The organism is Sphingomonas sp. HITSZ_GF, assembly GCF_029543155.1.
Taxonomy (GTDB): domain Bacteria; phylum Pseudomonadota; class Alphaproteobacteria; order Sphingomonadales; family Sphingomonadaceae; genus Sphingomonas.
In genome coordinates this window covers 57022-518394 of sequence record NZ_JARQXA010000003.1, presented here as the reverse complement: position 1 = coordinate 518394, position 461373 = coordinate 57022, and the positions used below count along the sequence as shown (strand labels likewise).

The 461373-nt window shown below is 67.4% G+C and carries 381 protein-coding genes, 1 tRNA gene, 1 CRISPR repeat array and 1 riboswitch (2 of these 384 cut by a window edge); of the genes, 187 read left to right on the top strand and 195 right to left on the bottom strand.

The features are described 5' to 3' along the window. The 8 genes from P6144_RS11225 to P6144_RS11190 all read left to right on the top strand — a co-directional run. A protein-coding gene (locus tag P6144_RS11225; protein ID WP_277767847.1) for an autotransporter outer membrane beta-barrel domain-containing protein crosses the window boundary here: on the top strand, positions 1 to 1027 show its end. The gene continues 6560 nt to the left of window position 1, outside the view; 1027 of the gene's 7587 nt are visible here — the last part of the coding sequence; the start codon falls outside the window, past its left edge; it ends in the stop codon at positions 1025 to 1027. A 242-nt stretch (positions 1028 to 1269) separates the two neighbouring features. Beyond that, the gene (locus tag P6144_RS11220) at positions 1270 to 2340 is read left to right on the top strand and encodes a histidine kinase (RefSeq protein WP_277767846.1); all 1071 of its coding nucleotides are present in this window, start codon (positions 1270 to 1272) and stop codon (positions 2338 to 2340) included. Beyond that, positions 2337 to 3125, top strand: coding sequence for a LytTR family DNA-binding domain-containing protein (locus P6144_RS11215; RefSeq protein WP_277767845.1), 789 nt, complete (start codon positions 2337 to 2339; stop codon positions 3123 to 3125). The genes P6144_RS11220 and P6144_RS11215 overlap by 4 nt, the downstream gene beginning before the upstream one ends. A gap of 155 nt (positions 3126 to 3280) precedes the next feature. Beyond that, on the top strand, positions 3281 to 4063 hold the full coding sequence (locus P6144_RS11210) for a hypothetical protein (RefSeq protein WP_277767844.1): 783 nt from the start codon (positions 3281 to 3283) through the stop codon (positions 4061 to 4063). 346 nt (positions 4064 to 4409) lie between these two features. Then, positions 4410 to 5357 (top strand): hypothetical protein, encoded by a 948-nt coding sequence (locus P6144_RS11205; RefSeq protein ID WP_277767843.1) that lies wholly within the window; start codon positions 4410 to 4412, stop codon positions 5355 to 5357. A 160-nt stretch (positions 5358 to 5517) separates the two neighbouring features. Then, positions 5518 to 5826, top strand: a complete 309-nt coding sequence (locus P6144_RS11200) for a hypothetical protein (protein WP_277767842.1) — start codon at positions 5518 to 5520, stop codon at positions 5824 to 5826. After that, the gene (locus P6144_RS11195; RefSeq protein ID WP_277767841.1) at positions 5826 to 7187 is read left to right on the top strand and encodes a serine hydrolase domain-containing protein; all 1362 of its coding nucleotides are present in this window, start codon (positions 5826 to 5828) and stop codon (positions 7185 to 7187) included. The genes P6144_RS11200 and P6144_RS11195 overlap by 1 nt, the downstream gene beginning before the upstream one ends. A gap of 287 nt (positions 7188 to 7474) precedes the next feature. Then, complete coding sequence (locus P6144_RS11190; RefSeq protein WP_277767840.1) at positions 7475 to 10552, top strand: TonB-dependent receptor; 3078 nt, start codon at positions 7475 to 7477, stop codon at positions 10550 to 10552. Between the two features lie 101 nt (positions 10553 to 10653). Here the strand turns inward: P6144_RS11190 and P6144_RS11185 are convergent, their stop codons facing one another. Beyond that, the gene (locus P6144_RS11185; RefSeq protein ID WP_277767839.1) at positions 10654 to 13596 is read right to left on the bottom strand and encodes a TonB-dependent receptor; all 2943 of its coding nucleotides are present in this window, start codon (positions 13594 to 13596) and stop codon (positions 10654 to 10656) included. 350 nt (positions 13597 to 13946) lie between these two features. Here P6144_RS11185 and P6144_RS11180 point away from each other — a divergent pair, with 350 nt between their 5' ends. Further along, a complete protein-coding gene (locus tag P6144_RS11180; protein ID WP_277767838.1) occupies positions 13947 to 16307 on the top strand; it encodes a penicillin acylase family protein in 2361 nt (786 codons plus the stop codon). Here P6144_RS11180 and P6144_RS11175 read toward each other — a convergent pair. The 4 genes from P6144_RS11175 to P6144_RS11160 form a co-directional block, all read right to left on the bottom strand. Beyond that, positions 16304 to 17056 (bottom strand): creatininase family protein, encoded by a 753-nt coding sequence (locus P6144_RS11175; RefSeq protein WP_277767837.1) that lies wholly within the window; start codon positions 17054 to 17056, stop codon positions 16304 to 16306. The genes P6144_RS11180 and P6144_RS11175 overlap by 4 nt on opposite strands. Further along, entirely contained in the window at positions 17053 to 18621 is a 1569-nt protein-coding gene (locus P6144_RS11170) for a benzoate-CoA ligase family protein (RefSeq protein ID WP_277767836.1), read from the bottom strand. The genes P6144_RS11175 and P6144_RS11170 overlap by 4 nt, the downstream gene beginning before the upstream one ends. 212 nt (positions 18622 to 18833) lie before the next feature. After that, a complete protein-coding gene (locus P6144_RS11165; protein WP_277767835.1) occupies positions 18834 to 20528 on the bottom strand; it encodes a DUF885 family protein in 1695 nt (564 codons plus the stop codon). A gap of 155 nt (positions 20529 to 20683) precedes the next feature. Further along, complete coding sequence (locus tag P6144_RS11160) at positions 20684 to 20860, bottom strand: hypothetical protein (protein ID WP_277767834.1); 177 nt, start codon at positions 20858 to 20860, stop codon at positions 20684 to 20686. Between the two features lie 143 nt (positions 20861 to 21003). Here P6144_RS11160 and P6144_RS11155 point away from each other — a divergent pair, with 143 nt between their 5' ends. The 7 genes from P6144_RS11155 (at position 21004) to P6144_RS11125 (ending at position 32734) form a co-directional block, all read left to right on the top strand. Continuing rightward, positions 21004 to 23850 carry a TonB-dependent receptor gene (locus tag P6144_RS11155; protein WP_277767833.1) on the top strand — a complete coding sequence of 949 codons (2847 nt, stop codon included), beginning with the start codon at positions 21004 to 21006 and terminating at the stop codon, positions 23848 to 23850. 92 nt (positions 23851 to 23942) lie between these two features. Continuing rightward, positions 23943 to 26174 carry a prolyl oligopeptidase family serine peptidase gene (locus P6144_RS11150; protein WP_277767832.1) on the top strand — a complete coding sequence of 744 codons (2232 nt, stop codon included), beginning with the start codon at positions 23943 to 23945 and terminating at the stop codon, positions 26172 to 26174. 3 nt (positions 26175 to 26177) lie between these two features. After that, positions 26178 to 27863: a DUF885 family protein gene (locus P6144_RS11145; protein ID WP_277767831.1), complete on the top strand. Its 1686-nt coding sequence runs from the start codon at positions 26178 to 26180 to the stop codon at positions 27861 to 27863. 14 nt (positions 27864 to 27877) lie between these two features. After that, positions 27878 to 28357, top strand: a complete 480-nt coding sequence (locus P6144_RS11140) for a DUF3830 family protein (protein WP_277767830.1) — start codon at positions 27878 to 27880, stop codon at positions 28355 to 28357. Between the two features lie 12 nt (positions 28358 to 28369). Further along, positions 28370 to 29269, top strand: coding sequence for a bile acid:sodium symporter (locus P6144_RS11135; protein WP_277767829.1), 900 nt, complete (start codon positions 28370 to 28372; stop codon positions 29267 to 29269). Between the two features lie 167 nt (positions 29270 to 29436). Further along, positions 29437 to 30738 carry an FAD-dependent oxidoreductase gene (locus P6144_RS11130; RefSeq protein ID WP_277767828.1) on the top strand — a complete coding sequence of 434 codons (1302 nt, stop codon included), beginning with the start codon at positions 29437 to 29439 and terminating at the stop codon, positions 30736 to 30738. Positions 30739 to 31021: 283 nt separating this feature from the next. Continuing rightward, positions 31022 to 32734 carry a DUF885 family protein gene (locus P6144_RS11125; RefSeq protein ID WP_277767827.1) on the top strand — a complete coding sequence of 571 codons (1713 nt, stop codon included), beginning with the start codon at positions 31022 to 31024 and terminating at the stop codon, positions 32732 to 32734. A 150-nt stretch (positions 32735 to 32884) separates the two neighbouring features. Here the strand turns inward: P6144_RS11125 and P6144_RS11120 are convergent, their stop codons facing one another. Genes P6144_RS11120 through P6144_RS11105 form a run of 4 tightly spaced genes read right to left on the bottom strand, consistent with a single transcriptional unit; the run spans position 32885 to position 39095 of the window. After that, positions 32885 to 34315: an indolepyruvate oxidoreductase subunit beta family protein gene (locus P6144_RS11120; protein ID WP_277767826.1), complete on the bottom strand. Its 1431-nt coding sequence runs from the start codon at positions 34313 to 34315 to the stop codon at positions 32885 to 32887. Continuing rightward, positions 34315 to 36438, bottom strand: coding sequence for an indolepyruvate ferredoxin oxidoreductase subunit alpha (locus P6144_RS11115; RefSeq protein WP_277767825.1), 2124 nt, complete (start codon positions 36436 to 36438; stop codon positions 34315 to 34317). Before P6144_RS11115 ends, P6144_RS11120 begins: the two co-directional genes overlap by 1 nt. Before the next feature lie 4 nt (positions 36439 to 36442). After that, positions 36443 to 37222 (bottom strand): cyclase family protein, encoded by a 780-nt coding sequence (locus tag P6144_RS11110; RefSeq protein WP_277767824.1) that lies wholly within the window; start codon positions 37220 to 37222, stop codon positions 36443 to 36445. A gap of 31 nt (positions 37223 to 37253) precedes the next feature. After that, positions 37254 to 39095, bottom strand: a complete 1842-nt coding sequence (locus P6144_RS11105) for a tetratricopeptide repeat protein (RefSeq protein WP_277767823.1) — start codon at positions 39093 to 39095, stop codon at positions 37254 to 37256. Between the two features lie 161 nt (positions 39096 to 39256). Between P6144_RS11105 and P6144_RS11100 the strand changes: the two genes are divergently transcribed. Next, complete coding sequence (locus P6144_RS11100; protein WP_277767822.1) at positions 39257 to 40621, top strand: amidohydrolase family protein; 1365 nt, start codon at positions 39257 to 39259, stop codon at positions 40619 to 40621. Positions 40622 to 40690: 69 nt separating this feature from the next. Here P6144_RS11100 and P6144_RS11095 read toward each other — a convergent pair whose 3' ends face one another. Beyond that, positions 40691 to 41164, bottom strand: a complete 474-nt coding sequence (locus tag P6144_RS11095; RefSeq protein ID WP_277767821.1) for a MarR family transcriptional regulator — start codon at positions 41162 to 41164, stop codon at positions 40691 to 40693. Between the two features lie 354 nt (positions 41165 to 41518). Between P6144_RS11095 and P6144_RS11090 the strand changes: the two genes are divergently transcribed. Continuing rightward, entirely contained in the window at positions 41519 to 42847 is a 1329-nt protein-coding gene (locus tag P6144_RS11090) for a M24 family metallopeptidase (protein ID WP_277767820.1), read from the top strand. A 250-nt stretch (positions 42848 to 43097) separates the two neighbouring features. On the opposite strand, the gene P6144_RS11085 is transcribed toward P6144_RS11090, so the two are convergent. From P6144_RS11085 to P6144_RS11050, 8 genes are read right to left on the bottom strand one after another with little or no spacing between them, the layout of a single operon-like run. Continuing rightward, a complete protein-coding gene (locus P6144_RS11085) occupies positions 43098 to 44273 on the bottom strand; it encodes an acyl-CoA dehydrogenase (protein ID WP_277767819.1) in 1176 nt (391 codons plus the stop codon). Between the two features lie 12 nt (positions 44274 to 44285). After that, entirely contained in the window at positions 44286 to 44690 is a 405-nt protein-coding gene (locus P6144_RS11080) for a RidA family protein (protein ID WP_277767818.1), read from the bottom strand. After that, positions 44687 to 45091 (bottom strand): thioesterase family protein, encoded by a 405-nt coding sequence (locus P6144_RS11075; protein WP_277767817.1) that lies wholly within the window; start codon positions 45089 to 45091, stop codon positions 44687 to 44689. The genes P6144_RS11080 and P6144_RS11075 overlap by 4 nt, the downstream gene beginning before the upstream one ends. Further along, positions 45091 to 46257: an acyl-CoA dehydrogenase family protein gene (locus P6144_RS11070; protein WP_277767816.1), complete on the bottom strand. Its 1167-nt coding sequence runs from the start codon at positions 46255 to 46257 to the stop codon at positions 45091 to 45093. The genes P6144_RS11075 and P6144_RS11070 overlap by 1 nt, the downstream gene beginning before the upstream one ends. Continuing rightward, positions 46257 to 47072, bottom strand: a complete 816-nt coding sequence (locus tag P6144_RS11065; protein WP_277767815.1) for an enoyl-CoA hydratase family protein — start codon at positions 47070 to 47072, stop codon at positions 46257 to 46259. The genes P6144_RS11070 and P6144_RS11065 overlap by 1 nt, the downstream gene beginning before the upstream one ends. After that, positions 47069 to 47560, bottom strand: a complete 492-nt coding sequence (locus P6144_RS11060) for a MarR family transcriptional regulator (RefSeq protein WP_277767814.1) — start codon at positions 47558 to 47560, stop codon at positions 47069 to 47071. The genes P6144_RS11065 and P6144_RS11060 overlap by 4 nt, the downstream gene beginning before the upstream one ends. Beyond that, the gene (locus P6144_RS11055; RefSeq protein WP_277767813.1) at positions 47557 to 48324 is read right to left on the bottom strand and encodes an SDR family oxidoreductase; all 768 of its coding nucleotides are present in this window, start codon (positions 48322 to 48324) and stop codon (positions 47557 to 47559) included. Before P6144_RS11055 ends, P6144_RS11060 begins: the two co-directional genes overlap by 4 nt. A 5-nt stretch (positions 48325 to 48329) precedes the next feature. Next, positions 48330 to 50633, bottom strand: a complete 2304-nt coding sequence (locus tag P6144_RS11050; protein ID WP_277767812.1) for a bifunctional salicylyl-CoA 5-hydroxylase/oxidoreductase — start codon at positions 50631 to 50633, stop codon at positions 48330 to 48332. Positions 50634 to 50774: 141 nt separating this feature from the next. Here P6144_RS11050 and P6144_RS11045 point away from each other — a divergent pair, with 141 nt between their 5' ends. From P6144_RS11045 to P6144_RS11025, 5 genes are all read left to right on the top strand, one after another. After that, complete coding sequence (locus P6144_RS11045) at positions 50775 to 51944, top strand: pyridoxal phosphate-dependent aminotransferase (RefSeq protein ID WP_277767811.1); 1170 nt, start codon at positions 50775 to 50777, stop codon at positions 51942 to 51944. A gap of 31 nt (positions 51945 to 51975) precedes the next feature. Further along, positions 51976 to 53637 carry a DUF885 family protein gene (locus tag P6144_RS11040; protein ID WP_277767810.1) on the top strand — a complete coding sequence of 554 codons (1662 nt, stop codon included), beginning with the start codon at positions 51976 to 51978 and terminating at the stop codon, positions 53635 to 53637. Positions 53638 to 53689: 52 nt separating this feature from the next. After that, positions 53690 to 53795, top strand: a riboswitch (SAM-I-IV-variant riboswitch). Positions 53796 to 53854: 59 nt separating this feature from the next. Continuing rightward, complete coding sequence (locus P6144_RS11035; RefSeq protein ID WP_277767809.1) at positions 53855 to 54910, top strand: low specificity L-threonine aldolase; 1056 nt, start codon at positions 53855 to 53857, stop codon at positions 54908 to 54910. Positions 54911 to 55009: 99 nt separating this feature from the next. Next, positions 55010 to 56764, top strand: coding sequence for an amidohydrolase (locus P6144_RS11030; protein WP_277767808.1), 1755 nt, complete (start codon positions 55010 to 55012; stop codon positions 56762 to 56764). Between the two features lie 269 nt (positions 56765 to 57033). Further along, a complete protein-coding gene (locus tag P6144_RS11025) occupies positions 57034 to 59196 on the top strand; it encodes a TonB-dependent siderophore receptor (RefSeq protein ID WP_277767807.1) in 2163 nt (720 codons plus the stop codon). 31 nt (positions 59197 to 59227) lie between these two features. Here the strand turns inward: P6144_RS11025 and P6144_RS11020 are convergent, their stop codons facing one another. From P6144_RS11020 to P6144_RS10995, 6 genes are all read right to left on the bottom strand, one after another. Continuing rightward, entirely contained in the window at positions 59228 to 59983 is a 756-nt protein-coding gene (locus tag P6144_RS11020) for a hypothetical protein (protein ID WP_277767806.1), read from the bottom strand. Between the two features lie 77 nt (positions 59984 to 60060). Next, positions 60061 to 60603, bottom strand: coding sequence for a hypothetical protein (locus P6144_RS11015; protein WP_277767805.1), 543 nt, complete (start codon positions 60601 to 60603; stop codon positions 60061 to 60063). 19 nt (positions 60604 to 60622) lie between these two features. Beyond that, positions 60623 to 61573 carry an ornithine cyclodeaminase family protein gene (locus P6144_RS11010; protein WP_277767804.1) on the bottom strand — a complete coding sequence of 317 codons (951 nt, stop codon included), beginning with the start codon at positions 61571 to 61573 and terminating at the stop codon, positions 60623 to 60625. After that, complete coding sequence (locus P6144_RS11005; RefSeq protein WP_277767803.1) at positions 61573 to 62517, bottom strand: acetamidase/formamidase family protein; 945 nt, start codon at positions 62515 to 62517, stop codon at positions 61573 to 61575. Before P6144_RS11005 ends, P6144_RS11010 begins: the two co-directional genes overlap by 1 nt. Positions 62518 to 62554: 37 nt before the next feature. Continuing rightward, the gene (locus P6144_RS11000) at positions 62555 to 63052 is read right to left on the bottom strand and encodes a hypothetical protein (RefSeq protein ID WP_277767802.1); all 498 of its coding nucleotides are present in this window, start codon (positions 63050 to 63052) and stop codon (positions 62555 to 62557) included. 35 nt (positions 63053 to 63087) lie between these two features. After that, on the bottom strand, positions 63088 to 63756 hold the full coding sequence (locus P6144_RS10995; RefSeq protein ID WP_277767801.1) for a M24 family metallopeptidase: 669 nt from the start codon (positions 63754 to 63756) through the stop codon (positions 63088 to 63090). Positions 63757 to 63961: 205 nt separating this feature from the next. On the opposite strand from P6144_RS10995, the gene P6144_RS10990 reads away from it, so the two are divergent. From P6144_RS10990 to P6144_RS10960, 7 genes are all read left to right on the top strand, one after another. Further along, positions 63962 to 64912: a LysR family transcriptional regulator gene (locus P6144_RS10990; protein ID WP_277767800.1), complete on the top strand. Its 951-nt coding sequence runs from the start codon at positions 63962 to 63964 to the stop codon at positions 64910 to 64912. 86 nt (positions 64913 to 64998) lie between these two features. Beyond that, entirely contained in the window at positions 64999 to 66144 is a 1146-nt protein-coding gene (locus P6144_RS10985) for a DUF917 domain-containing protein (protein WP_277767799.1), read from the top strand. Further along, the gene (locus P6144_RS10980) at positions 66141 to 67445 is read left to right on the top strand and encodes a cytosine permease (RefSeq protein ID WP_277767798.1); all 1305 of its coding nucleotides are present in this window, start codon (positions 66141 to 66143) and stop codon (positions 67443 to 67445) included. Before P6144_RS10985 ends, P6144_RS10980 begins: the two co-directional genes overlap by 4 nt. Before the next feature lie 80 nt (positions 67446 to 67525). Further along, positions 67526 to 67990 carry a hypothetical protein gene (locus tag P6144_RS10975; RefSeq protein ID WP_277767797.1) on the top strand — a complete coding sequence of 155 codons (465 nt, stop codon included), beginning with the start codon at positions 67526 to 67528 and terminating at the stop codon, positions 67988 to 67990. Then, a complete protein-coding gene (locus P6144_RS10970; protein ID WP_277767796.1) occupies positions 67987 to 69225 on the top strand; it encodes an FAD-dependent oxidoreductase in 1239 nt (412 codons plus the stop codon). Before P6144_RS10975 ends, P6144_RS10970 begins: the two co-directional genes overlap by 4 nt. Beyond that, positions 69222 to 70115 carry an alpha/beta hydrolase-fold protein gene (locus tag P6144_RS10965; RefSeq protein ID WP_277767795.1) on the top strand — a complete coding sequence of 298 codons (894 nt, stop codon included), beginning with the start codon at positions 69222 to 69224 and terminating at the stop codon, positions 70113 to 70115. Before P6144_RS10970 ends, P6144_RS10965 begins: the two co-directional genes overlap by 4 nt. A gap of 108 nt (positions 70116 to 70223) precedes the next feature. Beyond that, positions 70224 to 72467: a M20/M25/M40 family metallo-hydrolase gene (locus tag P6144_RS10960; RefSeq protein WP_277767794.1), complete on the top strand. Its 2244-nt coding sequence runs from the start codon at positions 70224 to 70226 to the stop codon at positions 72465 to 72467. Here P6144_RS10960 and P6144_RS10955 read toward each other — a convergent pair. Next, a complete protein-coding gene (locus P6144_RS10955) occupies positions 72427 to 73470 on the bottom strand; it encodes an ornithine cyclodeaminase (RefSeq protein WP_277767793.1) in 1044 nt (347 codons plus the stop codon). The genes P6144_RS10960 and P6144_RS10955 overlap by 41 nt on opposite strands. A 124-nt stretch (positions 73471 to 73594) precedes the next feature. Here P6144_RS10955 and P6144_RS10950 point away from each other — a divergent pair, with 124 nt between their 5' ends. Next, on the top strand, positions 73595 to 74023 hold the full coding sequence (locus P6144_RS10950; RefSeq protein WP_277767792.1) for an Lrp/AsnC family transcriptional regulator: 429 nt from the start codon (positions 73595 to 73597) through the stop codon (positions 74021 to 74023). Between the two features lie 84 nt (positions 74024 to 74107). Here the strand turns inward: P6144_RS10950 and P6144_RS10945 are convergent, their stop codons facing one another. From P6144_RS10945 to P6144_RS10930, 4 genes are all read right to left on the bottom strand, one after another. Continuing rightward, positions 74108 to 75406 (bottom strand): MFS transporter, encoded by a 1299-nt coding sequence (locus P6144_RS10945; protein ID WP_277767791.1) that lies wholly within the window; start codon positions 75404 to 75406, stop codon positions 74108 to 74110. A gap of 234 nt (positions 75407 to 75640) precedes the next feature. Then, positions 75641 to 76366 (bottom strand): IclR family transcriptional regulator, encoded by a 726-nt coding sequence (locus P6144_RS10940; RefSeq protein WP_277767790.1) that lies wholly within the window; start codon positions 76364 to 76366, stop codon positions 75641 to 75643. A 225-nt stretch (positions 76367 to 76591) separates the two neighbouring features. Then, positions 76592 to 77356 (bottom strand): SDR family NAD(P)-dependent oxidoreductase, encoded by a 765-nt coding sequence (locus P6144_RS10935; protein ID WP_277767789.1) that lies wholly within the window; start codon positions 77354 to 77356, stop codon positions 76592 to 76594. A 12-nt stretch (positions 77357 to 77368) separates the two neighbouring features. After that, complete coding sequence (locus P6144_RS10930; protein WP_277767788.1) at positions 77369 to 78832, bottom strand: aldehyde dehydrogenase; 1464 nt, start codon at positions 78830 to 78832, stop codon at positions 77369 to 77371. 81 nt (positions 78833 to 78913) lie between these two features. On the opposite strand from P6144_RS10930, the gene P6144_RS10925 reads away from it, so the two are divergent. Next, a complete protein-coding gene (locus tag P6144_RS10925) occupies positions 78914 to 80098 on the top strand; it encodes a CoA transferase (RefSeq protein WP_277767960.1) in 1185 nt (394 codons plus the stop codon). Here the strand turns inward: P6144_RS10925 and P6144_RS10920 are convergent. The 3 genes from P6144_RS10920 to P6144_RS10910 are packed head-to-tail and all read right to left on the bottom strand — an operon-like array spanning position 80085 to position 84029. After that, complete coding sequence (locus P6144_RS10920; protein ID WP_277767787.1) at positions 80085 to 81338, bottom strand: cytosine permease; 1254 nt, start codon at positions 81336 to 81338, stop codon at positions 80085 to 80087. The genes P6144_RS10925 and P6144_RS10920 overlap by 14 nt on opposite strands. Beyond that, complete coding sequence (locus tag P6144_RS10915) at positions 81335 to 82438, bottom strand: DUF917 domain-containing protein (RefSeq protein ID WP_277767786.1); 1104 nt, start codon at positions 82436 to 82438, stop codon at positions 81335 to 81337. Before P6144_RS10915 ends, P6144_RS10920 begins: the two co-directional genes overlap by 4 nt. Continuing rightward, entirely contained in the window at positions 82428 to 84029 is a 1602-nt protein-coding gene (locus tag P6144_RS10910; RefSeq protein ID WP_277767785.1) for a hydantoinase/oxoprolinase family protein, read from the bottom strand. Before P6144_RS10910 ends, P6144_RS10915 begins: the two co-directional genes overlap by 11 nt. 187 nt (positions 84030 to 84216) lie before the next feature. On the opposite strand from P6144_RS10910, the gene P6144_RS10905 reads away from it, so the two are divergent. From P6144_RS10905 to P6144_RS10880, 6 genes are all read left to right on the top strand, one after another. Continuing rightward, positions 84217 to 86928, top strand: coding sequence for a LuxR C-terminal-related transcriptional regulator (locus tag P6144_RS10905; RefSeq protein WP_277767784.1), 2712 nt, complete (start codon positions 84217 to 84219; stop codon positions 86926 to 86928). Between the two features lie 179 nt (positions 86929 to 87107). Then, a complete protein-coding gene (locus P6144_RS10900; RefSeq protein WP_277767783.1) occupies positions 87108 to 89207 on the top strand; it encodes a TonB-dependent siderophore receptor in 2100 nt (699 codons plus the stop codon). 123 nt (positions 89208 to 89330) lie between these two features. Then, entirely contained in the window at positions 89331 to 91019 is a 1689-nt protein-coding gene (locus P6144_RS10895; RefSeq protein ID WP_277767782.1) for an amidohydrolase, read from the top strand. Between the two features lie 85 nt (positions 91020 to 91104). Further along, the gene (gene proC / locus P6144_RS10890) at positions 91105 to 91887 is read left to right on the top strand and encodes a pyrroline-5-carboxylate reductase (protein WP_277767781.1); all 783 of its coding nucleotides are present in this window, start codon (positions 91105 to 91107) and stop codon (positions 91885 to 91887) included. Then, a complete protein-coding gene (locus P6144_RS10885) occupies positions 91884 to 92465 on the top strand; it encodes an FMN-binding negative transcriptional regulator (protein WP_277767780.1) in 582 nt (193 codons plus the stop codon). Before proC ends, P6144_RS10885 begins: the two co-directional genes overlap by 4 nt. A gap of 269 nt (positions 92466 to 92734) precedes the next feature. Further along, positions 92735 to 93937 carry an ATP-binding protein gene (locus P6144_RS10880; RefSeq protein ID WP_277767779.1) on the top strand — a complete coding sequence of 401 codons (1203 nt, stop codon included), beginning with the start codon at positions 92735 to 92737 and terminating at the stop codon, positions 93935 to 93937. 11 nt (positions 93938 to 93948) lie between these two features. Here the strand turns inward: P6144_RS10880 and P6144_RS10875 are convergent, their stop codons facing one another. The 5 genes from P6144_RS10875 to P6144_RS10855 form a co-directional block, all read right to left on the bottom strand. Next, entirely contained in the window at positions 93949 to 94593 is a 645-nt protein-coding gene (locus tag P6144_RS10875; RefSeq protein ID WP_277767778.1) for a response regulator transcription factor, read from the bottom strand. A 505-nt stretch (positions 94594 to 95098) separates the two neighbouring features. Further along, positions 95099 to 97750, bottom strand: a complete 2652-nt coding sequence (locus tag P6144_RS10870; protein WP_277767777.1) for a TonB-dependent receptor — start codon at positions 97748 to 97750, stop codon at positions 95099 to 95101. A 7-nt stretch (positions 97751 to 97757) separates the two neighbouring features. Then, positions 97758 to 98525: an EF-hand domain-containing protein gene (locus P6144_RS10865; protein ID WP_277767776.1), complete on the bottom strand. Its 768-nt coding sequence runs from the start codon at positions 98523 to 98525 to the stop codon at positions 97758 to 97760. A gap of 131 nt (positions 98526 to 98656) precedes the next feature. Next, positions 98657 to 99781: a hypothetical protein gene (locus P6144_RS10860; protein ID WP_277767775.1), complete on the bottom strand. Its 1125-nt coding sequence runs from the start codon at positions 99779 to 99781 to the stop codon at positions 98657 to 98659. Between the two features lie 231 nt (positions 99782 to 100012). Next, complete coding sequence (locus P6144_RS10855) at positions 100013 to 101554, bottom strand: arylsulfatase (protein WP_277767774.1); 1542 nt, start codon at positions 101552 to 101554, stop codon at positions 100013 to 100015. Between the two features lie 418 nt (positions 101555 to 101972). On the opposite strand from P6144_RS10855, the gene P6144_RS10850 reads away from it, so the two are divergent. Then, entirely contained in the window at positions 101973 to 104723 is a 2751-nt protein-coding gene (locus tag P6144_RS10850) for a TonB-dependent receptor (protein WP_277767773.1), read from the top strand. A gap of 70 nt (positions 104724 to 104793) precedes the next feature. After that, positions 104794 to 106686, top strand: coding sequence for a family 43 glycosylhydrolase (locus P6144_RS10845; RefSeq protein ID WP_277767772.1), 1893 nt, complete (start codon positions 104794 to 104796; stop codon positions 106684 to 106686). Between the two features lie 419 nt (positions 106687 to 107105). Here P6144_RS10845 and P6144_RS10840 read toward each other — a convergent pair whose 3' ends face one another. Beyond that, positions 107106 to 108026: a Gfo/Idh/MocA family oxidoreductase gene (locus tag P6144_RS10840; protein ID WP_277767771.1), complete on the bottom strand. Its 921-nt coding sequence runs from the start codon at positions 108024 to 108026 to the stop codon at positions 107106 to 107108. 118 nt (positions 108027 to 108144) lie between these two features. On the opposite strand from P6144_RS10840, the gene P6144_RS10835 reads away from it, so the two are divergent. From P6144_RS10835 to P6144_RS10815, 5 genes are read left to right on the top strand one after another with little or no spacing between them, the layout of a single operon-like run. Beyond that, a complete protein-coding gene (locus P6144_RS10835; RefSeq protein WP_277767770.1) occupies positions 108145 to 109947 on the top strand; it encodes an IlvD/Edd family dehydratase in 1803 nt (600 codons plus the stop codon). Next, a complete protein-coding gene (locus tag P6144_RS10830; protein WP_277767769.1) occupies positions 109947 to 110801 on the top strand; it encodes an SMP-30/gluconolactonase/LRE family protein in 855 nt (284 codons plus the stop codon). Before P6144_RS10835 ends, P6144_RS10830 begins: the two co-directional genes overlap by 1 nt. A gap of 14 nt (positions 110802 to 110815) precedes the next feature. Then, the gene (locus P6144_RS10825; protein ID WP_277767768.1) at positions 110816 to 111970 is read left to right on the top strand and encodes an aldose epimerase family protein; all 1155 of its coding nucleotides are present in this window, start codon (positions 110816 to 110818) and stop codon (positions 111968 to 111970) included. A 10-nt stretch (positions 111971 to 111980) separates the two neighbouring features. After that, the gene (locus P6144_RS10820; protein WP_277767767.1) at positions 111981 to 113117 is read left to right on the top strand and encodes a cellulase family glycosylhydrolase; all 1137 of its coding nucleotides are present in this window, start codon (positions 111981 to 111983) and stop codon (positions 113115 to 113117) included. Further along, entirely contained in the window at positions 113117 to 114043 is a 927-nt protein-coding gene (locus P6144_RS10815; RefSeq protein WP_277767766.1) for a family 43 glycosylhydrolase, read from the top strand. The genes P6144_RS10820 and P6144_RS10815 overlap by 1 nt, the downstream gene beginning before the upstream one ends. Positions 114044 to 114199: 156 nt before the next feature. On the opposite strand, the gene P6144_RS10810 is transcribed toward P6144_RS10815, so the two are convergent. Next, the gene (locus P6144_RS10810; protein WP_277767765.1) at positions 114200 to 114937 is read right to left on the bottom strand and encodes a FadR/GntR family transcriptional regulator; all 738 of its coding nucleotides are present in this window, start codon (positions 114935 to 114937) and stop codon (positions 114200 to 114202) included. A 150-nt stretch (positions 114938 to 115087) separates the two neighbouring features. Here P6144_RS10810 and P6144_RS10805 point away from each other — a divergent pair, with 150 nt between their 5' ends. From P6144_RS10805 to P6144_RS10755, 11 genes are all read left to right on the top strand, one after another. Next, positions 115088 to 116737 carry a sodium/sugar symporter gene (locus tag P6144_RS10805; RefSeq protein WP_277767764.1) on the top strand — a complete coding sequence of 550 codons (1650 nt, stop codon included), beginning with the start codon at positions 115088 to 115090 and terminating at the stop codon, positions 116735 to 116737. After that, positions 116728 to 117597, top strand: coding sequence for a 2-dehydro-3-deoxygalactonokinase (locus P6144_RS10800; RefSeq protein WP_277767959.1), 870 nt, complete (start codon positions 116728 to 116730; stop codon positions 117595 to 117597). Before P6144_RS10805 ends, P6144_RS10800 begins: the two co-directional genes overlap by 10 nt. Next, the gene (locus P6144_RS10795) at positions 117594 to 118223 is read left to right on the top strand and encodes a 2-dehydro-3-deoxy-6-phosphogalactonate aldolase (RefSeq protein ID WP_277767763.1); all 630 of its coding nucleotides are present in this window, start codon (positions 117594 to 117596) and stop codon (positions 118221 to 118223) included. Before P6144_RS10800 ends, P6144_RS10795 begins: the two co-directional genes overlap by 4 nt. A 106-nt stretch (positions 118224 to 118329) precedes the next feature. After that, complete coding sequence (locus P6144_RS10790; RefSeq protein ID WP_277767762.1) at positions 118330 to 119358, top strand: glycoside hydrolase family 43 protein; 1029 nt, start codon at positions 118330 to 118332, stop codon at positions 119356 to 119358. 291 nt (positions 119359 to 119649) lie between these two features. Then, positions 119650 to 120612, top strand: a complete 963-nt coding sequence (locus P6144_RS10785; RefSeq protein ID WP_277767761.1) for an endonuclease/exonuclease/phosphatase family protein — start codon at positions 119650 to 119652, stop codon at positions 120610 to 120612. A gap of 14 nt (positions 120613 to 120626) precedes the next feature. Further along, a complete protein-coding gene (locus P6144_RS10780) occupies positions 120627 to 124718 on the top strand; it encodes a hypothetical protein (protein ID WP_277767760.1) in 4092 nt (1363 codons plus the stop codon). Between the two features lie 28 nt (positions 124719 to 124746). Next, positions 124747 to 125091: a hypothetical protein gene (locus tag P6144_RS10775; RefSeq protein WP_277767759.1), complete on the top strand. Its 345-nt coding sequence runs from the start codon at positions 124747 to 124749 to the stop codon at positions 125089 to 125091. A gap of 6 nt (positions 125092 to 125097) precedes the next feature. Further along, a complete protein-coding gene (locus P6144_RS10770) occupies positions 125098 to 126228 on the top strand; it encodes a radical SAM protein (protein ID WP_277767758.1) in 1131 nt (376 codons plus the stop codon). Beyond that, a complete protein-coding gene (locus tag P6144_RS10765) occupies positions 126225 to 127043 on the top strand; it encodes a hypothetical protein (protein ID WP_277767757.1) in 819 nt (272 codons plus the stop codon). The genes P6144_RS10770 and P6144_RS10765 overlap by 4 nt, the downstream gene beginning before the upstream one ends. Then, positions 127040 to 127876, top strand: a complete 837-nt coding sequence (locus P6144_RS10760; protein ID WP_277767756.1) for an HEXXH motif-containing putative peptide modification protein — start codon at positions 127040 to 127042, stop codon at positions 127874 to 127876. The genes P6144_RS10765 and P6144_RS10760 overlap by 4 nt, the downstream gene beginning before the upstream one ends. 158 nt (positions 127877 to 128034) lie before the next feature. Continuing rightward, the gene (locus P6144_RS10755) at positions 128035 to 128370 is read left to right on the top strand and encodes a hypothetical protein (protein ID WP_277767755.1); all 336 of its coding nucleotides are present in this window, start codon (positions 128035 to 128037) and stop codon (positions 128368 to 128370) included. Positions 128371 to 128465: 95 nt separating this feature from the next. On the opposite strand, the gene P6144_RS10750 is transcribed toward P6144_RS10755, so the two are convergent. After that, complete coding sequence (locus P6144_RS10750) at positions 128466 to 129794, bottom strand: MFS transporter (protein ID WP_277767754.1); 1329 nt, start codon at positions 129792 to 129794, stop codon at positions 128466 to 128468. 163 nt (positions 129795 to 129957) lie between these two features. On the opposite strand from P6144_RS10750, the gene cyoA (P6144_RS10745) reads away from it, so the two are divergent. The 7 genes from cyoA (P6144_RS10745) to P6144_RS10715 are packed head-to-tail and all read left to right on the top strand — an operon-like array spanning position 129958 to position 136719. Further along, positions 129958 to 131151, top strand: a complete 1194-nt coding sequence (gene cyoA / locus P6144_RS10745; RefSeq protein WP_277767753.1) for a ubiquinol oxidase subunit II — start codon at positions 129958 to 129960, stop codon at positions 131149 to 131151. A 14-nt stretch (positions 131152 to 131165) separates the two neighbouring features. Beyond that, positions 131166 to 133169, top strand: a complete 2004-nt coding sequence (gene cyoB, locus P6144_RS10740; RefSeq protein WP_277767752.1) for a cytochrome o ubiquinol oxidase subunit I — start codon at positions 131166 to 131168, stop codon at positions 133167 to 133169. 3 nt (positions 133170 to 133172) lie between these two features. Then, positions 133173 to 133802, top strand: a complete 630-nt coding sequence (cyoC, locus tag P6144_RS10735; RefSeq protein ID WP_277767751.1) for a cytochrome o ubiquinol oxidase subunit III — start codon at positions 133173 to 133175, stop codon at positions 133800 to 133802. Further along, positions 133799 to 134179: a cytochrome o ubiquinol oxidase subunit IV gene (gene cyoD / locus P6144_RS10730; RefSeq protein WP_277767750.1), complete on the top strand. Its 381-nt coding sequence runs from the start codon at positions 133799 to 133801 to the stop codon at positions 134177 to 134179. Before cyoC (P6144_RS10735) ends, cyoD (P6144_RS10730) begins: the two co-directional genes overlap by 4 nt. Before the next feature lie 58 nt (positions 134180 to 134237). Then, positions 134238 to 134900 carry an SURF1 family protein gene (locus P6144_RS10725; protein WP_277767958.1) on the top strand — a complete coding sequence of 221 codons (663 nt, stop codon included), beginning with the start codon at positions 134238 to 134240 and terminating at the stop codon, positions 134898 to 134900. Then, the gene (locus tag P6144_RS10720; protein ID WP_347275683.1) at positions 134897 to 136189 is read left to right on the top strand and encodes an ATP-binding protein; all 1293 of its coding nucleotides are present in this window, start codon (positions 134897 to 134899) and stop codon (positions 136187 to 136189) included. The genes P6144_RS10725 and P6144_RS10720 overlap by 4 nt, the downstream gene beginning before the upstream one ends. Then, positions 136186 to 136719, top strand: coding sequence for a response regulator transcription factor (locus tag P6144_RS10715; protein WP_277767749.1), 534 nt, complete (start codon positions 136186 to 136188; stop codon positions 136717 to 136719). The genes P6144_RS10720 and P6144_RS10715 overlap by 4 nt, the downstream gene beginning before the upstream one ends. On the opposite strand, the gene P6144_RS10710 is transcribed toward P6144_RS10715, so the two are convergent. Continuing rightward, complete coding sequence (locus P6144_RS10710) at positions 136716 to 138125, bottom strand: hypothetical protein (RefSeq protein WP_277767748.1); 1410 nt, start codon at positions 138123 to 138125, stop codon at positions 136716 to 136718. The two genes, P6144_RS10715 and P6144_RS10710, sit on opposite strands and share 4 nt — an antisense overlap. A gap of 225 nt (positions 138126 to 138350) precedes the next feature. Between P6144_RS10710 and P6144_RS10705 the strand changes: the two genes are divergently transcribed. The 6 genes from P6144_RS10705 (at position 138351) to P6144_RS10680 (ending at position 145812) form a co-directional block, all read left to right on the top strand. Continuing rightward, positions 138351 to 138767, top strand: coding sequence for a hypothetical protein (locus tag P6144_RS10705; protein WP_277767747.1), 417 nt, complete (start codon positions 138351 to 138353; stop codon positions 138765 to 138767). 150 nt (positions 138768 to 138917) lie between these two features. Beyond that, positions 138918 to 140510: a glycosyltransferase family 39 protein gene (locus P6144_RS10700; RefSeq protein ID WP_277767746.1), complete on the top strand. Its 1593-nt coding sequence runs from the start codon at positions 138918 to 138920 to the stop codon at positions 140508 to 140510. 85 nt (positions 140511 to 140595) lie between these two features. Next, on the top strand, positions 140596 to 141111 hold the full coding sequence (locus tag P6144_RS10695; RefSeq protein ID WP_277767745.1) for an RNA polymerase sigma factor: 516 nt from the start codon (positions 140596 to 140598) through the stop codon (positions 141109 to 141111). Between the two features lie 33 nt (positions 141112 to 141144). After that, complete coding sequence (locus P6144_RS10690) at positions 141145 to 142098, top strand: FecR domain-containing protein (protein ID WP_277767744.1); 954 nt, start codon at positions 141145 to 141147, stop codon at positions 142096 to 142098. After that, positions 142085 to 144472 carry a TonB-dependent receptor gene (locus tag P6144_RS10685; protein WP_277767743.1) on the top strand — a complete coding sequence of 796 codons (2388 nt, stop codon included), beginning with the start codon at positions 142085 to 142087 and terminating at the stop codon, positions 144470 to 144472. Before P6144_RS10690 ends, P6144_RS10685 begins: the two co-directional genes overlap by 14 nt. 191 nt (positions 144473 to 144663) lie before the next feature. Further along, entirely contained in the window at positions 144664 to 145812 is a 1149-nt protein-coding gene (locus P6144_RS10680) for a glycosyltransferase family 2 protein (protein WP_277767742.1), read from the top strand. A 94-nt stretch (positions 145813 to 145906) separates the two neighbouring features. Here P6144_RS10680 and mprF read toward each other — a convergent pair whose 3' ends face one another. From mprF to P6144_RS10665, 3 genes are all read right to left on the bottom strand, one after another. Then, positions 145907 to 148474 carry a bifunctional lysylphosphatidylglycerol flippase/synthetase MprF gene (gene mprF, locus P6144_RS10675; protein WP_277767741.1) on the bottom strand — a complete coding sequence of 856 codons (2568 nt, stop codon included), beginning with the start codon at positions 148472 to 148474 and terminating at the stop codon, positions 145907 to 145909. Next, a complete protein-coding gene (locus tag P6144_RS10670; RefSeq protein WP_277767740.1) occupies positions 148474 to 148902 on the bottom strand; it encodes a DUF2147 domain-containing protein in 429 nt (142 codons plus the stop codon). The genes mprF and P6144_RS10670 overlap by 1 nt, the downstream gene beginning before the upstream one ends. A gap of 73 nt (positions 148903 to 148975) precedes the next feature. Continuing rightward, a complete protein-coding gene (locus P6144_RS10665) occupies positions 148976 to 149710 on the bottom strand; it encodes an AcvB/VirJ family lysyl-phosphatidylglycerol hydrolase (RefSeq protein WP_277767739.1) in 735 nt (244 codons plus the stop codon). A 119-nt stretch (positions 149711 to 149829) separates the two neighbouring features. Between P6144_RS10665 and P6144_RS10660 the strand changes: the two genes are divergently transcribed. Genes P6144_RS10660 through P6144_RS10650 form a run of 3 tightly spaced genes read left to right on the top strand, consistent with a single transcriptional unit; the run spans position 149830 to position 152312 of the window. Then, on the top strand, positions 149830 to 150297 hold the full coding sequence (locus tag P6144_RS10660) for a PDZ domain-containing protein (RefSeq protein WP_277767738.1): 468 nt from the start codon (positions 149830 to 149832) through the stop codon (positions 150295 to 150297). Further along, the gene (locus tag P6144_RS10655; RefSeq protein ID WP_277767737.1) at positions 150266 to 150949 is read left to right on the top strand and encodes a response regulator transcription factor; all 684 of its coding nucleotides are present in this window, start codon (positions 150266 to 150268) and stop codon (positions 150947 to 150949) included. Before P6144_RS10660 ends, P6144_RS10655 begins: the two co-directional genes overlap by 32 nt. A gap of 7 nt (positions 150950 to 150956) precedes the next feature. Beyond that, positions 150957 to 152312 carry a HAMP domain-containing sensor histidine kinase gene (locus tag P6144_RS10650; RefSeq protein ID WP_277767736.1) on the top strand — a complete coding sequence of 452 codons (1356 nt, stop codon included), beginning with the start codon at positions 150957 to 150959 and terminating at the stop codon, positions 152310 to 152312. Positions 152313 to 152431: 119 nt separating this feature from the next. On the opposite strand, the gene P6144_RS10645 is transcribed toward P6144_RS10650, so the two are convergent. The 6 genes from P6144_RS10645 to P6144_RS10620 form a co-directional block, all read right to left on the bottom strand. Then, positions 152432 to 152776 (bottom strand): hypothetical protein, encoded by a 345-nt coding sequence (locus P6144_RS10645; RefSeq protein ID WP_277767735.1) that lies wholly within the window; start codon positions 152774 to 152776, stop codon positions 152432 to 152434. Beyond that, positions 152773 to 156138 carry a glycosyltransferase gene (locus P6144_RS10640; protein ID WP_277767734.1) on the bottom strand — a complete coding sequence of 1122 codons (3366 nt, stop codon included), beginning with the start codon at positions 156136 to 156138 and terminating at the stop codon, positions 152773 to 152775. The genes P6144_RS10645 and P6144_RS10640 overlap by 4 nt, the downstream gene beginning before the upstream one ends. Positions 156139 to 156451: 313 nt before the next feature. Beyond that, entirely contained in the window at positions 156452 to 156580 is a 129-nt protein-coding gene (locus tag P6144_RS10635; protein WP_277767733.1) for a hypothetical protein, read from the bottom strand. 85 nt (positions 156581 to 156665) lie between these two features. Next, positions 156666 to 158063: a PepSY domain-containing protein gene (locus P6144_RS10630; RefSeq protein ID WP_277767732.1), complete on the bottom strand. Its 1398-nt coding sequence runs from the start codon at positions 158061 to 158063 to the stop codon at positions 156666 to 156668. Further along, positions 158051 to 160330, bottom strand: a complete 2280-nt coding sequence (locus P6144_RS10625; protein WP_277767731.1) for a TonB-dependent receptor — start codon at positions 160328 to 160330, stop codon at positions 158051 to 158053. The genes P6144_RS10630 and P6144_RS10625 overlap by 13 nt, the downstream gene beginning before the upstream one ends. Before the next feature lie 33 nt (positions 160331 to 160363). After that, complete coding sequence (locus P6144_RS10620) at positions 160364 to 160795, bottom strand: DUF2946 family protein (RefSeq protein ID WP_277767730.1); 432 nt, start codon at positions 160793 to 160795, stop codon at positions 160364 to 160366. A gap of 82 nt (positions 160796 to 160877) precedes the next feature. Here P6144_RS10620 and P6144_RS10615 point away from each other — a divergent pair, with 82 nt between their 5' ends. Further along, the gene (locus P6144_RS10615) at positions 160878 to 161369 is read left to right on the top strand and encodes an asparaginase domain-containing protein (RefSeq protein WP_277767729.1); all 492 of its coding nucleotides are present in this window, start codon (positions 160878 to 160880) and stop codon (positions 161367 to 161369) included. 205 nt (positions 161370 to 161574) lie between these two features. Here P6144_RS10615 and hutU read toward each other — a convergent pair whose 3' ends face one another. The 4 genes from hutU to hutI are packed head-to-tail and all read right to left on the bottom strand — an operon-like array spanning position 161575 to position 166746. Further along, positions 161575 to 163233: a urocanate hydratase gene (gene hutU, locus P6144_RS10610; RefSeq protein ID WP_277767728.1), complete on the bottom strand. Its 1659-nt coding sequence runs from the start codon at positions 163231 to 163233 to the stop codon at positions 161575 to 161577. Beyond that, positions 163230 to 164042, bottom strand: coding sequence for an N-formylglutamate deformylase (gene hutG, locus P6144_RS10605; protein WP_277767727.1), 813 nt, complete (start codon positions 164040 to 164042; stop codon positions 163230 to 163232). Before hutG ends, hutU begins: the two co-directional genes overlap by 4 nt. Further along, a complete protein-coding gene (hutH, locus tag P6144_RS10600; protein ID WP_277767726.1) occupies positions 164039 to 165568 on the bottom strand; it encodes a histidine ammonia-lyase in 1530 nt (509 codons plus the stop codon). Before hutH ends, hutG begins: the two co-directional genes overlap by 4 nt. Continuing rightward, entirely contained in the window at positions 165565 to 166746 is a 1182-nt protein-coding gene (gene hutI, locus P6144_RS10595; RefSeq protein ID WP_277767725.1) for an imidazolonepropionase, read from the bottom strand. Before hutI ends, hutH begins: the two co-directional genes overlap by 4 nt. A gap of 60 nt (positions 166747 to 166806) precedes the next feature. On the opposite strand from hutI, the gene P6144_RS10590 reads away from it, so the two are divergent. The 7 genes from P6144_RS10590 (at position 166807) to P6144_RS10560 (ending at position 174908) form a co-directional block, all read left to right on the top strand. Further along, positions 166807 to 168147: a formimidoylglutamate deiminase gene (locus tag P6144_RS10590; protein WP_277767724.1), complete on the top strand. Its 1341-nt coding sequence runs from the start codon at positions 166807 to 166809 to the stop codon at positions 168145 to 168147. Further along, a complete protein-coding gene (locus P6144_RS10585) occupies positions 168144 to 168836 on the top strand; it encodes a UTRA domain-containing protein (protein WP_277767723.1) in 693 nt (230 codons plus the stop codon). Before P6144_RS10590 ends, P6144_RS10585 begins: the two co-directional genes overlap by 4 nt. 204 nt (positions 168837 to 169040) lie before the next feature. Beyond that, positions 169041 to 169922 carry a LysR family transcriptional regulator gene (locus P6144_RS10580; protein ID WP_277767722.1) on the top strand — a complete coding sequence of 294 codons (882 nt, stop codon included), beginning with the start codon at positions 169041 to 169043 and terminating at the stop codon, positions 169920 to 169922. A gap of 91 nt (positions 169923 to 170013) precedes the next feature. After that, positions 170014 to 171048: an N-acetyltransferase DgcN gene (gene dgcN / locus P6144_RS10575; protein WP_277767721.1), complete on the top strand. Its 1035-nt coding sequence runs from the start codon at positions 170014 to 170016 to the stop codon at positions 171046 to 171048. Further along, positions 171006 to 171995 (top strand): N-acetyl-D-Glu racemase DgcA, encoded by a 990-nt coding sequence (gene dgcA / locus P6144_RS10570; RefSeq protein WP_277767720.1) that lies wholly within the window; start codon positions 171006 to 171008, stop codon positions 171993 to 171995. The genes dgcN and dgcA overlap by 43 nt, the downstream gene beginning before the upstream one ends. Then, positions 171992 to 173554 (top strand): amidohydrolase family protein, encoded by a 1563-nt coding sequence (locus P6144_RS10565; protein WP_277767719.1) that lies wholly within the window; start codon positions 171992 to 171994, stop codon positions 173552 to 173554. Before dgcA ends, P6144_RS10565 begins: the two co-directional genes overlap by 4 nt. A gap of 112 nt (positions 173555 to 173666) precedes the next feature. Beyond that, entirely contained in the window at positions 173667 to 174908 is a 1242-nt protein-coding gene (locus tag P6144_RS10560) for a dicarboxylate/amino acid:cation symporter (protein ID WP_347275668.1), read from the top strand. A 34-nt stretch (positions 174909 to 174942) separates the two neighbouring features. Here the strand turns inward: P6144_RS10560 and P6144_RS10555 are convergent, their stop codons facing one another. After that, positions 174943 to 176205: an amidohydrolase family protein gene (locus P6144_RS10555; RefSeq protein ID WP_277767717.1), complete on the bottom strand. Its 1263-nt coding sequence runs from the start codon at positions 176203 to 176205 to the stop codon at positions 174943 to 174945. Between the two features lie 8 nt (positions 176206 to 176213). Continuing rightward, positions 176214 to 178184: an alpha/beta fold hydrolase gene (locus P6144_RS10550; RefSeq protein ID WP_277767716.1), complete on the bottom strand. Its 1971-nt coding sequence runs from the start codon at positions 178182 to 178184 to the stop codon at positions 176214 to 176216. Between the two features lie 170 nt (positions 178185 to 178354). On the opposite strand from P6144_RS10550, the gene dacB reads away from it, so the two are divergent. Beyond that, on the top strand, positions 178355 to 179797 hold the full coding sequence (gene dacB / locus P6144_RS10545) for a D-alanyl-D-alanine carboxypeptidase/D-alanyl-D-alanine-endopeptidase (protein WP_277767715.1): 1443 nt from the start codon (positions 178355 to 178357) through the stop codon (positions 179795 to 179797). A gap of 87 nt (positions 179798 to 179884) precedes the next feature. Here dacB and P6144_RS10540 read toward each other — a convergent pair whose 3' ends face one another. The 3 genes from P6144_RS10540 to P6144_RS10530 are packed head-to-tail and all read right to left on the bottom strand — an operon-like array spanning position 179885 to position 183626. Then, complete coding sequence (locus P6144_RS10540; protein ID WP_277767714.1) at positions 179885 to 181078, bottom strand: dipeptidase; 1194 nt, start codon at positions 181076 to 181078, stop codon at positions 179885 to 179887. After that, positions 181075 to 182079, bottom strand: a complete 1005-nt coding sequence (locus tag P6144_RS10535; protein ID WP_277767713.1) for a serine hydrolase domain-containing protein — start codon at positions 182077 to 182079, stop codon at positions 181075 to 181077. The genes P6144_RS10540 and P6144_RS10535 overlap by 4 nt, the downstream gene beginning before the upstream one ends. Continuing rightward, on the bottom strand, positions 182076 to 183626 hold the full coding sequence (locus P6144_RS10530) for a permease (RefSeq protein ID WP_277767712.1): 1551 nt from the start codon (positions 183624 to 183626) through the stop codon (positions 182076 to 182078). The genes P6144_RS10535 and P6144_RS10530 overlap by 4 nt, the downstream gene beginning before the upstream one ends. Before the next feature lie 301 nt (positions 183627 to 183927). Here P6144_RS10530 and P6144_RS10525 point away from each other — a divergent pair, with 301 nt between their 5' ends. The 3 genes from P6144_RS10525 (at position 183928) to P6144_RS10515 (ending at position 189580) form a co-directional block, all read left to right on the top strand. Beyond that, positions 183928 to 186957, top strand: a complete 3030-nt coding sequence (locus P6144_RS10525; RefSeq protein WP_277767711.1) for a TonB-dependent receptor — start codon at positions 183928 to 183930, stop codon at positions 186955 to 186957. A 166-nt stretch (positions 186958 to 187123) separates the two neighbouring features. Next, positions 187124 to 188335: a serine hydrolase domain-containing protein gene (locus P6144_RS10520; protein WP_277767710.1), complete on the top strand. Its 1212-nt coding sequence runs from the start codon at positions 187124 to 187126 to the stop codon at positions 188333 to 188335. Positions 188336 to 188338: 3 nt separating this feature from the next. Continuing rightward, a complete protein-coding gene (locus P6144_RS10515) occupies positions 188339 to 189580 on the top strand; it encodes a threonine synthase (protein ID WP_277767709.1) in 1242 nt (413 codons plus the stop codon). Positions 189581 to 189605: 25 nt separating this feature from the next. On the opposite strand, the gene P6144_RS10510 is transcribed toward P6144_RS10515, so the two are convergent. Next, positions 189606 to 190169 (bottom strand): alpha-ketoglutarate-dependent dioxygenase AlkB, encoded by a 564-nt coding sequence (locus P6144_RS10510; RefSeq protein ID WP_277767708.1) that lies wholly within the window; start codon positions 190167 to 190169, stop codon positions 189606 to 189608. Between the two features lie 148 nt (positions 190170 to 190317). Here P6144_RS10510 and P6144_RS10505 point away from each other — a divergent pair, with 148 nt between their 5' ends. Next, positions 190318 to 190629 carry a metalloregulator ArsR/SmtB family transcription factor gene (locus tag P6144_RS10505; protein ID WP_347275761.1) on the top strand — a complete coding sequence of 104 codons (312 nt, stop codon included), beginning with the start codon at positions 190318 to 190320 and terminating at the stop codon, positions 190627 to 190629. Here P6144_RS10505 and P6144_RS10500 read toward each other — a convergent pair. The 4 genes from P6144_RS10500 to manD all read right to left on the bottom strand — a co-directional run bounded on the left by P6144_RS10500 (position 190608) and on the right by manD (position 194967). After that, entirely contained in the window at positions 190608 to 191531 is a 924-nt protein-coding gene (locus tag P6144_RS10500) for a 1-phosphofructokinase family hexose kinase (protein WP_277767706.1), read from the bottom strand. The genes P6144_RS10505 and P6144_RS10500 overlap by 22 nt on opposite strands. Continuing rightward, positions 191531 to 192526 (bottom strand): AAA family ATPase, encoded by a 996-nt coding sequence (locus P6144_RS10495; RefSeq protein WP_277767705.1) that lies wholly within the window; start codon positions 192524 to 192526, stop codon positions 191531 to 191533. The genes P6144_RS10500 and P6144_RS10495 overlap by 1 nt, the downstream gene beginning before the upstream one ends. A 75-nt stretch (positions 192527 to 192601) precedes the next feature. Then, on the bottom strand, positions 192602 to 193738 hold the full coding sequence (locus tag P6144_RS10490) for an endo-1,4-beta-xylanase (RefSeq protein WP_277767704.1): 1137 nt from the start codon (positions 193736 to 193738) through the stop codon (positions 192602 to 192604). A gap of 17 nt (positions 193739 to 193755) precedes the next feature. Further along, complete coding sequence (gene manD, locus P6144_RS10485; RefSeq protein ID WP_277767703.1) at positions 193756 to 194967, bottom strand: D-mannonate dehydratase ManD; 1212 nt, start codon at positions 194965 to 194967, stop codon at positions 193756 to 193758. Between the two features lie 131 nt (positions 194968 to 195098). Here manD and P6144_RS10480 point away from each other — a divergent pair, with 131 nt between their 5' ends. After that, complete coding sequence (locus tag P6144_RS10480) at positions 195099 to 197255, top strand: alpha-glucuronidase family glycosyl hydrolase (RefSeq protein ID WP_277767702.1); 2157 nt, start codon at positions 195099 to 195101, stop codon at positions 197253 to 197255. Between the two features lie 146 nt (positions 197256 to 197401). Here the strand turns inward: P6144_RS10480 and P6144_RS10475 are convergent, their stop codons facing one another. Then, positions 197402 to 198412, bottom strand: a complete 1011-nt coding sequence (locus P6144_RS10475; RefSeq protein ID WP_277767701.1) for a cupin-like domain-containing protein — start codon at positions 198410 to 198412, stop codon at positions 197402 to 197404. 56 nt (positions 198413 to 198468) lie between these two features. Here P6144_RS10475 and P6144_RS10470 point away from each other — a divergent pair, with 56 nt between their 5' ends. Next, complete coding sequence (locus tag P6144_RS10470) at positions 198469 to 199179, top strand: DUF6445 family protein (RefSeq protein WP_277767700.1); 711 nt, start codon at positions 198469 to 198471, stop codon at positions 199177 to 199179. 59 nt (positions 199180 to 199238) lie between these two features. Here P6144_RS10470 and P6144_RS10465 read toward each other — a convergent pair whose 3' ends face one another. Further along, a complete protein-coding gene (locus P6144_RS10465) occupies positions 199239 to 202562 on the bottom strand; it encodes a TonB-dependent receptor (protein ID WP_277767699.1) in 3324 nt (1107 codons plus the stop codon). Positions 202563 to 202847: 285 nt separating this feature from the next. Here P6144_RS10465 and P6144_RS10460 point away from each other — a divergent pair, with 285 nt between their 5' ends. From P6144_RS10460 to P6144_RS10435, 6 genes are all read left to right on the top strand, one after another. Continuing rightward, positions 202848 to 204299 carry a tryptophan halogenase family protein gene (locus P6144_RS10460; RefSeq protein ID WP_277767698.1) on the top strand — a complete coding sequence of 484 codons (1452 nt, stop codon included), beginning with the start codon at positions 202848 to 202850 and terminating at the stop codon, positions 204297 to 204299. Continuing rightward, positions 204296 to 205699 (top strand): tryptophan 7-halogenase, encoded by a 1404-nt coding sequence (locus P6144_RS10455; protein ID WP_277767697.1) that lies wholly within the window; start codon positions 204296 to 204298, stop codon positions 205697 to 205699. The genes P6144_RS10460 and P6144_RS10455 overlap by 4 nt, the downstream gene beginning before the upstream one ends. Beyond that, positions 205696 to 207207, top strand: coding sequence for a tryptophan halogenase family protein (locus P6144_RS10450; protein ID WP_277767696.1), 1512 nt, complete (start codon positions 205696 to 205698; stop codon positions 207205 to 207207). Before P6144_RS10455 ends, P6144_RS10450 begins: the two co-directional genes overlap by 4 nt. Beyond that, a complete protein-coding gene (locus P6144_RS10445) occupies positions 207204 to 208721 on the top strand; it encodes a tryptophan halogenase family protein (protein WP_277767695.1) in 1518 nt (505 codons plus the stop codon). Before P6144_RS10450 ends, P6144_RS10445 begins: the two co-directional genes overlap by 4 nt. 131 nt (positions 208722 to 208852) lie before the next feature. Continuing rightward, on the top strand, positions 208853 to 210499 hold the full coding sequence (locus P6144_RS10440) for a glycoside hydrolase family 43 protein (RefSeq protein WP_277767694.1): 1647 nt from the start codon (positions 208853 to 208855) through the stop codon (positions 210497 to 210499). Positions 210500 to 210681: 182 nt separating this feature from the next. Next, positions 210682 to 212448, top strand: coding sequence for a glycoside hydrolase family 9 protein (locus tag P6144_RS10435; protein ID WP_277767693.1), 1767 nt, complete (start codon positions 210682 to 210684; stop codon positions 212446 to 212448). A 154-nt stretch (positions 212449 to 212602) separates the two neighbouring features. Here the strand turns inward: P6144_RS10435 and P6144_RS10430 are convergent, their stop codons facing one another. Next, positions 212603 to 214993: a glycoside hydrolase family 3 N-terminal domain-containing protein gene (locus P6144_RS10430; RefSeq protein WP_277767692.1), complete on the bottom strand. Its 2391-nt coding sequence runs from the start codon at positions 214991 to 214993 to the stop codon at positions 212603 to 212605. 165 nt (positions 214994 to 215158) lie between these two features. Here P6144_RS10430 and P6144_RS10425 point away from each other — a divergent pair, with 165 nt between their 5' ends. From P6144_RS10425 to P6144_RS10410, 4 genes are all read left to right on the top strand, one after another. Next, positions 215159 to 216256: a LacI family DNA-binding transcriptional regulator gene (locus P6144_RS10425; protein ID WP_277767691.1), complete on the top strand. Its 1098-nt coding sequence runs from the start codon at positions 215159 to 215161 to the stop codon at positions 216254 to 216256. Positions 216257 to 216436: 180 nt separating this feature from the next. Then, a complete protein-coding gene (locus tag P6144_RS10420) occupies positions 216437 to 217840 on the top strand; it encodes a sugar porter family MFS transporter (RefSeq protein ID WP_277767690.1) in 1404 nt (467 codons plus the stop codon). Positions 217841 to 217999: 159 nt separating this feature from the next. Then, positions 218000 to 219778, top strand: a complete 1779-nt coding sequence (locus tag P6144_RS10415; RefSeq protein ID WP_277767689.1) for an IlvD/Edd family dehydratase — start codon at positions 218000 to 218002, stop codon at positions 219776 to 219778. Positions 219779 to 219871: 93 nt separating this feature from the next. Beyond that, positions 219872 to 220549, top strand: coding sequence for a GNAT family N-acetyltransferase (locus P6144_RS10410; RefSeq protein ID WP_277767688.1), 678 nt, complete (start codon positions 219872 to 219874; stop codon positions 220547 to 220549). Positions 220550 to 220631: 82 nt separating this feature from the next. Here the strand turns inward: P6144_RS10410 and P6144_RS10405 are convergent, their stop codons facing one another. The 13 genes from P6144_RS10405 to P6144_RS10345 form a co-directional block, all read right to left on the bottom strand. Further along, positions 220632 to 221705, bottom strand: coding sequence for an FUSC family protein (locus P6144_RS10405; protein ID WP_277767687.1), 1074 nt, complete (start codon positions 221703 to 221705; stop codon positions 220632 to 220634). Between the two features lie 116 nt (positions 221706 to 221821). After that, complete coding sequence (locus tag P6144_RS10400) at positions 221822 to 222283, bottom strand: MarR family transcriptional regulator (RefSeq protein WP_277767686.1); 462 nt, start codon at positions 222281 to 222283, stop codon at positions 221822 to 221824. A 102-nt stretch (positions 222284 to 222385) separates the two neighbouring features. Next, on the bottom strand, positions 222386 to 223273 hold the full coding sequence (locus P6144_RS10395) for an SMP-30/gluconolactonase/LRE family protein (protein WP_277767685.1): 888 nt from the start codon (positions 223271 to 223273) through the stop codon (positions 222386 to 222388). A gap of 3 nt (positions 223274 to 223276) precedes the next feature. Next, positions 223277 to 224056 (bottom strand): SDR family oxidoreductase, encoded by a 780-nt coding sequence (locus P6144_RS10390; protein WP_277767684.1) that lies wholly within the window; start codon positions 224054 to 224056, stop codon positions 223277 to 223279. Positions 224057 to 224122: 66 nt separating this feature from the next. After that, positions 224123 to 225226, bottom strand: a complete 1104-nt coding sequence (locus P6144_RS10385; RefSeq protein WP_277767683.1) for a fumarylacetoacetate hydrolase family protein — start codon at positions 225224 to 225226, stop codon at positions 224123 to 224125. Between the two features lie 111 nt (positions 225227 to 225337). Next, positions 225338 to 226009 carry a thymidylate kinase gene (locus tag P6144_RS10380; protein ID WP_277767682.1) on the bottom strand — a complete coding sequence of 224 codons (672 nt, stop codon included), beginning with the start codon at positions 226007 to 226009 and terminating at the stop codon, positions 225338 to 225340. 28 nt (positions 226010 to 226037) lie between these two features. After that, positions 226038 to 226952 carry an XRE family transcriptional regulator gene (locus P6144_RS10375; protein ID WP_277767681.1) on the bottom strand — a complete coding sequence of 305 codons (915 nt, stop codon included), beginning with the start codon at positions 226950 to 226952 and terminating at the stop codon, positions 226038 to 226040. A 270-nt stretch (positions 226953 to 227222) separates the two neighbouring features. Further along, positions 227223 to 227738 (bottom strand): hypothetical protein, encoded by a 516-nt coding sequence (locus P6144_RS10370; RefSeq protein WP_277767680.1) that lies wholly within the window; start codon positions 227736 to 227738, stop codon positions 227223 to 227225. A gap of 65 nt (positions 227739 to 227803) precedes the next feature. After that, complete coding sequence (locus P6144_RS10365; protein WP_277767679.1) at positions 227804 to 228865, bottom strand: sigma factor-like helix-turn-helix DNA-binding protein; 1062 nt, start codon at positions 228863 to 228865, stop codon at positions 227804 to 227806. A 217-nt stretch (positions 228866 to 229082) separates the two neighbouring features. Further along, the gene (locus P6144_RS10360; protein WP_277767678.1) at positions 229083 to 230141 is read right to left on the bottom strand and encodes a peptidoglycan-binding protein; all 1059 of its coding nucleotides are present in this window, start codon (positions 230139 to 230141) and stop codon (positions 229083 to 229085) included. Beyond that, a complete protein-coding gene (locus P6144_RS10355) occupies positions 230138 to 230563 on the bottom strand; it encodes a hypothetical protein (protein WP_277767677.1) in 426 nt (141 codons plus the stop codon). The genes P6144_RS10360 and P6144_RS10355 overlap by 4 nt, the downstream gene beginning before the upstream one ends. After that, positions 230560 to 231897, bottom strand: a complete 1338-nt coding sequence (gene fliI, locus P6144_RS10350; protein WP_277767676.1) for a flagellar protein export ATPase FliI — start codon at positions 231895 to 231897, stop codon at positions 230560 to 230562. Before fliI ends, P6144_RS10355 begins: the two co-directional genes overlap by 4 nt. Before the next feature lie 11 nt (positions 231898 to 231908). Beyond that, the gene (locus P6144_RS10345; protein ID WP_277767675.1) at positions 231909 to 232301 is read right to left on the bottom strand and encodes a flagellar biosynthesis repressor FlbT; all 393 of its coding nucleotides are present in this window, start codon (positions 232299 to 232301) and stop codon (positions 231909 to 231911) included. 183 nt (positions 232302 to 232484) lie between these two features. Between P6144_RS10345 and flgE the strand changes: the two genes are divergently transcribed. Genes flgE through P6144_RS10330 form a run of 3 tightly spaced genes read left to right on the top strand, consistent with a single transcriptional unit; the run spans position 232485 to position 236817 of the window. Next, positions 232485 to 233786, top strand: coding sequence for a flagellar hook protein FlgE (flgE, locus tag P6144_RS10340; RefSeq protein ID WP_277767674.1), 1302 nt, complete (start codon positions 232485 to 232487; stop codon positions 233784 to 233786). 20 nt (positions 233787 to 233806) lie between these two features. Then, positions 233807 to 235888: a flagellar hook-associated protein FlgK gene (gene flgK, locus P6144_RS10335; RefSeq protein WP_277767673.1), complete on the top strand. Its 2082-nt coding sequence runs from the start codon at positions 233807 to 233809 to the stop codon at positions 235886 to 235888. 20 nt (positions 235889 to 235908) lie between these two features. After that, positions 235909 to 236817: a flagellin gene (locus P6144_RS10330; protein WP_277767672.1), complete on the top strand. Its 909-nt coding sequence runs from the start codon at positions 235909 to 235911 to the stop codon at positions 236815 to 236817. Positions 236818 to 237081: 264 nt separating this feature from the next. Here the strand turns inward: P6144_RS10330 and P6144_RS10325 are convergent, their stop codons facing one another. Together P6144_RS10325 and P6144_RS10320 are read right to left on the bottom strand one after the other, a co-directional pair. Then, positions 237082 to 238860: a hypothetical protein gene (locus P6144_RS10325; protein WP_277767671.1), complete on the bottom strand. Its 1779-nt coding sequence runs from the start codon at positions 238858 to 238860 to the stop codon at positions 237082 to 237084. Further along, positions 238860 to 239051, bottom strand: a complete 192-nt coding sequence (locus P6144_RS10320; protein WP_277767670.1) for a hypothetical protein — start codon at positions 239049 to 239051, stop codon at positions 238860 to 238862. Before P6144_RS10320 ends, P6144_RS10325 begins: the two co-directional genes overlap by 1 nt. Positions 239052 to 239164: 113 nt before the next feature. Between P6144_RS10320 and P6144_RS10315 the strand changes: the two genes are divergently transcribed. Then, positions 239165 to 239572: a hypothetical protein gene (locus P6144_RS10315; protein WP_277767669.1), complete on the top strand. Its 408-nt coding sequence runs from the start codon at positions 239165 to 239167 to the stop codon at positions 239570 to 239572. Positions 239573 to 239656: 84 nt separating this feature from the next. On the opposite strand, the gene P6144_RS10310 is transcribed toward P6144_RS10315, so the two are convergent. From P6144_RS10310 to P6144_RS10295, 4 genes are read right to left on the bottom strand one after another with little or no spacing between them, the layout of a single operon-like run. Then, complete coding sequence (locus tag P6144_RS10310) at positions 239657 to 240247, bottom strand: hypothetical protein (protein WP_277767668.1); 591 nt, start codon at positions 240245 to 240247, stop codon at positions 239657 to 239659. After that, positions 240247 to 240654: a DUF6468 domain-containing protein gene (locus P6144_RS10305; RefSeq protein ID WP_277767667.1), complete on the bottom strand. Its 408-nt coding sequence runs from the start codon at positions 240652 to 240654 to the stop codon at positions 240247 to 240249. Before P6144_RS10305 ends, P6144_RS10310 begins: the two co-directional genes overlap by 1 nt. After that, a complete protein-coding gene (gene fliM, locus P6144_RS10300; protein ID WP_277767666.1) occupies positions 240651 to 241673 on the bottom strand; it encodes a flagellar motor switch protein FliM in 1023 nt (340 codons plus the stop codon). Before fliM ends, P6144_RS10305 begins: the two co-directional genes overlap by 4 nt. Beyond that, complete coding sequence (locus P6144_RS10295; RefSeq protein WP_277767665.1) at positions 241670 to 242224, bottom strand: flagellar basal body-associated FliL family protein; 555 nt, start codon at positions 242222 to 242224, stop codon at positions 241670 to 241672. Before P6144_RS10295 ends, fliM begins: the two co-directional genes overlap by 4 nt. A 114-nt stretch (positions 242225 to 242338) precedes the next feature. Here P6144_RS10295 and flgF point away from each other — a divergent pair, with 114 nt between their 5' ends. The 7 genes from flgF to P6144_RS10260 all read left to right on the top strand — a co-directional run bounded on the left by flgF (position 242339) and on the right by P6144_RS10260 (position 247279). Beyond that, positions 242339 to 243076 carry a flagellar basal-body rod protein FlgF gene (flgF, locus tag P6144_RS10290; RefSeq protein ID WP_277767664.1) on the top strand — a complete coding sequence of 246 codons (738 nt, stop codon included), beginning with the start codon at positions 242339 to 242341 and terminating at the stop codon, positions 243074 to 243076. Positions 243077 to 243103: 27 nt separating this feature from the next. After that, complete coding sequence (gene flgG / locus P6144_RS10285) at positions 243104 to 243886, top strand: flagellar basal-body rod protein FlgG (protein ID WP_277767663.1); 783 nt, start codon at positions 243104 to 243106, stop codon at positions 243884 to 243886. Next, positions 243886 to 244314 (top strand): flagellar basal body P-ring formation chaperone FlgA, encoded by a 429-nt coding sequence (flgA, locus tag P6144_RS10280; protein WP_277767662.1) that lies wholly within the window; start codon positions 243886 to 243888, stop codon positions 244312 to 244314. Before flgG ends, flgA begins: the two co-directional genes overlap by 1 nt. Before the next feature lie 17 nt (positions 244315 to 244331). After that, positions 244332 to 245087 (top strand): flagellar basal body L-ring protein FlgH, encoded by a 756-nt coding sequence (flgH, locus tag P6144_RS10275; RefSeq protein WP_277767661.1) that lies wholly within the window; start codon positions 244332 to 244334, stop codon positions 245085 to 245087. 357 nt (positions 245088 to 245444) lie between these two features. After that, positions 245445 to 246299 carry a flagellin gene (locus tag P6144_RS10270; RefSeq protein ID WP_277767660.1) on the top strand — a complete coding sequence of 285 codons (855 nt, stop codon included), beginning with the start codon at positions 245445 to 245447 and terminating at the stop codon, positions 246297 to 246299. 152 nt (positions 246300 to 246451) lie between these two features. After that, positions 246452 to 246853, top strand: a complete 402-nt coding sequence (locus P6144_RS10265; protein ID WP_277767659.1) for a hypothetical protein — start codon at positions 246452 to 246454, stop codon at positions 246851 to 246853. A gap of 111 nt (positions 246854 to 246964) precedes the next feature. Beyond that, positions 246965 to 247279, top strand: a complete 315-nt coding sequence (locus P6144_RS10260; RefSeq protein ID WP_277767658.1) for a hypothetical protein — start codon at positions 246965 to 246967, stop codon at positions 247277 to 247279. A gap of 294 nt (positions 247280 to 247573) precedes the next feature. On the opposite strand, the gene P6144_RS10255 is transcribed toward P6144_RS10260, so the two are convergent. The 8 genes from P6144_RS10255 to P6144_RS10220 form a co-directional block, all read right to left on the bottom strand. Next, positions 247574 to 248239 carry a flagellar hook capping FlgD N-terminal domain-containing protein gene (locus tag P6144_RS10255; RefSeq protein WP_277767657.1) on the bottom strand — a complete coding sequence of 222 codons (666 nt, stop codon included), beginning with the start codon at positions 248237 to 248239 and terminating at the stop codon, positions 247574 to 247576. A gap of 9 nt (positions 248240 to 248248) precedes the next feature. Continuing rightward, positions 248249 to 249604, bottom strand: coding sequence for a flagellar hook-length control protein FliK (locus tag P6144_RS10250; protein WP_277767656.1), 1356 nt, complete (start codon positions 249602 to 249604; stop codon positions 248249 to 248251). A 73-nt stretch (positions 249605 to 249677) separates the two neighbouring features. Next, a complete protein-coding gene (flhA, locus tag P6144_RS10245) occupies positions 249678 to 251759 on the bottom strand; it encodes a flagellar biosynthesis protein FlhA (RefSeq protein WP_277767655.1) in 2082 nt (693 codons plus the stop codon). Between the two features lie 35 nt (positions 251760 to 251794). Further along, positions 251795 to 253132: a sigma-54 dependent transcriptional regulator gene (locus tag P6144_RS10240; RefSeq protein WP_277767654.1), complete on the bottom strand. Its 1338-nt coding sequence runs from the start codon at positions 253130 to 253132 to the stop codon at positions 251795 to 251797. 2 nt (positions 253133 to 253134) lie between these two features. After that, positions 253135 to 253488, bottom strand: coding sequence for a flagellar motor switch protein FliN (fliN, locus tag P6144_RS10235; protein ID WP_277767653.1), 354 nt, complete (start codon positions 253486 to 253488; stop codon positions 253135 to 253137). Between the two features lie 10 nt (positions 253489 to 253498). Then, positions 253499 to 255106, bottom strand: coding sequence for a flagellar basal-body MS-ring/collar protein FliF (gene fliF / locus P6144_RS10230; RefSeq protein ID WP_277767652.1), 1608 nt, complete (start codon positions 255104 to 255106; stop codon positions 253499 to 253501). Between the two features lie 301 nt (positions 255107 to 255407). Next, positions 255408 to 256064 carry a FliH/SctL family protein gene (locus P6144_RS10225; protein WP_277767651.1) on the bottom strand — a complete coding sequence of 219 codons (657 nt, stop codon included), beginning with the start codon at positions 256062 to 256064 and terminating at the stop codon, positions 255408 to 255410. A gap of 12 nt (positions 256065 to 256076) precedes the next feature. Next, positions 256077 to 257114 (bottom strand): flagellar motor switch protein FliG, encoded by a 1038-nt coding sequence (locus P6144_RS10220; RefSeq protein WP_277767650.1) that lies wholly within the window; start codon positions 257112 to 257114, stop codon positions 256077 to 256079. Between the two features lie 95 nt (positions 257115 to 257209). Between P6144_RS10220 and P6144_RS10215 the strand changes: the two genes are divergently transcribed. Next, positions 257210 to 259999, top strand: a complete 2790-nt coding sequence (locus tag P6144_RS10215) for a hypothetical protein (protein ID WP_277767649.1) — start codon at positions 257210 to 257212, stop codon at positions 259997 to 259999. A 2-nt stretch (positions 260000 to 260001) separates the two neighbouring features. Beyond that, positions 260002 to 260415, top strand: a complete 414-nt coding sequence (locus tag P6144_RS10210) for a flagellar basal body protein (RefSeq protein WP_277767648.1) — start codon at positions 260002 to 260004, stop codon at positions 260413 to 260415. 423 nt (positions 260416 to 260838) lie between these two features. Here the strand turns inward: P6144_RS10210 and P6144_RS10205 are convergent, their stop codons facing one another. From P6144_RS10205 to P6144_RS10195, 3 genes are read right to left on the bottom strand one after another with little or no spacing between them, the layout of a single operon-like run. Continuing rightward, positions 260839 to 261264 (bottom strand): flagellar protein FlgN, encoded by a 426-nt coding sequence (locus tag P6144_RS10205; protein ID WP_277767647.1) that lies wholly within the window; start codon positions 261262 to 261264, stop codon positions 260839 to 260841. Beyond that, complete coding sequence (locus P6144_RS10200; protein ID WP_277767646.1) at positions 261264 to 261563, bottom strand: rod-binding protein; 300 nt, start codon at positions 261561 to 261563, stop codon at positions 261264 to 261266. Before P6144_RS10200 ends, P6144_RS10205 begins: the two co-directional genes overlap by 1 nt. Beyond that, the gene (locus P6144_RS10195; RefSeq protein ID WP_277767645.1) at positions 261563 to 262633 is read right to left on the bottom strand and encodes a flagellar basal body P-ring protein FlgI; all 1071 of its coding nucleotides are present in this window, start codon (positions 262631 to 262633) and stop codon (positions 261563 to 261565) included. The genes P6144_RS10200 and P6144_RS10195 overlap by 1 nt, the downstream gene beginning before the upstream one ends. Before the next feature lie 113 nt (positions 262634 to 262746). Here P6144_RS10195 and P6144_RS10190 point away from each other — a divergent pair, with 113 nt between their 5' ends. From P6144_RS10190 to P6144_RS10180, 3 genes are all read left to right on the top strand, one after another. After that, a complete protein-coding gene (locus tag P6144_RS10190) occupies positions 262747 to 263172 on the top strand; it encodes a flagellar assembly protein FliX (protein WP_277767644.1) in 426 nt (141 codons plus the stop codon). Between the two features lie 183 nt (positions 263173 to 263355). Continuing rightward, positions 263356 to 263769, top strand: a complete 414-nt coding sequence (locus P6144_RS10185; protein ID WP_277767643.1) for a DUF2147 domain-containing protein — start codon at positions 263356 to 263358, stop codon at positions 263767 to 263769. A gap of 48 nt (positions 263770 to 263817) precedes the next feature. Beyond that, entirely contained in the window at positions 263818 to 265119 is a 1302-nt protein-coding gene (locus P6144_RS10180) for an outer membrane protein transport protein (RefSeq protein WP_277767642.1), read from the top strand. Between the two features lie 31 nt (positions 265120 to 265150). On the opposite strand, the gene flhB is transcribed toward P6144_RS10180, so the two are convergent. The 5 genes from flhB to flgC form a co-directional block, all read right to left on the bottom strand. After that, a complete protein-coding gene (gene flhB / locus P6144_RS10175; RefSeq protein ID WP_277767641.1) occupies positions 265151 to 266221 on the bottom strand; it encodes a flagellar biosynthesis protein FlhB in 1071 nt (356 codons plus the stop codon). Further along, positions 266221 to 266982 carry a flagellar biosynthetic protein FliR gene (fliR, locus tag P6144_RS10170; protein WP_277767640.1) on the bottom strand — a complete coding sequence of 254 codons (762 nt, stop codon included), beginning with the start codon at positions 266980 to 266982 and terminating at the stop codon, positions 266221 to 266223. Before fliR ends, flhB begins: the two co-directional genes overlap by 1 nt. Further along, positions 266979 to 267245 carry a flagellar biosynthetic protein FliQ gene (locus P6144_RS10165; RefSeq protein WP_277767639.1) on the bottom strand — a complete coding sequence of 89 codons (267 nt, stop codon included), beginning with the start codon at positions 267243 to 267245 and terminating at the stop codon, positions 266979 to 266981. The genes fliR and P6144_RS10165 overlap by 4 nt, the downstream gene beginning before the upstream one ends. A 214-nt stretch (positions 267246 to 267459) precedes the next feature. Continuing rightward, positions 267460 to 267774: a flagellar hook-basal body complex protein FliE gene (locus P6144_RS10160; RefSeq protein WP_277767638.1), complete on the bottom strand. Its 315-nt coding sequence runs from the start codon at positions 267772 to 267774 to the stop codon at positions 267460 to 267462. Between the two features lie 12 nt (positions 267775 to 267786). Next, the gene (gene flgC / locus P6144_RS10155) at positions 267787 to 268194 is read right to left on the bottom strand and encodes a flagellar basal body rod protein FlgC (RefSeq protein WP_277767637.1); all 408 of its coding nucleotides are present in this window, start codon (positions 268192 to 268194) and stop codon (positions 267787 to 267789) included. Between the two features lie 117 nt (positions 268195 to 268311). Between flgC and P6144_RS10150 the strand changes: the two genes are divergently transcribed. The 4 genes from P6144_RS10150 (at position 268312) to P6144_RS10135 (ending at position 271017) form a co-directional block, all read left to right on the top strand. After that, positions 268312 to 268548 carry a FliM/FliN family flagellar motor switch protein gene (locus P6144_RS10150; protein ID WP_116841995.1) on the top strand — a complete coding sequence of 79 codons (237 nt, stop codon included), beginning with the start codon at positions 268312 to 268314 and terminating at the stop codon, positions 268546 to 268548. Continuing rightward, positions 268548 to 269126 (top strand): flagellar biosynthetic protein FliO, encoded by a 579-nt coding sequence (locus P6144_RS10145; RefSeq protein WP_277767636.1) that lies wholly within the window; start codon positions 268548 to 268550, stop codon positions 269124 to 269126. Before P6144_RS10150 ends, P6144_RS10145 begins: the two co-directional genes overlap by 1 nt. Then, positions 269119 to 269859 (top strand): flagellar type III secretion system pore protein FliP, encoded by a 741-nt coding sequence (fliP, locus tag P6144_RS10140; RefSeq protein WP_277767635.1) that lies wholly within the window; start codon positions 269119 to 269121, stop codon positions 269857 to 269859. The genes P6144_RS10145 and fliP overlap by 8 nt, the downstream gene beginning before the upstream one ends. Positions 269860 to 270066: 207 nt before the next feature. Continuing rightward, positions 270067 to 271017: an alpha/beta hydrolase gene (locus P6144_RS10135; protein WP_277767634.1), complete on the top strand. Its 951-nt coding sequence runs from the start codon at positions 270067 to 270069 to the stop codon at positions 271015 to 271017. A gap of 64 nt (positions 271018 to 271081) precedes the next feature. On the opposite strand, the gene P6144_RS10130 is transcribed toward P6144_RS10135, so the two are convergent. The 15 genes from P6144_RS10130 to P6144_RS10060 all read right to left on the bottom strand — a co-directional run bounded on the left by P6144_RS10130 (position 271082) and on the right by P6144_RS10060 (position 283929). After that, positions 271082 to 271699, bottom strand: a complete 618-nt coding sequence (locus P6144_RS10130; protein WP_277767633.1) for a PilZ domain-containing protein — start codon at positions 271697 to 271699, stop codon at positions 271082 to 271084. Between the two features lie 86 nt (positions 271700 to 271785). Continuing rightward, the gene (locus P6144_RS10125) at positions 271786 to 272235 is read right to left on the bottom strand and encodes a flagellar basal body-associated FliL family protein (protein WP_277767632.1); all 450 of its coding nucleotides are present in this window, start codon (positions 272233 to 272235) and stop codon (positions 271786 to 271788) included. Positions 272236 to 272257: 22 nt separating this feature from the next. Beyond that, a complete protein-coding gene (locus P6144_RS10120) occupies positions 272258 to 273109 on the bottom strand; it encodes a flagellar motor protein MotB (protein ID WP_277767631.1) in 852 nt (283 codons plus the stop codon). Next, positions 273090 to 273464: a hypothetical protein gene (locus P6144_RS10115; protein WP_277767630.1), complete on the bottom strand. Its 375-nt coding sequence runs from the start codon at positions 273462 to 273464 to the stop codon at positions 273090 to 273092. Before P6144_RS10115 ends, P6144_RS10120 begins: the two co-directional genes overlap by 20 nt. Next, positions 273464 to 273988 carry a chemotaxis protein CheD gene (locus P6144_RS10110; RefSeq protein WP_277767629.1) on the bottom strand — a complete coding sequence of 175 codons (525 nt, stop codon included), beginning with the start codon at positions 273986 to 273988 and terminating at the stop codon, positions 273464 to 273466. The genes P6144_RS10115 and P6144_RS10110 overlap by 1 nt, the downstream gene beginning before the upstream one ends. Then, positions 273988 to 274377 (bottom strand): response regulator, encoded by a 390-nt coding sequence (locus P6144_RS10105; RefSeq protein ID WP_180145397.1) that lies wholly within the window; start codon positions 274375 to 274377, stop codon positions 273988 to 273990. Before P6144_RS10105 ends, P6144_RS10110 begins: the two co-directional genes overlap by 1 nt. Next, complete coding sequence (locus tag P6144_RS10100; RefSeq protein WP_277767628.1) at positions 274377 to 275414, bottom strand: chemotaxis response regulator protein-glutamate methylesterase; 1038 nt, start codon at positions 275412 to 275414, stop codon at positions 274377 to 274379. Before P6144_RS10100 ends, P6144_RS10105 begins: the two co-directional genes overlap by 1 nt. After that, positions 275414 to 276244 carry a protein-glutamate O-methyltransferase CheR gene (locus P6144_RS10095; RefSeq protein WP_277767627.1) on the bottom strand — a complete coding sequence of 277 codons (831 nt, stop codon included), beginning with the start codon at positions 276242 to 276244 and terminating at the stop codon, positions 275414 to 275416. The genes P6144_RS10100 and P6144_RS10095 overlap by 1 nt, the downstream gene beginning before the upstream one ends. 44 nt (positions 276245 to 276288) lie before the next feature. Beyond that, positions 276289 to 276783, bottom strand: coding sequence for a chemotaxis protein CheW (locus P6144_RS10090; RefSeq protein ID WP_277767626.1), 495 nt, complete (start codon positions 276781 to 276783; stop codon positions 276289 to 276291). Then, on the bottom strand, positions 276780 to 278954 hold the full coding sequence (locus P6144_RS10085; RefSeq protein WP_277767625.1) for a chemotaxis protein CheA: 2175 nt from the start codon (positions 278952 to 278954) through the stop codon (positions 276780 to 276782). The genes P6144_RS10090 and P6144_RS10085 overlap by 4 nt, the downstream gene beginning before the upstream one ends. Beyond that, positions 278951 to 279316, bottom strand: a complete 366-nt coding sequence (locus P6144_RS10080) for a response regulator (protein WP_277767624.1) — start codon at positions 279314 to 279316, stop codon at positions 278951 to 278953. The genes P6144_RS10085 and P6144_RS10080 overlap by 4 nt, the downstream gene beginning before the upstream one ends. Further along, positions 279313 to 279630: an STAS domain-containing protein gene (locus P6144_RS10075; protein ID WP_277767623.1), complete on the bottom strand. Its 318-nt coding sequence runs from the start codon at positions 279628 to 279630 to the stop codon at positions 279313 to 279315. The genes P6144_RS10080 and P6144_RS10075 overlap by 4 nt, the downstream gene beginning before the upstream one ends. Next, positions 279605 to 280489, bottom strand: a complete 885-nt coding sequence (gene motA / locus P6144_RS10070; protein WP_277767622.1) for a flagellar motor stator protein MotA — start codon at positions 280487 to 280489, stop codon at positions 279605 to 279607. The genes P6144_RS10075 and motA overlap by 26 nt, the downstream gene beginning before the upstream one ends. A 228-nt stretch (positions 280490 to 280717) precedes the next feature. Beyond that, positions 280718 to 281530 (bottom strand): class I SAM-dependent methyltransferase, encoded by an 813-nt coding sequence (locus tag P6144_RS10065; RefSeq protein ID WP_277767621.1) that lies wholly within the window; start codon positions 281528 to 281530, stop codon positions 280718 to 280720. Then, positions 281527 to 283929, bottom strand: coding sequence for an HAD family hydrolase (locus P6144_RS10060; protein ID WP_277767620.1), 2403 nt, complete (start codon positions 283927 to 283929; stop codon positions 281527 to 281529). The genes P6144_RS10065 and P6144_RS10060 overlap by 4 nt, the downstream gene beginning before the upstream one ends. Before the next feature lie 116 nt (positions 283930 to 284045). Here P6144_RS10060 and flaF point away from each other — a divergent pair, with 116 nt between their 5' ends. Next, positions 284046 to 284408 carry a flagellar biosynthesis regulator FlaF gene (flaF, locus tag P6144_RS10055; protein ID WP_277767619.1) on the top strand — a complete coding sequence of 121 codons (363 nt, stop codon included), beginning with the start codon at positions 284046 to 284048 and terminating at the stop codon, positions 284406 to 284408. A gap of 130 nt (positions 284409 to 284538) precedes the next feature. Beyond that, positions 284539 to 286134, top strand: coding sequence for a hypothetical protein (locus P6144_RS10050; protein ID WP_277767618.1), 1596 nt, complete (start codon positions 284539 to 284541; stop codon positions 286132 to 286134). 65 nt (positions 286135 to 286199) lie between these two features. Here P6144_RS10050 and P6144_RS10045 read toward each other — a convergent pair whose 3' ends face one another. Both P6144_RS10045 and P6144_RS10040 read right to left on the bottom strand, forming a co-directional pair. Then, on the bottom strand, positions 286200 to 288062 hold the full coding sequence (locus P6144_RS10045) for a methyl-accepting chemotaxis protein (RefSeq protein WP_277767617.1): 1863 nt from the start codon (positions 288060 to 288062) through the stop codon (positions 286200 to 286202). 77 nt (positions 288063 to 288139) lie between these two features. Continuing rightward, positions 288140 to 290029, bottom strand: coding sequence for a methyl-accepting chemotaxis protein (locus P6144_RS10040; RefSeq protein WP_277767616.1), 1890 nt, complete (start codon positions 290027 to 290029; stop codon positions 288140 to 288142). Positions 290030 to 290253: 224 nt separating this feature from the next. On the opposite strand from P6144_RS10040, the gene P6144_RS10035 reads away from it, so the two are divergent. Together P6144_RS10035 and P6144_RS10030 are read left to right on the top strand one after the other, a co-directional pair. Further along, positions 290254 to 291591, top strand: coding sequence for an alginate export family protein (locus P6144_RS10035; RefSeq protein WP_277767615.1), 1338 nt, complete (start codon positions 290254 to 290256; stop codon positions 291589 to 291591). Positions 291592 to 291709: 118 nt separating this feature from the next. Beyond that, complete coding sequence (locus tag P6144_RS10030) at positions 291710 to 292054, top strand: hypothetical protein (RefSeq protein ID WP_277767614.1); 345 nt, start codon at positions 291710 to 291712, stop codon at positions 292052 to 292054. 10 nt (positions 292055 to 292064) lie between these two features. Here the strand turns inward: P6144_RS10030 and P6144_RS10025 are convergent, their stop codons facing one another. Further along, complete coding sequence (locus P6144_RS10025) at positions 292065 to 292679, bottom strand: response regulator (RefSeq protein ID WP_277767613.1); 615 nt, start codon at positions 292677 to 292679, stop codon at positions 292065 to 292067. Then, positions 292680 to 295394 (bottom strand): PAS domain S-box protein, encoded by a 2715-nt coding sequence (locus P6144_RS10020; RefSeq protein ID WP_277767612.1) that lies wholly within the window; start codon positions 295392 to 295394, stop codon positions 292680 to 292682. Between the two features lie 171 nt (positions 295395 to 295565). Between P6144_RS10020 and P6144_RS10015 the strand changes: the two genes are divergently transcribed. From P6144_RS10015 to P6144_RS10000, 4 genes are read left to right on the top strand one after another with little or no spacing between them, the layout of a single operon-like run. Beyond that, on the top strand, positions 295566 to 296984 hold the full coding sequence (locus P6144_RS10015) for an amidohydrolase (protein ID WP_277767956.1): 1419 nt from the start codon (positions 295566 to 295568) through the stop codon (positions 296982 to 296984). A 50-nt stretch (positions 296985 to 297034) separates the two neighbouring features. Further along, on the top strand, positions 297035 to 298303 hold the full coding sequence (locus P6144_RS10010; RefSeq protein WP_277767955.1) for an amidohydrolase family protein: 1269 nt from the start codon (positions 297035 to 297037) through the stop codon (positions 298301 to 298303). A 52-nt stretch (positions 298304 to 298355) separates the two neighbouring features. Next, positions 298356 to 298721 (top strand): hypothetical protein, encoded by a 366-nt coding sequence (locus P6144_RS10005; RefSeq protein ID WP_277767611.1) that lies wholly within the window; start codon positions 298356 to 298358, stop codon positions 298719 to 298721. Between the two features lie 39 nt (positions 298722 to 298760). Next, positions 298761 to 299015, top strand: coding sequence for a hypothetical protein (locus tag P6144_RS10000; protein WP_277767610.1), 255 nt, complete (start codon positions 298761 to 298763; stop codon positions 299013 to 299015). A gap of 71 nt (positions 299016 to 299086) precedes the next feature. Here P6144_RS10000 and P6144_RS09995 read toward each other — a convergent pair whose 3' ends face one another. Further along, positions 299087 to 301570, bottom strand: coding sequence for an alkaline phosphatase PhoX (locus tag P6144_RS09995; protein WP_277767609.1), 2484 nt, complete (start codon positions 301568 to 301570; stop codon positions 299087 to 299089). A 115-nt stretch (positions 301571 to 301685) separates the two neighbouring features. Here P6144_RS09995 and P6144_RS09990 point away from each other — a divergent pair, with 115 nt between their 5' ends. The 4 genes from P6144_RS09990 to P6144_RS09975 are packed head-to-tail and all read left to right on the top strand — an operon-like array spanning position 301686 to position 303668. Next, positions 301686 to 302261, top strand: coding sequence for a hypothetical protein (locus P6144_RS09990; RefSeq protein WP_277767608.1), 576 nt, complete (start codon positions 301686 to 301688; stop codon positions 302259 to 302261). Further along, entirely contained in the window at positions 302258 to 302722 is a 465-nt protein-coding gene (locus tag P6144_RS09985; RefSeq protein ID WP_277767607.1) for a GspMb/PilO family protein, read from the top strand. The genes P6144_RS09990 and P6144_RS09985 overlap by 4 nt, the downstream gene beginning before the upstream one ends. Then, a complete protein-coding gene (locus P6144_RS09980; protein ID WP_277767606.1) occupies positions 302713 to 303156 on the top strand; it encodes a hypothetical protein in 444 nt (147 codons plus the stop codon). Before P6144_RS09985 ends, P6144_RS09980 begins: the two co-directional genes overlap by 10 nt. Positions 303157 to 303215: 59 nt before the next feature. Next, entirely contained in the window at positions 303216 to 303668 is a 453-nt protein-coding gene (locus tag P6144_RS09975) for a hypothetical protein (RefSeq protein WP_277767605.1), read from the top strand. Between the two features lie 96 nt (positions 303669 to 303764). On the opposite strand, the gene gspD is transcribed toward P6144_RS09975, so the two are convergent. The 5 genes from gspD to gspG form a co-directional block, all read right to left on the bottom strand. Beyond that, on the bottom strand, positions 303765 to 305840 hold the full coding sequence (gspD, locus tag P6144_RS09970) for a type II secretion system secretin GspD (RefSeq protein ID WP_277767604.1): 2076 nt from the start codon (positions 305838 to 305840) through the stop codon (positions 303765 to 303767). A 4-nt stretch (positions 305841 to 305844) separates the two neighbouring features. Next, positions 305845 to 306684: a type II secretion system protein N gene (locus tag P6144_RS09965; protein WP_277767603.1), complete on the bottom strand. Its 840-nt coding sequence runs from the start codon at positions 306682 to 306684 to the stop codon at positions 305845 to 305847. Next, on the bottom strand, positions 306684 to 307049 hold the full coding sequence (gene gspI / locus P6144_RS09960; RefSeq protein WP_277767602.1) for a type II secretion system minor pseudopilin GspI: 366 nt from the start codon (positions 307047 to 307049) through the stop codon (positions 306684 to 306686). The genes P6144_RS09965 and gspI overlap by 1 nt, the downstream gene beginning before the upstream one ends. An 89-nt stretch (positions 307050 to 307138) precedes the next feature. Beyond that, a complete protein-coding gene (locus tag P6144_RS09955) occupies positions 307139 to 307624 on the bottom strand; it encodes a prepilin-type N-terminal cleavage/methylation domain-containing protein (RefSeq protein ID WP_277767601.1) in 486 nt (161 codons plus the stop codon). A 5-nt stretch (positions 307625 to 307629) separates the two neighbouring features. Then, a complete protein-coding gene (gene gspG, locus P6144_RS09950) occupies positions 307630 to 308097 on the bottom strand; it encodes a type II secretion system major pseudopilin GspG (RefSeq protein WP_277767600.1) in 468 nt (155 codons plus the stop codon). Positions 308098 to 308148: 51 nt separating this feature from the next. Here gspG and gspL point away from each other — a divergent pair, with 51 nt between their 5' ends. The 4 genes from gspL to P6144_RS09930 all read left to right on the top strand — a co-directional run bounded on the left by gspL (position 308149) and on the right by P6144_RS09930 (position 312627). Then, positions 308149 to 309264 (top strand): type II secretion system protein GspL, encoded by a 1116-nt coding sequence (gene gspL / locus P6144_RS09945; RefSeq protein WP_277767599.1) that lies wholly within the window; start codon positions 308149 to 308151, stop codon positions 309262 to 309264. Then, positions 309261 to 309758 carry a type II secretion system protein M gene (locus P6144_RS09940; RefSeq protein ID WP_277767598.1) on the top strand — a complete coding sequence of 166 codons (498 nt, stop codon included), beginning with the start codon at positions 309261 to 309263 and terminating at the stop codon, positions 309756 to 309758. The genes gspL and P6144_RS09940 overlap by 4 nt, the downstream gene beginning before the upstream one ends. Continuing rightward, complete coding sequence (gene gspE / locus P6144_RS09935; RefSeq protein ID WP_277767597.1) at positions 309755 to 311239, top strand: type II secretion system ATPase GspE; 1485 nt, start codon at positions 309755 to 309757, stop codon at positions 311237 to 311239. The genes P6144_RS09940 and gspE overlap by 4 nt, the downstream gene beginning before the upstream one ends. Before the next feature lie 161 nt (positions 311240 to 311400). Then, complete coding sequence (locus P6144_RS09930) at positions 311401 to 312627, top strand: type II secretion system F family protein (protein WP_277767596.1); 1227 nt, start codon at positions 311401 to 311403, stop codon at positions 312625 to 312627. 101 nt (positions 312628 to 312728) lie between these two features. Here the strand turns inward: P6144_RS09930 and P6144_RS09925 are convergent, their stop codons facing one another. Next, complete coding sequence (locus tag P6144_RS09925; RefSeq protein WP_277767595.1) at positions 312729 to 313445, bottom strand: hypothetical protein; 717 nt, start codon at positions 313443 to 313445, stop codon at positions 312729 to 312731. Between P6144_RS09925 and P6144_RS09920 the strand changes: the two genes are divergently transcribed. The 3 genes from P6144_RS09920 to P6144_RS09910 all read left to right on the top strand — a co-directional run bounded on the left by P6144_RS09920 (position 313445) and on the right by P6144_RS09910 (position 316020). Continuing rightward, complete coding sequence (locus P6144_RS09920; RefSeq protein WP_277767594.1) at positions 313445 to 314488, top strand: ABC transporter substrate-binding protein; 1044 nt, start codon at positions 313445 to 313447, stop codon at positions 314486 to 314488. The genes P6144_RS09925 and P6144_RS09920 overlap by 1 nt on opposite strands. A 78-nt stretch (positions 314489 to 314566) precedes the next feature. Continuing rightward, complete coding sequence (locus tag P6144_RS09915) at positions 314567 to 315136, top strand: type II secretion system protein GspJ (protein WP_277767593.1); 570 nt, start codon at positions 314567 to 314569, stop codon at positions 315134 to 315136. Beyond that, positions 315133 to 316020 (top strand): type II secretion system protein GspK, encoded by an 888-nt coding sequence (locus P6144_RS09910; RefSeq protein WP_277767592.1) that lies wholly within the window; start codon positions 315133 to 315135, stop codon positions 316018 to 316020. Before P6144_RS09915 ends, P6144_RS09910 begins: the two co-directional genes overlap by 4 nt. Positions 316021 to 316064: 44 nt before the next feature. Here P6144_RS09910 and P6144_RS09905 read toward each other — a convergent pair whose 3' ends face one another. The 5 genes from P6144_RS09905 to P6144_RS09885 all read right to left on the bottom strand — a co-directional run bounded on the left by P6144_RS09905 (position 316065) and on the right by P6144_RS09885 (position 319862). Then, entirely contained in the window at positions 316065 to 316457 is a 393-nt protein-coding gene (locus tag P6144_RS09905; RefSeq protein WP_277767591.1) for a hypothetical protein, read from the bottom strand. Between the two features lie 76 nt (positions 316458 to 316533). Beyond that, on the bottom strand, positions 316534 to 316824 hold the full coding sequence (locus P6144_RS09900) for a type II toxin-antitoxin system RelE/ParE family toxin (RefSeq protein ID WP_277767590.1): 291 nt from the start codon (positions 316822 to 316824) through the stop codon (positions 316534 to 316536). Next, positions 316817 to 317062, bottom strand: a complete 246-nt coding sequence (locus P6144_RS09895) for a type II toxin-antitoxin system ParD family antitoxin (protein ID WP_277767589.1) — start codon at positions 317060 to 317062, stop codon at positions 316817 to 316819. Before P6144_RS09895 ends, P6144_RS09900 begins: the two co-directional genes overlap by 8 nt. 72 nt (positions 317063 to 317134) lie before the next feature. Beyond that, positions 317135 to 318460, bottom strand: a complete 1326-nt coding sequence (locus tag P6144_RS09890; RefSeq protein ID WP_277767588.1) for an ATP-binding protein — start codon at positions 318458 to 318460, stop codon at positions 317135 to 317137. Continuing rightward, the gene (locus P6144_RS09885; RefSeq protein WP_277767587.1) at positions 318450 to 319862 is read right to left on the bottom strand and encodes a sigma-54 dependent transcriptional regulator; all 1413 of its coding nucleotides are present in this window, start codon (positions 319860 to 319862) and stop codon (positions 318450 to 318452) included. Before P6144_RS09885 ends, P6144_RS09890 begins: the two co-directional genes overlap by 11 nt. Before the next feature lie 151 nt (positions 319863 to 320013). Between P6144_RS09885 and P6144_RS09880 the strand changes: the two genes are divergently transcribed. The 5 genes from P6144_RS09880 (at position 320014) to pelA (ending at position 326672) form a co-directional block, all read left to right on the top strand. After that, positions 320014 to 320259: a hypothetical protein gene (locus tag P6144_RS09880; protein ID WP_277767586.1), complete on the top strand. Its 246-nt coding sequence runs from the start codon at positions 320014 to 320016 to the stop codon at positions 320257 to 320259. Between the two features lie 49 nt (positions 320260 to 320308). Continuing rightward, positions 320309 to 321616, top strand: coding sequence for an efflux RND transporter periplasmic adaptor subunit (locus P6144_RS09875; RefSeq protein WP_277767585.1), 1308 nt, complete (start codon positions 320309 to 320311; stop codon positions 321614 to 321616). A gap of 20 nt (positions 321617 to 321636) precedes the next feature. Then, positions 321637 to 322317: an ABC transporter ATP-binding protein gene (locus P6144_RS09870; RefSeq protein ID WP_277767584.1), complete on the top strand. Its 681-nt coding sequence runs from the start codon at positions 321637 to 321639 to the stop codon at positions 322315 to 322317. Between the two features lie 23 nt (positions 322318 to 322340). Further along, complete coding sequence (locus P6144_RS09865) at positions 322341 to 324836, top strand: ABC transporter permease (protein ID WP_277767583.1); 2496 nt, start codon at positions 322341 to 322343, stop codon at positions 324834 to 324836. A gap of 543 nt (positions 324837 to 325379) precedes the next feature. Continuing rightward, on the top strand, positions 325380 to 326672 hold the full coding sequence (gene pelA / locus P6144_RS09860) for a pectate lyase (RefSeq protein ID WP_277767582.1): 1293 nt from the start codon (positions 325380 to 325382) through the stop codon (positions 326670 to 326672). A gap of 288 nt (positions 326673 to 326960) precedes the next feature. On the opposite strand, the gene P6144_RS09855 is transcribed toward pelA, so the two are convergent. The 3 genes from P6144_RS09855 to P6144_RS09845 all read right to left on the bottom strand — a co-directional run bounded on the left by P6144_RS09855 (position 326961) and on the right by P6144_RS09845 (position 330367). Further along, the gene (locus P6144_RS09855; protein WP_277767581.1) at positions 326961 to 328823 is read right to left on the bottom strand and encodes an ABC-F family ATP-binding cassette domain-containing protein; all 1863 of its coding nucleotides are present in this window, start codon (positions 328821 to 328823) and stop codon (positions 326961 to 326963) included. Positions 328824 to 328917: 94 nt separating this feature from the next. Then, a tRNA-Pro gene (locus P6144_RS09850) sits at positions 328918 to 328994 on the bottom strand. Positions 328995 to 329071: 77 nt separating this feature from the next. Beyond that, positions 329072 to 330367, bottom strand: coding sequence for an FAD-dependent oxidoreductase (locus P6144_RS09845; RefSeq protein WP_277767580.1), 1296 nt, complete (start codon positions 330365 to 330367; stop codon positions 329072 to 329074). Between the two features lie 98 nt (positions 330368 to 330465). Between P6144_RS09845 and pnuC the strand changes: the two genes are divergently transcribed. Continuing rightward, positions 330466 to 331020 carry a nicotinamide riboside transporter PnuC gene (gene pnuC, locus P6144_RS09840; RefSeq protein WP_277767579.1) on the top strand — a complete coding sequence of 185 codons (555 nt, stop codon included), beginning with the start codon at positions 330466 to 330468 and terminating at the stop codon, positions 331018 to 331020. Beyond that, positions 331017 to 331538, top strand: a complete 522-nt coding sequence (locus P6144_RS09835; protein WP_277767578.1) for an ATP-binding protein — start codon at positions 331017 to 331019, stop codon at positions 331536 to 331538. The genes pnuC and P6144_RS09835 overlap by 4 nt, the downstream gene beginning before the upstream one ends. A 79-nt stretch (positions 331539 to 331617) precedes the next feature. Here P6144_RS09835 and P6144_RS09830 read toward each other — a convergent pair whose 3' ends face one another. Continuing rightward, positions 331618 to 332598: a CsgG/HfaB family protein gene (locus P6144_RS09830; protein WP_277767577.1), complete on the bottom strand. Its 981-nt coding sequence runs from the start codon at positions 332596 to 332598 to the stop codon at positions 331618 to 331620. A 129-nt stretch (positions 332599 to 332727) separates the two neighbouring features. Between P6144_RS09830 and lepA the strand changes: the two genes are divergently transcribed. Continuing rightward, a complete protein-coding gene (gene lepA / locus P6144_RS09825; protein ID WP_277767576.1) occupies positions 332728 to 334521 on the top strand; it encodes a translation elongation factor 4 in 1794 nt (597 codons plus the stop codon). A gap of 15 nt (positions 334522 to 334536) precedes the next feature. Here the strand turns inward: lepA and P6144_RS09820 are convergent, their stop codons facing one another. Together P6144_RS09820 and P6144_RS09815 are read right to left on the bottom strand one after the other, a co-directional pair. Further along, entirely contained in the window at positions 334537 to 336225 is a 1689-nt protein-coding gene (locus P6144_RS09820; RefSeq protein WP_277767575.1) for a hypothetical protein, read from the bottom strand. Continuing rightward, positions 336222 to 337925, bottom strand: a complete 1704-nt coding sequence (locus tag P6144_RS09815) for a molecular chaperone HscC (protein ID WP_277767574.1) — start codon at positions 337923 to 337925, stop codon at positions 336222 to 336224. Before P6144_RS09815 ends, P6144_RS09820 begins: the two co-directional genes overlap by 4 nt. A 133-nt stretch (positions 337926 to 338058) precedes the next feature. Here P6144_RS09815 and P6144_RS09810 point away from each other — a divergent pair, with 133 nt between their 5' ends. Genes P6144_RS09810 through P6144_RS09795 form a run of 4 tightly spaced genes read left to right on the top strand, consistent with a single transcriptional unit; the run spans position 338059 to position 341161 of the window. Next, positions 338059 to 339063 carry a phytase gene (locus tag P6144_RS09810; RefSeq protein WP_277767573.1) on the top strand — a complete coding sequence of 335 codons (1005 nt, stop codon included), beginning with the start codon at positions 338059 to 338061 and terminating at the stop codon, positions 339061 to 339063. 40 nt (positions 339064 to 339103) lie between these two features. Then, positions 339104 to 339880, top strand: coding sequence for a molybdate ABC transporter substrate-binding protein (gene modA / locus P6144_RS09805; RefSeq protein ID WP_277767572.1), 777 nt, complete (start codon positions 339104 to 339106; stop codon positions 339878 to 339880). Then, positions 339877 to 340563, top strand: coding sequence for a molybdate ABC transporter permease subunit (gene modB / locus P6144_RS09800; protein ID WP_277767571.1), 687 nt, complete (start codon positions 339877 to 339879; stop codon positions 340561 to 340563). Before modA ends, modB begins: the two co-directional genes overlap by 4 nt. Beyond that, the gene (locus tag P6144_RS09795; RefSeq protein WP_277767570.1) at positions 340553 to 341161 is read left to right on the top strand and encodes an ATP-binding cassette domain-containing protein; all 609 of its coding nucleotides are present in this window, start codon (positions 340553 to 340555) and stop codon (positions 341159 to 341161) included. The genes modB and P6144_RS09795 overlap by 11 nt, the downstream gene beginning before the upstream one ends. 88 nt (positions 341162 to 341249) lie before the next feature. Here the strand turns inward: P6144_RS09795 and P6144_RS09790 are convergent, their stop codons facing one another. Genes P6144_RS09790 through P6144_RS09780 form a run of 3 tightly spaced genes read right to left on the bottom strand, consistent with a single transcriptional unit; the run spans position 341250 to position 343418 of the window. After that, the gene (locus P6144_RS09790; protein WP_277767569.1) at positions 341250 to 342017 is read right to left on the bottom strand and encodes a GGDEF domain-containing protein; all 768 of its coding nucleotides are present in this window, start codon (positions 342015 to 342017) and stop codon (positions 341250 to 341252) included. 25 nt (positions 342018 to 342042) lie between these two features. Further along, positions 342043 to 342912: a 2-dehydropantoate 2-reductase gene (locus P6144_RS09785; RefSeq protein WP_277767568.1), complete on the bottom strand. Its 870-nt coding sequence runs from the start codon at positions 342910 to 342912 to the stop codon at positions 342043 to 342045. Further along, positions 342912 to 343418, bottom strand: a complete 507-nt coding sequence (locus tag P6144_RS09780) for a DUF1993 domain-containing protein (protein ID WP_277767567.1) — start codon at positions 343416 to 343418, stop codon at positions 342912 to 342914. The genes P6144_RS09785 and P6144_RS09780 overlap by 1 nt, the downstream gene beginning before the upstream one ends. 235 nt (positions 343419 to 343653) lie before the next feature. On the opposite strand from P6144_RS09780, the gene P6144_RS09775 reads away from it, so the two are divergent. The 3 genes from P6144_RS09775 to P6144_RS09765 all read left to right on the top strand — a co-directional run bounded on the left by P6144_RS09775 (position 343654) and on the right by P6144_RS09765 (position 348451). Beyond that, a complete protein-coding gene (locus P6144_RS09775) occupies positions 343654 to 346428 on the top strand; it encodes a TonB-dependent receptor (protein ID WP_277767566.1) in 2775 nt (924 codons plus the stop codon). Positions 346429 to 346632: 204 nt separating this feature from the next. Next, positions 346633 to 348144: a hypothetical protein gene (locus tag P6144_RS09770; RefSeq protein WP_277767565.1), complete on the top strand. Its 1512-nt coding sequence runs from the start codon at positions 346633 to 346635 to the stop codon at positions 348142 to 348144. 40 nt (positions 348145 to 348184) lie between these two features. After that, positions 348185 to 348451, top strand: coding sequence for a hypothetical protein (locus tag P6144_RS09765; RefSeq protein WP_277767564.1), 267 nt, complete (start codon positions 348185 to 348187; stop codon positions 348449 to 348451). Here P6144_RS09765 and P6144_RS09760 read toward each other — a convergent pair. Beyond that, positions 348448 to 350157 (bottom strand): hypothetical protein, encoded by a 1710-nt coding sequence (locus P6144_RS09760; protein WP_277767563.1) that lies wholly within the window; start codon positions 350155 to 350157, stop codon positions 348448 to 348450. The genes P6144_RS09765 and P6144_RS09760 overlap by 4 nt on opposite strands. Before the next feature lie 387 nt (positions 350158 to 350544). Here P6144_RS09760 and P6144_RS09755 point away from each other — a divergent pair, with 387 nt between their 5' ends. After that, positions 350545 to 352290, top strand: a complete 1746-nt coding sequence (locus P6144_RS09755) for a hypothetical protein (RefSeq protein WP_277767562.1) — start codon at positions 350545 to 350547, stop codon at positions 352288 to 352290. 145 nt (positions 352291 to 352435) lie between these two features. On the opposite strand, the gene rpoC is transcribed toward P6144_RS09755, so the two are convergent. Together rpoC and rpoB are read right to left on the bottom strand one after the other, a co-directional pair. Next, on the bottom strand, positions 352436 to 356725 hold the full coding sequence (rpoC, locus tag P6144_RS09750) for a DNA-directed RNA polymerase subunit beta' (protein WP_277767561.1): 4290 nt from the start codon (positions 356723 to 356725) through the stop codon (positions 352436 to 352438). A 75-nt stretch (positions 356726 to 356800) separates the two neighbouring features. Continuing rightward, on the bottom strand, positions 356801 to 360955 hold the full coding sequence (gene rpoB / locus P6144_RS09745; protein WP_277767560.1) for a DNA-directed RNA polymerase subunit beta: 4155 nt from the start codon (positions 360953 to 360955) through the stop codon (positions 356801 to 356803). A gap of 292 nt (positions 360956 to 361247) precedes the next feature. Between rpoB and P6144_RS09740 the strand changes: the two genes are divergently transcribed. The 7 genes from P6144_RS09740 to P6144_RS09710 all read left to right on the top strand — a co-directional run bounded on the left by P6144_RS09740 (position 361248) and on the right by P6144_RS09710 (position 371040). After that, complete coding sequence (locus P6144_RS09740; RefSeq protein WP_277767559.1) at positions 361248 to 362501, top strand: phage tail sheath C-terminal domain-containing protein; 1254 nt, start codon at positions 361248 to 361250, stop codon at positions 362499 to 362501. Positions 362502 to 362662: 161 nt separating this feature from the next. Further along, on the top strand, positions 362663 to 363985 hold the full coding sequence (locus tag P6144_RS09735; RefSeq protein ID WP_277767558.1) for a hypothetical protein: 1323 nt from the start codon (positions 362663 to 362665) through the stop codon (positions 363983 to 363985). Positions 363986 to 364100: 115 nt separating this feature from the next. Next, positions 364101 to 366050 carry a CocE/NonD family hydrolase gene (locus P6144_RS09730; protein WP_277767557.1) on the top strand — a complete coding sequence of 650 codons (1950 nt, stop codon included), beginning with the start codon at positions 364101 to 364103 and terminating at the stop codon, positions 366048 to 366050. Between the two features lie 28 nt (positions 366051 to 366078). Continuing rightward, a complete protein-coding gene (locus P6144_RS09725; protein WP_277767556.1) occupies positions 366079 to 367011 on the top strand; it encodes an energy transducer TonB in 933 nt (310 codons plus the stop codon). 93 nt (positions 367012 to 367104) lie between these two features. After that, entirely contained in the window at positions 367105 to 367959 is an 855-nt protein-coding gene (locus tag P6144_RS09720) for an energy transducer TonB (protein WP_277767555.1), read from the top strand. A 277-nt stretch (positions 367960 to 368236) separates the two neighbouring features. Continuing rightward, positions 368237 to 369628, top strand: coding sequence for a pitrilysin family protein (locus P6144_RS09715; RefSeq protein ID WP_277767554.1), 1392 nt, complete (start codon positions 368237 to 368239; stop codon positions 369626 to 369628). After that, entirely contained in the window at positions 369628 to 371040 is a 1413-nt protein-coding gene (locus P6144_RS09710; RefSeq protein WP_277767553.1) for a pitrilysin family protein, read from the top strand. Before P6144_RS09715 ends, P6144_RS09710 begins: the two co-directional genes overlap by 1 nt. A 153-nt stretch (positions 371041 to 371193) precedes the next feature. Here P6144_RS09710 and P6144_RS09705 read toward each other — a convergent pair whose 3' ends face one another. Beyond that, a complete protein-coding gene (locus P6144_RS09705; RefSeq protein WP_277767552.1) occupies positions 371194 to 373191 on the bottom strand; it encodes an acyltransferase family protein in 1998 nt (665 codons plus the stop codon). 124 nt (positions 373192 to 373315) lie between these two features. Between P6144_RS09705 and P6144_RS09700 the strand changes: the two genes are divergently transcribed. Then, positions 373316 to 374479: a hypothetical protein gene (locus P6144_RS09700; protein WP_277767551.1), complete on the top strand. Its 1164-nt coding sequence runs from the start codon at positions 373316 to 373318 to the stop codon at positions 374477 to 374479. Positions 374480 to 374540: 61 nt separating this feature from the next. On the opposite strand, the gene rplL is transcribed toward P6144_RS09700, so the two are convergent. The 3 genes from rplL to P6144_RS09685 all read right to left on the bottom strand — a co-directional run bounded on the left by rplL (position 374541) and on the right by P6144_RS09685 (position 377537). After that, positions 374541 to 374921: a 50S ribosomal protein L7/L12 gene (rplL, locus tag P6144_RS09695; protein WP_277767550.1), complete on the bottom strand. Its 381-nt coding sequence runs from the start codon at positions 374919 to 374921 to the stop codon at positions 374541 to 374543. A gap of 54 nt (positions 374922 to 374975) precedes the next feature. Continuing rightward, positions 374976 to 375491 (bottom strand): 50S ribosomal protein L10, encoded by a 516-nt coding sequence (rplJ, locus tag P6144_RS09690; protein WP_137864631.1) that lies wholly within the window; start codon positions 375489 to 375491, stop codon positions 374976 to 374978. A 285-nt stretch (positions 375492 to 375776) separates the two neighbouring features. Next, complete coding sequence (locus tag P6144_RS09685) at positions 375777 to 377537, bottom strand: hypothetical protein (RefSeq protein ID WP_277767549.1); 1761 nt, start codon at positions 377535 to 377537, stop codon at positions 375777 to 375779. Positions 377538 to 377828: 291 nt separating this feature from the next. Between P6144_RS09685 and P6144_RS09680 the strand changes: the two genes are divergently transcribed. The 4 genes from P6144_RS09680 to P6144_RS09665 all read left to right on the top strand — a co-directional run bounded on the left by P6144_RS09680 (position 377829) and on the right by P6144_RS09665 (position 379691). Then, on the top strand, positions 377829 to 378305 hold the full coding sequence (locus P6144_RS09680) for a helix-turn-helix transcriptional regulator (RefSeq protein WP_277767548.1): 477 nt from the start codon (positions 377829 to 377831) through the stop codon (positions 378303 to 378305). 66 nt (positions 378306 to 378371) lie between these two features. Further along, positions 378372 to 378728 (top strand): hypothetical protein, encoded by a 357-nt coding sequence (locus P6144_RS09675; protein ID WP_277767547.1) that lies wholly within the window; start codon positions 378372 to 378374, stop codon positions 378726 to 378728. Positions 378729 to 378773: 45 nt separating this feature from the next. Then, positions 378774 to 379205: a hypothetical protein gene (locus P6144_RS09670; protein WP_277767546.1), complete on the top strand. Its 432-nt coding sequence runs from the start codon at positions 378774 to 378776 to the stop codon at positions 379203 to 379205. Positions 379206 to 379226: 21 nt separating this feature from the next. After that, complete coding sequence (locus P6144_RS09665) at positions 379227 to 379691, top strand: winged helix DNA-binding protein (protein ID WP_277767545.1); 465 nt, start codon at positions 379227 to 379229, stop codon at positions 379689 to 379691. A gap of 57 nt (positions 379692 to 379748) precedes the next feature. Here the strand turns inward: P6144_RS09665 and P6144_RS09660 are convergent, their stop codons facing one another. Further along, complete coding sequence (locus P6144_RS09660; RefSeq protein ID WP_277767544.1) at positions 379749 to 380681, bottom strand: helix-turn-helix domain-containing protein; 933 nt, start codon at positions 380679 to 380681, stop codon at positions 379749 to 379751. A gap of 283 nt (positions 380682 to 380964) precedes the next feature. Between P6144_RS09660 and P6144_RS09655 the strand changes: the two genes are divergently transcribed. From P6144_RS09655 to P6144_RS09645, 3 genes are all read left to right on the top strand, one after another. Further along, on the top strand, positions 380965 to 381240 hold the full coding sequence (locus tag P6144_RS09655) for a DUF4242 domain-containing protein (protein ID WP_277767543.1): 276 nt from the start codon (positions 380965 to 380967) through the stop codon (positions 381238 to 381240). A 4-nt stretch (positions 381241 to 381244) separates the two neighbouring features. After that, the gene (locus P6144_RS09650; RefSeq protein ID WP_277767542.1) at positions 381245 to 382324 is read left to right on the top strand and encodes a helix-turn-helix domain-containing protein; all 1080 of its coding nucleotides are present in this window, start codon (positions 381245 to 381247) and stop codon (positions 382322 to 382324) included. Between the two features lie 84 nt (positions 382325 to 382408). Further along, the gene (locus P6144_RS09645) at positions 382409 to 382750 is read left to right on the top strand and encodes a UrcA family protein (protein ID WP_277767541.1); all 342 of its coding nucleotides are present in this window, start codon (positions 382409 to 382411) and stop codon (positions 382748 to 382750) included. Between the two features lie 89 nt (positions 382751 to 382839). Here the strand turns inward: P6144_RS09645 and rplA are convergent, their stop codons facing one another. From rplA to cyoA (P6144_RS09615), 6 genes are all read right to left on the bottom strand, one after another. Next, the gene (gene rplA, locus P6144_RS09640; RefSeq protein WP_277767540.1) at positions 382840 to 383532 is read right to left on the bottom strand and encodes a 50S ribosomal protein L1; all 693 of its coding nucleotides are present in this window, start codon (positions 383530 to 383532) and stop codon (positions 382840 to 382842) included. Between the two features lie 4 nt (positions 383533 to 383536). Next, positions 383537 to 383968: a 50S ribosomal protein L11 gene (gene rplK, locus P6144_RS09635; RefSeq protein WP_086130254.1), complete on the bottom strand. Its 432-nt coding sequence runs from the start codon at positions 383966 to 383968 to the stop codon at positions 383537 to 383539. A gap of 255 nt (positions 383969 to 384223) precedes the next feature. Beyond that, positions 384224 to 384574: a cytochrome o ubiquinol oxidase subunit IV gene (cyoD, locus tag P6144_RS09630; RefSeq protein ID WP_277767539.1), complete on the bottom strand. Its 351-nt coding sequence runs from the start codon at positions 384572 to 384574 to the stop codon at positions 384224 to 384226. After that, positions 384571 to 385206: a cytochrome o ubiquinol oxidase subunit III gene (gene cyoC / locus P6144_RS09625; protein WP_277767538.1), complete on the bottom strand. Its 636-nt coding sequence runs from the start codon at positions 385204 to 385206 to the stop codon at positions 384571 to 384573. The genes cyoD (P6144_RS09630) and cyoC (P6144_RS09625) overlap by 4 nt, the downstream gene beginning before the upstream one ends. Before the next feature lies 1 nt (position 385207). Then, positions 385208 to 387208 (bottom strand): cytochrome o ubiquinol oxidase subunit I, encoded by a 2001-nt coding sequence (gene cyoB, locus P6144_RS09620; protein ID WP_277767537.1) that lies wholly within the window; start codon positions 387206 to 387208, stop codon positions 385208 to 385210. A gap of 15 nt (positions 387209 to 387223) precedes the next feature. Then, a complete protein-coding gene (gene cyoA, locus P6144_RS09615; protein ID WP_277767536.1) occupies positions 387224 to 388276 on the bottom strand; it encodes a ubiquinol oxidase subunit II in 1053 nt (350 codons plus the stop codon). Positions 388277 to 388441: 165 nt separating this feature from the next. Between cyoA (P6144_RS09615) and P6144_RS09610 the strand changes: the two genes are divergently transcribed. Continuing rightward, positions 388442 to 389770, top strand: coding sequence for an MFS transporter (locus P6144_RS09610; RefSeq protein WP_277767535.1), 1329 nt, complete (start codon positions 388442 to 388444; stop codon positions 389768 to 389770). Here P6144_RS09610 and P6144_RS09605 read toward each other — a convergent pair. The 17 genes from P6144_RS09605 to P6144_RS09525 form a co-directional block, all read right to left on the bottom strand. Beyond that, positions 389767 to 390681, bottom strand: coding sequence for a hypothetical protein (locus tag P6144_RS09605; RefSeq protein WP_277767534.1), 915 nt, complete (start codon positions 390679 to 390681; stop codon positions 389767 to 389769). The two genes, P6144_RS09610 and P6144_RS09605, sit on opposite strands and share 4 nt — an antisense overlap. Positions 390682 to 390770: 89 nt before the next feature. Then, positions 390771 to 391439, bottom strand: a complete 669-nt coding sequence (locus P6144_RS09600; protein ID WP_277767533.1) for a spermidine synthase — start codon at positions 391437 to 391439, stop codon at positions 390771 to 390773. A gap of 76 nt (positions 391440 to 391515) precedes the next feature. After that, positions 391516 to 392055 (bottom strand): transcription termination/antitermination protein NusG, encoded by a 540-nt coding sequence (nusG, locus tag P6144_RS09595; RefSeq protein WP_116842097.1) that lies wholly within the window; start codon positions 392053 to 392055, stop codon positions 391516 to 391518. 37 nt (positions 392056 to 392092) lie between these two features. Then, positions 392093 to 392290, bottom strand: a complete 198-nt coding sequence (gene secE, locus P6144_RS09590) for a preprotein translocase subunit SecE (RefSeq protein WP_277767532.1) — start codon at positions 392288 to 392290, stop codon at positions 392093 to 392095. Positions 392291 to 392512: 222 nt separating this feature from the next. Continuing rightward, entirely contained in the window at positions 392513 to 392788 is a 276-nt protein-coding gene (locus P6144_RS09585) for a hypothetical protein (RefSeq protein WP_277767531.1), read from the bottom strand. Between the two features lie 108 nt (positions 392789 to 392896). After that, on the bottom strand, positions 392897 to 393478 hold the full coding sequence (locus tag P6144_RS09580; protein ID WP_277767530.1) for a YqaA family protein: 582 nt from the start codon (positions 393476 to 393478) through the stop codon (positions 392897 to 392899). Positions 393479 to 393551: 73 nt separating this feature from the next. Continuing rightward, positions 393552 to 395279, bottom strand: a complete 1728-nt coding sequence (locus P6144_RS09575) for an acyl-CoA dehydrogenase (RefSeq protein WP_277767529.1) — start codon at positions 395277 to 395279, stop codon at positions 393552 to 393554. Between the two features lie 9 nt (positions 395280 to 395288). Beyond that, on the bottom strand, positions 395289 to 396077 hold the full coding sequence (locus P6144_RS09570; protein WP_277767528.1) for an SDR family oxidoreductase: 789 nt from the start codon (positions 396075 to 396077) through the stop codon (positions 395289 to 395291). Further along, a complete protein-coding gene (locus P6144_RS09565; RefSeq protein ID WP_277767527.1) occupies positions 396070 to 397665 on the bottom strand; it encodes an AMP-binding protein in 1596 nt (531 codons plus the stop codon). The genes P6144_RS09570 and P6144_RS09565 overlap by 8 nt, the downstream gene beginning before the upstream one ends. 113 nt (positions 397666 to 397778) lie before the next feature. Continuing rightward, entirely contained in the window at positions 397779 to 398486 is a 708-nt protein-coding gene (locus P6144_RS09560; RefSeq protein ID WP_277767526.1) for a TetR/AcrR family transcriptional regulator, read from the bottom strand. A gap of 166 nt (positions 398487 to 398652) precedes the next feature. Beyond that, positions 398653 to 400935 (bottom strand): TonB-dependent receptor, encoded by a 2283-nt coding sequence (locus P6144_RS09555; RefSeq protein WP_277767525.1) that lies wholly within the window; start codon positions 400933 to 400935, stop codon positions 398653 to 398655. A 161-nt stretch (positions 400936 to 401096) separates the two neighbouring features. Next, positions 401097 to 402905: an NAD(P)/FAD-dependent oxidoreductase gene (locus tag P6144_RS09550; RefSeq protein WP_277767524.1), complete on the bottom strand. Its 1809-nt coding sequence runs from the start codon at positions 402903 to 402905 to the stop codon at positions 401097 to 401099. A gap of 25 nt (positions 402906 to 402930) precedes the next feature. Next, entirely contained in the window at positions 402931 to 405216 is a 2286-nt protein-coding gene (locus tag P6144_RS09545) for a TonB-dependent receptor (protein WP_277767523.1), read from the bottom strand. Between the two features lie 250 nt (positions 405217 to 405466). After that, complete coding sequence (locus P6144_RS09540; RefSeq protein WP_277767522.1) at positions 405467 to 406792, bottom strand: MFS transporter; 1326 nt, start codon at positions 406790 to 406792, stop codon at positions 405467 to 405469. Beyond that, positions 406789 to 407439 carry a carboxymuconolactone decarboxylase family protein gene (locus tag P6144_RS09535; RefSeq protein ID WP_277767521.1) on the bottom strand — a complete coding sequence of 217 codons (651 nt, stop codon included), beginning with the start codon at positions 407437 to 407439 and terminating at the stop codon, positions 406789 to 406791. Before P6144_RS09535 ends, P6144_RS09540 begins: the two co-directional genes overlap by 4 nt. Positions 407440 to 407452: 13 nt before the next feature. Beyond that, complete coding sequence (locus tag P6144_RS09530) at positions 407453 to 408679, bottom strand: acyl-CoA dehydrogenase family protein (RefSeq protein WP_277767520.1); 1227 nt, start codon at positions 408677 to 408679, stop codon at positions 407453 to 407455. 12 nt (positions 408680 to 408691) lie between these two features. Further along, the gene (locus tag P6144_RS09525) at positions 408692 to 409561 is read right to left on the bottom strand and encodes a crotonase/enoyl-CoA hydratase family protein (RefSeq protein ID WP_277767519.1); all 870 of its coding nucleotides are present in this window, start codon (positions 409559 to 409561) and stop codon (positions 408692 to 408694) included. Positions 409562 to 409681: 120 nt separating this feature from the next. Between P6144_RS09525 and P6144_RS09520 the strand changes: the two genes are divergently transcribed. Beyond that, the gene (locus P6144_RS09520) at positions 409682 to 410485 is read left to right on the top strand and encodes a crotonase/enoyl-CoA hydratase family protein (RefSeq protein WP_277767518.1); all 804 of its coding nucleotides are present in this window, start codon (positions 409682 to 409684) and stop codon (positions 410483 to 410485) included. A 100-nt stretch (positions 410486 to 410585) separates the two neighbouring features. On the opposite strand, the gene P6144_RS09515 is transcribed toward P6144_RS09520, so the two are convergent. The 6 genes from P6144_RS09515 to P6144_RS09490 all read right to left on the bottom strand — a co-directional run bounded on the left by P6144_RS09515 (position 410586) and on the right by P6144_RS09490 (position 417499). Then, positions 410586 to 411791, bottom strand: a complete 1206-nt coding sequence (locus P6144_RS09515) for a CoA transferase (RefSeq protein ID WP_277767517.1) — start codon at positions 411789 to 411791, stop codon at positions 410586 to 410588. Next, positions 411791 to 412954, bottom strand: coding sequence for an acyl-CoA dehydrogenase family protein (locus P6144_RS09510; RefSeq protein WP_277767516.1), 1164 nt, complete (start codon positions 412952 to 412954; stop codon positions 411791 to 411793). The genes P6144_RS09515 and P6144_RS09510 overlap by 1 nt, the downstream gene beginning before the upstream one ends. Before the next feature lie 141 nt (positions 412955 to 413095). Further along, positions 413096 to 414307 (bottom strand): acetyl-CoA acetyltransferase, encoded by a 1212-nt coding sequence (locus tag P6144_RS09505; RefSeq protein WP_347275591.1) that lies wholly within the window; start codon positions 414305 to 414307, stop codon positions 413096 to 413098. Continuing rightward, complete coding sequence (locus tag P6144_RS09500; RefSeq protein WP_277767515.1) at positions 414304 to 415755, bottom strand: 3-oxoacyl-[acyl-carrier-protein] synthase III C-terminal domain-containing protein; 1452 nt, start codon at positions 415753 to 415755, stop codon at positions 414304 to 414306. The genes P6144_RS09505 and P6144_RS09500 overlap by 4 nt, the downstream gene beginning before the upstream one ends. Beyond that, positions 415752 to 416588, bottom strand: coding sequence for a MaoC/PaaZ C-terminal domain-containing protein (locus tag P6144_RS09495; protein ID WP_277767514.1), 837 nt, complete (start codon positions 416586 to 416588; stop codon positions 415752 to 415754). The genes P6144_RS09500 and P6144_RS09495 overlap by 4 nt, the downstream gene beginning before the upstream one ends. Next, entirely contained in the window at positions 416588 to 417499 is a 912-nt protein-coding gene (locus tag P6144_RS09490; protein ID WP_277767953.1) for an SDR family NAD(P)-dependent oxidoreductase, read from the bottom strand. The genes P6144_RS09495 and P6144_RS09490 overlap by 1 nt, the downstream gene beginning before the upstream one ends. 185 nt (positions 417500 to 417684) lie before the next feature. On the opposite strand from P6144_RS09490, the gene P6144_RS09485 reads away from it, so the two are divergent. Then, a complete protein-coding gene (locus P6144_RS09485) occupies positions 417685 to 418527 on the top strand; it encodes an SDR family NAD(P)-dependent oxidoreductase (RefSeq protein ID WP_277767513.1) in 843 nt (280 codons plus the stop codon). Between the two features lie 41 nt (positions 418528 to 418568). Here P6144_RS09485 and P6144_RS09480 read toward each other — a convergent pair whose 3' ends face one another. Both P6144_RS09480 and P6144_RS09475 read right to left on the bottom strand, forming a co-directional pair. After that, positions 418569 to 419213: an SDR family oxidoreductase gene (locus P6144_RS09480; protein WP_277767952.1), complete on the bottom strand. Its 645-nt coding sequence runs from the start codon at positions 419211 to 419213 to the stop codon at positions 418569 to 418571. 13 nt (positions 419214 to 419226) lie between these two features. Then, positions 419227 to 419649, bottom strand: coding sequence for a heme-binding protein (locus P6144_RS09475; protein WP_277767512.1), 423 nt, complete (start codon positions 419647 to 419649; stop codon positions 419227 to 419229). A gap of 169 nt (positions 419650 to 419818) precedes the next feature. Here P6144_RS09475 and P6144_RS09470 point away from each other — a divergent pair, with 169 nt between their 5' ends. The 4 genes from P6144_RS09470 to P6144_RS09455 all read left to right on the top strand — a co-directional run bounded on the left by P6144_RS09470 (position 419819) and on the right by P6144_RS09455 (position 425079). Then, the gene (locus tag P6144_RS09470) at positions 419819 to 422251 is read left to right on the top strand and encodes a TonB-dependent receptor (RefSeq protein ID WP_277767511.1); all 2433 of its coding nucleotides are present in this window, start codon (positions 419819 to 419821) and stop codon (positions 422249 to 422251) included. Between the two features lie 10 nt (positions 422252 to 422261). Continuing rightward, the gene (locus tag P6144_RS09465; protein ID WP_277767510.1) at positions 422262 to 423587 is read left to right on the top strand and encodes an MFS transporter; all 1326 of its coding nucleotides are present in this window, start codon (positions 422262 to 422264) and stop codon (positions 423585 to 423587) included. Continuing rightward, positions 423584 to 424345 (top strand): SDR family oxidoreductase, encoded by a 762-nt coding sequence (locus P6144_RS09460; protein WP_277767509.1) that lies wholly within the window; start codon positions 423584 to 423586, stop codon positions 424343 to 424345. The genes P6144_RS09465 and P6144_RS09460 overlap by 4 nt, the downstream gene beginning before the upstream one ends. A 71-nt stretch (positions 424346 to 424416) precedes the next feature. Further along, positions 424417 to 425079 carry a GntR family transcriptional regulator gene (locus P6144_RS09455; protein WP_277767508.1) on the top strand — a complete coding sequence of 221 codons (663 nt, stop codon included), beginning with the start codon at positions 424417 to 424419 and terminating at the stop codon, positions 425077 to 425079. 116 nt (positions 425080 to 425195) lie between these two features. On the opposite strand, the gene P6144_RS09450 is transcribed toward P6144_RS09455, so the two are convergent. Genes P6144_RS09450 through P6144_RS09430 form a run of 5 tightly spaced genes read right to left on the bottom strand, consistent with a single transcriptional unit; the run spans position 425196 to position 429304 of the window. Continuing rightward, complete coding sequence (locus P6144_RS09450; protein WP_277767507.1) at positions 425196 to 426167, bottom strand: pyruvate dehydrogenase complex E1 component subunit beta; 972 nt, start codon at positions 426165 to 426167, stop codon at positions 425196 to 425198. Position 426168: 1 nt separating this feature from the next. Beyond that, positions 426169 to 427149: a thiamine pyrophosphate-dependent dehydrogenase E1 component subunit alpha gene (locus P6144_RS09445; RefSeq protein WP_277767506.1), complete on the bottom strand. Its 981-nt coding sequence runs from the start codon at positions 427147 to 427149 to the stop codon at positions 426169 to 426171. Positions 427150 to 427152: 3 nt separating this feature from the next. Continuing rightward, the gene (locus P6144_RS09440; RefSeq protein WP_277767505.1) at positions 427153 to 427386 is read right to left on the bottom strand and encodes a biotin/lipoyl-containing protein; all 234 of its coding nucleotides are present in this window, start codon (positions 427384 to 427386) and stop codon (positions 427153 to 427155) included. A 19-nt stretch (positions 427387 to 427405) separates the two neighbouring features. Then, a complete protein-coding gene (locus P6144_RS09435; protein ID WP_277767504.1) occupies positions 427406 to 427801 on the bottom strand; it encodes a nuclear transport factor 2 family protein in 396 nt (131 codons plus the stop codon). Positions 427802 to 427816: 15 nt separating this feature from the next. Further along, positions 427817 to 429304, bottom strand: a complete 1488-nt coding sequence (locus P6144_RS09430) for an NAD(P)/FAD-dependent oxidoreductase (protein ID WP_277767503.1) — start codon at positions 429302 to 429304, stop codon at positions 427817 to 427819. Positions 429305 to 429577: 273 nt separating this feature from the next. Between P6144_RS09430 and P6144_RS09425 the strand changes: the two genes are divergently transcribed. Beyond that, on the top strand, positions 429578 to 431308 hold the full coding sequence (locus P6144_RS09425; RefSeq protein ID WP_277767502.1) for a thiamine pyrophosphate-binding protein: 1731 nt from the start codon (positions 429578 to 429580) through the stop codon (positions 431306 to 431308). A 49-nt stretch (positions 431309 to 431357) separates the two neighbouring features. Here the strand turns inward: P6144_RS09425 and P6144_RS09420 are convergent, their stop codons facing one another. The 3 genes from P6144_RS09420 to P6144_RS09410 are packed head-to-tail and all read right to left on the bottom strand — an operon-like array spanning position 431358 to position 434430. Further along, entirely contained in the window at positions 431358 to 431753 is a 396-nt protein-coding gene (locus P6144_RS09420) for a hypothetical protein (protein ID WP_277767501.1), read from the bottom strand. Beyond that, positions 431750 to 433453: a class I adenylate-forming enzyme family protein gene (locus P6144_RS09415; RefSeq protein ID WP_277767500.1), complete on the bottom strand. Its 1704-nt coding sequence runs from the start codon at positions 433451 to 433453 to the stop codon at positions 431750 to 431752. The genes P6144_RS09420 and P6144_RS09415 overlap by 4 nt, the downstream gene beginning before the upstream one ends. Then, positions 433450 to 434430: a phosphotransferase family protein gene (locus tag P6144_RS09410; protein ID WP_277767499.1), complete on the bottom strand. Its 981-nt coding sequence runs from the start codon at positions 434428 to 434430 to the stop codon at positions 433450 to 433452. Before P6144_RS09410 ends, P6144_RS09415 begins: the two co-directional genes overlap by 4 nt. Before the next feature lie 299 nt (positions 434431 to 434729). On the opposite strand from P6144_RS09410, the gene P6144_RS09405 reads away from it, so the two are divergent. Both P6144_RS09405 and P6144_RS09400 read left to right on the top strand, forming a co-directional pair. Further along, the gene (locus P6144_RS09405; protein ID WP_277767498.1) at positions 434730 to 436166 is read left to right on the top strand and encodes an NAD-dependent succinate-semialdehyde dehydrogenase; all 1437 of its coding nucleotides are present in this window, start codon (positions 434730 to 434732) and stop codon (positions 436164 to 436166) included. Continuing rightward, the gene (locus tag P6144_RS09400; protein WP_277767497.1) at positions 436156 to 437361 is read left to right on the top strand and encodes a CoA transferase; all 1206 of its coding nucleotides are present in this window, start codon (positions 436156 to 436158) and stop codon (positions 437359 to 437361) included. The genes P6144_RS09405 and P6144_RS09400 overlap by 11 nt, the downstream gene beginning before the upstream one ends. Before the next feature lie 441 nt (positions 437362 to 437802). On the opposite strand, the gene P6144_RS09395 is transcribed toward P6144_RS09400, so the two are convergent. The 4 genes from P6144_RS09395 to P6144_RS09380 all read right to left on the bottom strand — a co-directional run bounded on the left by P6144_RS09395 (position 437803) and on the right by P6144_RS09380 (position 443659). Further along, positions 437803 to 438684 carry a hydroxymethylglutaryl-CoA lyase gene (locus P6144_RS09395; RefSeq protein WP_277767496.1) on the bottom strand — a complete coding sequence of 294 codons (882 nt, stop codon included), beginning with the start codon at positions 438682 to 438684 and terminating at the stop codon, positions 437803 to 437805. Continuing rightward, a complete protein-coding gene (locus P6144_RS09390; RefSeq protein WP_277767495.1) occupies positions 438681 to 439826 on the bottom strand; it encodes an acyl-CoA dehydrogenase family protein in 1146 nt (381 codons plus the stop codon). The genes P6144_RS09395 and P6144_RS09390 overlap by 4 nt, the downstream gene beginning before the upstream one ends. Before the next feature lie 5 nt (positions 439827 to 439831). Then, complete coding sequence (locus P6144_RS09385; RefSeq protein ID WP_277767494.1) at positions 439832 to 440839, bottom strand: acyl-CoA dehydrogenase family protein; 1008 nt, start codon at positions 440837 to 440839, stop codon at positions 439832 to 439834. 198 nt (positions 440840 to 441037) lie between these two features. Continuing rightward, positions 441038 to 443659, bottom strand: coding sequence for a hypothetical protein (locus P6144_RS09380; RefSeq protein ID WP_277767493.1), 2622 nt, complete (start codon positions 443657 to 443659; stop codon positions 441038 to 441040). Between the two features lie 212 nt (positions 443660 to 443871). On the opposite strand from P6144_RS09380, the gene P6144_RS09375 reads away from it, so the two are divergent. Together P6144_RS09375 and P6144_RS09370 are read left to right on the top strand one after the other, a co-directional pair. Beyond that, a complete protein-coding gene (locus P6144_RS09375; protein WP_277767492.1) occupies positions 443872 to 444393 on the top strand; it encodes a hypothetical protein in 522 nt (173 codons plus the stop codon). Positions 444394 to 444466: 73 nt separating this feature from the next. Continuing rightward, the gene (locus P6144_RS09370) at positions 444467 to 446905 is read left to right on the top strand and encodes a serine/threonine-protein kinase (protein WP_277767491.1); all 2439 of its coding nucleotides are present in this window, start codon (positions 444467 to 444469) and stop codon (positions 446903 to 446905) included. Here P6144_RS09370 and P6144_RS09365 read toward each other — a convergent pair. Further along, positions 446881 to 447423 (bottom strand): ECF-type sigma factor, encoded by a 543-nt coding sequence (locus tag P6144_RS09365; RefSeq protein ID WP_277767490.1) that lies wholly within the window; start codon positions 447421 to 447423, stop codon positions 446881 to 446883. The genes P6144_RS09370 and P6144_RS09365 overlap by 25 nt on opposite strands. A 217-nt stretch (positions 447424 to 447640) precedes the next feature. On the opposite strand from P6144_RS09365, the gene P6144_RS09360 reads away from it, so the two are divergent. The 4 genes from P6144_RS09360 to P6144_RS09345 are packed head-to-tail and all read left to right on the top strand — an operon-like array spanning position 447641 to position 450769. Further along, a complete protein-coding gene (locus tag P6144_RS09360; protein WP_277767489.1) occupies positions 447641 to 448195 on the top strand; it encodes a hypothetical protein in 555 nt (184 codons plus the stop codon). A gap of 2 nt (positions 448196 to 448197) precedes the next feature. Then, positions 448198 to 448710 (top strand): hypothetical protein, encoded by a 513-nt coding sequence (locus P6144_RS09355; protein ID WP_277767488.1) that lies wholly within the window; start codon positions 448198 to 448200, stop codon positions 448708 to 448710. A gap of 20 nt (positions 448711 to 448730) precedes the next feature. After that, entirely contained in the window at positions 448731 to 449783 is a 1053-nt protein-coding gene (locus P6144_RS09350; protein WP_277767487.1) for an OmpA family protein, read from the top strand. A 41-nt stretch (positions 449784 to 449824) separates the two neighbouring features. Further along, the gene (locus P6144_RS09345) at positions 449825 to 450769 is read left to right on the top strand and encodes a hypothetical protein (RefSeq protein WP_277767486.1); all 945 of its coding nucleotides are present in this window, start codon (positions 449825 to 449827) and stop codon (positions 450767 to 450769) included. A 71-nt stretch (positions 450770 to 450840) separates the two neighbouring features. Here P6144_RS09345 and P6144_RS09340 read toward each other — a convergent pair whose 3' ends face one another. Then, positions 450841 to 451425, bottom strand: a complete 585-nt coding sequence (locus P6144_RS09340) for a hypothetical protein (protein ID WP_277767485.1) — start codon at positions 451423 to 451425, stop codon at positions 450841 to 450843. Between the two features lie 349 nt (positions 451426 to 451774). Here P6144_RS09340 and P6144_RS09335 point away from each other — a divergent pair, with 349 nt between their 5' ends. The 4 genes from P6144_RS09335 (at position 451775) to cas2 (ending at position 460124) form a co-directional block, all read left to right on the top strand. Further along, positions 451775 to 455158 (top strand): DNA methyltransferase, encoded by a 3384-nt coding sequence (locus tag P6144_RS09335; RefSeq protein ID WP_277767484.1) that lies wholly within the window; start codon positions 451775 to 451777, stop codon positions 455156 to 455158. Positions 455159 to 455575: 417 nt separating this feature from the next. Next, entirely contained in the window at positions 455576 to 458842 is a 3267-nt protein-coding gene (cas9, locus tag P6144_RS09330; protein WP_277767483.1) for a type II CRISPR RNA-guided endonuclease Cas9, read from the top strand. Between the two features lie 18 nt (positions 458843 to 458860). After that, complete coding sequence (cas1, locus tag P6144_RS09325) at positions 458861 to 459784, top strand: type II CRISPR-associated endonuclease Cas1 (protein WP_277767482.1); 924 nt, start codon at positions 458861 to 458863, stop codon at positions 459782 to 459784. A 4-nt stretch (positions 459785 to 459788) separates the two neighbouring features. After that, positions 459789 to 460124 carry a CRISPR-associated endonuclease Cas2 gene (gene cas2 / locus P6144_RS09320; RefSeq protein ID WP_277767481.1) on the top strand — a complete coding sequence of 112 codons (336 nt, stop codon included), beginning with the start codon at positions 459789 to 459791 and terminating at the stop codon, positions 460122 to 460124. A 73-nt stretch (positions 460125 to 460197) separates the two neighbouring features. After that, positions 460198 to 461373: direct repeats of the CRISPR family, unit length 36 nt; unit sequence AGAATAGTCACTTAGAGATCGTGGTCCAGCGGCAAC (it continues 114 nt past the right edge of the window).

Sequence of the window (461373 nt, the reverse complement as noted above, 5' to 3'; positions counted from 1 at the left end):
CGGCAGCCAGATGGTCCAGGCCTTCACCAATGCGCTGCCGGCGCTGGTCGAGACCAACGGCACTTCGCGCGCCGCCGGCTTCGCCGCGCTCTCGCCGGAAGCCTTTGCCGCGGCCGATCAGGCCAGCATCGACACCGGGCTCGCCGTGGTCGACGCGATGCGGACGCTCGAGAACGGCAGCAAGGGCCATATCGGCTTCTACGGCTTCGCCCAGGGCCTGTATCAGGAGGGTGCTCTCGCCGGGAACGCCGGTACCGGTGCGCATGACCTGCGCAGCGACAGCCGCGGCCTGCTCGGCGGGCTTGGCTATGGCTTCTCCGAGAATGCCCGGGTGAGTGCGTTCGTCAGCACGCTCGCGACCAACCAGACGCTGGAGAATTTCGGTGCCAGCACCGATCTGGACGGCATGCAGCTCGGCGTCTCTGCGAGCGGCGAGATCGGCGGCCTCGCGCTGCGCGGCCTGGTCGGCTACGACCTGTCGCGGGCGAAGACCAAGCGTACCGTGCCGGGCGCCCTGGCCACCTCGCGCTATGATCTGGGCGGGGTCTTTGCCGATATGTCGGCTGCCTATGAGGTCTCGCTCGGTACGCTGCGGATCGCGCCGCGCGTCGGCGTCACCTACGTCGAGGGCGGCCGCAACCATCTGACCGAGAAGAGCTCGGACTTCGCGTTGGAGGTGGTCAAGAACAGCAGCAACGCGCTGTTCGGCGATGCGGCACTCGGCGTCAGCTTCGATCTGGGCGGCGTCTCGCCTTGGGCCGAGGCGGGCATCCGCCATCAGTTCAGCGGCAACAACGGCCGTGCCTACGCCTCCTATGTGGCGGCGAGCTCGGGCGGCGTGATGCTGGCACAGGCAGCCGATCGCGGCGATACCATGGCGCATCTCGCGCTGGGTGTGACGGCACCGGTAGCGAAGGGCATTCGCCTGAACCTGAGCTATTCGGGCGAATATGGCGCCGGTGCCGGCGGCAAGTTCGCCGACACCGCTCGCCACAGCGTCAATGCGGGCCTCGCGATCGCATTCTGATCCGGTTCGACGGGGGGAAGGGCGGATCGGCCCGGGTACAAGCTATCCGGGTCGGTCCGTCCGTTTTTGTCGCGTCGAAATCCGGTTTCATCGAATCTGGGGTGCAATTGGCATAAAGCCTGCCCTTGCCTGCCGCGGTGGTGCCTGGCCCGTTTCCGCCGTTTGATGCGCCGTTCGAAATGATCGTCAGCCAGGCAAACTCTGCTATGTTCGCAACCATGCATGATATTCTCCCGCCCGGCATGAGGCCCCGTGACGTGTGGATCGCGGCCGGGTTGACGATATTCCTGTGGCTGGTCGCGCTTGTGCTCTGGTCGGCGCAGGACATCGTCTCGGGTGGCCCCTTCCCGACAGCCTACAAGATCCTGCTGGCGCAGACGCTGTTCTGTGGCCTGCTGCTTTCCGCGGTGCTGGTCGGCATCATCTGGCTTTGCCGCCGCGCGCCGCGCCGCCTGCGCGTGCCGCTGATCATGGTGGCGGCGCTCACGATCTCGATCGCACATGGCGGGCTCGATGCGTTCCAGGTCCGTGACTATGCGATCGCGGTGGCGGGCAAGTCGCCGCCCGTCGGCGAGATCTTCTATCGCGGGCTGATGCCTTTCGTCTTCATCTACGGCTTCTACGCGACTGCCTGGGGGCTGACGTTGAGCGACATGGCGATGCGCGAGACGCAGCGCCGCCTGGCCGAGGCGAACGAGGCGGCGCACCAGGCGCAGCTCGCGGCGCTGCGCTTCCAGCTCAACCCGCATTTCCTTTTCAACACGCTCAACGCGATCTCTTCGCTCATCGTCACCCAGCGCAATGCAGAGGCAGAGCATGTGACGATGAAGCTCGCCGATTTCCTGCGCCTCTCGCTCGAGACCGATCCGCAGGAGGAGATCACGCTCGATGAGGAGCTGGCGAACGCCCAATCCTATCTCGACATCGAATCCGCGCGCTTCGGCGAGCGGCTGCATGTCGAGTTCGATTGTCCGGCCGCGCTGCTCGACGCGATGGTGCCCAGCTTCCTGCTCCAGCCGCTGGTCGAGAATGCGATCAAATATGCCGTCGCGCCGTCGCGGGCGCGGGTGAAGCTGGCGCTGCAGGCTCGCGAGACCGGCGGCATGCTCGAACTGGTGGTGCAGGACGATGGCCGTCACGCGTTGGGCGCCAAGCCGGGCGGGCTCGGGGTGGGCCTTGCCAATGTCCGCAAGCGGCTATCCGCCTTTTACGGGGAGTTGGGCGAGATTGATGCCCGGGCGACCGAAAGGGGTTTCCGGGTGCGGCTCACGCTGCCGCTGCGGACGGTGCCGGTGCGCAAGGCGGCGGAATGATGCGCATCCTGCTGGTGGACGATGAGCCGCTTGCGCTCGAACGACTGAGCTTCGCGCTGCGGGCGATCCCCGATGTCGAGATCGTCGGCACTGCGAGTGACGGTTTCCAGGCCCGCGATCAGATCGCCGCGCTCGAACCGGATCTCGCCATCCTCGACATCCAGATGCCCGGGCTTTCGGGCATCGATCTCGCACAGTCGCTGAGCGAGAGTGCCCGACCGCCCGAAATCATGTTCGTGACGGCGTTCAACCGCTTCGCGCTCGATGCCTTCAGCGTCGAGGCGGTCGACTATCTGCTCAAGCCGGTGAGTTTCGATCGTCTGCGCATCGGCATCGAGCGGGTGCGCCGCCGCCTGCGCATGCTCGACGCGGAGGGCCGGGCGGCCGAGCTCGCCACGATCGTGACCGAGCTGCGTGCCGATGGGGAAACCCAGGCCCAGCCAGTCCGGGGTGCCTATGATAGCGGCATCTGGGTGCCCGGGCGCCAGGGCTCTGTCCGCGTGCCGATCGACAGCATCGATCGGATCGAGGCCGCGCGCGACTATGTGCTGCTCAACACCCCGTATAAGTCGTACATCATGCGCGCCAAGATGAACGAGATCGAGCAGCGCATCGATCCGAGCGTGATCGTCCGCGTTCACCGTTCACATATGGTGCGGATTGCCGCGGTGACTGGCGTAGAACGTCCTGGCAAGGGGCTGCTGCGCCTGCTGCTCAACGATGGCACCCGGCTGCAGGTCGGCCCCAATTATCAGGATCAGGTCGTCCAGCGCCTCGGTCTCTGACTTCGTCGCAATCGTAACTATCCCGATCGCAGTTCGCTTAATCCGGGCTCTGAATCGGGCAAGCGTCTGACATGCATATAAAAACCCCTCGGCGTCGTCGCGCCATCGCCGCGCTCCTTGGAGCGGCCCTGTCCACCGCGCTGGCATCGCCCGGAGTGCATGCCCAATCGGTGGAGGATCCCTTCGCCAGCCTCGTCGCGGCAGAGCAGGCCTTCGCCGCCGACGCCACGCGTGTCGGCATCACCCCGGCCTTTCGTGCGCATGCCGCGCAGGACAGCGTGCTGCTCGCGCCCGGGCCGGTCTCGGCGCCCGAGCATCTCGCCAAACGGGGCGACACGCCGGGTCTCACGCTCGAATGGCATCCCAGCATGGCGGGCGTCGCCCGCTCGGGCGATCTCGGCTTCACCAGCGGTCCCTACCGCATGGTGCACGGCGGCAAGGTGCTTTCCGGCCAGTTCCTCACCGTCTGGTCGCGCGGGGCGGATGGCCGCTGGCGCTGGGTCCTCGATCACGGGCTTCCCCCTAAGCTGGCCAGCGGCGCCGCCGCGGTCGGCCCCGCCGCGGTGATGCGTTTCGCCTTTCTCGCCGCGTCGGAGGCTAAGACGATCGCGGGCCATAGCCTCGATGCAGCGGAGCAGGCGCTCGACCTTGGCTATGTCGATCGGGGGCTCGCCGCGCTGCTGCCGTTGCTTGCTGAGGACGGGTATCTGCTGCGCCCGGGACGCGACGCGATTGCCAAGGTCGATGCCCGCAACCTGGCGCCCGATCCGCGGCACTTCGTTCGCTCGGAGCGGCTCGGCACGCGGGTCTCGGAGGCGGGGGATCTGGCCGCGAGCTATGGCCGGCTGGTCCCGGAGAATGGCGACCCCGCTTATTATGTGCGCGTATGGCGCCGCGGCGAGCGGGGCTGGGAATTGCTGATCGACGAGATGATCTGAGGTAATTTCCGTCGCTTGACGGGCGGGGTTGGTCAGTCCCGTCGAGCCGGGCTCCGCGCTCATCGCATGGGCCGCGCCGCCGGACCGCCGGCACGGCAAAGTCTGTATCGACAACGTGCTCCTTCCGGTCGTCCCTCGATCCGGAAGTAGCGGACGGCCCCTGCAACTTAGGGTCGTCCGCTCCCCTTTCCGGCATCTGCCGGCAATGATGCGACGGGCCTCGGGCGTGCCTTCATTACGCGCCCGCGGTTTGCCCCAGCGCCCCTGGGGTGTCGTGGGTGGCACGGCAGCCTGTACCCGGCGGCCGTGCCACCAGGCCTCGCAAACCCCGGCAGACAGGCTTCGCATGCGCTCTTTTCTTATCCCTGCCGCCTTGCTGGCTGCCGGAGCGGCCGAGGCGCACATTGTCTCGCCGGACTATTGGCCCAACGCCACGCGGAACCCCTATCAGGCCGACCCGGTCATCGCCCGGCGGCTGCGCTGCGCGGCGCTGATGGAGGCGATCAGCAACATCTATTTCGGGGCGATGGATCACGCCGATCCCAGGTTGCGTGGTGAAGCCAGCGCGTTCACCTCCGATACGCCGCGCATGCCGGCCGAAGACATGCTCGAGCGTCAGGCCTATTTCCAGGCAACCCAAGCGCTCTATGACGCGGCCGAGGTACTGGGCCGCGCCAAGCCGAAATATACCCATGTCGATTTCCATGGCTGGTATCACGACAGCAACCAGCTCGAGGCGCTCAAGAAGGTCCGGGAGGGCATAGGCTATGCGGGGCTGAACTCGCGCGTCGTGCGCTGCTTCGAATATCCGCAAATCGCCGCGCTCCAGCCTCGGATCGCGGCGCGGCTTCGCCTGCCGGTGCCCGCCAGGGTGCAGCCCGCTTCGCCGCGCATCCAGCCGAACTGGATGCCGCTGCGCACCGTCGGCTATTTCTACCGCCCCGATTCCTATCGCTACCTGGCCTGTGCCGGGCTTGCCCAGGCAGTCGCCAAGGCGCGCTTCGGCCAGATGCCGCCGCCCGACAGCAGCGAGGACTATAGCCGCAACAAGTCGCCGGACCCCGCCCGGGCGACGTTCCGCAAGGCGGTTCGCGATACCTTCTTGGCCGGCCACAAGACGCTCGTCGCCAACACGCCGGTCGAGCGCCAGGCCTATCTGATGAACTATTATGGCGCCGAACGGGGTGGCGACACGCTGGTGAAGAACGGTGTGGCAGCCGATGCGGCGCGCGAGCCGTCGCTGCGCTGCGCCGAGTTGCCGACCATGGTCCCGATCGTCCCGCTGCTGGGCTGATCCCTTCCGGTTTCGTCGCGGCAAGGGCGGCACCGGTCGCCCCATACTGGCCGCGTGCGCGCACGCTGCGCAGGCGTCACCCGTTATCCGCGCGCGCCGCTTTCGAGAGAATATCATGTCCAGATTTGCCCGCATCGCCGGGGCGATGCTATTTGCGGCCATGCCCGCACCGCTGCTGGCGCAGGAGGCGCCGAGCGATCCGATGGCCACCGCCGCACCCAGCCCAGTCGATCAGGTCACCGCCGCGCGCCAGGCCGCGCCGGAGGCCAAGCCGTGCAAGCCCAAGAAGAAAAAGGGTTTCGGCCTGGGCGGCATCCTCAAGGCGGCGAGCAAGAGCGGTCTCGCGAGCATGGTCGGCGGCGGTGTGATAGGCGGCTATGGCGGCGCCGTCGCCAGCACCGCGATCAACACCGGGGTTGGTGTCGCGGAGAGCAGCGCCGCCGCCAAGCCGGCATCCGAGGGCTGCTGATGCGCGGGCTCGTGCTTGCCCTGGTGGCGCTCCTTGTAGTCACCCCGGCACGCGCGGGCACCGATCCGGTCGACGCGATCGTCAAGCGGCAGATGCAGCTCAACACCATCCCCGGCGCGGCCGTGGCGATCATCGAGCGGGGCCGCATCGTCAAGATCGGCACCTATGGCATGGCCAATGTCGAATGGAGTGCGCCGGTCGGCAGCGACACGCGCTTCCAGCTCGCTTCGGTCACCAAGATGTTTACCGGCGTGCTGCTGATGCGGCTGGTCGAGCAGGGCAAGCTGGGGCTCGACGATCCGCTCACCCGCTGGTTTTCCGAAGCGCCGCAGCGCTGGCAGGGCGTCCAGGTCCGCCAGCTGGCCAACCACAGCTCCGGCCTGGCCGAGCAATGGGGCGCGGCGCGGGACGCCACGGTCGACAGCGTCGTCGCCAAGGCGATGGAGACGCCCTTCGCCTATCCGCCGGGCAGTGAGGCCCGCTACGGCTTCACCGATTTCACCGTGCTGCGCGCGATCCTGGAAAAGGCGGGCGGCAAACCGCTCCCCGCGCTGCTCCGCGACGAGCTCCTCACGCCGCTCGGCATGACCGGCACCGGCTTCGCGATGGCGACCGATGACGGTACCGTACGCGTCGGTGACGTGCTGGCGCATCGCGCCTCGGTCTATGGCCTGCGTGACGGGCGGCTGTCGACCAGCGACTTCTTCTTCGCGCCCCAGGGCTATGGCGCGGGCGGCCTCTATTCGACGATCGAGGATCTTGCGCGCTTCTTCGTCGCGATGGACGCGGGCAAGCTGCTGCGCCCGGAGAGCATCCGCATGCTGGAGACGCCGGCCGCGCTTTCCGGCGGCAAGCAGGCTTCCTTCGGGCTGGGCTGGGTGGTGCGCCCCTATCGTGGCGCCACGCTCGCCGGGCACAGCGGCGGGCCGGCGCTCGCCGACATCGCGCGGATCGAGGCACGCCAGCTCACCGTGGTCGTGCTCACCAACCAGCAGCTGTTCCACCCGCTGCTCGCCGAAGCGATCCTCGACACCTATCTGCCTGCCCCGGCCCGGGCATTGGAGATCGCCGACGACCGGCCCGCCATCGCCGCCGCCGTCCGCAGCGCGGTGACGCATGCCGCTGCCGGCGAGGATCCGGCCGCCTCGTTCGCGCCGGCAGGGAAGGGGGCGGCGCAAAGCCTGGCCTCACCGTTCGCCCGCGCGATGCTGCGCGGCATGGGCCCGCTCGGCGCGGTCGGCCTGCTCGAGGTACTTCCCGATGGCGAGCGCCGCTACCGGCTCGACTTCGCCTACAAGACGATGATCTGGCGGACTACCGCCGATGCCGAGGGAAAGCTGACCGGCTTCCGGCCCGAATAGCTCGAACGTTTCGGGGGCGTCCCTCGTCGCAACAGGCGCGGCCTTGGTCGCGAAACGCGGGTGCTGCGTCGTGCTCCCGCACAGTTTCGGCTCGCGCCCGTTCCGAAGGCGGGCGCGGCGCGGCGAGTGCCGTGGGGCGATCACCCAACGATCGTCGCTCCCCAGGGGCGGCAGAATCTCATCGAAGGGCAAGCCCCGCGAGCCACTCGCCGTGCGCAATGCGGAACCGCCGGCAGGGCTTCAGGGAGCCTGCGAGATTGGCGGTCCGCCAGCAAAGAGGGCAGATAATGACCAAAAGGAATTCACTAGTTCATCGCCTGTTGATCGGCTCTACCGCGCTATGCGGTGCGCTGCCGGCCGGGCTGATCCTTCTCGCCGCGCCGGCGCACGCGCAGGATGCCGCCAGCCAGGCCGAACCGGTTACCGCTGAGCCGCAGGCTGCGCCGACCGCCGCCGAGGAACCTGCGGACTCGATCGTCGTCACCGGCTCGCTGTTCCGCCGCGCGAATGCGGAGACGCCGTCGCCGGTAACGGTGCTCTCGGCGGAGGCGCTCGAGCAGCGCGGCATCAACACCGTCTCCGAAGCGCTGCAGCGCGTTTCCGCCGGCAATGCCGGAACGATGACCCAGGGCTGGAACAGCGGCAACAACTTCGCGGCGGGCGCCAACGCCGTTGCGCTGCGCGGCCTCACGGTCCAGGCGACGCTGACCATGTTCGACGGCCTGCGCATGGCGCCCTATCCGCTCGCGGACGACGGCCAGCGCAACTTCGTCGATCTCAACACCATTCCGAACGCGATCATCGAGCGGATCGACGTGCTGCGCGACGGCGCTTCGTCGACCTATGGCGCGGACGCGGTGGCCGGCGTGATCAACGTGATCACCAAGAAGGAGATCAAGGGCCTGCACGCCAACCTCTCCGCCGGCATCTCGCAGGAAGGCGATGCCGGTGAGCGGCGCGCGGACCTGACCTGGGGCTATGGCGACCTGCAGGAGCAGGGCTTCAACTTCTACCTCAGCGGCGAATATCTGAAGCAGGATGCGCTGTGGGCGCGCGATCGCGGCTATCCGTTCAACACCACGGACTGGAGCCGGATCTGCAATTCGAGCGGTGGTTGCCTGCCCAACCTGAACTCGAACGGCGTCAGCCCCGATGGCACGGCGAATGCCTTTTTCGGCGTTCCCGGCCTTGCCGTGGTGCGTCCGGTCAACACGCCCGATGCAGCGATCGGCGACGGTCGCTTCTCCTATCTGAACCCGGCGCTCGGCTGCGGCCGCTGGACCCGCACGCAGCTCACGGCGGCGATGCTCGATCCCGCCCAGGGCGGCTCGGCTGCAGCCCCGGCGGATGGCCGTGTCTGCGAGGCGAACCTCGCCGGTGCCTATGCGATGCTGCAGCCCGACGTGGAGCGCTTCGGCGTCTCGGCGCGCTTCACCGCCAATATCGGTGGATCGCACGAGTTCTTCGCGCAGGGTAACTTCTACCAGACCGACACCCTTGCTTTCGGCAATCCGCGTTCGTTCAACGAGCGGCCGACCAATCCCCGCAGCGGCGCCGTGATCTACAACGTCATCGCGCCGGTCTATGTCTGCCCCACCGGCGTCGGCACGCTGAACGGCATGAATACGGGGTGCACCGCGGCCAACGGCACGCTCAACCCCTATAACCCCTATGCCGCTTCCGGTCGTACGGCACAGCTGCTCTTCGGTCCGGATATCCCGACCACCGACGAGACTTCGGCGCGCTCGATGCGCGGCGTGGTCGGCATGTCGGGCGAGGTTCTCAGCGGCCTGAACTATTCGGCGAACTTCGTCGCGTCGCGCGTCGAGCTGAAGCGCGAGCAGAGCGGCTATCTGATCCCGCAGCGGATCATGGACGTCGTCGCCCGCGGCACGTTCAACTTCGCCAATCCGAATGCCACGGCGCAGTCGGTGTGGGACTATATCATGCCGACGAGCACGACGGTGTCGGTCTCGAACCTGTGGCAGGCGACGGGCAATCTTTCGCACACCGTGTTCGAGCTGCCCGGCGGTCCGCTCAACGTGGCGGCCGGCATCGCCTATCGCCATGAATCGATCGATGCGCCCAGCGCCAATCCGCAGAACGATGCGCACCCCTATGATCGCTATTACGGCATCAACGCCGTGGGTACGGCGGGCGCCCGCAACGTCTTCTCGGCGTTCGGCGAAATCGACGCGCCGATCATCAAGCAGTTCGAGCTGAACCTGTCGGGCCGCTTCGACTCCTACTCGACCGGCCAGAAGAACTTCTCGCCCAAGGTGGGCGCCAAGTTCACGCCGATCCCGCAGGTGGCGTTCCGCGGCACCTGGTCGAAGGGCTTCCGCATCCCGAGCTTCAACGAAGCCTTCGGCCTGCCCACCACCGGCTTCGTCTCGAACGGCGGCGGTACCTTCTGCACGACCTATGTGACGTTCTGCGCGGCGCACGGCAACAATGCCTATGCCTCGCAGCCCTTCTCGGTCGGCCTCACCAATGTCGGCAACCCGGAACTCAAGCCCGAGCGTTCGCAGAACATCACGCTGGGCCTGATCGTCGAGCCGGTCCGCAATGTGAGCTTCACGGTCGATCTGTGGCGGGTCAAGGTTCGTGACCTGATCGTCGGCGTGACCAACACCGCGCCGGTGATCGATGCCTATTATCGCAACAACGGCGTGGTCAACATTCCGGGCTTCACCGTGACGCAGGGCACGCCCGACCAGGCGAACCCGAACGCGCTGCCGCATATCGGCTTCATCCAGGCGTCCTATGCCAACGCCAATGAACAGCTGGTGCAGGGTATCGATTTCGGCGTGAACGCGAAGATCAAGGTGACCGACGGCCTGCGCCTGGTCAGCTCGTTCGAAGCGTCGTACCTCGACCAGAGCCGCCTCACCAATATCGATCCGTTCACCGGTGAGGCCGCGGATCCGCTGCACTATGAGGGCACGCTCAGCCCGTGCAACGTCACTTCCTGCTCGGGTTCGCCGCGCTGGCGCGCCAGCTGGCAGAACACGCTGCAGTTCGGTGGGACCACCGTCACCGCTACGGCCTATTATACCAGCGGGTACAAGGTCGCGGAGCTCGATGTGAACGCCAGCTCGCCGGACGATTGCAGCCATGCTTTCGCCTATGACGATGGCACGCCGTATCAGTGCCGCTCGAAGGCGATCTGGAACCTGGACCTCACCGCCTCGCACAAGATCAATGATCAGTTCACGGTCTATGTGAATGCGCTGAACGTCCTCAACATCAAGCCGCCGTTCGATCCGGATGCTGCCTACAGCATCTATGGCTTCAACCCGGCTTGGGCCGGCGCGAACATCCTGGGTCGCTACTTCCGCATCGGCGCGAAGATCGACTTCTAGAGTTCAGAGCCAAAACGACGCGAGCGGCGAAATTCGCCGCTCGCGTTTTTTGTTGTCCGGGAAAGCAAACGGGGAGCGCGGCTGCGCTCCCCGTTTTCGCATCACTTCAACTGGACGCGGAACCCGACGCGGAACTGGCGCCCGAGCATGTCCGAATAGGTGCTGTTCGCGGCAAGGCCGGTTTCCGGCACCAGCAGCGGCCAGCGGTTGAACAGGTTGGTGACGTTGACGAAGAGCTCCGCCTTGTTGCCGCCGAACGGTACCTTCTGCGTAAGGTTGAGGTCGACATAGAACAGGCCGGAGACGTGGTTGTCGTCATAGGTCTGATAGGTCGACGTCGTCGTCGTGGCCGGGCAGGCGGTGGTGCACTCGATGCCGGTGGAGGAATAGAGGCCCGAGCTGATGCCGCGGCCGGTGACCGTCGCCGAGAAGCTCGGCGTGTCATAGGTCGCGCTGGCGCGGAAGATCCAGGTCGGCGTGCCGCCGCCGTTCGATCCCACGCTGTTGACCGCAATCGTGCCGGGGATGCCGGTATCGGACAGGTTCTCGATGTAGCGCGTCGCGACGCCCTTCAACAGGAAGCTGCCGGCGCCCACCGGGATGCGATAGGCCATGTCGAAATCGATGCCGCGCACCAGCTTGCGCACGAAGTTGAACGGCTGGCTGCGGATCAGCAGATAGGGCTGGGTCGGCGTCGAACGCACCGGATCGTTGGTGATCGCAGCGCAATATTCCGCGATCCCCTCGGCACAGCGGTTGACGATCTCCTGCGCGCTGATCGAGTCGATTGCATCCGCCAGGTTGATGCGGAAGTAATCGGCCGATGCCGTGAAGCCGGGCAGGAAGCGCGGCGAGATCACGGCGCCGATGTTCCAGGAATTGGCGACTTCGGGGCGCAGGTTGGGATTGCCGGTGGACAGGCCCGAATAGCCATAGGTCGCCGGGCCGTTCGCGCCGTCGGTGGTATAGTTGGGATTGCGCACCGAATCGCTGTTCGCGGTGCCGGCCTGGTAGAGCTCGTTCAGGTTGGGCGCCCGGATGTCGCGCGAGCGGGTCACGCGGAAGCGGATGTCCGGGATCGGCGCCCAGGTCGCACCCAGCTTCCAGGTGGTGACATAGCCCGAGTTCGAATAGTCGGTGGCACGCACCGCACCGTTGAACTCGAGGCCCAGGCCGAGCGGCACCACCGTCTCGAGATAGGCTTCCTTCACGCTGTATTCGCCGGTGAAGGGCAGATAGTTGCCCACCGACCAGAGGTTGCTCGTGCCGGTAGAGGTCACGACGGGCTGATATTCCTGCGGCACGCTGCCGCGGATCTTCTCCTTGCGAACCTCGCCGCCGAACGACAGGCTGACATCGCCGGCCCAGGTCGCGAAGGGCGTGACCGACCAGTTGGTGCCCGCGACGAACTGCTCCATCACCTGGTCGCGATACGGGTCGCCCAGCACGTACTTGATCGCGTCGGCGCTGGCGACGCCGATGCCCATGCGGTTCAGCGGCACGCAGGCCGCATCGTCGTTGGTGGTGCTGGCATCGACGTTGATCAGGCACTGGATCGAGCCGACCGCATAGCCGCGCGCGTTGCCGGCGGGGGCATAGGCCGCCGCCGTCGCATTGTTCATGCGCGACAGGTTCATGATGTTGCGCAGCTGCTCGCGCAGGTCCGAGCGGCCATATTGGGCATAGACGTCCCAATGGCCCGGCTTGCCGAACGCATCGAAATTGCCCTCGGCGCCGATCACGTAGCGCTGCACCTTGCGCTCATTGTTGATCCCGCGGAACGGCAGGTCGGCCGCCGTGGTCGCCAGCGTGACGCTGGTTACGCCGGCCAGCCGCGCCGCGCCCAGCGACTGGAGCGCGAAGGCGTTGCAGGTCACCGGAACCGGGACGGTGGTGCAGCCGGTGGTGTTGTAGGTGATGCCGGTCGACAGGTTCGGGCCCGCGTTGAAATAGACTTCCTGGCGGTTGTACGATCCCTCGGCGAACAGTTCGATGCCGTCGGCGACTTCGAAGCTCAGCCGGCCGAACACGCCCCAGCGATCATCCTTCGGCATCAGGCCGATGCGGGTGCCCGAATCATTGACCTGCCAGGAACCGCCCTGGACGAGGCTGGGCGCCGAGGAGGCGGTGGTCGAATAGGCCGGGTAGGCGAAGCTGCCATAGTTGAAGGTGTTCACCGCGCCGCCCTGGCCGAAATACAGGCCGCGCAGAGCATTGGCGCTGGTACCGGCCGATCCGGTGATCAGGCCGCCCGGGGTCGAGTTCGACGCGCCGATCTGGCGCCGCGTGGTGATGTAGCGCGGCGTCGTCGCGCCCGCGACCCAGTTGGGGTCCTGGATGCGGACATAGCCGGTATGGTTCCACTCGCGCTCGTTGCCGACCTCGTAGATGCCGTCTTGGTGCGCGATCTCGGCATTGAGCAGGAAGTGGCCGCGGCCGCCGGCAAAGGATTTGCCCGCCGCGATGCTGCCCGAATAATTGCCGCCGTCCCCATAGGTGGTGATGCCCGAATCGGCTTCGATCTTCAGGCCCTCGAACTTCTTGTTGAGGACGAAGTTGACCACGCCCGAAACGGCGTCCGAGCCATAGGCCGAGGATGCGCCGCCGGTGACGACCTCGACGCGTTCGACCAGCGCCTGCGGGATCGTGTTGATGTCGACCCAGCCATAGATGGTCGAGCCGACCGAGCGGCGACCGTCGAGCAGGATCAGCGTGCGGCCTTCGCCCAGGTTGCGCATGTTGAGCGCGTTGATGCCTGCCGAGCCGTTCGACAGGTTGAGGCGCGAATTGGCCGGCTTGGTCGAGCCTGCCAGCTGCGGCATCTGGTTGACGAAGTCGGCGATGTTGTTCGTCGGCGACGTATTCTGGATGTCTTCCTGCGTCAGCACGGTCAGCGGCGTCGGGTTCTGGAAGCCGTCGCGGCGGATGCGCGTGCCGGTGACGGTGATCTCGCCCTGGTCCTCGCTAGCCTGGGGCGCCGCCGGCGCCGGATCGGCGGGGGCGGTTTGCGCATACGCGGCATTGGCGATCGCCAGTGCGCTCAAGCTGCAGAAAAATGCGACCCCGCGTGCGCGCCGACCTAGCTTCCCTCGAACTGTCATATGAATCCCCTAAGCACTCGTGCCGATCGATCGGCGGAACTGAATGTTCGATTCCTGCGCCCCCGCGCGCATCTGCATCTTCTGTGCAATGTCGGTCGCGGACTGCGGGAAGGTGCCGGGTCGCGCCGGAAAGCGTCAAGGCTTTTGGGGCGTCTATTGCTTTGGCAAACCATAGGCATAGCCTATGGCTCGGCCTCCGCCATAGCCTTGCCCTATGGCCGCGCCAGCCCTTGCCATGGGACATTGCCTGAGAGCCCGCTAGCCTGCGCGTCCAATCTTCCGGAGACTTGCCGATGCTCAACCGCCGCTCGTTCCTGCTCGGCTCGGTTGCGACGATCGCGCTGGCTCCGACCGCCGGGGCGGCACGGATCTCGGCGGTGCGGCGGCTCGGCGCGCCGGGGCTGGGGGCGCCGATCGCGATCCTCGACGATCCCTACGGCGTTCCCCACATCCGCGCCGCATCGATCCCGGATGCCTTTTTCGGCCAGGGCTATGTCGTCGCGCGCGATCGGCTGTTCCAGATCGACTTCGCCCACCGCCGCGAGATGGGGCGGATGGCCGAGGCGTTCGGCGCCGCCTTCGTCCCGCATGACGCCGCGGCCCGGCTGTTCCACTATCGCGGCGACATCGACAAGGAACTGGCCGACGTCCCCGACGAGATCGTTGCCTGCGCCCGCGCCTATGTCGCCGGGATCAACGCGCGGATCGACGAGGTGCTGGCCGATCCTGCGCTGCTCCCGCTCGAATATCGCATCCTGGGCGTGATCCCGATCAAATGGAGCCTGCGCGACATGATCCGCGCGCGGGAAGCGTCGATCGGCAATGTCGACGACGAGATCCGCCGCGCCCGGCTGGCGGCGCTGGGGTTGCTCGATCTCGATGCGGTGGTGGCGCCGCTGCGCCCGGCCTGGACGATGCGCGTGCCCGAAGGGCTCGACGTCGCGGCGGTGTCCGAAGCCGATCTCGGCGTGCTCAACCTGGGGTCGCTGCCCTTTGGCAGCATCGTGCCGGACCAGCAGGGCGGGATCGCGGCGACCGCTATCGACCGCGCCAATGCGGGCAGCAACGCCTGGACGGTCGGGCCGCAGCGCACTGCCACGGGCCGCCCGATCCTCGCCAATGATCCGCATCTCGGCATCGGCGGCTTCGGCCCGCGCCATGTCGCGCATCTCACCGCGCCCGGGCTCGACCTGATCGGCGGCGGGGCGCCCGGCCTGCCCGGGATCATGCAGGGGCACACCGATCGCTTCGCCTTCGGCCGCACCAACTTCCACATCGACCAGGAGGACCTGTTCGTCCTCGAGCTCGATCCCGCCGATCCCGAGCGCTATCGGCATGAGGGGGGCTGGAAACGGTTCGAGCGCACCGATGTCGCCATTGCGGTCAAGGGCGGCACCGTCGCGGCGGCGACCCTGCGCCATGCCGTGCAGGGCGCGGTCGTCTCGCACGATCCGGCCCGCCACCGCGCCACCGTGCTCGCCTCGATCGGCACCCGGCCGGGCGCGAGCGGCGTCTTCGCGATGATCGCGATCAACCTCGCGCGCGATTGGGAGGATCTGCAGAAGAACGCCTTCCGCTTCCATCCCTCGCCGACCAACTTCCATTATGCCGATATCGACGGCAATCACGGCTGGCAGGCGATCGGCTATGTGCCGGTGCGCCGCAAGGGCGACGGGCTGCTGCCGGTTCCGGGCGACGGGCGCTACGACTGGACCGGCATGCGCGATTTCCGCGCGCTGCCCAGCGATTATAACCCGGCCAGGGGCTGGTTCGCCTCGGCCAACCAGAACAACCTTCCCGCCGGCTGGCCGCGCGACCGCATCCCGGCCTTCTCCTTCCGCGATCCCTATCGCTACGACCGCGTTGCCGAGGTGCTGTCCGCCCAGCCGAAGCACAGCCTGGCGGACAGCGTCGCGCTCCAGCACGACACGCTGTCCACGCCGGCGAAGCAGCTGGTGGCGCTGCTCCCGGCGCGCGGGTCGCCCGATGCCGAACGCGCGCTCGCGGTGCTGCGCGGCTGGGATGCGCGGCTCACCGCAGACAGCGGCGCCGCCGCGCTGCACGAGATGCTGTGGCGCGAGCTGGGCCGGCGGATGCTGGCGCTGATCGTGCCCGAACGGGCGCGCGGGCTGGTCGAGGGCATCGCGCCCTCGGTGCTGCTCGGCCTGCTCGCCACCCCCGATGCGCGGTTCGGTGCCGATCCCGTGGCGGCGCGCGACAGGCTGTTCGATGCCGCGCTCGCCGCCGCCTGGAAATCCGCGGTCGAGGCGCTCGGTGCCGATCCGGCCAAGTGGCGCTGGGGTGCGCTCCACCAGGTCCGCATCGCACACCCACTCGCCCGCATCCCGGCGATCGCGGCGGCCTTTCCCCCGATCGAGGGCGAGGGTTCGGGCGGAGACGGCTATACGGTGATGGCGCGCTGGCTCGGCGCCGGCTGGCGGGTGAGCGGCGGGGCGAGCTATCTCCAGGTGATCGACGTCGGCGCCTGGGACAATTCGCTGATGCTCAACTTCCCGGGCCAGTCGAACGACCCGCGCTCGCCGCACTATCGCGACGGCTATGCGCCGTGGATCGCGGGCCGGATGCAGCCGATGCTGTTCAGCCGCGCCGCGGTCGATGCGCAGGCGGTGCGCACCACCACGCTCGAGCCCTAGGACTGCGCCAGCGCGTCCAGCGTGGCGCGCACGATCGCCCGGGCCATGATGTTTGAGGTCGCCGCGCCTTCCTCGGCGGTGGCGCGGGCGGGGTAGCCGAAATAGGCATCCGGCCCGCCCGCCTCGGCGAAGCTCGTCGCGCCCGCGGCAAAGGCAGTGACCAGGCTGGCAGGGTTGTCGGCAAGCCCGGCGCGCGCCGGCTCGTCGACCAGGTCGGGCCGGTCGGCCAGCACCAGGCTCGTCTCGAACTGGCCGGCATGGCAGGCGCCAGAGACGAACTCCTCGGTCAGCTCGGCGGCCAGCGCGCGGCGGGTGAAGTCCGGAAAGGCCAGCCGCAGGCCGATCGCCGCCACCTCGGCCGCCAGCCCGCGCAGCATCGCGACGTTCGCGGGATCGAAATGGCTGTTGGCCAGCGCCAGGCAGGCAAAGCCCTGCGCCTTGAGGCTTGCCGCGATGTCTAGGATCACCGCGCGCGCGGTGGCCTCGCCGATCGAGATCGTGCCGGCGAACGCCTCGGCATAATGCGCCGGGGCATAGGCGAGGGTGGGCAGCACGAACGCCTGCATGCCTTCTTCGCCGAGCAGCGCCGCCGCGCGCCGCGCCATCCCTTCGGAAAGAATCCCGTCGGTGCACAGCGGCAGGTGCGGCCCATGCGCCTCGACCGCGCCGAGCGGCAGGATCGCCACCACCGGCGCGCCGCCGGCAAGCGCCGCCTGCACCCGCGTCCAGGGCTGGTCGCCGAGCATCATCGATAGGCCTCCCGCAGCTTCTTGCGATCGATCTTGTCGCGGTCGTTCCGCGGCAGCGGCGTATCCGCGATATAGACCTGGTGCGGCACCTTGTAGCGCGCCAGCCGCGCCCGGACGAAATCGAGCAGCTCGGCCTTCAGCGCCTCGCCCGCCGTGGCTGCCTCGCGCGGCACGATCACCGCCACCGGCTTCTCCAGCCCGTTCGCGTCCGCCCGGCCGAACACGCAGCATTCGCGCACCGCCGGATGCTCGCCCAGGCACCCCTCCACCTCGAGCGGGCTCACATAGATGCCGCCGCTCTTGATCATGTCGTCGCCGCGGCCTTCATAATACCAATAGCCCTCGGCATCGCGCCGGAACAGGTCGCCGCTCACGATCGCGCCGCCGCCCAGGTGGCGCTTCGATTTGGCATAGTCGCTATGATAATAGAGCGCCGCGGAATCACCGCGGATGCGCAGCACACCGATCTCGCCGCCGGCGATCGGCATGCCGTTCTCGCCGAGCAGGTCCGCCTCATATCCGGGCACCAGCTTGCCCAGGCTGCCGGGCCGGATGTCGCCGGGGCGGTTGCTGATATAGATGTGGAAGCTCTCCGCGCTGCCGATCCCGTCGATGATCGGCACGCCGAAGCGCGCGTTCCAGCGTTCGTGCAGCTCGCGCGGCAGCGCCTCGCCCGCGCTCCACATCATCCGGACGCTCGAAAGGTCCGGCGCCCGCGCCTCCGCCTCCAGCATCTTGCTGATCAGCGTCGGCACGTTGGTCAGCACGGTCGGCCGGTGCCGCTCGATCAGCGCGAACAGGATGTCCGGCGTCGGCTGCTCGCGGAACAGGATCGCGGTCGCCCCCACCGCGAAGGGGAACATCAGGTTGGTGCCCGTGGCATAGCCGAAATAGAGCCGCGGCCCGGAAAGCGTGACGTCGCTTTCCGCCATGCCTATAAAGGCCTTGGCATAGACCTCGCTGTTATAGGCGAAGTGGAAATGGCAGTGGACGGCGCCCTTGCTCTGCCCGGTGGTGCCGCTGGTGAACAGCCACACGGCGGGATCGTCCTTGCGCGTCGGCCAGGGCGGTGGGGCGGGAGGGGCGGTGGCGGCGATCCAGGCGTCGAACCCCGGCAGCCCGGATGCCTCGCCGACCAGGATCACCGATCCCGGCGCCCGGCAGTGCCGCGCCTCGCTGCGCGCTGCCTCGAACGCTTCCAGGCTGGTTTCGTCGATGAAGGCGAACTGCGGCTTCACATAGCCGAGATAATAAGCGTAGTCCGCCGCCGGCAGCATCGGGTTGACCTGGGTGACCACCGCGCCCGCCTTGATCGCCCCGAACCAAGCATAGACGAACTCGGGGCAGTCGCGCATGCACAGCAGCACCCGCTGCTCGGGCAGCAGTCCCGACGCCAGCAGCCGCTCGGCCACCCGGGTGACGTTCGCCGCCACCTCGGCATAGCTGATCGCCCGGTCCTCGAAGAGCAAGGCGGTCTTGTCTCCGCGCCCGGCCTCCACATTCGCGAACACGAAATAGTCCGCCATGTTGAAGGCATCGGGGAATGCGGGAAGCGGTTCCGTCATGCCCGGATGATTGGAGAGCCGCGGGCGTTCGTCAATCCGGTAACGGGTGATACCATCATCCAACAAATCCTCTCCCGGAGGGAGAGGGGGACCGCGACGCGAAGCGTCGTGGTGGAGAGGGAACGCCGCATGCGATGCCGCTTGCGGCAAGCCCCCTCCACCAGCCTTCGGCTGGTCCCCCTCCCCCTCCGGGGGAGGATTTTTGAAGGGCCCTACCGCGCCACCCCCGACAGCGGCACGTGGTGCCAGAAGCCCCGCACCTGGTCGTCATAGCCGGTCAGGTCGTAGCGCAGCAGCGACACGGGCAGCCGCCCGGTGTTCATCAGATAGTCGTGATAGTCGCGCAGCGAGAACTTGTCGCCCAGCTGGCGGCGGCGATCGACCAGCAGCTGCTGCAGCTGCATCGCGCCGATCGTATAGGTCATGCCATAGCCCGGCGGGCGGCGGATATAGATGCCGGCATCGGTGCGCGCGACATTGTCGTCGAGATAGGGCGTCCACTGCTTCCAGAACTGCATCGTCTCGCTGACGGTCATCTCGTTGCGCTGCATCTTCACGTCGCCGATCGTCCGCGCCGCGCGGAACAGGCCGAAGATGTAGATCAGCTCGCGGGTGCGCGGTCGGTCGTCGAACAGGCCGAGCTGGAGCGCGCTCTCCTCCAGGTAGAAGCCCCAGCCTTCGGTGCGCCCGCTGTCGCTCACCTTGCTGCGGATCGGGTCGGTCACCCGCTTGCCGGTCATCCCGTCGAAGCGGTGGCCGGGGAAGGTGGCGTGGAGGTGATCGGGGGAAGCGTCGCGGAACTGGATCTGCTCCCAGAACATCGGCCCCGTCGGCCGCACGATCCAGGGCGCGTTGAAGCCCACTTCCTGATAGGTGCCCGGGATATAGTCCGGGATCGTGAGGATCTCCTCGTCCTTCAGCCATTTGCGGATCTTGGCGTCGGTGCCGGCGAGCTGCGCCTCATATTCCGCGCCGGACTTGGGGAGCTGCAGCTCGGGCAGATTGCGGTTGCGATGCCGCTCGGTGGTGTAGTCGGCCCAGAAGCGGGTGAGCTCGCGATTGGCGAGCGTCACCACCTCGTCCGAGGTGTAGGGCATCAGCCGCACATTGGCGAGGAACCAGTCATAGGCCGGCTTGCCCACCCCGGCGCGCGCGGTCATCGTCGGGCGCCCGGCGGTCAGCCAGTCGCGAAAGCCGCGGATCGCGGTCTCGGCGGTCTTGATGTCGCCCACCAGCTCGGGCTGCTGCTTGGCCGCGCGGCCGCGCAGATCGGCGAACCAGCCGATCAGCCCCTCGGGCTCCACCGCGCGATAGGGCATGCCGTGCCCCACGCCGTCGCCGTGCGACAGGCTGTGCAGCGCCAGATCGGCATAGTCCGACGCGACCGAATCGAGGTTGATCTTCGCCTGGGCGAGATAGGCCGGGATCGCCTTCAGCCGGGCGCGGAACTTGGCCAGCGCCTCGTCCTTCAGCGGCAGCTCGGTATAGGCCAGGTCCTGCAGCTCATCGACATACATGCCGGGGTCGCGTGCCCAGGGCTTCAGGATGTTCAGGCTGAAATCCTGCAGGTCCATCTGCGCGCGCACGGCGAGATAGTCGACCTGCTGGTGGCGGTCCCAGCTCGCCACCGCGAAATCGGGCAGCTTCGCCTGGAAGGCGCGCAGCTCGGCGCGGCGCTTCTCCACTGCGGCGGGGCTGTAGTCGACCACGCCGTTCACCGCCGCCGGCTTGCGCCAGGCGTCGAAGGCAGTGAACAGCGTGACGAGCTCGGCATGGCCCTGGCTGCCGCGCGGCGGTCCGTCCGGCTGCGGTGCTGCCTGCTGCGCGCTGGCCGGCGCGATGCCAAGGGCCGCCGGCGCGGCGCTCCCGGCCAGGAGCAGAGCGGTCACCAGTCCCTTTGCACGCATGTCGGTCTCCCTCGTCGTCCCTGGTCGCGCGCCGTCGCAGCTACGCGATCTTTCGAAATAAAACGAAAAACATGTGATTTGTAATACGATGCGCGCGGAGCGGGCACTGGTCAAGAGCCACCGAATCGGTGTTATCTCGGTGGCGTGTGGGGCGTTCAATACCAGTCCGAAACGGTGCGAATCGGCAGAAAACTGCGGATTCCTGGCGCCGTCAGCGCCGATTGCAGCTTCTTCTCGGCAAATGTCGAAGCGTCGCCGGCCAGTTTCGAGCGCCGCAAAAAACCGTGCGCAAACGCGGGTTTCCCGGCAGCTTTGTTACCAGAAAGCGACACTTTTCACATTTTTTCACTACCCCGAATTGACCGTCCGTTTCCAATATGCTCAAAATCACGCACTTGTTCACGGAAAAGGGCGCGGCGAACGACGCCTGGGCGGAGCGAGGCAGGCGGGCATATCCATTCGGGGAGACACGAACATGGGCAGTAAGCGAGTTGCAGTGATGCGGGCGGGGTTGCGGGGCGGATCCGCGCTGCTCGCCACCATGATGATGATGGGTACGGCGATGGCACAGACCGCCGAGCCGGAAACTCAGGAAGGCGAGGCGATCGTCGTCACCGGTTCGCGCATTCCGCGTCCCGACGTCGATTCGAACAGCCCGGTCAACGTGATCGGCAGCGAGGAAATCAAGCAGACCGCCACCGCCGAGACCGAACAGCTGCTCAACGCGCTGCCGCAGGCGGTCGCCGGTTCGGGCGCCCAGTCGAATGCGGGCAATGGCTCGGCCACGGTCAACCTGCGCAATCTCGGCGCGGCGCGCACGCTGGTGCTGCAGAACGGCCGCCGCATCGTCGGCTCCAGCCAGGACGGCGTGGTCGACATCAACATGATCCCGCCCTCGCTGATCGAGCGCGTCGAAGTCGTCACCGGCGGTGCCTCGGCCGTGTATGGTTCGGACGCGATGGCCGGCGTCGTGAACTTCGTCACCAAGGACAATTTCCAGGGGATGGAGCTCAGCGGCCAATACGGCATCAGCGATGAAGGCGATGCCGCCCGCTACAATATCGATCTCACCGTCGGCGGCAATTTCGCCGATGGCCGCGGCAACATCGTGTTCAACGGCAGCTATTACGACCGTGCGATGGTGAAGGGCGCCGCGCGCGACCACGCCTCGCTCTACCTGGTCGATGCCGTGCAGAACGGCGTGGGCGTGCTCGTCCCCGGCGGCAACGGCGTCACCCCGCAGGGCACGATCTTCAGCCCGGCGCTGGTCGGCAAGACCGATCAGTTCGGCAACACGATCGGCACCGCCGGCATCTTCTTCGCGCCCGAAGGCTGGCGCGCCTATCAGACGGCCGACGGCTTCAACGACCGCCCCTACACCAATCTCCAGATGCCGATGAAGCGCTGGTCGGGCTCGATCCTTGGCCATTATGACGTGACCGAGAGCATCACCGCCTTCTGGGAAGGCTCCTACGTCCGCAACGAGATCAACTCGACGCTGGGCGCGGTGCCGATGAGCAGCTCGGGCTTCCTGCCGAACTTCCAGTTCGACCTGCGCAATCCCTATCTGTCCTCGTCGCTGCGCGAGTTCCTGCGCACCAACCTGGACAGCGACGGCGACAATCTCGTCACGCTCAACATCAATCGCCGCCTGCTCGACTTCGGTTCGCGCACTGACGACCAGACCCGCGAGTTCTCGCGCTTCGTCGCCGGCCTGCGCGGCCCGCTCACCGACAAGCTGAACTGGGAGGTCTTCTACAATCAGGGCCATGTCCGGATCACCGAAGTCCAGGGCGGCGGCGTGCTGATCGACAATTTCGCCAACGCGTTCCTGACCAACCCCAGCAATCCCTATGACTGCCTGACCACCGACACGCGCTGCGTCACGATCAACCCGTTCGGGCTGAATTCGATGACCCAGGAGATGATCGACTATATCTACACCGATCTCACCAACATCACGGTGGTCGATCAGAAGCAGGCCGGCGCGAGCCTCACCGGCACGCTGTTCAAGCTGCCCGCGGGTAATGTCGGCATCTCGGTCGGCGCCGAATATCGCAAGGAAAGCTCCACCTTCACTCCCGACCAGCTCTACATCCAGGGCAAGGCGCTCTCGCGCTCGGCGGGCATCCAGGCGACCGGCGGCAGCTTCGACGTCAAGGAAGTCTATGGCGAGCTCGTCGTGCCGATCCTGGCCGATCTGCCCTTCGTCCACATGCTCTCGTTCGAAGGCGGCATCCGCTATTCGGATTACTCGACCGCGGGCGGCGTGACGTCGTGGAAGGCCGGTGGTGAGTTCTCGCCGGTCAAGAGCCTGAAGATCCGCGGTCTCTATCAGCGCGCCGTGCGTGCGCCGAACGTGACCGAGCTCTATTCGGGTGCCACCAACACCGCGCCGCAGGCGACCGACTTCTGCAACGCCACCGGTGCCAACCGTACCGCGGCCGAGCGCAGCTTCTGCATCAGCTCCCTGGGCGTGCCGGCTAGCGTGATCGACGTGTTCCAGCAGGAGAACGTCCAGATCCGCGCGATCACCGGCGGCAACCCCGATCTGCAGGAAGAGACCTCGGATACCTGGTCGCTGGGTGCCGTGTTCCGTCCGGAGTTCGTGCCGAACCTCCAGCTCACCGTCGACTATTACAACATCAAGATCGACGGTGCGATCGCGGCGTTCGGCGGCGGTCTGCAGTCGGTGATCACCGCCTGCCGCGCCAACCTGTCGATGAGCAACATCTTCTGCCAGCCGCTCAACCACCGTACGTCGGACGGCCAGCTCTATGACGTGCCGCTGCTCAACGCCAACATCGCTTCGATGAAGACCGCGGGCGTCGATTTCCGTCTGGACTACAAGTACGACACCGGCTCGTTCGGCCGCTTCAGCTATTATCTGGCCGGCAGCTACCTCATCAACAGCATCGTCCAGAGCAGCCCGATCGTCGCGGCGGTGGATTGCGCCGGCTATATCGGCGGCGGCAGCTGCGGCAACGCCAACCCCAAGTGGCGCTTCACCCAGCGCCTGACCTGGGATGCCACCGACGCGCTCCAGCTCTCGCTGCGCCACCGCTTCATCGGCTCGGTGAAGGACGGGCGTATCGCGGCGGCGATCGCCTCGGGCGCGGCGATGCCGCTGCTCGCGGTGCCGGAGACGGGCCAGATCAGCTATTTCGATCTCAGCGCCTCCTACGACGTCGACAAGACCTTCAGCTTCTTCGGCACGATCGACAATCTGGGCGACCACAACCCGCCGTTCCAGCTGTACGAGCGTGATACCTATGACGCGATCGGTCGCCGGTTCACCATCGGCTTCCGAAAGAAGTTCTAAGGCCCAAAGTCCGGCGGCGGCGGACATGCCGTCGTCGCCGGCAACCGGCCTTCGGGCCGGAAGCGTGACAAGCGAGTGAAGGTGTCGGGAAGATGATCAAGTTCCGCGTTTCGGTTCATGCGATGTCGGTGGCTCTGGCGATCGCATCGCTGGCTGCGGCGCCTTCCGCCTCGGCCCAGCAGGCCCAGGCGCCGGCAAAGGGCGCCGCCAGCGTGCCGGGCACCAGCTTCTCGATTGACGAGCTCTATCGCTACAAGAGCCTCGTCGGCCTTGAGCCGCTCGGCTATAGCTGGGCGGCTGACGGCAGCGCCGTCCTCTTCCTGTGGAACGACGAAGGCTATTCGTTCCGCGACATCTGGTCCTACTCTCCAAAGACCGGCCAGAAGACCCGGCTGACCTTCCTCGGCAAGGACAGCAAGCCCGAAGCCGAAGCCAAGGGCATCGGCCAGGCAGTGTTCCTGCCCAAGGGTCGCATCGCCTTCACCCTGGGCGGCCAGCTCAACATCCGCGAGGCCGACGGCACGATCGTCAAGGTCGAGGGCGACAAGCGCGGCGTCCGCAAGCTCGCCGTCTCGCCCGACGGCAGCAAGCTCGCCTTCGTCGCCGCCGCGACCAATGGCACTGCTATCGCTCCCGGCGGCCAGCTCTGGGTCCGCGACGCTGCGGCAGGCGAGGGCGTCGCCGCCACCCGTCTGGTCGGCAGCGACGATCCGAAAGTCTATGTCGAGAGCTTCGACTGGGCTGACAGCGGCAAGGCGATCGCCTTCCAGCAGGCCGACGACCGCGCCATGCCCGAGCGCGACATCTTCTACAGCGCCAAGGGTCAGCAGCAGAACAACCGCGTGATCCGCGCCTTCCCGGGCGAGGAGACCAGCAAGACGACCATCGGCGTCGTCGACCTCGCTACCGCCAAGGCTCGCCTGTTCGAGCGCCCCGATGCCAAGCACGACGTCTGGGGCTATGGCCTGTCGCATGACGGCAAGCGGCTGTTCGTCAGCAGCGCCGACATGGAGGCCAAGGAGCACACCATCTATCTCTACGACGCCGCCACCGGCGCCCGCGAGACCTTCTACCAGCTGCGCGAGCCCAAGCATCTCCGTCCGGACTGGAAGGTCGCCTGGGCGCCGGGCGACGACGGCCTGATCATCCTCACCGATCGCGATGGCTGGCTCCAGCTCTACCAGCAGAAAAAGGCCGGCGAGGCGCCGCGCCAGATCACCAGCGGCAAGTGGGAAATCGCCTCCTTCGCGGTCGATGCCAAGAACAAGCAGCTCTATTTCACCGCCAACAAGTCGGCGCTGCAGGATCGCCAGCTCTACCGGGTCTCGGTCGCGGGCGGCAAGATCGAGCAGATGAGCGGCCCGGCGGGCGGCACGCACGAGCCGGTCTATTCCCCCGATTTCAGCAAGATCGCCGACTGGTACAGCAATGACGATCTGCCGCCCGAGCTGTTCGTCATCGACACGGCGAAGCCCGGCAAGGCGGTGCAGGTCACCAAGTCGCCCCAGCCCGATTTCTACGGCCAGACCTGGGCGAAGACGAGCTATGTCCAGTTCCCGAGCCATGTCGACGGGATGAATCTGCTCGGCCGGATCAGCGTCCCGGCCAATTTCGATCCGTCGAAGAAATATCCGGTGATCATGGGCTCGAACTATTCGGACGCCGTGCACAACCAATGGGGCGGGCGGCGTGCGCACCCGACCTGGGGGATCGATCAGTATTTCGTCTCGCAGGGCTATATCGTCATGACCGTCAACATCCGCGGATCGTGGGGGCAGGGGCGCGAGCACAACCAGACCCAGTATGAAAGCTATGGCGAGACCGACATCAACGATATCGAGAGCGGCGTCCGCTATCTGATCGCCCAGGGCTATGCCGATCCCAAGCGCATCGGCATCTGGGGCTCCAGCTATGGCGGCCTGATGACGGTCATGTCGCTGTCGAAGAAGCCTGGCCTCTATGCCGCGGGCGTCGCCGGCGCGCCGGCCACCAATGTCTGGCATGCCTTCCCTGCGCAGATGTGGATCATGGGTCCGCCCGACGGGCCGGACATGCCCGCGCGCTACGAAGCGCAGTCGGCGCTCTACCAGGCCAAGGGGATCAAGGATCCGCTGATGATCATCCACGGCACCCGCGATTCCGTGGTGCTCTATTCGGATACGATGGCGCTGACCGAGCAGATGATCCAGCGCGGCCAGCCCTTCGAGCTGGTGACGCTGCCGGGCGCCAACCATCCCTGGGATGCCGAGAACATTCCGCAGACCCGCTTCGCGTTCAAGAAGATGGCCGATTTCTTCGATCGCAATGTGAAGAACCGGAAGTAAGCGATGCTGCGCAGGGGCATCGCGGTTGTGATGGGAGGCGCCACCTTGCTGGTGGCCCAGCTGGCTGCGCAGCCGGCGGCTGCCCAGCCTGCCGTCCAGCAGCTGGGTGCCGATTTCTGGGCCTGGCGCGGCACCACCCAGCCAGCGAGCAGCGACGACATCCCGCGCATCGTGCGCCCCGCCGGCTGGCTGCCGGACTGGTCGCCGGCCGGCGTCGCCGCGCAGCGCAAGCAGCTCGCCGCCTTCGAGGCGCGCTGGAAGGCGCTGGCGAGCGCGCCGCAGAGCGTCACCGAGAAGGTCGATTACCGGCTGGTCGGCTCGGCGCTGGCGCGCGTCCATTGGGAAATGGACCATGTCGCCGCCTGGCGCCGCCAGCCGCATTTCTACACGGCGCAGGCGCTCAATCCGGTGTTCGAGCTGCTCCTGCCCAAGCCGCCGGTCTCGCATGCCCGCCTCGATGAGGTCATCCACCTGCTCGGCAACGCCCCCGCGGTCCTCGCCGCCGGCCGGGCGAACCTGGACGATATGCGCGGGCCGTTCGTCGACGTCGCGCTGAGCCAGCTCGCCGAAGTGCCCGAGGGCCTGCGCGGTATGGCCGCTGGGCTCGCCCCCTATGCCGATGCGGCGCAGAAGAAGCGTCTCGCCGCCGCGGTCGAAAAGGCGATCGTCGCGTTCGCCGGCTATGCCGATTTCCTGAAATCGAAGCGCGCCGGCCTGCCCGAGCAGACCGCGGTGGGCCGCGAGAGCTATCTCTATTTCCTCGGCAATGTCGGGCTCTATCCCTATTCGCCCGAGGAACTCCAGGTGATGGGCCGCCAGGAATGGGCGCGCTCGGTGCTGTTCGAGACGCTCGAGCGCAACCGCAATGCCGGGCTTGCCGAGCTGCCGATCGGTCCTTCGATCGCCGCGGTCACCGCGCGCCTCGATGCCGAGGAGTTGAAGGTCCGCCAGTTCCTCACCGAGAAGAAGCTGCTGACGGTCCCCGCCTGGGTCGGCCATTACAAGGCCCAGCCTTTCCCCGCCTATCTCGCGCCGATCGAGTGGCTGGGGCGCACCTTCGACTTCACCAGCATCGAACGGGTGGGGGATGACGCGACCGTCTATCTCCCCGATCCCTCGCCCAAGCTCGGCTATTTCAACCTCTCGATCGCGCGCGATCCGCGGCCGATCATCGTGCACGAGGGCGTGCCCGGCCATTTCTTCCAGCTCAGCCTCAGCTGGAAGAACCCCGATCCGATCCGCCGCCGCTATTATGACAGCGGCGCGAACGAGGGGACCGGCTTCTATGCCGAGGAGATGATGCTCCAGGCGGGGTTCTGGGCCGATGCGCCCAAGACGCGCGAGATCATCTACAATTTTGCGAGATTGCGTGCCCTTCGGGTCGAAGTGGACGTGAAGCTGGCGCTAGGTGAATTCACCATCGCCCAGGCTGCCGACTATCTGGAAAAGATGGTCCCGATGGACCGCGGGACGGCGCGCGAGGAAGCCACCTTCTTCGCCGCCGCCCCCGGCCAGGCGATCAGCTACCAGATCGGCAAGATGCAGACGACCGAGTTCCTCGCAGAGGCGCGGGTGCGCGAAGGCAAGTCCTTCGATCTCAAGCGCTTCCACGATTATCTCTGGACCAACGGCAATGTGCCGATCGCGCTGCAGAAGGAAGAATATCTGTCGATGGCGACGGGCGAATAGGGGGCATGCTTTCGATGGATCTGGTAAAGTTCACGGAGCCGAAATCGGGACTGTCGGCGCGCTGCCGCCTGCTTCCGGCCGCCGCTCCGCAATCCTGTGATTTCCTGCGCGACCTGGCCACGCGGCGCGCCGCGTTCGAGGCGATGCACGCGATCTGGACCGGGCCCGAGATTTCGGTGCCGATGCCCTCGGCGGCGCTGCCCCAGGGGATGGCCCAGCCGACGATTCCGGCCGAGAACGCCACTTCCTATCCCGGCGCCGGCGACATCGTGCTCGCCTATCTCGCCGCGGGCAGCACCCAGGGCCTGCCGCCCGGGCCGTTCTACGACATCGGCATCTTCTACGGTGCCGGCGGCCGGCTGCTGATGCCGTTCGGCTGGATCCAGGCCAATGTCTGCGCCCGCATCCTCGACGAGGATCTGGAAAAGGCCGTCGCCGATTGCCGCACGATCCGTCGGAACGGCGCCTGCACCATCACTGTCGAACCGGCCTGAGGGGGAGCGGACATGACCTATGCCGATCTGATGTCCATCCTGGGCCATTGGGTGCTTCCCGGCTCGCTGATCGCGATCATGGTCTCGATGGGCCTGTCGCTCACGGCCGAGGATTTCCGCCAGGTATTCCGCAACAAGCGCGCGCTGATCTTCGGCGTCTGCTCGATGCTGATCGTGCCGCCCGCGATCGGGCTCACGCTGGCGCTCACCGTGGCGCCCACGCCGGCGCTGGCGGTGGGCTTCGTGCTGCTCGCCACCACGCCGGGCGGCATGCTCTCCAACCTGTTCACCGACATGGCCAAGGGCGATCTCGCCTTGTCGATGTCGATGACGCTGCTGCTCAGCATGCTCTACATCGTCACGGTCCCCTTCTACGCGCATTTCGCGCTGCTCCACTTCATGGGGTTGGAGGCCGATGTGAAGGTGCCGCTCGGCGCCTTCTTCTGGGACATCTTCTCGATCACCGTGCTGCCCGCCGCCGCCGGCTTCACGCTGCGGGCGCTGCGCCCGGGCCTGGCACTCACGGTGAAGAAGTATCTCAAGAACATCGCGATGGTCGTGCTGTTCAGCGCGTTCGGCGTGATCCTGTTCGATCAGGTGCCGGTGCTGCGCGAGAATCTCGGCGCGCTGTTCTGGATCACCGTCGCGCTCAACCTGATCATGGTCTGCGTGGTGATGACGATCGTGCGCTTCGCCGGCTTCACCCGGCGTGAGAACATCTCGATCGGGATCGAGCATCTGATGCGCCAGGAAGGCACGGCGATCTTCATCGCGGTCAGCATCGTCGGCAACAACCAGATGTCGCTGCCGATGATCATGAACACGCCGGTCGCCCTCTGCTTTGTGCTGGCCTTCGTCGCCATCGCGCGCCGAACCGAGCGCGCAAGGAGTGCCGTGCCCGCCACAGCCTGACCGTTTCGAGGAACACCGCTCCCGCGAAGGGAGCGCACAGACACCGCTCCTTCGGGAAGCGAACAGAGAGTTCAGAAGTACATGCAAACGTCCCGTATCACGGACGTCGCGGGGGCGCTCATGCCCGTCGCGCCGGCCCCCAGCTTCACCCCGGGCAAGGCGTGGTGATGCAGCATCAGCCCATTTCCCGCCGCGAGGGCGATCGGCCCTCGACCGCGCCGGTCTGGGTCGCGACGGCGGCGCCCGGCCCCGAACTCGCGCCGCTCGCCGTCGAGATCGAAGCGGAAGTGCTCGTCATCGGCGGCGGCATCGCCGGCATGACCACGGCGCTGCACTTGGCCGAGACCGGGGTCGACACGGTGCTGCTCGAGGCAGGCCAGCCCGGCGACCAGGCGACCGGCTGGAGCGGCGGCCTGATCGCGCCCGACTATATCCGCCACACGCCCGAGACGATCGGGCCGGTGCTCGGCCGGCTGCGCGGCGAGCGGCTGACCCGGATGATCGGCGGCTCGGCCCGCGCGGTGTTCGACCTGATCGAGCGCCACGCGATCGACTGCGACGCCCGCCAGGAGGGGTTCTATACCCCCGCGCACAGCGAGCACCTCGCCCAGAACCAGCGCCGCTACGCCAATCAGTGGAGCTCGCGCGGCTATGACGTGCGCTTCGTCGAGGCGCGCGAGGCGCGGCACATCTTCGGGGTCGAGCGCTATTGCGGCGCGCTGTGCTTCGGCGACGGCGGCAGCATCAACCCGCTCGGCTATGTCCGCGGCATCGCGCATGCAGCGCTCAGGCAGGGCGCCCGGTTGTTCGCCCAGAGCCCGGTCGAGACGCTGGTGCGTGACGGCGGCCGCTGGATCGCCCGCACGCCCGGCGGCGCGGTTTCGGCCCGGCGCGTGGTGCTGGCGGCCAATGGCGGCAATGCGAAGCTGCACCCGGCGCTCAAGCGCACCGTGCTGCCGCTCCATGTCGTCCAGTTCGCCACCGCGCCGCTCGACGCCGCCCAGCGCGAGACGATCCTTCCCCAGGGCGGCGCCTTCACCGACAAGGTGCCCTATCTCTTCACTGCGCGGCTCGATGCGCAGGGGCATCTGATCTCGGCTTTCCCGATGTCGTTCCTGGTCAATGGCGGCAAGGCGCATCTGCGCGAGGCGCAGCGCCGGCTGAAGCAGCATTTCGCCGTGATGCCCGATCCGCGGATCGACTATATCTGGGAAGGGCTCGCCCAGGTGAACTCGTCCTTCCTGCCCGAGCTCTACGATCTCGGCGACGGCGCGCTGGCGATCCAGGCCGACAATGGCCGCGGCATCGGCATCAACACCCAGCTCGGCATCGAAGTCGCCGCGGCGATCGCGACCAACAGCCGCGAGCAGCTCTCGGTGGCGCCGCGCACGCCGCATCCGATCCGCTTCCACGCCGGGGCGGCGCTGCTGCCCAAGCTGCTGATGACGATGGCTAGGCTGTCAAACTAGGAGGCGTCGACGTTCAGCGCGACGACCGCATTTCAAAATCCTCTCCCGGAGGGAGAGGGGGACCGCCGCCGAAGGCGGTGGTGGAGAGGTATTCTCCACATGCGATACCGTCTCGTTCGTGGCGACTACCCCTCCACCAGCTTCGCTGGTCCCCAGTGTTGGGTCGCCCATGCCCCCGGCATGGGCTTGGATTGCCGGCGGCAATCCAACCCAACGCTCCTCCGGGGGAGGATTTGAACGTCGATGCCACCCGTAACTGGCCGGCCTTAAAGGGAGAATGCACATGATCCGCGCCCTGCGTCTCTTGCTCCTGCCGGTCGGCGCGATGCTGCTGATCGGCGCGGGCGCGCCCGATCTCGATGCGCTGATCGCGCGCTACGAGGCGTTCACCGAACGCTTCCCGATGGAGGCGGGCCGCTCGGATCCGTCGCACGCGCCGGCCGGCTGGCCCGACGAGACGCCCGCCGGCATGGCCGCGCGCAAGGCCGAGCTGCTCGCGATCGACAAGGCGCTCGCCGCCTTGCCCGATGCTGCGCTCGCGTCCGAGGACAAGGTGAACCGCGATTTCCTGCGCCAGATCATCGGCTGGCGCGTCCAGGGCATCGATCTCGACGAGCGCCGCTTCGCCTTTGTCGCGCATGAGGGCTTCTACAACACGCCCTATTACACCGCGCGCGGAGTCGAGGTGCGCAGCGATGCCGATGGCCACGCCTGGATTGCCCGGCTGCGCGGCGTGCCCGCCTATTTCGAGCAGCAGCGCGCCAATCTCGAGCGCGGCATCGCCACGGGCTGGACCCAGCCGGCGCGCGTGGTCGACGTCGCGGTGGCAGTGCTGCGCGCCCAGGTCGCGCGGCCGGTGGCGGAGGACCCGCTGCTCGCGCCGCTGAAGGGGCGAACGGCTCTGGTCGCCGAAGCGAGCATCGTGCTGGAGCGCGAGATCCGTCCCGCCCAGCGCGCGATGCTGGCCTATATCGACGGCCGATACCGCGCGCATGCCCGCAAGGGCCTCGGCATCGCAACCATCCGCGGCGGAAGCGACTATTACAGCTTCCTTCTACGCTACTACACCACCACCGATCTCACCGCCGAACAGGTCCACGCCCTCGGCCTCTCCGAGGTGAAGCGCATCCGCGGCGAGATGGACAAGGTCATCGCCGAAGCCGGCTTCACCGGCAGCTTCGCCGAGTGGCTGCGCTACCTTCGCACCGATCCCCGCTTCTATGCGAAGAGCCGCGAGGAGCTGATCGAGAAGTACAGCGCCGCCGCCAAGCGGATCGACGGCGTGCTGCCCCGCTGGTTCGGCACGCTGCCGCGCCAACCCTTCACCGTCGAGCCGGTCCCCCTCGATCTCGAGGAGGGCTATACCACCGCCCGCTCGGGCGGCGGCGACTTCTCCAGGGGGTTCCCGGGCCGCTTCATCGTCAACACCTCCCACCTCGATCAGCGCCCGCTCTACGAAGTGCCGTCGCTCACCCTGCACGAGGCGGCGCCGGGCCATCATACCCATGCCGCGATCGCGCAGGAGCATCCCGAATGGCCGAGCTTCCGCCGCCAGCGTGACCTGCTCGCCTTTCGCGAGGGCTGGGCGCTCTATTCCGAGCGGCTGGGCCACGAAATGGGCGTGTATCGCGATCCCTATGAGAAGTTCGGCGCGCTCTCCAACGAGATGTGGCGTGCCTGCCGGATGGTGGTGGATACCGGCATCCATGTGATGGGCTGGAGCTACGCCCAGGCCCGCGCCTGCTTCACCGAGAATACCGCGCTGGCCGATATCAACATCGATACCGAGCTCGCCCGCTATATCGGCGCGCCGGGCGGGGCGGTGGCCTACAAGGTCGGCGAGCTCAAGATCCTCGAGCTGCGCCACCGTGCCGAAGCCGCGCTCGGCGACAAGTTCGACATCCGCGCCTTCCACGACCTGATTCTCGGCCAGGGCCAGCTGCCGATGACGATGCTCGAGGCGGTGGTGGACAGCTGGATCGCAGGGCGGAAATAACGTCCTCCGACCCGCAAACCGGCATCTCGATTTCACCGTCATCCCCGCGAAGGCGGGGATCCATTCTGGCTGACCTGTCGGATTGAACCGCTGAGACAGCGTCAATGGATCCCCGCCTGCGCGGGGATGACGAGATAGGAGGCTAAGAAGCTACGAAGCCAAGGCCTCCGTCAGCGCCACGCCTTCCTCGTCTGCAAGCGCCGCCTCGCGCAGGCGTCGCAGCCCGGCCGCATCGAGCCCGCCGGCCTGCCAGCGCGCCACGATCCGCTGATAGTTCCCCAGGCCGCGCTCGAACGTCTCGCCATAGCCCTTGATCAGCCGCTGGCAGCGCACCAGCTCGATCGCCGCATCGGGCGCGGCCGCCCGCACCAGCGCCAGCCAGTCCTCGATCCGCGCCTGCTCGATCTGGTAGCGTAGCGTGCCGCGCCGCCGGCGCCGCCAGCCGGCGAGCAGCGACAGCATCAGGAACCAGCGCAGGCTCGTCGTCTCGACATGTCGACCCTTGGTGAAGAGCGGCGCCAGCTGCCGCGACCAGGTCTTGCTCGCAAGGATACGCCGGCCGATGCCCGCGGGCAGCGTCTCGCAGATCTCCTCGAGCCGCGGGTGCATATATTCGGTGAGCTGGACGATCTGGTCGTCGCTCGCCTTCACCTCGCCGCGCACCCGCGCGAAGCGGCTGGCGCGGACCTTGAGGTCGGCAACGCGGATCGTATCCTCATACGACATCCACAGCGCCAGATGGCGCGCCGCCTCGGCGATCAGTTCCGGGGTGCCGTCCAAGCTTTCGAGCCGGTCGAGATAGAGCGCGGCATAGCCGGCGTCCTGATAGTCCATCAGCCGCTTCACGCCTTCGGTCGCGAAGCCGTGCGCCTCTGCCGGCAGCCGTTCGCGGAGGCGCGCGGCAAAGGTCCGGCCCGCCTCGGTCGTCGGCTCGGGGCTCCCCGTTGCGGCTTCCGCCTCGGCCAGCTTGCCCTGCGCCGCGTCGAACCCCGAGGCAAAGCCCTTCAGGCTCGCCTCGACGCCCTTGCCGCCCGCGCGGATCGCCGCTTCGAACGCCTCGCGCGGGAAGGGGAGCGCGCCGCTTCCGGCGAGCGCGCCGAACAGCACCGAGCTGATCACCGTGCCCGCACGCTCGGACGCGGCTTCCATGTCGAACCCGATGAAGCGTTTCGCGCGCTCGTTGGCCGCGGCGACGATCCGCTCGCTGCTCGCGCGCCCGTCGCCCATCGCCGACTTCTCGGAAATGGCATAGACGCGGTGGGTCGATCCGATCAGCACCGTGTCCTTCGACACGAAGCCGCGCAGGATCGCCCGGCCGGTTTCCATCAGTTCGGAAGCGACGACGACGTCGACATCGCCCGGAATCGGGGTGAGGGAGAGCACCGGCGCGTCTGCACCGGCCGGGATCATCTCGATATAATAGATGGTGGCGCCGGTGCGCTGCGCCACGCCGGGGACGGAGGTGCCCTGCGCGACATAGCCGTTCCGCTCGCCGAGCTGGACGATCCAGTCGGCCAGCACGCCGCCGCCCTGACCGCCCAAGCCCAGCACCGCGATCGCGATGCGCTTGCGCTCGGCCATCAGAAGGCCCTCGCGGCGATGGCGCGGGCGCCGCGCTTCTGCAGGGCGCCGATCATCCAGCTGCGGATGCGCTGGCGGATACGGTCGCGGCGATCGGGATTGGCGATGACATGGGCCTTGTAGAAGGAGGGGCAGAGCACCGCGGCATGGCTCACCTCGCCGCACACGCCGCAGCCGACGCAGCTGTTCTCGACGTGGGCGATCGGATCCTGCCGCAGCGGATCGGGATTGGGCTTGATCGTCAGCGAGGGGCAGCCGGACAGGCGGATGCAGCTATGGTCGCCGGTGCAGGTATCGGGATCGACCCCGAAGCGCTCGCGCACCACCCGCTGGCCGGCCTTCATCGCCTTGGCCAGTTGCGGTTTCACCCGGCGCTGGCGGTTGAGCTGGCATTCGGACTGGGCGACGAGGACCTTGGGTCCCTTCTCTTTGCTCGTCAGCGCCTCGCGGATCGCGTCGCGCATGCCGGCCACGTCATAGGTCCGCGTCATCGTCCGAGCCCAGCCGATGCCGACGCCGCGCACTGCCTTCTCGATCGGGTTGTTGGTCTTGCGGTTGGGCGGCTTGGCGCGCGAGGAGAGGATGTCCTGCCCCCCGGTCGCGGCCGAATAGCCGTTGTCGACGATGATCGTCAGGTTGTCGTCCTGGTTGAAGACCGCGTTGCCGATGCCGGAGGTCAGGCCGTTATGCCAGAAGCCGCCATCGCCCATGATCGCGATCGCCCGCTTGTCCCGCGGCTTGAACGCGGAGGCGCCGGCGGTGCCCAGGCCATAGCCCATCGTCGTGTTGCCGATATGGAAGGGCGGCAGGATCGAGAAGAGGTGGCAGCCGATATCGGCGGAGACGTGGAACGCGCCCATTTCCTTCTGCACCAGCTTCATCGCCGAGAAGATCGGCCGCTCGGGGCAGCCCGTGCAGAAGCCCGCCGGACGCTGCGGCACCGCGCTGGGCGGCAGGGCGGGGGCGGGCTTCTCCACCTCGGCCGGCGCGCGCTCGGGGGCATGGGCGCGCAGGAACTTGGCGACGCCGTCGCGGATCACCGCGCCGCCATATTCGCCCGCGCGCGGCAGCACGTCCTTGCCGATGATGTGCGTATCGAGCCCGGCGCGGCGGACCAGCGTGTTCAGCTCATGCTCGATGAACTCGGGCTGGCCTTCCTCCACCACCAGCACCGCGCGCTTGCCCGCGCAGAAGTCGCGGACCTCGTCGGGGATCAGCGGATAGGTGACGTTGAGGACATAGACCGGGATCGCGGCGTTCCCGTACGCGTCCGACAGGTTGAGCAGCTCCAGCGCGCGGTTGAGCGAGTTGAACAGCCCGCCCTGCACGATGATGCCGATCTCGTCGCTCTCTGGTCCGAAATGCTCGTTGAGCTTGCGTTCCTGCACGAAGCGGATCGCGGCGGGCCAGCGCTGCTCGATCTTCTCCACCTCGTGGAGAAAATTGGCCGGGGGCAGCACGATCCGGTCGGTATCGCGCACCGGCGCCTCGGCCGCCTCGGCCACCGTCAGGGGCGGGCGCATGTTGCCCTTCGCGACGAAGCTGCCGGTGACATGGCAGGCCCGCACCCGCAGCTCGAGCATCACCGGCGTGTTCGAGGCCTCGGACAGCTCGAAACCCTTCTCGACCATATCGACTATCACCGGCAGGCTTGGCCGCGGATCGAGCAGCCACATCTGCGACTTCATCGCAAAGGCATGGGTGCGCTCCTGCATGATCGAGGAGCCTTCGCCATAATCCTCGCCCAGGATCACCAGCGCCCCGCCGGTCACCCCGCCCGAGGCGACGTTGGACAGTGCGTCCGAGGCGACATTGGTGCCCACCACCGATTTCCACGCGACCGCGCCGCGCAGTGGATAGTTGACCGACGCGGCCAGCATCGCCGCCGCCGTGGCCTCGCTCGCCGAGCTTTCGAAATGGACGCCCAGCTCGCCCATCAGGTCGTTCGCGTCGGCGAACACGTCCATCAGGTGGCTGATCGGCGATCCCTGATAGCCGCCGACATAGGCCACGCCGGCCTGGAGCAGCGCCTTGGTGACGGCAAGGATGCCCTCGCCGTGGAAGGTCTCGCCGTCTCCCAGCCGCAGTTGCTCGACTTCCGCCTTGAACGAACGCTCGGCCATGCGCTCAGCCCGCGACCAGCGCCAGCACGCGCAAGGGGCTGCCCGATCCGCCCTTGATCTTGAGCGGCGTGGCCAGGATCACCGCGCCGGTCGGCGGCAGCAGGTCGAGATTCTCCAGGCACTGCAGCCCGTAGCGCCCCGCGGCGTGGAACAGCGTGTGCGCCGGATAGGGCGGGGTGAGCAGATGCGCCTGGCCGGCATCGGTGCCGATCGTCTCGACGCCGAGGCCATGCGCGTCGCGCGCCTCGATCAGGAACTGCACCGCCTCGGCCGAGGGCCCGGGCGTATGCGCGCCGTCCTCACGGCGATTGGTGTAGCCGTCGACGTCGCGCTTCGACCAGTCGGTACGCAGCATGATCCAGCTGCGCGGCGGGATGCGGCCATGCTCGGCCTCCCATGCCTCGATGTCGGCGACGGTCAGCAGATAGTCGGGATTCTCCGTCGACCTGGCCGAGATGTCGATCACCACGGCGGGGGCGATGAAGTCCGCCGGCGGCACGGTGTCGACCGCGTTGTTGGGCAGGTCCTTGCCGGTGATCCAGTGGATCGGCGCGTCGAAATGCGTGCCGGTATGTTCGCTGACGGTGAAGTTGTTCCAGTACCAGGCGACGCCGCGCTCGTCGTAGCGCGAGATCTCTTCCTGGCTGAACCCGGCGCACTGGCCGAACTCGGGCGGCAGCACCAGCGTGGGTGTGTCGGGCGACAGCGTCTGGGTCAGGTCGATCGTGCGGATCTCGCCCGATGCGATGCCTGCGGCGAAGATCTCTAGCGTCTGGCTGGTCATGGTCTGTCCTCCCTGGGTTGGGCGTGCGCGGTCATGCCGGCACGATGTCGAAGGCGATGGTGGTGCGGTGGCCGGCATCCTCGAACGGCACCGTCCCGTGGTAGAAATAGGAGGGGAACAGCACGAGCAGCCCCGGCTCGGGCCGGATCATCCGCGTGATCCGCTCGCGCTCCCCGAGCCGCAGCCCGGTCTCGCCGAACTTGAGCCAGCCCTGGCGATGGAAGTCGACCGCCTGGGGCAGCGCGACATAATAGCAGGCGCTGATCCACCCCTCGGGATGGATATGGTTCTCATGGAACCCCGAGCTGCGCAGCCGCACCGACCAGGAGCCCGAAAAGGCGAAGCGGCCGGTGTTGCGGCGCAGGAAGGGGTGCTCGGTGTCGCGTGGCAGGCCAGCGAGCCACGCAGCCACCTGCGCCTCGATCATCGCGCGCACCCGGGCGATCATCGGGTCGGGCAGCGCGAACAGGTCGTCGCTGGTCTGGGTGCCGCCGCGCAGCGTCTGCTCGAGCGGGTGGGTGTGGTCGCGGTGGAGCGGCGAAAGTGCTGCGTCGAGCCGCGTGTTGAAGCCGGTCACGTCGCCGTCGGCCGGAGTGAGCAGGCTGGCCGAGACGAGGCGATCGGTATCGTTCAGCCAGGCCTCGCGCGGGTCGCCGGTGAAGCGCCAGGCCAGGCCCTGCAGCGCCAGCGCCTGCTGGTCTGCCGGATTGGCGGCGAGCAGCGGCGCGAGCCCGGTGAGCGCCTCGGCCGGGCGGTCGAGGATGATGCGCGCACGTGCCGCCTCGCGCTGAGCAGGTGCGAAGCCCGGTGCGGCGTCGAACGCCGCCAGTGCCGCGTCGCTTTCGCCGAGCGACCAGCGGGCGCGGCCGAGCTGGAAGCGCAGCTCCGGCCCGGCATCCCCGGCATGCGGGGCGAGCAGCGCGGCGGCCCCTGCGGCATCGCCGGCGAGCAGCAGCCTATCGGCCAGGTCGCAGAGCAGCCCCTGATCATCGGGATGGCGGGCCAGCGCGGCGCGGTAGCTGGCGAGCCAGGCGTCTTTGCGCCCCTGCCGCCACAGCAGCCCGTTCAGCGACTGATGCGCCGCGCGATCGGTCGGGCGCAGCGTGATCGCGCGCTCATAGGCGATGATCGCCGCGTCGATCCGCCCCAGGTCCTGCAGGCAATGGCCGAGATTATAGGCGATCTCGGGGCTGGCCGGCGCGGCCTCGCTGGCGCGGGCGAGCAGCGGCAGCGCCTCGTCGGGCCAGCCGGCAAGCCGCAGCGCGACGCCGAGATTGTGCAGCGTCGGGACATGGTCGGGGCGCAGCGAGAGTGACGTACGGAAGGCTGCGATCGCATGGTCCAGCTCGCCATTGGCGCGCCGGGCCTGGCCCAGTATCGCCCAGGCCCGGGCATGGCGCGGGTCGCGGCGCAGCAGCGGCGCCAGCGTCTGGCAGGCGCCGGCCGCGTCGCCGCCGGCCAGCTCCGCCACCGCCAGGTTCACCCGCGCCTCGTCATAGCCCGGTGCCAGGCGCAATGCCTCGCGATAGGCCAGCGCCGCCTCGGCAATCGCACCCAGATCGACCAGGCTGTTGCCCAGATTGTTCTGCACATGCGGCTGGGCCGGCGCGGCGGCGAGCGAGCGGCGGAAGAAATCGGCCGCCTCGTCGTTCCGCCCCGCCTGGCGCGCGATCATGCCGAGCAGCTGGAGCGCATCGGGGTTCTCGGGGGAGAGCCCGAGCACGCGCAGCAATATGGTGCGGGCCGGGTCGGGCTTGCCGCCCTTGGCCAGGGCCATGGCATGCTGCAGCGCTTCGCCCAGCTCGCCCGCAGCCAGGCCGTGCTGCCCCGGTGGCAGCGATGCCGGGCCTCCCGTTAGCCTTGTCTGCTTCATCGCCCGCGATTCCCCTGGCAGCCCCGTCCCAAGAGGACCGCCGAGGGGAAAGGTTGCAAATGCCCCTTGTTTCGTCAAGAGAATCACGCTTTAAATCATGTGTAATTGGGAATGATAGGGGTCGCGCAATGATGGAATCGACGATGGTCCGCGCTCGGCGGATGCAGTTCTTGCGGGGGGCGGCGATCTCCGCGGCGCTGCTGATGGGCGCGCTCACCCCGCATCTCGCCCATGCGCAGCGCGCGATTCCCGAGACGACCGACGACGTCCGCCGCGTGCCGATCCCGCCGATCGATCGCAGCAAGGATCCGATCGTGGTGCTCACCGGCGGCACCCTGCTCGATGGCCGCGGCGGGGCGCCGATTGCCAATGCCGTGGTGGTGATGCAGGGCGATCGCATCGTCTCGGCCGGCCCGGCCGGCACGCCCGTGCCTGCCAATGCCGCGCGCACGATCGATGCGACCGGGCTGTGGATCGTGCCGGGCCTAATCGACCTGCATATCCATTTCACCCAGCAGCGCGGCACCGACATGGGCCGCTATTCGGACAGCCCGGCCGCCGCCGCGATCCGCGGCACGATCCTGGCCGACCAGATGGTCACCGCCGGCATCACCGCGGCGCGCGACGTCGGCACGATGGATGACGTCGCGCTGCGCATCAAGGAAGCGGTCGATCGTGGCATGATCCGCGGCCCGCGCGTGATGTGGAGCGGCAAGCTGCTCGCCAGCACCGGCGGGCACGGCGACGAGGTCACCTCCACCGCCACCGGTCGCGAGAAGCCCAATCTCGGCGGCGATCCGCACGGCGTCGACGGGCCCTGGGAATGGCGCAAGGCCGTGCGAGAGCAGGTCCGCCGCCTGGCCGACTGGATCAAGATCAGTGCGCCTGCCGACAAGGAAGAGCTGGCCGCCGCGATCGATGAGGCACATTCGCTCGGCGTGCCGGTGGCGATCGACAGCTATGGCAAATATACCGACTGGGCGATCGAGGCGGGAGTCGACACGCTCGAGCATCCGCTGCTGATCAGCGACCAGGCCATCGGCCTGATGAAGAAGCATGGCACTGCCTTCGTGCCGACGATCATCGCCTTCGACAATCTGCTGGAGGGCGGCTACCCGACTGCGGGCATCCCGAGCGGCGGCTTCTACTACACCCATTCGCGCCGCTTCGTGATCAACCAGCAGGACCACCTCAAGCGCGTGAACGAGGCCTATCGCGCCGGCGTGCCGATCGGCGTGGGCACCGATGTGCCGTTCGAGAATGAATGGCGCTATCCCGACGCCTATTTCCGCGAGCTCGACTATCTCCACCAGGCCGGCATGACCAATGCCGATGTCCTCGCCTCGGCGACCAGCGTCGGCGCGAAGATCATGCACATGGGAGACAAGCTCGGCACGATCGAGCCCGGCAAGATCGCCGACATCCTGATCGTCGGCGCCAATCCGCTCGATTCGCTCAAGAACCTGCGCGACGTCCGCTACGTCATCGCCGATGGCAAGGTGGTGGTGGACGGTAAGCCCCGCTAAGCGCGTCCTCCACGATCCCTCGGAGGACGACGCTGAAGCCCGGCTCGATCGCTCGAGCCGGGCTTCCCCTTATTCGATTGGCAGCTTGCTCAGGTTCGCGCTGATCTTCTGCAGCGTGCGCAGCAGATGGGCGATGTCGCGGTCGCTCACGCCGTCCATCGCGCGGCTGAACTGGCGGCCGACGATCGGAGTGAGCTTGCGCAGCGTCTGCTGGCCCGCCGGAGTCAGCGTCACCTCGGTGATGCGGTTGTCCTCCGGATTGGGCTCGGTGGTGACGAGGCCCTGCTCGACCATCCGGTCGATGATCCGGCTGATCGTCGAGCGCTTGGTCAGCGCCGCCTCGGCGATCGCGCCGATGCTCGCCGGCTGGCGCTCGCGCAGCACGGTCATCACCCGATAGATCGGCTTGGACACGCCGTGCTTGTGCAGCACGATGTCCATGTCCTCGTGATATTTGAAATCGGCATGCGCCATCAGGTAAAATGGCGAGTTCTCGAGACGGAAATTCGGGCTGCTGGGGTCATAGACAGTACGATTGTCCATCAGGTCCTCTGCCGTTCTTGCCGCGTTCTTCATTGCGCTTGTGGCCATGTTTCCCTCAATCATTCCCCAGGATCAAGACGTTGTGCCGGGCCGGACGGCTTGGGGCAGGCGATTTAGCCGAAAACATATGCATTTGCACCAATTATTCGTCGTTCGCGCCGGCATGGTTCAAATCGGAAGCAGCACAGGCGCCCCGCCGCACGCGGCCGGGCGCTGACCTGGTTCCATCCTGATCGCTGTCGAATCCCCCTTGCCGTTCGATCGGCAAAATATCAACGAAAATTGCGTGATTATTGTTCCATTTCCGTTGCGAGCCTGTCACGTTCTCCCCGGGAAAATCATGGGAGAACAGTCGTGTCGTCGAAGTTCCTGCGCCGCCTGGCCTTGCCGCTCGCGATGCTGCCGCTGCTCGCCGCACTGCCGGCCCAGGGCCAGGAGGCGAAGCGGCGCTGGGATCAGATGTGCCAGATCCGCAAGGACAAGCTCGACCTGATCCTGCCCGAGGTGATGCGCGAGAACGGCATCGACATGTGGATCGTCGCCTCGCGGGAAGGGCATGACGATCCCAATGCCGCGCTGCTCGGCGGCGGCTATGTCGGCGATATCGGCTATTATGTCTTCACCGATCGCACCGGCGGCGGCCGTATCGAGCGCGCGGTGATGGGAATCGGCGGCGCCGGTTTCGATCAGTGCCCGCTCTATGATCTGAAGGTCTCGCCCGCCGAACTGCGCAAGTTCGTCGAGGCGCGCGATCCCAAGCGGATCGGCGTAGATATCGCCACCGAGATCGGCACTGCCGACGGGCTCAGCCACTCGCTCCAGGCGAAGCTGGTCGAGACCCTGGGGCCGGTGCTGGCGGGCCGGCTCGTCTCCGCCGAGAAGCTGGTCTCCGATTTCCGCGGCCGCCACAGCGTCAACGAGATCGCCGCCTTCACCCGCGCCGGCGAATATTCGCGCACCATCCTCGAGCGCGCGCTGTCGAACGAAGTGATCGTCCCCGGCCACACCACCACCGGCGACGTCGCCTGGTGGATGATGGAGCAGCTCCACAAGGAAGGGCTGGGCAACAGCTTCGGCCTGCCGAGCATCTACATCCTCGGCCCGGGCGAGCGCGGGCCGGTCTCGGGCGATCACATCATCCAGCCGGGCGACCTGATCACGGTCGATTGGGGCGTGAACTATCTCTTCTACTACACCGACATGAAGCGCATGGCCTATGTGCTCAAGCCCGGCGAGAACGCGCCGCCGGCCGGCGTGCAGCGCGCCTATGACAAGGCGCAGGAGATCCGCCGGATGATCCTCGACGTGGTCCGTCCGGGGGTGAAGGCGGGCGATGCGCTGTCGGCGGTCAACAAGCGCGTGGCGGAGACGCCGGGGCTGGTGCTCGGCCGCTATGACGATCCGAGCAAGGACCTGAAGGTCTCCGATGTGGTGATCGGCAGCCATTCGGTGGGCGATTGGGGCCATGGCTCGGGCCCGTCGATCGCCGACTTCAACCCGCTGCGCATGGGCTACACGCTGCGGCCGACCAATTTCCTGTCGATCGAGCTGTTCCTCTACACGCCGGTGCCCGAATGGGGCACGCGCAAGATCAAGATCCCGCTCGAGGACAATGGCGTGGTCACCGATCGCGGCTTCGAATGGGCCTATCCGCCCAACAGCCGCATCCTGCTGGTCAAGTGAGGGCAGGGCGGCCGCGCGCTTGCAATGTAGGATTTCGCGTGCTGGGCTCGGGCGGCCAGGCCTAGGGGCCGGGCCGCTCTTTGCCTTGTTGGAAAGATAGGATCATCCGCGCGCAAGGATGTTGCGAGATCGGGCGCACTTGCGGGAACTGTGTCAACGCAAGGCGCGCGAAAACCCGCTCCTGGCATGTACTTCGTGTACTTTGGCGAGTCGTTTCCCGGCCCGCTGTAGGAAGCGGGCCGGGTAGGGATCAGAAGGCAGCGATGCCGGTGATCGCCCGGCCCAGGATCAGGGCGTGCACGTCATGCGTGCCCTCATAGGTGTTGACCGTCTCGAGGTTCATCGCGTGGCGCATCACCTGGAACTCGCCCGAGATGCCGTTGCCGCCGTGCATGTCGCGCGCCGCCCGGGCGATATCGAGCGCCTTGCCGACATTGTTGCGCTTGACGATCGAGATCATCTCCGGCGCGAACTGGCCGGCATCGATCAGCCGCCCGACCCGCAGCGACGCCTGCAGGCCGAGCGTGATCTCGGTCTCCATGTCGGCCAGCTTCTTCTGGAAGAGCTGGGTGGCGGCCAGCGGCCGGCCGAACTGGTGCCGGTCGAGGCCATATTGGCGCGCGGCGTGGAAGCAATATTCGGCGGCGCCCAGCGCGCCCCAGCTGATCCCGTAGCGGGCGCGGTTGAGGCACGAGAAGGGGCCCTTCAGCCCCTCGACCTCGGGCAGCAGCGCGTCTTCGCTCACTTCGACATCGTCGAGCTGGATCATGCCGGTGATCGAGGCGCGCAGGCTCAGCTTGCCTTCGATCTTCGGCGCCGAAAGCCCCTTCATGCCCTTTTCGAGCACGAAGCCGCGGATCGCGCCGCCATGCGCGTCGGACTTGGCCCAGACCACGAACACGTCGGCGATCGGGGCGTTCGAGATCCAGGTCTTGGCGCCGTTCAGCCGGTAGCCGCCGTCGATCTTCGCCGCGCGGGTGCGCATGCCGCCGGGATCGGATCCGGCATCGGGCTCGGTCAGCCCGAAGCAGCCGATCCATTCGCCGCTGGCGAGCTTCGGCAGGTATTTCTGCTTCTGCGCTTCGGAGCCGAAGGCATGGATCGGGTACATCACCAGGCTCGACTGGACGCTCATCATCGAGCGGTATCCCGAGTCGATCCGCTCGACCTCGCGGGCGATCAGGCCATAGGCGACATAGGATGCGCCGACGCCGCCATAGGCCTCGGGCACCGTCGGTCCCAGCAGCCCGAGCTCGCCCATCTCGCGGAAGATGGCCGGATCGGTGACTTCCTTGTCGAACGCCTCGATCACCCGCGGCGCCAGCCGGGCCTGGGCATAGTCGCGCGCGGTGTCGCGGATCATCCGCTCCTCGTCCTCCAGCTGCGCGTCGAGCAGCAGGGGATCAGCCCAGTCGAATTTCTGCATGTCGGGGGTTCCTCAGGCGGTGGGGACGACCGCGATCGTCTCGATCTCGACCTTGGCTTCGGCCTCGACCAGCGCGGCGACTTCGACCACGGCCATTGCCGGATAGTTACGGCCGATCAGGTCGCGATAGGCGGTGCCAATTGCGGCGATGTCGGTGAGATATTCGTCCCGGCTGGTTACGTACCAGGTCATCCGCACGATATGCTCCGGCCCGGCGCCGCCCTCGGCGAGGATCGCCAGCGTGTTGACCAGCACCTGGCGGAACTGGCCGGCGAGATCGGGGGCGACGAAGCGCTCTTCCTCGTCCCAGCCGACCACGCCGGCGGTGAACACCATCCGGCCGCTGGCGGCGATGCCGTTGGCATAGCCGCGCGGGCGTTTCCAGCCGGGGGGGAGTAGGCTCTGATGGGCGGTCATTGGCATTCCATTTCAAGGCGTTGGCGATATTCGGGCGGCCAGGGCTGCGAAGCGCCCGAGGCGAGATCGATCAGCACCTGGGTGAGGCGGACGGAGAAGCGCGGCGCGCCTTCGCAGGTCACTTCGACTTCGAGATCGATCGAGCTGTTGCCGATCCGGGTGAGCTGCACCGCGAAGTCGAGCCGGTCGCCCAGCCTGCTAGGCGCGGTGAAGGTGGCGGCAAGGCTGGCGGTCGGCAGGCCGAGCCCGCGGCCCATGTGCATCGCCCGCCGGTCGTCGCCGAGCACCGCCGGGGTCCAGTCCTCCACCGCGGCATCGCACAGCTCGAGACAGCGCGGGTAGAAGGCGATGCCCGCAGGGTCGCAATGCGCGAAGCGCAGGGGATAGGTGACGCGGAACATCAGTCGGCGCTTTGCGCCAGGTGCTGGCGGGCGATGACGATCTTCTGCACTTCGGAGGCACCCTCGTAGATGCGCAGCGCCCGCACTTCGCGGTACAGCGCCTCGACCGGCGCGCCGACGGTGACGCCCAGGCCGCCGAAGATCTGCACGGCCTTGTCGATCACCTGCTGGGCGCTGTCGGTGGCGTGGAGCTTGGCCAGCGCCGCCTCGCGGGTATTGCGCTGGCCCTGCACGTCGCGCAGCCAGCCGGCGCGGTAGATGAGCAGCGCGGAGGTATCGATATCGAGCACCATCTCGGCGAGCTTGGACTGGGTCACCGGATTGTCGGCGAGCGTGCCGTCGCCCAGCCTGCGACTGCGGGCCCGCGCCGTCGCCTCGTCGAGCGCCCGGCGAGCGAAGCCCAGCGCTGCCGCGCCCACGGTGGTGCGGAAGATGTCGAGCGTCGCCATCGCCGCCGCGAAGCCGCGCCCGGCCTCGCCGAGCAGCGCGTCGGCGGGGAGCCTCATGTCGGTGAATTCCAGCGTGGCGAGTGGGTGGGGGGCGATCACTTCGATCCGCTCGGTGACACTGAGGCCCGGCGTTTCGGCATCGACGATAAAGGCGGATACGCCTTTGGCGCCGGGTGCCTCGCCGGTGCGGGCGAACAGGACGTAATAGTCTGCAATGCCGCCGTTCGAGATATAGGTCTTGGCGCCGTTGACCTGCCAGCCGGTGGCTGTGCGCTCGGCCAGCGTCTCCATCGCGGCGACGTCGGACCCCGATCCCGGCTCGGTCAGCGCGAAGGCGGCGATCTTCTCGCCGCGGGCCACGGCGGGGAGATAGGCGGCCTTCTGTGCCTCGGTGCCGAACAGCGAGATCGTGCCCGAACCCAGCCCCTGCATCGCAAAGGCGAAGTCGGCCAGCCCAGAATGGCGTGCCAGCGTCTCGCGGATCAGCGCCAGCGAACGGATGTCGAGCGTCTCGTGCATGCCGCCCCAGGCCGCCGGCACGCAGTAGCGCAGCCAGCCGCCCTCGCCGAGCGCGCGGACCAGCCGGCGGCATTCGGCGTCGACGTCCGCGCCGTGATGGTCGGAGAGGTTGGCTGCGCACCAGGCCTCGAGGTCAGCGGCCAGCTGGCGATGCCCGTCATCGAGGAACGGCCAGTCGAGGAAGCTGCGGTCGGCCATCAGTCGCCCTCGAACACTGGGGTACGCTTCTCTGCAAACGCCTCGAAAGCGCGGCGGAAGTCCCTGGTTGCCATGCAGATCGCCTGGGCTTGCGCTTCCATTTCGATCGCGGTCTCGACGCTCACGGCCCATTCGGTGTTGAGCTGGGTCTTGGTGATGCCGTGCGCGAAAGTGGGGCCGGCGGCGATGCTGCGCGCCAGCGCCTGCGCCTCGCCCAGCAGGCTCTCGGCGGGCACCAGCCGGTTGTGGAAGCCCCAGCGCTCGCCTTCCTCGGCGGACATCATCCGGCCGGTGTAGAGCAGGTCGGATGCGCGGCCCTGGCCGATGATCCGTGGCAGGATCGCGCAGGCCCCCATGTCGCAGCCCGCCAGGCCGACGCGGGTGAACAGGAAGGCGGTCTTCGCCCCCGGCGTGGCGAGGCGGAGGTCCGATGCCATCGCCATGATCGCCCCGGCGCCCACGCAGATGCCGTCGATCGCGGCGACGATCGGCTGCGGGCAGGCGCGCATCGCCTTGACCAGGTCGCCGGTCATCCGGGTGAAGGCTAGCAGTTCGGGCATCGCCATCTCGGTCAGCGGGCCGATGATCTCATGGACGTCGCCGCCCGACGAGAAATTGCCGCCCGCGCCGGTGACCACCACCGCCTTCACCTGCGGCGTATAGACGAGGTCGCGGAAGGTATCACGCAGCTCGGCATAGCTTTCGAAGGTCAGCGGGTTCTTGCGCTCGGGCCGGTTGAGCGTGACGGTCGCCACCCCGTCGGCGAAGGCCCAGCCGAAATGCTTGGGCGCGAAGCTGGTCGGATCCATGGTCATTCCTTCTCCCCATCGGCAGCGAGCGAGTCCTTGAGCACCCCCAGCAGCTGGTGGAGATGGCCGCGTTCTTCGCGGCCCAGCCCGGCCAGCATCGCTTCGATCCATTCGTGATGCGCCTCGGCGAGCCCGGCGAAGCACTCGCGCCCCAATTGGCTCAGCCGCACGATCGAGGAGCGGCCATCGGTGGGCGAGGGCGCCAGGCTCACATAGCGATCGCGCACCAGCGCCTGGACGACGCCGGTGACGTTGCCGTTCGACACGAGCAGCGCCTGCGAGAGCTGGCCCATCGTCATCCCCTCCGGGTGCCGGTCGAGCGCGGCCATCACGTCGAAGCGGGGCAGCGTCATGTCATATTGGTCGGCGAATCCGCGCTTCAGCCGCTTCTCGATCACCGTGGTGCAGGTGAGCAGCCGCAGCCACAGCCGCACGCTGCCGCGATCGTCGAGCGCGCCGTCATGCTTTTCGCGCAGCGGTGCGGGGCGGCTCACGTGACTTCTCCACCGGCGATCGGGATCGCCTGGCCGGTCACCGATCCGCTGGTGGGCAGGCATAGCCACACCGCCGCTTCGGCCACCTCCTGTGGAGCGATCAACCGCTTCTGCGGGTTGTGGCGGGTCAGCTCGGCCAGCGCCTCGGCCTCGCTGCGCCCGGTGCGGCTGGTGATTGTCGCGATCGTCTTGGCGACGATGTCGGTGTCGGTGAAGCCCGGGCAGAGCGCATTGGCGGTGAGCGGGGTCGCGGCGAACTCGGCGGCCAGCGCGCGCATCAGCCCGATCGCGCCATGCTTCGAGGCGACATAGGGCGCAGTATAGCCATAGCCCTTGAGGCCCGCGGTGGAGGCCACGGTGACGATCCGCCCGGCAGGCACCGCCAGCAGATCGGGCAGCGCGGCCTGGCAGCAATCGAACAGCGCGTCGAGATTGGTCGACATCGTCGCGCGCCAGGCTTCCGCAGTCACCTTGGCGAAGGGTGCGCTGGGGGCGATGCCGGCATTGTTGACCAGGATGCCGATCGGGCCGTGCGCAGCACGGGCAGCGCCGAAGGCGGCGTCGATCGAAGCGCGGTCGGTCACGTCCGCGGGTATGGGGATCGCGCCCGGGATCGTCTCGGCGACCGCTTCCAGCGCTTCGAGCCGGCGCCCGACCAGCGTCAATCGCGCACCTTCCGCTGCCAGCGCACGGGCGATCGCCGCGCCGATGCCCGATCCCCCGCCGGTGACGACGGCATGCACGTCCTTGAGACGCATCGGCATCGGCATCAGCTCCGCATCACCGCGCCGGTTTCGGCGGCGCGTTGCAGGTTGCGGGCGAGCTGGCTCATCCCGCCCAGATATTGCGGCGGCACGCGCACCCCGCGATAGCCGTGCTGCGCGGCAGCACGCAGCGTCCACATCGGATCGACCATGTGCGGCCGCCCGATCGCCACCAGATCGGCGCGGCCGGCGGCGAGGATCGAATTGGCGTGGTCGGTCTCGAAGATATTGCCCACCGCCATGGTCGAGACGCGCGCCTCGTTGCGGATCTTGTCGGCAAAGGGCGTCTGGAACATGCGGCCATAGACCGGCTTGCACTCGGCCCAGGTCTGACCGGCCGATACGTCGATCAGGTCGGCACCCGCTTCGTCGAAGGCACGGGCGATCTCGACAGCTTCCTCGGGCGTGACGCCCTGGCCGCCCATCCAGTCGGTCGCCGAGATGCGCACCGACATCGGCCGCTCGGCGGGCCAGGCGGCGCGCATCGCCGCGAACACTTCGAGCGGATAGCGCAGCCGGTTCTTGAGACTGCCGCCATATTCGTCGGTGCGGGTGTTCTGGAGCGGCGTGATGAAGCTCGACAGCAGATAGCCATGCGCGGCGTGCAGTTCGATCATGTCGAAGCCGGCATCCACCGCCATCCGCGCGGCGGCGACGAACTGGTCGCGCACCGCATCCATGTCTGCCCGCGTCATCGGTCGCGGCGCCGCATTGCCGGCGCTCCACGGCACATCGGACGCGGCGATCAGCGGCCAGTTCCCCTCTGCCAGCGGCTGGTCCATTCCCTCCCAGCCGATCCGGGTCGAGCCCTTGGCGCCCGAATGGCCGAGCTGGAGGCAGATCTTCGCGCCGCTATTGGCATGGACGAAATCGGTGACCCGACGCCACGCCGCGACATGCTCGGGCGCGTACATGCCCGGGCAGCCCGGGGTGATCCGCCCCTCGGGCGAGACGCAGGTCATCTCGGTATAGACCAGCCCGGCGCCGCCCTGGGCGCGGGTGCCGTAATGGACGAGGTGGAAGTCGTTCGGCGTGCCGTCCACCGCCGAATACATCGCCATCGGCGAGACGACGACGCGGTTGTCGAGCGCCATGTCGCGCAGCTTGTAGGGTGCGAACATCGGCGGCACCGACTTGTCGCCCTTGCCGCCCGGCGCCTGTGCCTGGAACCAGCGCTCGACGCCTTCCAGCCATGCCGGATCGCGCAGGCGCAGATTCTCGTGGCTGACGCGCTGCGAGCGGGTGAGCAGCGAATAGGCGAACTGGATCGGCGCGAAGGGGAGGTAGCGGTCGAGCGTCTCGAACCATTCGGTCGAGTTGCGCGCGCTGTTCTGCAGCTTGAGCACTTCGACGCTGCGCTCGGCCTGATATTCGGCCAGCGCCTGTTCGCGCCCGAGGCCGGGGCGGTTGAGCACCTCGGCCAGCTTGATCGCATCCTCCAGCGCCAGCTTGGTGCCCGATCCGATCGAGAAATGCGCGGTGTGCGCAGCGTCGCCGAGCAGGATCAGCTTGTCGTACGACCAGCGCCCGGTGACGATCCTGCGGAAGTTGAGCCACGCCGCCGAGCCGCGCAGGTGGCCGGCGTTCGACATCAGCGCATTGCCGTCCAGATATTTGCCGAACACGCGCTCGCTGAAGGCGATCGCGTCGTCCTGCCCGGCCTGGTCGAGGCCCAGCGCCTGCCAGGTCTCGGGCGCCATTTCGACGATGAAGGTCGAGAGCTGATCGTCGAAGCGATAGGCGTGCGCCCACACCCAGCCTTCGGGCAGCTGCTCGAAGGCGAAGGTGAAGGCGTCGAACACCTTGTGCGTGCCGAGCCATATGTACTTGTTGCGGCGCGGCTGGATGTCGATGTCGAAATGCTCGGCATAGCGGTCGCGGATGCGGCTGTTGGCGCCGTCGGCGACGATGACCAGGTCATAGTCCGCCCAATCGGCCAGGTCGTCGCTCGCCTCATGCTCGAAATGGAGCTGCACGCCGAGATCGCGGGCGCGCTGCTGGAGGATCGCCAGCAGCCGCTTGCGGCCGATGCCGATGAAGCCGTGCCCCGAGGAGCGGATGCACTCGCCATGGATATGGACGTCGATATCGTCCCAATGCGCGAACTCGCCGCGGATCGTCTCGCCGCTGACGGGATCGTTGGCCAGCAGATTGTCGACCGTCTGGTCGGAGAAGACCACGCCCCAGCCGAACGTGTCGTCCGCGCGGTTGCGCTCGAAGACATGGATCTCGTGGCTGCTGTCGCGCACCTTCATCGAGATGGCGAAATAGAGGCCCGCCGGCCCGCCGCCCATGCATGCGATCTTCATCGAGCAGATACTCCTTCGCGGCGACTCCGTCCGTGTCACCTAACGCCCGTACGCTAGATATTTCAAGCCTGAAATTTCAAGCTTGAAATATCATATATCACGCAATTATTCACGGGTAACAGAGTCGCAAAGGGGTCGAATATGAAGTGGCCGGCACAGCGCCTTACGGGCGGATCGAAGAAGAGCTTCGGCATGTATGACGAAGCGTCCAAGCTGGATGCGGCGGGAGTGGACCTGATCCACCTCGAGTTCGGCCGCCCGCACGCCGATACGCCGGTGCACATCAAGGAGGCGGCCAAGGCCGCGCTCGATGCCGGCATCGTCCATTACGGCGATTTCCGCGGCACGCTCTCCTTCCGCCAGGCGCTGGTCAGGAAACTCGCAGAGTTCAACAGGCTCGATTACGCCATCGACGAGGTGCTGGTGTGCAACGGGCTCACCCATGCCTCGTTCGCCGCCTTCATGGCCGCGATCGATCCGGGCGACGAAGTGATCCTGCTCGATCCCTATTACCCGCAGCACATCGGCAAGACCGAGCTGGCCGGCGGCAAGGTGGTTATCGCCGAACTCGACAAGGCGAACGACTTCGCGATCTCGAAGGAGAAGATCGTCGCGAAGATCACCGATCGCACGCGGATGATCGTGCTGGTCAACCCGGCCAACCCCACCGGCCGCGTCTATAGCCGCGAAGAGCTGCAACACGTCGCCGATCTGGCGATCGAGCACGACCTGCTGGTGCTGTCGGACGAGGTCTATGAGTACATCACCTATGGCAAGGCCGAGCATGTCAGCATCGCCAGCCTGCCCGGCATGCGCGAGCGGACGATCACCTGCTTCGCCTTCACCAAGGCCTATTCGATGGATGGCTGGCGGATCGGTTATCTGACCGCCGATGCAAAGCTGATGCCCGCGATCATGCGCATCACGATGACCGACGTGACGCACGTCAACGTGTTCATCCAGGAAGGCGCCCGCGCCGCGGTGGAAGGGCCGCAGGACGCGATGCTGGCAATGGTCGAGGCCGATCGCCGCAAGCGTGACATCGTCGTCCAGGCATTGAACCAGATGCCCGGCGTCACCTGCGCCGAGCCGGAGGGGACGATCTATGCCTTTCCGGACATCAGCGGCACCGGCAGGTCCTCGCACGACCTCGCCATGGCGATCCTGAAGGAGGCGCATGTCGTGGTCGAGTCGGGCAGCTTCTACGGCCCGGGTGGCGAGGGGCATCTGCGCGTCTGCTTCGGATCGGAATCCGAGGTGCGGGTTAGCGAGGCAATGGAGCGGCTGGGCCGGTTCTTCAACGCGCTTTGAACGGCGCACGGGCAGGGAGTTCGGGGGGAATATGCGCAAGAAACATCGTCTGATCGTCGCCGGAGCCATGCTTGCTGCGGCAGCCGTTCCTATCGTCTTTGCCCGCCCCGCCGACGCGCAGACCGTCGCGCCGGCGTCGCAGGGCTATGATGCGCTCCTCGCGCTCTACAAGGAATTCCGCGCCTTCGTGCCGCCGCCGATGGTGCAGGGCGTGCCCGACTATTCGCCGGCGACCATGGCGCGGCAATATGCCGAGCTGCAGCGCTTCGAGGCGCGGCTGGCGGCGATCGACGACAGCGCATGGCCGATCCCCCAGCGCGTCGATTATATGGTCGTGCTCGCCGAGATGCGCGGGTTCGAATTCCAGCACCGGGTGATGCAGCCCTGGAAGCGCGACCCGGCCTTCTACAGCACCACCAATCTCGGCTTCGGGCCGAAGATGCACGGCGCGATCGCAATCCCCAAGCTGCCGATTGCCAAGGACAAGGCCGATGCGTTGGCGGCGAAGCTCAACGCGGTGCCCGAAGCGCTGCGCCAGGCGCGGGTGAACCTCACCGATGCGCGCGGCGACCTTGCCCGGCTCGCCATCGTGCAGAAGCAGGTGGAAGTGAACGTCTATGGCGAGCTGGCCGCGCAGGCAGCGAAGCTCCAGCCGTCGCTGGCAGCGCCGGCAAAGCGCGCCCAGGCAGCCGCCGCCGAGTTCAAGGCGTGGCTGGAAAGCATCGAGGCCGGGCTTCCCGCCTATGGCGGCGTCGGCGCCGAGAACTATGCCTGGTATATCAAGCACGTCCTGCTGCTGCCCTACACGCCGGAGGAGATAAAGGTCATCGGCGACCGGGAGTATCAGCGGCAGGTCACCTGGCTGAAGATCGAAGAGCATCGCAACCGCGCCATCCCGATGCCCGAGCCGGTAAAGACTGCCGCCGAGTTCGAGGCCAAGCGGAAAACCGAGGATGAGGACCTGCTCAAGTTCCTCCGCGACGGCCAGTGGGTGACGATCCCCGACTATGTGAAGCATGATCCGGAGGAAGGTCCCTATGTCTTCCCGTTCGAGAAGGACCCGAAAAAGCCGGGCCTGTTCGATCCGCCCCAGCATCTCCATTTCTTCTTCCAGGCCGAGTTCCGCGACGGCCGCCCGCTGCGCGCGCATAATTTGCCCGGTCATGCCTTCGACGCGCTTCAGAATGCACGCGACACGCGCCCGATCCGCGGAGGCCAGCGGCTGTTCTTCGTCAACGGCCTGCGCAACGAAGGCTGGGCCTTTTATCTCGAGGAGTTCCTGATCCAGTCGGGCATGCTCGAGGATCGGCCCAAGGCGCGCGAGATCGACTATATCCTCGGCGCCAAGCGTGCCGCGCGCATCCTTCCCGAGCTGAAGATGCAGGCGAACGAATGGACCTGGAAGCAGGCCAATGCCTCGCTCATCTCGCGCACGCCCAAATGGATGTATCCGGGGGATGCTGTCGCCCAGTTCGATATCGAGCTGTATCTGCGCCAGCCCGGCTATGGCGTCGGCTATTACATGGGCAAGGTCGAGCTCGAGAAGCTGCTCTCCGACGTGGCGATGCAGGAGGGTGACAAGTTCGACATCAAGTCGTTCCACGATCGCTTCCGCGCCGCCGGCTCGATCCCGATCTCGCTGATCCGCTGGGAGATGACCGGCAAGGACGACGAGGTCCGCACCATGCGGTGACGCGTCCGGCATCCTCCGATCTTGCTTCTGCTGCACGGCAGCATTAGACGCGGCCCCGCATCAAGAGTCGGGCCGACGTCCGACACCAACCTGCTCCCGAGCAAGGTGGTGCCCTCATCAGAGGGGATGTGGCCGGACCGGCAACAAACGGGATCCCCTGCCGCATTTCATTCATGTCGATCCGGCGTCCGGTGCCTGCACTGACGAGGATTCGAGTATGACGCTTACGCCGCAACAATTCGCCAGCGACAATTATGCCGGGGTCTGCCCCGAGGCCCTGGCCGCGATGATGGCGGCGAACGAAGGATCGGCAGTCGCGTACGGCGATGACGAATGGACGCAGCGGGCGGCGGATGCCTTCCGCAAGCTGTTCGCGGCGGACGCGGAAGTGTTCTTCGTGTTCAACGGCACCGCGGCCAATTCGCTGGCGCTGGCCTCGCTTTGCCAGTCGTACCACAGCGTGATCTGCGCGGCCTCGGCCCATGTCGAGACCGACGAGTGCGGCGCGCCCGAATTCTTCTCCAACGGCTCGAAGCTGCTCGTTGCCCAGACCGCCGACGGCAAGTTGACGCCCGAGGCGATCCGCGCGCTGGCGACCAGCCGATCAGACATCCATTTCCCCAAGCCGCGCGTGGTGACGATCACCCAGCCGACCGAGACCGGACAGGTCTATGCGATCGACGAGATCAAGGCGATCTCGGCGGCCTGCCGCGAGCTGGGGCTCAAGCTGCACATGGACGGCGCCCGCTTCCCGCATGCCTGCGCGACGCTGGGCTGCACGCCGGGCGAGATGACCTGGGCGGCCGGCGTCGACGTGCTCTGCTTCGGCGGTACCAAGAACGGCATGGCGGTGGGCGAGGCGATCCTGTTCTTCGATCCCGCGCTGGCCGAGGATTTCGACTATCGCTGCAAGCAGGCCGGCCAGCTTGCCTCGAAGATGCGCTTCCTGTCGGCGCCCTGGATCGGGATGCTCGAAAGCGGCGCCTGGCTGCGCAATGCCGAGCATGGCAATGCCTGCGCGCGCCTGCTCGCCGCGCAGGTCGAGGCGCTGCCTGGCCTGCGGCTGATGTTCCCGGTGCAGGCGAACGCGGTGTTCCTCGAAGCCGAGCCCGAAGTGCTCGACCGGCTGCGCGCGCGCGGCTGGCGCTTCTACACCTTCATCGGCGGCGGCGCGCGCTTCATGTTCGCGTGGGACGCACAGCTCGATCGGGTGGCCCAACTTGCCGAGGATTTGCGTGAAGCTGCCGTCGAAGGTGCATCGCTCGCTGCCTGAGGCATGATCGCAAGCTGATCGCCTGATACCTTGCGGGGCATGGGGTGCGGATTAGGGTGATCCGCACACCCATCCGGGCCGCCAGCTACAGGGATCAGCATGAAAGAACGCGCCATCCGCCAGTCGATCGCCTCGGCCGCCCTTGCCCTCGCGCTTGCCCAGCCCGGGGCGGCGCTCGCGGGCGACCGGTCGAAGGGGCAGGCAGCCTCGGCGGACGTGATCCTCACCAATGCCCGGGTCTATACGGTCGACAAAAGCCGGCCCTGGGCGGAATCGGTTGCGATCAAGGACGGCAAGATCCTGGCGGTGGGCACCGCCGGCGAGGTCGCCCGCACCAAGGGCACGCGCACCAAGGTGGTCGATCTGGGCGGGCGCATGCTGCTGCCCGGGTTCGGCGATGCCCATGCCCATCCAATGTTTGGCGGCCTCACCCATGCCCGCTGCCCGATCGTCGACGGCAAGACCCCCGAGCAATATCAGGCGATGATCGCTGCATGCGTGGCGAAGAAGCCGGGCACCGGCGTGGTCTATGGCATCGGCTGGGCGCAGACCAACTTCCCGGGCGTGACCCCGCACAAGGAGACGCTCGACGCGATCAGCCGCGACCGGCCGATCATCTTCGGATCGTTCGACGGGCATGCGCTATGGGCCAATTCGAAGGCGCTCGAGCTGGCCGGCATCACCAAGGACACCCCCGACCCCGTGGGCGGTCGCATCGGGCGTGATCCGAAGACCGGCGAGCCCAATGGCGCGCTGTGGGAATTCAGCGCGATGGCGCTGGTCGACAAGCTGATCCCGGCGCCGACTCCCGGCGAGCTGGAGGATTCGATCGTCTATGTGGTGAAGCACTTCAACGGCCTCGGGATTACCAACTGGCACGATGCCGGCGTAGAATATCGCGACGATGGCAGCAGCCCGATGGTCGAGGCCTATCGGGCGGTGCGCGACAAGGGCGCGCTGACGGCGCGCGTTGCGATCGACATCAAATGGAAGAACGAGCGCGGGCTCGACCAGATACCGGGCATCCTGCGGGCGGCCGAACGGGCCAAGCGCTACGGCCTCAATGCCTATAGCGTGAAATATTATCTCGATGGCGTGATCCCGCAGCACACCGCTTCGATGCTCGAGCCCTATGAAGGCACCAGCGATCGCGGCAAGCCCGCGGTCACCCCCGAAATCCTCACCGCCGCGGTCACCCGGCTCGATGCGCAGGGCTTCCAGGCCCATACCCATTCGGAAGGCGATGGCGCGGTGCGCGAGAGCCTGAATGCCTATGCGGCGGCGCTGAAGGCCAATGGCGATCGCGGGCATCGCCACATGATCTCGCACATGAACGTGATCGACCCGGCGGACCAGCCGCGCTTCGGCGAACTCGGTGTCTATGCGGTGTTCCAGCCCTATTGGGCGAGCAACTACGAGGACATGGACCTGCAGAAGGCGGCGATCGGGCCGCGCCGCGCGCAGAACATCTATCCGGCCGCGAACATCGTGAAGGCGGGCGGCAAGCTTGCCTACAGCTCGGACTGGCCGGTCGATTCCGCCTATCCGCTCGACGGGATCCAGGTCGCGCTGACCCGCACCAACCCGCTCAAGCCGGAGAGCGGCCCGCTTCTCGCCGACCAGGCGGTGACGCTGGAGGAGGCGATCGCCTCCTACACGATCAACGTCGCCGAGGTGAACCATATCGACAAGGAGACCGGCTCGATCACGCCCGGCAAGCTTGCCGATCTCGTCGTGCTCGATCGCAACCTGTTCGACATACCCACCACCGAGATCCGTAACGTCAAGGTGGTGCTCACGCTGTTCGCCGGCAGGCCGGTCTATGGCGGCGTGGGAGAGCTGGTCGCGAAATAACAGTTCCTGGGCGCCCACCTGCGGCCAGGTTTCAGCGGGATCGGCTCGCTGCCCGAAAGGGCGGCGGGCCGATTTCGTTTGGCGTGCGTGATGGCGGCGAACGCGCCGCGCCGGGTATCACGAGATACCGCTTTAGTCATTGCCACTCCGGACCCCGGAACCGCAGCTTGAGGCCAGATTGAAGAGCCGTCCGGGAGGGACGCCACCAGTCTGAAGAGACGCGACAGGGCATGATCCCCGCGGGTCTCCGGGAGCAAAGGGGAAGAGACATGACCACGTTCGACCGGCGTGCAGCCGGGGTACAATCCACACTGCGCCACATCCTGGCCGGCGCCGCGCTCGTCGCGATGCCCGGCGTCGCCTGGGCGCAGACCGACACCGATACCGCAACCGCCGAGCAGGAGAAGGGCGAGGGCGAGATCGTCGTCACCGGCATCAACGTGCCGACCACCACCTCGACCGGCCTTGCGCTCACCTTCATGGAGACGCCCCAGTCGGTGACGATCATCGACCAGAAGCGCATCCAGGACTATGCGCTGACCGGCACCAAGGAACTGCTCAAGCAGGCGGTGGGCCTGAACGTCGACGACCAGGAGACCGACCGCACCGTCTATAACGCGCGCGGCTTCGACGTGATCAATTTCCAGGTCGACGGGATCGGCCTGCCGCTGCTCGCCAACCTCACCTATGGCGATACCGACACCTTCCAGTACGAGCGTGTCGACATCGTCCGCGGCGCCAACGGCCTGACCACCGGCATCGGCAATCCCTCGGCGATGATCAACTATATCCGCAAGCGGCCGTTGGCGACCATGCATGTGTCGGCCGCCGGCTATGCCGGATCGTGGAACCAGCTGCGCGGCGAGCTCGACGTCTCTACCCCGCTCAGCGACGATTGGGGTATCCGTGCCTATGGCGCGCATGATCAGGGCGACAGCTATCTCGACAAGTACAGCCACAACCGCGACCTGTTCGGCGTCATCATCGCGGGCAAGGTCACGCCGGATCTCACGCTGACCGCGGGCTACAATCATCAGGAGCAGCTGAGCTCCTCGGCTTCCTGGATCGGCCTGTATCTGAACTATACCGACCAGACTCCGATCAGCTACGACCGGTCGGCCAACTCGTCGCCGCCCTGGGCCTATTGGCTCAACAAGGACGACGAAGCCTTTGCCGAGCTTGCCTATGGCCTCGGCGATTGGACGATCAAGGGCGTGCTCACCTACAAGGGCTATGTGGGCCAGTCCCGCATCATGAACCCCACCTACCTGCCGAACCGGACCACCGGCTTCTACACCGGCGACACCTCCGAGTTCGAGACGATCAGCAATCGCCTCATGGCCGACCTGTTCGCCAACGGCAGCTTCAAGCTGTTCGGCCAGGAGCACAAGCTGACCATGGGCTTCTCCTATGCCAAGGGGCATGTCCGCGGGTGGCAGGGCCGCGCCGTCGACACCGGATGCGGCCTCGGCTGCATCGTGCTGCCGAACTTCAACGGACCCGATCGCTACAACCCGGCGCTGCCGACCTACAATCCGAAGGCGATCGCCGAGGACGAGACCAATTCGCTGTGGCGCGCCTATCTCGCTTCGCAGATCAATTTCACCGACAACCTCCACCTCGTCGCCGGCGCGAGCTACGCCAAGCTCAAGGATGAGGGGTACAGCTACGGCCAGGCGCTCAACACCAGCCAGGGCGAGTTCAATCCCTATGCCGGCCTGTTGTTCGACTTCACGTCGAACCTGACCGCCTATGCAAGCTACACGACGATCTTCTACCCGCAGAATTATCTCGACATCAATCGGCGGCAGCTCGCCCCTGTGAAGGGCACCAACATCGAAGGCGGCGTGAAGGCCAATCTGTTCAACAAGCGGCTCTATCTGACCGCCGCGGTGTTCCGTTCGGAGCAGAGCGGGCTCGGCAAGCTGGCCGGCTCGATGCCCGATCCGGTGTTCACCAATTTCTGGTACTACGAGGCTGTCGACAAGACCAAGAGCGAGGGCTTCGAAATCGAAGTCGCGGGTCGCATCACGTCGAACTGGGAACTGAGCGGCGGCTACACCAAGCTGGCCCTGAAGGACCAGGGAGGCGCGCAGACCCGGCAGTTCATCCCGCGTCAGACGCTCAAGATGTCCACCACCTATACGATCCCGACGCTCAACAACGCCTCGTTCGGCGGGCAGCTGCGCTGGCAGAGTTCGACCGGGTCGGCGGATATGTATCCGGGCATCTACACCCCGGTGAAGCAGGGCGCCTATACGATCATCGATCTGCAGGCCGGCATCGATGTGGTGGAGGATGTGCGGGCGACGGTCGTGGTCCGCAACGTGACGGACAAGACCTATTTCACCAGCCTGATCTATGGCTCGTACGGCATTGCGCAATATGCTGCTCCGCGCAGCTTCACCGCGTCGATTTCCTACCGCTTCTGATCGGGACGGGGCCGGTGAACGCCGGCCCCGTTCAGGCCTTGACGCTGCATCGCTGCCAGAGCCAGACGACCGACAGCGGCATGAGCAGCGCTTCGGAGAGAATCGAGAAGGCCTGGGATACGGGGCCATAGCTCCCGGAGAATCCGATCCCGCCGAACAGCAGGAAGAACCAGGCGCCGGTGAGCGCGACCATCAGCGCCGTGCGGGCCGATGCGCCCTCGGCGATTGCCGGGATGAACCGCGGGCACGCCTTCAGGAAGAAATGGCCGACCAGGGCCAGCGACGGCACCAGCAGGATCGGGAACAGCGGCAGCACGCCGATGCCGAGTCCTTCGGCAGCGATGGCGATGTCCGCATGGGTCGTGATCGCGCGGATGGGGACATAGCTCCACATATTCGCCGCGCACATCAGCAGCATCCAGAACAGGAAGGAGGCGGCGACAGGGCCGCGTGCAGCCAGGCGAGGCGCAAGCGCATGGAGCAGGATGTAGAGCAGGCCATTGCCGATGAGGGGGCCGGCCAGCGCGATCGCGGCGACGGCCAGCCCGTCGCCGCCCTTCAGGATCGGATCATACGCAACATTGTCGCCCACCTCGATCAGGAAGACGAGGTTGCCCGGGGTCAGCCCGCCATACTCGAGCGCCAGCGGGTTCGCCATGTAGCCGAGCGCCCATGCGGTGAAGCTGTGCGCATATTCGTGGATCAGATAGGCGACGGCATGGGTGACCAGCAGCAGCACCGCGGTCACCAGAGCGAATGCCATGTCCCCGCCGATCGCGCGCTTCATCGCCTTGCTCCTCCCGTCACCCGATGCGCGCTTCTGGCGCGGGCACGGGTCGGAGGCAACGGGCGATGTCGCGGCGGCTAGGCCTCGCGCACCCCCAGGAACCGGTAATTCCGGTGCCAGTCGCCGTCGAGCCAGAGCAGGTCGAGCGTGCGGCATTCGCCGTCGAACCACAGGGTCGGGGCGCTCGCCTTGCCGTCTATCTCGGCGACCGACCCGAGCCCGACTACCGGATGCCGGACCTGCACTTCGGGCGCCGCTTCGCCGAATGCCAGGATCTCGCCGATCCGCGCGGGCTCATAGCCGGCCTCCCGGATCAGTCGCGCCGCATCTTCGGAGGAGACGCTGCGGTTGAAGTGGAACAGCTTCTGCTCGCGCGCGCCGATCTGGGCGTCGGTGACGGGGAAGCGCGCCTCGGTCAGTGCGTCATAGCGCCAGCCATAGCCGCCGCGGGCGACGCGGGTCTCGAAGTCGATGCCGACGGGCACCTCGAGCATCCCGGGCAGCGCGCCGCGCGCGGGCCGGATGTCGATCTCGATTTCGCCGGAGAGGATGCGCAGCACCTGCGCCGGGCCGCCTGCCTTCTCGACCAGCAGGCCGAGCTGTTCGGATGAGAGAGTCATGATAGCTCCGCTTGGGGGATCAGATCGCGATGGTCCGACCGGCCGCGCGCTCGCGCGCGGTGCGATAGACGAGGTTGGCGACGACCAGGTCCTCGATCGCATGGCCCATCGCCTTGTAAACGGTGATCTGCCCGGGCGTCTGGCGCCCCGGCTTCCGGCCGAGCAGCACTTCGCCCAGCTCGGTGCCGCGGTCCGGGTCAAGCCCGGCAAGCTCGACGCAGCCGGCGGGCGGTGGCGCGAAGGCCATGCGCGCCTCGACGAACAGGGCATGTTCGGCTGCAATCGCCGGATCGAGCTCGCAGCCCGGTGGCGCCCAGCCGACCGAGCTGACATGCTGGCCTGGCTTCAGCCAGGCGTTGCGGATCAGCGGTTCGGTGGCGCTGGTGCACAGGCAGACGATGTCGGAGCCGCGCACCGCCGCCTCGACATCGTCGATCACCACGCAGCGCGGATCGCGCGTGGCGAGTGCCTCGGCGCTCGCCCGGTTGCGTGAGCCGACGAAGATCGTCTCCAGCGCGAACTGGCGCGAGAGCAGGTCGAGATGCGCCTCGCCCTGCACGCCGCCGCCCAGGATCGTCAGCACGCGCGAGTCCGGCCGGGAGAGCAGCGTCGCGGCCAGCGCGGCGGCGCCCGCGGTGCGCATCGCGGTGATGTGCCGGGCATCCATCAGCGCCGATACGGCGCCGGTCTCCGGATCCATCAGTACGATCAGCCCCAGATGCGAGGGCAGGCCGCGTTCGGCATTGTCGTGGAAGATCGAGACGAGCTTGGTGCTGAACTGCTGGCCGGGCACGAAGGCGGGCATCGTCAGCAGATGGCCTGCGCCGCCCACCGCCAGGTCGCCCCGGGCCGGCGCGACGGCGGTACCGGCGCTGATCGCGCGGAAGCCCTCGGCCAGCACTTCGGGCAGCAGAGCGGGATCGAGCAGGCCGGCGATCTCCTCCCGCCCCAGCAGCAGCGCCTCGGGCATCACTCGAAGATCTGGCGCGGCATGTAGAAGGAGACGACGAAATTGGGCACATCGACGATCTCGCTGACGCGCAGGTCGCCGGCGACGCTGCACAGCATATAGGCATCGGCCGCGCTCAGGTGATGGAGCGCCATCAGCCGGTCGATCATGCCGCGCACCGCATCGCGGCTCGCGGTCATCAGGTCGGGGCCGATGCCCATCGTCGCTTCATAGCCGCGGCTGTCGATATGGCGGGTCACCGGCTCGTGCGTGACGAAGCGGGGGAAGCGCAGCTTCTCGCCTTTCACCAGCTCGAGCTTCACGCTGGCGCCCATCGGCGATTCGATCGCGGTGCCGCAGACTTCGCCGTCGCCCTGCGCCGCATGCGGATCGCCCAGGCAGAACAGCGCGCCCGGCACTTCGACCGGAAGGTACAGCTCCACGCCCACGGTCAGGTCGCGCGTGTCCATGTTGCCGCCGGTATGATAGGGCGGCACGGTGCTGAATTCGCCCGGTGCCGCCTGGGCGACGCCGACGATGCCGCAGAACGGGCGGAGCGGAATCTTGGCCACCGACGAGAACAGCGTCGGGCTGCCCAGCCCCTTGTCATAGTGCCAGATGTTGAGGCCCGGCTCCGGGAACTCGTCGGCGAGCAGGCCGAAGCCGGGGATGATCCCGGTCCAGCCCCAGCCGCTCGGTTCGAAGCCGAGCAGCGTGACCTTCAGCGCATCGCCCGGCTCGGCGCCGTCGACATGGACCGGGCCGACGACAGGGTTCACCCGGGTGAAGTCGAGATTGGCGATGTCGGCCGCGGTGGAGTTGCGCGACAGCTGCCCGCACACCGCGTCCATCTCGCCGAATTCCACTACGTCGCCCGGTGCGACGGTCAGCACCGGCGGATGCGCATTCGACCAGCTCAGATGCTCGTGCGACGCATGGATCGTATGGCATTTGCATTGGGTCATGGCGTGCTCCTCGCGGGCAGGGGTCGGGATGCAGGGATCATCTGGAGACGACGTGGCCGCCGCCGCGCCAGCCGCGCGGATAGGTGACCGAATAGGCCTCCATGTCCCAGCCGCCGTCGCGCCAATAGGTGTCGATCGCCCAGAGCTGGCTGGCGACGTCGCGGACGTAGAGGAAATACCATTTGCCGCGATCGGCGGTCTTCAGGAAGGCGAACAGATGGGCGAGCGGCACGCTTGCCGCATCCTCGCCACCCAGCGCCAGGAAGATCGGCGCGTCGATCGTGCTCTTCACCAGCACCCGCTGGTACAGCGTCGATGCCGCCACGTCCTCTTCCACCAGCGGCAGGAAATGGGTGAGGAAGTCGTCGCCCAGCAGGCTGATCGGCAGTGCGCCGTCATGCCCGACGACGAAATGCTCGCGCGCCACGAAGCGTTCGGCGGCGGGCACCGGCACCGGCGCGCCCACCACCTGCATCAGGGCATCGGTCTGGTCCGGGCTCAGCTCGGCAAAATCCATGACGGGCGCATTCTCCACGCGATCGTTCGCAGGTTCGGGGTTGTCGGGCGCATTCATTTGAGCAGCAGGTCTTCGTAGAAGGCGCTGAACGGGCGCTCGGGATGGCGGATCTGGATCTCGAGCACCCACAGGCCCGTGCTTGGCGCATAGTCCGCCTCGAGCAGCGCGCCGTCGTGCATGATCGCATGGGGGAAGTCGGCAAGCCGGTGCCCGGCCATTTCCAGGTTGAGCATCCAGCCGAGCCGCTCGGCTTCCTGCTCGGCGAAGCGGTAAAGCGCGGCGCCGCTCAGCCCGTCCTCGGCCCAGCGCGTCCGGGTCGCGTCGAACACCGTCTTCACGTCCTCGGCCGCCTGGCGCATCGCCGGGTCATTCCCCACGGTGAAGGTCGCGCCGGCATCGCCTTCGTGCCCGCGCCATACCGGACCGATGTCGATGAAGAAGATGTCGTTCTCGCGCAGCACCATGCCGGGTGCGGACGGCGCGCCGAAATTCTTGAGCGTGTTGGGCCCGAAGCGAACATGGATGCCATGCCAGCCGCGCAGCATGTCCGCTTCCTTGAGCGTGCGCCGCATCAGCGCGACCGCATCTTCCTCGATCATGCCGGGCACGATCCTGGCGGCCACCTCGTGCATCAGGTTGCGGGTCCGCTCGCGCGTTTCCAGCAAGATTGCGCGCTCGAACTTCGGGCCGATGCGTTCCTGCTCGGCCTGTGCACTATCCATCGGTCCGTCCCTTTTGCCCGGCCAAAAAGCTGGGCGGCGAAGGGTCTGGGTTCAATGACAAATTGGGTATGGCCTCATGCCAGCTTCACCGATCTGCGGGTTTCCCGCCGGGCCGGCGATCCAGCCTGGGACTTGCGCCCGGCGCGGCCCTTGCTGGCATGTCACAAATTTGTATCATGCCCGCAGAAGCGCTCGGAAGGGTGTCATGTCGCGGCTTACACTCACGCAACTCTCGGCCTTTCTGAAGCTGGCGGAAACCTGCAGCTTTCGGGATGCGGCGACGCAATTGGGCGTCTCGCAGCCCGCGCTCAGCCGTACGATTCAGCATATCGAGACACGCGTGGGGGTCCGCCTGTTCGACCGCGACACGCGCACCGTCACGCTCACTCCCGCCGGCGAACGGCTGCATCCGCTCGCGGTCCGGCTGCTCGCCGACTATGAAGGCGTCTTCCGCGAGCTGCACGAGTTCGTCGAGGGGCGGGAAGGGGTGGTGCGCATCGCCGCGCTGCCCTCCACCGCCTCCGCGCTGCTGCCGCCGGCGATCCAGAGCTTCCAGGCCCGCTATCCCAAGGTGCGCATCGAGATCTGGGAAGATGTCGGCGATCAGGTGCACAATGTCGTGCGCGGCCAGAATGCCGATTTCGGCATCGCGCCGCCGCCCGATTTCGCCGGCGACCTGCGCTACCAGGAGCTGCTCAAGGACGGCATCGTGCTGGTCTGCCGGCCCGACGACCCGCTCGCCGAGGCGGAGCAGCATAGCTGGGCGGCTTTCGAGGGGCAGCGCTTCATCACCATGTCGGAAGAGACCGGCCTGCGGAAGATGGTCGAGAGCGGCCTCGCCCAGTCGGGCGTGATCGTCGAGCGGCTGTTCAACTGCAGCGCGGCCACTACGATGGGCGCGCTGGTGGTCTCGGGGCTGGGGGTGACTGCGCTGTCGCGCCTCATCTTCACCCAGATCGCCACCCCGTCGCTGGTCTGCCGCCCGCTGGTCGATCCGGTGGTGGCGCGTTCGATTGGCATCGTCCGCCACAAGGCGCGCTCGCTCTCGCCTGCCGCGCTGGCCTTTGTCCGCGAGCTCGAGCGCCAGGCGCGGGTGATCCGCACCAGCGCGCTCTCGCCCGCACCGCCCGCGCTCGGACTGGTGCAGAACGGCTGAGCGCGCCGCCGGTATGGACTGATAACCAACGCCGCATTGCCGGGTTGTGGGGCGGCTCGCATGCTCGCTTCCATGAGGCAGCTGCTGTGAACTCCCTGCGGATCGACGCCGAACCGGCCGTGGTTGCCGACATGCACCATATCGACAGCGCCGCGCTTGCCGATCTGGCGCTGGGGGCGGCGTTCCTCGGATCGGGTGGCGGCGGTGATCCCTATCACAACCGGCTGCTCGGCGAGGCGCAGATCGCGCGGCGCGGGCCGTTCGAGATGATCGGGCTCGATCAGCTCGCCGATGATGCGCTGGTGGTGCCCTGCGGCTGGATCGGCGCGCCGACCGTGTCGATCGAGAAGCTGCCCAATGGCCGCGAGGCGCCGCAGGGGCTGCGCCGGCTCGAGCAGATCCTGGGCCGGCGGATCGACGCGGTCCTGCCGATCGAGATCGGTGGCGGCAACGGCCTCGCCCCCTTCCTGGCGGCGGCCGAGATGGGCGTGCCGGTGCTCGACGCCGATGGCATGGCGCGCGCCTTTCCCGAATCGCAGATGTCGATCTTCAGCATTCACGGGCTTTCCGCCTGCCCGTCGGTGATGACCGATTCGAGCGGCGCGCTCGCGGTGATCGAGACCAACGACAACCATATGCACGAGCGGATGGCACGGGCGCTGTCGATGGTGATGGGCGGCGATGCGCACATGACCGAATATCCGCTTACCGGGAAACAGGCGCGCGACCTTGCCATTCCAGGCAGTATTTCGACGGCGATCGCGATCGGCGCCGCGATCCGTCGGGCGCGCGCCGAGGGCGAGGACGTGTTCGCGGCGCTCTATGCGGCGCTGCGTGCCTCGGGCCTCTATCCCTTTGCCGGCGAACTGTTCGACGGCAAGATCGTCGATCTCGAACGCGAGACGCGTGACGGCTTCGCGATCGGCCGCGTGGTGATCGACGGGTTCGGCGGCCAGGGCCGGATGGAGCTCGACTTCCAGAACGAGAATCTGTTCGCCCGGCGCGACGGGGTGATCTGCGCGATGGTGCCCGACATCATCACGATCATGGACCGGGAGACGGCGGACAGCATCACCACCGATCGGCTGCGCTACGGCCAGCGGGTGAAGGTGGTGGGCGCCGCGGCGCCGCAGACGCTGCGCACGGAAAAGGCGCTGCGGCTGATCGGCCCCGCCGTCTTCGGTTTCGCCGATGGCTATGTGCCGATCGAGACATTGAACGCTTGGGGGTGACGGTGACGGCGGAAAGCAGCGACCAATATTCGCACGGCCCGGTTCCGGGGAACGTGACCATGGCGGGCTGGCGCGTCGCGCTAATCGTCGCCAGCTTCTCGATCGGCCAGCCCGATTTCCTCAACGGCGCGCACAATGCGCTGGCGCTCGGCCTGCCCGGCGCCGTCGCGGCGGCGTTCCTTGGCGCGCTGGCGCTGTGCATCGGCTGCTGTTTCACCGCCGTGGTCAGCGTCCGCACCCGGCTCTCGACCTATCTGCTCGTCCAGCGGTCGTTCGGGCGCTACGGCGCGGTGGTCATCAACATCGTCATCGCGCTGATCCATTACGGCGCGTTCGGGATGAACGCCTCGTTCGTTGGCGAGGCATTGGGCGAGGCGGCGCTGGTCAACGGCGTCTCCCCGCATTTCGCGCTGTTCGTCATCCTGGGCAGCCTGGTCTCGGTCACCGCGACGATCATCGGCATCCGGGCGCTCGATCGGCTGTCGCTGATCGTCGTGCCGGTGCTTGCGGCGATCTTCATCGCGGTCGCCGTCATCGCGGTGCAGCGCCACGGGCTGGTGGTGACGCCGTCGGCGCATCCGCCGGTGCCGATGCGCTTCGGCATCGCGGTCACCACGATCATCGGCGCCTATATGCTTGCCGTGGCGACCATGCCCGATCTGTCGCGCTACATCCGCACCGAGCGCGGCGCGGTGGTCAGCATGGCGCTGTCCTTCCCGATCGCCACGCCGCTGATGATGACCACCGCCGCACTGCCCGCGCTCGCCACCGGCGAGACCAGCGTGGCGAAGCTGATCGTGGCGCTCGGGCTCGGCACGCCGTTGCTGTTCGTGCTCGCGCTGCCGATGCTCACCGTCAACGCCGCCAATCTCTATTCCTCGGGCCTGGCGCTCAGCACCACGTTCCCGAAGATCCGCCGCTGGATGTTCACCGTGCTGGGCGCGGTGATCGGCACCGGCTTCGCGCTGGCCGGCATCCTCGACTATTTCATCCCGTTCCTGGTGTTCCTGGGGCTGATCATCCCGCCGATCGCGGCGATCTACGTGATCGACAGCTTCACGCTGTTTCGCGGTGTAGATCCCGCGGAATCGATTCGCACTCTCCCGCCGATCCGCTGGGAAGCGCTCGGCGTATGGATCGGTTCGCTCGCGGTGATCCAGATCGTACCGACCGAGCGCTTCACGCTGACGACCGTGCCGGCGCTCGACGCGACGATCATCGCGGCGGTCGGCTACCTCCTGGTCCTCAAGCTCAAGGCGCGGCGCGGGGCTTCCGCCACGATGGCGGCGGCGGACGCGTGACCGCACACGGGTAATACCCGCTGCGGCGCTTGCCGCGATTTCCGAACGGAGACAGCCTGGTTCAACAGGGGAGATCGAAGATGAAGGTGGTTACGCTGCTTGCGGTCCTGCTCGTGCCGGCGATCGGCTTTGCCCGGCCGCCGGCGGCGGAGCCGGCCGTTCCGATGGCCAGCTTCGAGGTGTTCCGCCTGGTGCCGGGCCGCCAGGAAGCCTTTATCCGCAAGCTCGCCCAGTGGGACGAAGTCTCGGCGGCGGGCGGCCAGCCGCGCACCCAGATGTTCCTCCACCAGGAAGGCGAAGGCTGGGACGTGCTGCTGTTCAAGCCGCATCCCACCGCCCCCGTCACGCCGGCGCAGCAGGCGGCGATGGATGCCAAGGCGAAGGCGCTCGGCCTGGCGACGGGTCCTGCCTTCTGGCTCGAGATCCGCAGGAATGTCGCGTCGCATAGCGAGACCACGGCACAGGGGCCGATGTTCGCCGCCGACTGGCTGGCCCGGCTCGATGCCTGGCGTGCCGCCAACCCCGGATCGGGGCAGGGCCAATGACGCTCTCGCGGCGGAACCTGCTCGGCGGCGCGGCTGCGGCGGGCGCACTTGCCGGCATCGGCCCGGCCTCGGCGCGCGGCGGCAAGCCCGGCGGTTGGGGCGTCATCGTGGTCGGCGCCGGCGTGTTCGGCGCCTGGACCGCCTGGACGCTGCAGCGCCGCGGCGAGAAGGTGCTGCTCGTCGACGCGTTCGGCGCGGCGCATGCGCGCAGCTCGTCGGGTGGCGAGACGCGGCTGATCCGCACCGAATATGCCGGCAACGAGCTTTACACGCGCTGGGCCTGGGAATCGCTCGCCGAGTGGCAGGCGCTATCGCAGCGACACGAGAGCCCGATCTTCCAGCCGGTCGGCGCGCTCTACATCTATGGGCAGGACAGCGCGAAGATCGATCACAGCATCGCGCTCCAGCGCTCGCTCGGCATTCCGATCGAAAAGCTCGCCGCCGCGGATCTGGCGCGGCGATGGCCGCAGATGAGCTTCGACGGCATCGCGGTGGGCATCCTGCAGCCGACGATGGGCGCGCTGATGGCCCGCCGCAGCATCCAGACGCTGGTCGCCGAGTTCGTGAAGGCCGGCGGCAGCTTCCGCCAGTTCGCCGTCGATCCGCCGCGATCCGAGGGCGGGGCGCTCAAGGCGATCACCGGCACTGGCGGCGAGACGCTCACCGCCGATCGCTTCGTCTTCGCCTGCGGTCCCTGGCTGCCCAAGCTGTTCCCGGAGGTGGTGGGCAACCGCATCGTGCCGACGCGGCAGGACGTGTTCTTCTTCGCGCCGGCGCCGGGCGACGACCGGTTCGAGGGCAGGAAGCAGCCGGCCTGGGTCGATGCCAGCGATATCGATTTGCATTATGGCTTTCCGAACATCGAATATCGCGGGTTCAAGATCGCGCTCGATCGCCACGGCCCCAGCTTCGATCCGGATGCTTCGGACCGCGTCGTCACCCAGGAAGCGCTCGCCCGGGTGCGCGGCTATCTCGCGCGGCGCTTCCCCGATCTGGCGCACCGTCCGCTCGCGGAATCGCGCGTCTGCCAATATGAGAACAGCGACAATGGCCACCTGCTGATCGATCGCCATCCCGGCTGGGCGAACAGCTGGATCGTCGGCGGCGGCAGCGGGCACGGGTTCAAGCATGGCCCGGCGGTGGGGCGCCATGTCGCCGATCTCGTGCTCGGCGCCGGCAAGGTCGAGCCTGCGCTCACGCTCGCGCAGCATCAGCCGCATGGAGGAGGGGAATGATCCGGAAACTGGCATCGGTCGCGGCAATCGCGCTCGCACTGTCGGCCGCTTGGGCCCGCGCGCAACAGGCGCCTGCCGCCCCGGCAGCGCCGCCGGCGGTTCCGGGCTACACCATGCCCTCCACCCAGATGTGGGACATGGCCGCGCCCGGCGGCGAGATCTACCGCATCTTCGTTTCCTATCCCGGCCCGGACATCAAGCCGCCCGAAGGCGGCTTCCCGGTGCTCTATGTGCTCGACGGAAACGCGATGTTCGCCGGCTTCGCCGAGGCGCGGCGCATCCAGGAGGGTACGGATGTCGGCAAGGCGATCATCGTCGGCGTCGGCTATCCGGGCGATGCGGCCTATGACATCCGCCGCATCTACGATTACACCGGCGGGCCGGTGCCGCCGCCCTGGGACGTGGCGCTCGCCAAGGTGCGCTATGGCGGCTGGGACAAGTTCCTCGATTTCCTCACCGGCCCGCTGCGCACCGAGATCGGCAAGCGCTTCCCGATCAATCCCGCGCGCCAGGCGCTGTTCGGCCATTCGCTGGGCGGGCTGTTCGCCGCGCACACGCTGTTCACGCGTCCCGCGGCGTTCCATGCGATCGTCGCCGCCAGCCCCTCGTTGTTCTGGCACGATCGCGAGATGCTCAAGGAGGAGCGCGATTTCGTTGCCGGCCTGCAATCGGGCAAGATCGCCAGGGTCGCCCGGCTGATGATCGTGGCGGGGGATCGCGACGAGACCGCACTCGAGCGCTGGGATCCCGAATCCTGGGCCAGGCGGATGGAGCCGCTCTCGGCCTATGGCCTGCGCAGCCGGTTCGCGCTCTATCAGGGCGAAGTGCACATCACCGTGCCCAGCCGCTCGGTGACCGATACGCTGCGCTTCGCTTTCACCTGGCCCTGAAGCGCCGCGCTACCCGGCGGCTTACCCGTCCGCCGGGTTGCACAAGCGGCACCTTGCCGGAATGATCCGGCGGGGCCTTGCACGAACCGGGGCTGGAGGGGGGATGTCATGAAGACTTTGGTACGCCCGGCAGGCTGGCAACTGGCAGCTCTGTGCCTCGCACTGCTGCTGGTCTGGACGCTGCGTCCGATCGGCGAGAGTGCGCCCCGCGGCAGCGGCGGCGCTTTCGACGGCGCGCGCGCGGTGGCGCGGCTCACGACGATCCTCGGCGATCAGCGGCCGCACCCCTCGGGCACCCCCGCCGATGCGGCGCTGCTGCAGCGGTTGACCCAGCAGGTCAGCGCGATGGGCTTCGTGCCGGAGCTGGACGAACGCTTCCATTGCAACAGCTGGCGAGAAGGGGCCGCAGTCTGCGCCCGCCCGCGCAACCTGCGCTTCTGGGTGACCGCCCCCGGCGACGACGCGATCATGATCGTCGCCCATCATGATTCGGTGCCCGCCGGCCCCGGCGCGGCGGATGACGGCATGGGTCTCGCCACGGCGCTGGAGCTTGCCTATCAACTCAAGGCGAACCCGCCCAAGCGCCCGGTGCTGGTGGTGATCACCGATGCCGAGGAAGCTGGCCTTGTCGGCGCGGCGGCCTTTGCCGAGGCGGATCCGCTGGCCCGCCGCGTCGGCGCCGTGGTCAATCTCGAGGCGCGCGGCACCACCGGCCGCGCCAACATGTTCCAGACGAGCACGCCCAATGGCCGCGACGTCGCCGCGCTCGCCGCGGGCGGGCAGGTGCCGGCCGCCAATTCGCTGGCGAGCGACCTCTATTCGATCCTGCCCAACGATACCGATCTTACCGCGCTGCTGCCCCTCGGCGTCGATGCCGCGAACTTCGCCGTGATCGCCGGGGGCAAGCGCTATCACACGCCGCTCGACAATCTCGCCAATCTCGATCGTGCCACCGTGCAGCATATGGGCGACAGCGCGCTCGCTGCGGTGCGCGGCTTCGCGACGCAAGGGAAGGGTGCGGCCGAGGGGCAGAAGCTGTTCGTCGATCTAAACGGCTGGCTGTTCCTGGTGCTCGCCAAGCCGCTCGCGCTCGGGCTGATGGTGATCGGCTTCGGTGCCTCGATCCTGCTCTTCGTGCGGACGCGCTCCGGCGCTTCGCTGCGTACGGCCTTTGCGCCGCTGGCCGCTCTGGTCGCCGGGGTGGGGCTGGCGATCGGCATTACCGCGCTCATCGCCCTGCTGCGCAGCGAGGCCGATTATGCCACCGCCTATCCCTGGGCCTTGCGCCTCACACAGGGCGCGGCCGGGCTGGCGGGCGCGACGCTCGCGCTGCGGCTGCTCAAGGTGCCGGGCGGCGTGCAACTCGCCGCCGCTGCCTGGGCCTGGCTCTCGGCGCTGGTGCTGGGGCTGTTCGCCTTCATTCCCGGCCTCTCGGTGCTCGCTGCCTGGCCGCTGCTCTTCCTGATCGCCGCGGCGGCGAGCAGCTTCGTGCCGCGCCTCCTGCCGGCACGGCCCTGGCTGATGGCGCTTGCCGGCGTCCTGTTCGCGATGCTCGCGCTGCCCGTGGCGGCGGGGTTCGAGGACGGGTTGTTCCCCGAACATGCCGCGCCGATCGTGCTGCTGCTCGTCCTCCTGCTGCTGTTCCTCGCGTTGTTCCGCACCGCCCTGGCCTGGACTGCGCCCGGGGCAAACGCCGTGCTGCTCGCGCTGGCCGGCGTGGCGGCGCTGCTCGTGCCGGCCTTCAGCCTCACCCAACCGCGCCATTTGTCGATCGTCCACCGCCAGATCGACGGCAAGTCCAGCTTCGCGATCCGCGACAACGGCGCGCTTCCGCCGGCGATGCGCACGGCCGCGTCCTTCGTAAAGGCCCCGGCAGCCAGCGACGATCCCGCCGATTGGGGCAAGTCCTGGCAGGCACCCGCGCCGGCGATCGCGGAAGAAGGCAGCCTCGACATCACCGCCGATCCTGCCGATCCCAGCGGCCGCACGCTCCGCCTGCGCGCCAGTTCACCGCGTGCCGATCGGCAGGAATTCTACTTCAAGCAGGGCGAGCGCGTCCGCTCGGTCACCGTCCAGGGAATCGCGCCCAAGCTGCGCGGCCCGCTGCGCTATATCGGCTGCACCGGCCAGAGCTGCCGCAGCTTCGAGGTGACGCTGCTGCTCACCGACAAGGACCAGCGCCCCGATATGGTCTGGCGCCGCACCTTCTACGGCGCCGGCCCGGCCGCGCAGACGCTGGTGGCAGCCCGACCCGCCACCGCGCAACCCGTCCATGTCGGCGATGCGCAGGTGATCGTGCGGACGGGCGCGCTCACGCCGCCTGTTGCTGCGGCGCCGGCCGGCGCCCGCTGACCAGCGAGAACAGGTCGCGCGGATCGCCGGGCTCGACGATCAGGTCGAGCCGGCGCATGTCCTCGCGCCCGGCGATCAGGTCGTGGAGATAGGAGAGGGCGGAGAAGTCCTCGATCCCGAAGCCGACCGAGTCGAAGATCGTGATCTCGTCGGCGCTGCTGCGGCCCGCCGCCTCGCCGGTGAACACCTGCCACAGCTCGGTCACCGGGAAATCCGCCGGCATCTGCTGGATCTCGCCTTCGATCCGCGTCTGCTCGGGATATTCGACGAACACGGTGCCGCGCGCCAGGATCGCCGGCGCCAGCTCGGTCTTGCCCGGGCAGTCGCCACCCACTGCGTTGATGTGGATGCCCGCGCCGACCATGTTGTCGGAGAGGATTGTCGCCTGCGCCTTGTCGGCAGTGACGGTGGTGACGATGTCCGCGCCCAGCACCGCCTCGGGCGCAGAGGCTGCGGCGACCACCTCGAAGCCGAGCCCGGCCATGTTGGCGCGGAACTTGGCGGTGGCGGCGGGATCGACGTCCCAGATCTGCAACCGCTCGATCCCGAGCAGCGCGCGGAAGCCGAGCGCCTGGAACTCGGACTGGGCGCCCAGCCCGATCAGTGCCATCGTCCGGCTGCCCGGCCGGGCAAGATAGCGCGCCGCCAGCGCCGAGGTGGCAGCGGTGCGCAGCGCGGTCAGCAGCGTCATCTCGCTCAGCAGCACCGGGTAGCCGGTGTCGACATCGGCGAGCACGCCGAACGCCGCCACCGTCTGTAGCCCGAGCTTCGTGTTCTTCGGGTGGCCGTTGACATATTTGAAGCTGAACCGCGCCCGGTCCGCCGCCGGCATCAGCTCGATCACGCCGTCGGGCGAATGGCTGGCATAGCGCGGCGCCTTGTCGAATTGCGGCCAGCGGCGGAAGTCGCTTTCGATCCGTTCGGCAATGCCCTGGATGAACGGCTCCACGCCGATCGCGGCGACCAGCCTGCAAAGATCCTCCACGCCGACATAGACCGTCATGCTGCTGCCCTTCCTGTTCGAGTTCGGCGCAGGATAGCTGTGCAGCTTGTCGACAAAAATTGCAGGGATGTGTGGTTGTCGGGTAAAAACTTGGCAAAATGCTGGGCGATGCTAGGCAATTTGCATGATCCTTCTCGACTCGCTCGATCGCCAGCTGATCTCGCTGCTCCGCGCCGATGGTCGCGCGCCGGTCTCGCGGCTGGCCGAGGCACTCAAGGTCTCGCGCGCCACCGTGCAGGCGCGGCTCGACCGGCTGATCGAATCCGGCGCGATCCTGGGCTTCACCGTGCGCGCCGAGGAGCGCAGGGCAGGGGAGGGCGTCCGCGCGATCACGCTGATCGAAGTCTCGGGCGCCTCGACCAGCGCCGTGATCCGTGCGCTGCGCGGTCTGCCCGAGATCACTGCGCTCCACACCACCAACGGCGCCTGGGACCTGGTGGCGGAGGTCCATGCGGACTCGCTCGCTGACCTCGACCGGATCCTGCGCGAGATGCGCACGGTTGAGGGCGTGCTCAACAGCGAGACAAGCATCCTGCTGCGCTCGGTGCAGTAACAATCGTCATCCCGGCGCAAGCCGGGATCTCAGGCGATGGCGCGAGAGAGCCGCGCAAGATCCCGGCTTTCGCCGGGATGGCGGCTAGTCTCTCGATCGCAGCAGCGCGATCGCCGTCGCCGCGATGATCCCGCCCAGCCCCATCACCAGCGACACGGTCAGCAGCCCCTGGCCACTCGCGAACAGCGCTCCGGCGAGCAGCGGCCCCACCGCCGAGCCACCCCGCCCCACGCCGATCACAAAGCCGGTCCCGCTCGCGCGCAGCTCGGCCGGATAGGTCTTCGCCAACAGCGGATAGATGCCGACCACGCCGGCATTGACGAAGAACGCCGCCACCGCGACGCTCAGCGAGAGCAGGGTCAGGTCCTGGAAGCCCAGCCCGAACACCCCGATCGCGGCCACGCCGATCAGCATCGCGCCGCCGATCAGCGGCCGGATCGGCAGCCGCTGCGTCGCCAGCCCGATCACCAGTGCGCCCAGCAGATTGCCGACATTCGCCGCCACCAGCACCCGCCCGGCCTGCGCCGCGTCGAAGCCCATGTCGACGACGATCTTCGGCACCCATTTCTGGATGTAGTAGAAGAAGGTGATCTGCGCGAAATAGGCGATGGTCAGCAGTACGGTCGGCAACCGGTAGCTGGTCGAAAACAGCGCAAGGATCGAAGGCCGGGCCCGCTCCGGATCGGGGGCGGGCAACTCCGCGATCGGCGCATGGCGCAGCTTCGCAAGCGTCCGGTTGATCGCTTCCAGCGCCCTTGCCGGCCGCCGGGCCAGCAGCGAGTCGATCGATTCCGGCAGCAGGAACCAGGCCAGCGGCAGCGCCACCAACGTCATCGCACCGCCGAACAGGAACACGCTGCGCCAGTCGCCGCTCCCGGCGAGCAGCGCCGAGGCGACCAGCCCGCCCAGGATCGCTCCGGTCGAATAGCCGGCGATGTTGAGCACGGTGTTCAGCCCGCGCCGCCTGGTGTTCGAGAATTCCGCGACCATCGCGCTGGTCGCCGAAAGCATCCCGCCGATGCCGAGCCCGGTGAACAGCCGGATCGCCGAGAGCATCTCCACGCCGGTGGCATGCGCGGCGGCGAACATGCCGATCGCCATCACGCACAGGCAGCCCAGGATCGTCGGCCGCCGCCCGATCCGGTCGGCGACATTGCCGAGCAGCACCGATCCGGCCGCCATGCCGATCAGCTCCATCGACAGCACGATGCCGAGCGTGCCCTTGTCGACGCCCCATTCCTTCGCGATCCCGGGCGCGGCGAAGCTGATCGCCAGCACGTCGAAGCCGTCGAGCGCATTCAGGGCGATGCAGATCGCGACGACCGCGATCTGCGCCAGCCGCATCGGTTCAGCGGCGATCGCCGCGCGGGGATCGTGGGACATGGCATTCCTCTCGATGATGGGCGTGCCCGCGCCTGCATGGGCGGGGCATCGGGGATGTTTTGGTTATTGTCCTGGCGTCGCGCATTCCTCTCCCGGAGGGAGAGGGGGACCGCCGCCGAAGGCGGTGGTGGAGAGGGGACGCAACAGGCGATATCGCTCGTGGCAAGCCCCCTCCACCAGCTTCGCTGGTCCCCCTCCCCCTCCGGGGGAGGATTGAATTAAGCTCGGTACGTTCTAGCCCAGCAACCCCACTTGCCGTTGCAGCACACCCGCCATTCCCGGCCGTCGCTCGAGGCAGCGCGAGACCGGCCCGACCACCACGATCGACAGCCGCCGGCCGCCAAAGGGCAGCGGCAGGGCGACGCCCGCCAGGTCCGGGGTGTACTCGGCATTGCTCTGGTGCCAGCCGCGTGCCGCCGCCTCGGCCAGGTCGGCCTCGATCCGCTCGGGCGACATCGGCGTCGTGGCCGAATAGCTGGTGAAGTCGATCTTGCGGTAGAGCGCCTGGCGCTCCTCCGCCGGCATCTGCGCGAGCAGCGCGCGGCCCGCCGAGCTGGCATGGATCGGCACCCGGTCGCCCACCTGCGCGAAGTATCGCACTGCATGGCGCGATTCCCGCACCGCCACGAACATCGCGAAGACCCCCGCCGGGGCGGAGATCGCCACCGTCTCTCCGGTCTCGGCGGCAACCGCCTGGACCAGCTTGATCACCTGCGGCGGCAGCGGATCGGCCTGCGCCACCTGCTCGGCCAGCTCGAGCCAGCGCGGGCTCGGATAATGGCCGCCGCGCCCCTGCGGCTCGTAGAGATAGCCCCGCGCCGCCAGCGTCCCCAGCAGCTTGAACGTGCTCGAGCGCGGCCAGCCCAGATCGTCCGCAATTTCCGCCGCGGTGGCCGGGCGCCGCCGCTCGGCGAAATATTCCAGCACCTGAAGCGCGTTCTCCGCCTGCCGTACCGTCATCGATGCTGTCCGTCACAAAAGGGAAGGGGCCGCGATATGACGCCCGTTGATGCACGGCAACTGCGGGGCCTTCATTCCTCCCCCGGAGGGGGAGGGGGACCAGCGAAGCTGGTGGAGGGGGCTTGCCACGGGCGATATCCCCTGGGGCGTTCCCCCTCCACCACCAGCTAAAGCTGGCGGTCCCCCTCCCCCTCCGGGGGAGGATCTTGGAGGAGCACCCCACCATCACCGCGCGGTAAAGCCGCCATCCACGGGCAGCGCCACGCCGGTCACGAAGCTCGCTTCATCCGACGCCAGCCACAGCGCCGCGTCCGCCACTTCGCCGGGCTTCACCAGCCGCCCCATCGGCACCGCGCCGACCACCTTGGCTTCGTTCGCCGCCGCCTCGGCGGGATCGCCGCTGCGCCCGGTGAAGCCGATCTTCATCGGCGTGTCGGCCAGCCCCGGGCACACCACGTTGACGCGGATGCCGTCGCCCGCCAGCGCCAGCGCCAGGCTCTTGCCAAGCCCGACCACGCCCCATTTCGCCGCCGAATAGATCGGGCTCATCATCGATCCGACCAGCCCGGAGATCGACGAAGTGAAGATGATCGATCCGCCGCCGCGGGCGCGCATATGCGGCGCCACCTGGCCCGCACCCAAGGCCGCCGACGTGATGTTGAGGTCGATCGCCTTGCGATAGGCGTCCATGTCGAGATTCTCGACCGAGGCGGGCCCGGGCATGCCGGCATGGGCCCAGAGGATGTCGGCACCGCCCAGCGCGTCCACTGCCTGGTCGATGCTGCCCCGCGCACCCTCGGGCGTCGAGAGATCGGCGACGATCGGCACCACCTTGTCCGGTCCGAACTCGGCGACCAGCGCGTTCAGCGCCTCCGAGCTGATGTCGATCGCGGCCACGCGTGCGCCTTCGCGCACGAAGCGGCGGACGCCCTCACGGCCCATGCCCGATGCGGCGGCGGTGACGATGGCGAGCTTGCCCTGCAAACGCATGACTATAATTCCTCAATTGGCGAAGGGATCGGCGAACTTGCCGGTGGTCGAGATCACGGTGGTCTTGGTTTCAAGATAGGAATCGAGCGCCTCGATCCCGTTCTCGCGGCCCCAGCCGCTGGTCTTCACGCCGCCATAGGGGGTGGACCAGCGGATATAGCGATAGGTGTTGACCCAGACGATGCCCGCCTCGATCCGGTTGGCCACCCGGTGTGCGCGGCCGACATCGCCGGTCCATAGCCCGGCGGCGAGCCCGTAATCGGTGCCATTGGCGATCGCGACCGCCTCTTCCTCACCGTCGAACGGGATGATCGAGGCGACAGGGCCGAAGATCTCCTCCTGCGCGATCCGCATCTCCGGGGCGACCCCGGCAAACACCGTCGGCGCGACGAAATAGCCATCCCCGTCCAGCCGCGCGCCGCCTGTCACCAGCTCGGCGCCTTCCTGCTGGCCGATCGCGACATAGGAGAGCGTCTTGTCCAGCTGCTGCTGGTGCGCCTGCGGCCCCATATGCGTCGCCTGGTCGAGCGGATTGCCCACCCGCACCCGGCCGGCATTGCGCCGGAAGCCCTCGACCACCTGGTCATAGATCGGCCGCTCGACGAGGATGCGGCTGCCCAGCGCACAGCTCTGGCCGCACAGCGCCCAGGCCGAGCCCGTCGCGGCGTTGAGCGCATTCTCCACGTCGCAGTCCGCGAACAAGATATGCGGCGCCTTGCCGCCCAGCTCGAACGAGAAGCGCTTGAGCGTGTCGGCGCCTGTCTTGAGGATCGTCTTGGCGGTGGCGCCTTCGCCCGTGAAGGCGATCTTGTCGACGTCCGGGTGCGAAACGAGATGGGCGCCTGCCGTCGGCCCGTCGCCCGGCACGACATTGACGACGCCCGGCGGGAAGCCCGCTTCCTCGAACAGTTTCGCCAGCGCCAGCGACGAGGCCGGGGTCTGCTCGGCGGGCTTCAGAACCAGCGTGCAGCCGGCGGCGAGGGCAGGGCCCAGCTTCCAGGCGGCGGCCATCAGCGGCACGTTCCACGGGGTGATCGTGCCGACCACGCCCACTGCCGAGCGCGTAGTGAAGGCATGGACGCTGTCGTCCATCGGGATCGTCCGCCCGTCCAGCTTGTCGGCCAGCGAGGCGAACCAGTGATAATATTGGGCGTGCAGCCCGATATCGCCGCGCGATTCGCGGATCGCCCGGCCATTGTCCTGCGATTCGATGCGGGCGAGCGCATCGACCTGCGTCGCGTAGAGATCGGCGAACTTGCGGATCAGCGCCGCGCGCTCCCACGGCGCCATCTTGCGCCATGGCCCCTCAAAGGCTTCGCGCGCCGCCGCGACGGCACGGTCGATATCCTGTGCTCCGCCATAGGCGACGTCGCCCCAGGGCTTTCCCGTTGCCGGATCGATGCTCGGGCGCACGCCGCCGTCGATGGGGGTGACCCACTCGCCGCCGATGAACAGGCGGTCGAAACGATACTCCATGGCAACCTCTCAATTTCTTATACTGGACTAATCTGTCCCTATATGGAAATCAGAGTCAAACGAATTTGTGGAGAGTTGGCCGTGCTTCCCCTGCTCGAAGGCGTGCGTGTGATCGAAGTCGGCGCGGTGGTGCTGGGCCCCTATGCGGGGCAGATCCTCGCCGATCTCGGGGCCGAGGTGATCAAGGTCGAGCCGCTCGAGGGCGACATCGCCCGGCATGCCCATCCGCAGGGTCCCGGGGGTGGGGCGCTGTTCGTCAACAACAACCGCAACAAGCGCATGCTCGCGCTCGACCTCAAGAAGCCGGAGGGCCGCGCGGCGCTGGCGAAGCTGATCGCGGGCGCGGACGTGCTGTTCCACAATATGCGCCTCGACGCCGCGGATCGTCTTGGTCTCGGATATGCGCAGGTCGCCGAAATCAACCCGAACATCATCCACTGCGCCGCCACTGGGTTCGGGCGCCGCGGGCCATATCGCGACCGTCCCGCCTTCGATGACATCATCCAGGCGGCGAGCGGGCTGGCCGGGCTCGCGGCGCTCCAGAACGGCACGCCGCAGTTCGCGCCGACCATCGTCGCGGACAAGGTCGCCGCGCTCCATGCGGTCTATGGCATACTTTCGGCACTCTATGCGCGTGAAAGGGGACGAAAGGGACCGTTCCGCGTGGAGGTGCCGATGTTCGAATCCATGGTCTCGTTCCTGATGAACGAGCACCTTTCCGGCGCAACTTTCGCAAAGGATGGCGTACCGGGCTATCCGCGCCTGCTCTCCCCCGATCGCCGCCCCTTCCGCACCGCCGACGGCTGGATCGCGGTGCTGCCCTATACCGAAGCGCAGTGGCGCCGCTTCCTTGCAGAGGCGGGCCGGGGCGAGGTTTGCGAGGCCGAGTGGTTCCGCTCTCCCGCCCAGCGCCAGGCGCATATCGGGGAGCTCTACGCCATCGTCGCGGATAGCCTCGAGGCGCGGACCACGCAGGCCTGGATCGCAGCGCTGGAGGCGATCGATGTGCCCTGCTCGCGGGTAGCCAGCCCCTTGGAAATCCTCGACGATCCGCACCTGGCCGAGGTCGGTTTCTTCGACGTGCCCGAGGGTTTCGAGGCCGAGCGGGTCATCCCCCAGCCGGTCCAGTTCACCGGCATAGCTCAGAGTGCGGACACGCCGCCACATGCCCTAGGCGCGGACAGCCGTTCGGTACTCCGCGAGGCAGGCTATGACGATGCCGCGATCGACGCGCTGATCGCCGCCGGCGTGGTCAGCGCTTCCTGACCACCGCGTAGATCGCCGCAGCGACGATGGTTGCGTCGAGTGCTGGCACGGTGGTGATCGTCCAGCCCTTGTAGGTGCCGAGCACGCCCACCACGACCGAGACCAGCCAGGTGCCGGTTGCCCGCCAGTCGAAGCGCGGCAGGCCGAGCAGCGACTCCGCCGCGTCGGCGCTGCGGTAACGCGTCCAGGCGTCGATCACATAGATGGCGGCGATCGGCGGGATGATAAGCCCGAGGAAGAGGACGAAGGGGATGAACGCCTCGAGGATGCCCATCAGCGCCAGGATCGTGCCGATCGTGCCACCCGCCACGGTGATCACCCATTGCCGCACCTTGGGGAAGGTGCTGCCGAGCGACAGGCTCGACGAATAGAGGTTGAGCGCGTTGACCGTCCAGGTCGGTAGCACGAGCAGGAAGAGCACGGGCGTGCCGAAGCCGTACGCCGTCACCAGCTTCATCACGCTGGTCTCGTGCGTCGCCAGTGCCGGGATCGCGGCGGCGGTCATCATCAGCGGCGTCGCGATCGGGAAGGACAGCGCCATACTGGCGATCGCCCCGCGCGGGCTGCGGGTGTAGCGCGACAGGTCGGGCATCGTCGCCACCGCGAGCATGTACGCGCCGATCAGCGCCGAGACCGCGATGCCAAGCGTCATCGGCTGGGGCGGGTTGGGATCGGGCGCAGTGACGAAGCCATGCGTGTTCAGCGTCACCACCACCACGGCGAGCAGGATCGCCGCGAGGATCGGCACCGCGACCAGCGCCAGCCGGTCGAGCGCGCGGAAGCCGATCACCGTCGATCCCATCATCAGGATCGATCCGAGCACCACGAACGCCGCGAAATTGCCGGGCAGGCCGTTGGCGTTCGCCGCCTCCACCATCGCCTCGCCGAAGAAGGAGGCGTTCACCCCGAACCAGCAGAAATGGATCAGCGCGATCACCGTGTTGATCATCGCCGCGCCCCCGGTGCCGAACGAGCGGCGCACCAGGAGGTAGGTGGAGAGCCGGGTGCGGACGCTGACGATCGCGGTCATCGATCCGCCCGCGCACAGGATCAGTCCGGCGAGCAGGGCGGCGATCACCGCGCCCGAGAAGCCCAGCGCCAGCGCATTATGTGCGCCGTTGAGGAAGTCGGGCAGGCCGATCGAGAAGCTGGCGACGATCAGGCCGACGCGCCATCCCGGAACAGTGATGCCTTCCGGCACGGGCGAATGGGCATAGGCGTCGTCGGCTTCCTGGCTCATCCGCGGTTCCAGCCGTTGAGGTCCTCGATGGGACGATAGGGTTCGGTAAAGCCGAAGGCGTTCGGCCCGACAAAGGTCAGCGCCCGCTCGGCGCGCAGCATCGCCGGCGCGGCGGCGCCGACCACCTTGACGCGCTGGCCGAACTTAAGCCGCTCGGTGGTGATGCTGTCGGCGGTTTCGCGGTCCATCACGGTGATCAGGTCGGGCACCATGGCGCGAACCTCGCCGTTGACGCGGGCGATCAAATTCTCGTTCTGGAACTCTAGGTCCATCCTTCCTTCGCCGCCGAACCCCTCGATCACCACGCGGCCGACCGAGAAGCCGCCGCGCGTCTCGCGCTCGACATCGACGACCTTGCCGTCGAAGATCGTGCCCGCGAACGGATAGAGGCCGCTGGCCCTGAGCGCCGCGTGCAGCGCCTCGAACGGATCCTCGCCAGTTGCGCGCGCGATGCGTACCGCCGCGCCGATCGCGATCGCCGCCGATACGCTGCCGCCGATCGCATGGCGCTTCGCCGCCGCGCCGCTCAGCGGATATTCGACCATGTGCGCGTTGCCGCCGAACTCGATCGAAAGCGCGCGCGCCTGGCGCTCATGCTCCAGATTGTCGTCGGTCTCGATCAGCCGCAGCGCGCCGCCGGCCGACGTGACGACCGAGGGGCAGGCCGAGAGGCCGTCGATGCTGAACACGGTCATCTGCGATTCGGGAAAGGCGCGGCCCATGCCGTCGGCGTCGACCACGGGGATGCCCAGCTCTGCTGCGGCGAGCAGCGGCGCGAGCCCGTTGCCGCCGCCTATCTCGATCGCCATCACGGCGTCGATCGGGCGCCCCGAGATCCGCTCCAGCTCGCGCAGGCCGAGCAGCGCTTCCTGGCCGTTGGGCAGCTTCTCCGCCGATACCGTCGGCGCGCCGATCCAGCCGCAAGGCGCGATCAGCGCGTCGTCGGCCAGCGCATTGAGCGCGATCAGGTCGAACGCGCCGCGGCGCGCGATCTCGGCCTCGCCGAGCAGCTGCGAATAATAGGGGTCGCCGCCGCCGCCCGATCCCAGGAAGGCGGCACCGGTGGCGAGATCGAGCAGCGCCTGGCGATCAATGCGCATGGGTGGCCAGGGCAGGGGTGCCGGCAAGATCCGCGACGGCGCGGACACGAACCTGCGCGGCGCGGCCGGGCAGATAGCTCAGATACACTTCGTCCATCTCCACGATCTCGACGCTCTCGGCCACGCCGCCGGCGGCGATCGCCTGGTCGCGCACTTCGGCGCGGAGGCGCTCGAGCGCGGCATCGCGCGGCTCCCGCTCGTACGACACGACCTGCTCGATCTGCGCACCCACCTGCGCGATCGCCGCGCCCACGGCATTGGCGACCGCGGCATGCGCCGGGCGCACAACCCGGGCGGCACCGCGCAGCGTATCGGGCACGAGGAAATTGCCACCGCCCACCGCGAGCAGCACCACGTCGCCGCGGCTGGTCTTCATTCGGTCGACGGCTTCCTCGAGCATGGCCTGCAACCGTGTCCACACGGCATCGCGGACGCTCTCCGAGAGCGCCGGCAGCTTCGAAGGATCGCCGAAGCGCGCGCGGCCCGTGGCGACGGCGACGTCGCTGGCGGTGAGCGTGGTGCCACCGAACAGCCGGGCCTGCTCGGTGATGCGAAAGCCCACCGAGTCGGGGCCGACGCGCAGCTCGTCGTCCCCGATCCCGTCTGCGCCGTAGCGCGCGGGATCGAGATGGATGCGGGTGCCGCCGCCCAGCCCGAGCGCCAGGATGTCCGGCATGCGGAAATTGATGCGCACCCCGCCGATATCGACTGCGACGGAGGATTCGCGCGGGAAGCCGCTGGCGAGCACGCCCAGATCGGTGGTGGTGCCGCCTACATCGAGCACGATCGCGTCGCGCACGCCGGTGAGGAAGGCGGCGCCGCGCATCGAGTTGGTCGGCCCCGATCCGATCGTCAGCACCGGATAGGCGCGCGCGCGATCGGCCGAAATCAAGGTGCCGTCATTCTGCGACAGATAGAGCGGTGCATCGACGCCGATCTCGGTCAGCGCGCGTTCGAACGACGCGACGACATGGCCTGCCAGGCTACCCAGCGCGGCGTTGAGGATAGCGGCATTTTCGCGTTCGATGAAGCCGATGCGGCCGAGTGTGTGCGACACGGTGATGCGCGCGTCCGGATGCTCCTCGGCGACCAGCGCGGCGGCGCGTTCCTCCATCGAGGGGTTCACCGGTGCGAACACGCTGCTGATCGCGATCGAACCGATTCCGGCCTCACGCAGCTCGCGGGCGGCGGCGCGGACTGCGGACTTGTCGAGCGGGGCGATCTCGCGCCCGTCGAACTCGAAGCCGCCGGGGAGGAGATAGGTCTTCGCGTCGATCTGGCCGGCCAGCGCCTCGGGCCAGCCGGTCATCGGCGGCAGCGCCTCACCCGACGGGCTGGCGAGCCGGAGGATGCCCACCCGGTCGAGCCGGCTGCGTTCGACCAGCGCGTTGGTGAAATGCGTCGTGCCGATCATCACCGAGGCGACTGCCTCGGGCGCGACGCGGGCATCGGCGAGCACCGCACGAATTGCGGCGGCGACTCCCGATCCGACATCCGCCGTCGTGGGCTGCTTGGTCCATGCGACCACCTCAGCCCCGTCCATCAGCACGGCGTCGGTATTCGTTCCCCCGACATCGACCCCAATTCGCACGCTAACCCAATCCTTTGGCACGCCCCTCAAGCCTCATGAGCTAAGGGGCTGAAGCTTGACCGCGCAACGCGGGAAACGGGTGCGGCACCCCGACGAACGGGTAAACGGGGCATTCGGACGGGTAAGTTACTCCCGTTTCCGCCCTGCTCTTGTACCGTGTGCGGTCTAGCCATTAGCCTCGCGACTCATGAGTGGAGCAGCAGCGATCGACGAACTGATCCCGACCAAGGTCGCGCCGCCGCTGTGGATGGGCAACCAGATACGGCGCGATGCACTGCTCGATCGGCTCGACAGCGCGCTGGGGCAGCGGCTCACGCTCATCCACGCGCCTGCCGGCTATGGCAAGACCAGCCTGCTCGCACAGTGGCGCCGCCGCTTCGAAGGGGGCGACCGGCTGGTGGCCTGGCTCACGCTTGAGCGCGACGATGCCGATGCCAAGCGTCTTGCTCAATATATCGCCTATGCGCTGAGCGGCGAAGGGGAGGAGGAAGGCGAGCCGATCTCCTCGAGCATGCCGGCGCGCGCCGCACTTTCGGCAATCATCAACCGGCTGGCCCGCGATCCGCGCCAGGCAGTGCTGATCCTCGACGATCTCCACTGTGCCGAAAGCCCGGAGGTGCTCGATTTCCTCCAGTCGCTGATCCGGCTGGCGCCGCGCAACTGCCACTTCATCATCGCGTCGCGCGACTATCCGCGGCTCGGCCAGGCGGTGCTCGCCGCCGAGGGGCAACTCCTCGAGCTTTCGGCCGAAGACCTGAAATTCTCCAGCCCCGAGGCGGAGGAGATGCTCGCCCGCGCCGACGGACTGCCGCTCGGCGAAGACGATGTCCGCAGCCTGATCGAGCGAACCGAGGGCTGGCCGATCGCTCTGCAGCTCACCCTCTTCTCGCTGAAGCGCGGGGTGGATCGCCGCAGCTTCGTCGGGGGGGCGGGGGGCTCGGGCTCCGAACTGGCCGGCTATCTCTCCGAACAGGTGCTGATGTCGCTGCCCGAGGACGTGCAGGAAGTGGTTTTGCGCACTGCGCTGCTCGACCAGGTGACCGGCGAGGCGCTCAACCTGATCTGCGATCGCCAGGACGGCGGGCTGCTGCTCGAACGGCTGGAACAGCAGGGCGTGCTGCTCACCCCGCTCTCGCCGGCGCGCGACGCCTGGCGCTACCACCAGCTCTTCGCCGAATATCTGCGCGAACGGCTCGCCCGGCGCGATATCGGCCAGTTCCGCATGCTCCACCAGCGCCTCGCTTTGTGGTTCGATGCGCGTGGCGAGACTGCCGAGGCGATCAGCCATGCGATCGAAGCGGAGGACAGTGCGCTGCTTGCCGGGGTGCTGGAGGATGCCGGCGGCTGGCGACTGATCCCGCAGGGGCAGCTCGGTCTTGTCGAGCGCGGTCTCGCCCGGCTCAGCGCCGCCGAGATCGATGCCAGCCCGGCGCTGGTGCTCGCCAAGCTCTATCTCGACATGAAATGCGGCCGTATGGACGCCGCGCGCCTCGCTTATGACCGCCAAGTCGCGCGTTCCGGGCAGGAGGAAACCTCGCCCGACCTGTGGACCGAGATCCGCGTCGTCGGCGACATCCTCGCCGAGTATGAGAACGAACCGCTCGCACTCGAGGATTTGCTCGCGCGCGAGGCGCTGCTGCGCACGCTGCCGGCCGACGACCATCTCGTCCTCGCCAATGTCAGCGAGTCCCTGGGTGCCAAATACTATGAAGGTGGCTGGCTTGAGCGCGCGATGGAGCCGACGCTGGCAGCGCGGGGCCATTACCAGGCGATGGGATCGCTCTACAGCGAGCTGTTCACCCGTTTCCACGAGGCGCGCATCCGTGAGGCGCAGGGGCGGCTCAAGGACGCGGTGACGGTGCTCGGCGTCGCCCGCGGCGAGATCGAGGCGCATTTCGGCGCGCGCTCGGACCTGGCCGCCAATTGCGCCGCGTTCGAGGCGGGGCTGCTCTATGAGCAGGACCGCGCGGCCGAAGCCAATGCGCTGCTCGAATGGGCGCTGCCGCATATGGAGCAGTCGGACGGCTGGGTGGACGTCTATGCCGTCGCCTATTTCACCGCGGCGCACAGCGCGACCGACGAAGGTGCGATCGAGGCGGCGCGCGCATTGCTCGCCCGGGCGCGCAACGTCGCCCAGCGGCGGCGGCTGCGCCAGCTCGAGCTGCTTGCTGATCTTTGCGAGCTGGAGCTGTTGCTGCGCGATCCCGCGTCGCTGGGCGAGGCGCGTGCGTTCGCGGAGACGATCGGGCTCGATGCGCTGGCCGACGCGATGGCGGAGGAATCGCCGGCGTACCGGCCGGTCGCTGTTGCCGCGGCGCTGTGCCGCGTGCGGCTGGCGCTGCTCTCCGGCGCGCACCACACCGCGCTCGACGAGCTCGCTGCCATGGCGCGCTGGGCGCGGCAGCACGGCGCGGGTCGGCTGCTGATCGATCTCAACCTGCTGAAGGCACATGGCTATCGCGCGATCGGTGAGGCCGGGAAGGCCCAGGCCTGTTTCGACGAGGCGGTGGGCACGGCGATGTTCCAAGGGATCGTCCGCCCGTTCCTCAATGCCCACGCCTTCGTCCAGCCGGCGCTGGAGGAGGCGCTTTCGGCTTCGCCCGACCGGTTCCGTGCGCAGTTCCTCAAGAACCTGTCGCGCGCGCTGGGCAGCTTCCGCGCGCCGGCGCCGGCGCCCGATGCGCTCAACGATGCCGAGGCCGCGATCCTGCGGCACCTGAGCCAGGGTTACTCCAACAAGGAGATCGCCCGCCTGATCGGCATGTCGCCCGATACAGTGAAGTATCGGCTGAAGGCGGTGTTCCGAAAGATCGGCGTCAACAAGCGCCGCGATGCGGTGCGGGTGTCGCATGAGCGCGGGCTGATCGACGGCGGTGAGACGCGCTCCGCCGCTTTCTGAGCAACCGTTCCCCCAAAACGGGTAAATAGCTTACCCGTCTTGCACTCCGACTTACCCTGAAAAGCGCGTGACGGTTTCGCGACGCTGCCTGTTCAATGTCCCCGCTGAAATCAGCCGGCCGTCGTCAAGGGAGGCGACACCACAGGGCCGGCGCAACAATAGCAAAAGGGTGGGCGGCCATGACACATCAGACTTCAGGGAAATTGTTCGGACAGGCGCGGCTGGCGCTGCTTTCGGCATGCGCGGTGATCGGCTGGTCGGGCGCGGCGATGGCGCAGGAGAGCACCGATCCGGCGCCGGCGCAGGACGAGACGATCGTCGTCACCGGCAGCGCGCTTTCGGGCACCAAGACCGATACCCCGCTGACACAGCTGCCGCAGTCGGTGAGCGTGATCACCGCGGAGGAATTCCAGGACCGCGCCGCGGTCAACTTCCAGGACGTGTTCCGCTACAGCGCCGGCGTCACGCCCGAGCTCAACGGTGTCGACACCCGCGGCGACTTCCTGTCGGCGCGCGGCTTCGACATCTCGCAATATCTCGACGGCCTCAACCGCATGCCGAGCTTCATCTATGGCGGGCGCATGGAGATCTACACGGTCGAGCGCGCCGAAGTGCTGCGCGGACCGTCCTCGACGCTCTACGGCGGCGGCGGCCCGGGCGGCATTCTCAACGCGATCACCAAGCGCCCGCAGGAGGAGTTCGCCGGTGAAGTGGGCGTCACTGTCGGCACCGATGCCCGCAAGGAATTCCGCTTCGACGTGACCGGCGGCCTGACCGACGGCATTTCGGCGCGCCTGGTCGGCCTCGCCCGCGATGGCCATCTCCAGCAGCCCTCGCAGGCAGATGATCGCCTGCTGATCATGCCGGCGGTCACCTTCAAGCCGGGCCCGAACACCGAGATCACGCTGATCGGTCTCTACCAGAAGGATCGCCTCGGCAGCCAGACCTACCTGCCGACGTCGAAGACCATCGACGCGCCGAACTCGACCGTGGCGATCCCGTTCGATTTCTATCTCGGCGAGCCGGACTTCAACCACACGCGCACCGATACCTATTCGGGCACGGCGCTGTTCACCCAGCGCTTCGGCGACAACGTGTCGTTCAACAGCCGCAACCGCTATTTCGACACCAAGGTCGACTACCAGGAAGTCTATGCGGATTATTTCTACACCGATGCGGCGCGTACCTCGCCCTATCGCTACTGGTATTTCAATCGTGCGCAGTACAACGGCTTCAGCACCGACAATAACCTGGTCCTGAGCTTCAGCACCGGCCCGTTCGAGCATCAGGTGCTGTTCGGCGCCGACTATACCTGGTTCAAGGAAGACAAGAGCGAAGGCTTCGGCCTGGCGCCGAGCATCAACGTCTATGCGCCGGTCTATGGCCAGCCCTTCACCACTGCGCCCTGGGGCCCGAACAAGGTCACCAAGAACTCGCAGCTCGGCTTCTATGCCCAGGACCAGATCCGCGCCTGGGACACGGTCTCGCTGGTGTTCGGCCTGCGCCATGACAGCGTGAAGTCGAACGTCGACGGCGTGCAGCAGCCGGACAACAACGCCTGGACCTTCCGCGCCGGCATCATCGGTGACGTGGCCAAGGGTGTCTCGCCCTATTTCAACTATTCGGAATCGTTCCTGGCGGTGTTCGGCACCAGCTTTGCGGGCGTCGCCTTCGTGCCGCGCGCGGGCCGCCAGTACGAAGCGGGCGTGAAGTTCGCGCCGGTCAAGGGTGCGCTGCTCACTGCGTCGGTGTTCGACATCCAGGAGAGCAACTACCTGATCCAGGACCCCACCAACATCCAGAACTTCCTGCAGAACAGCAAGGTCGGGTCGAAGGGCATCGAGCTCGAAGGCTCGTTCCACCTGCCGGGCGGCCTCGATCTGACCGCGGCCTATAGCTACACCCGGGTCAAGTTCCTCGAGAACCCGGTGGCTTCGATCGTCGGCAACCGCGTGGGCAATCTGCCCGAGCACCAGGCCTCGGCCTGGGCCAGCAAGAAGTTCACGATCGGCAATGCGCTGCAGGGCAAGGCCGGCATCGGCGTGCGCTACCAGGGCGACAAGGTCGACACCAACCAGATCTACTATGTCGATCCGACCACGTTGGTCGATGCGATGTTCGAGTTCGATTACAAGGGCTGGAACCTGTCGGTGAACGCCAGCAACATCTTCGACACCAAGGTCTATACCAATTGCGGGTACAGCCTCGCGGCGCAGGAAGGCTATTGCTACCTGGGCAAGGATCGCACGATCCTGGCTTCCGCCCGTTTCCGCTTCTGACCTGCCTATCGGGGCCGGAGGCGCGTTCTCCGGCCCCCTGTTGCAATGCTTTTACAGGATAATATGCCCATGGCCCCCCGGTTCGCACTTCGTCTCCGGTCTCTCCGTCTTGCGACCGCCGGGTTGCTCCTCGCCGCCACCGCCAACAGCGCGCCGCCCTTGCCGGCGCCGGAAGCGGCGGACCTGATCCTCACCAATGGCAGGGTCTATACGGTGGAGGAGGGCGCGCCCTGGGCCGAGGCGGTGGCGATCAAGGACGGCCGTATCCTCGCCGTCGGCAGCGTCGCCAAAATCGCGAAGCGCAAGGGCGCCAAGACCCGGGTCGTCGACCTGCACGGGCGTTTCCTGATGCCCGCCTTCGGCGATGCGCATGCGCATCCGATCTTCGGCGGGATGAGCCATGCCCGCTGCTCGCTCCATGCCGGCAAGACGCTCGACGATTATCGCCGGATCATCGCCGCGTGCGTGGCCAAGGCGCCGGGCACCGGCACGATCTTCGGCTCGGGCTTCAACCAGACGCTGTTCCCGCCCAACGGCATCCCCAACAAGCAGCTGCTCGACGACATCTCGAAGGATCGCGCGCTGATCTTCGAGTCCGACGGCCACACGCTCTGGGTCAATTCCAAGGCGCTTGAGCTCGCCGGGATCACCAAGGACACGCCGGATCCGAAGAACGGGACGATCGACCGCGATCCCAAGACCGGCGAGCCGGTCGGCGGGCTCGAGGAATCGGCGATGGCACTGGTCGACAAGCTGGTCCCGCCGCCCACCGACCAGGATCTGCAGGGGGCAATCAGTTATACCGTGCGCTTCTTCAACTCGATGGGCATCACTTCGTGGCACGATGCCGCGGTCGAGTGGGACAAGGGCGGCACCAGCCGGGCGATCGAAGCGTACAAGGCCGTCAGCGATCGCGGCGAGCTGACCATGCATACCGCGATGGACCTGCGCTGGAACAACGAGCGCGGCATCGAGCAGATGGCCGACATCCTGAAGCTTTCGGCCCGCGCGAAGGAAATCGGGCTCACTGCCAACGGCGTGAAGTTCTTCATCGACGGCGTCATTCCTCAACAGACTGCTGCGATGCTTGCCCCTTACGAGGGCAGCACTGTGAAGGGAGCCCCACAGATTGCTGCTGCCACGCTGGCGGAGGCGGTCACCTCGCTCGACGGACGCGGCATGCAGTCGCATTTCCACACGATCGGCGATGCGGCGGTGCGCGAGGCGCTCGACGCGGTGGCTGCTGCGCGCGCCAAGGACGGCAAGACCGATACGCGGCCGATGATCTCGCACATGAACGTGATCGATCCGGCCGACCAGCCGCGCTTCGCCAAGCTCGATGTCACGGCGATCTTCCAGCCGCTCTGGGCCTGCAACGAGCCCTATATGGACCTCACCAAGGTGCAGATCGGCCCGGTGCGCTCGACCTATATCTATCCGGCCGGCAGCGTGCTGCGGGCCGGCGGACGGCTGGCGTACGGCGCCGACTGGTCGGTAGCCTCGGCCAATCCGCTTGAAGGCATCGAAGTCGCGCTCACCCGGGTCGCGCCGGAGGGCAATCTGCCGCCGCTGGAGGCGAACGAAGCGGTCACGCTGGCGCAGGCACTGCGGGCCTACACGCTCAACGTCGCCTATGTGAACCATCTCGACAAGCAGACCGGTTCGATCGCGCCGGGCAAGAGCGCCGATCTGATCGTGCTCGACCAGGATCTGTTCAAGATCCCCGCGCGTCAGATCCATGCCACCAAGGTGCTGCTCACGCTCTTCCAGGGGCGTGCGGTGCACGGCAGTCTCGGAAGCGTCGGGGGGTAGGGGCCGGTCCGCATCGGATTGTACCCGTGCTTTCCCCGGAAATTGGACGTTTCACCGGCTCGATGTTCCACTAGTGACCGCAGACATGACCACTCCCATCCTCATCATCGGCTGCGGCCGCATGGGCGGCGCCTTTGCCCGCGCCTGGCGTGCCACGCATCGCGTGCTCGCCTATGATCCTGCTGCTACGTTGCCCGAGGGTGTCGAGGCGCTGGGCGGGCTGGATGCGATCCCGCCGCGCGCGATCGTGCTGCTTGCGGTGAAGCCGCAACTCTTCCCGGATGTCGCGCCTGCGCTCCGGGCCCATCTGGGCGAAGGGCATGTCGTCGTCTCGATCGCTGCCGGAATCACGCTGGCGACGCTGCGGACGCTGCTCGGGGCGGCGCCGGCGCTGGTGCGCGCCATGCCCAATACGCCCGTCGCCGTGGGCAAGGGCATGACCGCAGCCGTGGCAGAAGCTGCGCTCGATCCGGGCGTTGCAGAGGCGCTGGGCCGGTTGTTTGGCGAGACCGGCGCATTCCTGTGGCTCGATGCGGAGGATCAGCTCGACGCAGTGACCGCGATATCGGGCAGCGGCCCCGCCTATTTCTTCCGCTTTGCCGAGGCGCTTGCCGCGGCGGGCGCGGCGCAGGGCCTGCCTGCGCCGGTGGCCTATGAACTCGCCCGGGCCACGCTGGCGGGTGCCGGAGCGCTCGCCGGGCCGGGGACCGATCTTGCGGGGCTTCGCGCCGAAGTGACCAGCCCGGGCGGCACCACTGCCGCAGCACTGGCTGCGATGAATGCCGGGGGGATCGATGCGCTTGCCCTTGCCGGGGTCGGCGCCGCGGTCCGCCGCGCGGGCGAACTGGCGGCGGAGGCTGCGCGATGAGCCGCTTCGCACCGCGCCATCCTGGCGACGTCGCGGACATGATCCGCGAGGAAGTGCTGGGTCTCGTGACCACGCATGACGATCAGGGCTTCATCACCACCCCGCTGCCGCTGCTCGCCGAAGTCGACGAGGCGGGTGAGGTCCAGGCGCTGATCGGCCATTTCGCCAGCGCCAACCCGCACCTCGCCCGTGCCCAGGCCATGCCGCGCGCGCAGGTCAGCTTTTTCGGGCCGCATGGCTATATCTCGCCCTCGATGGTCTCCAAGCCCGATTGGGGTCCAACCTGGAACTACCGCCTGGCGCAGTTCGAGGTGGATATCCTGTTCCAGCCGGGGGGCGAGGATGCTGCGATCCGCGCGCTGGCGCAGGCGCTGGAGGGCGATCGCTGGCAGGTCGAGCGGATGGGACCGCGCTATGCCCAGCTCGCGGCGCATGTCGTCGCGTTCCGCGCGGTCGTGGTCCGCTCGAGCGCCCGCTTCAAGCTGGGCCAGGACGAGAGCGATACCTCGTTCGGCGAGATTCTGGCCGCGTTGGGCGACGTGCCGCTCGCCCGGGCGATGCGCGCGCAGCGGGATTGAAATGCTGCGCGGCGCGCGCAACTCCACATTGAAGAAAACCCTGGAATTTCGTGTCGGTGATTGTCAGTATGGTTCCGACAAGATTGTTTCGCTTCCAAGGTTAAGTAAATATTAACTAGTAATAACGAAAATGCGATGTCGATCGGTACTTCGACCGATTGAAATACTCGGGTCCAATAATATTATGGATACGGGAAGCTATCCTTGCTCCCTTAGGGATTTGGAGTAAGGGTAATCCCGTGTTCCGAACTTGTGGATCGGAGCTGAACATGTCGTATCTTTCGGGAGAGCCCGAGGATGCTGGCCTTTCCGGCGCCACGGGCGCGGCCAGCATCTCGGGATGGTCGGGCGGAGCGGAACCCATCATCGCCTTGCGCGAAAACGCGCGGAGCCAGGCAGGCGGCGTGCTCGCCCAATTGGCCGTGGTGGACGATTGGTGGAACATCCTGACCGTCAATGGCGCCTGGTCCGAACGCGCGCTGCGTGCCGATCGCAGCGACCAGCTCGAGATCGGCGCCAATCTCAAACATTATGTCCAGCAGACCGGCGACCTGAGCGCAGAGACGGCCGCGGCGTTGCTCGAGGGCATGCGCCTGATCGAAACGCGCGCGCAGAGCCAGTTCGCCCACAGCTATTGCAGCCGCATCGACCAGGCGCATTACCAGGTCACGATCGATTGCTTCGAAGTCGGCGGCCGGCGCTACGCCACGGTGGCGCGCGCCAACCTTACCGAGCTCTTCGACCTGCGCGCGCGGGCGATGCAGCTGAGCTCCAATCTGATGCGTGCCCAGGCCAGCCTGGTCCGCGCGCAGGAGGAGGAGCGTCGCCGCGTCGCCGCCGCGCTGCACGACACCGCCGCCCAGCACCTCGTCGGCGTCAACCTCGGCCTCGCCCGGCTGCGCGAGATGAGCCAGGACCCGGCGGTGGTGGCATTGGCCGACGAATTGAGCACGCTGCTCGACGATTTCCACCGCGAAATCCGCGGCGTCACCTATGTGATGCACCCGCCCGAGATTCGCCGGCGCGGGTTGCATGAGGCGGTGCGCCTGCTGTGCCAGGGCTTTGCCCGCCGCACCGGGCTCGACATCGCGCTGCGCATCTATGGCGAGGACCGGCGGCGCGGCACCGCGGTCGAGGCGGCGATCTTCCGCCTGGTCCAGGAAGCCCTCGCCAACATCCAGAAGCATGCGGGCGCCAAGCGCGTCCAGGTCCGCCTGGGCAGCCGGGCCAAGTCGTTCTTCATCGTGATCCATGACGACGGCGTCGGCCTTCCCGTCGGGGCGGGGCAGGCGGCGACGGGCGTTGGGCTGCCGGCGATGGAGCGGCGGATCGAGGATCTGGGCGGACGCCTCCATCTGGAGTCGCGCAAGGCACGGCGCGGCACTACGGTCGCCGCGATGATCCCGCGGCATGAAGCGGGCCTGGATTTCCTGCCCGGCCCGATGCTTCGCCAGCCGGCGGGCGCCGCCTGAGCGGTGTCGCCTCAGGCCTGGACGATGTTGTTGCGCACCGCGAAGCGCACCAGTTCGGCGGTGGTGCGCAGCTTGAGCTTGTGCATGCACGAGGCGCGGTGCGTCTCCACTGTCTTCACGCTGATGTTCAGGATGTCGCCGATCTCGCGGTTGATCTTGCCCTCGGCGATCAGCTGGACGACCTCGCGCTCGCGGTGGGTGAGCGTCGCATGGGTGGAGGGTGAGGATTCGAGGAAGCGCTCGAGCAGCGTTTCGGAGATCACGCCCGAGAAATAGGGCCGGTGGATCGACAGCGCATCGACGGCGGCGATCAGGTGCCGCTCGGTGTCGGACTTGAGCACATAGCCGCGCGCGCCGGCGCGCAGCACGTCCAGCACCAGGTCCTCGCGGTCGTGCATCGTATAGACCAGCACTTCGATGCGCGGATTGTCGCGCTTGAGCGCGGCGGTGAGGTCGAGCCCGTTCAGCTCAGGCAGCGAATAGTCGATGATCGCGATGTCGGGCTTGGTCGCGCGGGCTTCCTCCAGTGCCGCGCGTCCGTTCGATGCCTCGCCGACGATCACCAGATTGGGCCGGGTCTCGAGCAGGGTGCGGACGCCGCGCCGCACGACGTCATGATCGTCCGCGATCAGCACGCGCCGGGTCGCGCTGCTCATCGCGGTGTCCTGTCGGCCGGGAATGGATGCGTCATTGCAGTGCCCTTGTTTGCGCACATACTCGTCCGATTCCGGACAGCTGCATATCATGAAAAACCCGGAGTAAGCGTATGTGCCCGCACCTCTCCTGCGCGGCGGCGCTCGCCGAAGGCGCATATCGGTAATGACACCGATATCAGTTCGCGGCCCGGACGAAGCGCGGCCCCGCCGCGCCTCCGGAGGCTCGGGGAGGGGAGTGCCGGAGAGGCGACGCCCGCTTGATCGGGCTGCGGGTGCCGCATGGGATAGCGGCGGAGCCGGCTGGCCCCGCCGCCTTCCCATGGCCGGGATGCATGCGGCAGTCCGGGGGGTGGGACCGCACGCAACCAAGCCGTCTTTGCACTGCGCGCATGTTGAGTGCGGGGTCGCCCGCAGCGCAGAGCCACTATCCGCCAGGCGCGCGCGCCGCACAATCGGGCGCAACCCCTAGTTGCTCGGGGAAATACCCCTAAGGCCCGCCCGCCGCCTAGAAGATCCGCCGGATCGACAGCAGCAGCGTGCGCCCGTCCGGATCCAGATAGGCGCCCTGATAGGCAAGCGGCGTCGCCCCCGTCGCATCGGTCACCTTCTGCCGCTGGTTGAGCAGGTTGGCGATCGACAGGCTCACCCGGGTGCCGCGCGCCCAGTCCTGCCCGCGGAAGCGGTTGGCCAGGTTGGCGAAGACGCGCAGCTCGAAGGTGGCGAGCGCGCCGAAATGCAGGTCCCCCGCCGCCGCGCTGCCGGTCACGTCGGCCGCGCTCTTCCAGTTGCCCGAAAGCCGGATACCCACGCCATTGTCGATCACGCCGGTGTTGAGTTGCACGCTGTGGCGCGAACGCGGGGTGCCGCCCAGCGTGCCGCCATCCATCAGGTCGATCGGTGCCATGCCGTCGCGCAGCACGATCGCGTCGCGCAGGATCACGCTGTGATAGAGCGAGAACTGGAAGCGCGCGCCATTGTCGCTGCCGCCGCCGCCCGGGCCGCCGGGCCCGCCGCGGAAGCCGCCGGGCGGCGGTCCGAACCCGCCGGGTCCGCCAGGGCCGCCCGGGAACCCGCCGGGCGGCGGACCAAAGGCCTCCGGCGGCGGGCCGGGGGGCGGGCCGAAGCCGTCGGGCGGCCCGTCGAACCCGTCGGGGCGCGGGCCGGAGGGATCGCGCATCTCGCGGCCATTGACCACGATCTCGCCGTCCTCGCCCGGGGGCGGGCCGTCGCGATGCTCGGCATCCTGGCCCTCCGGCGACCGGTCGGAGCGGGTTTCCCCGTTCGGCCGGCCGCCCTCGGGCCTGTCGCGCATCCAGGGCGGCCGGAAGCCAGGAGGCGGCGTCGGTCGCTTGGGTGCGCGGAGGACCTGGGTGAAGTTGATGCCCCAGCGCAGCTGCTCGCGGTCTTCGCGGGCGATGTTCACCGAGCGCGCGTCGATGCTCACCAGCTGCCCGGCCGCGTCGCGCGTGAACCGGTCGGGGAACGCCTCCTCGAGCGCGGGCGAGGCATCGGAGACGCTGACGATCGCATTCTCGGTGCGGCTGTTGTTGTAGTTGGCGGTCAGGCTCAAATTGAGCTTGGTCCAGGGCTTGGCGGTAAGGCCCAGCTTGAAGACGTGGCGGTCATCGGCCTTGAGCAGCGGATTGCCGCCCGAGGTGCGGCTGATCGTCACCGTCTCGCCGGTGGCATAGTCATAGGCGCGCACGTTGCTGGTGATCACCACCGCGTCGCCGCGCTGGGCGAGGGTGGGGGCCACCCGGTCCTCGTTCACCGCGGCGATCAGGCTCAGGCCGGTCACCGGCGTCCAGTTCAGCCCATAGCCGAAGGTGCCGAGCGTGCCATAGTCGGAGACGTCGGTCACCGCCGCGTTCAGATTGGCGGTGAGCTTGCCGAGAAACGGCAGCACGCCCTTGGCGCGGCTCGCCAGCGGCAGGTCCAGGCTGATCTGGCCGCTGGCATTTGTGCGATCGGAGCTGCCCGAAGACTGGACGCCGCCGATCATGCTGGTGGTGCTGAGCGCGCTGAAATCGGCGCCCGTCCGCAGGCTCACCGAAGCGTCGCCCGCCGGCAGGCGCAGCAGCTTGCCGTTGACGAGCAGGCTGGCACTGCCGCTGTCGGTAAGCGAGGTCGCCCGATCGCGCGAGATCGCGCCGGCGGCGTCGCTGCGATCGGTGTCGCGGCGGGTGTCGCCATGGCTGTAGCTCGCCACAGCCGACAGCCGCCAGCGCTTGGACAGGTCGCTGTTGAGCGTCACGCCGCCGCTCAGGGTGGCGGTGCGGCTGTTCTGCGCCAGCGGATCGGTCGAGGCGAAGCGCGTCACCGGGGTGCCGGCGCTGTCGTCGGTCTCCACCGCGAGCCCGTTCAGCGCGTCGCTGGTGCTGTAGTCGCCGCGCAGGTTCGCCGAGACATTGGTCTTGGGGCTGAGCTGGTGGGCGATCGTGGCGTTGACGCCATAGCTGCGCGTGGCGGGCTTGAGCGTGCGATATGCCCGGTCGTCTGCCGGCCCGGGTTCGCCCGCGGTGGCGCTGGTCGCCGGCACCAGGTCGCGCTCGCTTTCGAGCAGCGACGCGGTCGATTTGGCGCGCGCCGCGATGTTGACCCGGTCATTGTCGCGGATGCGCGTATAGGCGAAGTCGCCGGCCTGGTTTTCGCCCTGGCCTGCGGTCGCCATGCCGCCCGAGAGATTGGCGACGCGCCCTTCGAAGCGGCGGCGCAGGATGATGTTCACCACCTTGCGCTGCGCGTCATAGCCATATTTGAGCGCGACTTCCTCGGGCAGGATGTCGACGCGGACGATCGACTCGGTCGGCAGGTCGGCGACTTCGTTCACGCCCGAGATTCGCTTGCCGTTGACCAGCACCACCGGCCCTTCGTCTTCGCGCCCCTGTGCGCTCGAGGTCTGCTCGGCGATCGCGTCGAGCAGCTCGCTGACGGTGCCCACGCCATAGCCGGCAATGTCCGCCTGGCCGAGCTGGTTCTCGGGCGGAATGTCGCCGATCACCGCTCCCGGCGGCGCCTTGCCGGTGACGACGATCTCGTCCTCGGCCGGTTTCGGCGCGGGCTTGTCCTGCTTGGCGGGCTGGGTCTGGGCATGGGCCGCCGGGGCGAGCACGGCCAGCGCCGCGCCCGCGAGCAGCTTCATCCTGCTTCTGGTCATGACGGGCTCAGTCTTCTCCGCGCGGCGGGCGACCCGCGGGGCCGCCAAAGCCACCCGGGCCGCCGGGGCCACCCGGCCCGCCAGGCCCGTCCCGGTCGCGCGGCTCGCTGGCGCGCAGCTCTTCCATGGTCAGCGTGCCGTCATGATCGGCATCGGCCGCGTCGAACTTCTTGCGCTCATAGGCAAGCAGCTCGTCGAGCGAGATGCCATTGTCGTAATTGGTGTTGGCGTTGACGATCACCATGGTGGTGAGCGGCTCGACCAGGCGGCGCAGCGCCATCTCGTCATCGTCCAGGTCCGGCGCGATGCTCTCGGAGATCGGGCCGCCGATCTCGGCGACCGGCTGATGCTCGCTCGATGCGACCGATCCCATGTCGTGCTGCCAGGCGAAGAACTCAGGGGCGCTCAGCGATCCGTTGTGGTCGGTGTCGATCCGCTCGAAGCGGGCCTTGATGCGGGCGTCGCGTCGCGCCTCGATCACGCCTTTCAGCTCCTCGAGAGTCACCAGGCCGTCGGCGTTCTTGTCGGCGACCTTGAACATCTCGGTCACGACCTTGTCGAGCTTGTCGCGCTTGACCGGCTTCATCATCTTGGGGCGTCCGCCGCCGGGGCCGCCACCGGGAGGACCGCCACGTCCGCCCGGGCCGCCCGGGCCACCGCCGCCGCCGCCCGGGAATCCGCCACCGCCGCCTGGGCCCATCTGGGCCATGGCAGGCGTCGCCAATGTAAGTACGGCGGCGACCAGCGCCGCGCGCGCGAGCTTAGAACCTTGCATTTTGTCCCCCGGATCAAATGATCACGGGGGCACTCTCGCGGCACAGGCTCGCGTCTGAATTTCGATTTGTTGCAGGAAAGAGAAACACGGGTGGGCGGAAGGACGCGCCTATATCCCTCCGCCCGAGCGCGTTATTTCTGGAGCGCCTTGTAGTCGTCGATCCAGGCATAGTTGAACGCCGAGCTGCCATCGGCATTGGGCTTCACGGTTCGGCCGGCGAACACGCTGTTGAGCAGCCACGGCACCGAATCCGGCCCGAAATTATTGACCATCGACTGGCCCTGCTTGAAGCCATAGGTCGCCACCGCCAGCCGGCCGGTGTCGCGGAAGATCTTCATCTGGTTCTTCAGATAGTGCTTGCGGTTCTCGAACCACGGGCTCTGCGACAGGAACTCGTCCCATTGCGGCTTGGAGAAGGGCGTCTCCAGCGCGGCCTTGATGATCTGCCAGGTCTGGGCATTGGCCGGTGCGCCATATTTGGCGGCGAAGGCGGCGGGGATGGGGTCCTTCAGATGCTGCTTCCACCACCAGACCAGCGAGAATTCGAGCACCAGGAACTTCTGCTCGGGGCGCATCCGCGGCAGGATATAGTCGAGGAACGCCTTGGACTCCTCGATCGCGGTGATGTGCGGGTGGATGTCGAGACCCTCGAGCTCGGGGGTCTGCTTGATGAACTCCAGCCAGCGATCGGTGGTCTTGTTGCGCCACACCGGGTTCTGGGTCTGGTTGAGCGCGCCCATATAGAGGTGCGTCTTGCAGGCGCTGCCGCCGCAATGGTCGGCACGATACGCAATCGCCGCCTTGGCGAGCGCCTCGTAATAGGCGTTGAAGTTCGGGTTCCAGTCCTGCTGGCGGCTCTCGATGAAGGGCTCGTTGCCGATCACCAGGATGTCGACCTTGCCCATGACGAGCGGCAGCACCGCCTCGAGCCTTGCGAGGTCCTTCTTGAACGTGTCGCTGTCCGCCTTGGGGAAGGCGACGCGGTTATACGGGAACTTCAGCGTCAAAACCGTCTTGTAGCCGTGGTTGGCGACGTCGAGGATGGTCTTGACCGCGCCATGCTCGGCGGGCGGGCCGCGGTCGAGCTGGAACATCGGCAGGAAGATGCGCACCCATTTGGTGTCGCTCTTCTGGAGGTCGCGATAGTCGACGTCCTCGAAATGCTCGTTGTAGTTGGCGCCGAGCGCGCCCTGGGCCAGCGCTGCGCCGGGCAGGCTGAGCAGCGCAGCCGCGCCGATTGCCAGAAGCTTCCGCATCAAATCTCTCTCCCTGTGTGAAGGCGCTCGACGGGCGCGGCCGGTTCGGGCGTCACGCCCTGCCGATCTGATTCGTATAAATCATATAATATGGTCTGGAAGGCAAGCTATGAGTGGTGGCGCTTGTTCCAGGCGTCGCTGCTCCCCGGCGAAAGCCGGGGCCCAGGGCTTCTATGCCGGCTCGCTTGTGATCCTGGGCCCCGGCTTTCGCCGGGGACCTATCGCCGCGAGCTACGGCCGGCTGCGCCCGTCGCGCTGGATCTTGTCGAGCCAGGCCGCCATCCGCGCCGTCCTTGCCGGGTTCTTCTCGGCCAGGTTGACCTTTTCGCCGGGGTCGCGGGCGACGTTGTAGAGCTGGTGGACCGGCAGCGTGCCGATCGCGTTGCCGTGGAACTCGTGCGGCTCCACGCTGGCGCGGATCAGCTTCCAGTCGCCGGCGCGGATCGCGAAGATGCGCGCGCCGCTCCCTGCCACCTTGGTGCCGGTGGTGACCATCAGCTTGGTATCCTCGATCACATAGTCGCGTCCGTGATCGGTCTCGCCGAGCAGCGGGGCGAGCATGTCGAAGCTGTCCACCGCGGCGTCGTGCGGCACCGATCCGCCGACCAGCTTCGCCAGCGAGATGAGCAGGTCGACATGGTCGATGATCGCGGTCGAGACTTTGCCGGCACGCACCTTGCCCGGCCAGCAGGCGATCATCGGCACGCGGGTGCCGCCCTCGTAGATGCTGTACTTGCCGCTGCTGAACGGCCCGGCCGGGCGATGCTTGCCGGCGAGCTCGACGGCCTTGTCCTGATAGCCGTCGAACAGGATCGGGCCGTTGTCGCTGCTGAACACCACCAGCGTGTCGTCGGCGATGCCCAGCTTCTCGAGCTGGCGCATCAGCTCGCCCACCGTCCAGTCCAGCTGCAGGATCGAATCGCCGCGCGATCCCAGGCCCGATTTGCCGACGAAGCGCGGGTGCGGCGCGCGGGGCACATGCGGTTCGTTGACGGCGTAATAGAGGAAGAAGGGCTTGCCCTTCTGGCGACCGATGAAGTCGACGGCCTTGCCCAGCAGCACGTCGCTGAGCTCCTCGTCGGTCCAGCGCGCCTTCTTGCCCCCGGTCATGTAGCCGATGCGGCTGATGCCGTTGACGATCGTGTTCGAATGCTCGGGATCGGCGCCGAACTTGAGCATCTCGGGATGGTCGAAGCCGGTCGGCTCGTCGCCGATCTTGTCGTGGTAGTTCACCTCGATCGGGTCGGCGGGGTCGAGGTTCAGCACGCGGCGATTCTCGATCAGCACCGTCGGCACGCGGTCGAGCGTCGCCGGCATGAACAGGCCATAGTCGAAGCCGATGTCGACCGGACCCGGCGCGATGTCGCCGTTCCAGTCGACCTTGCCGCTGCCCAGGCCCAGATGCCATTTGCCGACCAGGCCGGTGGTGTAGCCGGCGTTGCGCAGCATCGTCGGCAGGGTGAACTTGCCCGGGCGGATCAGCGCCGGCGCGTCGCCCGGCAGGATCTGCACGCCATCGGCGCGCCACGCATAGTCGCCGGTCAGCAGTGCATATCGAGAGGGCGTGCAGGTGGCTGAGGGCGAGTGACCGTTGACGAAGCGCGTGCCGCGCGCCGCCAGCCGGTCGATGTTCGGCGTATGGATCGTCTTCGAGCCGTAGCAGCTCAGGTCGCCATAGCCGAGGTCGTCAGCATAGAGGATGATGATGTTGGGCTTGCGCACCGTCGCGGCAAAGGCGGCTCCCGGAGCGGCCAGCGTGGCGGCGCTCGCCATCAACATTCCACGGCGTGTCATCGCTGCCTTCACGTCTCTCTCCTCGCTGTTCTGGCCGGCTTGATGGCGTGGAATACTATTTATCGTATCACAAGCAAAGCTTGTTTGGGCGGTGCGATTCCGGCGGGCAGATAGAAGCATCCGCGCGTCGTCGCGGCGTGCATCGATCCCAGGCTCGCGGGGGCATGGGAGCATCAGGTTCCAGGTTTTTTCGGCCTGGATCAATGGTCTCGCGCCTGGCGCGGGATGCCTGGTAGCGGTGGGGATGTCGCCTCTCGGAGGTGACGCCGGCCAGCCAACGCAACCTCTCTGGAGCCGTGACCGGTCATTCGATCCGGAATGGACCGTCTTGTCAGGAGAGATTTAGTATGATAATTACGATAGATAAGTTCCAAAGAATAAGAATGGGGGAGGCTAAGTGACTAAGCGCAATTGTTATTTCCTGCTCGCAACCAGCTCGGCTGCGGCACTCGCGATGATTCCCGCTGCCGCGATGGCGCAGGATACCGCTCCGGACACCACTGAAATCGGCGTGCAGGAGCAGGAAGCGCCTGCCGGCACCAACGAGATCGTGGTGAGCGGTATCCGTCGCAGCCTCGAGTCCGCGCAGTCGGTCAAGCAGGATTCCGATCAGATCATCGATTCGGTCGTCGCAGAGGACATCGGCAAGCTGCCCGACGTCACGGCTTCCGAATCCCTCGCCCGCATCACCGGCGTCACCGTCACGCGTGACGCCGGCGTGGCGCAGGGCGTCCGCATTCGCGGCCTTCCGGATCTTGCCACCACCTATAACGGCCGCGAAGTGTTCACCGCGGAGGGGCGCTTCGTCCAGCTGCAGGACTTCCCGTCGAACAGTATCGCGCGCATCGACGTCTATAAGTCGGCCAGCGCCGATCTGCTCGAGGCGGGCCTTGCCGGTCTGGTTGACGTGAAGTCGCGCAAGCCGTTCGATTTCAAGGGCACGCGCATCACCGGCTATGTCGGCGGCGTGCACTGGTACCAGTCGCAGCGGCTGGGCGTCGAGGCGAACGGGCTGTTCAGCACGCGCTGGAAGACTGGCCTGGGCGAAATGGGCTTCCTGATCGAGGGTTCCTACGCCGACACCAAGTACATCGACTCCTCTCGCGCCGTTGCGCAGGATATCCGCAACCGGACCAACATCGCCGGCTACTCCCAGCTGCGCTATCCGAACTTCGTCAACACCGACTATGGCTCGGCGACCCGCTGGCGCCCGAACGTCGATGCGGCCTTCCAGTGGCGCCCGAGCCACACGCTCGAAATCTACCTCGACGGCCTGTTCCAGGGCTATCGCGGCAAGGGCGATGGCCACAATCTCCAGGTCGTCTCGGGCGATCTTGCCACGCTGAGCAACATCGTGCTGATCCCGGGCACCAACCAGGCTGCGAGCTTCGATGCGGCGGCGGGGACCGGCGCAGCGCCGACCGGGGCGCAGCAGATCAACGACCAGTCGACCGATACCTATCAGGCCGGCGGCGGCTTCATCTGGAAGAACAATGGCCTGAAGATCACCGGTGATGTCGCCTATACCGAGTCGACCTTCATCAACCGCAACGTCGCGTTCAACTACACGTTGACCAGCTCGCCGGCGCGCCACTTCGAGTTCGACACGGCACAGGGCGTGGGCGGCGGCACCGTCAATTTCATCAACTACGACCTGTTCAATCCCGCCAACTATCGCTGGACCGGTCTGACCCAGACCGGCAACCGCGGCCATGGCGAGAGCTGGCAGGGCCGCCTGGACCTCGACTACAAGCTCGATCGCTTCGGCCTCACCAATCTGCAGGCGGGCATCCGCTTCTCGAACCGCGACGCGAACAACTACACCTATTCGCAGGCGACCGCGGCGGCTCCGGCCGGCCAGACCTATGCGGTGCTGGCGTCGATGCTCGACATCCAGACGGCGGCGAGCGGCTTCCGCAACGACGATGCCACGTCGATCCGCACCTGGCTCTCGCCGACCCGTGAGAGCCTGGTCGCCAATCTCGACACGCTGCGCACCATGACCGGCCTGGCGAAGGGCGATCCGGCCTGGGGCACGCCGACCTTCACCAGCAACGAGAAGCTCTACACCGGCTATCTGCAGGCGCGCTACGCCTTCGAGATCGCCGGGGTGCCGATCGACGGCCTGTTCGGCGTTCGCGCCACCAAGGCGGACGTGATGATCAACGGCCTGCGCCGCTCGACCACGGGCAGCGTGACCACGATCACGCCGATCACCACGTCGACGAGCACCGAAGACTATCTCCCCAACATCAGCATGCGCATCAAGCTCGATCCGAAGCTGCAGATGCGCCTGGCCTATACCGAGACGCGCACGCGCCCGGGCTTCGGCCAGCTCAACCCGACGATCACCATCGGCGCGCTGCCCACGGGCAACACCTGCGCCGATCCGAACGGCGCGGACTGCATCCGCAGCGCAAGCTCGGGCAATCCGGACCTGAAGCCGACCACGTCGAAGAACTATGACGCGTCGGTGGAATATTACTTCACCCGCAGCGGCGCGATCACGCTGGGCGGCTTCTACAAGGACGTGAACGGCTTCATCAACACGTTCACCACCGACGTGACCGATGCCGAGTTCGGCCGCCTGCGCGTCAGCCAGCCGACCAATGGCGGTGCGGGCCGGATCAAGGGCCTCGAGGCCGGTGTCCGCAGCTTCCTGCGCGCGCCGTGGCTGCCGAACTGGATGGCGAACTTCGGTGGCATGGTGAACTACACCTATCTCGACGCGAAGTCGGAGCTGGCGCCTGACCTCGCTGCGACCCTGCCGGGCATGCAGCGCGTCGCCGGCACCTCGAAGCACACGGTCAACGTGTCGGGCTGGTACGAGAACAAGTTCGTCTCGCTCCGCCTGTCGTACAACTACCGCACCGACTTCATCGACAGCTACGGCCGCGTGGTCGATCCGGCGCTGGGTGCCGGCGTGCTCGGCCCGACGTTGCCGATCAAGGTCAATGGCCGCGGCACGGCGGACTTCGCGGCGACGCTCTCGCCGACCGACAACATCACGCTGAGCTTCAACGTCAACAACCTGCTCGGCGGCGTGTATCGCAACTACCGCACGTTCAACGCGGCGGGTCAGGTCTATGCATGGCAGACGCGCTTCCTGGAGAGCGTCTATCGTGCGGGCGTCCGCGTCCGGTTCTGATCCGGAACGACGTAGCTTAAGGTACCGGGCGGCGTCGCGACGGAAGCTTCTTCCCGAGCGGCGCCGCCCCTTGTTTTTCGACCGACACGAGGACGACATCGTGAAGCATTTCCTGGCCGCTGCGCTTGCCGCCACTTCGCTCATCCCGGCTGCGGCGCTCGCCCAGCAGGCCGCGCCGGCAAACCGCCCGCCGGCGGACGACATCTTCATCGACCACCCGTCGCAGGACCGCAACGCGACGGTGATGCCGGCACCGGATGCGATGCCGGTGAAGTCGTTCTTCGCCGCACATGCGATCACCGACGCCTCGGTGGCGCAGGCGGCGGACGGGCGCTGGTTCGTCACCGGCACGGTGATCCGCGACGGCCGCCGCGACGGCATCCAGCTCTGGTCCTCGGCCGATGACGGCAAGAGCTGGACCGCGCTCGGCGTCGTCCACGGCGCCAAGCACCGCTATGTCGCGCCGGACATCCAGATCCGCGGCGACCTGGTCCAGCTCGCCTTCGCCAACGACAATGGCTGCGCGCACATCGCCCGTGGCTCGCTCGCCAACCTGAAGGCGGGCTTCACCGAGAGCCCGTGCCTGGCGAGCGATGTCGCCGACGTCTCGTCCTTCATCGACACCGATGGCACCAGCTATCTGCTGTGGGGCGGGGCCTATATCGCCAAGGTGGCGGCGGACGCCTCGAAGCTTGCCGAGGCACCGCGCTTCCTCAAGCCCGATCCCGAGCTGTTCAAGGTCGATCCGCCCGCGGGCAAGGACTGGCCGGTGCGGCTGCGCGTCGGCAAGGCCGGCGCCTCGATGTTCAAGGACGGCGACCAATATGTGATCACCGCCAGCGAAGTGACTGGCCGGATGCGCACCGCCACCGACGACCTCTACATGGCGACCGGCCCCACGCCCTATGGCCCGTTCAGCAAGCGCATGCTCGCCGTGCCGCATGCCGGGCAGAGCAATGTGATACGCACCAAGGACGGCAAGCTGGTCGCCAGCTACAACCCGCGCTGCGAGGACGATTTCGCGATGTTCTGCGAGCAGGTCGGTCTCGTCCCGCTCGAGCGCGCCGAGGACGGCCGCATCCGCCAGGCGGCGTCGGTGCTGACCGAGAACAGCGCCGTCGCCGATCGCCAGGCGCTGGTGACGACCGAGATGATGCGCGACCCCTCGGTGATGATGGGCGGGGACGGCGCCTATTATCTGGTCGGCACGCAGAAGGGCTTCGGCTTCCAGTATCCCGAGGGCGGCGTGACGCTCTATCGCTCGACTGATCTCAAGAGCTGGGCGCCGTCGAAGATGATCTTCGACTGGAAGGGGCTGGGCTACAGCTTCAAGGACGTGGCAGAGCTCTGGGCGCCGGAGATCCACTGGTCGGCGAAGGACAAGACCTATTATCTCGCCTTCTCGGTGATGGAGCGCGGGGTGGGGGGCAAGTCCTGGCTGTTCAGATCGACCAGCGGCAAGGCGATCGGCCCCTATGTCAACACGCACGCCAGCTATGCCGTGGAGGGCATCGACGCCTTCCCGTTCGAGGACGAGAGCGGCTTCTACCTGCTCTGGGGCGGCGGCCGGATCGGCAAGCTCAACGCCAAGCGCGATGGCTTCGAGGGCGAGGTGAAGCGCCTGGTCGACACCGACGGCGAGAATGTCGGCTATGAGGGCAATGGCCTGATCAAGGTGAACGGCACCTATTTCCTGACCGGTGCCGAATGGAACGGGCCACTGCGCACCGACGGCACCTATGACATGATGTACGGCACCTCGAAGACGCTGATGGGCCCGTACAGCAAGCGCCGCCTGGCGGTGCCGCATGGCGGCCATGGCACCGCCTTCCGCGATGCCCAGGGCCATTTCTGGTACACGATGTTCGGCAACGACACGACCGCGCCCTGGCGCCGGCACTTCGGCCTGGTGCCGATCCTGATCGGCGAGGACAGCATCCGCGTGCCGCAGATCGAGCGCTGATTTCCGCACTCCAAACGAGCCATCTCCGTCGGCTCGATACTGGGCCCCGGCATCCGTGCCGGGGCCCGTTTGTTTGTCCTACAGCGCGCGCGGCGGCGACTCGTCAAAGGACACAAAGTACACGCCAAGAGCGGATTTTCGCGGCGCTTGCGTTGACACAGTTCGGCGAAACGCGTTGCATCTCGCAACATCCTTGCGCGGGACTGGTCCTACATTTCCTACGGCTTGAAAGAGCGGCGGGGTGTGCCCCGGCCGGGGGAGCCAAGCAGGCGAAATCCTACATTGCAACTCTATCCGTCACTCCGGCCTTTCAGGCTCCCCGGCGAAAGCCGGGGCCCAGGGTCACGAGCGACGCGGCAGAGAAACCCTGGACCCCGGCTTGCGCCGGGGAGCGGCTTGCGCCGGGATGACGGCAAGTGTCAGAATTCGAACGCCTCGGTCTCGCGGCGTTCGGCGAGGAGGAAGGCGTCGGCGACGAGGCGCATCGGGCGGACGTCGACTTCGCTGGTGCCGTTGGCGATGAACTCGGCGAAGCGGGCGTAGAGGCGCGGATATTCCTGGTCGGCCTCGGTGCATTCGGCCTCGCCGGGCAGCTGGAGCACGCTGCCGCCGAGCGACAGCTTGAGCGTGCCGGCATCGGTATCGACCTCGATGTCCCAGGTCTGCGGGCCGGTCTGGAGGAAATCGAACGAGGCGCGACCCCTGGCGTCGCCGCAGCGCAGCTGCATCTCGGCGGCGAGCGGGCCGGCGCGGCCGGCGGGCACGTCCATCGTCGCGGCCTCGACGAAGAGCGGGGCAGGGAGGATCGCCGTGGCGATCGACAGCGCGTTGATGCCCGGATCGAACACGCCGAAGCCGCCCGGCGCCAGGATCCATTCCTGGCCGGGGTGCCAGCGGCGGATATCCTCGCGCCAGTCGATGCGCACCGCCTTGATTTCGCGGCGGGCGAGCCAGGCGCGGGCGGCACCGACGCCGGCGGCTTCGCGCGAATGCCAGCTGGTGTAGAGCGTAACGTTCTTCTCGCGGGCGAACGCTGCCAGCGCCTCGATCTCCGAGAGCGTCGCGGCGGGCGGCTTTTCGAGCATCACATGCTTGCCGGCGGCGATCGCGATGCGGGCAAGATCGTGGCGGCCCTCGGGCGGCGTGCAGAAGGAAACCGCATCGAGCTCCGTCCCGGCGATCATCGCCGCCGTATCGGGATAATTCGGCACGCCATCGACCCGCCCGTGCCGGCTGGCGATCGCCGCAAGCTCGAACCGCGCATTCCCGGCAATGGCCGGAAGATGCTGATCTCGCGCGATTTTTCCGATGCCTACCAGGCCCAGGCGAAAGCTTTGCACCCTTAACTCCCTTTTATACGATATATATGCTTCCTATCCGCGGCGATCCGCTCTATCAAGTACGCCTCATATTCGAACGAGCCCGCGAACAGCGGCTGGTATTTGCGAGAGGGTATCTATGTCCGGGGGCGGTGAAGTCGAGGGTAAGCGCGCCAATCTGCGGTCGCGCGCCTGGTTCGACGACCCCTCCAACCCCGACATGACAGCGCTGTATGTCGAGCGCTACCTCAACTTCGGCATCAGCCTGGAAGAACTGCAATCGGGCCGGCCGATCATCGGCATCGCCCAGACCGGCAGCGACCTGACCCCGTGCAACCGCCACCATCTCGAGCTCGCCAAGCGCGTGCGCGAGGGCATCCGCGACGCGGGCGGCATCGCGCTCGAATTCCCGACCCATCCGATCCAGGAAACCGGCAAGCGCCCGACCGCGGGGCTCGACCGCAACCTCCAGTATCTGAGCCTGGTCGAGGCGATCTTCGGCTATCCGATGGACGGCGTCGTCATGACCATCGGCTGCGACAAGACCACGCCGGCCTGCCTGATGGCCGCAGCCACGGTGAACATCCCGGCGATCGCGCTGTCGGTCGGCCCGATGCTCAACGGCTGGTTCAAGGGCGAGCGCACCGGCTCCGGCACGATCGTGTGGAAGGCGCGCGAGATGCTCGCGGCCGGCGAGATCGACTATAAGGGCTTCATCGAGCTGGTCGCCAGCTCGGCGCCGTCGACCGGCTGGTGCAACACGATGGGCACCGCGACGACGATGAACTCGCTGTGCGAGGCGCTCGGCATGTCGCTGCCCGGTTCGGCGGCGATCCCGGCGCCGTACCGCGACCGCGCCGAATGCGCCTATCACACCGGCGTGCAGATCGTCGAAATGGTGCGCGCCGACCGCAAGCCTTCGGACGTGCTGACGCGCCAGGCGTTCCTCAACGCGATCCGCGTCAACTCGGCGATTGGTGGCTCGACCAACGCCCCGATCCACCTCAACGCCATCGCCCGCCATATCGGCGTCGAGCTGAGCCTGGCCGACTGGGAAGAGCATGGCGCGGACATCCCGCTGCTGGTGAACCTGCAGCCGGCGGGGAAGTATCTGGGCGAGGACTTCTACCGCGCCGGCGGCGTGCCTGCGGTGATGGGGCAGCTGCTCCGCGCCGGGCTGATCGACGGCAGCGCGCTGACCGTCAACGGCAAGACCGTGGAAGAGAATGTCGGCACCGCGACCGCGCAGGACGCCGATGTGATCTTCCCGATCGATGCGCCGCTGAAGCAGGCCGCGGGCCTTACCGTGCTGTCGGGCAACCTGTTCGACAATGCGGTGATGAAGCTCAGCGTGCTCTCCGAGGAGTTCCGCGGGCGCTATCTCTCCGATCCCGCGCATCCCGGCATGTTCGAGGGCACGGCGATCGTGTTCGACGGGCCCGAGGATTATCACAAGCGGATCGACGATCCTGCGCTGGGCGCCGACGAGCGCTCGATCCTGATCATGCGCGGGGCGGGGCCGGTCGGCTATCCGGGCGGCGCCGAAGTGGTGAACATGCGCCCGCCGGTGGCGCTGATCCAGGCAGGCGTGCATGCGCTGCCGTGCCTGGGCGACGGGCGCCAGTCGGGCACGTCGGGCAGTCCTTCGATCCTCAACGCGGCGCCCGAGGCTGCGGTGGGCGGCGGGCTGGCGATCGTCCAGACCGGCGACCGCATCCGCATCGACCTGAAGAAGCGCACCGCGGACATGCTGGTGGACGAGGAAGAGCTGGCGCGCCGCCGCGCCGCGCTCGCCATCGACTATGTGCCCGAGAGCCAGACGCCGTGGCAGGAGATCCACCGCAACCTGGTCGGCCAGTTCGACGGCGGCGCGGTGTTCGAGAACGCAGTGAAGTACCAGCGCATCGCGCAGAAATACGGCGTGCCGCGGGACAGCCACTGATGTCCCTCGTCCGCATCGTCGAGCGCGACCGCCGCGACCAGCTGGGCGAGGGGCCGCTCTGGTCGGCGCGCGACAATGCGCTCTACTGGACCGACATCCTGTCGCACCGGCTCAACCGGCTGTCGCTGGAGACCGGAGCGATCACCGGCTGGGTGTTCGACGACTATCTGGGCTGGGCAATCGAGCGCGAGCGGGGCGGCTTCGTCCTGGGGCTCGGCCGCCGCTTCGTGGGCTTCGATCCCGATACCGGCGACACGCGCACGATCGCCGCGCCTGAGCCAGACGCCACCGGCAACCGGATCAACGATGCCAAGGCCGATCCGCAGGGGCGGATCTGGGCCGGCACCATGTCGATCAACTGCGAGGACCCGACCGGCAGCTTCTACCGGCTCGACATCGACGGCACCGCGACCCGGGTCGACCGGCCCTATGCCATCGCCAACGGCCCGGCGATCGCGGCGGACGGCAGCTTCCTGCTCCACACCGACACTTCGCTGGCGACGATCTTCCGCTTCGCCATCCAGGACGACGGCACGCTCGGCCCGCGCAAGCCGTTCATCGAGTTCCAGCCCGAATGGGGCAACCCCGACGGCATGACCTTCGACGCCGAGGGCTGCCTGTGGGTCGGCTGCTGGGGTGCCGGCTGCGTCACCCGCTTCTCGCCTCAGGGCGAACGCATGCGTACAATCGAACTGCCGGCGAGCCAGATCACCAGCTGCACCTTTGCCGGCGAAGGGCTGGACCGCATGTTCGTCACATCCGCAGCCGATGGGGTGGACGAGCCCCATGGCGGCGCATTGTTCGAGGTCGATCCAGGCTGCCGCGGCCTGGCGACCCAGCTCTATCGCGGTTGACCAGGAGAAAAGGCATGACCCTGCGCAAGAACGCTTTGTTGGTGGGAGCGGCGCTCGCCTGCGCCCTCGCGACCAACGCCGAAGCCGCCACCGCCAAGCGCGGCACCTTCGGCACGCTGCCCGACGGGCGCGTGGTGGAAGCGGTGACGCTCACCAACGGCAAGGGCGTTTCGGCGAAGATCATCGGCTGGGGCGCGACGATCCAGTCGCTGGTCATGCCGGATCGCAACGGCCGCAAGGCCGATGTCGCGCTGGGCTATGACAATCTCGAGCAGTATCTCGCCAAGCCGCAATATTTCGGCCCGATCGTCGGCCGCTTCGGCAACCGCCTGGCGGCGGGCAAGTTCACGCTCGACGGCAAGACCTACCAGACCCCGATCAACAACGGGAAGAACGCGCTGCACGGCGGCACCACCGGCTTCGACAAGGTGCTGTGGACCGTCACTTCGGTGAAGAGCGGGCCGACCGCATCGGTGACGCTGCGCTATGTCAGCCCCGATGGCGACATGGGCTATCCGGGCACGCTGACCGTGGATGCGACCTATTCGCTCGACGAGCAGAACCACCTGACGATCGACTATAGCGCGACCACCGACAAGACGACGATCGTCAACCTGACCAACCATGGCTGCTGGAACCTGTCGGGCGAAGGCTCGTCGAACGGCGCGATGGGGCATGTCGTGACGATCCCGGCGCAGACCTATCTGCCGACCGACGATGGCGCGATCCCGACCGGCGAGTTCAAGTCGGTGGCCGGCACGGTGTTCGACTTCCGCACCCCGCATGCGATCGGCGAGCGCGTCCGCGACGCCAGCGACCAGCAGATCGTCTGGGCGCGCGGTTACGACCATAACTGGGTGATCGGCCGCGAAGTGACCAAGAGCCAGCACCTGATGGCGAAGGTCTATGATCCGGCTTCGGGCCGCGGCTTCGAGCTGTGGTCGAACCAGCCGGGCCTGCAATTCTATTCGGGCAACTTCCTGGACGGCACCTCCTACGGCAAGGCCAAGAAGGTATATCGCGAGGGCGACGGCTTCGTGATGGAGCCGCAGCTCTTCCCGGACTCGCCCAACCAGAAGGGCTTCACCAGCGCCCGCCTCGAGCCGGGCCAGACCTATCACAACGTCATGACCTATCGCCTGACCACGGGTCAGGCCGCCAAGCGCTAAAGGGGGCGGTATGAAGCGTGTAATGTTGTTCGTCGCCGCGATGCTCGTGGCGACCCCCGCGCTGGCGCGCGACCAGTGGACCCCGGCGCAGGCGAACGCCTGGTACGCCAAGCAGCCCTGGCTGGTCGGCTCGAACTACGCGCCCGCCAACGCGATCAACCAGCTCGAGATGTGGCAGCCCGAGACCTTCGATCCGGCGACGATCGACAAGGAGCTGGGCTATGCCGAGTCGATCGGCATGAACACGATGCGCGTGTTCCTGCACAACCTGCTCTGGGAGAATGACCCCGAGGGGCTGAAGAAGCGGATGGACGTGTTCCTGACGATCGCCGCCAAGCACAAGATCAAGCCGCTGTTCGTGTTGTTCGACAGCTGCTGGGATCCGAACCCGGTGGCCGGGCCGCAGCATCCGCCGATCCCGGGCGTCCACAATTCGGGCTGGGTCCAGGCGCCGGGCGCCGCCCGCCTCAAGGACGAGAGCCAGTATGGCAAGCTGGAGTCGTACGTGAAGGGCGTCGTCGGCGCCTTCGCCAACGACAGCCGCGTGCTCGGCTGGGACCTGTGGAACGAGCCGAACAATGGCGGCGGCGGCAACTACAAGCCGACGCCGGACAAGAAGGCGATGGTCGCCAAGCTGCTGCCCCAGGTCTTCGCCTGGGCGCGCGCGGCCGATCCCAGCCAGCCGCTCACCTCGGGCGTGTGGATCGGCGAGCATTGGGACGACCAGTCCAAGCTCGACGCGACCGAGAAGGTGCAGATCGCCCAGTCGGACGTGATGACCTTCCACGACTATAGCTGGCCCGAGACCTTCGAGAAGCGCGCGCGCCAGATGCTCAGCTATGGCCGCCCGGTGATCTGCACCGAATATATGGCGCGCGGCAACGGCTCGACCTTCGACGGCTCGCTGCCGATCGCCAAGCGGCTGAACATCGGCATGATGAACTGGGGCTTCGTCGACGGGAAGACGCAGACCCGCATGCCGTGGGACAGCTGGAAGAAGCCCTATACCTATGAGGAGCCGACGATCTGGTTCCACGAGGTGTTCCGCGCCGACGGTACGCCCTATCGCCAGGCCGAGGCCGACCTGATCAAGCGCCTTGCGACCTCGCCCAAGGGCGTGGTGCCCGCGGCGCCGGCGGCGAAGTGATGCGCAAGCTCGCCCTTGGAGCGCTGGCGGGGCTCGTCCTCGCCGCGCTGCCCGCGCATGCCCAGGACACGCCGTCCTTCTTCGACGGCGCCGATCCGGACTTCGAAGTCGCGGAAGGCCAGTACTGGCTCTACCCGACCTTCGGCGGCAAGACCCTGGTCGCCTGGCATTCGCTCGACATGCAGAAGTGGGAGAAGGGGCCTGTCCTCCTCGATCACAGCATGATCCCGTGGATCGAGGACGATCACGCGCCCGAGCATCGCCTGTGGGCGCCGGACATGGTCCGCGCCAATGGCCGCTATTATTTCTATTACTCGATCGGCCCGCAGAACCCGACGCCGAGCCGCATCGGCGTGGCGGTGTGCGAAGGTCCGGCGGGTCCGTGCAAGGACAGCGGCAAGCCGCTGGTCAATGACGGCGGCCACGGCTTCGAGGCGATCGACCCGGCGGTGTTCGTCGATCCGAAGAGCGGCAAGCGCTATCTCTATGCCGGCGGCAGCGCCGGCGCGACGCTACGCGTGTGGCTGCTCAAGCCCGACATGGTCAGCATCGATCGCGAAGTGAAGGTGAAGACGCCGCCGCACTTCACCGAGGGCTCGTTCATGTTCGAGCGCAAGGGTACCTATTACCTGTCCTATTCCTCGGGCAATTTCCGCGACACCACCTATTCGGTGCACTACGCCACGGCGTCGTCGCCGGTGGGCCCGTGGAAATATCGCGGGGCGATCCTGGTGAGCGACGCCAGGTACAAGGGGCCGGGCCATCACGCCTTCCTGCGCGATCCCAAGGACGGGCGCTGGTACATCGCCTATCACCGCTGGGAAGGGCAGCCGCATGACGGCCCCTATACCGGCTCGCGCCGGGTGGCGATTACCTCTGTGACCTTTGGCAAGGACGGATCGATCCTGCCGATCAAGATGGATTGATCGCGGGGACTTCACGCCCCTCAAACTACCTCGTCACCCCGGCCTTGTGCCGGGGTCCACCGTGAAGCGAGTCATAGGCAAGAGGCTCAAAACCTAGCCATTGCGGCTCCGTGGACCCCGGCACAAGGCCGGGGTGACGGGTTCCGGAGCAGGGACCTAGCCCGCGGTCGGCTCGTAGGTGTCGATCAGCTCGAGCACGTCGGAGATCAGCGCGCGCATCGCCACGCGGGCGGCGTCGGGGTCGCGGGCCTTGATCGCCTCGAGCACGCGGCCGTGATCGGCGACGTTGGCGGTGCGGCCCTTCACCCGGTTGGTGAAGCGGATCGAGGTGCGCAGCGCGGTGCCCACCACGTCGCGGAACTGGACGTAGAAGGGATTGCCCGAGGCGCGCAGGATCGAGACGTGGAAGGCGATGTCCGCCTCCAGCGTGTCGTCCAGTCCCTTTTCGGCGGCGACCATGCGGGCAAGGCCCTCGGCGATCACCGTCATGTCGTCGTCATCGGCGAAGCGCGCGGCGAGCGCGGCAGCTTCCGGCTCGATCGCGACGCGCAGCTGGTTGAACTGCTTGAGCAGGTCGACCGAGAATTGCCGCTCCAGCAGCCAGCGCAAGACATCGGTGTCAAACAGGTTCCAGGAAGAGGTTGGCTCGACCACGGTACCCTGGCGGGGGCGGGCGCTCAGCAGGCCCTTGGCGGTGAGCATCTTGACCGCTTCGCGCGTCACCGAGCGGCTGACGCCATGCTGCTTGGTCAGCTCGGCCTCGGTCGGGAAGGGCTGGGTCTCGTACTGGCCGGTGACGATCGCCCGGCCCAGCCGGTCGAGCAGGCCATAGGTCAGGTTGCGCCCGAGCTGCGGACGCAACTCGTCGTGCGACCTGGAAAGAGACGTTGCCACGCGCGGGTTTTCCTTTTCTATCGAGGCGACGATCGTCGCTTTTTGCCCTCTCTGCCTAGGTGTATCCCAAACTGCACGCTAGACAAGACCAATTAATACGATAAATGAACCGTTCAGCCGCCCGGGAGCGCGCGGCGTCGTAGGGAGGGAATGCCCGTGACGAGTCTGTCGCAAATCGACCTGATCGTGGTCATCATCTATGCCATCGGAATTTTCGGCCTAGCACAATGGGTTAGCCGGGAGAAGGCCGGGCATGCCAAGGATACGTCCGACTATTTCCTTGCCTCCAAGGCGCTGCCCTGGTGGGCGATCGGCGCTTCGCTGATCGCTGCAAATATTTCTGCAGAACAGATCGTCGGCATGGCCGGTTCGGGCTACAAGATCGGCCTGGCGATCGCGTCCTATGAGTGGATGGCGGCGCTGACGCTGCTGATCGTCGGCAAGTATTTCCTGCCGATCTTCCTGAAGAACGAGATCTACACCATGCCGCAGTTCCTCGAACAGCGGTACGGCAAGGTCCTGCCCGTGCTGATGGCGGTGTTCTGGCTCGCGCTCTACGTGTTCGTGAACCTGACCTCGATCATCTGGCTCGGCTCGATCGCGGTGCACAAGGTGGCAGGCGTCGACCAGATGGCGGCGCTGATCGGCCTGGGCGGCTTCGCGCTGCTCTACCAGCTCTATGGCGGCCTCAAGGCTGTGGCGCTGACCGACATCGTCCAGGTGACGTTGCTGGTGATGGGCGGCCTGATCGTCTCGTACCTGACGCTCGACCAGATCGGCGGCGGCCAAGGCGTGTTCGCCGGCTTCCATGCGCTGGCCAATGCGCATCCCGAGAAGTTCGACATGATCCTCTCGCCCGACAATCCCTTCTACAAGGACCTGCCCGGCATCGCCGTGCTCGTGGGCGGCATGTGGATCGCGAACCTGAGCTATTGGGGCTTCAACCAGTACATCATCCAGCGCGCGCTGGCCGCGAAGAACCTGGGCGAGGCGCAGAAGGGCATCACGCTCGCCGCGTACCTGAAGCTCCTCATGCCGGTGATCATCGTGCTGCCGGGCATCGCCGCAGTGATGCTGGCGCCGAACCTCGCGGTGGGTGACGAAGCCTATCCGACGATGCTCAAGCTGCTGCCGCCGGGCCTGCTCGGCCTCGTCTTCGCGGCGCTGGTCGCGGCGATCATCGCGTCGACCGCTTCGAAGATCAATTCGATCGGCACGATCTTCACGCTCGACCTCTACGCCAAGGCGCGTGGTATCAACACGCGCGGCGAGAATGGCACCGGCAAGACCGGCCAGGAGAAGCACCTGGTGCTCGTCGGCCGCATCGTCGCCGCCGTCTCGGTGGTGATCGCGATCCTCGCCGCCAAGCCGCTGATCGGCCAGTCGGACCAGGCGTTCCAGTTCATCCAGGAATTCTCGGGCTTCTTCACCCCGGGCATCACGGTGATCTTCCTGCTCGGCCTGTTCTGGAAGCGGGCGACCGAAGCCGGCGCGATCGTCGCGGCGGTCACCTCGGTGGCGCTGTCGGTGGTGCTCAAGTCGATCATCAGCATCGAGCATCCGGCGTCGTACATCCCGGAGGCGCTCAACGCCTGGCTGTTCCCCTTCATGAACCGCATGCTGTTCGTGTTCCTGGTCAGCCTGGCGCTCGCGATGATCGTCTCGGTGCTGTTCAAGGGCCGCGGCGACGCCAACCGCGTCACCATGGAAGGCGTGAGCTTCAAGACGCCGCAGGTGTTCAACGTGGCCGGCATCGGCGTGATCCTGATCCTCATCGCCCTGTACGCGACCTGGTGGTGAGCTTTTCCGGCACCTTCCTCGCCATCGATTGGGGGACGACCAATAGGCGCGTCTTCCTGATCGAGGGCGGCCAGGTCGTCCGCACCGAGCGCGACGATCGCGGGGTTACGTCGGTCAGCGACTTCGAAGCCGAGGCGGCGGGCATTCGCTCGCGGTTCGGCGCGCTGCCGATGCTGATGGCGGGCATGGTCGGATCGAACATCGGCTGGCAGGCGGCGCCCTATGTGCCCGCCCCGGCCGGGATCGAGGACCTTGCCGCCAATTTGCTGCGCATCGACGATCGTACCGCGATCGTCCCCGGCGTATCGGTGACCGGGCCGGCGGACGTGATGCGGGGCGAGGAAGTCCAGCTGCTCGGCGCCGTCGCCGCCGGGCTGGTGCCGGGCGACGCGCTGCTGGCGCAGCCGGGCACCCACTGCAAATGGGCGCTGATGGAAGGCGGGCGGATCGCCGGCTTCACCACGGCGATGACCGGCGAGCTGTTCGCGCTCCTCCGCAAGCACGGCCTGCTCGCCAGCCAGCTCGGCGCCGAGGTGACGCTGGGCCAGGCGTTCCTCGACGGGGTGGAGGAGGGGCGCAAGCGCGACCTCGCCGCCTCGCTGTTCGGCATCCGCGCGGCCAAGCTGCTCGGCGAGCGCGACGATGCCGACGCAGCGAGCTTCGCCAGCGGGCTGCTGATCGGCAGCGACGTCGCCGCGCGGCTCGAGCGCGCCGGGCACGACGAAGTCCATATCCTTGCCGACCCGGTGCTGGGCGGCCTCTATTCGGCAGCGATCGAGGCGCAGGGTCGCCGCGCCGCGCTGGTCGACAGCCACGCCGCCTTCGTGGCGGGCATCATCGCCATCGGGAGCCATTCATGAGTAACCTCGCCGCCTTCGACGCCGCCTTTGCCCGCTGCCCGCTGATCGCGATCCTGCGCGGCGTGCGGCCCGACGAAGTCGAGGCGATCGGCGAAGAGCTTGTTTCGGCGGGCTTTACCCTGATCGAAGTGCCGATGAACTCGCCCGATCCGCTGGAGAGCGTGGCGCGCCTCGCCAAGCGCTTCGAGGGGCGGGCGGTGATCGGCGCGGGTACGGTGCTGCGCGAGGTGCAGGTGACCGCGGTGATGGCCGCGGGCGGCACGATGATCATCTCGCCCAACGCCAATATGGGGGTGATCTCGGCGAGCGCCGCGGCGGGGCTGGTCTCGCTGCCCGGCATCGCCACCCCGAGCGAGGCCTTCGCCGCGCTCGACGCGGGGGCGACCGCGCTCAAGCTGTTCCCGGCCGAGGCGGCGAGCCCGCTGGTGCTCAAGGCGATGCGCGCGGTGCTGCCCAAGGAGGCGCGGGTGCTGCCGGTGGGCGGTATCTCGCCCGACAACATGGACCCCTGGCGGCTGGCCGGCGCGGCAGGCTTCGGCCTGGGATCGGCGCTGTACAAGGCGGGGATGGGCGCCGCCGAGGTGGGGGCCAATGCCCGCGCCTTCGTCGCCGCGCTTCCGCGCTAGACCAGACACCCAAGGTTGCAAAGGTTGCGCCCAAAGGGCCATTTGGGCGGCAAAATTATAAGATAAGTCAGTCAAATAGATGGGGAGGCACGGGATGATGCGAGGCATGCAATTCTGGACCGGGGCGCTGATCGGCGCGGCGCTGTTCGCGGCCGGGACCGCCACGGCGCAGGAGGCCGGCACGGCCAAGCCGGCGGGGACCTATACCAACCCGCTGCTCCCCTCGGGCCCCGATCCCTGGATCACCCAGGTCGACGGCACCTATTACTATATGCACACCCAGCGCGACGGGATCACGCTGTTCCGGACGCGGAACATCGCGGACCTGGCCAATGCGGAGCGGAAGAAGGTGTGGACGCCCCCCAAGGAAGGCGCCAACGCGCACCTGATCTGGGCACCCGAGCTGCACCGGATCGGCAAGAGCTGGTTCCTCTACTACACTGCCACCGCGAGCGGCTTCAGCGACGACGCGCACCGCGCGGTGTTCGTGCTGGAGAACAAGGGCGCGGACCCGCTGGGCGGCACCTGGATCGACCGCGGCCGGATCAACACCGCGCATGCCGGGATCGACGGCACCACCTTCCAGTATCGCGGCAAGCGCTACTTCGTCTATTCGCCCTATCTGGGCCCGGACAGCGGGCTGGCGATCGCCGAGATGAAGAACCCCTGGACGCTCAAGGGCAAGGAGCAGGTGATCGCCATGCCCGACCAGCCCTGGGAGCGGCTCGACGGGCGCCAGATCCTCGAGGGGCCGGAATTCCTGCCGGGACCCAGGGGCGACCTGTTCCTGACCTATTCGGCGAGCCCCTGCTGGTCCGACGACTATGCGCTGGGGCTGCTGCGCGCGGCGCCGGGCGCCAACCCGCTCGACCCCAAGGCGTGGAGCAAGGCGCCGGCGCCGGTGCTCCACAAGGGGAACGGTGTGTACGCAACCGGCCATAACGGCTTCTTCCTGTCGCCCGACGGCAAGGAGAACTGGATCATCTACCACGCCAATTCGGCAGCGGGGATGAAGTGCACGCTCAAGCGCGCACCGCACATCCAGAAGTTCGGCTGGACCGCCGATGGCCGGCCCGACTTCGGGCTGCCGGTGCCGGAGAATGTGCCGCAGCCGGTGCCTTCGGGGACGAAGTAAGCGGCTGAGTCCCTCAACCCGCGCTCGTCATCCCCGCCTGCGCGGGGGTGACGGGGCAGGGGGATGCAGGGAGAGGAGCGGCTGTTCGACCCGATGAATCCCTAGGGGCGATACGGCCGTTTCGGCTGCGTCTCCGCATGACTCGCCAGGCTCCCCCACTTATGCTGTCCGGCGTGGGGGAAGGTAATTCCGGACCATTTTCCCATTCGGTTTTCGCGTGTTGCTTAGACGGCGACGTCTCTCGTCGGGCCCTGTGGTTCGGCGCGCGGTCGCTTGCGCGGAGGGTATCGAATGGCGACGTCGATCACGGTTCTCAGCTGGAACGTCCAGATCCTTGGTGACACCAAGGTCAACCAGACACTTGTGGCCAATCTGATCGCGCGGGTGATCGCGCTCTACAAGCCCGACATCGTGACGATCCAGGAACTGGTCTTCTCCGCGGCGGAGGGCGTGTACAAGCTCCTCGTCACCGCGCTCCAGGAGCAGTGGACGGGAACCTGGACGGGCACCGCCATCCAGGCGCTTCCCGGCGGCAGCGACCGGGACGGCTATCTGTTCCTGTGGCGCAACACAGTGGCCCAGCAATGGCTCGACAAGAAGCCGGTGCAGGGCGTGTTCTCGGGCGACTGGCCGAACAACATCTCGGTGAAGAACGGCCGCCGCCCGGGCTATTGCGGCTTCACCCTGGCGGACGGATCGCACCCGTTCATCGTCGCCAGCTATCACGCCCCGACCTTCGCCACCGCGAGCATCGGATCGGGGCCCGCCACCGGGCTGAACGCGCTGGCGACCCAGGCGAACCAGCTGCTCAAATATCCCGACGGATCGGGCACCGCCTATGAGGCGCGGTTCTTCTGTGCCGACTTCAACATGAGCGTGACCGATGCCAGCGGCGCCGCCTGGTTCACCAAGGCGATGACGGCGACGAGCACCGAGAACGCCACGACCGGCAACACGATCATGGTGCCGATCGCCAGCGCCCAGAACAGCAGCAACTCGGCGACCTATTACACCGAGAATCTCGACAACGTGCTGGCCGGCCCGACCGGTCGAATGACCGCGGTGACCGTGATCGACACGATCAACCTGCTGCAGAAGGACAGCGTCTGCAAGCTGATCGCCGAGTCCGTGCTGACCACGAACAAGGCGGGCTATTCCTGGGGCAAGGGAGATACGTTCACGGCGTTCAAGACCGCGCGAGACTATCTCAGCGATCACGTGCCGCTTCTCGTCCAGTTCACCCTGGTTCCCTGAGCGCGGAGGCTGAAATGACCCCCCAGGACATCAAGACCGCCCTGCAGGCCTGCTTCGCCGGCAACGTCTTCACCGCCCCCGACACGCTGTTCGGATCGGGCACGCTCAAGGCCGTTTTCGACAAGTCGCTGCCCGGCAGCACGCTGGTGATCACCGGCACGCTCTCAGACGACGGCTCGACCGTTACCGGCACCGGGCAGGGCGTGTTCGCGGGCATGAACGTGACCGCGGTGTTCACCCCTTCGGGCGACAGCGACGTGCTGCTGGTCGCCACCGGCACTGGAGACAGCAGCTGGACGTTCGGCACCGGCTTCCCGGCGCTTTCCGGCAGCCTGCTCGCCGACCTCAGCGTTGCCGCGGGCGCGCAGCTGATCCTGCGCACCATCTCGGACAACCAGCATCCCGCCGGGCTGAACTTCATGGGATCGGTGGGCATCGGCGGGCCGCTCGAACAGGCGGCCAAGTTCGTCGGCACCTCGGCCAGCCTCGATTTCGCCGGGCCGATCACCTTCACCTTCGGCGCGCCGGTGTTCACGCTCACCGCGCCGGTGACGAGCAAATTCTCGCTGGGGCCGCTCACCGATCTCGGCATCTCGATCGAGCTGCTCTCGACTGCGGCTCCCGCAGCGGCGCCGGGCAACACCGACTATGGCGCGACCGGTGCGATCGCGGCGGCGACGTCGGTGGGGATCACGGTCAACGGCAGCCCGGCGACCCTGCCGGCCGCGCTGATCTTCAACGGCGGCGCGCTGGTGGACCTGCAGGCCGGAGCGCCGAACGGATCGGGCGTGACCATCGCCGATCTGATGCAATATGCGCTGGGCGGCGACCTGAACGGGCTGATGCCGCCCAAGGCCGTGTACGACTTGGCCGACGCGATCCAGCTCAACGCAGTCGACTTCTACATCGCGCCGCTCACGCCGGCGCTCGCCGGGGTCGGGTTCAGCCTGAGCGCGACGAGCAACTGGACGATGGGCTCGAAATTCGCGCTCACCGGGGTTGCCGCGTCGCTCTATGTCGATTCCTCCGGCGCGGCTTCGGGCTATATCGAGGGTGCGCTGCAGATCGGCACCAACGGATCGGTCTGCACGCTCGACGCGATCGCGACGCTGCCCGACGGCACCTTTGCCGCGTCGCTCGACCCGAACGGCGCCAAGCCCAACCTGACCGACCTGGTGACCTATCTCGCCGGCGATTTCGGCCTGCCCGCGATCACCGTGTCCGACCTGAGCCTGGCGGTGCAGCCGACGGCGGGGACTTTCGACCTGGGGGCGGGCTTCTCGACCGACTGGCAGCTGGGGATCGGCGATTTCGGGCTGGCGGTGACCGCGGCCTCGATCCAGGTGGGCAACAGCAGCGGCAGCATGACGGGCAGCGTCTCGGGCACGCTGGTGCTCGACCAGAACAACCAGTTCGACCTGAGCTATGCAGTGCCGGGCGGGTTCAGGATGTTCGCCCAGGTGCCGTCGATCTCGCTCTCGGCGCTGATCGCGGCGCTGTGCAACGACGTCGGCGTGCCGCCGCCCGACTTCGAGTTCACCCTGACCGACTCGACGATCCTGATCACCCAGGACGGCCAGGCGTTCGACTTCGCCTTCGGCACGCAGATCGGCTCGCTCGGCAGCGCTTCGCTGGTGGTGCAGAAGGGCGCGGCAGGCTGGGGCTTCGCCTTCGGCATCCTGCTGGAGATGCAGCAGGTCGCCGGCGTGCCGGGCCTATCGGCACTCAAATATATCGACGATGCCTTCGCGCTCGACGAGATCGTGCTGGTGTTCGGCACGATCGCCGATTCCACCTTCGCCTTCCCGGCGCTGAGCGGCTTCGACAATCCGGCGATCAAGGGCGGCAGCATCGCCTCGCCGGGCTGGACCGGCGGGCTGGTCGCCGGGTTCAACCTCTATGCGATGATGACGCCGTCGAAGAGCGCGGCGCTGGGCTGGCTGTGCAAGCTGATCGATTTCGAGGGATCGATCGCCGCCAGCCTGCAGGTGCCCGAGAACCCCGACAACGGCACCACCTTCGCCGCGACGATCAGCGGCAACGTCAATTCGAACATGGCGATGAGCGGCGCGCTGTTCGCCAGCCTGGTGGGCGACACGCTGACGCTGGGGCTGAAGGGCGTGATCCCGACGACGATCGCGGGCGACAAGGTGACCTTCACCATCGTCGTGGCCTTCCAGCCCAACGGCGTGTTCATCTCGGGCAGCACGTCGGACACGATCAACTTCGCCGATGTGGTGCAGCTGGGCGGGCTGGCGATCGAGCTGGGCGTCGACGACGAGGGCATCCCGAGCATCGGCGTGGCCGGCACGATCCAGGTGCAGGACTTCAACTCCTCGATCGCTATCTTCTTCGACAGCGCGCAGCCCGAGGACAGCATGTTCGCCGGCGCGGTGAGCGACATCACGCTTGATCAGGTGATGGGGCCGATCGTGGGCGTGGCGCTGAGCGCGCTGCCGCCGGGCTTTGGCGACATCCTCAAGCAGATCGCGCTGCGCGGGACGGACAGCTTCACCCTGCCGGCGACGCTGGGGGCCTCGCTCGACGCGCGCGACGCGACCGCGGTGGCGGCGGCGTTCAACACTGCAGGATATCCGCTGTCGAACGTGGCTGGTGCGGTCTCGATCCTCGGCAGCGCGAGCTGGGGCAGCTGGGCGGTGACCGACATCGCCACGCAGACGCACTACACGATCAGCAAGGGCGGGGCGAACGGCACGCTGGGAGCGGAGAAGAACGCCCAGGTGAAGTTCGTGCCGCAGACCACCCAGATCGGCGCGCTGCCGCCGATCCAGGCGGGCTATGCGATGTCGGGCGAACTCGACGTGTTCGGGCTGAAGGGCGTGCTCGACATCGACATCCAGCCGAGCTCCGGGCTGTCGATCAACGCCAATCTCTCGCCGATCGTGTTCCTCAACGCCAATCTGCTGTCGATCACCGCGCAGGGCGACACCAGCAAGGGCGCGCTGCTCTCGGTCTCGACCTGGACGCAGAACGGGGTGGCGCCGCACGCCAACGCCACCGCCCAGGCGACGTTGCTCGGCCTGTCGCAGGGAGTGACGATCAACATCTCGGCGAGCGGGGCGAACTTCACGCTCAGCTCGAGCGAAGTGGTCTATACCTACACGATCAACGTGACGCTCACCTCGGCGGGCTTCACCGCCGCGGGCAATGCCAGCGTGGGCATCGACAAGACCGTCGACCTGGGAATCCTCGGCAGCCTGCCGATCGACATCATGGTGGGCGGCAACGTCGCGGTGGCATTCACCGGCAGCGGCGCGAGCGCAAGCTTCGGGGGCAGCTTCAGCTTCGAGGGCACCAGCTTCAGCACCGGGCAGGTGACGCTCGACGTGACCCAGGCGTCGCTCTCCAACCTGGCGAGCGAGATCGAATCGGACGTGGTCGATGCGATCGTCAACTGGCTGAAGGAAAACCTGGATCCGAGCCGCTGGGTGAACTGGATCAAGAACAACGTCATCCCGAACATCGAGCAGGACGCGGCCAAGGTCGGCCAGGTGCTGGCCGGGGTCTATCAGCAGACCGCCGACGAGATCGCCGGCATCGCGCACGATACGCTGAACTACGGCGCCGATGCCGCGGCGGCGGCGCTCAAGGCGGCGAACTTCACCTCCGACATCGCGATGCAGGCGCTCGACGGGGCCAAATATGCCGCGCAGGACGTGGCGGACGCGATCGCCAGCGTGTTCGACACGCATGTCGACACGCATCTGCCGCATATCGACACCCCCTCGGGTCCGCATGTCGATGTCGGCTCGAGCCATGTCGACCAGAACCCGATCGCGCATGGCGACACCGCGATCCCGCCGCATATCGACGGGGCGGGGCCGCACCTCGACACGCCTTCGGTGCACATGGACGTCGGCTTCCACGCCGATACCGACATGGGGCTGTTCCACATCGACAAGAGCACCGGGCACGGCGACACCAACGTGCCGCCGCACGGCGACACGGTGCCGCATGTCGACACGCCCTCCGGCCCGCATGTCGATACGCCGCTGACCCCGCATGTCGACATCACCACCCCGCATGCCGACACGATCATCCCGCCGCACGGCGACACCACCCCGCATCTCGACGTGCAGGCATGACGTTCATTCATCCAACGGAGGCAAGACCATGACCAATGCTCCTCACGTCGACATCACGCCGCCGCATGTGGATTCGGGCAGTTCGCCGCATGTCGACACCGCGATCCCGCCGCATGTCGACGCCTCGCAGCATATCGACACGCCGGCCGGACCCCATATGGACGCGGGCTTCCATGCCGATACCGACATGGGGCTGTTCCACATCGACAAGAGCACCGGCCACGGCGACACAGTGATCCCGCCGCACGGCGACACAAAGGCGCATATCGACACGCCGGCGGGGCCGCATGTCGACACCCAGCCGATCCCGCACATCGACTTCGCGCCGCCGCATGTCGATACCCAGGGCACGCCGACCAAGAAGGGCGGCTGATCGCCGATGGGCGTGGAGCTCCGGCCGTTCGGCGTGGCGTGCAACCTGGCGTGCACCTATTGCTACCAGAACCCGATGCGCGACGCGGGCAATCTCCGCCAGGCGTACGACATGGGGAAGATGAAGGCTGCGCTGGACCGGGCGGCGCAGCCCTTCACCCTGTTCGGCGGCGAACCGCTGCTGATGCGGATGGAGGAGCTGGACGAGATCTTCGCCTATGGGCTGGAGAAGTTCGGCGCCAACAGCATCCAGACCAACGGCGCGCTGATCACCGACGCGCATATCGAGCTGTTCCGCCGCTACAAGGTGAGCGTGGGTGTCTCGATCGACGGGCCGGGTGCGCTCAACGACGTGCGCGTCGACCGCAAGCGCAGCCGCACGCGCGACACCACCGCGAAGATCGAGGCGAACATCGCCCGGCTGGTGCGCGAATATCAGGCGCCGGGGCTGATCGTGACGCTCCACCGCGGCAATGCCAGCGCCGAGCATCTGCCGCGGATGTTCGCCTGGATGCGCGAGCTCGACGCGCTGGGCATCCGCAGCGCGCGGCTGCACGTGCTCGAGGTGGAGGATGACAGCGCGGCGCGCGGGCTGGTGCTGAGCGCGCGCGAGAATGTCGAGGCGCTGCTCGGCTTCGCGCGGCTGCAGGGCGAGCTCAAGGGGCTGCGCTTCGACGTGGTCGAGGAAATGAAGGCGCTGCTGCTCGGCGACGAGAAGCGCGCTTCCTGCGTTTGGCGGGCGTGCGATCCCTATGCCACCCGGGCGGTGCGCGGGATCGAGGGCAATGGCCAGTCGAGCAATTGCGGCCGCACCAACAAGGACGGCATCGACTACCTCCCCGCCGACCGCCACGGCAACGAGCGCGGGCTGGCGCTGTACCACACGCCCGAGGCGGATGGCGGCTGCGGCGGCTGCCGCTTCTTCCTGATGTGCACCGGCCAATGCCCGGGCACGGCGATCGAGGGCGACTGGCGCAACCGCAGCGAGCATTGCGGCATCTGGAAATACCTGTTCGCGGTACTCGAGCGCGACCTGATCCGGGCGGGCCAGGTACCGCTTTCGATCCATCCCGGCCGCAAGGAACGCGAGGCGGCGGTGGTGCGCCAATGGACCGCCGGCGCGATGGTGGAGATATGAACGCGGAAACCCCGATGATCGGGCGCACCGAGGCGCAGCCCGCCTGGGCGCCGCCGCCCTTTTGCCGCTCCTCCTGGTCGAGCGAGGCGGCGCGGGCGCTGTGGGAGCCGCGACTGAACGCCGTGCGCGACCTGATCGAGGACATGGGCATGCTCACCTCGGGCGAGGGATGCACGCTGGTGGTGCGGGCGAATTCGCTCCGCCGGCTGACGGCGCTCGCCGCGGGCTGGGGTGTGTCCTGCCAGTCGCAGGGCCCGGCACCCGAGACGCCGCACGCCGTGGCGGCGGGACGGCACGGCCGGCTGATCGTCCGGATCGGCAATGGCGGGCCACCGGCGCCGATGGCGGCCTGCGAGGCCGATCCGCTGGTCGATCCGCTCTGGATGCTCGCGCAGGCGGAGCCCGAGGCGCGGCGCTTCGACGAGGGCAGGGGGCTGGGCGTCGCCGGGCATTGGGCATCCAACCCGATGCTGGCGGCGATCGGCATCTCGATCGGGCAGCACTGGCCGAGCGGCTTCGATTGCCCGGCAGCGACGGCGCGAGGCCAGGCGCTGCTCGACGCCGCCGCTGCGCATGGCCGCGAGGAGGCGGCCAACTGGCTGCGCGAGATCCTGTCCTGGCCGGTCTCCTGGACCGCGCTGCACGGCATCGCCGAGATCAAGACCCCGGTGTTCCGCGCGATCCGCACCACCCCCTGGACGGCTGCGCGCCATACGATCGAGCGCCAGGGATCGGCGATGCCCGAAGGCGCGGCGCGCGGCCTGGGCTTTCCCTTTGCAGCGGCGCGGATGGCGCGCCGGCGGGAGACGGCATGATGAGCACCGAACTGGCACTCGATATCGACTGGTCGCGCACCGCCTGGCCGCAGGCCGACGGCTATGACACGCAGGCGATCCTCGAGCTGAGCGGCTGGCGGCCCCGGCCGGTGGGCGACGCGCCGAGCCTGTTCGGCGGGAGGGTGGCGGTGCGCCACCGTGCCGAGGGCGGGCTGCCCGGGCCCAAATACCAGCCGGCGCCGCTCGACCATACCAATCTCGCCGAGGCCGAGCGCATCCTGGGCGCCTGGCCCGAGGCGCTGGCCCAGGCCGGCGCGCTGCTCGACGAGATCCAGCCCTGGATCGACACCAGCATCCCCGAAAATGCGCGCGCGATCCCGGGCTCGTCTAGCCATTCGGAGGGCGACGAGTTCGGCACGATCATGCTGACTGCCGACCATCCCTTCGGCACCGCGCAGGCGATCGTCCACGAGATGGCACACCACAAGCTGCGCGCGCTGGGCGTGCAGATCATGAGCGCGAGCCGGATCGTGGGGAACGATCCCGCGGCGCGCTACACCAGCCCGATCATCACCGATCGCAAGCGCCCGATGACCGCGGTGCTGCATGCGCAATATTCGTTCATGCACGTCACCGTGCTCGACGTGGCGGTGTACAATGCGATGCCCGCGCTCCGCGAGCAGGCGGTGTTCCTGCTCTCGCGCAACGTGCCGCGGATGGAAGGCGGGCGCGAGGAGATCGCCGAACATCTGGAGATCGCCGACGCGGCTGGCGAGGCGTTCATGGACGCATTCAACCGCTGGTCCGACGCGACGCTCGCCGCCGGTCGGGCGATCCTCGATGCCGAGGGATACGGCCTGCCGGAGCTCTGAACGCGCCCTGGGGTGCGGCTTCGTCGCACCCAGGCGCTGTTGGTCGCAGAAATCTTCGCCTGACCCGCGCCCGCCGCCACCCTGGGCGGGCGCGGTGCTGCGTGTTTCGCTCCTCGCCGATTCGACGCGCGGCCGCCTTGTTCAAGGAGGACCATGTGATGAAGAAGTTCGTCGCGGCTGCATCCGGCGCCGCATTGCTGCTCGCCCTGCCGGCCCAGGCAGGGATGCCGCAAGCCTCGCAAACCAGCCAGGAGGCCGGCGCCGATTCCGGCGCAGCGGCGGCGGAGTGCAAGCCGAAGAAAAAGAAGAAGGGCCTGGGTCTTGGCCGCGTACTGCGCGTCGCCCGCGATTCCGGCGTGGTCAGCAGCGCCGCCAGCCGCATCGCCGGCAGCAACTATGTCGCGAGCGCGGCGATGGTGGCCGCGGTCGATGCGAACGCAACGCCAGCAGGCGCCGCGCAGCAGAGCGAAACGACGCGCGAAGCCACCTGCTGAGGGCGGGCCTTGCGGCGCATGCCGGAGGCCGGAAACGAAAAGAGCCGGCGACCCGTGCGGGGCGCCGGCTCTTTGCTTGTCCGCCGATCTGAAGATCAGTCGATCGTCTTGGCGAGCTCGCGGTTGAACCACAAGGCGACCAGCGTGATCGCCGCGCCCGAGAGGAGATAGGCGCCGGCGGCGAGCAGGCCGAAGCTGCTGCCGAGCCAGAGCGCGATCAGCGGGGCGAAGGCCGCGCCGAACAGCCAGGCCAGGTCCGAGGTCAGCGACGAGCCGGTGTAGCGGTGCGACTTGGTGAACAGCGCCGAGAGCGCGCCCGACGACTGGCCGAACGAGATGCCGAGCAGCGCGAAGCCGAAGAACATGAACACGATCTCGCCCACTTCGCCGGCGGCGAGGAGCTGGGGTGCGAAGCCGCTGAACACCGCGATCGCGACGGCCGAGCTGCCGAGCAGGGTACGGCGGCCGACGCGGTCTGCCAGGACGCCCGAGAAGATGATCGCGACGGTACCGACCATCGCCGCGAACGCCTCGATCACCAGGAAGCCGGTGGGGCTGTTGCTGGTGTAGAGGAACACCCAGGAGAGCGGGAACACGGTGACCATGTGGAACATGGCGAAGCTGGCGAGCGGGGCGAGGGCGCCCATGATCACGATCCGCCAGTCAGCCTTGAGCGTCTCGGCGATCGGCGCGGGCTGGAGCTCGCGGTCTTCGAAGAGACGGGCATATTCGGGCGTCACCACGATGCGCAGGCGGGCGAACAGCGCCACCACGTTGATCGCGAAGGCGACAAAGAAGGGATAGCGCCAGCCCCAGGCGAGGAAGTCCTCGGCCGGCAGCTCGGTGACGAAGAAGGCGAAGAGCAGGCTGGCCACGATCAGGCCGAGCGGCGCCCCGAGCTGCGGGATCATCGCATACCAGCCGCGCTTGTTGGCGGGTGCGTTCATCGCGAGCAGCGAGGCGAGGCCGTCCCACGAGCCGCCGAGCGCGACGCCCTGGCCCATGCGGAACAGGCAGAGCAGCGCCGCCGCCGACAGGCCGATATCGTCATAGCCGGGCAGGAAGGCGATCGCCGCAGTCGAGCCGCCGAGCAGGAACAGCGCGATCGTCAGCTTGGCGCCGCGGCCATAGGCGCGGTCGACGGCGGTGAAGATCAGCGTGCCGAACGGGCGGGCGATGAAGGCCAGCGCGAAGATCGCGAACGACCAGAGCGTGCCCTGCAGCGGATCGGCGAAGGGGAAGAACAGCTTGGGGAAGACGAGGACCGACGCGATCGCATATACGAAGAAGTCGAAGAACTCGGAGGTGCGGCCGATGATGACGCCGATCGCGATCTCGCCCGGATGGATGCCATGGCCATGCGCGGAATTGAGGACGCGTGCATCCCGTTCGGCTTCAAGGGTGGGGACGGTATCGCCGCTCATCGAATTGGAACTTTCTGCAACACGCGCCGCGCGAGCGCGTTTCATAACGTCATGAAGGGCTGGGGATAGCCCAGCGCGGGCGCTCTTGCGTCATAGCAGACAACGCGGGGATTGGACAAAATGTCCTATGTGCGCTGCAACAATCGACGCCTAGGCGCCCGCCATGCCTAGACCCAAACTCCTCTCCGCGCGCCTCCGTGCCGTGCTGGCATTGCCGGCGCTGGCGGCACTTTGCGGGTGCAACATGATCGTGCTCGATCCGGCCGGCGACGTGGCGCGCCAGCAGGGCAATCTGGTGGTCGCCTCGACCATCCTGATGCTGCTGATCATCATCCCCGTGATGGCGCTGACCATCTTCTTCGCCTGGCGCTATCGCGAGTCGAACAAGGAAGCGACCTACGCGCCGGATTGGGACCATTCGACCAGCCTGGAGCTGGTGATCTGGTCGGCCCCGCTGATGATCATCATCTGCCTGGGCGCGCTGACCTGGGTCGCGACTCACCTGCTCGATCCGTATCGTCCACTGGCGCGGACCGGCGAGGGCAAGCCGATCGCGGCGAACGTCAAGCCGCTCGAGGTTCAGGTCGTCGCGCTCGACTGGAAGTGGCTGTTCATCTATCCCGAGCAGGGCATCGCCACGGTGAACGAGATGGCTGCCCCGATCGGCCGCCCGGTGCATTTCCGCATCTCGGCCTCGTCGGTGATGAACTCGTTCTACATCCCCGCGCTCGCCGGGCAGATCTATGCGATGCCGGGCATGGAGACGCCGCTCAACGCCGTGTTCGACAAGGCCGGCGTGTTCCAGGGCTTCTCGGCCAACTATAGCGGGCATGGTTTCTCGAAGATGCGCTTCAAGGCGCACAGCGTGGACCAGGCCGGCTTCGACGCCTGGGTCGCCGAGGCCAAGAAGGCGGGCGGCACCATGGACCGCGCCACCTATCTCCAGCTCGAGCGCCCGACCGAGGGCGAGCCGGTTCGCCGCTATGCCGCGGTGGAAAGCGGGCTGTTCGACCGCGTGACCAACATGTGCGTCGAGCCCGGCAAGATGTGCATGCACCAGATGATGGCGCTCGATGCGCAGGGCGGCATGGGCAAGGCCGGCCTCTACAACGTCCGCCAGATCGCCTATGACAAGACGGGCGCGCGCGGCACGCACATGCATGACGGCAAGAGCTTCGTCGGCGAGATCTGCGACGAGGACAAGCCGATGGCGGCGCGCATGCAGCCCAAGCCGGGCAAGCTTGCGCCGCTCACCGGCGCGGGCCTCGTCATGCCCTCGGCCAAGCCGACCCCGACCGCTCCCAGCCCCGTTGCTCCCAGTGTCGCGTCCGAAACCCGGCCGCGCCCTCTTTCCTGATCGCGAAAGCAGCCATGATCCCGCAACCCGCACCCGTCAGCCCGATCCTGGGCAAGCTGTCGCTCGACGCGCTGCCGCTCCATGAGCCGATCGTCGTCGCGACCTTCGCCGGCGTCGCCCTGGGCGGCATCGCCCTTGTCGCCGCGCTGACCTATTTCAAGCTCTGGGGCTATCTCTGGAAGGAGTGGTTCACCAGCGTCGATCACAAGAAGATCGGCATCATGTACATGGTGCTGGGCCTGGTGATGTTCCTGCGCGGTTTCGCCGACGCGATCATGATGCGTGGCCAGCAGGCGATCGCGTTCAACGGCAACGAAGGCTATCTGAACGCGCATCACTATGACCAGGTGTTCACCGCCCATGGCGTGATCATGATCTTCTTCGTGGCGATGCCGTTCGTCACCGGCCTGATGAACTACATCGTGCCGCTGCAGATCGGCGCCCGCGACGTGTCGTTCCCGTTCCTGAACAATTTCAGCTTCTGGATGACCACCGGCGGCGCCGTGCTGGTGATGGCCTCGCTGTTCGTCGGCGAGTTCGCGCAGACCGGCTGGCTGGCCTATCCGCCGCTCTCGGGCCTGGCGTACAGCCCCGGCGTCGGCGTCGATTACTATATCTGGGCGCTGCAGGTAGCGGGCGTCGGCACGACATTATCGGGCATCAACCTGATCGTGACGATCCTGAAGCTGCGCGCGCCGGGCATGTCGCTGATGAAGATGCCGGTGTTCACCTGGACCTCGCTCTGCACCAACGTGCTGATCGTCGCGTCCTTCCCGGTGCTGACCGCGGTGCTCGCGCTGCTCGGCCTCGACCGCTACGCCCACACCAACTTCTTCACGAACGACTTCGGCGGCAGCGCCATGATGTACGTGAACCTGATCTGGATCTGGGGCCACCCGGAGGTGTACATCCTGATCCTGCCGCTGTTCGGCGTCTTCTCCGAAGTCACCTCGACCTTCTCGGGCAAGAAGCTGTTCGGCTATTCGTCGATGGTTTACGCCACGATCGTCATCACGATCCTGTCGTACCTCGTCTGGCTGCACCACTTCTTCACCATGGGCTCGGGCGCGAGCGTGAACAGCTTCTTCGGCATCACCACCATGGTGATCTCGATCCCGACGGGCGCCAAGCTCTTCAACTGGCTGTTCACCATGTATCGCGGCCGCATCCGCTTCGAGCTGCCGATGATGTGGACGGTCGCGTTCATGCTCACCTTCGTGGTCGGCGGCATGACCGGCGTGCTGCTCGCGGTGCCGCCGGCGGACTTCGTGCTGCACAACTCGCTGTTCCTGATCGCGCACTTCCACAACGTGATCATCGGCGGCGTGCTGTTCGGCCTGTTCGCGGCGATCAACTTCTGGTGGCCCAAGGCCTTCGGCTTCAAGCTCAACGTCTTCTGGGGCAAGGTGAGCTTCTGGTGCTGGGTGGTGGGCTTCTGGCTTGCCTTCATGCCGCTCTACATCATGGGCCTGATGGGCGTGACGCGCCGCATGCGGGTGTTCGACGATCCCAGCCTGCAGATCTTCTTCATCGTCGCCGCCATCGGCGCGGCGCTGATCGCCGCCGGCATCGGCGCGATGCTGGTCCAGTTCGCGGTGAGCATCTGGAAGCGCGAGGAGCTGAAGGACGTGACCGGCGACCCGTGGGGCGGCCGTACCCTGGAATGGGCGACCAGCTCGCCCCCGCCGGAGTACAACTTCGCCTTCACGCCCGTCATCCACGACCTCGACGCATGGTATGACATGAAGTCGCGCGGCGCCGAGCGTCCGCTCACCGGCTTCAAGGACATCCACATGCCGCGCAGCACCGGCGCGGGCGTGATCCTGGCCGGCATCAGCACCCTGATCGGCTTCGCGCTGATCTGGCACATCTGGTGGCTGGTCGCGGTGAGCTTCGTCGCCCTGGTCGGCGGCGCGATCTTCCATACCTTCAACTACAACCGCGACTTCGACATCCCCGCCGAAGTCGTGGCCGAGACCGAGGCGGCGCGCACGCGCCAGCTCGCCGCCGGAGCCTGATCGATGAGCACCACCACGCTTCCCGCTTCGGACGAACCCGTCCGCTTCTACGACTTCGACGAGCATCCACACCCGGAGGGCTACAGCACGATGCTGGGCTTCTGGATCTACCTGATGAGCGACTGCCTCATCTTCGCGATCCTGTTCGCCACCTATGCGGTGCTCGGCGGCAACTTCGCGGCCGGCCCCGGCCCGAAGGAGCTGTTCGACCTGCCGCTGGTGGCGCTGAACACGGCGATGCTGCTGTTCTCGTCGATCACCTATGGCTTCGCGATGCTGGCGATCCAGCGCGAGAACAAGGCGCAGACGCTGATCTGGCTGGCGATCACCCTGGTGTTCGGCGGCGCGTTCCTGGGCATCGAGCTCTATGAGTTCAACCACCTGATCCACGAGGGCGCCGGCCCGTGGCGCAGCGCCTTCCTGTCGAGCTTCTTCACGCTGGTCGGCACGCACGGGCTGCACGTGACCTTCGGCTCGATCTGGCTGGTGACGCTGATGGTGCAGGTTAGCCGCTTCGGCCTGACCGCCGCCAACAAGCGCCGCCTGGCCTGCCTGAGCCTGTTCTGGCACTTCCTCGACGTCATCTGGATCGGCGTCTTCACCTTTGTCTATCTGATGGGAATGCTGCGATGAGCCACGATCCGCACGCGCACGACGCGCATGCTCACGGGCACCACGAAGTCGAGGTGCCGCACGGCTCGATGCGCGATTACGTCATCGGCTTCGTGCTCTCGGTGATCCTGACCGCCATCCCCTTCTACCTGGTGATGGCGCGGCCCTTCTCCGACGGCGCCACCGCCGCGGCGATCATGGCGTTCGCGGTCGTCCAGATCGTGGTCCACATGATCTACTTCCTCCACCTCAAGCCGAGCGCAGAGGGTGGCTGGACGATGACCGCGCTGCTGTTCACGATCATCGTCGTGGTCATCATGCTCTCGGGCTCGCTGTGGGTGATGTACCACCTCAACGCGAACATGATGCCGCTGCACGACCCGAGCCAGCTGCCGTGAGGCACCTGCAGTGACTGAGGGCCGCCGGTCGCGCGGGCGCTGGATCTTCGCCGCGGCGATGATCGTCTGCGCCGTGCTGCTGGCGGCGCTCGGCACCTGGCAGCTCGAACGCCGGGTGTGGAAGCACCAGCTGATCGCGGCGGTGGATGCCCGCATCCACGCCGCGCCGGTGGCTGCACCCGGGCCCGGTGCCTGGAGCGGCATCACCGCAAATGCCGACGCCTATCGCCGCGTCACCGCCATCGGCCATTTCCGGAACGACCGCGCCACGCTGGTGAAGGCAGTCACCGATCGCGGATCGGGCTATTGGGTGATGACCCCGCTGCAGACGCGCGACTTCACCGTGTTGATCAACCGCGGCTTCATCCCCGACAGCATGCGCAACAAGGTTCCCGCCGGGCCCGACCAGACCCAGGTCACCGGCCTGTTGCGCATCACCGAGCCCAAGGGCGGGTTCCTGCGCGACAACGATCCGAAGGGCGAGCGCTGGTATTCGCGCGACGTCGCGGCTATCGCGGCAGCCCATGGGCTCAACAACACCGCCCCGTACTTCATCGACGCGGACGCCACGCCGAACCCCGGCGGCTATCCGGTGGGCGGGCTGACCGTGGTCCGCTTCCCCGACAATCACCTGGTCTATGCGCTCACCTGGTTCGGGCTGATGGCGATGGCCCTCTGGGCCGCCTGGTTCGTCACCCGGAGGCGGGGAGCGGCCGCGTGATCCCCGGCGGGGGGCTGGAGGATACCGACCCCGGCCGCCGCAACATGTGGCTGCTCGTGCAGCTGCGCTGGATCGCCGTGGGCGGCCAGCTCGCCACGATCGGCTTCGTCCATTTCGTGATGGGCGTGCACCTGCCGCTCGTCCCGCTGTTCATGGCGCCGCTGGTGCTGGCCGGGATCAACCTGGGCACCTATCCGCTGCTCGACCGGCGCGCGGCGATCACCAACTGGGAGCTGACCGTGGCGATGCTGGTCGACGTGGCCGCGCTCGCCTGGCAGCTCCACTTCACCGGCGGGCTCGCCAATCCCTTTGCCTCGTTGTTCCTGCTCCAGGTCGTCACCGGGGCGATGCTGCTCCAGCCCTGGTCTAGCTGGGCGATCGTCGGCGCGGTGGGGGCGGCGCTGTTCGCCATTGCGATCAGCCCGGTGCCGCTCGACCTGCCGCCCGGGCTCAATGATCCCTTCCGCCTCTATCTGGGCGGCAGCCTGATCTGCCTGGTGCTGATCGCGGTGCTGCTGGTCACGATGATCACGCGCATCGCCCGCAACCTGCGCGACGGCGACGCCGCGCTGGCGGAGGTGCGCCAGCGCGCGGCCGAGGAGGACCATATCGTCCGCATGGGCCTGCTCGCCTCGGGCGCGGCGCACGAGCTGGGCACGCCGCTCTCCTCGCTCTCGGTGATCCTGGGCGACTGGCAGCGCATGCCGCGCCTGGCCGCCGACAGGGACATGGCGCAGGACATCGCCGACATGCAGGCCGAGGTGGCGCGCTGCAAGACGATCGTCAGCGGCATCCTGCTCTCCGCCGGCGAGGCGCGCGGCATCGCCTCCGAATTCACCACGGTGCGCGGCTTCCTCGACGCTCTGGTGGCGGACTGGCGCGGCAGCCGGCTGACCGGCACGTTGGACTATGAGGATGATTTCGGCGCCGACGTGGCGATCGTCTCCGATCCGGCGCTGCGCCAGGTGCTGAGCAACGTGATCGACAATGCCGCCGAAGTCTCGCCCGGCTGGATCGGTATCACGTCGCTGCGCGACGGCGACGACCTGGTGATCGAAGTTGCCGATCGCGGCCCCGGCTTCGCGGCGGGCATGCTCGAAGGCTTCGGCCAGCCCTATCGCTCGACCAAGGGCAAGCCCGGGGGCGGGCTGGGGCTTTTCCTGCTGGTCAACGTGCTGCGGACGCTGGGCGGCACCGCCAGCGCGGAGAACCTGCCCGGCGGCGGCGCGATCGTCCGCATCCGCCTGCCGCTTGACGCGATCGCCCGCGAGGGAGAGGAGCAGGCATGACCAGCCCCCGGAAGCTGCTGATCGTCGAGGATGACGAGTCCTTCGCCCGGACGCTGCGCCGTTCGTTCGAGCGGCGCGGCTATATGGTCGAGGTGGCGGCGAGCCATGAGGACCTGACCGTGCTGATGGAGCGCTTCCATCCCGGCTTCGCGGTGGTCGACCTCAAGCTGGGCGGTGCATCGGGGCTGGTCTGCGTGCAGACGCTGCGGGCGGCCGATGCGGCGATGAAGATCGTCGTGCTCACCGGCTTCGCCAGCATCGCCACTGCCGTGGAGGCGATCAAGCTCGGCGCCTCCTATTATCTCGCCAAGCCTTCGAACACCGACGACATCGAAGCCGCGTTCGGGCGCGAGGCAGGCGATCCCGATGCGCCGCTCGCCAGCCGGCCCTCGTCGATCAAGACGGTGGAATGGGAGCATATCCACCAGACGCTGGTGGAGACCGACTTCAATATCTCCGAGACTGCGCGGCGGCTGGGGATGCATCGGCGCACCCTCGCCCGGAAGCTGGAGAAGCGGCAGCTTCGCTAGGAGGGCTTCGCGGCCGGCAGCCCTTTCTTCACCGCGCCGCCGGTCACGCCGGGATAGCGCGAAGCCGCCGCGGCGGGGTCTCCGGGCACGCCCGTGAGCGGCCCGGCAAGGAAGGCGGCCAGGATATCGGCGGTCACCCGTTGGGTTTCGCCCGGCCCGCGTTCGCCGCCCATCGCCTGGGCGAGCAGCCAGCGGCCCGGCGGTGCGAAGAAGAAGGGCGCATCGGTGAAGCTGTAATGGTTGGCGCGCCCGATCTCGAAGCGGAAGCCGGGCGCCGCCGGGTCGGCGAGCAGCTTGGCGTTGCCGTTCAGGAAGAAGGCGCTGTGGTGGGTTTCGGCATAGTCGCTCTGGATCAGCAGCAGGGGCCGGGTGCGCTTGCGATCGGGCAGATCGCCATAGGGCGTGCCGTCGATATTGGCGGCGGCTACGATGCGCGGATCTGCGCTCGCCGCCGCGATCGCCGCGGCACCGCCGAAGGAATGGCCGATCACCGCAACCCTTGTGGTGTCGATCCGGCTGCGCAGCCGCGGCGGCAGCGCGCCGGGGCGCGCGAGCTGATCGATGACGAAGCGCATATCGGCGGTCCTGCGGACCTGTTCGCGGGCCATGTATCCGAGATGGTCGCGCTCGCCGGGCAGCAGCAGCTCGCGGGTGCCGACAACCTGGCCGTTCGGTAGCTCGGTCACGGCTGCTTCATAGGGATGGTCGAGCACGAAGACGACGAAGCCGCGGCTGGCGAGCTGGGTCGCCAGGCCGGTATAGGCCGCGCGCGGAGCGCCATAGCCGGGCGAGAAGAGCACCACTGGCCAGGCCCGGTCGCTACGGGCGAGCGGCGCCAGCGGCGTGGCGTGCGTATCGATCTGGCCGTAGCGGCGCATCAGGAAGGATGGGACGCCGCTGACGCTGTCGGGCAGGCGGCCGATCCCGTCGATATAGGCCAGCCGGGCGCCGCCCGACGGCGCGCCGTGCTCGACCGGATACCATGCCTGGGCGATGACGCTGCGACGGTCGGCAGGGTCCGCGGTGTGCGGCTCGTCTCGCGAGGCATCGGTCCAGCGATAGATCCGCGTGCCGACGGCGTAGCGGCCATCGGGCTGCGGCAGCGTGGGGACGGCGGGGAGGATCCATACGCCGACGCAAACGGCAGCGAGCGCGACCAGGCTCAGGCGGCCGATCCACCGCAGCGGCGCGCCGGTGTGGATCGGCGGGAGGGCACTCAGCGCAAGAAGCAGATAGGCAGGCAGGTCCTGCCAGGTGAAGCCGCAAACCGCCCATTGGCCGGCGGCTAGCAGAAAGGCGAATCCGATCGCGGCGATCCGAAGCCGAGGCCGCCAGGACGGCGCGCACAGCCGCCACGCGGCCAGCGCGAGCACCGCGACGATCAGGACCAGGTCGGGAATCAGCATCGCTTCTCTCTATGCGTCGAACCGTTCCGTATCGCTGCCGGCAATTCGATGGCGAGACGAAGCTCGCGGGGAGGTGGAAGCACGGCGCAAGCCGGTCAAGGTGGCGAAACGGACAGAAAGCAGGGGGTATGGTGCCGCTCGCCGGCCGCAGGCGCAGCCCTAGCCCAAATGCGGTTTCTCCCTATATACTCCGTCATCCCCATGGGGGGCGTGAAAGGACGTGCGATGACCAGGATTTCGATCTCTCTGCTCGGCGCCACCTTGCTGGCTGCGCTCGCCATGCCGGCCGCCGCCGCGCAGCGCGACGGCGAGGCCGAGCTTGCCAAGGCGGTGGCGGGCCGCGACGCCGGCAAGCCGGTCGACTGCATCTATCTGCGCGACATCCGTTCGACCCGGATCATCGACGGCACTGCGATCGTCTATGAGATGAACAACGGCCTGATCTATGTAAACCGGCCGAAGAGCGGCGCGAGCTCGCTCGACTGGACCGATGTGATGATCACCGACACCCATTCGTCGCAGCTTTGCAGCATCGACACGGTGAAGCTGTTCGACACCGGCGTGCGCATGCCGACCGGCTGGGTGGGTCTGGGTGATTTCGTGCCCTATCCGCGGCCGCCCAAGAACGCACCCAAGAGCTGAGACAGGCGAGCCGGCGCGAGGCGATAGCTCTTTCCCCAAAGGGGAGGAGCTTCTCGTTCGTCGCTCCCTCGCCACATCCGACCGCGCCCGGCTTGCGGAATTGCGGCTGCTGCTCCGTCCCGACACAGAGTAACTTGTCGAGTACCGAGTATGCAGCGTTCCCCAGCCCGTAGCTGGTCCGAATCCCCGCATTTCCGGGAGCTGCGTCTCGTCGCGCCGGCACCGGTGCCGTGGACGGCGCGGGTGGCGGCGGCGACCCGGGTGTGGGCGACCAACCCGGCGCTGCTCGCTGCGCTGCTGCTCGTCGTCGCGATTGCGGCGCGGGCGGCGCAGTTCGGCAATCCGGTCGTCCAGGTCGATGACGAATTCTACCTGCTCACCGGCGACCGCATGCTCCACGGCGCGCTGCCCTTTGTCGACATCTGGGACCGCAAGCCCGTCGGGCTGTTCCTGATCTATGCCGCGATCCGGCTGCTCGGCGGTGCGGGTGTGCTGCAATATCAGCTGGTCGCGACCGTATTCGCCGCGGCGACTGCGTTCGTGATCGCGCGGATCGCGCGCAACCTGGCCGGGCCGCACGGCGCGGCGGCGGCCGGCGTGGTCTATATCCTCTATCTCGGCATGTTCGGCGGCGAGGGCGGCCAGTCGCCGGTCTTCTACAACCTGTTCGTCGCACTCGCCGCCTGGGCGATGACCGACATCGCCCGGCGCCCCGGCTTCGGCGCACGCGGCTTCACCCTGGGGCTGGCCGCGATGCTGCTGGTCGGCGTGGCGATGCAGGTGAAGTACACCGCGCTGTTCGAGGGGCTGTTCTTCGGGCTCGCGCTGCTGTGGCTCGGCTGGCAGCGCGGAGTGGGGCGCGGAGCGCTGCTGGCGATGGCGGCCGCCTGGATCGCCGCGGCGCTGCTGCCGACGCTCGCTGCCTGGGGCTATTATGCGGCGATCGGCCAGGGCGACGCCTTCGTCCAGGCGAACTTCCTGTCGATCCTCGATCGCGGCTCGGACGGGTTGGGCATCACCGTGAAGCGGCTCGCCTGGATCGCGCTGTGCCTGGCGCCGCTCGGCATTGCCGCCCTGCTCGGCCGCGGGCTGGCGCGGCCGGCGGGCGAGGACGTACGCCGACTGCTCCAGGGCTGGGCGATCGCCGCGATCGGCGGGGTGCTGATTTTCGGCACCTATTTCGATCATTACGCGCTGCCGCTGATCGCGCCGCTCTGCGTGATCGCCGCCGCCTGGTTCGGCGATGCCGAGGCGGGGCTGGTGCTGTCCTCGACCGACGGCCGCTTCCGGATTCCCGCGGGGCTGGCGACCATGGCGTTGATCACCGGCATCTCGCTGCTGCTGATCAACGACAATCGCCGCGATCGCGGCTGGGGGCCGCAGGTGGAGCAGATGGCCGATTTCATCCGGCCGCAGCTCAAGGACTGCCTCTACGTCTTCGACGGCGAGCCGGCGCTCTACCAGCTCACCGGCAGCTGCCTGCCGACGCGCTGGCCGTTCCCCAGCCATCTGAGCCTGCGCCGCGAATCGCGGGCGATCGGCACCGATCCGCTGGCCGAGATCCGCCGGATCATGGCCGCGAAGCCCGAATTCGTGGTGGCGAGCACGCGGCCCGATCCCGATCTCAATCGCGAGGCGCTCGGCTATATGACCGCGCTGCTCGCGCGCGATTATGCGCCGGCGCTCGAGGTGCCGGTGGGGAGCCGCAGCCGGATCGTCTATCGGCGCCGGCCCGGTGCCTGACGCCGCGCTCCTTGCCGCCGCCGCAATTGCGCCATCGGGCCGCCAAGCCTTGGCAATAGCCGCGCACAATGCTTTTGGCGGCCGCATGACCGAGACCTCCTCGCTGACCAGCGGGTTGCAGCGCGTGCTCGAGAACGAGCGCCCCCGGCTGCTGCGCTTCCTTGCGGCGCGCGGGGCGGGCGATGATGCCGAGGATGTGCTCCACGACCTGTGGCAGAAGCTTTCCGGCGCCGAGGCGCGGCCGGTGGCGGACCCGGTATCCTATCTCTTCCGCGCCGCCGAGAATGTACTGCGCGATCGCCAGCGCGCGAGCGTGAGTCGCGACCGTCGCCAGCACGAATGGCAGGATCTCGCGGCCAGCGAAGCCGAGCCGCAGGGCGACCGCGTGCTGATCGCGCGCGAAAGGCTGCGCGAGGCCGAGGCGACTCTGCTTGCACTTGGGCCGCGAGTCGATCAGGTTTTCCGTCGCTACCGGCTCGAGGGGATCGGGCAGGCGGCGATTGCTCGGGAACTGGGGGTCAGCTTGAGCTCGGTCGAGAAGGATTTGCAGAAGGCCTATCGGGCCCTCGCGCTGCTCAGGGACAGGTTCGATGCGGAATAGCCGCATCGGCTCCGTCCTTGCTCAGAGGTGGGCATGAACAGGTCGGTGGAAATGGTGGCAGAGGACGCCCGCAACTGGGTGCTCCGGCTGCAGGATTCGGCATTTGCCGACTGGGACGCGTTCGCCGACTGGCTCGAGCGCGACCCCGGACATCTGCCCGCCTATAATGCCGCGCTCGACGCCGACGAGGCGATGGCCGGGCTGTTCGCCCATGCCGGGACCGCTGCGCCGGAACCCGCGCAGGATCTCGAGCCCGCGGCACCGCAGCGCCAGCGGCTCTACTGGATTTCGGGCGGCGCGGTCGCCGCGGCGCTTGCGCTGGTGGTCGGCTGGACCAGCCTGAGCGGCCCGGCTGCGCGCCACGAATATGCGACCGCCCCCGGCGAACGCCGCGAAGTCGCGCTGGCCGACGGTTCGAAGATGGTGCTGAACGGCGACACGCGCGTCGCGCTGCTCGACAAGCGCCATGCCGAACTGGTGCAGGGCGAGGCGCTGTTCGAGGTGCGCCACGATGCGGCCAATCCCTTCATCGTCAAGACCGGCGACGTCGTGCTGCAGGATGCGGGCACCGTGTTCAACGTGGTGCGCGACGAGAGCGGGCTGCGCGTTGCGGTGGCCGAAGGCGCGGTGATCTACCAGCCGGGCACCAACGCGATGCACCTGGCGCCGGGCGACGCGCTGAGCGTGCCGGCGGCGGGCACCCCGCAGCTGACCCGGACGATCCCGTCCGACATCGGCGCATGGCGTGGTGGCCAGCTCGTCTATCGCAACGCCACGCTCGATCGGGTTGCCGCCGATCTCTCGCGCAATCTCGGCATCAAGGTGCGGGCGGGCAGGGGCACGGAAGCCATTCCCTTTACCGGCACCATCTCCACCCAGGGCGGCCCCGGCGCCGTGATCGAACGGATCGCGGCGCTCACCGGGACCAAGGCGACGCGCGCCGGCAAGGGATGGACGCTGGACACGATCGACGGTGCGCCGCGCTGAGCTGATCCTCCCCCTCGCGCTGCTGGTGGCCCCGCCTGCGCTGGCGCAGGAGAAGCGGCACGGCGTCTCCGTGCCTGCCGGACGGCTCGACGCCGCCGTGTTCACGCTCGGCCGCCAGACCGGCAGCAGCATCGGGCTGCGCGAGCCGGGGCTTGGCGGGATCAAGGTGCGCGGGGTGAAGGGCAAGCGCAGCGTCGACGGCGCGCTTGCCGAGATGCTGAAGGGCACCGGCGCCCGCGCCCGCCGCGTCGCCCCCGGCACCTGGCTGATCGAGCGCGCGCCGCCCGAGCGCATGGCCGCGCGCCCGCGCCCGGCGCCGCCGCCGCCCGAGGAGCCGGATGCGCCGCCGGCCGAGATCCTGGTGACCGGCAGCAAGCGCGATATCCCGCTCAAGGCCTATCCGGGCGGCGTCCAGATCGTCGAGGGCAGCGACATTCCGATCTCGGAGGGCGGCAAGGGCAGCGACGTGATCGCCAACCGTGTCGCCAGCCTCGCCTCCACCCATCTCGGCCCGGGGCGCAACAAGCTGTTCATCCGCGGCATCGCCGATTCGAGCTTCGTCGGCCCCACCCAGGCGACCGTCGGCCAATATTGGGGCAACAGCCGCATCACCTACAGCGCGCCCGACCCTGACCTGAAGCTCTATGACATCGGCCGGGTCGAGGTGCTGGAGGGGCCGCAAGGGACGCTCTACGGCGCGGGATCGCTGGGCGGCGTCGTCCGCGTGGTGCCGCGCGCCCCCGATTTCTGGGCAACCGGCGGCCAGGTATGGGGCGGCGGTGCGCTCACCGAACATGGTTCGCCGAGCTGGGACGTGGGCGGCATCGTCAACCTGCCGATCAAGGAAGGCGAGCTGGCGGTGCGCGCGCTCGTCTTCAGCGGGCGCGATGGCGGCTATATCGACGATCGCGAGCGCGGCCTGAAGGACGTCAACAGCGTGCGCACCACCGGCGGGCGCGCGGCGCTGCGCTGGGAAGTCGATGGCTGGACGATCGACCTGAATGGCGTCGGCCAGAGCATCAAGGGCAATGACGCGCAATATTCGGACGGGGAGGGCAACGGCCTGTCGCGCGCCAGCTCGATCGCGCAGCCTTTCCAGAACGACTTCTGGCTGGGCGAGCTGGTCACCCGCAAGCGCTGGGGCGATCTCGAACTCAGCTCCGCGGTCGCCTATGCCCAGCAATATGTCTCGGAGGTCTATGCCGGCGCTTCGGTGAGCGACGTCAACTCGCCCTCGCTGCCCGCCGTCAATGCCCCGCTGATCGGCTATCAGCAGATCAACCGGGTCAACATGCTGACCACCGAGACCCGGCTTGCGCGGCGCGGCCCGCGCGGCACCGGCTGGCTGATCGGCGTGAGCTTCCTGGAGAATCGCGGGCGGGTGAACCGCAGCTTCGGCAGTCGCCGCTTCGCGCTGACCGGCGTGCGCAACACCGTCGATGAAGCGACGCTCTATGGCGAGGCCACGGTGGAGCCGGTGCGCGGCGTGACGATCACCGGCGGCGGGCGGCTGACGCGTTCGCACCTGACCGGCAACGCCCAGGACGCCGACCGCTTCTACGCCTTTCGCGAGGATCCCGCTGCCAAGGCGGCGCGCACCGAGACGCGGCTGCTGCCCTCGGCGGCGATCGCCTATCAGCCCTATGCCGGACTCACCCTGTTCGGCCGCTTCGAGCAGGGCTTCCGCCCCGGCGGGCTGGCGGTGCGCCGTGACGTGATCCAGCGCTTCGAGGGCGACCGGCTTTCCACGATCGAGGCGGGTACGCGCTATAGCGGCAACGGGCTTAGCCTGATGGCGAGCGCCTCGATGACCTGGTGGACCAGCATCCAGGCCGACCTGATCGACGGCTTCGGGTTCCCGACCACCTCCAACATCGGCGACGGGCGTGTGCTGTCGCTGGGCTTCGTGGCGCGCTGGCGGCCGCTGCCCGGGCTCGATCTCGACGGCTCGCTCTATCTGAACGGCTCGAAGGTGACCAACCCGTCACAGGCGGTGTTTCCGCTCGCCGAGGGGCCTTCGGACTTCAATCGCCTGCCCAATGTCGCCGATGCCAGCGGCCGGCTGGGCGCGGCCTATCGCACCAGGCTGGGTGGGGAGACCGAGTTCTCGACCAGCACGTGGCTGCGCTATGTCGGCAAGTCGACGCTCGGCATCGGGCCGGTGCTGGGCAAGCCGCAGGGCGACTATGTCGATACCGCGCTGGAATTCCGGCTGGAGCGCGGGCGCCGGGCGCTGACGCTTTCGGCGACCAACCTGCTCGACACGCGCGGCAACCGCTTCGCGCTCGGCTCGCCGCTGCTGATCCGCGACGACAACCAGATGACGCCGCTCCGCCCGCGCACGGTGCGGCTGGGCGTGGAAATCGGTTTCTAGAATTTTTTTGAAAAGCGTTGCGGGATCGCCACACGGGGTCCGTCTCATCATTGCCCCCGAGGCAAGGTGAGCCTGACCGTCCCCCGGCATCGCTCGCCTCACCTCGAACCCCCCGGGAGGGCGCGCCACTGCGTATCCGTGCCCCGGCGCGCTCCTCCCGGGGCCTTCAAAGGGCCCAGAAAAGGGATCGCATGAAGCTCTTCCTCGACGGCGAGTTCGCCCGTTTCGCCCGCATCGCCCCCGGTGCAGATCTCGAACTTGCCGTGGTGATACCCACCTTCAACGAGCGGGCGAACGTGCCGCTGCTGGTCGAGAAGCTCGACGCGGCGCTGGCGGGGCGGAACTGGGAAGCGATCTTCGTCGACGACAACAGCCCGGACGGGACGGCGGACGCCGCGCGCGAACTGGGCCGGCGCGACGCCCGGGTGCGGGTGATCCAGCGGATCGGCCGGCGCGGGCTGTCCTCGGCGTGCATCGAGGGGATGTGCGCTACCGCCGCACCCTTTGTGGCGGTGATCGACGGCGACCTGCAGCATGACGAGACGCTGCTCCCCAGGATGCTCGACGCGCTGGAGGGCAGCGAAGACCTCGACGTGGTGATCGGCTCGCGCTTCGTCGACGGCGGCGGCACCGGCGAATGGGACGAGGAGCGGGTGGCCAAGTCCGCCCTCGCGACCAGGCTCTCGCGGCGGGTGCTCAAGGCCGATCTGTCCGATCCGATGAGCGGCTTCTTCATGATCCGCACCCAGATCGTGCGCGACCTGGTGCCGACGCTGTCGGCGATCGGCTTCAAGATACTGCTCGACATCATGACCGCGTCGCACCGGCCGCTGAAGTTCCTCGAGCTGCCCTATGTGTTCCGCACCCGGGCGCTGGGCGAGTCGAAGCTCGATTACGTCGTGGCGATGGAATATCTGATCGCGCTCTACGACCGGATGTTCGGCAAGGTCGTGCCGGTGCGCTTCGTGATGTTCTCCGGCATCGGCGCGCTTGGCGCCGCGGTGCATTTCCTCGTGCTGGGCAGCCTGTTCGGCGCGCTGGGCTGGTCGTTCGTCGGCGCCACCGTTGCCGCGGTGCTGGTGGCGATGACGTTCAACTTCTTCCTCAACAATGCGCTGACCTATCGCGAGCAGCGGCTCAAGGGCGCGGGCGGGCTGCTGCGCGGCTGGGCGAGCTTCTGCCTGGTGTGCGGGGCCGGTGCCGCCGCCAATATCGGTGTCGCGGCGTTCCTCCACGACGTCCAGCATGGCGACTGGCGTTTCGCGGCGCTGGCCGGGATCGCGGTGGCGGCGGTATGGAATTTCGCGCTGTCGTCGCGCTTCGTCTGGGGGCGGTACTAGGACCGTCATCCCGGCGAACGCCGGCATCTCAGGCGATGGCGGGAATAGAGCCGCACGAGATCCCGGCTTTCGCCGGGATGACGGTTAAGCTCTGCTAGGCTGCCAGCTTGAGCCGTCCCCGGCGCGCGGCGCTGCGCGCGCCGCCGCCGACCAGCGTCTGCAGGTCGATCATCCCGCGCGCGAGACCCAGCCCCGGTGGCGCGGCGATGTAGCGCGGCATCCAGACCGGCGAGAACTTGTCCTTGTAGGCGCGCAGCCCCTCAAAGCCGTAAAAGGCGTCGCCATGCCGGTAGAGCAGCGCGCCGATCCGCGCCCAGATCGGCGCGAGGCGACGGCTCTCGATCCCCGAGAGCGGCGCCATGCCCAGGTTGAACCAGCGATAGCCCTGGTCGCGGCCCCATTGCATGAGCTGGACGAACAGGAAGTCCATCGTGCCATAGGGCATGTCCGCGAGGTGGCGCATCAGGTCGACCGACAGCTCCTCGCGATTGTCGGTCGCCCAGATATTGGCGAAGGCGACGATGTCGCCGCCGCGGCGCACCACCGCGCAATCGAAGCGGCCGATATAGGCTGGATCGAAGCGGCCGACCGAGAAGGCCTTCTCGCTATTGCCCTTGTCGCGCAGCCAGGCGTCGGAGACGGCGCGCAGGATCGGCATGATCTGCCCCACCTCGGCGGCGGGTACGATCTCGAAGCTGGCGCCCTCGCGTGCGGCGCGGCGCTCGGAATGGCGCAGCGAGCGCTTCTCGGGCCCGTCCATCGTGAAGCCGGGGAGCGCGACACGGGCTTCCTCGCCGTACTTCACGAGCTGGAGGCCGAGGTCGATCGCGATCGGCAGCGCCTCGGTCGAGATCTGGTAGAGCAGCAGGCGGCCCTGCGCCGCGTCGGCCAGCTCGCGCATCTGCCAGAGCAGGTCGCCCCATTCGGCGCGCGGGCCCACCGGATCGCCCATCACGATCCAGCTCTGGCCCTGGACCTGATACATCAGCAGCGTCTCGCCGCTGGCCGAGCGCAGGAAGCGCTTGTCGCCAGCATAGGCCAGCATCGCATCGGTGCGGTTGGCATGGGCAAGGGCGGTGCGCGGCAGCTCGGCATCGGGCGTATGCGGCTCGCGCTTCGGCTGGGCATAGCCGAACCACTGGGTGACCGCGACGCAGGTGAGCGCAACGGCGGCGGCGAAGCTGGCGCGCAGGAAGCGCGAGGCATCGCCCTTCCAGGCGAACTCCCACCAGAGATCGTCCTGATAGGGCACGTGCTTGAAAGCGAAGAAGCCGATCCAGGCGGCGAGCGCGACCGCGACCGCCACCGAGACCAGCGCGCGCGGGGACAGCGCGCTGGTCAGCGCGGTCTTGCGGTAGAAGGCGGTGCGCGAGAGCTGGAGGAGGCCGGCGATCACCAGCAGGATCGCGGCTTCCTCATAGTCGACGCCCTTGACCAGCGAGAACAGCGCGCCGGCCAGGAGCAGCGTGCGGCAGAGGTGGAAGGCTGCGTCGAGCCGGCGATAGAGCGCGGGGGCGATCAGCAGCAGCGCGGTGCCGGCCAGGCTGGCGGCGATGTGCGACGCCTCGACGAAGGGGAGCGGGACGAAGGCGTGGAGCACCTTCAGGCGCGCGGGGATTGCGGGGAGCGAACCCGAGACGAGCAGCACGACGCCGCCGACAAAGACCAAAGCGGCGAGGAAGGTCGGCGCGAGGCCGTGCATCGCCAGGCCGGCGGTGCGCAGCGCGGCGAGCGGCTTGCGGAGATGCCGGCGCTCATGCACCGCGAGCAGCGCCCCGGCGACGAGCAGCGGCAGGACATAATAGATCAGCCGGTAAAGGATCAGCGCCGCCAGGATGTGCGACGGATCGGCGCCCGGGAGCACCGCGAGCATCACCGCCTCGAACACGCCGACGCCGCCGGGGACATGGGTGACCAGCGCGGCGATGATCGCGAGCGCATAGCCGAGGAAAAAGGCGGGGAAGACGTGAAGCCCGGCGCCCGGCACCAGGATCAGCAGCGCCGCGCTGGCCAGGGCGAGGTCGATCGCCGAGGTGGCGATCATGCCGAGCGCCTGCGCCATGCCGGGCAGGCGGAAATGCCAGCGGCCCAGCCTCGCTTCGCGCGGCCGCCCGCGCAGCAGCGCCAGCCCGCAGAAAGTCGCGCCGAGGATCGCGGTGCCCGCGAGATGCTGCGCGACGACCGGGACGGTCACGCCGCCCAGCACGAGCGCGCCGGGATGCAGCGCCAGCGCGGTGCCGGCCATCACCACCACGCCCGACCAGAAGGTCATGCTCGCGGTGGCGACGACCTTGACGATGTCGGGCGTGTCGAGCCCCGCTGCGTGATAGACGCGGTAGCGCGCCGATCCGCCGGTGAGCAGCGCGAAGCCGAGATTATGGCTGAGCGTGTAGCTGGTGAACGAGGCCAGCGCGGCGGTGCGATAGGGGAGCGGGCGGCCGATGATGCGCAGCGCCAGCACGTCGTAGAGCGTGAGCATGGCATAGCTGGCGGCAGTCATCGCAAGCGCGCCGGCGATCTGCCAGGCGGAGATCGCGTGGAAGGCATGGCGCACGTCGCGCCAGCGCACTTCGTGGAGCAGCCCGTGCAGCGCCGCGAACGCCAACACGACGATCGCGACGACGGCGCCGATCTGCAGCGCGGCCCTGGGCGCCCGGCGCATCAGCCGCGGCTCCACACCTGCGACTTGCAGATCCAGCCGCCCAGGATGCAGCCGCTGATCTTCAGGCTGTTCGGGCCCTGCTGCTCGATCTTCGAATAGAAGGTCTGGCCCATGTCGGGCACATAGACGCGGCCCTGCCACTTGCCGTTGCCGGTGGGGTGATAGTCCTGGAGCAGCTCGGTGCCGATCAGCTTCTCGACGCCGCTGTCCCTGGCGTCCTTCTGCGCCTCGGCATTGGCCCAGACCACCCAGCCGCACAGCTTGTCGCCGCAGGCGCCGGTCTGCACCTTCACGCTGCCGCGCGGATTGACCCAGGTGCCGACCACGCCGGTCGCGGCCGGTGCCGTCGGGGCCTGGGCCGAAGCCTGGACCGCGCCGAGCAGCACCGCGCCCAGCCCGATGCCGGCTAGGATCTTGCCGAAAGCCATGTAATTTCCCTCCACTCGTCTCTCGTGGTGGTGGATTTGCGCGCCCGCGCCTGTCTGCCGCGTGGTCGCAATCCTAAATTTTGGTAATGTCGGCGATCGCCCGGCGGAGCGTGTGGTAGAGCCCGTCGGCATCCCAGTGCAGCGCATGCCCGCCCGGCAGCGCGACGCGGCGCATATTGTGCTGCCTGAGCATCGGGCACAGGCTGTCGGTCTCCTCGGCGCCCTGCACGCACAGCGCCGGGACCCAGGTGAGCTGGCGGCCGGTGGGCAGCGCCATCGCATCGGGCTTGGCCCAGTTGAACAGTTCGGAGGGGCTGGCGCGGTAGAAGACCGTGTCGGTCGGCACCACCAGCTCGACCAGCTTCACCCGGGCGCGCAGATCGGCGGGCAGCCCGGTCAGCCCGACATGCATCATGTCGGCACCGAAGGATTGGCCGATCAGCACCAGCCGGTCGGCATGGCCGAAGGCTAGCGCGCGCCGCGCCGCATCGGCGATCAGCGCCTGCACTTCGGCGGGGGTGCGCTCGTGGCGGAAATAGGCGAGCGAGCTGACACCCACCACCGGCACGCCGTCCGCGGCGAAGCGCCGGGCGATCTGCGGGCCCATGCCGACCTTGAAGCCCATGTCGCCCGAGATCAGCACCACTGCGAGGCCCCGCGACGCCGGCGGCGTCGGCCGGGTCGGCGCCACGTCGAAATAGACCGGCCCGCCCAGATAGCCGATATAGCCGAGGAACCCGGTGAAGGCGGCGAGCAGCAACGCCACCATGGCGAGCGTTATCCTGATCGTGCGGCGGTGCCGGTGCATGCGTGAACTCCTGCAAGATGCCCATCGTCTAGCGGGCGCGGACTCGCAGCGCGGTTGCCGGATCATGACCAAAGCTTAACGTGACTTGCCCGTGGCTTGCGGGCATCTCCATCCTCGCAATGACGAGCAGTGACATCCAGGACGGCGCCACCGCGAGGGCCAGCGCCGGGCGCAGGCCCGATGGGTTCGTGCTGATCCTCGTCCTGTCGTTCGCGCTCAGCGCCATGGTGATCTTGGGCTGGGCGTGGCGATCGGGGATCGATCACATCTTCTCCGCGCCGAGCGGCGCCAGCCTGTTCCCCGGTTTCACCGCCGAGCAGGGCAGCGGCGCGGTGCACGGGCTGGTCGTCACCAGCCTGCGCTCGGGCAGCGAGGCGGCGAAGGACGGGATGGAAGTGGGCGACGCGATCCTGGCGATCGACGGCCACGCCATCGACACGCTCGATCAGGCACGCCGCTATCTCCATGACGACCACCAGCCGGCACTATCGCTCGACTTGGTGCACCAAAAGCAGCTACGCCATCTCAGGCTCATGCGAAGCGCGAGTGGAGAGAATGGGGCACAAGCTGCTGCTGGTGGAGGATGACGAGCCTACCGCCGCGTACATCGCCAAGGGAATGAGCGAGGAGGGGTTCACCGTCGACAGGGCCGACAATGGCCGCGACGGCCTGTTCCTCGCCAGCGACGGCACCTATGACGCGATCGTGCTCGATCGCATGCTGCCGGGCATGGACGGCATGGCGGTGCTCGGCGCGCTTCGGGCCGCCAAGATCGAGACGCCGGTGATCATCCTCTCCGCGCTGGGCACGCCCGACGATCGGGTCGGCGGGCTCACCTCGGGTGCCGACGACTATCTGGTGAAGCCCTTCGCCTTTGCCGAGCTGCTGGCCCGCGTCCGCCTGTTGCTGCGCAAGCGCGGCGCCGCCGAGAATGCCGTCACCAAGCTCAGCCTCGCCGATCTGGAGATGGACCTGCTCTCGCGCCGGGTGAAGCGCGGCGAGCGCGTGGTCGATCTGCAGCCGCGCGAGTTTCGCCTGCTCGAATATTTCCTGCGCCACCCGGACCAGGTGATCACTCGCACCATGCTGCTCGAAGGGGTGTGGGACTATCATTTCGATCCCGGCACCAACGTGATCGACGTGCACATCAGCCGGCTGCGCAAGAAGCTGGACGATGGCGGCGAGCCGATCCTCCATACGATCCGCGGCGCTGGCTACCGGCTGGGACCGGCCGCCTGAGATGCGGATGCGCTGGGGGCAGTTCCTGCACTCGGTAACGGCGCGGTTCGTGATCGTCGCCTTCCTGGTGCAGTTGACCGTCACCGGCGGCATCCTGCTGTTCGTCCAGCAATCGAGCGAAAGCGCGCTCGCGTCCGAGCAGCAGGCGCTGGTGACCGAGCTGCGCGACGACCTGGTCTCGGCCTGGCATGCCGGCGGCGATGCCGGGCTGCGGCGGATCATCGACGTTCGGCTGCAACAGGCGCATGGCAGCCCGCCCGTGATCCTGCTGGCCACGGCCAAGGAGGATCCGATCCTCGGCAATCTTGGCGACTGGCCCACGGTCATCCCCGCCCGGACCGACTGGCGCGCGATCGAGCTCTACCGCACCGGCAGCGACCGCGCCGAGCTGATGGGTGTCGCTTCCACCACTTTGCCCAATGGCGAGCGGTTGCTGGCCGGCCACGTCATCACCGCCAGCGTGCGGCTGGCGCGGTTAAACGAGGAGGCTATCACCGCAGCGCTGGTGATCGGCGTGATCTTCGCGCTGCTGAGCGCGCTGCTGATCGGCCGGGTGCTTTCCAACCAGATCCAGGGCGTGGTCACCACCGCGCGCGACGTGGGCGAGGGCCGGCTCGGCCGTCGCGTCTCCACCGACGGCAGCGGCGATGCGTTCGACGCGCTCGGCAAGTCGGTCAACGCGATGCTCGATCGGATCGAGGCGCTGGTCTCGCAGCTGCGGATGATGACCGACGGGCTGGCGCACGACCTGAAATCGCCGGTCACCCGGATCAAGGTGGTGCTGGAACGCGCGATCCTCGAGACTGACGACGAGACGGCGCTGGCTGCGCTCGAACGCGTCTCGGGCGAGGCGGAGACCCTGCTCGGCATGCTCTCCACCGCGCTGCTGATCAGCCGCGCCGAAGCCGGGATCGGGCGCGACCGCTTCGTCGATACCGACATCGCCGCGCTGCTCGAGGATCTGGGCGAAGTCTATGGCCCGCTGGCAGAGGATCGCGGCTTCGAGATCGCGATCGAGGCCGAGCCGGGCCTGCACGTCGCGCTTCACCGCGAGCTGATCGGCCAGGCGCTGGGCAATCTGATCGAGAACGCCACCAAATATGCCCAGGGCGGCCACCGCATCACCGTGCGCGCCGCGCGCGAGGGCGGCGGGGTAGCACTGTCGGTCGCCGATGACGGGCCGGGGATTCCCGCCGAGCGCCGCGAGGAGGCGATGCGCCGCTTCGGCCGGCTCGATCCGGCGCGGCACATCACCGGATCGGGGCTGGGCCTGTCGCTGGTCGAGGCCGTGGCGCGGCTCCACCAGGGCAGCTTCGCGCTCGAGGATGCCGAGCCGGGGCTAAGGGCGGTGATACGGTTCTAGTGCTTCTCCCTCTCCCCTCCGGGGAGAGGGAAGGAGCCGCGAAGCGGCGGGAGGGAGAGGGGCACGAGCAGTCCTTATGCCCCTCTCCCCGACCCTCTCCCCGGAGGGGAGAGGGAGTTTCAGACCGCCAGCGCGTAGGTGAGCACCAGTGCCACCACGGTCATCAGCGACATCGCCGCGATGAAGGTCACGTCCGCGATACGCTCCAGCTCGTGCAGCCGCTTGGCCGGCCCGTGGCGGATCGCGAAATAGCTGGTCAGCGTCGCGATCAGGAACAGCACCGAATCGAGCGCGAGCATGTCGTCGGCCAGCGTGTTCGCCTTGCGCACTGCGATCACCACGCGGAGGATGCCGATCGCGGTAAGGCATACGCCGACCATCGCGGCGGCAATCGGGCAGATCATCCGGCAGGCGCGCTCGTCGAGCGTGTACTGGTTGTGATGTGCCTGGGGCGGCCCCTTCATTCGGCCGGCACCGGGGTTCGGGTTTCGGCCGCCGGAGCGGAGTCCGGGGCGGCCTGAGTCTCCACCCGGCCGCTGCGCTCGAGCTTGCCCCAGCCGACCCAGGGCCCGCGCAGCGCGTTGGCGACGGCGCGGATCACCACCCAGTACATCAGCTGGCGATAGACGAAGCGCTGGGCGAGGAGCAGCAGCCCGGGATAGCGGCGCTCGCGCTTCTCCAGCCGGTACGCCACCCAGCCACACAGGAAGTCGATGCCGGTGAACGCCACCCAGTAGATCGCCATGCGGATCACGTCGCTCTCGGTTTGCGCCCAGCCATGCTGGGAGACGCGCAGCGCGGTACCGGCGATCGAGAGGATCAGTGCCAGGTCGATCAGCGGCGAAATCAGCGCGAAGGCGATCTGGAACACCCATGCCTGGGGGATACCGACCAGCGCCAGGCCCGCGGGCTTGCGGGTGCGCAGGATCGCGCGGTGCTTCCACAGGCATTGCAGCGTGCCGAACGCCCAGCGGAAGCGCTGCTTGGCGAGCGCGCCGAAGCTCTCCGGCGCCTCGGTCCAGGCGACCGCGTCGATGTCGTAGCCGACGCGCCAGCCCCGGCGCTGGATCGCGATGGTCAGGTCCTGATCCTCGGCGAGCGTGTCGACCGGATAGCCGCCGACCTCGTCGAGCGCTGCCTTGCGCCAGGCGCCGACAGCGCCGGGCACGACCATGATCGCATCGAGGCTGGCGAGCGCGCGCCGCTCGAGATTCTGCGAAGTGACATACTCCACCGACTGCCAGCGGGTGACCAGATTGACCCGGTTGCCGACCTTGGCGTTGCCGGCGATCGCGCCGATCTCTTCGTCGTCGAACCAGCGGGCGAGGCGGGCGATGGTCAGCGGCTCGAACTGGGTATCGGCATCGAGCGCGATGACGATGGAGCCCTTGGCAAGCTTTAGCCCCTGGTTGAGTGCGCGCGCCTTGCCGCCATTTTCTAGCGTGAGCAGCGTCACGCGCGGCTCGTCGGCATAGGCGGCGCGCACCACGTCGCTGGTGCCGTCCTTCGATCCGTCGTCGAGCACGATGACCTCGACATTGACCTGCTCGCTGGCGAGCACGCGGCGGATCGAATGCTCGATCACCTTGGCCTCGTTATAGGCGGGGATCAGCACCGAGACGAAGCGGCCGGGATCGATCGCAGGCGCGATCGGGCGGTTCTTCCTGCGGTTGCCGTTCACCGCCAACGCGGCGAGGACCAGCGCGCGGGCGATGCCGAGTGCGATCGCCGCGAAGAACAGCCATTTCAGCGCGAAGCCGATCGCCGCGGCGACGAGGAAGATGCCGACATCGGTGCGGACGGCGGCAAGATCGGCGCCCTTGACCTCGGGCATCACCTGGTCGCGCGACAGGCCGGCGAGCTGCGATACCGGGACGAACTGATAGCCCTTGGCCTTCAGTGCATCGATGATCCGGGGAAGCGCCGCGATCGTCTGCGAACGGTCGCCGCCGCCGTCATGGAGCAGGATCACCTGACCCGACTGGTTGTAGTTGCCCGCCTCGACCTCGCGCAGCGTGGTGTCGACGATCGCGTCGACGCCCGGGCGCTGCCAGTCGTTCGGATCGACGTGCAGGCCGACATTGGTGTAGCCGGCGCGCTGGGCCGTGAGCGCGGGGATGAGTTCGTCGGCGGTGGTCGGCTCGGCGTCGCCGAAATAGGGCGCGCGGAACAGCCGGACCGAGCGGCCGGTATAGGCTTCGAGCAGCCGCTGGGTGGCGTTGAGCTCGATCCGCGTGCCCCGTGCCGAGGCGAGCGCCAGGTTCGGATGGGTGAAGGTGTGGCTGCCGATCTCGTTGCCCTCGTCGACGATGCGGCGGACGAGGAAGGGTTCCTCCATCGCATTCTCGCCGATCAGGAAGAAGGTGCCCGTGACCTGCTTCGCCTTGAGGATGTCGAGGATCTTGGGCGTCCAGTCGGCATCGGGGCCGTCATCGAAGGTCAGCGCGACCTTGCCGGGCATATAGCCGGTGCGGGTTACGACATAGGGGGTGGGGAGCGACTGGAACTGCTCGTCGACGATCAGGCCGTTGGGGTTCTGGGTGATCGTGCGCGCGCCGATGCTGGGCGTGCTGGTGATGCGCAGGATCTCGCCCGATCCTTCCACATCGACATCGCCGACTGCCTCGATCCGGCGCAGATCGGGGATCCGGCCTGAATGTGCCGCAGCAAGCGCCGGCCAGAAGTTCGAATCCTCAGAACCGAGCCGCCACAGCGCGACACCGCCGACACCGCGGAGATTGGCGGCGCGCAGCTGGTTCCAGGCAGTGGTGGCATCGGCCATCCACACAATATGCTCGGTGCCATTGTCCTCATAGGCGAAGCTCTGGTTACCGCTCGCCTTGTCGAAGGTGACGGTGGCGTCGCTGTCATGCGCGATCAGCCAGGCCTCTTCGATCGAGATCGGATCGGCCTTGCCGGGCGCGGTCCAGTTATAGCCATAGTTGGCGATGCCGACGATCAGCTTGTCCGCCGGCACCTGGCGGAGCGCGGCGTTCATCTCGCGGACGAACCAGGCCTGGCTGGCGATCGGCCCGGCGCCGGTGGCCGGGGCATGCTCGTCATAGTCCATCAGGATGACCTTGTCGGACACGGCGGCATAAGCCTTCATGTCCCAGTCGTCGTCCTGCGCGGGCACGGTGACGGCGAGGCTGAGCTTGGCGGCGGCGAAGCGCGCATGCGCATCGCGCAGCAGCGCGAGATAGTCGCGCTGTGCGGCGGTCGGCAGTTCCTCGAAGTCGAACACCGCGCCGTCCGCCTTGCGCGCGGTGAGGGTGCGCTGGAGATCGTCGAGGAACGCGGCCCGCGCCCTGGGGTCGTGCATCAGCGCGGCGGTGCCGGCGCTGTCCCAATTGTCGCCGCTGGCGTTCTGCACCATCGGCAGCACCTTCGGGCGGCGGGTGGCGCCGGCGACGATCGCGTCGAACTGCGCATCGGGCGCGACGGTGATGCGGTGCTGCGGGCCGGTGACGGTGTAGAGCGAGGGCACCACCCAATCGAGCTCGTTCACGTGCCGGCGCAGCGAGGCGCGGCTGGCATCGTCCCAGGGCACGTAGAAGCCCACCGCCAGCGGCGCGCTCGATGCATGGGCGGCGCCGCGCGGCAGCCACGAGGCGAAGCTGTGGCGGATGCGGTTGGCCTGCTGCTTGAGCGAGCGGGGCTGAGGATGCTCGATCGTCATCGCGAGTGGGCCGGGGGTGGGCACGCGCACCAGCGTCATCGCGAAGGCGCCTGCCGCCAGCACCACGCCGAGCAGCAGCAGGAAGAACGCCCGCATCGTCCAGCGATTCCGCTTGCCGCTCGCGTCGAAGAAGATCGGACGTTCCATCGCCAATTGCCCTGTGATGTCGAAAAGGGTGCGGCGCCCGGCCCGAGGAGTGCGGAGGGGCCGGGCGCCGCGGTTTTTGCCGGCCCCTTGAACGCTGAGCGGGGCCGGCCTTGCCTGCCTAGCCGGGCCAGCCCTTCCCGGACCTGCCCGCCAGATTAAAATCCTGTCATGTGGCGCACGCGAACAAGCGAACGGCCGGCGCGCAAGGGGGACGCGCCGGCCGTTGCAAGGGTGGGTGCGGGTTAAAAGAGGGAGACCCGCACCCCTCGTCGCCGCCTCCAACAGGGAGGAGAGGCGGCGCCGAAACCGAAGATCAGTTGCGTGTCGCGATGGTCGCCGCGGGCTTGTGCGCGAGGCGAGCATCCGCAGTGCCCCATGCGGCCGATCCGGCAACCAGCGTGGCGATGGCCAGCACTGCGATCGTAAGGCGGCGATTGGGCATTTCGGATACTCCTCTCTCGCGATCGCTTCAGCGACCGTGAGACTGGAAATAGCCGCCGCAAGATATCCCGGCGCTGGCCGACAGGTTACAAATTGGACACATTTGGGCGCAGGCCCAGCCAGCGGGCGAGGCCGGGCATTGCGCGCCGGGCGACCAGCTCGAAGGCGGCGGCGATCGCCAGGGTGATCCCGAACAGCGGCATCAGCAGGCCCAGCAGCACCGCCGTGGCTACCAGCGCCCAGCTGTGCCGGAGCGGGTGCTTCGCCTGCGGCGCACCGAGTACGCCCTGCGGCCGGCGCCGCCACCACAGCACCGCGCTGGAGACGGCGAGCAGCACCAGCCCGATCAGCACGAGCAGGTTGACCAGCTGGTTGAGCAGCCCCAGCCAGGCGCCCTCGTGCACCGCCACGCCGAAGCCCACAGCGCGATCGATCCAGTGGCGGTCGCCATAGCCCTGCGAACCGATCACCGCGCCATCGTCGCCGATCTCGACCGAGACGCGGCGGGTACGGTCCTCGGCCTGGGACTGGACGAGCCAGCGGCCGCCGGCCCGGGTCGGCGGGCTGACTTCGGCGGGGGCAGCGAGGCCCAGGGCTGCCGCCTTGGCGACTACCCGGTCGAGCGCCGGGCCCTTGGGCGCAACGTGCGGCATCGTCATGCCATGATGCTCGGCATGCTCGTCGAGCATCGCGCGGACGCCCCTGTCGAGCGCCGCGCGCTCGGCGGCATCGGCCTCGGAGCCGGCGGACCAGTCCTGCCGAACCGCCGCGGTACCGGTCGCGACGCGCACCTGCTTCAGGTAATCGCCCCAGTTCTTCGCCCAGGGCAGGCCGGAGACGATCAGGAAGATCGCGCCGATCGATACCCACAGCCCCACCACCGCGTGCAGGTCGCGCCAGAAGACGCGCCTGCCGCCCTGGAGGCGCGGCCAGAGGATGCCGCCCAGCCCCTTGCCGCCGCGCCCGCGCGGCCACCACAGGAACAGGCCGGTGAGGATCATCACGATCGTCCAGCAGGCGGCGATCTCGACCAGCGCCGATCCCCATTGGCCGGCGAGCAGCTCGCCGTGCAGGCGGAAGACCACGCGTATGAAGCGGTCTTCCTCGGGCACCGCCTTGAGCACCCGCGCCGTCTGCGGATGCACCCAGACGCGTGTTTCCTCTGCGCCGGAGCCGACGAGGAGCTGCACCGCGTCCTCGGGCGCTTCGGGAAGCACATATTTGTGGAGCACCGATCCCGGCACTGCGGCGGTGCCCGCCGCGACGATCTTCTCCGGCGCCAGCATCGGCATGCCGGGCTGGGCGACATGCGTGAAGGGCGCGTAGAGCCAGCCTTCGATCTGCGGCTTGAACAGGTAGATGCCGCCGGTAACCGACAGCCACAGGATGAAGGGCAGGCAGAACAGCCCAGCATAGAAATGCCAGCGCCACACCGCGCGGAACCAGCGTTCATGGTGGATCGCGCCGGTGCTCACAGCGTCCACCCCGCTTCGAGCAGGAAGCTGCGCTGCGGATAGGGATGATAGACCCAGGCCTTGCCGTTGGTGAGGTTGTCCACGCCTGCGCTCAGCCGGAAATTGTCGGTCATCTTCCAGTTCACCTTGGCATCGAGCGCGAACAGTTCGGAGGTGTAGCCGAAGGTGTCGCCGCGCTGGAGGCCGAACAGATCGGTATTGGGCCGCGTCGCATAGCGCACCCCGATCGCCGCGAGCAGGCGCGGGGTGCCCTGGTAGCGGAGATTGGCGTTGAGCCGCCAGCGGGGGATGCGCGGGAACTGCACGCCTTCCGCCGCCGGAGCGCTGTCGTTGCGGACGGTGACCGAGTCGATCCAGGCGATATTGGCGTCAACGTCCAGCCCCGGCACGCCGACGTCCCGCGCCTCGGCGATCAGCTCCAGGCCGTATTGGCGGGTGACATCGATATTCTTGAAGCTCGAGGTGGTGACGCCGTTCTGGTTGAAGCCGACGAAGCTGAAGATCGTATCGTTCACCCGCTGCCAGAAGGCCGAGCCGGTGAGCTTCAGCCCGCCGAAGTCATGCGCGACCAGCAGGTTTGCGTCGCGTGAACGCTCGGGCTTGAGGTTCGGATCGAAGCTGTTCGCGTTGAAGCTGCCATCGCCGTTGAGGCTGCCCTGGAACAGCTCGCCCACTGTCGGGAAACGCGTCGCCTCGGCGAGGCTGAGCTGCACGCTGGTTGTGCCGCCATGCCATTCGACCGCGAATTTGGGGTCGAACGCAGTATCGCTTCGCGCGGCATAATAATTGGTCACCGGCTGCCCGTTCGTGTTCAGCCGGCCGAGCCCGCCGTCGAACGCGCGCCAGCTCTCGAACCGCGCGCCCAGCGTGAACAGCAGCGCATCGGCGCGCAGCCGGCCCTCGGCCCAGCCGGCGAGCAGTCGCGTCTTGCCGAAGGTGCGCGTGGAGAAGGCCCGCCCGCCATCGCCGCGCCACATCGGCAGCGTGTAGTTGGTCAGATCGGTCCAGTAGAGATTGGCGCTGGCACCGGCGGCGAGATCGAACGAACCGGTGCGCCCGTCGACCGACAGCTCGGCAGTGTACCAGCCCGTCGGTCCCTGGCGCGCCAGCGTGCCCGCGCCGTCGTTCGCGCCGGCCGTCCAGCTCGCCGAGGTGAAACCGTCCGAGCGGGCGACCTGATAGGTCGAGAGGTTGAGCTTCGCCGTCACGTCCGGCCCGATCGGCGCGGCGATCTTGCCGCCCGCCAAATACTCGTCGCGCACGGTACGCGACCATTTGGCGCCCGAGGCGGTCCAGGTCTGGCCGAGCGTGGTCACCCGGCCTTCGCAGACCTTGTTGCCGGCCGCGTCGCGCAGATAGCAATCGGGCGCGTATTGGGCGTCGATATTGTGCCAATACGCGAAGAGCAGCTCGCCGGTGACGCCCGAAATGCCGTCATAGCCGATGCGCAGCTTGGCCTGGTCCTGGGTGGTGCGTGCCGGGCTCTGCGCGGCGAAGATCGGGTTGGTCGCGGTGCCGGGGGCGTTGGCGATCGCTTGGCCCTTGTCGACGATCGCGCCGGTGACGGCGGTGCCGGCGGCGCCGGATGCCGGGGTGAGGCCGTACCAGCTCATCGGCTGGCCGTCGTTGCGGAAATGGCGGCCCGACAGCCGTGCCGACCACGGCCCGTCCTTTTGCCGCCAGCCGAACCCGGCCTCACCTGACCAGCCCCAATAGGTCGCGTGGGTGCCATATTGGTCATAGGGTTCGGCAAGGCCCTGCACCGTCGCGAATGCCTCGGTCTTCTGCGGCGAGCGGGTGGTGATGTTGACGATGCCGCCCATCGAATTGCCGCCGTAGCGGGCCGAATAGGGGCCATAGACGATATCGAACTGTTCGACTTCGCCCGGGCCGACCACGCCCCATTTGGGCGAGAAGGCGAAGGAATTGCCGAGGAAGTTCGACACGACGAACCCGTCGACCATCACCAATGTGCGGGCGCTCTGGGTGGAATGGGTGCCGCGGAAGCCGGGCACGCCGTTGGAATCGCCGGCATAGCGTTTGCGCACGAAGAAATCGGGCGCGTATTTCATCAGGTCCTCGACATTCTGGGCGTTGACCGCGGCGAACTGGTCCTCGCCCAGGCTCACCGAGAGCCCGCGCGGTTCGATGCTGATCGGCGCGTCCTTCTGGCCGACCACGAGGATGGAGGTGTCTTCCGCTTCCTGCGCGAGGGCAGGGGCGGCAATGCACAGCAGCGGCAGCGCACAGAAGTGCGCGCGGCGGTATCGGGACATGAAACTTCACCTGAACGAGGAAAGACTTGGGGTTCAGGTGCAGGAAGGCGGTCCCTGGGAGGGCGGACGGGCAAGCAGGCGGCGGCGCGGCGCGGGATGCGCGGTCGCGGCGAAGCCGAGCGCGAGCAGAAAGGCGAAGACGGCGAGCAGCAGCACCGGATCGGCGCCGCCCATCGTGGCATGGCTCAGCGCGGAGAAGGCGCAGCCGCCGTCCTGTTTGGCACCGTCCGGAGCCTTGGCGTGATCGGGGTCCATCGGCACGTCGACGGTCATCGTCGCCGGGCCGCTGCCGTCGCAGATCACCATGGTCAGCGTCTTGGCGGCCGGGTCGGCGAGCATGTAACCGGCGGGCACGAGCGCCTTCAGTGCCAGCGCCGCGACGATCAGCCACGATGCCAGCCAGCGATGCTGCTTCAGAAAGGTGCGCCATGCCCCCATGGACGGCCGGGCTACGCCCTTCGCCACGGGCTGTCACCTGCGGAATCGCGCAGGCGGGCTGGGCATTTTGTCCCATGACCTTGCGGAAGAAGCGGCGTAAGGGCCGCGCATGACCCAGCAGCCCATCCTCGTGCTCACCACCGGCGGCACCATCGACAAGCAATATTTCGACGCGTCGAGCAAATACACGATCGTCGGCACGATGATGTCGCGGCTGCTCGAGGTCGGCCGCGTGCTGCATCCCTTCGAGATCGAGGAAGTGATGCGCAAGGACAGCCTGGAGATGAACGACGCGGACCGTGCGGAGATCGCCGCGCGCGTCGCGGGCTCGGATGCGACGCGCATCGTCATCACGCACGGCACCGACACGATGACCGAGACCGCCAAGGCGCTCGCGGGAATCGCGGGCAAGACGATCGTGCTGGTCGGCGCGCTGGCGCCGGCGCGCTTCGCGGAGAGCGATGCGCCGTTCAATCTCGGCATGGCCTTCGCCACCGTCCAGGTGGCGCAGCCCGGGGTCTATATCACGATGAACGGCACCGTGTTCGAAGCGGGCAAGGTGGTGAAGGACTGCGAGGCGGGGAAGTTCGTCGAGATTTGATTTCTTCTTCTTTTCCCCGGCGAAGGCCGGGGCCCAGCCTTGAAAGTCACGCGCCTTGGCGCGTCTTCGCCGCGCACTGCCTAGTCTGGGCCCCGGCCTTCGCCGGGGAAAGGCTATTGGATAACCTTGAAAATTCCAGAAGGCGAGCCGCGGTTGCAACGCGGCCCGCCTCCGTCCCTTGCCGTCTCCGGCAAGACCAGACCGCCTACAAGATACCGGGCAGTTTAAGCCTCTTCTCACGCGCACAGTCCAAAGCCTCGACGTAGCCGGCGTCCGCGTGCCGCATCACGCCGGTCGCGGGATCGTTCCACAGCACGCGCTCGAGCCGCTTCGCCGCCTCGGGCGTGCCGTCGGCGACGATCACCATCCCGGCATGTTGCGAATAGCCCATGCCGACGCCGCCGCCGTGATGCAGCGACACCCAGGTCGCGCCCGAGGCGGTGTTGAGCAGCGCGTTGAGCAACGGCCAGTCCGAGACTGCGTCCGATCCGTCGCGCATCGCCTCGGTCTCGCGATTGGGGCTGGCGACCGATCCGCTGTCGAGATGGTCGCGACCGATCACGATCGGCGCCTTGAGTTCGCCCGAGGCGACCATCTCGTTGAAGGCGAGGCCGAGCCGGTGGCGGTCGCCCAGGCCCACCCAGCAGATCCGCGCGGGCAGGCCCTGGAAGTGGATGCGCTCGGCGGCCATGTCGAGCCAGTTGTGGAGATGCGCGTTGTCGGGCAGCAATTCCTTCACCTTGGCGTCGGTCCTGGCGATGTCCTCGGGATCGCCTGACAATGCCGCCCAGCGGAACGGGCCGATCCCCCGGCAGAACAGCGGGCGGATATAGGCGGGCACGAAGCCGGGGAAGTCGAAGGCGTTGGCGACGCCCTCGTCGAGCGCGACCTGGCGGATGTTGTTGCCATAGTCGACCGTCGGCACGCCGGCGGCGTGGAAATCGAGCATTGCCTTCACATGCTGCGCCATCGCTGCCTTGGCTGCCTTGGCGGTGCCGTCCGGATCGCGCTCGCGCCGCTCGATCCATTCGGCGACGGTCCAGCCGATCGGCAGATAGCCGTTGACCGGATCGTGCGCGCTGGTCTGGTCGGTGAGCAGGTCGGGGCGGATGCCGCGTGCGAACATCTCGGGGAGCAATTCGGCGGCGTTGCCGAGCAGGCCGACCGAGACCGGCTTGTCCTTGGCCTCGGCGATGATCGCCAGCGCCTCGTCGATATCGGTGGCGGCGCGGTCGAGATAGCCGGTGCGCAGACGCATCTCGATCCGGCTCGGCTGGCATTCGATGGCGAGGCAGGAGGCGCCGGCCATCACTGCCGCCAGCGGCTGCGCGCCGCCCATGCCGCCCAGCCCGGCGGTGAGCAGCCAGCGTCCCTTCAGATCGCCGCCATAATGCTGGCGGCCCATCTCCGCGAAGGTCTCATAGGTGCCCTGCACGATGCCCTGGGTGCCGATATAGATCCACGAGCCGGCGGTCATCTGGCCGTACATCGCCAGGCCCCTGCGATCGAGCTCGTTGAAATGCTCCCAGGTCGCCCAGTGCGGCACAAGGTTCGAGTTGGCGAGCAGGACGCGGGGCGCGTTCTCGTGGGTGCGGAACACGCCGACTGGCTTCCCCGACTGGATCAGCAGTGTCTCGTCGGCTTTGAGATCGCGCAGCGCCGCCACGATCCGGTCATAGCTCTCCCAGTCGCGCGCGGCGCGACCGATGCCGCCATAGACGACGAGTTCCTCGGGCCGCTCGGCGACATCGGGATGGAGGTTGTTCATCAGCATGCGCAGCGGCGCTTCGGTGAGCCAGCTCCTGGCGGTCAGTTCGGTGCCGGTGGAGGGCTTGATGATGCGGCTGTTGTCGAGGCGAGTCATTCCGGGGCTCCGGCGAATTGCAGGCAGGCTTGCAGGACCTGGGTGAGGGCGGCGCGCATCGGGGCGGCGCGGGTATCGGCATAGGGCGTCGGCCAGCGCGCCTCGTCGAAGGCGGCGGGCTCGTCGATATAGCCGCGGCAGGCCAGCTCCATCTGGATGGCGTGTACGCCCGCTTCGGGGCGGCCATAGTGGCGGGTGGTCCAGCCGCCGCGGAAACGGCCGTCGGTCACCTGGCTCCAGGGCGTCGCGGCGCAGGCGGCCTCGACGGAGCGGGCGAGGGCCGGGGCGCAGGTGGCGCCGCCATTGGTGCCGATGTTGAACTGGGGCAGCGTGCCGTCGAACAGGCGGGGGACATGGCTGCGGATCGAGTGCGCGTCGTAGAGCACGATCCGGGGATGGATCGCGCGGAGTCGCACGATCTCGGCCACGATCGCGGCGTGATAGGGATCGAAAAAGGCGGTGCGCCGCCGGGCGATCTCGCCGGCGTCCGGTTCGCCGTTGTGATACAGGGGCGTGCCGTCGAAGGTGGTGGTCGGGCAAAGCTCCGTCGTCGCCTGCCCCGGATAGAGCGAGGCGCCGGAGGGATCGCGGCTCACGTCGATCACGCTGCGCGAGATGCGCGTCCGCACCGTCGTGGCGCCGAGCTCGGCGGCGAAGTCGTAGAGCCGGTCGATCCACCAGTCGGCATCCTTGCGCGCTAGCCAGGGGGAGACGAAGCGAGGCTCGATATCGGGCGGAATGTCCGTGCCCGTATGCGGAAAGGCGACGATCAGCGGCGCGCTGCCGCGATGCACCTCGAGCCAGCTCATGCAACCCCCGGCAGCGCGATACCCGCCGCTTCGGCCACCGCGCCGGCGCGGACCAGCGCGGTCGCCGCTTCGATGTCGGGGTGGAAATGCCTGTCGTGATCGAGCGTCGGCACCTCGCCGCGCAGCCGGGCGCGCACGCGCTCCAATGCTTCGGAGGAAGTGAGACCGGCATGGAAGTCGCAGCCCTGCGCGGCGGCGAGCAGCTCGATGCCGATCACCCCGGCGCAGTTCGCGGCCATGTCGAGCAGGCGGCGGGCGCCATGCGCGGCCATCGAGACATGGTCTTCCTGATTGGCCGAGGTCGGGATCGAGTCGACGCTGGCCGGGGTGGCGCGCTGCTTGTTCTCGGAGACGAGTGCCGCGGCAGTGACCTGGGGGATCATGAAGCCCGAGTTCAAACCCGGCTGGGGGGTAAGGAAGGCGGGCAGGTTGGAAAGCGCGGGATCGACCAGCATCGCGATCCGGCGCTCGGCGATCGAGCCAATCTCGCAGAGCGCCAGCGCGATCATGTCCGCCGCGAAGGCGACCGGCTCGGCGTGGAAGTTGCCGCCGGACAGCGCCTCGTCGGTCTCGGCGAAGATCAGCGGATTGTCGCTGACGCCGTTGGCCTCGGTCTCCAGCGTCGTGCCGGCCTGGCGGAGCAGATCGAGCACCGCGCCCATCACCTGGGGCTGGCAGCGCAGACAATAGGGGTCCTGCACGCGCGGATCGTCGTCGCGGTGCGAGGCGCGGATCGCCGAGCCCTGCATCAGCGTGCGCAGCGTCTCGCCGACTGCGATCTGGCCAGGGTGACGGCGCAGCTGGTGGATGCGCGGATCGAAGGGGGCATCGGTGCCCTTGGCTGCCTCGGTCGACAGTGCGCCGGTGACGAGCGCGGCCTGGAACAAGGTCTCCGCCTCGAACAGCCCGGCCAGCGCGTTGGCGGTGGAGAATTGGGTGCCGTTGAGGAGGGCGAGGCCTTCCTTCGGGCCGAGGGTGACGGGGGCGAGGCCGGCTTCGGCCAGCGCCTGCTTGGCGGGAAGCACGCGGCCGCCAAGCTCGATATGGCCGACCCCGATCATCGTCGCGGCCATGTGCGCCAGCGGAGCGAGGTCGCCGCTGGCGCCGACCGAGCCCTGGCTGGGCACCACCGGGGTAAGCCCCCCGGCAAGCATCGCCTCGAGTAGCGCGACGGTGGCGGGCTGCACGCCCGAGGCGCCCTGGGCGAGGCTGGCGAGCTTCAATGCCATCATCAGCCGGACGACCGGGGTGGGCGAGGGCGCGCCGATGCCGGCGGCGTGGCTGAGCACGATGTTGCGCTGGAGCGTGGCGAGATCCTCGGCCTCGATCTTGACGCTGGCGAGCTTCCCGAATCCGGTGTTGATTCCATAGACCGGTTCGCCATGCGCGAGGATGCGCGCCACGGCGGCGGCGCTCTCGGCGATGCGCGGGGCGCTGGCGGGATCGAGCTTCGGCACCGCGCCACGCCAGATCGCGCGCCACTCGGCCAGCGGCACCTCGCCGGGGATCATCAGAACTTCGGTCATTCGCCCTTCCACACACGCGCATGGAGCGGGTTCAGCCCCATGCGATAGACAAGCTCGGCCGGCCGCTCGACGTCCCAGATCGCCAGGTCGCAGCTCTTGCCGAGCGCGATCGTGCCGATTTCTTGGGCAAGCCCCAGCGCCCGCGCCGCCTCGCGGGTCACGCCGGCCAGACATTCCTCGACGGTCAGGCGGAACAGCGTCGCGCCCATGTTCATCACGAGCAGCAGGCTGGTGAGCGGGGAGGTGCCCGGGTTGCAATCGGTGGCGAGGGCGATCGGGACACCGGCGTCGCGCAGCGCCTGGATCGGCGGCAGCCTGGTCTCGCGGACGAAGTAGAAGGCGCCGGGGAGCAATGTCGCCACCGTGCCGGCCCTGGCCATCGCCGCGATCCCGGCCGTGTCGAGATATTCGAGATGGTCTGCCGACAGCGCGCCATAGGATGCCGCCAGCGCGGCGCCTTGCTGGTTGGAAAGCTGCTCGGCGTGGAGCTTCACGCCCAGCCCGTGCGCCTTCGCCGCTTCGAACACGCGGCGGGTCTCGTCAGGGGTGAAGCCGATCCCCTCGCAAAACGCATCGACCGCATCGGCAAGACCGCCGAGCGCGGGGATCATCGTATCGCATACGAGATCGACATAAGCGGTGCGGTCGTTCGCATATTCGGGGGGCAGGGCATGCGCGCCGAGGAAGGTCGTCGCGATCCGCACCGGCCGCTCGCGGCCCAGCGCCCGGGCGGCGCGCAGCATCTTGAGTTCGTCGTCCAGCGACAGGCCATAGCCTGACTTCACTTCGACCGTGGTCGTGCCCTCGGCGATCAGCGCGTCGAGCCGGGGCAGGGCGCTCGCGACCAGTGCGGCCTCGCTCGCGTCGCGGGTGGCGCGCATCGTCGAGACAATCCCGCCGCCGGCGCGCGCAATCTCCTCGTAACTGGCGCCCTGGAGCCGCAGCTCGAACTCGTGCGCGCGGTCGCCTGCATGGACCAGATGGGTGTGGCAATCGATCAGCCCGGGGGTGATCCAGCGGCCCCCGCAATCCACCGTCTCGGCCGCGGCGGGCGCCTCGCTCGCGGGGCCCAGCCAGGCGATCCTTCCGTCCCGGGCCGCCACGGCGCCGCGCTCGATGGTGCCCAGGCCGGGGCCAGCCATCGTCGCGATCCGGGCATTGGTCCAGAGTCGATCCATCTGCCCATCCTTGCCCGCGCTTTCTGTTATGTCTAGACATATTGAAAGGGAGGCAATGCAATGGATCTCTGGTTCGAAACCGCGCTGCTGCCGACCGGCTGGGCCGAGCGCGTCACCGTCCGCATCGCCGAAGGGCGCATCGCCGCGGTGCTGGCGGACAGCGATCCCACGCTTGGCGCCGAGCGTCACCGTGCCGCCATTCCCGGCCTGGGCAATGTCCACAGCCACGGCTTCCAGCGCGGCATGGCAGGGCTGAGCGAGCGCCGCGGCCGGCCAGACGATGATTTCTGGAGTTGGCGCGAGATCATGTACCGGTTCCTCGACCGGCTGACTCCCGACGACATCGCGGCGATCACCGCCCAGGCCTATGTCGAGATGCTCGAGACGGGGTACACGCGGGTTGGCGAGTTCCACTATCTCCACAACGACGTGGACGGCGCCCGCTATGCCGATCCGGCCGAGACCGCCGGCGCGATCGTGCATGCCGCCGGGCAGGCGGGTATCGGCCTCACCCTGCTGCCGGTCTTCTACGCGCACAGCGATTTCGGCGGCCGCGAGCCCAAGCCCGGCCAGCGGCGCTTCCTGTCGAGCCTCGACAGCTTCGCCGAACTGGTCGAGGCGAGCCGGGCCAAGCTGCCCGCCGACGCGGTGCTGGGTGTGGCCCCGCATTCGTTGCGCGCGGTGACGCCGGAGGAACTGGCTGCGGTCACGGCGCTCACTTCCGGCCCGATCCATATCCACGCTGCCGAGCAGACCGGGGAAGTCGCCGCCTGCGAGCAATGGAGCGGGGCGCGGCCGGTCGAGTGGCTGCTGCACAATGCCGGGGTCGACCAACGCTGGACGCTGATCCACGCCACCCACCTCAACCATGCCGAAACCGACCGGCTGGCGCGCTCGGGCGCGGTGGCAGGGCTGTGCCCGGTCACCGAAGCCAATCTGGGCGACGGCATCTTCCCGGCCGAACGCTATCTGGCCACCGGCGGGCGTCTCGCGACCGGCACCGATTCCAATATCCAGATCGATGCCGCTGCAGAATTGCGGGCGATCGAATATTCGCAGCGGCTCTCGCTGCGGCGCAGGGCGATCCTCGCCGACGAAGACGCTTCGGTGGGAGAGACGCTGTTCGGCGCGGCGCTGGCCGGGGGCGGGCAGGCGCTTGGCGTCACGACCGGGATTGCGCCCGGCGCCCCGGCCGATATCGTGAGCCTGGACATGGATCATCCGAGCTTCGCCGGCGCCTCTGCCGACACCCTTCTCGATCGCTGGATCTTCGCCGGGCGCCCCGGCGCGATCGACTGCGTCTGGCGCGCCGGCACGCTGCAAGTCTCTCGCGGCCGGCACCGTGCAAGCGAGGCTATTGCTAATCATTATCACAAAATCCTGGAGCGCCTGCTCGGGTGACGCTGCAGGAACGCATCCGCTCGGACATCGAGGAGCGCATCCGCTCGGGTGCATTGCGCCCTGGCGACCGCATTCCCTTCGAGCATGAACTGGTCGCGCACTATGGCTGCGCCCGCGCCACGGTGAGCAAGGCGCTGGAGCGGCTCGCCCATGCCGGGCTGATCGAGCGGCGGCGCAAGGCCGGCTCGTTCGTCGCCCAGCCCAAGGTGCATGCCGCGGTGCTCGAAGTGCCCGATCTTGCCCAGATGATCGCGGCGCGCGGCGAGGCCTATCATTGGGAGCTCGACACCTGCCGCGTGGTCAATCGCGACGCCGATGCCGAGATATCGGGCATCGCGCTGCCGGCGCTGCTGATCGAGGGTGTACATTTCGCCGGCGGCCAGCCCTTCGCGCTGGAGCGGCGACTGATCGCGCTCGACACCGTGCCGGTGCCGCGCGCAGACACCTTCGAGAGTGAGGCGCCCGGTTCCTGGCTGCTCCACCATGTCCCCTGGACCGACGCCCGCCATCGCATCCGCGCGGTGCCGGCCAGCGGCGCGCTCGCCAAGCGATTGCAGCTCGATCCGCACACCGCCTGCCTCCAGGTCGAGCGCTGGACCTGGCGCACCGGCCGCGCCGTCACTTTCGTCCGCCAGACCTTTCCCGGCGATCGCTACGATCTCGTCGCGGAGTTCACCCCGGGCGGCTGATCCGCAAGCGCCGACGATAATATTCGCTCGTCATCCCCGCGAAAGCGGGGACCCATCTCCTGAATGCTCCAGGCGCCAGACGGCGGTGGTGTAGTTGGAACTCGTCGGAGATGGGCCCCCGCTTTCGCGGGGGTGACGGAGTATTGAAACGATTGCCCCGAAGCGGGGCCTTTCCCTTTTTCCAAACCGCTATAGTCTGGCGCAATGAACTTGCGTCACATCGAGATTTTCCACGCGGTATATGTCAACGGCTCGGTCAGTGGTGCCGCGCGGGCGCTCAACGTGTCGCAGCCTTCGGTCTCCAAGATGCTGCGCCATGCAGAGAGCCTCCTCGGTTTCCAGCTCTTCCACCGCACCAATGGCCGGCTGGTCCCGACCGAGGACGCGCACACGCTGTTCACCGAAGTCTCGGAGATCCAGGACCGCGTCTATGCGCTGCGCGAGGCCGGGCGGAACCTGAAGCGTGGTTCGGGCGGCATGCTGAAGGTTTCAGCCCTGCCCAGCCTCGCGCTCAACGCGCTGCCCACCGCGGTGGCGCGCTTCATGCGCGGGCATGAGGGCGTGCGCTTCGATCTCCAGACCGTCCATCACGACGACCTGCTGCGCAAGCTCTACGAGCGCGAAACCGATGTCGCGATCGCCTATGAGGTGCCGCACGCCGCGCCGATCGGCCATCGCTGGCTGGGCGAAGGCGAGCTGGTGGTGCTCTACCGCGAGGAGGACATGCCCGACGCGCCGCCGCGCATCGAGCTGGAACGGCTGCGCGGGCGCCCGTTCATCAGCCTCGCCAATTCGGGCCCGATCGGCCAGCTGTTCAGCCAGGAGTTGCAGCGGCTCGAGCTCGATCTCGATGAGGTGATCTCGGCACGCACCTTCTACATCGCCACTGCGCTGGTCGCGCAGGGAGTGGGGATGACGGTGGTCGACAGCTTCACGGCGCAGGCCTCGCTGGTGCCCGGGCTGGCGATGCGGCCCTTGAAGCCGCAGCTCACCTTCGACGTCCACGCGATGTTCCTGCTCAACCGGCCGCCGACGGCGCTGGCCACCGATTTCCTCAAGACGCTGGCCAAGGTGATCGACGCCTAAGGTCCTGAGCTTTTGCCATAACAACAGGCTATGCCGAGGCGCCTACTCGCTATGCGCGGTGCCGGATGCGGGGCGATAGCGTTATCCCCGCATGATACCGGCACCTTTTCTTCTATACCTCGGTCACAGCACCGATTTCGTGGGCATCAAGACCTCGCGCGGCCTCGCCGAATTCCGGCGGGACGATTGCGTGGGCGAGTTCCGGCACGACGATAGTCCGCTGACGCTCGGCCTGCCGCGCATGACGATCGCCGAAGGCGCGGCGGCGGGCGCGAAGACGCTCGTGCTCGGCATCGCCAATTCGGGCGGTACGCTGGGCGGCGATCTCGTCGCCGACGCCAAGGCCGCGCTGGAAGCGGGGATGAACATCGCCGCCGGCCTGCACCAGCGGCTGCGCGACGTGCCCGAGCTGGCGGCGCTCGCCAGGGAAAAGGGCCTGCAGCTGTTCGACGTGCGCGATCCCCCGGCGGACCTGCGCGTCGGCAACGGCTATGCCCGTGCCGGCCGCCGCGTGCTCACCGTCGGCACCGATTGCTCGGTTGGCAAGATGTACACCACGATTGCGCTGGCCGATGCGCTCAAGGCGCGCGGCGAGAAGGCCGATTTCCGAGCGACCGGCCAGACCGGCATCCTGATCGCCGGCGCCGGCGTGCCGATCGACGCAGTGGTCGCCGATTTCATCTCGGGCGGCATCGAGATGCTCGCGCCCGAGCGCACCGATGGCGGCTGGGACCTGATCGAGGGCCAGGGCTCCTTGTTCCACCCGAGCTTCGCCGGTGTCTCGACCGGCCTGCTCCACGGTGCGCAGCCCGAGGCGATCGTGCTCTGCCACGATCCGAGCCGCAGCCATATGCGCGGCATCCCGGGCCGTGCGCTGCCGGAGCTGAAGGCGTGCCTGGAGGCCAATCTCCAGACCGCGCGCCTGACCAGCCCCAATGTTCGCGCCGTCGGCGTCTGCCTCAACACCTCGCGCATGGAGCGCGACGAGGCTGAGGCGCTGTGCCGGCAGATCGAGGCCGATCTCGGCCTTCCCTGCACCGATCCGATTGCCTTCGGGGTCGAGGCGATCATCGATGAGTTGCTATGCACCGAAGTCTCTCGGCCCGTCACGACCGTTTCCTCCTGACCAAGCCCTTCCGCATCTCGCGCGGCGTGAAGACCGAGGCCGATGTGGTCACGGTCTCGCTCCGCGCCGGGGAGCATGAAGGGAAGGGCGAAGGCGTGCCCTATGCCCGCTACGGCGAAAGCGTGGAGAGCGCGCTCGAGGCGATCGAAGGCGTGCGCGCCGCGATCGAGGCTGGCGCCGGGCGCGAGGAGCTGCTGGCGCTGCTCCCGGCGGGCGCTGCCCGCAACGCGGTGGATTGCGCGCTCTGGGACCTTGAAGCTCGCCAGGCGGGGAAGAGCGTCGCCGAGCTGATCGGCGCGCCCGAACCCGAAGCGCTCGCCAGCGCGCTCACCATCGTGATCGACACGCCGATGATGATGGGCGCCGCCGCCCGCCGCGTTGCCGGCGCGCCGCTGATCAAGGTCAAGGTCGACGGCCATCTGCCCGACGCGCAGATCCGCGCCGTGCGCAGCGCCGCGCCCGATGCGAAGCTGATCGTCGATCCGAACGAGAGCTGGGACGCCCGGTTGGTCGAAGCGATGCAGCCCTTGCTCGCCGAGCTGAAGGTCGATCTGCTCGAGCAGCCGGTCTCGGCGGAGATCGACGAATGCCTGGAGCGCTTCAAGCCGCTGGTGCCGATCGCCGCCGACGAGTCGATCCACACCACCGCGGAGCTGGACGTGGTCGCGCGGCGCTATCAGGTGGTGAACATCAAGCTCGACAAGGCCGGCGGCCTCACCGAAGCGCTGAAGCTGGCGCGCGCCACCCGCGAGCGCGGGCTGGGGCTGATGACCGGCTGCATGGTCAGCTCGTCGCTGTCGATCGCCGCGGCGCTGCACGTCGCCCGCATGTCCGACTTCGCCGACCTTGACGGTCCGATCTGGCTCGCCAAGGATCGTCCGGGCGGGGTCGAGGACCGGAACGGCGTGCTCTATCCGCCCGTCAAAGGATTTTGGGGAACGCCATGAAGGTCGCGCTGCTGCTGGGGATTGCCGTCGTCTCGCTGGGAGCCGCTTCGGCACCCCCGCCGCAGAAGGTCGATCTGCTGATCCGCGGCGGCACGATCTACACCGGCAGCGATGCTCCGTTCATCGGCGATGTCGCGATCAGCGGCGATCACATCGTCTCGGTAAGCAAGCACGCCAATGTCAGCGCGGCGCGGGTGATCGATGCCAAGGGCATGATCGTCTCGCCGGGCTTCATCGATCCGCACACGCATATGGGCGGCGACCTTGCTTCGAAGGACCCCGCCAAGCGGCTCGTCCCCGCCTTCCTGATGCAGGGCGTCACCACGGCGTTCATCGGCAATGACGGCGGCGGCAGCCCCGATCTCGCCAAGGTCCTGGGTAGTGCCGCGACCAAGCCGGTCGGCATCAACTATGCCGCCTGGGTCGGCTTCGGCGCCGTGCGCGAGAAGGTGGTCGGCGAGGACAATCGCGAACCCACGCCCGCCGAGATGGCGACGATGAAGGGGCTCGTCGCCGATGCGATGTGCCACGGCGCGCTCGGCCTCTCGACCGGCCTGTTCTACGCGCCGCAGAGCTTCGCCAAGACTGAGGAAGTGATCGAGCTGGCCAAGGAGGCCGGCAAGCGCGGCGGCAGCTATGACAGCCATATTCGCGACGAGAGCAGCTACACCGTCGGGCTCGATGCCGCGATAGACGAGGCGATCCGCATCGGCCGCGAAGGCGGGCTGCCCGCGCATATCAGCCACATCAAGGCGCTCGGCGTCGACGTGCAGGGCGAGGCGCCGAAGATCATCGCCAAGATCGAGGCGGCGCGGGCGCGCGGCGAGAAGGTCACCGCCAACCAATATCCCTGGTCGGCATCGGGCACGAGCCTGGTCGCCTCGCTCGTCCCGCTCTGGGCGCAGGATGGCGGCCGCCCGGCCTTGCTCAAGCGCTTCGACGACCCCTCGCTCATGCAGAAGATGCACGAAGGCATGACCGAGAATCTGCGCAAGCGCGGCGGGCCGGACAAGCTGCTGATCGCCGAGGGCAAGTACAAGAACCGCTATCTTGATAGCGTGGCGAAAGAGATGAACCTGGCGCCGGTCGATGCCGCGATCGCAGTGATCCGCATCGGTGATCCGGGCACGATCTCGTTCAACCAGAGCGAGGCGGACATCGCCGCCTTCATGAAGATGCCCTGGGTGATGACCGGATCGGATGCCTCGGGCGGCCATCCGCGCGTCTATGGCACCTTCGCGCGCAAGTACGACAAGTACGTCAAGACCGACCATGTCATTACGCTGCGCGAGTTCATCGAGCGCAGCTCGGCGCTGACTGCCGACACGTTCGGGCTCGCCGGCCGCGGGCATCTGCGCAAAGGCGCCTATGCCGATGTCGTGGTGTTCGATCCGAAAACCTACGCCTCGCGCGCCACCTATGAGGCGCCGACCGAGCTCGCCGCCGGCGTGCAGACCGTGGTGGTCAACGGCGTGCTCGCGGTCGACAAGGGTGCGATGACCGGCAAGGCTGCCGGCCGCGCGCTGCCGCACAAGCCGACGCCGGGGACATGCGGCTGATAGTCAAGCATCACCTTGTTCTCCTGCGAAAGCAGGAGTCCAGGGTTGTGGGCGGATCGTTTGATACTCTGGGCTCCTGCTTTCGCAGGAGTACGGTGAAGGGGTGGGTAGCATGAAAATCTGGTTCGCCACTGCGCTGTGGAAGCGCGTGCTTGCCTTCCTCGTCCTCGGCGTGATCTTCGCCTTTGTGGCGCCGGGGGCGACGCCCTATGTCCAGTTCATCGGCGACCTGTTCGTTCGTGCGATCCGCATGCTGGTCGCGCCGATCGTGCTGGTGACGATCGCATCGGGTATCACCACGCTCGCCGATCCCAAGCGGCTCGGCAGCCTGGGCGGGCGCACGATCGGGATGTTCGCGCTGACCACCTTCATCGCTGTCTCGGTCGGCATGCTGATCGCGGCGATCGTCCATCCCGGCGTTGGTGCGCCGCTCGGCACCGCCGAGGCGCATGCGCTGGGCAAGCCGGTCACGCCCTATGAGCAGCTGATCAACATCATCCCGACCAACATCTTCGACGCGCTCGCCAAGGGCGACATGCTCGCGCTGATCTTCACCTCGATCCTGATCGGCTGCGGCACGGTGGTGGCGGGGGAGGCGGGCAAGCCGTTCGCGACGCTGCTGCAATCGACCTCGGCAGTGCTGCTGCGCGTCGTCGGGCTGGTGATGGAAGTGACGCCCTTCGGCGTGTTCGCGCTGATCGCCAATGCCGTGGCAGCGAACGGGGCCGCGGTGTTCGTCCATGTCGGCTGGCTGGCGCTGGCAGTGGTGCTTGGCTCGCTCATTCAGATGCTGGTGGTGCACAGCCTGTTGCTGCGCTTCGTCGCGCGCCTGCCGCTGCTGCCCTTCTTCCGCGGCATCGTCGATGCGCTGGCAGTGGCCTTCTCCACGGCTTCCAGCGGCGCGACGCTGCCGGTGGCGATGCGCGTCTCCGAGCAGAATCTCGGCATCGGCCGCCCGGTCTTCTCGACCGTGCTCCCCTTGGGGGCGAGCATCGGCAAGGACGGCACGGCGATGTATGTCGGGCTGCTCAGCATGTTCGCGCTGCAGGCTTTCGGCGTACCGATGACCCCGACCGTCTATGCCACGGTGCTGCTCACCGGCGCACTGGCGGCGTTCGGCACTGCACCGGTGCCCTCGGCCTCGCTCTTCATGCTCGCCGCTGTGTTGAGCGCGGTCGGCGTCTCGCCCGAGCAGACGGCTTTGGTGGTCGGCTTCGTGCTGCCCTTCGACCGGCTGCTCGACATGACCCGCACGGTGCCGAGCGCTTCGGCGAACCTGACGGTGGCGACGTTGGTCGCGCGCTGGGAAGGCGAGCTGGACGAAGAGGTCTATCGCGCGGCGGATATGACCTAGCTCCCAAATCCTCTCCCTCCGGGAGAGGATTGAGTTAGTCGGCGAGGCTGACTTCTTTCCCTGCCACCCAGACCCGCTTCACGTCGTACAGGTCGCGGAACATCAGGTCGGGGGTGCCGCCGGTCAGCACCAGGTCTGCGCGCATGCCCTTGCGGATCTCGCCTTCGGTCTTGCGGCGGCCCATGATGTCCGCGCTCACCCGCGTGCCCGCCTCGATCGCCTCGGCGGGCGTGAAGCCGAGCTGGGTCAGCCAGCGCATCTCGCGCAGCGCGCCGAAGCCGGGATAGACGCCCTCGATGCCCGTGTCGGTGCCCACGCCGATGCGGATCCGCGCCACCTGGAGCCGGCGGATATTCTCGCGCATGATCTCCCAGCGCCTGCTGTCATAGGGCGCCACCGCCTCGCCCCTGGCCAGCCGGGCCGCCTCTCGCGCCTGGGCTTCGGGGGAGAGCAGGGCGATCTCCTCGGGCGCCAGCACCCGCGTCTCGAGCGGCTCGTAGGTCGCCAGCGTGGCGACATAGGCCATGTGGTGCTTCTTCATCAGGCCGATCAACTCGCCATCGACCAGCGCGTCGCCGACGCCGTGCGCCAGCGCGTCCACGCCGGCGCGGGCGGCGAGCTTGGCGCCCTCCAGCGTCACCGTGTGCGTCATGACCTTGATGCCCGCCTTGTGTGCGTCGTGGACGATCGCGGCGAGGGTCGGCTCGTCGATGCTCGGCTTGTCGGGGCGCGCCGGATCGCCATAGCGCCAGCCATCGGCGAACACCTTCACCATGTCAGGCTTGAAGGCGAGCGCCTGCGCCATTGCGGCATGCGCCTCGTCGGGGCTGGTCACCTGATAGGTGATCGCCTGGGTGAACTTGCTCTCGGTGCCGTGCCCGCCGGGCACGCCGAGCCGGATCGCCAGGGTAAGGCGCGGCGTATCCGCCTGGAGATCGCGGATCCCCGCCATCATCGCGCCCGAGACCGAGAACTCGTTGATGCTGGTCACGCCCGCCTTGAGATAGGGCAGGTAGAAACGGTGGAGCGCGGCGCCGTCGGCAAAGGCTTCGCGCGGGGTGTGGATGTGGAGGTCGTGCAGGCCGGGGATCAGCGTGAGGCCGGTGGCGTCCACCACCTCGGTCCCCTCGGGCACGCGCAGCTTCTTGCCTACCCGCGCGACCTTGCCGCCCTCGATCAGCACGTCGGCGATCTTCGCCGCGGCGCCGCTGCCGTCGAACACGCGCGCGCCGTGGATCAGCGTCGCGCGCTCCTGCGCTTGGGCCGCGTTCGCGCTCGCCATAGCCGTCACTGCCATCAACGCCCTCATTTCAGTTTCTCGTCGAAGAACGCGAAGGTGCGGCGATAGGCCGCAAGCCAGTCCGCGGTGCGGAAGAATTCGTGGCGTTCGTTGGGGAAGACCAGCTCCTCGAACGGGATGCGCCGCGCCGCCAGCTCGCGCGCGAGCAGCAGCGATTGGGCGAAATCGACGTTGCGGTCGTCGTCGCCGTGGACGAGCAGCACCGGCGAGCGCCATTTGTCGATCGATCCCATCGGCGAGCTGTCCCACTGCTTCTGTCGCACCAGATCCTGCTGGTCGGGGGCGATGTTGCCTTCGACCGGGCGCAGCATGGTGTGGACGCCGTGGAAGTCGGCGCCCGCCTTGAACAGGTCGCTGTTCCGCGCCAGCGCCAGCGCTGTCAGATAGCCGCCCCAGCTGCCGCCCCAGATGCCGATCCGGTCCGCCGCCACGTCCTTCTGGTCCGCCAGCCAGCGCCCGCCGGCCAGCACGTCGCGATATTCGGATGCGCCGCCGCGCGCGATCTCGGGCGCCTCGCGGAATGCCTGTCCATAGCCGGTGCCGCTGCGGTAGTTGACCGAGAGCACGGTATAGCCATGCGCAGCCAGCGCCTGGTTCATGATGTAGGCGTTGGAATAATATTGAGAGGGGTGGAAGCCGAGCAGCATCTGCCGGCGCGGCCCGCCATGGACGAAGATCAGCGCCGGGCGTGGCCCCTTGCCCTTGCCGCGGAACAGCTGGGCATGGACGGTCACGCCGTCCTCGGCCTGATAGGTCACTGCCTCGGGCTCGATCGCGCCCTTGAGCTCCGCCGCTTCGCCCAGCGGTGCCAGCCCCTTGGCGACCACCGGATGCCCGGGATGCCCGGCATCGGTGGCGATGCCCGCGAGCAGTCCGCCGGCGAACAGCGGCAGGCTCTCGCTGCCCTTGCCGCCGGTCACGCGCTTTGCCGCGCCGCCGCTGGCCGGCACCTGCCAGAAATGCCGCCGGTCGGCCTCGTCGGCATTGGCTGCGAAGGTCAGAACGTCGTCGGCGCCGAGCACGAAGGTCTCGACCTCGAACTGGCCCGGAGTCAGCTCCTTCGGTGCGCCGGAGCTTCCGGCGGCGTCGATAGCATAGACATGAAGGAAGCCGGTCCGCTCCCAGGGGAAGAGCAGCCGGCCGGCCTTGCTCCAATAGAGATTGTGCTGGCGGGTGCCGTAATAGCGGCCGCCCATGCCCTGTGGCGCAGTCCAGACGGTACGCGCCTTGCCCGTCGCCAGATCGGCTACCCGGATCGACCAATAGGGGCCGCTGTCCGCCGCCGCGCCCGCCGGGGGATCGCGATACTGGATATAGGCGATTTCGCTGCCGTCGGACGAAAGCGCGGGCTCGGCCGAATTGCCGAGCGCGGGCTCCATATAGGTCAGCTTGCCCGTATCGACGTCGAACGTGGCGACGAAGCCATGATCCCCGCGATCCTCGACGAAGAACAGCGTCTTGCCGTCGGGCGTCCATTTGAGGTCGGACACTTCGCCCGAGAGCGCGGCGATCCGCGCCGGTTTGCCGCTCTGCCACAGCCAGATCTCGCCGCGCCGGGTGAAGGCGACCCGCTGTCCGTCGGGCGAGAATACAGGCAGGTGTCCGTCGCCGATCGGCGTGGGATCTCCGCCGTCCAGCGCGGCGACGAACACCTGCTGCCCCGGCGGGTACGCTGCCGAGGCCGTATTCGGGATCCGTCCGTCGGGGAACTCGTCATCCCCGCCGCGAACGAAGGCCAGGCGCTTGCCGTCGGGGCTCAGCGCCAGGTCGTAGAGCATCATGCCGTCGTCCTCGGCATAGTGCGTGATCTGCCGGGCCTTCTGGCCCGCATCCGCCACCCAGAGGTTGCGCAGCCCGGCCCGGTTCTCCACCCAGGCGAAGCGCTGCACGTCGCGCGCGCCGGTCATCTGGCTCGCCACCGGCAGCGCCAGGGCCGCCGCCAGATCGTCGGTTTGCGCCAGCGCCGGCGTGGCCATTGCCAGCGCCAGCGAACCCCAAAGCTTTAAAGCGGTACGCCCTATCATAGCGCGAAAGTGCCGGGGGGATGTTGCCGTAACAATGCCGGCATGCGCGGCGGTTATGCCCGGGCGACTCCTCTGAATGATCCCGGCTTTGCAGCTTTGGCGGCGATGGGTACGCTTGCCGCATGAAGCACATCGTCCTCGCGCTCGCCCTTTCCGTTGCCCTGCCGGCGCTGGCCCAGGCCCAGACGCTGGACCAGCGCATCGCCGCGCGGCTGGGCGAGGCGCCCGTGGGCACGCGCTTCGGGCTGGTGGTCGTCGATCCGGACGGCAGGGAGATCGTCGCGATCAATCCCGACGGCCGCTTCATCCCGGCCTCCAACACCAAGATCTACACCACCGCCGCCGCCTTCGCGAACCTGCCGGACATCAACCAGCCCGACACGACCGGCGGCGCCACGGTGCGGCTCGAAGGCAATGACGTCGTGCTGACCGGCTGGGGCGATGCCCGCATGTCGAGCGCCGACGATTGCGCTACGGACTGCCTGGCCACGCTGGCCGACGCTATCGCCGCGAAGACGAAGCATGTCCGCAACATCATCGGCGACGACACCGCCTTCCCCGATCAGCGCTGGAGCCCGGGGATGAGCTGGAACAACATTCCCAGCTCGTCGGGCACCGGCATCTCGGCGCTCACCCTCGACGACAACGAGCTGAAGCTCACCATCGCGCCGGCCAAGGACGGGGAAGCGGCCAGGATCGACCTCTGGCCCTATTTCACGATCGACAACCAGGCGAAGACGGTGCCCGGCGACAAGACCGAGCTGGGCTGGGACCGCGATCCCAACGGCAAGCAGCTCCGCGTTACCGGCACGATCGGCGCCGATGCCAAGCCGCGCACCTGGAAGCTCGGCATCGACGATCCCGCGGATTATGCTGCCTGGCGCCTCAAGGTGTTGCTCGAAGCGCGCGGTGTGAAGGTGAAGGGGACGGTCAGCGCCCGCCACCGCCCGCTCAAGCCCGAGGACGATCCCGAATATCGTGCGAAGAATGGCACGTCGCTCGTCCAGCTGGCAGCCGCCGCGCCTGTCCTCGCCCGGATCACGCCGCCGCCGGTGGCCGAGGACCTCAAGCACATCAACAAGGTCAGCCAGAACCTGCACGCCGAGTTGACGCTGCGCCGCGTCGCCACGCTGCAGGGCAGCGGCTCGATCGCGGACGGTGTCGCCAAGGTCGAGAAGATGCTCGTCGCCGCCGGCGTGCCGCGCACCGGCTGGGACTTTTCCGACGGCTCGGGCATGTCGAGCTACAACCGGGTCAGCCCGCGCGGCTCGGTCGGCCTGCTGCGCTGGATCGCCGGCCAGCCCTGGGGCGCGCAGTTCCGCGAGACGCTGCCTGTCGGCGGGATCGACGGCACGCTTGCCCGCCGCTTCAAGGGCACGCCGCTGGAAGGCAAGGTCTTCGCCAAGACCGGCACGCTCAACGCCACCAACGCGCTTGCCGGTTATTTCACCGCCGCGAGCGGCAAGACCTACACCTTCGCCTTCTACGCCAACGACGTGCCGGGCGATGTGAGCGCGACCAAGTACATGGACGACGTGCTCAACCTGGTGGCGGCGGCGAACTGACGACGTCGTCACCCCGGCGAAAGCCGGGGTCTCGGGCCGTACAGCGCCGCCGCACGAGATCCCGGCTTTCGCCGGGATAACGCTTTCCTATTTGTTCTTCGCCGCCCAGTCCTCGGCCTGCTTCAGCACGCGCAGGACGTTGCCGCTCCAGATCTTCTCGATGTCGCCGTCCGAGAAGCCTTCCTTCTTCAGCCGCGCGGTGATCTTCGGGATCGCGGTGATGTCCTCCATCCCGCGCACGCCGCCGCCGCCGTCCCAGTCGGCGCCGATGCCGACATGGTCGACGCCCATCACTGCGATGCAGTGGAGCAGGCTCTTCATGAACAGCTCGAAGTCCGCGCCCTGATAGGGGTTGGTCGCATCCGCCTTGGCCTTGTCGGCGATCAGCTTCTTCTGCTCCGCATCCGAAAGCGCATGCCAGTCGTCCTGCCGGTCGGAGATCTTGTTGCGCTCGGCGTCATGGTCGCCCTCGACCAGATAGACGCTGTTGACCTGCAGCACGCCGCCTGCCTTGGCGAGCTTGCGCATGCGGTCGTCGTCCAGGTTGCGCGGATGGTTGAAGATCGCGCGCGGGCCCGAGTGCGAGGCGATGATCGGTACCTTCGACAGCGCCAACGCCTGGTCGAACACGTCGTCCGACGAATGGCTGACGTCGATCACCATTCCCAGCCGGTTCATTTCGGCGACCCATTGCTTGCCCAAGGGGCTCAGACCGTTCCACTGCTTCACCTTGTCGGTGGCGCTGTCGCCGAACTGGTTGTTGCGGAAGTGGATCGGGCCGGCCATCCGCACGCCCTGGTCATAATACCATTTGAGCAGCGTCAGGTCGGTGCCCAGCGGGTAGCTGTTCTCGATCGACTGGAAGACGACGCGCTTGCCGGCCTTGGCGATGCGATAGGCGTCCTCGGGCGTAGTCGCGAACTCCATCTTGTCGCTGTTCGCGGCGACGACGCGCTGGATCCACATCTCCCGCGTCAGCGCGCCGTCGCGCGCCTTGGCATAGCCTTCGGGAGTCAGCGGGCCCTGGCTGGTGTAGATCACGAAGAAGCCGCCATCGAGCCCGCCGGCTTCCATGCGCGGCAGGTCGATCTGGCTCTTGTCGAAGTCGCGATCGTGCCACTCGTCGAACTTCCAGCCGGGATGCTCGAACAGTTCGGGCGTATCCAGATGCGTGTCGAGCACCAGCATCTGCTGGTGCGCCAGCCGGTCGGCCGGGCTGGGCGTGTCGCTGTCGGGATCGGGGCCGGCAAGGGCGATGGCGAGAGCGAGCAGCGAGATCATAGGGCCTCCCAGGCAGAAATGACGGCATCCCCCGTCGCGGGGCGCAGCACGAAGATGCCGCTGTCGAAATGGCGCGTCGGGTGGACGCGGTTGGTGAGCAGGGTCCAGGCGAGGCCGCGCTCGAAATCGATCCACAGCCCGGTGCCGGTGAAGCCGGTGTGCCCGATCGTTTCGTCGGAGCAGGCCTGCCCGCCCGACCAGCCGGCGAACTTGCGTTCCCAGCCGCAGGTGCGGTGCGAATATTGCGGGGTGCGGATGGCCTCGAGCATCGCGCCCGAGAAGCTGCCGGACAGCACGCCCTGCGCGAAGTCGAGCACGCCGGCGACAGTGCCGAACAGCCCGGCATGGCCGGTCTGCCCGCCCATTGCTCGGCAATTCTCGTCATGCACCTCGCCCTTGAGCACGCGGTTTTGCCACATGCAGCGCTCGGTCGCGACGGCAGGGCCGGGGGGCGGGCCGTAGCTCAGCCCTTCGCCCAGCGGCCATTCGCCCAAGGGCTTGCCGGTCACCCGCTCGATCGCGATGCCGAGCAGCAGGAAGTTGATGTCCGAATAGACCGGCTCGGCGATGTGCTTCCATTCGCGCTGGAGCACGAAGGCGCGCAGCCGGTCCGGATCGTCGCCATAGGTGTAGATCGGCTCGACCGCGGGGAAGAGCGTGCGGTGCGCCAGGCAGTCGCGGAAGGTGAGGGTGCGCTCATAGGCACCCGCCACGTCATATTGGCGCAGGTCCGGGATCACGCTGGTCAGCGGCGCGTCGAGGTCGATCCGGCCCTCGTCGGCAAGGCGCAGGATCATCGTGGTGGTCGCCACCACCTTGGAAACCGAGGCGAGGTCGAACCAATGGTCCAGCGTCAGCGGCTCGGGCTCGGGGACCAGCGCGGCCATGCCGCTATGCGTCACCCAGCGCCGTCCGTCCGCCGCGACCACACCCAGCGTCGCGCCCGGGATGCGGCCGGACGCAACCGCCTCGGCCGCCGGTGCGAAAGCGCTCTCGATCATGCGGTCGCGCCTGCCGGGGTGTCGTCCGGCTTGGGCTTTGCCCGCACGATGAAGGGGAGGAAGATCAGCGCGCCCAGGCTCATCGCGCCGGCCATGATGAAGAAGCCGTCATAGCCGATCGCCTTCTGGAACACGCCCGAAAGCCCGGCGAGCAGCCTGGGGATCAGGAAGGCCAGGCCCGAGAACAGCGCATATTGCGCGCTCGGGAAGCGCGGGTTCACGAGCAGCGAGAGATAGACGACGAACACCGCACCTTCGAAGCCGTGCCCGAACTGGTCGATCGCCATGGCGAGATAGAGGTCGAAATCGCCCGCGGTCACCTGCACGCCGAACAGCGAGAACCACACCGGACCGCCCGGGGACTGATAGGCCAGCCAGGCGAAGATCCAGTTGCTCAGCGCCGACATGACGCCGCCGATAACCAGCGCCCAGCCCATCGGCGCCTTGGCCGCCAGGATGCCGCCCAAGGTGACGCCGATCATGCCCGCGATTAGCGCCACGAAGCCATCCGCGACGCTGATCTGCTCCAGCCCATAGCCGAGATGGTTGAACATCGGATGCGAGAGCGCGTTCGCCATCACGTCGCCGGTGCGATAGACCGAGACGAACAGCAGGATCGGGATCACCACGATTCCGTAGCGCCACGCCACATCGACATAGGGCCCGACGGCTGCCGAGCGGCGAAGCGGCGCGTCCCAGGGCATCTTGCTAAGCCAGGGCACCGAAGCGCCCAGGATAATGAAGGGCAGCAGGCAGATCGCGAACACCCAATAGCTCACCACGCCCGGATTGCTGATCCCGACCGATCCGATTGCCGAGAGCAGCACCCAGCCGACCGCGCCGACTGCGACAATGCTGGCAACCATTGCCGCAAGGCTGGCGAGGATGCCGGTGAGCAGCGCGACCGAGCGCCCGCCGCCGCCCTCGGCCTCGGGCCGCATCGCGGCGAGGATCGGGAAGGGGACGAAGGCCAGTACCGCGACCGAGAGATAGGCGATCGTCCAGTCGAACTTGGCGGCCATGAAGATCGCGCCGCCGCTGGCGATCACCATCGAGGCGCGATAGCCCCATTGGTTGGCGGCGACGAGTGGGCCCTGTTCCTCGGCATTGGGGGCCAGCTCGACGCGCCAGCCATCGGCGGCGATCTCGAGCGTGCTCGTCCAGAAGGCGAGCAGCACCGCGAACAGCGCAGTGAGGGGCAGGTTGGTGTCCGATGCGGTGAACGCCATGCCCACGGTCGAGGCGAAGATCGCCAGCTGCGAGAGCATGATCCAGCCGCGCCTTTTGCCGAAGAAGCGACCGAAGCCGGGCACGTCGTACTTCTCGAGCAGCGGCGCCCAGGCGAACTTCACCGTCGACATCAGCGAGACCCAGGCGAAGAAACCGATGATCACGATGTCGACGCCGTGCCGGGCGAGCCGCAGCGAAAGCGTGGCGCTGAACAGGTAGAAGGGCAGGCCGGCGGCAAAGCCGAGCAGCAGATAGAGACCCATGCGTCCCCAGCCGGGGCGAACCGCCGCCGCGGCGGGAATCGGTGCCTCAGTCACGCGGCACCGCGCTGTCGAAATAGGGCATTCGGGGCTCCCCTGATCCTGGTTTCGCTACTGCTCGGACGGGGCGCGGACGCAGTCAATGGCCATGCTAGCGGCCTTGTGTTGCAGCCGTGTCACGCTTTCACGCACAATCGTCTCATTTGATGCCATCGAGTTATGGTCCGGGGAACAGAAACTATGGCGCGCCGCAACATTCTTGGTACCTAATGCCCTCTCACCGCGCGGGAATTGCGGTTTCAGGGGGTAATAAGACATGATCGAACCGAGGGCATTCAGAAGGATTCTTGTCTCGGGGGTGGCGTTCGCGGCGATGGCCAGCGCGATGCCGGCCTGGGCACAGACCGCCAGCCAGGATACCACGCAGGAGGCCGCGACGCCCACTGGCGCGGTTCCCACCACCAGCTCGGATGATACCGACGGCAAGCAGGGCAAGGGCAACGAGATCGTCGTTACCGGCTCGCGCATCAAGCAGGATCCGAACAACTCGGCGCTGCCGCTGCAGATCATCACCCAGCAGGAAATCACCCGCAACGGCATCAGCAGCCCCGAACAGCTGATGATGTTCCTCACCGCCAGCGGCACCGGCGCAGACAATCTGGCGTCGAACGCCGACGTCGTCACCGGCGCGCAGCGCGGCACCAACGGTCTTTCCGCTGCCAACCTGCGCGGCCAGGGCGCGGGCGCGACGCTCGTCCTGCTCAATGGCCGCCGCGTTGCAGCGCACGGCCTGTCGGGCTCGGCGGTCGACGTGAACCAGATCCCGTTCGCGGCGATCGAGCGTGTCGAAGTCCTCAAGGACGGCGCCTCGGCGATCTACGGCACCGACGCGGTCGGCGGCGTGATCAACTTCATCACCAAGCGCGATTTCCAGGGCCTGAGCCTCAACGGCTTCAACGACATCACCGAGCAGGGCGGCGGCAACATCTATCGCCTGGGCGGCGTGGTCGGCTATGGCGACCTCGACGAGGACGGCTTCAACGTGATGGGCGCCGTCGCCTATAGCTGGAACAAGATCCTGCGCGGCTCGGATCGTTCGTTCGTCAATGGCGACCAGCCCAATCGCGGCCTTTCGGTCGATACGCGCGGCACCCCGATCGCAACGGCCTTCAACATCGGCGCGAACACCCAGCCGGGCAGCATCACCGCGGGCGGCACGCTGCTCACCGGCCTGACGCTGACGCTGCCGAATGGCGCCAACGGCGCTTCGGGCGGCATCAACATCCTCGACCTGCCGGGCGGCGCGGGCTGTGACTCGATCGACGGCGGCATGGCCTATGACGAGCAGCTCTGGAACACCCCGAGCGCGCAATATGCCTGCTCGTGGGATACGGGCCGCGCGGCGGTGATCCAGCAGCCGATCCAGACGCTGACCTACTACACCAAGGCGACCTGGCGCATCGCGGGCGATCACATTGTCTCGTTCGAAGCCACCGGCTCGGATGCGGATTCGGCCAAGAGCTTCTCGAACGCGCAGCTCACCGCCAACACCACCAACCTGCCGATCGCCTATCCGCTGAACGCAGCGACGACCGCGCAGTACAACACGGTGTTCAACGCGATCCGCGCGGCATTCGACGTGCCGACCAACCCGAACCGCACGGCGCAGATCGCGGCGCTCAACGCGCGCTACGGCCAGCCGATCTCCTATCGCTGGCGCTGCATTCCCTGCGGTCCGCGCGAATATCGCACCAACACCCAGACCTTCCGCGCCGCACTCGGCTTCGAAGGTCCGCTGTGGGCCGGCTGGGACTATCGCGCCGGCGCGTCCTATGCCCGCTCGGAGAGCTCCTCGGTGCTCGGCAGCGGCTATTACTATCGCGGCACGCTCGCGAACGGTGCCTATGATCCCAACGCGCCCGCAGTTGCCGGCGTAGGCCTGATCAACGGCCAGCAGGCCCGCGGCCTTGTCGGCGTGATGAATTCGGGCCTGATCAATCCGTTCAGCCTCACCCAGACCGACGCCGGCCTCGCCGCGCTACAGTCGGTCTCGGCGGAAGGCGCGACGCTCTATGGCGGTCGTTACGAGGTGAAGCAGGCCGATGCCTCGATCTCGGGCCCGCTGTTCGGCATCTGGGGCGGAGACGTCCAGCTCGCCGCCGGCGTCGACTATCGTCGCGAGACCTATGAGTTCAACGGTTCGGCGGCAGCTGCCGCCAGCGCGCCGGTGATCTTCCTCGCCGCGTTCGACAACGTCAACGCGCTCACCCCGAAGCACCGCGACGTGAAGGCGGCCTATGCCGAATTGCTCGTGCCGCTGTTCAAGGGCTTCGAGCTGACGCTGGCCGGCCGCATCGACGACTACACCGGCTTTGGCACCACCAAGAACCCGAAGGTCTCGGTCAAGTATCGTCCGATCAACGAGATCATGTTCCGCGGCTCGTACAACACCAGCTTCCGCGTGCCGACCTTCAACCAGATCTACAACGGCATCACGGAATCGCCCTATGCCGGCTCGGACATCGCCGATCCGGTGAAGTGCCCGGGCGGCGTGCCGACCAGCAACTTCGGCAGCGGCCTGCCCTGCGCGCAGATCCGTCCGAACATCTGGACGGGCGGTACCTCGAACCTGCGTCCGGAAACCGCCAAGCAGTTCAGCGCCGGCGTGGTGTTCCAGCCGATCCCGGGCATGAGCCTGTCGGCCGACTGGTGGTCGATCGCGGTCGACAACACGATCCAGCTGCTTACGCTGCGTCAGCTGATCGACAATGCCTCGCTGTTCCCGGATCGCTTCATTCGCGACGCGTCGGGCACCGTGCAGGTGATCGACCAGCGCTGGATCAACGCCGGTTCGCGTCGCACCCAGGGCATCGAGTTCTCCTATCGTGACTCGTTCGAAGCCTTTGGCGGCCGCTTCTCGTCCGGCCTGGACGGCTCGCTGCTGCTCAAGAAGCGCGAGAAGCTCACCCCGAGCTCGGCCTATGGCCCCAGCCTGATCGGCGTGTTCAGCTATGCCGGCGACCTGGGCATCAAGTGGAAGCACAATGCCTTCGTCAGCTGGTCGAACAAGGACTGGTCGTTCTCGTTCAGCCAGATCTTCCGCAAGGGCTTCAAGAACGGCGCGCTGCCCGGCATCGCCGCCGGCACGATCTGGCGGACCGACTACAACAAGTTCACCGACGACTATATCGTCTATAACGCGTCGATCAGCTTCATCGGCCTCGCGCCGGGCTACAAGCTGACCGCGGGCGTGCGCAACGTCTTCAATACCGCGCCGCCCTTCACCATCACCTATGACGGCAACAGCGGTGCCGGCAGCTCCTGGGATCCGCGCGTCGCGGATCCGCGTGGCCGCTCGTTCACCATCGCCGCCGAAGTGAAGTTCTGATCCCGAAGTTCCCCTCCCTGCAAGGGAGGGGCTAGGGGTGGATTTAGGAAAGGCCGGGGCTCGATGCCCCGGCCTTTTCTTCTTTCCGCTCCGGCGCAGAGCTCGCTACGCTCGCCACCCACCCCCGACCCCTCTCTTGCAGGGAGGGGAGACAATGGTAGTCCCGATGCTCGCTTTCCTCCTCGCTGCCGCCGATCCCCAGGCGGCGCCTACGCAGCCCGCGCCCGCCGATACCGAGATCGTCAAGCCGGTCGCCAGCGTGCGTGTCGCCTTCGATCGCAAGGGCGAGGTCTCGATCTTCACGTCGGGCCTGGCGGACATCGCGGCCAACCGACCGGTCAGCCCCGACGATCCGGTGCGCATCGCCTCGATCTCCAAGCTGGTCGTCGCGATCGGCGTGCTGCGGCTGGTCGAGCAAGGCAGGCTCGATCTCGATGCGGACGTATCGCGCTGGCTCGGCTGGAAGCTGCGCAACCCGGCCTTTCCGGAGAAGGTGATCACGCTCCGACTGCTGCTCTCGCACCGTTCGAGCCTCACCGATCGGGTCGACTATGTCCTCCCGCTCGATGCGGACATGCGCGCGGTGCTGCAGAATCCCAGGGCCTGGGACGACAAGCATGCGCCGGGCAGCTGGTGGGCCTATACCAACTTCAATTTCCCGGTGGTCGCCGCAGTGATGGAGCGCGCCACCGGCGAGCGCTTCGACCGGCTGATGGACCGGCTGGTCCTCAAGCCGATGAAACTCGACGCCTGCTACAATTGGGCGAGCTGCAAGCCGGCGACCGCAGCCCGCGCCGTGGTTCAGTACCGCGAGAACAAGCCGACCAAGGACGATCATCACGGCGCGCCGCCCGCCTGCCCGGTCAGCCCGGCCAGCGACGGCAGCTGCGACCTGTCGGTGTGGCGTGCCGGCGCGAACGGCGCGATCTTCGCGCCGCAGGGCGGGCTGCGCATCTCCGGCCGCGGCCTGGCCCGGGTCGGGCGAATGTTCCTCGGCAATGGGATGCTCGACGGGGTACGCATCCTGCGCCCCGCCTCGGTCCGGCTGATGGAGACGCCGCTCTGGACCTATGATGGCAGCAACGGCGATATTGGCGGGGACATCTCGGTGCAGACTCCTACCGGCGGCTTCACCTGTTCCTACGGCCTCGCCGTCGCCTTCCAGGCCACGCCGGTAAAGGGGTGTCGCGACGATCCCTTTGGCGACGGCAAGCGCCGCTTCGGCCATTCGGGCGACGCCTATGGCCTCAAGGCCGGGCTGTGGATCGACAAGGCGAGCGGCACCGGCGTCGCCTATTTCGCCACCGACGTCGCCGATGGACCCGGCGCGCGATCGGCCTATACGCCGACGGAGGAGAAACTCGCCCGCGGAGACTAGGCCTTGCGCCACGACGCCAATCTGATCGCCGATCGCCCGACTTTCGTCACCCATCTCGAATGTTCGATGACCGGCGAGCGCTACGAGGCGGATCGGCTCCATGGCCTCTCGCGTGTCGGCCGGCCGCTGCTGGTCCGCTACGATCTCGACGGCGCAAGGGCCGCGCTGCCCCGCGACGAACTCGCCCGCCGCCCGGCGGACCTCTGGAAATATCGCGAGCTGCTCCCCGTCCGCCGTACCGAGAACATCGTCAGCCTGGGCGAGATCGCCACGCCGATCATCCCGCTCGACAAGCTCGCGCGTGCGGCCGGCGCCAGACACCTCTGGGTCAAGGACGAGGGGCGGCTGCCCACCGGCTCGTTCAAGGCGCGCGGCCTGGTCATGGCGATCGCCATGGCCAAGGAACTCGGCGTCCGTACGATCGCGATGCCGACCAACGGCAATGCCGGCGCCGCCGCGGCCGCCTATGCCAGCCGCGTCGGCATCGAATCCGTGGTCTTCTGCCCGGCGGACACGCCCGAGGTGAATGTCCGCGAGATCGCGGCGCAGGGCGCGCGCGTCTATCGGGTCAACGGCTATATCGACGATTGCGGCAAGCTGGTGGGGCAGGGGGCGAAGGAGCGCGGCTGGTTCGACCTTTCCACCCTCAAGGAGCCGTATCGCATCGAAGGCAAGAAGACGATGGGCCTCGAGCTGGCCGAGCAGCTCGGCTGGGAGCTGCCCGACGTGATCTTCTATCCCACCGGCGGCGGCACCGGGCTGATCGGCATGTGGAAGGCCTTTGCCGAGATGGAGGCGCTGGGCTGGATCGGCAGGAAGCGGCCACGGATGATCGCGGTCCAGGCCGAAGGCTGCGCGCCGATGGTCCGCGCCTTCGAGGCGGGCGAGCGCCACGCCACCCGCTGGGAAGACGCCCACACGGTCGCGATGGGCATCCGCGTGCCCCAGGCGGTCGGCGATTTCCTGATCCTCGATGCGGTGCGCGAAAGCGGCGGCGTGGCGATGGCGGTGAGCGATGCGGCGATCGCCCAGGCGGTGGACGATGCGGCGCGTCAGGATGGGCTGCTGCTCTGCCCCGAAGGCGGCGCCACGCTGGCGGCCTGGCGCAAGGCGCTGGCCGAAGGGCTCGTCTCGCCGGACGAGACGGTGCTGCTGTTCAACTGCGCCACCGGCCTGAAATACCCGCTCGCCGACCAGTCCAGGACGCTCGACAAGGATGCGCCGGTGGATTTCAGCGCGCTCTGATTTCCCTCCCTGCAAGGGAGGGGAGTTAATTCGCCAGGCTCCGGAACGTCACCGACCAGCGCGGCGCGTCCATCGGCGCGATGCTGTGTTCCCAGCCATGCCGCGCTTCGCCGGATAGGTGATAGCCGCTTCGCGGTTCCAGCGGGATCTCCGCCCGGTCGAACTTGCCGTCCGGCCGTCGCCGGCGCAGCCGCAACCTCGCAGGGGCGCCCAGCGAGATGCCCACGACATGTTCGAACACGGGCCGGTCCCGGTGCCAGCCGATGCCGGCACCGGGATCGTAGCGGATCGCCAGCGCCTGGACGAGGTCGCCCGGCGCCAGCCCGGCCAGTGCCGCGGCCCGCTCGCGCAGCGGCAGCAGCCAATCCGGGATCGGTTCGGCCCGGGCGAGGCGCGAATCGGCGAAGTCATAATGCCAGCCAAAACTGCGGGTCAGCCGCTTGCCCTGCCATTGCTGGAAGCGGAACGGCGCCAGCCCGGCATCGTCGATCGCTCCAATCAGCGCGGCTTCTTCGCCGGCCGAAATAATATTCCCGGCCAGTTCGATTCCGGCAGGCACGTTCGGTTCGAAAAGTTCTGGAAATAGCATGGATAAGTTTCGGATATGGTTTTCAGAAACCGGCTATTCAACCGCCTGAATATCTGCATATTTGCTGCAAAATCCGTTGTTTTTCCCGCGAGATAGCGGTTGCAAGTCCCGTTTGGGGGCCCTAGCTGTCACGCCCGTGAAGAACGAAATGATTGCCGTAGTTGATCGCGCCTCCGCGTTTTTGAAGGCGCTATCGGGTCGAAGCCGTTTCCTGCTGCTTTGCCACCTTCTCGATGGCGAGAAGTCTGTGGGTGAACTCGCGCGCCTTACCGGTGCTCGCGATACCGCCGTGTCACAGCAACTCGCCCTGCTTCGCCGCGAGGGCATGGTCGCCGCGCGTCGCGACGGCCAGATGATCTTCTATTCGCTGGCCAGCGACGAAGCTCGCCAGATGCTCGAGGCGATGTACGGCCTGTTCTGCAGCACCGATGCTGCGGCTCAGGAGCGCGTGCCGGCGTAAAGCCGCTCGACGTCTTCCTTTCGTGCCAGTTCGGTTGCCGGCGTCATCAACGTCGCCGCGCCGGCTGCGATGCCGTAGCGCAGCGCATCCTCGATCCCCTTGCCTTGCGACGCGGCAAGGGTGATCGCTGCCACCATCGAGTCCCCGGCACCCACCGTGCCCTTGGCATCCACCTCGATGGCGGGCACGCGCAGTTCCTGGCCCTCGCCGACGAGCAGCGCTCCGCGTTCGGCCAGCGACACCACCACCACTTCGGCAAAGCCCCGGTCGCGCAACTCCCGCGCCGCCGCCATTTCGTCGTCCGCACTCTCGATCTCGCGACCGAGCAGGTCGGCGACTTCGCGCAGGCTCGGCTTGACCAGCCATGCCCCGGCACCTTGGGCCGCGGCCAGCGCCGGTCCCGAGGTGTCGATCACCAGCTTCACGCCCGCGTCGCGGCAGCGTGCGCCGATCTGCTTCAGGATCGCCGGGTCGCAGCCGGGCGGCAGGCTGCCGCTCACCACGACATGGGTGACGTCGGGCACCGCGAACAGCGCGTCGAGCAAGGCCGCCAGCTCTTCCTTCCCCAGCTCGGGCCCGGGCAGCACGAAGCGATACTGGTCGCCCGGCCGGCCCTCGTCGACGGTGAAGCTCTCGCGCGTCGCGCCGGCGATCGGCACGGGCAGGATCGGGATCTTCTGCGCCTCGAGCAGCTGCACGATCGTCGCGCCCGCCGGCCCGCCGCTGGGGAAGACCGCCGTCGCCGCGCCGCCCAGATGCGTCACCACCCGCGCCACGTTGATCCCGCCGCCACCCGGATCGAAGCGCGGCGTGGAGCAGCGCAGCTTGTGCCCGGGGCGAACCTTCTCGGTGCAGGTGGTCACGTCGAGCGCCGGGTTGAGCGTCAGCGTGGCGATCGCCATCAGCGCGCCCGGTCGAGCGCGGCACGCGCGGCGGCGACGATCGTCTCCTGCGGCCGGTTCGCCCGGATGCGGTGCCAGTGGATCTCGCCCACCGATCGGCGCGATTGCTCGCGCACCACTGCCTCGGTCGCGTCCGAAGCGTCGTTCGCGCGCGCATTGACCCGCGCGATGCGGTCGCGCTCGGGGGCTTCCAGCCAGATGCCGGTAAAGCCCGCGCGGTGGCGCTCGGCCAGCGCCTCGGCCACGTCGCGCTCGCTGCGCCCCATGAACACCGCGTCGAGGATCACGCTGTTGCCGCAGGCCAGGTGATCGTCGGCGGATTCGAACAGCGCTTCATAGGTCTCGTCGTCATTGCGACGGGTATAATGTTTCGGCGGCAGCCGGGTTTCCGGGCTCACCCCCGCCAGCCGCTTGCGGAACACGTCGGAGCGCAGCACGCGCGCGCCGGGCAGGCGCCCGATCCGGCTACCCAGCAGCCGCGCCAGCGTCGACTTGCCGGTGCCCGATAGCCCGCCGACCACCACCAGCCGCGGCCGGGCGGGGGCGAGCAGGCTGTCGGCCAGCTCGGCCTCGCCATTGGCGCGCAGGGAGAGATAGAGCGGCAGCAGCGCCCAGCCGGTCGCGCCCTGCGGCGCCACGTCGAGATAGCGGTTGGCGATCATGTTCGCCTCGCCGGCCAGCCCGGCGCGCATCACTTCGATCAGCGCGCGGGAAAGGTCGTAGAGTTTGTCGACCGGCTCGCCCATCACCGCGCGGATCCGTCCGCCGGCAATGCGGCGGCCGATCGCGTCGCCATGCTGCGCCAGCTCGGCGCGCTGGGCATCGGTGGTGGCGCTCAGCGCCAGCGTCTTGCGGAAGACGGTGCCGTCGGCCTTGGGCGCGGCGGCATGGAGGGCGGCGACCTGGTCGGCAAGGGCGTGCAACTGACCGATATCGAGATCGCCGCCCAGCAGCGCCTCGAAGCTCGATTCAGTGCTCGCGGCCAGCGCCGCCATCGTTCCACCCCCGTCATAGGTCCGTCGAATCAGCCCCTAGCACGAGTTTCCTGAACGATCTTGGACAAGATCGACCTATCGTGCAGCGGCACCCGCAAAGGCATCCCGGATCACCCCATGGAGTGCCTTTGGCTGGTACTGGTCATTATAGGGCGTCGCCCGCTGCAGCGTCTTGTCCTTGCGCGGCTTGTAGCCGTTCAGCCAGGTGAAGCGGTCGCACATGCCCCAGGCCAGTACGTCCCTGAGCTGGGGATAGGAGAACATGATTTCCAGATAGGCGGCGGCATAATTGGCGACGATGCCGTCGCGGATCTTCGGATCGCCGGGCAGCAGATGATCATCGACGTCGAATTCGGTGACCGCCAGCCTGTAGCCCATCTGCGTGGCGCTATCGAGGAAGGTCCGCCAGGGCTTTTCCTGCCGGCTCACCAGCGCCCCCACCGTGCCGTCGCCGGTCAGTCCGATATGCGATTGCACGCCCAGCGTGTCGCAGGGCACGCCGCGCTTGCGGAAGCCCTCGAGCAGCTTGAGCACGCCGTAGCGGTGCCCCTCATTGCCCGGCTCCCAGCTCATATAATCGTTATAGACCAGCTCGACGCCCGGGGCATGTTCGCGCGCGGTGTGATAGGCGAAGTCGAGCATTGCCTCGGCGCCGCCGAACGCCTTGGACAGCGAGGAGGTGCGCAGCGCGCCCGATCCTTCCTCCACCGTCTCGTTGACCACGTCGAAGCTCACGATCCGGTTGCCGTAGAGCTTGCACAGCGTGCGGATATGCGTGCCGAGGATGCGCTCGGCTTCCTTGATCGGCGACGCGCCGAAGTCGTATTCGTTCAGCCATTTCGGGAAATACTGCGTCTTGTGCCACAGCAGCGTGTGGCCGCGCATCGTCATGCCGTTCGCCTCGGCGAAATCGAGCATGTCGGAGAAATGGTCGAGGTTGAAGGTCTTGGCGTCGGGCCGGATCGCCTGCCATTTGAATTCGTTCTCGGGCACCAGGATGCCGCAGTCGCGCTTGAGCAGCTCGGCATATTTCGGATTGGCGAAGGATCCGCGATCGGCGCCCGGTGCACCCCAGGCGAAGCAGGAGCCGAAGCGCATACCCTTGGTCTTCGCCACGGCGTTCAGCCCCTCGGCGGCTTGCGCAAGGGCGGGGAAGGGCAGCGCCAGCGCGGCGCCTGCGCCCAGCAATCCACGACGCGTAATGTCAGTCATCAGCAAGCCTCTCCCGCTCACCAGTTGGACAAGGTTCCGTCTTCAAGGCGCGCGACGGGGAGATAGGCGCGCTTATATTCGTATTTCGCGGCCAGCTCCTCGTCGATCTCCACGCCCAGCCCCGGGGCGTCGCCCGGATGCATCATGCCGTCCCGGAAGCTGTATGCGTGCGGGAACACCGCATCGGTGGTCGCCGTGTGCGGCATCAGCTCCTGAATGCCGAAATTGGGCACCGACAGGCCGAAGTGCAGCGCCGCGGCCATGCAGACCGGCGACAGGTCGGTCGCGCCGTGGCAGCCGGTGCGCACCTGGTAGAGGTCGGCGAAGGCGGCGATGCGGCGCATGTGCGTGATGCCGCCGGCATGGACGATCGTCGCCCGGATATAGTCGATCAGCTGCTCCTCGATCAGCTGCTTGGCGTCCCAGATCGTGTTGAAGATCTCGCCTACCGCCAGCGGGGTGGTGGTCTTCTCGCGGATCAGGCGGAAGCCGGCCTGGTTCTCGGCCGGCGTGGCATCCTCGAGCCAGAACAGCCGGTACGGCTCCAGTTCCTTGCCCAGCCGCGCCGCCTCGATCGGGGTCAGCCGGTGGTGGACGTCGTGGAGCAGGTGGACGTCCCAGCCGAGCACGTCGCGCGCCTTCTCGAACAACGGCGCCACCGAGCGGAGATATTTCTCGGTCGACCACAAGCTCTCGGTCGGCAGGCTCCCGTCCGCGGGCTCGTAGCGCTGCCCCGGCTTGGCGACGCCATAGGTGGATTTCAGCCCCGGCACGCCCGCCTGGAGCCGCACGGCCCGGTAGCCCTGCTCGACATGGCGGACGGCTTCCTCGATCGTCTCCTCGATCGTCGCGCCGTTGGCATGGCCATAGACCATGCAGCCTTCGCGGCTCGCGCCGCCGAGCAGCTGGTAGAGCGGCATGCCCGCCAGCTTGGCCTTGATATCCCAAAGCGCCATGTCGACCGCCGCGATCGCGCACATCGTCACCGGGCCGCGCCGCCAGTACGCGCCCTTGTAGAGATACTGCCAGATGTCCTCGATCCGGTGCGCGTCGCGCCCGATCAGGCAGGGAATGACGTGATCCTGCAGATAGGCGACCACCGCCAGCTCGCGGCCGTTCAGCGTCGCATCGCCGATGCCGGAAATGCCGTCCGCGGTCTCGATCTTGAGCGTCACGAAGTTGCGGTCGGGGCAGGTGACGATCACGCGCGCGGATACGATCTCGGCCATGACGTCGCGGGTTCCCCTTCCTCTTCCGGCACGTCGTTGCCGCGTGCCTATGTGCTTGGTAGCGCTACCATTGTTGCGCTGGTACAAGCTTGTCAACGGCGGCGTATGACCGCGTAGAGACGGGAAGAGCGATGCTTCGGAAATTGCTGGCTATTTTGTCTGCGTTTTTGTGTTTCGGCCTTGCGAATCAAGGCCATGCCGAAGACGGATATGACCTCTGGCTGCGTTATCAGCCGCTCGAATCTGCCACTAAGGCGCGCGTCGCGCCGGTGCTTCGCTACTTCGTCGCGTCCACCGATCGCCCAACGATCGCCGCCGCTGCGGCGGAGCTGAAGCGCGGGCTCGGCGGTATGCTTGGCGCCGTGCCCGGCCAGCATGCGAGGGTCGACGAGGCGGGCGGAATCCTCATTGCCACCACCGATGCCATGCCGCTCGACGTGGCGGCACGCGATCTGCCGCGCATCGGCGACGAAGGCTATGCGATCCGCACCCTGGCGATTGAAGGCAAGCCCACCATCCTGATCCTCGCCAACAAGGATGTCGGCGCGCTCTACGGCGTCTTCCGCCTCTTGAAACTCCTCCAGACCGGCCAGGCGATCGACAGGCTCGACATCGTGGATGCGCCCAAGCTCAAGGTCCGCGTCCTCAACCATTGGGACAATCTCGATCGCCATGTCGAGCGCGGCTATGCCGGCCAGTCGCTGTGGGATTGGCAGAAGCTGCCGCTCTACAAGGATCCGCGATACACCGACTACGCCCGCGCCAATGCCTCGATCGGCATCAACGGCACGGTGCTGACCAACGTCAACGCCAATGCCGATATCCTCCGCCCCGACTATCTCCAGAAGGTGAAGGCGCTGGCGGAGGTGTTCCGCCCCTATGGCATCCGGGTCTATCTCACCGCGCGCTTCTCCGCCCCGATCGAACTGGGCGGGCTCAAGACCGCCGATCCGCTTGATCCGCAGGTCCGCGCCTGGTGGAAGGCAAAGATCGACGAGATCTACACCGTCATTCCTGATTTCGGCGGCCTGCTGGTCAAGGCGAACTCGGAAGGGCAGCCCGGCCCGGCCGATTACAAGCGCACCCATGCCGAGGGCGCCAACATGCTCGCCGACGCGCTCGCCCCGCACCACGGCATCCTGATGTGGCGCGCCTTCGTCTATGCCGCGGAGAATGCCGAGGACCGGCACAAACAGGCCTATACCGAGTTCCAGCCGCTCGACGGCAAGTTCCGCGACAATGTCCTCGTCCAGGTCAAGAACGGCGCGATCGACTTCCAGCCGCGCGAGCCCTTCCATCCGCTGTTCGGCGCGATGCCCAGGACGCCGCTGATGATGGAATTCCAGATCACCAAGGAATATCTCGGCTTCGCCACCCACCTCGCGTATCTCGGCACGATGTGGGAGGAGGCGCTCGAGGCCGACACCTTCCGCCCCGGCAAGGGCAGCACCGTCGCCAAGCTGCTTGAAACGCCGGTCGATCCCGGCGCCGCCACCGGCATGGCCGGGGTCGCCAATATCGGCACCGATCGCAACTGGTCGGGCTCGCAGTTCGATCAGGCGAATTGGTACGCCTTTGGCCGCTTCGCCTGGAATCCCGATGCCGGGGCCGATGCGATCGCGCGCGACTGGGCGGCGATGACCTGGGGCAATGACGGCGCGACGGTCGACACCGTGGTCCGCATGATGATGGGCTCGCGCGAGGCGGTGGTGAACTACATGACTCCGCTCGGCCTCACCCACCAGATGGCGACCGGCCATCACTATGGCCCCGGGCCCTGGGTCGCGGACCTCAAGCGCCCCGAATGGAACCCGGTCTATTACGCCAGGGCCGCGCCCGACGGCATCGGCTTCGACCGGACCAAGGCCGGCAGCGACGCGCTATCCCAATATGCGCCACAGGTCGCGAAACGCTGGGACAGCCTCAAGACCGTGCCCGACGCGCTGCTGCTCTGGTTCCACCACGTCCCCTGGGACTACCGGATGCAGTCCGGCCGCACGCTCTGGGACGAACTGGTGATCCACTACGATGCCGGCGTCGACGCGGTCGCCAGGATGCAGGCGGACTGGGCCGGCCTCGAAGCCAGGGTCGATCCGGAGCGCTGGGCACAGGTCCGCGATTTCCTGGCGATTCAGCATGAGGAAGCGATGTGGTGGCGCGACGCCTCGATTGCGTACTTCCAGTCGATCTCGAAGCGCCCGCTGCCCGAGGGCCACAAACCGCCGGCGCACGACCTCGACTATTACAAGGCGATCACCACCCCTTATGCGCCGGGGCAGGGGCGCTGAATAAGGAGACGCTCCTCGAATCGTCGTCCTCGCGTCCCTCTCATCGTCATCCCCGCGCAGGCGGGGATCCAGAGTTACCGAGCGATGCCTTTGCGGCTCTGGGTCCCCGCCTGCGCGGGGATGACGAGAAGGAAGATGCGGACCTGCTATGGCCGTCCCAGCCCCCGCATCAGATATTGCCGGATATACCGCCGCAATTCCGGCGTCGGTGCGCCCAGCACGCCGCGATGCTCGGGGGCCATGTGCCCCGCCGGATCGCCGTGCCGCTGGAACACGAACGTGTCGAAGAACGCCGCCCAGGCCTCGCGCCGCTTGGGCGGCAAATGGCTGATCGTCAGGATCGCATGCACCATCGCGTCAAACCGCGCGTCCTGGTCGGGCGAGTCCGTCCACCAGAAATTGACCAGCAGGTTGAACGGCGACAGCGCGTCGACCTGGTGCCACCACAGCGCCGGGATGAAGATCGCATCGCCCGGTTCGAGCTCGGCCACCAGAGCCGCGTCCAGCGCGTCGCGGAAGCGCGGGAAGCGGGCGAAGTCGGGCGCGGCCGTGTCGGCCATGCTCAGCGGCTGCCCGGCCACGGTATGATCGAGCGGGCCGATATAGAGGTTGGGCGTCTGCTCGGGCGGGAACAGCGTGAAGCGCCGCCGCCCCGCCGCGACGCAGGCGATGTTGTCCGATGCGTCGAAATGGGTGGTGATGCTGGCGGCGGTGCCGATCCAGATCCGCGGCTCGGCATCGAGCCCGGCCAGCGCGGGCAGGGCATTGGCGTCCGCGAAGCCCGGCAGCGCCTGCGCCGTCTCCACTGCGCCGGCATAGACGGCGGGCGCGTCGGCGCGGCCCTTCAGCGCCAGCACATAGCGCAGCAGATCGGCGAACTTCCCCTTGCGCCGCTCGAAGTTGAAGCCGCGCATGTCGTCCGAATAGAAGAAGCGCCCGCCGATCGCCGGTGCGCCGACAAAGGCCTCGGCCGCCGCGCCGCGATCGAAGCCGAGCAGATGGTCGCAGGCCGCCGCGTCCGATTGCGCCGCCGCCTGCACCAGCGGCCAGTCGCGCGCCACGCCGCGCAGCACGGCGGGAGCATAGTCGCGCACGAGCGCCTGCAGCCCCTCGGCGTCCAGCGGCCCCTCGATCTCCCGGATTTGCGCCTGCGCCATGCTTGTCACGATCCCGGAAATGCTAGAGCCATATCGAAAGGGTTGATGTCCCGGACATGACCATGGTGTCGCACGATTTCTCGCTGAATGCGCGCCCCGCCGCGCGCCTGTCGCACCTCGGGCGCGAAGGCGAGCCTTTGCTCTGCCTGGACGGGCTGATGCGCGATGCGGCGGCGCTGGTCGACTATGCCGCCACCCAGGCGGCGTTCGCACCGGTCCATGGTCCGGCCGGCGGTTATCCCGGCATCCGCGCGCCGGCGCCGCTCGATTATGTCGAGGCGGTGGTCCGCGCGCTCGATCCGGTGGTGCGCGACGCCTTCGGGCTCGGCGCGGTGCGGCTGGGGCGGGCGGAGTGCAATTTCTCGCTGGTCACGCTGCCGCCGGGCGATCTCGTCGCCGCGCAGCGCGTGCCGCATATCGACACCAGCGATCCGCTCCACTTCGCCTTCCTCCATTATCTGTGCGGCCCCGAGCAGGGCGGCACCGCCTTCTATCGCCACCGGGCCACCGGCTTCGAGGCGATCACGCCCGAGCGCGAGGCGCATTACCAGGCCGTGCGCGCTACCGAGCCGCCGCCTGCACCCGGCTATATCCGCGGCGACACGCCCGAGTTCGAGCAGATCGCCGCCGCCGACGCGGCGTTCGACCGGCTGCTCGTCTATCGCAGCCGCCAGCTCCATTCCGGGCTGGTCGCCGGCGCCGGCGCCCCCGATCCCCGCACGGGCAGGCTCACCGCCAACATCTTCCTCAGCTATCGTCCCGCCTGAACAAAAAATTGGCGCCGCCGACGGGGTGTCGGCAGCGCCAGGGCAGGGTGTAACTCGGGTCAGAAGTTGAAGCGGGCGATCGCGGCGAAGCGGCGGTCGTTCATGTACCAGCCGCGCGGCACCTCGACATAGCCCTTGGGGTCGCCGATCTTGGTGATCACCGCGTTGGTGCGGGTCACTTCGTTGGTCAGGTTCGATCCCTGGATGCCGATCTTGATCTGCGGGGTCACCGCGAAGAAGATCGATGCGTCGAGCTGGCCGGTCGCCTTGTTGATGATCGGGTCGTTCGGCACGATGACGTCGCGCACGGTCAGCAGGAAGTCCGAACGCCACGAATAGCTGGCGCGCATCGAGACCGGGCCGATGTCGATGAACGGCGTCACGTTCACCGTGTGCTTCGAGAGCCCCTGGAGCGGCAGCAGCGAGGTATCGACCGTGGTCACGCGGCCGGCGGCCACGTCCGGATCGGTCTCCGACAGCGTCGACTGCGGCACGCCCGAGCTGTCGACGAACGTGTAGTTCGCCTGCAGGCCCAGGCCCTTCAGGAAGCCCGGCAGGAAGTCGAAGGTCTGCTGATAGCCGACTTCGAAGCCCTTGATCTTGCCCTTCTCGGTGGCGTTGATCGGGGTGGTGATCACCACCGGATAGGTCTGGCCGTTGTTGGTCAGGTCCACGCGGCGGGTGTTGTTGGTCACCACCCCGTCGAGCACCTTGTAGAAGGCCGAGATGGTCAGCGAGCCGACGCGCGAGAAATACCATTCCGCCGTCATGTCGAAGTTATCGGCTTCGACCGGCCTGAGATACGGATTGCCCGCGGTGGTCACGCCCTGGAAGCGGAAGCTGTTGGGGATCAGGTTGCCGCTGGCATCGGTGTTCTGCACCACCGACAGGTTTGCCTGGATATAGTTGCGGATATAGCCCGTCTGCGGTGCCGAGACGCCCTTGAAATAGGCAGCGCGGAACTGCAGGCCGCCGCCCACCTCCAGCTTGAAGTTCACGCTGGGCAGCCAATAGGTATAGTCGAGCTTGGCGCTCACCGGCGTCAGCGCACCATTGACGAAGGCCCGCGCATTGTTGCGGTCCGCCACGCTGAACGAGCAGAAGGGCGAAACCGTCGCCGGCGGCGTCGGCACCACCGCGCAGCTCGCGTCGGTCGGGAAGGCCGTGGTGTTGGTGAACGAGTTGTAGCCGTCCGACTGGCGCTTGGTCTTGGTATAGCGCACGCCGATATTGCCGGTCAGGTGCAGCCCGCCCAGATGCGTGTCGATGCGCGTCATCAGGTAGGCCGCATAGTTCTGCTCGCGGATCGGGTTGATCTCGTCGCGCAGGAACGGCGTACCGGCGATCACGCCGCAACGATTGGCCAGTGCGTTCCAGCCATTGTTGATCGTGCGCCCGTCGGCCGCGCAGGTGGTCGTGCCCTGCCACTCGCGTGCGATCGAGTTGGCATAGTCGATCATCTGGGCATAGCCGCTGGCGGTGTTGCCCGAATAATAGAGGCGCCCGTCGCCGCCCAGCGGGTTGGTCACCTGGCCCTTGAAGAAATTGTCGAAGAAATAGGCCGAGTTCATCGCCGGGATCATGCCGTCGGTGCGGACGGCGTTGTTGCCGTTCACCGGCATGTCGAGCCACACCGGGCCGTTATTGCCCCACTGCTCCGAAAGCACGCCCCAGTTGTAGCGCGAATAGCGCGAGATCTGCTGGCGATCGGCATAGCGCGCGCCGCCCTGGATCGACTTGAGGAAGCTGCCCTCGGGCAGCGCATAGTCGAGGTCGAGGCGGAAGGCGTCGGAATTGCCGTCGCTCTGCTCGATATGATCCATCGCCGCACGCGGGAAGCTGTTGTACGGATCGGTGAAGCTGGTGTGGCCCGCGCCGAAATAGCTCGGGTTCATCGAACCGCCCACTGCCTGGGCCGTGTTGCAGTCATAGGCGGTGCCCGGCGGGTTCTGCGAATTGGCGGCGGGGCCATTGCAGACCTGCGGCGGCAGGAAGGCCACCGTAGGGAAGTCCGATCCGTTGAGCCTGATCGAGGCGTTCTGGTAGGTCGAGTTCCAGATCGTGTTGTCGAGCACGTCGGTCTTCGACTTCACATGCTGATAGTCGAAGGTCACGCCCAGCCGGTCGCTGGCGTTCCACTTCAGGTTGAAGCCGTAATCGTCGGTGACCAGCTGTTCCTGGTGGTCGCGGCGGATGTTGTTCGATTGCAGGCCCAGCATCGGGGTGCGTGCCGCACCCGTATTCTGGTCGCCGCGCCAGCCGGTCGGGCCGGTGATCGTGCCGCCCACGAACATGCCGTCGCTGTCGAAATCGAGCGTGGTGCCCGCGACGCGGCGCGAGTCCCCGTTGGACGAGACGTTGTCGGTCGCGATCTCGATCGTGCGCTCGGTCCAGGCCTGGCGCGCGTCGGAACGCAGGAACTGGGCGACTGCCTCGATCGAGCCGTCGTTGCTGCGATACTGCAGCGCGCCGGCATAGCCATAGCGCTCGCGGTTGAACTCCTGGCGGCCCATCACCGCGCCGCGGGGGAAATAGACCTGGCGGCTGACGGTGGCGCCGTTGCCGTTGTCGACCACGTCGCCGTCCGAATAGAGGTTGCGGATGCGGAAGCTGGAGACCTGGAAACGATCCGACTGGGTCTTGAGCTGCGAGTAGGAGAAGTTGGCGAGCACGCCGATCTCGCCGATGCCGGTCTGCCAGCGGTTGCTGAGCATGATCGAGCCCGTCGGCGTCCACTTCTTCTCGAAGTCGCCGTAATTGGCCTCGAGGCCGCCGGCGAGCACCAGGCCCTTCTTGTTGTCGAACGGCTTGCGCGTGCGCAGGTTGACCACGCCGGCGATGCCGCCCTCGATGCGGTCTGCGGTCGGCGTCTTGAACACGTCGACGCCGCCCATCATTTCCGAAGGCACGTCGGCGAAGCTCAGCGAGCGGCCGTTATTGGCGCTGAACGCCTCGCGGCCGTTGAACTCGGAGCGGACATAGGTGAGGCCGCGCACCACCACGCCCGAGCCCTCGACCGAGAAGTGGTCGGGGTCGACGCCGGCGGCGAAGCGATTGATCGAGACGCCGGGGATGCGCTGCAGCGTCTCGGTCACCGAACGGTCGGGAAGCGCGCCGATGTCCTCGGCGGTCACCGAATCCACCACCACGTCGCTGTTCTTCTTAAGCGTCTGGGCGCTCTGCAGCGACTGGCGATAGCCCTGGACGACGATCGTGTCTTCCTGGGTGGTCTCGCTCGGGGCGGGGGCAGGGGTCTCCTGAGCCCAGGCGGGCGCCGCGACCGAAAGGCAGGCAAGTGCCGCCGCCGACACGCCGGCGCGCAGCGCGCCCGTGCGGAGCGGGATGCTCCGGTCGATAGGATGCAGTGAATCGATCTTGCGCATCGCGCGTCTCCCCTCCCTTGTTAGCGCTACCATATTACGGCGCGTTTCTTGTTTGTGTCTTTCCTAAAGTAGGAGTTATCGAAAGATCAAGCCGTCTTGTTTCACTTCTGCGAAAACCTCTGATTTTCGGCAGTTTTGCAACGGTTTCGCTGCATTGCGGCAGGGATTTCACGGATTTTTTGCACCTGCGAAAGGGCCGGTTCGGCCTCGAATCACCCCCTGTTTCGATTGACGGTTTCGCGAAGGGAGCGCTAACATCCGAGCTGGAGAGGGGCACAAAGACAGATGCTGGTGAAGCGCGTACTCGTGGCCGGCGGGGGCACGGCGGGGTGGATGGCCGCCGCGGCGCTGGCGCACAAGTTCGCCGGCACGCCGCTCGCGATCATGCTGGTCGAATCCGCCGAAATCGGCACGGTCGGCGTCGGCGAGGCGACGATCCCGCATATCCGCCATTTCAACGCGACGCTGGGCATCGACGAGGCCGAGTTCCTCGCCGCGACCAAGGGCACCTACAAGCTCGGCATCGAGTTCGCCGACTGGGGCCGGATCGGCGACAGCTATATCCACCCCTTTGCCGAGTTCGGCGCGCCGATCGCCGGCGTTCCCTTCCACCACCAATGGCTGGCGCAGGGCGGGGCGGGGGCGTTCGAGGATTATTCGCTCCCGATCCAGGCCGCCCGCCGCGGGCGTTTCCAGCGGCCCGACGGCGCGCCCTACAATTATGCCTATCAGTTCGATGCCGGCCTCTACGCCAGGTTCCTGCGCGGCTATGCCGAGGCGCGCGGTGTCGTCCGGCGCGAGGGCAGGATCGTCGACGTCGCGCTCGACGGCGAAACCGGTTTTGTCCGCGCGGTCACGCTCGAAGGCGGCGAGGCGCTCGAAGCCGATCTCTTCCTCGATTGTTCGGGCTTTCGCGGTCTGCTGATCGAGCAGGCGCTGCATGCCGGCTATGAGGAATGGACGCATTGGCTGCCGTGCGACCGGGCCATCGCTATCCCCTGCGCCAATCGCGGCCCGCTCGCCCCCTATACCCGCGCCGCCGCCCAGCAATCCGGCTGGATCTGGCGCATCCCGCTCCAGCACCGCACCGGCAACGGCCATGTCTATGCCAGCGGCTTCACCGGCGATGAGGCCGCGCTCGACATCTTGCTCGCCCAGCTCCCCGCCGAGCCGCTCGCCGAGCCCAACCGCCTGCGCTTCGTCACCGGCAAGCGGCGCAGCCAGTGGCTGGGCAACACCGTGGCGATCGGCCTCGCCTCGGGCTTTCTCGAGCCGCTCGAATCGACCAGCATTCACCTGATCCAGGTGGCGATCGGGCGGCTGCTCGATCTCTTCCCGACCCACGACTGGGACCCGCTCGACGCGCAGGAGTTCAACCGGCTGATGGCGCTCGATTACGAGCGCGTCCGCGACTTCCTGATCCTCCATTATCACTGCCAGCAGCGCGACGATTCCGAGTTCTGGCGCCATTGCCGGGCGATGGCGCTGCCGGACTCGCTCGCATACAAGCTCGCCCTGTTCCGCGAGCGCGGCGTGGTCGTCCAGTATCGCGAGGGCACCTTCCTCGAGCCGAGCTGGCTCGCCGTCTATCTCGGCCAGCATGTCGTGCCGCGCCACCCCGATCCGCGCGCGGGCGGGAAGGGCATGGCCGCTGCCCTGGCTGCGATGCGCGCCCAGGTCGCCGCCGCCGCCGAAGCGATGCCTCGCCACGAAGCCGCGCTGGGACTGGTCGCGTGATCCGCCGCATCGGCATCGTCGGCGGCGGGGTCGCCGGCTGGATGGCGGCGCTGGCGCTGGTCCGCGCGCTGCCCGGCGTCCGCATCGACCTGGTCGAGACCGAAGGCCCGGACTGGAGCCTTGGCCCCTTCGGCCCGGCCGAGGCGAGCCTGCCCGATTTCCCGCACTGGCTCGCCGATCACGGCATCGACGAGCGCGCGCTCCTTCGCGCCGCCCGCGGCAGCTTCGCGCTCGGCTCGGCCTTTTCGGGCTGGGCGGGGCAGGCGGCGGACTGGTTCCTGCCCTTCGGCACGATCGGCGCGCCGCTCGCCACCACCGCCTTCCACCAGCTCGCCGCGCGGGCGCGTGAGGCTAGCCAGCCGCTGCGCCTCGCCGATTATTCGCTCGCCGCCATCGCCGCCGCCTCGGGCCGGTTCGACCGGCCGAGCGAAGATCCGCGCTCGATCCTGTCGAGCTATGGATATGGCCTGCATCTCGATCGCGCCGCGCTTGCCGACACACTCCGCGCCGCCACCGGCCTCGCGCCCGCCGGCAGCTTCCGCGCCTTTGTCGACGGCGGAGTCGCGCTCGACGACGGCACCCGCATCGCCGCCGATCTCTGGCTCGATTGCTCCGGCCCTGCCGGGCTGCTCTCCGGAGGTGCCGGCTGGGAGGACTGGTCTGCCTGGCTCCCCTGCGACCGCGTGGTCGAAGGCTGGACTCCGGCGGAAGGCATCCCGCCGCCCTATGGCCATGCCGGCGCGTTCGAGGCGGGCTGGCAGCGCACCGTGCCGCTGATCGGCGGCCAGGGCGGGGCGCTGTTCTATGCTTCGGCCCATCTCCCCGCGCAGCCGAACGCGGTCGCAATCGCCCAGGGGCGCCGCACCCGAGCCTGGACCGGCACGGTCGTCGCGCTCGGCGCCGCCGCCGCGCTGGTCGAGCCGCTCCACGGCTGGAACCTCGCGCTGCTCCAGAATGCGCTCGCCCGGCTGGTCGCGCTGCTCCCCGCCGCGCCGGACGGTCCCGAGCCTGCCGAATATAACCGCCTCACCGCCGAGGAGGCGGATCGCGTCCGCGACTTCGCCATCCTCCACTACAAGACCAATGGCCGCGCCGGCGAGCCGATGTGGGACGCCGCGCGTGCCATGCCCGTCCCCGAGCCGCTCGGGCGCAAGCTCGATCTGTTCGAGAGCCGCGGCCGCGTCCCGCTCGACGAGGGCGAGCTGTTCGCCGCCGAGGACTGGATCGCGGTGCTCGACGGCCAGGGCATTCGCCCGCGCCGCCACGATGCGCTCGCCGACGCCATTCCCGAGGTGGCGCTTGGCCAGCATTTCGCCCGGATCCGCGAACTGATCCTCGACGCAGTCCGCGCCATGCCGCATCACGGCGTGACGCTCCGTGCCGAAGGATTGATGCCATGAATGCCGCCCCGCCGATCCGCAGCGTCGTCATCGTCGGCGGCGGCACCGCCGGTTGGATGGCGGCGGCGGCGCTCGCCCGCATGGTCGCGGGCGGGGTGAGCGTCACGCTGGTCGAGTCCGATGCGATCGGCACGGTCGGGGTGGGCGAGGCGACGATCCCGCCGATCCGCACCTTCAACGCGATGCTCGGCATCGACGAGCGCGCCTTCCTCGCCGCCACCCAGGGCTCGATCAAGCTCGGCATCGAGTTCGTCGACTGGAACGCGCCCGGCCACGCCTATCTCCACCCGTTCGGCGAGTTCGGCTTCGATATCGAGGGCGTGCGCTTCCACCAGATCTGGCAGAAGCTGCATGCCGCCGGCCAGGCCGGCCCGCTCGACGACTATTGCTTCTCCGCCGTCGCCGCGCGGCTGAACCGCTTCCTGCCGTCGAACAACGATTCCAGCTCGGCGCTTTCCCGGCTGGTCTATGCCTATCATTTCGACGCCGGCCTCTATGCCCGCTTCCTGCGCGACTATGCCGAGGCGCGCGGCGTCGTCCGGGTCGAGGGCAGGATCACCGAAACCCCGCTGCGCGCCACTGACGGCCATGTCGAGGCGGTGGTGCTCGAAGACGGCACCCGTATCGAAGGCGCGCTGTTCCTCGATTGCTCGGGCTTTCGCAGCCTGATCATCGAGCAGGCGCTGCATGCCGGCTATGAGGACTGGACGCACTGGCTGCCCTGTGATCGCGCCGTCGCGGTTCCCTCCGCCAATGCCGGCCCGCTCCATCCCTATACCCGCGCCACCGCGCGCCCGGCGGGCTGGCAATGGCGCATTCCGCTCCAGCATCGCACCGGCAACGGTTATGTCTATTCGAGCGCGCACGTCTCGGACGACGAGGCGGCGGCGACCCTGCTCGCCAATCTCGAAGGCGCGCCGCTCGCCGATCCGCGCATGCTGCGCTTCGTCACCGGCCGGCGCAAACAGGCCTGGGTGCGCAACGTCGTCGCGATCGGCCTGTCCTCGGGGTTCCTCGAGCCGCTCGAATCGACCAGCATCCACCTGATCCAGTCGGGCATCACCCGGCTGCTCGCGCTGTTCCCCGACAGCGGCTTCGGCGATGTCGAGCGCGACGCCTACAACGCCTTCAGCCGCAGCCAGTTCGAGCGGGTGCGCGACTTCGTCATCCTCCATTACCACCTCAACGGCCGCGCCGAGCCCTTCTGGCAGGGCCTGCGCGACATGGCGCTGCCCGATGGCCTGGCCGAACGCATCGCGCTGTTCCGCAACCGCGGCCGGATCTTCCGGCACGAGGACGAGCTGTTCGCCGAGCCGAGCTGGGTCGCGGTGCTGCGCGGGCAGGGCGTAGATCCCGCCGGCTGGGATCCGCTGGTCGAGGCGCTCGACATGCCCCGCGTCGGCCAGATGGTCGAGCGCATCCAGTCCACTTTCCGCCGCGCGGCCGAGGCGATGCCCGATCACGCCGCCTGGCTCGCCCAGCACGCGCCCGCAAGGACCGAACCATGACCGCCAAAGCCCCCAGCGACCGCAACATCCGCTCCATCCTGATCGTCGGCGGGGGCACCGCCGGCTGGATGACCGCCGCCACGCTCGCCCGCATCCTCGGCCCGGACTACGCCAAGATCACGCTGGTCGAGTCCGACGAGATCGGCATCATCGGCGTGGGCGAGGCGACCATCCCCCAGATGGCGACCTTCAACCGCATGCTCGGCCTCGACGAGGACCAGTTCATGCGGGAGACCAAGGGCAGCTTCAAGCTGGGGATCGAGTTCCACAATTGGGGCCGGATCGGCCACCGCTATTTCCACCCGTTCGGCGGCTATGGGCTCGACATGAAGGGCGTGTCCTTCCACGCCTATTATCTCCGCCTCCGCCAGCTGGGCGAGGCGCCCGATCTCGACAATTGGTCGCTCCAGGCGATGGCGGCGCGCGACAACAAGTTCATGCGCTCGATCGATGCCGGCAACTCGCCGCTCTCCAACATCGCCTATGCCTTTCATTTCGATGCCGGGCTCTATGCGAAGTTCCTGCGCGGCTATGCCGAGGCACGCGGCGTCGTCCGGCGCGAAGGCAAGATCGTCGACGTCAAGCTGCGCGGCGAGGACGGCTTCGTCCAGTCGGTGAAGATGGAGGACGGCGCGGAGATCGAGGCGGACCTGTTCATCGATTGCTCGGGCTTTCGCGGCCTGATCATCGAACAGGCGCTCAAGGCCGGCTTTACCGACTGGTCGCACTATCTCCCCTGCAACCGCGCGATCGCCGTGCCCTGCGAGAGCGTCGACGAATGGACGCCCTATACCCGCAGCACCGCGCATTCGGCCGGCTGGCAATGGCGCATCCCGCTCCAGCACCGGATCGGCAACGGCCATGTCTTCTCGTCCGATTACATGTCGGACGACGAGGCGACGTCGATCCTGATGGCGAACCTCGATGGCGCGCCGCTCGCCGATCCGCGCGTCGTCCCGTTCAGGACCGGCCACCGCAACAAGATGTGGGTGAAGAACTGCGTCGCCATGGGCCTGTCGGGCGGCTTCCTCGAGCCGCTCGAGAGCACTTCGATCTGGCTGATCCAGTCGGGTCTGTCACGCTTCCTGACGATGTTCCCGGACCGCGACTTCAACCAGGCCGATATCGATCGCTACAACCGGATCATGACGACGGATTACGAGGAGATCCGCGACTTCCTCGTCCTCCATTATCACGCCACCGAGCGCACCGATTCCCCCTTCTGGAATTACTGCCGCACGATGGAGATCCCCGAGCGGCTGGCCGAGAAGATGCGCGTCTTCCGCAGCCATGGCCGCGCCTTCCGCGAGAATGAGGAGCTGTTCAACGACACCAGCTGGTTCGCGGTGATGCTCGGCCAGCTGATCGAGCCGGCAAGCCACGATCCGGTGGCCGATGTGATGCCGCTCGACGAAACCCGCTCGCGCCTCGCCCATATCCGCGAGGCCATCGCCAACAGCGCGGACTATATGCCCAGCCACCGCGACTTCATCCGGGAGCATTGCGCCGCATGAGCAAGGGAATTTCCACGATATCCCCTCTTACTCCGTCATCCCCGCGCAGGCGGGGATCCAGAGTCACGAAGGGCATCGCTCGGTTATCCTGGATTCCCGCCTGCGCGGGGATGACGATAGGTGGGTTGGGGATGATGACGATGGGGCTGGCGGCGCAACCCGCCATCGCCCAGCCGGTCGCGACCTTCTCCAGCTTCACCTATAGCGGCAAGGACGCGCCCGACGCGCTCGTCGCCAGGTCGGGCGACTATCGCAATCCGATCCTCAAGGGCTTCTATCCCGATCCCAGCGTCACCCGCGTCGGTGACGATTTCTACCTCGTCACCTCCACCTTCGGCTGGTTCCCCGGCATCCCGGTCTTCCACAGCCGCGACCTGGTCAACTGGACCCAGATCGGCAACGCGATCGATCGGCCCGGTCAGCTCGATTTCAAGCAGCTCGGCCTGTCGCGCGGCGTCTTCGCGCCGTCGATCCAGGCGAAGGACGGGCTGTTCTACATCCTCAACACCTGCGTCGATTGCGGCGGCAATTTCGTGCTCACCGCGAAGGACCCGGCAGGCCCGTGGAGCGATCCGGTCTGGCTGCCCGATCTGGAGGGCGGCATCGATCCCTCGATGTTCTTCGACGACGATGGCAGCGCCTGGGTGGTCAACAACGGCCCCACCCGCGGCGAGCCGCTCTACCAGGGCCACCGTGCGATCTGGGTGCAGGCGTTCGACCGCAAGACGCTGAAGACCTTCGGCCCGCGCACGCTCCTCGTCGACGGCGGCATCGACATCGCGAAGAAGCCGATCTGGATCGAGGGGCCGCACATCTTCAAGAAGGACGGCTGGTACTATCTCAGCTGCGCCGAGGGCGGCACCGCCGAGGGGCACAGCCAGGTGATCCTGCGCTCCAGATCGGTCACCGGCCCGTACGAAGCCTGGAGCGGCAACCCGATCCTCACCCAGCGCGATCTGCCGCGCGACCGGGCGATGCCGATCACCTCGGCCGGCCATGCCCAGCTCGTCACCACGCCCGACGGCAAATGGTGGGCGACCTTCCTCGCCGTGCGCCCCTATGACGGCGATTTCTACACCACCGGCCGCGAGACCTTCCTGCTGCCGGTGGAATGGAAAGGCGGCTGGCCGGTGATCCTGCCGCCCGCCACGCCGATCCCCTGGACGCATGCCCGCCCCGCGCTGCTGGCGGACAAGGCGCCGATCCCCACCAGCGGCGCCTTCACGATCCGCGACGATTTCCGCGGCAGCCTCCCCGCATATTGGATGATGCTGCGCAACCCGCGCGAGGGCTGGTACCGCACCGGTGCCGCCGGCCTCAGCCTCACCGCACGCGCGCCGGGCCTGGGCGACAACGCCAATCCCAGCTTTCTCGCCCGCCGCCAGCAGCACAGCAATGCGCAGGCCGAAACCCGGGTGCAGTTCGCCCCGCAAAAGGAGGGCGACCGCGCCGGCCTCGTCGTCCTCCAGAACGACGATTACTGGTTCTTCCTCGGCGTGAAGCAGGTCGGCGGCAAGAAGCTGGTCACGCTCGACCAGCGCGAGGGGCCGAACAGTCCGAAGCTCGGCACGACGCTGTTCACTGCGCCCGCGCCCTCCGGCCCCACCCGGCTGCGCATCGCGGTGCAGGGCCGCCGCTACACCTTCAGCTATGCCGCGCTCGGCACCAGCCACGCCTGGAAGCAGCTCGGCACCGTCGAGACCGACAGCCTCACCACCAAGGTCGCGGGCGGCTTTGTCGGCTCGGTCTTCGGCCTGTTCGCCGGGCAGGGGGAGTGAAGCTTCCCCACAATCCTCCCCGGAACGGGGAGGGGGACCGCCGGCCGCAGGTCGGTGGTGGAGGGGGCCCGCTCTCCCCGAAACCTGTCGCTGGGGGAGGGCGGGCCCCCTCCACCAAGCCGTTTCGCGCCTTGGTCCCCCTCCCCGTTCCGGGGAGGAATTTATGGGCATGCCTGCTAGGCTTGTGCTCGGCTCCGCTCCTGCTTGGCGCGCAAACGCCGCCGCCGGTCGCCATCGACGTCAATCAGCTGGGCTTCGAGCCCGGCGACCCCAAGCTCGCCATCCTGCGTGCCGGGGCAGAGGTGAGTGCCTGGGAGTTGCAGGACGATAAGGATCAGGTCGTGATGCGCGGCAGGACCGAACCCTATGGCGACGACGCGGCCTCGGGCCTGACGGTCCAGCGCATCGACTTCTCCGCCTTCCGTACGCCCGGCGCTTATCGGCTTCGCACGGTGCTTGGTGAGAGCCAGAGCTTCCAGATCCGCCCGAACCTCTACGCCCCGCTCGCCCGCGATGCGCTGGCCTTCTTCTACCACCAGCGCGCCGGCGTCCCCATCGAGGCACGCATTGTCGGCGCCAAATGGGCGCGCCCCGCCGGCCACCCGCACGAAGTCGCCACATGCTTCACTGGCAAGGACGAGCGCGACATCCTCTGGCTCGGCGGCTGCCCCTACAGCCTCGACGTGACCGGCGGCTGGTACGATGCCGGCGATCACGGCAAGTACGTCGTCAATGGCGGCATCGCGCTGTGGACGCTGCTCGATGCGCATGAGCGGCGCCCCGCCGCGCTCCCCGCCGGCCCGAACGGCGCCCCCGGCCTGCTCGACGAAGCCCGCACCGAGATGGAGTTCCTGCTCCGCATGCAGGTGCCGGAGGGCACGAAGCTCTCGCTCCCCTCGGGTCCGTTCAAGTTGATCGCGGCGAGCCGGGGCTGGCGATCGGACCCGCCGGACTTCGCCACGCTCGATGCCTCGGGCATGGCGCACCAGAAGGTCGCCGATCGCGCCTGGACCGCGCTCCCCACGCCGCCGCAGAACGACACGCAGGAGCGGCTGCTCTATCCGCCCACCACGTCGGCGACGCTCAACCTCGCCGCCACCGCGGCCCAGTGCGCCCGCATCTGGAAGGGCGCGGACGATGGCTTCGCCGCACGTTGCCTCGCCGCCGCCGAGCGCGCCTTCGCCGCCGCCCTGCGCAACCCGCGGGTCTATGCCACCAACAGCTTCACCGGCTCTGGCGGCTATGGCGACGAGGACGTGTCCGACGAATTCTACTGGGCCGCCGCCGAGCTGTTCGTCACCACCGGCAAGCCCGAATACCGCAAGGCGCTGGAGGCCTCGCCGCACTTCCGCACCGCCCCCGGCGAGCCCGGTTGGCCGCAGACCGCCACGCTCGGCACGATCACCCTGGCGACGCGCCCGTCGAAGCTGCCCGAGGCGGAAGTGAAGCGCCTCCGCGCCGCGCTCGTCGCCACGGCCGATCGCTTCCTCGCCGATGGGGCCAGCAACGGCTACCGCGTCCCGCTCGCCCAATATAGCTGGGGCTCGAACGGCGCGCTGCTCAACCGGGCGATGGTGCTGGGCGTCGCCGGCGACCTGACGCATGACTCGAAATACCGCGCCGGGGTGATCGACGCGATCGACTATGTCCTCGGCCGCAACCCCAACCATGTCTCCTATGTCAGCGGCTACGGCACCCGATCGATGCAGCATCCGCACCACCGCTTCTGGGCGCCGTCGCTCGATCCGGCGCTGCCGGGCCCGCCGCCCGGGGTGCTGTCGGGCGGCGCCAATGCAATCGCGATGGCCGATCCGGTCGCGGCGAAGATGAAGGGCAAATGCGCGCCCCAGCGCTGCTGGGCGGACGACGTCCACGCCTATGCGCTCAACGAAGTCGCAATCAACTGGAACGCCCCGCTGGTCTGGGTGGCAGCGTGGTTGGCGGATTGAAAAATCCTCCCCGGAACGGGGAGGGGGACCGCCGCCGATAGGCGGTGGTGGAGGGGGCCCGCCCTCCACCAATCTTGTCGTTTGAGGAGAGCGGGCCCCCTCCACCAAGCCGCTGCGCGTCTTGGTCCCCCTCCCCGTTCCGGGGAGGAGTTATTCACTCCACCGTCAGCGTCGTGCTCTTCAGCGCCACCGAGTTCGGCCCGGCCGAGATCGTGAACGTCCCCGGCTCCACCACCCGCTTCATCTCGACGTTCCACAGCGACAGGTCCGCCGGGGTCAGCTCGAACGATACCGTTTTCTTCTCGCCCGGCTGCAGCGTCACCCGCTCGAAGCGCTTCAGCTCGATCAGCGGCCGCGTCACGCTCGCCTCGTCGTCGCGCACATAGAGCTGGACCACTTCGTCGCCCGCGCGCTTGCCGGTGTTGGTCACATCGACCTTCACCGTCACCTTGTCCGCCACGCCGATCGTCGCCGATCCCAGCACCGGCTTGCTCACCTCGAAGCTGGTGTAGGAAAGCCCATAGCCGAACGGGTAGAGCGGGCTGGTGTCGCCGAACAGATAGCCGCGCCGCGCCGAGGGCTTCTTGTTGTAGTAGATCGGCAGCTGGCCGACATTGCGCGCGATCGACACGGGCAGCTTGCCGCCCGGGTTGAACCGGCCGAACACCACATCGGCCAGCGCGTTGCCGGTCTGCTCGCCCAGATACCAACCCTCGATCAGCGCCGGCGCCTTGTCGGCCAGATAGTTGACCGCATAGGGCCGGCCGTTGAGCAGGATCACCACCACCGGCTTGCCAAGCGCGAATATCTCCCTGGCCAGCTGGTCCTGCGGCCCGGGCAGGTCGAGATTGTCGCTGTCGCCCAGATGGTCGTCGGCCCAAGCCTCGCGGCTCAGTGCCTCGTTGCCGCCCAGCACCATCACCACGACGTCTGCGTCCTTCGCCGCCGCCACTGCGTCGGCGCGCAGCTTGTCGTTGGTCGCCGCATCGGTGAGCGTCACCTTGTCCTGCGCCCATACGCGCCCTTCGGTCAGCCGCACGCCTTCCGAATAGTCGACCTGGAACTTGCCCTTGCCTTCGGCCTGCATCGCCTCGAGCACCGAGACGACATGGTTCGGCACGTCCGAATAGCCGCCGATCGGCGTGTCCTTCGCATGCGTGCCGATCACCGCCATCCGCTTGATGCCGGCCGCGTCGAGCGGCAGCAGGCCGTTCGCGTTCTTGAGCAGCACCACGCTCTCGCGCGCCGCCTGGCGTGCCAGCGCGATCGCTTCGGGCGTGTTGGTCTTCTTTGCCGCGGTCTTCACATCGGCATAGGGATTCTCGAACAGCCCGCCTTCGAACTTCATCTCGAGCACGCGGCGCACCGCATTGTCGATCTGGCCCTGGCTGACCTTGCCTTCGCGGACCAGCTCCCTGAGGAAATTGAATCCTTCGCCGTCCGGAGTCTCGACATCGACACCGGCATCGATCGCGCGCGCGCCGGCGCCCTTGGCGTCCTTGAACATGTGGTGGCGCGTCACGAGCTCGCGGATCGCGAAATAGTCGCTCACCACCGCACCCTTGAAGCCCCATTCGCCGCGCAGCACGTCGTGCAGCAGCCATTTATTGGCATGGCTCGGGATGCCGTCGATCTCGTTATAGCTCGCCATCACCGCACGCACCGGCAGCTGCGTCACCGCCTTTTCGAACGGCGGGAAGAAGTCCTCGCGCAGCGTGCGCTCGCCGAGCGAGGCGGGGCCGATATTGGTGCCGTTGTCGGGCTGGCCGTGTCCGGTCATGTGCTTCAGCGTGACGAACACCTTGTCCTTGGCCAGGGGCAGGGTGGTGCCCTGGAAGCCGCGGATCGCCGCCAGCCCCATCTCGGAGACGAGATAGGGATCCTCGCCATAGGTCTCCTCGATGCGGCCCCAGCGCGGATCGCGCGCCACGTCCACCACCGGCGCCAGCACCAGGTTGGCGCCGCGCGCCCGCGCCTCGGCGGCGGCGACGCCGAACACCTTCTCCAGCAGCGCGGGGTCCCAGCTCGATGCGAGCGCGATCGATTGCGGGAAGCTCGTCGCGCCCGGCGCCACCAGCCCGTGCAGCGCCTCCTCGTGCATGATCATCGGGATGCCGAGCCGGGTCTTCTCCAGCGCCCATTTCTGCGCGGCGTTGATATAGGTCGCGGTGTCGACGGCGTTGCGGTTGGCGCTCAGGTCGGCGCCGGCATTGCCGGTGCCGGCGGTAACGCCCTTGCGGTCCGACGGGCGCGAGATCATGCCCAGCCCGTTGGGGAAGGCCTGGCTCGCCTTCACCGGATCGAAATCGCCCGTGGGGGTCTGGATGTCGCCCTTCTTCAGCCAGATCGCCACCAGCTGGGCGATCTTCTCGTCCAGCGTCATCCGCCCGATCAGGTCCTCGACGCGCGCGTCGACCGGCTGGCTGGCGTCCTTGTAGAGCGGCTTGTCGGCCTTGACGGTCTGGGCCTGCGCCGGAACGGCGAGGACCGGAGTCAGCGCGGTGGCGGCGATGGCAAGCGCGGCGATGCGGCGGAAATGGCGCACGTTCCTCTCCCTCTGTCTCTATGCTGTGCGGCGTTCGATCGCCGCTCTTGTCTGCGTTATGGTAGCGCTATCACTACCAATGTAAATTCGGAAGGGTCAACCGCCACATTCGAACCGTTTCCATGCCGATTGCATTTACCGTAACTGCGGCATATCCCCGAAACGATGAGCAGACCCAGCCGTAGAAGCCGTGGCACGGTCACCGTACAGGATGTCGCACGCGCCGCCGGCGTTTCCGCGATGACGGTTTCTCGCGTGGTCAATGGCGGATCCAATGTCCGGGAGACCACCCGCCAGGCCGTCCTCGAAGCGATCGACAAGCTCAATTACTCGCCCAACAGCGCGGCGCGCAGTCTTGCGGCAGGGGAGGCCACCCAGATCGGCCTGCTCTATTCGAACCCGTCGGCCGCCTATCTCTCGCAATTCCTGATCGGCGCGCTCGCCGCCGCCCGCCGTGCCGGCTGCCATCTCGTCCTCGAAGCCTGTGAAGGCGAGCGTGCGGACGAGCAGGCCGAGGCGACCCGCCAGTTCGCCGCCACCAGCGTGGAAGGCGTGATCCTGCCGCCGCCGCTCTCCGAAGCCGCGCCGGTCCGCGCCGAGCTCGAGACCGCCGGCATCCCCTGGGTCTCGGTCGCGATGGGCCTGCCGCCCGAGCGCAGCCTCAACGTCCGCATCGACGATTGCGGCGCCGCCGCCGCGATGACCAGGCATCTGATCGATCTCGGCCACCGCAACATCGGCTTCATCCGCGGCAACCCGAACCAGACCTCCTCGGCCGAGCGCCATCGCGGCTTCCTCAAGGCAGTCGAGGATGCCGGGCTCGACGTGAAGGCGATGCCGGTCGAGCAGGGCTATTTCACTTTCCGCTCGGGCATCGTCGCGGCCGAGCGGCTGCTCGATCGCAAGGATCCGCCCACTGCGATCTTCGCCTCGAACGACGACATGGCCGCCGCCGCCGTCGGCGTTGCGCATCGCCGCGGGCTGCACGTGCCGCAGGACATCAGCATCGTCGGCTTCGACGACACGGCGCTCGCCACCACCATGTGGCCCGAGCTCACCACCGTCCGCCAGCCGATCGCGGCGATGGCCGAAAGCGCGCTCACGCTGATGCTCGCCCGCCTGCGCGCCCACCGCGCCGGCACCACCGACAAGCTCGAGGAGCAGGTGCTCGATCACGAGCTGATCCTGCGCGAATCCTCCGGCCCGCCGCCCAAGGCAGGCGCGCCCAAGCCGGCGGCGACGGGCAAGGCGCTCCGACGCTGAAATTCCCCTCCCGGCAGGGAGGGGGACCGGCAGGGGCTTGGCCCTCCACCCAAACAGGTCCAGCATCGCCGATGCGGCGCGGAGTCGGCATCCCAAGGGCTTGCTTTTCCCTTCGGAACGAGCCACCGTTACCGCTAACAATGCCGCCCGAACGGGGCCGCGATGGAGGGGACGAATAGAATGACTCAATCGGCTGAGAGGGTGAATATCGCCCTCGTCATCGCCGTAGTCGCGGTGGCGACGATCGGCGGCTTCATGTTCGGGTTCGACAGCGGTGTCATCAACGGCACGCACAAGGGCCTCGCCGAGACCTTCGGCGTCGGCACGCTGGGCGAGGGCCTGCTCACCGGCGCGCTGCTGATCGGGTGTGCCGCGGGCGCGTTCGGCGCGGGCCGCCTGGCCGACATGATCGGCCGCCGCAACGTGATGATGCTCGCCGCGGTCCTGTTCATCTGCAGCGCGCTCGCCTCGGGCGGTGCCCCGTCGCCGCTGATCTTCATCCTCGCGCGCTTCGTGGGCGGCCTCGGCGTCGGCGCGGCCAGCGTCACTGCGCCGGTCTATATCAGCGAGATGACTCCGGCGGGCATTCGCGGCCGCATGTCGAGCGTCCAGCAGATCATGATCATCACCGGCCTCACCGGTGCATTCGTCTCCAACTATTATTTCCAGCAGGCAGCCGGCACTTCGACTGCCGAGATCTGGGGCCATCCGGCCTGGCGCTGGATGCTGTGGGTCCAGGTGATCCCGGCGACCATCTATTTGCTCGCGCTCTTCTCGATCCCCGAAAGCCCGCGCTATCTGGTGCTCAAGGGCAATTCCGAAAAGGCGCTGCAGGTGCTCACCAGCCTGTTCGGCGCCACCGCCGCCCAGGCCAAGGTCGCCGAGATCCGCGCCTCGCTCAGCGCCGATCATCGTCCGCGCCTGTCGGACCTGATCGATCCGGTGAAGGGCGGCCTGCGCCCGGTGCTGTGGGCGGGCCTGCTGCTCGCGGTGTTCCAGCAGCTCGTCGGCATCAACGTGATCTTCTATTACGGTGCCACGCTGTGGCAGCTCGCCGGCTTCAGCGAGGCGGACGCGCTGCGCAACAACATCGTCTCGGGCGCGGTCTCGATCGGCGCCTGCATCTTCACCATCCTCACGATCGACCGCATCGGCCGCAAGCCGCTGCTGCTGATCGGCTCGGCCGGCATGGCGGTCGCGCTGTTCGCGATGGTCTTCACCTTCAGCACCGGCAGCCTCGATGCGGCCCACAAGCTGACGCTGTCGAAGGACATGGGCACCTACGCCTTCTACGCGGCGAACGCCTATGTGATCTTCTTCAACCTCAGCTGGGGCCCGGTGATGTGGGTGATGCTCGGCGAGATGTTCCCCAACCAGATCCGCGGCTCGGCGCTGGCGGTGTGCGGCCTCGCGCAATGGGCGGCGAACTTCGCGATCAGCCTCACCTTCCCGAGCATGGCCGCCAATCTCGGCCTCACCGTCAGCTACACCTTCTACGGCGTCTGCGCGGTGATCAGCTTCTTCCTGGTCCAGAAGTTCATCCACGAGACCAAGGGCAAGGAACTGGAGGCGATGGAGGGGTAAAATTCCTCCCCGGAACGGGGAGGGGGACCGCGCCCGAAGGGCGTGGTGGAGGGGGCCCGCTCTCCTCAGGCTCTTTTGTTGGTGGAGGGCGGGGCCCCCTCCACCATGCTTCGCATGGTCCCCCTCCCCGTGCCGGGGAGGAGTTTTTTGGAGCATGTTATGACTACCCGCACCCCCGTCCGTCCGTTCCGCTCGCGCGAATGGTTCGCCGCGCCCGGCCGCGCCGACATGGCGGCGCTCTATCTCGAGCGCTTCATGAACTACGGCATCACGCCCGAGGAGCTGACGTCGGGCAAGCCGATCATCGGCATTGCGCAGTCCGGCAGCGACATCGCCCCGTGCAACCGCATCCATCTCGAGACGGTCAAGCGCGCCCGCGCCGGCATCCTCGCGGCGGGCGGCGTGCCGATGGAATTCCCGCTCCACCCGATCTTCGAGAATTGCCGCCGTCCGACCGCGGCGCTCGATCGCAACCTCGCCTATCTCGGCCTGGTCGAGATCCTCAACGGCTATCCGATCGACGCGGTGATCCTCACCACCGGCTGCGACAAGACCACGCCCAGCTCGCTGATGGCCGCCTCCACTGTCGATATCCCGGCGATCGTCCTGTCGGGCGGCCCGATGCTCGATGGCTGGCACGAAGGCGAGCTGGTCGGCTCGGGCACCGTGATCTGGCGCTCGCGCCGCAAGATGGCGGCCGGCGAGATCGACGAGGCCGAGTTCCTCAAGCGCGCGATGGAAAGCGCGCCCTCCTCGGGCCATTGCAACACGATGGGCACCGCCTCGACGATGAACAGCATCGCCGAGGGCCTGGGCATGTCGCTCCCCGGCTGCGCGATGATCCCGGCGCCCTATCGCGAGCGCGGCCAGATGGCCTATGAGACGGGCAAGCGCATCGTCGAAATGGCCTATGAGGACCTGCGCCCCTCGAACATCCTGACGCGCGCCAGCTTCCTCAACGCGATCAAGCTGCTCACCGCGATCGGCGGCTCGACCAACGCCCAGCCGCATCTCGACGCGATGGCCCGCCACGCCGGCATCGAGATCACCCCCGACGACTGGCGCACGGGCTACGACCTGCCGCTGGTGGTCAACATGCAGCCCGCCGGCCAATTCCTCTCCGAGCGCTTCCACCGCGCCGGCGGCATCCCCGCCGTGCTCACCGAGATGCTTGCCAATGGCGCGCTCGACGGCGGCGTGATGACCTGCACCGGCAAGACGCTCGCCGAGAACATCGCCGATAGCCATGTCAGCGACCGCGAGGTGATCTTCGACTGGGACAAGCCGCTCAAGCAGAAGGCCGGCTTCCTCGTCCTCTCGGGCAACCTCTTCGACATGGCGATCATGAAGACCAGCGTGATCGGCGAGGATTTCCGCGCCCGCTATCTCTCGCGCCCCGGCGCCGAGGGCGTGTTCGAGGGCCGCGCGATCGTGTTCGACGGCTCGGACGATTATCACCACAACATCAACGATCCGGCGCTGAACATCGACTCCAATTGCATCCTGGTGATCCGCGGCTCGGGCCCGATCGGCTGGCCCGGCTCGGCCGAGGTGGTCAACATGCAGCCGCCCGATCACTTGATCCAGCAGGGCATCATGAGCCTGCCGACCCTGGGCGACGGCCGCCAGTCGGGCACCTCGGACAGCCCCTCGATCCTCAACGCCTCGCCTGAGAGCGCGGCAGGCGGCGGGCTCGCCTGGCTGCGCACCGGCGACACCATCCGCATCGACCTCAATGCCGGCACCTGCGACGCGCTGGTGGAGGCGGACGAGATCGCCCGCCGCAAGGCCGAGCCCGCCCCGCCGATCCCGGCGAGCAACACCCCCTGGGAAGAGCTCTACCGCGAAAAGGTCGGCCAGCTCGGCGAGGGCGGCGTCCTCGATTTCGCGCTGAAGTACCGCCGCACGAGCGAGAAGGTGCCAAGGCACAATCACTAGATGCGGGAGGGGGTGTGCGCCCCAGTCGTCATCCCGACGAAAGCCGGGATGACGGAGTTTGATTGCAGGGAAAGAGCGGAGCAAAACACCCCCATGCATCCGCTCGACAATCCGGCCTGGGCCGCGCTCTGCACCAGCCAGAAGCACATCGCCCGTAGCAACGGCCTCGCCCAGCGTTACGAGTCCGATTATGCCATCTTCGCCACCGCGGTGAACCACAGCTACGAGCCGCTCGCCGCGCTCGGTGCGCTCATCGCCAAAACCGGCCCTGCGATTGTCCTCGAGAAGGACCCCCTCCCGCCGGTGCCGAACACGATCGTCCAGAAGCACCGGATGGGCGTCCAGATGCTCGCCGAGGCGCCACTCGCCGCCGATCCGGACTTCGCTTTCCACGACCTCACCGACGCCGATGCGCCCGAGATGCTCGCGCTCGCCACGCTGACCGAGCCCGGTCCCTTCTTCGCCCGCACCCACCGGCTCGGCCGCTTCATCGGCATCCGCCGCGAGGGGAAGCTGATCGCCATGGCCGGCGAGCGGATGCGGACGCACGGCTTCACCGAAGTGAGCGGCGTCTGCACCCATCCCGATTTCCGCGGGCTCGGCCTTGCCGGCAGGCTGATGCGCGAAGTCGCCGCACGCATCGTGGAAAGCGGGGAAGTGCCCTTCCTCCACGCCTATGCCGACAATGCAGGCGCGATCGGCCTCTATGAGCGCCTCGGCTATCGCTGGCGCGCGGATATCCACGTCACGATGCTGGCGCCGGCCGCGTAACCGTCATCCCGGCGAAAGCCGGGATCTCAGGCGATGGCGGGAAAAGAGTCGCACGAGGTCCCGGCTTTCGCCGGGATGACGGTTATTGTTCAGCCCCGCGCGCCAGCCACCGGTCCATCGCCCAATTGGCCAGCAGGATCACCGCCGCGCCGCCGATCGTCGCGATCAGCCGGTCTTCGAGCAGTCCGGCGCGGCCTTCGCTGCCCGCGTCCATCGCCAGCAGGATCACCGGGGTAGAGAGCAGGCAATAGACCGCATAATTGCCGGCGCGGGCGAGCGGTGCGGCGACGCCGAGCAGCACCACCGTCGCCGCCAGCGCGACCTGTCCGGGCGCCAGCAGCAGGATCAGTCTGGCCAGTGCCACGCCGGCCAGCGTGCCCGCCACGCGCTGGGTGATCTGCACCGGCAGATGCTCGATCGTGCGCGGAGTGAGCAGCGCGATGGTCAGCACGATCCAGCCGAAATGCCGCTCGGGCCACAGGTCGCGCAGCAGCAGCGCGGCGGTCAGCCCGAAGCCGAGCCGGATCGGATATTGCCAGCCCTGGAGCGTACGCATTGTGCGCCGAAAGTGGTGCCTGCGCTGGTCGAAGGTGACGACCCGGGCAGGCGGTGTCTCAATGGCGGGCGCGGGGGCAGGGGCGTGGCGCCTGCCGAACAACCGGCGCAGCACTGCCCGCCACAGCGCGCCGATCCCGAACAGCAGCGCCGCGCCGCCGCGATGCGCGCCGCCGCTTCCCGATGCCGCCAGCCCCAGGTTGAGGATCAGGAAGACGATGAAGCGTATCGCGCCGCCCGCCGCCGGCCGGCTCCAGTTGACGCCGGTCGCCGCCGCCACGCTCAGCACCACCATCGCCGCATCGCCCCAGGGCGCGCGGCTCAGCAGCATCGCCACCGGCACGGCGAGGAGCGCCGGCACGATCGCCGCGCCCCAGCCATGCCCGCCCTCGGCCTGTTGTCCGGGCACTTCGGCAGAGAGCAGCATCGATCCCAGCCCGATCACCAGTCCCATGCCCGGCCGGCCCAGCGCGAAGCCGGTCAGCACCGGCACCCCCATCGCGAACAACGCGATCGCCAGGGTGCGCGGAGTCAGCCTTTCGGTCGGCGTCCAGCGGAGCGCCTCGCGCAGATGTGCGTGATGCTTCGTCGACAAGCGCATGTCGGCGTGTCTTTCGTGCGGGAGGGGCGGGGGAGGGAGTGGAAGGGAGCGGAAGGGGTCGATGTTCAGGCAATCCTCCCCCTGGCGGGGGAGGATAATGCGCTGCAGATCTGTCTTCAGCCGGTGTCGGCTTCGCGGCCGATCTCGATCAGCGTGGCGAGCACTTCGCGGGCATGGTGCAACTTTTCGGCGTCCAGTCGTTCTGCAAGCGTCGCGTCGATTGCTTCGCGCGCGGCGATCTGGGTGTCGGCAGCGGCGCGCCCGCGCTCGGTCAGCGTCACGGTCAGCCGGCGGCGGTCCTCGGGATCGATCTGCCGGTCGAGATAGCCGCGCAGCACCAGCGCATCGACCAGCTGTCCGGCCGCCTGTTTGGAGACGCGCAGCTCGCGAATGATTTGCGATAGCGGTGCCTCGCCCAGCGCCAGCGCGCCGATCACGTAGAGCCCGTTGCCGGGAATGTCGTCATAGCCACGCTCGGCCAGCGCCGCCCGCATCGCCGCGCCATAGGTGTGCCGCGCGTGCCGCAGCAGCGCCGGCATGGCGACCTGGAGCAGGGGCGAGGGGGCATCGTCGGACATGAAAGCCCGTTTACAGTCCAAAAACTTGATAGTCAATTAAATTGACTATTCCGACTGGAGGAGGCCCTGACCCGCGCAACCTTCGCAACCTTAAGTGTCCGCTCAGGCGCCTTCGCGGATCAGCGTACCCGCCACCCCCGGCACCGAGACGGTGAAGGAGAAAAGGTCGCCCGCGCGGGGGTTTGCGGCCTTTTCCTCGGGGCTCAGATGCTTGTTGGCGGTGGTAGCGAACACGGTCTTCAGGTCGGGCCCGCCAAAGGCGATCTTGGTGATGGCATCCACCTGGAAGGCGACGACTTCCAGCAGTTCGCCCGCCGGCGAATAGCGCCGCACCGCCGATCCCTTGTAGAGGCCCACCCACAGGCAGCCCTCGGCATCCACCGTCGGCCCGTCGGGATAGCCTTCCTCATTGGAAATGCGGGCGAATTCCCGCCGGTTGGTCAGGTTGCCATCGGCGCCCAGGTCGCAGGCGAAGATCACCCCGCCCAGCGTGTCGATATGGTAGAGCGTCCTGCCGTCGGGGCTCACCGCGGGGCCGTTGGTGATCGAGCAGGGCGGGCTCGACGCCAGGCAGGTGCCGTCCGCCGCCAGCCGGTAGATCGCTCCGCTGTCCGCCGCCTCGCTGTCGTCCATCGTGCCCAGCCACAGCCGGCCCTGCGGATCGACGGTGGCGTCGTTCAGCCGGTTGCCCGGCAGGTGCGGCTCGGGGTCGACCAGCGGGGTGAAGCTGCCGTCCACGGGGTTGAAGCGGGCGAGCCCGGTCTGCAGCCCGGCGACGAACCCGCCGCTCTCGGCAGGCAGCACGAAGCCCACCTGCGCCGGGGCGTCCCAGCTGCGCTTGTCACCGTTCGCAGGGTCGTAGCGATGGACCTTGTGGCCCTTGATGTCGACGAACCACAGCGCGGCGTCGCGCGCCACCCAGACGGGTCCTTCGAGCAGGGGCGCGGCGAGCGACCAGACGCTCTCTGGCGCCGACGTCACCACGCCCATGGCTCAGCGCCAGCCCGCGTCGACGAAATACTCGTGGCCGGTCACCAGCCGGGCATCGTCGGAGGCGAGGAACAGCGCCATCGCGGCGATGTCCTCGGGTACCAGCCGGCCCTTCAGGCACTGGGCGTTGACGATCTCGGCCTCGCCCTCGGGCGTGTACCATTTCATCTGGCGCGGGGTCTTCACATTGCCCGGCACGATGCAGACCGAGCGGATATTGTCCGGCCCCAGGTCGCGCGCCATGCTGCGGGTCAGCCCCTCGATCCCGGCCTTGGCGGTCTGGTAGAGGATCAGCCCCTCCAGCGCGAGGTGCCACGAGATCGAGCCCATGTTGATGATCACGCCGGCGCCCTTGGCCTTCATCCCCGGGATCACCGCCTGGGCGCAGAAGAACAGGTGCTTCAGGTTCACGTTGATCCGGTTTTCCCAATAGGCTTCCGTCACTTCCTCGATGCTGTGGCGGTCGTCATTGGCGGCGTTGTTGATCAGCACGTCGAAGGCGCCGAAATCCTCGATCAATCGCGCGATCTTGGCCTGGGCGCCGGCCACGTCGGTCAGGTCGCACGGCTCGAACACGGGCGGCTGCGGTTCGCCCGACAGGCTCTCCACCAGCGCCCTGGAATCCGCCTCGGCGATGTCGAAGAAGGTCACGTCGGCACCCTGGCGGACAAAGCCTTCGACCAGCCCGGCGCCGATGCCCGATCCGCCGCCGGTGATCAGCACCCGCTTGCCCTTCAGGCTGGGATAGGCGGCGCGCTGATCGCGGCTGTTGGTCACGGTCATGGGATCAGCTTCCGACATGAGAAAAGAATACCTTGGAAAAGCGTGTTGGGTGTCCGGGCAGCGCGCTCATAGCAGGCCGCGGCCCGCCAGGTTGCGCATCAGTTCGCGGATGCCGAAGGTCCAGGGCGCAGCGGCCTTGGAGGTGGTGACGCGGTTGACGAGGCTGCCGAGCCTGGGGCTCGAGATGCGCACCACGTCGCCGTCCTTGTGGGTGAAGCCGCGGCCGGGATGGTCGCGGTCCTGGATCGGGGCGAACAGCGTGCCCAGGAACAGCGCGAAGCCGTCGGGATACTGGTGTTCGCTCAGCGCCTGGCGGACCAGGTCGGTGGGATCGCGGCTGATCTGGCTCATCTTGTTGGCGCCCTCGAGCCGGTAGCCTTCCGGCCCGTCGATCACCAGGTCGACCTGCGCCTGGCGGACATCGTCCATCGTGAAGCTGGCGTCGAACAGGCGGATGAACGGCCCCAGCGCGGTCGAGGCGTTGTTGTCCTTGGCCTTGCCGAGCAGCAGCGCGCTGCGCCCCTCGAAGTCGCGCAGGTTTACGTCGTTGCCCAGCGTCGCCCCCCTGGGCGTACCGGTCTTGTCGACGATCAGCACCACTTCGGGCTCGGGGTTGTTCCAGTCGCTGTCCGATCGAACGCCGATATCGGCACCCGTGCCTACCGCGGAGAGCACCGGCGCCTTGGTGAACACCTCGGCATCCGGGCCGATCGCGACTTCCAGATATTGCGACCACATGCCCGCCTCGATCAGCGCGGCCTTGAGGTTCGCCGCCTCGGGCGTGCCGGGGACGACCGAGCGGATGCCCGATCCCACCTTGGCTTCCAGGTCGCCGCGGATCTCGGATGCCTTGTCGGCATCGCCGCGCGCGCGCTCCTCGATCACCCGCTCGATCGCCGAGAGCGCGAAGGTCACGCCGCAGGCCTTGACGCATTGCAGGTCGATCGGCGCGAGCAGCACGGGGCCGGTATCGCTACCAATTTCGGACACCGCGCCGATGTCGGTGCCTGCGGCGCTCGCCGGATCGGGAAGGTCGAGCAGGTCGGAAACGGTGGGAGCGGTCGCCGAGACGTCGTAGATGCGTCCGCCGCGCAGGATCACGGGGCTGGGGCCCGCGCCGGTCAGGACGCGGCCAACCAGAACCGCTTCGGAATAATCGACAGGCAGCATTTCCGCCGGAGACGCGTTCAAGATCCTCTCGCCCCAAACTCTGTTTTTGATAGCGCTACCATGCTGCCTCGCGGGGTAGGCTGTCAAGCCGCTGCCAGTCCCTTTCCGGTGCTATTCCGGCAGCTTCGCGATGTGATCGAGGATATCGCCGACGATATCGCCAGGCGCCCGCATCGTGCCCTCGGCGCTGGCGTGCACGATCTGCCAGGGTCCGAGCAGGTTCGCACCGACGATCGACTCGTAGTTGGCCCGGACGCGCTGCTGTAGCGCCACGTCCGCCTCATATTCGTCGAAGCTCTTGGCGGTATAGCTGCGCTCGGCCTTTTGCAGGATCAGTGTGCGCGCCAGATCCCAGGGCGTGTCGAGATAGATCGACAGGGCAGGGGCGGGCAGCGCGAACTGGCCGGTCTCGAGCGCCAGGATCCACTCCATCAGCGCCCGGCTCTCCTCCGGCGGCACGCGCGCGCCCTGATAGGCCATGTTCGAGGCGACATAGCGATCGAAGATCAGCACATCATGCGCCGCGACGGCCGCGAGGATCGCGTCGCGCCACTCGAACCGGTCGAGTGCATAGAGCGTCGCGGCGGCGTGCGGGCTCACCGGCACGGGCATGTCGCCGGCCAGGTACCGGCCGATCGTCACTCCCGCCACGGTCTCGCCATAGCGCGGGAAGCCGATCACGGTCGCGCGCTTGCCCGCAGCCTGCAGCGTCTCGCAGAGCAGGCGCGAAGTGGTGTTCTTGCCGACGCCGTCGGCGCCCTCGATCGCGACGATGATCCCCATGGGCGCCTGCCCTAGCAAGGCGCAGCGATCAGAGGAAGACGGCGGAGATGATCGCGGCCAGGCTCGCCGGATCGCAATCGTCGAGCGACACTTCCAGATCGGGATTGACGCTGTAGCCGATCATCCGCCCGTCGCGGCCCGAGGCGACCGAGAGCAGCCGCCAGTCCTCGCCGTCGCGCAGCGCGACGAGGCCGCCAGGTACCGGCAGCCGATCCGGATCGGCGACGACGGTGGCCTGGGCAGGCAGGCCGCCGCCCAGCGTGGCGCGGCCGACCTTGAGGCCGAAGGCACGCGGGCCGGCGATGTGCGGCGCCTCGACGGTCTCGCCGGTCGGCTGGTTGCCGATCAGCCCGTTCGGGCGCGGCGCGCCATAGACCGGCACGAGATGGAGCGCCGCCACCGGGCCGCCTGCGGGCAGCGGCATTGCCGTGGCAGCGGGCGCCGGTGCGGGCGCCTGGCCCTCGAGAGCCGCCCGGAGCTCGGCGATCTTCTCACGCGTGCGCGCGTGCCGGGCCTCGGGATTGGCGATGCCGGCGAGGAAGCTGTCGAGCTGGCCTGCGGCGTGGCGTTGCTCCACGCCTTCGCGCAACGCGGCTTCCCCGGCCACGCCGAACAGCGCGTAGAGCGATTGCTGGACCGCGGCGTTCCAGCGGCCGAAATGCTTCTGGGCGTTCTCGATGCGCGAGAGATTGACCGGGGGCAGGCCGAAATCGCGTTCGATCACGGCAATGGTCAGCTCGCGATCGAGCGTGCGGCGCGCGCGCACCGCAGCGCCGAGCAGCACCGCGAACCGTTCTTCCACCAGGTCGAGCTCGGCCCCGTCGCCGAACGGTTCGGCCCAGGCCGCGATGTCGAAGCCCGGCGCGTCGATGTCGATCAGCAGGTCGGTCGGCGCGATGCCGAGCGCGGCGGCGATGCGGCGCAGCTCGTCCGGCCGCGCCACCACCTCGCCCCGCTCGATCTTCGAAAGACGAATATAAGGTATCTCAGGGATAATTGCGGAAAGGCGAAGAAGTTTCGAGAATCCATTCCGCTGCCGCTGCTCGCGGACATGGTTTGGAAATACTATTGCACGATTGAAATCGATCATGGGTTCGCCTGCAGTCCCTGACCGCATCTTGCCCCTACCGTTCGCGCTTCCCATTCCCCACCCTTTCCTTAGGCGGGGTATCTTGAAGCAATTCAAGGATAATACAAGGTAAACAACATTCCGTTAGTGGAACGTTCCTTCCGCTTGCGACCCTGAAAGCAGGCCGCACGGCCCGGCCGGATCCAGATCCAGGATCATCGCCAGCGTGCTCTCGCCGATGGCGTGGCGGAGCAGCCAGCCTTCGGCCGACGGGGCGGGATGATCGGGGGCGAAGGCCACGCCCACGCCATCGGTCACCACGCCGAGCGCCTCGGGCGGGCTGGGCCAGCGGCCGGCAAGATAATCGAGCAGCGCCGCGGCCGCCTCCTGCAGCGCGCCTTCGTCGGTGTCTTCCGGGCAGAAGGCATCGGGCGTCGCCGAGATGGTGGCGACGCGCTTGAAGTCGCGCTGGCGCCACCAGAGCAGGTGGATCTGGCCGTCCGCGGTTGCCTCCAGGCCCAGGAACAGGTCGCTGCCGGCGGGCAGCAGCGGCTGGGCCAGGCGGGCGACGTCCTGGGCGAGCGCGGTCAGGCGGTGGTTGGGCCGCGGCAGCGTCCCATGGGGCTCGCCGGCGTCGCGCCAGTCGAAATTGCTGTGCATCGGTTCCTCCATGCTCCTGAGAGCATTACAGGATGGGTAGTGCCGGGGGTGGCGGTCCGATGCGATCAGTGGAGCGACGCGCTCGACGGAGCCGGCGCAACCGCCAGCTGTACCGCCTCGACGCGCTCGGCCGACTGGACGGCGTTGGCGGCGATGACCGGGCTGAGCGTCGCCGGATCGACGGCGCGCACGCTGGCCAGGCGGTTGTGCGGCAGGCTGGCGTCGGGCAGCAGCGAGGTGCGCAATGCCGGCGCCGGCTGGCGGCGCTTGGGCGCGCCCGGCTGGCCATATTCGGCCATCACCGCGAAGCGCGGATCCTTGGCGGCGATCTCGGCGATCGCCTTGGCGGCGCGCTTGGTGATCTGGCGGACACGCTCCTTGGTCACGCCGGTGTCGAGCGAGAGGTCGTCGAGCGTGGCGGTCTGGAACACGCGGCGCTCGACGATCTCGCGGTCGCGGGCCAGCTTGGCCTCGAGCTTCTCCAGCTCGGCCGGATCGATGCCGTGGGTGGCGGTGCGCAGGCGCGGGCCCTCGGCGCGGCGCAGCGCGGCCTCGGCGCGCTTCGGGCGGGGACGGCGGCGCAGCGCCTCGACGCCGACCTTGCGGAGCTGGTCAACATAGACGTCGATGAGCTGGCCGACGGCGCCTTCGGCGAGATAGTCGGAGGCGGCGGCTTCGGTGCGGCCGAGCGCATATTCATCTTCGATCATCGCCTCGGGCGAGATCTCGTCGCCGTCGGGCGAAGTGGCGAGGGCGGAAAGCGAAACGGTGGTGGCCTCGACCTTCTTCGCCGAGGGGCGCTGGTCGGTCATCAGGCGGAAACGCAGGCTCTGCAGCTCGCCGCGGATCTGCCAGTTCACGAAGGTGGTGAACTGCGCCTTGGCGGGATCATAGGCCTCGATCGCGCGGTGGACGGCGATCGCGCAGCACTGCTCGGCGTCTTCCCAGTGCGCGGTCAGGCCATACTGGCGGACGAAGTGGCGGATGCGCGGGGCGATCAGCTTGAGGATCTGGGCGAAGGCACGATCGACATAGACGCGCTGACGATTGGTTTGCGGTGCGTCCTTCGGCGTGTTCTCGATGACTGTAGCGACTGCGGCTTCGAGTGCGATCGTGATCTTCGACATGTTCTATCCCCTGTAGTCAGGCAGCCCTGGCCGCCGTTCACAGGTGCAACATGGTCTCTAATCCTTTAACAGATCCCTTAAATTCCTATATGTAGTCCTACCAGTCGTGCATTTCCCCGTCGGGAGATGAACGTGGTTAAAATGCGGAAAATTCGCTATTTTATCGGCGTTTCCGTCATATCGGGTACCGCCGTGAAAACATTATAGGATAAAAAAATTAGCCCGCGAACTGTTCGGGGCGAATTCTGCGGTCGATAAAACCGAGCAGCCACTGGCGGTGCGCCTGGGTTGCATTGCCCGCCGCGGCGATTCGTTGATCGGCCGCGCCGCCGCCGATCTGCGCGGCGAGCAGCATCCGGGCCCGGCCCGGCTCGATGCCGCCGGCCAGGAACTTCCTGGCGTCGCCCAGCCCGAGATGGTGCGAGAGATAGGCCGACTTGGCCAGCGTCTCGGCATCGGTGTTCACGCGGATGCCCGATTGCTCGAGCCGGGTGAGGTTCAGCTTGGCGAGATCGGCGACGCCCAGGATCGATGCCTGGCCGTCATAGCGCAGGCTCAGCAGCTCCGAGCGCGCGCCCGCGAGCACCTTGCCGCGCCCGTCGAGCCAGCCGCGTTCGGAAGCGACCTGGTTGAGCCAGGTGCCCGAGGTCTCGGCGAGCTGTTCCCAGGTGCCGCTCAGGAACTGGCCGAGCCCCGCGGCGCTCGACCGGGGATTGCGCGACATCGTGTTCCAGCTGCCGTCGGAGGTCTTGGCCGCCTCGGCATCGACGATCGAGGCCAGCGCGGTGGCGGGAATGCCGGTACGCGCCTCGGCCAGGGTGAGGGCGGAGGCGAAGCGCGTATTGGCGCCGAGCGACAGGCCCGATACCACCGCGCCGCTTGCCGCGGAGAAGGTCGCGCCGGTGCTCATCGTCGCGGCCATCTTGCGGCTGCTCTGCTCGGCGGCGCTGCCGATCGCGCCCTTCAGCTCCTCGATGCAGTCATCGGCGAAGCTCGCCGGTGCCGCGCTCTTCTGGTGGCAGGCACAGGCACAGCCGCAATTGCAGCCCTGCACGCCGCCGGCCTGCCCGTTGATGCGGCCACCCAGCAGCTCGAGCAGAGAATCCCCGGCCAGGCCGGTCTGGCCCAGGCCGTTGTTCTTCTTGTCGCCATTGTCGCCGTCGCCCAGCGCGGCGCGCCACAACCGGCTCTGCAGCTCGCTCTGCGCCGCGGAATAGATCACCTTGGCGCGGTTGGCCGGGCTCAGCTGGGCAAGGTCGGAGGCGCGCGGGATCATGCGTTGCGCTCCGCAGCCTTGCGCGCGCGGATCAGCTTGGCGGCGGCGATGTCGTCGATCTGCGCCTGCTCGGCGGTCGCCGCGATGCGCTCGGCTTCGTCCTTGAAGCGGTCGGCGGCGCCTTCGATCGCGCGCATCGTGCCATAGGCCTCGACGGCCTTGCCGCGCAGATGGGTGAGCCGGATCTGGGCGAGCTGCGCCTGGTGATCGAGCCGCGCGCGCTCCGCCTTCATCCGCTGCGTCCAGGCATCGCTGGCGATCGGCACGGTGGCGGCGAGCGCGCGTTCCTCGCGCATGCGGATCTCGTGCGCCTCGGTCTGGTGCGTGATCGTGGTGATCGTGGTGATCGTCTCGCTGATCGACACCTTGACGGAATCGACCTCGCGGCGCTGGACGCGCAGGGCGGTGTCGAACGGCGTCATTCAGCCGTCTCCAGCCCCAGCGACACGATCTCGGCCATCGCGGCAAAGGCGGCGTCGGCATGGCCCTGGTCGTTCTTGCCCTGGTTGAGCATCTTCTCGATCTCGGGCGCCAGCGCCACTGCGCGGTCGACCTCGGGCGAGGAGCCGGCCTTGTACGCGCCAAGCCGCACCATCTCTTCCATGTCGGAATAGGTGGAGAGCAGCTTGCGCGCGGCGAGGCGCGTCTCGTTCTGCGCATCGTTCATGCAATGCGGCAGCGTGCGCGAGACCGATTTGAGGATGTCGATCGCCGGATAGCGGCCGCGCTCGGCGATCGCGCGGCGCATCACGACATGGCCGTCGAGGATGCCGCGCACCGCGTCGGCGACCGGCTCGTTATGGTCGTCGCCGTCGACGAGGACGGTGAAGAGGCCGGTGATCATGCCCTTGCCCGGTGCACCGGGGCCGGCGCGCTCGAGCAGGCGGGGCAACTCGGCGAAGACGGTGGGGGTATAGCCCTTGGTCGCCGGCGGCTCGCCACTGGCAAGGCCGATCTCGCGCTGCGCCATCGCGAAGCGGGTGACCGAGTCCATCAGGCACAGCACGTTGAGGCCCTGATCGCGGAAATGCTCGGCGACGGCGAGCGTGGTCCAGGCGGCCTGGCGGCGCATCAGCGCGGGCTCGTCCGAAGTCGCGACGACGACGACCGAGCGGGCCATGCCCTCAGGGCCCAGATCGTCCTCGATGAATTCCTGCACTTCGCGGCCGCGCTCGCCGATCAGGCCGATCACCGCGACGTCGCACTGGGTCCAGCGCGCGAGCATCGACAGCAGCACCGACTTGCCGACGCCCGAACCGGCGAACAGGCCGAGGCGCTGGCCGCGGCACAGCGGCACGAACATGTCGAGCGTGCGCACGCCGGTCTCGATCCGCTCGGCCACGCGGGCGCGGTTGGCGGCGGCGGGGGGCGGGGCCTTGATCGGCTGCGGATCGGCGCCGTTGGGAAGCGGGCCGAGCCCGTCGACCGGGCGGCCGAGCCCGTCGACCATGCGGCCGAGCCAGGCTTGCGAGGGGCGGACGCTGAACTGGCCGGCGCCGAGATCGGCGCGCGCGCCCAGGCCGACGCCCTGCGGATCGACAAAGGGCAGGCAGAGCGCGACTTCGCGGTCGAGCGCGGTCACTTCGGCCTGGACGACGCCGTTCGGCGACTGGATCTCGATACGGCTGCCGATCTGCGCCGCGCCGGCGAGCCCTTCGACTTCGATCAGCGCGCCGCGCACGGCGACGACCCGACCGAAGCGGCGATCGGGAGTCATCTCCCGGATCGCACGGGCTGCGCTGGCAAGCGTCTGCACCGCCTGAGGCCTCAGGCCGCCTGCTGGGCGATGGCGGCGTCCTCGAACGCGATCACCTCGCGCGCGGTGGCGAGCGCCTTGTAATATTCGCCCTGGGCGATCTCGCTGGCGAAGCGGATGCAGGCCGACTTGGCCTCCTGCGCGCCGAATGCGCCGATCAGCGCGCCGACGAGCCCGACCACGGCATCGTGGTGGCTGTCGCGGCTGGCCGGGTCGATATAGGCGAGCATGGCCGAGAAATAGAGCTGGCGCGCCGGAGTGGTCGCTTCCTCGGGGCGCATGATCTCGCGCCCGCGCAGGATGGACACCTTGTTCTCCACGGCAATCTGGGTGCGGCCCACCGCGCGGATCACCGCGCCGTTGACGATCGCCTTCTCGCCGTCGCGAAGCGTGATGCGGAGCATGGGAAACAGCCTTTCGTTCGTTTGGCTGCATTATAGGATGCATTTCGCGCGCCCGGCGCCGCACCCGGCAATTTTTGCCCAGCACATCTTATTTGCGGCTTCGTTGGGGTCTTCGCCGCGGTCATCCTACAATTGAGGCGTGGGCCTGCGCGCGTTCCGTGGGCATCGACGGGAGTTAACGTCTTGAGCCTCTATTCCGCTCTCTACGCCGGCGTGTCGGGCCTCAGCGCTCAGTCCAGCGCCATGGCGACGGTCGCCGACAACATCACCAACATCAACACGGTTGGCTATAAGGGCGTCGAAGCCCAGTTCCGCACGATGGTGACGGACGGCCGCGCGAAGAGCAACTATTCGGCCGGCGGCGTCAACGCTGCCCCGATCACCATGATCTCCAAGCAGGGCCTGATCCAGGCCTCGAGCAGCACCACCGATCTCGCGATCGACGGCGGCGGCTTCTTCGTCACGCGCTCGACCCCCGATGCGAGCGGCGACGTCGCCTATACGCGTGCGGGCTCGTTCCGCCCGGACGAGGAAGGCTTCCTCAAGAATGCCGGCGGACTGTACCTCTATGGCTGGCGCCTCGACGCTTCGGGCAACTATACCAACACCGGCAACATCAACGGCCTCGAGCCGGTCCGCGTCAGCGACCTGGTCGGCACCGCCTCGCCGACCACGCGCATCCAGGCGCGCGCCAATCTCCAGTCGACCACCGATGCCTATACCGGCACCTACAATGTCGGCGATCTGTCGACCGGCACCGTCGACACCCAGTTCGAGCGCTCGTTCGACGTCTATGACTCGCAGGGTGGCGCGCACCGCATCACCATGGGCTTCGTCAAGACGGGCCCGAACGAGTGGCAGGGCGAGATCTACGCCAACCCGGCCAGCGACGTGACCGCCACCAACGGCGTGCTCGCCAGCGGCACGGTCAAGTTCAACCCGGACGGCAGCCTCGATCGCGCCGGCTCGAGCGCGGCCTTCTTCGATCCGATCACCCCGGGCTGGACCAACAACGCCGCCTCGGTTCCGATCAACCTGTCGATCGGCAGCGACGACGGCATCGACGGCCTCACCCAGTTCGGCACCGAGAGCTCGCTGATCTCGTCGAACGTCGACGGCGGCATGCTCGGCAACCTCTCGTCGATCGACATCAGCAAGACCGGCACGGTCAGCGCGATCTTCGACGACGGCACCACCCGCGCGGTGTTCCAGCTGCCGATCGCCACCTTCCAGAACCCGGACGGCCTCACCCGCCTGTCGGGCAATGCCTACACCGTCTCGAAGCAGTCGGGCGGCGTCACGCTGAACGTCCCGGGCTCGCTCGGCGCCGGCAACCTCACCTCGAGCGCGCTCGAGGCCTCGACGGTCGACCTGGCCGGCGAGTTCACCAACATGATCCGTTTCCAGCGCGCCTACAGCGCATCGTCGAAGATCATCACGACCGTCGACGACATGCTGCGCGAAGTCAGCGACCTCAAGCGCTAACGCCGGACACGTAGGGGATCATGGCGCTCACCGACATTCTCAGTACGGCGGTTTCCGGCCTGACCGCAGCGCAGGCCGGGCTCCGTTCCGTATCCAACAATATCGCGAATGTCGGCGTCGCCGGCTATGCCCGGGAGAAGGTCAACCTCTCGACGAGCGTGGTCAGCGGCAAGGTCACCGGCGTGGTGGTGGGCGAGCCCACCCGCGTCGCCGACCGCTTCCTGGAAGCCACGGTCTATACCCGCTCGGGCGATTATGGCCGGTCGGAAGTCACCTCCAACTATCTCGATCGCCTGCAGTCGCTGCTCGGCCAGCCCGGGGCATCCTCGGGCCTGCCGGCGCGGCTCGACCAGATCTCGGCCTCGGCCGTGGCGATGACCGGTTCGCAGGCCTCCACCCAGACGGTGGCGCAGTTCACTGCCGATGTGCAGGACGCGATCGATTCGATGCAGCAGATGGACAATGACGTGTCCCAGCTGCGCGCCGATGTGGAATCCGAAGTCGGCTATTCGGTCGACAAGATCAACACGCTGCTCCAGCGCATCTACGAGCTGAACGGCACGGTGGCCCAGGCCACCGGCCTCGGCCGCAGCGCCGGCGGCGCCGCCGATCAGCGGATGAGCGCGATCGAGGAACTGAGCAGCCTGATGCAGGTCACCGTCCGCGATCAGCCGGACGGGCGCGTCACCATCGAAGGTGCCAATGGCCAGGTGCTGCTCGACAAGCGGCTGCGCCAGCTTTCCTATCCCACCAGCGGGGCGGGCTCGCAGCCGACCTATCCGCCGATCGAGGTCCGCTTCGCCAATCCGGACGCGGCGACCGGCGACCAGATCGATTCCGCCGCGATCGGCGGCAAGCTCGGCGGTCTGCTCGATCTGCGCGATCGCGCGCTGCCGGCCTTTTCCGAGCAGCTCGGCACCTTGTTCACCGGTCTGTCCCAGGCGCTGAACGCGGTGTCGAACGCCGGCAGCACCGTGCCGCCGCCCGCAACGCTCACCGGCCGCAACAACGGCATGGTCGGCAGCGACCGGCTGGGTTTCACCGGCGCGGCCACCTTCGCGGTCACCAAGGCCGACGGCACGCTCGTCGCCAGCACCAAGATCGACTTCGATGCGCTGGGTCCCAGCGCGACGATCGACGACATGGTCGCGGCGATCAATTCGGGCCTGGGCGGCGCCGGCACCGCGAGCTTCACCAACGGCACGCTCAGCATCACCGCCAGCGGCACCGGCAACGGCATCGCGATCGGCCAGGACGCGACCGCGCCCAGCGCACGCGCCGGGCAGGGCGTCTCGCAATTCTTCGGGCTCAACGACCTCGTCCGCAGCGATACCAGTGCGCTGGTCCCCTCGGGTTTCGCAGCGAGCGACGCGCACGGCTTCGCTGCGGGCGAGACTGCGCAGATCGTGCTGCGCGACAGTTCGGGCCGGGCACTGACCAGCTATACGCTGGCACCCGCCGCCGGCGGCACCTTCGGCGACGTGGTCAACGATCTCAACAGCAGCCCGCTCTCGAATTTCGGCACCTTCTCGCTCGACGATGCCGGCCGCCTGCGCTTCCAGGCGGCGGCAAACGTCGCCGGTGCGACGCTGACGATCCCCTCGGATTCGACCGATCGCTTCGATACCGGCCGCAGTCTCTCGCAGTTGATGAACCTCACCGGCGCGTCGAGCGGCCTCGATATGGCGCGGGTACGCTCCGAAGTCCTCGCCGATCCGTCCAAGCTGGGCCTCGCCCAGCTTCAGGACGTTGCCGTCGGCGGCAAGGCGCTCGGCGCGGGCGATACCCGCGGTGCGACTGCCTTCGTCAACAAGCTCGCCACCGCGATCGATCTCGGCAAGGATGGCAAGTCCACCGTCGAGGCGTTCGCCAGCAACCTGATGGGCAAGATCGGCCTCAACGCCAGCCAGGCCCAGGGCCAACTCGCCGATGCCTCGGCGCGGCGCGATGACGCAGTCAACCGCCGCGACAGCTTCGCCGGCGTCAACATCGACGAGGAACTCTCGCAGATGGTCGTGCTCCAGAACAGCTATTCGGCGGCCGCGCGCGTGATCACCACGGCGAACGACATGTACGACACGCTCCTCAACATGATGCGCTAAGAGAAGAAGAGGGAAGACCGATGACCCGCGTAGCCACCGTTCCGCTCCAGCGCACCATGGCCGATGCCATCCAGCGCTCGCAGGAGAAGCTGGCGGTCACCCAGACGCGCCTGTCGACCGGCAAGAAGGCTGCGACCTTCGCCGATCTCGGCACCGAAAGCGTGCGCAACCTCTCGGCGCATTCGATGCTCGCCCGCCAGGAAGCGCAGTCGACCGTGTCGAAGCGCGTCGGCACCACGCTGTCGCTCTACCAGGCGAACATGGAAGGGATGGAAAGCGCGGTCACGGATCTGCGCACCAGCCTGATGAACGCGGTGGGCACCGGCGATGCGGCCGGCCTGCAGGAAGCGATCCAGACGGCGTTCGATCAGTATCGCACCGCGCTCAACGCATCCGAAGGCGGCACGCCGCTGTTCGGCGGCAGCCAGACCGAACAGGCGCCCTTTTCGGTCAACTCGCTTGCCCAGGCCGCGACCACGTCGGGCACCGACGCCTTCCATAACGACACGGTGCGCGCCAACGCCCGCGTCGCCGACGGCGTCGATGTCAGTTACGGCATCGGCGCCAGCGAGATCGGCGCCAAGCTCTATGAAGCCTTCCGCTCGCTCGGCGCCGCCGGCGACATCGGCGCGCAGCCGACGACGGCGCAGATGGACGCGATCAAGCAGGCGGTATCGCAGCTCGATACCGGCCTGGGCGACCTCCGCGCGGTCAATGCCGAGAATGGCCGCAAGCAGAACCAGGTCGATACGCTCGCCAGCCGCGGCGAGGATCGCGCGCTGGTGCTCAAGAACGTGATCCAGGAAAATGAGGACGCCGATCTCGGCCAGGTCGCGGTCGACCTCGCCCAGCAGAAGAGCGTGCTCGAGGCGAGCTATTCGGTGTTCGCCCAGCTCTCGGGCCTGAACCTGACCAACTATCTGAAGTAGGGCGGGGCCGGAGCTATTTCGCTTCCACCGTCGTCGCCGCTTGTAATGTAGGATTTCGCCTGTTTGGCTGCAGCGGCCGGGGAAGACTCCGGCCGCTCTTTCTTCATGTTGGAAAAATAGGATCGCGCGCGCGCAAGGATGTTGCGAGATGCGCGCCGTTCTGGAGAAAATAGGGAAATCAGGCCCCCGCGGAACGCGCCCCTGGCGTGAACTTCGTGTCTTTCGGCCGGCCGACTCGCGGCGCGGTGTTGGACGAAAACGCCCTCAGCCGCCCGCGTCGAGCAGGTCGCCGATCGCGCCGGCCGGGCTTGCCTCGGGGATCGCGGCGATCGCGGCGTCGAGCCTGGCCGGATCGATCTTGTCGATGCTCGCGGTCAGCATGTCGAAGGCGGCGGCGCTCGGCAGCCCCTTGAACGCCGGGGCATAGCGGGCGCGCAGGCCCTTGAGCTTGTCCTCGCGGTTCAGCATCGCCAGCGCCACGGCATAGCGCAGCACCGCGGCCTGTTGTGGTGCGCCGAGCGCCTTGGCCGCCGGCAGGCTGGCCTCGCTCTCGGTGACGAAGCTGCCCCAGTCCTGGGTACGCCAATGGATTTCGGCACGGACCGCGGCGCCGTCGGGCACGCCGTCCAGCGCCGCCGCGGCGGCATCGTCCTTGCCCAGCCGGTGCAGCGCCACGGCTTCCATCCGCTTGCGGTCCCAGCGCATCTGGTCGCTGTAGCTCGGCTGCTCGGTGGTCTGCAGCGCGGTGAGCGCCAGGTCCGGGCGGCCGGCCAGGATCTGCAGCGAGGCGACGCGCACCGAAAGCGGGCCCTGCGCCACGTCCTGCGCGCGCTGGGTCAGCTGATATTGCAGCAGCTCGGCGGCGCGGGCGTAGAGCCCGGCGGCCTGGAGCCGGTCGGCCAGCCGGTTGGCCAGCACGTCGCCGTCACCGCCCGAAGGCGCCAGCTCGCGATAGTCCCAATAGAGGCCGGCAGCCTCGGGCAGCGGCACGCCGCTGTCGGGCGCCAGCACCGCGCTCAGCGACTGCTGCAGTTCGGCAAGCATCGGCCCCGCCTGGGCGCCCAGCTTGAAATAGCGCAGCAGCGTGGCGCCGCTCTTCAGCTCGGCGCGCAGGTCCTTTTGGTCCTTGGCCAGGCCATATTCGATGGTCAGCGCGCGCTGCTCCACCGGCCCGCCGCGCCAGCCGAAGCGGAGCGCATCGAGCTGCTTGATCGCCTCGGCGGGGTTCACCGAATGGCCGTTCACGCCCACTTCGATCATGCCGAGCCGGGCGGCCGCCTTCACGTCCTGCGAACCGCTCAGCACCGCACGCTCGAAGCGCAGCCGGGCACCGGGCAGATCGTTCTGGGCGAGCAGCGCGCGGCCGCGCAGCAGGTTCGCCTCGGGGTTCTGGTCGCTGAACAGGCCCAGCCATTGCAGCGCCGGCTGGGGCTGGCCGACCTCGATCGCGGCGCCGGCGGCGGCGAGCATGAAGGGCACGCGGTAGCGCGGGGCGCGCGCGTTGATCGCGATGCGGGCGCAGTTGATCTGGCCGACAGCTTCCGCCGCATTGCCCGAATGGGCAAGCGCGCGCATCCGCCAGGCGCAGGCCTCGGGATTGCTTGCCAGTTCGGGTGCCGCCAGCGATTCCACCGCTTCGGCATCGCGACCGAGCAGGGTGAGCGCTGCGCCGCGGGCAAGCTGATAGGGGGCGACCAGCGCCAGGTCCTTGTCGCTCAGCCGCATCACTTCGAGCACGCCCAGCGCCTCGGCGCCGCGATCGGAGCCGATCAGGCCCTTGGCATAGTTCCAGCGGACCAGCTGGCGCTGGTCGGACGTGGCGGTGGCGAGCTGGTGCCAGGCCTCGGTGCCGGTGACGCCGCTCCAGCCTTCGCCGCCGGTGATCGACGGCATCTGGGCGAGCTGCGCTGCGAAGCGGGGCAGGGCGGCGCTCGGGATGGTCGCGGCGGGTGCGCTCGGTGCCGCCGGCTGGGCAGCGTCGTGCGCGGCGGGCGCCGTCGCGGTGGTGGCGCCGGCGGCGAGGAGCAGGAACAGCGTGCGCATCAGCCGAGCCCGAACGGGCGGATGACGGCGATCGCCACGCCGCCGCCGATGCAGGCGAGCAGGAACAGGATGGCGGAGAGCATCGGCAGCCCCGGCTTGGCCGTGGCAGGCGCCGCCGTCGCCCGCGGCGCGGGCCGGGCGGTGTTGTCGATAACCGTCCGCACATTGGCCGCGTCTGCGACGACACGCATCTTTCCCGGGCGCTGATCGAAGCTCAACTTGTCACCTGCTCGCTGATTCCATTCTATTATAGAGGGATGGGTGCGCATGCGGCGCGCCGGGTACCGATATCGGAGAACGGATTTTGCGACGCGAAACGCTTGCTGCGCTGGGCCTTGCGGCATTGCCGCTGCCGGGTGGCGGCGCGCTGGCCTCGGGCGGCGGCGCCGCCGGTGGGGAAGGGCTGCACCTCGTCTCGATGGAGGAAGTCACTGTCCCGATCATCGACAGCGACCGGGTCAACGGCGCGCTCACCTTCAAGCTGGTGATCGATGCCGGCTCGGACGAGACCGCCAAGAAGGTGACCGGCGAGATGCCGGTGCTGCGCTCGGCCACGATCGCGGCGGGGCTGGAATTCGCCCGGCTCAACGCTTCGGCACTGCGCGCGGTCGACGCCCAGCGGCTCGATCACGATCTCACTGCGGCGCTCAAGGCCGCCGAGCCCGGGCTGGTGCGCATCCTGATCGTCGAGGTCGAAGCCCGCACCGGCTGATCCTCCGCCGGCAAGGCAAGCGGACAGCAAAAAGCCCATCCCGGCGGCGTGCCGGGATGGGCTTTTTGTTTGTCGCCGTCCGGCTCAGCGCCGCGCGGAGCCTGCCGGGGCCGGAGCGCGCCCTGCCGTCTGTGGTTGCGGCTGCGGCTTGCCCGCGTTGCGCCGGGCCATCGCCATGCTCAGCGCTGCGGCACCCTTGGGCGTCATCGCGGCCATGATCATCGCGGTCGAGCGCTCGCGCATCCGCTGGGCGACCTTCATCTGCACTTCCATGTCGAGCTGCTCGAACACCACCGCGGCGGCCTTGGGCTTCATCGCCTGGTAGATGCGGGCCAGCTCGTCGAACTGCGAGTCCGCCGGGTTGGGCGCGCCGCTGGGCGCGGCGTTCGGGCCGCCGGCAATCTGCTGCTGCGCCTCGTCCTGCTTCTTGCGCGCCTCGACATCGGCGGCGAGCCGCGCGGATGCCGCCTTGGCTGCCTGCTCGCGCAGGTCGAGCCCGCGCTTGCGGCGCGCAGCGGCAGCGTCGCGGTCGTTCATGTCCTGGGTGATCGCATTGCCCAGCCGCGTGGTGTTCGGGCTGTTGTCCTGCGCACCCGTCGCGATCGTCGCCGCATTGGCGACCACTGCGAGCCCGGTCACGCCGGCGGTGAGCAGAAGAAGCGAGGGGCGTGCCATCACGCAGCTTCCGCCATCGCGGCAACGGCTTCGGCAATCGCTTCGGCTTCCGCCGTTGCGGCCGCTTCGCCTTCCGACGGGCTACGCTGCGCATTGGCCAGGCTCACCGCGTTGACGATCCGCTCGGCGGCGGAATCGGCGATGCCGGTCATCAGGCTCAGCTCGTCGCGCAGCTCGCGGGCGCGCTCGACCAGCTGGGCATGGCGGGCGCAATCGGTGCCGAGCGTGTGCTTCATGTCCGAAAGCACGGCGCGGGCCTGGACGGTGGCGACCTGCAGCGCCTCGACCACCTGGGTCAGCGCGCCGTCCTTCACGGTACGCAGGCTCTTCATCATCCGCACGCTCTGCACGAGCACGGCCATGCACAGGATGATCGTCAGCACGTTGGCGAGTAGCGCGATGCTCATTGCTTCACCTTCTTGTCGGAGGAAACGTCGTTGACCAGGCGCACGGCGACCTTGCCGCTGCGCTGGCCGATCTGGCCCTGGGCGAGCTTCACGCCGCCACAGGCGATGTCGAGGGGATCGTCGGGGCTCTTGTGGAGCGCGATCGTCTGGCCGATCTCGAGGCTGCGCAGGTCGGCGATCGACATCGCCTTCTCGCCGAGCAGCACGTTCATCGAGACGCGCGTCTTGCGCACCTCGGCGGCCATATGCGCTTCCCAGATGCTGTCGCGGCCGCTCTTCTCGCCCATGAAGCGCTGGAGCAGCTTGTCGCGCACCGGCTCGAGCGTGGCGTAGGGGAAGACCAGCGTGAACTGTCCGCCGCGCCCGTCCATGTCGACGCGGAAGGTCGCGGTGGCGCAGATGTTGGAGACGCCGGCGATCGCCGCGAAGCGCGGATTGGTCTCGATGCGCTCGAGGTTCATGTTCACCGGCTCGATCGGCGCGAATGCCTCCGAGAAGTCGGAGAGCGCCAGGCTCAGCATGCGTGAGACCAGTCCGGTCTCGATCGTGGTGAAGGCACGGCCGTCGATCACCACCGGCGAACCGGCGCCGCCACGGCCGCCGAGCAACGCGTCGACCACCGAGTAGATCAGGTTGGAATCGACCGTGACCAGACCGTAGCTCTCCCACTCCTCGATCTTGAACACGCCGACCATCGCGGGGAGGGCGACGCGGTTCATGAACTCGCCGAAGCGGGTGGAGGTCACTTCCTCCAGGCTCACGTCGACGCCGTCCGAAGTGAGGTTGCGCATCGAGCTCGCGAACGAGCGGACGACGCGGTCGCACACCACTTCGAGCATCGGCAGACGCTCGTGGCTGATGACCTTGGACTCGATGACCGCGCGCAGGCCCTTCTTGCCCACGGTGGGCCCGAAGTCGCCGAACAGCGCATCGATGTCCGCCTGGTCGAAGCTGCCGCCGCCGATGTCGCCCGGGGGCGCCGGCGGATCGGGCAGGTCGAAATCCTCGAGATCGATCATTGCTGGACCAGGTCCTGAATGAGGATGTCCTTCACCTGGCCCTCGCCAAGCGTGGCGGTGCTGCGCACCATCATTTCTTCCTTGATGCGGAAGACGGCGGCGGAACCCGCCAGGTCCTCGGGGCGCAGCTCGCGCAGGAAGGGCTGGAAGCTGTCGAGCAGCAGCGGCAGCTTCTCCTTCATCGCGTCGGGCGCAATGCCGTCGCCGGGAACGATCATGAAGTGCAGCTTCAGGAAGCGCGCCTGCCCGTCGGGCGAGCGCAGGTTCACCATGAAAGCGGGCACGTCGAGATAGGCGTCCTTGCCGCCCTCTGCCTCACCGCCGCTGTCGCCATGGCCGCCTTCGGCCGCCTTGGCTTCCGGCTTGGCATGACCGCCCTCGGCGGTCTCTGCCTTGGCGCTGCCGCCCGAGAGCATGAAGGCAGTCGCACCACCGCCGCCCAGCAGCAGGACACCCGCCGCGGCACCGATGAGGATCAGCTTCTTCTTCGACTTGGGCTTGGCCGCCTTCGCAGCCTCCGCGCCCTCCTCGATGATTTCCGGAGACGACATTCCCTGGTGACCTTCCGAAATCTGCACGCCGACACCGCGTCGGTGCATTTCGTTCTATTATAGGAGGAGCGCCCGGCAATTGTTGCCTAGTGCCGAATTTTTGAGGGACGTCCGGTGGACATTTCTTCCTACGTGCTGCTCAGCCAGGAAACGGCGCTCCGCCGCCGCATGGACGTGGCGGCGAACAACCTCGCCAACATGAACACGGTTGGCTTCAAGCGCGAGCAGCCGGTCTTCCGCGAATATGTGGAGAAGACAGAGAGCGCGGTGAAGCCGGCGCAGCAGACTGCGTTCGTGCTCGATTACGGCGCGGTACATGATTTCAGCCAGGGCGGCTTCCAGCCGACCGGCAACGCGCTCGACGTGATGATCGAAGGGCAGGGCTATCTGTCGGTCCAGGCGCCCGACGGCTCGACTGCCTATACGCGCGCGGGCCAGCTCAAGATGCTCCCCTCGGGTGAGCTCGCCACCTCGAGCGGCAACAAGGTGCTGGGCGAGGGCGGCAAGCCGATCACGATCCCGGCAGAAGCCGCCAACCAGATCCAGATCGGCAAGGACGGCACGGTCAACGGCCCGGGCGGGCCCTTCGGCCGCATCACCGTGACGCAGTTCAACGAGGCGAGCGTCGATCCGCGCGGCGACGGGCTGTTCAACGGCACCGGCGGCCGCGAGCTGCCCTCGGGCGAGACGCATCTGTTGAGCGGCGGCCTCGAAGGCTCGAACGTCAACGCAATCCAGGAGACCACCGACATGGTCGAGATCCTGCGCGCCTATCAGACGAGCCAGAACCTCTCCCAGAGCATGAACGACATGCGCAAGTCGGCGATCGACAAGCTCAGCCGCATCGGCTGACCCTCAACGAGCATAAGGACCTAGCCAATGCGTACGCTTTCCATCGCCGCGACGGGCATGCTCGCGCAGCAGACCAATGTCGATGTGATCTCGAACAACATCGCCAACATGAACACCACCGGCTTCAAGCGCCAGCGCGCCGAGTTCCAGGACCTTCTCTATGAGCAGGTCGTGCGCCCCGGCTCGTCGACCAGCGCGCAGACCCAGAGCCCCACCGGCATCCAGATCGGCTCGGGCGTGAAGACCGGCGCGATCTACCGGATCAACGAGCAGGGCGCCGCCCAGCAGACCGACAACCAGTATGACCTGGCGATCCAGGGCCATGGCTATTTCCAGATCACGCTGCCCGATGGCTCGACCGGCTATACCCGTGACGGCTCGTTCGGCGTGTCGGATCAGGGCGAGCTGGTCAATTCGGACGGTTTCCCGGTCCAGCCCGGCATCACCGTGCCGCAGAACGCAGTGAGCGTCACCGTCTCCAAGACCGGCCAGGTCGATGTCGTGCTGTCGGGCGATCCGACGCCGCAGACGCTCGGCCAGCTCCAGCTCGCCACCTTCGTCAACGAAGGCGGCCTCGAGGCGAAGGGCGGCAACCTCTTCCTCGAAACCTCGGCCTCGGGTGCGCCGATCGTCGGCGCCCCGGGCGATCCCGGCTTCGGCACGCTGATGCAGGGCTTCGTCGAGGCTTCGAACGTCAATCCGGTGGCCGAGATCACTGCGCTGATCACCGCGCAGCGCGCCTATGAGATGAACAGCCGCGTCGTGAAGACCGCCGACGAGATGCTGGCCACCACCAGCCAGCTGCGCTGATGATGAGCCTTCTCAGCTTCGCGCTGCTCGCGCTCGGCGCGCCGGAAGAAGTGCCGGTCGCGGTGCTCGGCCATGCCGTGCAGAAGGGCGACCGCATCGAGGCGGGCGACTTTGCGGTCGAGCAGCGGCCTGCCGCAACTGCGCGCGGGGCGCTCACCATCGATCAGGCGTCCGGCATGGAAGCCGCGCGCAACCTGCCTGCGGGCACGGTGGTGCGCCAGAGCGACCTGATGCGCCCGCAGATGGTCCGCCGCGGCGAGCCGGTGACGATCCGCATCGTCAGCGGCGCGCTGATCATCACCGCGTCGGGCCGTGCGCTCGGCGGCGGTTCGAAGGGCGATGCGGTTCGCGTCGTCGCAAATGCCACCAACCGCACTTTGGACGGGGTCGTAGAGGCCTCGGGCACCGTGCGGATCGTCACGCCATAGCTTGCAGGGAAAACAGCATGCGTAAGATCATTCTCGCGGTGGCGCTGGCCGCCACGCTTTCGGGTTGCGGTGCGGCCGGTCGGCTGAAGGCCGTCGGCAAGGCGCCCAAGCTTTCGGAGATCCAGCCGGTCGAGGCGCCGGAGATCGAGCCGTCGCTGGCGATGCCGGCGGACCGCAGCGGCCGCGCCACCACGCCGGTCGCCGCCACGCAGGCGCAGGGCGGCAACGCCTCGCTGTTCCGCACCGGCGCCGGCGCGCTGTTCCGCGACCAGCGCGCGAACAAGCTCGGCGACATCCTGACGATCAAGATCAACATCGCCGACAAGGCGGACCTGGGCAACAACACCTCGCGCACCCGCGGCGGCAGCGAGAGCGGCGGCCTCGGCGGCCTGCTCAACATCAGCCCGGTCAAGAAGCTGCTCGGTGCCGATGCCAATGCCGCGCTCGAGACCAATTCGGGCTCCAAGTACGCCGGTGGCGGCACCACCGCGCGTTCCGAGACGATCAACATGACGATGGCCGCGATCGTCACTCAGGTGCTGCCCAACGGCAATCTGATGATCAAGGGCCGCCAGGAAGTCCGCGTGAACTTCGAGATGCGCGAGCTGATCATCACCGGCCTGATCCGGCCCGAGGATATCGCCCGCGACAACTCGATCCGCCATTCGCAGATCGCCGAGGCGCGCGTGATCTATGGCGGCAAGGGCCAGCTCACCGACGCGCAGCAGGCGCGCTGGGGGCAGCAGATCTACGACGCGCTCTTCCCCTTCTGAGCCCGTCACCGGACGAAAAGAGGATCGCCTCGCAGCCCAGGCTGCGGGGCGATTTTCGTTCCAGCCGTCATCCCGGCGGAAGCCGGGATCTCAGGCGAAGGCGCGGGGCAGGGGCCGCACGAGATCCCGGCTTTCGCCGGGATGACGATATGAGGCTAAGCCCTTGGATTCGCTGGCCCCGAGCAGCTGCCAGCCCGAATTAACTCCGCGCTAACCAACTAAATTCGCGGGGAAATTTGGGTCATCCTATAAGTTTTCCCACAATGATCTTGCGGGCGTACCGATCACGTTCCGTCGTGAACCGGCGTCTCCGGTTCGGGCCGCAGAAGCAGCCCTTGATCCAAGAAGGATAGTAGAATGGCATTTTCGGTTAACACCAACGTCGGTGCGATGGCGGCTCTCCAGAGCCTCAACGACACGAACAAGGGCCTGTCGCAGGTTCAGAGCCGCATCAACACCGGCCTGAAGGTTGCGTCGACCAAGGACGATTCGGCCTCGTACACCATTGCTCAGGGCCTGCGTGGCGACATGGGCGGCCTCGCAGCCGTGTCTTCGTCGCTGAGCCGCGCCAAGAGCGTGACCGACGTGGCGGTGGCTGGCGCCGAGCAGATCTCGGACGTCGTGAACCAGATGAAGGCGAAGGCCTACCAGGCTGCCGACTCCGGTATCGACACGGCGACCCGTGACGCGCTCAACAGCGACTTCGTTGCGCTGCGCGACCAGATCACCACGATCGTGAACTCGTCTGACTTCAACGGCACGAACCTGCTGAAGGCTTCGGGCGGTACGGTTTCGGCCCTTCAGTCGCTGAAGGACTCGAACACCGGCTCGACCACCTGGGATCCGGACTCGCTGAGCGTTGCCAACCAGGGTCTCGACCTTGGCGGCTCGGTCATCACCGTTTCGGCTTCGGGCAACATCAGCAGCCAGGCCTCGGCGCAGGCGATGATCGACACGATCACCACCACCCAGGCGAACCTGAAGACCAGCCTCAGCACGCTGGGCGCTGCCTCGCGCAAGATCGACGCGCAGTCGACCTTCACGAGCAAGCTCTCGGACGTGATCGAGGGCGGCATCGGCAACCTCGTCGACGCCGACCTGGCCAAGGAATCTGCAAAGCTGCAGGCTCTGCAGGTCAAGCAGCAGCTGGGCGTGCAGGCTCTGTCGATCGCCAACCAGGCGCCGTCGACCATCACGTCGCTGTTCCGTTAAGGCTGGACTTTTCCCTGGAGTCTATAGCCCTGACGAGAAGGCCGGGACGCAAGTCCCGGCCTTCTTTTTTTGTGCCCGTGCGACGGTTTCGGCGGGTTCGCGCGTCTAGATTGGTTGACGCCTCTATAATGATCCCAAGAGGAGAATAGCTCTTGTTTCCTAGGATCAGAGAAATCACGGATGCGTTCGGTGGCCGCCTGCAGGTGAGCGTCGAGGAGCATCCCACCGGCGCCCTGGTGGTGCTCGAGCGGCCCGACATGGCCGGCCGGCCCCGGGTGATGCTCGATGGCTACGGCGTTGATGTGCTGTCGGGCTATATCATGTCCGCCCGCCTCGCCGTGCCGCACGATCTTCCCGACGAGCATATCGACGGCGTCTTCGCCACGCGCTTCCGCCTGGGGCTCGATCCCTGCGCCGCGCTGGCGCTGCATCAGCCGGGCGCGCCCTCGCTCGATATCCCGGCGCCGTTCTGGGATCGGCTCTATGCGGAGCTCTGCCTCGTTGCCGCGCATGCCCGCGAGCTGGGCCGCCGCGCCGAAGCGCGGGTCCATTGATCCGCAAAAACACATACGGGCTTGCCCGTACTACGCTGCCGCCCGAGTTTGCGGCATCTAGGCACAAATTCCACACGAACGGGTCAGGGGTGACAAATGGGCGTGAGTGAGATGGCGTTTGGTACCGGGGCTTCCAGCTACACTGTATCGCTTACCTTGTCGGTGGCCGATGTTCGCGCCCTGTGGTCGGCGGCTGCCGATCGGGCGCTGGCCGCGCCGGGGATGACGCTGGCCGATGTGCTCGACACGATCGGCCCGCGCGAGGATCCGTCGATCGTCGATTGCATCGCGATGCTCACCAGCCCGGCGGCGATCGCCGGCTGTGCGCTCGAGAGCTTCGAGGTGGCCGAGGCCGATGCCGGCCTGGCGCCGGCGCAGATCATCCAGCTGCCCACCCAGGCCGTGCTGCGCGCCGCGCACGCCTGAACTTCAGGTACCGGGGAACAGGAAGCAGGGCCGCTCGCGGCCCTGTTTTTTTGTGCGTGAAGCGGCTGTGGAGCCTACCCATGCTGCGCACAAAAAAAGGACGAGCCGGTGGAGGAGAACCGGCCCGTCCTGTTTAAGCGATAGGAAAACTGGGTGCCTCAGGCACCGGCAGAGAGACGGGCGGGTCGCGAGGGGATTGATACGCCCGCCCGCCTCTCTTCTCTTAATATAGAGGGCGCGAGAGGGGCGCCCAAACCGACTCCCCTCAGGAGAATCCCGAGGGTAAGTCCCTGGTTAACCACCGATCCGGGTGAGCTTGCCGGCGTCGAACTGGTTGCCGTTCACGGTCACCAGGATCGCGCCATTGTCGAGCTGCACATCGCTCACCGTGCCGATGCTGTGCACGCTGGTGTTGCTGATCTCGGTGCCCGAGCTGTCGAGCGCCTTGATCGACAGCGAATATTTACCCGCGGCCATCTGGCGGCCGCTCGCGGTCTCGCCGTCCCAGCCCAGCGTGCCGGTCGATCCGGTGACGCTGACGGTGCGCGTGTCGACCACCTTGCCCGAGGCATCGCTGATCGTCGCGACCACCGTGGTGGCGTCGCGCGGCGCGGTCCAGTTCCACTGGGCCGGCACGCTGTCGGTCAGGCCCGCCACGTTGGAATCGGCTTCCACCGCGCGCCCGATCAGCGACGAGGCCTGGGTGAGGTTCTGCGTGCCGAGCGTCGACAGGATGTCCTTGAGCGTCGCCGTCTGCGACATCGACTGCTCGACCTGCGAATATTGCACCAGCTGCTGGGTGTACTGGCTGGTGTCCATCGGGCTCAGCGGGTCCTGGTTCTGCATCTGCGTGGTCAGCAGCTTCAGGAACATCGTGAAGTCGGCGTTGAGGCCGGTGCTCGATGCAGTCGCCGTGCTGTTGGTCGCGGCGGTGCTGGTGGTGTTGGTGACGGTGGTCATTGGATGCTCCTAGGCGAGGAGGTCGACCTGGCCGTCGCCGCGGATCTCGCGATAGGCGGTTTCGGTCGTGTCGGTTTCGTCAGAGCCGGCGTGCTGGCCGCCGGCGGAAGGGTTCTGGCCCTGCTGCTGCGCCTGCGCGCCGCCGCCGTCGCTGCGGCTCTCGAAGCGGAAGCTCTGCGCGTCGGCGCGGATGCCCGCCTGGTCGAGCGCGCGGCCCAGATCGGGCGCATCTTGGCGCAACAGGTCGAGCGCCTGCGCGCTCTCCGCGCGCACCGTGGCGTGGAGCTTGCCGCCATCGTCGAAGGAGAGGGTCACCTCCACCTTGCCGAGATTGTCGGGGCTCAGCCGCACGCGCAGCGTATCCTCGCCGGTCTCGACCTTGCGGGCGATCTCGACACCGAGCTGCTGGCCGAGATGGCCCGGGCGGGCGGCGACCACCGGTTCGGCGGCGGCAACTGCCGGCGCGGCCTGGGTGCGCGTGGTCTCGGTCGCGGCATGCGCCGGCGTCGCGTGCCCGTCATGGCGCAGCGTGAAGGCCGGGGCCTGGCCGCGCTCGTCGGACGGCGCATTGTCGTTCTTGTCGCCTGCCTTGCCGGCGATCGCCGAGACCGCGGCATCGCCCTTGTCGGCGGTGGCGGCAGGCTGCGCGGCGGCCGGCTCGGCGCGGCCGGGATCGGCCTTGCGGGCATTGGCGGTCACGTCACCCACCAGCCGGCTGGGCGACGCCTGGGGCTTCACCGCCAGCTCGGGGCGCACCGGCGCCTGCACCGCAGCGACCGCCACGATTTCGGCGACCACCGGCTGTGCATCGGCAGCGGCGGGATCGGCCGGGATTTCCTCTGCGATATTCTTGGCAAGGCGCGTCCCGCGCTTTGCCGGGATCGCGCCCTTGGCCTCCTCCGCGGCTGGCTCAGCGGTCGCGTCGGGAACCGGCGCTTCCGGCGCCGGATCGGCGGGCAGCTCGAGCGTCGCGGGCATGGCATCCGGCTTGGCGGGCGCACCCGGCTTGTCCTGGACGATCGGCTTGCCCGGCGCCTGCGGCGTCGCGACGGCAGTTTCGGGAAGCGTGGCCGCATCGCCGGCAACGGCCGGGGCGGCCGGCAGCTGCGCCTCAGGCATAGCGATAGCGGCAGGAACCGTCGGCGCCAGCGGCGCGGCGGTGGTGAGCAATTGCGCCATGCGCATCGTCGCGGCGGGCGCGACCGAATCATTGGCGGCCGGCGGCGGCACAAGGCCGGCCCCGGCGTCTGCGTTCGGCGTGCCGAGCACTTGGCCCAGCGACTGCGCGAAGCCGGTGCCGGCAGTGGGCGCGGCGCTTCCGATGCCGAACAGGTTCGCGGGAAACCCGAGGTTGTTTATCTGCATTCAGGTGCCTCGACGGCGGGCGTCGGGGCCCGCATTTTCCATTATAGGAGAGTCCCGGCCCAAGCGGTCCGGATCAGCCGATTGTGCCGAGCGCGCGGATGCGGGCGCGGGCGTGGATCTCGTTCTGCGAAAGCACCACCGTCGCCGGGCGCACCCGCTCGATGATCGAGCGGACGAAGGGACGGATCGCCGGGCTGGTCAGCATGCACGGGATCTCCCCGTCCTGCGCCAGCCGGTCATAGGTCTCGCGGACATGCGCGATGAACCTGTGCAGCGAGCTCGGCGCCATCGCGAGCTGGCGATCGTCGCCCTGGCCCAGGATGCTCTCGGCGAACTCCTGGTCCCATTCGGGCGAGAGCGTGACCACCGGGATCGCCTCGCCGCGCACCTGCGACGCGCTGATCTGCCGGGCCAGGCGCGAGCGGACATGCTCGGTCATCTGGGTCAGGTTCGCGGTCAGCGGTGCCGCCTCGGCGATGCCTTCGAGGATCGTCGGGATGTCGCGGATCGAGATGCCTTCGCCCAGCAGGTTCTGCAGGATGCGCTGGACGCTCGAGATCGAGACCTTGCTCGGCACGATGTCGCTGACCAGCTTCTCGGAGTCCTTGTGGACTTCGGTGAGCAGCTTCTGCGTCTCCGAATAGGAGAGCAGGTCGGCGATGTTCTCCTTCACCAGCTCGGTCAGGTGGGTGGTGATGATCGTGCCGCACTCCACCACGGTCAGGCCGCGGAAGCCGGCCTCGTCGCGCAGCTCGCGATCGATCCACAGCGCGGGCAGGCCGAACACCGGCTCCTTGGTCGGCTCGCCGGGCAGGCCGGCCGGGCCGCCGCCCGGATTGATCATCAGCAGCTTGTCGACGCGGATCTCGCCGCGCGCCGCTTCGGTCTCCTTGATCGTGATGACATACTCGTTGGGCTTCAGCGCCATATTGTCGATGATCCGGACCGAGGGCAGCACGAAGCCGAAATCGGTCGCCATCTGGCGGCGCAGCGCGCGCACCTGGTCGTCGAGGCGCGGCTCGCGCTGCTCGTCGTTGATCATCGGCAGCAGCGCATAGCCGATCTCGATGCGCACCGCGTCGATCGCCAGCGTCTGCGAGATCGGCTGCTCGACAACGGCCTCGGCGGCCTTTTCCTGCGCGGCGACGGCGCGCTCCAGCGCGGCCTTGGCGGCGGCGTTCTTGCTCATCTTCCACGCGGCGAAGCCAGAGGCGGCCGAGAAGATGGCGAAGGGGAGGAAGGGCAGGCCCGGCATGAGCGCCAGCGCGCCCATCAGGAACGAGACCATGCCGAAGGCCTTGGGATAGCGGCCCATCTGCTCGCTGAGCGCAGTGCCGGTCTTGCCCTTCACGCCACCCTTGGAGACGAGCAGGCCCGCAGCGATCGAGATGATCAGCGCCGGGATCTGGCTGACCAGGCCGTCGCCGGCGGTCAGCACCGTATAGGTATGGAAGGCCTCGCCGATCGGCACGCCGTGCGAGACGACGCCGATGGTCAGGCCGACGACGATGTTCACCGCGGTGATCAGCAGGCCGGCGACCGCGTCGCCCTTCACGAACTTCGAGGCACCGTCCATCGCGCCGTAGAAGCCGCTCTCGGCTTCCACTTCGGCGCGGCGGATCTTGGCCTGGTCCTCGTTGATCATGCCGGCGGACAGGTCGGCGTCGATCGCCATCTGCTTGCCGGGCATCGAGTCCAGGCTGAAGCGCGCGGCGACTTCGGCGATGCGGCCGGCGCCCTTGGTGATGACGACGAAGTTGATGACGATCAGGATGATGAAGATGGTCAGGCCGATGATGACCTCGCCGCCCATCAGGAACTCGCCGAACGCCCCGATCACGCCGCCCGCCGCGTCATGTCCTTCATGCCCATGGGTCAGGATCAGGCGGGTCGAGGCGAGGTTTAGGCCGAGGCGCAGCATCGTCGCGACGAGCAGGATCGTCGGGAAGGCGCTGAGTTCCAGCGGCTTCTCGATGAACAGCGCCGTCATCAGGATCATCACCGAAACGGTGATCGACAGCGCCAGGCCCAGGTCGAGCAGCCAGCCGGGGATCGGCAGGATCAGCATCGCGATGATCGCGACCACGCCGCCCGCGAGCGCGATGTCGCGGTTGAGGCCAAGCTTGTTCAGAAGGTTCAGGATCGCGGGAGGCATTCTGCTCTCACTATCTTGGGGTCAGCGAGGACGGCTCACGCCGCCGGCGGCACGGCGATGCCGCCCTCGATGAAGGTGCGCAGCTTGTTGCGCATCGTGCGCACCGAGATGCCCAGGATGCTCGAGGCGGAAGTGCGGTTGCCCTGGCAGCGCTCCAGCGTGCCCAGGATCAGCTCGCGCTCCACCTCCTCCACCGTGCGCCCGATCAGGCCGTCGACTTCGATCCGTCCGTCGCTCGCCGGCAGCTGCACCAGCGCCTCGAGCGGCGATCCGTCCGAACGGGTCAGGTCCTCGGCTTCGATGCGCGGACCATGGGCCAGCAGCGAGGCGCGGTGGATGCATTCCTTCAGCTCGCGGATATTGCCCGGCCAGCCATAGGCGCGCAGCACCGCGATCGCACCGTCCGCAAGCGGGCGGGCGGGCAGGCCATCGGCCTGGGCGAACTGCTCGATGAACAGGTTGGCGAGCGCCGCGATGTCGTCGCAATGCTCCGCGAGCGGCGGCACTTCGATGCGGGCAAGGCTCAGCCGCACCAGCAGGTCCTCGCGGAAGCTGCCGGCTTCCACCGCCAGCTCCAGGTCCATGCTGGTCGAAGCGATCAGCCGTGCCTCGAACGGCACGTCCTCTTCGCCGCCGAGCCGGCGGAAGCGCTTCTCGATCAGCGCGGCGAGCAGCCGGGCCTGGGTGGCGGGGGCAAGCGCACCCACCTCGCGCAGGAAGATCGTGCCGCCGGCAGCGCTTTCCATGCGGCCGGTGCGGCGCGCGGCGGCGCCCGGAAAGGCGCCGGCCTCATGGCCGAACAGCTCGCTTTCGAGCACGTCGGCGGCAACGCCGGCGCATTCGATCGAGACGATCGGATCGGGGCGGCCCGAGAGCTTGTGGATCTCGCGCGCCATCATTTCCTTGCCCGTGCCCTTGCCGCCGGCGACGAGCACCGGGGCGCCGCTCGGCGCCACCGCGGCGGCGAGCGCCATGGCGCGGTCGAGCACGGGGTTGCCGCCGATCCGCACCTGGCTCTGGCGCTCGACCACCGACGCGATGGCCGCCGCGATCAGCTCGCGCTGCGGGGGCAGGGGCACATAGTCGCGCGCGCCGGCACGGATCGCCGCCACTGCGCGCTCGGCCGGGGCGGAAATGCCGCAGGCGAGCACGGGGACGACGAAGCGCTCGCTGCGCAGGTCGGCCAGGAAACGCACCACGTCCTCGAGAACGTCGATCATCACCAGGTCGGCACCGTGCGCGCGCAGCGTCTCCAGCGCGGCGCCGGGCGTGTCGGCCATGGTGACCTCCGCGCCTGCGCTCTGCGCCAGCTCCGCCGCCCGGCGGAACTCGGTGCCCGGGGCACCGATCAGCAGCATCCGGATCGGGCCCATGCTCAATGCTCGGCTCGCACGATCTCGGTGAGCGTCACGCCCAGCGCATTGTCGATCAGGACGACTTCGCCGCGGGCGATCAGCCGGTCGTTGACGAAGATATCCACCGGCTCGCCGACGCGGCGGTCGAGCTCGACGACGGTGCCCGAGCCGAGCTGGAGCAGCTCGCCGATCGGCATGCGGGCGCGGCCGAGCACGGCCTGGACGCGCACCGGCACGTCGTGCACGGCTTCCAGGCCTTCGCTGCCGGCCTGCGGCACTTCGGCGCCGCTATGGATGTCGAAATCCTCGAACACCGGGGCGGGCTGTTCGGCCGCCGTGTCGGTCGGGATGATGTCGTGCGGTTCGATGTCCATGGGTCAGGTCCTATGCATTCATCCACTGGCGGATCACCGAGGCCGCCTCGGGCGGGCTCGCGGAGATCGCATCCCCGATGCGCTTGAGCGCGGAGAGCTTGATGCGGCCGTCGACCTGGGCGAGCGCGATCTCCTGATCGAGCTGCGGCACGTCGGGCGTCATGTTTTCGAGCTGGGCCATCGCCTCCACGTCGCCGTCCGCGGCGCGCTCGGCGAGCGCGAGCATCTCGGGCGAATGGGTGGGCAGCTGGGCCGGCATTTCCTCGGCGGCGGCAACCACCGGGGCGGGCTTGGGCTTGAGCATGCGCAGCGCCACCAGGCCGACCACGCCGATCACGATCAGCTGGAGCAGGCCCCAGATCCGGTCCATCGGCAGCGCCGAGAGGATGCCGGCGGTAGCGTCGGCGGGCGTGTCGTCGGTGTTGAACTTCATGCTCTCGACGACGACCGAGTCCCCGCGCTGGGTGTCGGCGCCCACGGCATTCTCCACCAGGCGCTGCAGCCGGTCGATCTGCGGCTGGGGCAGGCCCTTCTCGCCGCCATCGACCATCACCGCGACGCTCAGGCGCGTCACCTTGCCCGGCGTGCGGATGGTGATCGTCTTGGTCGAGCTGTTGTCGTAGGTCGTGTCTTCCGAAGTCTGGTTGCTACCCGACTGGCGCGAGGTGCCCGGGCCGTTCGCCCCGCCCATCTGCGCGGCGGGCAGCTGGTTGCCGACCGAAGCGGTCTGCGGGCCGCCATCGCGCTCGTTGTTCTGCTCGCCGGTCTCCACGCTCACCTGGCGCGAGATCACCTGCTTGTCGGGATCGAAGACGTTCGATTCCTCGCGCGACTGGTCACGGTCGATCTGGGCGGAGACTTCGGCGCGGACCTTGCCCTGGCCGACGATCGGCTCGAGGAGGGATTCGATCTCGTCGCGCAGCTTGGCCTCGACGGCCTGCTGGCGCTCGTCGGCGTCGCCGGCGCTGGCGGTGCCGGGATCGCCGGCACGGGCAAGCAGCGCACCGGTCTGGTCGACGACCGAGACCGAGTCCGGCGAAAGCTCGGGAACCGAGGAGGAGACGAGGTAGCGGATCGAGGCGACGGTCTCGCTGGGGATGCGGCCGCGCGTCTTCACGGTCACCGCCGCGGTCGCCTTGCGGCTTTCCTCGGCGAACATCGCGCGCTCGGGCATCACGATATGGACGCGCGCGCCGGTCACGTTCTGGATCGTCTGGATCGACTTGGCGAGCTCGCCCTCGATCGCGCGCGTCTCGTTCATCTTGGCGCGGCTGGCGGAAACCCCGAAGGGCTGCTCCTCGTCGAGCACCTCATAGCCGATCTTGCCGCCCAGCTTCTCGCCGGCCAGGCTCATGCGCAGCTCGGCGAGCTTGTCCTGCGGCGCCATGATCGACGTGCCGTCGGCCGAAAGCTGGAACTCGACATTCTGCGCCTTGAGCTTCTCGGTGATCGCCGCGGCGGCCGAGGGATCGAGGTCGGTGTAGAGGAACCCCATGCTCGGATTCGAGCCGCGGGTGGCGACGAAGGCGAGGGCGGCGAGCAGCGCGAGCGCCACCCCTCCCATCAGCATCAGCCGCTTGGGGCCGATCTGGCCCACCAGGTTCTTGATCGCTTCCAATGTCGCCCCGTTCGATGGAACTGGCGGGGCGGACATGCCCCTTGCGATCATTATAGAGGGGTGGGGAGGGCGGCAGTTTTTGCCGGGGGAAATTTTTGCCTAGTAGGTTGTACGGACTGGCTTTCCCCCGGGAATCAAAAACCCCGCCGAAGCGGGGCTTTCAGACCATTCTTCGTCATGCTGAACTTGTTTCAGCATCCAAAGCGCCGCGAGGGATATCGCCTGGGGAGAGTTGGACCCTGAAACAAGTTCAGGGTGACGGTGGGAATGAGGGCTTGGCTATCCCGTCCAACGCTCCCGATCACGCCGCCTTCAGCAAGGTCTCCAGCTCGTCGACCACCGCCTGGCGGCGGGCGGAGGCGTCGAGTGCCAGCCCGCCTTCCTCCCAGCCGATCCGGGCATCGCCCACCGCGATCGTGTCGTCGGGCACGACGACGAGGCTGAGCTTGCGGCGATCGCGCGACTGGCGGTCGGCGATGCGCGCCTCGATGTCTTCCATCAGGTCGGGATGCACCCGCACCTGCAACTCGGTGCCGCGCGCGACCTGGCCGAGCACCCGGCCGATCGCCTCGTCGATCGCGACGCCCGGCGCCACTTCCAGCGCGCGGCCGGCGATCAGCTCGGCAGCGGCGAGCGCCACTTCGGTCGCCTCGCCGGTCACGCGCTCGGAAACCCGGCCGAACTGCGCGTCGATGCCTTCGATGCCTGCCTGGAGCGCGTCGACCGCGCTCAGCAGCGCCACTTCGCGTTCGGAGCGCGCCTGGGCGAGCCCGGCCTCATAGCCCTGCGCCCGGGCCAGCGCGAGCGCCGACTCCTGCTCGTTGCGCAGCAGCGCCAGCTCGGCGCGCAGCGTGGCGACTTCGAGGGTGGCATCGGGCCCGATCGGCGCGCCGCGCGTCGGCGGCACCTGGAAGATGCGGTCGAAGCCGAAACGCTCGACATGGGCATGCACGCTCATCCGCCTTGCTCCTTAGATGATCATCGCGTCGTCGGACTTGGGATCGACGAGCAGGATCTCGCCGCGATCCGCCAGGTCCTTGGCCAGGCGCACCAGCGCCGACTGGGCTTCCTCGCAATCGCGCGCGCGCACCGGGCCCATGCCCGCCATGTCCTCGCGCAGCAGCTTGGCGGCGCGTTCGGTCATCGCCCCGAAGAACAGCGTCTTCAGGCTGTCCGGCGCGCCCTTCAGCGCCAGCGCCATCTGGCGCTTGTCGGCGCTGCGCACGATCGCGGCGATCGCGGTCGGCAGCAGATTGCCCAGGTCCTCGAAGGTGAACATCAGCGCGCGGATCCGCTCGGCGCTTTCCGGCGCCTTGTTGTCGAGCGCGTTGAGCATCGCTTCCTCGGTCGAGCGGTCGAGCGAGTTGAACAGCTCGGCCATCGCCTCGTGCGGGTCGCGCTTCTGCGAGCGCGACAGGTTGGTCATGAACTCGGCCTTGAGCGTCTGCTCGACCTGGTTGATCACGTCCTTCTGCACCGTCTCCATGCGCAGCATGCGCATGACGACATCGACCGAGAAGTCGCGCGGCAGCTCGGCGAGCACGCGCGCCGAATGATCGGGGCGAAGCTTGGTGAGGATCACCGCGACGGTCTGCGGATATTCGTGCTTCAGCGCGCCGGCGAGCACGGTCTCGCTGACGTTGGAGAGCTTGTCCCACATCGTGCGGCCAGAGGGACCACGGATGTCTTCCATGATCTCCTTCACCTTCTCGCCCGGCAGGATGCCGGCGAGCAGGCGCTCGGTGGTCTCGTAGCTGCCGTGCATCGTCGACATCGAGGCGATTTCGCCGGTGAACTGGACGAGCAGATGCTCGACGACCTGCGCGGGCACGCGGCCCAGGCTGGCGATCGTCGAGGAGAGCTCCTTCACTTCGTCGGTCGACAGCTGCGACCAGATCGGTGCGCCATGGTCCTGGCCCAGCGCCAGCATCAGCGCAGCGGCGCGCTGCTGGCCATTGAAACGCTTCAGTTCGGGCGGTTCTGCAAGAATAGGCGCCATAGCCGTCATTTTTTTCGTTTCCCTCGCGAAAAAATTGCGCCCGCACGCACGGGTGGGGGCGGCTTTCCCTCTATTATAGGATCGAGGAGGCGCGGCGGATCGCGATGACGGTTAATTTATCTGGCAGCCTGATCGGCTTGAGCATCCTGACGGGATCGAGCTCGACGATGAGTTCGGCCGTGTCGACGATCACCTATGACAGCAAGGCCGTCCGCACCGCCAAGGCCGCCTTCACCACCGCCACCACCATCGCGCCGTGGAAGATCGAGGACGCGCTCCCGGTCAATTCCAGCCAGGTCGCCTCGATCACGGCGCTGCGCACGATCATCGACAAGGCGACCGTGGACGCCAACGGCACCTATCTGCCCGACGACGTCCAGACCAGCTTCACTGCCTACAAGGCGCTCGACAAGCTGCGCGTCCTTGCCGAGACCGCGACGTCCAAGACCACCTCGGATGCCCAGCGCGCCGCGCTCCAGAAGACCTTCCTCAAGGGGCTGGGCGATCTCCAGACCTATCTCGCCACTGCGCCGTCCGACCTGGTTCGCCTTGCCTATGGCAAGCCGTCCTCCTCGGCCCAGTCGAACAAGCTTGCCGCCACCGACGTCTATGCGACCGAGGGCAAGGGGCTGGTCAAGAACCGCAGCGATGCGATCCCCGGCCTCACCGGCAGCGAGCAATTCTCGATCACGCTGAGCAAGCCCGGCATTTCCGCACAGACCGTCACCGTCGATCTGTCGCAGGGCACCCAGCCGCCGACGCTCGACAGCGTCGCGGCGCAGCTCAACGCGGCAATGGCCTCGATCCCCAATCTCGATACCAACGGCAACCCGCAGCTCGATGCCAATGGCAACACGGTGCCGCGCTGGAAGTCGACCTTCAAGGTCACCAACGAGAGCGGAAAATGGGGCTTCGAGCTGTCGAACCCCACCGGCATCGAGCAGGTCACGCTCGACCAGACCAATGCGAAGGACGCGCTGGTCGTCGCCACCGGCCAGACCGCGCTGGATTCGCCGAGCTCGACCCAGCTCTTCCGCCTCGATGATCCCTCGGGCGCGAACACGCGCGTCGCGATGGGCACGATCCAGGCGCTCGATCGCATCGCAACCGCGCAGAATGTGCTGGCCGGCAAGACGACGACGATCACCACCACCTCGACCGATCTCGACGGCAAGGTCACCACCAACAAGACCAGCACGAGCAACGTTTACGCCAATACCGATGCCGCCTCGGTCGTCACCGATGCCCAGGGCAACAGCTATATCGTCGGCACCACCAAGGGCGACCTTGGCGCCAATCTGTCGGACGGCGACAACAACCTGTTCCTCACCAAGGTCGACGGGGCGGGCAATGTCGTGTGGCAGCGCAGCCTGGGCGCCACCGGCTCCTCGACCGGCGCGGCAGTCAGCCTCGCGCCCGATGGCAGCATCGTCGTCGCCGGCACCGTCACCGGCAGCTTCGGCGGCGCCTCGACCGACGGCGACATGGTCGTCGCCAAATATGCCGCGAACGGCGACGAGAAATTCTCCACCGTGATCCGCTCGGGCGGCACCGACGTCGCCAAGGCCGTCGCGGTGGGCAATGACGGCTCGATCTATGTCGGCGGCCGCGTCGCCACCGGCAATGACGGCTTTGTCGCCCGGATCGACGGCACCACCGGCAAGATCGCCGAGCGCAGCACGATCGCCGGCACCGGCATCGACAGCGTCAACGCGCTCGCGATCGACAATGACGGCAATGTCCTCGCGCTGGTCTCGCACGACGGCACTGCCGAGCTGCAGAAGCTCCAGGGCAATGCGCTCGCCACCAACCTCGGCAGCGTCACGCTCGGCACTGCGGATGCGCGCGTGCTCGCGGTGGCCGAGGACGGCACGATCGCGGTCGGCGGCGCCACTTCGGCGGCGCTTTCGGGCACGCAGGTCAACGGCACCAGCGGCGCGCGTGACGGCTTCGTCACGCGGATCGACGCCGGGCTGTCGGGCGCCAGCACCACCTATCTCGGCTCCTCGGCGGACGACCAGGTCGACAGCATCGCCTTCATGGGCGACGAGCTCTATGTCGGCGGCCGCACCACCGGCGATCTCGCGGCAACGCGCCGCGGCTCGACCGACGGCTTCGTCTCGCGGCTCGATGCCGCCACCGGCGCGATCGAGAACACCACCCAGTTCGGCCAGGCGCTGCAGCGCACCGAGCCGGTGCGCGTCGCAGCGGATACCGGCGGCGCCAGCGCGGTCAACGCGCTCGGCTTCGGCCGCGGCACGATCAACGCGGTCGCTTCGAACAAGGTGACCACCCAGACCGCGCTCAAGGCCGGCGACTATTTCTCGTTCGTCGCGGATGACGGCGCCACCCGCAAGCTCACCATCCTCGCCGACGATACGCTCCAGTCGATCGCGACGCGGATGCAGGGCATGCTCGGCGCGTCCAAGGCGACGGTCACCGCGACTGCGGTCGACGGCGTCCAGCAGCTGCGCATCACGATGAAGTCGGGCCACACGCTCGATCTGCTCGCCGGCAGCGGCGACAGCGACGCGCTGGCCAAGCTCGGCATGGCGCCGCAGCGCATCGCCAGCCCCGCGCCGGTCTCGAGCAACGCGCCCAAGGTACGCCCTGGCGGCAATTACGGCCTCGATCTGGGCGAGGGGCTCAGCCTGCTCACTGCGGACAATGCCAAGGCCGCGCTCGCCAAGATCAAGGATGCGATCTCGATGTCGCAGACCGCCTATCGCTCGCTCTATTGGGACGACACCAAGAGCAAGATGATCGACGGCAGCAAGACCAACTCGGCAACGGGCACGCAAAGCACGACGATCGTCAACGCGCAGCTCGCCAACTACCAGGCGGCGCTCGATCGCCTCACCGGCTCCACCTCCACTTCGATGTACGGATTCTGATCATGGACATGCCCCCGATCCTTTCCGGCATCCGCCGCCAGATGGAGACGCTGGCCGATCGCCAGCGCGTCATCTCGCAGAACATCGCCAACAGCGAGACGCCTGGCTTCAAGGCGCGCACCGTGCAGGATGCCGATTTCTCCGATCTGCTCGGCAGCAGCGCCGGCGGCGTCTCGATCGCCAGGCCGTCGGTCCAGCTCACTGCCGGCATGAAGGGGCTGGGCGCGATCCAGCCGGCCGGCGCCGGCATCGTGCTCGACAAGGACATCAGCGAGACCAAGCCCGACGGCAACAACGTCACGCTCGAAGACCAGCTGCTCAAGCTCGGCCAGGTCCAGGCCGACTTCACCGCGATGACCAACCTCTACCGCAAGCAGCTCGCGATGCTGAAGACCGCCGTGGGGAAGGGCGCGTAAGGCGCTGCGCCTGCCGGAAAAAGCAAAAGGCCCGCGAGCGATCGCGGGCTTTTTCGTATCTCGACTGAGGCCACAAATACATCGTCACCCTGAACTTGTTTCAGGGTCCAACTCTCCACTCACGAAATCCTTCGCGGCGCCTTGGATGCTGAAACGAGTTCAGCATGACGGTGCGGAGAGGCATAACGTGTGGGCAGATCAAGCTATCCGCGCCGCGCTTGCAATGTAGGATTTCGCAGGGTTGCGTCGGCGCGCCGGGCGTTGCGCCCGGCCGCTCCTTGACGCTGTAGGAAATGTTGGAAGCGTTCGCGCCGGTGCCTGCGCAGCATTGCTGCAAACTATGCGCGATTTGATTCCCGCCTCGCGTGAACTTCGTGAACTTTGGCCCGAGTCGGCGCCCGCCCCGCAGGCGCCGTTGTAGGATTACAGCCGGGCGTTGAGCGAGATCGGCGCCGGGGCGTCCATCCCCGCCAGGCCGCCGCATGCCGCATAGGTGGTGCTGCGGCTGCCGGTCAGGCGCTGCGCCTCGGCGGCGATCGCGCCCATCATGTCGGCCGAAAGCTCGATCTGGCGCTTGAGGATGTCGGCATTGACCGCCGAAGCGTCACGCAGGCAGCGGCTGGCATCGGCCAGCGCCTCGCGCGTTTCGGGATCGAGCCGCTCGGCCCAGTCGTCCGGCGCCTCGCGCTTCATCCGCGCCACCTCGGCCTCGATCCGGCCGGTCAGGCGCAGCTTGGCTGCGGCGATCTCGGGCAGCTCGGGGAAGAACGGCCCGCGGGCGAGCCGCTCGCTCTCCTCTTCCATGATCTGGGTGAGGGAAACCATCGCGTCGATGAGCTGCGCGGTCATTACTTGGTACCTTGCTGAAGCTTGATGATCTGGTCGAGCACTACCGGTGCCAGCCCGATGCCGCCGCGATCGGCGATCGCGTTGCCGAGCTTTTCGCCCAGGATCCCGCGGAACATCTCCTCGGCATTGCCACCGTTGAAGTCCTCGCCCTGATCGACGGTGGACATCATCATGGTGGCCATCTGGCCCAGGAACACGGCCTCGAAATTCTTCGCGGTCGCCTTGTTCTTGGCGTCGAGCCGGGGGTTGGTCGCCGGCGCCTGGACCTGCGGCGTGGGGGTGGAAGTCACGTCGCGCATCACTGCACCTCGATATCGGCCTGGAGCGCGCCAGCGCTCTTGATCGCCTGAAGGATGGTGATCAGGTCGCGCGGGGAGACGCCCAGCGTGTTGAGCCCGCTCACCAGCGCCTGCAGGCTGGCGCCGTCGACCAGCGCCAGGCTGGCGCCGTTGCCGTCGTTCACCTGCACGTTGGTGCGCGGCACCACCGTGGTCTGGCCGTTCGAGAGCGGTGCGGGCTGCGAGACCTGCGGGCTTTCGGTGACGGTGATCGTCAGCCCGCCCTGGGCGATGGCGACCGGGGTGATCCGCACCTCGGCGTTCATCACGACGGTGCCCGATGCTTCGTTGATCACCACGCGCGCCGGCTGGTCGACCTTGATCGACAGCTCGCCGATGCGGGTGACCAGGTCGATCACGTTGCCGACGAAGTTCTGCGTCGGGGTCAGTTGCACGGTGGCGGGGTCGAGCACGGCGGCGCTGCCCGGATATTTGGCGTTGATCGCCGCGGCGATGCGGTCGGCGGTGGCGAAGTCGGGGTTCTTGAGCGCCAGCTTCAGGCTGTTGGCGGTCTGCAGCGAATAGGGCACTTCGCGCTCGATGATCGCGCCGCCGGCGATGCGGGCAGAGGTGGTCACGCCGCGGCTGACGCTGGCGGCGGCGCCCTGGCCCTTGAAGCCGGAGACCGCGACATTGCCCTGCGCCACGGCATAGATCTCGCCGTCGAGCCCGCGAAGCGAAGAGACGATCAGCGTCCCGCCCTGCAGGCTGGAGGCGTCGCCCAGCGCAGAGACCTGCACGTCGATCCGCGATCCGTTGCGCGCGAAGGGCGGCATCGTCGCGGTGATCGAGACGGCGGCGACGTTCTGCGTCTTCATCTCGGTGCCGCGGATATTGACGCCCATGCGCTCGAGCATGGCCTGCATCGATTCCTCGGTGAACGGCGAGTTGCGCAGGCGATCGCCGGTGCCGGCGAGGCCGACGACCAGACCGTAGCCCACAAGCTGGTTGTCGCGAACGTTCTCGACGTTGACGACGTCCTTGATCCGCGTCTGGGCCGTGGCGGCCGGTGCGAGCCCCAGGCTCAGCATCAGGGCGATCAGGGGAGCGGCAAAGCGCAGCATAAACCCTCTGGAAGTGGAAAATTTCCGATAATTCTCTTATAGGATAGAGGTAGGCAAAAAGTGCCCGAGGACGAGATTTCGTGCGTATCGAGAACCTGCAAGCACCCTTGCTGCGTAGCCTGATGGCCGCGCTGCCCAAGGCTGCGTCCGGTTTCTCGGTGGGCGAGGGGGAGGCACCGGCCGCCCGCGCGCCGCTGCCGCAGCAGGGCACCAACGCCGCACAGCCGCTCAATCCGTCGGTGGCGATGCTCGTCACGCTCGCCGCGGCCGATCCCGCGATCGAGCGCCGCCGCAAGCAGGCGGTCGACGCCCAGCGCGGCCTCGATCAGCTCGAGGGGCTCCACCGCGAGCTCGTCGCCGGCGTGGTCAGCCCCGCGCGGCTCCAGGCGATCGTCGAATGGTCGGAGACCTTCGAGGCCTCCGAAGACCCCACACTGGCCGCGATCCTGGCCGATATCGACGTGCGCGTGCGAGTCGAGCTCGCCAAACTCGATCTTCAGGCCTGATTCCGGGCCTGGTTTTCCGCTACGGCATCTGCGGGTTTTCAGTTTCAAATCCGAACGCAATTGCATACCGGTTCTTTGGAACCTAGGGAGGCGACAGCGGTTTCGCGTTCGAAACGCGTAATCGTTTCACCCATGACCGACCGGCAGAGCGCGGCATGGAGACCCCTCGAGGAGAGTATGCCTATGTTGGCTTTGCTTATGGGGCTCGCCTTCGCAGCGACCCCGGCACCCCAGTCCGCCGACGCGGTTGTCGGCCGCTGGAAGACCCCGGTGCACAATGGGATCGTCGAGATCTCGCGCTGCGGCGCGTCGATCTGCGGCAAGATCGTCACCTCGGACAAGCTGCGCGCCAATCCGAACATGGCCGATGCCCAGAACAGCGACAAGTCGCTGCGCGGCCGCCGGCTGATGGGCCTGCAGATCCTGTCCGGCTTCAAGCAGCAGGGCGCCGGCTGGTATGGCGGCAAGATCTACAATGCCGAAGACGGCAAGACCTACAGCGCCGAAGTCACGATGAGCGGCAACGACCAGCTCAACCTGCGTGGCTGCGTGTTCAAGCCCTTCTGCCGCACCCAGACCTGGACCCGCGTCCGCTAAGGCGCGTTTCCCTGTTTCCGTTCAGTACCGCGTATCAAGGATTACCCCATGTCCCCCTACAAGTATTCGCTTGCCGCCGGCGGCGCGCTGTTCGCGCTGATCGGCTTCTCTCAGGCTGCCAACGCCCAGGCCTTCTACCTCCAGGAACAGTCTGCCCGCGGCGCCGGCCGTGCCTTTTCGGGCGAAGCGGCCGACACCGGCTCGGCTTCGATCTGGTGGAACCCCGCCTCGATCGGCGGCCTCGACAGCGGTGACGCGACGATCGGCGTCTCGGCGATCCTGCCGAGCGGCGAAGTCGCCGACAACGGCACGCTGATCGTCCGCCCGGGCAGCACGGCCGCGCCGGTCGGCGGCAACGGCGTCACCCGCAACCCGATCAACAACGGCGTGCTGCCCTCGGGTGCCATCGCGGTGCCGCTCAACGACCGCGTCGCGCTCGGCCTGTCGATCACTTCGCCGTTCAGCTTCACCACCGATTATCCGGCGGACAGCTGGGCCCGCTACAGCGCCGACAAGACCAAGCTGCGCACGATCGACATCCAGCCGAGCATCGGCGTGGCGGTGACCGACTGGCTGCGCGTCGGCGCCGGCCTGAACATCGAATATACCGATGCCAGCCTCAGCAACGCGCTGCCCAACCTGTCGGCCGCGCTGGCCGACGGGCATCAGGAGTTGAAGGGCGATGGCTGGGACTTCGGCTGGACCGCCGGCGTGCAGCTCCATTCGAACCGCTTCACGCTGGGCCTGAGCTACAAGTCGGCGATCGAGCACACGCTGAAGGGTGACCTGACCGTCTCGGGCCTGGTCGGCCCGCTCGCCACGTCGAACATGCAGCTCTCGGGTGTCGAGGCGAAGTTCTACACGCCGTCCCAGGCGATTGCCGGCGCCCGGTTCGCGGCGACCGACAAGCTGACCCTGAACGCGCAGGTGATCCGCTATGGCTGGGACAAGTTCGATGCGATCCGCCTCGGCGCGCCGGTCAACCAGGCGATCCCCGAGAACTATCGCACGAGCTGGAGCTATGCCGGCGGCGTCGATTATGCAGTGTCGCCCAAGCTGACGCTGCGTGCCGGTGTCCAGCGCGCGATCACGCCGACCCAGGACGGCGAGCGCGATGCCCGCGTGCCGGATTCGAACCGCTGGAACTTCGGTGCCGGCGGCAGCTATGCGGTGAACAAGAAGCTGAGCTTCGACCTTGCCGCCAACTATGTCAGCTTCGCCGATGCCCCGATCGACCGCGTGACCGCGGCCTATGCGGGCACCGCGGCGCAGACGCCGATCCTCACCGACGGAGAACTGCGCGACGCGCATGCGGTGGTGCTGTCGGCTGGCGCGCGCTTCAAGTTCTGACGCTGTCTGAAGTATCGCGGGGAAGGAGCGCTCAGCGCTTCTTCTTCGCGATCTTCAGGACGTAGCTGATCACCTCGGCGACGGCGGCGTAATGCTCCACCGGGATCGGGTGATCGATCTCGGCGCTGGCATAGAGCGCGCGGGCGAGCGGGCGGTTCTCGACCAGTGGAATGCCGTGCTCGCCGGCGATCTCGCGGATCTTGAGCGCGACTGCGTCGACGCCCTTCGCCACCACCACCGGCGCCGCCATCGCGCCATGATCATATTGCAGCGCGACCGCATAGTGGGTCGGGTTGGTGATCACCACGCTGGCCTTGGGCACGTTCTGCATCATGCGGCTGCGCGAGCGCTGCATCTGGAGCTGGCGGATCTTGCCCTTGATGTGCGGGTCGCCTTCGCTCTGCTTGTGCTCGTCCTTGATCTCCTGGAGGCTCATGCGCATCCGCTTCAGGAAGGCGCGGCGCTGCCAGACGAAGTCGAACAGCGCGAGCGCCGCGACCAGCATCGCGATCGGGCGCAGCATCGAATAGACGATGTCATAGGCCGAGGTGCCGATTTCCTGGAGATCGGCGCCGACCATCGCGTCGATCGTGGCGGCATGGGGCCATGCCAGATATGCCGCCACGCCGCCGACCAGGCAGAGCTTGGCCACGGTCTTGGCATATTCGACCATCGCCTGCTTGCCGAACATGCGCTTGGCGCCGCTCGCGGGATTGAGCTTCGACCATTTGGGCTTCACCCGGCTCCAGCTGATCATCGGCCGGCCCTGGAGGATGCCGCCGAGCAGCGCGATGCCGAACAGCGTGCCGAGGATCGGCAGCAGCGCACCCGCCACCGCGCTCATCAGCCCGGTGGCGAAGCCTTCGGCGCCCTGCGGCTCCATGCGGAAATCGTCCGCGCTGCCCCAGAGCCGCACGAACAGATTGCCCATCAGCTGCAGCGTATAGGTGCCCAGTCCGCCCATCACGACGAGCATGCCGATGAAGATCGCAGCATGCTTCATCTCGGGCGCCATCGGCACGTCGCCCTTCTCGCGGGCGTCCTCCAGCTTCTTGTCTGTCGGGTCGTGTGTCTTGTCGTCCTGGTCCGTATCGCCCGACATCACCAGCCTCCCTGCATCGCATCGCCCATGGCGGTGGCGAAATAGGTGAGCATGGTGCCGAGCGTGGCGGCGGCCAGGCTGATGCCGAGCAGCAGGTTGAGCGGCTGGGCGATGAAGAAGACCTGGATCGCCGGCGCGACGCGGGCCGAGAGGCCGAGCGCGACGTTGAAGACGATCCCGTAGATCAGGAGCGGCGCGGCCAGGCTCAGCCCCAGCGTCATCGAGCGGGTGACCGCCTCAACGGCGAGCATCGCGAAGTCGTGTGCGGGCGGCATGCCGCCGATCGGGAAGCTCTGATAGCTGTGCACCACTGCGCCCAGCCAGAGGTGATGGACCTGCATGCCCATGCACACCAGCGCCGCGGCCATGGTGACGAACTTGGAAAGCAGCGGTGCGCTGCTGCTCTGCGCCGGATCGAAGATCACCGCGGAGGAAAGGCCGATCTGGGTGGAGATCACCGAACCCGCCATCGAGACCGCGAAGAACAGGATCTTGACGATCATCCCCATCGCCAGCCCGGTCATCAGCTCGGTGACGAGCACGGCGGGCAGCACTGCGCCGCCCTCGATCGCTTCGCGGGCCGGGGCGCCGACCAGCGCGTAGATCGCCGCCGCCATCGCGAAGCTGATCATCAGCCGGATGCGGCCCGGGATCGCGTCCTCGCCGAACACCGGCAACAGCATCAGCACCGCGCCCACCCGGGCGAAGACGATGAAGAAGGCCGAGACCTGGACGACGAGGTCGGGAGGCAGATCGATCATCCGCCGGTCACGATCAGGCTGCTGATCTTCGTCATGAAGTCGTTGAGCGCCGCGCCCATGGTCGGCAGCATCAGCAGCAGCACCAGCCCCATCGCCAGCAGCTTGGGGACGAAGGTGAGCGTGGTTTCCTGGATCTGCGTCAGCGCCTGGAGCAGGCCGATGAGGGTACCGACGATCAGCGAGGTCAGCAGCAGCGGACCCGCGACGGTGAGCACCAGCATCAGCGCGCTCTGCGCCAGCTGCATGACCTGCGACGGCAGCATGGGGTTAGAACCGATCCATATTCGGGAGCGGGTTGGACGCGGTCGCAATGCCGTTGAAAAGATGCGTTCCCATGTCCGTCCTTTCTTCGTCACCCCGGCCTTGTGCCGGGGTCCACTGTGCCGCGTGGGATGGGCTAGAGCGTCTTGCCCAGAACTCGCCTCCCGGTGGCCCCCGGCACAAGGCCGGGGTGACGGGTAGGGCGTGGGGCTGCCGTCAGATCTGCATCCGCATGATGTCGGTGTATGCGTTCACCACGCGGTCGCGCACCGCGACCATCGTGTCGAGCGCAGTCTCGGCCGCGCCGATCGCGGTGACGACGTCGATCAGGTCGCCCTTGCCGGCAACCTGCATCGCCGAGGCCTTCTCGGCCGCGCGCATCTGGTCGGCGGTGCCGGTGACCATGTTCTCGACCATCGCGCCGAAACCGCCGGCGCTGCCGCCGGTCTTTACGGGATCGGTCTTGCTGTTGCCGCCAAGGCCGGCGACGCGGCCATAGGCCGACATCGCATCCAGTGCTCCGATGGACATGCTGTTTCTTCCTTACTTGAGGAGATCGATGGTGCGCATCGTCAGGCTCTTGGCGGCCTCGATGGCATTGAGATTGGCTTCGTAGCTGCGCTGGGCCGCCTTCATGTCGGCGGTCTCGATCAGCCCGTTGACGTTGGGCTTGAGGACATAGCCGTCCTTGTCAGCCGCCGGATGGCCGGGCTGATAGACCTTCAGGAAGTCGGACTTGTCGTTCTCGATCGACTTGACCTTCACCCCGGTGCCTCCGGTCGAACGGTCGACCTCGGCTGCGAAGCTGGCCACGCGGCGGCGATAGGGATTGCCGCCCGGCGTGTCCGCCACCGAATCCTGGTTCGCCAGGTTTTCCGCGATCACGCGCATGCGCAGCGACTGCGCGCGCAGGCCCGAGGCGGAGATGCCGAGCGAGGTCTTGAGGTCCATGATCGTCCTTCCCGTCAGGCCCCGTCGGGCCGTTTCCTCCATTGTAGGCAAAATTTGCCGGGGCCGGCGCCGGACGCGGAAAAAAGGTTCCTATAACTATTCCAGAAAGGAACGCGCATGTCGGTGCTCGAAGGAATTATGGTCGATCTCTCGATCGTGCTGGGATCGGCGAACGTGCCGATCCGGCAGGTCCTGCAGATGAGCCGCGGGGCGATGATCCCCCTCGAAAGCAGCCAGGACGATCCCTCGCTCGTCTATGTGAACGACGAGCTGGTCGCCAAGGGCGTGGTCCTGGTCGACGGCGAAGTGATGTCGCTCGAGATCACCGAGCTCGTGAAGAAGCAGCGCCACTGATGGATATCCTGTCGATGCTGCGCACCCTGGGTGCGCTGGGGATCGTGCTCGGCATGCTCGCCGGCGCGCTGTGGTTCGTGAAGCGCTATGACGTGAAGCTGCCCGGCCGCGTGACCAGTTCGCGCCGCAAGCGGATCGAGATCGTCGAGCGGCTCGCAGTCGACGGCAAGCGCTCGGTTGCGCTGATCCGCCGCGACGGCATGGAGCATCTGGTGATGTTCGGCCCCGAGGGGCAGTCGACGATCGAGACCGGCATCGCCGCGCCCGAGCCGGTCGAGCCCGAGGCGGCCGCCGAGTCGGCGCCCGCCGCCAATCTGGCCGAAGACCTTGCCGCGCTGCGCGGCAATTTCGCCAAGCTCGTCGACCGCGTCGAGCTGCCCAGGCTTCCCGAGATTTCGAAGCTGATCGAGCTTCCCAAGTCGATCGAGCTGCCCAAGCGCACTTCGACCAATCGCCGCGCTACCACCGTCGTCGCCGCCTGCGCCACGCCGGCGGCGCGGCCGCCCAAGCGCATCCGCGAACCGCGCAACACCACGCGGTGGAACCGCGCAGCGGTCCGGGCCGCGCTCGATGCGTAAGATCCTTGCGGCGGTGTTCGCCGCCCTCGTCCTGCTGCCGGCTGAGGCCTATGCCCAGTCGAAGGGGACGACGATCAACATCGGCGGCACGGGGCCGGACGGCGCGCTTTCGGCCAAGGCGATCCAGCTCGTCCTGATGCTGACGGTGCTCAGCCTGGCCCCGGGCCTGCTGATGACCGTTACCAGCTTCACCCGCATGGTGGTGGCGCTGTCGCTGCTGCGCACCGGCATCGGCGCGCAGGGCGTGCCGCCCAATCCGGTGATCATCAGCCTGGCGCTGTTCCTCAGCTTCTTCGTGATGGCACCCACCTTCAACAAGGCGTGGGAGCAGGGCGTCGATCCCTACACCAAGGGCAAGATCACCGAGCAGGTCGCGTTCGAGCGCACGGCCGAGCCGTTCAAGAAGTTCATGCTCGGCCAGGTGCGGGATAGCGATCTCAAGCTGTTCGCCGATCTGGGCGGCAAGAAGATCGAGAACCGTGCCGAGACGCCGCTCACCACGCTAGCGCCGGCCTTCATGATCTCCGAGCTGCGCCGCGCCTTCGAGATCGGTTTCCTGCTGCTGCTGCCTTTCCTGGTGATCGACCTGGCGGTGTCCGCGGTGCTGATGGCGATGGGCATGATGATGCTGCCGCCACCAACGATATCGCTGCCGATGAAGATCATCTTCTTCGTGCTGGTCGATGGCTGGGCGCTGGTCGCCGGGTCGCTGGTCAAGAGCTTCGCCACCTAAGGCGGGGCGGCCAAAGTTCAGGGAAGAAGGGGCGGGTGCCGGGGGGCGCCCGCCCCTTTTGTTTGTGCATGTAGCCGGACCAGGTGATGGTGGGTATCCAGAGTCCGTTCGAGGCCAGCCTCGACGTCTATTGGCACGGCCCCTGTTGATTGATCCCCGGCGCAAGTGGTAAGGCCAATTCAGCCTTTTCGCGCTATAGGGGATCGAGTGGCCTTACCAGAAATTACCCGCCGTACGCTGCTCGCCGGTTCGGCGGCGGCCGCGACGATCCCGCTTCCCGCGCTGGCTGCGCCGGTCGAGCGCTTTCCGATCTGGCCCAAGGCGCCGCCGGGGGGCGAGGGGCTCCGCATCCAGGACATCTCGGTCAAGCGTTCGGCCACCGGCGGGCCCGACGACATCGCCTGGACGCATGTCGCGACGCCGATGCTCAACGTCATCCCTGCCGCCAGTCCGAACGGCGCCGCGATCCTGATCATCCCCGGCGGTGGCTATGTCCGCGTCGCGGTGGGGCGGGAGGGCTCGTCCCAGGCGCATATGTTCGCCGCGCGCGGCTACACCGTGTTCGAGCTGCTCTATCGCCTGCCGCACGACGGCTGGGCCGCGGGAGTGGATGTGTCGCTCCAGGATGCACAGCGCGCAATGCGGCTGATCCGCGCCGGCGCGGAGAAGTGGCGGTTCGATCCTGCGCGGGTCGCGACGATCGGCTTCTCGGCCGGCGGCCATCTCACCGCGCGGCTGGCGAGCCGCTTCGCGCTGAAGACCTATGATCCGGTCGATGCCGCCGATACGCAGCCCACGCGCCCGACTGTCGCGGGCCTGTTTTTCCCGGTCATCACGCTTGCGGGGCCGGCAGCGCATGGCGATTCCAAACGCGAATTGCTGGGCAAGGACGTGACCCCCGAGCGGATCGCCCGCTATTCCGCCGAGACCGATCTGCCGGCGGACATGCCGCCGACCTTCGTCGCCTGCGCCGCGAACGACCCCGTGGTCAGCCCGGCCAACAGCCTGATGATCTTCGCCGCGCTCCAGGCCGCGAAGATCCCGTCCGAACTGCACGTCTTCGAGAAGGGCGGCCACGGCCTGCCCATGAAGGAGGCGGGCCAGGACCATCCCTGGCCGGGGCTGTTCGAGCGGTTCGCGCGCAACCACGGACTTTAGGGCCGAATGGAAAAAGGCGCCCGTGCCGCAGCACGAGCGCCTTTCCGGGGTCTCGTCGAACCGATCAGCCGCGCGCGTGAGGGCTGTCCAGCCAGTCCGAGAGCTCGGTGTAGGAAATGGGATCGTGGAAGGAGACGCCGGTGAACTCCTCGTTGCTCCAGCGCGTCGTGCAGCGGCGCGTCGGCAGACCGGGGATCATCAGGATCACTTCGGTATCTTCGCGCAGCGGGCGCTGCAGCCGGATGCATGCGCCGCCCTGCGAGAGATCCGCCAGCGTCACGTCGATCGCGCGGCCATAGGAACTGATCCGGGCCGGCACGTCCGCCACGAAGCGCGGCGAGCGCGGGCGGGCGGCGGCGACCAGCGCATTGGGCTTGCCCAGGATGGTGTCGACGTCGATCGGCCCGTCGAAGCGTACGCCGGCGCGCTTGGCCTGGGTCCAGGCGACCGCACCGGTCAGCAGCGCGCCGCCGCGCGTCTCCACAGTGATCTGCATGCCGGGCAGCAGCGATGCCACCGTGTCGATCTGCATGCCCATCTCTGAGATGTTGCGGACGCGGCAGAGCTGGCCCGGATTGCCTTCATGGCTCAGCTTGGCGACGAGCAGCGTAGCCACCGCGCGCGGCGCACGTTCGGTCCACGCTTCGCGGTCCTCGAAAGCACTGGCGGGGGTCGGTTCCACACTATCCTCGGCTTCTTTGCGTATCCTACGTATTTTATAGCGCGATTAGCTGCCGAAGCGGTGCAAAATCATGTAAAATACGTATTTTACGAAGGTGTCGCCTGAGTAATCGCCACCTTGCGCACAACGCCGGCGCCGAAAGCTTCGGGTGCAGCGGCCTCGACAACCTTGCGGAACTGCTCGAGCCCCGGGACCATGCCGTCCGGGCCCGCGGCCATCGGCGTCTTGAAGGTGCGCATGTTGATCGCGTGGAGCAGCAACGGCAGCCGCTTGGTCACATCGGGCGCCTTGTCTTCGGGTACTTCCAGCGTGAACTGGAACTGGACATAGCCGGTCAGCCGGCCATCCGCAGTCACCAGCGGCGCAAGCAGCTTGTCGACCGGCACGAAGGCCATCGCCGCGTCCGCATCCTCTGCCGCCTTGCTCTCGGCATGGGCGGGGCGGGGACCCAGGATCATGAGCGTGCCGAGCGCGGCGCCGCCGCCCAGGCCAAGCCCGGCGAGCAGCACGATGAGCGAGAACAGGATCTTCTTCATGACGCGGATACTCGGTACTGGGTCAGAACTTGAAGCTGCTGTCGCTGGGAAGCGATGGGGCCTCCGCCTTCAGCACGATGGTGATGCGGCGGTTCTCCGGGCGATCCGGCTGGTCGGGATAGACCGGGCGGGTTCCGCCCATCGCGACGATCTCGGCGAAGCGGTCGGGCGTCATGCCCGCGGCGATCATCGCCTGGCGCGCGGCGAGGGCGCGGGCGCCCGAAAGCTGCCAATTGGCGTCGCTCTGCCCGCCGCCCGCGGCGTCGGTGTGCCCCTCGATCGCGATCTGGCCGCCCGACTGGGCGAGCTTGGCCGCGGTCTTGATGAGCAGCGCCTTGGCGAAGGGATTGAGCTCGGCGGTGTTGGCGCGGAACATCGACTGCTTGTCGGTGTCCATCAGCGTGATGCGCATGCCCGAACGATCGGGCTCGATCGCGATGTTCTTGCGCGCCTGGTCCTGCGGGATCGCATCGAGCGCGACGCGCAGCTCGCTGGCCAGCACGCGCATCGAGGTATCGGGCACCTCGGCGGTGCCGCCGCGCGCCGCACCGGCAGTCGCGGCCATGGTGGTGGGGGTGCCGTTGGCGCGGCTGGTGTCGTTCGACGAGCGCCGCGCCTGGCCGCCTGCACCCTCGGACGTGCCCATCACGGGGGTCGAGGGTGCCGTGTCCGAAACGGTCGGCGAGAAATAGGCTGCGAGGCCCTTCAGCCGCTGCTTGTCCGGATTGGCGATCAGCCAGAGCAGCATGAAGAACGCCATCATCGCGGTCACGAAGTCGGCATATGCGACTTTCCAGGCGCCGCCATGGTGTCCCCCGGCGACCTTCTTGACCTTCTTGACGATGATCGGCCGGTCATTCGGAATCGAAGCCATGCCACTTACCCCCGATGGTTTCGTCCATCGACAGCGCATCGCGCAGCCGTTCCTGCACCTCGGCGAGGCGGACGTGGTTGACGGCGCTCAGCGAGTCCTCACCACCGGCGATCCGCTCGAGCAGGTTTGCGCACTCGTCGGTGTGCTGGATCAGATAGTCGAACGACTGGAGCTGTTCGATATGGACCTGCGCGAACTGCTCGTCGGCGACGAGCACCTCGGCCAGTCGCTCGAGCATGCCGCGCATCTCGCGCAGCTCGCTGGCGATCACGCTGTGGAGCGCGCCGGCATAGGGGTCGTAGCCGGGCAACGGCTCGGCCAGATAGGGCTGGGCGGGCACAGGCATGCACGACATCAGAAAAGCTCCAGGTCTCCGCCGGCGGGCGGCAGGTTGACAGGGACGGGCGGACGATCGGGGACGCGGTCCGCCACCTTGGTGCAGCGGCTCTTGCCATCGTGCGGCAGGAACTCGACCTTGCGCGCCGAAGTGCCTCCGAGATCGGCGTGCGCGACCTCGATGCCTTCGTCCGCCATGAAGCGGCGGGCGAACGACGCATTGGCTGTCCCGATGCCGCCCAGGCCGGAAACGATGTTCCCGCCGCCGTACAGATGGGCCTTCAGCCGGGTGCGCAAGGCGCCCCGCGCCATCAGCCCATTGATGAGAAGCTCCATGGCATGGACGCCGTAGCGCTGCATGTCTCCGGCCGAGACGCGCTGGTCCGCGCTCGGTTCGCCGAGGAGGAAGTGGTTCATCCCACCCACCTTGGCGACGGGGTCGTAGAGACACGCGGCTACACAGCTACCGAGCAGCGTCGAGACGATGACGCCCGGCTCCGCCACGATCGCATTCTCGCCCTGGACGATCGAGAGCCGGCGCATCAGGTGAGCTCGCCGAAAACGCGCTCGATCTTCTCCTTCAGCGCCGCCGGCGCGAAGGGCTTCACGACATAGTTGTTCACGCCCAGCGCCGCGGCCTTCTGGACGATCTCCTTGTCCGACGAGCCGGTGAGCATGATGAACACCGTCTTGCCGATCACCGCGTCGGTGCGGACCGCTTCCAGGAACTGGAGGCCGTCCATCTCGGGCATGTTATAGTCGGAGATGATCAGGTGAACGCGGTCGCTCTTCACCGCCGCGAGCGCCTCGGGCGCACTCGGCTTGTCACGCACGTCCTTGAAACCCAGGTCCTGCAGGGCGCGACGGATCATCGCGCGCATGCTGGTCTGGTCGTCCACGACCATCACCTTGATTGCTGCTGCAGCAGGCATCAGACGCTCCCAACTTTCTCTCGGCAGGCCTTGAGGATTTCTCCCGGCATGCCCGACAAACCAACTTCATGTTCCACCGCACCCAGCTCCTTGGCCGAACGCGGCATTCCCCAGACCACGCAGGTTTCCCGGCTCTGGCCCAGCGTCCTGGCACCGGCCTGGCGCATGGCCAGCAGGCCTTGCGCACCGTCCGATCCCATGCCGGTCAGGATCACGCCTACCGCGGCGGCGCCGAGCGGCGCGACCGAGTGGAACAGCGTGTCCACCGACGGGCGGTGACCCGAGACCGGATCGCCCTCGCGAAGCTTGATGTGCCCGCGGATCCCGCCACGCAGCTCCATGTGGCGCGAGCCCCCAGGAGCAATATAGACGGTTCCCGGCAGCACCGGCGCGCCGTCGGTCGCTTCCACGACATTGACGCGGCATTCGCCGTTCAGCCGATCGGCGAAGCTGCGGGTGAACGCCGCCGGCATGTGCTGGACGATCAGCACCGGCGGGCAATTCTCCGGCAGCGCCGGCAGCAGCGAGAACAGCGCCTCGACACCGCCCGTGGACGAGCCGATCGCGATGATCCGCTCGCCGACCGCACCTGCGGCGAGCGCGGGCTGGGCGGGCAGGCGCTGCGGCCCGGCGCGGGCCACCGAACGGGCGGCGGCCTTCACCTTCTCGCAGAGCAGCCCGGCATCGCGCTCGATGTCCTCGGGCGTGCCGCTGGGCTTGGTGACATAGTCGACCGCGCCGAGGCGCAACGCCTCGATCGTCACTTCCGCGCCGCGGGCGGTGAGCGTCGAGCACATCACCACCGGCATCGGCCGGAGGCGCATGATCCGCTCGAGGAACGACAGCCCGTCCATCCCCGGCATCTCGACGTCGAGCGTCAGCACGTCGGGGTTGAGCTGCTTGATCATTTCCCGCGCCGCGAACGGCTCGGGGGCCATGCCGACGACCTCGATGCCGGGGTCGCCCGAAAGCATGCGCTTCAGCGTCGCGCGCATCGAGGCGCTGTCGTCGACGATAAGCGTACGTACCGGTGCCATCAGTGCACCTCCGGCTTCTGGTAGATGGTATGCCCGCAGGAGCGCATGTGGCGCGCCGCCGGGCCGATCAGCCGCTCCGAATGACCGATGTACAGGTGCGCCCCGGGCGCGAGCTGGTTGACGAAGCCCGCCTCCAGCTCTTCCTTTGCAGGATCCCCGAAATAGATCATCACGTTGCGGCAGAAGATCACGTCATAGGCTGCCTTGAGCGGCCAGGGCTCGAACAGGTTGAGCACCTTGGCCGTCACCAGCGACCGCGCCTCCTCGGCCATCTGGAAGCCGCCCTGCACGGGCTTCATCCAGGTGGAGCGATAGGGCTCGGGAACGCCCGCCGCGACATTGTCGGCATAGAAGCCGCGCTTGACCGATTCCACGACATGCGGCGCGATGTCGGTCGCGAGCAGGCGGACATCGGCGCTCCGCAGCCAGGTCGCGGACGTGCGGTCAGGCCCCAGCAGGCACATGGCGATCGTATAGACCTCCTCGCCCGACGAGCAGCCCGCCGACCAGATCCGCACCGGGCCCTGCTTGCGCTTGAGCACCGGGAGCACATGCTCGCGGAAATGATCGAAATGGTGCGGCTCGCGGAAGAAATGCGTGTGGTTGGTGGTCAGCGCCACCACCATCGCATGCCGTTCCACCGGATCGCTCTGCACGAGCGCGACATAGTCCGAGAACCGGGCCAGGCCATGCTCGCGCAGCCGGCGGCCGAGCCGCGACTGGACGAGCGTGGTCTTCGCCTCGCTCAGCGCGATGCGCGCGTCTTCGTGCATGATCGTGGCGATGGCGGCGAAGTCGCGGGACGTGAGCTCCGCGTTCGCAGCCGCCATGCCAACCCCGACGCCGGCAGGCGCCAGGGCGCCCCCGGCGGCGGTCACGCTGCCATATCCAGATGCTTGGTGAGGCTCAGCGCATCGAGATCGAGCAGCAGCACCATCGTGCCGTTCTCGTCGCGGGTGCCGTCCTTCTGGCGCGTCGCGATGCGCACCAGGCCACCGATCACGCTCGCCTCGATCGTCTCGACCTCGGGGGCCGGCTGAATCTCGGTTTCGCCGATCGCGACGATGTCGTTGACCTCGTCGACCAGGAAGCCGGCCTGCTTGCCCGCGATATGGACGACGAGGACGCACGAGCGCGGATGGATCGCGCTCGCTTCCCAGCCAAGCCGCTCGGCGAGGCCGACGACGGGCACCACGTTGCCGCGCAGGTTGGTCACGCCCTTGATGAAGCCCGGGACGTTGGGGAGCGGGGTGGGCTCTTCCCATTCACGGATTTCGATCAGCGCGCGCATGTCGATCCCGAAGGTCTGCGCGCCGAGCGAGAAGGTGACGATCTTGCGATCGGCCACGGTGTCGGTGGTGGTCGTCATGCTGCCAGTCCTTTCGGGGTGTAGCGGTTGGTCGAGGCGACGAGCGCCTCGATATCGAGGATGAGCGCGATCGAGCCGTCGCCCAGGATGGTTGCGCCACCCAGGCCGCGGATCGGATGCAGGTTCTGGTCGAGGCTCTTGATCACCACTTCGCGGCGATCATCGATGGTATCGACGACAAGCCCGACCTTGCCCGAGCCTTCGCTCTCGACGATCACCACCAGCGAGTCTTCCACCGGGCGATCGTCGTTCAGGCCGAAGATCTCGGTCGTGCGCTTCACCGGCACATATTCGCCGCGCATGTCGATCACTTCGCTGTCGGGCGCAGTGCGCTTCACCTGGCCCGGCTCGGGCTGCACCGTCTCGAGCACATGCGCGAGCGGCAGCACGAAGCGCTGGCCGGCGAGGCGGACGATCATGCCGTCCAGGATCGCCAGGGTGAGCGGCAGGATCATGGTGAAGGTCGTGCCTTCGCCCGGAACCGACTGGATCTCGATGCGGCCGCCCAGCGCTTCCACGTTCGAGCGGACCACGTCCATGCCCACGCCGCGACCCGAGATGTTCGAGATCGTCTCCGCGGTGGAGAAGCCCGGCGCGCAGATCAGCTGGTCGATCTCTTCGTTCGACAGCTGCGCATCGGCGGGGATGATCCCCTTCTCGATCGCCTTGGCCTTCACGCGCTCGCGGTTGATGCCGCGGCCATTGTCCGAGACCCGCACGAAGATGCGCGCGCCCTTCTGCTCGGCCGAGAGCTTGATCGTGCCTGTCGGATCCTTGCCCGCGGCGATACGCTCCTCGGCGCTTTCCAGCCCGTGGTCGGCGGCGTTGCGGATCATGTGGGTCAGCGGATCGCCGATCTTCTCGATCACGCCCTTGTCGACTTCGGTGGTCTCACCGGTCGTCTCCAGGTTGATCTGCTTGCCGGTCTCGACCGAGAGGTCGCGCAGCATGCGCGGCACGCGGCTGAAGGCCTGCTTGATCGGCTGCGCACGCAGCGACATGACATTGTCCTGGATCTGGCGCGTCAGGCGAGCGAGCTCGGGGAGCTCGACGCGCTGGCGATCGGCCGGCGAAAGCCGGTCGGCCAGGATCGAGTTGCGGATCACCAGCTCGCCGACCAGGTTGAGCAGCAGGTCGAGCTTGCCCAGGTCGACGCGGATCGTCTGCTGCGCATCACCCGCGCCCGCCTTGGGGGCGATGGCGGGGGTGTCGACGCTGCCGACCGGCGGCGAGGCCGCGGCGATCGTCTCGACGACGCGCTGCATCTCGGCTGCGAAGTCCTCGACGCCGGCAGCCACCGGCACGAAGCCGAACTCGTCGGCATCGGCGGGTGCCTGGGCCACCGGGGCGGCCGGGGCAGCACCGGCTTCGCGGCGAACCTCGACGACCGAATCCGGCGCGACGAAATCGAAGCAGTCCATGATGTCGCTCTCGGCCATTTCGGCCGGCAGGCGCAGCGTCCAGGTGAAATAGGCTTCCTCGGGGTCGAGGTCGCGCAGGGCCGGCACCGTATCGGTGTCGACACTGACGATTTCGGCGCCCAGGCCCTCCAGCTCGCGGATGATCAGCAGCGGCTCGCCGGCATTGGCCAGCGCGGCGCGCGACGGCTTGAACACCACGATCCAGTCGCCATCGACGGCGGCAGGCGCGTCGAAATCGTCGAGCGAGACGGCCATCGGCACGAAGCCGAATTCGTCCGCTTCCTCGGCGGCCGGCGCCGGGGTCTCCGCCGCCACCGGGGCAACGGCAGCGGCAGCGTTTCCGGCAGGCGCGCCGTCATCGGCGCCCTTGTTGGCAAGGACCTTCTCCAGCGCGTCGAGCGCGGCCTGGTCGGCCGGGCGCGGGGCATTGCCCTTCGCCGCCTCGACATGGTCGGTCAGGATGTCGAAGGCGCTCAGCATCACCTTGACCACGCCGGGGCTCGGCGGGATCTTGCCGCCGCGCACTTCGTCGAGGACGTTCTCGAACTTGTGCGCGAACGCGGTCAGGTCGGTGTGGCCGAATGCACCGGCGCCGCCCTTGATCGAGTGGACCGCGCGGAACACGCCCGCGATCACTTCGCCCGAGACGTCGCCTGCCTGCATGGCCGAAAGGCCCTGCTCGGCGGTCACCAGACCTTCGGCGCACTCTTCGAAGAAGATCGCCTGGATGTCGTCGAATTCGTCGCTCACGGGCACACGCGGCGGATCGCCGCCCCCAGCTTGGTGGCTTCGAACGGCTTGGTGATCCAGCCGGTGGCGCCGGCGGAGCGGGCGCGGGACTTCTTCTCGTCCGAGAATTCGGTCGACAGCACCAGGATCGGCGTGCCGCGGAACTCGGCGACACCACGCACCGCCTCGATCAGCTCGAAGCCGTCCATCTTGGGCATGTTGATGTCGGTGATCAGTAGGTCGGGCTTCACCTCGTGCATGCGCTCGAGGCCGTGCTCGCCGTCATTGGCGCTTTCGATGCGAAAGCCCTGCGCGGTCAGCGACGTCTTGAGCAGCATGCGCATGCTCGCCGAATCGTCGACGGTAAGGATCAACTTGCTCACAGAACGTCTCCGGTCTCGAGGCCGATCGCGGCGGCCAGTTGGCAGCGGTTCACGCGATCGACGAATGCAGGGCTGGGGTTGGCGATGCGGAATTCCTGGCCGTTGCTCGCCGCTTCGTTGCGCGCGGCAACGAGGAGCTGGAGCACGGCCTGGCCGACGCTCTCGACTTCCGATGCGTCGATCTCGATCGCATCGTCGAGGTCCGCGGCGAGCACGAGGCGCACCCGAAGATCTTCGGCCGTAACGGTGGTGCCATGGGCGGGGAGGCGCAGCGCGCGCTCCTCGGCATCAGGCAGCTGCAGGGGCTGGTCCATTCTTGGCCTCGTCAAGTGCGGTTTCGAGTTGCTGGAAGGTCGGCGCATAGGCCGACGGCGTCATGCGGCGGGCGATCTCGATCGCCACCTGGACAGGCTGGTTCTGGGCGTAGGCGACGATCGCCGTCTTCACGATCTGGAACGGCTTGTGGTCGCTATCGATGGTCTCGAGCAGCTTCGAGGCGAGCGGGCCCACCACGCAGTAGCTCAGCAGCACGCCCATGAAGGTACCGACGAGCGCGCCGCCGATCATCGCGCCTAGGATCTCGGTCGGCTGATCGATCGAGCCCATGGTCTTGATCACGCCCAGAACCGCGGCGACGATGCCGATCGCGGGCAGGCCGTCGGCCATGATCTGCAGCGCGTGCTGCGGGCCGGCCTCTTCGTGGTGATGCTTCTCGATGTCCGCGTCCATCGCGGCCTCGATCTGATGCGGGTCCTCGAAGTTGACCGTCATCATGCGCAGATAGTCGCAGATGAACTCGATCAGGTGATGGTCCTTCAGCAGCCGCGGATAGGGCTTGAAGAGATCGCTCTCCTCCGGCTTGTCGAGATGCGGCTCGAGCGCGGTGGCGCCACCCTTCTTGAAGGTGGAGAGCACCGAGAACATCAGCGTGAGCAGGTCCTTATAGTCCTGCGCCTTCCACTTGCCGCCCTTGAACGAGCGGACGATGCCCTTGCCGGCTGCCTTCACGGTCGCCATCGAGTTGGAAACGATGAAGGCGCCGATCGCGGCGCCGCCGATGGCCATGAGTTCGTGCGGCAGCGCGTGCATGATGATCTCGAACTTGCCGCCCGAGATCATGAAGCTGCCGAACACGCAGACCAGAATGATAATGAATCCGATGCCGTTCAGCATGGCGGTTCGCCCAATGTCCCAGTTGTTTCCAGAATTATAGGACGGATTTGGAGGGGAGGGGCGCCGCCCGGCCAATTTGGTTAAATCAGCGCATTTTCTGTATTTTCGCGGCGACCTTTTCCAATAACGAAGCTCCCCGCGAAGGCGGGGATCCCGTCACGAGCGTGTCGCTCGTGGTTGGGGATCCGCGCCCGCACGGGGAGCGAGAAAAAAGCGTAATTTGCGTATTTAGGCCGCGGCGCGGTCCTGCCAGTCGATGACGGCGAGATAGTTTTTCAGCCGGTTCGCCTCGAGCGCGGCGAGCAGCTTGTTGTTGTGCCACGGCACGATGAAATCGGCGAGTGCCGGGGCCCAGGGTGCCGAGCTGTCGAACAGCACGCCCATGCCGAACACCGCCGGAACCAGCGCCCAGGCGAGCGGGCGATCCTCGGTCTGGGCTTCGTCGCGGAAGTCCTCGACCGCGGTCAGCACGCCGTTGCGCGGGCCGCCTTCGTGCAGGGCCCAGGCGAAGCTGCCGGCGCCACGGAAGCCGCGATTGGGCAGGCAGGCGCCTTCGCCCAGGATCACGCCGCCTTCGAAGCTGTGCGGGTGGCGATGCTCCTCCGGGATCCGGTCGGGCGCGTAGTAGCAGTCGCGCCGCGCGCACGGCCAGGAGACGTCGTGCATGATCGCGAGCAGCGGCTTGCCGTCGCGGCGGGCAAGCTGGTCGGCGATGCGCAGCTCGTTGATCACGGTGTAGTAATTATGGTCGCCGTCGATCACCCAGGCGTCGATATCGGCGAGCTTCGGCATCGCGTCATGGCTCGGCTCGGCGATGTGGTGCACTTCGGGCGTCTGCTCGGCCCAGGCGAGGAACTCCTGCTTGGGGGCGGGGTCGACGCTGGTCAGGCTGCCGCCCGTGACGCGCGCATAGGCGGCGAGCTGCTGCGACATCCCGCCGAACTCGGCACCCACCTCGGCAATGTTGCGGGCGCCGGCGATCTGCAGGCTCTGAAGGATAAGATCGGAAAATTCCGACATCGAATGGATGAGCAGGGTCATGCAGCGACTCCGGTAAGCTGTGCGGTGGCGTTGGTGGCGGCAGGCGCGGCGGCCTCGCGCGCGGCGATCGGGCGGAAGACGAGCGCGAGCATCATCGGCCGGTCGCCCTGGCGCGGGGGCGGCGGCACCATCATGAAGGCGAACTCGTTCTCGCAGCGGAACAGATGCGGCGCGACCTGCTCCATGCCTTCGAGCGAGGGCAGCGCCCCGACTTCGCCGGTGCCCGGGCGGATCTTGTCGCTCAGGAAGGTCTCGACGGGCATGAACACCGCGCTCTCCACCTGCACCCAGTCATAGAGCTGGCCGAACTGCACGCCCACCGAGAAGCGGCTGGCGCCGATCGGGATGGGGGCAAGGTAGTAGCCGTCATGCGTCGGGGTGGCAGTCACGCTGCCGGTCGAGACCTGGTTGCCGTCGGCGACGATCAGCGGCAGCGCGATCGAATTGTCGACGAAATCTTGGTATTTCAGCGGCAGTGCGAAGCGGCGATGCGCAAGCAGGCTGAGCTTGAGCGACAGGCCCTCGCCGTGCAGCTCGGCCGGCAGGTACATCCGCTCCGAGCCCTTCATGTAGAACAGGCCGCGCTGGCGCAGGCCCTTCTTGGCGATCGTCGGATCGAACAGCGAGACGGTGTTGTCGACGCCCAGGTTGATGTCGTGCTCGAACGCGGCGAGCACCTCCAGCTCGGCTTCGAGCGGCACGTACATCAGCCGGCCGAGCGTGCCCGCGGCACCGCGGCGCCACATCGCCGCGGCGTGCGGCGGCGTGTTCGGGCGGATCGTTGCGCTGCCCTCGGCCTGCACGAAGGCCAGGCAGCCGGCCTGCACGCGGTCGCGAATGTCGGACTGGCGCGACTTGATCGAGTTGCCGCGACGGATCGCGGTGCCGTCCTTCTCATAATCGACTACCGAGCCCTGGGCTGCGGTGCAGAGCTGCTCGAGCACGGCGACGTTCGCGCACAACGCCTCGAGCGCGGCGCAGTCGTAGTCGTCGTGACCGATGAACCCCTTCTTGTCGAGGCCGGTGCGGGCCTGCTCGCGCAGCAGCAGATAGCGGCCGGCGACCTTGACGCTCAGCTTGCTGGCGATCAGCGCTTCGACATCGTTCTGGACCGAGCCGTTATAGCCCAGGTCGACCAGCATTAGCGTATCGCCCGGCGCCGGGTTCACTGCCTTGCGGACATGCGCGACCAGCCGATCGGCAAAGGCGCGCGAGGTCTGGGTGATGCGGCGCATGCGCTGCGGCTCCTGCACCGCCTTCACGAATGCGGCGGGGCGGCCATGATCCTTGACGAGCTTGGCGGCCTCGGGCGCCGGCAGCAACAGCTGCTTGGCCACCGCGTTCAGGTCGCTCAGGATCTCGCGCTCGACATAGCGGTTCACCGCCCCGGCATCGCCCAGCGAGGCGGCGGTGGCGGTGAAGCGGCTGATCTCCACGGCGTGGCCCGTGCCGCCGCGTGCTTCGTGCACCAGCTGCGGCAGATAGCCGTCGCGCATCAGGAACACGGCGTGGACGATGCCGCCATTGGCGGCTTGCAGCGCCTCGGCCTCGTCCGCCAGCCAGCGGTCGAAGCCGGCGAAGAGCGGGCCGAGCGTGGTGAAGCCCAGCGTCTCGGCAGCGCCCTGCACCTGCGGCTCGAACGCGGCGAGCGTCGCGCGGTGCGGCTGGTGGGTGAGGGCGGTGCCCGTCTCGGTGCCGTGCAGGATCGAGCTGATCGCGCTTTCCAGGCGGATGCGCTGCTGGCTGCCTTCGGTGAACTGCACCAGGTGGAGCGTGTTCACGCCGAAGGGCGCGACGCCGTCGACGTCCGCCTTCTTGTTGTCGCCGATGTGCAGGATCTTCTCGGGCGCGAGCTTCAGTGCCTTGAGCACCGGCTCGTACAGGCCTTCGCTCTTGGCCTTGCCATAGTGCGACGAGCAGAAGATGCGGCCGATCAGCCCGGCGACTTCCTCGCCCGCAGCGGCGGCGATCAGGCCGCGCAGCTGCTTCTCGTCCAGATAGGTGTCCGAGACGATAATCGTCTCGATGCCGCGTGCTTTGGCGGCGCGCATCAGCTCGACGGTGGGCTTGAAGGCGAAGCAGTGGCGCGCCTCGGCGTCGAGCTCGTCCTGCACTGCGGCGGCGCGCTCGGCCTTGCTCGCATTGGGCAGCAGCTCGGCATAGATCTCGTCGATATGCACTTCGTTGCGGCGGTGGCGCACCGCCGCGTTGCTGCGCGCGGTCTGCTCCGCCCAGCTGCGTTGCAGGAGGTTGGCTTCGCCCAGCGCGTTGAACAGGTCGACGGGCGCATGCACGTCGCGCCACAGCAGCGTGTCGAAGCAGTCGAGCGAGAGCAGCGTCACGCCCGGATAGGCATCGAGTGCCGACGGCAGCGCGTGCGGAAGGATCGAATTGGCCAATGAATTTCCCCGGATGCGCGCCCGCAATTCGGGAGGGCGCACTAATCTTATAGGATGTTCGCGCACCGATCGGTCGCAATCGTCCTAGAATGAAGGGTCAAGCAAATGGAGCCAGCATGACCCTTAGTGCCTATCAGGCGGCCCGTTCCCGGGCTGAAACGCCGCGCTCGGCAGAGCTCAGGCTTTTGGGCGAGATCACCGGCGAGATGATGGAGGCGGAAGAGCGCGGCCTGAAGGGTGCGCTGCTGATGCCCGCCCTGCATCGCAATCGCCAGATGTGGCACGCCTTCCACACGGACTGCATCGATCCGAACAACGGCCTGCCGCGCGAGCTGCGTGGGCAGATCGTCTCGCTCGCGCTGTGGATCGATCGCTTCACCAGCGACGTGATCGCCGGCCGCGAGCGCATCCGCGAGCTGATCGACGTCAACCGCACGATCATGGAGGGGCTGCGCGCGCCGCAGCGCGCCGCTGCCTGATCCTTCGCCACGGCCGTAGAAAGGGCGCTCGGCATCCGCCGCGGCGCCCTTTTCTTTGCCGGCGGTGGATTGCCAGCGGGGCTGCGGCGGTTAGTCTGCGCGCGATCGGGTTGGTGCGCGGCGAGGGGGAATGCGGCTTTTTGGTTGGATCATGGGCGGGTGCCTCGCGCTCGCGTCGCCGGCATGGGCGCAGCAGGTGCCGCCGCCCACTCGGGACTCCATCCTGGTCACCGGCGAGCGCAACCAGGCCCGCGCCAAATGGGTCCGCATGGAGAGCCCCAACTTCACCGTCTATGGCGCCGACGAGGGCGAAGCGCGCGCAGTTACGGCCCGGCTCGAGCGCTTTGACCAGCTGCTCCGCATCCTCACCGGCACCCCGAAGCCCGAGCGTGCGAACCCGCTGTCCATCTATCTGGTCAGCGGCACCACCCAGCTCGATCGGCTGCGGCGGCAGCGCGCCCAGCCGGGCTTCTTCTTCACCGGCTATTATTCGGCAGCGCCGACTGGCATGCTTGTCGCGGCGGATACGCGCTGGGACCGCCTGCGCGACCGCGTCCCGCGCTATCACGATGTCTGGCTGTTCACCGAGTACAGCCGCCACTTCCTGCTCCAGAATGCCCGCGGTGCCTATCTGCCGAGCTGGTACGTCGACGGCCTGAGCCTCAATCTCGCGACCACGCGCTTCGATGGCGACGTGATCGAATATGGCAAGGGCAATCCCAGCCTCGCGGCGGCGCTCGAGTCCCGGCGCTGGGAGCCGCTGCGCCGGATCATCTCAGGCGACCTCGATCATGGCCCGCTCTATTCCGCAGAGAGCGCATTGCTGGTCCATTACATCCTTGCCGAGCCCGAGCGGGGCCGGGCTTTCGGGCGTTATCTTGCCGAAGTTCGGGCGGGTGCCGATCGCACCGTGGCCTTCGAAACGGCGTTCGGCGCTTCGGTGAACACGCTGCACGACCGGCTGTGGCGCTACAAGGACAAGGCCACCTATATCCGCGCCACCGCGACGGGTTTCGTCGCGCCGGAGATCACCGTGTCCAGGCTGCCCGCATCGGCGGACCAGCTTCTGCTCGATCAGGCGGCGATGCGTATCGGGATCGTCGAAGCAGATCGCCAGCGTGCGGTGCTCAAGCGGGCCGAGGATGCGGTCGCCGATCGCAGCGACAATCTTGCCCGGCGCGTGCTCGCCCAGGCCCAGATCCTCTATGGCGCGCCCGCCGCCGCCGATCCCACGCTCGATGCGCTGCTCGCGCTCGCGCCCGACGATCCCGAGCTGCTCTATCTGAAGGGCATGCGCCATCTGATGGCGGGCAGGGCGGACGCCGCTCGCGCCCCGGCCGAGTTCCGCGAAGCGCGCAAATGGCTGGCGCGTGTGTGGCGGGCCGACCCCGAATATTATCCGGCGCTCTATGCCTGGGCCGAAGCGCTGTCGACCGAGCCGCAATTCGTTTCGGAGAACACGCTCAACGTGCTGCTCAAGGCCGCCCAGCTCGCGCCGCAGGTCACCCAGATCCAGGTGACCGCGGCGACGATGATGCTCGCTGACGGCCGCTTCGACGCCGCTGCGGCGCTGCTCGCTCCGATCACGGTCACGCCGCGCGATCCTGCCTCCGAGCAAGTCCCTGCGCTGCTCGCCCAGGCACGTGCGCATGGCCCGGCGGACATCGCCCAGCTCCTCGCCGCGTTCCGCACGGTCGCGGTGTGGAAGGATCTGAACTGCTGCTAAAAAAGGGGGCGCCCCGGCCAGGCCGGAGCGCCCATGATGTTTCGAGCGGTGCCTCGCTCAAAAGATCAGAAGCTGGCCCATTCCTCGCCGCGGGCGCCCGCCATGGCGAGTGCCTTTACCGGCGAGACATAGGCAGCGGCCTTCTCCGCCACTGCCTTGGCAGCACGTGCGACCGGGCGCGTTGCCGGGCGCACCGCGGCATTGCCCACGGTGAAGCGGCTGGCCTGCTCCGAAAGCGCGCTCACTTCGGTGTTCAGGTTGCGCGCCGCGGCCGAGGTTTCCTCGACCATCGCGGCGTTCTGCTGGGTGGCCTGATCCATCGAGCCTATCGCGGTGCTGATCTGGGTGATCGCGGTCGACTGGGCGGCGTTGTCGGTTGCCATCTCGGCGAGCAGCGTGTGCACTTCGCCCACGTCGCTCGAGATGTTGGCGAGCGCGCCGTCCACCTTCTCGACCATCTCCACCGCGGCGACGATGTCGGTCTGGGTGGCGGTCAGCTGGTCGCGGGCGCGGCCGGCTTCCTCTTCGGCACGCATCGCGAGCGCGCTGACCAAATCGGCGACGACTGCGAAGCCACGGCCCGCTTCGCCGGCACGGCCGGCCTCGACCGCGGCGTTCATCGCGAGAACGCGGGTCTGGAAGGCGATCTTGTCGAGGCCCTCGATCACGCTGTCGATGCCCTTGGCGCTCTCCGAGACGCGGGTCATCGCCTGCACGGCCTCGTCGGCGATCGAACGACCGCCCGAGACCGTGCTGATCGCGCCGTCGGCGCGCTCCACGGTACGGCCAGCCGAAACGGCCATCGCCTTCAGGCGGCCGTCCATCTGCGCGACCGCGGCGGAGGTTTCCTCCAGGCTCGCGGCATTGGCTTCGGTGCGGCGCGCCAGGTCCTCGGACGCCTGGGCGATCTCGGTCGAGCCGGTATGGATCGACTGGGTCGAATCCATCACCGAGCCGATCAGCGCGCGCAGGCTGGTCAGCGCTTCGTTGAAGTTGGTCTTGAGCGCCGCATAGTCCGCCGGGAACTCGCGATTGATCGAGGCGGTCAGGTCGCCCTTGGCCACTTCGCCAAGATTCTCGCCGAGCGTGTCGACCACCATCTTCTGCTCGGCATCCGCGATCGCCTTGGCAGCGGCGGCGGCTTCCTGTGCCTGGGCGGTGTCGCGGAACACGAGCACCGTCTTGGCCATCGCGCCGAGTTCGTCGCCACGATCGCTGCCGGGCACGTCAACCTTGTTGTTGCCGTCCGCCAGGCGCAGCATCGTGTCCTGCAGGCGGCCGAGCGGCAGGGTGATCCCGGTGCGCGAGACGAACACGCTCAGGCCCATCGCCGCCAGGATCGCGACCACGCTCACCACCAGCAGCAACGTCGAGACATTGTCGCTATGCGTGCCCAGTTCTTCGGTCTGCGCCTTGCCCCGCGCGACCACGGAATCGTTGAACTTGGCCATCTCCTTCGAGAGCGTGACGACCAGCGGGTCCATCTCCGCCAGCGCGGCGCGCGCGCCTTCGTCGTCGTTGCGCTGGCCCAGTTCGATCGCCCGTGCCGCCAGTTCGTGCACGCGGGTGATCTTGGCGCGGAACGGATCGAGCTGCGCCTTCAGAGCAGGCTGCATCTTCTCGGCATTGTCGAGCAACTGGCCGGCCATCTCGTAATTGGCCTGCTCCACCTCATCGGCTTCCTGAGCGATCTTCGAGCCGCCTTCATAGGAAAGCGCGCGATAACCGGCATAGGCGATGTCCAGCGCGCGGCGATTGGCGCGGGCCAGCTCGGTCGCGATCGGCATATGGTTGTTCACCAGGTCCGAGTAGCGCGCATCGACGCGCTGCAAGGTGCTGGATCCGAACAGCGACAGCGAAAGGCCCACGGCCCCCACGATCGCCACAAGTGCAAGTATTTTCGTCGAAATCGAGAGCTTTGCGAGCATTTTCTCGTCCTCATACGGGGAAGCGGGCCCCCAAATGGGAACCCGCTTCGGCTAGGGTTTGGATGGCAGGGCCAGCATCAGAACGAGGTCCAGTCGTCGTCGCTGCTGCTGGAAGTGGCTGCCGGCTTGGTGAGGGGGAGGGCCTTCACCGGCGACATATAGGCGCCGGATTTCTTGGTCGTGGGCTTGGGCCGCGACGGCGTCGGCGTCGGGGCCGGGCGCATGGCGGGGCGAGCCGCCGCATCGCCCACGGTGAAGCGGCCGGCCTGGTCGGACAGCGAGCTCACTTCGGTGCTCAGGTTGCGCGCCGCGGCCGAGGTCTGCTCGACCATTGCGGCGTTCTGCTGGGTCGACTGGTCCATCGAGCCGATCGCCGTGCTGATCTGGGTGATCGCGGTCGACTGCGCCGCATTGTCGTTCGCCATCTCGGCGAGCAGCGTGTGCACTTCGCTCACGTCGCCCGAAATGTTGGCGAGCGCGCCGTCGACCTTCTCCACCATCTCCACCGCCGCGACGATGTCGGTCTGCGTCGCAGTCAGCTGGTCGCGGGCGCGGCCGGCTTCCTCTTCGGCGCGCATCGCGAGTGCGGAGACGAGATCTGCGACCACCGCGAATCCGCGGCCCGCTTCCCCCGCACGGCCGGCCTCGACTGCGGCGTTCATCGCAAGCACCCGGGTCTGGAAGGCGATCTTGTCGAGACCCTCGATCACGCTGTCGATGCCCTTGGCGCTCTCGCTCACGCGCGTCATCGCCTGCACGGCTTCGTCGGCGATCGAGCGGCCGCCGGAGACGGTGTTGATCGCGCCGTCTGCGCGCTCCACGGTGCGGCCCGCCGAGGCGGCCATCGCCTTCAGCCGTTCGTCCATCTGCGCGACGGCGGCCGAGGTCTCCTCGAGGCTGGCGGCATTGGCTTCGGTGCGGCGCGCCAGGTCTTCGGATGCCTGGGCGATCTCGTTCGAGCCGGTATGGATCGACTGGGTCGATTCCATCACCGAGCTGATCAGCGTGCGCAGGCTGGTGACCGCTTCGTTGAAGTTGCTCTTCAGCTCGGCATAGGCCTCGGGATAGGCAGCGGTGATCTCGGCGGTCAGGTCGCCGTTGCTCAGTGCCTGCAGCGTCTCGCGGAGCGTCGCCATCACGTCGCGCAGCTCGGCGGCGGAGCGGGCATCGGTTTCGGCGCGCGACTTGGCGCCGACGCGGAACTGCTCGACGGCATTGGCGATCTGCCCCAGTTCGTCGGCACGGTCACGGCTCGGGACCTCGGCCTCGCCACCCTTGGCGAGCACGGTGGTCGCCTCGGTCAGCTTGGCCATCGGCTGCGCCACGGTGCGGTTGATCACCAGCCAGATCGCGATCAGGCCTGCAAAGGCGACCAGCGAGAGCAGGGCGGTCATCACCAGCGAGAACCAGCTCTGGCTCTGGCCATATTCATTGTCCTTGGCCGAACGGTCGCGGGTCTTGGCGAGCAGGTCGTCGGCGGCTTCGATCGCATCGTGCGACTTTTCCTTGCCCACGCCCTTGATCGCCGCGAATGCGCCGGCCTGGTCGCCCTGATCGTGCAGGTCGAAGATCGTCTTGTTGGCCTCGATCAGCGAGGTCGCCTTGGCGCGCAGGCCGTCCACCCCCTCGGCGAAGTCGGTGCCGGCCACCTTGCGATAGGCATCGATGTCGGCCAGCAGCTTGGCTTCGCCCTTGGCGCGGCGCTCGACCAGGCTGGCCGTGTCCTTGGCGCTGGCGGCGTTGTAATAGCTGTACACGATGATGCGCAGCTCGCGGATGTCCGCCAGGATGTCGGTCAGCCCCGAAAGCCCGGTGATGCCGTTCTCGACATGGCGGGTGGCAACGCCGCTCAGCGTCTTGTTCGATGCATATCCGTTGATGCCGAGGCCGAGCACCAGCGCACCCAGCAGCGAGAACGCGATGAGGAGCTTCTTGGCGAGCGGCCAGCTGTTGATCATCCTGAGCATATTGCAGTTCCACTAGCTCCGGCGCCGCACGCGACGCCGCAATTGACGGGGGGCCCAATCGGGCGGGGTTTGCTTCCATTATAGGACTAGGTGGTCTGCAAGCTGCCAAACTACGTAGTTCGCCGGAGACTTTGGAGGGGCTGCACACGCCGGAACGATCGGCAAAAGTCCGTAATCTCCAGATCGTCCTATAATTCCGGGATAACCATCTTCCGGAGTGTTCCGTGGCCCTTGCAACTATCCGTCTCGCCTGTGCGGCGATCCTGCCCGTCATCATCGCCAGCCCGGCCCTTGCCCAGGACAAGGTGAAGCTGAGCCTGAATGGCAGCGTCCGCGTTCGCGCCGAGACGATCGGTGGCCAGTTCCGCCCGAACACGCCGGAGAGCGACAGCTTCCTGTCGTTCCGCACGATGGTCTCGGCCAAGGTCGATATCGGCCCGGTCACCTTCGGCGGTGAAGTCGTCGATGCGCGCGGCTATGGCGAGAACGAGCGCAGCTCGGTGCGCACCAACGAGATCAACGATCTCGAGCCCGCGCAGCTCTATCTCGCGGTCCGCCCGGCCAAGGGTGTCCAGCTCACCGCCGGCAAGTTCTCGATGGACATCGGCGGCAGCCGCATGGTCGGCCGCACCGATTTCCCCAACGGCGTGCCTTCCTATCTGGGCGCCAAGCTCGAAGTGGCGGCGAAGAACAAGAACGCGCTGATCCTGTTCTGGACGCGCCCCTTCACTGCGCTGCCCGATACCCCGGCGGACATCTACGACAACAAGGTCCAGCTCGATCGCGCGACGGAGAATATCGAGTTCTTCGGCGGCAACGCCACGCTCGCCAGGCTGTTCGGCAAGACCAGCCTCGAAACCTATGGCTTCCGCCTGATCGAGCATGACCGCACCACGCATCCGACGCGCAATCGCCGCCTCGTGACCGTCGGCGCCCGCCTGCGCCTTGCCCCGGCCAAGGGCAATTTCGACTATGAGGTCGAAGCGGCGCTGCAGCGCGGCCTCGCGCGTGCCACGGCCGCCGTCTCGGACGTGCGCGACCTCAAGGTTCGTGCCGGCTTCGTCCATGCCGAGGCGGGGCGCTCCTTCGCCAGCAAATGGGCGCCGCGCGTCTCGATGGCGTTCGACTATGCCAGCGGCGAGACGGGCAACCCTGACACCTATACCCGCTTCGACACGCTCTACGGCGCACGCCGCGCCGATTTCGGCCCGCTGTCACTCTATGGCCCGCTCGGCCGCGCCAACATCCTGTCGCCGGCAGTGCGCCTCGAGGCCCGGCCTTCGAAGCGGCTCGACCTGATGGGCTCGGTTCGCGCCGCCTGGCTGGCCTCGGCGATCGACAGCTTCGCCTCGACCAGCGTCACGGACAAGACCGGCAAGTCGGGCAGCTATGGCGGCACCCAGTTCGAGCTGCGCGCGCGCCGCTGGCTGATCCCGCAGAAGCTGCGCTTCGAGCTGGGCGCTGCCTATCTCGCCAAGGGCCGTTTCCTGCGCGATGCCCCGAATGCGCCGCACACCGCGGACACCAAATTCGGGCATGCCGATCTGTCCTACGCCTTCTGATCTCTCCCTGCGGGCTGCGCCTTAGGTAGAAGACACGGATGGGACATATTCCGGAATCCACATAAATTCCGGCATCCGAGGAGCAGAAAGCTCCGGGTCGCAATTCGCAGGAGGGCTCATGAGCCCGGTTCCAATGCTGGTCCTACTGGTGCGGGAGGCGGGCCTTCGCACTGCCCTCGTTGCTCGCCTGTCGATGGCGGGCGGGGACATCGTCACCGTCGACAATCTCGACGATCCCCGGGTCGAGCGCTGGTTGGCGCGGGGGCCGGTGCTGATCATCGACGACGGCGCGCTCTCGGCGCGTGGCGGGGATGAGACGGTGCTGCGCGACGATCCGCGCTGGCGGGCGGTCGCCGTGATCGGCGGCTATGCGGAGGACGGCTTCCCGCCACGGATCGCCTCCGCCGATGCGGCGGCGATCCTCGAGGCGATGCTCCCCGAATGGGGCTATCCCGAACGCTGAGCGCAGCCGCTCAGTTCTTGGGGAACAGCCCCGCGGCAAAGGCGATGCGCAGCGCCTCGGACAGGCTGCGCACTTCCAGCTTCTCCATCAGGTTCGCGCGATAGATTTCCACGGTGCGCGGGCTGATATCGAGCTCATAGGCGATGATCTTGTTCGAGCGCCCCTCGATCAGGCCCTTGAGCACATCCTTCTCGCGTGGCGAGAGCCGCGAGATCTTGGTCTCGGCGACGTTCACCCGCGCTGCGGCCTCGTTGCCTTCCTCCAGCCGCGAAAAGGCCAGGTCGATCGCCGTCATCAGGAATTCGGCTTCATAGGGCTTCTCTATGAAGTCGAGCGCTCCGGCCTTCATCGCCTGCACCGCCAGGCCGACATTGCCCTGGCCGGTGAGGATGATGGACACGAAGCGTGGATCGTTGGCAACCGAGTTGAGCACGTCGAGGCCGGTCGATCCCGGCATGTGGAAATCGAGCAGCAAGACGCCCGGATCGAGATCGGGCAGTGATTCCAGAAAAATATCTCCGGACCGGAAGGCCCGGATCACCAAATCGGAACGTAGGGACAGCAGGCTGTGCAGCGATGCGCGGACGGCGTCGTCGTCGTCCACGATATAGATCGTTTTTGTCATCTACTCTCCACCCTGTTCGCTGATGGGCAGTGTGAACCGGAACACCGCGCCGCCCTCCGGCCGGTTTTCCGCACTGAGGATCCCACCATGCGCTTCGATGATACGCTTGCTGATGGAAAGTCCAATACCCATTCCACCACCCTTGCTCTTCGTTGTCGTGAAACGAGAAAAGAGTTGCTCCAGCATTGGTTCCGGGATGCCGGGGCCGCTATCGGCGATTTCTATTGCGACCAACTCGTCGCTGGACTTGCGTGAACTTACCGTGATCCGCCGATCGTTGCCGCCCTGCTGACGAAGAACATCGATGGAATTGCGTAATAGATTGACTACGACTTGCTGCACCTGCACACGATCCGCGAATACACATGGTATTTCTGGGTCGAGATCGTAGGTCAGGCGTATATTGAACTGGCTGGTTCCTATAAGAACCAAATCGGCGGCATCCCGAATAGTCGGCCCGAGCGGCGTTACGCGCATATCTACATCGCCGCGCATGGTGAAGCTGCGCAAACGGCGGATGATCTCGCCGGCGCGCAGCGTCTGTTCATTCGCCATCCGAAGCATTTCGGTTATCCGCTCGGAATCCTCACCTTTTTCCATCAGCATCCGTGCTGCCGCGAGGAAGTTCGAAGTGGCGGCGAGTGGCTGGTTGAGCTCGTGTGCCATGTCGGCAGCCAGCTCGCTCATCGCCGATTGGCGGCCGACATGGGCGATTTCGGCGTTGAGTTCGCTCAGCCGCTCCTCCGCCTCGAACTGTTCGGTCAGGTCGCGTGCGAAGAGCGTGAACAGCAGATGCCCGTCGACCTGGGCGACGCTGGCGCGCACTTCCATCGGAAAGCGCGCGCCGGTTCGCGTCATGCCGGTGGCTGCGATGGTCTCGCCGCGATCGAGCGGCTTGCCCGCCTTGAGGAAGGCAGAGAGCCGTGTCTCGGCCTCGTCCCCCTCGGGATAGGGGGTGAGCATCGATATGTGGTGGCCCAGCACCTCGTGCGCGCGATGATCCCACAGCGCTTCCGCCGCGGCGCTGAACACCCGGATCGTGCCTTCCTCGTCCACCGCCAGCATCGCCTCGGGCACTGTCTCGATGATCGAGCGGAGCTGGGCCTCGCGGCGGCGCAATGCGGCTTCGCGTTCCTCGCGATCGGTGATGTCCAGCATCGCGCCGACGGTGCGGATCAGGTTGCCTTCGCTGTCGTAGATTGCCCGCGAGGACCCCTCGACGGCACGGACCATCCCGTTGGGCTCGAGGAAATGATAGCGGAAGCTGAAGCGCGGCGCGCGGTCGGCCACGGCCTGCTCGATCGTCTCGATCACTGAATCGACGTCCTCGGGCTGGATCTGCGCGCGCCAGCTGTCGAAATCGGTGATCGTGCCGGGGTTCAGGCCCAGCAGTTCCTCGGCGCCGGGCGCCCATTCGATCCGTCCCGAGGCGACGTCCCATTCGAATACGCCCACTTCGTGCGTCGCGGTGGCGATGGCGAGACGTTCCTCGCTCTCGCGCAGCTCGCTGACCGCGCGCGAACGATCGGACACGTCGGTCATCTTGTGGACGATCACCGGTGCGCGCCCGGCGATCTCCACCCGGTGGGTGCGCTCGATGATTGCGATCTCGCGGCCGTCGCGAGCCGTCTCCACCAGCTCCTGCGTCTGGCCCTCGGGGCGGCGGGGCAGGCTGGTCTCGGCGCTTTCGCAGCGCGAGCGCAGCAGCGCATATTTGTTCTGCCCCTGCGCCTCGGCGGCGCTCCAGCCGAAGAGCGAAGCGGCGCCCGCCGACCAGTGGACGATGTTGCCGTCCGCGTCGGTGAGCGCCATGGTGGTCACGTCGATCGCTTCGCTCAGCTCGATCTTCACCGATTGTTCGCGCGCCACGCGCGTCACCGCCCAATAGGCGATCGTGCCCACCACGAGCACATTGCCGAGCATGCTGAGCAGTTGCACCGGCACCGCCGACAGGAGCAGCTGCCGTGCCAGCACCAGCTCCAGCACCGCGGGCAGTACCGGCAGGATCAGCGCGGCGGGGATCAGGATGCGCAGGACCCGGCGATTGCCCGGATCGCGCAGCAGGTCGCGCATCCAGCCGAACCCGCTGTTCCAGGCGATGGCGGAAAGTGCGAGCGAGATGGTGATCAGTGCGCCGGGCAGCGAAGTGGCGAGCAGCGGCACGCCGACGCTGTTGCCGGGGCGCGAGAACAGGATCACGATGGCGGCGGCCGCGGCCAGGCCGAGCGCGAGCGTCGCGGCGAGACTGCGAATCTCCTTGGCAAGCAGATCGTGCAGGCTCTGGCCGAGTGCCGCCAGCCCCAGCACCAGGAAGGCGGCAGCGGGGTTCACGCCGGTGCGGCCCAGCGTGGCGAACGCATAGTCGTTCAGCTCGCCGGGGAAGAGCAGGGTGTCGACGCCAAGGTCGCTGCCGGACCAACGCTCGAACAGTGAGATTGCCGCGATCGTGAACGGCACTGCCAGTGCGCCGATCGTCAGCTGCCGCCGGCCGGCGAACGAGGCGAGAAAGCCGATCGAAAGGCCGATGAAGCCAACGCAGGTCCAGGGCCAGATCGGATATTCGGTGAGGCCGAAGCCGCGCAGCGCGGGCAGGTCGAGCAGCCAGCCCAGGAATGCGGCAATGCCGCATGCAAGGCCAAAGGCGGCGAGCGCTACGGCAACTCGTCGATTAACCGGTGCCGCCACGGTTGACGGCTTGGCAGGGTCAATTGCCACGCGCAACGATGCACCTTCCCCTTCCGGCGACTGTCAATAACACCAATCAAGCTCAAGAGAAAATGCGGATACTCCAGAGTGGTTCAGTCTTTTTGTGAAGAAGCTCTGCTTGCCAAGTGGATAGCACCTGAGCGATCACCATAACGTTACGCAAGGGGAGAGAGTCGCGTGATCCGCACGTTAATCATCTTTGGTGCGCTGGCCGGTCTCGCTGCCTGCGATTCGGGTACCACCCGCGCGCAAACCGCGTCGTCGGAGCCTGCGGCGGCATCGGGTGGGCCGGGCAAGGGCAAGGGCTATAGCCATGATCCTTTCCCCTCGACCTATCATGCCTATCCCGGCGTTCCCACGCTGCTGACCAACGTCACCGTGTTCGATGGCGAGGGCGGGCGGATCGACAATGGCCAGGTGCTGTTCCGCGACGGCAAGATCGTCGCGGTCGGCCAGAATCTCGATGCCGCAGGCGCCACGGTGATCGACGGCAAGGGCAAGTACGTCACGCCCGGCGTGATCGATATCCACAGCCATCTCGGCGACTATCCCTCGCCCGGCGTGCAGGCCAATTCGGACGGCAACGAGATGACCGGCCCGGTCACGGCCGATGTCTGGGCCGAGCACAGCGTCTGGCCGCAGGATCCCGGCTTCGGCCGCGCACTCGCCAATGGCGGCGTGACCACGCTCCAGATTCTTCCCGGCTCGGCAAACCTGATGGGCGGCCGCTCGGTGGTGGTGAAGAATGTCTATGCCCGCACCATGCAGGCGATGAAGTTCCCCGGCGCGCCCTATGGCCTCAAGATGGCCTGCGGCGAGAACCCCAAGCGTGTCTATGGCTCGAAGGGCCGCATGCCTTCCACGCGCATGGGCAATATCGCGGTCGACCGTGCCACCTGGGCGCGCGCCGTCGAGTACAAGCGCCGCTGGGACCGCTATGAGGAGAAGGGCGGCGAGCCGCCGTCGCGTGATCTCGCGATGGACACGCTGCGCGGCGTGCTCGAAGGCGAGATCCTCGTCCAGAACCATTGCTACCGCGCCGACGAGATGGCCATCGTCATGGATATGGCCAAGGAGTTCGGGTACCACGTGTCGGCCTTCCACCACGCCGTGGAAGCCTACAAGATCGCCGACCTCTTGAAGGCGAACGACACCTGCGCCGCGGTCTGGGCCGATTGGTACGGCTTCAAGATGGAAGCTTATGACGCGGTGCCCGAGAACCTCGCCATCCTCGACAAGGAAGGCGCCTGCACGATGATCCACTCGGATGATCAGAACGGTATCCAGCGGCTCAACCAGGAAGTGGCCAAGGCACGCGCCGCGGGCATCAAGGCGGGGATGAACATCAGCGAGGAACATGCCTGGACCTGGCTGGCGATCAATCCGGCCAAGGCGCTGGGCATCGCCGACAAGACCGGCAGCCTCAAGGCGGGCAAGATGGCCGATGTCGTGCTGTGGAACGGCAATCCGTTCAGCGTTTACACCCGGCCCGAGATGGTCTGGGTCGACGGCGCACTGCTCTACGATGCCAAGGATCCCAGGCGCCGCCCGGTTTCCGATTTCGAGCTCGGCCAGCCGGGCGAGGGGGATGTGAAGTGATAACGAAGAAGCTCCTCCTCGCGGCCACCACTGCGCTCGCCTTCGGTGCTTTGCCCTTTGGCCCAGCCGCCGCGCAGACCGTGGCGATCACCAACGCCAAGCTCGTCGTCGGCGATGGCGCGCAGCCCGTCGAGGGCGGCACCGTCGTGATCCGCGACGGCAAGGTCGTCGCCGCCGGTCCCGGCGTCGCGGTGCCCGCCGGCATGCGCGTCGTCGATGCGGGCGGGAAGTGGGTCTCGCCCGGTATCTTCGCCGGCTTCACCCGCATGGGCATCGTCGAGGTCGACGGCGTCGACGAGACCAATGACAGCGGCGCCAGCAGCGCGCCCTTCCATGCTGCGATCGACGTCGCCCCGGCAGTGAACCCCAAGTCCAGCCCGATCGCGATCAACCGGGCCGAAGGCATTACCCGCGCCGTGGTCGCGCCCGACAATCGCGGCTCGATCTTCGCCGGCCAGGGCGCGATCATCGATCTCGGCACGGACATGGACGCTGTGAGCAAGCCGCGCGCCTTCCAGTTCATGGAATGGGGCGAGAGTGGCGCCCGTGCCGCCGGCGGCAGCCGCGCCGCAGCCTATGCCACGCTCAAGAACGCGCTGTTCGAGGTCCGCGACTATGTCCGCGCACCGGCGAGCTACACCGATCGGGGCAAGGATGCCTTCCTCACCCGCGCCGATGCCGAGGCGCTGGTGCCGGTGGTGCAGGGCCGCATGCCGCTGCTCATCCATGTCGAGCGCGCCTCGGACATCCTCGTGCTGCTCCAGCTCAAGAAGGAGATGCCGGCGCTCAGGATGGTGTTCGTCGGCGCCGCCGAAGGCTGGACCGTCGCCGCGCAGATCGCCGCTGCCGGCGTGCCGGTGATCGCCAACGCACTCACCGACCTGCCCGAGAATTTCGAGCAACTCGCCGCAAGCCAGTCGAATGTCGGCCGCATGGCCGCCGCGGGCGTGCTGGTGGGCATCGGCACGCTCAACCAGGACGAGGCCCGCCAGGCCCGCTGGGAAAAGCAGTACGCCGGCAATCTCGTCGCGCTCACCAGGGTGCCCGGCGCCACCGGCCTCGATTGGGGCGCGGCGTTCGCGGCGATCAGCTCGAAGCCGGCCGAGGCGCTCGGCCTGGGCGGGGAGTTCGGCTCGCTCAAGCCCGGCCGCCGCGGCGACGTGGTGATCTGGGACGGCGATCCGCTCGAGATCGGCACCTCGGTGGTCAGCGTGTTCATCGACGGAGTCGAGCAGTCGCTCGACAGCCGCTGGACCCGGCTACGCCAGCGCTATCTCGATCCGAAGGAAGGCGCGCTGCCCAAGGCGTATCAGCGCTAGGAACTCTGATTACGGTTCCGCATTGAGGGCGGGACCAACAAGGGGACGCGACATGCTGAAGACCATCATCGTGCCATCGCTCGCGGCACTGGCGCTCGCAGGCTGCGGTGGCGGGGGCGAGGGCAACATGACTCCTGTCCAGGCCGAGCCGCTCAACGCGACCGACATGGACAATGCGGCAGACCAGACCAACTACAGCGCCGCCGTGCTCGCCCAGACCGACGCGCAGCGCAACGCCACTTTCATCCGCGCCCTCCAGGACGCGCCGCTCCCCTGCGACCATGTCGACAGCTCGACCCGCATCGCCGACCAGGACGGCGTCCCCACCTGGCGCGTCACCTGCAAGGGCGGGACGAACTACATGATCGGCATCCCGAAGAACGGCGTGGCGAAGATCCTGAGCCGGACGGATCGGTAGGGCTGGGAATTCGGGTGGGGGAGCATTTCATAGATGTACTTGTCCCTCGCCCTTTTCCTGCAAGCAGCTCCCAGCGGCGGCGAGTTCGCCGCGGCGCTCGCCGTCGTCACCCGGAAGCCCGTCGCGGTCGAGGATCTGCGCGGCTTGACCTGCCGCGCCAGGGGCCGGGCAAAGGCGGAATCGCTCTGCACATGGCAGTGGAAGCAGAACGGGCATTGGCGGCGCTATTCGATCACCGCGGTGATGGACAATCACAACTGGCTATTGGTCGACGCTCCGGCGCCCCGCGAGTGAACTTCTAGCGTCCGCAACAAAAGGGGAGGCCCCGGCGGGACCTCCCCCTTCATTCCAGCCAACCGAAGAAATCAGAGCCCCACCAGGCCCCCGTCATTCTTGGTGATCACCACCACCGCCGAGCGCGGGCGGATGGTGGCGCCGGCGGTGCCGGTCGCCTGGCTGTCCGGCCAGTGGCTCGACGGCGCCGCGGCAGTGCCGCCTTCGCCCGGGTGCTGGATGCCGACGAACAGCGTGCGGCCGTCGGGCGTCGTGTCCACGCCGGTGATCTCGCACTCGACCGGGCCGACCAGGAAGCGCTTGAGCGTCGCCGCCGTCGCCGCAGCGCCGACGCGCGTCGCCTGGGTGGAAGTCACGCCGGCGCCATTGGTGTTGGTGATCGTGCGCGCGCCGCCGTCGCCGACGGTGCCCGGCATCGCCGCCAGCATCATGCAGTTGGTCACGTCGGTATAGGCGCCGTCATCGGTCTGGAACCACAGCAGCGGCTTCACCTTGCCCGCCGCGTTGCTCGCGCGGCTGAAGTACAGGCCGTCCGGGCTCGAAAAGTCCTGGTCGGCGGTCAGGCCCGATACGTTGACGTTGGTGGCGTCCAGGTCCGAGCCCGCACCGAACAGATAGATGTCCCAGGTGAAGCCGGTCGCCTCGGTCGTGTCGCCGGTCTCGCGCAGGCGGATGATGTGGCCGTTGCGGTTGCCGCGCGAGGTGCTCGGCAGATCGACATAGACGCGCGGGTTGGCCGCATCGGTGCGGCGCTGGCTCGATGTCGGCGTGTCGGCGGTGGTGACGCGGTTCGCATTGTTGGTCAGCGTCAGATAGACTTCGCCGGTCACCGGGTTCACCGCAGTCCATTCGGGGCGGTCCATCGGCGTCGCGCCGGCGGCGTCGGCGGCGAGGCGCGGGTTCACCAGCACTTCGATCTGGCTCGAAAAGGCATAGGGCGCATAGCTCGCGTCGATGCCGTTCGTGCCATAGGTCAGCGCCTTCCAGCTGCCGGTGCCGTCGGCGTTGAACACCGCGACATAGAGCGTGCCGGCGTCCATATATTTGTCGCCGATCGCCAGGCGGTCGGTCGCATCGGCATCGGCGGCGACCCAGGCGGTGTTCGAGACGAACTTGTAGAGATACTCGTTCGTCGCGTCGTCGCCCATGTACCAGGCCGGCTTGCGGCCGACTACGAATGCGCCGGGGAAGCAGCCCTCATGGCCCATGCGGCCCAGCGCGGTGCGCTTCCGCGGTGCCTTGGTCTTGTCGTACGGATCGATCTCGACCACCCAGCCGAACTGGTTCGGCTCGTTGCGGAAGTCGTCGGTCGCGGTAGCACCCGAAACGCGCGCGTCCCAGCGGCGGAACAGCGTGTTGGTGGCATCGGCGGCAACCACGGTCGACCAGCTATAGCTGCCCGAGCCGCTGGTCACGCCGTAGCGGTTGAGCGCCGCGAGTTCCTTGGCAGTGCGGCCGGCGGTGTCGGTGCTGGCGCGGCGGAAATAGCCGGCCCAATTCTCTTCGCAGGTGATCGCCGTGCCCCAGGGCGTATTGCCATTGGCGCAGTTGTTTATCGTGCCGCGGCCGGCGGTGCCGTTGGTCGCGAAGGCGGTCTTCAGCAGGTCCGCGCCCTTCACTGGCCCGTTGAACACCATCGGCGTGCTCGGGGTGATGCGGCGGTTGAACGTCGAGGTGGCGTTCACGGCCCAGGCGCGGTTGGCGCCTTCGGTCACTTCGGTGACCGAAACGCCGTGGCACTCGATCTCCTTGATCGCTTCGCTCTCCGGGCGCGCGCCGCCGACCGAGGTCGCGCCGGCGACATGGAGATACTGCTGGTTGATGTTCTCGTGGTTCTGCACGAGCAGGCCGCGGGTCGAGCTGGTTGCGTCGCGCGTGCCGGTGGCGCTCAGGCCGAACCAGTAGAGCGCATCGCCATGGTCGCCGATGCGGCCGGCGAAATTGGTGTCGGTGCCGTCATTCTTGTACGCGGCGACGCCCGAGAGGATCGGGTCGCCGGTGCGGTTGATCACGGTCACCGTGTAGCCGGCGGGCACGCTCACCACGTCCAGCTTGTTCTTGGCGACGGCAGCGAAGCCGAGCACGGCGGGGCTGATCACCACGTCCACCTTGGTGCCGGTGGCCGGGCCGGTGTTGTTGGCGCCGGCGAACTGGAAGCTCAGCGTGGTCGCCGTGCTTACCGACGGGGCGATGAAGGTCGCGGTCAGCGTGTCGGCGCCGGTCAGGGTCACCGTCGGGCCGGCGATCTGCGTCCAGCTATAGGCAGCCGCGCTGCCGGTGCCGGTCAGCGTCACCGGCTTGCCCGAAGTGGTGGCGCCGCTCGAACCGGCGCTGATCGTCGGGCCTTCGCCCGGATCGGTGAAGTTGCTGTCGCAGGCGGCGAGGACCGAGCCGCCCATGGTGGCGGCGGCGATCGCCGCGCCGCCGCGCTGCAGCGTCTGGCGGCGCGAATAGCGCTGGTCGATCAGCGTGTTCAGGGTCGGGCCGGTGTTGTGGATGTTGGTGTCGACGTCGCCGTCAGTATAGCCGGCGCCGGTCTCGGTCAGATTGGTCATGGAAACCCCCAAGCAGCCGAGTCACTGGCGACCCGGTTGCCCGGTCCTTGGAAGGCCGAGATGACGCGCGCATGCGATTGCCGTTTCGCGTCCGTGACTTTTATGTTGCCGCTCGATGACGCTTGGCTTGGGGCCGCTCCACCGGCTAGGCAGGCGCCCGATGGACGCCGGAAAGCCCGATCCCGAAGCCTCGCCGGCGCCGGCCGCAGACAGCCTCTCGCAGCGGCTTTCGGCGGCGCTGGGCGGCATGCGCTTGCCTCAGGACGGCTGGGCCATGGCCGCCGCGTTCGGCGCGCTGATCGCCGCCGGCCCGCTGCTCACCCTGGTTGGTGCCACGCTGCTTGCCGGGCAGGAGAAGCGTGCGTCGCTGGTGCTGGAGGACAAGCTTGCCCCACGCCTCCAGGCAGAGGCGGCGGCGCGGACGGCGCGCGCCGCGCTCGCCAATGCCGCCGGCCGCGCCGCGCCGGGCGAGGTGCTCGAATTGCTCGCCGGCGTGCTGCCTGCCGAGGCCTCGCTCACCCGGATCGAGCGCACCGCCGATGGCGGGCTCGAGCTCGATGTGACGGGCGGCGATCCTGACGCCCTGCGCGCCGCGATCCGCCGCGCGCCCGAATTCGCCGGGATGCGCAACACCAGCCAGCGGCGCAGCGACGCGGCGATGATCGTCTCGATGCGCGAGGACGCCCGATGAAGCTGCCGCCGCTCGCGATCGGCGGCATCGCCGGCCTCGTCGTCGCGCTGCTGCTGGCGCCTGCCACCGGCACGGCGCTCGGCACGCTCGCCGCCGCGCGCGCCGAACATGCCCGGCTCGCGGTGGAGGCCGCCCGGCCCGCCGCGCCGCCGCCCTTGCTCGCCCCCGGCCTTGCGCTCGGCGTGGCGGACGAGGCGGCGGGCAGGGCGGCGATCATGCTGCGCGTCCGCGCGCTCGCCCAGGCCGGCGGCGTGCTGGTCGAGGAGCAGAGCGCCGCCCCGGCGCCCGCCGGCGTCGTCGCGCTGCGCATCCGCGTCTCGGGCGCCGAAAAGGCCGTGGTGGCGCTCGCCGATGCGCTCGAGCGCGGCAAGCCTCTCATGCGGCTTCGCGGCTGGCGGATCGAGCCGATCCCGGGCGGCGGCGTCCGCCTGATCGGCGAGGTGGTTGCGGCATGGCGCTGAAGCTCCGCCCCGAATGGGTCGCGCTCGGCGTGGTCGGCGCCTTTGCCGTCGCGATGCCGGTCGTGCTGCTGTTGCCGGGGGCGGTCGGCAAGAAGCCGGCGCCCGCACCGCGTCCTGCACCGATCGGGGCAGGGACGATGCCGGTACTCGCCCGCGCCTATGAACGCCCGCTGTTCGGCACTGCCGAGCCCGCCGAGGCACCGTCGGATGCGCCGCAACTCGTCGGCATCGTCGGCAGGCTGAACGTCGACGCGGTCGCCCTGGTAAAGGCCAGCGACGGCGCCACCCGCACGCTAAGGGTCGGCGAAAGCGTCGACGGCTGGAGCCTCGCCAGCCTGGCGATCGACGCCGCCTTCTTCACGCGGGGTGGGGAGCGGGTGCGCGTGCCGCTGCCGATCGAGACGGGTGAGGCGGAGAGTGCGCCGGGGCAATAGATACATGCTAAAATAGTGATCTTGTCGAGATGGCGGACAAGTGGCAGGTCATGCGAAATATGTCGGATGATCTTAACAAGTTACTCGCGAAACGCGCGGTGGAACGAATTGACAGGCAGTCGGCGTTTATAAGCGCTGAATTTGGCACCATATCTCGGTGGCTTACTGCGTCTTTATTCGCTTTAAATGGTGGCGGTGCGGCTGCTCTGATCAATTCTCATGAGAAGGCGTCAACCAGCTTACTTCCCGTCAGCCTTTTCGGCGCCGGTGTGGTTTTTGCGATGTTTGGCGCCATGACCATTCAAGGAATGTATGGAACCCTCGCTGATTTGCTTATGCGTCAAGACGCATACTGGAGCCGTGTGGCGATCAGCGGACGGCGGCTCAAGTGGGTTGAGGCTCGATTTAGAGCTTCGAGAAGGCGCCGGTATCGCTACGCTTGGATTGCGCCATCTCTAGGTTGGATATCTGGTGCATTGTTCGTTAGCGGCATTGCCGCAATCTCGTTGTGATAATTTGCAGGGTACGGCGCTCGTCAATTCCGCCTAGAAGTCACTAGTCAGATTCTGGCTGCGATCGCCGCCAGTTCAATCCTGTACATTCGCCCCTCAATAAATCCCGTCGATCTCCACCGTCAGCCGCGGCGTCGGCGGGGTGAGCAGCAGGCTGCCGCGCTTGATGTTCTGAATCTCGTCCGCGCGCAGCCGGTTGTAGCGGTCCTTCGATGCCGCCGCCGCGTCGGCGCCGTCGCGCAGGATCGTCGGCTTGAGGAAGATGAACAGGGTGCGCTTCTGGTGCTGCTCGCGGCGGCTCTTGAACAGCTCGCCGACGATCGGGATGTCGCCCAGGATCGGCACCTGCTGGCGCGTGTCGGTATAGTCGTCGGCGGTCAGGCCGCCCAGCACGATCGTCTGGCCATTGTCCGCCAGCACGGTGGTGGTGATTGCGCGGCGATTGGTGACGAGGTCCGATGCCGCTGCAGTCTGCGCCGCCGCGATCGACGAGGCTTCCTGGTTCACCTGCAGCCGGATCGTGTCGCCGGCATTGACGCGCGGCAGGACGCGCAGCGTGATGCCCACGTCCTTGCGCTCGATCGTGGTGTACGGGTTCACCGTCGTCGAGTTGGTCAGGATCGATCCGGTGAGGAACGGCACGTTCTGGCCCGAGACGAACTCGCCGGCGACATTGTCGAGCACGGTGATCTGCGGGGTGGAGAGCAGGTTGGCGCGGGTCGAGGTGCCCAGCGCCTGCACCAGGATCGAGAAATCGTCGCCGATCGCCACGTTCGCGGTCAGGCCGTTGCCCAGCACGCTGCCCGCCGGCACGCCCAGCGCGGTCAGGATCGTGCCCATCGACACGCCCGACTGGTCGAACGAGGTCGCCGCGCCCTTCACCTGGTTGAGCACCGCGCCGCTGGTGCCCAGCTGCACGCCCAGCTGCTCTGCATCGTCGCCGGTGATCTCGGCGATCGCCGCCTCGATCAGCACCTGCGGGCGGCGCACGTCGAGATCGGTGATCAGCGGCTCGATCGAGGCGATCGCGGCGGGCGTGCCGCGGATCACCACGGCGTTGAGTTCAGGCGCCGGCTGCACGGTCAGCTCGGGCGTGGTGAAGCCCTTGGGGGTCTGCGTCTGCACGCTCTGCATCGTCGCGCCGCTGGTGTTGGCGCTCTGCATCGCGCTGCCCACGCCGCCGCTGGTCGAGGCCGCGCTGTTCGACAGCGCCGAGAGATTGCCGTTGCTGCTGCCCGAGCTCAGCCGCGCGAACGGGTTGGAGCTGCTGTCGCTCAGGCTCTTCGCCACCGGATTGTCGGCGCTGTCGCCCTGGCCCAGCACGCCGCGCAGCACGTCGGTCACCGTCTCGGCATCGGCATAGTTGAGGCGGAACATCCGCGTGATCGGCGTCGCGCCGCCGGGCTGGTCGAGCGAGATCAGCATCTTGCGGGCCTCGCCGACCGCGGCGGGGGTGCCGCGCACGATCACCGTGTTGCTGCGCGCATCGGCGGCCACCCGCGTGCCGTCGCCCAGCACGGTCTGCAGCGATGCCGCCACGTCGGTCGCGTTGCCGTTCTTCAGCGCCATGGTGAAGAAGGTCGCGCCGCTGCCGCCGTCGAGCGAGCGTGCGATCGCCTCGACGCGGCGGACATTGTCCGAATAGTCGGTGATCACCACGGCGTTGGGCGTGCTCAGCGGCTCGACGCTGCCGAAGGTAGCGACCAGCGGGCGCACCACGCGGGCGACATCGGCGGCGGGCACGTTCTGCAAGCGCACCATCCGCGTCACCAGCTCCTGGCCCGATGCTCCGCGGCTGGGGATGCCGCCGTCGCGCACCGCATTGGCCGCCGGCACGATCCGCCAGGCCCTTCCCGAGCGCACCGCCGCGAAGCCGTTGGCGCGCAGCACCGACTGGAACAGCTCCCACACGCCCGAGGGCGAAAGCGGCGTCGATGAGGTGACCGTCACCACGCCCTTCACCGCGGGGTCGAGGATCAGCGTGCGCCCGGTGATCCGCGAGATCTGGTCGGCGACGTCGGAGATTTCCACGCCGCGCATGTTCACCACCACGTCGCCGGTGCCGGCATCCTGCGGGGCTGGGGCAGGAGCGGTCTGGGCGATGGCGACCGTGTCCAGGGCGATCCCGGCGAGCGCGAGGGCGGCGATGGCGGAGCGAATCTTCACGGGCATCTTTCTAGCGGAGCGGCACGGTAAGCGTCAGCCGCTTCCCGTCGCGCAGGACCTGGATCTGGGCGGAGCCGCTCGCCTGGGCGGCCGCGAAGGCGCCCTGGGCGGCGGAGGCGTCGGACAGCGCAGTGCCGTTGACCGACTGGATCACGTCGCCCGCCACCATGCCGGGCGGGCCGTTGTCGCCGATGCGATAGCCGCCCTGCACGGGCGTCGCGTCGAAGCGCTGGAGAATGCCGGCCACGGCGGCCTGGGGCGGTGCGGCGGCGGGCGCGGGCGGCGCGCTGCGCACCGGCGGCGGCCCGCCGGCCGGCACCGCGCCCGGCACCAGCGGGGCGGAGGGGGCAGGGGCGGCGGGCTGGCCCGCTGCGGCAGCCTGGCGCTGCTCGGGCGTCAGCGTCGGATCGGGGAAGGCTAGGAACTCGTTCCGCCCGCCATTGGCCAGGATCACGCGGTCGCGCAGGATCGACTGGACCGTCGCGCCATTGATGGTGTCGCCGACCTTGAATGCCTTGGCCGGCTGCCCGCTGACCGCGATGAAGGCGGTCGAAAGCTCGGCGGGGCTGGCCGCGATCACGCCCTTCAGCTCCAGGGGAAGCGCGGTCGGCTGGCCGGCTTCGGAGACGCTGGGCTTGCCGAACGGCGCCAGCGCCACGGCCGCGCCGATGTCGGGCGCCACGGCGGGGCCGCTGGTGCCCGAAGGCACGGTGATCGCGCCGGTGCCGGCATGGCCGGCGATCCGCCAGGTCAGCCCGGCGAGCGCCACCGCGACCGACACCACCATGGCGCCGGTGAACAGGTCGAGGCCGATGCGCGCCTGGCGCGGAGTGAGGGACAGGACAGCCATTACAGCTTCCGTCCGTCCACGAAGCCGTCGAGCGATGCAAGCGCGCTCTTCTCGGTGTCGGCGAAGACTTCGACGCGCACGCGCTCGATCTCGGGATCGTCGGTCCGTCGCCGGTCCACCGCCACGCGCCATTGCTGGCCCATCATCTCCACCTGCTCACTGCCCGGCGCTCCCACTTCCAGCTCGGCCAGCCGGTTCTCGGCCACCCACATGGCAGCAGTGCGGCGCTCCATCGCCCGCGTCGAATCGATGTGCGATTCGACCGTGCGCATCAGCCCGACAGTGGCGATGGCAAGCACGGCGAGCGCGACCAGCGCCTCGATCAGCGAGAAGCCGGCGTCGTCATCCCGTGCCAAATCCGTCATCCCGGCGAAAGCCGGGATCTCGTGCGGCTCCTTCCCGGGCCGTCGCCTGAGATCCCGGCTTTCGCCGGGATGACGAGTTGCGAACTCCCTCACAGCTTCAGCACCGCTGCCGGGAACGCCCGCACGGTCATCCCGTCATAGACCACGGTCCAGCGCTTCTGCCCGCTCTCGATCACCGCCTGCATCGGCCGCCCGGCGCCATCGACGCCCAGCACTACCGGCGGCTTCACGCTCAGCGTCATCACCATCCCGCCGGGCAGGCGGTGATAGCCGAACGCCTCGTCGGTCTTCGGCACGGTCTTGCCGTCGCGGCGCATCACCGCGAAGCCATAGCCGTCCTTCTGCACGGTGAAGGCGATCGTCCGGTCGCCCAGCATCGCGTCGTCCGCCGCCGCCTGGAGCCGCGTCGCCAGCCGGCGCGCCTCGGTCTCCACGCTCGGCGCGCGCGTCACCGATCCCATGCCGAGCGCCACGGCGCCCGCCATCACCGCGATGATGACCAGCACGATCATCATCTCGATCAGCGTCATGCCCGCTTCGGAGGGGCGACTTGCAGAGATGCCGACCCCCCGCATGGGTGTCAGCCCTTGCCCTCGATATCGGCATCGACGCCTTCGCCGCCCACCTTGCCGTCCTTGCCGAGCGAGCGGATCGTGAAGCCGCCGCCTTCGGACGTGTATTCATAGGGCTTGCCCCAGGCGTCGAGTGCCGGCGCCGACAGATAGCCGCCCTGCGGGAAGCTCGCCGGCAGCGGCGGCGTGGTCGTCTTCTCGGTCAGCGCCTTCAGGCCCTGTTCGGTGGTCGGATAGTCGCCATTGTCGAGCCGGTACATCTTGAGCGCGCCCGAAATCGTGGCGATGTTGCTCTTGGTGGCGGTCGCCTTTGCTTCGTCCGGGCGGCCCATCACGTTCATCGCGATCAGGCCCGCGACGATCGCGATGATCACCAGCACGATCATCATTTCGATGAGCGTCAGGCCGGCTTCGCCATCGGGAACGGCGTGCTTGCGGTTCTGCACCTTAGGTGCGATGTCATGGAACTGTTTCAAAACTATGCGCATCCCCGCCCCATGCGTCCTGCCCATGAAGCAAATGTGACAATGAGCCCAACCACGCTGGGTGCGCCCGACCCATCCGAACCGCCCGCCGCAGGCGTGTGGACGCTGGCGGGGGATCGCCTGATCATAACCGTGCGGGATTGGCCCGCAACCATTCTCGTCCCCACCGGGCAGGTGCGCCTGCTCGCGGTCGACTTGCCGTTGCCCAGCCATGCCCGGCGCGTCGCGGCCTTGCCCTTCGCGATCGAGGACCGAATCGCTGAGCCGGTCGATTCGGTGCATCTCGCGCTCGGCGAGCAGCTTTCGCCCGGCCGCTATCTGGTCGGCGTCGTCCGCCACGAAGTGATGGCGCGCTGGATCGCCCAGGCGGAAGAGGCCGGGATCGGCCATGCCGCGATGGTGCCCGACGTGCTCACCTTGCCGCGCCCGGCGCAGGGCTGGGCGGTGTCGCAGTCCGGTGGCCGCGCCGCGGTGCGCGATGCCGACGGCATCGGCTTCGAAGTACCCGCTGCCTTGCTTCGCCCCGCCTGGGAAGCCGCCGAGCGGCCCGCGGTCATCAGCTATGGCGAGACGCTGCCCGACGACATGCAGCGGTCGGCCGGCGCGCTCGATCCCGCCGGCTTCGGCCCTGCCGCTGGCGCGGCGGTCGCTGCGCTCAACCTGCGCCAGGGGGCTTATGCGGTGCGCAAGGTCGCCGGTTCGAACCTGTGGCGCAAATTCGCCTGGGTCGCCGCGATCGGTGCCGCCGCGCATGTCGTGATCGCGCTCGGCGACGTGATCATGCTGCGGAGCATCGCCGATCGCCGCGAGGCGGAAACGCGTGCCGCCGTCGCGCTCGCCGCGCCCGGCCTGGCGCTGGGCGAGGATCTGGCCAACAGTGTCACCGGTCTGCTGCCCAGTGGCGGTGGCGGCGCCGGCGTGCCGCAGGTCTTCCTGCCGCTGCTCACGCGCGTCTCGGGCGCGCTCGGCCCGCTCGGCGGCGGGTTCGCCGTTCGCGCGATGACCTTCGAGGGCCGCATCCTCACGCTCGATCTCGATGCTTCGCCCGATGCGGCGCTGGCCGGCCGGATCGAGGCTGCGCTCAAGGGCGCCGGGGTCGGAGCCCAGGTCGTGCGCTCGCCCGAAGGCGCGATCCGTATTACGGCGAGCGCCGCATGAGACTGATCCTTGCCCGCATGCCGGCGCTCGACGCCGCGCTGATCCGCTTCGACGGCTGGTGGAGCGGCCGCAGCCGCCGCGAGCAGGTCATGCTCGGCGGCCTCGCCGCCTTCCTCGCCGTGCTGGTGCTGGTCTTCGGCGTGATCAAGCCGCTCCAGTCCGCCCGTGCTTCGGCGCTGCAGGACATCCGCACCTATGAGACGCTCACCGCGCGCGTCCGTGCCGCGGGTACGCTGAGCGCGAGCCAGCCCCAGCGCCGCCAGGGCTCGCCCAACGACGTGATCCTGGGTTCCGCCCCCGGCTTCGGCCTCACCGCCACCGTCGCACCGTTGCCCGGCGGCGCCCGCGCGACGATCGCCGATGCCAGCTATGACAGCGTCCTGGCCTGGCTCGCCGATCTCTCGGCCACGTCCAGCCTGCGCATCCGCCGGGTCGACGTGCAGCGCACCGCCACGCCCGGCCGGGTGAGCGCCGTCGTGGATTTCGGCGCATGAACGAGATGCTGATCCTCACCGACGACGTGCCCGCGTCGCTGCCCTACAGCTTCGCCCGCAGGAACGGCGTGCTGCTGCGCGCCACCGACGCCGGGCTGGAATGCGTCCACAAGGCGGGTGCCGCGCTCGACGGCCTGCTCGAGGTCCAGCGCCTCGCGCCCGCCGCGCGCTTCGTCACGGTGCCCGACGACCAGTTCGACGCTGCGCTCAGTGCCGCCTATTCGGGCGCCGGCGCCGCCGCCGACATCGATCTGGGCGACATGGACCTGGCTGCGCTCGCTGACAGCGCCGCCTCGGTTGACGATCTGCTCGACACGCGTGACGACGCTCCCGTCATCCGCCTGATCAACGCGCTCCTCCTCGAAGCGGTGCGCGAAGGCGCGTCGGACGTGCATATCGAGACGCAGGAAAAGCGCCTCGTCGTCCGCTTCCGCATCGACGGCGTGCTGCGCGACAAGGTCGAGCCGCCGCGCGCGCTCGCGCCGCTGCTCGTCAGCCGCATCAAGGTGATGGCCAAGCTCGACATCGCCGAGCGCCGTATCCCCCAGGACGGCCGCGTCACGCTGCGCATCGGCGGGCATGACGTCGATGCCCGCGTCTCGACCATTCCCACCCAGCATGGCGAGCGGGTGGTGATGCGCCTGCTCGAGAAGGGCTCTCTGCGCCTCGACATGGAAGTGCTCGGCATGAGCGAGCGCGACCGCACCGTGTTCACCCGCCTGCTCGAGCGCCCGCACGGCATGCTCCTCGTCACCGGCCCCACCGGCTCGGGCAAGACGACGACGCTCTACGCCGCGCTCAACAAGCTCAACGACCGCAAGCGCAACATCATGACGGTCGAGGATCCGATCGAGTATGAGCTGGCCGGCATCGGCCAGACCCAGGTCAATCCGCGCACCGACATGACCTTCGCGCGGGGGCTCCGCGCGATCCTGCGCCAGGACCCCGATGTCATCATGGTCGGCGAGATCCGCGACCAGGAGACTGCCCAGGTCGCGGTCCGCTCGTCGATGACCGGCCATTTCGTGCTGTCGACGCTCCACACCAACAGCGCGGTCGGCTCGGTGACGCGCCTGATCGACATGGGCGTCGAGCGTTACCTGCTCGCGCCGATGGTCGTCGGCTTGTGCGCCCAGCGCCTCGTCCGCAAGCTCTGCCCGAACTGCGCGACGCGGGACGAAGCGACCGAGGCGGATTCGCTGCTGCTCGGCGGCGCGATCAAGCCGGGCAAGAAGCTGTGGCGCGCGGTCGGCTGCGAGGAATGCCATGGCGAAGGCTATCGCGGCCGCGCCGGCCTCTACGAAGTCGTAGCGGTTGACGAGAAGTTCCAGAAGCTGATCCACGACGGCGCCTCCGAGGCGGATCTCGAGGCTTATGCCCGCAAGGGCAATCCAAGCCTGCTCGACGACGGCATCGCCAAGGTGAAGGCCGGGGTGACCACCGTCGAGGAAGTCGCGCGAGTGACACGCGATGAGGGCTGAGCCAACCCAATTCCTCCCCCAGCTTGCTGGGGGAGGGGGACCGCTCGCGCAGCGAGTGGTGGAGGGGACGCCGTCGAAGACGGCGGTGTTCCACCGCCGCCCCTCCACCACCGCTTCGCGGCGGTCCCCCTCCCCGAGACAAGCTCGGGGAGGAATTTAAGATGCCCGCCTACGCTTATCGCGCCGCCGACAAGTCCGGCGCCGCCAAGAAGGGCATCATCGAAGCCTCCAGCCCCGCCGCTGCCCGCGCGCTGCTGCGCGAGCAGGCCTTGCTGCCGCTCTCGGTGGAAGTCGCCGCCGAGAAGGGCGCCAGCTTCGGCAGCATCCAGCTCCCGGCCCTTCGCCGCGGCATGATCTCGTCCAAGGCGCTTGCCACCGTCACCCGCCAGATCGCCACGCTGGTCGGCTCGGACATCGCGATCGAGGAAGCGCTCCGCCTCGTCGCCACCCAGTCCGAGCACGCGCCGACCAGCTCGCTGCTGCTCGACGTCCGCGCCGCGATCCTCGACGGCCGCAGCTTCGCCGCCGCGCTGGCGCAGCACCCCAAGGCATTTCCCGAATTCTACCGCGCCTCGGTCGCCGCCGGCGAGGCCTCGGGCAAGCTGCCGAGCGTGCTCGAGCATCTCGCCGGGTTCGTCGAGAACCGCCAGGCCAATGGCCAGAAGCTCCAGCTCGCCCTGATGTACCCTGCGCTGCTCGCTTTGGTGTCGTTCGGCATGATGGCGCTGCTGCTCGTCTATATCGTGCCCGACATCGTCAAGGTGTTCGTCTCGCGCGGCGCCGACCTGCCGTTCCTCACCCGGCTGCTGATCGCGGTGAGCTGGTTCCTCCAGAATTTCGGCCTCTACCTGTTGCTCGGCCTCGCCGTCGCCGCGCTGATCTTCTTCCGCTGGGCGCGGGTGCCCGCCAACCGCCTGCGGATCGATCGCTTCTTCTCGGAGAAGCGCCCGTTCCGCCGCTTCAGCCGCCAGCTCAGCGCCGCGCGCTTCGCCGGCAGCCTTGCCACGCTGGTCGGTAGCGCCGTGCCCTTGGTCGACGCGCTCCACGCTGCCGCCGCGGTCACCCCCAATCGCTGGGTCCGCGAGAAGGCGCTCGGCGTCGCATCGCGGGTGCGCGAGGGCATCAGCCTGCGCGCCGCGATGAGCGAGGCGGGGGTCTTCCCCTCGATGCTCGTCGCGATCGTCGCCTCGGGCGAAAGCTCGGGCCGGCTCGCCCCGGCGCTCGGCCGCGCCTCGGACGAGCTTCAGCGCGAATTGGACGCGCTGGTCGGCACGCTGGTCGCGCTGGTCGAGCCGCTGGTGCTGCTGGTGATGGGCGGGCTGGTGCTGATGATGGTGCTGGCGATCCTGCTGCCGATCATCAATTTGAACAACCTGGTTGGGCTGTAGGGCACAACCGTCATCCCGCCCCGGACTTGATCCGGGGAGGGATCTCAGGCGAAGGCGCATGCGGCACGAGATCCCGGCTTTCGCCGGGATGACGCTTCACGTCACATCTGCCCCTGCACTCTTACCCCCGCAGGCAGCCCCACGAACGGCAGCACCGCCGCGCCGTCCGGCGTCATCGAGATGTCGAGCGACCCGTCTTCGCCCAGCACCGCGGTCAGCAGCGTCTTCATCCGCTGGGCCGAGGGTGCCACCCGGATCGTCGTGCGGTCGCCGACATGCTCGGCGGTGATCAGCAGGGCAGGGACCGCCACCGGGCCGCCGGCATTCTTCGCCCGGCAGCTGCCCGGATCGGTGGTCACCTTGCCGTCTGCCATCCGCGCGCCGCCGCCCACGGCGATGCGCTGCATCTCGATCTGCATCGCCAAATTGCAGGTGAAGGGCAGGTTCGGCTGGAGCGCGCGAAGCAGGTTCGAATCCGCCGCGCCGCTGACATGGTCGAGCACCGTCCGCCCGCCGATATGGCGGATCATCTGCCCGCCCAGATCGGTGTCCGGCCCGGTCGCCTTCCAGTCCGCGGCAAAGGCCAGGCTGGTCAGCGAGCGCAGCGGCGCCATCTTCCAGCCGAAGCTCGCGCCCCCGGCCACGCCCACTTCGCCGTTCCACACCGTCCCGGCCACGCCGGTGCGCCAGGCGCCGTTGGGAAAGACCACGCTCGCCGGCATCGTCACGATCAGCGCCAGCAGATACGCCCCTATGCCGATCAGGGCGAAGAGGATAATAGACCGGCGTGCCCCGCTTCCCCCTCCGAGAGTCGGCAATGGATCGACGGACCCTGCTGAAGTCGCTGCAATCAGGCCTGGTCGCGTCAGCGGCATCGGTCGTGCTTCCCTCTGTCGTGTTCGCAGCGGACAAGAAGAAGGACAAGCGCCCGATCGCCCTGCTGCTGCCGCTCACGGGGCCGCGAGCGCGGCTGGGGCTTAGCATGCGCCAGGCGGCGTTGCTCGCGGAAAACAGCGCCTTCGTCCAAAGCTTCGATACCGGGGGCACTGCCGCCGGCGCCGCCGCCGCCGCCGCCAAGGCATTGAAGCTCAAGCCCGCGCTGATCCTCGGCCCGCTCAGCGCCGACGAGGTGCCCGCCGTCTCCAGCACCATCGCCGGCCGCGTGCCGGTGATCGCGTTCAGCAACGATTCGGTCCTCCGCGCGCCCGGCACCTGGATCTTCGGGATCACTGCGGGGCAGGTGACCACCGCGATCCTGCGCTATGCCCGCACCCGCGGCGTCAAGACCGTCACGATGATCGACGACGGCTCGCCCTGGAGCGCCGCCGCAGCGCTCGCCGCCGGCAAGAGCGAGGCCGAGCTCGGCCTCACCGTCCATATCCTCCAGGTCAAGCCTGGCCAGCCGCTGCCCAATCCGGGCGAGGCGCCCGATGCGGTGCTGCTTCCCGGTGCCGGCGAGACCGTGCTCGCCGCCGCCCGCGCGCTCAAGGATAGCGGCGTCCAGCTGCTCGGCACCTTCCAGGGGCTCGACAACCGTCCGGCCGCGCTCGCCGCATTGGAGGGTGCCTGGCTCGCCAGCCCCGATCCCAATGCCTTCGGCACCTTCGCCAGCGCCTTCCAGGCGCGTAACGGCGGCGAGCCCGGCACGATCGCCGCGCTCGCCTATGACGCCGCCGGCATCGCCAATGCGCTGCGCGCCGACAATCGCCTGAGCACCGAGGGGCTGATGGATGCCAAGGGCTTCCACGGCGTCACCGGCCCGGTCCGCTTCCGCACCGACGGTTCGGTCGCCCGCGACTTCGCGATCGTCGTCGCCGGCCAGACCGGCTACACGCCCGTGGCGATGAGCTCGGGCTCCTGAGAGGTTGTCGTGCCCGGCGATTTCTCCCTTCAGTTCCCCGGCGGAAGCCGGGGCCCAGGGTCAAGCAGGACGTCGCTCGTGACGCCGGGCCCCGGCTTTCGCCGGGAGACGGACCAGGATGACTCCGGCTTCACCCTGATCGAGCTGATGATCTCGCTCGGCCTGTTCGCGCTGATCGCGGTCGCCGGGCTCACCCTGGTCGACGGCATCATCAAGGTGCAGGGCCGCACCGAGAAGCGGCTCGATCGTCTCGCCGATCTCCAGCGCGCGATGTTCGTCGTCACCAGCGATCTCGATCAGATCGCGCGCGGCCGCGTCTCGGGCGGCGGCGAGAAGCTCGAATTCACCCGCGCCGCGCCCGGTTTCGGCGGGCCGGCGGTGCCGCTCCAATATTCGGTCGCCAATGGCAATCTCGTCCGCGGCTCGGGCGCGATGGTGCAGACGGTGGTCGGCGGCGTCGCCAATGTCCGCTGGCGCTTCTTCGACGGCGCCGCCTGGGTCGCGCGCTGGCCGATGAAGGACGAGGACAAGGACAAATGGCCGCGCGCCGTCGCGGTCGAGCTGCAGGCGGTCGGCCCCGGCGGCACGCCCGGTGCGCTGCGCCGCGTGGTGCCGTTGCCCGATCAGGCGGAGTATCCCAAGGAATGAGCCGCCGCCGCACGCCTTCCGACAGCGAAGCGGGGATGATCCTCGTCAACGTGCTGATGTTCGTCGCGATCGCGTCCGGACTCGTGCTATTGCTAATCAATCGCGAGGAAATCGCGCTCGATCGCGCGCTGCGCACCCGCGAGGCGGCGCGTGCCCTGGCCGTGGTCCGCGGCGGCGAGCTTTCCGCGCTGGTCGCGCTCCGCCGCGACATGGTCGCCGCGCCCAACGAGGACGACCGCACCGAACCCTGGGCCAAATTGTCGGAGAACGGCGCCCCGATCGAGGGCGGCACCTTCGATCTCGCCATCGCCGATGCCGAGGGCCGCTTCAACCTCAACGCGCTGCGCGCGGGCGATGCCGGTGCGATCCTGCTGTTCCAGACGATCGCCAAGGATGTCGGCCTCACGCCAGAGGACGTGGTCAAGGCGGTCACCTATATCCGCCTCTACGGCCCGCTCACCGACGTCCGCCCGATCCGCTTGGCCGGCTTCGATCCCGAAGCGGCGGCGCGGCTCGAGCGGCTGGTCACCGCGCTGCCCGGCACCACGTCGATCAACCTCAACGCCGCCGATCCCGAGATGCTGCGCGTACTCTTCCGCGATCCGCTCGCCGCCCAGCGCCTCGCCGAGATCCGCCAGCGCACCGGCAAGCTCACCCTGAAGGACCTGAGCGACCTCAGCCTCTCCATGCCCTGGGGCACCAGCTTCCGCTCGGGCACCTTCTGGGTCCACACCCGCGCGACGATCGGCGGAACGAACCAGCAGGCCGCCGTGCTGATCCAGCGCGTCCTGCGCCCGGACGGCAAGATCGCGGTGGGGGTGGTGGAGCGCTGGCGGGGGGCGAGCGTGCCGCCCGAGGCGCCGGGGTTTGGGGTGGGGCGGTAGTCGGCCAGCGATGGGAATGGCCGCATTTGGGTGGAAAGCGGACGTTAGACTGAGGATAATATAGCGTCGCCTAAGCCACTCGCGATCACGCCTTCAAGCTGGATGCGGAAGCTGTCCAGCTCGCCATAAGACGAGTGAAATTGTGATTGGCACCTGTTCCAGTCACTGCCGTATTCCTGCAAGGATACGCGCACCGCCAAGAGCCCTACTGAATTGATTGGCTCGATGCGTAGTGCGATGCAGCCGTCATACCAGCGCTCGTCAATCGGATTACCGCGCGCAATGGGATATTGCTTGAGAGCGGACACGAGATCAGCAAATTCTGTCGGCGGGCACCAGTAAAAACACCTGCCTTTAAACTCTCCAGTGTCGAGCATCGCGATCAGCTTCGGGTCGCCGTCATCATCAGCTTGAAACGAGAGCGAAAATGCGTTCATCGCTGCATCCTACTCTCAGGTGGCAATGTCAGCAATTGGGGCGAAAGCTGTCTGTCTGCATCGGCTGCTTTCCGCCTCACAAATGCCGCCCGGCATCCATCCGCTGATGCAGGATACGAATGACCGCGATCCCATACGCTGTCACCGTGAAATAGATGACATGCTGCTCGACGCTGCGCCGCCGATAGCCGGGCCGGATATGCGCGCAGTCCTGAGCCTGCCTTGGCGCTTCGGCCAGCGCCGCACAGGCGGCTTCGATAAAATCGGTATAGCGAAGGGCCTGCGGCAAGCCCCAGCGCTCAACGGTATAATCGAACACCTCCTCGAGATCGCGCTGCGCTCTCGGGCTGAGCCGATATTCAGCCATATTGTTCGGCTTTGCGCCGCTTGAATGCCGCGAAGTCGAACGGTTCGGGCTCTCCGCTGCGTTCGCCTTCGATCAACGCCTGGCGGACGCTCTCCATCTCCAACCTGCGTTCCTGCTCGCGCCGGATGAGGTCGCGGATCGCCTCGCTGTCATTGGTGTAATGGCCGGCATCGATCTGGGCGGCGATCCAGGCATCCTGCTGCTCGGTCAGCGTGATCGTCTTGCGCACGGTCGCCATGGCAACCTCCATAATCATACTATTGGTGCAGTTTAGGGCATTTTCGATGCGGATGAAAGGGCGCTACCCGCCCTAAAGCAAAATCCGAAACACCGCCCCGCCGCCAGCCGCATCCCCGATCTCGATGCTGCCGCCATGCGCCACCACGATCTGCCGCGCCAGGTTCAGCCCCACGCCGGTGCCGGTCGGGCGGGTGGTGAAGAAGGGCAGGAACACGTCCTGCCGCAGCCCTTCGGGTACGCCGGGGCCATTGTCCTCCACCTCGATCACCAGCGCCTCGCGCTCGGCGAGCAGCCGCAGCGCCAGCGTGGGGGCGCGGTCCTGGCCGGCCATCGCCTGCGCCGCGTTCTGGAGCAGGTTGATCAGCACCTGGGCGAGCAGGTCGGGATCGGCGTCGATCGCCAGCCGCGCCGGGCGCACCTCGATCGCCAGCGGCAGGCCGGGCTCGCGCGCGGCGAAGATGCGGCCCAGCTCCTCGGCCCAGGGGCCGGCGGCGAAGGTCTGGCGCTGGATGTCGGGAGTGTGCGCCACCGCACGATAGGCTTCGATGAAATGCCCCAGCCCATGCGCGCGCCGGGCCAGGGTGGATACCGCGGTGCGCGCGTCGCCGATCCGCGGATTGGCCGCCAGCTCGGGATCGTCGAGCAGGTCCGCCGCGGTCGCCGCCAGCGACGTCACCGGAGTCAGCGAATTGAGGATTTCGTGCGTCAGCACGCGCACCAGGTCGGTCTGCGCCGCCATCTCGACGGCGTCGAGCGTCCCCTGGATCGGCTGCACCGTCACTGCGCGAATGCTGCGCCCCAGCCGTTCGAGCGTGCCCGAGCGCACCAGCACGCGCTGCGTCCGCCCCTCGATCGCCAGCAACAGGATTTCCTCGGCCGCGTCGCCGCCCGCCAGCCGCTTGGCCAGCGTCGCGCCATAGACGGCATAGTCCTCGGCGCGCGTGCCCGGCGCGCCGCGGAACAGCCGGCGCGCCGCCTTGTTGGCGGGCGCCACCTGTCCCGTGCCGTCGACGGTGAGCAGCGCCACCGGCATGTCGTCGACCAGCGCCTCGAGGAAGCGCGTCTCCGCCGCCGCGGTGGCCTGGCGTGCGCGCAGCCGGTCCATGGCGCCGTCCAGCGCTTCGCCCAGCGCCTCGAACCCGCCGCCGCGCGCGCCGCTGAACCGCGCCGAGCTGTCGTCGAAGCGCAGCGCCTCGACGAAGCGGGCGACGGCGAAGTTGGTGCGCGAGACGTGCCACCACAGGCCCCACACCGCGCCGCCGACGAGCAGCATCGCCACCAGCCGCGCCGCGCCCAGCCCGGGCGTAACCAGCGCAAGCGCCAGCGCGGAGAGTGCCCCTGCGACCGCGAAGATCCAGGCGATCAGGCCGAGCGTGAAGTGCCGGTCAAAGCCCATGCTTCTCCATCCGGCGATACAGGGCCGCGCGCGACAGCCCGAGCTCGTTTGCGGCGAGCGAGATGTTGTAGCCGTGCTTCTTCAGCGCCTCCTCGACCAGCCGGCGCTCGACGCGCTCGAGGTTGAGGTCGTCGCTCGCCGCCGCCACCGCCGCCGGGGCGGGGGTGGGGGGCACCACCGCAGCCGGGGCGATCCGCGGCATTGCGCGCACCAGCGAGAAGTCCTCGGGCTCCAGCGCTTCGTCGCGTGCCAGGATCACTGCGCGCTCGAGCGCGTGGCGCAGCGCGCGGACATTGCCCGGCCAGTCATGCTCGAGGAGCAGCATCCGCGCCGCCGGGCTCAGCGCTGGCACCGGCCGGCCATAGCGCTTGGCGTAATGCTGCAGGTAATGCTCGATCAGCTGCGGCACGTCCTCGCGGCGCTCCCTGAGCGGGGGCAGGTCGATCTCCACGGTGTTGAGGCGGAAGAGCAGGTCCTGGCGGAAATGGCTTTCGTCGCGCAGCTTCTCGGGCGGCAGGTTGGTCGCGGCGATCACCCGGATGTTGACCGGCACCGGCTTGTTCGCGCCCACCGGGGTCACCTGGCGCTGTTCGAGCACGGTGAGCAGCTTGGGTTGCAGCCGCAGCGGCAGGTTGCCGATCTCGTCGAGGAACAGCGTGCCGCCGTCCGCCGCCTGGATCCGGCCCACCCGGTCGGTCCGCGCATCGGTGAAGGCGCCCTTCACATGGCCGAACAGCTCGCTGTCGATCAGGTCCTCGCTCACCGCGCCCAGGTCGACGGTCAGCATCACCTGGTCCGCGCGCAGCGACTGGCGGTGCAGCTCGCGCGCGACCAGCTCCTTGCCGGTGCCGTTTTCGCCGAGCACCAGCACGTTCGCGTCGGTCGGCGCCGCGCGGGCGATCAGCGAGTGCACCCGCGCCATCGCCGGCGAGCTGCCGAGCAGGGGCGAGGCGCCGGCCTGGGGCATCGGGGCAGGAGCCGCGCCCTTGCCGCCCACCGCCTTCCGGGAACGCCGCAGCGAGGCGGCGGTGCGCACCGTCCCCAGCAGTTTCTCGTTCGACCAGGGCTTGGAGACGAAGTCGGTGGCGCCGCGCTTCATCGCCGCGACCGCCACCTGCACCCCGCCATGTGCGGTGATCATCACCACCACCATCTCGGGATCGACTGCCAGCAGCTTGTCGAGCCAGGCCAGGCCTTCGCTCGCATCGGTCGCCCCGCGCGCGAAATTGGCGTCGAGCAGCACCACGTCGGGCGTCCGCGCCTGGATCAGCGGCAGCGCCTCCTCGGGCGAGCGCGCCACCTCGACGTCGCGGAACAGCCGCCGCAGCAGCAGCCGCGACGCCATCAGGATATCTTCGTCGTCGTCGATCACGACGCAGAATTCGAATTCCGGATCGCCCATGCTGCCCACTCCCGTACATCCACTGTGCGGAACCGGACAATCAATTTGCGTGCCAAGCGCTGCGATTGTCCGTCGCGCCTGCGCGTGGCGGCGGAAATCCCCGCATCGGCAAATTGGCACGGCTCGTGCTGATCCTCCGGCAACGGCACGCATGCCGGAGGAGGAAAAGGTGCAGCGTTCGGGCGCTCGGATCGGCAGGGGAAAGGCACTGGCAGCGCTCGCCGCGCTGGCGTTTCTCCTCGCGATCCTGCCGCACAAGCGGCTCGGGCTCGACCTGCAGCTTGGGGTCGGCGGCGCCCGTGCGGTGCTCGATCTCGGGCTGGTTTCGTTTCGGATAGCGTTCGATTCCGGACGCTCCTGTCCGGAATCGAACAGTTGCACCGGGCTGCTCCGGTGAGCGGCCACGGGGAAATGCGGCTGGCACGGCTGTTGCGAGGAATGGGGGCATGACGATTTTGCGGATGCAGAGGGAAAAGGGCGCCGGCGCCGTCTCGGGAAGCGGGATGGACCAGGTCGTCGAGAAGCGCGGCCTCTCGCCGCGCGTGAAGGTCGCCGCCGGCGTGGCAGTGGCGCTGCTCGCCGCGCTCGGCTTCTGGTGGTTCGCTCCCTCGGGCGCCAGCCAGACGGTCGGTGCGGATCGGGTGACGATCTCCACCGTCACCAAGGGCACTTTCGACGATTTCATGCCGCTGCGCGCCCGCGTCACCCCGCTGCTCACCGTCTATATCGACGCGGTCGAGGGCGGCCGGGTCGAGAAGATGCTGGTCGAGGACGGCGCCACCGTCGCCGCCGGCCAACCGATCGCCTTGCTCTCCAATGCCGAGCTCCAGCTCTCCACGCTGGCCCGCCAGACCGAGGTCGAGCAGCAGATCAACAACATGCGCAGCCAGGAGCTGTCGCTCGCCCAGACCCAGCTTTCCAACGAGCGCGCCGTGCTCGCCGCCCAGACCACCTATGAGAAGGCCCGCCGCCAATATGAGCGCGAAAAGCCGCTCGCCGAGCGCGGCTTCGTCTCGGGCAAGCAGTTCGCCGATACCCAGGCGGATTACGAGCTCAGCCAGCGCAACCTGGCGGCCCTCAAGCGCAGCCAGAGCACCGACGCCCGCCTCCAGGGCAGCCAGCTCACCCAGCAGCAACAGGCGGCCAGGTCGATGCAGTCGGGCCTCGCCATCGCCCGCGCCAATCTCGATGCGCTCCAGCTCCGCGCGCCCGTCGCCGGCCAGCTCTCGGGCTTCTCCGTCCAGGTCGGCCAGTCGCTTTCGCGCGGCGAGCGCGTCGGCCAGATCGACAGCCCGGGCCGCAACAAGCTGATCGCCGGCGTCGATGAATTCTATCTCGGCCGCGTCCAGCTCGGCCAGCAGGCCGCGCTCGACTGGAACGGCAAGCGCTACGGAGCGAAGGTCACCAAGATCTATCCGCAGGTGCAGAACGGCCAGTTCCAGGTCGATCTCCAGTTCACCGATGGCGAGCCGCCCCAGCTCCAGCGCGGCCAGACGATGCAGGCCCGCCTCACGCTCGGCGATTCCGCCCCCGCGCTGCTGATCCCCAACGGCGCCTTCTACGGCGATACCGGCGGCGCCTGGGTCTTCGTGGTCGCCCCCGGCGGCGGCTCGGCCGAGCGTCGCAACGTCCGCCTCGGCCGCCGCAACACCGATTTCATCGAGGTCCTCGAAGGCCTCGATCCCGGCGAGCGGGTGATCACCTCGCCTTATACCGGCCTTACCGACAAGACGCGCCTGGACCTGACCAAGTGACAGAAAAGAAAGGGAATCCGATGCTGACGATGCGCGAACTCTCCAAGGTTTACCGCACCGATACGGTGCAGACGACGGCGCTCGACGCGATCGACCTCGACATCGCCGAAGGCGAGTTCGTCGCGATCATGGGCCCGTCCGGCTGCGGCAAGTCGACCCTGCTCAACATGATCGGCATGCTCGACAGCCCGTCGACCGGCTCCTACCTGTTCAACGGCCAGGAAGTCGCCGGGCTGAGCGAGGGCAAGCTCGCCGATGTCCGCAAGGAGAATATCGGCTTCATCTTCCAGAGCTTCAATCTGGTCGACGAACTCTCGGTCCGCGACAATATCGAGCTGGCGCTGCTCTACCACAACGTTCCCGCCGCCGAGCGCAAGCGCCGCGTCGACGAAGTGATGGACCGCACCGGCATCGCCCACCGCGCCCGCCATCGGCCCAGCCAGCTCTCGGGCGGCCAGCAGCAGCGCGTCGCCGTCGCCCGCGCGCTCGTCGCCAGCCCCAAGCTGATCCTGGCGGACGAGCCCACCGGCAATCTCGATACCCAGCATGGCGAGGAAGTGATGCACATGCTGCAGACGCTGAACGCCGAGGGCTCGACGATCGTCATGGTCACGCACTCGCCTGCGCATGCCGATTATGCCGGCCGCATCGTCTCGATGCTCGACGGCCGCGTCCTCCACGAGCGCCGCCGCGCGGCCTGATCGACGGGAAGGGGAGAAAGCCGATGTGGCGCAACTATCTCATGGTCGGCCTGCGCGCGCTCGCGAAGAACCGCACCTATGCCTTCATCAACCTGTTCGGCCTGGCGACCGGCCTCGCCGCCTGCCTGCTGATCCTGCTCTATGTCCAATATGAGCGCAGCTACGACGATTGGCTGCCCGACGGCACGCGCACCTATCAGTTCCAGGTCTATTACAAGAGCCGCACCACCGGCGATGTCTTCGACAATCAGGGCGCGCCCTATGTGACCAAGGCGGCGCTGCTCAAGGATTTCCCGCAGATCGAGAGCGCCACCTATATGGGCGGCCCGCCGCTCACCCTGCTCAAGGACGGCGAGGCGACCGAGGTCGAGGATGGCCGGCTGGTCGACAGCAAGTTCCTCGACACGATCGCGCTGCCGATGGTGCAGGGCGATCGCAACGCGCTTTCGCGCCCGGGCACCGTGGTGATGAGCGAGGCGGAGGCGACCAAGATCTTCGGCACCACCAGCATCGTCGGCCGCACGGTCACGCTGCTCACCATAGGCCGCAAGGCCGATTACCGCGTCACCGGCGTGTTCAAGGACATTCCCAAGCACTCGCACCTGACCGGCAAGATGTTCGCCCGCGTCGACTTCCCCAGCATGTTCCCCGATGACAATGGCTATCTCACCAGCTGGGGTTGGACCTCGGGTTGGGTCTATGTGAAGCTGCGTCCCGGCACCGATGTCGCCGTGCTCAACGGCCAGATGGAGGCGTGGAAGAAGCGCAACATCCCCGACGAGACGTTCAACGGCAAGAAGAACAATGCCGGCGACGAGCGCACCTTCAAGCTGGTCGCCGCGCCCGACGTCCATCTCGGCCGCTCCACCGGCTCGGCAATGTCGCCCAGCAACGATGTCCAGACGATCACCACCTTCGCGGTGATCGCGCTGCTGATCCTCGCCATGGCCTGCATCAACTTCACCAATCTCGCCACCGCCCGTGCCAGCCAGCGCGCCCGCGAAGTGGCGTTGCGCAAGGTGCTGGGTGCCACGCGCCGCCAGCTGATGACCCAGTTCATCGGCGAATCGGTGCTGCTCGCCACGATCGCGATGCTGCTGGCGCTCGCGGTGGTCGAGATTGCGCTGCCCTGGTTCGCGAACTTCCTCGATGCCGATCTCGAGCTGCATTATTTCGGCAGCGGCGGGCTGATCCTGCCGATGATCGGGCTGGTGCTGCTCGTCGGCGCGGCAGGCGGGCTTTATCCGGCCTTCTACCTCTCGCGCTTCCAGCCGGCCCGCGTGCTGAAGGCGAACAAGTCGGCCGCCGATGCCGAGGGATCGGGGCGGTTGCGCAGCGCGCTGGTGGTGATCCAGTTCGCGGTGTCGATCGGCCTGATCATCTGCACCGCGGTGGTCTATGCCCAGAATGTCTATGCCCGTTCGCTCGACCCCGGCTACAAGCGCGCCGGGCTGATCCAGCTCTCGAACATCGGGTCGCGCACGCTGCTCACCCAGGCCGATGCGCTCACCCGCGCGATCGCCAAGGTGCCCGGTGTCGAATCTGCGGGTCGCACGATGATCGGCGTGGTCACGGGCCAGACGTCCACCACTTCGGTGGTGGTGCCGGGACGGGAAGATCCGGTCGATATCGGCATCTATGCCGTCGATGCCGGCTTCTTCCCCACCATGGGCATCCGCACGCTCGCCGGCCGCGTGTTCGACGAGCGCGCCGCCGACGACATGACCACCCCGGTTCCCGAGGATCCTGCGGCGGAGCGCGCCCTGGTCGCGCGGGGCGGCCATATCGTGGTCAACGAGTCGGGCGCGAGGCGCTTCGGCTTCAAGACCCCGCAGGACGCGGTTGGCAAGACCATCCGCTACGGCATCAAGGACGAATATGGTGGGCTGATGAACGTCACCATCATCGGCGTCGTCGCCGATGCCCGGTTCCGCACGGTAAAGAACGCGATCGAGCCGACCATGTACATGCTCGATACCCACAATGTCGGCTGGCTGGTCGCGCGCTTCCACGGCGATCCGCGTCCGGTGCGCGAGGGGATCGAGAAGGTCTGGCGCCGCTATGCGCCCGACGTTCCCTTCGAGGCCACGCTCGCCGACGAAGTGATCGCCCGTGCCTATGCGAAGCTCGATGCCCGGGCGCAGATGTTCGGGCTGTTCGCGGTGCTCGCGGTGGTGATCGGCTGCCTCGGCCTGTTCGGCCTGGCTGCCTTCACGGCAGAGCGGCGCACCAAGGAGATCGGCATCCGCAAGGTGCTCGGCGCACGCACCGGCGACATCGCCCGGCTGCTCGTCTGGCAGTTCACCAAGCCGGTGGTGATCGCCAACATCATCGCCTGGCCGATCGCCTGGTGGCTGATGCGCGAGTTCCTCAACGCCTTCGATGCCCGCATCGCGCTCACGCCGGTGCCGTTCATCGGCGCCAGCCTGCTCGCGCTGGCGATCGCGGTGCTCACCATCGGTGCCCATGCGATCCGCGTCGCGCGCACCAATCCGGTTCATGCCCTGCGCTACGAGTAGGCGCGTCAGTTCAGGGTCATGGCGGCGGGCGAGGGGGCAACTCCTCGCCCGTTTTGCTTTGGTGCACTCAATTCCTCCCCCAGCTTGTCTGGGGGAGGGGGACCATTCGCGTAGCGAATGGTGGAGGGGCCGGCGCAACGCGCCGGTACCCGATGGGCCCAGGTAGCGGGAGCTTGCACGATGGTTAACACTCGCGCAGCCTTGGTTTCTGCGAATCGCCGCAGGAAAGGAGGGCGTCATGCAAGAACACGGAGAACCACCCGGCCGTAATAATGACCACGAGAACCCCAAGCCATCAAAACCGAAACCCAAGCCGAAGCCAAAACCGAAGCCGAAACCGAAGCCGAAACCGCCTGAGAAACCGTAAAGGGCGGCGTGCTAAGGCGTGCCTATGGTCGCGGGCACGCCCACTTTGCCCAATTGTAACCTTGCGCCTCTGCGTGAAATCATCCTTCTCTCCGCCTCTTCTTGCGCGCCTTTTTCGTCCCCTAGCGCTTCGCCACCAACCCGCTATCCTCTCGCCAAACCAAAATTGGAGGGGACATGATTCGTATCGCAAAGATCGCGCTGTTCGCAGCTGCAGCGATGACACCGGTGGCATATGCCGCGGTCGAAGTAATCGGCCAGATGACGCCTGCCGAGCCGATCACCCACGCCCGGATCGCCGCGTTGCCGATCGGCCAGCAGCGTGCCTGGAACGTCTATCTCGATCGCTCGGTCGCGCTGATGGCCGCCGACAAGGCCCAGCTCGCCCAGGAGCGTGCCGATGGCACGCTGCCCACGCCCGCATCGCCCCCGCCGGGCCCTTCGGGCGGCGGCGGCATGCCGCTCAACCAGCCCGCCAAATGGTATGCGGGGCCGGAGGCGCGCCACGTCGCCGACAATATCGTCAGCTTCCAGACGCCCGCTGGCGGCTGGGGCAAGAATGTCGATCGCACCGGCCCGGTCCGCGCCCGCGGCGAGCATTGGGTGGTGGTCGAGAAGCTGCCCGCCAATGCCCGTACCGCCGGTGACGACGACAGCTGGAGCTATGTCGGCACGATCGACAACAACGCCACCACCACCGAGCTGCGCTTCCTCGCCCGCGTGCAAGCGGCCGTTCCGGACGCGGAAGCTGGCGCCTATCGCGAAAGCTTCCTCAAGGGGGTTCGCTATCTGCTCAACGCCCAGTTCCCCAATGGCGGCTGGCCGCAGATCTATCCGCTCCAGGGCGGCTATCACGATGCGCTCACCTTCAACGACGATGCGCTGTCCTCGGTGGTGACCGTCCTCGCCGAGGTCGCCCGCCGCCAGGGCGACTATGCCTTCGTGTCCGAAGCGCTCGCCGCCGAGGCCAAGGTGGCGTGCAACAAGGCGATCCAGCTCATCCTCAAGACCCAGGTGGTCGTCGACGGCAAGCGCACCATCTGGGGCCAGCAGCACGACGCGCTCACGCTCGCGCCGGCGGGCGCCCGCAACTTCGAACCGGCCGCTCTGTCCTCGGATGAGAGCGCCGACCTGCTGATCTTCCTGATGAAGCAGGCCGGGCGCTCGCCTTCAGTCGAGGCGGCGATCGGCGACGGCGCCGCCTGGCTCAAGGCGCACGCGGTGTACGGAGTCGCCTTCGAGAAGGGCACCGACGGCCGCAAGCTCGTCCCCAAGCCCGGCGCCGGCCCGCTCTGGTCGCGCTATTACGACATCAAGACCGGCAAGCCGATCTTCGGCGACCGCGACCGTACGATCCACAGCGACGTCAACGAGCTCAGCGTCGAGCGCCGCAACGGCTATAGCTGGTACAACACCGGCCCCGCCAAGGCGCTCGCCACCTACGACAAATGGGTGGCGATGAAGCCCTGAACGTCATCCCGGCGAAAGCCGGGATCTCGTGCGGCTCTATTCCCGCCATCGCCTGAGATCCCGGCTTTCGCCGGGATGACGGCTTTTGGCTGTCCTACACAAGGATGTTCTGCTAATGTTCCATAGTCCCGCAAGGGCCGCTCTTGGAACCGTCAACGCGTCGCGCAAACTTCCGCGGATCGAAGCGTCCGTTCGTGCATCACCTTCGCCTCGCGAAAGTGTTCCGCATAACGGCACCGCAACCCTGCAACTCCCGCAAACGCAGCAAACTTCGGCGTTCGAAAGCGTCTAGTTTGCCGCTTCCAGCGCCTCGCTCGCCTCGAGCCAGGCCGCCTCGGCCGTCTCGCGCTGCGCCTCGATCTCGCCGCGCCGCTTCATGAGGTCGCCCATCGACAGCGATTTCAGCCACTTGGGCGGGTTTCCTGCCAGAGCGGCATCGACTTCGGCCAGTGCCTTCTGCGCCTTGGTGAGCTCGGTCTCGGCGTCGCTAACTGCCTTGCGCAGCCCGGTCGTGGCCTGGCGCGCCTCGGCGCCGGCCCGGCGGTCGCCCTTCTTGTCGGCGGGCGCTCCGGCGGTGCCCGGCGCCGGCTTCCCGGATACGATGAAGGCGGCATAATCCTCTATGGTGCCGTCATATTCCCGCGCCGTCCCGCCATCGACCAGGAACAGCCGGTCGGCGACCAGCTCGAGCATGTGGCGGTCATGGCTGACCAGCACCACCGCGCCCTTGAACTCGGCCAGCGCCTGGACCAGCGCCTCGCGGGTATCGACGTCGAGGTGGTTGGTCGGCTCGTCGAGGATCAGCAGATGCGGGGCGTTGTGCGTCACCAGCGCCAGCGCCAGCCGCGCGCGCTCGCCGCCCGAAAGCTTGCCGACCTTGGTCAGCGCCTTGTCGCCCGAGAAGCCGAAGCGGCCGAGCTGGCTGCGCACCTGTACCGGCGTCGCGCCCTTCATCACCCGGCCCATCGTCTCCACCGGCGTGGCGTCGGGATCGAGCTCCTCGACCTGGTACTGGGTGAAATAGCCGACCGTCAGCTTGGTGGCGGTGGTCATCTCGCCGTCCATCACCGGCAGCTCGCCGGCGATCATCCGGGCAAGCGTGGTCTTGCCGTTGCCGTTGCGTCCGAGGAAGGCGATGCGGTCGTCGGGATCGAGCCGGAGGCCCAGGCGCGAGAGGATCGGCTTGCCTTCCTCATAGCCGACCGAGGCATGGTCGAGCGTCAGCAGCGGCGGGCGCAGGCCCTGCGGATTGGGGAACTGGAAGGTGAGGCTGGGGTCTTCGGCCACCGCCGCGATCGGCTGCATGCGCTCCAGCGCCTTGACCCGGCTCTGCGCCTGCTTGGCCTTGCTCGCCTTGGCCCGCCAGCGATCGACGAAGGCCTGGAGCTTCTCGCGCTCGGCCACCTGCTTCTCGCGCGCCGCTGCCTGCTGGGCGAGTCGCTCGGCCCGCTGCCGCTCGAACGCGTCATACCCGCCCGGATAGAGCGTGGTCTGGCCGCGGTCGAGGTGAAGGATATGGTCGGCGACGTTATTGAGCAGGTCGCGCTCGTGGCTGATCAGCAGGATCGTCCCGCGATAGGCGCGCAGGAACCCCTCGAGCCACATCACCGCTTCGAGGTCGAGGTGGTTGCTCGGCTCGTCGAGCAGCAGGATGTCGGGGTTGAGGAACAGCAGGCTCGCCAGCGCCACGCGCATCCGCCAGCCGCCCGAGAAGCTGTCCATCGGCCGCGCCTGCATCGCCTCGTCGAAGCCCAGGCCCTTCAGGATGCGCCCGGCGCGGGCAGGGGCCTCATAGGCGTCGATCTGGTCGAGCCGCTCGTAGATATGGCCCAGCCGGTCGGGATCGTCCTGGGTCTCGGCCTCGAGCAGCAGGGCGGCGCGCTCGACATCGGCTTCGAGCACGGTGTCGAAGGCGCTGGTCTGCCCGCCCGGGGCGTCCTGGCGGAGATAGCCGAAGCGGGCATTGCGCGGGATATCGACCGAGCCGGTATCGGTCTCGATCATCCCGGCGATCGCCTTCATCAGCGTCGACTTGCCGGCGCCGTTGCGGCCGATGAAGCCGACTCGGGCACGCGGCGGGATCGCGGCGCTCGCACCCTCGATGATCGCGCGGCCGCCAAGCCGGATGGTGATGTCACGAAAGGAAAGCACGATCGGGCCCTCAGTATCTCAGAGGCGCACCCGAGTGCTTGGTGGCCCCTGGTTGGCCACTTCGCGTAAAGTGCTAATTTAGCGGGAATTTAAATGGTCGGGGAAAGAGGATTCGAACCTCCGGCCCCTGCCTCCCGAAGACAGTGCTCTACCAGGCTGAGCTATTCCCCGACCGGTGCCTCCGGGGCGAACCCCGACTGCGAGGGGGCGCCTATAACCACGCTATTTGAGTCACGCAAGCGCCAGATTCAGCTTTTCCGCGCACCCAGCATCGCATCGACCGAAACGAACTTCTCGCGCGGCGCGCCGATGCGGGCCGCGGCGATCTCGGCGGCGTCGATCTTGAGCCAGTCGCGGAAGGTCACCGCCTCCACGCCGCGCTCCGCCAGCAACGCGTCGAGCGCCGGCCGGCCGGGCTTGCCCGAGCCGTCGCCGATATCCTCCGCGATCTTCTCGGCGATGGCGAAGCCGTCGGGCCGGTTGGTGCCGATCGTCCCGGTCGGCCCGCGCCGCGCCCAGCCCACCGCGTAGAGGCCGGGCAGCACCCGCCCGTCGAGATTGGCGAAGCGCCCCGCCTTGTCGTCATAGGGCACGCCCTCGATTCGCGGGGTGCGATAGCCGATGCAGCTCACCACCAGGCTGGCGGGGATCGCATAGGTCTCGCCGGTGCCGTGCGCATTGCCGTCGGGGCCCAGCGCGGTGCGCTCGACGATCACCCGCTCCACCTTGCCGTCGCCTTCGATCGCCACCGGCATCGCGAAGAAGTCGAAGATGATGCGGATAGGCTTGTCGGGCATGCCCTGGGCATAGCGACGCAGATGCCCGATCGCCTTGCGCTGCCCCGGATCGAGCACATGGTCTTCTTCGGGCGGCGGGAAGTCGGCGGGGTCGACCACCGGCGTCGCATGCGCCAGCTCGCCGAGCTCGCCGAGCTCCTTGGGAGTCATCGCGATCTGGTGCGGCCCGCGGCGGCCGAGCAGGGTGATGTCATGGACCTGCGCGCCGTGTAGCAGGTCGAGCGCATGCGCGACGATGTCCGACGCCTCCAGCTCGTCCTCGGCCTTGGCGAGTACGCGCGCGACGTCGAGTGCGACATTGCCGTTGCCGATCACCACCGCCGGCCCGTCCAGCGGTGGGGCGAGGTCGGCATAGTCGGGATGGCCGTTGTACCAGCCGACGAACGCCGCCGATCCGGTCACGCCGGGCAGCTCGGCGCCGGGGATCTCCAGCTTGCGATCATGCGGCGCGCCAGTGGCGAGGACGACGGCGTCGTACAACGCGCGCAGCTCGTCGATCGACAGGTCCTTGCCGAGCGTGACGTTGCCGACGAAGCGGACATTGTCGGTGAGTGCCACCGCCTCGTAGCGACGGGAGACGCCCTTGATCGACTGGTGGTCGGGGGCGACCCCGGTACGGATCAGCCCGAAGGGCACCGGCAGCCGGTCGATTATGTCGACGCGAACTTCGTCGCCAAACACCTTCTGGCAGGCTTCGGCGGTATAATAGCCCGCCGGCCCGGAACCGATCACTGCGACATGACGCATGGGCCTCTCCTCCCGCGATCCGATGGCCCAGCCTAGCGCGCGAAGAGGGAAGGGCAACCCTCTCGACGGAAACCGCGAATTGTTGCTAGGCCGTGCCGGTGAGCCCGATCGAGTATGTTGCCGCCGCCCTTGTGCTCGTGAACGTGGCGCTCGTCGTCCGCCGAAGCATGTGGAACTACCCGTTCGCGCTGGTGGCGGTCTCGCTCTATGGCTGGCTGTTCCTGGGCGAGAAGCTCTACAGCGACGCGCTGCTCCAGCTCTTCTTCCTCGCGGTCAATCTCTACGGCTGGTGGAACTGGTCGCGCTCGCGCGCCGAGACGGGCGAGGTTCGGGTCGAGCGGCTGAGCGACCGGCAGCGCCTGGCCTGGCTGGCGGGGGTCGCGGTCGCCGCGGCCGGCTGGGGCTGGCTGATGCACAGCCAGACCGATGCCGCCTATCCGTGGTGGGACGGCAGCGTCGCGATCGTCAGCATCGCAGCGCAAATCCTGCAATCGCGCCGAAAATGGGAAAGCTGGGTGTTGTGGATCGCGGCTGATCTGCTCGCCGTTCCTTTGTTCGCCGTAAAGGATCTGTGGCCTACGGCGATCCTCTATATGATTCTTCTGGTCCTTGCGGGCCGGGGACTTATCGACTGGATCAAGAAGAGCGCATGAAGCTTCGCACCATCTGCCTCCACGGCCCCGAAAGCACCGGCAAGTCGACGCTGGCACCGCGACTCGCCGACTATCTCGGTGGCGAGGTGGTCGACGAATATGGCCGCGAATATGCCGAGGCGCGCGGCATCGACTTCACGATGCGCGACCTGCTCGAGATCGCCAAGACGCATGATGCCGGCACCCGCACGCTGCTCGCCGCGGGGATGAAGCCGCTGATCCTCGATACCGATCCGCTGATGACCGCGGTCTGGGCCGACATGCTGTTCGGCTATCGCGATCCCTGGTTCGACGAATGGCAGGGCGTTGCCGATTTCTACCTGCTGTTCGACATCAACATGCCCTGGCGCGCCGACGGCACCCGCATGTTCGGCACGCAGGAGCTGCGCCAGAAATTCTTCGATCTCTCCCGCGCGGAGCTCGAGCGCCGCGGGGTGCGCTGGGCGCTCGTCTCGGGCGATGGCGAGGCGCGCTTCGCCAATGCCGTTGCTGCGATCGAGGCCGTGCAGGCGGACTGACGCGATCTCCATCCCGGGGCATGAAAAAAGGGCGGACGCCGCTGGCGCCCGCCCTTTTTCGTGTCCGTCTGGCGGCGTCCTAGTTCGACGGCGCCAGCTTGGTGTTCAGCACCCAGCCGACATTGTCGTTCTCGTCGGCAACTTCCCACCACAGGCCGTTCTTGTTGCCCGTCGGATAGACGATCGAGCCCATCGGCAGCGTGCGGATGATCTTGCCGGTAGCAGCGGGGGCGGTGCGCATTGCGACCGGGCCCTGTGCGGTGAAGGTCTTGGCCGGTGCCGCCTGCGCGGTGCCGGCGTCGCCCGGCCGGACCAGGCCCAGTTCGTCGACCATCTTCGCATAGGCCTGGATGAAGGCCAGCGTCACGATCCGGCCGATATCGGTGTTCTCGTATCCGCCGCCGACCGCGCCCACCGCGCCGCCGAAGAAGCCCAGGCCGCCGCCAGCGCCGAACGAGATGTCGTTCTTCGCGGCATAGCCGTCCTGCACCGAGATCGTCTCGGTGGTGCGGACATTGGTGAGCGAGAGCACGGTGTTCGCCTCGAGCTTGCGCGACTTGATGCCGCCGCCGATCGCCGCGCCCGTGCGGCCGCCGATCAGGCCACCGACCAGACCGCCCACGCCGCTGCCGCCCGAATTGCTATTGGCACCCTGCACTTCGGCGACGAGGACATAGTCGGCCGCCTTGATCTGGCCCTGGCCGACGTTCGAGCCGCGCTGCAGCCCCAGATTGCCGCCGATCGCCCGCTCGCGCGATGCCGCCTGCAGGCCGGTGCCGCGATCGACGATGTTGAAGCAGCCCGAGCGCTGGACGAGCACACGCAGCAGCTTGGCGGGCGGTGCGAGCTGATACTGGGTCCAGCCGCTGGGATCGTCGCCATCGACGATGGAAAGCGTGCCGAGCTTGCGCGAGCAGTGCGGCACGTCGTTGACGGCGGCTTCCTGCATCTTCTGCCCCTTGCTGGGCTTGGCGCCCTTCTGGGCATAGGCCTGTCCCGCGCCGAGCAGCGCGGCAGAGGCCATGAGAATCCTGATGATCGACGCATATTTGGAGGTCATGATATCTCCATCCTTCTGAACCCGTTTTCCGGATAGCTTCAAAAGCGTTTCGGAGAAATTGCAGAAGTCGCAATAGCGATGCCGCGAGTGCTTTGGCTTTCGCGTGCAAGCTGCTAACGCGCGCGGATTATGGCGACCGAACTTTCCAAGATCCGCAATTTCTCGATCATCGCGCATATCGATCACGGCAAGTCCACGCTGGCCGACCGGTTGATCCAGCGCACCGGCGGGCTCTCCGACCGCGAGATGAGCGCGCAGGTGCTCGACAACATGGACATCGAGAAGGAGCGCGGCATCACCATCAAGGCGCAGACCGTGCGCCTGGAGTGGAAGGGCCATATCCTCAACCTGATGGACACGCCGGGGCATGTCGACTTCGCCTATGAGGTGAGCCGCAGCCTGGCCGCCTGCGAAGGCGCGCTGCTGGTGGTCGACGCGGCGCAAGGCGTCGAGGCCCAGACCCTCGCCAATGTCTATCAGTCGATCGAGCACGACCACGAGATCATCCCGGTCATCAACAAGATCGACCTACCCTCGGCCGAGCCCGAAAAGGTGAAGAACGAGATCGAGGAGATCATCGGCATCGACGCCTCGAACGCGGTGCTCGCCAGCGCCAAGTCGGGCATCGGCATCGAGGAGATCCTCGATGCCGTGGTCGAGCGCATCCCGGCGCCCAAGGGCGATGTCGACGCGCCGCTCAAGGCAATGCTGGTCGACAGCTGGTACGACCCCTATCTCGGCGTCGTCATCCTGGTCCGCGTGATCGACGGCACGATCAAGAAGGGCCAGCAGATCAAGTTCATGGCCGCCGGCACGACCCATCTGGTCGACCGCGTCGGCGCCTTCACCCCCAAGATCGAGCAGCTGCCCGATCTGGGACCGGGCGAGATCGGCTTCATCACCGCGCAGATCAAGGAAGTCGCCCAGGCCCGCGTCGGCGACACGCTGACCGACGCCAAGCGGCCCGCGCTCGAGCCGCTGCCGGGCTTCAAGGAAGTCCAGTCGGTGGTGTTCTGCGGCCTGTTCCCGGTCGACGCCAACGACTTCGAGAAGCTGCGCGAGAGCATCTCGAAGCTGCGGCTCAACGACGCCAGCTTCTCGTTCGAGATGGAGACCTCGGCGGCGCTGGGCTTCGGCTTCCGCTGCGGCTTCCTCGGCCTGCTCCACCTGGAGATCATCCAGGAGCGGCTGATGCGCGAATATGATCTCGACCTGATCACCACCGCGCCCTCGGTGGTCTATCAGATCGAGCTGACGCATGGCGGCGGGCATATCGAGCTGCACAATCCGGCCGACATGCCCGATCCGAACAAGATCGAGAGCATCGCCGAGCCCTGGATCCAGGCGGTGATCTATGTGCCGGACGAGTATCTCGGCTCGGTGCTAAAGCTGTGCCAGGACCGGCGCGGCATCCAGAAGAACCTCACCTATGTCGGCGGCCGCGCGCAGGCGACCTATGAGCTGCCGCTCAACGAGGTCGTGTTCGATTTCTACGACCGGCTCAAGTCGCTGTCCAAGGGCTATGCCAGCTTCGACTATGAGCAGATCGGTTACCGGGAAGGCGACCTGGTCAAGATGGGCATCCTGGTCAACGAGGAGCCGGTCGACGCGCTCAGCATGATCGTCCACCGCTCGACCGCCGAAGTGCGCGGCCGCGGCATGGTCGAGCGGCTGAAGGAACTCATCCCGAGGCACCTGTTCAAGATCCCGATCCAGGCGGCGATCGGCGGCAAGGTGATCGCCCGTGAGACGATCAGCGCGATGCGCAAGGACGTGACCGCCAAATGCTATGGCGGCGACGCCACGCGCAAGCGCAAGCTTCTGGAGAAGCAGAAGAAGGGCAAGGCGAAGATGCGCGAGTACGGCTCGGTCAGCATCCCGCAGGAGGCGTTCATCGCGGCGCTGCGGATGGGGGAGGAGTAGCGCCGCAACGGGCGATCACATCGCCCGTAGCAGCCGCGTCTTCTCCGATCCCGCCGGCATAGCGATCACCGCTTCGGTCAAGCCGATCCGGGCATTGCAGATGTCCGCGGGCGTTCCCTTGTTCATCGCGCCGCCTTCCATCCGGGCTTGGCTGAGCTTGGCGCGCCGGGCGCCCTCGTCGAACACCGCATTGGGAATCATGAAGGTCGTCGGACCGCTGCGCGGCGCCGGATCACCGGGTTCGAGCAGCAGTCGCGTTATCATCGCGCGCTCGCGCTTGAGCAGCTCTGGCGTCAGGTCGCGCGCCTGAACGGTCACGCCTCGGAAGAAGTCGGCGCATTTCTGAGGCGATATGCTGCGTAGCGCGCGGGCCTTGTCCGCTACCAGCGTGCGATAGGCGAGCAGGGTCTCCGGGGAGGCGATCCGCTTGCGGTCGCCCACCTGGTCGTTGAGCACCGCGCTGACATTGTTGACGAAGTTGAGTAGCGTTTGCCCGCCCTCATGGCTGATCTCCCAGTTGGAGCGGATCAGCTGCGCAAGCTTGGGGTTCTGCTTTTCGATCTTCTCCAGCGTCAGTGTGCCATCGCCGACATTCTTCAGCAGCACTTCGACGTCGCGCTTCTCGTCGCTGAGCCCAAGCGTGCCGGCGAGCAGGGCGGGCTCTTCCGATGGGCGGAAGGTTGGGCTGCTACTGTTCTTGGTCAGGTTGCCGATCGCCGGGATTGCGATCAACACGAGGAAAAACCACAGCAGATAGCCGGGGATGCGGATCGGCTGCTTCTCGTCGGGAACCAGTGGACCCAGAGCATCGCCGCCATTGCCCCGATCCCACAGGGCGACGCGCTCGGGCTCGAAATTGCCCTCGAGCCCCGGATAGTGGAGGCGCACCTGATGCAGCAGCTTGTGGATCTTCTTTACGGAGACGCGGCCGCGCTCCGCATCCACGTCGGCGGGCGTGGTCAGCTCGCACCAGGCCTCGTAATGCTGGCCGCCCGGGTCCCGGATCTCGTCGAGGAAGCTGAGCATCCGGTAGCGATAGACCACCTCGGACAGCCCGTTGCTCTGGCTGATCTTGCCCTCGTCGCGTACCCAGCCGAAATATTCGGTGGCCGGGACGATCAAGGTGTCCGAGAAGGGGATGGTGAAGCCGATCAGCCCGGCGATCCAGTTCTCGGCATCGGCATAGAAGTCGAGTTGCTGCATGCGGGGGTCGGCCTGGATCACGCGCCAATGGACGAGCATTTCCTCGCGCTCGGCATCGGTGGGCCAGGGGCGAGGTTCCAGATTGTTGCGCTGAAGCAGTTGGGCGAGCGCGGCGGCGTGCGCGTCGAACTTCTCCGGCGTTGGCGGCGACCAGGGACCGTCTCGTTCGGCGGCCGCAGGCGCCGCAGCGAGCGCTGGCGACGGGGCCTGGCCAAGGTCGACACGCAACGCGCCGATCGTGTCGGCCATCTCCGCCTCGTCGAGCATGTCGTCGGCGTCCGGCGCCTCGGCCTCGGGATTCTCCGCTTCCTCGCGCTCATAGGCCATCCAGCGCGCGATGTGCTGGGCGTCCTCGAACGCCTCGCGCAACGCGATGAATGCCTGGGGATCGCGCTCGACGTCGATCGCCTTGAGCTGCCGCGCATAGGCACGGCGTATCTCGCGCTGGTCCTCGGTGGGGGCAAGGCCGAGCCGCTTCCAGGCTGGACCGCCCTGGCTCACAGGAAGCGCTCGCCTTCGATCGAATCGAGCTGCTCGACGAGCAGCGCGCGGGCTTCCCTGATCAGCCGCGGATCCTGCCCGCCGAGCGAAGCCTCGAACGCGCCGATCCACTGTCCGATCAGGTCGCGCCGTTCGCCGATAAAACCTTCGTAGCAGCGGGACGCGCGCGCTAGCACGGCGGCATTCTCGCTTTCCTCGCGCGGGTGGACCTTGAGTGCGGCCAGTTCGGCGCGACGGGCAGCGATCTGCTTGTCGTCCATCGCGTCGGCTTCGTCGATGATGACGAGGTTGCGAGTGATGCCCGTCGCGGGGATCGATACGTCAACCTCCAGGATACCGCTGCTGTCATAGGTAAAACGGCATTCGACCATCACCTCGCCTGCCGGCTTGGGCGGGATCGACAGCGTGACTTCGCCCAGCTTGACGTTGCCCGCGACCTCGCGCGCCTCGCCCTGATAGATGCCGAAGCGAATCGCGCGCTGATTGTCGGCAACGGTGCCGTAATAGCGGACGCGGCTCGCCGGGATCGTCGTGTTGCGGTCGATGATCGGCGAGAACAGCCCGGTGCGCCAGCCGCCCGCGCCATCGGGCTCGGCATTGTCGACGCCCAGGGTGAAGGGGCTGACGTCGGTGAGCCGTACTTCCTCCAACGCTTCCGCGCGTGCCAGCAACCCGGCCTGCACCGCGGCGCCGAGCGCGACGGCGTGATCGGGGTGGACGGTGGCGTTGGGGAAGCGGCCGAACATGCGGGTGATCGCGCGACGCACCACCGGCATGCGGGTCGAGCCGCCAACGAGCACGATCTCGCTCAGCGTTTCGACGCGAATGTTCGAATCGCGCAGCGACCGGAGCACCGGATCGCGCAGCCGCTGGAGAAGCGGCGCGGCGGCTTCCTCGAATACCGCGGCAGTGAGGTTCGCCGTAAAGCTCTCGCCGTTCCACACAATCGCGAACTCGGCCTCGTCGGCTTCGGTTAGCTTACGGCGAGTGCGCTCGGCAGCGGCGCGCAGCAACTCGTGCAGCACCACTTGGTCGGCGCCGTCGAGCTTGCGCGCGGGGTCGAGCATGCGGCGCGCGACTTCGATCACCTTGTCGTTGAAGTCCTCGCCGCCCAGCCGGTTGTCGCCCGACGAGGCGCGGACCTCGACCACGCCTTCGAACACCTCGACGATCGAGACATCGAAGGTGCCGCCGCCGAGATCGAAGACCAGGAACGGCTCCTGCTCGCGCGTCTGGATGCCGAACGCGAGGGCGGCAGCAGTCGGCTCGTTGACCAGCCGCTCGACCTTGAGGCCGGCAAGCTCGCCCGCGCGTCGCGTCGCCTTGCGCTGGCGGTCGTTGAAATAGGCGGGAACCGTGATCACCGCGCCGGTGACGCTCTCGCCGGCAAAGGCTTCGGCATCGGCCTTCAACTGGCGCAGGACCAGCGCCGACAGCTCCTCGGCATCATAGGTGCGCTTGCCGAGCGTTACCGTCTGCTGCGTGCCGATATAGCGCTTGAACGCGCTGACCGTGTCGCGCGGATGCGTGGATTGGCGCTCGCGCGCGGCCATGCCGATGAGGATGGCGCCCTTGTCGTCCAACGAGACGGCCGACGGCGTCAGCAGGTCGCCGATCGCGTTGGGAACGAGCACGGCCTGCCCGTCGCGCCAGATCGCGGCGGCACTGTTCGTAGTGCCGAGATCAATGCCGATGATCACGTGATTCCCCCCTATTTCCGACAGCCTAGCTAGAGCCTTTTGGAAGCGCCAGTGGGTCTTGCGGTCCCCGAACTGTCATCGATCCGTCGCACTGCGTTCCTAAAGGGCGCCGGTTCGCAACCAGGGGGATCCCATGATTTTTGCCACGCTGATGCTGCTCCAGACCGTGCCCGCGGTGCAGGACGTCCCGACCACGCAGGTGACGGCGATCGGCGAGACGGCGGCGGTGGCGAGCCTGGAGGATGCGGCGGACGATCCCGCGATCTGGCGCAATCCGCGCGATCCGGCGCGCAGCCTGATCGTGGCGACCGACAAGAAGGCCGGGCTCAACGTCTATGACCTGTCGGGCAGGCTGCGGTCGTCGCTGGCGGCGGGGCGAGTCAACAATGTCGACCTGCGCGTGTGGGGCGGGCAGGTGATCGTCGCGGCGAGCGACCGCAACGACAAGGCCAACGGCAAGCTGGCGCTCTACACGCTGGATACCGGGGCGGCGACGCTGGCCGAGATCGGCCGCTTCGAGGCGGGGGCGGGCGAGGCCTATGGCCTGTGCATGTACGCGCCGCGCGGGGGCAAGCTCTATGCCTATGTTGTCTATAAGAGCGGGACGATCGCGCAGATGGAGATCTTCCGCCAGGGCGGGAAGATCGTGGCGGACCGGGTGCGGACGATGAAGCTCGGCAGCCAGTCCGAAGGCTGTGTCGCGGACGACCGGACGGGCACGCTGTTCGTCGGCGAAGAGGATGTCGGCGTGTGGCGCTTCGGCGCGAACGCCAAGGATCCGGTGGGCGGCGAGAAGGTGATCGCGGTCGACAGGCGGACGCTGGTCGACGACGTGGAGGGCGTGGCGATCGCGGCAGAGGGCGCGCGCGGCGGCTATCTGGTCGTCTCGAGCCAGGGCGACAACGCCTATGGCCTGTGGCGGCTCAGGGACATGGCCTATGCCGGGCGCTTCCGCATCGTCGCGGGCACGTTCGGCGCGACCAGCGAGACCGACGGGATCGAAGTCTCGACGGCGAGTTTCGGGCCGGGGCTGCAGGGCGGGCTGATGCTCGCGCAGGACGGCGACAACGCGCCGGCCTCGCAGAACTTCAAGCTGGTCCGCTGGGCGGATGTGCTGAAGGCGCTCAAGCTGAAGTGAGGGCCTTGCCTCGGCGGCGGGCGGCTGTCAGGCACGGGGCATGACGATCGAGATGCGGATCGGCCGGCGCGGGCTGCTCGCCGGCATAAGCGTGGCGGCGCTGGCGCCGCGCATGGCGGTGGCGTCGGCCCGCGCGCCGCTGGTGCTGGCGGCGGCGAGCCTGCAGGAATCGATGAGCGCGGCGGCGGACGCCTGGGCGGCGAAGGGGCGGGCGCGGCCGGTCTGCTCGTTCGCGGCGAGCTCGGCGCTGGCGCGGCAGATCGCGGCGGGCGCGGCGGCGGACCTGTTCGCCTCTGCCGACGAGCCGTGGATGGACGATATCGAGAAGCGCGGGCTGATCGTGCCGGGCACGCGGGCCTCGTTCCTGGGCAACCGGCTGGTGGTGGTGCGGCCCAGGGGCGCGCGGGGGAATGTCGGCGCGAACCTGCCGCTCGCCCGGCTGCTCGGCGCGGGACCGCTGGCGCTCGCCGATCCCGATGCGGTGCCGGCGGGGAAATATGCCAAGGCGGCGCTCCACAAGCTTGGGGCGTGGGACGCGGTGGCGCCGCGGGTGGTGCGCGGCGAAAGCGTGCGCGCGGCGCTGGCGTTCGTCGAGCGCGGGGCGGCGCCGTTCGGCATCGTCTATGCAACCGATGCGCGGGCATCGAGCCGGGTCGAGGTCGTCCGCGTCCTGCCCGACAGCAGCCACCCGCCGATCCGCTATCCGCTCGCCCGGCTCAAGGCCGCGACCAGCCCCGACGCGGAGCCGTTCCGCCGCTTCCTGCTGAGCGGCGAGGGCAAGGCGATCTTCCGTCGCTTCGGCTTCCAGCCGCTGTGACGCCCGAGCTCTGGGGGATCGTCTGGCTGTCGCTCAAGGTGGGCGGGGTGGCGGTGCTCGCCTGCCTGCCGCTGGCCTTCGCGTTCGCCTGGCTGCTGGCGCGGGGGCGGTTTCCGGGGAAGCTGCTGCTCGACGGGCTGGTCCATTTGCCGCTGGTGGTGCCGCCGGTGGTGACCGGCTGGCTGCTGCTGCTCGCCTTTGCGCCCGCCGGGCCGATCGGGAGCTGGCTGGAGAGCTGGTTCGGCGTCTCGGTGCTGTTCCGCTGGACCGGCGCGGCGATCGCCAGCGCCGTGATGGCGCTGCCGCTGATGGTGCGCGCGATGCGGCTGTCGATCGAGGCAGTCGACCGGCGGCTCGAGCAGGCGGCGGCGACGCTGGGGGCAGGGCGCTGGCGGGTGTTCGCCAGCGTGACGCTGCCGCTAAGCCTGCCGGGCGTGCTCGCCGGCACGGTGCTCGGCTTCGCCCGCGCACTGGGCGAATTCGGCGCGACGATCACCTTCGTATCCAATGTCCCTGGCGAGACGCAGACGCTGCCGCTCGCCATCTATGCCGCGCTCCAGACCCCCGGTGGGGAAGCCCAGGTGCTGCGGCTCGCCGGCATCTCGGTGCTGATCTCGCTTGCCGCGCTGCTCGCCTCCGAGCTGATCGCCAGGCGCGCGGGCAGGGGGCTGCATGTCCTTTGACCTCGACCTGACCAAGACGCTCGGCGAGGCCGGGATCGCGTGCCGGATCGAGGCGGGCGAAGGGCTCACCGTGCTGTTCGGCCCGTCGGGCGCGGGCAAGACCAGCATCCTCAACATGGTCGCCGGGCTGATCGAGCCCGATGCCGGGCATGTGCGGGTGGGCGGCGAGACGCTGTTCGAGGCCGCGGCAGGGATCGACGTGCCGGCGGCCGAACGGCGCGCCGGCTACGTCTTCCAGGAGCCGCGGCTGTTCCCACACCTGCGCGTGCGCGCGAACCTGCTCTATGGGCGGCGCAGCGAAGGCGGGCTCGACGTCGACGAGACGATCGCGATGCTCGGCATCGCCCCGTTGCTCGATCGCTGGCCGCGCACGCTTTCGGGCGGCGAGGCCCGGCGGGTGGCGATCGGGCGGGCGCTGCTCTCCAACCCGCGCTTCCTGCTGCTCGACGAGCCGCTGTCGTCGCTCGACCGCGCGCGGCGCGAGGAGATCATGGCGCTGATCGAGCGGCTGCGCGACACGGCGGGCCTGCCGATCCTGATGGTGACGCACGACCGCGACGAAGCCGCTCGGCTGGGCACGCGGATCGTGGAGATCTAGGGGCGGGCTACCGCCGCGTACCGCGGCGGCCCCTCCACCATTGCTTCGCGATGCTCCCGCTCGCCGAGGCAAGCTCGGGGAGGCATTGCTAGGCTTCCAGCTCGGGCCCGTAGAGGCGGAACGCCACGCCCTCGCTGCGCTTGGCGGCATAGAGGGCGAGATCGGCGCGGCGGGTGAGTTCCTCGGGCGCGAGCTTCTCTGCGCGCGACAGGGCGATGCCGATACCGCTGCCGACATGAAGGGTGCGCCCGTCGAGGAACACCGGGCGCGCGATGCTCTCGGCAAGGCGCTTGGCGATCGCCTTGGCGACCTCGGGGCTGGCAAGGCCCGGCGCGATCACCGCGAATTCGTCGCCGCCCAGCCGCGCGGCCGTGTCGCCCTCGCGCACCGCGCCGGCGATGCGATCGGCGATCACCCGCAGCAGCGCGTCGCCGGTGCCATGGCCATGCGTGTCGTTGATCGCCTTGAACCCGTTGAGATCGAGCATCAGCACCGCGTGGAGCCCGCTTGGCGCAAGCCCGTCCAGCGCTTCACCAAAGGCGCGGCGATTGGGCATGCCGGTGAGCGGATCGTGATAGCCGAGATCGCGCGCATCGCGTTCGGCGCGCAGCCGCTTGGTCCGCTCGCGCAGGCGGCCGCGATGCTGGTTGAAGCTGAAGCCGAACAGCAACAGGATCAGGCTGGAGCCGTAGAGCAGGAATTCGTCGAGCTCGACCCGCATGCGGCGGCCAGTGACGGTGCCGCCTTCGTCCTGGAACAGATCGATCGCGAAGATCGCGTACAGACCGGCCAGGCCCGCGAGCAGGAGTAGGCCAAGTCCTCGATTGAGCAGCAGCGCGCGAATCCCAACGTCCATGCCGCCGAGTCTGCGCCAGTTCAGGTTAATGCTGGGTGGAAGCTGCGCTCAGTAGAGATGCAAGGGCGCGGTTCATCGGCGCGTCGATCCCATGCTTCGCGCCGAGGCGGACGATCACCATGTTGCGGGCATCGACTTCGGTCTGGCGGCCGGCCCTGAAGTCGGCGTGGAGCGAGTTGATCGACTGCGGGTGCGCCCGCCGCGTCCATTCCACGACCCTGTCGGCAAGGCCGTCCTTGAGGTCGGCGCCCTCGGCACGGCCCACGGCGATGCATTCGCGCACCAGGGCGCGCATCACTTCCGCAACCGGCTCTTCATTGGCCACTTCGGCCGGGCGCAGTGTGAGCGCGCTGACGATGCCCGAGCAGTTGATCGCGAGCTTGCGCCAGGCGGCGGTGAGGAAATCGGGTGTGGTCTGCGCGTCGATCGGCGTGTCTTCGAACAGCGCGACCAGCGCCTCGCCGGCCTCGCCCTCGGGCACATGGATGGTGCCGTTGCGGCGCTGGACGATGCGGCCGGGCGCGCTCCGCTCGGCGGGCAGGTCGATGATCACCGGCACGGTGCGCTGCGCCGGCACCTGGGGGAAGCGATCGCGCTGCTCGACGCCGTTCTGGATCACTGCGAGCCGGGTGGTGGGGCCCATCAGCCCGGGTAGCCAGGCAGCCGCGGCGGCGCAGTCATAGGTCTTGGTGGTGCACAGCACCCAATCGACCTCGGTCGCGTCGGCGGGATCGGTGAGGATGCGCGGGGCAGCGCGGATAACGCCTTCGGGCGTCTCGACCTCGAGATCGTCGAGCGGCGAGCGCGCGCAGACCGTCACGGCATGGCTTTGCGCCAGCCAGGCGGCGAGGGTGCCGCCAATGGCCCCCGCACCGATCACCGCGATCCGTGCCATCAGATGCCGCCCAGATAGTCCATCTTGCCCACCGGTGCGCCCTTGTGGCGCAGGATCGCGTAGGCGGCGGTCATGTGGAAATAGAAGTTCGGCAGCACGAAGCCGGTGAGATAGGGCAGGCCCTTGAAGTGGAAGCTGCGGCTGGGCGTCTTCACTTCGACATCGGCATCCTCGCGCCCGTCGATCGCCTCGCGCGGCACCGACTTGAGGAAAGCCACCGTGGCGGCGATGCGCGCCTGGAGCTCGTCGAAGCTCGCCTCGGTATCGGCCATCGCCGGCGCCTCGATCCCGCCGAGCCGCGCCACGGCGAACTTGGCGGAATCGCTCACGCGCTGGATCTGGGAGGTGAGGGGCGCCATGTCCTCATGCAGCCGCGCCTCGAGCAGCTCGGCGTGCGGAATGCCCTGCTCGTCGGCCCAGGCGCGCGCCTTGTCGAGGAACGCGGACATCGCCTTGAAGCCACGAAGGAATACGGGGACCGTGAGGTCGTAGAGTTCGGTTGCCATGGGCGGGGAAATAGGCGCGCAGCTCGGGCTGCGCAACGGCGCTTACGCGAGCGAAATGTTTCCGGCACGGGGTGCCGTGCTGCGCCGCAACACTGGACAGTGCCGATGGTGATGAAAAGAAGCTAGCGGTGGCAGGTACTTAGCCTCGTGTCATCAAACTGCCTTCGGAACGCAATGTACCGTTCACGATCGGTTGCAAGGCGGCCCCCGCATTCCTGAAGGGGGTTGAATTCCGATGTTTCGCAAACCGTCTCTCCGCACGCGCCTGTTGCTCGGCGCCGTGCTGTTCGCCGTCCCCGCGGCCGCGCACGCCAATGACGTGACCGGCAACGTCTCCGAGGCGAGCGGCACTCGCAACCTGCAGGGCGCCCGCGTCACCATCGTCGAGCTGGGCCGCACCACCGAAGCCGACTCCTCGGGCAGCTTCCGCTTCGGCGACGTGCCCGCCGGCACCTACACGCTGCGCGCCGAATTCGCCGGCGTGCCCGCCAGCGAAGCGAAGATCGTCGTGCCGGAAAGCGGCGTGGTCGCGCAGGACCTGGTGCTCGGCACCGAAGGCAGCCAGATCCTCGTGGTCGGCCAGCGCGCCAACCTGCTCGGTTCGCTGTCGCGCCAGCGGGCCGCCGACGGCGTCGAGAGCGTGCTGACCCGCGACTCGGTCGGCCAGTTCCCCGACCAGAACGTGGCGGAATCGCTGCGCCGCCTGCCCGGCATCAACATCCTGAACGACCAGGGCGAGGGCCGCTTCGTCTCGGTCCGCGGCCTCGATCCCGAGCTCAACGGCACCTCGGTCAACGGCACCCGCCTGCCGGCACCGGAATCGGACGTGCGCTCGGTCGCGCTCGACGTGATTTCGAGCGACACGATCGAATCGATCGAAGTGAAGAAGTCGCTGACCCCGGACATGGACGCCGACACGATCGGCGCCTCGATCGAGATCAACACGGTGAGCGCCTTCGCCCGCAAGAAGGACCTGCTGACCGCGTCGATCGAAGGCAGCTACAACGAGCTGCGTGAGACGGTGACCCCCAAGGTAGGCTTCGACTTCTCCAAGCGCATCACCGACAATTTCGGCATCGCCGGCGGCGTCTCCTATTATCAGCGCAAGTTCGCGACCAACAACGAGGAGATGGACGGCTGGGACGAGGATGGCGGCACCGTCTATGCCGACACGATGGAGTATCGCGACTATGACGTGGAGCGTAAGCGCTTCAGCTCGTCGCTGTCGCTCGACTGGAAGCCCAGCGACACGACCACCCTCTATGCCCGCGGCCTGTATTCGCGCTTCGACGACCAGGAATATCGCCGTCGCCTGACCTTCGAGATGGACGAGGCGCCGACCAGCGGCACCGCGACCACCGCCACCTTCGATTCGCAGGACGGCGAGATCACCGTGACCCGCGACCTGAAGGATCGCTTCGAGCGCCAGGAGATCAAGTCGCTCACCCTGGGCGGCGAGACCAAGTCCAATGGCTGGAAGCTGACCTATTCGGGCAGCTGGGCGCGTTCGAGCGAGCGCGAGAACGGCTCGATCGATCCGGCCGCGTTCGAGCGCAAGTTCGACGATGGCGACAATTTCATCGTCGCCTTCGATTACAGCGATCCGAAGAAGACCGGCTACAACATCCTCGCCGGCTCGTCGGTCTTCAACAACGCCAGCGAATATGAATTCGACAAGCTCGAGCGCACCACGCTGAGCGACTCGGTCGACACCGAATGGGCGGCCAGGGCCGACCTCGCCAAGACCTTCGCGACCGGCAGCGGCGAGTTCACCGTGGCCGGCGGCGCCAAGTTCCGCTGGCGCACCAAGCGCTACAATGCCGATATCGACGTCTATGAATATGACGGCCCGGGCGACCTGACCCTGGCCAACCTGACCGGCGTGCAGGATTATGACCTGGCCTATATCCAGCCGGTGCCTTCGAAGACCGGCTTCCGCAACTATTTCAACTCGAACACCGGCCTGTTCGAACTCGACGACGGCGACACGTTCGAAAGCTCGAACGACAGCGACTACAAGGTGAAGGAAGACGTCTCGGCCGGCTATCTGCTCGCCCGCTGGGACAGCGCGAAGTTCCGCGTGATCGGCGGCGTGCGCATGGAGCACACCTATAACGACATCCAGGGCCAGGAGCTGGACCTCGATGCCGAGACGGTGACGCCGATCCGGGCGACGCGCAACTATACCGACTGGCTGCCCAGCCTGACGGCGCGCTTCGAGCCGGCGAACGGCCTGGTGCTGCGCGCGGCGGGCTATCGCAGCCTGGTGCGCCCGAAATTCTCCAAGCTGGCGCCGCGCGTGGTGATCGAGGACGACGAGGGCGAGTTCGGCAACCCGAACCTGCAACCCTACAAGGCGTGGAATTTCGATGCCTCGGCCGAATATTATTTCGGCAAGGGCGGCGGCATCACGCTCGGCTATTTCCACAAGGACATCAAGAACTACATCGTCGACCGCGTCTATGAGGACTATGCCTATAACGGCCGGGTGCTCGACGAGGCGCAGGTGCCGTACAACGGGCCGAGCGCGCGCATCAACGGCATCGAATTCAGCTACAGCCAGCTCTACACTTTCCTGCCGGGGGCGCTGAGCGGGCTGCTGACCCAGATCAACTACACCTATACCGACGCCAAGGGCACGGTGCTCGAGGATGGCGACATCGGCGATCCGCGCGTGATCCCGCTGCCTTCGTCGGCCAAGAACACGTTCAATGTGGTGCTGGGCTACGAGAAGGGGCCGATCTCGTTCCGCGTCGCCGGCACCTATCGCGATCGCTATCTCGACGAGCTGGGCGACGATGCCAGCGAGGATCGCTATGTCGACGATCACTTCCAGCTCGACATCAGCGCCAAATATTGGCTGACCAAGAACATCCAGGTCTATGGCGACCTGATCAACCTCACCAACGCGCCCTACTACGCCTATCGCAACTTCGAGGGCGGCACCCGGCTGCTGCAATATGAGGACTACAGCTTCACCGGAAAGTTTGGCGTGAAGATCAAGTTCTGATCGCAAGCACCTGAAAAAGAAGCGAGCCGGTGCGGTGGGAAACCGCGCCGGCTCCTTTTCGTCCGGGGTGTCGTCGGGGATGGCTCGATGCGGATCGGGGGAGCCGAAGCCAACGCGCAATCAACCGCGTCGGACGCATTTTCTGTTTCCTAAGCTGCGCAACAATGAGACTGTCCGGTCCCTGAGCTATTGGGGGGAATAGTCATGCATATTCGAGCTGGGATGCTGCGGCATCCGGGCATCGCCGCGTTCGCAATCGCGTCGATCGCCGCCTTGCCTGCGCACGCGCAGAGCGAGATCGAGAAGGCGCAGGAAGCGCTGAAGCGCGCGAACGAGGCGTTGCTCAAGGCCGAGCAGTCGGTGGATTCGGCGCGGGATGCCTATCGTGAGGCGAGCAACGCGCTGCGCGTGGCGATCGCCGCATCGGGCGGGCCGGCACCGACGCCGCCCGCGCCGCAGCCGGTGGCGAGCGCCGACAAGAAGCCGGTCACCGAGGCCACGGCCCGGATAAACGGCGAATGGGTGACGAAGAAGTGCGAGGATCTCGCCAGCGCCGAGATGGCGAACCTATATCCCAATCATTTCCAGGGATGCCTGGACCTGCGCAAATGGAAGGACTTTCCGCCCGATGAGCTCAACGCGCAGATCACCGCATCGAGCGACAGCACCATCGACATCAAGCCGAGCTACACAGTGCGCAGCGGCTGGTCCGGCAGCGGCCGGAACAACGACTATATCAAGTTCAGCCTCGGGATCAGCGCCAAGCTGGACGAGGATAGCGGCAATGCCGACTTCGCCGATCTTTCGGATTTCGCCATCGACAAGGGCGTGAAATACACCGCCGGGGTGCAGTTCGGGATCGGCGGCCGGCAAAAGGGTCTGGAAGACGACCTGGCGAGCGCGATCGCGGAAGCGAAGCAGGATTGCCGCAAGCATCACGCCGGCGATCCCGTGCCCAATCCCGAAAATCCCGACGGGCTGACGCTCGACGCGCTGTGCAGCGGCCAAAGGCTTATGACCTTCATGCAGCACAAGGATCGCAAGGTCGGCTATTACCGGAGCATCGTGAAGCCGGTATGGGGCTATGACAGCGATCCGCGCTATTTCTTCGGGATCGACGGCAGCTATTCCAAGCCCGAATATGGCTTCTTCCCGTTCGCCGATCCTGCGGGCACCGGCATCCCGCTGATCACTGCGCTGCCTGCGGGCTTTCCCGAGGGGAAGCAGAAGGTGTCGCGTTCGCTGTTCAGCGCGAACGGCTATGTCGGCATGAACGGCAAGGATATCGGCGGCGCGATCGGCGTCGGCTATGCGCGCTCGGTCATTCGCCTTTCGGACTATAAGGGGATCAGCCTCTGTCCCTCCGCGCCCTCGCCGGCGACACCAGCCTATCTCAAGTGCGGCGAGGTGGATATCGCGCCGCCCTATTTCAGCCAGGGCTGGTCGCTCAACGGGCGGCTTGCCTATCAGTTGCCGCGCTTCCTGTTCCTGCCGTCGATCGGCGTGGAGGCGAAGGTCCATTACCGGTTCGACATCGAGCAATGGGGCGTCGAAGTGCCGATCCGCTTCCTGTTCGACGACGAGGGGAAGGCGACCGCGGGCGTGCTGGTGGGCTGCACCGGCAACGGCCGAACCAGCAACGACTTCAAGATCGAAGGCGATTGCAAGGCGTCGTTGTTCGTCGGCTCGAAGTTCAGCCTTACCGGCAAGCCCTGAGCCGGTTGCAAATCGCGGGCAGGGCGCCGAGAGGACTTCGATGGATCTCGACGCCCTGCTCACCCATTATTTCGACACCGACGAACTCGAAGCGCTGGACCCGGCGGTGCGCGCCCGCGGCGAGGAGCGGCTGCGCATCGATTTCGGGGTGGAGCAGGAGCCCTCGCGCAAATTCGCGCTCTGGGTGGTGATGGAGGGGCTCGGCATCGCGCCGCTGCCGGCAGAGGCGTTCGAGAAGGAGCCGGCGCTCAAGGCCGCGGCCGAGCACTATCTCGACGCCGCCTGGAAGCTGGAGCAGCGCGATTAGCGGGCGGCGGTGGCCGCGCCGCTGCCGGCGAACAGCGCCTGGGCGGCGCGCTTCTCGGGCGTGTCGTCGGCGCCGTAGAGCAGCGGATAGACAACCTGGCGGGCAAGTTCGGCATGGTTCTGCCGCACCAGCTCCTGCGCCAGATAGAGCCGCGGGGCCGGGGCGCCCGGAACCGCGCGGATGGCGAGCGCCAGCCCACGCATTGCCCCGTCGGGCACCTTCTCACCGGCGCGGGCGAAGCTCTGGAAATAGGCAATCAGCGGCAGCGGCGCCGCACCGTCGAGCTGGATCGCCCGCTCGAGCACCTTGCGCGCGGCGGCCAGCGTGGCGGCGCGCTCGGCAGCCGGACCGGCGATCGCCTGGCCGGTGAGCGCCACGCCCTTCCAGCTCAGCGCGCGGACATCGTCCGGCGCCTTTTCGAGCAGCCGTTCGGCAAGCGCCAGGCAGGTATCGGCGTGACCGCCGCGGCATTCGGCCTCGGCCTGGACCAGCAGTGCCTCGGGATCATAGGGCAGGGCCGAAAGCGTGCTGCGCAGCCGATCGAGCCAGGGCTCTGCGACGGCACCGTCGCCGGGGAAGGGATCGAGCCGCGCGCCGAGTTGCAGCCGCGCCTCGATCATCGCCGCGTTGGTGATCGACAGGCGGCTGATCACCGGCGCTTCCTCGCGCTGGAAGGGCTTCGCAGTGCGGGCATATTGCAGGGCGCTGTTGCGATAGGCGGTCAGGTCCGAGCGCAATCTGCGCAGGTCGCCAAAGGCCTGGGCTGCCTCCGCCATCGGCACGCCGCGCCCGATGGCGGTGATGTAGGCGCGGAACTGCCGGCTGCGCGTGTCCTTCAGCTTCGAGAACAGGAAATAATGCGCGACCAGCCAGGCCTGGTACGGGTTCCACTGCGTCTCGGGCGCATCGAGATAGCGGCCGGTCACCACTTCGCCGACGTCGATCGGGCGATAGGAACGGAAGAACTCGCGGTAGCGCGCGGGGGCCCGCGCATAGTCGATCACGCCGTCGTCGCGGACCAGCATCGTCGAGAAGATCGCGCCGACCCCGTCGGTGTACCAGCGCGGAAACACCTCATGCGTGTAGGTGCGCAGGAAATGCTGGGCAAAGGCCGAATAGAGCGAGGCCTGCCAGCGCCGCACCAGCGGGGCGCGATAGGTCGTCGCGACACTGGTCAGCCCGCCATGGCCGTTGCCGGTGACGTTGCAATCCACCGCGCCGCCCGCGAGCAGATCGGCGCAGTCGAGGTCCTCGGCGCGCTTGGTGTTCAGATCGAGTAGCTGATCCTGGCGGGCGATCGCGAGGACGTCGCCATCCTCGCGCGGATCATAATAGCGCTGCGCCGCCAGGCTGCCGGTGTACGGGCCTTCGATCCCGCGCAGGTTGCGCAGGCCCAGCCGCGCGGCGAAATCCTTGTCGCCGAACAATGTCACCTGGAGCTTGACCGTATCGTCGCCCTGCGCGCCGCCGCGATAGATGCGGGACATCAGCCCATGGAGCCGCTCGAGATCGGTGATCACCTCGCGCAGCTCGGCCTCGCTGCCGTCGCTATAGACGATCACATGCGCGGTTTCGGCGCGCCTCCAGTCGCTCTTCCGCTCCTCGCTGTTGCCCTGCACGACGATGCTGGCGTCGCCCGTTTGCGCATGGGCGAGTGCCGGGGCGAGCAGGCAGAGCAACACAGCACAGCAGCGGCCGATCGGCATGACACTGTTCCTGACTCGGATGCGGGCAATTGGAAATGCCGCGCCAGTCTCCGCCGAAACCTGCGCGCGATCAAGCGGCTTGCGGGCCAGCGGTTACCGCTCAATCCGGCACGGTCTGAAGGCAGATCGCATGCATTGCCAAGGTTCCGAGCATGATTGCGATCCGAAGGGGTGAGTCGAAATGCTTGTATGCCAGGAAAATAAAAATGGTCGAATCCCGGTGTAATTTTTCAATTATTGATGATTTACAGGCGATAGCGATGTAATTTTACTACTGGTTGGTCATGTTGTCTGAAATTTGTCCGAGATGTATAGGGTTGTTATCTAGAAACGGGTCGCTCTTCAGGCGCTGCTTTTGTGCAGCTGACTTCGATTGGGGGAGTGACCATGGGTGCCGATCAGACGAGCCATCTTTCCAGCGAGAACCTCGAATTGCTCCTTGATCGGGAGCGGGTCGATCGGGCGAAGTGGCTCGATGATCTCCAGATCATCCGCTGGCGCCCTTGCAATGTGCGGGTGCTGGTGGTTGCCGACGGGCTCGATTTCGATCCGACCAATGGCTTCGGCCTGACTACCTTCGTGCGGGCGCTGCTCGACATGCCGGGCAGCTATGTCCGCTTCGCGATCACGCTCGCCCACCTGGACGATATCGAGCCGGATAGCGTCGAGATGATGCCGGGCGAGACGCGCATTGCCGCGCGGATTCCGAACTTCAAGTTCGATGTCGCAGCGCATTTCGCGCCGGATCGCTTCGACGTGATCTTCCTGTTCGGAATCGACAGCTTCTACAGTCGCGGTGCGGGCTATCCGGCCGACTCCCTGTCCGATGCCGAACTGCAGGCGATCGCCGAATTCCAGAATGGCGGCGGCGGGCTGTTTGCGACGGGCGATCATGGCAGCCTGGGCAAGGCGATGTGCCACAAGGTGGCCCGGGCGCGCGGCATGCGCCTGTGGGACAGCACCTCCGCCCAGAATGAGGACGATCAGGTCAGCATGGACGGGCCGCGGCGCAACGACACCAACCGGCGCGGCGATGCCACTTCGGAGTTCGACGACCAGTCCGACGATATTCCGCAGACCATTTCACCGGTCTTCTACTCGCGACGGAACGGCATATTCCGCTACACATTCCCGCATCCGCTGTTGTGCAGCCCCACGGGGCCGATCCGCGTGATGCCGGACCATCCGCATGAAGGGCAGTGCGCGCTGCCGGAAGATGTCGAGGCGACGATCGACTATACCGCGTCGCTCGGCCCCGAATATCCGCCGGCCAGCGATGGTGGCGCGCGCCCATTGCCGGAGATCATCTCCTACAACACCGTGCTTCCCGGGACGACCTCGGGCGGCAAGGATCCGACGATATCGCAGACCTTCGCCGGCATCTGCGCCTATGATGGGCACCGCGCGGGTGTGGGTCGGGTCGTGACCGATTCGACGTGGCACCATTTCGTCAACATCAACCTTGTCGGCATCCCCACGAAGCCGGTGGGCGATCCGAAGCGGCTCGGCTTTCTCGCCAGTCCGACGGGGCAGGCGCATTTCGAGGCGATCAAGACCTACTATCGCAACCTCGCGGTCTGGCTTTCGCCGCCTGAGCGGATCCAGTGCATGAACAGCCATTTCCTTTGGTGGATCGTGCAACGCGAGCGGGTGCTGGAGGCGGTGTTGACTGCGCGCGCGATCGGGCTCGAAAAGGTCGATACGCGAACCCTGTCGCTGATCGGGCGCCATGCCCGCGATGTCCTTGGCCGCTATGCGGGGCCGTGCCAGTCGATGCGAGTCATCATCGATCTGCTTCAGGCCCGTCCGGAACTCGTGAAGGAGATAGACCCGTGGATCCCGCGCGACGCCAAGCTGCGGGATCTGGAACGCGTCGAGGATGGCGAGGAACTGCCGCTGGTCGATCTCCAGCCCATGCTGGAAGCAGTGCTGGGCGGCGCGCTGGTCGCGATCGGCGAAGCATTTCCCAAGCCAGTCCGCAAGGAGGCAGAGTCGTTCCGCGGTGACGAGGTGCTCTCGATTGCCACCCGTGGCGCCGAAGTAGCGATCGCCCGTGCCGAACGTTCGCTCGAGGTGACTCTCGGCAAGGCCGGCCGGGCGCTGCTGCGGGGCGGCGGCGCGGAAGCGATGTAGCGACGTATTGCGCGGACGTGGCAACGGCAATCCTGCCGCGCTTGGATGCCGCGCAAATCGCCCGGCCTGACCCGCAAAAGAAAACCGCCGCCCGGTTGCCCGGGCGGCGGTGTTTCCTGTGTCAGCGACTGGTGCCGCGAGGAGATCACTCCTCGGTCAGATAGTCCCCGGCATCGGCGTCGGTGCCGTGGCCCGAGGGCACGACCGAGGCGAGCGGATCGCTGCCGGTGCCTTCCGAGTCACGCGTCGAGCGGGCAAGCTCGGCCGCATGCTCCTCGGCGGCCGAGTTCGGCGCCACCAGCGCGTTCTGCAGCGCGCGCTGCTGGACGCGGAGGGCGGCATCGCGGCTCGTCGCGGCGACACGCAGGCGGTTCATGCCCGCGCCGGTGCCCGCCGGGATGAGACGGCCGACGATCACGTTCTCCTTGAGGCCGATCAGCGTGTCCTGCTTGCCCTGGACCGCAGCCTCGGTGAGGACGCGGGTGGTCTCCTGGAACGACGCCGCCGAGATGAAGCTGCGGGTCTGCAGCGACGCCTTGGTGATGCCGAGCAGGATCGGCTTGCCCTGTGCGGGGGCCTGACCCGGAGCCAGCTTCTCGTTGGTTTCGTCCATCTCCGAACGGTCCACCTGCTCGCCGGGGAGCAGGGTGGTGTCGCCGGCTTCGGTGATCTCGACCTTCTGCAGCATCTGGCGAACGATCACCTCGATGTGCTTGTCGTTGATCTTCACGCCCTGGAGTCGATAGACTTCCTGGATTTCCGACACGAGATATTCCGCGAGCGGCTCGATGCCGAGCACCTCGAGAATGTCGTGCGGATCGGGCGAGCCGCCGATCAGGTTGTCGCCACGCTTGACGTAGTCGCCTTCCTGGACGTCGATCACCTTCGACTTCGGAACCAGATACTCCACGACCTCGCCGCCGTCCTCGGGCTGGATGCCGATCTTGCGCTTGGCCTTGTAGTCCTTGCCGAACACGACACGGCCCGAGACCTTGGCGATGATCGCATTCTCCTTCGGCTTGCGGGCCTCGAAGAGCTCGGCGACGCGCGGCAGACCGCCGGTGATGTCGCGGGTCTTGGCGGACTCGCGGGCGACACGGGCGAGCACGTCACCGGCCTGCACGGTCGCGCCGTCCTCGACCGAGAGCACCGCGCCGGGAGCCAGCATGTAGCGGGCAGCCTCGGCGGCGTTGTCGCCGGTCAGGGTCAGGCGGGGACGCAGGTCCTCCTTCGACTTGCTGGCCGCGCGATACTCGGTGACGACGCGCTGGGCGATGCCGGTCGCTTCGTCGGTCTGCTCGGTGAGCGTCTTGCCCTCGAGCAGGTCCTGGTACTTCACGACGCCGCCGGTTTCCGTGATCACCGGCATGGTGAACGGATCCCACTCGGCCATCCGGTCGCCCTTCGAGACGACATGGCCGTCGTCGAACATCACGTACGCACCGTACGGGATCTTGTGCACGGCGAGCTCGCGCCCGTCCATGTCGAGGATCGCCAGCTCGGCCGAACGGCTGAGCACCACGCGGCGGCCGCGCTGATCCTCGATCACGCGCACGTCGCGGAACTCGACCTTGCCGTCCACAGGGGCTTCGAGGTTCGACTGCTCGTTGAGCTGCGCCGCGCCGCCGATGTGGAAGGTACGCATCGTCAGCTGCGTGCCCGGCTCACCGATCGACTGCGCCGCGATGACGCCGACGGCTTCGCCGATGTTCACCGGGGTACCGCGGGCGAGGTCACGGCCGTAGCACTTGCCGCAGACGCCGATCTTGGCTTCGCAGACCAGCGGCGAGCGGATCTTCATGCCCGGGATGTTGAGCGCTTCGATCTTCGCGACCGCCGCCTCGTCGAGCAGCGTGCCCGTCGGGATGACGACTTCGCCGGTCTTGGCGTCGACCACGTCCTCGGCCGTGGTGCGGCCCAGGATACGCTCGCCGAGCGAGGCGATCGTCGAGCCGCCCTGCACGATCGCGCGCATTTCCAGCGCACGCTCGGTGCCGCAGTCCAGCTCCATGATCACGCAGTCCTGCGACACGTCGACCAGGCGGCGGGTCAGGTAGCCCGAGTTCGCCGTCTTGAGTGCGGTGTCGGCCAGACCCTTGCGGGCGCCGTGGGTGGAGTTGAAGTACTCAAGGACGGTCAGACCTTCCTTGAAGTTCGAGATGATCGGCGTCTCGATGATCTCGCCCGACGGCTTGGCCATGAGGCCGCGCATGCCGGCTAGCTGCTTGATCTGCGCCTGCGAGCCGCGGGCACCCGAGTGGGCCATCATGTAGATCGCGTTGATCGGCTTCTCGCGGCCGGCATTGGGGCCGTCCTCGTAGCGCTTCACCGCCTTGATCTCGTCCATCATGGCCGCCGCCACCTGGTCGCCGCAACGGCTCCAGGCGTCGATCACCTTGTTGTACTTCTCCTGCTGCGTGATCAGGCCGTCCTGATACTGCTGCTCGTAATCCTTCACCAGGGCGCGGGTCTCGTCGACCATCGCTTCCTTCTGCTGCGGGATGATCATGTCGTCCTTGCCGAACGAGATGCCCGCCTTGAAGGCGTGACGGAAGCCGAGCGCCATGATCGCGTCGGCGAACAGCACGGTCTCCTTCTGGCCGGTGTGGCGATAGACCTCGTCGATCACGTCGCCCACGTCCTTCTTGGTGAGGAGGCGGTTGACGGTGTCGAACGGCACCTTGTGGCTCTTCGGGAGGCACTCGCCGAGCAGCATGCGGCCCGGGGTGGTCTCGAAGCGCTTGAGGTACTGGTTGCCTTCCTCGTCGGTCTGCGGGACGCGGCTGATCACCTTGGTGTGCAGGGTGACGGCGCCGGCCTCGAGTGCCTGGTGCACTTCGGCCATGTCGCCGAGGAGCATGCCTTCGCCCGGCTCGCCTTCCTTGAGCATCGACAGGTAATAGAGACCCAGCACCATGTCCTGCGACGGCACGATGATCGGCTTGCCGTTCGCAGGGCTCAGGATGTTGTTGGTCGACATCATCAGGACGCGCGCTTCCAGCTGGGCCTCGAGGCTCAGCGGAACGTGGACGGCCATTTGGTCACCGTCGAAGTCGGCGTTGAAGGCCGAGCAGACCAGCGGGTGGAGCTGGATCGCCTTGCCCTCGATCAGCACCGGCTCGAACGCCTGGATGCCCAGACGGTGGAGCGTCGGCGCGCGGTTCAGCAGAACCGGGTGCTCGCGGATCACTTCGTCCAGGATGTCCCAGACTTCCTTGCGCTCCTTCTCGACCCACTTCTTGGCCTGCTTCAGGGTCATCGAAAGACCCTTGGCGTCCAGGCGGGCGTAAATGAACGGCTTGAACAGCTCGAGCGCCATCTTCTTCGGCAGGCCGCACTGGTGCAGCTTGAGTTCCGGACCGGTCACGATGACCGAACGGCCCGAATAGTCGACGCGCTTGCCGAGCAGGTTCTGACGGAAGCGGCCCTGCTTGCCCTTGAGCATGTCGGACAGCGACTTGAGCGGACGCTTGTTCGCACCGGTGATGGTGCGGCCGCGGCGGCCGTTGTCGAACAGCGCGTCAACGGCTTCCTGCAGCATGCGCTTTTCGTTGCGGACGATGATGTCCGGCGCGCGCAGCTCCATCAGGCGCTTCAGGCGGTTGTTGCGGTTGATCACGCGGCGATACAGATCGTTGAGATCCGAGGTCGCGAAGCGGCCGCCGTCCAGCGGCACCAGCGGGCGCAGCTCGGGCGGGATGACCGGAACGACGTCGAGGATCATCCACTCGGGGCGGTTGCCCGATTCGATGAAGCTCTCGACGACCTTCAGGCGCTTGATGATCTTCTTCGGCTTCAGCTCCGACTTGGTGACGGCCAGCTCCTCGAGGAGCTCCTTGCGCTCGCCTTCCAGGTCGAGATCCATGAGCATGATCTTGACCGCCTCGGCGCCGATGCCGGCCGAGAACGCGTCCTCGCCATATTCATCCTGCGCGTCGAGCAGTTCGTCCTCGGTGAGGAGCTGGAACTTCTCGAGCGGGGTGAGGCCCGGCTCGGTGACGATGTAGCTCTCGAAGTAGAGCACGCGCTCGAGCTGCTTGAGCTGCATGTCGAGCAGCAGGCCGATGCGCGACGGCAGGCTCTTCAGGAACCAGATGTGCGCGACCGGGGCGGCCAGCTCGATATGGCCCATGCGCTCGCGGCGGACCTTCGAAACGGTCACTTCCACGCCGCACTTTTCGCAGACGATGCCCTTGTACTTCATGCGCTTGTACTTGCCGCACAGGCACTCGTAATCCTTGATCGGGCCGAAGATGCGCGCGCAGAACAAGCCGTCACGCTCGGGCTTGAACGTGCGATAGTTGATCGTCTCGGGCTTCTTGATCTCGCCGAAGGACCAGCTGCGGATGCGGTCCGGCGACGCGATCCCGATCTGGATCTGGTCGAAGGTCTCCGGCTTGGCGAGCGGGTTCGCGAAGTTGGTAAGTTCGTTCATTTCTTTTTCCTCATGGGAGGACAAATCTCTGGGCGGTGAGGGGAGGGCGCTGCCCGAAGACAGCGCCCGATCCCGTTACTCCGCCGCCTCGGCCAGGCCGTCTTCCTCGGTGCCCTCTTCGAGCGACTTGAGTTCGACGTTGAGGCCCAGCGAGCGCATTTCCTTGACGAGCACGTTGAAGCTCTCGGGGATGCCGGCCTCGAAGGTGTCGTCGCCCTTGACGATCGCTTCATAGACCTTGGTGCGGCCGACCACGTCGTCCGACTTCACCGTCAGCATCTCCTGCAGCGTGTAGGCAGCGCCGTACGCCTGCAGGGCCCAGACCTCCATTTCGCCGAAGCGCTGGCCGCCGAACTGCGCCTTGCCGCCCAGCGGCTGCTGGGTGACGAGCGAGTACGGCCCGATCGAACGCGCGTGGATCTTGTCGTCCACGAGGTGGTGGAGCTTCAGCATGTAGATGATGCCCACGGTCACCTTGCGGTCGAACGCGTCGCCGGTGCGGCCGTCGAACAGGGTCGACTGGCCCGAGGTATCGAGACCCGCCAGCTCGAGCATCGCCGAGACGTCCGCCTCACGCGCGCCGTCGAACACCGGGGTCCCCATCGGAACGCCCGTGCGGATGTTCTGGATCAGCTCCTGCACCTGCTCGGGGCTGCGCGCCTCGATCTCGCCGGCATAGTGATCGCCATAGACCGTCTTGAGGCGATCCTTGACGGCATCGGGCATCTCGCCCGCCACCGCGTCCGGATTCTGCTCGCGCCATTCCTCGAGCTGCTTGGCGACCTGCATGCCCAGGTTACGGGCAGCCCAGCCAAGGTGGGTCTCGAAGATCTGGCCGACGTTCATGCGCGAAGGCACGCCGAGCGGGTTCAGCACCAGGTCGACCGGGGTACCGTCCTCGAGGAACGGCATGTCTTCCTGCGGCAGGATGCGCGAGATGACGCCCTTGTTGCCGTGACGGCCGGCCATCTTGTCGCCCGGCTGCAGCTTGCGCTTCACCGCGACGAAGACCTTGACCATCTTGAGCACGCCCGGCGGCAGCTCGTCGCCACGCTCCAGCTTCTCGCGGCGGTCCTCGAACTTCTCCTTGATGCGCTTCACGGCCTCGTCATACTGGCCCTTCACCGCTTCCAGGTCGCCCTGAACCTTGTCGTCCTGAACGGCGAACTTCCACCATTCGTGACGATCCACGCTATCCAGCGTGTCCGCGTCGATCTCGGCGCCCTTCTTCAGGCCCTTCGGCGTCGCGGTCGCGATCTGGCCGAGCAGCATTTCCTTGAGGCGCGACCAGGTCGCACGGTTCAGGATGTTGCGCTCGTCGTCGCTGTCCTTCTTCAGGCGCTCGATTTCCTCGCGCTCGATGGCCAGTGCACGCTCGTCCTTGTCGATGCCGTGACGGTTGAACACGCGCACGTCGACGATCGTGCCCGACACGCCCGGGGGCAGGCGGAGCGAGGTGTCGCGGACGTCCGAAGCCTTTTCACCGAAGATGGCGCGGAGGAGCTTCTCTTCCGGCGTCATCGGGCTCTCGCCCTTCGGGGTGATCTTGCCGACCAGGATGTCGCCCGGCTCGACCTCGGCGCCGATGTACACGATGCCGGCCTCGTCGAGGTTGCGCAGCGCTTCTTCACCGACGTTCGGGATGTCGCGGGTGATGTCCTCCGGCCCGAGCTTGGTGTCGCGGGCCATCACTTCGAACTCGTCGATGTGGATCGACGTGAACACGTCGTCCTTCACGATGCGCTCGGAGATCAGGATCGAGTCTTCGTAGTTGTAGCCGTTCCAGGGCATGAACGCGACGAGCGCGTTGCGGCCCAGCGCCAGCTCGCCGAATTCGGTCGAGGGACCGTCGGCGATCGTGTCGCCGGCGTTGACCATCTCGCCGACCTTCACCAGCGGACGCTGGTTGATGCAGGTCGACTGGTTCGAACGCTCGAACTTCATCAGCGTGTAGATGTCGACGCCGCTCTCTTCCGCCGAGACCTCACCGGTCGCGCGGATGACGATGCGGGTGGCGTCGACCTGGTCGACGATGCCCGCGCGCTTGGCGGCGATCGCGGCGCCCGAATCGCGGGCGACCGTCTCTTCCATGCCGGTGCCGACGAACGGCGCTTCCGCCTTCACCAGCGGCACGGCCTGGCGCTGCATGTTCGAGCCCATCAGCGCGCGGTTCGCGTCGTCGTTTTCCAGGAACGGAATGAGCGACGCTGCGACCGAGACGAGCTGCTTCGGCGACACGTCCATCAGGGTGATGCTCTCGGGGAGCGCCATCAGGAATTCGCCGGCCTGGCGGGCCGAGACCAGCTCCTCGGTGAAGCGGTGATCGGCGTCGACCTCGGCCGAGGCCTGCGCGATCGTGTGCTTCGCCTCTTCCATCGCCGAGAGATAGACGACCTCGTTGGTCACCTTGCCGTCGACGACCTTGCGGTACGGAGTCTCGATGAAGCCATACTTGTTGACGCGCGAGAAGCTCGCCAGCGAGTTGATCAGGCCGATGTTCGGGCCTTCCGGCGTCTCGATCGGGCAGATACGGCCATAGTGCGTCGGGTGAACGTCGCGGACTTCGAAGCCGGCGCGCTCACGGGTGAGACCGCCCGGCCCGAGCGCCGAAACGCGACGCTTGTGCGTCACTTCGGAGAGCGGGTTGGTCTGGTCCATGAACTGCGAGAGCTGCGACGAGCCGAAGAACTCGCGAACCGCGGCAACTGCCGGCTTCGCGTTGATCAGGTCGTTCGGCATCACGGTCGACACGTCGACCGAGCTCATGCGCTCCTTCACGGCGCGCTCCATGCGGAGCAGGCCGACGCGGTACTGGTTCTCGAGCAGCTCGCCCACCGAACGCACGCGACGGTTGCCGAGGTTGTCGATATCGTCGACTTCGCCCTTGCCGTCCTTCAGGTCGACGAGCGTCTTGACGACCGCGAGGATGTCCTCGGTGCGCAGCGTGGTGACGGTGTCCTCGGCGTCGAGGTCGAGGCGCATGTTGAGCTTCACACGGCCCACGGCCGAGAGGTCATAGCGCTCCGGATCGAAGAACAGGCCGGCGAACAGCGATTCCGCAGTCTCGAGCGTCGGCGGCTCGCCGGGGCGCATGACGCGGTAGATGTCGGCCAGCGCCTGCTGACGCTCCTCGGCCTTGTCGGCGGCGAGGGTGTTGCGGATCCACGGACCGGTCGAGATGTGATCGATGTCGAGCAGCTCGAGACGGTCGATGCCGGCCTTGTCGAGCTTCTCCAGGTTCTCGGCCGAGACTTCGTCGCCGGCTTCGATGTAGATCTCGCCGGTCGCCTCGTTGATCAGGTCGAACGCGCTGTAGCGGCCGAAGACTTCCTCGGTCGGGATCAGCAGCGTCTCGAGACCGTCCTTCTGCGCCTTGTTGGCGGCGCGCGGGCTGATCTTCTGGCCGGCCGGGAAGATCACTTCGCCCGACTTGGCGTCGACGATGTCGAACATCGGCTTCGCGCCGCGCCAGTTGGTCGGGTCGAACGGGATCTGCCAGCCGTTCGGGCCGCGGACGAAGGTCACGCGGTTGTAGAAATAGTTGAGGATCTCTTCGCTGTTCAGGCCCAGGGCATAGAGCAAAGTCGTCACCGGCAGCTTGCGCTTGCGGTCGATACGGACGTTGACGATGTCCTTGGCGTCGAACTCGAAGTCGAGCCACGAGCCGCGATACGGGATCACGCGCGCGGCGAAGAGATACTTGCCCGAGGCATGGGTCTTGCCGCGGTCATGGTCGAACAGCACGCCCGGCGAACGGTGCATCTGGCTGACGATGACGCGCTCGGTGCCATTGATGAAGAAGGTGCCGTTGCCCGTCATCAGGGGCATGTCGCCCATATAGACGTCCTGCTCCTTGATATCGAGGACCGAACGGGCTTCCGTATCGGGATCCACCTCGAACACGATCAGGCGCAGCGTGACGCGCATCGGAGCCGCATAGGTGATGCCGCGCTGGCGGCACTCTTCCACGTCGAACTTCGGATGCTCGAGCTCGTAGTTCACGAAGTCGAGCTCGGCGGTGCCGGCGAAGTCACGGATCGGGAAGACCGAGCGCAGGGTCTTCTCGAGGCCCGAGATATAGCCGATCGAGGGATCGCTCCGCAGGAACTGCTCGTAGGATTCGCGCTGAACCTCGATCAGGTTCGGCATCTGCACCACTTCGTGGATGTCGCCGAACACCTTGCGGATGCGGCGCTTGAACGTGCCGCCCTCGATTGCCTTGGTTGCCATGGGTGTTTTTGCCTCGTCAGCAGTAATATCGGTGCCCCTGTCCGGGGCCGGGACGTGCGGCAAGACGCAGAAAAAGCCGCGCGACTCCCATTTCGGGTTTCGGCAGCTTTAAGCGTCTTATGAGACCACGGCTCCAATTCGACCGATGCGCTGCGCGACGACGCATCATTTCCCGGAATCGCGGTGGAGGGCGGGATATAGGTAGCGTGTTGGATTCTGTCAAACCGGTGCAACCTCAGGTTGGTCGCGGGCAGGGGGCGGGCTAGCATCGGCGCCCATTGGGAGGGCCGGCATGGAATCGAGCTATCGCAATCGCAGCACGCCCGGCGTGTATGTGACCGAAATCGACGCGTTTGGCAGTAGCATCGTCGGGGTCGAAACTGCTGTGCCCGTGTTCGTCGGCTACACCGAGTTCGCCGGCGATCCGGTTTCGGGGAGCACGCTCTACAACAGTCCGACGGCGATCTCGTCGCCTTCCGAATATGCCTCTTATTTCGGTGGCGCCGCCCCGGGCGGCAGCTTCAACCTCGCGGCCCAGATCGCGCTGTTCTACGCCAATGGCGGTGCCAACTGCTATGTCGTGTCGGTGGGAAGCTATTGGCAGGGCGCGTTGCCGGCCGCGGCGGCCGTGCCGGTGCCTGCGGAGTGGACGCTCGATGCGATCGCCGCAGACGCGCTTGTCGCGGGGCTCGGGGCGGCCGGATATGTCGTCGGCGCCACGTTGCTCGTCATTCCCGAAGCCTGCCTGCTCGATCAGCAGGGCTATGCCCAGGTCGTCCAGGCGATGCTGACCCAGGCGAGCACCCTGCAGGATCGGATGGCGATCCTCGACCTGCCCGGCTGTGTCGCCGCGCGCGACCTTGATGCGCTCGAGGCGTGCCAGCAGAACCTCTCGGATGCGATCGCGCCGGCGATCGCGAGCGCCAGCTACGGCGCGGCCTATGCGCCGGCGCTGCTGCTCCCCGACGGCAGCGTCCAGCCGCCGAGCGGCGCGATCGCGGGAATCTTCACGACGAGCGACGCTCGAAACGGGGTATGGAACGCGCCTGCCAATATCGCGGTGGAGGGTATCAAGGGTCCGCTCTATAATATGAGCGATGCCGAGCAGGGCGGTTTCAACGTGCCGCTCAACGGCCAGGCGATCAACATCCTGCGGCTGCAGGTCAACCGCGGCACGGTCGTCTGGGGCGCGCGGACGCTCGACGGCAACAGCCTCGACTATCGCTATGTGCAGGTGCGCCGCACGCTCCTCTATGTCGAGCAGTCGATAAAGCTGGCGCTGGCCGCCTATGTGTTCGCGGCCAATGACGCGACCACCTGGCAGACGGTGACGGCGTCCGTGTCGGCCTTCCTCACCCGGCTCTGGCAGGAGGGCGGCTTTGTCGGCGCCAAGCCGAGCGACGCCTTCACGGTTTCCTGCGGACTGGGCAGCACGATGACCGCGCAGAACGTGCTCGACGGCTATATGGTCGTGGCCGTCACGCTGGCGCTGGTGCACCCGTCAGAATTCATCGAGCTCACCTTCACCCAGACCATGGGCAGCTGAAGCTTCGGGAATATAGACCGCAGCCGTATCGATCGCCTGAACGCCGAATTAACATCGTTGTTCGTCGCCATCCTCCCACTATTCATCGCAGTTTCGAGCCTCCTTCGCGACGAAATCCGGGTTCCATTCATTGAACCTGCGACATGAAGGAGAGACCTGTAATGCGTACCACCCGTGCCGCGCTGTTTCTCGGCGCCGCAATCCTTTCCGCGCCTGCCTTCGCGCAGGAAGCCCCCCAGCAGGTGACGCCGCCGCCGATCATGACGACGCCGGCCCCTGCGCCTGCGCCGGCGCCCCAGCCGCAGGTGGTGATCCAGCCCTCGGCCCCGGTCGTCCAGTCGGTGCCCTCGGTCGAGGAGCAGCAGCGCGGTGTCGCCGCGGCGGACGCGCCGGCTCCGGCCGAGCGCCGCGCCACGGCCAGCCGCACCACCACGACCCGCACGACGACCACGACGCGCGCGGCGCCTGCGCCGGCTCGCCAGACGGCACCGGCTCCGGCGCCCGCCGCCGAGGCGCCGGTCACCCCGCCTTCGGAGCCGGTCCAGACCGTGCCCGCGCCGTTGCCGCCCCAGGCCGAGACCGCACCGGCTCCGGCGCCCGAGCCCGCACAGCCGGTGGCGGTCGACAGTTCGACCAGCACGGCCAGCAGCAGCTCGGTCGCCTGGCCGTGGCTGCTCGGCGGCCTGGCGCTGGTAATCGCCGGCCTCGCCGTGTTCCTGCTTTCGCGCCGCCGCCGCAATGACGAGGCGGTGACCACCGATCCCGTCCGCACCGAGCCCGTCTATGTCGCCCCGGTCGCCCGTGATCCGATCGTCGAGCCGGTCGCCGCGCCCGAGGCTGCGGTGATCGCCCAGGTTCCGCCCGCCGACGAGCGCATCGATCCGCGCGCCGTGCCGCCGGCGATCGAGCCTGCGGTCGTGCCGGTCGCCGAACAGGTCGAGGAAGCCGAGCTGGCCGATCCCAGCAAGGACGACCTTGCCGGTGTCGCCGACGCCACGGCGCCGGTCTCGCAGCGCCCGTGGATCGAGCTGGGCCTGCGTCCGGTGAGCGCCGGCACGAGCGAGGAAGAGGCGATGGTCGATTTCGAGCTGACCGTCGGCAATTCGGGCGACACCCAGGCGCGCAACGTCCGCATCTCGAGCTTCATGCTCGCCGACGAGGCAGAAAGCACCGAAATGGAGCGAATGCTGACCGAGCACCGCACCGATCCGATCGTGCCGCCGGTCTCGATCGCGCCGGGTGACGGCACCCGCGTGGACGCGCACCTTGCGGTGCCGAAGGGCGAGCTTGGCCGCACCTTCAACCCGGTCGTCGTCGCCGAGGCGCGCTACACTCTGCCGGACGGCAGCGAGGCCCGCACTTCGGCTGCGTTCAAGATCGGCCGCCCGGCCTATGAAGGCGGCATCGGCGCGATCGGTTCGTCGCGTCCGCACATGGTCGAGGACCTCGCCGCCGAGCTGTACGGCCAGCCCGAGCACGCCTGATCCGCGACATATCGGGGACACAGGAGCCCGCTCTTTCCGAAAGGGAAGGGCGGGCTCTTTTCTTGCGCATGGTTTTGGGCCTAGGACACGCCATTCCTCAGGGAGACAACATCACATGAACAAGAAGTCGCTGCTCGCCCTCGCCGCCGGGTCGGCCCTGCTCGCCACCGCTGCCGCCCAGGCACAGGAAACCCCCGGCACCACGCCGGCCGCCGAGGCGTTCAACGACATTCCGCCCAATTTCCAGCCGCCCGCGCTCCCTGCGGACTATATCAAGCGCGAAGTGATGATCCCGATGCGCGACGGGACCAAGCTCTACACGGTGTTCATCATCCCCAAGGGCGCCAAGAACGCGCCGATCCTGTTCACCCGCACGCCCTATAACGCCGCCGGCCGCGTCGTCCGCACCGAGAGCGGCAAGATGATCAACACGCTGCCCGAGGGCGACGAGGTGTTCGTCAAGGCCGGCTATATCCGCGCCTTCCAGGACATCCGCGGCAAGTACAAGTCGGAGGGCGACTACGTCATCACCCGCCCGCCGGTCGGCAAGTTGAACCCCACCAATGTCGACCACACCACCGATGCCTATGACTCGATCGACTGGATGGTGAAGAACATCCCCGAGACCAACGGCAAGGTCGGCATGCTCGGCTCGTCCTATGAGGGCTTCACCGTCGTCATGGCGCTGCTCAACCCGCACCCGGCGCTCAAGGTCGCCGCGCCCGAGAGCCCGATGATCGACGGCTGGATGGGCGACGACTGGTTCCACTACGGCGCCTTCCGCCTGGCGAACATCGGCTGGATCGGCGCGCAGACCGGCTACAAGGGCGCCGGCAAGGCGCCGCCGCGCCCCGACTGGGACGATTACGAGACCTTCCGCAAGGTCGGCTCGGCCGGCGACTGGGCGAAGAAGTTCGGCTATGACCAGCTTCCCGCCTGGAACAAGATGAGCAAGCATGTCGCCTATGACGAGTTCTGGCAGCTCCAGGCGCTCGACAAGCTGATCGCCGAGAAGCCCTCCAACGTGCCGACGCTGTGGGAGCAGGGCATCTGGGACCACGAGGACATGTGGGGCGCAATCCACTCGTGGGAGGCGATGCAGAAGACCGCCTCGGCCGACAAGAACTTCCTGCTGATGGGCCCGTGGCGCCATTCGGGCTTCAACTATAACGGCTCGACGCTCGGCTCGCTCGCCTTCGAGGGCGACACCGCGCTCCAGGCGCGCCGCGACATCCTGCTGCCCTTCTTCAATGCCTATCTGAAGGACGGCGCGCCGCCCTTCACGCCGGCCAAGGCGAGCTTCTACAACACCGGCGAGAACCGCTGGGAGTATCTCAGCAAGTGGCCGCTGGCCTGCAATGACGGCTGCGACACCAAGCTCACCCCGATCTACCTCAAGCCCGCCGAGGGCCTGGGCTTCGACAAGCCGGGCGCGGGCTCGGACAGCTATGTCTCCGATCCCGCCAAGCCGGTGCCGCACCTGCCGCGTCCGGTGAACTTCCAGGACGGCCGCTGGTCGACCTATCTCGTCACCGACCAGCGCTTCGTCGACGGGCGCCCCGACGTGATGACCTATGTCACCGAACCGCTCACCGATCCGGTGCGCGTCTCGGGCGCGCCGCTGGCGGACATCTTCGCCAAGACCACGGGCACCGACGGCGACTTCGTCGTCAAGGTGATCGACGTCTATCCGGACGACTATGTCACCAAGAAGGAGATGGGCGGATTCCAGCTGCCGATCTCGATGGACATCTTCCGCGGCCGCTATCGCAACAGCTTCTCGAACCCGACGGCGATCCCGGCGAACAAGGTGCAGGAATACAAGTTCCGCCTGCCCAGCGTGAACCACGTCTTCCAGCCGGGCCACCGGATCATGATCCAGGTCCAGTCGAGCCTGTTCCCGGTCTATGACCGCAACCCGCAGAAGTTCGTGCCCAACATCTTCTTCGCCAAGCCCGAGGACTATCAGAAGGCGACGGTGACGCTGATGTATGGCGGCGCGAATTCGAGCAGCGTCCAGCTGCCGGTGGTGCCGCTCGACCAGTCGGCCAACGCGCAGAAGTAAATCACGCGATTCCGGGGCGTTATCAGGCTTGGTTACGCCCCGGCCTCGTCGTAGGACGTCGCCTTGTTTCATGGGTTGGGGAATGACGATGCGGACGTGGTTGCTGGCGCCGGCCCTTGCCGTCGTCTCGCTCTTCTCCGGCTCGGCGGCCTGGGCGCAGGCCAAGCCGATCGAGACGGTGAAGCGCACCGGCCAGTGGGTCGTGAATTTCGATGATGACTCGTGCGAGTTGATCGGGACCTTTGGCCCGGCGGAAGACCGAACGCTCCTGCGGTTTTCCAGATTCTCGCTTTCCGACAGCCTGGACATTGCCGTGCTGGGCAACCGCGTGAACAGCCGCACGCCCTGGCTCAAGGTCAAGCTCGATTTCGGCGGCAATGCCAAGCCGATCGAGCGCCAGGCCGGAGGCGGTTCGCTGGGCACCTATCCTGCGATCTTCGTGACCAATGTCCGGCTCGATGGTTGGCAGGACAATGACGAAAATGACGCCGAGGCGCCGCCCATAACCGCCGAACAGGAAGCAGCGGTCACCGGCATGCAGGTTGCCGTGGAAGGGAAGAAGCCGTTCCGGCTCGAGTTCGGCCCGCTCGACAAGCCGATGATCGTCATGCGCCAGTGCCTCGACAATCTCGTGCGGCACTGGGGCTATGATCCGGCCGCGCTCAAGGGGCTGACGCGCCCGCTGAAGCCGGTGTCGAATCCCGGCACCTGGTTCAACGGCGTTGATTTTCCCTCCGAGGCCCAGTCTGCCGGCCATAACGGCCTTTTGCGATTCCGGCTGGACATTGATGAAAAGGGCGCGGTCGCCGGCTGCCACATCCTTACCCGCAGCAAGCCCGACGAATTCTCGGTGCCGACCTGCAAGCGTCTGACGGCGCGCGGGCGCTTTCGCCCTGCGCTGGATTCCAGCGGCCAGCCAATTCGCGCCTTCTATCTCGGCAGCATTTCCTGGAAGGCGTGAGCGGCGACACGGGGCGCGGTGCTTGCGCGGCGCCCCGGATACACTAGGCTCACGGCATTCGGGGCGGGGGCCCCGGTCGGGGAGCATGCGGGGATGCGGCACTGGGGTTTGAAGCTCGCGCTGGTGGGGGCAATTCTGCTGGGTCCGCTGGCGGCGCAGGCGCAGGACAAGGGCATCGAGACGATCAAGCGATCCAGCCAATGGGTCGTCAATTTCGATGCCAATTCGTGCGACGTGGCGGCCGAGTTCGGAACGCCGGAGGACCCGATGTTCCTCCAGCTCACTCGCTATGCGCCGGGCGATGTCACCGGCATTACCGTTCTTAGCAACCGGCTGAAGACCAGCCAGGTCTGGTTCGAGGCGAGTTTCGATTTCGGCCTGGGCGAACCGGCGACGCCGGGCGGCGTGGTCGGCATCACCCAGCGCAAGCTGCCGGGGATCCTGTCGTACAGCACGCGCTTCGACAATTGGCACGGCAAGGGAGACGCACCGGAGATCACGCCGGCCCAGGAAGCCACCATCACCGGGGTCGTGGTGCGGGCGCCGGGCAAGAAGCCCTTCCGCCTGGAGTTCGGCCCGCTCGATCGCCCGATGAAGGTGATGCGCCAATGCCTGGACGACCTGATCCAGAGCTGGGGCTATGATCCTGCGGTGATCAAGGGCCTGAGCCGTCGCCCGTCGCCCGCAGGAATGCCCCAGAGATGGGTCACCGACGACGATTTTCCGTCGGGCGCATTGGGGCACAACGGCTTTCTGCGGTTCCGGCTGGACGTGGACGCTCAGGGCGCGGTTGCGGGATGTCACATCCTCGATCGCACCGATCCCGATGATTTCTCGAAAGCCACCTGCGCCCTCCTCACCAAAAGGGCGCGTTTCAAGCCCGCGCTCGACAAGGATGGGAAGCCGATCCGGGCCTATTATCTCGGCAGTTTCTCCTGGAAGTCGTAAGGCGCGCGCCGCGCTCGGGCTCACCGGCCAGCCGGCTTGCAATGTAGGATTTGGTCTGCTGGACTCGCTGGATGCGGCACCCCGTCGTCCCGAGTCCGGCCGGTATGGAAGCGCGGGCCGGCCGGATCGGGCAAAGTGAAATGATTTGCCGCGACTCCCTTCACTTTGGGGCCTCGCCGTCGTCGTCCGGCGCGCATTTTGGCGCGTTGCCCCTCTTCCCATCGCAGTGTGCCGATGGAATAACTCACCTTCGACTCATCCTTTGGGGGAGAAACTGATGCCTAAATGGAGCCTCGCGCTTGCCCTTGCGGCAACCGCGCTTCCGGCGGTGGCGCACGCCCAGGCCGGCGCGCCTATCGCGGCGAGCAAGCTGAACGTCGACATGCAATATTTCACGCTGGCCAACGGGCTGCGCGTGATCCTCGCCAAGGACAGTATCGCCCCCACGGTGACGGTCGGCGTCTATTACGGCATCGGCTTCCGCGTTGAGCCCAAGGACCGCACCGGATTCGCCCATCTGTTCGAGCATCTGATGTTCCAGGGATCGAAGCACGCGCCCAAGGGCGTGTTCGACACCACGATCACCAATTCGGGCGGGGTCAACAACGGCTCGACCCGCTTCGATTTCACCAACTATTTCGAGATCGTCCCCTCGGGCGCGCTCGAGCGGATGCTGTGGCTCGAGGCGGACCGGATGGAGAATCCGGTGATCGACGATGTCGTGCTGAAGAACCAGCAGGGCGTGGTCGGCAACGAGGTCAAGGTCAACGTCCTCAACCAGCCCTACAGCACCTGGCCGTGGATCGACCTGCCGATGCTGGCCAACACCAACTGGTACAACAGCCACAATTTCTACGGCGAGCTGAAGGAGATCGAGGCGGCGACGGTGCCCGACGCCAAGAGCTTCTCCGAGGCGTTCTATCGCCCGTCCAACGCCGTGCTCGTCGTCGCCGGCGACCTCGACTACGCCGCCACCCGCGCGATGGTGGAGAAGTATTTCGCGCCGATCGCCAAGAAGCCCGTGGTGGCGCAGCCCGACATCTCCGAGCCGCGCCAGACGGCCGAGAAGTTCAAGAGCCGTATCGATGCGCTGGCACCCAAGCCCGGCTATGCCGCGGGCTATCACGTGCCCGATCGCGGCACGCCCGAATGGTATGCGATGGGGCTGATCGACCAGATCCTGCTCCAGGGCGACGACAGCCGGCTGTTCAAGAAGCTGGTCTCGGATACCGGCATCGCCGGCGAGCTGTCGGGCGGGATCAATGGCGATCTCGGCAACATGTTCAACTATCGTGGACCGATGCTGTGGAGCTTCAGCTTCACGCACGACACCACCCATACGACTGCCCAGATCACCAAGGCGGTGGACGAAGTGATCGAGGAGCTGCGCACCAGGCCGGTAAGCGAGGCCGAACTGCAGCGCGCGCGCACCAAGATGCGCTCGGACCTGTACGGCACGATCGACGGCAGCGGCCGCATCGGCCTGATCGATCTGCTCGCCGTCTATGCGCTGTTCGACAATGATCCGACGGCAGTGAACCGGATCGAGGACGGCTTCGCCAAGGTGACGCCCGCGCTGATCCAGAAGACCGCGCAGGAATATCTGCGCAAGACCAATCGCTCGGTGTACGTCGTCGAACCCGGCGCCCAGCCCAAGGGAGGCAAGTGATGAAGCGCGCGCTCCTCGCATTCACGGCGCTGGTCGCCATCACCACCCCGGCCCTGGCGCAGGACAATTTCCCGCCCGCGCCGCCGATCGCCGATCCCAAGCCGTTCACGCTGCCGGCGACCGAGACCTATACCTTGCCCAACGGGCTGGTGGTCACGCTCATCCCCTATGGCGTCGCCCCCAAGACGGTGGTGTCGCTGCGCATCCGCGCCGCCGCGGTGAATGAAGGCGATGCCGTCTGGCTCTCCGAAGTCACCGGCGCGCTGATGAAGGAAGGCGCCGCCGGCAAGACCGCCTCGGATCTCGCCGCGGCGGCGGCGGGGATGGGCGGCCAGCTCAACGTCAATGCCGGCATGCAGATGACCACGGTGGGCACCAACGTGCTTTCCGAATATGCCCCGGCGGCGATCCAGCTGGTCAGCGACGTCGCGATCCGGCCGACACTGCCCGCCAGCGAGCTCGCCCGGGTCAAGGCCAATCTCGGTCGCCAGCTCTCGGTCGCGCTGTCGCAGCCCGGCACGCTGGCCGATGTCGCGCTGGGCCGCACCATCTATGGCGCGAACCATCCCTATGGCCGGATCATCCCCAGCGCGGCGCAGCTCCAGGGCTATACGGTCGAGCAGGTGAAGGCCTTCCATGCCGGCCAGTTCGGCGCCAAGCGCGCGCATCTCTACATCGCCGGGCGCTTCGATACGGCGGCGGTGAAGGCGGCGATCGACAAGGCATTCGCCGGCTGGGCCGCCGGCCCGGCCCCGGCCGCGCTGCAGAGCCCGCACAAGCCGGGCCCGCAGATCATCCTGATCGATCGTCCCGGCGCCCCGCAGACCACGCTGCGCCTGAGCTTCGATGCCGATCGCGCCGGCACCGCCGCCGACATTCCCCAGCGCGTCACCAACGCGCTGCTCGGCGGCGCCTTCAGCTCGCGCATCACCACCAATATCCGCGAGGACAAGGGCTATACCTACTCGCCCTTCTCGGGGATCAACTTCTCTCCCGAAGAGGCGCTGTGGACCTTCGAGGCAGACGTGACCACCGAGCATACCGGGGACTCGCTCAAGGAGGTCTTCAAGGAGATCCGCCGGATGCAGACCGAGGCGGCGCCCGCCGAGGAGAGCAAGGGCATCCGCACCTATCTGGCCGGACTGTTCGCGATCCAGAACTCGACCTCGGCTGCGGTGGCGACGACGCTGGCGACGCGCGACCTGCTCGGCCTGCCGGGCGACTGGACCGAGCAATATGTGCCTGCGGTGCTGGCAGTGACGCCGGAGCAGATGATGGCGTCTGCCAAAGCATCCTATCCGCTGGCCAAGCTCACCCTCGTGGTGGTCGGCGATCTCAAGACGGTGGTGCCCCAGCTCAAGGCGCAGCCCGAGCTGGCCAACCTCCCGACGACCACGGTGACGGTGCCGTGAACTAAACTCCTCCCCGGAACGGGGAGGGGGACCATCGCGAAGCGATGGTGGAGGGGGCCCGCTCTCCCGATGGATTGCCGTTGATGGAGGGCGGGCCCCCTCCACCACGCCGCTGCGCGTCGTGGTCCCCCTCCCCGTTCCGGGGAGGAATTTTCAGGGGCGCACGCCCAGAATCGTCCGCTTGAGATCGGCGTAGATCCGGTCGTTGCCGAGCCCGCTCGGATGGTCGCCGTCGAAGAACAGCGGCTGGCCGCCGGGCACCGCCTCGCAGACCTGGCCGGGGCAGAGGATCGGCAGCGGGTCCCACAGGATCATCGCCTTCTGGCTGGCGACGAGGCCGCTCATCGCCCGCATCACGTGCCGGCGGCGCCCGAGCATCTGCTCCCGGGGAATGGTCAGCCCGTGGCAGATCGGGTTGGTCCGGTTGAACCAGTCGGCGCAGCGGAAGGTGGGGCTGGGGAATACCGGCTTGGGCGCTTCCAGCACCAGCCGGGCGCCCCCGGCGGCCAGTCGCGAAGCGATGCCCTGCGCCTCGGTGAAGTTCGCCTGGCTCACCGCGTCGTCATGCGGCCCGATCAGGTCGCGGTCATTGTCGAACTGGTTGGCGAGGCGGGTGACACGCAGCCCGGGCAGGAACACGACGTCGCCGGGGCGGGAGCGGCGGGAGACTTCCTGCTCGACGGCCCGATACCAGCCGGCGCAGCGCGGTCGGGAGGCGTGGCTTTCGATCAGCTTGAAATAGGGGCAGCCGGCGCGGAAGTAGAGCCGCACGGTGGCGCCGGCCTCCGCCACCAGCCGCTGCAGGGCCGGGGCATAGGCCAGGCCGTGCGAGTCCGCTGGTACGAACAGGGTGAAGCCGCCGGGCCGGGCGCAGCGCGGGCTCCAGACGGTAACCTTGCCGCGCTCCAGCCGCTCCTCGGCCATGGTCGGGGTGCAGCCGGTCAGCTCGAGGGGGAGCGCCCGGCCGGGCTCGGCATACCAGGCGAAGCGATCGCGGGTGATGCTGAGCGTGATCCGGTCGTGCGCGGCGATCAGCGCCTGGCCGCCGAGTGCTGCCACCAGCACGCCAGTCAGGGCCATGGCGACCACCCGGCCGCGCGGCCAGCGCTTGAAGCCGAAGCGCAGCGGCTTCTCGACGAGGAAATAGGAGAAGATTGCCAGCGCCACTGCGATCACCAATGCGGCGAGCTGGAGCTTCAGCGTGTGCAGCCCGGCCGTCCAGCGGAACAGCACGAACACCGGCCAGTGCCACAGATAGAGCGAATAGGAGAGCAGCCCCACCGCGACCATCGGCCGGCTTCCCAGTGCGCGCGGCGCGGTGCCGCCCAGGATCGACGCGATCAGCAGTGCGGTGCCCGCCACTGGCAGCAGCGCGCCGGGGAAGGGGAAGAGCGGCCCCTCGGGCAGCACGAAGCCTGCCGCGATCAGCACCAGGCCTGCGGGCGCCAGCCAGGCCTTGCCCGCCGCCCAGGGCTGCCAGCGCTCGCGGGTCAGGCACAGCAGCATGCCGGCGCCCAGCTCCCAGAAGCGCGGGAAGATCAGGTAGAAGGCGAATTTCTGCGCGAACACGCCCAGCACCGCGCAGAGCAGCAGCGAACCGGCCGAAAGGATCGCCACCAGCCGCACCGCCTTCGCCCCCGCCTGGAGTTTGTGGTGCCACCAGAGGAGGAAGGGGAAGAAGAGGTAGAACTGCTCCTCGACGCCCAGCGACCATGTGTGGGTGAAGGGGTTGTACGCCGCCTGCGGGCCGAAATAGCTGTCGGTATCGGTGGCCAGCACGACGTTGCTCAGCCCGAAAAAGGCGAAACGGCCGACCTGGGCCAGGCTGTTGCTCAGCCAGGCATCGGGGATGAAGAGCTGGGCGGCGAGCAGGGTTACGAGCAACATCGCCACCAGCGCCGGCATGATCCGCATCAGCCGGCGGGCGTAGAAATAGGCGGCGAGCTGCCCCAGGCTGGCGAACTCCCGCCCGATCAGCGATCCGGTGACGACATAGCCCGAGATGACGAAGAAGATGTCCACCCCGGTGAAGCCGCCGGGCAGCGCGCCGGGCCAGAGGTGGAAGAGGATCACGGACAGGACGGCGATCGCCCGCAGCCCGTCGATCGCCGGAATGTAGCCGGGGGACTGCCCCGTTCGCTCGCCTGCCACCAATGTCTCCCTCTTCCACCGGCCTCTAGGCGACGGTGCGGGTGCCGACAATCCGCCCTCGGCATGCGGCGAAACGGACGGGGTGTGCAGCCATTGTTCAGGTTCGGAAGGCCAGGAATCGGGTGTGAACGCTGGGAGGCTCAGGACCGGCTGGCTATGCGGCCTTGCCGCGGCGACGCTCGCCGCGCCGGTCGTCCATGCCCAGGACACGCCGACGCCGAGCCCGAGCGCCGCGCCGATCATCACGCCGACGCCGCGTGCCCCGCAGCAACTGCAGGGCGTGATCCCCGAGCGGTTCAGCATCGCCCCCGCCGCCACGCCGACCCCCGCACCCGTGCCAACCTCAACCCCAACGCCGAGTCCGACGCCCAGCGCCGCCGCGCCGGCGACGCAGCGCCAGGCGCCGGTAGCCCGCGCGACTTCCTCCCCGCGCGAGGCTGCGCCGGTCGCGGTCGTGCCGACACCACAGGCTTCCCCCACCTCCGCACCGCTCGCCACGCCAACGCCGCTCGCGAGCGCGGCGCCACAGCCCGTGGCGACGGCAGCACCGCGCGCCGAGCCGCAAGACGCCACGCCACCCTGGATCTGGGTCGCAGCCGGGGCGGGGGGTACTGCGTTGCTCGGCATAGGCGCCTGGCTGCTGCTCCGCCGCCGCCGGGACGACGACGAGGAAGAGGCCGTGGCGCCCGAGCCCGTCGCCGCACCGCCGCCTCCCCTACGGGTGCAGCCACCGCCCGGCCTCGCGCCGCCTTCGAAGCCGGAGCCTGCTCCGGTGCAGGTCGCGCAGCCCGGGGAACCCTTCGAGCTGGTGCTCAACCCGCGCCGGGTGGTCTATGGCGAGCAGGAAGTGCTGCTCGAGTTCGAGCTGCTGGTCGGCAACGCGTCCGGCGCGTCTGCCGAGAATATCCGCGTCGCCTTCGCAGCGATGAGCGCGCATGCGCAGCAGGATGCGGTGATCGCCGGCTTCCATGGCGGCCCGCCGGGCGAGCCGGGGGGCGCGCCCTTCGATCTGGCGCCGGGCGCCGGCGCGCGCATGCCGGTGCGCCTCGCCATTCCGCATTCGGGCATCCAGGTGGTGCAGCTCGGCGGCCGGCCGATGTTCGTGCCGATCGTGCTGATCGACCTGCGCTGGCGCGGGGGGCTCAGCGTCCGCCGCTTCGGTGCGGACTTCATGCTGGGCACGGCGGGGCAGGGCGACAAGCTCGGCCCGCTCTGGCTCGATCGGCCGGCACCCACCGGGCCGCTGGGCGCGCATCGGTATTTCGCCAAGGCCGCAGTCGCCGCCTGACAAAGAAAAGGGCGACCCGTTGCCGGGCCGCCCTGATCTTTTCGCTGAGTAGCTGAGAAGCTTACTTGAGCTCGACGGTCGCGCCGGCTTCCTCGAGCTGCTTCTTGATCTTCTCGGCCTCGTCCTTGTTGACGCCTTCCTTGACGGCCTTCGGAGCCGACTCGACCAGGGTCTTGGCTTCGGTCAGGCCCAGGCCGGTGATGGCGCGGACTTCCTTGATGACGTTGATCTTCTTGCCACCGTCGCCGGTGAGGATCACGTCGAACTCGGTCTTCTCTTCGGCAGCCGGAGCAGCCGCGCCACCGGCGCCACCCGGCGCGGCAACGGCGACGGCAGCGGCGGCCGAGACGCCCCACTTCTCTTCGAGAAGCTTCGAGAGCTCAGCGGCCTCGAGAACGGTCAGCTCCGAAAGCTGGTCAACAAGCGCGTTAAGGTCAGCCATGATAAACTCCAATCAAATCAGATGTTTCGGGATAAAAAGTCTTGCAAGAACCGCTTATGCGGCGTCCTTGGCAGCATAGGCGCCGAAAACGCGCGCGAGCTGCGCGGCCGGTGCCTGAGTGACGGTCGCGAGCTTGGTCGCCGGAGCGGCGATGAGGCCCACGAGCTTGCCACGCAGTTCGTCCAGCGACGGCAGCGAGGCGAGCGCCTTGATGCCTTCCTGGTCGAGCACCTGCTTGCCCATTGCGCCGCCGACGATCTCGAGCTTGTCGGTCGTCTTGGCGAAATCGACCGCCACCTTGGCCGCAGCCACGGGGTCGATCGAAGTGGCGAGCGCAGTCGGACCCGTCAGCAGGTCGGCGATCGCCGCGTAATCGGTGCCGTCGGCAGCGATCTTGGCAAGCTTGTTCTTCGAGACCTTGTAGCTCGCGCCGGCCTCACGCATCTTGTTACGGAGGTCCGTCGACTGCTTGACGGTCATCCCGAGGTTGCGGGTGATAACCACCACGCCAACCTCGCCAAAGGTGCGGTTCAGCTCGGCAACGGCGTCAGCCTTCTGGGAACGATCCATGCCGGTCTCCTCGTTATGAGCGTCTCCCTTGCGGGAAATGCCCGGTTACAAAATGTCCGAGGGGAAGGATCGTCGTGCCCGGTTATCCCTGGGCATGACCCGAGCGCTCCGCGTACGGAGCCGCCGGTAAAAATCTGTCCCCGTCTAGGCGAGAAATCAAGCAGGGCATATTCCCTGCACTCGCTGTCTCGGACGGTCTCCTCCCGAAGGAGGAAGGCGCGCCAATAGCGACTCTTGTGGATAAGTCAACCGAGCGCCGGGGCGGCGCGCCCCCGGCAGCCCTTCCTATCTGGGCAGCGCAGCGATCACCAGGCGTGCCTCCGCCGCCTCGGGCGAATCATAGGCGCCATTCGCGACGGGGATCAGTGCCTGGCGGGCGGCTTCGGCGCTGCCACGCCCGGCCAGCGCCTCGCCCAGCATCAGCTTCGGGGCAGGGGCGGCGGGCACGAGATCGCGCGCCTTCATCAGTCCTTCGATCGCCACGTCCGGCACCGGCTCACCCGCATCGGCGAAGCTGCGATAATAAGTGAGCAGCGGCAGCGGGCTTTCGCTATTGGCGCGATTGGCGCGGGCGATCGTCGCGCGGGCGGCCTTGAGCTTCGCAATGCGCTGGCCTGCCGGTGCGGCAAGCGCGACTGCGATCTGGGCACTGCCCTGCCAGGCGAGTGCGTCACTGTTGCCCGGTGCGATCGCGAGTGCCCTGGATGCCGCCGCCGCGCAGGCATCGCCGTTGCCGATGCGGCATTCCGCTTCGGCGAGCAGCAGCTGGGCATCGAGGTTTGCCGGATAGCGCGCGGCATCGCGGCGCAGGTCCTTCAGCCAGGTGTCGCGGCGGGCGATGGCCTCGCGGCGCAGCTTTTCCAGCTTCGCGCCGTCGCTGGCCGGCGGCACTGCGATGCGGGCACCCAGCTCCAGCCGGCCCTTGACGAACGCTGCCTCGCCTTCGCTCAGCCGCCGCACGATCGGCTCGCCGGCGCGGTCGGCGGGATAGGACATCTGCTCATAGGGCATCTTGCCGCGGTCATAGGCAGTCAGCTCGCTCTGCAGCCTGGCAAGATCGCCAAAGGCTGCCGCTGCTTGCTCCATCGATCCGCCAGCCGCGATCGTGGCGAGATAGGCGTGGAGCTGGCCCTTTCGCTCGTTCGAGAAGAACAGCATGTGGGTGAGCGCCCAGGCGTGGAACGGCGTCCAGCGTTCGCCTGCCTTGCGGTCGCGCAGGGTGCGGCCGGTGAGGACATCGGCGATCGGGGTGCGCGCATATTTATCGAGTATCTTGCGATAGCCTTCGGGTGCGCGGCCATATTCGATCTTCGTATCGCCCTCGATCGCCAGCGTTGCGAAGATCTCGCCAAAGCCATCGACATACCAGCGCGGATAGGCGTGGGGGAAATAGGTGACCAGGAAGTGCCGGGCATAGCCGGCATAGATTCGTCCCTCCGCCGACAGCGGCACGGTCAGTTCGTTGACCGAAAGCGCCATCGGGTCGTCGCGGCCGAAGCGGGCGAGCGAGCCGGCATAGCTGGCGGAAAGCGCAGCGGCCGTGCCGGGATTTTCGCCCGGTGCGCCGGCGCCGGGGTCCGCGGCAGGCGTCGTCGCGCGCACCAGATCGGGGAGGATGTTGGCCAGCGACTGACCCGGTTCGAGCATCGCCTTCTGATCGAAGCGACTCGCGGCGAACACCGCGCCGTCCTCGCGCGGGTCGTAATAGGCCGGCACGGGGAAGGCTCGGGCGTAGGGGCCAGGGGAGTAGCGCAGGTTCCGCAAGTCCATCGCGTCGAACTCGGCGCCGTCTCCCACGAGCGTGACGCGCAGTTTCAGCGTCTGGTCGGGCCGGTCGACTCGGTTGAGCAGCACCGAGAGCAGGAAATGCAGCCGTTCGAGATTGTGGGCGATCCGGGCGAGGTCCTTCTCGCTGCCGTCGCTGATCACCACGACATGATCGGTCTCGGCCTGGCGCCAGTTGCTCGGCTTGTCGCGCAGCCCCTGCACGACGATCGCCGAGTCCGGGGCGGGGGTGGCGTCCTGCGCATCAGCAACGCTCGGCAAGGCAATCAGAACAAGTGCCAAAATCGCGCGCAAATTCCGCATAATCGCCTCTCCCCCTTATTTCTCTATGCGCTACTATGCGCGCGATAACGGGGGGAAGGAAGCGGACGGCATGCGGGCTCGGCCAGGTCCGGCATCGCGCACCACGCAGCGGGGGAGGGGATCGCCCTTCCGCCTGCCCTTTCCTTTGTTGTTGATCGATTTTTCTGATCGCCGACCGCGGGGAAATGCGGCGGCAACCTGCACCAACTCGGTTGGATTCGCGTCGGCTATAGCTAAAAGCGGTCGACAATGGTGACCGGGACAATCGAGCAGTTGACCGCGCGGGAGCGCGACTGCCTGCGCCTTGTGGGACGCGGCATGTCGTCCAAGGAAATTGCGCTCGCCCTTGGTCTCTCGCCGCTCACTGTCGACGGCTATCTCAAGGAAGCGGTGCGCACGCTCGGCGCTTCCGGCCGGCGCGAGGCCGCGCGCGTCCTTGCCTCGCACGAGGCGCTCTCTCCGCATGCTGCGCCGCTGCCCCCCCAAAATTTGGGGGCCGATCCGCCAGACCTTGCCGAAACGGTGCTTTCGGGAGTTCCATTGCCACCGAAACGGTCTGAAGCCGGTCCCCGTTTTCGGGTCCCGTTTCTGAGGCAAGGGAAGCAAATCAATGATCTGGACCCGCTCAACCGCCTGATGTGGATCATCGGCCTCGCGCTGCTCATGCTGATCGCGGTGGCCAATTTCCTCAACGGGCTGGGCGCGCTCTGGCGCATTACCAGCTAACCTTTCGCCTCTTTCGAAAACCAACTTTGAACCACGTCGCAGCCCTTGCTGCGCGAAGGAGGACCCATGCCTTCTGCCAAGAAGATCGCTTCGCTCCGCATTGCCCGCTCGCTCCAGCCGGCGGAACTCGCGATGAATCAAGCCGCGCTCAAGGTTCTCGCGATGGGCACTGCCGTGCTCACGGCGCGTGCCGACGGCACTTTCCATCCGCTCGAGGCGCAGGCCGCGGTCGACTTTGTCGGCGACGCCACCGCCAAGGTGTTCGGCGCGCTTTCCGACATCAAGAAGGCGCATGGCGAGCTGCGCATGGCCGGCATCCGCCACCAGGTGATCGGCGAAGGCGACATCTACGATACGCCGCCGCACGGCAATGCCGTCGAAGCACCGGCCCTCGTCACGCCTGTTGTTGCTGTCGCAGCATGAAGGAGGCGTTGACTTGGCTCCAATTCACTGGTGCGATCATGTCGCATGAACAAGATCTTCTACCTCAGCCTGTTGGTGACTTGCTGCCTCTATGCGCTCGCGCGCGGCGGCAAGCCCGAGCGCGCTGCCGTCGGGATACTTGCCGCGGCGGTGGGAGCCTCGTTCGCGGTGCCTTCCATGGGATCGCATCGCTTCTATCAACTCGAACTGGGCATGCTGGCAGTCGATTCCTGCCTGTTCCTGTCGATGACCGCGCTCGCGCTCAAGGCGCAGCGCTACTGGACGATGTGGCTGGCCGCCGTGAAGTTCAACACCGTGATCACGCATCTGCTGATCCTGTCGCCCACGCTGCCGCCCTGGTCCTATGCGATCGCCAACGCGGCATGGAGCTATCCGAGCCCCTTGCTGATCGCGATCGGCGCGGTGCGACACCGGCAGCGGCTGAAGCGCTACGGAGCGGATCCGGCCTGGTCCTGACGCCCGACGGGGAGACCCGCCATGGCTGAAGCCGACAATGCGCTGTACCGCCTCCGCGAGCGGCCGGTAATCCCGTCGCGCGCGGCTCCAGGGGGCGCCGCCTTCACCGGCACCGCCACCGATCTGGTGGAGAGCTTCTACCGGGCCCGCCGCCTGCGCGACGATGCCTTCGGGCCGATCGCCAGCCAGTTCCGCGAACCGACCTGGGACATATTGCTCGATCTCTACCTGGCGGCCTCCAAGGGGCGCCCGGTATCGGTGAGCAGTGCCTGTATCGGCAGCGGCGCGCCGCAGACGACCGCAATCCGCCACCTCGCCCTGCTCGAGAATGCCGGGCTGGTGGTGCGCACGCCCAACCCGATGGACAATCGCGCGGGCATCGTCACGCTCACCGAAGAAGCGATCCGCCGGGTCGACGACTGGGCGCGGCGCGTGCGCAGCGTGTGGAAGGCGGACACGGCACTTCCGGGGGATCCGGCGATCTGAATCGGAAGGAAGAGGGGGAGGAAGGGGCCGGGGGCGATGCTCCCGGCTCCTTTCGGATCAGCCCAGCGCCCGCGATTCCGAAGGCGTCATGCCAAAGCGGCGGCGGAAGCAGCGGTTGAAATAGGAGATATCGCCGAAGCCGATTTCGAAGGCGATGGTGGCGATCGTGCGATGCGACCAGGCGGGGTCGGCGAGCCGTGCGCGTGCCTGGTCGAGCCGCACCGCCAGTACGAAATCGGCAAAGCTGGTGCCGGCCGCGGCGAACAGCTTGCGCAGATAGACCGCCGAGATGCCTTGGCGCGCGGCGGCCCAGCCGATCGATAGCTCGGGCCGCCAGGCGTTGCGGCGGATATCGGCCTGCACCAGTGCCAGCCGCGCGGCACCCGCCGATGCGCGCGTTTCCGGATCGGGCAATGCACCGAGCGCGAGCACCGCCAGGTCGCAGATATGGTCGGCCACGGCATTGCCCAGGCCCTCGCTGGGCGGCAATTGCTCCACCAGCCTGGTATAGCGTGCCAGCAGCATCAGCGCCGGCGTTAGCGCGGGCAGCGTGCGGGCGAGCCGGTCGTGCACGCCGGGCAGCCGCTCGGCCAGCTCGGCGCCGGGCAGGCGGATGTTGAGGAAGTCGACGCCGTGCGGATGGATCGAGCGGCCAAGCTCGGCGCTGTGCAGCAGTGCCGCGTCGCCCGGTGCCAGCTCCGCCCGGCGCCCGCATTGCTCGACCGCGCCGTGCCGCCTGCCATGGACGATCAGCAGCAGCTCGTCGCCGCCAGCCAGATCGGGCGTCTTGGCGAATACCGCGCCAGAGGTCTCCCCGCGCACAAAGGCGACGCGCCCGGCGGCATGCGCGCTGAACCGGCAGGCAAAGGGCTGCTCGCCGACCGGATCGAGCGCGACATTGAGGATCTCGCGGCCATAGAGCGCGCGCCATGCTTCGGTGCGCGTGCGCGCCGGAAGGCTGTCGGTCGAGAATCGCAGTGGCGCGTGCATCCGGCCTTCCTAGCGCGGCCACAAAATTCGTCAAAGTATCGCTGAGTCCAACTGTTCGGAAACGGACAGTCCAAGACCATAACCGGACGGAATTATATAGTGATGACTCGTTATTACTGCATCGATCATCCGCGTTATGTCTCAAGTGATACCAATAGATGGATAATTTCTACTTCATAGGGGATGGCATAGCTTTTGCCCCCGCAACTTGTCAGTATTGCCATCTATCGATGCGGCCGATGCGGTGCGAATTGATCGTGGCAACATTTGAGGGGTTGTTGTCATGAAGCATTATCTCATCGAAAGAAGAATTCCCGGAATCGGCACCTACAGCCAAGAGCAGTTGCGCGATGCCGCAGTTGTTTCGAACGATGCGCTCGACAAGCTTGCCGGCCGTGCGCGCTGGCTTCAGTCGTTCGTCGTCGCGGACGGCACCTTTTGCAGCTATCTCGCTGAGAGCGAGGACGCGATCCGCGAGCATGCCGGGCTCTCGGGCTTCCCCGTCACCAACATCTACGAAGTGCAGGCCGTGATCGGCCCCGAGACGGCGAGCGGCTGAGGCGATGAACGATCTCAGTAACGCGCCCGAGGGGCGCCGCGTACTCGATGTGACCATCGTGATGCTCGACGACGGCCTGTCGTCGACTGCGGTGATGCCCACCGAGATTTTCCATTCCGCCGGCAGCCTGTGGAACGCGCTGCACGACGAGCCGGCGCATCCGGCCTTCCGCGTGCGCACCGTATCGCTGCAGGGCGCGCCGGTGCGCACGCCCTATGGCTTCGCGATGATGCCGCAGGATGCCGTCGAGCGTGTCGAGCATAGCGACATCGTGATCGTGCCCACCTCGGGCCTCGATCTCGATCTCAAGCTGGTCGAGAACAGCGCGCTGCTGCCCTGGCTGCGGCGCCAGCATGCCGCGGGCGCCTATATCGTCGGCGTGTGCATGGGGGCTGCCTATCTCGCCGCCGCGGGCCTGCTCGACGGGCGCCTGGCGACGACGCACTGGGCGGCATGCGGCGACATGGCGACGCGCTTCCCGAAGGTGCGCTGGCATCCCGAGCTGTTCATGACCGAGGACCAGCGCATCCTGTGCAGCGGCGGGGTGGGGGCCTCGATCGACATCAGCCTCTATCTCGTCGAGAAGTTCTGCGGGCACGATATCGCGGTACAGACCGCCAAGGCGCTGCTGCTGCCGATGCCCCGGCTGATGCAGTCGGGCTATGCGGTGCTGCCGGTATCGCGCGCGCACGACGATCCCCAGATCCGCGCGATCGAGGCCTGGCTGCAGGAGAATTTCCGCAAGGACGTGTCGATCCAGCAGCTCGCCGATCGCGTGCACATGGGCGCGCGCACCTTCGTGCGACGCTTCAAATCGGCCACCGGGCGATTGCCGGCCGCCTATGTCCAGGCGCTGCGGATCGAGGCGGCGAAGACGATGCTCGAGCATGAGGACGCATCGGTCGCGACGATCGCAGAGGCGGTCGGCTATCTCGATCTCGGCTTCTTCCGGGCACTGTTCAAGCGGATCACCGGCATGGCGCCGGGCCAGTATCGGTCGCAGTTCGCGCCGATCAGCGTGCGCGGCCATGCGCCGCCCGAGCTGCACCTCGTCGTCGAGGACGCGCTCGTCGGCCACTGCTGAGCCCCAGTTTCCACGCTTCGAACCGGATCAAGGGCGGGTCGCACCCCCCTGCGCGCCATCGCGCGCCCATCATGGAGTAGAGTAATGTACCGTTTTGCCTTGTTTGCGTCGCTGGCCGTCGGCCTGGCGACCCCCGCGGCCGGCCAGGCCAGCTATGACGATCCTCCGCTGGTCAGCCATGTCGTCACCTTCCGCGATCTCAATCTTGCCACCGAAACCGGGGCGCAGGAACTCGACCGGCGCATCCTCGCCGCCGCGCGCTACGTCTGTCGCACGCCGACGGCGAGCAACATCATCCCGTTCATGTACTCGCGGCGCTGCGTCGATGGCGCAGTACGCGAAGCCCAGCCGCGCGTCGTCAGCGCGGTCCAGCTCGCCCGCCGCAACCAGCTGCGCGACAGCGCCATCCGGGTTGCCTCCCACTAGGGCGGCGACAGGCGATCCCTCGCCAAAAGAAAGGGCCGGGAGGAATGCAACCCTCCCGGCCCAATTCTTTGTTCAGCGCAGGCGCTGGATCAGACGGTCGCGACTTCCGCGACGTCGACCTTCACGCCCTGGCCCATGGTCGAGCTCAGCGCGACCTTCTTCAGGTACTTGCCCTTGGCGCCCGACGGCTTGGCCTTGACCACGGCGTCGACCAGCGCATCGAAGTTCGCGCGCAGGTCTTCCGCCGGGAACGACGCCTTGCCGATGCCCGAGTGGATGATGCCGGCCTTCTCGACGCGGTACTCGACCTGACCGCCCTTGGCGGCCTTGACGGCCTCGGCGACGTTCATGGTCACGGTGCCGAGCTTCGGGTTCGGCATCAGGCCCTTCGGGCCCAGCACCTTGCCGAGACGGCCGACCAGGCCCATCATGTCCGGGGTCGCGATGCAGCGATCGAACTCGATCTTGCCGCCCTGGACGATCTCGAGCAGGTCCTCGGCGCCAACGACGTCGGCACCGGCCTCGCGGGCCTCATCGGCCTTCGCGCCCTTGGCGAACACGCCGACGCGCACGGTCTTGCCGGTGCCCTTCGGGAGCGTGACGACGCCACGGACCATCTGGTCGGCGTGACGCGGGTCAACGCCCAGGTTCAGCGCGACTTCGATGGTCTCGTCGAACTTCGAGGTGGCGCCCGACTTCACGAGAGCGATCGCCTCGTCGATGCCGTGCAGCTTCTCGCTGTCGACGGTCCAGCCCTTCTGCTTCTTGGTCAGCTTTGCCATGTCCTTAGCCCTCCACAACCTGGAGGCCCATCGCGCGGGCCGAGCCCTCGATGATGCGGGTGGCCGCCTCGATATCGTTAGCGTTCAGGTCCTTCATCTTGACCTGGGCGATCTCGCTCAGCTTCGAGCGCGCGATCTTTCCGGCGGAAACCTTGCCCGGCTCCTTCGAGCCCGACTTCAGGTTCGCGGCCTTCTTGATCAGATAGGTCGCCGGCGGCGTCTTGGTCTCGAACGAGAACGAACGGTCCGCATAGACGGTGATGACGGTGGGGAGCGGGGTGCCCTTTTCCACGTCGCCGGTCTGCGCGTTGAACGCCTTGCAGAATTCCATGATGTTCACGCCGCGCTGACCCAGAGCCGGGCCGATCGGGGGCGACGGGTTTGCAGAGCCGGCCGGCACCTGCAGCTTGATATAGCCGGTAATCTTCTTTGCCATGTCACTCTCTTTCGTAGGGAACCACGCGAGGCTTGGTTCCCCTGATCAAGTCGAGCGGTTAAGCGGCCGTGCGAACACGGCCTCCCGCGGATTTCCGTAGCTGTTGCTTTGGAAGGGCGCGCGCCTAGCGCAAATCCCCGGGGAACGCAATGCCCGTGCGGGGCTCCCGGCGTTCGGATCGCGATCGCGATCGGAAAGGGGTAGGGGGACCGGACGGGCCTAGATGTCCGATCCCCCAATGAGGGCGGGCTCCCTCTAGTGCCCGCCGCCCATGTCGGTGGGCATCGGCATCATGTTGGTGTTGAGGTGGTACATCACCCAGATCGAGCCGCCGATCGTCAGGATCACGATCACTGCCGTGAACAGGAACGACAGTAGCGTCCATCCGCCCTCGGACCTTGTGTCGAGGTGCAGGAAGAACACGACATGGACGATGATCTGGACGATCGCGAAGGCGAAGATGATCGCCGCGGTCCATACCGGCGAGAGTGTGGGACCGCTCATCACCAGCCAGAACGGGATCACCGTCAGGATGATCGCCAGGACGGAGCCGATGCGGTGGCTGTTGCCGCCGTGACCGGCGGGGGTTTCGTGCGGGGTGCTCAACGGATCACTCCATAGAGATAGACGAAGGTGAAGACGCCGATCCAGATGATGTCCAGGAAGTGCCAGAACATCGACAGGCAGATCAGCCGGCGCCTGGTCGCGGCGTTCAGGCCATGCTGGCCGAGCTGGACCAGCATGGTGACCAGCCAGATCAGGCCCACCGTGACGTGCGCGCCGTGCGTGCCGACCAGGGTGAAGAATGCCGAGAGGAAGGCGCTGCGGTCCGGTCCGGCATTCTCGGCGATCAGATGGGCGAACTCGTAGAGCTCGATCCCGATGAAGCCGGCGCCGAGGAGCCCGGTGATCGCCAGCCAGGCGCGGACAGGGCCGACCCGGCCCGCCTCCATGTGCGGCATCGCTTCGCCGAAGGTGATCGACGAGGCCAGCAGCAGCCCGGTGTTGAGCGCGACGAGCTTGAGGTCGAAAATCTCGTGCGGGACCGGGCCGCCGGCATAGGCGCTGGCCACCACCCCGAACATCGCGAAGAGCGAGGCGAAGATGAGCGCGTCGCTCATCAGGTAGATCCAGAAGCCCAGGATCGTCGGGCCGGAGCCCGAATGATCGTGATGCGCTTCCTCTTCGGTCAGGTACCAGGTCGGATCGGCCTGGGGATCGAGTGCGTGGTCGGTCATGTCAGGCCCCCTGCGCAAGCAGCTGCGTGCGCTTGTCCTCGATTTGGGCGACTTCCTCGGCGGGAATGTAATAGTCGCGCTTGAAGTTGAAGGTGTGGGCGATCGCCACCACGAACAGGCCGATGAAGCTGACCGCGGCGAGCCACCAGATGTACCACACCATCGCGAAGCCCATCACCAGCGCCAGTGCCGAGAGGATCACGCCCGCACCGGTGTTCTTCGGCATGTGGATCGACTGGAAGCCGGTGGTCGGGCGCCGATAGCCGCGGCTCTTCATGTCGTACCAGGCATCCAGATCGTGGATGACGGGCGTGAACGCGAAGTTGTACGCGGGCGGCGGCGAGCTGGTCGACCATTCGAGCGTGCGGCCTTCCCAGGGATCGCCGGTCAGGTCCTTCAGCTTGTCGCGCTTCAGCCAGCCCACCAGGATGCTCATCACGAAGCCGAGGATGCCGACCAGGATGATCACCGCGCCGATCGCGGCGATGATGAAATAGGGCTGGAGGCTCGGGTCGTCGAAATGGTTCACACGGCGCGTGGTGCCCATCAGGCCGACGATGTAGATCGGCGTCCAGGCGATCCAGTAGCCGATGACCCAGCCCCAGAAGGCGACCTTGCCCCAGAACTCGTCGAGCTTGAAGCCGAAGGCCTTGGGGAACCAATAGACCATTGCCGCGAACAGGCCGAACACCACGCCGCCGATGATCGTGTTGTGGAAGTGCGCCACCAGGAACAGCGAGTTGTGGAGCACGAAGTCGGCGGGCGGGATGGCGAGCAGCACGCCGGTCATGCCGCCCACGGTGAAGGTCAGCATGAAGGCGACGACCCACATCATCGGCAGCTCGAAGCGGATGTTGCCGCGGTACATCGTGAACAGCCAGTTGAAGATCTTCGCACCCGTCGGGATCGAGATCACCATGGTGGCGATGCCGAAGAAGCTGTTGACCGTCGGCCCGGCGCCCATGGTGAAGAAGTGGTGCAGCCAGACCAGGTAGCTGAGCAGGGTGATGACCACGGTGGCGTAAACCATCGAGCTGTAGCCGAACAGCTTCTTGCCGGTGAAGGTCGAGGTGATCTCGGAATAGATGCCGAAGGCCGGGAGGACGAGGACATAGACCTCGGGGTGACCCCAGATCCACACCATGTTCCAGTACATCATCGGCGCGCCGCCGAGCTCGTTGGTGAAGAAGTGCGTGCCGGCATAGCGATCGAGCAGCAGCAGGAAGAAGGCCGCGGTCAGCGCCGGGAAGATGGCGATGGCGAGCACGTTCGAGCACAGCGCGGTCCAGCAGAAGACGGGCATCTTCATCATCGTCATGCCCGGCGCGCGCATCTTCACGATCGTCGCGACCATGTTGATCGCCGACAGCGTCGTGCCGACGCCGGCTATCTGCAAGGACCATAGATAATAATCGACGCCGGTATCGGGGCTGTATTGCAGCCCGGCGAGCGGGGCGTAGCTCAGCCAGCCGGTGCGGGCGAACTCGCCGACGAACAGCGAGATCATCGTCAGCACTGCGCCCGCGACCGTCAGCCAGAAGCTCAGGTTGTTGAGGAACGGGAAGGCGACGTCGCGCGCGCCGATCTGCAGCGGCATCACGAAGTTGATGATGCCGACGACCAGCGGAATGGCGACGAAGAAGATCATGATCGTCCCGTGCGCGGTGAAGATCTGATCATAATGCTCTGGGGGCAGGTAGCCGGGATTGCCGCCGAAGGCGATCGCCTGCTGCGCACGCATCATCAGCGCATCGGCGAAACCACGCAGCAGCATGATGATCGCCAGGATGATGTACATGATGCCGATCTTCTTGTGATCGACGCTGGTGAACCACTCGTTCCAGAGATAGCCCCACAGCTTGAACTTGGTCACCACGCCGACCAGGCCCAGGCCCAGCAGCGCGACGACGGCGAAGGTGCCGAGCAGGATCGGCTCGTGCAGGAAGGGCAGGGACTCCAGCGATAGGCGTCCGAACACCGTCTTTGTCAGATTCTCGTTCATGGCGGTTCCGTTGGCTCAGGCCTGGGCGGCGCGGGGCGCGCCGGGAGTGCGGAAGGGAGCGAGGGCGGACATGTTCATGCCCTTGTGGTGCGGGTCGGCCGGCTTGGGCTCGCCGGGCGGCGGCTCCTTCTGCGGCTTCATCCGCGCGCGCATCATGTCGTCGCGCATCACATCGACCATGCAGCGGGTGCCGGGCGCGACGCACTGGTTGACGATCTTGTCGAACAGCTCGGGCTGCACGGTGGAGAAGCGCATCACCGGGACCTTCTCACTCGGCTTGGCCAGCTCGAGATAGGCGGCGGTGTCGAGCTTGCCGCCCGCCTTCACCCCCGCGACCCATTGGTCGAACTCGGCCTTGCTCACGCCGCGCAGCTTGAAGCGCATGTCCGAATAGCCGTGGCCGGTATAGTTGCCCGAATAGCCCCAGCTGTCGCCGGTCTTGTTGAGCACCGCGTTCAGCTCGGACTTCATCGTCGGCATCGCGTAGATCATGCCGGCCAGGGTGGGGGCGAAGAAGGTGTTGAACTGGTCGGTCGAGGTGATCGAGAAATGCACCGGCTGATCGACCGGCAGCGCCAGCTCGTTGACCGTGGCGATCCCCAGGTCGGGATAGATGAACAGCCACTTCCAATCCATGCCCACGGCCTGGACCTCGAGCGGCTTGGTGCCGGCCGGGATCGGCTTGCCCGGGGCGATGCGCTCGAGCGGGCGGAAGGGATCGAGCAGGTGCGTGCTCGTCCAGGTCACCGCGCTCAGCGCGATGATGATCAGCAGCGGGCAGGTCCAGATGATCAGCTCGAGCGTGGTCGAGTGATCGAAATTGGGGTCATAGGTCTTGTTCGGGTTGCCGCGCCGGTATTTCCACGCGAACCAAATGGTCAGCGCCAGCACCGGCACGATGATCAGCAGCATCACGCCTGTCGAGAACAGGATGAGGTCGCGCTGCTGCACCGCGACGTCGCCGGTGGGGTTCATCACCACCATGTCGCAGCCGCCCAGCAGGGCCGGCAGGGTTAGGGGGAACAGGCGTGTCGCCCGGCGAGTTTGCTTGGATCCTGGTATCCGCATGCGCCCCAGCTATCGCTCCCTTGCTCGGCTGCCTTTGACCGGAGTCAAAGGGCCGCCAATGGCCTCAGGCTAATGAACCAACATCGAGATGCGCCGTTGCGCATGCATATACGTCACGCGCGATCCGGGGTATATAGTTGCGCGGGACCGAGAGGAAGAACGGGCATGGTTACCACGCTGAGCACGACGAATTCCACGACCCTTGAACGCGATGCCCGCCTGATAAATGCGCGAGGCCATGCAGTCCGGCCTTCCGATATTGCCGTAGGCGTCATCATCGGACGCGCTTCCGAGTTCTTCGATTTCTTCGTCTATGCGATTGCCTCGGTCATTGTCTTCCCGGCGGTGATCTTCCCCTATGTCGATGCGCTCACCGGCACGCTCTATTCGTTCGCGATCTTCGCGCTAGCCTTTGTCGCCCGGCCGTTTGGCGCGCTGCTCTTCGTCTGGCTCGATCGCCGGCATGGCCGCGGGGTGAAGCTCACCGTCGCGATGTTCCTGCTCGGCGGCTCCACCGCGGCGATGGCCTTCCTGCCCGGCTATGCGCAGGTGGGTGGCGTGGCGGTGGCGCTGCTCGCGCTGTTCCGCCTCGGCCAGGGCTTCGCCCAGGGCGGTACCTGGGACGGGTTGCCGTCGCTGCTCTCGCTCAACGCGCCCGCCTCGAAGCGCGGCTTCTACGCGATGATCCCGCAGCTCGGCGCCCCGATCGGCCTGTTCGTGGCCTCCGCCGTGTTCGCTTTCCTGCTCACCACGCTCAGCCCGGCCGATTTCCTCGACTGGGGCTGGCGCTATCCCTTCTTTGTCGCCTTTGTGATCAACGTTGTCGCGCTTTTTGCCCGTCTTCGCCTGATCTCCACTCCCGAGTTCGAACGCCTCTACGAAACCCAGGAACTCCAGCCGACCCCGTTGCCCGAGCTGTTGCGTGAAGAGGGACGCACCGTCGTCCTTGGCGCCTTCGCCCCGTTGGCGAGCTTCGCGCTGTTCCACCTCGTCACGGTGTTCCCGCTCTCCTGGGTGGTGCTGAAGGGCGAGCCGGCCGCGCATTTCCTGATGATCGAGCTGGTCGGTGCCGCCGTGGGCATGCTCGCAGTGGTCGCCTCCGGCTACATTGCCGACCGGATCGGTCGGCGTACGCTGCTCGGTGTCTCGGCTGCCTTCATCGCCGCCTATAGCGGCTTCGCCCCGCAGCTACTCGGCACCGGCTCGACCGGCGAATGGGTGTACATGATCATCGGCTTCATCCTGCTCGGCCTTTCCTTCGGCCAGAGCTCGGGCGCGGTGAACTCCAGCTTCTCGGCCAAGCGCCGCTACACCGGCGCCGGCACCACGGCGACCGCCTCCTGGTTCATCGGCGCCGCCTTCGCGCCCGTCGCCGCGCTGTTCCTCGCGAGCCAGTTCGGGCTGCTGGCGGTGGGTGCCTATCTGCTCTCCGGGGCGGTCTGCACGCTGGCGGCGCTGGGGATCAATCGCGAGCTGGGGAAGAAGGAGAGCTAATCCCCCAGCGCCGCGAGTATTGCGGCTTCGGCGATGTTCGGGTTGGCGAGGGAATTGCCGCCGCTGACCTGCGCGTACCAGCTGGGCACGGGAGCCGGTTTTGCCGGGGCGAAGCGGATCCAGTCGACTTCCAGCGCCATGTCGACCGCAGCGGCCTTGTTCACCTCGCGATTGGTGACGGCGGCATTTTCGGGCGCAGGTTTCAGGTCGTCGCTGCTGGTGTAGGCGATCAGGCCGGCCTGCATGACCGGGGAGTTCTCCATGCGATAGAAGCGGTCGCGCAGCTCCCACGGGCTGTTTTCGTCCGGCCGCGCGAGCGCGAACAGCGTCATGCCGACGCGGACCAGGCGCAATTCCATCCAGCCGCTGTGATAGGGCCGCAGCTTGAGCGAGGAATAGCTGTTATAGGTGCCCTTGGTCTCGGTCATCGGCTTGCCGCGATCGAAGCCCACCCCGGTCGTGATGAAATGCCAGTTCTCCCGGCGCGGCTCCCAGGTGTCGGCGGTCAGGCTGTTGGGCACCCGCGCCATCAGTCCGCCCAGCGACCAAGTACCGCCGGGAATATCGCCGTTCAGCCCCCTGGCCCGGACGCGGGCGCGCATGTCGAAATCGCCCTGCACGGTCTTGAACAGGAAGGGGGCCTGGAGATCGCGAACCCATGCGGAATCATAGGGTTCGATATGCAGCGAACCCTTTGTCGTCTTGCCGACGTCGATCGCCTTGATCTTGTCGGGCCAGCCATAGGCGGCGTGGAAAAAGGTCCATTCGGACGAAAGCGCCGCGCCGTCGAACTCGTCGTTCAGCGCAGGGGAGGCTACGGGCGCTTGCGCGCGCTGGTTCTGCGCGGCGGCCGGCGCGCATGCCGTAGTCGCGACCAGGGCCAACGCGATCATTTCACGGAAAGTCTTCATTGCAGCCTCCACCAGCTGCGCCGATCCGAAGCGGTGGAGGCGGTTCCTGCAAGTGTTTCGCGACGAAAGCCGCTGCTGCGATCGCCAGCCTATTTCCGCCCGAACCAGATCACATGCTTGGCGCCCTTGCCGTTGCTGCGCGCCCGCACGGTGACTTCATCCACCGCGAAGCCGGCTTCGCCCATCCGGCGGGCAAAGGCCTTGTCGGGCGCCGCGGACCACACCGCCAGCACGCCACCCGGTGCCAGCGCGGCGCGTGCCGCCTCGAGCCCGCGCATCGAATAGAGCCGGTCGTTGCCGAGCCGGGTCAGCCCGTCGGGGCCGTTGTCGACGTCGAGCAGGATCGCGTCGAAACCGGCGCGGGTGCGCGCGATTTCGGCGCCGACATCGCCGATCACCACGTCGACGCGCGGATCATCGAGGCAACCGGCCGCCAGCTCGGCCATATGATCGCGCGCCCAGTCGATGATCTTGGGCACCAGCTCGACCACCACCACCTGCGCGTCCGCCGGCAGCACGGCCAGCGCGGCGCGCAGCGTGAAGCCCATGCCATAGCCGCCGATCAGGATCTGCGGCTTCTTGCGCTCGGCGATCCGTTCGACGCTCATCGTCGCGAGCGCTTCCTCGGATCCGCTCATCCGGCTGTTCATCAGCTCGTTGCGGTCGAGCACGATCATATAGTCGGCGCCACGCCGGAACAGGCGCAACTCGTCGCCGCCGGGCACGGGGGCGATGTCGATCAATTCGCGCGGCACCATGGCCCGTCTCCTTCAAAGCGAAAGGGCCGGAAGCTCTCGCCCCGGCCCCTCACAAAGTCCAGTCTCGCGACCAGGCTTACTTGATGCGCTCGACGTCCTCGAAGCCCAGCTCCAGCGGCGTCGCGCGGCCGAAGATCGAGATCGAGACCTTGACGCGGCTCTTGTCGTAGTCGAGCTCCTCGACCACGCCCGAGAAGGTCGCGAAGTTGCCGCTGGTGACCTTGACGGTGTCGCCGATGTCGTAGTCGACCTTGACCTTCGCCTTGGGCGCGGCGGTGGCCGCCTCGTCCTTGGTGTTCAGGATGCGCGCGGCCTCGGCCTCGCTGATCGGCTGGGGCTTGCCCGACGAACCGAGGAAGCCGGTCACCTTCGGCGTGTTCTTCACCAGGTGATAGACGTCGTCGTTCATCTCGAGCTTGGCGAGGACATAGCCCGGGAAGAACTTCCGCTCGGACTGGATCTTCTTGCCGCGGCGGACCTCGGTGACGGTCTCGGTGGGCACTTCGACGGCTTCGACCAGGCGGTCGAGGCCCATGCGGGTGGCGTCGGCCAGGATCTGGTCGCGGACCTTGCCCTCGAAGCCCGAATAGGCGTGGATGATGTACCAGCGCGCCATGCGTTCGTTCTTTCCCTTTGGTGTTCTGCGGTTTCGCTTACTGCGCCAGGCGCAGCAGCGAATTGACGATGAAGTCGAAAATGGAGTCGATACCGAGGAAGAACACGCCGAGCAGCGTGGTCATGATCATCACCATCACGCCGGTCATCACGGTCTCGCGGCGCGACGGCCACACGATCTTGCGCGCTTCGGTCTGCACCTGCTTCACGAATTCGGTCGGACTGGTCTTCGCCACTGGGGCCATCCTCGCTTCAAAGTTCGCCGGCTTCGGGGCACGGGTCCGCTGCCCGGTCCTTTTCGAGGAACCGGTGCTTTCCCACCCACGCTGTCGGATTGGGGGCTGTATCTAGCGACTTGCTTCACGCCACGCAAGCAGGCGCAGCGTGAAAAGAAAAGGGGCGTTCCGGCCCTGTCGGAACGCCCCTCATCGGTTCGATCGGCGTTGCGCCAGACAAGCCTAGGGGCTGTCGGGTTCGTCGTCATCGCCGATGATGTTGATCGCGCCGGTGACCTCCAGCACGGTGAAGGTCACGAAGATCGCACCGATAATGAAGATGGGTGCGGCGAAGAGCGAGTTGTCGTGACGGGCCGACGTGCTTGCGCGCGTCGAGGTGGTAGCGGCGGCAGCCGGCGCGTTGCGCAAGCTGAGCGCCGAGGCCGAATTGGCCTGTGCCGCCGTGGAGGCGAGCAGCAGGGTGGATGCGGCCAGCGTCGTTGTAAGCTTCCTGAACATCACAGTTCCCCTTGGTTGGCTGTGCATGCATGCTTATTTTGGGCGACCCGGGAAGAAGGCTAACCCGCAACCGTTAATTGTGCAATGCAGCAAAGAGCCGAGGGGTTCTCAGAACAGGGCGACTGCCACGAAGCCGAGCACGATCAGCGCCAGGAAGGCCCAGGCGAACAGGTCGAGCCGCTTTTCGATGAATTCCTGTACCGGGGCGCCGAAGCGCTTGAGCAGCGCGGCGACGATGAAGAAGCGTGCGCCCCGCGTGATGGTGCATAGCAGCACGAACAGCGGGAAGTTGAAGCTCGCTGCGCCGCTGGCGATCGTCACCAGCTTGAACGGGATCGGCGTCAGGCCCTTCAGCAGGATGATCCAGGTGCCATATTCGCTCTGATAGGCATGGATCGCGTCGGCGAGCTTGGCCTCGAGATGATAGGTGTGGACGATCCATTCGCCCACTGTCTGCATCAGGCCATAGCCGATATAATAGCCGAGCATGCCGCCCAGCACCGACGCGATGGTGCAGACCAGCGCGATGCGGAACGCCTGCTCGCGGCGTGCGATCACCATCGGGATCAGCATCGCGTCGGGCGGGATCGGGAAGAAGCTGCTCTCCGCGAAGGATACCAGGCCCAGCAGCCAGATCGCGTGGCGGTGGTGCGCCATGCGCAGCACCCAGTCATACAGCGGACGGAACATGTGGGCCGGGCAACTTTCGATGCGGAAGACGGGCGTTCTTTATGGGGCGGCCCGGCACTTGTCCATGTGGCTCTCAAATCCGGAAGATGTCCGGGGGCGCCGCCGAGGCGACATCGCTGCCCGATCCGGCGAAGTCCAGCATCGCCGAAACCCTGGGCAGCTCGGTCTCGAAGAAGAAGCGGCAGGCATGGAGCTTGCCGTCCAGGAAATCGCGCTCGCCGGTGCCCGACGGCAGCAACTCCTGCGCGGCGACTGCCTGGTCGAGCCACAGCCAGGCCAGCACGACATGGCCAAAGCCCTGCAGGAATGGCGTGGCGTTGGCGAAGGCGGCATTGCCTTCGAGCGCGCGCAGGCGCTCGATCGTCGCCGTCACTCGGTGGAGCGCGGCGGACAGAGCCTCGGCATGGGCTTCGAGCGCGGGAAGCGCAGCCGCTGCCTTCACCGTCCGGGCGATCCGCAGCGTCAGTACCGGCAAGCCGGACCCGTCGTTCAGGATCTTGCGGCCGACCAGGTCGATCGCCTGGATGCCCGTGGTGCCTTCGTGGATCGGGTTCAGGCGGTTGTCGCGCCACAGCTGTTCGACGTCGAAGTCGCGGGTATAGCCATAGCCGCCATGGATCTGGATCGCGATGTCGTTCGCGGCCAGGCCCTGCTCGGCGGGCCAGGTCTTCGCCACCGGGGTCAGCAGCCCGAGCAGCGCGGCATCCTCCGCATTCTCCTCGGCATTGTCGACCAGCCGGGCGCAATAGAGGCACAGGGCAAGCGCGCCTTCGACATAGCATTTCTGCTGGAGCAGCATCCGGCGGACGTCGGGATGCTCGATGATCGCCACCGGCGGGCCGCTGCGCTGGCCGACCGGCCGGCCCTGGAGCCGTTCCCCGGCATAGCGGGCGGAAAGCAGGTAGCTGCGATAGCCGAGCGCCGCCGCGCCGATGCCCACGCCGATCCGCGCCTCGTTCATCATCTGGAACATCTGGCGCAGGCCGTGGCCCGGCTCGCCGACGATCCAGCCGATCGCGCCATCCTCCTCGCCGAAGTTGAGCAGGCAGTTGGCGGTGCCGCGATAGCCCATCTTGTGGTTCAGCCCGGCGACGCGCACGTCGTTGCGGCTGCCGTCGGGCAGGATCTTGGGCACGATGAACAGCGAGATGCCGGCGGTGCCCTCGGGCAGATTGCCGTCCGGTCCCGGCACCTTGGCGAGGACGAGGTGGACGATGTTCTCGCTCACATCCTGGTCGCCGCCCGAGATCCACATCTTGTTGCCGGTCAGCCGGTAGCGGTCGCCCTCGGGCACCGCGCGCGTGCGCACATCGGCAAGGCTGGAGCCGGCCTGCGGCTCGGACAGGCACATGGTGCCGAACCAGCGCCCCTCGATCTGCGGGCGAGCGAACGCCTCGAACTGCGCCGTGCTGCCGAAGGTTGCGATGAGCCTTGCGTTGGCGACGGTGAGCATCGGATAGGCCGCGGTCGCCACATTCGCCGCCGCGAAGAAGGCAAAGGATGCGGCGCAGACCAGATAGGGCAGGCCGAGCCCGCCCTGTTCCTCGGGAAAGCCCGCCGAGAACAGCCCCAGCTCGGCATATTGCGCCAGCGCCGGGCCGATCGCCGGGCAGATCCGCACCTCGCCGTCCTCCAGCCGCGGCTCCTCGACGTCGCTGCGCTTGTAATGGGGCAGGAAGGCCTCGGTGGCGAGCTTCTCGGAAAGATCGAGGATCGCATCCACCGTCTCGCGCTCGGCGAGCGTGTCGGCCTTCAGCCAGTCGTGCAGCAGGAAATCCAGGTCGCGGCGGTTGAGCAGCATGTCGGTCCTTCAGATGATCGTGGTGCCGCCATCGACCACGAGCACCTGGCCCGTGATATGGCCGCCGGCATCGGAGGCAAGCAAGAGCGCCGGCCCCATCAGGTCGGTCTCGCCGCCCAGCTTGCCCAGCGGCGTCTGGCGCAGCATCTCCGCGCCATGCGCCTCCACCGTCGCCATCGTCATCTTCGACGGGAAGAAGCCGGGCGCCAGCGCGTTGACGCGGATGCCGCGCGGCCCCCATTCGGCGGCGAGCGCGCGGGTCATGTTCACCACCGCGCCCTTGGCGGTGTTGTAGGCGATCGTGCCCAGCCGATCCGGATGATGGCCGAGCAACCCCTCGATCGAGGCGACATTGACGATCGTGCCCTTGCCCTGCGGCAGGAAGGCGGCGCGCGCCACCGCCTGGCTGAGCAGGAACAACCCGGTGACGTTGAGGTCGATCACCTTGTTCCAGCCGTCCAGCGGGAACGCCTCGGCGGGCGCCCCCCAGGCGGCGCCGGCATTGTTCACCAATATGTCGATCCGGCCGAACTGGGCGAGGACCCGCGCGGTGAGCGCGGCGGCAGCCTCCGGGTCGCTCAGGTCGATCGCGAAACCCGACACGCTATGGCCCATCGCGGCCAGTTCCTCGACTGCGGCGTCGAGATCGGCCTGCCTGCGCGCGACCAGCGCCAGCGACGCGCCATATTCGCCCAGCGCGCGGGCGATCTGCAGGCCCAGCCCGCGCGATCCGCCGGTGACGATTGCCACCCGGCCGGTGAGGTCGAACAATCCTGCCAGTCTTCCCATCTCAGCCATGTTCGGCCCTCAAGCGCTGCTTGTCGATCTTGCCGGTGAGCGCGAGCGGCATCTCCGGCACGCGCACGATCGCATCGGGTAGCCACCAGCTTGCCACCCGCGCGCGTAGCGCCGCGAGCACCGCCTCGTTGCTGATCTCGGCACCGCGGCGCAGCTCGATCACCAGCACCGGGCGCTCGCCCCATTTGTCATGGGTGCGGCCGACCACCGCCGCCAGCGCGATCTCCGGCAGCTCGCCGACGATCGCTTCGATCTCGCCGGGATTGATCCATTCGCCGCCCGATTTGATCAGGTCCTTGGCGCGGCCGGTGATGCTGATCCGCCCGGCCGCGTCGATGGTCGCCAGGTCGCCGGTATCAAACCAGCCATCGGCATCCACCGCAAGATCGTCGTGCCCGAAATAGCGCTCGACCACGCTCGCGCCGCGCACGTGCAATCGCCCCTCGGCGCCGCGCTGTTCGGGCAGGGCGACACCCTCGGCATCGGTGAGCAGCAGGTCGACTCCCAGCGGCGGTCGGCCCGACTTGGCGGCGCTGCGTACCGGCGCGCCCGGTGGGGTGGTGGTGCCGAGCGGGGAGAGCTCGGTCATCCCCCAACTGGTCTGCACCGTCGCGCCGAGCCGCGCCTCGAGCCGGTCCATCAGCGCCTGGGGTACCGCCGATCCGCCGAGCAGCACGCGCTCGAGCGAAGGCAGGTCGCCGCCGGTGCGGTCGAGATGGTCGGCGAGCCCGAGCCACACCGTCGCAACGCCGACGACGATGTTGACGCCTTCCGCTTCGATCAGCGCAGCCAGGCTCGCCCCGTCCTGGTGCCGGCCGGGAAAGACCAGCTTGGCGCCCGATGCCGCGCCCGAAAAGGGCAGGCCCCAGCCATTGGCGTGGAACATCGGCACCGCGACCAGCACGGTATCGCGCGCGGTCAGTCCGATCACGTCCGCCTGGAGCTGGTGGACGGTGTGCAGATAGTTGGAGCGGTGCGTATAGGTCACGCCCTTGGGCGCGCCGGTAGTGCCCGACGTGAAGCAGAGGCCGGCCGGCGCGTCTTCCGCAAATCCGCCCCAGGCGACCGGCATGCCCAGCCCGGCGAGCAGCGCGTCATAGCCGATCACCGGCACCGCGCCGCAATCGGGCAGGGGAAAGTCGGCGCCCGGCTCGTGCAGCACGATCACCTGCTCGATGCTCGGGCACAGCGGCACCAGCGCCTCGGCCAGCGGCCCCAGGTCGGGGCTGATCGCCAGCACCGGATTGGCGGCCTGGCGGATCATCCCGGCCAAGTGCGCGGGGGCGAGGCGCGGGTTGAGCGTGTGGCAGACGATGCCGATGCCCATCGCCCCGTACCAGCATTCCATGTGCGCCTGGCTGTTCCAGGCGAGCACCCCCAGATTGTCGCCTGCCTTCAGCCCGAGCGCGCGCAGCGCGCCGGAGAGCCGGTTGGCGCGATCCCGAAGCGCCGCATAGCCGATGCGCTCGTTGGTGCCGGCGCCGCCGGTCACCACTTCGGTGGCGCCGTGCCATTTGGCGGCATGGTCGATGAAGCGGTCGAGCGTGAGCGCATAGCGCTGGGGCTCGCCGGCGGGCAGGGCGGTCATCGCGCTGCCCCGCGAAGCCGGCGGCCCTGCGCGGCAAGGGCATGCGGGGATGCAGTATCGGTCGACATGGGGTCGGTACCTTGGAAGGGCGGCGCCCGCGGGCGCCCGGCCGCTTATTTCTCGGGCGTGGCGCCCTGGCAGATCGCGTGGAAGCCGGCGGCCATGAACTTCGCCATGTGCCGCTTGATCGAGGCGAAATCGTCCGACGAGCAGAGCCCGTGCGACAGCTCGTCCAGCCGGCCGGTGCGCGCCATGTTGTGCGTCATCGCGCCCGAGACGAAGTGATAGCCCCAGAAGATCGTCGCCTCGTCGCAATCGGGCATCGCCTTTTTGAGCAGGTCGATCAGCGCAAGGACGACGGGGTTGTAGTATTTCGTCATCTTCTCGGCGCCCCAGCCCGCGGCGCTGTTCGCCTGCGCGCTGATCTTGCCGATCGCCGCCCAATATTCTGGGTCTTCGAGATGGACGTTCAGGTCGGGCTCGATCCAGGCCGCCAGCGCCCCCTCGACGGTGACGTTATCGCCCGCTTCTTCGGCATAGCGGCGCATCGCCTCCAGCCGGTTGCGCGCCGAGATCGGTGCCTTGCGGGCCCATAGCGCCTCGTAGATGCTTTCCTTGCCGCTGAAATGATAATGGATAAGCGTGGAGCTTACGCCGACGCGCTTGGCGACGTCCTTCAGCGTGACGCCGTGATAGCCGAACTCGGCGAAGAGCTGTTCCGCGGCATCTAGGATCCGCTCGATCGATTCCTCGCGAACGCGCGCCTTGTGGTTGCCGGCCCGGGGGCGTTTCGATTCAGGCTCCACACGCGGTTCGCTCATCGATCTGAGCGTGCCGCCGTCCAACAATTGCGTCAACGCTTTGCCCCTGACTCTTGGGTTTTGGCCATGTCGGCCGGAGGAAGATGCTGGTGAAACGGGGTGGCGAGGCGCAGCAGCGCTGGCCTCGCCGGTTCGCGCCCGGATGCGGCCCAGGGGCGCGGGTGGGTCACCACAGATTGTAGCCGAGCCGGATGCCGAAGGTGCGCGGCCGCAGGATCGCGTAGCGGCTGTACACGAATGCTTCGGGATGGATGTAGGTCACCGCACGGCTATTGCCGAGATTCTCGACATAGAGCGTGACGTTGACGTCCTTGATCGTCACACCGGTCTGCAGGTTGATCACCGTATAGGTGTCGGTGAAGTCGTAGAGCGGGCTGCGCACGCCCAGCGTCCCCGGCGTGTTGGGGAACATGTTCGGGAACGAGCCGACATGCTGGATCTGGAAGCTGCTAAAGCCCTTGGCATCGCCGCCCAGCCCGTACGTGTAGGTGCCGTAGAAAGTCCCCTGGACGTGCGGGGAGGACAGCCGCTGGTCGAGAACCGCGCCGGAAATCTGCGATTCCTGGGTGGAGAGCTTGGTCACCTTCGCATCGTTGAGCGAGCCGTTCAGCCCGAAGGTCAGCCCGGTCGTCGGGGTGAAGGTGATTTCGGCTTCCAGGCCCTGGCTGCGCGCCGCGCCGACATTGGTGGCGAACTGTACTGAGTCCGACAGCCGGTTGGCCTGCACCTGGATATTGCGCCAGTCGATATAATAGGCTGCCAGCGCCGCGGTCAGCCGCCCGCCCAGCCAGCGGCCCTTCAGGCCGACTTCGTAGTTGGTGAGGTTGTCCGAGGTCGCGCCCTGCGGGATCACCAGGTCGGCTGGATTGATGACGCTGACGCTGCCGGCGCGGGCGTTATAGACCGGGGTGCGATAGCCGGTGGAAACCGTGGCATAGGCGGTCAGGTCGCGCGTCGGGCGCCAGGTCAGGCTCGCCTTCCATGATGCCCGCTCGGCCGAGGGGTATTTGGCGGTCGACTGGGCGTTCGCGACCTTCGCCAGCGGCCCGGCGATGCCATAGAGCGCATAGGTGAAATAGGCGGTGTTGAAGCCCGGCCGGGTCGTTACCGTCGCGCCGTACTTGCCGTAGCGCAGCCCGCCGCTCACCGAGAGCGTGTCGGTCAAATGGTAGGTCAGTTCACCGAACCCTGCGAGTTCATAGTTCTTGGTGTTGCTGCCGAAGGCTTGGAACACCGAGTCGGTCAGCCCCGTGATCCCCTTGGCGGTGAGATAGGCCGGGGTCGACTGATAGCGCCCGGCCAGTTCGAGGTCGCGGTGCATGTAGAAGCCGCCGATCACCCAATCGAGCCCGCGCCCGTCCGACTTGGAAACCAGCCGCGCCTCCTGGACGAAGGTCTTGGTCTGATAGTCGTCGTCCATCAGGAACGGGATGGGCAGGGTGGCGCCGAAGGTACCGCCCAGGTCGACGTCGAAATCGCCCTTGTTCACCGACCAGGTCGATGAGCTGACCAGATGGGCGAAGTCGAAGTCGTAATCGATCGTGCCGTTGTAGATCTGCGTCTCGGAGGTGTAGCGGTCCGGGCGCAGGCTGTAGCGCTTGCGGTCGCCCAGCGACGGCGTGACCATCGAGGCATCCTCGGGCCCGCTATTCTCATAGGCGCCCATCAGCTTGATGCTCAGCCGGTCGCTCGGCTTGAACAGCAAGGCGGCGCGGCCGCCATAGCCCTTCAGCGTGTTGGCGTTCTTCTTGCCGGTGCCGATATTGTCGATGAAGCCGTCTTCGTGCCGGTAATAGCCGACCGCGCGCAGCGCGAACTTGTCCTCGACCAGCGGCACGTTGAGCATGCCGTTGTAGCGCTGGCGGATGCCGTCGCCGTCGGGCGTCCAGCCGATATCGACCAGGGCGGAGGCGTCGAAGTCCTTCAGGTTCGGGCTCTTGGTCAGGATGCGCATCGCGCCCGAGAGCGAGCCCGAGCCGAACAACGTGCCCTGCGGACCGCGCAGGAACTCGACGCGCTGCACGTCGAACAGGTTCGAATCGAGCGTGATCGAGTTGCCGATCGTGGTGAGCGGCAGTTCGTCGAGATAGACGGTGGTCGTCGTCTGCAGCCCGGCGCCCCAACCGTTGGTGGAGATGCCGCGCGTGGTGAAGCGGGCATTGTTGTCGCTCGCCTTGTTGAGCGCGACGCCCGGCGTCTCGCGGGCGATGCCCTCGAAGCCGACGATGCCCTTCTGCGTCAGCTCTTCCTGCGAGAAGGCGGTGACGCTGAGCGGCACGTCCTGGAGCCGCTCGTTGCGTCGGGTCGCAGTGACGACGATGTCGTCCTCATGCGTCTCGGCGGGCGTGGCCTGGCTGGTCTGGGCGGGCGGTGTGGCGCCGGTCTGCGCCGCGGCGGGAAGCGCCGCGACCAATGCGATCAGCGACGATGTGCAAGCTAACCCCTTCATATCCTCTCCTCGTCGCTGCCGCATCTTGATGACGCTGTCCTGCGAACGGGAGGAAACATCGCACCGGTGGCGTAACGGAGTCAATACTGACTTATTAGTCAGTCAGTATTGATCGGGGCACGGCCGTGCGAACGGCGGCGCAAGGCCGGCCGATCCTGGCCTCAGGTGATGGTTAGTCCCTTCAGCCCCGCCGCGCGCCATTCGCGGATAAGCGCGTAGAAGGCGATCGGGCCGCCGCCATAATATTCGTCGGATCGGCTGATCGCGCTCCCGACCTTGCCTTCGTCGTTGAAGTTGCCCGGGGTGCATTCGCGCTGGAAATTCTGGAAGCTCTTGTCCTTCGCGCGGATCGTCGCGACCCATTCCGCCTCGGCTTCGGCCGTGGGCTCGACCAGGGTGGCGTCGCGGTCCCTGGCCAGCGCGAGCACGTCCGCGATGTGCTCGGCCTGCTCGTCCAGGCAATAGGTGAGGTTGAAGGCGAGCCCGTTCTGCGATCCGCCCATGTGGAACAGGTTGGGGAAGCCCGCGGAATAGAAGCCGTGCAGCGTCCGCATGCCCGCGCCCCATTCGTCGGCCAGCGAGGCGCCGCCACGCCCGAAGATCGGATGGCCCTTCTGCTGCGCACCCGAGCCATAGGCGTTGCCGAAATCGAAGCCGGTCGCGAAGATCACGCAATCGACCGGGTGGACCTTGCCGCCGAACAGGAAGCCGTCTTCGGTAAAGGCTTCCAGCCCTTTTCCGTCGGTGTCGATCAGGTCGACATTGTCGCGGTTGAACGCCGGCAGATAGTCGTCGTTGAAGCACGGGCGCTTGCAGAACTGGCGGTACCAGGGCTTGAGCGCCTCGGCGGTGGCGGGGTCCTCCACCAGGTCCTCGATCCGGCGGCGGATCTGGTTCATCTTGGCGAAGTCGGCGAGCTCCCGCTGCGCCTGCAGCTCCGATGGCGACATCCCGGCGGCGCGTTCGAAATCGCCGAGCGCGCGCATCGTATCGGTCCAGCCGTCGGCGACCATGTCCTCGTCCTGCGGCATGCCCGTGGTCAGGGCGACGAAATTGTCGCGGCGGCGGCGTTGCCAGCCGGGCTCGAGCGTCTTCCACCAGTCGGGATCGGTCGGCCGGTTGCCGCGCGCGTCGATGCCCGAGGGGGTGCGCTGGATCACGTAGAGATGTTTCGCGTGGCGCGCGAGATGCGGCACCGCCTGGATCGCAGTCGCGCCGGTGCCGATGATGGCGACGCGCTTGTCGGCCAGCCCGGTCAGCCCGCCGGTGGAGTCGCCGCCGGTATAGGCATAGTCCCAGCGGCTGGTGTGGAAGATATGGCCCTTGAACGCGGTGATGCCGGGGATGCCGGGCAGCTTGGGCCGGTCGAGGATGCCGTTGGTGCGGATGACGTGGCGCGCCTTGAACGCGTCGCCGCGATCGGTGCGGACCAGCCATTTGCGCTCGTCCTCGAGCCAGGTCAGCTCGGTCACCGCGGTCTGGAACAGCGCGTCGTCATAGAGCACGAAATGCCGGGCGATGCGCCGGGCATGCTCCCAGATCTCGGGCCCGCGGGCATAGCGCTCGCTCGGCATGTAGCCGGTCTCTTCGAGCAGCGGCAGGTAGATATAGGCTTCGATGTCGCACTGGATTCCGGGATAGCGATTCCAGTACCAGGTGCCGCCGAAGTCGCCCCCCTTTTCGACGATGCGTATGCCGGTAATGCCGCGCTTGCGCAGCGCCGCACCGGCGGAGAGGCCGGCAAAGCCGCCGCCGATGATCAGGATGTTGACCTCGTCGCTCAGCGGGGTGCGGGTAAAGCCCGGCTCGGCATAGGGGTCGTCGGCGAAATGGCGGAAATCGCCCGCCGGCGCGATGAACTGGCGCGTGCCTTCGTCTCGAAGCCGCTTGTCCCGCTCGGCGCGATATTTGGCGCGGAGCGCTTCGGGATCGAACCCCAGTTCGTCGTTCGCCGACGGGCTGTCACTCACAAACATCTCCTGGATATGCAGTGGCTTAGAAGCGGATCGTGCCTTCGACCGCGAGCGAGCGATATTCGTCCATCGTGTAGATGGCGCGGGCGACGCCGGTGATCGATGCGGGGAAGCGGATCGCCGCCCCCGCGGTCTTCTTGTTGGTGAGATTGCGGCCGACCAGCGCGACGTTCCACTTGTCGTCCACGCCGCCGATCTGGATGCGCCCGTCGATCTTGGCCCAGCCTTTTTGCAGGCCCCAGATTGGGTTGTAGCCATCGGCGATGAAATAGTCGGAGCGGAACAGCGTGTTGGCGCTGAACAGCAGCTTCAGGTCGTCGGTCAGGTCCTGATCGTACCGGAAGCCGACATTGCCGCTCCACTTTGGCGCAAACTGTAGCGGCGTGCCCTTGATGTTGTGCGCCGCGATGCTCACCGGATCGGCCGAGTTGCACTGCGCCAGCGTCTCCAGGCTGAGGCAGGGTGCGCCCGGATAGTCGTCGAACTTGGCGTCGAGATAGGCGAGCGAGGCGTTGAGCTGGAGCCCCTTGGCCACCAGCACCTGCGCTTCCGCCTCGACTCCGGTGGACGAGGCGCTGGCGGCGTTGCGGGTGAAGAAGGTGCGGCGATCGGGATCATAGGCCGATTGCTGCAAATCCTCGAACTTGGTCTTGAACACCGAGACGTTCAGCGTCGCGCGCCCGTCGGCCAGCGTCGCCTTCATGCCGGCTTCGTAGTTGGTCGAGCGCTCGGGCTTGAACTGGAAGCCGGCGGCGGTGACGCCATAGGTGTTGCTGACGAAGCCGCCCGATTTCGAGCCGCGGCCATAGGTCAGGTAGAACATGATGTCCTTCGACGCGTCGAACTGCAGCGTCGCGGAGGGATCCCAGTAATGCTCCTTCAGCCGGCCGCTCTGCGGGGCGCCGATCGCGTTGAACTGGACGCCGCTGACGGTGCGCGAGGTGAAGTCGCCATGCTTCACCGTGTCCGAATAGCGCAGGCCCGCGATCGCGCGGAACGCGTCGGCGAAGCGCAGCGTGCCCTGGCCGAAGAAGGAATAGGACCAGCTCGCCTGATCGAAATCGGTCGACTGATGGCCGGTGAAGGCGCCGATATTCTGGTAATAGGTGTCCTGGTGCAGGTGGTAGTCGGATGTGTCGAAATAGCCGCCGACGACATATTCGAACGTGCCGCCGGTGGGCGAGGCCAGGCGGATTTCCTGCGAATACTGGTCGAATGCCTCGGGGAAGCCATTGGAATAGCGCGCGTTGGCGCCGCCCGCCGGCACGGTGCGGTCCGGGCTGAACTCGTCATAGGCGCTGAGGCGGGTGGTGGTGAAATGCGACCAGCCCGAGATCGAGGTGAGCGTGTGGTCGCCGATCGCGATGTTCGCGGTGAGCACGACATTGCCGGTCTTGATCCCGCTCTGCTCCGGGATCGGCGCGGCGCCATAGGGATTGCTGACATAGCGCGTGTCGGTGAAGTTCGCCGGTTCGGTCAGCGAGCCCGAATGGCTGACGCCGCCCCAATATTGGTGGCGGCCATATTCGCCCTTCAGCGAGATATCGACATCGGCCGAGGGCTGCCAGCGCAGGATGCCGCGGACCAGCTCCTGATCGAGCCGCGGGTCGTCCTTGCCGGTGGCGACGTTGCGCAGCCAGCCCTGCTGGCGAACGAACTTGCCGGCGATGCGCGCGGTCAGCGTGTCGCTGAGCGGGCCGCTGACATAGCCGGTCGCCTCATAGCCGTCGCGGTCGAAATTATAGGCGGCGGAAAGCATCCCCTGGAAGGTCTTGGTCGGCCGGGCGGAGATGATGCTGATCGCGCCCGCCGCGGTGTTGCGGCCGAACAATGCGCCCTGCGGCCCGCGCAGCACTTCCACGCGCTCCAGGTCGAAGAAGGGGGCGCTGAACTGCGCGCCGCGGCCGCCATAGATGCCGTCGAGATAGACCGAGACTTCCTGGTCGAACGCCACGTTGTTCGGGCCCGATCCGAAGCCGCGGATATAGACGACCGGGTTCACGCCGCTGTTCAGGATCGCCATGTTGGGCACATAGGCCTGGAGGTTGCGCAGATCGTTGATCTGGCGCTCCTGCAGGTCGTCGCCGCCGATCGCGGCGATAGACACCGGCACGTCCTGCAGCTTCTGCTCGCGTTTGGTGGCGGTGACGACGATCTCGTTCAGTCGGTCCTGATGCCCCTCGGCCGCGGTGTCGGGGGCAGGGGCGGCATCCTGTGCCGCGGCCGGAGCGGCGGCGAAGACAATGCCGGCGGCGAACAGGCCGGCAAGCACGCGAGTGCAGATATTGGATTCTATTTGGGTGCGCATCAGGCCCTCCCTCTCCTGGTGGCCGCACCCGCTTCGAGGCCGGTGTCGTGCCGTTGTTGTCGCGATACGGCGCAGGTTGGGCGCGCGCCTCGCACCGACCAAGCTACATAATTGCATACATATTGCAACGGTCCTGCCGGCCGGGATTTGGACTGACAACGCGATCAATAGAGAGGAAATTAGGCGATATTGATGATTTCCCCCGATTAGTTGCGCGAATGCAACGCGACTCAATGCATGCAATCAGGCTTCAGGCAGCCGATGCGCTCTTTGCCAGGCTCCGTGCGAGCGTCCGCGCCTGCGGCAGGCCGATGAGCAAAAGCGCGATGCATGCAATCATCGCTCCGGCCGTGGTCGTGGCGAGTGCCAGCCCGATCCCCATCGGCCCGCCGAAGACGTGATCGGACAGGCCCGCAGTGACGGTCGGCGCCAGTCCGAGACCGGCGACGTTCACCGTTGCGCCGAACAGCGCCGCCAGCAGGCCGCGCATCCGGTTGGGGGCCAGCGACTGGACCATCGCCGCCTGCACCCCGCCGACTAGGCTCGCCGCGAAGATACCGCCGACAAAGCCGGTGATGGCCAGTGCGGTCGATCCCGTCAGATAGGCGATGAGGAAGCAGGGGATCTGGAGGAAGCCGGCGCCGATCGTGATCAGGATCGGCGCCTCGACCCGCCCGCGCCGGGCCAGCATGTCCGACAATGCGCCGCCGAACAGGATCGCGATCGTGCCGCCCAGCCCGTAGCCGATGCCGAAAACAAGCCCCACCTGCGCCGGCGTCAGCGCATGCAGCCGCATGAAGAAGGCCGGCCCCCAGAGCTGGAAGGCATAGCCGTTCATCGCAAAGGCGCCATAGCCGAGAAAGGTCGGCACGATCGCGCGCCAGTGCGTCCGCACGAACCCCAGCACCTGGGCGATGCGCGGCGGCTCGGCGGTGTCGGCGACGGTAAGGGTGCGTGCCGGCTCCCGCACGGTCAGCCAGATCAGCAGCGCGACCAGCAGCCCGGGCATGCCGACCGCGACGAAGACGAACTGCCAGGGCTCGACGGCTCCGAGCAGCGGCAGGGCAGGGCGCGTCGCCAGTGCCCAGCCCACCACCACACCACCTGCCAGGATCGCCAGGCCGCCGCCGATCGAGGCGCCGCACGCGAAGATCGACATGGCGATGCCGCGGCGCTGGGGCGGGAAATAGTCGGCGATCATCGAATAGGCGCCCGGATTGAGGCTGGCCTCGCCCACGCCTACGCCCATGCGCGCGGCGAACAGCTGCCAATAGCCCCGCGCAGCGCCGCACAGGGCGGTCGCCAGGCTCCATAGCGAGATGCCCAGCAGGATCGCCCCCTTGCGGCTGCGCGTGTCCACCCAGCGCCCGAAGGCGAAGGCGAAGATCACGTAGCAGCTGGCAAAGGCGAAGCCGGCGAGCAGGCTCACCTCGGAATCGGTCAGTCCCATGCTCTTGCGGATCGGATCGATCAGCAGGCTGAGCACCAGCCGGTCGAGAAAGGAGAAGGCCGAGGCCAGCATCAGGCAGGCGACGACATAATAGGCATAGAGCGGCGAGGGGCGGGCGCTGCTCATGGGCGGCTCGGCAGCGGCAGCGGCTCGCGATCGACGAAGCGATATTCGGGCGGCGAGGGCATCTCCTCCACCCGCTCTTCATAATCGTCATGCTCGAGCCGGAGTGCGCGGATCATCCCGGCGTTCATCATGAACATCGAGGCGATATAGGTGAGCTCGATGATCTGCTCGGCGTCGAAATGGCGCTGCAGCTCGGCGAACAGCCCGTCGGGCGTGCGGCCATGATCGAGCGCGATGCAATCGGCATAGGCCAGCACCGCGCGCTCGGCGGCATCGAACCCGTCGGAGATCGGCCAGTTCGGGATCGCCGCGAGCATGTCCTCGTCATAGCCAAGACCGCGCAGGATCTTGCTGTGCTCGGAGAACATCCAGCGACAGCTGCAATTCCAGCCGATCCGGGTGATCGCCAGCTCCATGAACCGGAGCGGCAGCTTCCGCTTCTTGGTCTGTTTCAGGTAGAAGCCGCGCACCGAATGCTCGAGTATGTCGGGGGCATGGGCGAACACCGCCTCGTAATTGCCCGGTGCTCCCGATGCGGTGACGCCCGGCTCGGTCGCGGGATCGCGCCCCGGAAACTTGCGATCGTACATGAACAGCACGAGCGGATCATGCGTATCCGCGCGACTTACCAGCGGCAGCCTGGGCATGTCGGTTCCTCCCTCAATATCGGGCCAGTTCCTTTCGGGCGATCACCCGGGAATGGACTTCGTCGGGCCCGTCGACGAGCCGCATCGTCCGGGTCTTGGCGTAGCTCGCGGCCAGCCCGAAATCGGCCGCCACGCCGCCGCCGCCATGCGCTTGGATCGCATCGTCGATCACCTTGAGCGCCGCGCGCGGCACCGCGAGCTTGATCATCGAGATGTCGTGGCGGACGTCCTTGGCGTCGTACCGGTCGAGCAGGTCGGCGCAGCGTAGCGTGAGCAGCCGGCTCATCTCGATCTCGGTGCGCGCCCAGGCGATCCGCTCTTCCCAGATCGATTGCTTGTCGAGCGTCTTGCCGAAGGCGGTGCGCGCCTTGAGGCGCTTGCACATCGCTTCGAGCGCTGCTTCCGCCGCGCCGATCGTCCGCATGCAGTGATGTATGCGCCCCGGGCCGAGCCGCCCCTGCGCAATTTCGAATCCCCGCCCCTCCCCCAGGATCAGATTTTCGGCCGGCACCCGGACATTATCGAGCACCACTTCGCCGTGCCCGTGCGGGGCATCGTCATAGCCGAACACGCCGAGCATCCGCTCGACGGTGACCCCCGGCGTGTCGCGCGGCACCAGGACCTGGCTCTGTTGGGCGTGCGGCGCGGCCGCCGGGTCGGACTTGCCCATCACGATCAGGATCTCGCAGGCCGGATCGCCGACGCCGGTGGACCACCATTTGCGGCCGTTTATCACATAGTGATCGCCGTCGCGCACGATGCTGGTCTCGATATTGGTTGCGTCCGAGCTGGCGACCTGCGGCTCGGTCATCAGGAAGGCGGAGCGGGTCCTGCCGGCCATCAGCGGCCTTAGCCAGCGTTCCTGCTGCGCCGGCGAGCCATAGCGCAGCAGCACTTCCATGTTGCCGGTATCGGGCGGCGCGCAGTTGAACACGCGCGAGGCGAACTCGACGCGCCCCATCAGCTCGGCGACCGGCGCATATTCGAGATTGGTGAGCCCCGGGGTTTCGAAGGCAAAGCCGTTCGCGGCATGCGCGAGCGCGGCGGGCGGCATGAACAGGTTCCACAGACCCGCGTCCTTCGCTCGGTCCTGCAGCTCGGCGATCAGCGGCACGGTGCGCCAGCGCCCCTCGGCCTGCTCGGCGTGATAGCGGGCGATGTTTGGAAGGATCCAGACGTCCATGAAGGCCGAGACACGCTCGATCCAGTGGCGTTGCTGCTCGGAAATGCGGAAATCCATGAATGCTCCGGCTCAGTAGAAATGGGCGTTGGCTGGATCGACCCAGATATCGGGCAGCCCATCGGATACGCGCTCGGCAAAGGCGGGGTCGCGCTTCTCGAGAAAGGCCTGCACGCCTTCGCGCGTATCGGGCGCGCCGCCACGGGCGCGCATCGCCCGGCTGTCCGTCCGATGTGCCGCCATCGGGTGATCGGCGCCGAGCATCCGCCAGAGCATCTGGCGGGTGAGCGCGACCGCGACCGGCGCGCCGACATGCGCGAGTTCGTGCGCCAGCGCGCGGGCGGCGGGCATCAGCGCCTCGGGGGCGTGGAGCGAGCGGACCAGCCCGGCCTCGAGCGCTTCGTCGGCGCTGACCATCCGTCCCGCCAGCGTCCATTCGAGCGCGCGAGAGATGCCGACGGTGCGCGGCAGGAACCAGGACGAGGCTGCCTCGGGGACGATTCCGCGGCGGGTGAAGACGAAACCGAACTTCGCGCTGGTGCTGGCCAGGCGGATATCGGCGGGCAGCAGCATCGTCGCGCCGATGCCAACCGCCGGCCCGTTGATCGCGGCGACCACCGGCTTCAGGCTCTCGAAGATGCGCAGCGCGGCGACGCCGCCGCCGTCTCGGCTGAGATCGCCATGGCGCAATGCCGCGCGGGCAGGGTCCTCGGCTAGCCGCTCGAACGCGCCCTGGCCGCCCGAGATGTCCGCCCCCGCGCAATAGGCCCGGCCCGCGCCGGTGAGCAGCACGCAGCCGACATCGTCATCGGCATCGCTCCGGTCGAAGGCTTCGACCAGCTCGGCCATCATCCGGGTGTTGAATGCATTGAGCTTGTCGGGCCGGTCGAGCGTGATCGTCGCGATCCGGTCGGCCACCTCGTAGCGAAGCGTCTCGAACACCTCTCCTCCTCGCCGCTGATCGGCAAATTGTATGCAATATAGCGATGCCGTGGCGAAGAGGGGTTGTCCAGCCCCATTTCTGCATGCAACTAGCGGCGCACAACAAAAATGGAGCGTGGCATGAGCGAACTGGTCCGGATCGAACGCGAGGGCGCGATCGCGCTCGTCACGCTCAACCAGCCCGAGAAGCGCAACCCGATCTCCGGGCTCGAGATGATTGACGCGCTCGAAGTCGCGATGCGCGGGCTCGACGCGGATATCGGCGTACGCGTGGTGATCCTCACCGGCGCCGGATCGGCCTTTTCTTCGGGCGGCGACCTCAAGGCGATGGCAACGCCCGGATCGAGCCTGCGCGACGCTCTGCCGTCGCAGACCCGGCGCAACTACAAGGCCGGCATCCAGCGCCTGCCGCTGCTGTTCGAGGCGCTCGAAGTGCCGGTGATCGCCGCGGTCAACGGCCCGGCGATCGGCGCGGGGTGCGACCTGGCCTGTATGTGCGACGTGCGGATCGCCGGCGAGAGCGCGAAGTTCGCCGAGAGCTTCGTCAAGCTCGGTATCGTGCCGGGGGACGGCGGCGCCTGGCTGCTGCCGCGGGTGATCGGCTTCGCCAAGGCGAGCGAGCTGGCGCTGACCGGCGACCTGCTTGGCGCAGCGGAGGCGCTGGCCTGCGGCCTGGTCTCGCGCGTCGTGCCCGACGATCGCCTGCTCGACGAAGCGCGGCTGGTCGCGGCCAAGATCGCCGCCAACCCGCCGCATGCGGTGCGCATGACCAAGCGGCTTCTCCGCGAAGGGCATCGTGCGAGCCTGGCGCAGGTGCTGGAGCTGTCGGCAGCGATGCAGGCGCTGAGCCACGCGACCGCGGACCATGACGAGGCCGTGGGCGCGTTCCTGGAGAAGCGGGCGCCGGTGTTTAAGGGGGAGTGATCCTCCAGACCGTCATCCCGGCGAAAGCCGGGATCTCAGGAGAAGGCGCGGGGAAGGAGCCACCTGAGATCCCGGCTTCCGCCGGGATGACGGCTGGTATCTAGCCCCGCGCCACCACTCCGGCATCGATCAGTCCCGCGATCTCGCCGTCACTCAGCCCTAGCCGCTCGGAAAGCACCTGCTCGCTATGCTCTCCCAGTCGCGGCGCCCGAACCGGCGAGCCGCGCTCCTGCGCAGGAAGCGTCGCAAAGGGCCCGGGCGCTGGATAGTCGAGCCCGCTCGGATTGGCTGTCCGCCCGAACATCGGGTTGCGCGTCACCAGCGCCGGGTCGCGTGCGGCCGCGGTCATCGTCGCATAGCCGCCGAAGCAGCAACCCTTCGCCGCCAGCGCGGCCTCTAGCGGCGCCCGGTCCCAGCCGCGTACCCGCGCCTCGACCAGCGGGAATAGGGCGTCGCGATGCTCGTAGCGCAGGCCCTCGTCCGTCGCGAAGGAGACACCGCGCACTTGCTCGATCGCCGCGATCTCGGCGCCGATGCCCAGCACCTCGACCATCCCGCTCCATTGCCGCGGGGTCATCGCCATCAGCATCAGCCGCTCGCCGTCGCGCGTCACGAAGTCGCGGCCGAATGCGCCATAGACGGTGTTGCCCAGCCGCGGGCGATCCTGGCCTTCCATCACCGTCTCGGCGAGCATGCCGAGATTGGCGGCGGTGCCGATCGCGACATCGGCCAGCGGCACGCGAACTTCCTGGCCCTGGCCGGTTGCGGCACGGTGCTGGATCGCGGCGAGCATCGCAAACGCCGCATAGGCGCCGCTCAGCAGGTCCCAGGCCGGCATGCCCGAATTGACCGGCTCGTCGCCAAGGCTCGCCGGCCCGGTGAGGCCGGGCACGCCGATCGCGGCATTGACCGTATAGTCCAGCGCCGGGCCGCCATTCGCCTGGCCCATCACCCGCACGGTGACGAGGTCGGTGCGCAGCGCGGCGAGCTTGTCATGCGCCAGGAAGCCGTCGACGGGGAAGTTGGTGAGGAACTGGCCGGTCGAGGCAGCGAGGCGCTGCATCAGCTCGCGCCCTTCGCGCTTCGAAAGGTCGATCGCCACCGATTTCTTGGCGCGGTTGAGATTCTCCCAATAGAGCGAGAAGCCGCTCGGCCCGCGCGGCCAGCGCCGGAAATCGGGGCCGCCGCCGGCCTGGTCGATGCGGATCACCTCCGCGCCCATCTGCGCGAGATAGAGCCCGGCGGTGGGCGAGGCGACGAAGGACGAGGCCTCGATCACGCTGAGCCCCTTGAGCAACTGGTACATCAGGCCGCCTCCGCCGCTTCGCGCAGCAGGCGCCTTGCGATCACCAGCTGCAGCACCTGGGTGGTGCCTTCGTAGATCCGGAAGACGCGGGCATCGCGGAAGAAGCGCTCGGCGTCATAGGCGCGCAGATAGCCGGCGCCGCCATGGATCTGGACGCAGCGATCCGCGACCCGGCCACAGGCTTCGGACGCGAACATCTTGGCGCTCGCGGCCTGCACGGTCACCGGCTCGCCAGCGTCGATCCGGCGGCAGGCATCGGTGATCATGCATTCCGCGGCATATATCTCCGCCTCGCTGTCGGCGATCATTGCCTGGATCAGCTGGAAATTGGCGATCGGCTCGCCGAAAGCCGTTCGGGAACGCGCATAGGCTATCGCAGTGTCGAGGATACGCCGCGCATAGCCCGCGCTGCTCGCCGCGATCGACAGCCGGCCATTGTCGAGGCTCTGCATCGCCGCCGCGAAGCCCCGGCCTTCGACTTCTCCCAGCAGCGCGCTTGCAGGCACGCGAACCGCGTCGAGCACCAGGTCGGCGATCTGCGATCCGTCCTGGCCCATCTTCGCCTCGGGCGGGCCGACGCGCACGCCGAGCGCGTCCATCGGCACCAGGAAGGCGCTGATATGCGCGTTGCGCGGCAGCGGTTCGGGCGCGGTGCGCGCCAGCACCAGCGCCAGGCTGGCAAAGGGCGCATTGGTGATGAAGCGCTTGGTACCGGTGAGCACATAGGTATCGCCCTCGCGCACCGCGCGGGTGCGCAGCGCCGCCGCGTCGGAGCCGCTGTCGGGTTCGGTCAGCGCGAAGCAGGCGATGTCGCCGCCAGCCAGCCGCGGCAGCCATTCGGCACGCTGCGCCTCGGTGCCGTGCTGCACCAGCGCCGCGCAGACGATGCCGATATTGATCGACAGGATCGAGCGATAGGCGGGCAGGCCATAGGCGAGCAGCCGCACTGCCTCGACATATTGGCTGACGTTCATCCCCGACCCGCCATATTCGGGCGGCATGGTAAGCCCGAACAGCCCCATATCGCGCATCTCGGCGAGGATCGGCGACGGGATCGCATTGGCCGCGACCACTTCGGCCTCGGCGGGGATCAGCCGCTCGCGGACATAGCGGTGAAGCTGGGCCGCGAAGCTTTCGAACAGCATTGGGTCGATGCCGCTCATACTGCGTCACCCCGGCCTTGTGCCGGGGTCCACCATGCCGCGAGGATCGACCCTTGAGCCGCTTGTCCGTGGCTCGCCTCCCGGTGGACCCCGGCACAAGGCCGGGGTGACGGCGGAAGCGAGGCAGGAAGACCGCGCACCCTAGACATCCGTGAGCCCGACGATCGCGACCGACGAGACGTTTTGGATCGGCGAGCCGCCGAGATTGTGGCTAAGCGCGATCGCCGGCGGGTCCTTGCGCTGCCGCTCGCCGGCGCGGCCGAGCAGCTGGAGGTAGTTCTCGTAAATCATCCTCAGGCCCGAGGCCCCGATCGGATGGCCGAAGCATTTCAGGCCGCCGTCGATCTGGCAGGGGATCTGCCCGTCGGCGTCGAAGAAGCCGTCGCGCACATCCTTCCACGCCTCGCCTTCCTTAGAGACGAACAGGTCCTCCATCGTCACCAGCTCGGTGATCGAGAAGCAGTCATGCACTTCCATCAGGTCGATCTGGTCGCGCGGCCGGGTGATGCCGGCTTCCTCATAGGCCTTGGCGGCCGCAACCCGCGTGGTGTGAAAATAGCTGCCGTCCCAGCCGCCGGCCTGCTGCAGCTCCCAGCCGTTGGACGAGGCGACCTGAATGGCCTTGACCGTCACCAGCTCGCGCTTGCCCAGGCTCCGCGCGATCTCGGGCGTGGTGACGATCGCGCAGGCCGCGCCGTCCGATACACCGCAGCAATCATAGAGCCCCAGCGGATCGGCGATCATCGGCGCGTTCAGCACCGTATCTTCATCGATCAGGTTGCGCAGGTGCGCCTTGGGGTTCTTCGCGCCATTGGCATGGCTCTTGACCGAGACATGCGCCATCGCTCGCTTGAGATCATCGCGCGCCACCCCGTGCTTAGCGCGATAGGCGGCGGCGAGCTGGGCGAAATTGCCTGGCGCCGATCCGGTGACGCCGACCATGTCGAAGGTTGAGCCGCGGCTGCGCACCGGCAGGCCGCCATAGCCCGTGTCCTTGAGCTTCTCGACGCCCATCGCCAGCGCGATGTCCGCCGCGCCGCTCGCCACCGCATAGACGGCGCCGCGGAAGCTCTCGGTGCCGCTCGCGCAGTAATTCTCCACCTTGGTCACGCCGATATTGGGCAGGCGCAGCGCGATCGAGAGCGGGATGCCCGAGGGGCCGATGTTGATCGCGTCGAAGGCGACGCCCAGCCATGCGGCGTCGATCTGGCTGGTCTCGATGCCCGCGTCCGAAATCGCTTCCTCGAAAGCCTCGACCATCAGCGTATCGGCATCGTCCCGCCAGCGCTCGCCGAAGCGCGCGCAGCCCATGCCGAGGATCGCCACCTTGTCCTTGATGCCGCGCGCCATCATTGCTCTCCTTCGACGGCCGGCGTGGCCTTCCAGAAATATTTGATGAAGCCGCGCTGCTCGTCATGGGCGTTGATCCGGAATACCATCCGCATCGGCCGCCCGACCTCGACATCCTCGGCGCCGACTTCGGCGAAGATCGCGACCAGCCGCCCGCCGCCCTCGAAATCGATCGTGCCGTAATACGTGGGGGGATCGGGCGAGAAACTGAGGCTGTCCGCGGTATAGGTGACGATGCGCGCCGGCCGGTCGGCCAGAGGGTAATCCTCCTGTGTGCCGAGCGCGCGGTCATTGGGGTTCACCCCGATATCGGTGCGCGGGAACTGGACGGTGCCCGATTTGGTGCAGCGCCCGCCGACCAGTCCGAGCACCGCCTTGCGGTGGCGGTAGAGCGTGCTGCCCGGCTGCTTCTGGTCGAGCTCGGCGCGCATCCCGCGCTCGAGATCGAGCAGGCCGCGGTGGAACAGGAAGCGCTGGTAGTTGTGGTCTTCCGCGCGTGCCGCGAGATGCCCGCCCACGCCGCGCCGCCTGGGCAGGCGGGCCAGCGCCGCGGTGGTCTCCAGCACCAGCACGTCCGCGCCCTGGCCGAATCCGGCGAGCAGGATGCGCTGGCCCGGTTCGGCCTTTTCCAGCACCGCTGCCAACATCAGCAGCGGATGCGCAGTACCGGTGTCGCCCAGCCCGGCCTGGAGCGTGTCCGCCACTGCCTCGGCACGCACCCCGATCTTCTTCGCCAGCCCCGCCGCGACGCCGCGTGCGCTGATCGGGATCACGGCATGGTCGATCGTCTCGGGCACCACGCCCGATTGCTTCAACGCATCGCGGATCGCGCCGCCGAGCAGCCCGGTATAGCCCTCGTCGCGGATCCAGCGGTTTTCCCAGCCATAGTCGAAGTCCGCGCCGCTCGCGCGGTAATGGTCGACGAAATCGACCGTGACGCTGTGCGTGGTGACCACCGTTGCGATCACCTCGCCTTGGCCGATCAGCAGCGCGGCGGCGCCGTCGCCCTGGGTCAGCTCGGCTTCGGATGCCGGCCGCGCCTTGCGGAGGTCGGAAGCGATGCAGAGCTGGGTCTGCCGTCCCTCGAGTGCCGCAAGCAGCGCGCTGGTGCCGGCGCGCAGGCTCCCGCCCGCATCGGCGGCGCGCGTGGTGTCGGCCAGCGTCAGCGCTTCCTTGACGATGCCGGCATTGAGCCGGTCGGCAAAGGGCAGGGTGGTCGAGGCCAGGCTCAGGGTCTGCACCGCGCAACGGTCGATCCCGGTCAGGCAGTCGCGCGCCGCCTCCACCGCCATCGTCACGGCGTCCTCGTCCCAATTGGCCACCGCGCGCTCGCCTTTCGCGAGGCCGCCCAGCCCGGGCGCGAACCATTTGTTGGCGGCGTGGATTGCGGCGCGCTGGAGCCGGCGCCTCGGGATATAGGCGCCGAACGCCAGGATGCCGGTCTCGCTCATGTCAGCTCCGCAGTGCCATGGGTCAGCACGCGCACGCTGCGCTCCGCCGCCCAGCATTCGAATTGCGCGCGCCCGTCGGCCTCGCGCCAGATATGCGTCTCGATCGTCTCACCCGGATAGACCGGGGCGGAGAAGCGCGCGTCGAGCCGGGTCAGCCGCGCCGCGTCATTGCCTGCCAGGGCCCGCAGCACTGCGCGGCCGGCCACGCCATAGCTGCACAGCCCGTGCAGGATCGGCCGTTCGAATCCCGCGCTGCGTGCCACCTCGGGATCGATGTGCAGCGGGTTGAGATCGCCCGACAGGCGATAGACCAGCGCCTGGTTCGGCGCGGTGGGAAGCGTGACGATCTCGTCGGGCACCCGGTCTGTGGGGACCGCCGCGGGACGCGGGATCGCCGCGCCCGCGCTGCCGCAGCCGCCGTCGCCGCGCAGAAAGGCTGTGCGCCTGTCGGTCGCGTATGGCGTGCCGTCCTCGCCCTCGATCGTGCGCGAGACGAGCACCACCGCGCCCTTGTCCGGGCCCTTGTCCTCGACGCCTTCGAAACGCGTTCGGCCGATAAAGCTGCCTTCGCTCGGCAGCGGGCGGTGGATCGTCACGCTCTCCTCGCCGGCGAGCAGCCGCTTCCAGTCCGCGCCATAGGCGGGATCGCGCCAGAAGAAGCCGGGATAGGCCAGGATCACCGCCATCATCGGCAATGCCTGCAGCTTCGCCTCATAAGTGAAGGTCAGCTCGTCGGCACCGATGCCGAGCGCGTAGAGGATGCTGTCCTTCGCCGTCAGCTGGTGGCGGGTCTCGATCGGCGCCCTCGCGATCAATGCCGCAGGATCGATCATCAGACCGGGTCCCAGGGAAAGATGTCGGTCGAACGCTCGAGCGCGGAAAAGCTGGTGCGGAATGCGGGCAGCAGGTCGCTGGCGATCGTCTCGGCGCTCCAGCCTTCCGAACGGTGCAGCGATCGAACCGGGCGCGGCTTGGAGAAGAGGAAGATCTCGTTCTTGCGCACCGCGAAGATCTGGTTGGTCACCTCGGCCGAGGCGTCGGAGGCGAGGAAGGCGACCAGCGGCGCGATCTTGTCCGCCGTCATCGTCTTCATCCGCTCGACCCGGGCGACTTCCTCCGGCGTGGTCGGCGGGATCGTCGCGATCATCCGGCTCCAGGCGAAGGGGGCGATGCAGTTCGAGCGGATGCCTAGCCGCGCCATGTCGAGCGCGATCGACTGCGACAGGCCGACGATGCCCAGCTTCGCCGCCGAATAGTTGGCCTGGCCGAAATTGCCGATCAGGCCCGATGTCGAGGTGAAGTGGATGAAGCTGCCCGACCCCTGCTCGCGGAAATAGGGCGTCGCGGCCTTGGAGACGTTGAAGGCGCCGTTCAGGTGCACGTCGATCACTGCGCGCCAGTCCTCGTGGCTCATCTTGTGCCAGATGCGGTCGCGCAGGATGCCGGCATTGTTCACGACGGCGTCGATCCGCCCGAAATGCCGGACGGCATCCTCGACGATCGAGGCCGCGCCGATCGGATCCGTGACGCTGGCAGTATTGGCATGCGCCTGGCCGCCCGCCGCCTGGATGTCCGCGACGGTCTGCGCCGCCGGGCCGGCATCGCTGCCTTCGCCTTCGGAGGAGACGCCGGGATCGTTGACCACCACTGCAGCGCCTTCACGGGCGCAGAGCAGGGCGATCTCGCGGCCGATTCCGCGCCCCGCGCCGGTTATGGTGACCACGCGTCCTTCGAGCATTGCCATGCGGCGCATCCCTCCTGTCGGTTATCTATCTCAGCCATACGCAATCCGGCAATTTGCATGCAAGATGGATTTTTGCTTTGTGCCGATAAACTGCGATTTAGAGGGGAATTGGCTAGGACTCCCGCCTATCTTGCATGCAGATTGTGCGGTCGATAGGCTTCCCACAAACAGCGAAGGAGAGGGTCATGCGGTTCAAGGGACGCGTTGCGGTCATTACCGGGGCGGGGCGGGCAGGCGGGATCGGCGAGGCGATCGCGATCCGCCTGGCAAGCGAGGGCGCCGATATCGTCGTCTCCGATCTCTGCCGCGATCGCCCCGACGTGCCGCGCGAGAAGTTCGGCGGCTGGGAAGAGCTGCAGGCGGTTGCCGAGCGGCTGGCTGCGATGGGCGTGCGGGCGCTGCCGATCCGCGCCGATGTGACCGACGAGGCCGAGGTCGCCGCGCTGATGGCGCAGGCCGAGCGCGAACTGGGTCGGATCGACTATCTGTTCAACAATGCCGGGGGCGGTACCGGGGCCGGGCCCGTCGACCAGACGCCGGTAAGCGAACTCGATCGTGCCGATTGGGACTATACGCTGCGCATCAGCCTCGATTCCGCCTTTCTCTGCTCGAAGCATGCCGCGCCGCGCATCGCCAAGAATGGCGGCGGCGCGATCGTCAACACTTCGTCGATCTCGGCGCATCACGGCGTTGCCGGCATCTCGGCCTATGCCGCGGCAAAGTACGGCGTGATCGCGCTCACCCGCAACCTCGCGATGGAGCTGGCGTCGCTGGGTATCCGGGTGAACTGCTTCTCGCCGGGGATGACGCTCACGCCTTATGTGAAGCAGCGCTACGAGCATCTCGCTGCGCAGGACCCCAGTCAGACCGCGCAGCAGCATATGGAGCGGGTCGTCTCCGCGCGGATCCCGCTGCGCCGCCCGGCGCGGCCCGAGGAGATGGCGTCGGTCGCGGCGTTCCTGGCGAGCGACGATGCCAGCTATGTCACCGGGCAGACGATCCAGGTGGATGGCGGAATGCGGGTGTAGGCGATCGCATTGAGTCCCTCCCCCTCGGGGAGGGGCTTTGACTAATCCCACTCTTCGCCGAATGTCGCCGCGCTCAGCCGCTGCCCGGAAAACGTCCCTGCGCGATCTTCCGCGATCCGGACGATTGCCTCGGCCACGCGCTCGGCGGTGATGATTCGTGCGCCCGGCGTGATCGTGCTGGCGAATATGCCCTGCGGTGCCAGTTCGGCCGCCACGCCGGCGGTCCAGCGGTCGAGCGCCGCCTTGGACGCGCCGTAGAGCGCGAAGCCGTGCTGGAAGGGATCGGTTGCTGCGCTGAGCAAGCCGCTGCCCGATGTCAGGAAGATCAACGATCCGCCTTCGCGCATTGCCGGCGGGGCGAGCAGGGTGAGTTGCATCGCGGCCCGCAGGTTCACTGCCATCACCCGGTCGAATGCGGCGATGTCGGTATCGGCCAGGGCGAGGCGGGGGAACAGCGCGGCGCAGTGGATCACTGCCGCCAGGCTGTTCCCCGCCTGCGCCACCAGACTGGCGAGCGCGATGTCGTCGGTGACGTCGGCGGCAACCGCTATCGCCGTATCGCCTGCATCCGCCGCGGCCTGTTCCGCCGCATCGCGCGCGATGTCACAGGCCAGGACCCGCCACCGGCGCGCTGCAAGCGCGAGCGCCGTCGCGCGGCCGATGCCCGCGCCTGCGCCGGTGACGATCGCGGTCTTCAGTTCAGGCGCCGAACGCGGCGAGCGCGGCTTCCGCCACCTGCATGTCCTGCTCGTAATGGCCGCCGCTCACGCCGATTCCGCCGATCACCTGGCCGTCCTCGCTGATCGGGTAGCCGCCGCCGAACACCACCAGTCGCGGCGTGTGGACGATGCCGTGGAGCAGGGGCGGGTCGTTCTTGATGAAGTCGAACCAGCCATGCGTCGGGATGCCGAAGCTGACGGCGGTGAACGCCTTGTTGGTGGCGATCTCGACCGATAGCGAGGGCGCGCCGTCCATCCGGCGGAAGGCCTTCAGCGTGCCCGCCTCGTCGACGATCGCGATCACCATCGGCGTGCCGATCTCGAGTGCCTTGGCAGTGGCGGCCTCGATCAGGCGATCGCTGGCGGACTGGGTGATCGAAAGCCGGCTGATTGTGTTTGCCATTCTGGTTCCTTTCCTCTGACTTGCATCCATAAAATCCAAAATAGGTGCAAAATCCGTTCAAAAATGCGTTTCTAGAAGCACTATTGCATCCAACTCGATCAATGTCTATGCATGGTGCCACCCCAGAGTCCGCCAAGAGACCGGGGCCCATGGATTGGGGAGGATATTGATGAAAACGCTCGGAGTTCGTGCGCTTCTCGTCTCGGTGAGCCTGTTTGGGCTGATCCAGGGCGCGCATGCCCAGGATACTGCTACCACCACCGAGACTACCGCCGCTGCGCCTGAAGCGCAGGACGCGCAGGAGCCCAGCAAGGACGGCCAGATCATCGTCACCGCGCAGCGTCGCGAGCAGGCGCTGCAGGACGTGCCGCTGGCAATCTCGGTCATTTCGTCGGAAGGGCTTGAGAAGAGCAACTTCACCACGATCGCCGACGTCCAGTTTCTGTCGCCCGGCGTCAACTACAATGCGAATTTCGGCGGCGGGTTCAACGTGCGCGGTGTCGGCACCCAATCGCTGCTGATGTCCGCGGAGCAGTCGGTCGCGCTGGTGATCGACGACGTTATCCAGGGCCTGCCCGAAGTTTCCTTCGCCGGCCCGAGCTACCAGTCGCTCGTCGATATCGAGCGGATCGAAGTGCTCAAGGGCCCGCAGGGCACGCTGTTCGGCAAGAACAGCTCGGCCGGCGTGATCCAGATCATCACCGCCAATCCCAAGCTTGGCCGGCGCACGCTCGATGGCTCGCTGTCCTATGCCAGCAAGAACGAGATCAACGCCCAGGCCGTGGTCAATCTGCCGATCGGCGACACTGCGGCGTTGCGCGTCGCCGCCGGCCTGCAGCGGCGCGACGGCTTCGTCCACGACCTGTACAGCGGCGAGGATCACTGGGGCTATGAGCGCTATTCGGCGCGTGCCAAGTTCCTCTGGAAGCCCAGCACCGATCTGAGCGTGCTGCTCGAGGGCGAGTATCGCTACCTGACCGATAATGCGAACGGCATGTGGACCTTCCGCAATTGCGGTAGCGGCTTCGGCACGTTCAAGCCCTGCACCGTCAATGCCGCCTATGGCCTGGTGCCCGGCCCGAACAACCTGAACGTCGCCACCGACGGCAAGAATAGTACCGAGCAGAAGTCCTATTCGCTCAGCGGCCGGATCGATTATGATCTGGGCGGCGCCACGATCACCTCGATCACTGCCTATCGCGATCTCTACCAGCCGATCAGCCTGGATACCGATGCCACGCCGCGCCCGGTCTATTCGCGCAACGAGAATGTCTCTGGCGGCACCCAGTTCAGCCAGGAGCTGCGGGTGAATGGCGAGGCGAGCATCTTCAACTACACGCTGGGTGCCTTCTATTACGACGCGCGCCCGTTCCAGCGCGGCCTCAACGGCGGCACGCAGAACGCGCTGCCGGACAGCTCATCGACGCTGCTCACCTTCAACGCGATCGGCCCCTATGCCAATCAGGGCTATGGTTCCTGGGTGAAGGCCAAGATCAAGAGCTGGGCGATCTTCGGCCAGGTCGAGGCCGAGGTCCTTCCCGGCCTCTCGTTGATCGCCGGCGGTCGCTACACCAATGATGATGTCCGCCAGGTCGTCGACTATTTCGACGTCCCCTGGCTGTGCCGCGCGGCCTATGCCTCGGGCGCGAGCTGCCACGGGCTGGCGCTGCCGCTCACCTCGGGGTGGGCGCAGGTCAAGGCGAGCAAGTTCACCTACAAGCTCACCGCCAAGTATGACATCGCGCGCGACATCAATATCTACGCCACCTATGCCACCGGCTATAAGGGCCCGATGATCTCGCACCCGGCGAACCAGCCGCAGCTGCTGCTGCGTCCGGAGCTGTCGAAATCCTACGAGATCGGCCTGAAGACCCAGCTCTTCGATCGCGTGGTGACCTTCAACATCGATGCCTTCTTGGTCGACTATAGCGATTTTCAGGGGCAGCAGCGCGTCGGCGTCGCGCCGATCTTCTACTACACCACCACCAATGCCGGCGGCCTGCGCACCAAGGGCATCGAGGCGGATATGAGCTGGCGGATCGCGCCCAATTTCTCGATCGCCGGCAACATCGCCTATATCCCGACCAAGTTCACCGAATTCTCGGTGCAATGCTACGACCTCTACGCCAATCCGGCGACGACGCCGGGCCAGTGCAACTATGTCCAGCCCGGCCTGCCGGCGGGTACCCCGGCGCAGTTCAACGCCGCGGGCTATCCGCTGACCTATTCGCCGAAATGGACCTGGGGCGTGACCGCCGACTATTCGACGCCGCTGAGCGAAGACCTGAACTTCGATGCCCATGCGTCGTACAACTATCGCAGCAGCAGCTACGGCGTGGTTGCCGATCCGAACAGCATCAACCCGGGCTATGGGTTGCTCAACGCGCAGCTCAGCATCGGCGGCGCCGACAAGGCGTGGACGCTGGCGGTGTTCGCCCGCAACCTGCTCAACGAGCATTTCGTCGGCGGCATCTTCCGCACGCCGCTGGACTCGGGGACCAACAATTCGACGCCGCTCTCGACGATCGGCTATTCGAACATCCCCGCGCTCGACACCAACCGGACGGTGGGCGTGAAGCTCAGCTTCTCCTTTGGCAACTGAGGCAGCAGACATGGAAGCTGCGGTGCCGGCTTCCGCGCCGCCCCGCACGGGATCGGGTAGCGCGGGCTGGATGCTCGCGCTGCTCACCACCGGCTTCGGGCTCAACCTGCTCGATCGCCAGATCGTCAACATCCTGGCCGAGCCGATCAAGCGCGACCTCCATCTTGCCGACTGGCAGCTGGGCGCGCTGAGCGGGCTGTCGTTCGCGTTGCTCTACAGCGTCGCCGCACTGCCGATCGCGCGCTTCGCCGATCGCTCGAACCGCGTCCGGGTGATCGGCGCGGCGATCCTGGTGTGGAGCGTGTTCACCGCCGCGACCGGGCTTGCCGCCAATTTCATCCAGATGCTGCTGCTCCGGGTGGGCGTCGGCGTCGGCGAGGCGGGCGGGGCGCCGCCTTCGCAATCGCTGATCGCCGACCGGTTTCCGCCGCACAAGCGCTCGGGCGCGCTGGCGGTGTTCGCGATCGGCGCGCCGGTGGGCGCCGCGGTCGGCCTGATCGGCGGCGGCATGCTCGAGGGGTTGATCGGCTGGCGCTGGACCATGGCCTGTGCCGGCATTCCCGGCGTGGTGATCGGTGCGCTGGTGCTGCTCACGCTGCGTGATCCCGGCCACGCCACGCCTTCCGACGGGCACGTGCCGCCCTCGCTCAAGGCGACGCTGGCGATGCTCGCCGCGCGGCGCACCTTCCTGCTGATCGCGCTCGGATCGGCGCTGATGAGCTTCTGCAACTACGGCACCATGGCCTTCGCCGGTTCCTATTATCTACGTAACCACGCTGCCGAGCTTGCCCAGATCGGCGCCGCGATCGGCCAGCGGCCGCTCGGCGTGATCGGGCTGGGCCTCGGCCTGTTCGGTGCCGCCGGCGGTGCGCTCGGCGCGCTTGTCGGCGGGCGAATGGGGGACCGCGCCGGCACGCGCGATCTGCGCGCGCTGGCGATGATCCCGGCGAGCGGATCGATCCTGGGCACCATCGCCTATGTCGCGATGTTCACCGTGCCGAGCGCCGCGGCCTCGCTCGCCATCTTCGCGATCGCCGCCTTCTTCACCAGCCTTTGGTACGGCCCGGGCACGCTGGCGATGCAGCGCCTGGCCGGCGCGCATGCCAAGGCGACGGCGCTGGCGGTGGCACTGTTCCTCAACAGCGCGGTCGGGCTCAGCCTCGGGCCGCTGTTGATGGGCGCGGCCAGCGACGCGCTGGCGCCCAGCCTGGGCACGGGCGAGGGCCTGCGCGCCGGCATCCTGATCGGGCTGATCGCCGGGCTGGTCTCGGCGCTGCTCTTCTGGCTGGCGAGTCGACGGATCGTCCGCGAAATCACGCATGTGGAGGGCGTATGAAGATCGAAGGCAGCGGCGTGATCGTGGCGGGCGGCGGCTCGGGGCTGGGCAACGTGACTGCCCAGGCGCTGCGCGCTGCGGGCGCCAGGGTCGGCGTGCTCGACATGAAGCAGGGCGCCTGGGACGGGCCGTTCGCCGAGGCTGATGTCGCCGACGCGGACTCGATCGAGCGCGCCTTCGATGCGCTTGCGCCGGCCACCGGGCAGTTGCGAGTGCTACTCAATACCACCGGTGCCGGGCATTCCGGCCTCTCCGCCGGGCCCGGCCGCAAGGTAACTGCCGAGGGCTTCCGCCGGGTGCTCGATGTCAACACGCTGGGCAGCTTCCTGCTGGCCCAGGCCGCGGCCGAGCGGATGATCCCGAGCGCGGCCGACGATCAGGGCGAGCGCGGCGTCATCATCAACACGTCGTCGATCGTTGCGCAGGAAGGGCAGATCGGCACCGCCGCCTATGCCGCCGCCAAGGGGGGCATCGATGCGATGACGCTGCCGCTGGCGCGCGAGTTTGCCCGCTACGGCATCCGCGTGCTGACGATCGCGCCGGGCATCTATGAGACGCCGATGTTCTCCAACGCCAAGGGGCCGATGGTCGATTGGCTGCGCGAGCAGGTGCAGTTTCCCGATCGCCCCGGCCATGCCAGCGAATTCGCCGAGGCGGTTCTCCACCTCGTCCACAACCGCATGTTCAACGGCACTACCTTCCGCATCGACGGCGCCTATCGCGTGCCGCCGGGCCGCAGCGACTGGTGGGTGGACTAACCTCGTCTTTCCCTTCGCGGAACAGTGTCGTAGGGCAGTGGATCGACCTGTAAGTTCGCGAAGGAGGGGCAATGGCGAAGGCCGTCGACAGCGCATATCGCGCGATCCGTGAGGGCATCCTCGCGGGGACGTTCGCGCAGGGCTCGCATATCACCGCACGCCAGCTCGCTGAGGCGACGGGGCTCAGTCGCACGCCGGTGCGCGAAGCGATGCGCCGCCTTGATGCCGAGGGCATGATTTCGCTCATCCCCAACCGCGGTGCCTTCGTCGCCAGCTGGTCGGACAACGAGATCGAGCAGATATACGAGCTGCGTGTGCTGCTCGAGAGCTTCGCCGCACAGGTGGCAGCCGAGCGGGTCAACGATGCCCAGCGCGCCGAGCTGAAGGCGCTGGCCAACGAGATGAGCCGGCTGGTCGAGCAGCGCCCGGTGGACGTCGAGGCGATCGCGGAGGTGAACGACAAGTTCCACAAGGGCGTGCTCGACGCGTGCGGCAATCCGCGGCTGCGCGACCTGCTCGGCACGATCACCGAAGTGCCGCTCCAGCTCAGCACCTTCCGCCGCTATTCGATCGAGGAGCTGCGCCGCAGCGCCGCGCAGCACGAGGAGCTGGTTTCGGCGCTGATGGTGGGCGACGGCGACTGGGCGCGCAGCGTGATGACCGCGCATATCCGCTCCGCCCGCCACACGCTGCTCCAGGCGCCCGTGGCGGTGCCGCTCGAGGCGATCGAGTAGGGCTGACGAGCGGCGGTTCCGCACCCCAATCGTCACCCCTGCGAAGCCGGGGTTTCGTGCGGCTCCTGTCCCGCGCCTTCGCCTGAGATTCCGGCTTTCGCCGGGATGACGTGAAGTCACACGACTCGCAGCACCGCCGCCCCGATCGTTTCCTTCGTCGGGAACAGTTGCTTCTCGAGCCTGGCGTTGTACGGCACGTGCACCGCTGGCGCGGTGACGCGCTGGATCGGCTTGCGCAGCGAATCGAAGGCTTCCTCGACCACCACCGCGGCGACCTCGGAGGCGACGCTGCCCACGCGGTGCGAATTGTCGACGATCACCAGCTTGCCGGTCTTGGCGACCGAGCTCAGCACGGTCTCCTTGTCCATCGGCACCAAGGTGCGCAGGTCGACCACTTCGGCATCGATCCCCTCCTTGGCCAGCGCCTCGGCGGCGACAAGGGCAGGGGGCACGGTGCCGGCAAAGGCGACGATCGTCACGTCTTTGCCCGCGCGCTTCACATCGGCCTTGCCGATCGGGACGACGAAATCCTCGTCGACCGGCACGTCCTCCTTCTTCCCCCACAGCGTGATGTCCTCGAAGAACAGCACGGGGTCGTCGTCGCGCACTGCGGCCTTGAGCAGGCCCTTGGCGTCGCTCGCGCAGGACGGTGCGACGATCTTGAGGCCCGGCGTGTTCATCATCAGCGGATAGGGCCGGTCGGCATGCTGCGCGGCGGTGCGGTTGTTGTAGAAGGTGCTGCAGCGCACGACGAGCGGCACCTTGAGCTGTCCGCCGGTCATGAAGCGCAGCTTGGCGGCCTGGTTGATGATCTGGTCCGACGCCAGATAGAGGAAGCTCGCGATCGTCAGGTCGACGATCGGCCTGAGGCCGGTCAGCGCCGCGCCGACGCCGACGCCGGTGAAGCCCAGCTCGGAGAGTGGGCAGTTGCGCAGCCGGCTCTCGTCGAACTCGTCGAACAGGCTTTGCGCGCCATAGACCGCGATGTCCTCGCCCATCAGGATCACGTTCTCGTCGCGGCGCATCTCCTCGCGGTGCGCCTCGACGATCGCCTGGAGATAGGAGAGCTTCTGGGTGGAGTTCAGCATCTCAGGCGATCCCTGCATCGGCGGGAAAGTGGATCGGGTTGACGTACATCGAGTCGATCAGGTCCTGCATTTCCGGCTCGGGGCTGTCCTTGGCGAACTGCACCGCCTCGTCGGTCAATTTGGCGACCGCCGCCTCGACCGCCTCCGCTTCCGCCGCGAGCCCGCGGCCGTCGAGTACCGCGCGGTACAGCGCGATCGGGTCGCGCGCGCCGCGCCAGTGCGCGACTTCCTCTTCCTCGCGATACTTGATCGGGATCGCCAGCCGGTTCGAATGCTCGTCGAAGCGATAGGTCTTGGCCTCGATCAGCGTCGGGCCGCCGCCGGCGCGGGCGCGCGCGACCGCAGCCATCGTCGCTGCGAACACCGCCTCGGCATCCTGGCCGTCGACGATCACGCCGGGCATGCCATAGCCATCGGCGCGCCGCGCGATGTCGGGCTGGCCGTGTGACTTCTCGACCGAGGTGGTCACCGCATATCCGTTGTTCTCGCAGAAATAGATCACCGGTAGTTTCCACACCGCCGCCATGTTCAGGCTCTCGTGGAAGGTGCCCTCGTTGGAGGCGCCGTCACCGAAGAAGCACAGGCTGACCTGATCGGTCTTTCGTACCTGGATGCTCAGCCCCGCGCCGGTGGCGAGCGGCAGGCCGCCGCCGACGATCGCGCTCTCGCCGATCAGCCCCAGGCTGGTGTCGGTCAGATGCATCGAGCCGCCCAGGCCCTTGCAGATGCCGGTGCGCTTGCCGAAAATCTCCGCCATCAGCGGCAGCAGATCGGCGCCCTTGCCGATCGGATGGCCGTGCGAGCGGTGCGTGCCGGTGACATAGTCGTCGTCGCGCAGCGCCATGCAGGCGCCGACGATCGCGGCTTCCTGGCCGATGCTGAGATGCCCCACCGGGTGGTGGGCGATGATCGCCTCTTCGAACTTCCGGATCCTGAGCATCCGGGAATAGCATTCGAGGCTCCGGTCGCGGTCGAGCTCCATCGCTCAGCCGTCGATCGTCGCGATTTCGGTGCCCACCTCGACCTCGGTATCCTCGGCGAAGTGGATCGCGCTGATAGTGCCGCTCACCGGCGCCTCGACCTCGACCGTCGATTTGGCGGTTTCGATCTCCGCGACCGCCTCGCCGGCCTCGACGCTGTCGCCGACCGCCTTGAGCCACTTCACGATCGTCGCTTCCGAAATCCCCATGCCGACATTGGGGAGGTACACGCTGGCCATCCGATCACTCTCCGATTGCTTAGTTGCGGTACGAGAAGTCCGCCGGGTTGAAGTACATCCAGTAGCGCTTGACGGTGCCGTCCTCGTTGAATTCGAAGTTCGAGCAGCCGGGGGCCGCGATCGCCTGGCCATTGAAGGTGCCGCGGATCGTCCAGGTGATCGCCGCGAGCGGGGGCTCGATGATCATCAGCTCGAACTGGCGGTTATAGTCGACCAGCGCGCCGAAGGCCTTCTTCTCCACCTCGCGCTCCGCGTCGCGGTTTGGACAGTGGACGCCGTTGCGCCAGCCCTCGACGTCCCTGGCCATGATCGCGTCGATCCGGGCGCTGGTCGCCTCGACGCTGGTGTTGACCCGGTCGTTCTCCGCCGCGTTCAGCGCGCGCAATGCGCTCTCGATCTTTTCCCGGCTGATCATCTTCGCTCTCCCGCCTTATCGTGTCTCGAAATCCTGCAGGTTGGGCTGCGCCATCTCCTCGACGAAGCGGCCGTAGGAGAAGGTCCAGGACGTCGGCACGCCCTTCTTGTCGAGGTACCAGCTGTCGCAGCCGGTGACCCACACGGTCTTGCGGCCCGCCTCCTGCCGTTCGGCCTCGAAGCGGCGCAGCGCGGCGTGCGAGGCGCTGATCTCGCGATAGTCGCCGCGGGCGATGCCATCGATCAGCTGCATCACGTAATTGGCCTGGAATTCGGATGTCTCGATCGCCGAGAAATTGCCAAACGGGCTGCCCGGGCCGTTGACCAGGAACAGGTTGGGGAAGTCGGGCACCGAGACCGAGATATAGGCCTCCGGTCCCTCGGCCCAGACATCGTCGAGGTCGACGCCGCCGCGGCCGATCACCTTGGTCGGGCGGACGAAGCGATCGACCTGGAAGCCGGTGGACAGCACGAGCACGTCGAGATCGTGCAGCACGCCGTCCGCGGTGCGCACGCCTTCGGGCTGGATGTGATCGATGGGGGCGGTGACCAGCTCGGCATTGGGCTGCTGGATCGCCTCGTAGAAGCCGTCCGACATCACCAGCCGCTTGCATGCGGCGCGATAGTCCGGGGTCAGCCTGGCGCGCAGTTCGGGATCGCGGACCTTCTCCAGATTCTCGCGGCATAGCTGCTCGATTGCGGCGAGCTGGGGCGAGTCATAGTCAATGACGGCGGTGGCATAGCCTTCGACCGTCCGGGTGCGCAGATCCTGGACCAGCCGGTCGAGCGTCGCGGGATCGGCGCGGAAGGCGGCCTTCTCCTCCTCGGTATAGGCCGGGTTGGGGCGGTGCATCACCCATTGCGGCGTGCGCTGGAACAGCGCGAAATGCGATGCGCGCGGTACCAGCGCGGTGACGAGCTGCGCCGCGGTCGATCCGGTGCCGACCACGCCGATGCGCTTGCCGTCCAGCACGATGCTGTGGTCCCAGCGCGCCGAGTGGAACACCGCGCCGCGGAAGCGCTCGATCCCCTCGAAATGCGGGATGTTCGGGTGGTGCAGCACGCCGGTTGCCACAATGACCAGGTCGAAGCGTTCCTCATGCCCGGTCGCGGTTGTGAGGTGCCAGGGGCCGCCTTCATATTCGATCCGCACCACTTCCTCGTTGAAGCGGATGCAGGGCAGCACGCCGCGGTCGCGCGCTACGCTCTCGAAATACTCGCGGATCTTCGGGCCCGGCGCCATCAGGTTGTCCCATTCGGGATTGCGCGCGAAGCTGTAGGTGTACCAGTGCGCCGCAACGTCGCAGGCAAGGCCGGGATAGGTGTTCTCGCGCCAGGTGCCGCCGACCCTGTCGCCCTTTTCGAACATGGCGACGTCGATGCCGCGCTCGCGAAGCCGGATCGCTGAGAGAATTCCGGCCATTCCCGCGCCGATCACCGCGGCCCGCAATTTCCTTCCGCCGCCCGCGTTCGTGACCTTGGCCATATCCGAGACATGGTTCACCGGTTATCTCTCCCTCGGCCCTCGTTGGGGCGCTTTTGCCAAGCCCTAACCGGAAACCGGAGTGGGTGCAATATTGCATCCAATATTATCGTGACATGCCGGTGCGGCAATTCCTTTCGCCCATCAGGCACGCCGCAAATAGGTGCGGGGCACGATGCAACGCGCCGGAAACATCTCACGCGCGCAGTCCGGTTAATTGCATACAATAACCTTGTGTTGCCCCGCTTGCGCGATTACCAAAGCGGCAATGGCAAGGTGAGACGGGAGAGAAGCATGACGAAGAAGCGCGCCGCCGGCGAGCTGGTAGCGGCTGCCCTGGCAGGGTTCGGGGTCTCGGAGGTGTTCGCGCTCCATGGCAGTCATCTCGACCCGTTGTTCATGGCCTGCGAGGAGTTCGGCATCCGGCTGACCGACACCCGGCATGAAGCCTCGGCCGGGCACGCGGCCGATGCCTATGCCCGCGCATCGAACGGCAAGCTCGGCGTCTGCGCGGTCACTGCCGGCCCCGGCTTCACCAACGCGCTCACCGCGATCACCAATGCCTGGCTCGATCGCATCCCGACACTGTTCATCGCCGGTGCTGCGCCGATCCGCGAGGCGGAGCTCAACACGCTTCAGGGCGGGTTCGACGCCGTCGCCATGGCCCGCCCGGTCACCAAATGGGCGCAGCGAGTCGCCGAGCCTGGCCGGATCGTCGAATATGTCCGCCGCGCCTGCGAGATCGCGCTGAGCGGTTCGCCGGGTCCGGTGTTCCTCGAGATTCCGATCGACGTGATGTTCTGGCCCACCGAAGAGGCGGCGCCCGATACCGCCGCCTGGCAGCGCCCGTCGCCCACCGCACCGACCGCGGCGGATGTTGCGGGCGTGATCGCGATGCTGCGCAAGGCCGAGCGCCCGGTGATCATCGCCGGCGGTGGCGCGATGCTGACCAATGCGGGCGCGCGGCTGCAGCGCCTCGCCGAGCTGACCGGCACGCCGGTGATCGCCGGGCAGAAGGCGCTGGGCGTGCTGCCCGACGATCATCCCTATTATGCCGGTGCCGCGGCGGGGCTGGCCGCGGCTGCGGCGGCGGGCCAGCCGACCGACGCGGTGCTGCTGGTGGGCGCGCGCATGGGCATGTTCCTCGGCGGTGCGATGGGTGCGATCATCCCGCCTGCGGCAACTGTCGCGCAGATCGAATCCAACCCCGAGGAGATCGGGCGCGTCCGCATGGCTGATCTGCCGATCGTCGCCGATGCCGGCGCCACGCTGGACGCGCTGCTGGTCGCGGCCGAGGGGCGGGACTGGCCGAAGCGCGAGGACTGGGCCGGGCTGCTGCGCGGCTTCCGCGCTAATGCGCGCAAGGCCTTCGCCGATGCGCCCAAGGAGACGCGCCCCGGCATGGTGCATCCGGGGCATGCGGTGGCGGCGGCGATGGACGCGCTGCCCGCCGGCACCGCGGTGATCGCCGATGGTGGCGAGGCCGGGAACTGGGTCGGCGACCTTGTTCGTTCGCCGGGCGCGGGCCAGCATCTGCGCTGCGGCTATCTGGGGTGTCTGGGCATCTCGCCAGGCTTCGCGATTGGCGCGGCGCGTGCCGATCCGGGCCGGCCGGTGGTGTGCTTCGCCGGCGATGGCGGGGCGGGCTTCAACATCCAGGAGCTCGATACGATGATGCGGCACAAGCTGCCGATCGTCACCGTGGTGCTCAACAACGCCGAATGGGGCATGTCCCGCAACGCGCAGAACCTGCTCTACGGCAAGAACCGCGAAGTGATCGTCGCGTTGCAGGACACCAAATACGAGACGGTGGCCGAGGGCTTCGGCGTCAAGGGCGTGCGGGTGACTCGCTATGAGGATATCGCGCCCGCGGTGGAGGAGGCCTTCGCCTCGGGCGAGCCGCGCCTGATCAACCTGATCATCGACGCGGCGGTGATGCACCCGCGGACCCGCATGATGGTCGGCGACACCACGGGCGAGGATGGGGTGCCGATCCCCTATTACGCGAACATCCCGAAGAAATAGGGCTTCCCATATAAGTCCCTCCCCTTCAGGGGAGGGCCCCTGGAGGGGATCAATCCGCCTTCCGGTGCACCAGTCCGTGGGTCACCGCTGAATCGTGATACGCGTCCATGTGCGCGATCCGGCCATTCTCGACGCGGCAGATGCAGCAGGCCAGGTCGCGCATCGTGCGGCCGTCGGGCATCTCGATGATCAGCGTGTGCTGCTGGACGAAGCCGCTCGGTGTCGGCTCGCGCTTGATGTCGGTATAGTGGAACACGCTGGCGCTCGAGCGGATCCTCTCGAGGTTGGCGATCGTCGTCTCGACGTCAGTCAGCTTCTCGTCGGTGTTGTGCCACACCATCGCACCGTCGCTGAAGATCCGGCGCAGTTCGGCCAGGTCGCCATGCTCGACCGTGTGGAAAAGCTGCTCGCCGGCTTCCAGCGCCGCATCGTTGAAGTCCGTCATTCCGCTCTCCCGTTCCTGTTGATCAGCATAGTGCGCATTTCGCGCTTGAGCAGCTTGCCCGCGGCGTTGCGGGGCAGCGGCATGTCGTGGAAGTCGATCGCGACCGGCACCTTGTGCGCGGCCATCCGTGCGCGGACATGCGCGGCCAGGGCCTCGAGGTCGGCTACGGCGCCTTCGCGCAAGCGAACCGCGGCACCAACCACTTCGCCGAGCACCCGCTCGGGCACGCCGAACACCGCGGCCTCGAGAACGTCGGGATGGCTGGCGAGGCAATCCTCGATCTCGACGCAATAGATGTTTTCGCCGCCGCGGATCAGCATGTCCTTCACCCGGTCGAGGATGGTCAGGAAACCGTCCGCGTCGATACGGGCCACGTCGCCGGTGCGGTACCAGCCATCGGCAAAGCATTCGCGCGTCGCCTCCGGCATGTTCCAATAACCGGTGACGATGTTGGGGCCGCGCACCCAGAGCTCGCCCGCCGCGCCCGCCGGTGCGTTCCTGCCGTTGCCGTCGACGATGCGGACGTCGCAGCAGGGCACGGCGGTGCCGACGCTGCCGGGGCGGGTCATCATATCTTCATGGCTGTTCGCGGCGACCAGCGAACTGGTCTCGGTCGCGCCATAGCCCTGGCCCGGCCAGGCATTGGGGAAGGCGTCGCACATGCGCTGCGCCAGCTCCGGTGCCGCTGCGGCGCCGCCATAGCCGACCAGATCGACGCTGGAGGTGTCGCATCCGCCCGCGGCGATTGCGTCGGATAGCTGCCAGGCGAGGGCAGGGACCAGGTTGAGCCCGTTGATCCGCTCCTGCGCGATGATGTCGAGTGCCTGGGCGACGTCCCATTTGTACATCAGGTGGATGGTCGCGCCGTTCGCCAGCGCCGGCATCAAGGTGGAGTGGAAGCCGGTGACGTGGAAGAAGGGCATCGGCAGCAGTATCCGGCGCGATGCAGTCGATGGCGCGCCGGGAACGGGGCTACCGCGCCGCACTGCGGCCCGTGCCGCGCGGAAGCCGGTGTTCACATAATTGGTCAGGATGTTACGGTGCGTCCCGGCCGCGCCCTTGGGGCGGCCGGTGGTGCCCGAGGTGTAGAAGATCGTTGCGAGGTCGTCGGGTGCGAGGCTGGGATCGGGCAGGGGTGTCTCGTCGTCGGCGTCGCCGATCAGTGTATCGAAGGCTACCACGCCGGCGGGCGCTTCCGCGCGAACAACGACCAGCGCTGCGGAGAGGGGGCGGGCTTCCGCGAGCCGGGCCAGCCGCTCGCCATCGACCACTACGACCTTGGCACCGCAATCCTCGAGCAGCAGTGCCAGCGTGGCGCTCGATTCCCAGGCGTTGAGCGGTACCAGCACCGCACCCACCGCGAGCGCCCCCCAGGCGCAGATCGACCATTCGGGATAGTTGCGCATCGCCACCGCCACGCGGTCGCCCTTCTTCACCCCGAAGCGCTCGATTAGCGCCCGGCCAAACGCGTTGGCCGCGCGCCAGTGCGCGGCGAAGCTAAGCCGCTCGCCTTCGTACACCAGCAGATCGCGCGCGCCGAAGTCGCGGCTGGCGTCGAATACCGCGCGCAGCGTTTCCGGCATGTGCACATAGCTGCGCACACGCCGGCCCAAAGCCTCGGTCTCGACCATTTCGAACGGAGCGCCGGGTGCGGTTAGCAGCGCCAGCGTCTCTGCCATGCTGCGCGCCGGCCAGCTCATGCGCCGAGCCTTGCGGCAAATGCCCAGGACGCTTCGGCGAGCGGTCCCACGCGCTGCTCGGCCAGTCCGGCGCGGGCGTTGTTGGCATTGCCTGCCCTCCCGCGCGCGGCGACGCCGTGCAGGATCGCCGCGAAGCGGAACAGGTTGTAGGCCAGATACCATTCGAGCGGAGCGCCCAGCCTGTCGCCGGTCGCATCGAGATAGCGCGCCAGCATCTCCTCCAGCGTCGGAATGCCGAGCGCGGCGATGTCGAGTGCCGCCAGGGAGTTGCGCTCGTGCGTCGGCGTCACCCAGTGCATCAGCAGATAGGTGAGATCGGCGATCGGATCCCCCAGCGTCGACAGCTCCCAGTCGAGAACTGCCAGGACGCGCGGCTCGCTCGGGTGCAGCACCATGTTGTCGAGCCGATAGTCGCCATGGACGATCCGCGCGGGCCGGTCGGCGGGCAGGCCCTGGGGCAGCCAGGCGATGAGTCGGTCCATCGCCGCGTAACGCGGGCCGCTCGACTCCGCATATTGCCTGGACCAGCGCGCCACCTGCCGCGCGAAATAATTGCCCGGGCGACCATAGTCGCTCAGGCCGATCGCTGCCGGATCGAACCGATGGAGCGCCGCCAGCGTGTCGATTTCCGCCTCATAGATCGCGCGCCGTTCGGCCGGGTTCGAGTCGGGCAGGCGTCCGTCCCACAGGATCCGCCCTTCGACCATTGCCATCACATAGAAGGTCGAGCCGATCACCGATTCGTCCTCGCACAGCGCATAGGCGCGCGGCACCGGGAAGCCCGCGCGGCCAAGTGCATCCATTGCGCGATATTCGCGATCAACGGCGTGCGCCGAGGCGAGCAGCTGCCCGGGCGGCTTGCGGCGCAGCACATAGCGCTGCCCGGGGGTGCGGAGTTGATAGGTGGGGTTCGACTGGCCGCCGGCGAAGCGCAGCACTTCGAGCGGCCCGGCGAAATCCGGCACGGCATGTTTCATCCATTCGCCCAGCCGCGTGGCATCCAAATCGCTGGTGGGACGGGGCGCCTCGTTTTTTACGGCGTCGATCACCGGCGTGGCGCTATCACCCTGATTAATGGCTGATTTCTCTGTCAAAACGCCGTGCCTCTTCCCCTGGGTGCCGCCATTTTCCATCGGAATCGGCCGCGTCGTTGATATGGTTCTACTTGCCATTTGCATGCAATCTAGTCAAAACCATGTTGCACGGTCGACAAGATCGGCGATAAGGGAGATGGGGCCGCACCGGACTTTTCCGGATGTTGGCGAAAGGCTTTGAGATGACCGCTGGAGTGTTCCCCGATCTGAACCTGTACATCGGCGGCGAATGGCGCGGCGCGGCGGGACGTGAGACCCAACCCGTGCTCAATCCGGCGACCGGCGAGACGATCGGTGCGCTGCCGCTGGCGACCAGCCAGGATCTGGACGATGCGCTCGAGGCAGCGCAGCGCGGCTTCGCGGCCTGGCGCGCGACCCCGCCGGAACAGCGCGCCGCCGTGCTGATGCGCGCCGCCGCGCTGCTGCGCGAGCGTGCCGAGGACCTGGCCCAGATCGCCACGCTCGAGCAGGGCAAGCCGCTGGCCGAGGCACGTGGTGAGGCAGCCTATTCCGCCGCGCTCCTGGAATTCCATGCCGGCGAGGCGTTGCGCAACTATGGCAAGGTGCTGCCGCGCGCGCCCGGCCTGCGTTCGCTGGTGCTCAAGCAGCCGGTGGGCCCTGTCGCCGCCTTCTGCGCCTGGAACTTCCCGGTGATCAATCCGGTCCGCAAGATCTCGCCGGCACTGGCCGCGGGCTGCTCGGTGATCCTGAAGCCGAGCGAGGAGACGCCTGCGAGCGCGATCGCGGTGATGAAGTGCCTCCAGGACGCTGGCCTGCCGGGTGACGTCTGCCAGATCGTGTTCGGCGTGCCCGACGCCGTCTCGCGCACGCTGCTCGCCTCGCCGGTCACGCGCAAGCTGAGCTTCACCGGCTCGGTGCCGGTCGGAAAGCACTTGATGAAGCTCGCCGCCGACACGGTGATGCGGATGACGATGGAGCTGGGCGGCCACTCGCCGGTGTTGGTGTTCGACGATTGCGACCTCGACAAGACGCTCGACACGCTGGTGGCGCACAAGTTCCGCAATGCCGGCCAGGTCTGCGTCTCGCCGACGCGCTTCTATGTGCAGGACGGCATCTACGACCGCTTCGCTGCCGGCTTTGCCGAGCGCACCGGCCGCATCAAGATCGGCGACGGTCGCGATTCCGGCACCAACATGGGGCCGACTGCCAATCCGCGCCGCCCTGGCACGATCGAGGCGCTGGTGGAGAATGCCCGCCAGGCCGGCGCCAAGCTGCTCGCCGGTGGCGGGCGCGGCGAAGGCGGCGGCTTCTTCTTCCAGCCGACGGTGCTCGGCGACGTGCCGGTCGAAGCCGCGGCGATGAACGACGAGCCATTCGGCCCGCTTGCGCTGCTCGCCCGCTTCGGCAGCGTCGAGGACGCGATCGCGCAGGCCAATCGCCTGCCGTACGGCCTTGCCGCTTATTGCTTCACCGAAAACGGCCGCCGGCAGAACCTGCTGGCGGACTCGGTCGAGGCCGGCATGGTCTTGATCAACAATGTCCGCACCTCCTGGCCCGACGCGCCGTTCGGCGGGCTGAAGGAGAGCGGCTTCGGATCGGAAGATGGTCCCGAGGGAGTAGAGGGGCATATGGTCACCAAGGCGATACATGCGAGCTGAGGGCGAGCAGCAGCAGGGAGGCGCGCTGGCCGGGATCCGCGTGGTCGAGCTCGGCCAGCTCATCGCGGGTCCGTTCTGCGGGCAACTCCTCGGCGACATGGGCGCCGAGGTGGTCAAGCTCGAGCAGCCGGGCGCAGGCGATCCGATGCGCCACTGGGGGCAGGGCAGCACGCCCACCTGGTGGCGCGTCATCGGCCGCAACAAATATTCGGTGGCGGCCGATCTGCGCTCCGAAGCCGGGCAGCAACTTGCCCGCGAATTGATTGCCCAGGCGGATATTCTGGTCGAGAATTTCCGGCCGGGCACGCTCGAGCGGTGGAACCTGGGGCCGGAGCAGCTGCGGGCCGAGAACCCCGGGCTGATCATCGTCCGCGTCTCGGGCTATGGCCAGACCGGCCCCTATGCCACCCGCGCCGGCTTTGGCGGCATTGCCGAGGCGATGGGCGGCTGGCGCAAGATCGTCGGCTTCCCCGATCGCGTCGCCGCGCGGATGGGCATCTCGATCGGCGACACGCTTGCCGCGACCTATGGCTGCCTGGGCGCGGTCGCCGCGCTCCACCACCGCGACCGGACCGGCCAGGGCCAGGTGGTCGATGCCGCGCTCTACGAGAGTGTGCTGCAGGTGATGGAGGGGCTGATCCCCGAATGGGCGGTCGCCGGCCACAAGCGCGAGCGCACCGGATCCAAGCTGCCGCGGATCGCGCCGTCGAACGTCTATCGCTGCAAGGACGGCGAGTATCTGATCGGCGCGAACCAGGACAGCGTCTTCGCCCGGCTGTGCGAAGCGATGGGCCGGCCCGAGCTGGCGCGCGACCCGCGCTATGCCACCCACACCGCGCGCGGCGAGAACCAGGACGACCTGGATGCGATCGTCGAGGAATGGACGCTGCGCCACAGCCTCGCCGAGGTCGAGGACGCGATGATCGCGCATGCCGTGCCGGCGGGCCGGATGTTCGACGCCGAGGACATGCTGACCGATCCGCACTTCGCTGCGCGCGAGGCGATCGTCACGGTCGACGATCCCGTGCTCGGCCCGACGCCGATGCAGGGCGTCTTCCCCAAGCTTTCCGCCACGCCGGCGAGCATCCGCCGCCCGGCGCCGCGCGAAGTGGGGCAGGACACATCCGAGATACTGGCGCGCTGGCTTGGGCGCGACGGCGGAGGCGCAGTGGCGGGCGCTGTCGCGGGGCACTGACTGTCGCCAAAGTACACAAAGTACACGCCCGGAGCGGGTTTGCGGGGCGGGATTTCGTCCTACAGCGTGCAGTCCGGGCGGGCGCGGAAAGTCCAAAGGTCGCGACACCCATGGCGGTGCGCCATCCCGCCGTTCTTGCAGCTTTGTTGCGTGACCCGCTGGTTGGGCTGGTCCAACATTTCCTACGGGTCAAAGAGCGGCTGGACCCAGGTTCCGGCGCTCCGACGCAACCGTGCGAAATCCTACATTGCAAGTTGGTGCGTACCGACGTTCCAAAATCCTCCCCCGGAGGGGGAGGGCGACCGCCGGCGCAGCCGGTGGTGGAGGGGTGGCGCGCCACAGGCGGCATTGCTCGTGGAGAATACCCCTCCACCAGCCTGCGGCTGGTCCCCCTCCCCCTCCGGGGGAGGATTGGTGAAGGGTACTCCGGCTTTCGATGAACTAGCGCGCAGCCCCGAGCGCGCGGGCGATTGCGCTGGTGCGGTCGCGGCCCAGCTTCGCGTTGAGCCAGCCGGCGGCCTCGACAAGCTGGACGATATCGACCGGCATCGCGTCGCCGAGCGCATAGGCGACGTCCTCGCTCGCGACATTGCCCGCCGCGCCCGGCGCGAAGGGGCAACCGCCGGTGCCGCCGATCGCGGCGTCCACCGTCACCGCACCGGCGCGCACCGCGGCCATTACGTTTGCGACGCCCATGCCGCGGGTGTCGTGGAAGTGGACGCGCAACGGGAGCGGCGCGATCGCGTCGGCGACCTGGACGGCAAGCACCTCGACTTCGCCCGGGCGCGCAATCCCGATCGTGTCGGCAATCGCGACTTCGATCGACCCTGCCGCCGCGATCCGTCGCGCCATCGCGACCACGCGCGCCGGATCGACTGCGCCTTCGAACGGGCAGCCGAACGCCACCGCAATCGTCGCCTGTGCCGGGCGGCCTTGCTCCTGGCAGAAGCGCAGCACGTCACACGCCATGTCGAGCGAGGCCTGGGCGTCCATGCCCTGGTTGCGCATGCCGAAGGTATCGCTGGCGGCGCAGACCAGGCCGATCTCGTCCACCGCGGTCTCCAGCGCGCGCAGCGCCCCGCGCTTGTTGAGCACCAGCCCGACATAGCGCGCCGCACCGCGCGGCAGGCAGGCCACCACCGCCTCGGCATCGGCCATTTGCGGCACCTTTTCGGGGTGGACGAAGCTTGCGACTTCCAGCCGGCGCGCGCCCGCGGCGATCGCGCGGCGGATCAGCTCGAGCTTGTCCTCGGTCGCCAGCGTCCGGGGCTCGTTCTGCAGGCCGTCGCGCGGCGAGACTTCGACCAGTTCGATCCTGTTCATCGCACGCCGAGCCCCCGGGCAATGATTCCGCGCAATATCTCGCGCGTGCCCCCGCGCAGCGAGAAGGAAGGGGCGCTCATCATCGTATAGGCGAGCACGGCGAGCAGGTCGCGCGTCGATTGTCGGTCGGGCTCTGCATCGACCAGGGTACGCGCGATCTCGGGCAGATCCTGCTCGAAGGTCGCGCCGAGATCCTTGACGATCGCGGCATGGGTCGAGGCGTCCTGATGCGCCTCGAGCAGTGTCGCCACTCCGCGCGACAGCCGGCGCAGCGTGAGCAGATGCGCGGTCAGCCGTCCGATCGTCATCTGCGCGAGTTCGCTGTCGCTGCCCTGAAGCGCGGCGATCAGTTCGAGCAGCAGCTGGATCGAGGACAGGAAGCGTTCGGGCCCGCTGCGCTCGAACGCCAGCTCGCTCATCACCTGGTTCCAGCCGCCGCCTTCGCTGCCGATCAGCGCGCCTTCAGGCAGGAAGGCGTGGTCGAAATGGACTTCGTTGAAATGATGCTGACCGGCCAGATCGAGGATCGGGCGGACGGTCATGCCCTCCGTTGCCTTCATGTCGACGAGCAGCTGGCTGGTACCCTTGTGCCGATCCGCGGGACTGCCCGAAGTGCGGCAGAACAGGATCATGTAATCGGCTTCGTGGGCGTTGGTGGTCCACAGCTTGGTGCCGGTGACGCGCCAGCCGCCCGCCACCCGCTCGGCACGGGTGCGCACTGCGGCAAGGTCGGATCCCGAGTCCGGCTCGCTCATGCCGATGCAGAACACGCAGTCGCCCGCGGCGATGCGCGGCAGGATGCTGTGGCGCTGTTCCTCGGTGCCGAACTTGAGCAGCGTCGGGCCGCTTTGCCGATCGGCGATCCAGTGGGCGGAGACCGGCGCGCCGGCGGCAAGCGTCTCCTCGACGACGACATAGCGTTCGAACGCCGACCGTTCGTGCCCGCCATATTGCCTGGGCCAGGTCATGCCGAGCCAGCCGCGCGCACCCAGCGCCTTGCTGAAGTCGCGATCGAACCCGTTCCAGCTCTCGGCGCGCTCCAGCGGCGTGCGCGCGGCGATCGCGGTATCGAGAAAGGCGCGCACCTCGCTGCGCAGCGCTTCGGCGGCATCGTGGCGGGGCGGGGAGGGGAATTGGAGCATGGGGATCAGACCGAGGTGATGAAGGGCCAATAGGCCGCTTTGCTGTGGGTGAGCGCGGCCTGGCCCAGCCGGCGCGTCCACCAGGAGGCGCTGCCGAACTCGTCGCGCCACGCCCAGAGCGCGGTGGTGAACCAGTGGAGCCGATGCTCCTCGGTGAAGCCGATCGCGCCGTGGAGCTGGTGGGCAATGCCGATCGCGGTGCCGGCAGCCTCCGAGATGCGCGTGCGGGCGGCGGCGATGGCGATCCCGGCATATGGGCTGTTATCGGCAAAGCTGTCTGCGGCGAGGTCTGCCGCAGCCGCCGCTGCCGCCGCTTCGCTCGCCAGCCGGGCGAGCGAATGCTGCACTGCCTGGAAGGCCGAGAGCGCGCGCCCGAACTGCACGCGTTCGGTGACATGGGTGATGGTGAGGCCGGTCAGCGTCTGGAGCGCCCCGGCCATCGCCAGCGCACGGACCAGTGCGCCGGCCTCGCGAAGGCCGATGCCCGGCAGCGGGGCGACCTGGGCCGGGGCGTCGACGGCAATCCGATCGCGCGGCATGTGGGCCAGGTTGCTGCCTTCGGCCACAATCCGGAACCCGTCGGTCACCAGCGCGATCTGTCCGCCATCCTCGATCAGCAGCGCATCCGCGTTGCGCGCCCAGGCAATGCGCTCGGCTTCGCCGGTCGCCCGGCCGCTTGCCAGCGTCACGCCTTCGGGAACCAGGGCCAGCACGCCCCGGCCGACAGGCAGGCCGGCGCGGGCGAGCAGCGCGTTGCCGATCATCGTCTCGGCCAGCGGCAGGGGCGCGGCGTGGCGGCCGATCAGGCCGACCAGCGAAAGTCCTTCCGCCAGCGGCACCCCGAAGCCTTGCTCACCCTCCACCAGCGCGAGCGGCAGACCTTGCTCGGTGACCGCATCCCAGGCCGGTTGCGGCCATGCCCCGGCGCGTGCGGCACGCATTGCGGCGTCGTCGAATCGTTCGCCGAGCAGCCGCGCCGTCATGTCCATGAGCAGGTCGCCGGTATCGCTCAACCAATCCTCCCTCCGTCGCCTGAGGGTTCGTCATAGCGATCTCAAATTTGCATGCAATCTTGTTTTTACGGCGCGAAACTACGCAATTTTGGAAGAAATGGGATCTATCTTGGATATTATCCTTGGTCTGGATGGCATCTGCCAGGGGCAGATGGGTGCCAGGCGGCCCCGCGCGGAGCGAGGCCGCCCGGTGGCCCGTTACCAGCCGAAGGTCATGCCGACCCGGCCGCCGGTCGATCCCTTGACCGTCGAACCGGCGAAGCCGCCGCTGACCCAGACATGATCGTCGATCTTCGCGACCGCGGCGCCGGAAAAGCCCTGCTCGCCGCGATAGGTGGACAGGTTGAACGACACCGCCACGCTCATGTCGGAGGGGATGGTGGTGCCGGCCAGCGCCATCGCCGCGGCGATGCCGCCATTGGCCCGGCGGGCGTTCAGGTCGATACGGCCTTCCGCATTGGTCATGCGGGTGCCCAGGGTGCCGAGCTCGGTCAGGTCGATCGTGGTCGTGGCCAGGTTGCCGGCGGCGTCGCTGGTCACCAGGCTGAGCGCGCCCTGCTGCGCCGCGCGGCTGGCCGAGGAGTTGATCCCGGCCATGGTGTAGGTCGAGGTCGCGGCGCCCATCGCGACCTGACCGGCGCGCGTCGCGACTGCACCCTGGCCGATCGCGACGCTGCCCGCCGCGCCGGCATTGGCGCCGTCGCCCAGCGCCACGGCCGAGGCGCCGTTCGCAATGCTCTGGTTGCCCAGCGCCACCGCGCCCTGGCCGGTAGCGGTATTGTTGCGGCCCATCGCCACGGCACCCTGGCCCGTTGCGGTGTTGGGATCGCCGATCGCCACGGCGCCGTTGCCGCTCGCGACATTGCCGGCGCCGATCGATACCGCCTGGCCGGTCACCGCACGCGCGCCATTGCCGATCGCCACCGAGGATTCACCGCCGGCCACCGAATTGCTGCCCACCGCGATCGAATTGGCGCCGGTCGCCTGCGGCCCCGGGCCGGTCATGTTGGTGCGGAAATAGGCGCCGTTCGCGGCAGCGGCATTGGCCGTGACCAATGCCGTGTCGGCGGTGCCTTGCGCGGCGGCGGCATTGGCGAGCGCCGTGTTGGCGGTCCCCTGCGCCGCCGCGGCATTGGTGAGCGCGGTGCTCGCCGTACCCTGCGCCGTCGCCGCATTGGCCAGCGCGGTGTTGGCGGTGCCGGTCGCAGCATTGGCGGCGAGCAACGCCTGGTCGGCCGTGGCGCCGCCGGCGGTTGCCGCCGCGAGCGCGTTCTGCGCGGTGGCCTGTGCGGTCGCGGCATTGGCGAGCGCGGTGTTGGCAGTCGCCGAGACGGCGTCGAGCTGGGCGAGATTGACCGCGTCGGTTGCCGCGGTGCCGGCCGCGACATTGGTCAGCTGCCGTTCGGCGCCGACCGCCCCGACCGACACGCTGTTGTCGCGATCCGCCACCGATCCGGCACCCAGCGCGACGGCGTTGTTCGCTGAGGCATAGCTGCCATAGCCGAGGACGACGCTATCCGCACCGACCGCCTGCGCGGTCGATCCGAGCGCGGTGCTGCGCTCGCCCGACGCGACGGTCGAGGCGCCGCCATTCTCCTGGCCGCCGACCGCCACCGACAGCGTGCCCGAAGCAGTGGAGTTGAGGCCGACCGCGACCGAGCGCTGGCCGCTTGCCGTCGAGGTGAAGCCGACAGCGACTGCGAACTGGTTCGTCGTGGTGGCGGCGAGTCCGAGCGCGACGCTGCCCTGGCCGGCGGCGTTGGCATTCTGGCCGAGCGCGGTTGCCGACTGGCCCGAATGCGAGCCCGAACCGATCGTCGTCGAATTGAAGCTGTTCGCCGTGGCGTTGTAGCCGAGCGCCAGCGAGTCCTGGTTGTTGGTCGTAGCATTGGCGCCGATGGCGATCGAGCCGGTGCCCGCCGAGGTGCTGGCGGCGCCGATCGAAACGCTGTTGGCACCGCTGGCGACGGTGTAGGCGGTATTGGTCGCGTTGATGGTACCGAGCGCGATCGAATTGGCCCCGTTGCTGGCAGAGCTGAAGCCCAGCGCGACGGAGAACTCGCCCTGGGCAAGGGTAAATGCACCCAGCGCGGTGGTGTAGTTGCCGTTCGCGCGGGCGCTGAGGCCGAAGGCTGAACCATTGGTGCCCGTAGCCGACGAGACGAAGCCGACGGCGAGCGACTGATCGCCAGCGACGGAGTTATAGCCGATTGCGATCGAGCCATAGTCGGTGCCCTGGGCATTACGGCCCAGCACGATATTGTCGGCATCGTTGGACATGGCGCTGTCGCCCATCACGATCGAATAGGCGCCGTTCGCCTCGGCCGCATTGCCGATCGCGATCGCGGAATTGTCCCAGGCAGCGCTATAGACGCCGAGCGCGATCGACTGGGATGCATGGGCCTCCGCGCCGGCACCGATCGCGGTCGATTCGGTTCCGGTGGCGTTGGCCGCGATGCCGAGCGCGGTCGCGGCATTCCCCGAGCTGTAGGAGAAGGCGCCGATCGCGACTGCACCGTCGTTGTCGGCGCTCGACGAATAGCCGATCGCGGTCGCCACCGTGACCGGCGTCCCGCCATTATCGGCCTGCGCGGTATCGCCGATGGCGACATTCGAATTGCCGTTCGCCCTGGCGTTGCCGCACACCACATTGTCGGTCGAGCCCGGGGTGATCGTGCCGACGGGGTTGTTGGCATTGTCGCGGCACTGGACGTTCTGCGCATGTGCCTCGCCGGCCGCGAGCATCATTGCGATCGCGCCCATCGAGGCAGTGGTGACGCCCCGCAAAGCGGCGCGGCGATTGATCCGGATGGTCATCATGATCTTCCCTCTTCGTTGCAGTCCCTGATCGACGCTGCAGGGAAGGATCGGGCCGTGATGCCCGGCGCGCCGGCGACCCAGGCCGATCGCGCCATCCCCGCTGTCGAAGGGGAGAACGGGAATTTCTGCGCGGATCGGACATGGCCGGTGTCGATGTCCGATTCAGATGCGGCCCGCCGTTAGGCCTTGCGAAGACCGCAGGAGAATCCGCCATGACCAGACCGCTGCTTGTTTTCGCCGTGTCGTTGTTCGCGCTGCCCGGCTGCCACGAAAGCGCTTCCAATGGCGTCGCCGGAGCGGCGGGAAACAGCTTCAAGGCAACCGATGCCTGCGCGGTGCTGCCGAAGGAAAAGGTCGCCGAGCTGACGGGGCTCAAGGTGGAGAAGGCCATATTGAGCTCGGCGACCGAAGCCACGGCCACCACGCCCGGCTTCTCTGCCTGCACCTACAGCTTTGCCGAGGGCGGCACGCTCGGCTTCTATGCGCGCCAGTCTCCGCAGCCCGACACGCCCGACACGGTTGCGATGACCCGCAAGGCGGTGACCGACGGGATGGGGGCGAAGACCGTCGACGTCGGTGGTCTTGGCACCTCGGCTTTCTCGGCCCAGCCGATGGACCAGCTCCACGTCTTTTTCGGCGGCGACAAGTACATCTACTTCATGGTCGACCGGGCGCCGATCGCGAAGCCGATCCCGGAAGTCGAACGTACGCTGGCGAGCGCCGTGATCGGCTGAACCCGTCGATGGAACTTGCGCTGGTGTGAAGATCAAAACTAAGTTTGGCAGGGAATTGCGGGGGGAATTTCACATGACGGACGCGCGCGAGAACTGGCCGACGGTGCAGAAGCTCTTCGACGAGCTGATCGATCTGCCGGAATCTGCGCGGGAGGCAGCGCTGGCCGGCAAGCGCGCGCCGGAAGCGACGATCGCCCGCGTGCGCGCGCTGCTGATCGCCGCGAGCCGGCAGGGGCCGCTCGACAAGGGGCCGGCGGTGCTGGCGAACGGCGCGGCGGAGACGCAGAGCCTGGCAGCGGGCGCGCAGGTCGGCGACTTCGTCATCGACCGACCGATCGGCAGCGGCGGGATGGGCGAGGTGTTCGAGGCGCATCGTGAGGGCGGTGGCTTCCGCCAGCGCGCCGCGCTCAAGCTGCTGCGCGTCAATGCGTCGGACAATCGCGCGGCGTTCCATCGCGAGCGACAGCTGCTCGCCGCGCTCGAGCATCCTGGAATCGCGCGGCTGATCGACGGCGGTATTGCCGGCGACGGCCGGCCCTATCTGGCGATGGAGTTCGTCGACGGTGCGCCGATCGACCAATGGGCGGCCGCCAAGGGCGCTAGCCTGGAGGCGCGGCTCAAGCTGTTCCTCGAGGTCTGCGACACGCTCGCCTTTGCGCATGCCCAGCTGATCGTGCACCGCGACCTGAAGCCGTCGAACATCCTGGTCGACCGCACCGGCCGCACCCGGCTCGTCGATTTCGGCATCGCCAAGCTGCTCGACGACGTCGTGCCCGAGGGCGGGGCGGAGACCACCGTGGCGCTGATGACGCCCGACTTCGCCGCGCCCGAGCAGCTCGAAGGCGGCACGGTGTCGGTCGCCACCGACATTTATGCGCTGGCGGGCGTGCTCTTCGTGCTGCTCACCGGCCGCGCGCCCTGGGCAGAGAGCGGCGGTGCGATGCCCGCCACGATCCGCCGCATCCTTGCCGGTGACCCGGTGCTGCCGAGCCGCGCGGCGGGGGCGGACGGCCCGGTCCCCGCGCATGCGATCCGCGGCGATCTCGACGCGATCGTGCTGAAGGCGATGCGCCGCGAACCGGGCGAGCGCTATGCCAGCGCGACCGAGTTCGCCGACGACATCCGCCGCCACCTCGCGCTCGAGCCCGTACGCGCCCGGGCGGGCACGCGTCGCTACCGGCTCGGCCGCTTCGCCCGGCGCTATCGCTGGGGACTGGCGGCGGGCGCCGCGATCGCGGCGAGCCTTGTCGCCGGCCTGATTGGTGTCGCGATCCAGGGGCACCGCGCCGCGGTCGAGCGCGACGTCGCCCGCGCCGAGGCTGAGCGTGCCGATGCGGTGGTGCAGATGATGACGCTGATGACGGCGGACAGCAGCGGGCAGGCCGACATGTCGGTCAAGACAATGCTCGACGGCGCTGCCAAGCGGCTGCTCTCCACGGCCGACGGCAGCGCGCGCTCCGCCTCGCTGGTCGTCGCGATGGCCGACCTGTACATCAACCGCCAGGATCCCAAGGGGCTCTACGATTTCCTCAAGGCGGCGCTGGCGCACGGGATCGGCAAGGACGATCCGGTGGGCGTCGCCGAGATGCAGATCCGGCTGGCGACGATCTCCGCATCGATGGGCAACGATGCCGAGGCGAAGCAATTGCTCGACGCCGCCGAGCCGGCCTTTGCCGGCAAGGACGATCGTCAGGCGATCGACCGGGTCGAAGCCGTCGGCGTGCGCGCGCAGCTGGCCCGCAAGGCCGGCGACTATCCGCAGGCGATCAAGCTGCTGACCGACAATCTGCCCGAGGCGGAACGCGTCTATGCCGGCCATGAGCGCGAGCTGCTGACCCGGTACAACAACCTGCTCGTCTATCTGATCGAGGCCAATGCGCTCGACCAGTTCGGCGCGTTGATGCCCCGCGTCGATGCGACGCTGGCGCGCACCGGCCAGCAGGACAGCATCCAGGGACTGGGCATCCGCCTGACCGAGGCGGCATGGCGCGTGCGCAAGGGCGAGGTGGCAACGGCCGAGCAGCTGTTCCGCGAGATCAGCAACAAGCGCCGTCAGCTCTATCCGGGCAGCGCGGGCCTGGCGACCGACCTGTTCCAGCTGTCACGCGTGCTGATCGCCCAGCGCAAGTTCACCGAGGCGCGCGCGGCGATGGACGAGGCGCTGCCGATCGCGCAGGCGACGCTCGGCCCCGATGCGATCCCGACGCTGCTGCTGCAGATCCAGATGGTCGAGGCCAATGCCGAGGACGGCCAGGTGGCGCGCGCCGCCACGCAGTTCGATCAGGTCGCCGCCAAGGTGGCGGCGCTGCCGCTGCCGCCCTTGCCGGTGGCGACGCTTGCAAGGGCAGAGGCGATCCTGCGCCTCGACCAGCACCGCCCGGCCGAGGCCGCGGCCGCGCTCGACAAGGCGGCGGCGATCATGACCAAGATGGGGCCGGCGGGCGCCGCCTTCGTCAAGGGGCTGGCGCCGATCGCCAAGCGGATCGATCAGTCGCGCGCCAGCTCGTCATAGATCCAGGCGCGCGCCTGGTTCCACCAGCGCAGCGCGGTCCGTTCGCTGACGCCCAGCACCCCGGCGGTCTCGCGCTCGCTGAGCCCGGCGAAGAAGCGGCATTCCACGACCTTGGCGAGGCGCGGATCGACCTGGGCAAGCGCGACCAGCGCATCGTTGAGCTGGACCAGCTCGGCATCGTCCGATCCGTGCGCGATCACGTCGAGTGCCTGGGTAAGGCTTGCGCGCTCAGCCTTGCGCTTGGCGCTCATCCGCGCCCGCGCGGCATCGATCAGGATGTGGCGCATCGCGGTGACCGCGCTGGCGAGGAAATGGTTGTGGTCGTGCCAGCCCGCCTGGCGCTGGAGCTTGATATAGGCTTCGGAGACGAGGGCGGTCGGCTGCAGCGTCGCCGGTGATCCGGCGCGGCGATATTCGCGCTCGGCGATCTGGTGCAGCTCGTCATAGAGCAGCTGGGTCAGCGCATCGAAGGCCAGCGAGACCTGCGGCGCGTCGCCTCCGTCGGAACTCTCCGTCACTGTGTGTTTCCCGCCCCTGAACCCTGCCAAATTGTGCAGGCTCGATCGCCCCTGTGCAACTGGATAACGCACGGTTTTTCAGCACCGAGCGGTGTGATGCTGCCACGGATCGCGCGCTGTTGCGCATTCTTCGGCGCAGCATGTCCGATCCGCGGCGCGGTTCTCGTTGTCCCAGGCAGAAAGTGCGTGTTCGCGCGCGACGAAGAAGGGGCAGGTGATGCGGATATCCATGCTTTGCGCGGTGGGGCTTGCCGGCATGCTGGCGGCGTGCGGCGATGCAGCCTCGACCGGCGGAAACGGCGGCACTGCCGCGCCGGCCGGATCGACGGCGTCGGACGGTGGCAAAGACGTGCTCGATGCCTGCGCTACGCTCGACAAGGCGGTGGTCGGGCAGAGCCTGGGCGCCACGGTGCAGAGCGCAGAGCTGAGCGCGGTGCATGACGGAGCGGACGGCGCCGATCGCTATTCGCAATGCGCCTACAGCTTCGGCGGCACCAAGATGGTCGTGTTCGGCAGCGGCCAGTCGAGCGACGGCGCCGGCGAGGATGTGGCGCACCTGACCGCGCGCGTCCGCAAGCAGATGCAGGAGGGCGCCAACGCACCCACCGAGGACGTGCCCGGCGTGGGGAAGGGCGGGCTGTGGAACCCCGAGCTGCACATGCTCTACGTCTTCACCGGCGAGGGGCGCTTCTGGTCGTTCACCCTGGGCACGATGGGGGCGCCGGACCAGAAGGCTGCCGCGATCGCGCTCGCCCGCAAGCTGGGCGCGTGACGATGCGTGCGATGATCGCACTCGCCGCGCTGGCGCTCACTGCAGCCGCGCCCGCTCCCACGCCCTGGACGCTGCGGGGCGACGGGCTCAGCCGCATCGTCGGCGGCAAGCCGCAGGTCCTGCGCTTCGGCACCCCGAAGAAGGCTGCGCTCGCCGCAGTGACGGCAGTGATGGGCAAGCCGCAGATGACCCGCACCTCGCCCGATTGCGGCCAGGGCGAGCCGATGACGATGGTCGATTATCGCGGCGGGCTCACGATCCAGTTCCTGAAGGGAAAATTCTCCGGCTGGTCGCTGGAGGGCAAGGTGGATCCGGGGCTGAAGACTGCGGCCGGCATCACGATCGGCGCGACGCGCACCGCGCTGCGCAAGGCCTATCCGGACATCGACATCGACGACGGATCGCTGGGCGTGATGTTCACGCGGGAGGACGGCCCGTCGGGCTTCCTCGACAGCATGAAGCCCGGCGCCCGCGTGATCGGCCTCTACGCCGGCGAAACCTGCATGGTCTCCTGACCCGAACAAGGGGAAACTAGATGTCGAACACCCATATCCTGGGCGCCAGCCTGTTCGCGATCACCCTGGCCGCCTGCTCGTCGGGCAATACGCCCGGCGGCGATAATGAGAGTGCGCACGCTCTCGTCGCCAACACCGCGGCGCCCGCGCCGGCGCCCACGCCGAGCGAGACTGCCGCACCGGTTACCGGCTTCGATCCCGAAAAAGCGCCGATCGCCGATCCCAAGCTCGGCGCCTGGCCCTATCTCGGCGTCATGGACGGCTATGAGAAGTTCAAGCCGGAGATCATGCCCACCTCAGACGGCGCGAAGTTCCTCGAGGACGTGCCCTATGACCGCTGGGAATTCTTCGACGGGCACAAGCTGATCCCGGTCGAGGGGCGCACGATCATCACCGGGGGCAAGGGCAGCACCGCCTCGTTCTTCCAGGTGCAGAAGACCTATGAGAAGCTCGTCCACGATCTGGGCGGGGTCACCGTCTATGAAGGCTCGGGCAAGCCGCTCAAGGACGCCAGGCTGATGTTCCAGGACCGGCGCTTCCGGGCGAACTATGTCTATGAGGAAGACCAGATGGGCGTGTACATGCTGCGCACGCCGACCAGCCAGATCTGGGTGGAGGTCTATCATCCCTGGGAAGACAATTCGAAGAACTACTGGCTGACGATTGTCGAGAAGAAGGCGCTCGAGGTGAAGGTCCAGCTGATCCCGGCCGACCAGATGAAGCGCGATCTCGACGGCGCCGGCCATGTCGCGCTCTACCTGAACTTCGATACCGACAAGACCGCGCTGCGACCCGAGGCGCAGCCGGTGATCGACGAGATCGTCAAGCTGATGCAGGCCGATGCCGCCCTGAAGCTGACGGTGGAGGGGCATACCGACAATGCCGGCACGCCGGCGCACAACCAGACCCTGTCCGAAGGGCGCGCCGCCGCCGTCGTCGCCGCGCTCAGGGCCAAGGGGATCGCCGCCGATCGTATCCAGGCGCGGGGCTATGGCCAGGACAAGCCGATCGCCGACAATGGCAGCGAGGACGGGCGGGCGAAGAACCGCCGCGTCGAACTGGTCAAGCGCTGAGCCGCGAAGGCTCCCAAGCTCCAAGCACCGAAGGAAGCATCATGAACAGCAAGCACCTGCTCGCGGCTCTTGCCGCGACCCTTACCGTGAACACCGCCCAGGCGCAGATTGCCGCCAGCCAGGCCGAGCAGATCCTCGCCAAGCCGCTCCAGATCACCGAGTTCAGCTGGAGCGCCGGCGATCCAGCGGCCATCGGGCCTCCGGTTTCCACCCATTTCTGCGTGCTCACGCGCTTCTCGGGCAAGCTCGCGGGGGAGGGGGAGTTCATCAATCTCTATATCGATCAGGCGGCGGCGGGTGGCCCGCGCTACATGCTGGGCGGCAGGTCCGGCCAGGCGCAGCTGCGGCTCACCGCGGGCTGCGCTGCCCGCAACCAGTTCGTCCTCGAGGAAGGCAAGATTCCCTGGATCGAGAAGATCTCGGCGGTGAAGAGCGATTCCGGCTGCGGTGCCAAGTCGCAGACGGCGGGCCTGTTCAGCGGGCTTGCACCGTTCCTTGCCGGACTTGGCGGCAGGTTCGCGGGCGAGGGCGAGAACGTCATGGCCACGGTCGGGCCGAACAACGCCCCGCTCGCCTCGATCCAGGCCTGTTCGGGCAAGGTATCGGCATCGGTGCTCGGCATCGGGCGGCTGTTCGCGGCGCCGCTTTACCGCACGAAGACCGGCCGCACGAAGAACCCGGCCGCGGCGGTGTTCGTCGCCTGGGTCAAGACGACCTATACGGGCTCGGCCTGGCAGAACCTGACGGGCGACGCGAAATATATGGGCACCGGCCCGCAATATCTGGTGCCCGCCGACGATGCGCTGTGCGGGATCGCCGGGATCGGCGGCAAGTTCAACGGCTATGGCGAGAAGGTGGAGCTGACCCAGGAGGCGGTGAACGGGCAGCGGGTATGGCGGGCATTGGCCAACCGCGGACCCCAGGCCAGCGAGCCCTATGTCGGCTTCACCGTGCGCTGCCTGGCTCGCGACCAGCGCCCGCTCTGATCGGCGGCCGGGCAGGAAAAAGGCTCCCCGGCGCCATGCCGGGGAGCCTTCTCGTTTCCGCGCGGGGCAGGTTATCGCAGCTTCGCCAGCGCCTTCTCGGCGATCTTCTGCGCGATCGCGCGCTTCTCGTCGGTCTTGACGAGCGGATAGCCGGGATGCGTCTTGGGATCGTGCATCATCGGCGGGGTTACCTCGACGAACATGTCGCCCTTGCGCACCGACAGCACGGTGTTCAGGCCCCAGGCCGCCTCGTCGCCCAGCTGCGGCGCCGCCGTCTTGTCCTTCTGCAGCAGATTGGCGGCATCGGCGCCCGCGCCGCCCTTGTCGGCGACCGAATTCCCCATGCCGCTCAGCACGCCGGCAGTGCGGTGCACGACCTCCATCTGCTTCCTGCCACCGGTCTTCATGACGGTGAGCCGCACGCCGTCATCGGGGTCGCTGTCATAGTAGCAGGTGGCGTCGTCGTGGTTCGTGCGGGTCACCGCATCGGTGGTGATCTCCGATATCTCCGCGGCGCTCAGCACCGAGCAGGGGTCGAACGTGCCACCGCCCGACGCGCCCGCCTCGGCGGTCGCGCTGCCGGTCGTGCCGCCGCCGCATCCCGCGAGCGCGAGACCGGCCGCCGCCACTGCCGCACCAATTGTCGAACGTCGCATCTGGTCCTCCCTCGGATCCGCCTCGGGCACCTGCGCCCGAGACCTTTGCCGCAAGGGGAAACGGGAAACGGCGCGGCGATCGGACATGCCGCCGCGATTTAGCGTCCGGCTCGGCCCTGAGTCATGGAATAACGGGCGAGCTTTGGATGTTCTGTGATTTCATGCGGCATGCAAATATTCTTGATCTGATTTCGGATTTTTAGGCTGGTCATAGCAAATTTTATTTGACGTATAGATGTCATGTTATTGTATCATGATGTTACATATTTTGTAGGTATTGTTCTAATATGAAACAAGTGGTGGTTCATCATCGATAGACGAGTCAAATTGATAGTGAAAATTTCTAGGTATGCATGGGGGGAATTCATCGGACGCGTTCATTGACAGGTGGCGCAAAGGGGAGGGCGGCGCCGAGCGCGCCAATTATGCCCTTTTTCTTGTGGAGCTCGCAGATTTTCTGGATCTCCCACATCCGGATCCGGCCGGTGCAACTCACGAAAACAATGATTATGTATTCGAGCGCGCGGTGCGCGAGGTCGATGACGAAGGTCATGTATGGATCGGACGCATTGATCTATATCGTCGCGGCTGTTTCGTGCTTGAAGCCAAGCAAAGCCGCTGGAAGGATCAGCTAAACGGCATTCATCCATCCGATCCGCCGTTTCGATCTGATCCGGAAGCGCCCTTGACGCTGGGTCGACGAAGCGCAGGGCGTGACTGGGACGTGCTTATGCGCAACGCACGCGATCAGGCCGAGCGCTATGCGCGGGCGCTCGACGAAGCGCATGGCTGGCCGCCCTTTCTCATCGTGTGCGATGTCGGCCATTGCCTGGAGTTGTACGCGGACTTTTCCGGACAGGGGAAAAATTACCGCCAATTCCCCGATCGCGCTGGCTTCAGAATCTATCTGGAGGATCTGAGGGCGCCAAAGGTGCGCGATCTGCTGCGTGCGATCTGGCTCGATCCCCATAGCCTCGATCCCGCCAAACACGCCGCCGCGGTTACGCGCCGGATCACCAGCCGGCTTGCCAAGGTGAGCAAATCGCTCGAGGAGCGTGATCATTCGCCAGAGAAGGTTGCGCATTTTCTCATGCGCTGCATGTTCACGATGTTCTCCGAGGATGTCGGGCTGCTCGATCGCGGAAGCTTCACCGAGATGCTGGGCGATGCCCGCGACAATCCCGCGGCGTTCGCGCCGATGCTCGAGGATCTTTGGCGGACGATGGACAAGGGCGGCATTTCGCCCGTGCTCCGCCGCCGGGTGCGCTATTTCAACGGCGGGCTATTCGCCGACGCGACGGCCATACCGCTGCGCCGAGAGGAGATCGGCGAACTCTTTGAAGCGGCCAACCACAACTGGACGGAAGTCGAGCCTGCGATTTTCGGCGCGCTTCTCGAACAGGCTCTGCACCCGGAGGAGCGCCGGCAACTCGGTGCCCATTATACGCCGCGTGCTTATGTCGAACGCCTCGTGATCGCTACGATTATTGCGCCTTTGCGGGAGGAATGGCGGCTTATACTCGCCACGGTAGAGCGATTGCGCCTGGACAAGCCTATCGAAGCAATCGGGCTGATCCGTGATTTTCAAGCCCGGCTTGCCGTCACCCGTATTCTCGATCCCGCCTGCGGGACCGGCAATTTCCTGTACGTCGCGCTCGAGTTGATGAAGCAACTCGAAGGCGAAGTGCTTGAGGCGCTTGCTGCATTGGGCGGGCAGGAGGCCCTGGCGCTGGAGACGATGAGTGTCGATCCGCGCAATTTCCTTGGCCTCGAAGTCAATCCACGTGCAGCCGCGATTGCTGAGCTGGTGCTGTGGCTCGGCTATCTGCAATGGCATTTGCGCAATGGTGGCGGGATTTCCGATCCGGTGCTGAAGAGCTTCGGCAACATCCGCAGGATGGACTCGATATTGGCGCATGATCCCGAGCACCCAAATGCCGAGCGTACCGCCACCGAGCGGCCCAATCCACGCCGCCCGGAATGGCCGCAGGCCGACTATATCATCGGCAACCCTCCCTTCATCGGCGGCAAGGATCTGCGTGCGCGGCTACCCGAGGGCTATGCCGAAGCTCTTTGGAAGGCGCATCCGCATCTCAACAAATCGGCCGATCTGGTGATGTACTGGTGGGATCGAGCGGCGGAGTTGCTCGCGCAAAAGGGTACGACGCTCAAGCGGTTCGGGTTCGTCACCACCAACTCGATCACGCAGGAATTCAGCCGCAGGGTGATGACGAAGCGGCTCTGCGGCAATCCGCCGCTGCATCTGGCGATGGCGATTCCCGATCACCCCTGGACCAAGGCTTCGCCCGACGCCGCTGCCGTTCGTATCGCCATGACGGTGGTCGCCCGTGGGGAAGGCGACGGCTTGCTTCATGAGGTTCTGCATGAGGAGGGGCTCGACAGCGACCAGCCCCGGATCGCGTTGCATACCGCGTCGGGCCGTATTCATCCGGATCTGACGGTGGGAGTGGACATCACGGCGACGGTACCCCTGAGGGCGAATGCGGGGCTGAGTTCGCCGGGGGTGAAGCTGCACGGCGCGGGCTTCATCGTCACGCCGGCGGAGGCGGTGCACCTGGGTCTCGGCCGGCGCGAGGGACTTGATCGCCATATTCGCCCCTATCGCAACGGCCGCGACCTCACCGCGCGGGCACGTGGCGTGATGGTGATCGACCTGTTCGGGCTGGCGGAGGTCGAAGTGCGCCAGCGCTTTCCGGAGGTCTATGGTCACCTGCTCCGCACCGTGAAGCCGGAGCGTGACCGCAACAACAGGGCCAGTTATCGCGACAATTGGTGGGTCTTCGGCGAGCCGCGGCGCGAGTTGCGCCCGGCGCTCGATGGCCTTTCGCGCTACATTGCCACGGTTGAAACCGCGAAGCACCGCGTCTTCCAGTTTCTGGAGGAGGATATTCTCCCCGATAACAAGCTGGTTTGCGTCGGATTGGCTGACGCTCACAATCTCGGTATCCTATCTTCTTCCTACCATGTCGCCTGGTCGCTTCGCGCGGGGGGATGGCTCGGGGTGGGAAACGACTCCGTTTACGTGAAGAGTAAGGTCTTCGACCCATTTCCCTTTCCCGATATGGCCGCCTCACATCGGCGAACAGTCGCTGGTCTGGCCGAAGAACTCGACGCCGCGCGCAAGGCCGTGCTGGCCGAGCATGGCGATCTCACGCTTACGGGTCTCTACAATCTGCGCGAACAACTCGTCGCCGGTCGGCCGTTCGCCATGGCGGAGCAGGACCAGCGCATCCGCGGCCGGGTGGACCTCATCGCCGAGCTCCACGACCAGCTCGATGCCGCAGTCGCCGCTGTCTATGGCTGGCCGGCCGATCTTGCCGAGGAAGATGTCATCGCCAGACTGGTCGCGCTCAATGCCGAGCGGGTAAGCGAGGAGCGGGCGGGACGAGTCCGCTGGCTACGACCTGAGTATCAGCTTGCGCGGAGCGGCGTGGAAATGCTCGCGCCGCAATCTGCCGCAATGCAGTTCGAGGTTGCGCCGGGTGCTGTAACTGCAGGCAAGCCGGTCTTCCCGCGCGACGCGGTTGGCCAGACCGCTGCGGTGTTCGACAGCCTGCGCGACGGCAAGGTGTGGGGGGCGGCCGAGATCGCCGGCCGCTACGCCCAGGGGCGCAAGGCGACCCCCCGCATCGAGGCAACCCTGGCTGCGCTGGCCCGGCTGGGACATGTCGCGGTGGAGCAGGGCGGGTATCGGTTGCGGCGTGTGGCATAATCAGGGTGAGGGAACTTGACATGCTTTTGTCTATTGAGCACTGATAGTTGTGTTCAGTGCTTTTTTGGAAACGGCACTCGATTCCTTTTAGGCATCTGGGCATGGGCGGGGCTGTGAGTGCATGCCTCGCCCATCAAACTCCGCTACGAGGCTGTTGATCCTCAACACCTAATCGGGGTGAGTTGTTGCTGGACTACGATCTCTGAGTCTGCGCTATGGCTAAAGAAAAAGGCGGCGCCGTGGCGCCGCCTTTATCTGGTGCAGACTGGCTGCTTGTTAACCGCCAGACCACGATCTCTAAGTGACCTGTACTATCGAATTTTTGTAAAAAGTCAAGCTAAGGGGCGATCAAGTCGGATCAGATTTTCCTTGCATCATCCCGACCCCATCGCTTCATTTGAGATTGGGGGAATGAGCATGAAGTGGCGGTTGGGCTGTGATCTTGGTACCAATTCGCTTGGCTGGGCGGCGCTGCAGTTGGATGACGAAGGGAAACCCTGCGGCATCATTGCAGCCGGCTCGCGCATCTTCAGCGATGGCCGCGACCCGAAATCCGGCGCCTCGCTCGCTGTCGATCGCCGCGATGCCCGGGCCATGCGTCGCCGGCGGGATCGCTTCAAGCAGCGCCAGCGCGGATTGCTCAAGCACCTGACCGCCGACGGCCTGTTCCCCACTGACCCAGTCGAACGCGAAGCGCTGAAGGCACTCGACCCCTTCGAACTGCGCGCCCGTGCGCTCGATGAAGCGTTGCCGCTGCATCATCTCGGCCGCGCCTTCTTCCACCTCAACCAGCGGCGCGGATTCAAGTCGAACCGCAAGGCGGACAAGCCCGATGACGAGAGCGGCAAGGTCAAGATCGGCATCGGTCGGCTGGAACAAGCGATCAACGAACGTGGTGCGCGTACCTTTGGCGAGTTCCTCCACCTTCGCCGTGTCGGTGCGATCGATGCCAACGCCATTCCGAGCGTCCGCACGCGCCTTCGGCCCGAGGCCGGCGAGGATGCCAAGGGCAACGGCTATGATTTCTATCCCGGCCGCGCGCTGATCGAGGACGAGTTCCGCGAAATCTGGGAGGCGCAGGCACCGCATCATCCGGAGGTGCTCACCCCCGAGGTCTATGAACGCCTGTTCGAGACGGTCTTCTACCAGCGCCCGCTCAAGTCGCCGCAGATCGGTACCTGTACGCTCGTCGCAGGCGACCGGCGGCTGCCCAAGGCGCACCCGCTGTTCCAGCGCCGTCGCCTGCTCGAGGAATTGAACGCGCTGATGATCGTGCGCCCGGGCGAGCGGGCGGAGCGGTTGACGCATGAAGAGCGCGACCTGCTGTTCCTCAAGCTCAAGGACAAGGCGAAGGTGAGCTTCGAGACGCTGAGGCTGCGCGTGCTCAAGCTCGATCCCGATGCGCGCTTCAACAAGGAGAGCGAGAACCGCACCGAGCTGAAGGGCGACGAGGTCGCGGCGCTGATGGGTGCCAAGACCCGTTTCGGCAATCTCTGGGTGCATCTCTCTCCCGAGGCGCAATGGGCAGTGGTCGAGCGGCTGAGTGCGGTGGAAAGCGATGCAGACGAACGCAGTTTCCGCGATTGGCTGGCGGCCGAGCATGGGCTCTCGCCCGAGCAGGCTGCGGCGGTGCTCTCAGTGCATCTGCCGCAAGGCTATGGCCGTTTCGGACTGGAGGCGACCACTCGGCTGATCGAAGCGCTACGCTTCGGAAGCGATCCGGATGGACGGGTTATCGTCTATTCGGAAGCAGTCGAGCGCGCGGGATTCCGCCATCACAGCGATTTCCGCACCGTCGATGTGCATTCCGAATTGCCCTATTATGGCGTCGCCCTTGAACGGCACATCATGCCGGGAACCGGCGAGCCGTCCGATCCCGACGAGATGCGTATCGGGCGGCTGACCAACCCGACCGTGCATATCGGACTCAACCAGCTCCGCCGCGTCGTCAACGCGCTGATCCGTACCTATGGCCCGCCGGCCGAGATCGCGATCGAATTGGCGCGCGAGTTGAAGCTCACCGATGACGACAAGAAGCGGCTCAACCGCGAGAATAACGAAAACCGGCTGGGTGCCGAGCGTCGCTCGGAAAAGCTCGCAGCGATCGGCCAGCCCGACACAGGTGCCAACCGCGCGCGCCTGAAACTCTGGGAGGAACTCAATCTCGGCAACGTGCTCGATCGGCGCTGCATTTATACCGGCCAGCAGATTTCGATCGAGATGCTCTTCTCGGACGCGGTCGATATCGACCATATCCTGCCCTTTGCCGGCACGCTCGATGACAGCAACACCAACAAGATCGTCTGCATGCGTGAGGCGAACCGGGCCAAGCGCAAACGCTCACCCTACGAAGCCTGGGGCCATACGCCGCAATGGGAGGAGATCGCCGCGCGCGCCGCGCAACTGCCGCGCAACAAGCGATGGCGCTTCGAACCCGATGCGATGGAACGGTTCAAGGAAGAGGGTGGCTTCCTGGCCAGGCATTTGGTTGACACCCAATATCTTGCGCGGCTCTCCCGCGAATATCTCGCTGCGCTCTATCCGGAGGCCGGCGGGGGCAGTGGCCACGTCTGGGTATCGCCTGGGCGGTTGACCGAAATGGTGCGCCGCAAGCTCGGCCTCAACGACCTGCTGCCCGATCACAATTTCGGAGGCGGTGCGGACCAGCCCAAGAACCGGCTCGACCATCGCCACCACGCGATCGACGCGGTGGTGATTGCGATCGTCGATCGATCGCTGCTGCAGAAGATCGCGCATGCCTCGGGCCAGGCGGGCGCCGAGGGGCGCGAGCGCATCATGGTCCCCGAACCTTGGGTCGGTTTTCGCGACGATCTGCGTGCCGCGGTTAGCACTATCACGGTCAGCCACCGTGTCGATCACGGCACAGCATCGAAGGCTGGTCTTCCTAAGGGGCGGGATGCCACTGCTGCCAGGCTGCATAACGACACAGCCTATGGCTTTACCGATCGCGTCGATTCCAAGGGAAATCCGCTGGTGGTCCATCGCGTTCCGCTGGAGGCTCTCAAGCCCGAGCATCTCATTGATGGCGGGAGCGGTGCGAAGCCGGCATGGGTGGCGGATGCGGATCTGCGCCGGGCGCTGGCGGATGCGACCAAGAGCTATCGAGACAAGGGCTTTGGGGAAGCCGTCCAGCGATTTGCCGAGGCACACCATTGTTGGAAAGGGCTGCGGCGCGTCCGAATCCTGGAGCCCACCGCCGTCATCCCGATCCGGGACAAGAGCGGTAATGCCTATAAGGGATACAAGGGCGATTCCAACTATCGATATGATATTTGGGAAATGCCGGATGGGAAGTGGAAAGCAGAAGTCATGTCGATGTTCGATGCGCATCAATCGACGGAAAGAAAGCGCCCGCATCCGGCTGCGAAGCGTGTCATGCAATTGCATCGGGACGACGTGATCGCGATCGAACGCGGTCTTGGGCAATGTGAACTTATGCGGGTCGTCAAATTCTCCGACAAGCAATTTGCTGTGGCGCCGCTCAATGAGGGAGGCGCTTTGAAGGCCCGCGATGCCGACAAGGGCGATCCTTTCAAATATGCTTATCCTTCGCCCGGAACCCTGAAATCATGGCGTGCCCGAAAAGTAGGGGTTGATGAGATTGGCCGCGTTCGTGACCCTGGCTTCCCGATGCGCACCGCGGTGCGCCGGACGCGCATCTAGGCAAGGGGTGGGGGTGGCGTGGATCGCATCGTCGATATCGCTACCGACGGCCGCCATCTGTCCGCGCATCGAGGGTTCCTGATCGTTTCAGAAGAACGCGCCGAGGTCGGACGGGTGCCGCTCGACGATGTCGCGGCGGTGATCGTGCATGCGCACGGCGTCACCTGGTCGACAAGCTTGGTAGTGGCGCTGGCTGAGCGTGGCGCGATCCTGCTCCTGTGCGGATCGAATCATGCTCCCGTCGCTGTTTGCCTTCCGCTTGACGGACATCATGCCCAGAACGGCCGGATGCGTGCGCAATGGGAAGCTGGCCGGCCGCTCTCCAAGCAGCTCTGGCGCCGCTTGGTAATAGCCAAGATACGCTGGCAGGCGGCAGTGCTAGAGGCGAACGGGCGATCTGCTGGCGCCTTCGATCTTCTCGCCCGGCGTGTGGGCTCGGGTGATCCGGAGAATGTCGAAGCGCAAGCAGCGCGGCGATATTGGCCGCTGTTGATGGGAGACGCGTTTCGGCGTGATCGCGAGGCGGATGGTGCCAATGCGATGCTGAATTACGGTTATGCGATACTGCGCTCGATGTGCGCCAGAGCAGTAGTAGCGGCGGGCCTCCATCCCTCGATCGGCGTCCACCACGCCAATCGCGGTAATGCCTTCGCGCTTGCCGATGACCTGATCGAACCGTTTCGCCCACTTGCCGATGCGCTCACTGTTCGGTTGATCGCGCATGGGGTCGACAGCGTGACGCCTGAGGCGAAGCGAGCGTTTGCCGGAATGATCGCGCTCGATCTGCCGGGCGAGAATGGTACCACCACTGTGGCGGGTGCCGCCACGCGCGCCGCGCAGTCGCTCGCGGGTTGTTTTCAGAGCGGGCGTGCGGGTGACCTCGTTCTGCCGATCCCACCTTCTGCGATCGAGCTCTCGGGCCTCGAATCGCTGCTGGTATGATGCGATGGCAACGCAGCTCAGCGGCTATAGGCTGATGTGGATTTTCGTGATGTTCGACCTGCCGGTCATGACGAAGGATCAGATGCGCGCGGCGACCAAGTTCCGCGAATTCCTGCTGGACGAAGGTTTCGAAAAGAGCCAGTTTTCCGTTTACGCGCGCTTCTGCAATGGCAAGGAGCAGTTCGAGGGCTATATGCGACGGATCGAGGCGCACCTTCCTGAAAAGGGCGATATTCACATCCTGACCTTCACGGACCGGCAATATGAAAATGTCGTACGTTTTTCCGGCCAGAGGCGAAGGCGCCAGCGGAAAAATCCCGATCAGCTGGCATTGTTCTGATGATTTGGGCTGACTTTGTGCGGGTAAAGTGGGCGATTATCCCGTTCTTAATCAACGAGATAATCGCCCATCTAGAATAGTCACTTAGAGATCGTGGTCCAGCGGCAACACTATCGCCGCACGCTCATTTACGTCCGCAAGAATAGTCACTTAGAGATCGTGGTCCAGCGGCAACGACGACGTGCCGGTCTGCAAGGCCTGCTCGAGAATAGTCACTTAGAGATCGTGGTCCAGCGGCAACGCGCGGCCCGGTCGCCAACACGTTCTGGAAGAATAGTCACTTAGAGATCGTGGTCCAGCGGCAACGCGAGACGAACGGCGTGACGATCGCCGCGAAGAATAGTCACTTAGAGATCGTGGTCCAGCGGCAACCGAATCGATGAAGGTCGAGTTCATCGACAGAGAATAGTCACTTAGAGATCGTGGTCCAGCGGCAACCGCCTGCGGTGCCGAAGGGGATGGTCGCTTGAGAATAGTCACTTAGAGATCGTGGTCCAGCGGCAACTTCCGGTGGTCTCGCGCAAGTGACCCTGTTAGAATAGTCACTTAGAGATCGTGGTCCAGCGGCAACAGCCGCCGGCCATAGATGCGGTAATTGGCGAGAATAGTCACTTAGAGATCGTGGTCCAGCGGCAACAAGGGCTGATGTTGGACGGGGTGATAGTGCAGAATAGTCACTTAGAGATCGTGGTCCAGCGGCAACGCTTTGCGAGCGCCAGTGCGCTTGCGACCGAGAATAGTCACTTAGAGATCGTGGTCCAGCGGCAACGGGCAGCGGCCTCGGGATAGGTCTCACCTTAGAATAGTCACTTAGAGATCGTGGTCCAGCGGCAACGTACGGCGCATCGGGCGTGTGGTGGGAGGGAGAATAGTCACTTAGAGATCGTGGTCCAGCGGCAACAGCAGATCGGCTCGGGCATGCGCTCGTCGCAGAATAGTCACTTAGAGATCGTGGTCCAGCGGCAACTTAAGGGTGCGTGGCTATATCTGACGTTCGAGAATAGTCACTTAGAGATCGTGGTCCAGCGGCAACTGCCAGCGACACAGGTGAACCCGGCGCTGTAGAATAGTCACTTAGAGATCGTGGTCCAGCGGCAACCTTACCCCCAGCGTCGATCGCCTCACCGCGAGAATAGTCACTTAGAGATCGTGGTCCAGCGGCAACAGGATCCTGACGCGCGGCCGGTGGCTGCTCAGAATAGTCACTTAGAGATCGTGGTCCAGCGGCAACCGGCAAGCCTGCCGCCGA

Coding starts and splice junctions, on each gene's coding strand:
- P6144_RS11220 (WP_277767846.1), top strand. CDS start 1,270: ATGAGGCCCCGTGACGTGTGGATCGCGGCCGGGTTGACGATATTCCTG.
- P6144_RS11215 (WP_277767845.1), top strand. CDS start 2,337: ATGATGCGCATCCTGCTGGTGGACGATGAGCCGCTTGCGCTCGAACGA.
- P6144_RS11205 (WP_277767843.1), top strand. CDS start 4,410: ATGCGCTCTTTTCTTATCCCTGCCGCCTTGCTGGCTGCCGGAGCGGCC.
- P6144_RS11200 (WP_277767842.1), top strand. CDS start 5,518: ATGCCCGCACCGCTGCTGGCGCAGGAGGCGCCGAGCGATCCGATGGCC.
- P6144_RS11195 (WP_277767841.1), top strand. CDS start 5,826: ATGCGCGGGCTCGTGCTTGCCCTGGTGGCGCTCCTTGTAGTCACCCCG.
- P6144_RS11190 (WP_277767840.1), top strand. CDS start 7,475: ATGACCAAAAGGAATTCACTAGTTCATCGCCTGTTGATCGGCTCTACC.
- P6144_RS11180 (WP_277767838.1), top strand. CDS start 13,947: ATGCTCAACCGCCGCTCGTTCCTGCTCGGCTCGGTTGCGACGATCGCG.
- P6144_RS11175 (WP_277767837.1), bottom strand. CDS start 17,056: ATGATGCTCGGCGACCAGCCCTGGACGCGGGTGCAGGCGGCGCTTGCC.
- P6144_RS11170 (WP_277767836.1), bottom strand. CDS start 18,621: ATGACGGAACCGCTTCCCGCATTCCCCGATGCCTTCAACATGGCGGAC.
- P6144_RS11165 (WP_277767835.1), bottom strand. CDS start 20,528: ATGCGTGCAAAGGGACTGGTGACCGCTCTGCTCCTGGCCGGGAGCGCC.
- P6144_RS11155 (WP_277767833.1), top strand. CDS start 21,004: ATGGGCAGTAAGCGAGTTGCAGTGATGCGGGCGGGGTTGCGGGGCGGA.
- P6144_RS11150 (WP_277767832.1), top strand. CDS start 23,943: ATGATCAAGTTCCGCGTTTCGGTTCATGCGATGTCGGTGGCTCTGGCG.
- P6144_RS11145 (WP_277767831.1), top strand. CDS start 26,178: ATGCTGCGCAGGGGCATCGCGGTTGTGATGGGAGGCGCCACCTTGCTG.
- P6144_RS11140 (WP_277767830.1), top strand. CDS start 27,878: ATGGATCTGGTAAAGTTCACGGAGCCGAAATCGGGACTGTCGGCGCGC.
- P6144_RS11135 (WP_277767829.1), top strand. CDS start 28,370: ATGACCTATGCCGATCTGATGTCCATCCTGGGCCATTGGGTGCTTCCC.
- P6144_RS11130 (WP_277767828.1), top strand. CDS start 29,437: ATGCAGCATCAGCCCATTTCCCGCCGCGAGGGCGATCGGCCCTCGACC.
- P6144_RS11125 (WP_277767827.1), top strand. CDS start 31,022: ATGATCCGCGCCCTGCGTCTCTTGCTCCTGCCGGTCGGCGCGATGCTG.
- P6144_RS11120 (WP_277767826.1), bottom strand. CDS start 34,315: ATGGCCGAGCGCAAGCGCATCGCGATCGCGGTGCTGGGCTTGGGCGGT.
- P6144_RS11115 (WP_277767825.1), bottom strand. CDS start 36,438: ATGGCCGAGCGTTCGTTCAAGGCGGAAGTCGAGCAACTGCGGCTGGGA.
- P6144_RS11110 (WP_277767824.1), bottom strand. CDS start 37,222: ATGACCAGCCAGACGCTAGAGATCTTCGCCGCAGGCATCGCATCGGGC.
- P6144_RS11105 (WP_277767823.1), bottom strand. CDS start 39,095: ATGAAGCAGACAAGGCTAACGGGAGGCCCGGCATCGCTGCCACCGGGG.
- P6144_RS11100 (WP_277767822.1), top strand. CDS start 39,257: ATGCAGTTCTTGCGGGGGGCGGCGATCTCCGCGGCGCTGCTGATGGGC.
- P6144_RS11095 (WP_277767821.1), bottom strand. CDS start 41,164: ATGGACAATCGTACTGTCTATGACCCCAGCAGCCCGAATTTCCGTCTC.
- P6144_RS11085 (WP_277767819.1), bottom strand. CDS start 44,273: ATGCAGAAATTCGACTGGGCTGATCCCCTGCTGCTCGACGCGCAGCTG.
- P6144_RS11080 (WP_277767818.1), bottom strand. CDS start 44,690: ATGACCGCCCATCAGAGCCTACTCCCCCCCGGCTGGAAACGCCCGCGC.
- P6144_RS11075 (WP_277767817.1), bottom strand. CDS start 45,091: ATGTTCCGCGTCACCTATCCCCTGCGCTTCGCGCATTGCGACCCTGCG.
- P6144_RS11070 (WP_277767816.1), bottom strand. CDS start 46,257: ATGGCCGACCGCAGCTTCCTCGACTGGCCGTTCCTCGATGACGGGCAT.
- P6144_RS11065 (WP_277767815.1), bottom strand. CDS start 47,072: ATGACCATGGATCCGACCAGCTTCGCGCCCAAGCATTTCGGCTGGGCC.
- P6144_RS11055 (WP_277767813.1), bottom strand. CDS start 48,324: ATGCCGATGCGTCTCAAGGACGTGCATGCCGTCGTCACCGGCGGGGGA.
- P6144_RS11050 (WP_277767812.1), bottom strand. CDS start 50,633: ATGAAGATCGCATGCATGGGCGGCGGGCCGGCGGGCCTCTATTTCGCC.
- P6144_RS11045 (WP_277767811.1), top strand. CDS start 50,775: ATGAAGTGGCCGGCACAGCGCCTTACGGGCGGATCGAAGAAGAGCTTC.
- P6144_RS11040 (WP_277767810.1), top strand. CDS start 51,976: ATGCGCAAGAAACATCGTCTGATCGTCGCCGGAGCCATGCTTGCTGCG.
- P6144_RS11035 (WP_277767809.1), top strand. CDS start 53,855: ATGACGCTTACGCCGCAACAATTCGCCAGCGACAATTATGCCGGGGTC.
- P6144_RS11030 (WP_277767808.1), top strand. CDS start 55,010: ATGAAAGAACGCGCCATCCGCCAGTCGATCGCCTCGGCCGCCCTTGCC.
- P6144_RS11025 (WP_277767807.1), top strand. CDS start 57,034: ATGACCACGTTCGACCGGCGTGCAGCCGGGGTACAATCCACACTGCGC.
- P6144_RS11020 (WP_277767806.1), bottom strand. CDS start 59,983: ATGAAGCGCGCGATCGGCGGGGACATGGCATTCGCTCTGGTGACCGCG.
- P6144_RS11015 (WP_277767805.1), bottom strand. CDS start 60,603: ATGACTCTCTCATCCGAACAGCTCGGCCTGCTGGTCGAGAAGGCAGGC.
- P6144_RS11010 (WP_277767804.1), bottom strand. CDS start 61,573: ATGCCCGAGGCGCTGCTGCTGGGGCGGGAGGAGATCGCCGGCCTGCTC.
- P6144_RS11005 (WP_277767803.1), bottom strand. CDS start 62,517: ATGACCCAATGCAAATGCCATACGATCCATGCGTCGCACGAGCATCTG.
- P6144_RS10995 (WP_277767801.1), bottom strand. CDS start 63,756: ATGGATAGTGCACAGGCCGAGCAGGAACGCATCGGCCCGAAGTTCGAG.
- P6144_RS10990 (WP_277767800.1), top strand. CDS start 63,962: ATGTCGCGGCTTACACTCACGCAACTCTCGGCCTTTCTGAAGCTGGCG.
- P6144_RS10975 (WP_277767797.1), top strand. CDS start 67,526: ATGAAGGTGGTTACGCTGCTTGCGGTCCTGCTCGTGCCGGCGATCGGC.
- P6144_RS10970 (WP_277767796.1), top strand. CDS start 67,987: ATGACGCTCTCGCGGCGGAACCTGCTCGGCGGCGCGGCTGCGGCGGGC.
- P6144_RS10965 (WP_277767795.1), top strand. CDS start 69,222: ATGATCCGGAAACTGGCATCGGTCGCGGCAATCGCGCTCGCACTGTCG.
- P6144_RS10960 (WP_277767794.1), top strand. CDS start 70,224: ATGAAGACTTTGGTACGCCCGGCAGGCTGGCAACTGGCAGCTCTGTGC.
- P6144_RS10955 (WP_277767793.1), bottom strand. CDS start 73,470: ATGACGGTCTATGTCGGCGTGGAGGATCTTTGCAGGCTGGTCGCCGCG.
- P6144_RS10950 (WP_277767792.1), top strand. CDS start 73,595: ATGATCCTTCTCGACTCGCTCGATCGCCAGCTGATCTCGCTGCTCCGC.
- P6144_RS10945 (WP_277767791.1), bottom strand. CDS start 75,406: ATGTCCCACGATCCCCGCGCGGCGATCGCCGCTGAACCGATGCGGCTG.
- P6144_RS10940 (WP_277767790.1), bottom strand. CDS start 76,366: ATGACGGTACGGCAGGCGGAGAACGCGCTTCAGGTGCTGGAATATTTC.
- P6144_RS10935 (WP_277767789.1), bottom strand. CDS start 77,356: ATGCGTTTGCAGGGCAAGCTCGCCATCGTCACCGCCGCCGCATCGGGC.
- P6144_RS10930 (WP_277767788.1), bottom strand. CDS start 78,832: ATGGAGTATCGTTTCGACCGCCTGTTCATCGGCGGCGAGTGGGTCACC.
- P6144_RS10920 (WP_277767787.1), bottom strand. CDS start 81,338: ATGAGCCAGGAAGCCGACGACGCCTATGCCCATTCGCCCGTGCCGGAA.
- P6144_RS10915 (WP_277767786.1), bottom strand. CDS start 82,438: ATGCGCATTGATCGCCAGGCGCTGCTCGATCTCGCCACCGGTGCCGCC.
- P6144_RS10905 (WP_277767784.1), top strand. CDS start 84,217: ATGAGTGGAGCAGCAGCGATCGACGAACTGATCCCGACCAAGGTCGCG.
- P6144_RS10900 (WP_277767783.1), top strand. CDS start 87,108: ATGACACATCAGACTTCAGGGAAATTGTTCGGACAGGCGCGGCTGGCG.
- proC (WP_277767781.1), top strand. CDS start 91,105: ATGACCACTCCCATCCTCATCATCGGCTGCGGCCGCATGGGCGGCGCC.
- P6144_RS10885 (WP_277767780.1), top strand. CDS start 91,884: ATGAGCCGCTTCGCACCGCGCCATCCTGGCGACGTCGCGGACATGATC.
- P6144_RS10880 (WP_277767779.1), top strand. CDS start 92,735: ATGTCGTATCTTTCGGGAGAGCCCGAGGATGCTGGCCTTTCCGGCGCC.
- P6144_RS10875 (WP_277767778.1), bottom strand. CDS start 94,593: ATGAGCAGCGCGACCCGGCGCGTGCTGATCGCGGACGATCATGACGTC.
- P6144_RS10870 (WP_277767777.1), bottom strand. CDS start 97,750: ATGACCAGAAGCAGGATGAAGCTGCTCGCGGGCGCGGCGCTGGCCGTG.
- P6144_RS10865 (WP_277767776.1), bottom strand. CDS start 98,525: ATGCAAGGTTCTAAGCTCGCGCGCGCGGCGCTGGTCGCCGCCGTACTT.
- P6144_RS10860 (WP_277767775.1), bottom strand. CDS start 99,781: ATGCGGAAGCTTCTGGCAATCGGCGCGGCTGCGCTGCTCAGCCTGCCC.
- P6144_RS10855 (WP_277767774.1), bottom strand. CDS start 101,554: ATGGCGAGCGCCGCCACGCTGGCCGCTCCGGGAGCCGCCTTTGCCGCG.
- P6144_RS10835 (WP_277767770.1), top strand. CDS start 108,145: ATGTCCGGGGGCGGTGAAGTCGAGGGTAAGCGCGCCAATCTGCGGTCG.
- P6144_RS10830 (WP_277767769.1), top strand. CDS start 109,947: ATGTCCCTCGTCCGCATCGTCGAGCGCGACCGCCGCGACCAGCTGGGC.
- P6144_RS10825 (WP_277767768.1), top strand. CDS start 110,816: ATGACCCTGCGCAAGAACGCTTTGTTGGTGGGAGCGGCGCTCGCCTGC.
- P6144_RS10820 (WP_277767767.1), top strand. CDS start 111,981: ATGAAGCGTGTAATGTTGTTCGTCGCCGCGATGCTCGTGGCGACCCCC.
- P6144_RS10815 (WP_277767766.1), top strand. CDS start 113,117: ATGCGCAAGCTCGCCCTTGGAGCGCTGGCGGGGCTCGTCCTCGCCGCG.
- P6144_RS10805 (WP_277767764.1), top strand. CDS start 115,088: ATGCCCGTGACGAGTCTGTCGCAAATCGACCTGATCGTGGTCATCATC.
- P6144_RS10795 (WP_277767763.1), top strand. CDS start 117,594: ATGAGTAACCTCGCCGCCTTCGACGCCGCCTTTGCCCGCTGCCCGCTG.
- P6144_RS10790 (WP_277767762.1), top strand. CDS start 118,330: ATGCAATTCTGGACCGGGGCGCTGATCGGCGCGGCGCTGTTCGCGGCC.
- P6144_RS10785 (WP_277767761.1), top strand. CDS start 119,650: ATGGCGACGTCGATCACGGTTCTCAGCTGGAACGTCCAGATCCTTGGT.
- P6144_RS10780 (WP_277767760.1), top strand. CDS start 120,627: ATGACCCCCCAGGACATCAAGACCGCCCTGCAGGCCTGCTTCGCCGGC.
- P6144_RS10775 (WP_277767759.1), top strand. CDS start 124,747: ATGACCAATGCTCCTCACGTCGACATCACGCCGCCGCATGTGGATTCG.
- P6144_RS10770 (WP_277767758.1), top strand. CDS start 125,098: ATGGGCGTGGAGCTCCGGCCGTTCGGCGTGGCGTGCAACCTGGCGTGC.
- P6144_RS10765 (WP_277767757.1), top strand. CDS start 126,225: ATGAACGCGGAAACCCCGATGATCGGGCGCACCGAGGCGCAGCCCGCC.
- P6144_RS10760 (WP_277767756.1), top strand. CDS start 127,040: ATGATGAGCACCGAACTGGCACTCGATATCGACTGGTCGCGCACCGCC.
- P6144_RS10755 (WP_277767755.1), top strand. CDS start 128,035: ATGAAGAAGTTCGTCGCGGCTGCATCCGGCGCCGCATTGCTGCTCGCC.
- P6144_RS10750 (WP_277767754.1), bottom strand. CDS start 129,794: ATGAGCGGCGATACCGTCCCCACCCTTGAAGCCGAACGGGATGCACGC.
- cyoA (WP_277767753.1), top strand. CDS start 129,958: ATGCCTAGACCCAAACTCCTCTCCGCGCGCCTCCGTGCCGTGCTGGCA.
- cyoB (WP_277767752.1), top strand. CDS start 131,166: ATGATCCCGCAACCCGCACCCGTCAGCCCGATCCTGGGCAAGCTGTCG.
- cyoC (WP_277767751.1), top strand. CDS start 133,173: ATGAGCACCACCACGCTTCCCGCTTCGGACGAACCCGTCCGCTTCTAC.
- cyoD (WP_277767750.1), top strand. CDS start 133,799: ATGAGCCACGATCCGCACGCGCACGACGCGCATGCTCACGGGCACCAC.
- P6144_RS10725 (WP_277767958.1), top strand. CDS start 134,238: ATGATCGTCTGCGCCGTGCTGCTGGCGGCGCTCGGCACCTGGCAGCTC.
- P6144_RS10715 (WP_277767749.1), top strand. CDS start 136,186: ATGACCAGCCCCCGGAAGCTGCTGATCGTCGAGGATGACGAGTCCTTC.
- P6144_RS10710 (WP_277767748.1), bottom strand. CDS start 138,125: ATGCTGATTCCCGACCTGGTCCTGATCGTCGCGGTGCTCGCGCTGGCC.
- P6144_RS10705 (WP_277767747.1), top strand. CDS start 138,351: ATGACCAGGATTTCGATCTCTCTGCTCGGCGCCACCTTGCTGGCTGCG.
- P6144_RS10700 (WP_277767746.1), top strand. CDS start 138,918: ATGCAGCGTTCCCCAGCCCGTAGCTGGTCCGAATCCCCGCATTTCCGG.
- P6144_RS10695 (WP_277767745.1), top strand. CDS start 140,596: ATGACCGAGACCTCCTCGCTGACCAGCGGGTTGCAGCGCGTGCTCGAG.
- P6144_RS10690 (WP_277767744.1), top strand. CDS start 141,145: ATGAACAGGTCGGTGGAAATGGTGGCAGAGGACGCCCGCAACTGGGTG.
- P6144_RS10680 (WP_277767742.1), top strand. CDS start 144,664: ATGAAGCTCTTCCTCGACGGCGAGTTCGCCCGTTTCGCCCGCATCGCC.
- mprF (WP_277767741.1), bottom strand. CDS start 148,474: ATGCGCCGGGCGCCCAGGGCCGCGCTGCAGATCGGCGCCGTCGTCGCG.
- P6144_RS10670 (WP_277767740.1), bottom strand. CDS start 148,902: ATGGCTTTCGGCAAGATCCTAGCCGGCATCGGGCTGGGCGCGGTGCTG.
- P6144_RS10665 (WP_277767739.1), bottom strand. CDS start 149,710: ATGCACCGGCACCGCCGCACGATCAGGATAACGCTCGCCATGGTGGCG.
- P6144_RS10660 (WP_277767738.1), top strand. CDS start 149,830: ATGACGAGCAGTGACATCCAGGACGGCGCCACCGCGAGGGCCAGCGCC.
- P6144_RS10655 (WP_277767737.1), top strand. CDS start 150,266: ATGGGGCACAAGCTGCTGCTGGTGGAGGATGACGAGCCTACCGCCGCG.
- P6144_RS10650 (WP_277767736.1), top strand. CDS start 150,957: ATGCGCTGGGGGCAGTTCCTGCACTCGGTAACGGCGCGGTTCGTGATC.
- P6144_RS10645 (WP_277767735.1), bottom strand. CDS start 152,776: ATGAAGGGGCCGCCCCAGGCACATCACAACCAGTACACGCTCGACGAG.
- P6144_RS10640 (WP_277767734.1), bottom strand. CDS start 156,138: ATGGAACGTCCGATCTTCTTCGACGCGAGCGGCAAGCGGAATCGCTGG.
- P6144_RS10635 (WP_277767733.1), bottom strand. CDS start 156,580: ATGCCCAATCGCCGCCTTACGATCGCAGTGCTGGCCATCGCCACGCTG.
- P6144_RS10625 (WP_277767731.1), bottom strand. CDS start 160,330: ATGTCCCGATACCGCCGCGCGCACTTCTGTGCGCTGCCGCTGCTGTGC.
- P6144_RS10615 (WP_277767729.1), top strand. CDS start 160,878: ATGACCCAGCAGCCCATCCTCGTGCTCACCACCGGCGGCACCATCGAC.
- hutU (WP_277767728.1), bottom strand. CDS start 163,233: ATGACTCGCCTCGACAACAGCCGCATCATCAAGCCCTCCACCGGCACC.
- hutG (WP_277767727.1), bottom strand. CDS start 164,042: ATGAGCTGGCTCGAGGTGCATCGCGGCAGCGCGCCGCTGATCGTCGCC.
- hutH (WP_277767726.1), bottom strand. CDS start 165,568: ATGACCGAAGTTCTGATGATCCCCGGCGAGGTGCCGCTGGCCGAGTGG.
- hutI (WP_277767725.1), bottom strand. CDS start 166,746: ATGGATCGACTCTGGACCAATGCCCGGATCGCGACGATGGCTGGCCCC.
- P6144_RS10590 (WP_277767724.1), top strand. CDS start 166,807: ATGGATCTCTGGTTCGAAACCGCGCTGCTGCCGACCGGCTGGGCCGAG.
- P6144_RS10580 (WP_277767722.1), top strand. CDS start 169,041: ATGAACTTGCGTCACATCGAGATTTTCCACGCGGTATATGTCAACGGC.
- dgcN (WP_277767721.1), top strand. CDS start 170,014: ATGATACCGGCACCTTTTCTTCTATACCTCGGTCACAGCACCGATTTC.
- dgcA (WP_277767720.1), top strand. CDS start 171,006: ATGCACCGAAGTCTCTCGGCCCGTCACGACCGTTTCCTCCTGACCAAG.
- P6144_RS10565 (WP_277767719.1), top strand. CDS start 171,992: ATGAAGGTCGCGCTGCTGCTGGGGATTGCCGTCGTCTCGCTGGGAGCC.
- P6144_RS10560 (WP_347275668.1), top strand. CDS start 173,667: ATGAAAATCTGGTTCGCCACTGCGCTGTGGAAGCGCGTGCTTGCCTTC.
- P6144_RS10555 (WP_277767717.1), bottom strand. CDS start 176,205: ATGGCAGTGACGGCTATGGCGAGCGCGAACGCGGCCCAAGCGCAGGAG.
- P6144_RS10550 (WP_277767716.1), bottom strand. CDS start 178,184: ATGGCCACGCCGGCGCTGGCGCAAACCGACGATCTGGCGGCGGCCCTG.
- dacB (WP_277767715.1), top strand. CDS start 178,355: ATGAAGCACATCGTCCTCGCGCTCGCCCTTTCCGTTGCCCTGCCGGCG.
- P6144_RS10540 (WP_277767714.1), bottom strand. CDS start 181,078: ATGATCTCGCTGCTCGCTCTCGCCATCGCCCTTGCCGGCCCCGATCCC.
- P6144_RS10535 (WP_277767713.1), bottom strand. CDS start 182,079: ATGATCGAGAGCGCTTTCGCACCGGCGGCCGAGGCGGTTGCGTCCGGC.
- P6144_RS10520 (WP_277767710.1), top strand. CDS start 187,124: ATGCTCGCTTTCCTCCTCGCTGCCGCCGATCCCCAGGCGGCGCCTACG.
- P6144_RS10510 (WP_277767708.1), bottom strand. CDS start 190,169: ATGCTATTTCCAGAACTTTTCGAACCGAACGTGCCTGCCGGAATCGAA.
- P6144_RS10505 (WP_347275761.1), top strand. CDS start 190,318: ATGATTGCCGTAGTTGATCGCGCCTCCGCGTTTTTGAAGGCGCTATCG.
- P6144_RS10500 (WP_277767706.1), bottom strand. CDS start 191,531: ATGGCGATCGCCACGCTGACGCTCAACCCGGCGCTCGACGTGACCACC.
- P6144_RS10495 (WP_277767705.1), bottom strand. CDS start 192,526: ATGGCGGCGCTGGCCGCGAGCACTGAATCGAGCTTCGAGGCGCTGCTG.
- P6144_RS10490 (WP_277767704.1), bottom strand. CDS start 193,738: ATGACTGACATTACGCGTCGTGGATTGCTGGGCGCAGGCGCCGCGCTG.
- manD (WP_277767703.1), bottom strand. CDS start 194,967: ATGGCCGAGATCGTATCCGCGCGCGTGATCGTCACCTGCCCCGACCGC.
- P6144_RS10480 (WP_277767702.1), top strand. CDS start 195,099: ATGCTTCGGAAATTGCTGGCTATTTTGTCTGCGTTTTTGTGTTTCGGC.
- P6144_RS10475 (WP_277767701.1), bottom strand. CDS start 198,412: ATGGCGCAGGCGCAAATCCGGGAGATCGAGGGGCCGCTGGACGCCGAG.
- P6144_RS10470 (WP_277767700.1), top strand. CDS start 198,469: ATGACCATGGTGTCGCACGATTTCTCGCTGAATGCGCGCCCCGCCGCG.
- P6144_RS10465 (WP_277767699.1), bottom strand. CDS start 202,562: ATGCGCAAGATCGATTCACTGCATCCTATCGACCGGAGCATCCCGCTC.
- P6144_RS10460 (WP_277767698.1), top strand. CDS start 202,848: ATGCTGGTGAAGCGCGTACTCGTGGCCGGCGGGGGCACGGCGGGGTGG.
- P6144_RS10450 (WP_277767696.1), top strand. CDS start 205,696: ATGAATGCCGCCCCGCCGATCCGCAGCGTCGTCATCGTCGGCGGCGGC.
- P6144_RS10445 (WP_277767695.1), top strand. CDS start 207,204: ATGACCGCCAAAGCCCCCAGCGACCGCAACATCCGCTCCATCCTGATC.
- P6144_RS10440 (WP_277767694.1), top strand. CDS start 208,853: ATGATGACGATGGGGCTGGCGGCGCAACCCGCCATCGCCCAGCCGGTC.
- P6144_RS10425 (WP_277767691.1), top strand. CDS start 215,159: ATGAGCAGACCCAGCCGTAGAAGCCGTGGCACGGTCACCGTACAGGAT.
- P6144_RS10420 (WP_277767690.1), top strand. CDS start 216,437: ATGACTCAATCGGCTGAGAGGGTGAATATCGCCCTCGTCATCGCCGTA.
- P6144_RS10415 (WP_277767689.1), top strand. CDS start 218,000: ATGACTACCCGCACCCCCGTCCGTCCGTTCCGCTCGCGCGAATGGTTC.
- P6144_RS10410 (WP_277767688.1), top strand. CDS start 219,872: ATGCATCCGCTCGACAATCCGGCCTGGGCCGCGCTCTGCACCAGCCAG.
- P6144_RS10405 (WP_277767687.1), bottom strand. CDS start 221,705: ATGCGCTTGTCGACGAAGCATCACGCACATCTGCGCGAGGCGCTCCGC.
- P6144_RS10400 (WP_277767686.1), bottom strand. CDS start 222,283: ATGTCCGACGATGCCCCCTCGCCCCTGCTCCAGGTCGCCATGCCGGCG.
- P6144_RS10395 (WP_277767685.1), bottom strand. CDS start 223,273: ATGGGCGTGGTGACGTCGGCGCCAGAGAGCGTCTGGTCGCTCGCCGCG.
- P6144_RS10390 (WP_277767684.1), bottom strand. CDS start 224,056: ATGACCGTGACCAACAGCCGCGATCAGCGCGCCGCCTATCCCAGCCTG.
- P6144_RS10385 (WP_277767683.1), bottom strand. CDS start 225,226: ATGCTGCCTGTCGATTATTCCGAAGCGGTTCTGGTTGGCCGCGTCCTG.
- P6144_RS10380 (WP_277767682.1), bottom strand. CDS start 226,009: ATGGGGATCATCGTCGCGATCGAGGGCGCCGACGGCGTCGGCAAGAAC.
- P6144_RS10370 (WP_277767680.1), bottom strand. CDS start 227,738: ATGCACAGCAATTTCGACTGGCGCGACGCCGGCGAGCCCCATGGGACG.
- P6144_RS10365 (WP_277767679.1), bottom strand. CDS start 228,865: ATGTCGAAGATCACGATCGCACTCGAAGCCGCAGTCGCTACAGTCATC.
- P6144_RS10360 (WP_277767678.1), bottom strand. CDS start 230,141: ATGATCCCGCGCGCCTCCGACCTTGCCCAGCTGAGCCCGGCCAACCGC.
- P6144_RS10355 (WP_277767677.1), bottom strand. CDS start 230,563: ATGACGCCGTTCGACACCGCCCTGCGCGTCCAGCGCCGCGAGGTCGAT.
- P6144_RS10345 (WP_277767675.1), bottom strand. CDS start 232,301: ATGCTCCGCATCACGCTTCGCGACGGCGAGAAGGCGATCGTCAACGGC.
- flgK (WP_277767673.1), top strand. CDS start 233,807: ATGGCGCTCACCGACATTCTCAGTACGGCGGTTTCCGGCCTGACCGCA.
- P6144_RS10330 (WP_277767672.1), top strand. CDS start 235,909: ATGACCCGCGTAGCCACCGTTCCGCTCCAGCGCACCATGGCCGATGCC.
- P6144_RS10325 (WP_277767671.1), bottom strand. CDS start 238,860: ATGCGCACGCTGTTCCTGCTCCTCGCCGCCGGCGCCACCACCGCGACG.
- P6144_RS10320 (WP_277767670.1), bottom strand. CDS start 239,051: ATGCGTGTCGTCGCAGACGCGGCCAATGTGCGGACGGTTATCGACAAC.
- P6144_RS10310 (WP_277767668.1), bottom strand. CDS start 240,247: ATGGCACGCCCCTCGCTTCTTCTGCTCACCGCCGGCGTGACCGGGCTC.
- P6144_RS10305 (WP_277767667.1), bottom strand. CDS start 240,654: ATGAGCATCGCGCTACTCGCCAACGTGCTGACGATCATCCTGTGCATG.
- fliM (WP_277767666.1), bottom strand. CDS start 241,673: ATGATCGATCTCGAGGATTTCGACCTGCCCGATCCGCCGGCGCCCCCG.
- P6144_RS10295 (WP_277767665.1), bottom strand. CDS start 242,224: ATGTCGTCTCCGGAAATCATCGAGGAGGGCGCGGAGGCTGCGAAGGCG.
- flgG (WP_277767663.1), top strand. CDS start 243,104: ATGCGTACGCTTTCCATCGCCGCGACGGGCATGCTCGCGCAGCAGACC.
- flgA (WP_277767662.1), top strand. CDS start 243,886: ATGATGAGCCTTCTCAGCTTCGCGCTGCTCGCGCTCGGCGCGCCGGAA.
- flgH (WP_277767661.1), top strand. CDS start 244,332: ATGCGTAAGATCATTCTCGCGGTGGCGCTGGCCGCCACGCTTTCGGGT.
- P6144_RS10270 (WP_277767660.1), top strand. CDS start 245,445: ATGGCATTTTCGGTTAACACCAACGTCGGTGCGATGGCGGCTCTCCAG.
- P6144_RS10260 (WP_277767658.1), top strand. CDS start 246,965: ATGGCGTTTGGTACCGGGGCTTCCAGCTACACTGTATCGCTTACCTTG.
- P6144_RS10255 (WP_277767657.1), bottom strand. CDS start 248,239: ATGACCACCGTCACCAACACCACCAGCACCGCCGCGACCAACAGCACG.
- P6144_RS10250 (WP_277767656.1), bottom strand. CDS start 249,604: ATGCAGATAAACAACCTCGGGTTTCCCGCGAACCTGTTCGGCATCGGA.
- flhA (WP_277767655.1), bottom strand. CDS start 251,759: ATGCCTCCCGCGATCCTGAACCTTCTGAACAAGCTTGGCCTCAACCGC.
- P6144_RS10240 (WP_277767654.1), bottom strand. CDS start 253,132: ATGGGCCCGATCCGGATGCTGCTGATCGGTGCCCCGGGCACCGAGTTC.
- fliN (WP_277767653.1), bottom strand. CDS start 253,488: ATGGACATCGAACCGCACGACATCATCCCGACCGACACGGCGGCCGAA.
- P6144_RS10225 (WP_277767651.1), bottom strand. CDS start 256,064: ATGAGCGTGCATGCCCATGTCGAGCGTTTCGGCTTCGACCGCATCTTC.
- P6144_RS10220 (WP_277767650.1), bottom strand. CDS start 257,114: ATGACGGCTATGGCGCCTATTCTTGCAGAACCGCCCGAACTGAAGCGT.
- P6144_RS10215 (WP_277767649.1), top strand. CDS start 257,210: ATGACGGTTAATTTATCTGGCAGCCTGATCGGCTTGAGCATCCTGACG.
- P6144_RS10210 (WP_277767648.1), top strand. CDS start 260,002: ATGGACATGCCCCCGATCCTTTCCGGCATCCGCCGCCAGATGGAGACG.
- P6144_RS10205 (WP_277767647.1), bottom strand. CDS start 261,264: ATGACCGCGCAGCTCATCGACGCGATGGTTTCCCTCACCCAGATCATG.
- P6144_RS10200 (WP_277767646.1), bottom strand. CDS start 261,563: ATGCGCGACGTGACTTCCACCCCCACGCCGCAGGTCCAGGCGCCGGCG.
- P6144_RS10195 (WP_277767645.1), bottom strand. CDS start 262,633: ATGCTGAGCCTGGGGCTCGCACCGGCCGCCACGGCCCAGACGCGGATC.
- P6144_RS10185 (WP_277767643.1), top strand. CDS start 263,356: ATGTTGGCTTTGCTTATGGGGCTCGCCTTCGCAGCGACCCCGGCACCC.
- P6144_RS10180 (WP_277767642.1), top strand. CDS start 263,818: ATGTCCCCCTACAAGTATTCGCTTGCCGCCGGCGGCGCGCTGTTCGCG.
- flhB (WP_277767641.1), bottom strand. CDS start 266,221: ATGTCGGGCGATACGGACCAGGACGACAAGACACACGACCCGACAGAC.
- fliR (WP_277767640.1), bottom strand. CDS start 266,982: ATGATCGATCTGCCTCCCGACCTCGTCGTCCAGGTCTCGGCCTTCTTC.
- P6144_RS10165 (WP_277767639.1), bottom strand. CDS start 267,245: ATGCTGCCGTCGCAGGTCATGCAGCTGGCGCAGAGCGCGCTGATGCTG.
- P6144_RS10160 (WP_277767638.1), bottom strand. CDS start 267,774: ATGTCCATCGGAGCACTGGATGCGATGTCGGCCTATGGCCGCGTCGCC.
- flgC (WP_277767637.1), bottom strand. CDS start 268,194: ATGGACCTCAAGACCTCGCTCGGCATCTCCGCCTCGGGCCTGCGCGCG.
- P6144_RS10150 (WP_116841995.1), top strand. CDS start 268,312: ATGTCGGTGCTCGAAGGAATTATGGTCGATCTCTCGATCGTGCTGGGA.
- P6144_RS10145 (WP_277767636.1), top strand. CDS start 268,548: ATGGATATCCTGTCGATGCTGCGCACCCTGGGTGCGCTGGGGATCGTG.
- fliP (WP_277767635.1), top strand. CDS start 269,119: ATGCGTAAGATCCTTGCGGCGGTGTTCGCCGCCCTCGTCCTGCTGCCG.
- P6144_RS10125 (WP_277767632.1), bottom strand. CDS start 272,235: ATGAAGAAGATCCTGTTCTCGCTCATCGTGCTGCTCGCCGGGCTTGGC.
- P6144_RS10120 (WP_277767631.1), bottom strand. CDS start 273,109: ATGGCTTCGATTCCGAATGACCGGCCGATCATCGTCAAGAAGGTCAAG.
- P6144_RS10115 (WP_277767630.1), bottom strand. CDS start 273,464: ATGTCGTGCATGCCTGTGCCCGCCCAGCCCTATCTGGCCGAGCCGTTG.
- P6144_RS10110 (WP_277767629.1), bottom strand. CDS start 273,988: ATGCGCCGGCTCTCGATCGTCCAGGGCGAGAATGCGATCGTGGCGGAG.
- P6144_RS10105 (WP_180145397.1), bottom strand. CDS start 274,377: ATGCCTGCTGCAGCAGCAATCAAGGTGATGGTCGTGGACGACCAGACC.
- P6144_RS10100 (WP_277767628.1), bottom strand. CDS start 275,414: ATGGCACCGGTACGTACGCTTATCGTCGACGACAGCGCCTCGATGCGC.
- P6144_RS10095 (WP_277767627.1), bottom strand. CDS start 276,244: ATGGCGGCTGCGAACGCGGAGCTCACGTCCCGCGACTTCGCCGCCATC.
- P6144_RS10090 (WP_277767626.1), bottom strand. CDS start 276,783: ATGACGACCACCACCGACACCGTGGCCGATCGCAAGATCGTCACCTTC.
- P6144_RS10075 (WP_277767623.1), bottom strand. CDS start 279,630: ATGGACCAGCCCCTGCAGCTGCCTGATGCCGAGGAGCGCGCGCTGCGC.
- motA (WP_277767622.1), bottom strand. CDS start 280,489: ATGCTGAACGGCATCGGATTCATTATCATTCTGGTCTGCGTGTTCGGC.
- P6144_RS10065 (WP_277767621.1), bottom strand. CDS start 281,530: ATGACCCTGCTCATCCATTCGATGTCGGAATTTTCCGATCTTATCCTT.
- flaF (WP_277767619.1), top strand. CDS start 284,046: ATGACCCTTAGTGCCTATCAGGCGGCCCGTTCCCGGGCTGAAACGCCG.
- P6144_RS10050 (WP_277767618.1), top strand. CDS start 284,539: ATGCGGCTTTTTGGTTGGATCATGGGCGGGTGCCTCGCGCTCGCGTCG.
- P6144_RS10045 (WP_277767617.1), bottom strand. CDS start 288,062: ATGCTCGCAAAGCTCTCGATTTCGACGAAAATACTTGCACTTGTGGCG.
- P6144_RS10040 (WP_277767616.1), bottom strand. CDS start 290,029: ATGCTCAGGATGATCAACAGCTGGCCGCTCGCCAAGAAGCTCCTCATC.
- P6144_RS10030 (WP_277767614.1), top strand. CDS start 291,710: ATGAGCCCGGTTCCAATGCTGGTCCTACTGGTGCGGGAGGCGGGCCTT.
- P6144_RS10025 (WP_277767613.1), bottom strand. CDS start 292,679: ATGACAAAAACGATCTATATCGTGGACGACGACGACGCCGTCCGCGCA.
- P6144_RS10005 (WP_277767611.1), top strand. CDS start 298,356: ATGCTGAAGACCATCATCGTGCCATCGCTCGCGGCACTGGCGCTCGCA.
- P6144_RS09995 (WP_277767609.1), bottom strand. CDS start 301,570: ATGACCAATCTGACCGAGACCGGCGCCGGCTATACTGACGGCGACGTC.
- P6144_RS09990 (WP_277767608.1), top strand. CDS start 301,686: ATGACGCTTGGCTTGGGGCCGCTCCACCGGCTAGGCAGGCGCCCGATG.
- P6144_RS09985 (WP_277767607.1), top strand. CDS start 302,258: ATGAAGCTGCCGCCGCTCGCGATCGGCGGCATCGCCGGCCTCGTCGTC.
- P6144_RS09980 (WP_277767606.1), top strand. CDS start 302,713: ATGGCGCTGAAGCTCCGCCCCGAATGGGTCGCGCTCGGCGTGGTCGGC.
- P6144_RS09975 (WP_277767605.1), top strand. CDS start 303,216: ATGTCGGATGATCTTAACAAGTTACTCGCGAAACGCGCGGTGGAACGA.
- gspD (WP_277767604.1), bottom strand. CDS start 305,840: ATGCCCGTGAAGATTCGCTCCGCCATCGCCGCCCTCGCGCTCGCCGGG.
- P6144_RS09965 (WP_277767603.1), bottom strand. CDS start 306,684: ATGGCTGTCCTGTCCCTCACTCCGCGCCAGGCGCGCATCGGCCTCGAC.
- gspI (WP_277767602.1), bottom strand. CDS start 307,049: ATGACGGATTTGGCACGGGATGACGACGCCGGCTTCTCGCTGATCGAG.
- P6144_RS09955 (WP_277767601.1), bottom strand. CDS start 307,624: ATGCGGGGGGTCGGCATCTCTGCAAGTCGCCCCTCCGAAGCGGGCATG.
- gspL (WP_277767599.1), top strand. CDS start 308,149: ATGAGCCCAACCACGCTGGGTGCGCCCGACCCATCCGAACCGCCCGCC.
- P6144_RS09940 (WP_277767598.1), top strand. CDS start 309,261: ATGAGACTGATCCTTGCCCGCATGCCGGCGCTCGACGCCGCGCTGATC.
- gspE (WP_277767597.1), top strand. CDS start 309,755: ATGAACGAGATGCTGATCCTCACCGACGACGTGCCCGCGTCGCTGCCC.
- P6144_RS09930 (WP_277767596.1), top strand. CDS start 311,401: ATGCCCGCCTACGCTTATCGCGCCGCCGACAAGTCCGGCGCCGCCAAG.
- P6144_RS09920 (WP_277767594.1), top strand. CDS start 313,445: ATGGATCGACGGACCCTGCTGAAGTCGCTGCAATCAGGCCTGGTCGCG.
- P6144_RS09910 (WP_277767592.1), top strand. CDS start 315,133: ATGAGCCGCCGCCGCACGCCTTCCGACAGCGAAGCGGGGATGATCCTC.
- P6144_RS09905 (WP_277767591.1), bottom strand. CDS start 316,457: ATGAACGCATTTTCGCTCTCGTTTCAAGCTGATGATGACGGCGACCCG.
- P6144_RS09900 (WP_277767590.1), bottom strand. CDS start 316,824: ATGGCTGAATATCGGCTCAGCCCGAGAGCGCAGCGCGATCTCGAGGAG.
- P6144_RS09895 (WP_277767589.1), bottom strand. CDS start 317,062: ATGGCGACCGTGCGCAAGACGATCACGCTGACCGAGCAGCAGGATGCC.
- P6144_RS09890 (WP_277767588.1), bottom strand. CDS start 318,460: ATGGGCTTTGACCGGCACTTCACGCTCGGCCTGATCGCCTGGATCTTC.
- P6144_RS09885 (WP_277767587.1), bottom strand. CDS start 319,862: ATGGGCGATCCGGAATTCGAATTCTGCGTCGTGATCGACGACGACGAA.
- P6144_RS09880 (WP_277767586.1), top strand. CDS start 320,014: ATGCCGGAGGAGGAAAAGGTGCAGCGTTCGGGCGCTCGGATCGGCAGG.
- P6144_RS09875 (WP_277767585.1), top strand. CDS start 320,309: ATGACGATTTTGCGGATGCAGAGGGAAAAGGGCGCCGGCGCCGTCTCG.
- P6144_RS09870 (WP_277767584.1), top strand. CDS start 321,637: ATGCTGACGATGCGCGAACTCTCCAAGGTTTACCGCACCGATACGGTG.
- P6144_RS09865 (WP_277767583.1), top strand. CDS start 322,341: ATGTGGCGCAACTATCTCATGGTCGGCCTGCGCGCGCTCGCGAAGAAC.
- pelA (WP_277767582.1), top strand. CDS start 325,380: ATGATTCGTATCGCAAAGATCGCGCTGTTCGCAGCTGCAGCGATGACA.
- P6144_RS09845 (WP_277767580.1), bottom strand. CDS start 330,367: ATGCGTCATGTCGCAGTGATCGGTTCCGGGCCGGCGGGCTATTATACC.
- P6144_RS09835 (WP_277767578.1), top strand. CDS start 331,017: ATGAAGCTTCGCACCATCTGCCTCCACGGCCCCGAAAGCACCGGCAAG.
- P6144_RS09830 (WP_277767577.1), bottom strand. CDS start 332,598: ATGACCTCCAAATATGCGTCGATCATCAGGATTCTCATGGCCTCTGCC.
- lepA (WP_277767576.1), top strand. CDS start 332,728: ATGGCGACCGAACTTTCCAAGATCCGCAATTTCTCGATCATCGCGCAT.
- P6144_RS09810 (WP_277767573.1), top strand. CDS start 338,059: ATGATTTTTGCCACGCTGATGCTGCTCCAGACCGTGCCCGCGGTGCAG.
- modA (WP_277767572.1), top strand. CDS start 339,104: ATGACGATCGAGATGCGGATCGGCCGGCGCGGGCTGCTCGCCGGCATA.
- P6144_RS09795 (WP_277767570.1), top strand. CDS start 340,553: ATGTCCTTTGACCTCGACCTGACCAAGACGCTCGGCGAGGCCGGGATC.
- P6144_RS09790 (WP_277767569.1), bottom strand. CDS start 342,017: ATGGACGTTGGGATTCGCGCGCTGCTGCTCAATCGAGGACTTGGCCTA.
- P6144_RS09785 (WP_277767568.1), bottom strand. CDS start 342,912: ATGGCACGGATCGCGGTGATCGGTGCGGGGGCCATTGGCGGCACCCTC.
- P6144_RS09780 (WP_277767567.1), bottom strand. CDS start 343,418: ATGGCAACCGAACTCTACGACCTCACGGTCCCCGTATTCCTTCGTGGC.
- P6144_RS09775 (WP_277767566.1), top strand. CDS start 343,654: ATGTTTCGCAAACCGTCTCTCCGCACGCGCCTGTTGCTCGGCGCCGTG.
- P6144_RS09770 (WP_277767565.1), top strand. CDS start 346,633: ATGCATATTCGAGCTGGGATGCTGCGGCATCCGGGCATCGCCGCGTTC.
- P6144_RS09765 (WP_277767564.1), top strand. CDS start 348,185: ATGGATCTCGACGCCCTGCTCACCCATTATTTCGACACCGACGAACTC.
- P6144_RS09760 (WP_277767563.1), bottom strand. CDS start 350,157: ATGCCGATCGGCCGCTGCTGTGCTGTGTTGCTCTGCCTGCTCGCCCCG.
- P6144_RS09755 (WP_277767562.1), top strand. CDS start 350,545: ATGGGTGCCGATCAGACGAGCCATCTTTCCAGCGAGAACCTCGAATTG.
- rpoC (WP_277767561.1), bottom strand. CDS start 356,725: ATGAACGAACTTACCAACTTCGCGAACCCGCTCGCCAAGCCGGAGACC.
- rpoB (WP_277767560.1), bottom strand. CDS start 360,955: ATGGCAACCAAGGCAATCGAGGGCGGCACGTTCAAGCGCCGCATCCGC.
- P6144_RS09740 (WP_277767559.1), top strand. CDS start 361,248: ATGGAATCGAGCTATCGCAATCGCAGCACGCCCGGCGTGTATGTGACC.
- P6144_RS09735 (WP_277767558.1), top strand. CDS start 362,663: ATGCGTACCACCCGTGCCGCGCTGTTTCTCGGCGCCGCAATCCTTTCC.
- P6144_RS09730 (WP_277767557.1), top strand. CDS start 364,101: ATGAACAAGAAGTCGCTGCTCGCCCTCGCCGCCGGGTCGGCCCTGCTC.
- P6144_RS09720 (WP_277767555.1), top strand. CDS start 367,105: ATGCGGCACTGGGGTTTGAAGCTCGCGCTGGTGGGGGCAATTCTGCTG.
- P6144_RS09715 (WP_277767554.1), top strand. CDS start 368,237: ATGCCTAAATGGAGCCTCGCGCTTGCCCTTGCGGCAACCGCGCTTCCG.
- P6144_RS09710 (WP_277767553.1), top strand. CDS start 369,628: ATGAAGCGCGCGCTCCTCGCATTCACGGCGCTGGTCGCCATCACCACC.
- rplL (WP_277767550.1), bottom strand. CDS start 374,921: ATGGCTGACCTTAACGCGCTTGTTGACCAGCTTTCGGAGCTGACCGTT.
- rplJ (WP_137864631.1), bottom strand. CDS start 375,491: ATGGATCGTTCCCAGAAGGCTGACGCCGTTGCCGAGCTGAACCGCACC.
- P6144_RS09680 (WP_277767548.1), top strand. CDS start 377,829: ATGGTGACCGGGACAATCGAGCAGTTGACCGCGCGGGAGCGCGACTGC.
- P6144_RS09675 (WP_277767547.1), top strand. CDS start 378,372: ATGCCTTCTGCCAAGAAGATCGCTTCGCTCCGCATTGCCCGCTCGCTC.
- P6144_RS09670 (WP_277767546.1), top strand. CDS start 378,774: ATGAACAAGATCTTCTACCTCAGCCTGTTGGTGACTTGCTGCCTCTAT.
- P6144_RS09665 (WP_277767545.1), top strand. CDS start 379,227: ATGGCTGAAGCCGACAATGCGCTGTACCGCCTCCGCGAGCGGCCGGTA.
- P6144_RS09660 (WP_277767544.1), bottom strand. CDS start 380,681: ATGCACGCGCCACTGCGATTCTCGACCGACAGCCTTCCGGCGCGCACG.
- P6144_RS09655 (WP_277767543.1), top strand. CDS start 380,965: ATGAAGCATTATCTCATCGAAAGAAGAATTCCCGGAATCGGCACCTAC.
- P6144_RS09650 (WP_277767542.1), top strand. CDS start 381,245: ATGAACGATCTCAGTAACGCGCCCGAGGGGCGCCGCGTACTCGATGTG.
- P6144_RS09645 (WP_277767541.1), top strand. CDS start 382,409: ATGTACCGTTTTGCCTTGTTTGCGTCGCTGGCCGTCGGCCTGGCGACC.
- rplA (WP_277767540.1), bottom strand. CDS start 383,532: ATGGCAAAGCTGACCAAGAAGCAGAAGGGCTGGACCGTCGACAGCGAG.
- rplK (WP_086130254.1), bottom strand. CDS start 383,968: ATGGCAAAGAAGATTACCGGCTATATCAAGCTGCAGGTGCCGGCCGGC.
- cyoC (WP_277767538.1), bottom strand. CDS start 385,206: ATGACCGACCACGCACTCGATCCCCAGGCCGATCCGACCTGGTACCTG.
- cyoB (WP_277767537.1), bottom strand. CDS start 387,208: ATGAACGAGAATCTGACAAAGACGGTGTTCGGACGCCTATCGCTGGAG.
- cyoA (WP_277767536.1), bottom strand. CDS start 388,276: ATGCGGATACCAGGATCCAAGCAAACTCGCCGGGCGACACGCCTGTTC.
- P6144_RS09610 (WP_277767535.1), top strand. CDS start 388,442: ATGGTTACCACGCTGAGCACGACGAATTCCACGACCCTTGAACGCGAT.
- P6144_RS09605 (WP_277767534.1), bottom strand. CDS start 390,681: ATGAAGACTTTCCGTGAAATGATCGCGTTGGCCCTGGTCGCGACTACG.
- P6144_RS09600 (WP_277767533.1), bottom strand. CDS start 391,439: ATGGTGCCGCGCGAATTGATCGACATCGCCCCCGTGCCCGGCGGCGAC.
- nusG (WP_116842097.1), bottom strand. CDS start 392,055: ATGGCGCGCTGGTACATCATCCACGCCTATTCGGGCTTCGAGGGCAAG.
- P6144_RS09585 (WP_277767531.1), bottom strand. CDS start 392,788: ATGTTCAGGAAGCTTACAACGACGCTGGCCGCATCCACCCTGCTGCTC.
- P6144_RS09580 (WP_277767530.1), bottom strand. CDS start 393,478: ATGTTCCGTCCGCTGTATGACTGGGTGCTGCGCATGGCGCACCACCGC.
- P6144_RS09575 (WP_277767529.1), bottom strand. CDS start 395,279: ATGCTGCTCAACCGCCGCGACCTGGATTTCCTGCTGCACGACTGGCTG.
- P6144_RS09570 (WP_277767528.1), bottom strand. CDS start 396,077: ATGGCTGAGATGGGAAGACTGGCAGGATTGTTCGACCTCACCGGCCGG.
- P6144_RS09565 (WP_277767527.1), bottom strand. CDS start 397,665: ATGACCGCCCTGCCCGCCGGCGAGCCCCAGCGCTATGCGCTCACGCTC.
- P6144_RS09560 (WP_277767526.1), bottom strand. CDS start 398,486: ATGAGCGAACCGCGTGTGGAGCCTGAATCGAAACGCCCCCGGGCCGGC.
- P6144_RS09555 (WP_277767525.1), bottom strand. CDS start 400,935: ATGAAGGGGTTAGCTTGCACATCGTCGCTGATCGCATTGGTCGCGGCG.
- P6144_RS09545 (WP_277767523.1), bottom strand. CDS start 405,216: ATGCGCACCCAAATAGAATCCAATATCTGCACTCGCGTGCTTGCCGGC.
- P6144_RS09540 (WP_277767522.1), bottom strand. CDS start 406,792: ATGAGCAGCGCCCGCCCCTCGCCGCTCTATGCCTATTATGTCGTCGCC.
- P6144_RS09535 (WP_277767521.1), bottom strand. CDS start 407,439: ATGCCCAGGCTGCCGCTGGTAAGTCGCGCGGATACGCATGATCCGCTC.
- P6144_RS09530 (WP_277767520.1), bottom strand. CDS start 408,679: ATGGATTTCCGCATTTCCGAGCAGCAACGCCACTGGATCGAGCGTGTC.
- P6144_RS09520 (WP_277767518.1), top strand. CDS start 409,682: ATGAGCGAACTGGTCCGGATCGAACGCGAGGGCGCGATCGCGCTCGTC.
- P6144_RS09515 (WP_277767517.1), bottom strand. CDS start 411,791: ATGTACCAGTTGCTCAAGGGGCTCAGCGTGATCGAGGCCTCGTCCTTC.
- P6144_RS09510 (WP_277767516.1), bottom strand. CDS start 412,954: ATGAGCGGCATCGACCCAATGCTGTTCGAAAGCTTCGCGGCCCAGCTT.
- P6144_RS09505 (WP_347275591.1), bottom strand. CDS start 414,307: ATGATGGCGCGCGGCATCAAGGACAAGGTGGCGATCCTCGGCATGGGC.
- P6144_RS09500 (WP_277767515.1), bottom strand. CDS start 415,755: ATGAGCGAGACCGGCATCCTGGCGTTCGGCGCCTATATCCCGAGGCGC.
- P6144_RS09495 (WP_277767514.1), bottom strand. CDS start 416,588: ATGATCGATCCTGCGGCATTGATCGCGAGGGCGCCGATCGAGACCCGC.
- P6144_RS09490 (WP_277767953.1), bottom strand. CDS start 417,499: ATGGCAATGCTCGAAGGACGCGTGGTCACCATAACCGGCGCGGGGCGC.
- P6144_RS09485 (WP_277767513.1), top strand. CDS start 417,685: ATGCGGTTCAAGGGACGCGTTGCGGTCATTACCGGGGCGGGGCGGGCA.
- P6144_RS09475 (WP_277767512.1), bottom strand. CDS start 419,649: ATGGCAAACACAATCAGCCGGCTTTCGATCACCCAGTCCGCCAGCGAT.
- P6144_RS09470 (WP_277767511.1), top strand. CDS start 419,819: ATGAAAACGCTCGGAGTTCGTGCGCTTCTCGTCTCGGTGAGCCTGTTT.
- P6144_RS09465 (WP_277767510.1), top strand. CDS start 422,262: ATGGAAGCTGCGGTGCCGGCTTCCGCGCCGCCCCGCACGGGATCGGGT.
- P6144_RS09460 (WP_277767509.1), top strand. CDS start 423,584: ATGAAGATCGAAGGCAGCGGCGTGATCGTGGCGGGCGGCGGCTCGGGG.
- P6144_RS09455 (WP_277767508.1), top strand. CDS start 424,417: ATGGCGAAGGCCGTCGACAGCGCATATCGCGCGATCCGTGAGGGCATC.
- P6144_RS09450 (WP_277767507.1), bottom strand. CDS start 426,167: ATGCTGAACTCCACCCAGAAGCTCTCCTATCTCCAGGCGATCGTCGAG.
- P6144_RS09445 (WP_277767506.1), bottom strand. CDS start 427,149: ATGGAGCTCGACCGCGACCGGAGCCTCGAATGCTATTCCCGGATGCTC.
- P6144_RS09440 (WP_277767505.1), bottom strand. CDS start 427,386: ATGGCCAGCGTGTACCTCCCCAATGTCGGCATGGGGATTTCGGAAGCG.
- P6144_RS09435 (WP_277767504.1), bottom strand. CDS start 427,801: ATGATCAGCCGGGAAAAGATCGAGAGCGCATTGCGCGCGCTGAACGCG.
- P6144_RS09425 (WP_277767502.1), top strand. CDS start 429,578: ATGACGAAGAAGCGCGCCGCCGGCGAGCTGGTAGCGGCTGCCCTGGCA.
- P6144_RS09420 (WP_277767501.1), bottom strand. CDS start 431,753: ATGACGGACTTCAACGATGCGGCGCTGGAAGCCGGCGAGCAGCTTTTC.
- P6144_RS09415 (WP_277767500.1), bottom strand. CDS start 433,453: ATGAGCTGGCCGGCGCGCAGCATGGCAGAGACGCTGGCGCTGCTAACC.
- P6144_RS09410 (WP_277767499.1), bottom strand. CDS start 434,430: ATGAAACATGCCGTGCCGGATTTCGCCGGGCCGCTCGAAGTGCTGCGC.
- P6144_RS09405 (WP_277767498.1), top strand. CDS start 434,730: ATGACCGCTGGAGTGTTCCCCGATCTGAACCTGTACATCGGCGGCGAA.
- P6144_RS09400 (WP_277767497.1), top strand. CDS start 436,156: ATGCGAGCTGAGGGCGAGCAGCAGCAGGGAGGCGCGCTGGCCGGGATC.
- P6144_RS09395 (WP_277767496.1), bottom strand. CDS start 438,684: ATGAACAGGATCGAACTGGTCGAAGTCTCGCCGCGCGACGGCCTGCAG.
- P6144_RS09390 (WP_277767495.1), bottom strand. CDS start 439,826: ATGCTCCAATTCCCCTCCCCGCCCCGCCACGATGCCGCCGAAGCGCTG.
- P6144_RS09380 (WP_277767493.1), bottom strand. CDS start 443,659: ATGATGACCATCCGGATCAATCGCCGCGCCGCTTTGCGGGGCGTCACC.
- P6144_RS09375 (WP_277767492.1), top strand. CDS start 443,872: ATGACCAGACCGCTGCTTGTTTTCGCCGTGTCGTTGTTCGCGCTGCCC.
- P6144_RS09370 (WP_277767491.1), top strand. CDS start 444,467: ATGACGGACGCGCGCGAGAACTGGCCGACGGTGCAGAAGCTCTTCGAC.
- P6144_RS09360 (WP_277767489.1), top strand. CDS start 447,641: ATGCGGATATCCATGCTTTGCGCGGTGGGGCTTGCCGGCATGCTGGCG.
- P6144_RS09355 (WP_277767488.1), top strand. CDS start 448,198: ATGCGTGCGATGATCGCACTCGCCGCGCTGGCGCTCACTGCAGCCGCG.
- P6144_RS09350 (WP_277767487.1), top strand. CDS start 448,731: ATGTCGAACACCCATATCCTGGGCGCCAGCCTGTTCGCGATCACCCTG.
- P6144_RS09345 (WP_277767486.1), top strand. CDS start 449,825: ATGAACAGCAAGCACCTGCTCGCGGCTCTTGCCGCGACCCTTACCGTG.
- P6144_RS09340 (WP_277767485.1), bottom strand. CDS start 451,425: ATGCGACGTTCGACAATTGGTGCGGCAGTGGCGGCGGCCGGTCTCGCG.
- P6144_RS09335 (WP_277767484.1), top strand. CDS start 451,775: ATGCATGGGGGGAATTCATCGGACGCGTTCATTGACAGGTGGCGCAAA.
- cas9 (WP_277767483.1), top strand. CDS start 455,576: ATGAAGTGGCGGTTGGGCTGTGATCTTGGTACCAATTCGCTTGGCTGG.
- cas2 (WP_277767481.1), top strand. CDS start 459,789: ATGGCAACGCAGCTCAGCGGCTATAGGCTGATGTGGATTTTCGTGATG.